This is a genomic window from Pseudomonas sp. R9.37 (assembly GCF_963878885.1).
Taxonomy (GTDB): Bacteria; Pseudomonadota; Gammaproteobacteria; order Pseudomonadales; family Pseudomonadaceae; genus Aquipseudomonas.
The window spans coordinates 288,358-646,669 of record NZ_CAWNZA010000043.1 but is presented as its reverse complement, the minus strand read 5'-3'; the positions used below and the strand labels follow the sequence as shown (position 1 = coordinate 646,669).

295 protein-coding genes, 2 tRNA genes, 4 pseudogenes and 1 riboswitch are annotated in these 358,312 nt (G+C 61.5%); of the genes and pseudogenes, 152 read left to right on the top strand and 149 right to left on the bottom strand.

Translation table 11 applies throughout. The features are described from left to right. Positions 1–212: 212 nt before the first annotated feature. Both AACU78_RS21885 and AACU78_RS21880 read right to left on the bottom strand, forming a co-directional pair. Positions 213–1,706, bottom strand: a complete 1,494-nt coding sequence (locus AACU78_RS21885) for a CoA-acylating methylmalonate-semialdehyde dehydrogenase (RefSeq protein ID WP_106577755.1) — start codon at positions 1,704–1,706, stop codon at positions 213–215. A 39-nt stretch (positions 1,707–1,745) separates the two neighbouring features. Continuing rightward, positions 1,746–3,095, bottom strand: a complete 1,350-nt coding sequence (locus AACU78_RS21880) for an aspartate aminotransferase family protein (protein WP_106577754.1) — start codon at positions 3,093–3,095, stop codon at positions 1,746–1,748. 125 nt (positions 3,096–3,220) lie between these two features. Between AACU78_RS21880 and AACU78_RS21875 the strand changes: the two genes are divergently transcribed. From AACU78_RS21875 to AACU78_RS21860, 4 genes are all read left to right on the top strand, one after another. Next, positions 3,221–4,141, top strand: a complete 921-nt coding sequence (locus AACU78_RS21875) for a LysR family transcriptional regulator (RefSeq protein ID WP_106577753.1) — start codon at positions 3,221–3,223, stop codon at positions 4,139–4,141. 87 nt (positions 4,142–4,228) lie between these two features. Then, positions 4,229–5,623: a uracil-xanthine permease family protein gene (locus AACU78_RS21870; protein WP_106577752.1), complete on the top strand. Its 1,395-nt coding sequence runs from the start codon at positions 4,229–4,231 to the stop codon at positions 5,621–5,623. A gap of 87 nt (positions 5,624–5,710) precedes the next feature. Next, complete coding sequence (locus tag AACU78_RS21865) at positions 5,711–6,370, top strand: TetR/AcrR family transcriptional regulator (protein ID WP_106577751.1); 660 nt, start codon at positions 5,711–5,713, stop codon at positions 6,368–6,370. Positions 6,371–6,382: 12 nt separating this feature from the next. Further along, positions 6,383–6,964, top strand: a complete 582-nt coding sequence (locus tag AACU78_RS21860; RefSeq protein ID WP_106577750.1) for an IMPACT family protein — start codon at positions 6,383–6,385, stop codon at positions 6,962–6,964. 66 nt (positions 6,965–7,030) lie between these two features. On the opposite strand, the gene AACU78_RS21855 is transcribed toward AACU78_RS21860, so the two are convergent. Further along, positions 7,031–7,447 (bottom strand): hypothetical protein, encoded by a 417-nt coding sequence (locus AACU78_RS21855; RefSeq protein WP_106577749.1) that lies wholly within the window; start codon positions 7,445–7,447, stop codon positions 7,031–7,033. 82 nt (positions 7,448–7,529) lie between these two features. Here AACU78_RS21855 and AACU78_RS21850 point away from each other — a divergent pair, with 82 nt between their 5' ends. The 3 genes from AACU78_RS21850 (at position 7,530) to AACU78_RS21840 (ending at position 10,232) form a co-directional block, all read left to right on the top strand. Continuing rightward, positions 7,530–7,880: a MerR family transcriptional regulator gene (locus AACU78_RS21850; RefSeq protein WP_106577748.1), complete on the top strand. Its 351-nt coding sequence runs from the start codon at positions 7,530–7,532 to the stop codon at positions 7,878–7,880. Positions 7,881–7,905: 25 nt separating this feature from the next. Beyond that, a complete protein-coding gene (locus AACU78_RS21845) occupies positions 7,906–8,592 on the top strand; it encodes an SDR family oxidoreductase (protein WP_106577747.1) in 687 nt (228 codons plus the stop codon). Positions 8,593–8,873: 281 nt separating this feature from the next. Beyond that, a complete protein-coding gene (locus AACU78_RS21840; protein WP_106577746.1) occupies positions 8,874–10,232 on the top strand; it encodes an 8-oxoguanine deaminase in 1,359 nt (452 codons plus the stop codon). 135 nt (positions 10,233–10,367) lie between these two features. On the opposite strand, the gene AACU78_RS21835 is transcribed toward AACU78_RS21840, so the two are convergent. Beyond that, a complete protein-coding gene (locus tag AACU78_RS21835) occupies positions 10,368–11,459 on the bottom strand; it encodes a calcium:proton antiporter (protein WP_106577745.1) in 1,092 nt (363 codons plus the stop codon). Positions 11,460–11,652: 193 nt separating this feature from the next. On the opposite strand from AACU78_RS21835, the gene AACU78_RS21830 reads away from it, so the two are divergent. Continuing rightward, complete coding sequence (locus AACU78_RS21830; RefSeq protein WP_106577744.1) at positions 11,653–12,606, top strand: adenosine deaminase; 954 nt, start codon at positions 11,653–11,655, stop codon at positions 12,604–12,606. 137 nt (positions 12,607–12,743) lie between these two features. On the opposite strand, the gene AACU78_RS21825 is transcribed toward AACU78_RS21830, so the two are convergent. The 3 genes from AACU78_RS21825 to AACU78_RS21815 all read right to left on the bottom strand — a co-directional run bounded on the left by AACU78_RS21825 (position 12,744) and on the right by AACU78_RS21815 (position 15,970). Continuing rightward, on the bottom strand, positions 12,744–14,114 hold the full coding sequence (locus AACU78_RS21825) for an MFS transporter (RefSeq protein ID WP_106577743.1): 1,371 nt from the start codon (positions 14,112–14,114) through the stop codon (positions 12,744–12,746). 57 nt (positions 14,115–14,171) lie between these two features. After that, a complete protein-coding gene (locus tag AACU78_RS21820) occupies positions 14,172–14,906 on the bottom strand; it encodes an ArsR/SmtB family transcription factor (protein WP_106577742.1) in 735 nt (244 codons plus the stop codon). A 134-nt stretch (positions 14,907–15,040) separates the two neighbouring features. Continuing rightward, positions 15,041–15,970: a LysR family transcriptional regulator gene (locus AACU78_RS21815; protein WP_106577741.1), complete on the bottom strand. Its 930-nt coding sequence runs from the start codon at positions 15,968–15,970 to the stop codon at positions 15,041–15,043. A 118-nt stretch (positions 15,971–16,088) separates the two neighbouring features. Between AACU78_RS21815 and AACU78_RS21810 the strand changes: the two genes are divergently transcribed. From AACU78_RS21810 to AACU78_RS21800, 3 genes are all read left to right on the top strand, one after another. Next, positions 16,089–16,382: a putative quinol monooxygenase gene (locus AACU78_RS21810; protein WP_106577740.1), complete on the top strand. Its 294-nt coding sequence runs from the start codon at positions 16,089–16,091 to the stop codon at positions 16,380–16,382. A 24-nt stretch (positions 16,383–16,406) separates the two neighbouring features. Then, on the top strand, positions 16,407–17,420 hold the full coding sequence (locus tag AACU78_RS21805; RefSeq protein ID WP_106577739.1) for a zinc-binding alcohol dehydrogenase family protein: 1,014 nt from the start codon (positions 16,407–16,409) through the stop codon (positions 17,418–17,420). Positions 17,421–17,564: 144 nt separating this feature from the next. Next, entirely contained in the window at positions 17,565–17,747 is a 183-nt protein-coding gene (locus tag AACU78_RS21800) for a hypothetical protein (RefSeq protein ID WP_106577738.1), read from the top strand. 8 nt (positions 17,748–17,755) lie between these two features. Here AACU78_RS21800 and AACU78_RS21795 read toward each other — a convergent pair whose 3' ends face one another. Together AACU78_RS21795 and AACU78_RS21790 are read right to left on the bottom strand one after the other, a co-directional pair. Beyond that, entirely contained in the window at positions 17,756–18,949 is a 1,194-nt protein-coding gene (locus AACU78_RS21795) for a multidrug effflux MFS transporter (protein WP_106577737.1), read from the bottom strand. 87 nt (positions 18,950–19,036) lie between these two features. Further along, a complete protein-coding gene (locus tag AACU78_RS21790) occupies positions 19,037–19,234 on the bottom strand; it encodes a heavy-metal-associated domain-containing protein (protein WP_106577736.1) in 198 nt (65 codons plus the stop codon). A 147-nt stretch (positions 19,235–19,381) separates the two neighbouring features. Between AACU78_RS21790 and AACU78_RS21785 the strand changes: the two genes are divergently transcribed. The 3 genes from AACU78_RS21785 to cueR all read left to right on the top strand — a co-directional run bounded on the left by AACU78_RS21785 (position 19,382) and on the right by cueR (position 22,513). After that, entirely contained in the window at positions 19,382–19,762 is a 381-nt protein-coding gene (locus tag AACU78_RS21785; protein WP_106577735.1) for a hypothetical protein, read from the top strand. 151 nt (positions 19,763–19,913) lie between these two features. After that, positions 19,914–22,115: a heavy metal translocating P-type ATPase gene (locus AACU78_RS21780; RefSeq protein ID WP_106577734.1), complete on the top strand. Its 2,202-nt coding sequence runs from the start codon at positions 19,914–19,916 to the stop codon at positions 22,113–22,115. After that, complete coding sequence (gene cueR, locus AACU78_RS21775) at positions 22,112–22,513, top strand: Cu(I)-responsive transcriptional regulator (protein WP_106577733.1); 402 nt, start codon at positions 22,112–22,114, stop codon at positions 22,511–22,513. Before AACU78_RS21780 ends, cueR begins: the two co-directional genes overlap by 4 nt. Before the next feature lie 155 nt (positions 22,514–22,668). Here cueR and AACU78_RS21770 read toward each other — a convergent pair whose 3' ends face one another. Together AACU78_RS21770 and AACU78_RS21765 are read right to left on the bottom strand one after the other, a co-directional pair. Further along, the gene (locus tag AACU78_RS21770; RefSeq protein WP_106577732.1) at positions 22,669–23,565 is read right to left on the bottom strand and encodes a PA4780 family RIO1-like protein kinase; all 897 of its coding nucleotides are present in this window, start codon (positions 23,563–23,565) and stop codon (positions 22,669–22,671) included. A 135-nt stretch (positions 23,566–23,700) separates the two neighbouring features. Next, positions 23,701–24,978: an acetyl-CoA C-acetyltransferase gene (locus AACU78_RS21765; RefSeq protein ID WP_106577731.1), complete on the bottom strand. Its 1,278-nt coding sequence runs from the start codon at positions 24,976–24,978 to the stop codon at positions 23,701–23,703. A 113-nt stretch (positions 24,979–25,091) separates the two neighbouring features. Between AACU78_RS21765 and AACU78_RS21760 the strand changes: the two genes are divergently transcribed. The 4 genes from AACU78_RS21760 to AACU78_RS21740 all read left to right on the top strand — a co-directional run bounded on the left by AACU78_RS21760 (position 25,092) and on the right by AACU78_RS21740 (position 31,319). Beyond that, positions 25,092–26,444 carry a 3-oxoacyl-ACP reductase gene (locus AACU78_RS21760; RefSeq protein ID WP_106577730.1) on the top strand — a complete coding sequence of 451 codons (1,353 nt, stop codon included), beginning with the start codon at positions 25,092–25,094 and terminating at the stop codon, positions 26,442–26,444. Positions 26,445–26,446: 2 nt separating this feature from the next. Further along, the gene (locus AACU78_RS21755; protein ID WP_106577729.1) at positions 26,447–27,295 is read left to right on the top strand and encodes a MaoC family dehydratase; all 849 of its coding nucleotides are present in this window, start codon (positions 26,447–26,449) and stop codon (positions 27,293–27,295) included. Positions 27,296–27,588: 293 nt separating this feature from the next. Beyond that, entirely contained in the window at positions 27,589–29,454 is a 1,866-nt protein-coding gene (locus AACU78_RS21745) for a collagen-like triple helix repeat-containing protein (RefSeq protein WP_256586961.1), read from the top strand. Between the two features lie 182 nt (positions 29,455–29,636). Then, complete coding sequence (locus AACU78_RS21740) at positions 29,637–31,319, top strand: ShlB/FhaC/HecB family hemolysin secretion/activation protein (RefSeq protein WP_106577728.1); 1,683 nt, start codon at positions 29,637–29,639, stop codon at positions 31,317–31,319. A gap of 302 nt (positions 31,320–31,621) precedes the next feature. Here the strand turns inward: AACU78_RS21740 and AACU78_RS21735 are convergent, their stop codons facing one another. Genes AACU78_RS21735 through AACU78_RS21725 form a run of 3 tightly spaced genes read right to left on the bottom strand, consistent with a single transcriptional unit; the run spans position 31,622 to position 32,532 of the window. Next, complete coding sequence (locus AACU78_RS21735; RefSeq protein ID WP_106577727.1) at positions 31,622–32,029, bottom strand: response regulator; 408 nt, start codon at positions 32,027–32,029, stop codon at positions 31,622–31,624. Positions 32,030–32,088: 59 nt separating this feature from the next. Then, the gene (locus AACU78_RS21730) at positions 32,089–32,283 is read right to left on the bottom strand and encodes a Flp family type IVb pilin (protein WP_106577726.1); all 195 of its coding nucleotides are present in this window, start codon (positions 32,281–32,283) and stop codon (positions 32,089–32,091) included. A 54-nt stretch (positions 32,284–32,337) separates the two neighbouring features. Beyond that, complete coding sequence (locus AACU78_RS21725; protein WP_106577725.1) at positions 32,338–32,532, bottom strand: Flp family type IVb pilin; 195 nt, start codon at positions 32,530–32,532, stop codon at positions 32,338–32,340. A 332-nt stretch (positions 32,533–32,864) separates the two neighbouring features. On the opposite strand from AACU78_RS21725, the gene cpaB reads away from it, so the two are divergent. The 8 genes from cpaB to AACU78_RS21685 are packed head-to-tail and all read left to right on the top strand — an operon-like array spanning position 32,865 to position 40,277. Beyond that, entirely contained in the window at positions 32,865–33,791 is a 927-nt protein-coding gene (gene cpaB, locus AACU78_RS21720) for a Flp pilus assembly protein CpaB (RefSeq protein ID WP_106577724.1), read from the top strand. 15 nt (positions 33,792–33,806) lie between these two features. Further along, on the top strand, positions 33,807–35,027 hold the full coding sequence (locus AACU78_RS21715) for a type II and III secretion system protein family protein (protein ID WP_106577723.1): 1,221 nt from the start codon (positions 33,807–33,809) through the stop codon (positions 35,025–35,027). Next, entirely contained in the window at positions 35,024–36,217 is a 1,194-nt protein-coding gene (locus AACU78_RS21710) for an AAA family ATPase (protein WP_106577722.1), read from the top strand. The genes AACU78_RS21715 and AACU78_RS21710 overlap by 4 nt, the downstream gene beginning before the upstream one ends. Continuing rightward, the gene (locus AACU78_RS21705) at positions 36,214–37,482 is read left to right on the top strand and encodes a CpaF family protein (RefSeq protein WP_106577721.1); all 1,269 of its coding nucleotides are present in this window, start codon (positions 36,214–36,216) and stop codon (positions 37,480–37,482) included. Before AACU78_RS21710 ends, AACU78_RS21705 begins: the two co-directional genes overlap by 4 nt. A 13-nt stretch (positions 37,483–37,495) precedes the next feature. Next, positions 37,496–38,377 carry a type II secretion system F family protein gene (locus AACU78_RS21700; RefSeq protein ID WP_106577720.1) on the top strand — a complete coding sequence of 294 codons (882 nt, stop codon included), beginning with the start codon at positions 37,496–37,498 and terminating at the stop codon, positions 38,375–38,377. 1 nt (position 38,378) lies between these two features. Then, the gene (locus AACU78_RS21695; RefSeq protein WP_106577719.1) at positions 38,379–39,272 is read left to right on the top strand and encodes a type II secretion system F family protein; all 894 of its coding nucleotides are present in this window, start codon (positions 38,379–38,381) and stop codon (positions 39,270–39,272) included. A 10-nt stretch (positions 39,273–39,282) separates the two neighbouring features. Then, positions 39,283–40,005, top strand: coding sequence for a tetratricopeptide repeat protein (locus tag AACU78_RS21690; RefSeq protein ID WP_106577718.1), 723 nt, complete (start codon positions 39,283–39,285; stop codon positions 40,003–40,005). 2 nt (positions 40,006–40,007) lie between these two features. Beyond that, positions 40,008–40,277, top strand: a complete 270-nt coding sequence (locus AACU78_RS21685) for a DUF3613 domain-containing protein (protein ID WP_106577717.1) — start codon at positions 40,008–40,010, stop codon at positions 40,275–40,277. 142 nt (positions 40,278–40,419) lie between these two features. On the opposite strand, the gene AACU78_RS21680 is transcribed toward AACU78_RS21685, so the two are convergent. Together AACU78_RS21680 and AACU78_RS21675 are read right to left on the bottom strand one after the other, a co-directional pair. After that, complete coding sequence (locus AACU78_RS21680) at positions 40,420–41,202, bottom strand: response regulator transcription factor (RefSeq protein WP_106577716.1); 783 nt, start codon at positions 41,200–41,202, stop codon at positions 40,420–40,422. A gap of 126 nt (positions 41,203–41,328) precedes the next feature. Next, entirely contained in the window at positions 41,329–41,799 is a 471-nt protein-coding gene (locus AACU78_RS21675; protein WP_256586963.1) for a prepilin peptidase, read from the bottom strand. Between the two features lie 75 nt (positions 41,800–41,874). On the opposite strand from AACU78_RS21675, the gene AACU78_RS21670 reads away from it, so the two are divergent. Further along, positions 41,875–42,315: a TadE/TadG family type IV pilus assembly protein gene (locus AACU78_RS21670; RefSeq protein WP_106577714.1), complete on the top strand. Its 441-nt coding sequence runs from the start codon at positions 41,875–41,877 to the stop codon at positions 42,313–42,315. Beyond that, complete coding sequence (locus AACU78_RS21665) at positions 42,312–45,044, top strand: PAS domain-containing sensor histidine kinase (protein WP_106577713.1); 2,733 nt, start codon at positions 42,312–42,314, stop codon at positions 45,042–45,044. The genes AACU78_RS21670 and AACU78_RS21665 overlap by 4 nt, the downstream gene beginning before the upstream one ends. Here the strand turns inward: AACU78_RS21665 and AACU78_RS21660 are convergent. From AACU78_RS21660 to pbpC, 6 genes are all read right to left on the bottom strand, one after another. Beyond that, on the bottom strand, positions 45,041–47,017 hold the full coding sequence (locus AACU78_RS21660; protein WP_106577712.1) for a pilus assembly protein TadG-related protein: 1,977 nt from the start codon (positions 47,015–47,017) through the stop codon (positions 45,041–45,043). The genes AACU78_RS21665 and AACU78_RS21660 overlap by 4 nt on opposite strands. Positions 47,018–47,230: 213 nt before the next feature. Continuing rightward, the gene (locus AACU78_RS21655; protein ID WP_106577711.1) at positions 47,231–47,788 is read right to left on the bottom strand and encodes a DUF4136 domain-containing protein; all 558 of its coding nucleotides are present in this window, start codon (positions 47,786–47,788) and stop codon (positions 47,231–47,233) included. A 44-nt stretch (positions 47,789–47,832) separates the two neighbouring features. Continuing rightward, entirely contained in the window at positions 47,833–48,435 is a 603-nt protein-coding gene (locus tag AACU78_RS21650) for a DUF4136 domain-containing protein (protein WP_106577710.1), read from the bottom strand. A 24-nt stretch (positions 48,436–48,459) separates the two neighbouring features. Beyond that, on the bottom strand, positions 48,460–49,209 hold the full coding sequence (locus tag AACU78_RS21645) for a methyltransferase (RefSeq protein ID WP_106577709.1): 750 nt from the start codon (positions 49,207–49,209) through the stop codon (positions 48,460–48,462). After that, a complete protein-coding gene (locus AACU78_RS21640) occupies positions 49,202–49,510 on the bottom strand; it encodes a MazG-like family protein (RefSeq protein WP_106577708.1) in 309 nt (102 codons plus the stop codon). The genes AACU78_RS21645 and AACU78_RS21640 overlap by 8 nt, the downstream gene beginning before the upstream one ends. Positions 49,511–50,060: 550 nt before the next feature. Further along, a complete protein-coding gene (gene pbpC / locus AACU78_RS21635; protein ID WP_256586962.1) occupies positions 50,061–52,373 on the bottom strand; it encodes a peptidoglycan glycosyltransferase PbpC in 2,313 nt (770 codons plus the stop codon). Positions 52,374–52,563: 190 nt separating this feature from the next. On the opposite strand from pbpC, the gene AACU78_RS21630 reads away from it, so the two are divergent. Next, on the top strand, positions 52,564–52,854 hold the full coding sequence (locus tag AACU78_RS21630) for a hypothetical protein (RefSeq protein ID WP_106577706.1): 291 nt from the start codon (positions 52,564–52,566) through the stop codon (positions 52,852–52,854). Positions 52,855–52,993: 139 nt separating this feature from the next. Here the strand turns inward: AACU78_RS21630 and AACU78_RS21625 are convergent, their stop codons facing one another. Then, positions 52,994–57,895 carry an alpha-2-macroglobulin family protein gene (locus tag AACU78_RS21625; protein ID WP_106577705.1) on the bottom strand — a complete coding sequence of 1,634 codons (4,902 nt, stop codon included), beginning with the start codon at positions 57,893–57,895 and terminating at the stop codon, positions 52,994–52,996. 299 nt (positions 57,896–58,194) lie between these two features. On the opposite strand from AACU78_RS21625, the gene AACU78_RS21620 reads away from it, so the two are divergent. Continuing rightward, entirely contained in the window at positions 58,195–59,532 is a 1,338-nt protein-coding gene (locus AACU78_RS21620; protein ID WP_106577704.1) for an MATE family efflux transporter, read from the top strand. On the opposite strand, the gene AACU78_RS21615 is transcribed toward AACU78_RS21620, so the two are convergent. From AACU78_RS21615 to AACU78_RS21595, 5 genes are all read right to left on the bottom strand, one after another. Beyond that, complete coding sequence (locus AACU78_RS21615) at positions 59,477–60,370, bottom strand: alpha/beta hydrolase (RefSeq protein WP_106577703.1); 894 nt, start codon at positions 60,368–60,370, stop codon at positions 59,477–59,479. The two genes, AACU78_RS21620 and AACU78_RS21615, sit on opposite strands and share 56 nt — an antisense overlap. 154 nt (positions 60,371–60,524) lie before the next feature. Next, on the bottom strand, positions 60,525–62,438 hold the full coding sequence (speA, locus tag AACU78_RS21610) for an arginine decarboxylase (RefSeq protein ID WP_106577702.1): 1,914 nt from the start codon (positions 62,436–62,438) through the stop codon (positions 60,525–60,527). Between the two features lie 213 nt (positions 62,439–62,651). Then, on the bottom strand, positions 62,652–63,023 hold the full coding sequence (locus tag AACU78_RS21605) for a translation initiation factor Sui1 (protein ID WP_005784408.1): 372 nt from the start codon (positions 63,021–63,023) through the stop codon (positions 62,652–62,654). 182 nt (positions 63,024–63,205) lie between these two features. After that, positions 63,206–63,742 carry an NUDIX hydrolase gene (locus AACU78_RS21600; RefSeq protein WP_106577701.1) on the bottom strand — a complete coding sequence of 179 codons (537 nt, stop codon included), beginning with the start codon at positions 63,740–63,742 and terminating at the stop codon, positions 63,206–63,208. Between the two features lie 2 nt (positions 63,743–63,744). Next, on the bottom strand, positions 63,745–64,812 hold the full coding sequence (locus AACU78_RS21595) for a DUF2333 family protein (protein WP_106577700.1): 1,068 nt from the start codon (positions 64,810–64,812) through the stop codon (positions 63,745–63,747). 299 nt (positions 64,813–65,111) lie between these two features. Between AACU78_RS21595 and AACU78_RS21590 the strand changes: the two genes are divergently transcribed. From AACU78_RS21590 to AACU78_RS21530, 13 genes are all read left to right on the top strand, one after another. Further along, entirely contained in the window at positions 65,112–66,782 is a 1,671-nt protein-coding gene (locus tag AACU78_RS21590; RefSeq protein ID WP_106577699.1) for a response regulator, read from the top strand. A 1,466-nt stretch (positions 66,783–68,248) separates the two neighbouring features. Further along, the gene (locus AACU78_RS30125; protein WP_371924133.1) at positions 68,249–68,797 is read left to right on the top strand and encodes a methyl-accepting chemotaxis protein; all 549 of its coding nucleotides are present in this window, start codon (positions 68,249–68,251) and stop codon (positions 68,795–68,797) included. 296 nt (positions 68,798–69,093) lie between these two features. Continuing rightward, positions 69,094–69,549 carry a type II 3-dehydroquinate dehydratase gene (gene aroQ / locus AACU78_RS21580; RefSeq protein WP_016972516.1) on the top strand — a complete coding sequence of 152 codons (456 nt, stop codon included), beginning with the start codon at positions 69,094–69,096 and terminating at the stop codon, positions 69,547–69,549. Between the two features lie 24 nt (positions 69,550–69,573). Further along, complete coding sequence (gene accB / locus AACU78_RS21575) at positions 69,574–70,035, top strand: acetyl-CoA carboxylase biotin carboxyl carrier protein (protein ID WP_017738537.1); 462 nt, start codon at positions 69,574–69,576, stop codon at positions 70,033–70,035. Between the two features lie 17 nt (positions 70,036–70,052). Further along, positions 70,053–71,414, top strand: coding sequence for an acetyl-CoA carboxylase biotin carboxylase subunit (gene accC / locus AACU78_RS21570; protein ID WP_017136745.1), 1,362 nt, complete (start codon positions 70,053–70,055; stop codon positions 71,412–71,414). Positions 71,415–71,691: 277 nt separating this feature from the next. Then, entirely contained in the window at positions 71,692–72,570 is an 879-nt protein-coding gene (prmA, locus tag AACU78_RS21565; protein WP_106577697.1) for a 50S ribosomal protein L11 methyltransferase, read from the top strand. Positions 72,571–72,600: 30 nt separating this feature from the next. Beyond that, positions 72,601–73,860, top strand: coding sequence for a DUF3426 domain-containing protein (locus tag AACU78_RS21560; RefSeq protein WP_106577696.1), 1,260 nt, complete (start codon positions 72,601–72,603; stop codon positions 73,858–73,860). 185 nt (positions 73,861–74,045) lie between these two features. Further along, positions 74,046–75,059 carry a tRNA dihydrouridine synthase DusB gene (gene dusB / locus AACU78_RS21555; RefSeq protein ID WP_106577694.1) on the top strand — a complete coding sequence of 338 codons (1,014 nt, stop codon included), beginning with the start codon at positions 74,046–74,048 and terminating at the stop codon, positions 75,057–75,059. Continuing rightward, positions 75,056–75,376 (top strand): DNA-binding transcriptional regulator Fis, encoded by a 321-nt coding sequence (fis, locus tag AACU78_RS21550; protein WP_106577693.1) that lies wholly within the window; start codon positions 75,056–75,058, stop codon positions 75,374–75,376. The genes dusB and fis overlap by 4 nt, the downstream gene beginning before the upstream one ends. A gap of 82 nt (positions 75,377–75,458) precedes the next feature. After that, a complete protein-coding gene (gene purH, locus AACU78_RS21545) occupies positions 75,459–77,066 on the top strand; it encodes a bifunctional phosphoribosylaminoimidazolecarboxamide formyltransferase/IMP cyclohydrolase (protein WP_106577692.1) in 1,608 nt (535 codons plus the stop codon). Positions 77,067–77,234: 168 nt separating this feature from the next. After that, entirely contained in the window at positions 77,235–78,527 is a 1,293-nt protein-coding gene (gene purD / locus AACU78_RS21540; protein ID WP_106577691.1) for a phosphoribosylamine--glycine ligase, read from the top strand. Between the two features lie 116 nt (positions 78,528–78,643). Beyond that, a complete protein-coding gene (locus tag AACU78_RS21535) occupies positions 78,644–81,415 on the top strand; it encodes a hybrid sensor histidine kinase/response regulator (protein ID WP_106577690.1) in 2,772 nt (923 codons plus the stop codon). Between the two features lie 163 nt (positions 81,416–81,578). After that, positions 81,579–82,175: a MarC family protein gene (locus AACU78_RS21530; protein ID WP_017253590.1), complete on the top strand. Its 597-nt coding sequence runs from the start codon at positions 81,579–81,581 to the stop codon at positions 82,173–82,175. Here the strand turns inward: AACU78_RS21530 and AACU78_RS21525 are convergent. From AACU78_RS21525 to cobG, 5 genes are all read right to left on the bottom strand, one after another. Continuing rightward, positions 82,172–82,951 carry a hypothetical protein gene (locus AACU78_RS21525; RefSeq protein WP_106577689.1) on the bottom strand — a complete coding sequence of 260 codons (780 nt, stop codon included), beginning with the start codon at positions 82,949–82,951 and terminating at the stop codon, positions 82,172–82,174. The genes AACU78_RS21530 and AACU78_RS21525 overlap by 4 nt on opposite strands. A gap of 237 nt (positions 82,952–83,188) precedes the next feature. Beyond that, positions 83,189–84,826, bottom strand: coding sequence for a precorrin-3B C(17)-methyltransferase (cobJ, locus tag AACU78_RS21520; protein ID WP_106577688.1), 1,638 nt, complete (start codon positions 84,824–84,826; stop codon positions 83,189–83,191). Next, complete coding sequence (locus AACU78_RS21515; RefSeq protein WP_177410092.1) at positions 84,826–85,560, bottom strand: precorrin-2 C(20)-methyltransferase; 735 nt, start codon at positions 85,558–85,560, stop codon at positions 84,826–84,828. Before AACU78_RS21515 ends, cobJ begins: the two co-directional genes overlap by 1 nt. Further along, entirely contained in the window at positions 85,557–86,183 is a 627-nt protein-coding gene (locus AACU78_RS21510) for a precorrin-8X methylmutase (RefSeq protein WP_083355479.1), read from the bottom strand. The genes AACU78_RS21515 and AACU78_RS21510 overlap by 4 nt, the downstream gene beginning before the upstream one ends. Next, positions 86,176–87,522, bottom strand: a complete 1,347-nt coding sequence (gene cobG / locus AACU78_RS21505) for a precorrin-3B synthase (protein WP_106577686.1) — start codon at positions 87,520–87,522, stop codon at positions 86,176–86,178. The genes AACU78_RS21510 and cobG overlap by 8 nt, the downstream gene beginning before the upstream one ends. Positions 87,523–87,560: 38 nt before the next feature. Between cobG and cbiE the strand changes: the two genes are divergently transcribed. Both cbiE and AACU78_RS21495 read left to right on the top strand, forming a co-directional pair. After that, the gene (cbiE, locus tag AACU78_RS21500; protein ID WP_106577685.1) at positions 87,561–88,766 is read left to right on the top strand and encodes a precorrin-6y C5,15-methyltransferase (decarboxylating) subunit CbiE; all 1,206 of its coding nucleotides are present in this window, start codon (positions 87,561–87,563) and stop codon (positions 88,764–88,766) included. Then, complete coding sequence (locus AACU78_RS21495; protein WP_106577684.1) at positions 88,763–89,482, top strand: cobalt-precorrin-6A reductase; 720 nt, start codon at positions 88,763–88,765, stop codon at positions 89,480–89,482. The genes cbiE and AACU78_RS21495 overlap by 4 nt, the downstream gene beginning before the upstream one ends. A gap of 252 nt (positions 89,483–89,734) precedes the next feature. On the opposite strand, the pseudogene AACU78_RS30120 reads toward AACU78_RS21495, so the two are convergent. After that, positions 89,735–89,902: pseudogene (locus AACU78_RS30120) on the bottom strand (DUF6124 family protein); the annotation flags it as partial. A 284-nt stretch (positions 89,903–90,186) separates the two neighbouring features. Between AACU78_RS30120 and AACU78_RS21485 the strand changes: the two are divergent. From AACU78_RS21485 to AACU78_RS21445, 9 genes are all read left to right on the top strand, one after another. Next, entirely contained in the window at positions 90,187–90,582 is a 396-nt protein-coding gene (locus tag AACU78_RS21485; RefSeq protein WP_106577683.1) for a DUF2946 domain-containing protein, read from the top strand. Positions 90,583–90,628: 46 nt separating this feature from the next. After that, positions 90,629–91,111 (top strand): copper chaperone PCu(A)C, encoded by a 483-nt coding sequence (locus AACU78_RS21480; RefSeq protein ID WP_106577682.1) that lies wholly within the window; start codon positions 90,629–90,631, stop codon positions 91,109–91,111. Positions 91,112–91,175: 64 nt separating this feature from the next. Further along, entirely contained in the window at positions 91,176–91,538 is a 363-nt protein-coding gene (locus AACU78_RS21475) for a DUF2946 domain-containing protein (RefSeq protein ID WP_106577769.1), read from the top strand. A gap of 93 nt (positions 91,539–91,631) precedes the next feature. Next, entirely contained in the window at positions 91,632–93,692 is a 2,061-nt protein-coding gene (locus AACU78_RS21470; RefSeq protein WP_106577768.1) for a TonB-dependent copper receptor, read from the top strand. 117 nt (positions 93,693–93,809) lie between these two features. After that, positions 93,810–95,192: a PepSY-associated TM helix domain-containing protein gene (locus AACU78_RS21465; protein WP_106577681.1), complete on the top strand. Its 1,383-nt coding sequence runs from the start codon at positions 93,810–93,812 to the stop codon at positions 95,190–95,192. Positions 95,193–95,343: 151 nt separating this feature from the next. Further along, on the top strand, positions 95,344–97,452 hold the full coding sequence (locus AACU78_RS21460; RefSeq protein ID WP_106577680.1) for a TonB-dependent receptor: 2,109 nt from the start codon (positions 95,344–95,346) through the stop codon (positions 97,450–97,452). Positions 97,453–97,592: 140 nt separating this feature from the next. After that, on the top strand, positions 97,593–98,381 hold the full coding sequence (locus AACU78_RS21455; protein WP_106577679.1) for an ABC transporter ATP-binding protein: 789 nt from the start codon (positions 97,593–97,595) through the stop codon (positions 98,379–98,381). After that, complete coding sequence (locus AACU78_RS21450; RefSeq protein WP_106577678.1) at positions 98,378–99,325, top strand: ABC transporter substrate-binding protein; 948 nt, start codon at positions 98,378–98,380, stop codon at positions 99,323–99,325. The genes AACU78_RS21455 and AACU78_RS21450 overlap by 4 nt, the downstream gene beginning before the upstream one ends. Then, positions 99,322–100,332 (top strand): FecCD family ABC transporter permease, encoded by a 1,011-nt coding sequence (locus tag AACU78_RS21445; RefSeq protein WP_106577677.1) that lies wholly within the window; start codon positions 99,322–99,324, stop codon positions 100,330–100,332. Before AACU78_RS21450 ends, AACU78_RS21445 begins: the two co-directional genes overlap by 4 nt. 7 nt (positions 100,333–100,339) lie before the next feature. Here AACU78_RS21445 and AACU78_RS21440 read toward each other — a convergent pair whose 3' ends face one another. Further along, positions 100,340–104,914 carry a hypothetical protein gene (locus AACU78_RS21440; protein ID WP_106577676.1) on the bottom strand — a complete coding sequence of 1,525 codons (4,575 nt, stop codon included), beginning with the start codon at positions 104,912–104,914 and terminating at the stop codon, positions 100,340–100,342. 259 nt (positions 104,915–105,173) lie between these two features. Between AACU78_RS21440 and urtA the strand changes: the two genes are divergently transcribed. From urtA to ureC, 11 genes are all read left to right on the top strand, one after another. After that, a complete protein-coding gene (urtA, locus tag AACU78_RS21435) occupies positions 105,174–106,439 on the top strand; it encodes an urea ABC transporter substrate-binding protein (RefSeq protein ID WP_106577675.1) in 1,266 nt (421 codons plus the stop codon). A gap of 134 nt (positions 106,440–106,573) precedes the next feature. After that, positions 106,574–108,076: an urea ABC transporter permease subunit UrtB gene (gene urtB, locus AACU78_RS21430; protein WP_106577674.1), complete on the top strand. Its 1,503-nt coding sequence runs from the start codon at positions 106,574–106,576 to the stop codon at positions 108,074–108,076. Further along, on the top strand, positions 108,076–109,155 hold the full coding sequence (gene urtC / locus AACU78_RS21425; protein ID WP_106577673.1) for an urea ABC transporter permease subunit UrtC: 1,080 nt from the start codon (positions 108,076–108,078) through the stop codon (positions 109,153–109,155). Before urtB ends, urtC begins: the two co-directional genes overlap by 1 nt. After that, positions 109,152–110,012, top strand: coding sequence for an urea ABC transporter ATP-binding protein UrtD (urtD, locus tag AACU78_RS21420; protein WP_106577672.1), 861 nt, complete (start codon positions 109,152–109,154; stop codon positions 110,010–110,012). The genes urtC and urtD overlap by 4 nt, the downstream gene beginning before the upstream one ends. 165 nt (positions 110,013–110,177) lie before the next feature. Continuing rightward, positions 110,178–110,876, top strand: a complete 699-nt coding sequence (gene urtE, locus AACU78_RS21415; protein ID WP_106577671.1) for an urea ABC transporter ATP-binding subunit UrtE — start codon at positions 110,178–110,180, stop codon at positions 110,874–110,876. Between the two features lie 31 nt (positions 110,877–110,907). Next, positions 110,908–111,747 (top strand): urease accessory protein UreD, encoded by an 840-nt coding sequence (locus tag AACU78_RS21410; protein ID WP_106577670.1) that lies wholly within the window; start codon positions 110,908–110,910, stop codon positions 111,745–111,747. 159 nt (positions 111,748–111,906) lie between these two features. Then, complete coding sequence (gene ureA / locus AACU78_RS21405) at positions 111,907–112,209, top strand: urease subunit gamma (protein ID WP_003171437.1); 303 nt, start codon at positions 111,907–111,909, stop codon at positions 112,207–112,209. A 9-nt stretch (positions 112,210–112,218) separates the two neighbouring features. After that, positions 112,219–112,731, top strand: coding sequence for a GNAT family N-acetyltransferase (locus AACU78_RS21400; RefSeq protein ID WP_106577669.1), 513 nt, complete (start codon positions 112,219–112,221; stop codon positions 112,729–112,731). Between the two features lie 5 nt (positions 112,732–112,736). Then, positions 112,737–113,270: a GNAT family N-acetyltransferase gene (locus AACU78_RS21395; protein ID WP_106577668.1), complete on the top strand. Its 534-nt coding sequence runs from the start codon at positions 112,737–112,739 to the stop codon at positions 113,268–113,270. Beyond that, positions 113,267–113,572: an urease subunit beta gene (locus AACU78_RS21390; protein ID WP_106577667.1), complete on the top strand. Its 306-nt coding sequence runs from the start codon at positions 113,267–113,269 to the stop codon at positions 113,570–113,572. The genes AACU78_RS21395 and AACU78_RS21390 overlap by 4 nt, the downstream gene beginning before the upstream one ends. Before the next feature lie 118 nt (positions 113,573–113,690). Further along, positions 113,691–115,391: an urease subunit alpha gene (gene ureC / locus AACU78_RS21385; protein WP_106577666.1), complete on the top strand. Its 1,701-nt coding sequence runs from the start codon at positions 113,691–113,693 to the stop codon at positions 115,389–115,391. Positions 115,392–115,407: 16 nt separating this feature from the next. On the opposite strand, the gene AACU78_RS21380 is transcribed toward ureC, so the two are convergent. Both AACU78_RS21380 and AACU78_RS21375 read right to left on the bottom strand, forming a co-directional pair. After that, entirely contained in the window at positions 115,408–120,570 is a 5,163-nt protein-coding gene (locus AACU78_RS21380) for a dermonecrotic toxin domain-containing protein (RefSeq protein WP_106577665.1), read from the bottom strand. A 119-nt stretch (positions 120,571–120,689) separates the two neighbouring features. After that, complete coding sequence (locus AACU78_RS21375; RefSeq protein WP_106577664.1) at positions 120,690–121,634, bottom strand: DnaJ C-terminal domain-containing protein; 945 nt, start codon at positions 121,632–121,634, stop codon at positions 120,690–120,692. 238 nt (positions 121,635–121,872) lie between these two features. Here AACU78_RS21375 and AACU78_RS21370 point away from each other — a divergent pair, with 238 nt between their 5' ends. Next, positions 121,873–123,141 (top strand): Hsp70 family protein, encoded by a 1,269-nt coding sequence (locus AACU78_RS21370; protein ID WP_012721959.1) that lies wholly within the window; start codon positions 121,873–121,875, stop codon positions 123,139–123,141. A gap of 147 nt (positions 123,142–123,288) precedes the next feature. Here the strand turns inward: AACU78_RS21370 and AACU78_RS21365 are convergent, their stop codons facing one another. From AACU78_RS21365 to AACU78_RS21350, 4 genes are all read right to left on the bottom strand, one after another. Continuing rightward, entirely contained in the window at positions 123,289–123,867 is a 579-nt protein-coding gene (locus AACU78_RS21365) for a hypothetical protein (RefSeq protein ID WP_106577663.1), read from the bottom strand. A gap of 43 nt (positions 123,868–123,910) precedes the next feature. Beyond that, a complete protein-coding gene (locus AACU78_RS21360; RefSeq protein ID WP_106577662.1) occupies positions 123,911–124,924 on the bottom strand; it encodes an AI-2E family transporter in 1,014 nt (337 codons plus the stop codon). 205 nt (positions 124,925–125,129) lie between these two features. Then, on the bottom strand, positions 125,130–125,441 hold the full coding sequence (locus tag AACU78_RS21355; RefSeq protein ID WP_106577661.1) for a PsiF family protein: 312 nt from the start codon (positions 125,439–125,441) through the stop codon (positions 125,130–125,132). Positions 125,442–125,513: 72 nt separating this feature from the next. Then, entirely contained in the window at positions 125,514–126,302 is a 789-nt protein-coding gene (locus tag AACU78_RS21350; RefSeq protein WP_106577767.1) for an AraC family transcriptional regulator, read from the bottom strand. A 97-nt stretch (positions 126,303–126,399) separates the two neighbouring features. Here AACU78_RS21350 and AACU78_RS21345 point away from each other — a divergent pair, with 97 nt between their 5' ends. Continuing rightward, positions 126,400–127,287 carry a DMT family transporter gene (locus AACU78_RS21345; protein ID WP_106577660.1) on the top strand — a complete coding sequence of 296 codons (888 nt, stop codon included), beginning with the start codon at positions 126,400–126,402 and terminating at the stop codon, positions 127,285–127,287. 113 nt (positions 127,288–127,400) lie between these two features. Here the strand turns inward: AACU78_RS21345 and AACU78_RS21340 are convergent, their stop codons facing one another. Together AACU78_RS21340 and AACU78_RS21335 are read right to left on the bottom strand one after the other, a co-directional pair. Then, complete coding sequence (locus AACU78_RS21340) at positions 127,401–128,291, bottom strand: esterase/lipase family protein (protein WP_106577659.1); 891 nt, start codon at positions 128,289–128,291, stop codon at positions 127,401–127,403. Between the two features lie 78 nt (positions 128,292–128,369). After that, on the bottom strand, positions 128,370–129,011 hold the full coding sequence (locus tag AACU78_RS21335; protein WP_106577658.1) for an FMN-dependent NADH-azoreductase: 642 nt from the start codon (positions 129,009–129,011) through the stop codon (positions 128,370–128,372). 126 nt (positions 129,012–129,137) lie between these two features. Here AACU78_RS21335 and AACU78_RS21330 point away from each other — a divergent pair, with 126 nt between their 5' ends. Together AACU78_RS21330 and AACU78_RS21325 are read left to right on the top strand one after the other, a co-directional pair. After that, complete coding sequence (locus tag AACU78_RS21330; protein WP_177410088.1) at positions 129,138–130,049, top strand: LysR substrate-binding domain-containing protein; 912 nt, start codon at positions 129,138–129,140, stop codon at positions 130,047–130,049. 98 nt (positions 130,050–130,147) lie between these two features. Beyond that, the gene (locus AACU78_RS21325) at positions 130,148–130,678 is read left to right on the top strand and encodes a ferritin-like domain-containing protein (protein WP_106577657.1); all 531 of its coding nucleotides are present in this window, start codon (positions 130,148–130,150) and stop codon (positions 130,676–130,678) included. A gap of 1,265 nt (positions 130,679–131,943) precedes the next feature. Here AACU78_RS21325 and AACU78_RS21320 read toward each other — a convergent pair. Then, positions 131,944–134,010: an AsmA family protein gene (locus AACU78_RS21320; protein WP_106577656.1), complete on the bottom strand. Its 2,067-nt coding sequence runs from the start codon at positions 134,008–134,010 to the stop codon at positions 131,944–131,946. 368 nt (positions 134,011–134,378) lie between these two features. On the opposite strand from AACU78_RS21320, the gene AACU78_RS21315 reads away from it, so the two are divergent. Both AACU78_RS21315 and AACU78_RS21310 read left to right on the top strand, forming a co-directional pair. Further along, a complete protein-coding gene (locus AACU78_RS21315) occupies positions 134,379–134,750 on the top strand; it encodes a hypothetical protein (RefSeq protein WP_106577655.1) in 372 nt (123 codons plus the stop codon). Positions 134,751–134,901: 151 nt separating this feature from the next. Continuing rightward, positions 134,902–135,534, top strand: coding sequence for a TetR family transcriptional regulator (locus AACU78_RS21310; RefSeq protein ID WP_053254084.1), 633 nt, complete (start codon positions 134,902–134,904; stop codon positions 135,532–135,534). Between the two features lie 5 nt (positions 135,535–135,539). On the opposite strand, the gene AACU78_RS21305 is transcribed toward AACU78_RS21310, so the two are convergent. After that, positions 135,540–136,010 (bottom strand): C40 family peptidase, encoded by a 471-nt coding sequence (locus AACU78_RS21305; RefSeq protein WP_106577654.1) that lies wholly within the window; start codon positions 136,008–136,010, stop codon positions 135,540–135,542. A 339-nt stretch (positions 136,011–136,349) separates the two neighbouring features. Between AACU78_RS21305 and ureE the strand changes: the two genes are divergently transcribed. From ureE to AACU78_RS21280, 5 genes are all read left to right on the top strand, one after another. Further along, positions 136,350–136,850, top strand: a complete 501-nt coding sequence (ureE, locus tag AACU78_RS21300; RefSeq protein ID WP_106577653.1) for an urease accessory protein UreE — start codon at positions 136,350–136,352, stop codon at positions 136,848–136,850. After that, entirely contained in the window at positions 136,847–137,521 is a 675-nt protein-coding gene (locus tag AACU78_RS21295; protein WP_106577652.1) for an urease accessory protein UreF, read from the top strand. Before ureE ends, AACU78_RS21295 begins: the two co-directional genes overlap by 4 nt. A 26-nt stretch (positions 137,522–137,547) precedes the next feature. Next, positions 137,548–138,162 carry an urease accessory protein UreG gene (gene ureG / locus AACU78_RS21290; protein ID WP_017849719.1) on the top strand — a complete coding sequence of 205 codons (615 nt, stop codon included), beginning with the start codon at positions 137,548–137,550 and terminating at the stop codon, positions 138,160–138,162. A 24-nt stretch (positions 138,163–138,186) separates the two neighbouring features. Continuing rightward, entirely contained in the window at positions 138,187–138,759 is a 573-nt protein-coding gene (locus tag AACU78_RS21285) for a HupE/UreJ family protein (RefSeq protein WP_106577651.1), read from the top strand. Between the two features lie 181 nt (positions 138,760–138,940). After that, positions 138,941–140,062: an AGE family epimerase/isomerase gene (locus AACU78_RS21280; protein ID WP_106577650.1), complete on the top strand. Its 1,122-nt coding sequence runs from the start codon at positions 138,941–138,943 to the stop codon at positions 140,060–140,062. 120 nt (positions 140,063–140,182) lie between these two features. On the opposite strand, the gene AACU78_RS21275 is transcribed toward AACU78_RS21280, so the two are convergent. The 9 genes from AACU78_RS21275 to amaB all read right to left on the bottom strand — a co-directional run bounded on the left by AACU78_RS21275 (position 140,183) and on the right by amaB (position 151,351). After that, entirely contained in the window at positions 140,183–141,088 is a 906-nt protein-coding gene (locus AACU78_RS21275; RefSeq protein ID WP_106577649.1) for a cation diffusion facilitator family transporter, read from the bottom strand. A 196-nt stretch (positions 141,089–141,284) separates the two neighbouring features. Continuing rightward, the gene (locus AACU78_RS21270) at positions 141,285–142,049 is read right to left on the bottom strand and encodes an SDR family oxidoreductase (RefSeq protein ID WP_064450434.1); all 765 of its coding nucleotides are present in this window, start codon (positions 142,047–142,049) and stop codon (positions 141,285–141,287) included. Positions 142,050–142,870: 821 nt separating this feature from the next. After that, the gene (locus AACU78_RS21265; protein WP_069786861.1) at positions 142,871–143,587 is read right to left on the bottom strand and encodes an ABC transporter ATP-binding protein; all 717 of its coding nucleotides are present in this window, start codon (positions 143,585–143,587) and stop codon (positions 142,871–142,873) included. Continuing rightward, the gene (locus AACU78_RS21260; protein ID WP_106577648.1) at positions 143,584–144,459 is read right to left on the bottom strand and encodes an ABC transporter ATP-binding protein; all 876 of its coding nucleotides are present in this window, start codon (positions 144,457–144,459) and stop codon (positions 143,584–143,586) included. The genes AACU78_RS21265 and AACU78_RS21260 overlap by 4 nt, the downstream gene beginning before the upstream one ends. Then, positions 144,456–145,733 carry a high-affinity branched-chain amino acid ABC transporter permease LivM gene (livM, locus tag AACU78_RS21255; protein ID WP_106577647.1) on the bottom strand — a complete coding sequence of 426 codons (1,278 nt, stop codon included), beginning with the start codon at positions 145,731–145,733 and terminating at the stop codon, positions 144,456–144,458. Before livM ends, AACU78_RS21260 begins: the two co-directional genes overlap by 4 nt. 2 nt (positions 145,734–145,735) lie before the next feature. Further along, positions 145,736–146,650 carry an ABC transporter permease subunit gene (locus tag AACU78_RS21250; RefSeq protein WP_053254074.1) on the bottom strand — a complete coding sequence of 305 codons (915 nt, stop codon included), beginning with the start codon at positions 146,648–146,650 and terminating at the stop codon, positions 145,736–145,738. A 232-nt stretch (positions 146,651–146,882) separates the two neighbouring features. Continuing rightward, a complete protein-coding gene (locus AACU78_RS21245) occupies positions 146,883–148,019 on the bottom strand; it encodes a branched-chain amino acid ABC transporter substrate-binding protein (RefSeq protein WP_106577646.1) in 1,137 nt (378 codons plus the stop codon). Positions 148,020–148,405: 386 nt separating this feature from the next. After that, positions 148,406–149,689: an L-pipecolate oxidase gene (amaA, locus tag AACU78_RS21240; RefSeq protein WP_106577645.1), complete on the bottom strand. Its 1,284-nt coding sequence runs from the start codon at positions 149,687–149,689 to the stop codon at positions 148,406–148,408. 171 nt (positions 149,690–149,860) lie between these two features. Continuing rightward, the gene (amaB, locus tag AACU78_RS21235; RefSeq protein ID WP_106577644.1) at positions 149,861–151,351 is read right to left on the bottom strand and encodes an L-piperidine-6-carboxylate dehydrogenase; all 1,491 of its coding nucleotides are present in this window, start codon (positions 151,349–151,351) and stop codon (positions 149,861–149,863) included. 153 nt (positions 151,352–151,504) lie between these two features. Between amaB and AACU78_RS21230 the strand changes: the two genes are divergently transcribed. The 3 genes from AACU78_RS21230 (at position 151,505) to nadE (ending at position 154,673) form a co-directional block, all read left to right on the top strand. Further along, complete coding sequence (locus AACU78_RS21230; RefSeq protein ID WP_106577643.1) at positions 151,505–152,401, top strand: LysR family transcriptional regulator; 897 nt, start codon at positions 151,505–151,507, stop codon at positions 152,399–152,401. Positions 152,402–152,627: 226 nt separating this feature from the next. Continuing rightward, positions 152,628–153,842 carry a nicotinate phosphoribosyltransferase gene (gene pncB, locus AACU78_RS21225; protein ID WP_065900159.1) on the top strand — a complete coding sequence of 405 codons (1,215 nt, stop codon included), beginning with the start codon at positions 152,628–152,630 and terminating at the stop codon, positions 153,840–153,842. Positions 153,843–153,845: 3 nt separating this feature from the next. After that, complete coding sequence (gene nadE / locus AACU78_RS21220; RefSeq protein ID WP_106577642.1) at positions 153,846–154,673, top strand: ammonia-dependent NAD(+) synthetase; 828 nt, start codon at positions 153,846–153,848, stop codon at positions 154,671–154,673. Positions 154,674–154,869: 196 nt separating this feature from the next. On the opposite strand, the gene azu is transcribed toward nadE, so the two are convergent. Next, the gene (gene azu, locus AACU78_RS21215; protein WP_106577641.1) at positions 154,870–155,316 is read right to left on the bottom strand and encodes an azurin; all 447 of its coding nucleotides are present in this window, start codon (positions 155,314–155,316) and stop codon (positions 154,870–154,872) included. Positions 155,317–155,647: 331 nt separating this feature from the next. Between azu and AACU78_RS21210 the strand changes: the two genes are divergently transcribed. Next, a complete protein-coding gene (locus AACU78_RS21210) occupies positions 155,648–155,830 on the top strand; it encodes a hypothetical protein (protein WP_106577640.1) in 183 nt (60 codons plus the stop codon). A gap of 46 nt (positions 155,831–155,876) precedes the next feature. Here the strand turns inward: AACU78_RS21210 and AACU78_RS21205 are convergent, their stop codons facing one another. The 13 genes from AACU78_RS21205 to rnr form a co-directional block, all read right to left on the bottom strand. Beyond that, complete coding sequence (locus AACU78_RS21205; RefSeq protein WP_106577639.1) at positions 155,877–156,767, bottom strand: transglutaminase family protein; 891 nt, start codon at positions 156,765–156,767, stop codon at positions 155,877–155,879. Continuing rightward, positions 156,767–159,253, bottom strand: a complete 2,487-nt coding sequence (locus tag AACU78_RS21200) for a circularly permuted type 2 ATP-grasp protein (RefSeq protein WP_106577638.1) — start codon at positions 159,251–159,253, stop codon at positions 156,767–156,769. The genes AACU78_RS21205 and AACU78_RS21200 overlap by 1 nt, the downstream gene beginning before the upstream one ends. Before the next feature lie 157 nt (positions 159,254–159,410). Beyond that, on the bottom strand, positions 159,411–162,701 hold the full coding sequence (locus AACU78_RS21195; RefSeq protein WP_106577637.1) for a transglutaminase family protein: 3,291 nt from the start codon (positions 162,699–162,701) through the stop codon (positions 159,411–159,413). Between the two features lie 188 nt (positions 162,702–162,889). Then, complete coding sequence (locus AACU78_RS21190) at positions 162,890–163,327, bottom strand: hypothetical protein (RefSeq protein ID WP_106577636.1); 438 nt, start codon at positions 163,325–163,327, stop codon at positions 162,890–162,892. Beyond that, positions 163,327–164,253, bottom strand: a complete 927-nt coding sequence (locus tag AACU78_RS21185) for an NAD synthetase (protein WP_106577635.1) — start codon at positions 164,251–164,253, stop codon at positions 163,327–163,329. Before AACU78_RS21185 ends, AACU78_RS21190 begins: the two co-directional genes overlap by 1 nt. Before the next feature lie 221 nt (positions 164,254–164,474). Next, positions 164,475–166,778 (bottom strand): YgiQ family radical SAM protein, encoded by a 2,304-nt coding sequence (locus tag AACU78_RS21180; RefSeq protein WP_106577634.1) that lies wholly within the window; start codon positions 166,776–166,778, stop codon positions 164,475–164,477. Between the two features lie 191 nt (positions 166,779–166,969). Beyond that, entirely contained in the window at positions 166,970–168,367 is a 1,398-nt protein-coding gene (gene dnaB, locus AACU78_RS21175) for a replicative DNA helicase (RefSeq protein ID WP_017526410.1), read from the bottom strand. Between the two features lie 110 nt (positions 168,368–168,477). Continuing rightward, positions 168,478–168,924 (bottom strand): 50S ribosomal protein L9, encoded by a 447-nt coding sequence (gene rplI, locus AACU78_RS21170; RefSeq protein ID WP_003171376.1) that lies wholly within the window; start codon positions 168,922–168,924, stop codon positions 168,478–168,480. Positions 168,925–168,942: 18 nt separating this feature from the next. Then, on the bottom strand, positions 168,943–169,836 hold the full coding sequence (locus tag AACU78_RS21165; protein ID WP_106577633.1) for a hypothetical protein: 894 nt from the start codon (positions 169,834–169,836) through the stop codon (positions 168,943–168,945). A 36-nt stretch (positions 169,837–169,872) separates the two neighbouring features. Then, positions 169,873–170,103, bottom strand: a complete 231-nt coding sequence (gene rpsR / locus AACU78_RS21160; RefSeq protein WP_002551829.1) for a 30S ribosomal protein S18 — start codon at positions 170,101–170,103, stop codon at positions 169,873–169,875. Positions 170,104–170,131: 28 nt separating this feature from the next. After that, positions 170,132–170,554 carry a 30S ribosomal protein S6 gene (rpsF, locus tag AACU78_RS21155; protein ID WP_003217491.1) on the bottom strand — a complete coding sequence of 141 codons (423 nt, stop codon included), beginning with the start codon at positions 170,552–170,554 and terminating at the stop codon, positions 170,132–170,134. A 314-nt stretch (positions 170,555–170,868) separates the two neighbouring features. Continuing rightward, a complete protein-coding gene (gene rlmB / locus AACU78_RS21150) occupies positions 170,869–171,624 on the bottom strand; it encodes a 23S rRNA (guanosine(2251)-2'-O)-methyltransferase RlmB (protein WP_010213600.1) in 756 nt (251 codons plus the stop codon). Continuing rightward, the gene (gene rnr / locus AACU78_RS21145) at positions 171,621–174,254 is read right to left on the bottom strand and encodes a ribonuclease R (RefSeq protein WP_106577632.1); all 2,634 of its coding nucleotides are present in this window, start codon (positions 174,252–174,254) and stop codon (positions 171,621–171,623) included. Before rnr ends, rlmB begins: the two co-directional genes overlap by 4 nt. Positions 174,255–174,478: 224 nt before the next feature. On the opposite strand from rnr, the gene AACU78_RS21140 reads away from it, so the two are divergent. The 4 genes from AACU78_RS21140 (at position 174,479) to AACU78_RS21125 (ending at position 177,563) form a co-directional block, all read left to right on the top strand. Beyond that, positions 174,479–174,565: transfer RNA gene (locus tag AACU78_RS21140), tRNA-Leu, on the top strand. A 175-nt stretch (positions 174,566–174,740) separates the two neighbouring features. Next, a tRNA-Leu gene (locus tag AACU78_RS21135) sits at positions 174,741–174,827 on the top strand. A gap of 145 nt (positions 174,828–174,972) precedes the next feature. After that, on the top strand, positions 174,973–175,998 hold the full coding sequence (locus tag AACU78_RS21130) for an iron ABC transporter substrate-binding protein (RefSeq protein WP_106577631.1): 1,026 nt from the start codon (positions 174,973–174,975) through the stop codon (positions 175,996–175,998). Then, positions 175,998–177,563, top strand: a complete 1,566-nt coding sequence (locus tag AACU78_RS21125) for an ABC transporter permease (protein ID WP_106577630.1) — start codon at positions 175,998–176,000, stop codon at positions 177,561–177,563. Before AACU78_RS21130 ends, AACU78_RS21125 begins: the two co-directional genes overlap by 1 nt. 88 nt (positions 177,564–177,651) lie before the next feature. On the opposite strand, the gene AACU78_RS21120 is transcribed toward AACU78_RS21125, so the two are convergent. The 12 genes from AACU78_RS21120 to AACU78_RS21065 all read right to left on the bottom strand — a co-directional run bounded on the left by AACU78_RS21120 (position 177,652) and on the right by AACU78_RS21065 (position 192,010). Then, the gene (locus AACU78_RS21120) at positions 177,652–179,586 is read right to left on the bottom strand and encodes a methyl-accepting chemotaxis protein (protein WP_106577629.1); all 1,935 of its coding nucleotides are present in this window, start codon (positions 179,584–179,586) and stop codon (positions 177,652–177,654) included. Between the two features lie 139 nt (positions 179,587–179,725). After that, on the bottom strand, positions 179,726–181,015 hold the full coding sequence (locus AACU78_RS21115; RefSeq protein ID WP_106577628.1) for an adenylosuccinate synthase: 1,290 nt from the start codon (positions 181,013–181,015) through the stop codon (positions 179,726–179,728). 54 nt (positions 181,016–181,069) lie between these two features. Then, the gene (locus tag AACU78_RS21110; protein WP_106577627.1) at positions 181,070–182,257 is read right to left on the bottom strand and encodes an ATP phosphoribosyltransferase regulatory subunit; all 1,188 of its coding nucleotides are present in this window, start codon (positions 182,255–182,257) and stop codon (positions 181,070–181,072) included. Positions 182,258–182,562: 305 nt separating this feature from the next. Next, complete coding sequence (hflC, locus tag AACU78_RS21105) at positions 182,563–183,429, bottom strand: protease modulator HflC (RefSeq protein WP_017138460.1); 867 nt, start codon at positions 183,427–183,429, stop codon at positions 182,563–182,565. Continuing rightward, a complete protein-coding gene (gene hflK / locus AACU78_RS21100; protein WP_106577626.1) occupies positions 183,429–184,604 on the bottom strand; it encodes an FtsH protease activity modulator HflK in 1,176 nt (391 codons plus the stop codon). The genes hflC and hflK overlap by 1 nt, the downstream gene beginning before the upstream one ends. Before the next feature lie 96 nt (positions 184,605–184,700). Then, positions 184,701–186,002, bottom strand: coding sequence for a ribosome rescue GTPase HflX (gene hflX / locus AACU78_RS21095; RefSeq protein ID WP_106577625.1), 1,302 nt, complete (start codon positions 186,000–186,002; stop codon positions 184,701–184,703). A 12-nt stretch (positions 186,003–186,014) separates the two neighbouring features. Continuing rightward, complete coding sequence (gene hfq / locus AACU78_RS21090; protein ID WP_083355553.1) at positions 186,015–186,275, bottom strand: RNA chaperone Hfq; 261 nt, start codon at positions 186,273–186,275, stop codon at positions 186,015–186,017. 93 nt (positions 186,276–186,368) lie between these two features. Then, positions 186,369–187,340: a tRNA (adenosine(37)-N6)-dimethylallyltransferase MiaA gene (miaA, locus tag AACU78_RS21085; RefSeq protein WP_106577624.1), complete on the bottom strand. Its 972-nt coding sequence runs from the start codon at positions 187,338–187,340 to the stop codon at positions 186,369–186,371. Beyond that, positions 187,340–189,253: a DNA mismatch repair endonuclease MutL gene (gene mutL, locus AACU78_RS21080; RefSeq protein ID WP_106577623.1), complete on the bottom strand. Its 1,914-nt coding sequence runs from the start codon at positions 189,251–189,253 to the stop codon at positions 187,340–187,342. Before mutL ends, miaA begins: the two co-directional genes overlap by 1 nt. Then, positions 189,253–190,674, bottom strand: a complete 1,422-nt coding sequence (locus AACU78_RS21075; RefSeq protein WP_106577622.1) for an N-acetylmuramoyl-L-alanine amidase — start codon at positions 190,672–190,674, stop codon at positions 189,253–189,255. Before AACU78_RS21075 ends, mutL begins: the two co-directional genes overlap by 1 nt. Positions 190,675–190,691: 17 nt before the next feature. Further along, entirely contained in the window at positions 190,692–191,162 is a 471-nt protein-coding gene (tsaE, locus tag AACU78_RS21070) for a tRNA (adenosine(37)-N6)-threonylcarbamoyltransferase complex ATPase subunit type 1 TsaE (protein ID WP_106577621.1), read from the bottom strand. After that, entirely contained in the window at positions 191,150–192,010 is an 861-nt protein-coding gene (locus tag AACU78_RS21065; protein WP_106577620.1) for an NAD(P)H-hydrate dehydratase, read from the bottom strand. Before AACU78_RS21065 ends, tsaE begins: the two co-directional genes overlap by 13 nt. Positions 192,011–192,073: 63 nt before the next feature. Between AACU78_RS21065 and queG the strand changes: the two genes are divergently transcribed. Then, positions 192,074–193,138, top strand: coding sequence for a tRNA epoxyqueuosine(34) reductase QueG (gene queG, locus AACU78_RS21060; protein ID WP_106577619.1), 1,065 nt, complete (start codon positions 192,074–192,076; stop codon positions 193,136–193,138). Here the strand turns inward: queG and AACU78_RS21055 are convergent. Both AACU78_RS21055 and orn read right to left on the bottom strand, forming a co-directional pair. Beyond that, positions 193,135–193,752 (bottom strand): trimeric intracellular cation channel family protein, encoded by a 618-nt coding sequence (locus tag AACU78_RS21055; RefSeq protein ID WP_177410090.1) that lies wholly within the window; start codon positions 193,750–193,752, stop codon positions 193,135–193,137. The two genes, queG and AACU78_RS21055, sit on opposite strands and share 4 nt — an antisense overlap. Before the next feature lie 191 nt (positions 193,753–193,943). Further along, entirely contained in the window at positions 193,944–194,486 is a 543-nt protein-coding gene (gene orn, locus AACU78_RS21050) for an oligoribonuclease (RefSeq protein WP_106577618.1), read from the bottom strand. Between the two features lie 108 nt (positions 194,487–194,594). Between orn and rsgA the strand changes: the two genes are divergently transcribed. Then, complete coding sequence (rsgA, locus tag AACU78_RS21045) at positions 194,595–195,626, top strand: small ribosomal subunit biogenesis GTPase RsgA (protein ID WP_003171340.1); 1,032 nt, start codon at positions 194,595–194,597, stop codon at positions 195,624–195,626. 36 nt (positions 195,627–195,662) lie between these two features. Here rsgA and motB read toward each other — a convergent pair whose 3' ends face one another. Both motB and motA read right to left on the bottom strand, forming a co-directional pair. Next, positions 195,663–196,679 (bottom strand): flagellar motor protein MotB, encoded by a 1,017-nt coding sequence (gene motB / locus AACU78_RS21040; RefSeq protein ID WP_106577617.1) that lies wholly within the window; start codon positions 196,677–196,679, stop codon positions 195,663–195,665. 3 nt (positions 196,680–196,682) lie between these two features. Beyond that, positions 196,683–197,534, bottom strand: coding sequence for a flagellar motor stator protein MotA (gene motA, locus AACU78_RS21035; RefSeq protein WP_003217532.1), 852 nt, complete (start codon positions 197,532–197,534; stop codon positions 196,683–196,685). A 166-nt stretch (positions 197,535–197,700) separates the two neighbouring features. Between motA and AACU78_RS21030 the strand changes: the two genes are divergently transcribed. From AACU78_RS21030 to asd, 3 genes are read left to right on the top strand one after another with little or no spacing between them, the layout of a single operon-like run. Beyond that, a complete protein-coding gene (locus tag AACU78_RS21030) occupies positions 197,701–199,236 on the top strand; it encodes an HDOD domain-containing protein (RefSeq protein ID WP_106577616.1) in 1,536 nt (511 codons plus the stop codon). A 57-nt stretch (positions 199,237–199,293) separates the two neighbouring features. Further along, positions 199,294–200,109 carry a rhodanese-like domain-containing protein gene (locus tag AACU78_RS21025; protein ID WP_106577615.1) on the top strand — a complete coding sequence of 272 codons (816 nt, stop codon included), beginning with the start codon at positions 199,294–199,296 and terminating at the stop codon, positions 200,107–200,109. A 16-nt stretch (positions 200,110–200,125) separates the two neighbouring features. After that, positions 200,126–200,986: an archaetidylserine decarboxylase gene (asd, locus tag AACU78_RS21020; RefSeq protein ID WP_106577614.1), complete on the top strand. Its 861-nt coding sequence runs from the start codon at positions 200,126–200,128 to the stop codon at positions 200,984–200,986. 123 nt (positions 200,987–201,109) lie between these two features. Here asd and serB read toward each other — a convergent pair whose 3' ends face one another. Next, entirely contained in the window at positions 201,110–202,324 is a 1,215-nt protein-coding gene (serB, locus tag AACU78_RS21015) for a phosphoserine phosphatase SerB (RefSeq protein WP_106577613.1), read from the bottom strand. 134 nt (positions 202,325–202,458) lie between these two features. Between serB and AACU78_RS21010 the strand changes: the two genes are divergently transcribed. Continuing rightward, entirely contained in the window at positions 202,459–203,991 is a 1,533-nt protein-coding gene (locus AACU78_RS21010) for an AhpA/YtjB family protein (RefSeq protein WP_106577612.1), read from the top strand. A 207-nt stretch (positions 203,992–204,198) separates the two neighbouring features. On the opposite strand, the gene AACU78_RS21005 is transcribed toward AACU78_RS21010, so the two are convergent. The 9 genes from AACU78_RS21005 to AACU78_RS20965 form a co-directional block, all read right to left on the bottom strand. After that, entirely contained in the window at positions 204,199–204,906 is a 708-nt protein-coding gene (locus AACU78_RS21005) for a PqiC family protein (RefSeq protein ID WP_164487902.1), read from the bottom strand. 176 nt (positions 204,907–205,082) lie between these two features. Continuing rightward, entirely contained in the window at positions 205,083–207,347 is a 2,265-nt protein-coding gene (gene parC / locus AACU78_RS21000; protein ID WP_106577610.1) for a DNA topoisomerase IV subunit A, read from the bottom strand. Positions 207,348–207,357: 10 nt separating this feature from the next. Continuing rightward, the gene (locus AACU78_RS20995; RefSeq protein ID WP_106577609.1) at positions 207,358–207,879 is read right to left on the bottom strand and encodes a retropepsin-like aspartic protease family protein; all 522 of its coding nucleotides are present in this window, start codon (positions 207,877–207,879) and stop codon (positions 207,358–207,360) included. Then, the gene (locus AACU78_RS20990) at positions 207,876–208,871 is read right to left on the bottom strand and encodes an esterase-like activity of phytase family protein (protein WP_106577608.1); all 996 of its coding nucleotides are present in this window, start codon (positions 208,869–208,871) and stop codon (positions 207,876–207,878) included. The genes AACU78_RS20995 and AACU78_RS20990 overlap by 4 nt, the downstream gene beginning before the upstream one ends. After that, positions 208,871–210,775, bottom strand: a complete 1,905-nt coding sequence (gene parE, locus AACU78_RS20985) for a DNA topoisomerase IV subunit B (protein WP_106577607.1) — start codon at positions 210,773–210,775, stop codon at positions 208,871–208,873. Before parE ends, AACU78_RS20990 begins: the two co-directional genes overlap by 1 nt. A 44-nt stretch (positions 210,776–210,819) precedes the next feature. Next, positions 210,820–211,428: a YqiA/YcfP family alpha/beta fold hydrolase gene (locus AACU78_RS20980; RefSeq protein WP_106577606.1), complete on the bottom strand. Its 609-nt coding sequence runs from the start codon at positions 211,426–211,428 to the stop codon at positions 210,820–210,822. Positions 211,429–211,633: 205 nt separating this feature from the next. Further along, positions 211,634–212,449 (bottom strand): 3',5'-cyclic-AMP phosphodiesterase, encoded by an 816-nt coding sequence (cpdA, locus tag AACU78_RS20975; RefSeq protein ID WP_106577605.1) that lies wholly within the window; start codon positions 212,447–212,449, stop codon positions 211,634–211,636. 85 nt (positions 212,450–212,534) lie between these two features. Next, positions 212,535–212,984 (bottom strand): DUF1249 domain-containing protein, encoded by a 450-nt coding sequence (locus tag AACU78_RS20970; protein WP_003209507.1) that lies wholly within the window; start codon positions 212,982–212,984, stop codon positions 212,535–212,537. Further along, a complete protein-coding gene (locus AACU78_RS20965) occupies positions 212,975–213,592 on the bottom strand; it encodes an NUDIX domain-containing protein (protein ID WP_106577604.1) in 618 nt (205 codons plus the stop codon). The genes AACU78_RS20970 and AACU78_RS20965 overlap by 10 nt, the downstream gene beginning before the upstream one ends. 195 nt (positions 213,593–213,787) lie before the next feature. On the opposite strand from AACU78_RS20965, the gene AACU78_RS20960 reads away from it, so the two are divergent. Beyond that, complete coding sequence (locus AACU78_RS20960; RefSeq protein WP_106577603.1) at positions 213,788–214,534, top strand: RsiV family protein; 747 nt, start codon at positions 213,788–213,790, stop codon at positions 214,532–214,534. Here AACU78_RS20960 and cytX read toward each other — a convergent pair. Further along, complete coding sequence (cytX, locus tag AACU78_RS20955; RefSeq protein ID WP_106577602.1) at positions 214,503–215,792, bottom strand: putative hydroxymethylpyrimidine transporter CytX; 1,290 nt, start codon at positions 215,790–215,792, stop codon at positions 214,503–214,505. The two genes, AACU78_RS20960 and cytX, sit on opposite strands and share 32 nt — an antisense overlap. A 1,007-nt stretch (positions 215,793–216,799) precedes the next feature. After that, a complete protein-coding gene (gene thiC / locus AACU78_RS20950) occupies positions 216,800–218,704 on the bottom strand; it encodes a phosphomethylpyrimidine synthase ThiC (RefSeq protein ID WP_106577601.1) in 1,905 nt (634 codons plus the stop codon). Between the two features lie 146 nt (positions 218,705–218,850). After that, positions 218,851–218,956, bottom strand: a riboswitch (TPP riboswitch). Between the two features lie 197 nt (positions 218,957–219,153). On the opposite strand from thiC, the gene AACU78_RS20945 reads away from it, so the two are divergent. Then, positions 219,154–220,593 (top strand): TolC family outer membrane protein, encoded by a 1,440-nt coding sequence (locus AACU78_RS20945; RefSeq protein ID WP_106577600.1) that lies wholly within the window; start codon positions 219,154–219,156, stop codon positions 220,591–220,593. A gap of 124 nt (positions 220,594–220,717) precedes the next feature. On the opposite strand, the gene waaA is transcribed toward AACU78_RS20945, so the two are convergent. Together waaA and AACU78_RS20935 are read right to left on the bottom strand one after the other, a co-directional pair. Next, positions 220,718–221,995 (bottom strand): lipid IV(A) 3-deoxy-D-manno-octulosonic acid transferase, encoded by a 1,278-nt coding sequence (waaA, locus tag AACU78_RS20940; protein WP_106577599.1) that lies wholly within the window; start codon positions 221,993–221,995, stop codon positions 220,718–220,720. A gap of 23 nt (positions 221,996–222,018) precedes the next feature. Next, positions 222,019–222,909 (bottom strand): LysR family transcriptional regulator, encoded by an 891-nt coding sequence (locus tag AACU78_RS20935; RefSeq protein WP_106577598.1) that lies wholly within the window; start codon positions 222,907–222,909, stop codon positions 222,019–222,021. A 104-nt stretch (positions 222,910–223,013) separates the two neighbouring features. On the opposite strand from AACU78_RS20935, the gene AACU78_RS20930 reads away from it, so the two are divergent. The 4 genes from AACU78_RS20930 to AACU78_RS20915 are packed head-to-tail and all read left to right on the top strand — an operon-like array spanning position 223,014 to position 226,402. Then, positions 223,014–223,349 (top strand): DMT family transporter, encoded by a 336-nt coding sequence (locus AACU78_RS20930; protein ID WP_106577597.1) that lies wholly within the window; start codon positions 223,014–223,016, stop codon positions 223,347–223,349. Positions 223,350–223,404: 55 nt separating this feature from the next. After that, positions 223,405–224,583, top strand: coding sequence for an NAD(P)/FAD-dependent oxidoreductase (locus AACU78_RS20925; RefSeq protein ID WP_106577596.1), 1,179 nt, complete (start codon positions 223,405–223,407; stop codon positions 224,581–224,583). Further along, positions 224,580–225,392 carry an aldo/keto reductase gene (locus AACU78_RS20920; protein WP_106577595.1) on the top strand — a complete coding sequence of 271 codons (813 nt, stop codon included), beginning with the start codon at positions 224,580–224,582 and terminating at the stop codon, positions 225,390–225,392. Before AACU78_RS20925 ends, AACU78_RS20920 begins: the two co-directional genes overlap by 4 nt. A gap of 41 nt (positions 225,393–225,433) precedes the next feature. Further along, a complete protein-coding gene (locus tag AACU78_RS20915; protein ID WP_106577594.1) occupies positions 225,434–226,402 on the top strand; it encodes a metal ABC transporter ATPase in 969 nt (322 codons plus the stop codon). 67 nt (positions 226,403–226,469) lie between these two features. On the opposite strand, the gene AACU78_RS20910 is transcribed toward AACU78_RS20915, so the two are convergent. The 3 genes from AACU78_RS20910 to msbA form a co-directional block, all read right to left on the bottom strand. Beyond that, a complete protein-coding gene (locus AACU78_RS20910; RefSeq protein ID WP_106577593.1) occupies positions 226,470–227,405 on the bottom strand; it encodes an NAD-dependent epimerase/dehydratase family protein in 936 nt (311 codons plus the stop codon). Beyond that, complete coding sequence (gene hldE, locus AACU78_RS20905) at positions 227,398–228,822, bottom strand: bifunctional D-glycero-beta-D-manno-heptose-7-phosphate kinase/D-glycero-beta-D-manno-heptose 1-phosphate adenylyltransferase HldE (RefSeq protein ID WP_106577765.1); 1,425 nt, start codon at positions 228,820–228,822, stop codon at positions 227,398–227,400. The genes AACU78_RS20910 and hldE overlap by 8 nt, the downstream gene beginning before the upstream one ends. 230 nt (positions 228,823–229,052) lie before the next feature. Next, entirely contained in the window at positions 229,053–230,858 is a 1,806-nt protein-coding gene (gene msbA / locus AACU78_RS20900) for a lipid A export permease/ATP-binding protein MsbA (RefSeq protein ID WP_106577592.1), read from the bottom strand. A 159-nt stretch (positions 230,859–231,017) separates the two neighbouring features. On the opposite strand from msbA, the gene AACU78_RS20895 reads away from it, so the two are divergent. After that, positions 231,018–232,877, top strand: a complete 1,860-nt coding sequence (locus AACU78_RS20895; RefSeq protein WP_106577591.1) for a bifunctional O-antigen ligase/aminoglycoside phosphotransferase family protein — start codon at positions 231,018–231,020, stop codon at positions 232,875–232,877. Between the two features lie 42 nt (positions 232,878–232,919). On the opposite strand, the gene AACU78_RS20890 is transcribed toward AACU78_RS20895, so the two are convergent. The 9 genes from AACU78_RS20890 to AACU78_RS20850 all read right to left on the bottom strand — a co-directional run bounded on the left by AACU78_RS20890 (position 232,920) and on the right by AACU78_RS20850 (position 241,954). Next, the gene (locus AACU78_RS20890; RefSeq protein ID WP_106577590.1) at positions 232,920–233,804 is read right to left on the bottom strand and encodes a glycosyltransferase; all 885 of its coding nucleotides are present in this window, start codon (positions 233,802–233,804) and stop codon (positions 232,920–232,922) included. Further along, positions 233,801–234,955 carry a glycosyltransferase family 4 protein gene (locus AACU78_RS20885; RefSeq protein ID WP_106577589.1) on the bottom strand — a complete coding sequence of 385 codons (1,155 nt, stop codon included), beginning with the start codon at positions 234,953–234,955 and terminating at the stop codon, positions 233,801–233,803. The genes AACU78_RS20890 and AACU78_RS20885 overlap by 4 nt, the downstream gene beginning before the upstream one ends. Beyond that, the gene (locus tag AACU78_RS20880; protein WP_106577588.1) at positions 234,952–235,836 is read right to left on the bottom strand and encodes a DUF6625 family protein; all 885 of its coding nucleotides are present in this window, start codon (positions 235,834–235,836) and stop codon (positions 234,952–234,954) included. Before AACU78_RS20880 ends, AACU78_RS20885 begins: the two co-directional genes overlap by 4 nt. A gap of 58 nt (positions 235,837–235,894) precedes the next feature. Continuing rightward, complete coding sequence (locus tag AACU78_RS20875) at positions 235,895–237,310, bottom strand: PIG-L deacetylase family protein (protein ID WP_106577587.1); 1,416 nt, start codon at positions 237,308–237,310, stop codon at positions 235,895–235,897. Further along, a complete protein-coding gene (locus AACU78_RS20870) occupies positions 237,307–238,203 on the bottom strand; it encodes an antimicrobial resistance protein Mig-14 (protein WP_106577586.1) in 897 nt (298 codons plus the stop codon). Before AACU78_RS20870 ends, AACU78_RS20875 begins: the two co-directional genes overlap by 4 nt. After that, a complete protein-coding gene (locus AACU78_RS20865) occupies positions 238,203–239,333 on the bottom strand; it encodes a glycosyltransferase (protein ID WP_106577585.1) in 1,131 nt (376 codons plus the stop codon). The genes AACU78_RS20870 and AACU78_RS20865 overlap by 1 nt, the downstream gene beginning before the upstream one ends. Next, positions 239,317–241,074 (bottom strand): carbamoyltransferase family protein, encoded by a 1,758-nt coding sequence (locus AACU78_RS20860; protein WP_106577584.1) that lies wholly within the window; start codon positions 241,072–241,074, stop codon positions 239,317–239,319. Before AACU78_RS20860 ends, AACU78_RS20865 begins: the two co-directional genes overlap by 17 nt. A 151-nt stretch (positions 241,075–241,225) precedes the next feature. Further along, positions 241,226–241,582: a YceK/YidQ family lipoprotein gene (locus AACU78_RS20855; RefSeq protein ID WP_106577583.1), complete on the bottom strand. Its 357-nt coding sequence runs from the start codon at positions 241,580–241,582 to the stop codon at positions 241,226–241,228. Between the two features lie 42 nt (positions 241,583–241,624). Continuing rightward, a complete protein-coding gene (locus AACU78_RS20850) occupies positions 241,625–241,954 on the bottom strand; it encodes a YceK/YidQ family lipoprotein (RefSeq protein WP_106577582.1) in 330 nt (109 codons plus the stop codon). A 179-nt stretch (positions 241,955–242,133) separates the two neighbouring features. On the opposite strand from AACU78_RS20850, the gene AACU78_RS20845 reads away from it, so the two are divergent. Next, on the top strand, positions 242,134–244,218 hold the full coding sequence (locus AACU78_RS20845) for a TonB-dependent receptor family protein (RefSeq protein ID WP_106577581.1): 2,085 nt from the start codon (positions 242,134–242,136) through the stop codon (positions 244,216–244,218). A gap of 100 nt (positions 244,219–244,318) precedes the next feature. Here the strand turns inward: AACU78_RS20845 and AACU78_RS20840 are convergent, their stop codons facing one another. From AACU78_RS20840 to glnE, 8 genes are all read right to left on the bottom strand, one after another. Further along, positions 244,319–245,770 carry a lipopolysaccharide kinase InaA family protein gene (locus tag AACU78_RS20840; protein ID WP_106577580.1) on the bottom strand — a complete coding sequence of 484 codons (1,452 nt, stop codon included), beginning with the start codon at positions 245,768–245,770 and terminating at the stop codon, positions 244,319–244,321. Continuing rightward, positions 245,770–246,522 (bottom strand): lipopolysaccharide kinase InaA family protein, encoded by a 753-nt coding sequence (locus AACU78_RS20835; protein ID WP_106577579.1) that lies wholly within the window; start codon positions 246,520–246,522, stop codon positions 245,770–245,772. Before AACU78_RS20835 ends, AACU78_RS20840 begins: the two co-directional genes overlap by 1 nt. Beyond that, positions 246,519–247,253 (bottom strand): lipopolysaccharide kinase InaA family protein, encoded by a 735-nt coding sequence (locus AACU78_RS20830; RefSeq protein WP_106577578.1) that lies wholly within the window; start codon positions 247,251–247,253, stop codon positions 246,519–246,521. The genes AACU78_RS20835 and AACU78_RS20830 overlap by 4 nt, the downstream gene beginning before the upstream one ends. Next, positions 247,253–248,059, bottom strand: coding sequence for a lipopolysaccharide core heptose(I) kinase RfaP (gene rfaP, locus AACU78_RS20825; protein WP_106577577.1), 807 nt, complete (start codon positions 248,057–248,059; stop codon positions 247,253–247,255). Before rfaP ends, AACU78_RS20830 begins: the two co-directional genes overlap by 1 nt. Beyond that, a complete protein-coding gene (locus AACU78_RS20820) occupies positions 248,056–249,180 on the bottom strand; it encodes a glycosyltransferase family 4 protein (protein WP_106577576.1) in 1,125 nt (374 codons plus the stop codon). The genes rfaP and AACU78_RS20820 overlap by 4 nt, the downstream gene beginning before the upstream one ends. Next, positions 249,180–250,241 (bottom strand): lipopolysaccharide heptosyltransferase I, encoded by a 1,062-nt coding sequence (gene waaC, locus AACU78_RS20815; protein WP_106577575.1) that lies wholly within the window; start codon positions 250,239–250,241, stop codon positions 249,180–249,182. The genes AACU78_RS20820 and waaC overlap by 1 nt, the downstream gene beginning before the upstream one ends. 1 nt (position 250,242) lies before the next feature. Further along, the gene (gene waaF, locus AACU78_RS20810) at positions 250,243–251,277 is read right to left on the bottom strand and encodes a lipopolysaccharide heptosyltransferase II (RefSeq protein ID WP_106577574.1); all 1,035 of its coding nucleotides are present in this window, start codon (positions 251,275–251,277) and stop codon (positions 250,243–250,245) included. Positions 251,278–251,496: 219 nt separating this feature from the next. Continuing rightward, positions 251,497–254,436: a bifunctional [glutamate--ammonia ligase]-adenylyl-L-tyrosine phosphorylase/[glutamate--ammonia-ligase] adenylyltransferase gene (gene glnE / locus AACU78_RS20805; protein ID WP_106577573.1), complete on the bottom strand. Its 2,940-nt coding sequence runs from the start codon at positions 254,434–254,436 to the stop codon at positions 251,497–251,499. A gap of 383 nt (positions 254,437–254,819) precedes the next feature. Between glnE and aceE the strand changes: the two genes are divergently transcribed. The 4 genes from aceE to msrA all read left to right on the top strand — a co-directional run bounded on the left by aceE (position 254,820) and on the right by msrA (position 262,856). Next, positions 254,820–257,465 carry a pyruvate dehydrogenase (acetyl-transferring), homodimeric type gene (gene aceE, locus AACU78_RS20800; RefSeq protein ID WP_106577572.1) on the top strand — a complete coding sequence of 882 codons (2,646 nt, stop codon included), beginning with the start codon at positions 254,820–254,822 and terminating at the stop codon, positions 257,463–257,465. Between the two features lie 11 nt (positions 257,466–257,476). Continuing rightward, entirely contained in the window at positions 257,477–259,123 is a 1,647-nt protein-coding gene (aceF, locus tag AACU78_RS20795; protein ID WP_106577571.1) for a dihydrolipoyllysine-residue acetyltransferase, read from the top strand. Positions 259,124–259,441: 318 nt separating this feature from the next. After that, positions 259,442–262,135, top strand: a complete 2,694-nt coding sequence (locus AACU78_RS20790) for a putative bifunctional diguanylate cyclase/phosphodiesterase (protein WP_106577570.1) — start codon at positions 259,442–259,444, stop codon at positions 262,133–262,135. A 73-nt stretch (positions 262,136–262,208) separates the two neighbouring features. Beyond that, positions 262,209–262,856, top strand: a complete 648-nt coding sequence (gene msrA, locus AACU78_RS20785) for a peptide-methionine (S)-S-oxide reductase MsrA (RefSeq protein WP_106577569.1) — start codon at positions 262,209–262,211, stop codon at positions 262,854–262,856. Positions 262,857–262,995: 139 nt separating this feature from the next. Here the strand turns inward: msrA and AACU78_RS20780 are convergent, their stop codons facing one another. From AACU78_RS20780 to putP, 6 genes and pseudogenes are all read right to left on the bottom strand, one after another. Continuing rightward, entirely contained in the window at positions 262,996–263,832 is an 837-nt protein-coding gene (locus AACU78_RS20780) for a 23S rRNA (adenine(2030)-N(6))-methyltransferase RlmJ (RefSeq protein ID WP_106577568.1), read from the bottom strand. A gap of 232 nt (positions 263,833–264,064) precedes the next feature. After that, positions 264,065–264,790 carry a DUF4123 domain-containing protein gene (locus tag AACU78_RS20775; RefSeq protein ID WP_106577567.1) on the bottom strand — a complete coding sequence of 242 codons (726 nt, stop codon included), beginning with the start codon at positions 264,788–264,790 and terminating at the stop codon, positions 264,065–264,067. A gap of 2,188 nt (positions 264,791–266,978) precedes the next feature. After that, on the bottom strand, positions 266,979–267,365 hold the full coding sequence (locus AACU78_RS20770) for a hypothetical protein (protein WP_146151431.1): 387 nt from the start codon (positions 267,363–267,365) through the stop codon (positions 266,979–266,981). Between the two features lie 47 nt (positions 267,366–267,412). After that, entirely contained in the window at positions 267,413–267,799 is a 387-nt protein-coding gene (locus AACU78_RS20765; protein WP_106577566.1) for a hypothetical protein, read from the bottom strand. A gap of 1,037 nt (positions 267,800–268,836) precedes the next feature. Continuing rightward, positions 268,837–270,840: pseudogene (gene tssI / locus AACU78_RS20760) on the bottom strand (type VI secretion system tip protein TssI/VgrG); the annotation flags it as partial. 203 nt (positions 270,841–271,043) lie between these two features. Further along, a complete protein-coding gene (gene putP / locus AACU78_RS20755) occupies positions 271,044–272,528 on the bottom strand; it encodes a sodium/proline symporter PutP (protein ID WP_106577565.1) in 1,485 nt (494 codons plus the stop codon). A 463-nt stretch (positions 272,529–272,991) separates the two neighbouring features. On the opposite strand from putP, the gene putA reads away from it, so the two are divergent. Both putA and AACU78_RS20745 read left to right on the top strand, forming a co-directional pair. Further along, entirely contained in the window at positions 272,992–276,945 is a 3,954-nt protein-coding gene (gene putA / locus AACU78_RS20750) for a trifunctional transcriptional regulator/proline dehydrogenase/L-glutamate gamma-semialdehyde dehydrogenase (protein ID WP_106577564.1), read from the top strand. Between the two features lie 226 nt (positions 276,946–277,171). After that, positions 277,172–278,974 (top strand): acyl-CoA dehydrogenase, encoded by a 1,803-nt coding sequence (locus AACU78_RS20745; protein ID WP_106577563.1) that lies wholly within the window; start codon positions 277,172–277,174, stop codon positions 278,972–278,974. Here the strand turns inward: AACU78_RS20745 and AACU78_RS20740 are convergent. Beyond that, positions 278,971–279,264 carry a cell division protein ZapA gene (locus AACU78_RS20740; protein ID WP_106577562.1) on the bottom strand — a complete coding sequence of 98 codons (294 nt, stop codon included), beginning with the start codon at positions 279,262–279,264 and terminating at the stop codon, positions 278,971–278,973. The genes AACU78_RS20745 and AACU78_RS20740 overlap by 4 nt on opposite strands. Next, positions 279,261–279,491: a hypothetical protein gene (locus AACU78_RS20735; RefSeq protein ID WP_106577561.1), complete on the bottom strand. Its 231-nt coding sequence runs from the start codon at positions 279,489–279,491 to the stop codon at positions 279,261–279,263. Before AACU78_RS20735 ends, AACU78_RS20740 begins: the two co-directional genes overlap by 4 nt. A gap of 223 nt (positions 279,492–279,714) precedes the next feature. Here AACU78_RS20735 and AACU78_RS30115 point away from each other — a divergent pair. The 6 genes and pseudogenes from AACU78_RS30115 to trxC all read left to right on the top strand — a co-directional run. Further along, positions 279,715–280,491 (top strand): annotated as a pseudogene (locus AACU78_RS30115) (MCP four helix bundle domain-containing protein); the annotation flags it as partial. Positions 280,492–280,521: 30 nt separating this feature from the next. Beyond that, entirely contained in the window at positions 280,522–281,394 is an 873-nt protein-coding gene (locus tag AACU78_RS30110; protein ID WP_371924132.1) for a methyl-accepting chemotaxis protein, read from the top strand. A gap of 218 nt (positions 281,395–281,612) precedes the next feature. Further along, positions 281,613–283,355: a potassium/proton antiporter gene (locus tag AACU78_RS20725; RefSeq protein ID WP_106577559.1), complete on the top strand. Its 1,743-nt coding sequence runs from the start codon at positions 281,613–281,615 to the stop codon at positions 283,353–283,355. 56 nt (positions 283,356–283,411) lie between these two features. Continuing rightward, complete coding sequence (gene mscK / locus AACU78_RS20720) at positions 283,412–286,750, top strand: mechanosensitive channel MscK (RefSeq protein ID WP_106577558.1); 3,339 nt, start codon at positions 283,412–283,414, stop codon at positions 286,748–286,750. 48 nt (positions 286,751–286,798) lie between these two features. Continuing rightward, positions 286,799–288,262 carry a protein adenylyltransferase SelO gene (gene selO / locus AACU78_RS20715; protein ID WP_106577557.1) on the top strand — a complete coding sequence of 488 codons (1,464 nt, stop codon included), beginning with the start codon at positions 286,799–286,801 and terminating at the stop codon, positions 288,260–288,262. A gap of 231 nt (positions 288,263–288,493) precedes the next feature. After that, a complete protein-coding gene (trxC, locus tag AACU78_RS20710) occupies positions 288,494–288,928 on the top strand; it encodes a thioredoxin TrxC (RefSeq protein WP_017138537.1) in 435 nt (144 codons plus the stop codon). Positions 288,929–289,053: 125 nt separating this feature from the next. Here the strand turns inward: trxC and AACU78_RS20705 are convergent, their stop codons facing one another. Both AACU78_RS20705 and AACU78_RS20700 read right to left on the bottom strand, forming a co-directional pair. Continuing rightward, positions 289,054–289,275, bottom strand: a complete 222-nt coding sequence (locus AACU78_RS20705) for a DUF6124 family protein (RefSeq protein ID WP_106577556.1) — start codon at positions 289,273–289,275, stop codon at positions 289,054–289,056. A gap of 471 nt (positions 289,276–289,746) precedes the next feature. Next, positions 289,747–290,517, bottom strand: coding sequence for a ParA family protein (locus AACU78_RS20700; protein ID WP_106577554.1), 771 nt, complete (start codon positions 290,515–290,517; stop codon positions 289,747–289,749). A gap of 349 nt (positions 290,518–290,866) precedes the next feature. On the opposite strand from AACU78_RS20700, the gene AACU78_RS20695 reads away from it, so the two are divergent. From AACU78_RS20695 to AACU78_RS20600, 20 genes are all read left to right on the top strand, one after another. After that, the gene (locus tag AACU78_RS20695; RefSeq protein ID WP_106577553.1) at positions 290,867–291,586 is read left to right on the top strand and encodes a beta-ketoacyl synthase chain length factor; all 720 of its coding nucleotides are present in this window, start codon (positions 290,867–290,869) and stop codon (positions 291,584–291,586) included. Next, positions 291,562–292,374 carry a lysophospholipid acyltransferase family protein gene (locus AACU78_RS20690; protein ID WP_106577552.1) on the top strand — a complete coding sequence of 271 codons (813 nt, stop codon included), beginning with the start codon at positions 291,562–291,564 and terminating at the stop codon, positions 292,372–292,374. The genes AACU78_RS20695 and AACU78_RS20690 overlap by 25 nt, the downstream gene beginning before the upstream one ends. Beyond that, a complete protein-coding gene (locus tag AACU78_RS20685; protein ID WP_010213712.1) occupies positions 292,352–292,621 on the top strand; it encodes a phosphopantetheine-binding protein in 270 nt (89 codons plus the stop codon). The genes AACU78_RS20690 and AACU78_RS20685 overlap by 23 nt, the downstream gene beginning before the upstream one ends. Before the next feature lie 9 nt (positions 292,622–292,630). Then, entirely contained in the window at positions 292,631–292,885 is a 255-nt protein-coding gene (locus tag AACU78_RS20680) for an acyl carrier protein (RefSeq protein WP_106577551.1), read from the top strand. Beyond that, positions 292,882–293,427 carry a hypothetical protein gene (locus AACU78_RS20675; RefSeq protein ID WP_106577550.1) on the top strand — a complete coding sequence of 182 codons (546 nt, stop codon included), beginning with the start codon at positions 292,882–292,884 and terminating at the stop codon, positions 293,425–293,427. Before AACU78_RS20680 ends, AACU78_RS20675 begins: the two co-directional genes overlap by 4 nt. Continuing rightward, positions 293,424–295,094, top strand: a complete 1,671-nt coding sequence (locus AACU78_RS20670; RefSeq protein ID WP_106577549.1) for an acyl-CoA synthetase family protein — start codon at positions 293,424–293,426, stop codon at positions 295,092–295,094. The genes AACU78_RS20675 and AACU78_RS20670 overlap by 4 nt, the downstream gene beginning before the upstream one ends. Positions 295,095–295,318: 224 nt before the next feature. Continuing rightward, the gene (locus AACU78_RS20665) at positions 295,319–296,053 is read left to right on the top strand and encodes a glycosyltransferase family 2 protein (protein WP_106577548.1); all 735 of its coding nucleotides are present in this window, start codon (positions 295,319–295,321) and stop codon (positions 296,051–296,053) included. Then, complete coding sequence (locus tag AACU78_RS20660) at positions 296,050–296,985, top strand: LpxL/LpxP family acyltransferase (protein ID WP_106577547.1); 936 nt, start codon at positions 296,050–296,052, stop codon at positions 296,983–296,985. The genes AACU78_RS20665 and AACU78_RS20660 overlap by 4 nt, the downstream gene beginning before the upstream one ends. Continuing rightward, the gene (locus AACU78_RS20655) at positions 296,969–298,510 is read left to right on the top strand and encodes an HAL/PAL/TAL family ammonia-lyase (protein ID WP_106577546.1); all 1,542 of its coding nucleotides are present in this window, start codon (positions 296,969–296,971) and stop codon (positions 298,508–298,510) included. The genes AACU78_RS20660 and AACU78_RS20655 overlap by 17 nt, the downstream gene beginning before the upstream one ends. Then, positions 298,503–298,928: an acyl-CoA thioesterase gene (locus AACU78_RS20650; protein ID WP_106577545.1), complete on the top strand. Its 426-nt coding sequence runs from the start codon at positions 298,503–298,505 to the stop codon at positions 298,926–298,928. Before AACU78_RS20655 ends, AACU78_RS20650 begins: the two co-directional genes overlap by 8 nt. Beyond that, positions 298,925–299,620, top strand: coding sequence for an outer membrane lipoprotein carrier protein LolA (locus AACU78_RS20645; protein ID WP_106577544.1), 696 nt, complete (start codon positions 298,925–298,927; stop codon positions 299,618–299,620). Before AACU78_RS20650 ends, AACU78_RS20645 begins: the two co-directional genes overlap by 4 nt. Continuing rightward, positions 299,610–301,922, top strand: a complete 2,313-nt coding sequence (locus AACU78_RS20640) for an MMPL family transporter (protein WP_106577764.1) — start codon at positions 299,610–299,612, stop codon at positions 301,920–301,922. The genes AACU78_RS20645 and AACU78_RS20640 overlap by 11 nt, the downstream gene beginning before the upstream one ends. A 33-nt stretch (positions 301,923–301,955) precedes the next feature. Then, positions 301,956–303,203 carry an NAD(P)/FAD-dependent oxidoreductase gene (locus AACU78_RS20635; RefSeq protein ID WP_106577543.1) on the top strand — a complete coding sequence of 416 codons (1,248 nt, stop codon included), beginning with the start codon at positions 301,956–301,958 and terminating at the stop codon, positions 303,201–303,203. An 11-nt stretch (positions 303,204–303,214) separates the two neighbouring features. After that, positions 303,215–303,949, top strand: coding sequence for a class I SAM-dependent methyltransferase (locus tag AACU78_RS20630; protein ID WP_177410089.1), 735 nt, complete (start codon positions 303,215–303,217; stop codon positions 303,947–303,949). Beyond that, positions 303,946–304,428, top strand: coding sequence for a hypothetical protein (locus AACU78_RS20625; protein ID WP_106577541.1), 483 nt, complete (start codon positions 303,946–303,948; stop codon positions 304,426–304,428). Before AACU78_RS20630 ends, AACU78_RS20625 begins: the two co-directional genes overlap by 4 nt. Continuing rightward, positions 304,425–305,591 (top strand): beta-ketoacyl-[acyl-carrier-protein] synthase family protein, encoded by a 1,167-nt coding sequence (locus AACU78_RS20620; protein WP_106577540.1) that lies wholly within the window; start codon positions 304,425–304,427, stop codon positions 305,589–305,591. The genes AACU78_RS20625 and AACU78_RS20620 overlap by 4 nt, the downstream gene beginning before the upstream one ends. Further along, on the top strand, positions 305,588–306,049 hold the full coding sequence (locus AACU78_RS20615; RefSeq protein ID WP_106577539.1) for an ApeP family dehydratase: 462 nt from the start codon (positions 305,588–305,590) through the stop codon (positions 306,047–306,049). The genes AACU78_RS20620 and AACU78_RS20615 overlap by 4 nt, the downstream gene beginning before the upstream one ends. After that, the gene (gene fabG / locus AACU78_RS20610; RefSeq protein WP_106577538.1) at positions 306,046–306,774 is read left to right on the top strand and encodes a 3-oxoacyl-ACP reductase FabG; all 729 of its coding nucleotides are present in this window, start codon (positions 306,046–306,048) and stop codon (positions 306,772–306,774) included. Before AACU78_RS20615 ends, fabG begins: the two co-directional genes overlap by 4 nt. Beyond that, positions 306,774–308,000, top strand: a complete 1,227-nt coding sequence (locus tag AACU78_RS20605) for a beta-ketoacyl-ACP synthase (protein WP_106577537.1) — start codon at positions 306,774–306,776, stop codon at positions 307,998–308,000. The genes fabG and AACU78_RS20605 overlap by 1 nt, the downstream gene beginning before the upstream one ends. 26 nt (positions 308,001–308,026) lie before the next feature. Then, the gene (locus AACU78_RS20600) at positions 308,027–308,479 is read left to right on the top strand and encodes a hypothetical protein (protein WP_106577536.1); all 453 of its coding nucleotides are present in this window, start codon (positions 308,027–308,029) and stop codon (positions 308,477–308,479) included. A gap of 213 nt (positions 308,480–308,692) precedes the next feature. Here AACU78_RS20600 and AACU78_RS20595 read toward each other — a convergent pair whose 3' ends face one another. Next, entirely contained in the window at positions 308,693–309,034 is a 342-nt protein-coding gene (locus tag AACU78_RS20595; RefSeq protein ID WP_106577535.1) for a type II toxin-antitoxin system PemK/MazF family toxin, read from the bottom strand. Between the two features lie 87 nt (positions 309,035–309,121). Continuing rightward, positions 309,122–310,015, bottom strand: a complete 894-nt coding sequence (locus tag AACU78_RS20590) for a LysR family transcriptional regulator (protein WP_106577534.1) — start codon at positions 310,013–310,015, stop codon at positions 309,122–309,124. Between the two features lie 124 nt (positions 310,016–310,139). On the opposite strand from AACU78_RS20590, the gene AACU78_RS20585 reads away from it, so the two are divergent. Further along, entirely contained in the window at positions 310,140–311,414 is a 1,275-nt protein-coding gene (locus AACU78_RS20585; RefSeq protein WP_106577533.1) for an MFS transporter, read from the top strand. Between the two features lie 120 nt (positions 311,415–311,534). Here AACU78_RS20585 and hemE read toward each other — a convergent pair whose 3' ends face one another. From hemE to pilM, 10 genes and pseudogenes are all read right to left on the bottom strand, one after another. Further along, positions 311,535–312,602 carry a uroporphyrinogen decarboxylase gene (hemE, locus tag AACU78_RS20580; protein WP_106577532.1) on the bottom strand — a complete coding sequence of 356 codons (1,068 nt, stop codon included), beginning with the start codon at positions 312,600–312,602 and terminating at the stop codon, positions 311,535–311,537. Between the two features lie 242 nt (positions 312,603–312,844). Further along, positions 312,845–314,263, bottom strand: coding sequence for an FAD-dependent oxidoreductase (locus AACU78_RS20575; RefSeq protein ID WP_003171228.1), 1,419 nt, complete (start codon positions 314,261–314,263; stop codon positions 312,845–312,847). A gap of 32 nt (positions 314,264–314,295) precedes the next feature. Continuing rightward, entirely contained in the window at positions 314,296–318,741 is a 4,446-nt protein-coding gene (gltB, locus tag AACU78_RS20570; RefSeq protein WP_106577531.1) for a glutamate synthase large subunit, read from the bottom strand. Between the two features lie 348 nt (positions 318,742–319,089). Further along, positions 319,090–320,658 (bottom strand): SPOR domain-containing protein, encoded by a 1,569-nt coding sequence (locus tag AACU78_RS20565; RefSeq protein WP_106577530.1) that lies wholly within the window; start codon positions 320,656–320,658, stop codon positions 319,090–319,092. A 10-nt stretch (positions 320,659–320,668) separates the two neighbouring features. Then, on the bottom strand, positions 320,669–321,769 hold the full coding sequence (gene aroB / locus AACU78_RS20560; protein WP_106577529.1) for a 3-dehydroquinate synthase: 1,101 nt from the start codon (positions 321,767–321,769) through the stop codon (positions 320,669–320,671). A gap of 124 nt (positions 321,770–321,893) precedes the next feature. Continuing rightward, positions 321,894–322,412, bottom strand: a complete 519-nt coding sequence (gene aroK, locus AACU78_RS20555; RefSeq protein WP_017138567.1) for a shikimate kinase AroK — start codon at positions 322,410–322,412, stop codon at positions 321,894–321,896. 4 nt (positions 322,413–322,416) lie between these two features. Continuing rightward, positions 322,417–323,670, bottom strand: a pseudogene (locus tag AACU78_RS20550) (type IV pilus secretin PilQ); the annotation flags it as partial. A gap of 141 nt (positions 323,671–323,811) precedes the next feature. Next, positions 323,812–324,783: a pilus assembly protein PilP gene (locus AACU78_RS20545; RefSeq protein WP_106577527.1), complete on the bottom strand. Its 972-nt coding sequence runs from the start codon at positions 324,781–324,783 to the stop codon at positions 323,812–323,814. Further along, positions 324,780–325,331 (bottom strand): PilN domain-containing protein, encoded by a 552-nt coding sequence (locus tag AACU78_RS20540; protein WP_106577526.1) that lies wholly within the window; start codon positions 325,329–325,331, stop codon positions 324,780–324,782. Before AACU78_RS20540 ends, AACU78_RS20545 begins: the two co-directional genes overlap by 4 nt. Continuing rightward, positions 325,331–325,984 carry a type IV pilus assembly protein PilM gene (gene pilM / locus AACU78_RS20535; RefSeq protein ID WP_106577763.1) on the bottom strand — a complete coding sequence of 218 codons (654 nt, stop codon included), beginning with the start codon at positions 325,982–325,984 and terminating at the stop codon, positions 325,331–325,333. Before pilM ends, AACU78_RS20540 begins: the two co-directional genes overlap by 1 nt. 221 nt (positions 325,985–326,205) lie before the next feature. Here pilM and AACU78_RS20530 point away from each other — a divergent pair, with 221 nt between their 5' ends. Beyond that, a complete protein-coding gene (locus tag AACU78_RS20530) occupies positions 326,206–328,671 on the top strand; it encodes a penicillin-binding protein 1A (protein WP_371924131.1) in 2,466 nt (821 codons plus the stop codon). A gap of 211 nt (positions 328,672–328,882) precedes the next feature. Here AACU78_RS20530 and AACU78_RS20525 read toward each other — a convergent pair whose 3' ends face one another. After that, on the bottom strand, positions 328,883–330,151 hold the full coding sequence (locus tag AACU78_RS20525) for a malic enzyme-like NAD(P)-binding protein (RefSeq protein WP_071497103.1): 1,269 nt from the start codon (positions 330,149–330,151) through the stop codon (positions 328,883–328,885). 287 nt (positions 330,152–330,438) lie between these two features. Then, entirely contained in the window at positions 330,439–330,669 is a 231-nt protein-coding gene (rpmE, locus tag AACU78_RS20520; RefSeq protein WP_049710411.1) for a 50S ribosomal protein L31, read from the bottom strand. A 437-nt stretch (positions 330,670–331,106) separates the two neighbouring features. Between rpmE and AACU78_RS20515 the strand changes: the two genes are divergently transcribed. The 10 genes from AACU78_RS20515 (at position 331,107) to AACU78_RS20470 (ending at position 344,005) form a co-directional block, all read left to right on the top strand. Then, the gene (locus AACU78_RS20515) at positions 331,107–333,326 is read left to right on the top strand and encodes a primosomal protein N' (RefSeq protein WP_106577524.1); all 2,220 of its coding nucleotides are present in this window, start codon (positions 331,107–331,109) and stop codon (positions 333,324–333,326) included. Positions 333,327–333,530: 204 nt separating this feature from the next. Further along, positions 333,531–335,267, top strand: coding sequence for an arginine--tRNA ligase (gene argS, locus AACU78_RS20510; RefSeq protein WP_106577523.1), 1,737 nt, complete (start codon positions 333,531–333,533; stop codon positions 335,265–335,267). Position 335,268: 1 nt separating this feature from the next. After that, the gene (locus AACU78_RS20505; protein ID WP_053253947.1) at positions 335,269–335,970 is read left to right on the top strand and encodes an SPOR domain-containing protein; all 702 of its coding nucleotides are present in this window, start codon (positions 335,269–335,271) and stop codon (positions 335,968–335,970) included. A 258-nt stretch (positions 335,971–336,228) separates the two neighbouring features. Next, entirely contained in the window at positions 336,229–336,759 is a 531-nt protein-coding gene (gene hslV / locus AACU78_RS20500; RefSeq protein WP_010563201.1) for an ATP-dependent protease subunit HslV, read from the top strand. Positions 336,760–336,796: 37 nt separating this feature from the next. Next, positions 336,797–338,134, top strand: a complete 1,338-nt coding sequence (gene hslU / locus AACU78_RS20495) for an ATP-dependent protease ATPase subunit HslU (protein WP_076018085.1) — start codon at positions 336,797–336,799, stop codon at positions 338,132–338,134. Between the two features lie 147 nt (positions 338,135–338,281). Further along, positions 338,282–338,659 (top strand): gamma-butyrobetaine hydroxylase-like domain-containing protein, encoded by a 378-nt coding sequence (locus AACU78_RS20490; protein ID WP_106577522.1) that lies wholly within the window; start codon positions 338,282–338,284, stop codon positions 338,657–338,659. A 249-nt stretch (positions 338,660–338,908) separates the two neighbouring features. Continuing rightward, on the top strand, positions 338,909–340,588 hold the full coding sequence (gene phaC / locus AACU78_RS20485) for a class II poly(R)-hydroxyalkanoic acid synthase (RefSeq protein ID WP_106577521.1): 1,680 nt from the start codon (positions 338,909–338,911) through the stop codon (positions 340,586–340,588). Between the two features lie 152 nt (positions 340,589–340,740). After that, positions 340,741–341,586: a poly(3-hydroxyalkanoate) depolymerase gene (gene phaZ, locus AACU78_RS20480; RefSeq protein ID WP_106577519.1), complete on the top strand. Its 846-nt coding sequence runs from the start codon at positions 340,741–340,743 to the stop codon at positions 341,584–341,586. Positions 341,587–341,674: 88 nt separating this feature from the next. Next, entirely contained in the window at positions 341,675–343,357 is a 1,683-nt protein-coding gene (gene phaC, locus AACU78_RS20475) for a class II poly(R)-hydroxyalkanoic acid synthase (protein ID WP_106577518.1), read from the top strand. 27 nt (positions 343,358–343,384) lie between these two features. Beyond that, on the top strand, positions 343,385–344,005 hold the full coding sequence (locus AACU78_RS20470) for a TetR/AcrR family transcriptional regulator (protein WP_106577517.1): 621 nt from the start codon (positions 343,385–343,387) through the stop codon (positions 344,003–344,005). Positions 344,006–344,178: 173 nt separating this feature from the next. Here the strand turns inward: AACU78_RS20470 and AACU78_RS20465 are convergent, their stop codons facing one another. The 3 genes from AACU78_RS20465 to AACU78_RS20455 all read right to left on the bottom strand — a co-directional run bounded on the left by AACU78_RS20465 (position 344,179) and on the right by AACU78_RS20455 (position 345,963). Further along, positions 344,179–345,147 (bottom strand): phasin family protein, encoded by a 969-nt coding sequence (locus AACU78_RS20465; RefSeq protein ID WP_106577516.1) that lies wholly within the window; start codon positions 345,145–345,147, stop codon positions 344,179–344,181. Positions 345,148–345,159: 12 nt separating this feature from the next. Continuing rightward, positions 345,160–345,582 (bottom strand): phasin family protein, encoded by a 423-nt coding sequence (locus AACU78_RS20460; protein WP_106577515.1) that lies wholly within the window; start codon positions 345,580–345,582, stop codon positions 345,160–345,162. Positions 345,583–345,687: 105 nt separating this feature from the next. Beyond that, positions 345,688–345,963: a polyhydroxyalkanoic acid system family protein gene (locus tag AACU78_RS20455; protein WP_106577514.1), complete on the bottom strand. Its 276-nt coding sequence runs from the start codon at positions 345,961–345,963 to the stop codon at positions 345,688–345,690. 145 nt (positions 345,964–346,108) lie between these two features. Here AACU78_RS20455 and ubiE point away from each other — a divergent pair, with 145 nt between their 5' ends. The 10 genes from ubiE (at position 346,109) to AACU78_RS20405 (ending at position 354,370) form a co-directional block, all read left to right on the top strand. After that, positions 346,109–346,879, top strand: a complete 771-nt coding sequence (gene ubiE / locus AACU78_RS20450; protein ID WP_106577513.1) for a bifunctional demethylmenaquinone methyltransferase/2-methoxy-6-polyprenyl-1,4-benzoquinol methylase UbiE — start codon at positions 346,109–346,111, stop codon at positions 346,877–346,879. Beyond that, the gene (locus AACU78_RS20445; protein WP_106577512.1) at positions 346,879–347,502 is read left to right on the top strand and encodes a ubiquinone biosynthesis accessory factor UbiJ; all 624 of its coding nucleotides are present in this window, start codon (positions 346,879–346,881) and stop codon (positions 347,500–347,502) included. Before ubiE ends, AACU78_RS20445 begins: the two co-directional genes overlap by 1 nt. Then, positions 347,499–349,103, top strand: a complete 1,605-nt coding sequence (gene ubiB, locus AACU78_RS20440; protein ID WP_106577511.1) for a ubiquinone biosynthesis regulatory protein kinase UbiB — start codon at positions 347,499–347,501, stop codon at positions 349,101–349,103. The genes AACU78_RS20445 and ubiB overlap by 4 nt, the downstream gene beginning before the upstream one ends. 41 nt (positions 349,104–349,144) lie before the next feature. Further along, entirely contained in the window at positions 349,145–349,537 is a 393-nt protein-coding gene (hisI, locus tag AACU78_RS20435; RefSeq protein WP_106577510.1) for a phosphoribosyl-AMP cyclohydrolase, read from the top strand. A 2-nt stretch (positions 349,538–349,539) separates the two neighbouring features. Continuing rightward, positions 349,540–349,872, top strand: coding sequence for a phosphoribosyl-ATP diphosphatase (locus tag AACU78_RS20430; RefSeq protein WP_003209299.1), 333 nt, complete (start codon positions 349,540–349,542; stop codon positions 349,870–349,872). A gap of 25 nt (positions 349,873–349,897) precedes the next feature. After that, positions 349,898–350,188: a twin-arginine translocase TatA/TatE family subunit gene (locus AACU78_RS20425; protein ID WP_106577509.1), complete on the top strand. Its 291-nt coding sequence runs from the start codon at positions 349,898–349,900 to the stop codon at positions 350,186–350,188. A 10-nt stretch (positions 350,189–350,198) separates the two neighbouring features. After that, positions 350,199–350,630: a Sec-independent protein translocase protein TatB gene (gene tatB / locus AACU78_RS20420; protein WP_106577508.1), complete on the top strand. Its 432-nt coding sequence runs from the start codon at positions 350,199–350,201 to the stop codon at positions 350,628–350,630. After that, a complete protein-coding gene (gene tatC, locus AACU78_RS20415) occupies positions 350,627–351,418 on the top strand; it encodes a twin-arginine translocase subunit TatC (protein ID WP_106577507.1) in 792 nt (263 codons plus the stop codon). Before tatB ends, tatC begins: the two co-directional genes overlap by 4 nt. After that, positions 351,415–352,122 carry a 16S rRNA (uracil(1498)-N(3))-methyltransferase gene (locus tag AACU78_RS20410; protein WP_106577506.1) on the top strand — a complete coding sequence of 236 codons (708 nt, stop codon included), beginning with the start codon at positions 351,415–351,417 and terminating at the stop codon, positions 352,120–352,122. The genes tatC and AACU78_RS20410 overlap by 4 nt, the downstream gene beginning before the upstream one ends. Before the next feature lie 331 nt (positions 352,123–352,453). Beyond that, entirely contained in the window at positions 352,454–354,370 is a 1,917-nt protein-coding gene (locus tag AACU78_RS20405; RefSeq protein ID WP_106577505.1) for a methyl-accepting chemotaxis protein, read from the top strand. A gap of 195 nt (positions 354,371–354,565) precedes the next feature. On the opposite strand, the gene AACU78_RS20400 is transcribed toward AACU78_RS20405, so the two are convergent. The 4 genes from AACU78_RS20400 to AACU78_RS20385 all read right to left on the bottom strand — a co-directional run bounded on the left by AACU78_RS20400 (position 354,566) and on the right by AACU78_RS20385 (position 358,194). Further along, a complete protein-coding gene (locus AACU78_RS20400; RefSeq protein ID WP_106577504.1) occupies positions 354,566–355,300 on the bottom strand; it encodes an amino acid ABC transporter ATP-binding protein in 735 nt (244 codons plus the stop codon). Further along, positions 355,293–356,252 (bottom strand): amino acid ABC transporter permease, encoded by a 960-nt coding sequence (locus tag AACU78_RS20395; RefSeq protein ID WP_106577503.1) that lies wholly within the window; start codon positions 356,250–356,252, stop codon positions 355,293–355,295. Before AACU78_RS20395 ends, AACU78_RS20400 begins: the two co-directional genes overlap by 8 nt. Positions 356,253–356,375: 123 nt before the next feature. Then, entirely contained in the window at positions 356,376–357,173 is a 798-nt protein-coding gene (locus tag AACU78_RS20390) for a transporter substrate-binding domain-containing protein (RefSeq protein ID WP_106577502.1), read from the bottom strand. A gap of 220 nt (positions 357,174–357,393) precedes the next feature. Beyond that, a complete protein-coding gene (locus AACU78_RS20385) occupies positions 357,394–358,194 on the bottom strand; it encodes a transporter substrate-binding domain-containing protein (protein ID WP_106577501.1) in 801 nt (266 codons plus the stop codon). Between the last annotated feature and the right edge of the window lie 118 nt (positions 358,195–358,312).

Sequence of the window (358,312 nt, the reverse complement as noted above, 5' to 3'; positions counted from 1 at the left end):
CTGGGCTTCGATGAACTGAAGCAACTCGCTGTCGAATTCTGCGTAACTCTTTGTTTACCAAGGAGTTTTCCGTTTCGACTGCGCCGGAAGTGGGGCGAATTATAGACTTCCAGAATCTGCCGTCAACACCTTTTTTCACATTTCTGTCATATCGGTCAAAAACCCCGCAGAAACGCGAAAGCCGGCCCCAAGGGGCCGGCTTTCAGCCCACCTTACAAGCTAGGAAAGGCAAACTGCGACGCTTCATGGCTGGCCCGTTGCGGCCAACGCTGGGTGATCGCCTTGCGACGGGTATAGAAACGCACCCCATCCGGCCCATAGGCATGCAAGTCGCCAAACAGCGAGCGCTTCCAGCCGCCGAAGCTGTGATAAGCCACTGGCACCGGCAGCGGGACGTTCACCCCGACCATGCCCACTTCAATCTCGTCACAGAACAGACGCGCCGCCTCCCCGTCACGGGTAAAGATGCAAGTGCCATTACCGTATTCGTGATCATTGATCAGCTGCATCGCCGCTTCCAGGCTATCCACCCGAACGACACACAGCACCGGCCCGAAGATCTCTTCTTTATAGATGCGCATCTCAGGGGTCACATGATCAAACAGGCTGCCGCCCAGGAAGAAACCTTCCTCATGCCCGGCAACACTTAAACCACGGCCGTCGACCACCAACTTGGCACCCGCCGACACGCCATCTTCTATATAGCCGCTGACCTTGTCGCGCGCCTGGCCCGTCACCAACGGCCCCATATCCAGGCCGCAGGACGTGCCCGCACCAATCTTCAGCGCTTTGACCTGCGGCACCAGCTTGGCGATCAACGCATCCGCCACCTGATCACCCACGCACACCGCCACCGAGATCGCCATGCAACGCTCCCCGCACGACCCATACGCCGCACCCATCAAGGCACTCACGGCGTTATCCAGGTCTGCATCCGGCATCAGCACCGCGTGGTTCTTCGCCCCGCCCAGCGCTTGCACACGTTTGCCGCGCTTGGTCGCTTCGGAATAAATGTATTCGGCAATGGGCGTCGAGCCCACAAAGCTCAGCGCCTTCACTTCCGGCGCTTCGATCAGCGCATCCACCGCGCCCTTGTCACCGTGCACCACGCTCAACACACCCTTAGGCAGGCCGGCTTCCTGCAGCAACTGCGCGATCAGCAGCGTAGAACTTGGATCACGCTCCGACGGCTTCAGGATGAAACAGTTGCCGCAGACAATGGCCAGCGGGTACATCCACAACGGCACCATCGCCGGGAAGTTGAATGGCGTAATACCAGCCACCACGCCCAACGGCTGGAAATCCGACCAGGCATCAATGTTCGGCCCCACGTTACGGCTGTACTCGCCCTTGAGAATCTCCGGCGCCGAGCACGCGTACTCGACGTTCTCGATCCCGCGCTTCAATTCACCCGCCGCGTCCTCCAGCGTCTTGCCATGCTCTTCGCTGATCAACTGAGAGATGCGTGCTTCGTTCTGCTCCAGCAATTGCTTGAAACGAAACATCACCTGGGCACGTTTGGCCGGCGGGGTATTGCGCCAGGCCGGGAACGCGGCCTTGGCCGAGTCGATCGCCTGTTGAATGGTTTCACGGCTGGCCAGGGGCACTTGGTGAATCACCTGGCCGGTAGACGGGTTATATACGTCGGCACTCCGGCCGCTGTCATTGACCAACTCACCGTTGATCAAATGCTGGATAAGGCTCATGCAGGGCTCCTGAAAAGGTGTTCTATATAGAAGGAGAAATCAGTCGATCTTGTTCAGCACTTCGCCGACCGCGTCAAACAGACGATCCAGGTCCTGCGGCTTGCTGTTGAAGGTTGGCCCGAACTGCAGGGTGTCGCCGCCAAAACGCACGTAGAAGCCGGCTTTCCACAAGGCCATGCCGGCCTCGAATGGACGCACAATGGCATCACCGTCACGCGGAGCAATCTGGATCGCGCCGGCCAGGCCGTAGTTACGAATATCGATCACATTCTTGCTGCCCTTCAATCCGTGCAGCGCATTCTCAAAGTGTGGCGCGACTTCGGCCACGCTCTGCACCAGGTTTTCCTTCTGCAGCAAGTCCAATGCCGCCAGGCCAGCCGCGCACGCCACTGGGTGCGCCGAGTAGGTATAGCCGTGGGGGAATTCCACGGCGTACTCCGGCGTCGCCTGGTTCATGAAGGTCTGATAGATCTCGCTGCTGGCAATCACCGCGCCCATCGGAATCGCGCCGTTGGTGACTTGCTTGGCGATGCACATCAGGTCCGGGGTCACGCCGAAGCTGTCGGCGCCGAACATCGAGCCGGTACGGCCGAAACCGGTGATCACTTCGTCGAACACCAACAGGATGTTGTGCTGATCGCAGATCTCACGCAGGCGCTTGAGGTAACCCTGTGGCGGCACCAGCACGCCAGCGGAGCCGGCCATCGGCTCAACAAACACGGCGGCAATGTTCGACGCGTCGTGCAGCTCGATCAACTTGAGCAGCTCATCGGCCAAGGCAATACCGCCCTGCTCCGGCATCCCACGAGAAAACGCATTGCTCGCCAGCAAGGTGTGAGGCAGGTGATCCACATCCATCAAGCCCTGACCAAACAGCTTCCGGTTACCGTTGACGCCGCCCAGGCTGGTGCCAGCGATGTTGACACCGTGATAGCCACGGGCGCGGCCAATCATTTTGGTCTTGGTCGCCTGCCCCTTCAGCCGCCAGTAGGCGCGCACCATCTTCACCGCTGTATCGGCGCACTCGGAGCCGGAATCCGTGAAAAACACGTGATTCAGATTGCCCGGCGTCAGGTCGGTAATCTTTTCTGCCAGCTGGAACGACAGCGGATGGCCGTACTGGAAGCCCGGGGAGTAGTCCAGGGTGCCCAGTTGCTTGGCGACCGCTTCCTGGATTTCCTTGCGGGTGTGCCCGGCGCCGCAGGTCCACAGGCCCGACAACGAGTCGTACACCTTGCGGCCCTTGTCATCGGTCAACCAGCTGCCTTCGGCGGCCACGATCAGGCGCGGGTCACGCTGGAAGTTACGGTTGGCGGTGTAGGGCATCCAGTGCGCATCCAACTTCAATTGGCTGGCCAGGGACGTCGGGGCGTTTTCGGGCATGTTCATCAGCAAAACCTCGCAGGGCAAAAGGCAGCGTCGGGATTGAAAAGCGTTCTTGCAGCTAAATTGCCACGGGGATAAAGTCGGTGAAATTCAACTCTTCTAACCTTCAGTCAGGCCTTCACTAAACTATGAGCAGCCGCCGACCCGACCCTCTGGCCCAAGTCAGTGACTTCGATATCCGCCTGTTGCGCATCTTTCGCAGCGTGGTGGAGTGCGGCGGCTTCTCGGCAGCAGAAACCGTGCTCGGCATTGGCCGCTCGGCCATCAGCCAGCAGATGAGCGACCTCGAACAGCGCCTGGGATTGCGTCTGTGCCAACGCGGGCGTGCCGGTTTCTCGCTCACCGAAGAAGGCCGCGAGGTCTACCAATCGGCCCTGCAGCTATTAAGTGCCCTGGAAAGCTTTCGCACTGAGGTCAACGGCCTGCACCAGCATTTGCGCGGCGAGCTGATCATCGGCCTCACCGACAACCTCGTCACCCTGCCCCACATGCGCATCACTCACGCGTTGGCACAGTTGAAGGAACGTGGCCCGGACGTGCAGATACAAATCCGCATGATCGCCCCCAATGAAGTCGAGCAAGGCGTACTCGACGGCCGCCTGCATGTCGGCGTTGTCCCCCAGGCCAGCGCGCTGTCGGGCCTGGAATACCAGCCGCTCTACAGCGAACGATCGCTGCTCTATTGCGCAGTTGGCCACCCGCTGTTCTATGCCGACAACAAACAACTGGACGACGCCCGCCTCGACAGCCAGGACGCCATCGCCCCCACCTTCCGCTTGCCCGCCGAGATCCAGGCCCATTACCAGGCACTCAACTGCACCGCCAGCGCCTCGGACCGCGAAGGCATGGCGTTCCTGATCCTCACGGGCCGCTACATTGGTTACCTGCCTGACCACTACGCCAGCCTGTGGGTGCAACAAGGCCGACTGCGCGCGCTGAAACCGACTACACGTTTTTACGATTTGAGCCTCGCATCGGTCACGCGCAAGGGCCGTCGCCCTCATTTGGTGCTGGAAAGCTTTCTCGAGAGTCTGGCGGCAACGCGCTAGCTCGGGCCTTTCGCCAAAAGCTGAGCAACTGGACAGCTTTTTGCAAGGCACAAGGACCTTGAACCGTCCGCCCTGAGTTTGCCCGCCATGCCACCAGAAACCTCTAGCCCCAGCGACCTGATCTACGGCCTCAACGACCGCCCGAAACCCATCCCGGCAATACTGGCCGCCGCGCAACATGTGCTGGCGGCCTTCGTCGGCATTATCACGCCGCCCTTGATCATTGGCTCCACGCTGGGCCTCACTGCCCATTTGCCCTACTTGATCAGCATGGCGTTGATGGTCTCCGGCGTCGGCACCTTCATTCAGGCACGCAGACCCTTTGGCATCGGTGCCGGGATGATCTGCCTGCAAGGCACCAGCTTTGCGTTTCTCGGCGCGGTGTTGTCGGCAGGCTTTCTGGTCAAGCAACGCGGTGGCAGCCCGGAAGACATCATGGCGATGATCTTCGGCGTGTGCTTTTTCGGCGCGGCGGTACAGATCGTGTTGAGCCGCTTTATCGGCCAACTGCGCCGAGTGATCACGCCCCTGGTCACCGGGATTGTGATCACGCTGATCGGCATCAGCCTGATCAAGGTGGGCATCACCGACCTCGGCGGCGGTTTTAACGCGCCCGACTTCGGCGCTCCGGTGAACCTGGCGTTGGGCGTGTTCGTGGTGCTGACGATCATTTTGCTCAACCGCTCCAGCACCCCGTGGGTTCGCCTTTCGGCGATCATCATCGGCTTGGCCCTCGGCAGCCTGGCCGCCTGGTTCAGCGGCAAACTGGTACCTCAGGCCCTGCCCGACTTGCCCTTGATCAGCGTGCCAATGCCCTTTCGCTTTGGTTTCAACTTCGACTGGAGCGCTTTTTTGCCCATCGCGCTGATTTATCTGATCAGCAGCATCGAGACCGTCGGTGACCTCACCGCCAATTGCATGATTGCGCGCCAACCCATCAGCGGCCCTTCTTATATAAGCCGACTCAAAGGCGGCGTCTTGGGCGATGGTGTGAGTTGCATGATCGCCGCTACCTTCAGCGCCTTTCCCAACACCACCTTTGCGCAGAACAATGGTGTGATCCAACTCACCGGCGTCGCCAGCCGTTACGTCGGCTTGTACATCGGCGTGCTGCTGTTCTGTCTCGGCTTGTTTCCGTTGATTGGTGCCGTGCTGCAGCAAATTCCCAAGCCGGTATTGGGCGGCGCCACCCTGGTGATGTTCGGCAGCGTGGCCGCTGCCGGGGTGCGCATCCTTGCGCAGGCGCCACTGGACCGGCGCAGCATGCTGATCATCGCCACCTCGTTCGGCGTCGGCCTGGGCATTGCCGCCCAACCGGACCTGTTGCACTTGATGCCGTCCCTGGTGCAAAACCTGTTCGACTCAGCCATCACCAGCGGCGGCCTGACCGCCATCGTGTTGTGCCTGTTGTTACCGGAAACCAAAACGACCTGCGCTGCCGCAAACCACGCGCCGGAAAGCGACACGCTGGAACCGCTTTGACGGTTTTATTGCATCGGGACTTGTCTGAGGCTTGAGGGTGGGTTATCTGTGCACACGTCGTCTCTATCGATCAGCACGGAAACCTCCATGAGCCTCGAAGTTCCTGCCCACAGCAACCACGCCGGTAAACCCGCCAGCCGCATTCGGCAAAAGAACGAACAAGCGATTCTGCAGGCTGCTGAAGACGAGTTCGCGCGCCATGGCTACAAAGGCACCAGCATGAACACCATTGCCTCGAGTGCCGGGCTGCCCAAGGCCAACCTGCATTACTACTTCACCAACAAGCTCGGCCTGTACATCGCGGTGCTCAGCAATATCCTCGAACTGTGGGACAGCACCTTCAACGCGCTGACCGCCGAGGACGACCCGGCCGTGGCGCTCACTCGCTACATCCGCACCAAGATGGAGTTTTCCCGGCGTCACCCACAGGCCTCGCGGATCTTCGCCATGGAAATCATCAGTGGCGGCGAATGCCTCACCGAATATTTCAGCCAGGATTACCGCGCCTGGTTCAGCGGTCGCGCTGCCGTGTTCCAGGCCTGGATCGACGCCGGCAAGATGGACCCCATAGACCCCGTGCACCTGATCTTCCTGCTGTGGGGCAGCACCCAGCACTATGCCGACTTTGCCACCCAGATCTGCCGCGTCACCGGGCGCACCAAGCTGACCAAACAAGACATGGAAGACGCCGGCAGCAACCTGATCCACATCATTCTCAAAGGCTGTGGCATCAAGCCCGCCCTATAAACGAAGCGACTTATGCCTTTCACGCTTACCGGCCTTTGCGAATTTCGTGAAGAAATACGCAAAAGCCGCTTTATTACCCTCGCGGCGCCGATCACCAGCGCGCAAGACGCCCAAGCGTTTTTCGAGCAACACAGCGACCTCAACGCCACGCACAACTGCTGGGCCTGGAAACTCGCCGATCAGTACCGCAGCAACGACGATGGCGAGCCCGGCGGTACTGCGGGGCGGCCGATTCTGGCCGCCATCGAAGCCCAAGGCTTTGATCAGGTCGCCGTGCTGGTGATTCGCTGGTACGGCGGCATTCAGCTGGGCACCGGTGGCCTCGCCCGTGCCTATGGCGGCGGCGCGAACAAATGCCTGCAAAATGCCGAGCGCATCGAGCTGATCAGCCGCGTGCCACTGAGTTGCGCCTGCGGCTTTTCGGAGCTGAACCTGGTGAAACTGCGTGTCGCCGAACTGGGTGGGCTGGTGGTGGAGGAAACCTTCACCGCCAATGGTGTGGAGCTGCAACTGGCACTGGGCGAGGCGGCTATCGACACGCTGCAAACCCAACTCGCCGACCTGAGCCGTGGGCGCATCCTGCTGGAGCGCTGAAACTGCCCACATCTACTGTGCACCTGCCTGTGGATAACCTGAGCACATCCACCTGTAACCCTTCTGTCATAAGGGCTTACGGGCACCGGTCATTTTTTGATCAGTCTTCACGGGGACAATTTGCGCGATGCCCCACGCCCCCTCAAACAGCAACGTTACCCACAGCACCGCCGTCGCGCCCTGCATCAGCGCGTAGAGCTGCCAGGTCGCGAACAGTGCGCGGCCGGCCGCGTCATAGAGGCCAAACTGGCGCTGCGGGTCGCGAATTCGCAGCACTGCCCACACGCACACAATCGAACCGAGCAAATTGGCCATCAGTACATGCGCCGGCGCAAACGCCGGCAACGTCCCCGGCAGGTTCAAACCCTGCAATACGCTGTGCACAAACACAAAGCTCCACGGTGTGACAAACGCCGCGGTCACGATCAAGTCATACCAGGCGCTGGCGCGCACCAGTGTTCGGTATTGGGCAGCGGTCCACATATCGGCAAGCTCCTTGAATTAAGAAGCCAGCAGGCTAAAGCCTGGAGTATGCTCCAGGGTCAAGCCCTTTCGAGCCCGCCCCATGCGTATTGGCGAACTAGCCCAGGCCAGCCAGGTCAGCCGCGACACACTGCGTTTCTACGAGCAGCGTGGGTTGATCGCAGCACAACGCAGCGCCAATGGTTACCGCGACTACCCGCCGGACATGGTGCAACTGGTGCTCTACATCAAAACTGCGCAACGCCTGGGCTTCAGCCTGGGCGAGATCGGCAGCAGCGTCGCCGCCCTCTGGCAGGCGCCCGACCCCGACAGCGCTGTCACACAATTGCTGCAAGACAAGCTCAACCTGATCGAAACCCGTATCAGCGAACTCGGCCACCTGCGCCAGGAGTTGCAGCAAAGGCTCGGGCAACGTTGTCCACTGAATCCGTGAACCTCCATTCCAAAGGATGCCTTTCATGTCTACGCCAAAAACCGCACTGATCATCGGCGCCTCGCGCGGGCTGGGCCTTGGCCTGGTCAAACAATTGCTTCAGGACGGCTGGGATGTGACCGCCACCGTGCGCGACCCGAACAAGGCCGATGCGCTCAAAGCCGCAGGCCCGGTACACGTCGAGAAGCTGGACATAGACGATCAGCAAGCCGTGATCGCTCTGAGCCAGCGCCTCAAGGACCGCACCTTCGACCTGCTGTTCGTCAACGCCGGCGTCAAAGGCCCCGCCAATCAAGAGCCTGGCCACGCCACCCTGGCGGAAGTCGGCCAGCTGTTCTTCACCAACGCCGTGGCGCCGATCAACCTGGCCCAGCGTTTTGTCGGGCAGATTCGCAAAGACAGCGGCGTACTGGCCTTCATGAGCTCGGTGCTCGGCAGCGTGACCATTCCCGACGGTGCGGACCTGGCGCTGTACAAGGCCAGCAAAGCTGCACTCAACTCCATGACCAACAGCTTTATCACCCAACTCGGCGACCACAAGCTCACCGTGCTGTCGCTGCACCCGGGCTGGGTGAAGACAGATATGGGCGGTGAAAACGCGCTCATTGATGTCGACACCAGCGTGCGCGGCCTGATCGATCAGGTAAATGCCTACACGGGCAAGGGCGGCCATCACTTCGTGGACTACAAAGGCGACACCATCGCCTGGTAATACCCCCGGTTCTACATGCGGGAACGGGCTTGCCCGCGAAGACGTCGGCCCAGCCAACATTAATGTTGACTGGCACACCGCTATCGCGGGCCAGCCCGCTCCCACAGTGGACTGCTTAACTGAACGGCATTGGTGACTCAAGAGCACCTCGCGCCTGCAGCTGGACCGGATCCGGAACTCCACGTAATCTATCGACCTCGCCTCAACCGGCGACCCTGGATCAGCAGACAGGGCAACACTGAGCTGGCAAACCTGAACCCATCATTCAGAGGAGCCGGCCAATGCCTGCGACCCGTATCTGGTTAAAAAACCCCCTCGCCATTTTCACTGCCAATGGCCTCGATGCCCGTGGCGGACTGGTGCTGCAAGACGGTGTGATCACCGAACTGCTGGGCTGGGGACAAGAGCCTGCCGTGCCCTGCGCACAGGTGTTTGACGCGCGCGAACATGTGATCCTGCCGGGGCTGATCAACACCCATCATCACTTCTACCAGACCCTGACCCGCGCCTGGGCACCGGTGGTCAACCAGCCGTTGTTCCCGTGGCTCAAAACCCTCTACCCGGTGTGGGCCCGGCTGACCCCGGAAAAGCTCGCCCTGGCGTCCAAAGTCGCCTTGGCGGAATTGCTGCTCTCAGGCTGCACCACCGCGGCCGATCACCACTACCTGTTTCCTGACGGCCTGGAAAATGCCATCGACGTGCAAGTGCAAAGCGTGCGCGAACTGGGCATGCGCGCCATGCTCACGCGCGGTTCCATGAGCCTGGGCGAAGCCGACGGCGGCCTGCCGCCGCAGCAGACCGTGCAACAAGGCCAAGTGATCCTCGACGACAGCCAACGCCTGATCCGCGAATACCATGAGCGCGGCGACGGCGCGCAGATCCAGATTGCCCTGGCGCCCTGCTCGCCGTTTTCGGTCACCCCGCAAATCATGCAAGCCAGCGCCGAACTGGCCAACAGCCTCGATGTGCGCCTGCACACGCACCTGGCGGAAACCCTCGACGAAGAAGACTTCTGCCTGCAGCGCTTCGGCCTGCGCACTGTGGATTATCTCGACAGCGTCGGCTGGCTCGGCCCACGCACCTGGCTGGCCCATGGCATTCACTTCAACCCGGATGAAATCGCGCGCCTGGGCGCCGCCGGTACCGGCATCTGCCATTGCCCAAGCTCGAACATGCGCCTGGCCTCCGGCATCTGCCCGACCCTGGACCTGCTCGCCGCCGGTGCGCCGATTGGCCTTGGGGTGGACGGCTCCGCGTCCAACGATGCCTCGAACATGATCCTCGAAACCCGCCAGGCCTTGTACATCCAGCGGCTGCGTTACGGCGCGGAAAAGATCACGCCAGAAGGCGTGCTGGGCTGGGCGACCAAAGGCTCGGCGCAATTACTGGGGCGTACGGATATCGGTGAACTGGCCGTGGGCAAACAGGCTGACCTGGCACTGTTCAAGCTTGATGAGCTGCGTTTTTCCGGCAGTCACGATCCGATTTCGGCGCTGCTGCTGTGCGGCGCCGACCGGGCGGATCGGGTGATGATCGGGGGCAAATGGCGGGTGATTGACGGGCAGGTTGAAGGCCTGGATTTGAAAGGTTTGATTGCCGACCACACACAGGCGGCGAAACAGCTGATCGCCGGAACCTAAGCCAGGCATATCAAAATGTGGGAGCTGGCTTGCCTGCGATAGCATCATATCGGTGCAACTGAAAACCCTGGGTGTCTGCATCGCAGGCGAGCCAGCTCCCACAAAACCCAGCTCCCGCATTGAGTTCTGCGGTTTCTACAACCCCAACAGCGACAGCATGATAAACGTCGCAAACAACACGAAATGGGTCATCCCTTCGATGGCGTTCGTCTCGCCATCGTTGAGGTTGATCGCACTGACAACCAGCGTGATCAACACCATCACGGTTTGCACCGGCGTCATCGCCATCTGGAACGGCTGGCCGGTGTAGAGCGCCATGGCCTCCATCACCGGCACCGTCAAAATCACCGTCGACAACGACGCACCGAGCGCGATGTTGACCACCGACTGCATGCGGTTAGCCAAGGCTGCGCGCAAGGCCGTCAGAATTTCCGGCGCCGCCGAAATAGCCGCCACCACAATCGCCGTGATCACCGGCGGCGCGCCCGTGCCTTCCAGGCCCAGGTCGAGGGTCTTGGACATCACCTCGGCCAGTGCGCCGATCACAACCACGCCAAACACCAATGTGCCAATGGAGAAGGCCAGGCTGATTGGCGGTTCCTGCTGTTCTTCCGGCTGTTTCTTGCGGCGTTTTTCCGGGTAGCTGTAGCTGAAGAAGTAACTGTGCGGCCCCACCTGCATGCGCAAAAACAGGGTGTAAAGCAGCACCATCGCGCCGATGGTGAACGCCGAGTAAATTTTCCAGTCGGCCTGGGGGATGAATTCCGGCACCACCATCGACACGCCCATGGCGGTGAGGATCATCACGCTGTAGCTGCGTGCCGAGTCATCGTTGTAGGACTGTTCGCCATGTTTGATGCCGCCCATCAGCGCAGCCAGGCCGAGGATGCCGTTGATATCGAGCATCACTGCCGAATAAATCGTGTCGCGTACCAAGGTGGGCGATGGCTCGTTGCTCATCATGATCGCCAGGATCACCACCTCCACCAGCACCGCGGCCAGGGTCAGGATCATGGTGCCGTAAGGGTCACCGACCTTTTCCGCCAGTTGCTCGGCGTGGTGGGCAACACGCATCGAGGCCACGACGATGAAGACGATCAACGCCACGCCGCTGAGCAACGCCACCATCTGCCCGCTGTGCAGCATCCAGTGCTCCAACGGGTAGGCGACGATGGCGGCAATCAGCGCCAGCACCATGTATTTTTCTTGCTTGAGGGATGTGAGCATTCCGGGCCTTTTCATGCAGCAAATCAGTCATTGATGGGGTACAGACTGCACCACGCCGCTAACGTTTCGTTACACCTTAGTTCACGTGGCCCTTGCACGAATAAAACCAATACTCTCCTGCTGGTCAGGTTTTGCCGATTATTTCGGCCATGGCCTGTAGAATGCCGCCATTGCACCTGATGAGATTTAGAAAATGTACGATTGGCTCAACGCCCTGCCCAAGGCTGAATTGCACCTGCACCTGGAAGGCTCGCTGGAGCCTGAGTTGCTGTTCGCACTGGCCGAACGCAACAAGATTGCACTGCCTTGGAACGACGTCGAAACCCTGCGCAAGGCCTACGCCTTCAACAATCTGCAAGAGTTTCTCGACCTGTATTACCAGGGCGCCGATGTGCTGCGCACCTCCCAGGATTTCTACGACCTGACCTGGGCCTACCTGCTGCGCTGCAAAAAACAGAACGTGATCCACACCGAACCCTTCTTCGACCCGCAAACCCACACCGACCGTGGCGTGCCGTTCGAAGTCGTGCTCAACGGCATCGCCGCTGCGCTCAAAGATGGCGAGCAGCAACTGGGCATCACCAGCGGTTTGATCTTGAGTTTCCTGCGCCACTTGAGCGAAGCCGAAGCCGAGAAAACCCTCGACCAGGCGCTGCCGTTCCGTGACGCGTTTGTGGCTGTAGGCCTGGACAGCTCGGAAATGGGTCACCCGCCGAGCAAGTTCCAGCGCGTGTTCGATCGTGCCCGCCACGAAGGCTTCCTCACCGTGGCCCACGCCGGCGAAGAAGGCCCGCCCGAGTACATCTGGGAAGCCATCGACCTGCTGAAAATCCAGCGCATCGACCATGGCGTGCGCGCCATCGAAGACGAGCGCTTGATGCAGCGGATCATCGACGAGCAGATCCCGCTGACCGTGTGCCCGCTGTCCAACACCAAGCTGTGCGTGTTCGACGACATGGCCCAGCACAACATCCTCGACATGCTCGAGCGTGGCGTGAAAGTCACGGTGAACTCGGATGACCCGGCGTACTTCGGCGGTTATGTCACCGAGAACTTCCACGCGCTGTACACCTCGCTGGGCATGACCCAGGACCAGGCCAAACGCCTGGCGCAGAACAGCCTGGATGCGCGGCTCGTGAAGCCTTAAGCAACAACGGCTGACACGACAAAATCAATGTGGGAGCCGGGCTTGCCCGCGAAGGCGATGTATCAGTCAATACCTGTGTCGACTGAAACACCGCTTTCGCGAGCACGCCCGCGCCCACAGTGGTGGTGTGCTGTTCCTCAGACTTCGGTCAGTTCTTCCAGCGTCTTGCCCTTCGTCTCCCTCCCAAATACCCACACCACCAGCGCCGCTACGGCAAAACACAGCGCGCCCAAAGCAAACACCCCGCCCTGCCCCGTTATCGGAAACACCAGCCCCGTTACCAATGGCCCGAGCAACGAGCCCACGCGACCAATCGCCGAAGCGAACCCGGAACCGGTTGCCCGCGCCGACGTGGGATACAGCTCAGGCGTGTAGGTGTACAGCACCGCCCACATGCCAAACAGAAAGAACTGCATCAACAGCCCCGACGTAATCAGCAGCCCCACGTTGCCGCCAAACACAGCGCTTTGCCCGTACACAAACGCCATCACGCCACCGCCCAGCAAGGTCACAACGCAGACCGGCTTGCGCCCCCAACGCTCCACCAGCCAGGCGGCCATCAGAAAGCCGGGAATCCCGCCCAGGGAAATGATCACCGTGTAGTACACCGACTGAGTGACCGCAAACCCCGATTGCTGCAACAACGCGCTCAACCAGGAGGTGAGCCCGTAGAAGCCGAGCAATGCAAAGAACCACACACTCCAGATCATCATCGTGCGTTGCCGATACTGCGGCGACCACAGCTGCTCAAACGCCGAGAAAAACGTCCCCGGCACGCTCTCAACCCGTGGCAGGGCAATCGGCGCAGGCAAGTCGGCGCGCCCCAGCGAAACGCGCACTTTTTGCTCGATACGCTGCAACACCTTATCCGCCGCCGCGTGCCGTCCGGCCTGCTCAAGCCAGCGCGGCGACTCCGGGATAAAAAACCGGATCGCCAACACAAACACCGCCGGTACTGCCAACACCAAAAAGATGTCACGCCAACCAATCACTGGCAGCAGGAAGTAAGACAGCACACCCGCCGCCACAAAACCCAACGGCCAGAAGCCATCCATCAGGGCGATGTAGCGCCCGCGCCCCTTGGCAGGAATCAACTCCGAAAGCATCGACTGCGCAATCGGAAACTCCATGCCCATGCCGATCCCCAGCAACACGCGAAACAGCGTCAGCGTCTCCACCGTCTGCGCCGTGGAACACAGGTAGCTGGCGACGCCCCACAACACGATGCTCCATTGGAACACCGGTTTGCGTCCAAACCGGTCCGCCAACATTCCGGATAAAGATGCACCGACCACCATGCCAAAAAAACTCGAACTGGCCAGCAACCCGGCCTGGGCCGTACTGAGGCCGAACTCGGTTTTGATCGACCCCAGCAGGAAAGTCATCATCGCCAGGTCCATGGAGTCGAAGAAAAACGCCAGCGCGATGATGATGAAGATGATTCGGTGATAGCCGCTGATGGGCAACCGTTCCAGCCGTTCTGCTGCGCTATAGCCTTGCATGCCCATGCCGCACCCCCTGTATGAAAAATCCCCAAAGCGAGTGTGCGGTATCGTTTTGCCTGGTTATTGCTGGATGCGACCTGACTGAAACTCTGAGCGACCACTGCCTTCCTGGGGCGCGGCGAGGCGGTTGATTTCCCCAAGCCCGACGTCCGAGAACTGCAGGGCGTGGGACTCGTTGACCACGCTGACCCAGCCCGACTGCAAAAACAGCTGCAACAGCCCCGCCCCCAAAGCGCCCCCCAAGTGCGGTTGCTGCTGACTCCAGTCAAAGCAGTCGCACGCCAGGGGCGAGGCCAACGCGTGGGTGAAAATGCCCAGGCCTGCCAGGCGCTGCGCGCCCGTAACGGTGACCTCAGTACGTTGTTCATGACGGTCGATCCATCCCGCCTGAAACATGCGCTGGTAAAGCCCTGCGCCCAATTCTCCGCCCAGGTGGCCATGGCATAACCGGGCTCGGCGCAACGACGCGGGCGCCACCAGCGCCGGCGGCACACCCAGCGGCGCACTGCGCACGGCGCTGGCCATGGTGGTGCTGGCCAACGCGTCGATGGCAACGCTGACGTCAACGGCGGCGACACGAAACACGCGCTTGCCACGCTGGGCTTCAACCCGCAGCAAACCGCTTCCAGTCAGGCGCGACAAATGCGCGATCGCCGAAGCCGACGACAGCCCGGCAAGCATCGCCAGTTCCTCTGACGATTTCGCCGACCCGTCCATCAAGGCCCAAAGCATGGCGGTGCGCTTGGGCTCGCCGAGCAAGCTGGCGATGTGACTGATGCAGGGTGCTTCTTCCATGTATTCACTCCTTGTTAAACCATTTGTCTGCTGCGGTTGGAACCGAAGTATAGGGGCGCAAACCGCCCGTTCCGCGGCGTCTGACAGCGCGGATAGGGACAGGATCTGAGTGAAATTTCTTGCTTTGATGGAGGCTATTGCGCGGTGCTCAATCGCTCCGGCCATTGCGCAGTCAATGTCGCACAGCGGGCCACGAGCATTTCCCGCAACAGGTTGATGGGCTTGCTCAATTGCGCACGATGCGCGCACAGCAGGTTGAGCGGCGTGCGCTCACCGCGCAGCTCCGGCAGGATCACGCGCAGACGCCCGGCCAGCACGTCGCTGCTCACATCCAGCCAGGACTTGTAGGCGATACCGACACCCGCCACTGCCCAGCGCCGCACCACATCGGCGTCATCACTGAAGCGGTCGCCGCTCACCGTCAGGCTGACTTCACGCTTGCCATCGTGAAAACCCCAGTGGTCGTGTACGCGGCTGCCGAGCATGTACAGCAGGCAATTGTGTTGCGCCAACTGCTCCAGATGCCGCGGCTCGCCATGCCGTGCGAGGTAGCTGGGCGCGGCACACAGCACACGCCTGTTGTCCGGGGCGATGGGCAGCGCGATCAGGCTGGAGTCTTCAGGCTCGCCGTAACGCAGGGCGATATCCACCGGCTGGCGGAACAGGTCGGCGATCCGGTCGCCCAACAGCAGGCGCACGGTGAGTTGCGGGTACTCGCGCTGGAATTCATCGAGCCAGGGCAACAGTTGGTTGCGCCCGAAATCCGACGGCGCCGACAGCTGCAGCACACCGCTGACATGGTGCTGGCCGCTGGCCAGCAAGCGCCGCCCTTCGTCCAGCGAACTCAAGGCTGCGCGGGCATATTCCAGAAAGCCTTCACCTTCGGCGGTCAACCGCAGGCTGCGGGTAGAGCGCGCCAGCAACCGCGTGCCCAATTGCTCTTCGATGCGCTTGAGCGCCGCGCTGGCCACGGCGGGCGACAGGTCCATGACCCGCGCGGCAGCCGACAGACTGCCCAGGTCTGCCGCGCGTACAAACAACTGCAAATCATCAAAACGCAGCATGCATTACCGCCGATTATCAAAATTTTATTGAAACAGACTGCTGTTTTAGCGGGTTTTATCTTCACGGGAAATAGCCAATCATCTGCCTATCCCGTTCACCACGTGCCAGGAGTTGAATATGTCCACTGCCTTTAACGTCATCGCCACGCTGATCGCCAAACCCGGCCAACGGGCAACCCTGGAGACCCTGCTGCGCGGTCTGCTGGAACCGACCCGCCTGGAAGCCGGTTGCGAGCAATACGACCTGCACCAGGACCTGCAACATCCCGAGACCTTCTACATGCTCGAACGCTGGAGCGATGACGCAGCGCTGGCCGACCACGACCAGAGCGCACATATCCAGAACTTCCGCGCCAAGGCCGCTGATGTGATCGAACACTTCGAACTCAAGCGCCTGAAATTTCTTGCCTGATCACTGCCCTTTTCCGGAGTCCCCATGAAAGCCATTGCCTACTACGCTGCACTGCCCATCACCGATCCAAACTCCCTGCAAGACATCGAGCTGCCGGAGCCAGTCGCCGGCCCGCGCGACCTGCTGGTGGAAGTCAAAGCCATCTCGGTCAACCCGGTGGACACCAAGGTGCGCCAGAACGTCGCCCCGGAAAACGGTGCCGCCAAGGTGCTGGGCTGGGACGTGGCGGGTGTGGTCAAGGCCGTTGGCAGTGAAGTGACCCTGTTCAAAGCCGGAGACAAGGTGTTCTACGCCGGCTCACTGGTACGCCCGGGCGGCAACAGCGAACTGCACACCGTGGATGAGCGCATCGTCGGTCATATGCCCAAGAGCCTGGGGTTTGCCGACGCCGCCGCGCTGCCGCTGACCGCCATCACGGCCTGGGAGTTGCTGTTCGAACGCCTGCAAGTGCGTGAAGGCAAGGAAGATGAAGGCCAGAGCCTGCTGATCGTCGGCGCCGCCGGGGGTGTGGGTTCGATTCTGACCCAACTGGCCAGCCAGCTCACCGCACTGAAAGTCATCGGCACCGCCTCGCGTCCGCAAACCCAGGAATGGGCCAAGGCGCTTGGCGCCGACCTGGTGATCGATCACAGCCAACCGCTGAGCGAAGCGCTGAAAAACGCCGGCCACCCACAGGTGACCCACGTCGCCAGCCTGACCCAGACCGATCATCACCTCGACCAGTTGGTGGAAGTCCTGGAGCCACAAGGCAAGCTGGCGTTGATCGACGATCCGAAGTCGCTGGATGTGAGCAAGCTCAAGCGCAAGAGCCTCTCGCTGCATTGGGAGTTCATGTACACGCGCTCGATGTTCGAGACGCCGGACATGATCGAACAGCACAACCTGCTCAACCGCGTGGCTCAACTGATCGACGCCGGCACCTTGAAAACCACGGTGGGCGAGCACTTTGGTGTGATCAATGCCGAGAACCTGCGCCGCGCGCACGCGCTGCTGGAAAGCGGTAAGGCCAAGGGCAAAATCGTGTTGGAAGGGTTTTAAAACGGTCTGACAGTGTCGTCCTTTATTCCTCTGAGTAATGGACGACACCGCTAGTCAGAGAGTTGACCTTTGTCATATTTGTGAGCGCATTCGGGTTTATATTGGCCGCCTTTGCCACGATTCTTTTACGTGAGGAAGTCAGCAATGAAGATCCTGATAAGAGCGTTAGCAAAATCCCCAGGCAACAAATGGCAGGTCAGCCTCGACGGCGACGCGTTCACCTTTCGCACTGAGGCCGAGGCCCGTGCCTTCGCCGACACCCTGCAAGCGCGCATCCAGGCGCCACACCGCATTCCCCTCAGCCAGCAACGCTCCGCCGCTGGCTGATCCGCACCTCAGACCTGCGCTTGCACGGCCCTTGCCCGTTGCAGGCGCTGGGTCGACATTGCAATCGTTACGGCCAGTACACCGCACAAGCTGATGACCATCGCCATCGGCATCGCCGTGCCGTCGTGCAACACGCCGACCAGCGACGCCGCGCCCGCCGCCACACCAAACTGAATGCAGCCCAGCAGCGCCGAGGCGCTGCCGGCCCGTGCGCCCTGCCCGCTCATGGCGCAGGCCGAGGTGTTGGGCAAAATGCAGCCAAGGCTGGCGATGCAAATAAACAGCGGCACCAGCAACGGCCACAACGCGTCGGTGCGCAAGGCGGCAATGCCCAACAGCGACAGCGCCGCCGCCACATACACCCACACCGTGCGCGACAACAAAAACGCCGGGCCACGCTTGGCCAGCAACCGCGCATTGAGCTGCGCCACCAGGATAAAGCCGGCCGCGTTGGAGCCGAACAGCCAACCGTAATGTTCGGCAGGCACGCCGTAGAGCTTGATGAACACAAAGGGTGAGCCGGCAATGTAGGCAAACATCCCGGCAATCGAGATGCCGCCGGTCAGGGCGTAGCCCAGGTACACGCGGTCCGACAACAGCGCGCCGTAGCGGCGCAGCGAACCGGACAGTGGCTGGCGCGGCTGATGGGCCGGGAAGGTTTCCGGCAAGCCGACTGCCACGGCGATGGCTGCCATCACGCTGAATATCGACAGCGCCAGGAAAATCGACTGCCAGCCCCACAACCCGACCATCACGCCACCCGCCAACGGTGCGAGGATCGGCGCCAGGCCGGTGACCAGCATCAGTTGCGAATAAACCTTGGCTGAGCCCACGGCATCACATTTGTCGCTGACCACCGCACGGGAAATCACCATGCCCGCACACCCGCCGAGGGCTTGCACGAAGCGCGCGCCGATCAGCCAGTCCAAGGACGGCGCATACGCGCAGGCAAAGGAGGCGACGGTAAACAGCGTTACGCCACTGAGCAGCGGCACGCGCCGGCCAAAGCGGTCGGCCAGCGGCCCGTAGATCAATTGGCCGATGGCCAGACCGCCGAAATACACCGCCAACGTCAGCTGGATATGTTTTTCGTCGGTGGCGAACGCCGTGGCCATTGCCGGAAAGCCCGGCAAGTAAAAGTCGATCGCCAACGGCGCGAAGGCGCTCAAGGCGCCCAGAATCAGGATTATGCGGAGGTTCATCAGACACCCAAGTGAGTCGGCAGCCCGACAGTCTAGCCGCGCTTGGGTGCCATGAACATTACGTTAGCTCGCTAACTATCAGAAAACTCACGCGAGCTTGGCGCTGTAGCCTTCTTCGGTGATCAGCTCGATAACCTGCTCGGCAGACAAGCGACTTTCAACACCGACTTCCTTCGCCGCCAGGTTGACGTTGACGCTCGCCGCAGGGTCCTTGCTCTGCACCGCCTGGGTCACCGCCCGAACGCAATGGCCGCAGGTCATTCCTTCCACGTTGAATACTTGCATGACATGACTCCTTTGATGAGGTGGGCGCCAGTCTCGACCTTGCCACGATGGCAAGGTCAAGTTTCAAAAACATCCGCCGGGCTGGTATTCAGCCGCCGCCTCGGCCAAGCTTCATCCATCTTGGATTTGAACCACGGAGAATTCGCCATGCGCTGGTCGTTTTTGGCCCTTATCGGCCTGTTGAGCTTGTCTGCCGCTGCGCCCATGGCCTTCGCCGATGAAGACTATGCGGTGCTGATCATCTCCCGCGAGCGCCTGGAAGTACCGACCAGCTGCGAGATCGGCCTGTATATCCAGGACCAGTTGGCCGGGCGCCTGTTCCAGGAACAGGCCACGTCGTTCAACTTGCCGGCGGGCAACGTGTCACTGCGCTTGAAACTGCTGCCGGGCCAAGCCCCTGGCTGCTTGCCGGGCATGCTCGCGCCGCCCGCGCAGAACATCACGCTGAAGGCCGGTGATGTGCGCAAGTTGCGTATTGCCCAAGGCCCGGACGGCATGTACCTGAAACCCGCCGCCCTCGAATACTGAACACCTGCCTTGCCGGTCTCAGGTCCTTGTGTGCACGCCTGATTCACGGTCGTCATCGCCGGCCAGCCAACCGCCTGAGGCAAATAGCCCCTTGACCTTCCCCACAGGTCAAGGTTGATCCTAGGGGCATCGTCTTCTGGAGGACTGCCCCATGAATGGATCGACCACGTTTGAGCTGCCCATCAGCGGCATGACCTGTGCCAGCTGTGCCGGCCGTGTCGAGCGCGCGCTGGGCAAGGTGCCGGGCGTGCAACGTGTCAGCGTCAACCTGGCCAACGAACGCGCCCACGTCGAAGTGCTGGGCCAAATGGACCCCGCCGTACTGATCGCCGCCGTCGACAAGGCCGGCTACACCGCCACCCTGGCGCAAAGCGAAACCGCCACCGACGCCAATCAAGCCCAACGCCTGCATCGCGAGCGTTGGTCGCTGCTGTTGGCGATCGTGCTGGCCCTGCCGCTGGTGCTGCCGATGCTGGTGCAGCCCTTCGGCCTGCACTGGATGCTGCCCGCCTGGGTGCAGTTCGCCCTGGCTACGCCGGTGCAATTCATCTTGGGTGCGCGCTTCTACAGCGCCGCATGGAAAGCCGTGCGCGCTGGCGCCGGCAACATGGACCTGCTGGTGGCCATCGGCACCAGCGCCGGTTATGGCCTGAGCATTTATGAATGGCTGACCACGCCCGCTGGCAACATGCCACACCTGTACTTTGAAGCCTCGGCCGTGGTGATCGCGCTGGTGCTGCTCGGTAAATACCTGGAAAGCCGCGCCAAGCGCCAGACCGCCAGCGCCATCCGCGCCCTCGAAGCCTTGCGCCCGGAGCGGGCAATTCGAGTGCTGGACGGCCGCGAAGAAGACGTCGCCATCAGCGCGTTGAAGCTCGGCGACCGGGTGCTGGTCAAACCCGGCGAGCGCTTCCCGGTGGACGGTGAAGTGATGGAAGGCCAAAGCCATGCCGACGAGGCCTTGATCAGCGGCGAGAGCCTGCCGGTGCCGAAACAGCCCGGCGATAAGGTCACCGGCGGCGCCATCAACGGTGAAGGTCGGTTGCTGGTGCGTACCCAGGCGCTGGGCGCCGAAAGCGTGCTGGCACGCATCATTCGTCTGGTGGAAGACGCCCAGGCGGCGAAGGCACCGATCCAGAAACTGGTAGATAAGGTCAGCCAGGTGTTTGTGCCCGCCGTGCTGGTACTGGCGCTGATCACCCTGGTGGGCTGGTGGCTCTACGGCGCGCCGCTGGAAACCGCGATCATCAATGCCGTGGCGGTGCTGGTGATTGCGTGCCCGTGTGCGTTGGGCCTGGCCACGCCCACCGCGATCATGGCCGGCACCGGCGTCGCTGCGCGCCATGGCATCCTGATCAAAGACGCCGAAGCCCTGGAACGCGCCCATGCAGTCAGCGCCGTGGTCTTCGACAAGACCGGCACCCTCACCTCCGGCGCGCCGAAAATTGCGCATTTGGCAGCGGTGGATGGCGATGAGTCGCTGCTGCTGCAACGCGCCGGCGCACTGCAGCGCGGCAGCGAGCACCCGCTGGCCAAAGCCGTGCTGGATGCCTGCAACGCCCAAGGCTTGAACGTGCCAGATGTGACGGCCAGCCAAGCGCTGAGCGGGCGCGGTATTGCGGGCACCCTCGACGGCCGACAACTGGCGTTGGGCAATCGCCGGATGCTGGAAGAAAACGGCTTGAGCGCGGGTGACCTCGCGGCGTCCGCCAGCGCGTGGGAAGCCCAAGGGCGCACGTTGTCCTGGTTGATCGAACGAGGCGCGCAACCGCGCGTGCTGGGCCTGTTCGCCTTTGGCGATACGCTCAAGCCCGGCGCACTGGAGGCCGTGGAACAACTCAGGGCCCGGCACATCAGCAGCCACTTGCTCACCGGCGACAACCGCGGCAGCGCCCGTGTGGTGGCCCAGGCACTGGGCATCGACGATGTACACGCCGAAGTACTTCCGGCCGACAAAGCCGCCATCGTCGCGCAGCTGAAAAAGACCGGCGCAGTGGCGATGGTCGGCGACGGCATCAACGACGCTCCGGCCCTGGCAGCTGCCGATATCGGCATCGCCATGGGGGGGGGCACCGACGTGGCGATGCACGCGGCGGGCATCACCTTGATGCGCGGCGACCCGCGCCTGGTGCCGGCCGCGCTGGAGATCAGCCGCAAGACCTACGCAAAAATCCGCCAGAACCTGTTCTGGGCCTTTGTGTATAACTTGATCGGCATCCCACTGGCGGCATTCGGCTTGCTCAACCCGGTGCTGGCGGGCGCGGCCATGGCCCTGTCCAGCGTCAGTGTGGTGAGCAATGCGTTACTGTTGAAAACCTGGAAGCCCAAGGATTTGGAGGATCAACGCCCATGAACATCGGCCAAGCCGCCCGTCAGAGCGGGCTGAGCGCAAAGATGATTCGTTACTACGAATCCATCGGCCTGCTTAAAGCCGCCCACCGCACCGACAGCGGTTACCGCGTGTACGGCAGCGACGACTTGCACACACTGGCGTTTATCAAACGCTCGCGGGATCTGGGATTTTCGCTGGAGGAAGTCGGCAAACTGCTGACCTTGTGGCAAGACCGGCAGCGCGCCAGCGCCGATGTAAAAGCCTTGGCGCGCGAGCATATCGAGGCGCTGAACCAGAAGATTCTGGAGCTGGGGCAACTGCGCGACACATTGCAGGACCTGGTGGAGCACTGCCAGGGCGATCATCGGCCCGATTGCCCGATTCTCAAGGAGTTGGCGTCTGGCAGCTGTTGCGCCTGATCAATGCTGATCAGGCACCTCAGAACTAAATGTGGGAGCGGGCTTGCTCGCGAATGCCGTGTATCAGCCAATGAATCTGTTGACTGATACTGCGCATTCGCGAGCAAGCCCGCTCCCACATCAGCTCTTCACCAGGCCGAAGGCCCGTTGTTAGATCACTGCATCCAGGGCGGCGGCGGTTCTTCCGCGGTCTTGGTCGGTGGCGCATCATCCGCCGCGCGAATCGCTTGCTTGCGCTCTTCGTCCAACCGCGCCGCTTCAATCTCGCGAATAACACCGCCCACGTCCGCCAACTCTTCCGGCTCGTCGAACTCGCCGGTTAACGCGCTGGCCGGGTGCAAGGTGCCGGCTTCGTACAACGCCCACATTTCCTTGGCGTACTTGGTCTTCTTCAACTCCGGGGCAAAGCGCCCGAAGTAGGAAGCCATGTTGCCCACATCCCGCTCCAGCATATTGAACGCGTGGTTGTTGCCCGCCGCATCCACCGCCTGAGGCAGGTCGATGATCACCGGGCCGGTCGGCGTGAGCAGTACGTTGAACTCGGACAGGTCACCGTGCACCAGACCGGTACACAGCATCAGCACGATCTGGGAAATCAGGAAGGCGTGGTATTCGCGCGCCTGGTCCGGCTCCAGCGTCACGTCATTCAGACGTGGCGCCGCATCGCCGTACTCGTCGGCCACCAGTTCCATCAACAGCACGCCTTCAAGGAAGTCGTACGGCTTGGGCACGCGAACGCCCGCACCGGCGAGGCGGAACAGCGCCGCCACTTCGGCGTTCTGCCAGGCATCTTCGGTTTCTTTCTTGCCGAACTTGGAGCCTTTGGCCATGGCCCGGGCCTGGCGGCTGTTACGGACCTTACGGCCTTCCTGGTATTCGGACGCCTGACGAAAACTTCGTTTGTTCGCCTCCTTGTAAACCTTGGCGCAACGCAATTCGTTGCCGCAGCGCACCACATAAACAGCTGCTTCTTTACCACTCATGAGTGGGCGCAGCACTTCGTCGACCAGACCGTCTTCGATCAGGGGTTCAATGCGTTTAGGAGTCTTCATCAGCTTTTATTGTGGGTCCTTTATTACCAAACACGCGTATGGCACTCGTTATACGGCAATCGGCTCGCCTCGGGGAGAGGCTAGCGACCTTTGGCACTCAAGAATGCATCCAATATGCCAATTTTTCTGCGCAACTCAGCGCTCGATAATCGCCGTCACGCCCTGCCCGCCCGCGGCGCAGATCGAAATCAGCCCACGGCCCTTGCCCGCCGCGTCCAGCAGCTTGGCCAGGTTGGCGACAATGCGCCCGCCGGTGGCCGCAAACGGATGCCCGGCAGCCAATGAACTGCCCTTGACGTTGAGCCGGCTGCGGTCGATGGCGCCCAGCGGCGCGTCCAGCCCAAGGCGGGTTTTGCAGTATTCAGGGTCTTCCCAGGCTTTGAGCGTGCACAACACTTGGGCAGCGAACGCTTCGTGAATCTCGTAGTAATCAAAGTCCTGCAGCGTCAGGCCATTGCGAGCCAGCAAACGGGGCACGGCGTACACCGGCGCCATCAGCAGGCCTTCGGCGCCGTTGACGAAATCCACGGCCGCCGCTTCGCCATCGCGCAGGTACGCCAGGATCGGCAAGCCGCGCTCCTTGGCCCAGGCTTCACTGCCCAGCAGCACCAACGAGGCGCCATCGGTCAGCGGCGTGGAATTGCCGGCCGTGAGCGTGCCCTTCTCGCTGCGCTCGAACACCGGTTTGAGGCTGGCGAGTTTTTCCAGGGTCAGGTCCGGGCGCAGGTTGTTGTCGCGGGTCAGGCCGAGAAAGGGCGTGAGCAAATCGTTGTGCCAGCCTTCGGCGTAGGACGCGGCCATTTTCTGATGGCTTTCAAGCGCCAACTGGTCTTGTTCGGCGCGGGGAATCTGCCAGGTCTGCGCCATCAACTCGCAGTGTTGACCCATGGACAGCCCCGTGCGCGGTTCGCCGTTGCGCGGCAGTTCCGGTTTGAGGTGATGGGGACGAAGTTGTAACAAGACTTTTAATTTGTCCGCCATGGACTTGCTGCGGTTGGCCTGCAGCAGGATCTTGCGCAGGCCTTCATTGACACCGATCGGCGCGTCGGACGTGGTGTCGACGCCACCGGCGATCCCGCACTCTATCTGCCCCAGGGCGATCTTGTTGGCCACCAGCAACGCCGCCTCAAGCCCGGTGCCGCAGGCCTGTTGAATATCGTAGGCCGGGGTTTGCGGCGAGAGGCGCGAACCCAGCACGCATTCGCGCGTGAGGTTGAAGTCGCGCGAATGCTTGAGCACCGCACCCGCGGCCACTTCGCCAATGCGCAGGCCGTGCAGGTTGTAGCGTTCGATCAGGCCTTCCAGGGCTGCGGTCAACATCGCCTGGTTACTCGCCGTGGCATACGGGCCGTTGGATCGGGCGAAGGGGATGCGATTACCGCCAATGATCGCTACACGGCGCAATTGAGTCATGGAAAGCTCCCTGAAGGTTGTGGGTGGAATCATCCAGCCTAGCCTAGGCTGATCGAACGACTACCGCACCGGGGTGGTCAACCCTTTGAACCCCAGCCTTCGGAGAGCGTTCCATGTCTGACCGTTATATCGACTTCGCCAACTCAAGCCTCGGCCATCGCCTGGTCGCCGCCATTGGCCTGCCGTCACCGGTACGCCTGGAACGCTGGCAGGCCGGGCGCCTGCGCCCGGTGGAAGGCGCGCTGCTGCTGGGCGGCGGCTCGCTGGCGGCCAACGTGCTGCCGTTTGCCAATAAACTCACGGACGCTATTTACAGTTACGGTCCCGAACCGCTGACCGCACCTGCCTGGATTCCCGGACACGGCCCCAAGCTCAAGGCCGTGGTGTTCGACGCCAGCGACCTGCAACACACCGATCAGCTCAAGCAACTGCGGGAATTTTTTCAGCCGCTGCTGAAGAATCTCGACCACAGCGCGCACCTGGTGATTCTTGGCCGAGCGCCGGAAAGCCTCAGCGATCCTTTTGCAGCCAGTGCACAGCGGGCCCTGGAGGGTTTCAGTCGCTCGCTGGCCAAGGAACTGCGCAGCGGCGGCGTGTTGCAATTGTTGTATGTGGGCGAAGGTGCCGAGGACCAGCTGGAAGGCGCGTTGCGGTTTTTCCTGTCGCCTAAAAGCGCCTACATCTCTGGCCAGGTGATCCGCCTGCAAGCCTGCGCCACGCCGGTCGAGGATTGGACTCGCCCGTTGGCCGGGCGCAAGGCGCTGGTCACCGGCGCGGCGCGTGGGATTGGCGCCTCGATCGCCGAAACCCTGGCGCGCGACGGCGCCGAGGTGATCGTGCTTGATGTGCCGCAGGCCAAGGCCGATCTCGACGCCCTCGCTGCACGCCTGGGCGCCCGCACCGTGGTGCTGGATATTTGCGCCGAAGACGCGGCAACGCAATTGATCGAACACCTGCCGGACGGCATCGACATCGTGGTGCACAACGCCGGCATCACCCGTGACAAAACCCTGGCCAATATGACCCCGGAATACTGGGACGCCGTGCTGGCGGTCAACCTCAACGCGCCGCAGGTGCTGACCAAGGCCCTGCTCGACAGCGGCACCCTGCACGACAACGGGCGCGTGGTGCTGCTGGCGTCCATCAGCGGCATCGCCGGCAATCGCGGGCAAACCAACTACGCCGCGAGCAAGGCCGGGCTGATCGGCCTGGCGCAGGCCTGGGCACCCTTGTTGAGCGAACGCGGGATCAGCATCAACGCCGTGGCGCCTGGCTTCATCGAAACCCAGATGACCGCGCACATTCCCTTCGCCCTGCGCGAGGCCGGGCGGCGCATGAGTTCACTGGGCCAGGGCGGCTTGCCGCAGGACGTGGCCGAGGCAGTGGCCTGGCTCGGCCAACCGGGTTCCGGAGCGGTCAGCGGCCAAGCGTTGCGGGTGTGTGGGCAAAGCCTGCTGGGAGCGTAAATATGGATTGGCAGACCTTAGGCACGACCCCGTTTCTACCGCCGCTGTACTGGCGTGCAGCGCTCAAGCGCAAGATCACCGGCAGCACCTTGCCCGAACAGGGATTGCGCTGCCGGGTAAGCGTCAATCCCAAGGCCGTGGCGGCCTATCGCAAGGTCTGCGGCTTTGCCGACAGCCCCATTCTGCCGGCCACTTACCCGCACATCCTGGCGTTCGGTTTGCAGATGCAATTGCTCACCGCAAAAAACTTCCCGTTCCCTTTGCTGGGGTTGATTCACCTGAGCAACCGTATTCGCATCTATCGCCCATTGGGCGCGGTCAACGAGCTGACGGTGGCCGTGCATGCGCAAAATCTCAAGCCGCACGCCAAGGGCGCAACCTTTGAAGTGGTCACCACCGTCGAGGACGCCCTTGGCCTGCTGTGGGAAGCCGAAAGCCAGATGCTCTGCCGGGGCGTGAAGCTCGAAGGCGAGTCGGTAAGTGACGCTTTGCCCAGCCCCACGCAGGTTACCGAACTGACTCGCTGGAAAGCTCCCGCCGATATCGGCCGCCGCTACGCCCGGGTGTCGGGCGACTACAACCCGATTCACTTGAGCGCCCTGACCGCCAAGGTATTCGGCTTCCCCCAGGCGATCGCGCATGGACTCTGGAACACGGCACGCACCCTCGCCGCACTGGGTGAACACTTGCCTGCGGCCACTATTGAAATCGTGGTCGAGTTCAGAAAGCCGGTCCGCCTGCCCAGTGAAGTAACGTTGCTCGCCAGTGCGCCAGGTTCCAGTGGCGAGTTGCTGTTAACGGGCGCCGGCAACATTGAACACATGGTAGGAAAGTGGCAACCGATTGCGTGAATAACGCTGATTAATTGTATATATATAGCTTAAGTTATAGCGGACCTTTAAAGGTCCGCTTTTTTTATTCAACCCTTTGATTTAAAACAGATATACCTCCCTTCTCTATACCTTTGGCATTAGTCGCTAAGCACTGACGGGCGACCCGTATATAAATCGTTAATACCAAGTTGAGCGTTGCGAGAAAGAGTGCCCGGGTCTGTGATAACACCACGGACAAACGTATCGCTATCCCTAGAAGTAACGAGCGTTTGAAAACAACCAAGGTTGTACAGGTGCAAGGGAACTCAATCATGAAAACTCAAACTCAAGTAGTGCTATGGAAAGCAAGTACCGCGCTGGCCCTGATCATGGCGATGAGCCTCGGTGGCTGCAGCAGCGGTGGCGGTGGACATCACAGCAGCGTGGCCGCGTCGTCGCCTGACGCCGGCGCCGGAACCGGCACAGGTACCGGAGGCGGTACAGGCGGTGGCTCCGGTGGCGGCACTGGCGGCGGAACTGGCACTGGCGGCGGTACGGATGGAGGTACCGGTGGTGGTACTGGTGGCGGAACCGGCGGAGGTACCGGCGGTGGCACAGATGGCGGTACTGGCGGTGGTACTGGTGGCGGCACCGGCGGCGGAACTGGCGGTGGCACTGGTGGCGGCACCGGCGGCGGTACTGACGGTGGCACTGGTGGCGGCACCGGCGGCGGAACTGGCGGTGGCACTGGTGGCGGCACTGGTGGCGGCACCGGCGGCGGCACCGGCGGCGGAACTGGCGGTGGCACTGGTGGCGGCACCGGCGGTGGCACTGGCGGTGGCACTGGTGGCGGCACTGGCGGTGGAACCGGCTCGATTACAACCCCACTGGTAACCGGCCAGATTGCGGGCACCCTGGGCACCACGGTGGGCAATGTCGGTACAGCGGTCGGTGAAATTGGCTCGACCTTGAACGGCGTACCTATCGTCGGCGTCACCGCCGGCGGCCTGGTGACCTCCGCCGGTAATGCGGTGACCAGCATCGGCAGCGGTGTAACGACCGGTCTGGGCTCATTGGGCACTGACAGCAACTCCCTGGGCAAAACAGTTGCCGGTGTGGCCAACGGCGTTGCCGACCTGGGCACCGGTGTTTCAGGCGCTGGCAAATCCCTGGGCACCACGCTGGGTGGCATCCCTGTTGTCGGCGGCCTGACCGGTGGTGTCGGCACTGCGGCGGGGGGGCTGGTGAATAACGTCGGTCAAGCGGTCACGATGCTCGGCGACACCCTCAGCACGTCCAGTACCACGGGCCCATTGGGTTCGCTGACTAACACCGTTGGCGGCAAAGTACTGGTGCCTGTGGTGTCCCTGGTGGAAAACACTACCGGCAACCTCGGCAAGGCAACGGGCCTGGGCAATCCGGTCAATGGTGTGCTGGATAAAGTTGGCGCCACTGTCACCGGCCTAGGCGGCCAGGTTGCCAGCGCCGGCGGCACCGGCAACCCGGTCACCACGATCGTCGGCGGTGCGCTGACCGGCGTCGGTGGCGTGCTCGACAAGTCGGGTGGTTATGTCGCCCCAGCCAGTGGCGCTGCGGCGCCTGGCTTGCCGGAGCTGGTGGGTGGCCTGGTGGCCAACGTGGGTAATGGTCTGAATGCCGGCAACACCAACGGCACTGTGAGTGCAGCGGGTGTAACCGGTGGCGCAGTTGGCAACACGGTCGCCTCGCTCGGCACCGTACTGGGCGGCACCGGCGTCGCCAACACCGCCGCTACAGCGCCGGTGGCTGGCCTGGCCACTAACGTTGGTGCGGCACTCAATCCTGTGACGACCGGGGTTAGCACCTTGACGCAGAACATCGGCACCACCACAGGTATCGGCGCTCCCGTCAACGGCCTGGTGACTCAAGTCGGCGGCGCAGTCAGCGGTATCGGCACCAACCTGACCGCTGCCAATGCCAATCCGATCACTAACGCTGTAGGCACCACCGTAACGGCCGTCGGCAACACCGTAGGCGCAGTGGGCGGCTTAGTCACCGGAGGCACCAGTGGCGCAAGTGGCGCAAGTGGCAGTGGTGGCGGTCTGCTCGGTGGGCTGACTGTAGGCGCTGGCGCCAGCACTTCGGCCAGTGGCAGTGCAAGCACAGGCACAAGCGGCGGTCTGGGAGGTTTGCTGAACGGCCTGACCGGCAAAAAATAGAATTGCACCTGGCCGATTAGACGGCCTCCCCTACAGCGCCTACGCTTGGTTGAGACGAGAGACCCTTATAAGTCTCTCGTCTTTTTTATGGGCTGGCGTTAACGACTGCCGCGCCCTCCCGCACCGCGTCCAAGAACCCGGCGGGCCCGAAACGCTGCTGCAGTTTGACCATGGAGTGTCCTATGCGCGTGTTGACGCCGTTGTTATTGCTTACCCTCAGTGCCTACGTCCAGGCCGAGACCCTTCCCAGCTTTCTTAACAGCAACGACACCATTCGCACCCTGCCGGTGCCTAACCTTCCCGCCGATGCCTATCGACCGGTCACACCACAGACCCAGGTGCCGCAAGCGCCTGCGACCCAGAACCAGCCCTTGCAGATGGACACCAAAGTCACCATCCGCAAGCTGCAGATCGAGGGCGGTACGATCTACCCGCTGGCGGACACGGCCAAGGCCTACGCGTCGCTGATTGGCCATGAGACCAACCTGGCGCAACTGATCGAAGCCACCCGCAGCATCACCCGTCGCTATCAGGACGACGGCTACCTGTTGTCCTACGCGTTCTTGCCGCAACAGTCCTTCGAAAACGGCCTGGTGCGCGTGGTATTGGTGGAGGGTTACATCAAGGATTATCAGCAAAGCGGCGACATCGGTTCGGTGTCGGCCTACGTCGATAAACTCGCAGAAAAACTGCTGGCTGAACGCCCTCTCACGCGCAAGACGTTCGAGCGCTATACCACCCTGATGGGCCGTATCCCCGGCGTGACCCTGCAAGCGCAAGTGCCACCGCCGGGCACCACGGATGGCGCCACGCACATGAACATCGAAGCCACACGCAAGCCGTTTACTACCAGCATGAGCCTGGTCGACGAAAACCGTGGCGGCACCCAAGCCTTGCTCACCGCCACCAGCAATGCCCAGACGTCCATGGGCGAACAGCTCAACGTCAGCGGCCTGTTCCCGCCGGGCGACGATAAAGAACACTACTACCGCGTGGGCTACAGTCAGTTCATCAACGCCGAGGGCAGCCAGTTGGTAGTGGGCGCCGAGCGCTACCGCGCCGACCCCAAAAGCAACATACAGCTGGACGGCGGCTTCGAACTCAAGCCGCATCAGGCGATCGATCGCTACACCATTGGCCTCAGCCATCCGCTGATTGCCTCACCCACCGAATCCTTGACCCTGGGCACACGCCTGTATGCCGTTGACCAGACCACGCGCTATCAACTGGTGGGCTACCCCAACCGTTTCGACATCGAAACCAACCTGCGCGCGCTGGCGTTCGAGGCCGACTGGCGCAAAGCCGACACTCGCCAATTACGCATCCTCAGCGCCGGCCTGTACCAAGGCATCAACGGTCTGGGGGCCACGACCCGCAGCGACCTGGAAGTCACCAAGCCTGACCTGGACTTCTTCCGCCTGCGCCTGTCCGGCGTGCAAAGCGACAAGTTTTTCGATAACTGGCAAGGCGTGCTGTCGGGGGCGTTCTACTGGAGCGACGACACCTTGCCCGACAGTGAACGCGCCACCTTCGGCGGGCAGAATTTCGGCCGCGGCTATCCCGACGACCAAGCCTCGGGCGACAAGGGTTGGGGCGTGGCCTATGAGGTCAACTACAGCTTCAACCGTGCCGGCGACTGGGTGAAGGTTCTGCAACCCTACGTGGTTCTCGACCGCGCCAAAACCTGGTTCAACGAGCTGCCGGTCAAAGGAAACGACATGTCATCGGCGGCTGTGGGACTGCGCTTTGGCGACAACAAGTACTACAACATCGCCCTTGAAGCCGCCAAGCCGATGTCGGACATCGCCCTGGACAGCTTCAACCGGCGGCCGCGGTATACGCTGAGTTTCAGCTATCAACTTTGAGTGTTTGCGGTAGCAGCCGTGTTCATGGCCAATGGGCTTGTCTTTGGCCAGTGGGCTGATCTGTGGCCAGTGGGTTGGTCTGTAGCCATTGGCTTTGTCTTTGGTCAGCGGGTTTGTCCGTGGCGAGCGGGCTTGCCCCGCGTTGGGTCGCGAAGCGGCCCTGACCCAGTCGCCGCATTTTCCCCTTCAAAACCGCGTTGGCAGGTTTAGGCGCCGCTTCGCAGCGCAACGCGGGGCAAGCCCGCTCGCCACAGGCAAGTCCGCTCGCCACGGACACACCTCTCGCCGCGGAAAGCCCGCGCCTACAATTTGTGTTTGATCAGCGGAAACAAGCTGTTGAGGGTATCGATCAACCGCACCAGATAGATGGGTTTGCGAAACAGGTCCAGCACCTGCAAGCGCAGCATGTCGCTGACGTCATCCATCTCGGCATGGCCCGACATCACGATCACCGGCAGGTGTTGGCGATCGGTATGTTCGCGCAAGCGCTTGATCAGCGAGATCCCGCTTTCTTCAGGCATGCGCAGGTCGGTGATGACCAGCGCAATGTCAGGGTTGAGGGTCAGCTCCTGCAGCGCGAAAGTCACGGAGGTGGCGGTAAAACAAACGAAGCCCTCGTTCTCCAGCGACTCCGCCAGTTCTACGAGGGCATCCTCTTCGTCATCCACCAACAGGATCTGTTGGCGTAAAGGTGCAGATGCAGCATTCATGGGTACTACCTGGCATTGCCAATCAATAACGAGCGTACTCACAGGATGCTGCCTGCGACTTACGTCGTGGTAATGGCGCTCTGAATTTTACCGAAGAAGATCGTGATCTGAGGCCCCAGTGTCGTGCCTGCGGCGAGTACAACCAGCGCCACAATGGCCACGAGGATGAGGTATTCAATCGCCGTCGCTCCCTCTTTATTGTGCAAGAGCAACTGAAGCTGAACATGCAGTTTCATCAACAGATCAAGCACCATCGTACTTCTCCTCTGGCGACTGAACGCCATAGCAAGGGATTGCACAGTCATTGTTTACGTTGTGGTAATCGCGGTCTGGATTTTGCCAAAGAACAACGTGATCTTCGGTCCTAGCGTAGTACCGGCTGCCAGTATCACCAACGCTACAATTGCCACGAGAATGAGGTATTCAATCGCCGTGGCGCCTTCCTTGCGATGAAAAAGCAGCTGGAGTTGAACGTGAAGTTTAATCAACAGATCAAGGATCATTGTACTGCTCCTTTGGCGACCAGGCGCCCTATCACGGTGTCCTGCACAGTAATTGCGATGTGCCACCTGAGCATTGTCAACAAACCCCGCGCTCACAACTGTAAGAACGGATTAATTACAAAGTAGAGGTCGCCTTACTGACGCCTTAAATCCGTGATTTAAAAGGCTACTTATGGCGGGGCGAAGAAATCTTTCTGTCAGTAATGGCATTTCGTCCTAGCTGAACTACCTTCAAATAGCGAAATAGTTAGTCAGCTGTTCATAGCAGCCGGTTGCGTGATTGGCCTGTTCGGATAGACGGGCTGTGGTGCAACAGGAAAGGGAGAGCCGTCGTGAACACACGTCTGAGTATGATACTGGCCGGCGTGCTTTTGGTCGGCGCACTGTTTGCCGGTTATTGGGGATTGGTGCTCAGTCGTGAACCTGCCCCGGCGCCGCCGCCGCCACCCCAGACCGCGCCGGTCGAAAAAGCCGTCGCCGTGGTGGAAGATCAGACCCGCCAGCCGGTGGTCGTGCTGGCCCACGATGTCCCCCCCTTTGTCGCCCTGAATGCCGCCGACCTCAGTGTAGAAAAACTGCGCACGGTGCCCGCTGGCAGCATGACCAGTGTCGACCAGGCCATTGGCCGCACGCCCTGGCGCGCGTTGCAGGCCGGCACCTGGCTCAACGAAGAAAGCTTCACGCCTGGCGGGCCTTTGGCGCGCATGATCCGCCCCGACGAACGCGCCCTGGCGGTGGCCGTGGATGAAGTGATCGGCGCAGCCGGCCAGTTGAGTCCCGGCGACTACGTGGACGTGTTGCTCTATCTGCGCCAGGACACCGCCAACCTTGAACAGTCTGCCCAAGTGGTCGTCCCTGCCATGCGCTTGCTCAGCGTCGGCGACCAAATGGGCCTGACCAACGACGGCACTCCCGCCTCCCCGCCTGCGATGACCGCCGAAGAAAAAGCCCAACGCCGCGCGCCCTCGCGCACGGTTGTGCTGGCGGTGCCCGAGCAACTGTTGAGCCGGCTGATGCTCGCCTCCCAGGCCGGCACGTTGCGCCTGGCCGTGCGCAGTGCCGACGAACGCTTGCTGAGCCAGTACTGGGCCGGCGAAAGCGACGCACCGGGCAAGCTGCAAAGCGCCAATCGCGACCTCTATCAGTTCACGCAACTGGCCTTTGCCCAAGCCCCGAAAAAAGTCGCCCAGAGCGCTCCGCACCGCACCGGTGTGGAGGTGATTCGCGGCAACCAAGCAACCCAACAAACGCCTGATTGAACAAGGATGCTGTGCATGAGCCGACGTTTCGCACCGGTGTTCACGCTGAAAATTGCCTGTGCCCTGCTGCTGTCGAACCTGTCGGTGGGCGGGGCCGTGGCCGCCACCGGCAACTGCAGTAGCTTGGGCCAATTACCCGCAGCCCTTTCGGTGGGCGAAGGCCTGCAACAGGAGCTGCAATCACCGGTGGCGATTACGCGCCTGGCCATCGGCGACCCGAAAATCGCCGACGTGCACCTCAACGGCGATCGCGGTTTCCTGCTGACCGGCATCGCCTCCGGCACCACCAGCCTGATGGTCTGGACCGCCTGCTCCAACACGCCGCGCCAGAGCATGGTGTTCGTCAAAGGCAAGGCCACAGCGGCGCTGACCAGCCTGTCACTGGCACCTGCGGATGACCCTTCGCTGCCCAGCCAGGTGCAGACCGACATCCGCTTTGTCGAGGTCAGCCGCACCAAACTCAAGGAAGCCAGCACCAAGATCCTGGGCATGGGCAAGAACTTCTTCCTCGGCAGCCCCAACCTGTTATTTCCCACGCCCAGCACCTTCAAGCTGCCGGTGAGCGCTGACCAGTTCAACATCGGCTTTGGCGGCGGGCGTGTCTCGGCGATGATCAACGCCCTGGAAAGCAGCGGTTTTGCCTACACCCTGGCACGCCCAAGCCTGGTGGCCATGAGCGGGCAAAGCGCGACCTTCCTCGCCGGGGGCGAGATCCCGATCCCGGTGCCCAGCAGTGGCAGTGACACCATCTCCATCGAGTACAAAGAGTTCGGCATTCGCCTGACCCTGACCCCCACCGTCATCGACCGCAACCGGATTTCCCTCAAGGTGGCACCGGAAGTCAGCGAGCTGGACTACACCAACGCCGTGGTCATTCAAAACATCCAGGTACCGGCGCTGACCATCCGCCGCACCGACACCAGCGTGTCCCTGGCCGATGGCGAAAGCTTCGTGATCAGCGGCCTGATCAGCAGCAACAACACCACCAACATCAGCAAGTTTCCGGGCCTGGGCGACATCCCGATCCTGGGCGCGTTCTTTCGCGATTCCTCGGTCAACCGCCAGGACAAAGAGCTGCTGATGATCGTCACGCCGCACCTGGTTCAGCCGCTGGCCGCCAACGCTCAACTGCCGTCATTGCCTGGCGAGAACCTGCGCAACTACGACCCGAACTGGTACCGCCTGTACTTTCTGGAAAACGGTAATTTCGACCGCAACAATGGGTTGTCACAATGAGCGATAGCCTGAGCCAGACCTTTCTGGCAATCACCCGCAACACCACTGACCTTGAGTGGCTGCAGGGCGCGCTGGCACCGCTTGGCCAAGTGGTCAGTGCCGGCAGCGGTACGCTGGACGAGTTACTGGCGCTGGTCGATGTGACCTTCGCCAACCTGGTGTTTGTCGGCCTCGACCGCGAACATGTGGTGGCCCAGAGCGCGCTGATCGAAGGCGCGCTGGAAGCCAAGCCGATGCTGGCCATCGTCGCCCTCGGTGACGGCATGGACAACCAGTTGGTGCTCAATGCGATGCGCGCCGGGGCGCGGGATTTTGTCGCCTATGGTTCACGCTCCAGCGAAGTGGCCGGGCTGGTGCGCCGCCTGAGTAAACGCCTGCCGCCCGTGACCACCAACACCCAACTGGGCGGCCTCACGGTGCTGTACGGCACTCAAAGCAATGCCGACGGCGCCCTGCTCGCAGGTCACTTGGCGCTGGTTGTACAAAAGAGCGGCCAGCAAACCCTGCTGCTGGACCTGGGCCTGCCACGCGGTGACAGCCTGGCGCTGCTGGGGCTGGAAAGCTCGTTCAATTTTGGCGATGCCCTGCGCCACCTGCGGCGGCTGGACGCGACCTTGATCAACAGCGCCTTCACCTCTGCCGAGGACGGCCTGCGCATCCTCGCCTACGCCCCCAACGATGAGCCCCTGGAGCAGACCAGCGCTGCCGAGCTGTACATGCTGCTCAGCGCCCTGCGCCAGCACTTCCAGCACATCGTGGTCAACCTCGCCGGCCAGCAGGACAGTGAAGCGCTGCGCACCTTTGTCAGCCACTGCGACAAGCTGCTGTGGTGCACCGATCAAAGCGTACTCGACTGCCGTCGCAACCTCGCGATACTCAACCAGTGGCGCGAAAAAGGCATGAAACTGGAGCACGCCAAGCTGCTGGTCGATCGCTATATCAAAAGCTGCGCGCCCGATTCCGAGGCGCTGGGAAAGAGCTTCGGGCTGGAGGTAATCGCCGTGTTGCCACTGAGCCCGGAAGTACGCCTGAATGCGAAAAACCAGGGCCAGACCTTGTTCGCCCTGGCCCCGCGAGAACCGCTGACCCTTGGCCTGAAAACCCTGGGCGAACGCCTGGCAAAACGCTCCGAAGGCATGAAAAAACAATCTCATAACTGGCTTGACCGCCTGTTGGGCACCGGCAAATGAACGGCGAAAAACTCTTCGGCGCCCCCGCTCGCGGCATCGGTGGCAACACCGACCACGATGGGCTCAAGTTGGTGCTGCATCGGTACATCATCGATGCCATCGAAGAGTCGGGCAAGAATCTGCTGGAAGGCTCACGCCCGCTGCTGGCGCAATTTGTCATCGACAAAGTGGCCGAATACATCAACCGCATGCACCTGGCGATCTCGCGTTATGAAATGGAGCGCCTGGCCGAAGAAATCGTCGATGAACTGACCGGTTTCGGCCCACTGGAAGTGCTGCTGCGCGACCCGTCGGTGACGGAAATCCTGGTCAACGGCCCCCACCGGGTGTTTATCGAGCGTGACGGTTTGCTGCATCAAAGTGACCTGCGCTTTATCGACTCACACCACGTGGAGCGCGTCATGCAGCGCATCCTCGCGCCTCTGGGCCGGCGTCTGGACGAGTCCTCGCCCATGGTGGATGCGCGCCTGCCCGATGGCAGCCGGGTCAACGCGATCATCCCGCCGATTGCCCTGGACGGGCCGTGCCTGTCGATTCGGAAATTTCGCAAGGACATGCTCAAGAGCAGCGACCTGGTGGCCATGCAGACCATCGACCAGAATATCTTCGACTTCTTCCAGGAAGCGGTGGGCAAGCGCTGCAACATCCTGATCAGCGGCGGCACCGGCACCGGTAAAACCACGCTGCTGAATATTCTCAGTCAGCTGATCAACCCGCATGAACGGCTCGTCACCATCGAAGACGTGGCCGAACTGCAACTGGGTCACCCTCACGTCGTGCGCCTGGAAACCCGCCCGCCGAACGCCGAGGGCCATGGTGAGGTGAAAGCCAGCGACCTGATCCGCAACGCCCTGCGGATGCGCCCCGACCGCATCATTCTGGGTGAGATTCGCGGCGTGGAAGTGCTTGATGTACTGACCGCCATGAACACCGGCCACGACGGTTCCATGAGTACCGTGCACGCCAACAACGCGGCAGACGCGTTGCTGCGCCTGGAAACCCTGGTGGGCTTGACCGGCCGTGTGGTGGCCGAGAAAACCCTGCGACAAATGATCTGTGCGGCGCTGGACGTGGTGATTCAACTGACCCGCCTGCCGGACGGCCGCCGTTGCGTCAGCGAAGTGGTCGAGGTGGTGGGCATCCGTGAAGACGTGTACGTGACCAACACTCTGTTCCGCCATGACCGGCGCACCGGCTTCGGCTTCCTGCGCGAGGCGGTCAACCCGGCCGGTGAAAAACTGCGCCGCGAACCGTTACTGCCTTGAAGAGGACGCAAGCATGACCGGGGCCATCCTGCTGCTCATCTGCCTGATTCTGATCGGCCTGTCGATTCGCTCCTTCCAGATCGGTTTGCGCCGCGCCCAGACCGAACGCGTGCTCGGCCGCCTCGCCGAAGGCCAGCCGCAGCTCGTCGAAGAGAACAGCCAGTGGAGCGGCGTGGAGCGCATGTTCCTGCGCGCAGGCCTGGGCAAACCCAGTGACAACCTCGGCCTGTGGCTGGCGATCTGGGCGCTGGGCGCAGTCCTGGGCCTGCTGGTTGCCGGCTGGATCGGTCTGTTGGTGATGTTGGTGTTGCCGCTGCTGTTACTGCGCCTGTACATCGCCTGGCGCTATCAACGGCGGATCAAGCGCATGATCGAACAACTGCCGCAATTGCTCGACCACACCGTGCGCAGCCTCAAGGCCGGGAGAACCCTGGCCGACGCGGTGCTGGGCGGCATCGAGATCACCGAAGACCCGCTGCAACAAGCCATGGGCCGTATCCGGCGCAACGTGCAACTGGGCGTGAGCCTGCCGGAATCGGCCCACGACTTTGCCGAATTCTACGAGCGCGATGAGTTTCGCCTGTTCGCGCTGGGTTTGAAGGTCAACCACCGCTACGGCGGCAATGCCAGCGAGTTGTTGGAAAACCTGATCAAGATGATCCGCGAACGTGAGCAAGCTGCCCGCCAGTTGCGCGCGTTGACCGGCGAAACGCGGGTCACGGCCTATGTGCTCACGGCACTGCCGATCTCGATGATCGGCTACTTCCTGGCGGTGAATCCCGCGTACCTGATGACCATGTGGAACGACGGCACCGGGCGCATTCTGTTGTTCGTGGCGCTGGTGATGCAGTTGTTGGGCTGCTTCACCTTGTGGCGCATGTTGCGGAGCGTATGAGATGGCGATTGCACTGCTGATCAGCGCTGTACTGTTCATTGCCGCCCTCGGGTTGGTGCTGGCCAACCTGATAAAACACCGGCGCGGCCAGCGCCTGGTTGCCCAACGTTTGCAGGGCCAGATGGCGCGCGAACACACGTTCGGCACGCTGATGCGCCAGCTGGGTAGCAGCCCGCTCGCGCAACGCTCGGTGAGCCTGGACAACGAAACCCAGATCCTGCTCAACCGTGTCGGTTGGCGCAAAGCCAACCAGCGCTCGATGTTCGCCGCCTTCCAGGTCGGTACGCCGTTGCTGCTGTTGATCATTACCCTGGTGGTCCAGGAGGTGATGTACCCCGCGACCGGCTCGCCGTGGCTGGCGCCGTTGCTGGCGCTCGGCATCGGTTATCTGTTGCCCAAGCGCATTCTGGCCAGGGCCGCCAAGGCGCGCCAGCAACGCATCTCCCGCGAGGTATCGACCTTCATTCCGCTGCTGCGCATCCTGTTCGAATCCGGCATGGCGGTTGAACAAGCGCTGCGCGTGCTGAGCATTGAAGCGCAACGCCTGTTGCCGGCGCTGACCCATGAGTTGCGCTTGATCCTGACACGGGTCGACTCGGGCCTTGAGCTGAGCGAGGAGCTGGGCAAGACCGCTCGGCTGCTGGCCGTGGATGAATTCACCGACACCTGCACCATCCTCCAGCAACTGGTTCAGCAAGGCGGCGGCGCGATGAAATCGCTGCTGTCGCTCAAGCAATTGCTCGACGACCGACGCCTCACGCGGATCCAGGAATTCGTCTCGAAGATGTCGGCAAAAATGTCCGTGGTGATGATGGTGTTTTTGTTTCCCGCCTTGCTGATCGTGCTCGGGGGACCCGCCTTTATTGGCATCACCCGGGCCTTGAGTAACTTATGAGGAGCGCCCGATGAAAGCCTTGATAGCCGGTTTGAGCCTGTTGCTGCTGAGTGGCTGCGCCACCAATGGCCAAACCCCGTGGGGCGCGTTTACCGGCACCGGCAGTTGCCCCAAGCCCAGTTCCGATCAGGAGCTGTCGCTGAACCTGGCCGATGAAATGGCCGGCGACGGCAAGCTGCACGCCAGTCTCGCCAACCTGCAAAGCTTGCCGGCCAATCTGCCCCAGGTGCGCCTGCGCCAGGCCAAGGCCTATCGCCTGCTCGGGCGCAGCGAAGCCGAGCCGTTGTACCGCAGCCTGATCGGCACCTGCATGGCCGCCGAAGGCGAACACGGCCTGGGGCAGATCGCTTCGGCCAAGGGCGATAACGGGCAAGCAATGGCCCACTTGCAACGCGCCGCCCGGCTGGCGCCCACCGACGAGAAAATCCGCAACGACCTGGGCGTGGTGTACCTCAACCAACTGCGCCTGGAAGACGCACGCTTTGAATTCATGACCGCCATGGAACTCAAGCAAAGCGACCCGCTGGCGGCGGCCAACCTGGTGACGCTGTTGATTTATCAGGACAACTGGAAGCAGGCCGCGCAACTGGTCAGCCAGATGGGCCTGAGCCCAGAGCAAGTCACTGAGGCCCAGGCCCGCGCCGAGAAACTCAAAGGCTCAGGCACGCCCGTCGCCAAAGCCAAGGATCAAGTCGCCGCCGTCAGTGATGCCGCAAGCACCCCGAGGAATTGATGATGAAAACACCTTATCTCGCCAGCCTGGCCATACTCGTGTTGCCCTTCAGCGCCATGGCCATCGAGCCCGGCCCGTCGTCGCCGCAGCAGGCCTTGACCGAGCAATGGCTGACGCTGCAGGTCACGGGCAGCGCGGCGTCGCAAACGCCTCAAAAGGCCTCTGCGGCCGAACGTGACAAGGCGCACCAGCGTTTACTGGACAGCTACAAGTATCCGATTCCGGAATATTTCGATCAGAAGGTGGGGGGTAAAACTCAAGGGAGTAATTGAGAAAAAACCTGCCAGGTCTCCATCAACAGGTGGGAGCGAGCTTGCCCGCGATGACGGTGTGTCAGCTAATACAGCCGTGACTGATCCACCGCCATCGCGGGCAAGCCCGCTCCCACATTTTGACCGAGTTTAAACGGGCAGATCAGTGCGCCGTCACTCGCTGGCGCAGCGCTGAATTATTTGGCGATAACGCCAATGCCAATTGCGTGCGGTTGTGCATGTGCGTCAGGCGCAGCACTTGGGACACGTACAGCTTCACCGTGTTTTCAGTGATGCCCAATTCGCAGGCAATCTGATAGTTGGTCTGCCCCTTCCCCACTAGCCGTGCGACATCCAATTGGCGTGGCGACAACTGGTTGAAGATCGCCGGGATTTCCACCGGCCCGGCCTCCTCGGACGCCACCTCGTCGCTTTCCCGCCCAGGCCGGCTACTGCGCACTTTATCGAGGTCCTGATACAGGTCGTTGATGGACTCGGAAAGAAACTGCAGTTTCTGGTTCAAGTTACCCAGTTGCAGGTCCTTTTTGCGCTCTTGCAGCGCGGCTTCCTGGCGCTGCAAGCCTTCGAGCAACTCGTGCAGGTTGATCGGTTTCTGGTAGTAGTCCGCGATGCCTGCGCGCAGGGCCTTGATTACGTCCTGCTTGTCGGCACGACCGGTCAACATAATGGCTTCGAACGCGCGCTGCTTACCGGCGATTTTTTGCAGGGCCTGCACCAACTCGATGCCATCCATCTCCGGCATATGCAGGTCGCACAGCACCAGGCCGATGTCGGCATCTTCGCTGAAACGCTTCAGGGCCTGTTGGCTGGATTCACATGGGACGCAGCGGTAACCGCTGCTTTCAAGAAATTCACAGAGCTCTTCCACGATCAGCGGCTGATCATCGACAACGAGCACTTTTACCGCAGAGGTAAGCTTGTTCACGCGCTACTCCATGCATTTCAAGCCAAAAGATTGACCATCCCTTTACGACACATATTCCCGTACATCTACTCATTAAACGTAGACGCACTTTCTGACTATGTACATAGCGTTAATACCCCCTGACGACTAATGGATCCAAAACCACGAAACACTAAAACCCAACAGTAAAAACGGGGCGAATGGCTGTTTTTTTGACACACCGGGCGCCAGATAGCCCATGTGCTTTTTAAGATATTGATTCATATGCGGCCAAAGCGTTGGCGCAAGGATCAGCCAGACTAAGTTGGCGACTGCCGCCCCTACAAACGACCACAGCAAGTACTTCGCATCCGACACCAACGCCAATGCTGCAAGCAGCTTTACGTCCCCCGCGCCCAGACGACCGACGGCGTAGCCAGGCAAGGTCAGCAGCAGCGCCAGAAAAAACGCCAACAGCCCCTGCCCGGTCGACGCCCCCAGCCAAGTGGTACCCGTCCAGAACAGATAGATCATCGCCAACAAGGCAACGCCCAGCGTCAGACGATTGGCGAGTAACCGCTGCCGAACATCCTGCGCTGCACACAGCACCAACCACACCATCACCACTGCGCCATGGATCACGTAAAAAACATCCCTTTTTGCCGATTGATTCTATGCTGATATCAAGTAGTAGCCGTCAGGGTAGACGCGGTGATGAAAACAAGCCTCCCGGATAAGCAAAAAGGCGCGGCAGCAATCGAATTCATTGCCGTGTTCGTGATTTTTTTTGCCGTGTTCTACGGCATGGTCAGCTATAGCCTGCCGCTGCTGTTGTTGCAGTCGTTCAACCAGGCGACGGCAGAAGCCGTGCGGCTGAGCGTGGCGCTGGACCCCAACATGCAGGGCTACGCCGCCGCCGTGCAAAACACCGCCAAAACCGCAGTCGCCAACCGTTTGCTGTGGATCCCGCCCGCCTACAAATTCGACGCCGCCACGCAAGTCACCACCACCTTCAACAGCGGCTTGTTGTTAGTGAAGATCAACTACCCCACCGCCAACCTGCAGGCGGTAATGCCGTTTATTGTCCTGCCCGGCATCGGCACCGTACCGCAGCTGCCGACGACGCTGCAGGCCACCTCGAGCCTGCAGTTTTGACCTCGGGGGACAAACTCTTCGGGCGTCTGCTCGGCCGAAGCAGCGCGCTGGCCCTGGACACGCCTGCGCCGCCTGCCGCCGGGCTGCATCTGTGGTTGGACGCGCACGGCCGCGTGCTCGAAATCAGCGGTGCACTGCGTCCACATCTGGCGCAGTACACGGGTTCACCGCCCCTCCTGGACCTGTTGTGTGCCCACAGCACGAGGGTGGTAGAAGGCGTTCCTGCCGATTGGCAGCGCCACAGCCTTGACCTAGATTTTCGCGGCGTCGCCGGGCAAATCCTGCAAACGCGAGGCACGATTGAAGCTCAGGATAACGGCTGGCTGCTGCATGCCGTAGACATCGGCGATTTGCTCAATGGCCGGCACCTGGCCGAGCAGCGCGAACAGAATCAGCAATTGGCCAGCCTTGTGAGTGAACACCTGAGTGTGTGCAGCCTCAGCCGGCTGCCCGACGTGTTCAACGAACAGTTGGCCAGCGTGGCGCAACGTTGGCGCATCCCGTGCGTGGCCCTCGCGCTGCTCGATCAAGAAGACCAGGACTGGGTGATCTACAGCCAGTACGCCAACCACGATGCGCCGCTGTTCTGGCACGACGGGCAGCGCCTCGGCACCTGCCTGGACAGCCTCAACGGCACTGCCCCGCTGAGTTTGCAGGCACCTTATGGACGCGGAGAACACCCGCGGTTGCACAGCGTATTCGGCAATGCCGACGGGTTTCTGGTGCCGTATCGCGATGGCCAGGGCGTGGCCGCGTGGTTACTGTGCGGCGCGTACAACGGCCAGCCGCACATGCGCGACCGCGATTGGCTGAACCTCGCCGCCGCCCTCGCCGCGCCGTTGCTCGGCCGCCTGCGCGAGCAACGCCACCACCAACAATTGGAGCGCCTGGAAGCCCTGCAAGGCCTGCTGGGCACCGGCTGGTTCGAGTTGCTGCCGGCCAGTTCTGAAATCCAACTCGCGCCGCAATTGATGCGCAACATCGGCTCAGAGCAAGCCCAAACCCGGCAAGCCCTCGACACCTGGCTGGCGCTCATCCACCCCGCCGACCGGGAGGAACTGCACAGCCGCCTGCGCGACCTGCAGACCCTGGGCAAGCCGTTGCTCGCCAGCGTACGCCTCAACCGCGGCGAAAGCGCCCAACCGCCCACCTGGTATCGAGTACAGGGCCAAGTGCTGGGCGTGGGTGAGCAACGCCGCTGGGTCGGGTTCATGCTCGACATCAGCGACATCAAGAACCAGCAGGTGCAAGCCGATGCCGCCCATGCTCGCCTGGATAACCTGATTGCCAGCTCACCGGCGGTGATCTACGTGCAGCGCTACGTGAACGGCGCTCTGCTGCCGGTGTTTTTCAGTGACAGCCTGCTGCCGTTGCTGGGCCGCACCCTGGCCGAGTGCAGCCACGACAGCCTGGTGCAATGGGTGCATCCCGACGACCGCGACCTGTACTTTCAGCGCACGCGCCAACTGCTGCGCGAAGGCAGCGTACGCAGTCGTTACCGTGTGCAGGACACACACGGCGATTACCACTGGCTGCTCGACGAAGCCAAATTGCTGCGCGACGACCTGGGCCTGCCGGTGGAAGCGATTGGCCTGTGGCTGGACGTCACCGACGCGACCTTGGCCGCGCAACAGGTCAAGGACAGCGAGGAGCGTTACCGAATTCTGGTGGAAGACTCCCCGGCGATGATCTGCCGCTACCGCCCGGACCTGACCCTGACCTTCGGCAACACGCCATTGGCCAACTACCTCGAATGCCGGCCCGCACAGTTGCGCGGGCTGAACCTGGGCGACTGGCTCTCAGCCGAACAGCGCGAGGCGTTTGTGCAGCGTATCGGGCAGTTGACCCCGGAGTTTCCAGTCAGCACCGCCGAAATCAGCCTGCAACTGCCCGGGCGCGAACACGCCTGGTGGGTCTGGTCGGACCGCGGCGTGTTCGATGAGCACGGTGACCTGGTCGAGGTGCAGGCCGTGGGCCGCGACAACACCGAAGTGCGTCGCTCGCAGCAGCAACTGACGCAAAGCGCAAAAATGGCCACCCTCGGTGAAATGGCCACCGGCCTGGCCCATGAGATCAACCAGCCGCTGAACGTGATGCGCATGGCCGTCGTCAATGTGCTCAAGCGCCTGGGCAATGGCGACGTGCAGGTCGATTACCTCACTGAAAAACTCCAGCGCATCGACGCCCAGGTTCAACGCGCAGCCCGGGTGGTGGACCATATGCGCGTGTTTGGCCGCCGCTCGGAGGTCGAGCAGCAACCGTTCGACCCGGCGCAGGCAGTTGAGGGCACCCTGTCGCTGCTCAGTGAAGGCCTGCGCGGCAAAGGCGTGGAAGTTCGCCTGACCCAGGCGGACGTTCCCGTGCAGGTCAAAGGTTACGTCGACCAGCTTGAACAGGTGCTGATCAACCTGATGGTCAACGCCCGCGATGCCCTGCTGGGCCAGCGCGAAAAAAACCCTGAGCTGCGCCCGTGGATTGCCGTGCACACCGAACACGATAGCCGCCACGTGCGCATCTGGGTCGAGGACAACGGCGGGGGCATTGACCCGCGCTTGCTGGAGCGGATCTTCGAACCGTTCTTCACCACCAAGCCGATTGGCGTGGGCACCGGGTTGGGCCTGTCGGTGAGCTACGGCATCGTTGAAAACATGGGCGGACGCCTCAGCGTCAGCAATGGCGAACACGGCGCGCGGTTTTGTGTGGAACTGCCCAGGGCCACCGACGCTTAAATCACCAGGTAGGCCTCGCCGGTCTGGCCGCAGGTCAGGTTAGCGCCCACGTTCACATTCGCCAGGCTGATGCCCAACATGTTCAACAGGTTGTTGAGGATCGGGTTGAGCAGCGGGCCCAGCAGGCTGTCCACCACCGGGGTGACGATGGCGCTGACGCCGCCGAGCAGCGACACGACGCTTGCCGCCAGCGCGCCCAACGGGTTACTGCCGACCGGCTGGTACGCCGTAATGCCTACGCCATTAAGCGTGGTCGACAGGCTGCTGACCACATTGGTCGCCGGCGCGGCAGCCTGATAGGTCGGGGTGAGGCCCACATTAGGTGGCGTGGCGAACGGCGCAGTACTGGAGAACACCAGGGTCTGATTGCTCGCCGCAATCGGGCTTAGCACCTTGATCGCGACGCCACCGCCGGCGAACGGCACACGCGTACCGCAGGTGCCGATTCCGAGGATTTCATGGCAGGTCTTGGTGCCGATATCGATCAGCGCCAAAGGCGCCACGGTCATCGGCAAGGTGCTGGAAAACGCATTGGTGATAGCGCCCACATTCAGCGACGCCAGCGAGGTGGTGGTGTAGGCCGTCAGGCTCTTGGTGCCAGCGCTGCCCGTCGGGCAACTGTAGGCGGTGACATAGCTGCTGGCGCCGCCGGCATCCAGCACGATATTGAGCGGCAGGTTGCCCGGCAACGCCAGCAGGTCCAGTTGTTGGCAGCCGGCCCCCAGCAAACACAGCGCCGAGTTGATCGTGCTCACCAGGTTCAGGCTCAACAGGCTGTTGATCACCGGCGTCAGCGGCCCCACCAGGTTATTCACAGCCGTGGTGAGCCCCGACAAACTGCTCAGCACCGGCAGGCTGACCGTCACCTCGGTGCGCACCTGGGCAGTGCGCACATAAATCGCATTCGGCCCCAGGGGGTTGGCCGCGGCCAACGCCGGGTCGCCAATCGCCGAGAGTTGCGGCGGCTCGATCACTTTGACCTGCGTGGTGATATTGGCCAGCCCCAGCAGGCTGACGGGCAAGGTCGCGGCAGCCGCACTCTGGCTGTTGGACAGCTGCACTACGCCCTGAATCAGCTGAAACACCTGCAGGTTGGCATTCAGCGCGGCGGCGGTAGTGCCCGTCTGCAACTGCAGGATCTGCCCGAGGGTCAGCGGGGCCTGGTTGATGGCGGCGATTTTCAAGCTGCCCAGGGCCGTCAGTACATCCGCCGTCGCGCCGTTGGCGGTGAGCACCGTGATTGCGGCCTGGATCAACTGCGAGGCGGTCACGTTGGTGTTGAGCAGTTGGGTGTAGTTACCTGCGGTCACGCCCAGGTTGATCGCCAGTTGGTCGAGGTAACTGAGCAGGCTGATATTGGTATTGAGCAAGCCATTCCAGCCGGCGAGTGTCAGGTTGAGGTTGCCGCCGAGCAAGCCGCTGAACAAGGGGTTCAACAGGCTTGCGCTGGCGGTGTTGACGCTGGCCAACGTGCTGTTGATGGTCAGTTGGGCCAAGGATGGCGTGGGCTTGGCCGCCACCGCCGTGGCTGACAGGACCGTGTTGAGGCTGACCGGGTTGCCGGAAAACAGGGCCCACACGCCGCCGGCCACGCTGGTCGTGACGGTTTTGCTGGCCACTACCTGAATGGCTGACGACAGCGCGGGGTTTGCGCTGAACGTGCGCTGGCCCGAGGCGCCAGTGGTGACGGAGCCACAGCTGGTCACCAGGGTGTTGCCGTTGCCCACCACGAAATAATTGCGCGCCACGCTTTGCCCGGCGTAGGCCGCCGCACTCAACCCTGCCAGGCAGGTGCCATTGCGGCTGACAGCTTCCAGCGCTGCCGTGTCCGCCACGCCTTGCAACTTGCGCTTTTCCAGGTACAAACGGCCGCTGTCGATCACCAGCAAGGTAAACGCCAACACCACCGCCAATACGCCGGCGGCCATCAAGCCAATGGCGCCGCGCTGCTTGCAATGAAATCGGGGAGACATCGAGCACTCCTGTGCCGGCGAGTCGCCGAGCGCTTACTCTCCTGGGGTGTCTTTGAGTGTAGACAAGGGCTGAGCGATGCGCTGACTCAAGGCTGCAGGGGATCCAATGTGGGAGCGGGCTTGCCCGCGATGGCGGTAGGTCGGCCACAGCATTATTGACTGACACTGCGCTATCGGGGGCAAGCCCCCTCCCACAGGGAATTGGGGAAAGGTTCAGTGCGGCGGGTAGTTGGAGAGGATTTTGCTGACGGTGGTGCGGATGGCGTTGTTGCGATCCTGTGGATTTGGGCTGGTGGCCATCATCTGCTCGTCACTGCCGCGCCACACCAGCTTGCCGTCCTTGCCGTCCAGCAAGTCGATCTGGAGGGTTGCGACTTTGTAGGTGATGTTGCGCGTTTCGTTGTACATCGGCGCGCCCCAATAGCCATTCCATGGGCCACCCCAGGCGCCGCCGTAGTTGGTGGTGACTTGTTGCTGGCGGTCTTCGACGATCAGGTAAGCCTGCACGTTCAGGTCAGCCTTGGTGCCGGCTGCGGCGGGGCGCAGGCCGCGTTGGTCAAGTTGTTCACCCACGGCCTGGCGGATGCGCTGCTCGGTGAGGTCGCTCTTGATCCGCGGATCATCCGGGCGATATTGCAGCGCCGGGTCTTTCCAGGCCCAGTTGCGGTAGGCGCCGAAGTCGCGGCTGGCGTCAAAGTCGTGGTTGACCTGGTTGGACTGGCAACCGCCCAGCAACACGACAACAGCAAGTGCAGCAATGCGACGAAACATGGTTTATCTCCAAAAGACAATTCAGCCTGAGATGAGAATAGCTGCTAACTGGGTGGATAGGCGCTCATTGCCTTCTGCATCGCTTCGCGCAAGGCATCGGCCCGTTGGCTCAGGCTGCCCTGGCTGGCGGTTTCGGCGCTGGTGCTCCACACCGGCTGGCGAGTGCGGGCATCGAACAGGCTGATGCGCGCCACGGCGACCGTCACTTCATACGTGCGCACCACCGGCACGGTGTTGTACATGCCGTAGCCATTGCCATAGCGGTTATAGCCGCCGTAACCGTAGCCATAGTCGTCCTGGACCTGACGCAGCCGTTTTTCCAGACGCACATCGGCGCTCACCAGCAGGTCGGGCGCACGGTTGTCATGCAAGGGTCGCAGGCCTCGCTGGTCGAGCGCGCCACTGACCGCCTCGGCAATCTGCGCCGAGTCGGCCCAGGCCGTGCCCGCCGGCAGTTGGCCGTTGAGCCAGCCCCAGCTGCGGTAGGCGCCATAGTCGCGCACCGGCGCCGGGTAGGCGCTGGCATCAAAGGTGTTGGCCGCCTGGGCCGGTGCCGGGGGCATCGGCGCGGAAGCGGCCACGTAGGGATTGGGGCTGGAGCAGGCGCTCAAGCCCACCGACAACAGGATCAAACAGAGACGACGCATTTCGACCTCCGCAGACTGGGCCGCTTAAACCGGACGGCAAATCCAGTGCAAATAACGCCCAAGTCCGGCAAAGCTTGGGTGACGACGGTGAGCGAGTTCCATCTCCAATAAATCCTGCACATCGGCGCGGGCCTGGAATTCCACCGGCATGTAGTCGTGGAACACCCGCACGCCACTTTGGCTTTCGACCTGCCAAAGCCCCTCGAGTTGCGCCGCCAACTCCCGCGGGTCGAGCGGCTGCTGCGGGGTGAGGCTCTGCTTCTCGCCGGCCATGTCGTTCTTGCGCATTTTGCGAAAGTGACCTTTGAGCAGGTTGCGGTAAATCAGCGCATCGCGGTTGTAGAACGCCAGCGACAGCCAGCCGCCCGGCACGGTGAGCTGGTGCAGCACCGGCAGGATCGCATGGGGTTCGGCCAGCCATTCCAGCACGGCGTGGCATAGCACCAAATCGTAGGGCTGGGTGAGTTGGCCGAGCAGTTCTTGCCAGGGCGCGTGGATAAAGGTTGCGCTCTGGCCGGCGTCGGCGAAGCGCTGGCGCGCGCCTTCGAGCATCGGCTCGGCGGGCTCGGCCAGGGTCACTTGGTGGCCGCGCTCGGCCAGCCACAGCGACATATGCCCCAGGCCTGCGCCGATATCCAACACCCGCAATGGACGGTCCGGCAGCGCTTCGATCAGGTCGGCCTGGAGCACCGCCAGGCGAATTGCGCCTTTGGCACCGCCGTAGATTTTCTCGGCAAAGCGCGTGGCCAGCTGGTCGAAATGACGATCAGTCATGGGCAAACCGCCGTTCGCTGTCGGCCAGTTTGGCGCGTACCACCTCGTTCATGTCCAGGCCCAACTCGCTGCACAGCAACAGCAGGTACAACACGATATCGCCGACTTCCTGCCCGGCGTGGGCGAGTGTGTCGGCGGGTAGCTGGCGCGATTGGTCTTCGCTCAGCCATTGGAAGATTTCCACCAGCTCAGCCATTTCCACACTGGCGGCCATGGCCAGGTTTTTCGGGCTGTGGAACTGCTTCCAGTCGTTGTTATCGCGGATGCGGTGCAGGCGTTCGGTGAGGTGTTCGAGGTTCATGCGGGGGCTCCTGAAGGTGTATAGCTTCGGGGGGATCAGGGATGAAGGCAAGTGAATCCCGGTGGTGTGTTTGAGGGCGCCATCGCGGGTAAGCCAGCTCCTACATTTGAATCGGGTGTAGATCAAACTTGGGGGGGGTTGCTGCGGGCGCCATCGCAGGCAAGCCCGCTCCTACATTTGAATCGGGTGTAGATCAAACTTGGGAGGGGTTGCTGAGGGCGCCATCGCGGGCAAGCCCGCTCCTACATTTGAATCGGGTGTAGATCAAACTTGGGGGGGTTGCTGAGGGCGCCATCGCGGGCAAGCCCGCTCCCACATTTGAATCGGGTGCAGATCAAACTTGGGAGGGGTTGCTGGGAGCGCTATCGCGGGTAAGGCTGCGCCTGCATTTGATAGGTGTTTGCGGGCTTGTTGTGGCGAGCGGGCTTGCCCCGCGTTGGGGCGCGAAGCGGCCCTGAGATCTGACGACGCGAGGCATGAGTCTTCTGGGGCTGCTGCGCAGCCCAACGCGGGGCAAGCCCGCTCGCCACAATGGGGTGGGGTAGGCTGGCTAATCGACGACGCTGAATTCGAGGCGGGCGGTTTGGCCGGCTTCGTCGAGGACGCTGAGCTGGTAGCGGCCCAGCTGTTCGAAGCTGGCGTTGATGCTGTCCTGATTGGCGCTATCGCCCAGCGGCGCGCCGTTGAGGAACCACCAGCGCCGGCCACTGCCGCCCAGGGCAGAGATTTTCAAGTGCAGGGCCTGCTGGCTGGCGGCGGGCAGACGCAGTTGGTCGCCTTCGCGTACGCCGACGATGGACAGCGGCGACGAGGCGGCCAGCGCTGGCGGCGGGCAATCGGGGTCGGCAGCCGGGATGCGCGCCTCGCGGCGCTCCCCCCTGGGCAGCCAGGGCTCCAGCGGTGCCGGCCACAAGGCGATATTTTTTGACACTGCGCCAGGGCAATGCGCGTCCACCCGCAAGCCTTTGGCATTGACCCACACGCTTTCCATCAATCCCACGCTCAACGGCTGATCCAAGGCCTGCAAGGTCGGCGGCGTGGTGTTGTCCAGCGTCCAGGCAAAGCGCTGACGGCGGCAATTGGGGTCGCTGCGGCTCATGGGCTGGCCCAGCGGCCAACAGATCGCGGCCACGCCAACATTGGCAGGCACCGGCCTGACGGGCGCGCTGATCCCGCGCTGGCTGTCGCGGTTGGTCAGCACATCATGCACCTGCAACATCAACGGCGCCGCCGACGCCAGCCCGAACTGCCCCGGTACGGGCGTGCCGTCGGGCCGGCCAATCCACACGCCGATCAGGTAGCGCGGCCCCACACCCAGCGCCCAGGCATCGCGAAAGCCATAGCTGGTGCCGGTTTTCCAGGCCAGCACCGGGCGCTGCACCAGCTCGGCACGCGGGTCACGGTCGGGCCGCGCCTGGCCGCTGAGGATGCGCCGCACAATCCAGGCGGACCCTGGCGACAGTAAAGGCCGTTCTTTAAGCGTATCGTCCGGCTGTAATCGGATAGCAGCACTCCTGCCGTCGCGGGCAAAGGCGCTGTAACCGCTGACCAAGTCCTCCAGACGGCTGCCCGCCCCGCCCAGAATCAGCGCCAAGTTCGGTTCGGCCAACGCCGGCAATGCCAGCGGCACGCCGCCGATGCGCATCTGCGCAGCAAACCGTTTCGGCCCATAGGCCTCCAGCAACTGCACCGCCGGCAAATTCAATGAACTGGACAGCGCCGTACTCGCCGGCACTGCGCCGCTGAAACCCATGGAGAAGTTGCCTGGCCGGTAATCGCCATAACGCCGGGGCACGTCCTGCAGCAGCGACTCGGAGTGGATCAACCCCTCGTCCAGCGCCATGCCGTACAGAAAAGGTTTCAAGGTCGAGCCGGGCGAGCGCAGCGCGCTGATCATGTCGACATGGCCAAAGCGCTTGGTGTCATTGATATCCACCGAGCCGAGGTAGGCGCGCACGGCCATGGTTTCTTCCTCCACCACCAGGATGGCGGCGGAGGTGTGTTCCGGCAGCCGCGCGCGCCAGCCCAGCAGCAGGTCTTCGAGGCGGCGTTGCAGCGTGGCGTCCAGGGTGGTGCGGATCAGCGGAGGGCTGTCCTGACGGTTGAGGCGGCGGGCCAGCAACGGCGCAAGGCTGGGTTCGAGCCGAGGGGCGAGCAGCAGCGGCTCTTGCAGGGCTTCATCAACGGCCGACTGCGGCCACACCTGGAATTCGGCAAGGCGGCGCAGCACTTTGTCGCGGGCCTGCTGGGCGCGTTGCGGGTGGCGATCCGGGCGCAGACGGCTCGGCGCCTGGGGCAATACGGCGAGCAACGCGGCTTCGGCATGGGTCAGCTGCGCCGGGGACTTGCCCAAATACGCCCAACTGGCCGCCGCCACGCCCTGCAACGTCCCGCCAAAGGGCGCGCGGTTCAGGTACAGATTGAGGATCTCGTCCTTGGACAAATGCCATTCCAACTGCGCAGTGCGCCACAGCTGACGCAGCTTGCCGTGGAAAGTGCGCGAATGCGGGTCGAGCAACCGCGCCACCTGCATCGACAAGGTGCTGCCGCCCGACACCACGCGCGCGCCCGTCAGGTTCTGCCACGTCGCCCGTAGCAGCGCCAGCGGGTTCACGCCGGGGTGCTCGTAAAACCAGCGATCTTCGTAGGTGAGCAGCGCGTCCAGGTAATACGGCGACACCTCACGGGTCTGCACCGGATACCGCCACACGCCATTGGCATCGGCAAAGCGCCACAACGGCGTGCCATCCTCAGCCAGCACCACCCGCGCCAAGTCATCCTTGGGCAACGGCAACGGCCAAATCCGATCCGCCAGCCACAAGAGGGCAATGACTGCCAACACACATCCAAATGCCCAGCCCAGTAAATGTGGGAGCGGGCTTGCTCGCGAAAGCGATTTGTCAGTCAACTCACTCACAACGGCCCCACCCCGCCCACAACAAATCGCAAATTCAACCCCGCAAACCTCTATGCTTCACGGAACTAGCCGCGACCCTTCGCGACCAAAGGCCCAGTGCTGGCAATTTCGTCCACTTATTCATCGAGACACACCTATGCAAGCAGACTTTTTCGGATGGTTGGGTAACACGATTGGCCTGATCATCCACTACATCGTCGAATTCTTCAGTGGGCTGTTCAATATGCTCACCCATGCCGGTGGCGACTTTGTCGATGGCATGTCCCGCGCACTGGGCATGGACACCTCGATCATCAGCATCATCACCCTGATCATCGGCCTGCTCTTCCTGTATTCGGCCGTTCGCGCCTTCATGCGCGCCTCGATCATCATTGGCGTGATCTGGCTGATGCTAGGCCTGTGGCTGCTTAGTTGGGTTGTGCACTAAACCCCAAGCCCCCCCAATCCCCTGTGGGAGCTGGCTTGCCTGCGATAGCGGTCTATCAGCCATCAAATGTGCTGACTGACCCACCGCCATCGCAGGCAAGCCAGCCCCCACATTTGAACCCCATTCCTACCGCCAGGTATCAGCGCCCCTTGATCACCAGATCCGCCGGCGTCTCCCCCACCGCCTGCCAGTTCGGCCGATACATCGACTCCACCTGCGGCGGCGGCACGCGATAAGTCCCCGGCGTCACCGCACGCGCCAGGTACAACAAGTGCGTGGTGGCGCCATAACCCTCCAGGTTCATCGCCGCCACATAGCGGTCATCGCGGAACTCCTGGTGCTTGAGCGACGCGTTCTGCATCGACTCGCGCCACTCCTTCACCTGGCTGCTGGCGTTTTCCAGGCTGGCTGCACTTTGTGCCAGGTTCTGGTTCTCCAGCTCCAGGCCAGCCGGCAACAGGTCAACCACCAACGCGTCCGGTACACGCTGCTTGGCGCTGACCGCCACATGCACCAGCACCAGGTCACCGCTGTTGACGTTATGCAGGTTCAGCGGCTGGCCATTCATGCCCAGGTATTCGCGGCGGATACTCAGGTTGTCGCCGCCCGGTGCCGGTGGCACTTGGGGGTAACCCGAGATCGTCAGTTGCTGGTAAACCGGCGCCTCGCCCTGATTGCTCAGGGTCAGGTCGCTGGACAGCTGCTTGCCATCCAACGCCAGCGTCGATTGTTGGTTGTTCAACGTTTGCGCACCGCCACTGCCGGTCAGCGACACCTGCCAGTTCGACTCCGGCTGGGAAAACCCGAGGCGCCCGGCCAGGAACAGTGAATTACGCTCCTGGGTCGAGAGATAAGGGCTGGCGGCCAACTGGTCCGAGAGCGTAAACAAGCGCTCCTCGCGCTTGCCCTTGGCCAAGTCGTTTTCTTCAAGCAATGCCAGGATCATCGCCTGATCACGCAGCGGGCTGCCGTAGTCGGCCAGCCACTCGTTGGCATTGCGTTGCGCCGCCAGGCCGGCAAGCAAGGCTTGATCGGCACGTGGCTGGTCGCCCATTTTTTGCAGGGCAATGGACAACTGCACCAACGGCAACCCGGAGCGCGCCTCGCTGCGGCGCTCGAAGATACTGCGCAACGCGCCCAATGGCGCTTGCTGACTGCGCGCCAGCACCATGCCGGCATAGGCCTGCACGGCAAAGCGGGTGTGGTCGGCGTTGTCGCTGTAATCCACTTCGATCAGGTTGCGTTCCTGCACGTAGCGCAGCAGGCGTTCGCTGGCTTTCTTCAGTGCTTCAGGCGGCACGGCAAAGCCCTGGTCGCGGGCGCGCAGCAGGAAGTCGGTGACATAAGCAGTCAGCCAATACTCCTCTTCGCCGTCGGCGCCCCACAAACCAAAGCTGCCGTTGTAGCGCTGCATGCCCAGCAGGCGCTCGATGCCGAGCTCGATCTTGCGTTTGCGTTCGCTCTCCGACTCGCCCTTGACGCCCAGGCGCTTGAGCAGGGCGGCGTCGGCATACAGCGACGGATACAGGCCGCTGGCGGTCTGCTCGAGGCAGCCATAAGGGTAAGCCTTGAGTGCACTGATCTGCGCGCCGAGGTTCAGTGGCGGCCGACTCGACAGGCTCAACAGTGCCTCGCGCCCCGAGGCATCGAACAGGTCCAGGCTGCCGACCGGCAAGCTCCACGGCTGATCCTTGAGCACTGCGCGGTAATGCTTGAGCATCGCCGGGTAGGCCGGGCGCACACCCAGGGTCCACTCGCGGCTGAACGGCGGCAGGTTTTCGCCCGGCAGGTCGAGGCCATTTACGGTGACCTTGACCTTGCCCTGCCCTAACCCGCCCCAGGCTTTGACCGGGATGCGCAAGGTGGTGCGCTGGCCTTGCTTGAGTTCAACGGACTGCGCGCCGCTGTTGACCAGCTCCAGTTGCCCTTCAGTGCTCAATTGCACATCGAGTTTCTGCGCTGTGCCCGACAGGTTGGACAGGTCCAGCGCTAACGTGGTCTGGTCACCACCGGCGAGAAAGCGCGGCGCCGACAGCTCGGCAATCAGCGGCGCGGCAATCACCATCTTGCCTTCGGCCATGCCATAACGGTCATCGCTCCAGGCTTGGGCCATCAGGCGCAATTGGCCATTGAAGTCGGGGATATTGACGCTGACTTCGCCCTCGCCCTGTTCATTCAGCGTCACGGGCGCGCTCTGCAACGCCACAATGGTCACGCTGGTGTCCGGGCGTTTGCCGCCCTTGGCCAGCGCCGCATCACCGCCGAAGGCCAGACTGGCCAAACGGCCCTGGCCGGCCTCGATCAACTGGCCGTAGATATCGAACTGGTCCACGCCATAGGCCTTGCGACCAAACAGGCTAGAGTACGGGTCCGGTGTCGGGTATTCAGTGATATTGAGGATGCCCACGTCCACGGCCGCCAGCAGCACATGCACCTGCTTGGGCACGCTGCCGTCGGCGTTCCTGGCGGCGATCTTCACCGTCAGCGGTTGTTTGGGGCGCATTTTTTCCGGCGCGGTGAGGGTCAGGCCAAGTTTGCGCTGGGTGCGATCCAGTGGCAGGTGCAGCAAACCCACGGCCCGTTTAGGCGTGATATTGGCCTTGCGCTCACCCGGACGAATCACCAGCGCGCTGACGTACAGGTCATGGCGCGACCATTTGGGGTCGAGCTTCACGGCGAAGCTTTTGCCTTCGGCCGGCACATCGATTTCCTGCCACCACAGCGGCCCTTCACTGGATTCCACCAGCAGGTAGCCTTTACCGGCTGCCGGTGGCGTGACGGTGACATTGGCGGTATCGCCATCGCCATACGCCGGTTTATCCAACGCCAATTTGACTTGGTCGGGGCGCACGGCACCGCCTTCGGTGTTGTCCTGGGCCTGGTAACCGGCCCAGAAACGCAGGCTGCTGACCAGCCCGGTTTGCGGGTCTTCGACCTCGACACGGTAAGGGCCCCACTCGACCTGGAAGCTGACCTTGGCGGTGTCGCCAGCCTTGATGTTCAGGGTCCGTTCGTCGAGGTTGAGGAATTTCTCGTTGAAGTGGTAACTCCAGCCGTCGCTTTCCGAGTAGTTCCAGTAGTAGTCGCGGCGCTCACGCACCAGGCGCACCTTGAGGTTTTGCGCGGCGAGTTTCTGCCCGTCCTGGTTGGCCAGCAGCACTTCGAATTCAGCTGGGCCATCGCCGTTGGTTTCCTTGCCGTCAAACAAGCCACGCAGGCCCGGCAGTTGCTCGGCCGGCCAGATCGGCTGCACCAGGCGCCGAGTGATCGGGCGCCCACCTGACTCTTGCAGGCTGGCTTGCACGATCAGTTGCAGGGGTGATTTGGCCTCGGCCCATTTGCTTTCCAGCGTCAGGTCTTCCTGACCCTTGGCGTCGAGCACGCTTTCGTCCAGCTCGAAATCCTGACTCAGTTCTTCTTCGGTGACGGAGCCGAACTGGTAGCCCGGCAGCGATTTGACGGCCTCGCGCAACGGGCGCACATACACTTGCCCGCTCACGCGGTTGCCCGATGCCGGTGCGCCGTAGAGGTAGCGACCATTGACGTGAATCACCGGGTTCTCCGCCGGGCTCAAGGCTGTGTCACTGCCCTTGAGTTCCAGCGCCAGGCGCTCGGGCAGGAAGTCTTCGACAAGAAACTCATACAGCTGCGGCTTGCCGTCGCCCAGGTCGAACACCAGTTGCCAGCGCCCGGTCGGCGCTTCACCGGCCAACTGCAATTGATACTGATAGAGGCCCGACGCATCGGCATCCCACACGAACTTGCGGCTGACCTGCTCATCCGGCCGGCGCACCTCCACGCTCACCGGTTGCGGCTTGACGGCATTGCCATCCTTGTCGCGCAACAAGGCGTTGAGCAGCACGGTTTCACCGGGGCGATACAGGTCACGTGGGCCGAACACAAAAAACTGCAGTGGGTGCGCCGGCTGGCCGCCGATATCGAACTCGGCCAGGTCCAGCGCAGCGCTGTCCAGACGCAGCAGGCTGGTCTGTTCGCCAAGCTTGGCCAGCAACACCTGGGCTTTTTTCGGCAGCGGCAACTCGGCATGGCCACCCTTTTCGGTCTTGCCCTGGCCCAGCACACGGCCTTCGGCATCCAGCACTTCGAGGTCCACGCCCTCCAGCGCCTTGCCACCTTCGAGCGCCTGGGTAAACACATCCAGGCGATTGGCATAGCGGTGCACCGACAGGCCGATATCACTCAACGTGAACAGCGTGGCCGGTTGCGAATAGTTGTAGGTGCCCGAGGCGCGCATCACCGCCAGGTACACGCCCGGCTGCTGCAATTGCTTGAGGCCGGCGATCGGCAGCAACAGGGTCTCGCGCGTATTGCGCGCCGGGTTCAGGTCGAAGCGGCCACCGTAGACCAGGTCGGCCATCGGTAACAGTTCGCGCGACTCATAACTCTGCAGGCTGGTGTTACGCCCCCACTGCGCGAGGAACGAGGGCAGCGATTCGGGCTTGATACGGAAAAACTCGACATCGATCTTGTCAACGTTCAGCGCAATCACCGGCAGGCCTTCGGCCAGGCGCGTCGGCAACAACGTGCCGCGGCTGGCAAAGCCGACCGTGGCTTGCAGGTCACGGGTTTCCAGGCGCGCGGTGTACTCGGCGGCGAGCTTGTTGTCGTTGACCGCCTTGACTCCGGCGTCGACGGTCAGCACCAGTTTGCGCTGCGGCTCGAGGTGGCGCAGGCGCAGCTCCATCAGGTTATCGGACAGCTCCCAGGCGCCATCGACCTTGCCGGACTTGCTGTCCACCAAGTGGACTTTGTCGGCGAATTTCTGCTCGGGGTCCAACGGGATGGAAAAGCTCACCGACAGCGTGCTGGCCCCGTCCAACTGGACTTCGGACACGTCCACCACGCTCAACTCACGGCCGGCATAGCGCTGTTTCAGCGCTGCCACATCCACCACCGCTTTCGCCGGTTTGGGTGCAACCGTCGCCGCCGCAGGAGCGGTCGGGGCAGCCGGTTTATCGGAGGAATCGCAGGCGCTCAGCAGGGCCAGCGCGCAGGCCAGGAACAGTCCTTTGTTAAGCATGGGGCACTCGTCGTGAGAGGGGTCCGAGGGGTGAACTATATATCAGCCTGCGAGGGGCCGATGAGGTGCTGGTCACATTGACCGACGGAGGGTGCTTTGGTTCTGGCCCCTGATCACTCCAAGCCAAATCCCACAAGCAATACAGCTCAAATTGTGGGAGCGGGCTTGCTCGCGAATGCAGTGGGTCAGTCAACATACCTTTCACTGATCCACCGCTTTCGCGAGCAAGCCAGCTCCCACATTGGTTCTGCGGTGCAGCGGGGGGCCAGTTACAATACCGCTCCCCCAAAGGAGCCTCCATGACTACCCTGCTCACCGACTGGCGCCACCGCCCCACCCACCGTCGCGTCTGGGCGCTGGCCGCGCCGATGATCCTGTCAAATATTTCGGTGCCGCTGGTGGCCCTGGTCGACAGCATGGTCATCGGCCACCTGCCCCACGCCCACCAGTTGGGCGCCGTGGCCGTCGGTGCCAGCCTGTACACCTTCCTCGCCTGGGCCATGGGCTTTCTGCGCATGGGCTCCACCGGGTTCGCTGCCCAAGCCGCCGGGCGCAATGACGGCGCGGCGCTGCGGCAAATCCTGCTGCAAGGCCTGCTGCTGGCCCTGGGGTTGGCGATGTTGCTGGGCACCGTCGGCATTCCGCTGAGCCACCTGGCGTTGGAGTGGATGCAACCCTCTCCCGAGCTCAATCAGCTGACCCGCGAGTTTTTCCACACGCGCCTGTTCGGCCTGCCCGCCGCCCTGGCCAGCTACGCGTTGGTGGGCTGGTTCCTGGGCACGCAAAACGCCCGCGCGCCGCTGGCGATTCTGTTGACCACCAACCTGGTCAACATCGCCTTGAACCTGTGGTTCGTCCTCGGCCTGGAGTGGGGCGTGGTCGGCTCCGCACGTGCGTCAGTCATTGCCGAATGGACCGGCGCCCTGCTCGGCCTGGCCCTGACGCAAAACGCCCTGCGCGCCTACCCCGGGCAAATCGCCTGGGCCGCGCTCAAAGTTTGGCAAAGCTGGCGCCCGTTGCTGGCGGTGAACCGCGACATTTTCATCCGCAGCCTCGCCCTGCAATCGGTGTTTTTCATGATCACGGTGCAAGGCGCACGCCTGGGCGACGCCACCGTGGCAGCCAACGCGCTGCTGCTCAATGGCCTGCTGCTGACCGCCCATGCCCTGGACGGCCTGGCCCATGCCGTCGAAGCCCTGTGCGGGCATGCCATCGGCGCCCATGATCGACAGGCGCTGCGCCGTTCGCTGGTGGTTGCCTGCGGCTGGTCACTGATCGCCAGTGTCGGGTTCGCGCTGCTGTTCACCTTTGCCGGCCATTTGTTCATCGCGATGCAAACCGACATCCCCGACGTGCGCGAAACCGCCGACATTTACCTGCCGTATCTGGCCGTGCTGCCGTTGATTGCGGTGTGGAGCTACTTGCTCGACGGCCTGTTTATCGGCGCCACCCGCGCGCGGGAAATGCGCAACGGCATGCTGCTCACCGTGGCGATGCTGCTGCCCTTCGCCTGGGCGCTGCAGCCGTACGGCAACCACGGCCTGTGGATAACCTTCCTGCTGTTCATGGCCCTGCGCAGCCTTACTTTGTGGGCGATTGCCTGGCGCTTGAATCGGCAGAATCAGTGGCTTGGATAAAGGCCGTGACGCGGTCCAATACCGGCGCCAGCCAGCGTAAGGGCCGAGCGATAGACGCCACCAGTGTCGCGTGGCTGGTCTTGGTGAAGTAAAACACTTCAACCGGTACATCCGCTGCGCGCAGTTTTTTCGCCAACCCACCGGTGTTGCGCGTGGGGTTGACCAGCGTGTCGCTCACCGACGCGATCAACAGACTCGGCGGCGCAGCGTGGCTGACATGGTTGATCGGCTGGGAATCCGGCGGTGAGTCAGGAAAGAAAAACACCGGCTTCACGTCAGGGTTTTCAATCGGCAGAAAGTCGTACGGCCCGGCCAGGCCGATCCAGCCCTTCAGCATCGTGGGCGACAGGTTCACTTCTTTAAGCCAGCGCGGATCCAGCGCCAGCATCGACGCGTTATAGGCGCCGGAGCTGTGCCCCATCAGGTACAGCTGCCTGGGGTCAGCGCCGTAGTCGGCGATGTGTTGATAAGTCCAGGCGACGGCCTGGGCGTTGTCCTGCAGAAACGAGGGGTAGCGCACTTGCGGGTAGAGCCGGTAGTCGGCGATCACCACCACAATGCCGCGTGAGGCCAGAGCCTCGCCGACAAAACCGTAGTCATCCTTGGCGCCGCTGTTCCAGCTGCCGCCGTAGAAAAACACCACGACCGGGGTGTTGGGCAATGCCTTGATCGGACGGTAGACATCGAGTGTTTGGCGCGGGTCATCGCCGTAGGCAATGGAGGCGGTTTTGGTAAAGGTGCTGGAGGGCGTGAGTGCGTTGAGCACTTTGATGGGGGAGCAGGCCGCCAGGAATGCGGCGAATGCCAGGGTGAAGGCTTGCAGCCATTTGCTCGACATCGTTCAGACCCCACATGCAAGGCACTGCCAAATGAAGATCCAAATGTGGGAGCGGGCTTGCTCGCGAAGGCGGTGGGTCAGTTAACACATGTGTGACTGATGTACCGCTTTGGCGAGCAAGCCCGCTCCCACATTAGATTGCTATCAGCTTAGATCACGACGACAGGTACGAAGAACGCGTCAAACCAAGACGCAACGCGTCGAGGAACTGCGTACGCTCCGACGCACTGATCTTCGCGCTCGCACACTTGTCACGGTAGTGCGTCATCAACTCCTCCGGCGACAAGTGCACATAGCGCAGCATGTCTTCGATGGTGTCGTGGGTCTCGATCCCGGCGCTGTACACCGAACCGTCTTCACGCTGGTAGATGTTCACCGAGTCGGTGTCGCCGAACAGGTTGTGCATGTCACCCAGGATTTCCTGGTAAGCGCCCACCAGGAAAATGCCCAGCAAGTAGTCTTCACCTTCGTTCAAGGCGTGCACCGGCAAGCTGGTTTCGATGCTCTGCTCGTCGACGTATTGCTTGATCTTGCCGTCGGAGTCGCAGGTCAGGTCTTGCAGCACGGCGCGGCGCAGCGGCTCTTCGTCGAGACGGTGCAGCGGCAGAATCGGCAGGACCTGGCCAATCGCCCAGGTGTCCGGCAGGCTCTGGAACACCGAGAAGTTGCAGATGTACTTGTCGGCCAGCTTGTCGTTGAGCTCGTCCAGCACCTGGCGGTGCGAACGCTGACGGGCTTTGAGCGAGTCGTGCAGGCGGCGGCACACCGCGAAGTAGCACTGCTCGGCCAAGGCTTTTTCCGCCAGGGTGATCTTGCCGTCGGCGTACTGGGTGGCCACGTCGCTCATGTAGTGCGTGGCACGCCAGTAAGTTTCGGTGACCATCTCGATGTCGGTCGGGCCCAGCAGGTCCACCAGCCACTGCACGGTTTCCGGCAGGTTTTCCTTATTCTCGATCAGCGGGATTTCGTCGTTGTGTTTCTCGACGTCGGTGACTTGCACCACCAGCATGGCGTGGTGGGCGGTCAGGGAACGGCCGCTTTCGGAGAAGATATGCGGGTGCGGCAGGCTCTGCGCGTCGCAGAATTCCTTGAGCATGCCCACGACCACGCCGGCGTAGTCGTCCATGTCGTAGTTGATCGAGCTGGCGTTACGCGAGTGGGTACCGTCGTAGTCAACGCCCAGGCCGCCGCCGACGTCGATGTGGTCCACCGGCAAACCGAGGTTGCGCAGTTCGCCGTAGTAACGAATGGCTTCCTTGAACCCGTGCTGGTAGTCGGCCAGGTTGGCGATCTGCGACCCCATGTGGAAGTGCAGCAGGCGGATGCCCTGGTCCAGGCCGGCAGCGCGGAAGCGCTCGACCACCGACAGCAGTTGCGCCGCCGACAAACCGAACTTGGACTTTTCGCCACCGGTGTCTGCCCACTTGCTCGACGCCAGGGACGACAACCGCACGCGCAGGCCGACCTGTGGCTTGACCTTGAGGTTGGCCGCCTCTTCGATTACCAACGCCACTTCGGATTCTTTCTCGATCACGATGAACACGTTGTGGCCCAGCTTCTGGCCCATCAGCGCGAGGCGGATGAACTCACGGTCTTTGTAACCGTTGCAGACGATGGTGCCGCCTTTCGGTGCCAGGGCCAGCACGGCCAGCAGCTCAGGCTTGGAGCCGGCTTCCAGGCCGATGGAAACGTCCTGGGTGGCGATGATGTTCTCGATCACCGCTTCCTGCTGGTTCACCTTGATCGGGTACAGCGCGGTGTACTTGCTCTGGTATTCCAGGCGCTCGATGTTCGCGTCGAACGCACCGGTCAGCTGGCGCACGCGGTCTTGCAGGATGTCGGGGAAGCGCACCAGCAGCGGCAAGGACAGGCCGCTTTTGCGCAGCTCGTCAACTTGTTCGTACAGATCGACAGGCGTGCTGTTCGGGCCGTTCGGACGGACTTCAACGCGACCGGCTTCATTGATCGCGAAATACCCGGCCCCCCAATGGCGAATCCCGTAAACACTGCGGCTGTCCGCAACTGTCCATTGGCTGCCATCGTCTTTGCGTGTGCGTCGTACGGACATCGAAGTCCCCTATATAAAGTCGAAGATCACCACACCCTACTTGTAAGGCTGGCGAAGTCTAAAGAATGAAAATGACGATTTGCCTGTAAGGAAGGTAGACCCCACTCGCAGGACAGAGTTTAGACACCGGTCAGGAACAGGCTCTGTGAAAACCATGGAGACGACAGTTCGCGTTCAGCAAACCGGCGATCGGGGTGGGTTTCACAGAGGCTGCTAGCCGCCGGATTTCTTCGCCTTGTAACCCAGCTTGATCAGCTCGGCCAACAGCAACTCGACGTGATCGCCCTGGATCTCGATAACGCCGTCTTTCAACGCGCCACCGGTGCCACAGCGCTTTTTCAGCGTGGTAGCCAGTTCCTTCAGGGCATCTTCGGCCAGCGGCACGCCGGTGATGGTGGTCACCGTCTTGCCGCCACGGCCTTTGCTCTCGCGTCGCACGCGCGCAATACCGTCGCCTTCAGGGATCAGGGTCTGTTTGCAGGTGCACGAATCCACGGGCTGACGACAGTCCGGGCAGTGTCGACCTGCGTCGGTGGAAAATACCAGGCCACCAAGGGCGGCGAAGGATGCGGCTTTTTTGGCCACCGGCAATCCTCTTGGGAGGACAAAGACTGATCGGCGCTCACCAGGAGCATTACCGACCGCGAAGCCCCACTCAGGCAGGGGCAGCGCTACCGAACCGCAAAGGTGGTTCGGGTGAAAAGTCGCGCAGTGTAACGGCAAAAAGCCGGCTTGCTAAGAGCCAAATAGCGCCAATTTATGCAACTTTAGCGACGCAAGGCCAGATAGCGCCGCAAGCCCTCTTGAGCGTCCGGGCAGTAAGGCTTTTGTTCAGCTTCCTGCAGGACAATGTCAATGGGCAAAAACCGCGCTTCCATCACCTCTTCCGGTTGCAGGCGCAACGGGCCATCCCAGACAGCAGAGTAGGATTTGCACCAGAGCCGGCTGTCGCCATCCTCAAAGTAGAAATGGTCATGCTCGACCAGCGCCACGCCCGCAACGCCGAGCTCTTCTTGCAGCTCACGGACCGCCGAATCGGCGTAACTCTCACCGGCCGCCACCATGCCGCCCGCCGCGGTGTCCCAGAAACCCGGGTACATCGCTTTGCTCAGGGTGCGCCGATGCACACACAACTCACCGGCAGAATTGAACAGGAAGATAAAGGTGCAACGGCCGATCAGGCCACGTCGGCGCAGGTCGGATCGCACCAGGGTACCGAGCAGGTTGTCGTGCTCGTCGACCCAGGCGATCAGTTCAGCGTCGGAGGCCGCGCGGTGCGCGGCCTCCTTTTGAGTAGCGTCCATCATCACCCCTGGTTGAGGAGCTGACGCAAGTCGATCACTGCAGCGTTTGCCCGGGAAATATAGTTGGCCATGACCAGCGAGTGGTTGGCGAGGATGCCAAAGCCACTGCCGTTCAGAATCATAGGGCTCCACACCGGCTCCTGCGAGGCCTCCAGCTCACGAATGATCTGGCGCACGCTGACGGTGGCGTTTTTCTTGGCCAGCACGTCGGCAAAGTCGACTTCGATGGCGCGCAGCAGGTGGGACAAGGCCCAGGCCTGGCCACGGGCCTCGTAGAACACGTTGTCGATCTGCATCCATGGGGTTTCCACCACTTCTTCATCGACCTGCGGCACTTCACCCGGCGCCAGGGCTTCGGTTTTCAGTGCGGTGTTCAGTTTCACCCGGCCAACACTGGCCGACAGGCGTTGCGACAGCGAACCCAAGCGGGTCGCGACATCGCCCAGCCAGTTGTTCAGGTTGTCGGCACGCGCATAGAACAGCGCGCCGCGCTGGTTCGGGTCCGACAGGCGCGCTTCATAGCGGCTCAGGGAGTTGATGCCTTCCTGGTACTCCGACTCGCTGGAAGGCAGCACCCAGCTCTTGTTATCGAAGTTGAAACGCGGCTCGGCCTTGGCCAAGTCAGCGTCTTCGGCCGACTGCGACTGGGAACGGGCGAAGTCTTTACGCAGGGCACGGGTCAGGTCACGCACCTGCACCAGCACGCCGTATTCCCAGCTCGGCATGTTGTCCATCCACAGGCCCGGCGGGAAACGGTCGTTGGAAATGTAGCCACCGGGCTTGTTCAGCAAGGTGCCGACCACGGTCTTGAGGGTTTCGACAGTGGTGTAGCCCACCACCATCTGCTTGCCTTCCTTCTCGGCGGCAAGCTGGGCATTTTGCTGGACCGGGAACAGCGCCGGCTCTTCGCTCCAGTACCAACCCAGGGCGCCGGTGACCAACAGGTACAAACCCAGCACGCTGAGCAAGGCTTTGCTCATCAGCAGGTTGCGAAAGTAACTACGGTTGGCCGACTTGGGCTCAGGGGCGGGGCCTTTGGCACTGCCTGCGCGGTTTTTCCAGTCCAGCATGGCGATATCCTTTCAATCACTTGAGTTCATGCACGTCATTTGTCCGGGTGCGTTCAAACACTCCGACCACAACCCTACCCCATCGTGCCCATCGGCGCGGGGCTTTTAACCGAAAGTGGCGCACAGGGGATGTTCGACTATAAATGAAGCACGCTTTTTACGCAGCGCGACCATCAGGTCAAAAACTGAATGGCCCAGACTGCTACTTAATTGACGTATGACACTCATGTGGGAGAAAAGAGGTGCTAGCATAGAGCCATCAGTCGACCTCAGCATGCACCCTAACTAGTAGTCAGGATATGACCGAGCCAGAAGACCCCAGCCGTGAGCGTCTCAAGCACCATTTTGCCCAGCGGGTAATTCATCAGGCACGTCAAATTCTTGAGATCTGGCAACGCCTGCAACGCAGCGAATGGTCGAACACCGATCTGTCCGAACTCAGCGAAGCCAACCTGCGCCTGCTGCGCTTTGCCGAGCGTTTCGAGCAGCCGGAACACGGCCAACTGGCGCGGCACATTGGCGAGTCCCTCAAGGCGGTGGATGAAAATCGCGGCCGCCTGAGCAGCCAGGTGATCACCGAACTCAACCGCCTGATGCAGCGCCTGTCCCGCACCGGCCTGCGCCAGGGCGACCAGCTGGAACAAACTTTCCTGCCCCCCATGCGCAAGCCGATCTACGTGATGCTGGCCGATCACGACCGCGCCGAGCGCCTGGCCAAGCAGCTTGAATTCTTTGGCATGAGCGCCCAGTCCCTGGACAGCGTGGCAGCCTTTCGCGCGTCGCTGGCCGAGCGCCTGCCGTCGGCCATCGTGATGGATGTGGATTTCTGCGGCGCAGGCCTGGGCCTCAAGCTCGCCGCCGAAGCTCAGGAAGGCCTGGAGCAAAAGCTGCCGCTGCTGTTTTTCAGCCTGCACGAAACCGACACCCCTACGCGCCTGGCCGCCGTGCGCGCCGGCGGCCAGGAATTTCTCACTGGCACGCTTGAGGCCTCAAGCCTGCTGGAAAAGATCGAGGTGCTGACCTGCGTCGCGCAGTACGAGCCCTATAAGGTGCTGATCATCGACGACTCACGCGCCCAGGCGCTGCACACCGAGCGCCTGCTCAACAGCGCCGGGATCGTCACGCGCACCTTGATCGAGCCGATCCAGGCGATGGCCGAACTGGCGGACTTCCAGCCGGACCTGATCATCCTCGACATGTACATGCCCGCCTGCACCGGCACAGAACTGGCCAAAGTAATTCGCCACAATGACCGTTACGTCAGCGTGCCGATCATTTACCTGTCGGCCGAAGACGACCTGGACAAGCAACTGGACGCCATGAGCGAAGGCGGCGACGACTTCCTCACCAAGCCGATCAAGCCGCGCCACTTGATCACCACCGTACGCAACCGCGCGGCGCGTGCACGCAACCTTAAAGCACGGATGGTGCGCGACAGCCTGACCGGGCTGTACAACCACACCCATATTCTGCAACTGCTGGAAGACTGCAGCTTTCGCGCGCGCCGCGAGAACAAGCCGCTGAGCTTTGCCATGCTCGACATTGACCACTTCAAGCGGGTCAACGACAGCCACGGCCACCCCATGGGCGACCGCGTGATCAAGAGCCTGGCGCTGTTTCTCAAGCAGCGCTTGCGCAAGACCGACTACATCGGCCGCTACGGCGGTGAAGAATTTGCCATCGTGATGCCCGACACCGACCTGGAATCGGCCTGCAAAGTGCTGGACGAAATCCGTGGGCGGTTTGCCGAAATTCACTACCCGGCCCAGCCGCAGGATTTGTGGTGCACCTTCAGCGCCGGGCTGGTGGAGCTGTGCGACGGTTCCGACAGCTTGATGATGGCCGCTCAGGCAGACGAGGCGCTGTACCGCGCCAAGGACGCCGGGCGTAACCGCGTGCAGGCTGCGCGCACATCAAAGCAAAGTGCCATCTTTTCACCGGAATCCACCGATTCCGTCATAACTCTGTAACGGAAACGCAATAACTTCAGGCACTTATCTTTTGCTGTCGGTTGAAACCACGCATGCGCCTGAAGCTGCTGACCAATTTGAACACCCTTCTGCTGGTGGCCGTGTGCCTGGCGCTCGGGGCGACGCTATGGTGGTCGCAACGCGCACTGGAACGGCCTTATTTGCTGATGGAGCGCTACCTTGGCCTGTCGCAGGCGTTTCAGAATCAGGCCGCGCGCAATATCGACGACTACCTGGCCAGCGGCGACGCGTTGCGTTTGAGCAGTGCCGGTCAGAGCCTGGAAAACCTCCTGCAGCACCTCGATGAACTGCCGGCGGACCTCGCGCAGAACCTGCGCCCCAGCCTGGTCGAACTGGACACCTTCAGCAAAACCGACCTGCTGGCCGCCGGCAAACTGGCCGGCGACCCACAAGCGCTGCTGCTGCAAGCCGAACGTGAGCTGGGCGCGAACCTGGAACAGTTGAGCCAGTACGCCACGGGCGTCACTTCACCCGACGCTGCACGCTACTTGCCGCCGCTGCTGGCCGCGTCCCAGCACTTGGGCAAACTGTCACTGGCCCGCGACAAGGTGGTGAGCAGCGGGCGCGCAGAGCTGGCCGATGAGGTGGAACGCGAAGTTGCCAGCATCCGCACGCAGGCCGACCTGTTGGCGCAGTTACCGCTGCTGGGCGTAAAGGCCAGCGCCGAGTCCAGCGCGGATGATTTCTCCGCCATGCTGGGCCTGGAAAGCAGCGAAAAAGCCGAAGTACAGGACACCGGCGTGGACCTCAAACGCGAACTCAACAGCCTGCTGACCCGCTACCCTGCCGAACTCAAGCGCACTCGCGATCAGATCCAGCTGCGCACTGCGCTGGCCGACAGCACCCATGTGAAGATTGCTGCCGTGCAGCAAGCCATCGCCGGCCTGGAACCCGTTGTTCGCGCCCAACATGCCAGAATCCAGGGCGAAGTGCGCTTGATGCAAGGCGTGATGATCGGGTTGATTTTGCTCATCGCACTGCTGATCGACACGCTGCAACGACGGCTGGCAAGGGTACTGACCAACCTCGCACCAGCCTTGTCCACTTGGGCCGAAGGCGACTTCAGCCAGTCGATTGCCCTGGGCAAGACCAACCGTGAACTGCACGACATCGAGGCCTCGCTTAACCGCCTGCGTGCTTACCTGGTGGACTTGGTGGGCACCATTCGCGGCAATGCCGAAGAAGTCGCCGGCAGCAGCCGCGCCCTCGCCGAACTGAGCAGCGGGTTGCACGACGGCGCTGAGCGCCAGGCCGGTGATACGGCGCAGATCCGTGATTCGCTGGGTGAACTGGAAGCGACCATCCAGCAAGTCGCCGGTGATGCCAGCCAGGCGGCTGGCGCCAGCCGCAGTGCAGGCCAGGCCGTGGAACAGGGCCAACGGGTGATCGGCCTGAGCCTGACCGGGCTGCATGCTCTGGTGGGCGAGGTACAGCAAAACGCGCAGATGATCGAAAAACTCGCCGAAGAGTCTGCCACCATCGGCGGCGTGCTGACGGTGATTCGCGCGATTGCCGACCAGACCAACCTGCTCGCGCTCAATGCCGCCATCGAGGCTGCACGGGCCGGTGAGGCCGGACGCGGATTTGCCGTGGTGGCCGATGAGGTCCGCTCGCTGGCGCAACGCACCGCCGGCGCCACGGCCGAAATCCAGAGCCTGATCGCCGGCCTGCAAACCGCCGCCCACCAGTCAGTGCAAGGCATGCGCACCCAGGTCGAACACGCCGAGGCCACCGCCCAGCAAGCCCAGGCGGCGGATGGCGCGCTGGATGAAATCGTCGGGGCAATTCAGACCATCTCCGACACAGCGGTGCGCATCGCCGATGTGACCGCGCAGCAGAGTGGCGCCGTCAGTGAGATTCGCGACAACAGCGAGCGGATTCACCAACTGGGCGAGGATAATCTGCTGCGCATCGGCCAGGGCCGCCGCCAGGGCGAACACCTGCTGGTGCTGGGTGGGCAGCTGAACACGGCGGTTCAGGCGTTCCGGGTTTGAGCCCATCTCCTGCCATATGGAGAGCAAAAAGTGGCAGGGGGCTTGCCCCCGATGACAGTGTGTCACTCACTGCATGTGTGCCTAAAGCAGCGCATCGGGGGCAAGCCCCCTCCCACATTTGACATCCACAGTATTCAAGACAGTGTTGCCAATGACTGGATACTGCACCCCAGTCACAAATTTTGCGCAATCCTCGCTAATCGTGCTGCCTACTGCATAGAACTGGACAGTCACAAAGGCTTTGCGGCATAGTCGCCGGGTTCTGACGTACCCACATCAATAACAAGGAACAGCCGATGGCGACCTTACTGGTTCTTCACGGACCCAACCTGAACCTGCTCGGCACCCGCGAACCGGGCGTCTACGGGGCAGTCACCCTCGATCAGATCAACCTCGATCTTGAACGACGGGCGCGTGAGGCCGGCCACCATTTGCTCTACCTGCAAAGCAATGCCGAGTACGAATTGATTGATCGCATCCATGCCGCGCGCGGCGAAGGCGTGGACTTTATCCTGATCAATCCCGCCGCTTTTACGCACACGAGTGTTGCATTACGTGACGCGCTGCTGGCGGTGAGCATCCCATTCATCGAAGTGCATTTGTCCAACGTGCACAAACGCGAAGCTTTCCGCCATCACTCCTACTTCTCCGACGTAGCGGTAGGCGTGATCTGCGGCCTTGGCGCCAGCGGTTACCGACTGGCCCTGGAGGCCGCCCTGGAACACATTGAACAACCGGCCAAGCGCCCCTGACCGACCCTTGGGAGTTGATGATTCATGGATATCCGTAAAGTTAAGAAACTGATCGAACTGCTGGAAGAATCCGGTATCGACGAGCTGGAAATCAAGGAAGGCGAAGAGTCCGTACGGATCAGCCGTCACAGCAAGACCCCGGCTCAACAGTTCTACGCACCACAGATGCAAGCACCGGCTCCGGCCGCTGCTGCTCCAGCCGCCGCACCTGCTGCCGCTGCTCCAGCCGCACCTGCCGCGCCTGTACTGAACGGCTTCGTGGTCAAGTCGCCAATGGTCGGTACGTTCTACCGCACCCCGGCACCGACCTCGCCAGCCTTCGTTGAAGTCGGCGCAACCGTGAAAGTGGGTGACACCATCTGCATCGTTGAAGCGATGAAGATGATGAACCACATCACCGCTGAAAAAGCCGGCGTCATCGAATCCATCCTGGTAGAAAACGGTCAGCCGGTTGAGTACGACCAGCCGCTGTTCACCATCGTTTGAACCGCGGAGCGCCTTCGATGTTGAAACCTGCGAAGAAACTGCAAAAAGTCCTGATCGCCAACCGCGGCGAGATCGCGCTGCGTATCCTGCGCGCCTGTAAGGAAGAGGGCATCAAGACCGTCGCTGTTTACTCGACGGCCGATACCGAATTGATGCACGTGAAACTGGCGGACGAGAGCATCTGCATCGGCCCGCCACTGGCGACCAACTCGTACCTGAAGGTCTCCAACATCATCGCGGCCGCTGAAGTGACCGGCGCTGATGGCATCCACCCAGGCTACGGTTTCCTTGCGGAAAACGCCGACTTCGCCGAACAGGTGGAAAAATCCGGGTTTGCCTTCATCGGCCCGAAAGCCGAAACCATTCGCCTGATGGGCGACAAGGTATCGGCCAAGGACGCCATGATCGCTGCCGGCGTGCCAACCGTTCCAGGCTCCGATGGCCCACTGCCTGAAGACGAGGCAACCGCTCTGCGCATTGGTCGCGAAGTCGGTTACCCGGTGATCATCAAGGCCGCCGGTGGCGGTGGTGGTCGCGGCATGCGCGTGGTGCACAAGGAAGAAGACCTGATCGAAGCCGCCAAGCAGACCCGCTCCGAAGCGGCTGCCTGGTTCGGCAACCCGATGGTCTACCTGGAGAAGTACCTGACCAACCCACGTCACGTGGAAGTGCAGGTACTGTCCGACGGCCAGGGCCACGCCATCCACCTGGGCGACCGCGATTGCTCGCTGCAACGTCGTCACCAGAAGGTACTGGAAGAAGCTCCGGCACCGGGCCTGGACGAAACCGCTCGCCAGGAAGTGCTGGCGCGTTGCGTCAAGGCGTGCATCGACATCAACTACCGTGGTGCCGGTACGTTCGAGTTCCTCTACGAGAACGGCCGCTTCTACTTCATCGAGATGAACACTCGTGTGCAGGTAGAGCACCCGGTGTCGGAGATGGTCACCGGTATCGACATCGTCAAGGAGATGCTGAGCATCGCCGCCGGTAACGTGCTGTCCTTCACCCAGGACGACGTGAAGATCCACGGCCACTCGCTGGAGTGCCGGATCAACGCCGAAGACCCGAAAACCTTTATCCCGAGTCCAGGCCTGGTCAAGCATTTCCATGCTCCAGGCGGCAACGGCGTTCGCGTCGATTCGCACCTGTACAGCGGCTACAAGGTTCCGTCCAACTACGACTCGCTGATCGGCAAGCTGATCACCTGGGGCGCGACTCGCGACGAGGCCATGGCCCGCATGCGCAACGCCCTGGACGAAATCGTGGTAGACGGCATCAAGACCAACATCCCGCTGCATCGGGACCTGGTGCGCGATGAAGGCTTCTGCGAAGGTGGTGTGAACATTCACTACCTGGAACACAAGCTGGCCAACCAGTAAGTGCTTCACCCAACAAAGCCGCCTTCGGGCGGCTTTGTTGTTTCTGAGCCCTCTGTTCTGAAGATGTCCATCGTTCAAATGTGGGAGGGGGCTTGCCCCCGATCAGGTAGCGCCAGTGAATGCATCCGTGCCTTACCCACCGCCATCGGGGGCAAGCCCCTTCCCACATTCGGCCCGTGTTCATTCAGCACAGTCGTCTTCTGCTGTTCGCTCGCGTAAACTTGCGCGCTTTCGCGACCCCGCCGTCGCACACTCATTTTTTTCAAAGGTGCCCGCCATGCCTTGGCTGCAAGTCCGTCTCGCCATCAGCCCAGAACAAGCCGAAACCTACGAAGACGCTTTTCTTGAAGTCGGCGCCGTCTCGGTGACATTCATGGACGCCGAAGACCAACCGATCTTCGAACCGGAACTCAACACCACGCCGCTGTGGTCGCACACCCACTTGCTGGCCCTGTTCGAAGACGGCACCGATGCCGCCGCCGTGCTGGCCCATATGGAGTTGCTCACCGGCGGCCCGCTGCCCGAGCACCACAGCGAAGTGATCGAAGACCAGGACTGGGAACGCAGCTGGATGGACAACTTCCAGCCGATGCGCTTTGGCCAGCGCCTGTGGATCGTACCGAGCTGGCACGCCGCACCTGAGCCGGACGCCGTCAACCTGCTGCTCGACCCAGGCCTGGCGTTCGGCACCGGCACCCACCCGACCACCGCACTGTGCCTGGAATGGCTGGACGGCCAGGACCTGACCGACTGCAACGTGCTGGACTTCGGTTGCGGCTCCGGGATTCTGGCAATTGCCGCCCTGCTGCTGGGCGCCAAGGAAGCCGTCGGCACCGACATCGACGTGCAAGCCCTGGAGGCCTCCCGCGATAACGCCGGGCGCAACAACATTCCTGAGGGCAAATTCCCCCTCTACCTGCCGGAGCAATTGCCCCAGGTGCAGGCCGATGTGCTGGTGGCGAATATCCTCGCCGGGCCGTTGGTTTCGCTGGCGCCGCAGTTGTCGAGCCTGGTCAAGCCGGGCGGTCGCCTGGCGCTGTCGGGCATTCTTGCCGAGCAAGGTGAAGACGTGGCTGCAGCCTATGCCGCGGATTTCGATCTGGATCCGATCGCCAACCGTGATGGCTGGGTACGCATCAGCGGTCGTCGGCGCTAGAATGAGCGCTTGCCTGAATCGGATGGCCGCATGACCGACAGTTTCGTCACCCAGTGCCCGCATTGCCAAGCGCGCTTTCGCGTCAGCCACGCTCAATTGAGCGTGGCCCGTGGCGTGGTTCGCTGCGGCTCGTGCCTGCAAGTGTTCAACGCCGCGCGCCAATTGCTGGAGCAGCGCGCCAGCACCTCGGCGCCGGAACCCGAGCAGCCAAGCGTCGCCGAACACGCCGTTGAGCCGGCGCCCCAGGCACCGCGGGCCATCAGCCAGAAACAGTGGACCGCCGAAGAGCTGGACCTGGACAACCTGGACCTGGACGAAGAACTGGCCAAGCTCGAACGCCGCGAGATTCAACACACGCAACCGCTCGGCGCGGAGCGTCGCCAGGCCAGCAGCGAGCGCCGGCAAAAAGAAGATGCCCTCAGCGCCAGCCGCGACACCGTCAAGGCCGAAGAAGAAAAATGGGCCGCCAGCCTGTTCAGCGAGCCACCCGAAGAGCGCACCCAGGCAAGCGAAGACGAACCTGAATCGGCCAAGACGCCTGCGACCAAGCAACGCACCGAGCCGTCGATGTCGTTCAACATCGACGATATCGACGATGAGCCCCCGCTGCGCTCTCCAACTGATGACGACGATGACGACCTCGACCCGCCGTTCACGCCACTGACGGCGGCAGCGGACGCGCCGGACCCTGAAGACCGCCCGCAACCGCGGCGCAAGCGTGCGCGCACGGAAACCAGCGTTCACGACGATGTACTCCAGGACCTGGAAGACGACCCGCTGCACCTGTATGCGCAGAAACGTCCGACGAGCTGGGGCCGTCGCCTCATCTGGATCCTCCTGGTGCTGCTGGCCGCCGCGGGCCTGGCGGGCCAGTACATCGCCTATCAATTCGACGACCTGGCTCGCCAGGACGCTTATCGCCCGTGGTTCCAGCAACTGTGTCCAACCCTCGGTTGCACCGTGCCATCACGGGTCGATATTGCCCACATCAAGAGCAGCAACCTGGTGGTGCGCAGCAATCCCGAGTTCGCCGGGGCGCTGGTGGTGGATGCAATCATCTATAACCGCGCCACGTTCTCGCAGCCCTTTCCGCTGCTGGAGCTGCGCTTTGCCGATTTGAACGGCGGCCTGATTGCCAGTCGTCGCTTCAAACCGGCCGAATACCTCAGCGGTGAGCTGGCCGGGGTGAGCGAAATGCCTTCGCAGACACCGATCCATATTTCCCTGGATATCCTCGATCCAGGCAATAAAGCCGTGAATTACAGCCTGAGTTTCCACTCGCCCGAGTGAGGCGCCGCGCACGCCGAGGTTTGACGGCAGATTATTGACTGGGCACTGCGCAACCAAACCGACCGCGATAAAGAAATAACTGTTCAGATTTTATCCAATTCAGCCTTTATCCAGTCATCGAGAGCGGGTATCATGCCAACCCTTTTTCGAACTCTAATGATCCGGCCCCACAACAGGGAAGTCCTATGTCGGCGGTACGCATCGGCCCATACACATTGCAAAACGGCTTGATCCTCGCCCCGATGGCGGGCGTCACCGACCAGCCCTTTCGTCAGCTGTGCAAGCGTTTGGGCGCGGGTCTAGTAGTCTCTGAAATGGTCACCAGCGACATGAGCTTGTGGAACACCCGCAAATCGCGGATGCGCATGATCCACGAAGGTGATCCCGAGCCCCGCTCGGTACAGATCGCCGGTGGCGATGCACAGATGCTCGCGGACGCGGCCAAGGCCAACGTGGAGTTGGGCGCACAGATCATCGACATCAACATGGGCTGCCCGGCCAAGAAGGTCTGCAACAAGGCCGCCGGTTCCGCCCTGTTGAAAGATGAGCAATTGGTAGCCGAGATCCTGCAGGCCGTTGTCGCCGCAGTGGATGTGCCGGTCACCCTGAAGATTCGTACCGGCTGGGACCGGGACAACAAGAACGGCCTGACGGTGGCGAAGATCGCCGAACAGGCAGGCATTACAGCGCTGGCGGTGCATGGCCGCACCCGCGCCGACCTTTACACCGGTGAAGCCGAGTACGACACCATTGCCGCGATCAAGCAGGCAGTGTCGATCCCGGTCTTTGCCAATGGCGATATCGACTCAGCCGAGAAAGCCCGGCGCGTGCTGCACGCAACCGGTGCCGATGGCTTGTTGATTGGCCGGGCCGCCCAGGGGCGGCCATGGATTTTTCGTGAGATCGAGCATTTTCTGCGTACTGGCGAAGTCATGCCGGCACCGGAGCTGATCGAGGTGGAACGTATTCTGCTAGAGCATCTGGCCGCCCTGCACGCCTTCTATGGAGACGTGATGGGAGTACGCATTGCTCGCAAGCATGTCGGCTGGTATCTCGCAACCTTGCCGGGCGCCAGGGAGTTTCGCGCCCACTTCAATCGTTTGGATGATACGCAAGCACAGGTCGCCACCGTTCGAGAGTTTTTCAGCGAGCGTGAAAAGAGCCTGGGGACAGGGGACGGAGAGGGGGTGGCCGCATGACGATGATGACCGAGACTTTAGTGAGTGGAACAACACCCGTGAGCGACAACGTCAATTTGAAACAGCACCTCAACACGCCGAGCGAAGAAGGCCAGACCCTTCGCGGGAGTGTCGAGAAGGCGCTGCACAATTATTTCGCCCACCTAGAGGGCGCTTCCGTCACGGACGTGTACAACCTGGTGCTCTCCGAAGTCGAGGCGCCCTTGCTCCAAAGCGTGATGAACTACGTCAAGGGCAACCAGACCAAAGCCAGTGAGCTGCTGGGCCTCAACCGTGGCACCTTGCGCAAAAAGCTCAAGCAGTACGATTTGCTGTAAGCATTCAATCAAACCAGAAAGGCGCCCGCGTAAAAAACGGACGCCTTTTTTGCTGACTCCTTTGCTTTTGATGGAAATTGAAATGACCGACCAGACTACCCGCCTGCCGATCCGCCGCGCCTTGATCAGTGTTTCCGACAAGACCGGGATCCTCGAATTTGCCCGGGAGCTGGAAGCCCTGGGTGTGGAAATCCTCTCCACGGGCGGGACCTTCAAACTGCTGCAGGACAACGGCGTGGCCGCAGTAGAAGTCGCGGACTACACCGGTTTCGCAGAAATGATGGACGGTCGGGTCAAGACCCTGCACCCGAAAATCCACGGCGGGATCCTCGGTCGTCGCGGTATCGACGACGCCATCATGAGCGAGCACGGCATCAAGCCGATCGACCTGGTGGCCGTTAACCTGTATCCGTTCGAAGCCACCATCAACAAGCCAGGCTGCGACCTGCCGACCGCCATCGAAAACATCGATATCGGCGGCCCGACCATGGTTCGCTCGGCAGCCAAGAACCACAAAGACGTGGCCATCGTGGTGAACGCCGGCGACTACGCCAACGTGCTGGAAAGCCTGAAAGCCGGCGGCCTGACTTACGCCCAGCGTTTCGACCTGATGCTCAAGGCGTTCGAACACACTGCCGCCTACGACGGCATGATCGCCAACTATATGGGCACCGTGAACCAGGCCGCCGAGACCCTGAGCACAGAGGGCCGCAGCCAGTTCCCGCGCACCTTCAACAGCCAGTTCATCAAGGCCCAGGAAATGCGCTACGGCGAAAACCCGCACCAGAGCGCGGCGTTCTACGTTGAGGCCAAACCTGCTGAAGTCGGCATCGCCACCGCGACCCAACTGCAAGGCAAAGAGCTGTCCTACAACAACGTGGCCGACACCGACGCCGCGCTGGAATGCGTGAAGAGCTTCGTCAAGCCGGCCTGCGTGATCGTCAAGCACGCCAACCCGTGCGGCGTGGCCGTGAGCCCGGACGCTGAAGGCGGTATCCGCCAGGCGTACGAACTGGCCTACGCCACCGACACCGAATCGGCCTTCGGCGGCATCATTGCCTTCAACCGTGAGCTGGACGCCGAAACCGCCAAGGCGATCGTCGAGCGTCAGTTCGTTGAAGTGATCATCGCCCCAAGCGTGAGTGAAGAAGCGCGCGCCATCGTTGCCGCCAAAGCCAACGTGCGCCTGCTGGCCTGTGGCGAGTGGTCGGCTGACCGTGCGGCTGCCTGGGACTACAAACGCGTCAATGGCGGCTTGCTGGTACAGAGCCGCGACATCGGCATGATCGGCAGCGAAGACCTCAAGGTCGTGACCAAACGCGCGCCGACCGAGCAGGAAATCAACGACCTGATCTTCGCCTGGAAAGTCGCCAAGTACGTTAAATCCAACGCCATCGTCTACGCCAAGAACCGCCAGACCATCGGTGTCGGCGCCGGCCAGATGAGCCGCGTGAACTCGGCGCGTATCGCCGCGATCAAGGCTGAGCATGCCGGTTTGCAGGTAGCCGGTTCGGTGATGGCTTCCGACGCGTTCTTCCCGTTCCGTGATGGCCTGGACAACGCCGCCAAAGCCGGCGTTACCGCAGTGATCCAACCGGGCGGCTCGATGCGTGACGCCGAAGTGATCGCCGCCGCTGATGAGGCTGGCATTGCCATGGTCTTCACCGGCATGCGCCACTTCCGCCACTGACAGATTGATCTCAAGCGGGCACTGGCCCTCTGTGGGAGCTGGCTTGCCTGCGATGCGGGCGCCTCGGTGTATCAAGTACACCGAGGTGTTGCTATCGCAGGCAAGCCAGCTGCCACAGAAACGCGGCCCACGGTGCTCCCAGAATTTGCGTCATCCGAGGTTTTTGAAATGAATGTTTTGATCATTGGCAGCGGTGGCCGTGAACACGCCCTGGCCTGGAAAGTTGCCCAGGACCCGCGCGTCCAGAAAGTATTCGTCGCACCCGGCAACGCCGGCACCGCCATTGAAGCCAAGTGCGAAAACGTCGCCATCGACGTATTGGCACTTGAGCAGTTGGCCGACTTCGCCGAGAAAAACGTGTCCCTGACCATCGTCGGTCCGGAAGTGCCGTTGGTGGCCGGCGTCGTCGACCTGTTCCGCAGCCGTGGCCTGGACTGCTTCGGTCCGACTGCCGGCGCAGCCCAACTGGAAGGCTCGAAAGCCTTCACCAAAGATTTTTTGGCCCGCCACAAGATCCCGACGGCCGACTACCAGAACTTCACCGAGATCGAGCCGGCCCTGGCGTACCTGCGTGAAAAAGGTGCACCGATCGTCATCAAGGCCGACGGCCTGGCCGCCGGTAAAGGCGTGATCGTGGCGATGACCCTGCAAGAAGCCGAAGACGCGGTGCGCGACATGCTCGCCGGCAACGCATTTGGTGACGCCGGTTCACGTGTGGTCATCGAGGAATTCCTCGACGGCGAAGAAGCCAGCTTCATCGTGATGGTCGACGGCAAGAACGTCCTGCCGATGGCCACCAGCCAGGACCACAAACGCGTCGGCGACGGCGACAGCGGCCCGAACACCGGCGGCATGGGTGCTTACTCCCCTGCCCCGGTGGTCACCGCTGAGGTACACAAGCGCGTCATGGACCTGGTGATCTGGCCGACCGTGCGCGGCATGGCCGACGAAGGCAATGTGTACACCGGCTTCCTGTACGCCGGCCTGATGATCGACAAAGCCGGCAACCCCAAAGTCATCGAGTTCAACTGCCGCTTTGGTGATCCGGAAACCCAACCGGTGATGCTGCGCCTGCAATCGAGCCTGGTGCTGCTGGTGGAAGCGGCCCTGGCCCAGGCGCTGGACAAGGTTGAAGCGCAATGGGACCCGCGTCCGAGCGTTGGCATTGTGCTGGCAGCCGGTGGTTACCCTGGCGACTACGCCAAGGGCGATGTGATTGAAGGCCTCGACGCAGCTGCTACGCTGGAAGGCAAGGTGTTCCATGCGGGCACCGCGCTCAAGGATGGCAAGGTTGTAACCGCAGGTGGCCGTGTATTGTGTGCCACCGCAATGGGTGCCAGTGTCGACGCCGCGCAGCAACAGGCGTACAAGCTGGCCGCGAAAATCGACTGGAAAGGTTGCTTCTACCGCACGGACATCGGCTACCGCGCCATTGCCCGTGAACGTGGCGAGAACCAATAAGTAACTGCCCTCCAGTCGCTATCCGTTCGGTTAGGCAAGGGCCTCTGGCCCTTGCCGTACCCATGTCGCCCCGCGCATAGTTAACCCGTGCAATCAACCTACGAAGGGATTTCGCCGTGCGCTGGCTCAGGATCGCCATAGGTTTCACAGTCAGTCTGCTGACCCTGCTCTGCTTGTTCCCGGCCCAGGCCGCCGCGCAAGGCAGTGGATGGGCAGTATTGCTTGATGAACAGGCCGACCTGCAACTGAGCGATATCCGCTCCGCCCGCTACACCAATCAATTTAGCCCCATCGAACTAGACCGGATTACCGCCGCCGAGCCGGACGGTGCGCTGTGGGTACGTTTCAAGCTGCAACCTGGCAAGCACGAGCAAGTGCTGCGGGTATTTGCCCCCGACCTGTCCCACCTGAGCCTCTATGTACTGGACGGCGACACCCTGGTGGAACAACAAAGTACCGGCACCCGCCAGCCGCAGGCGGAACGCCCGCTGCCCAGCAGCGATTTCATGCTGCCGATGCCCCAGAGCCAGAAGCCCCTCGAGGTGTACCTGCGCCTGGTGTCGGAACACGAACTGCGCCCCTACATCACCCTGGAGCCGGCCGTACTGGCCGCCGCCAACCAGAACCAGACGCTGATCTACGGCCTGTTGTTCGGCTGCCTGCTGATGCTGATCCTGCACAACCTCACGCGCTTCGCCTACCATCGCTCGCGCAGCAGCCTGTGGTTGGCGGCCTGCGAGTTGCTCTTGATGTTGAGCCTGGCACTGTTGCTCAACCTGGTGGGGCCGTGGCTGCCGAACTGGCACGCTATCCAGACCCCGGGCGCCTACCTCGCCCTGCTGCTGACCGCGCCGTGCGGGCTGATGTTCGCCTACCGGTTCTTCATGCCGCTGGGCCCGCATCCGCTGAACAAACTGTTGATGGCCGACATCCTGCTGATCGTGCTGTGCGGCCTGCTGCTGTTGTTCGTCAACACCTTGCCGCTGAACATCATCACTTACGCCCTGGTGGCCCTGGCCGGTCTGAGCATGCTGTTTGTCTCGGCCTACCACTGGCAGAAAGGCTACCGGCCGGCACGTTTGTTCGTGGCGGGCATGGTGGTGTTCAACATCGGCACACTGATCATCCTGCCTGCCCTGCTCGGCCTGACGCTGGTGGCGCCGCAAGGCTTGATCGTCACGCTGCTCGGTTTTATCTGCCTCAGCGGCCTGCTGATGAGCCTGGCCCTGGGCGAACGCCAGCGCGCAATTGTCGAAGCGCGCTTCAGCCTCAGCCGCGACCTGGCGGCCAGCAATGCCGAGATCGCCGCCAAAGCCGAGTTCCTGGCGAAGATCAGCCACGAAATCCGCACCCCCATGAACGGCGTGCTGGGCATGACCGAGCTGCTGCTGGGCACGCCGCTGTCGGTCAAGCAGCGTGACTACGTGCAGACCATCCACAGCGCCGGGAACGAACTGCTGACGTTGATCAACGAGATCCTCGACATCTCCAAGCTGGAGTCCGGGCAAATCGAGCTGGACGACGTGCAGTTCGACCTCAACGCATTGATCGAAGACTGCCTGAGTATCTTCCGCGCCAAGGCCGAGCAACAGAACGTCGAACTGATCAGCTTCATCCAGCCCCAGGTGCCCCGCGTGATCAGCGGTGACCCGACGCGTCTGCGCCAAGCGTTGTTGAGCCTGCTAGAAAATGCCCTGCAAAAGACCGACGAAGGTGAAGTGCTGATCGTCGTTGCACTCGACGAACGCAGCACCAAGCCGCGCCTGCGCATTGCTGTGCAAGACAGCGGCCTGCCGATGGAAGCCGCCGAGCGCGACGCGTTGCTGCACAGCGAACTGCACAGCAAGAACTTCCTCTCGGCCACGCGCTTGAGCGGCCACCTGGGCCTGGTGATCGCGCGACAGCTGATCCTGTTGATGAATGGCGAGTTCGGCATCAAGAGCGGCAGCCATCAGGGCAGCACCTTGTGGTTGACCCTACCGCTGGACCCGGAACGCCTGGAACACCCGACCTCCGACCTCGACGGCCCGCTCAAAGGCGCACGGGTGCTGGTGGTCGACGACAACGACACCGGCCGCAAAGTGCTGGTGCAGCAATGCACGGCCTGGGGCTTGAACGTCAGCGCCGTGCCGTCCGGCAAAGAAGCCCTGGCGTTGCTGCGCACCAAGGCGCACCTGCGCGACTACTTCGACGTGGTCCTGCTGGACCAGAACATGCCCGGCATGACCGGCATGCAACTGGCCGCCAAGATCAAGGAAGACCCGAGCCTGAACCACGACATCCTGCTGATCATGCTCACCGGTATCAGCAACGCGCCGAGCAAGATCATCGCGCGCAACTGCGGGATCAAGCGCATCCTCGCCAAACCGGTGGCCGGCTACACGCTCAAGACCACGCTGGCCGACGAACTGACCCAGCGCAGCAAAGGCGTGGTGCAGCCGCGCGCGGCCATCAGCGCGCCGGCAGCCGTGACCGTGCCAGCCGATTTCCGCATCCTGGTGGCCGAAGACAACAGCATCTCCACCAAAGTGATCCGCGGCATGCTCGGCAAGCTCAACCTCAACCCGGACACCGCCAGCAATGGCGAAGAAGCCCTCGAGGCGATGAAGGCTCAGCGTTACGACCTGGTGCTGATGGACTGTGAAATGCCGATCCTCGATGGTTTTTCCGCCACCCAGCAACTGCGCGCGTGGGAAGTCAGCCACCAACGCATTCGAACGCCGGTGGTCGCACTGACGGCGCATATCCTGTCGGAACATAAAGAGCGCGCGCGCCAGGCCGGGATGGATGGGCACATGGCCAAACCGGTGGAGTTGTCGCAGTTGCGCGAGCTGGTGGAATTCTGGGTGGCGCAGCGCCAGCAACGACCGGAACACGCGCCTTCCTGACCTGAAATACAATCAAAATGTGGGAGCGGGCTTGCTCGCGAATGCGGTGTGTCAGTCAATGCATCTTTAACTGATCCATCGCATTCGCGAGCAAGCCCGCTCCCACATTTGATCTGCGCCGCCTGTTAGACTCACCCCATCTTTCCGCCCGCGAGCCGCCCTCATGCTCCACGTGTTATTCAGCGTTTACCTGAAGATGCTGGTGCTCTACAGCCCGTTCTTCGTGCTGTCCTGTTTTATCAGCCTGACCCGCGGTTACTCCAGCAAGGAGCGGCGGCGACTGGCCTGGAAAGTAGCGCTGGCAACGCTGGTCTCGAGCGTGTTGCTGTACCTGTTCGGGCGAGTGATTTTCAGCGTGTTCGGCATCACCGTGGACGCTTTTCGCATTGGCGCCGGCAGCGTGCTGTTCATCTCGGCGCTGGGTATGGCCCAAGGCAAGTCGGCAGTGCAGACCGACAACGTGCAGCAGGACGTAACCATCGTGCCGCTGACCATCCCGCTCACCGTCGGCCCGGGCACCATCGGTGCGCTGCTGGTAATGGGTGTGAGCCAGCCGCACTGGGATGACAAGATCATGGCCATCCTCAGCATTGCCCTGGCCAGCCTCACGGTGGGCGTGGTGCTGTACCTGTCCAATCGCATCGAACGCATTCTGGGCGACCAGGGCTTGCAGATTGTCAGCCGGTTGATGGGGTTGTTCGTGTGCGCCCTCGCTGCGCAGATCATCTTTACCGGCGTACGCGGTTACCTGGTGCCCTAGATACGGTACTTGGCGATGGCCAGCTGGACCTTGTCACCGGCGCTCTCACGCATCAGCTGGAGCGTCGTTTCGTTGACCACCGCGGTATTGAGCACCAGGCAGGTTTGCCCGCTGAAGGCCTCGAACGAGGCGCTGTCCCATTCCAGAAAGGGCAAGCCCACCTGTTTGCTCACACCGTGGCTGCTGTAGGTCACCAGCACCATCATCACCTCACCTTCGGTTTCGGCGCAGGAAGCCAGGCCGAAATCACCGCCCTGATGCACCGAGCTATTGCGTTTGAACAGTTCGAACGCCGCGGGTTGCTGCTTCAACGCCTCCAACGCATCCGCCGCCAGCTTGGGCAGTGCGGTGAGCAAAGGTCCGGCCAGTGACGTCGAGGCCAGCATCGCCGCAATGATGTTCAGCGCCGCCAATTGCACGGTCAGGCCTTTGCCCGAGCGCGTGACCCGCTCGAAGCGGCTGCGCACCGGCAGCCAGCCCAGGCTGACCATCACCTTGATAAATTCGTCGTACCAGGCTTCGGTGCCGCGCTGAACCTTCAACACATCGCTGACGTAGCTGCTCGCAAGCAAGTAGCTTTTGCGAACGTATTCGCGGTTCAGGGCGGACATCCCCTCGATAAACGAGATCACGCCGTTGTTCACCACCGCTGCATTGCTGTCATCGTCCGCGCCCATCGGCACAGAGGTCTGTGCACCCGGCGCTCCCGGCAACTTGTAGGCGGCAATCAACTTGCGCCTCTTTACGCTGTTGATCCTTCGGTGCTGTCGCTCCATTTTCAGTTCTCCACAAGCACCCCACATGGGGCGTGTGTTCACACTAGTCCAGCCGCGAGCGCGCTTTCCAGGCCACGAACATCACTTGCCGGCATGCGACAAGTCCCGCCACCCAACGATTGCTGGGCGGCCCGTGGGCCCTTCCGGATTTCGTCGATAAAAAAAGAAAAAGCCCCGAATAACGGCGGGCGTTCACCCAGCGTTACTCGGAGCTTTCCGGCGTGCGACAGGCCGTTTTCAGGAGGCGGGTTTTTCACCATACCAGCGCGGCGTGTACACCCACTCACCGCCACCGGCGCGCGCAAATACGCACGTGGTGGACGAGCCAATCAGCACCATGGTGCGCATATCAACCTGTTCGGGCGTCAGTTGCCCAAGCGTGGTGACACGCAGTGTCTGGCCTGGACGACCGATATCGCGCCCCAGCACTACCGGCGTTTCAGGCGTGCGGTGCAGCGCGACGATTTCCAGCGCGCGCCCCAATTGCCATGGCCGCGAACGCGAGATCGGGTTGTAGAACGCCAACGCCAAGTCGGCCTGGGACGCGAGGTCCAGGCGCTTTTCGATGATCGACCAGGGCTTGAGGTTGTCCGACAGCGACATCACACAGAAGTCATGCCCCAGCGGCGCACCCGCTTGCGCAGCGGTGGCAAGCGAAGCCGAGACGCCTGGCAGAATCTGCAGGTCAACCTGATGCCAGGCCGGGTCACTCGACTCATGCAATGCCTCGATCACAGCCGCCGCCATGGCGAACACGCCGGGGTCACCGGACGATACCACCACGACTGAACGCCCTTGCGCAGCCAGCTCGAAGGCATGGCGCGCACGCTGCATTTCTTCGCGGTTATCGGTGCAGTGCTGCACCTGGTCGTCACGAAATGGCCCGGCCATGCGCACATAGGTTTCGTAACCGAGCACATCGGTGCAGCGCGCCAGTTCAGCCTTGACCGCCGGCACCATCAATTCGGCGGCGCCAGGGCCCAGGCCAATCACCGCCAGACGGCCGCGCGGGCGACCAACACGCGCCAGGTCCAGGGGCTGCTCGGCGACGCTGATGACGATGTCCGCCTCCTGCGTGACGCTGGAAAACAGCAGCGGCACACTCAATGCCAGCGCAGCCTCGTGCAGCGAAGGTTCGGCCATCTGTGTATCGCTGGCCAACACGCAGGCCAGGGATTGAACGGCAATACCCGCGTCGTGCAATGCCGCCCGCACTCGTTCAGCCAGGTGCGCGCCGGGCTTGCAGGTGACGCACACGTTCTGCGGGTAAATCAGCAACTCGTTGGCGGCGGGCACGCGTTCGGCGCTGCCCACATGAATCGCCAGGCGTGCCTGCTGATCCTGCGGCAGATTGGCCTGAGCCAGCCAGGGCGCTGCGCCTTCGATGCGCACGCTTTCGCCGGCCAGCAGGTCCGAGACAAAACGCTTGCCCAGCTCCAGATCCGCCAGTTGATAACCCGCAGGCGGGTTGAGCAGGCAGGTGCCGAACCGCAACTCGCCACTGGTGGTGATCGCGGCAGACACACCCAATGCAGCGCCAATGTCGCGCGCCATCACGTTCACGCCACCGAGGCCGCCGAGCAACGGCACCACGGCGCTGCCGTCTTCCGCCACGGCCAGCACGGCGGGCTCCTCGCCTTTTTCCAGCAGCAGCGGCGCCAGGGTGCGGATCACGATGCCGGCAGCGCACAGCGCAATCAGCGGCGTGCCCTGTTGATACAGCTGGCGCAGGGTCACGCCGAACTCGCTGTAGGTCTGGTCGGCGCCTTCAACGCGCCCGGCCAAACCGTGGATCAGCGCGCCGGGGTAAACCTGCGCAATCTTGCGCGCCGTGGCCAGGCTGCCCTGGCCCAGAATGACAATCGCCGGGCGCATCAACCTTGCCACCGTTCGCCGGGCACGATGATCAGCGAGAAGTACGGCGAAGACGCCGGGTCGACCTGATCCAGCGGCACGATTTTCTGGTTGGCCATGGTCGCGCGCTCGACATACAGCGCGCGCTCGGCCAGGCCGAGTTCTTCCAGCACCTGACGCACCTTGGGGAAATTACGCCCAAGCTTCATGATCACCGCCGCATCGGCATCCGCCAGGCGACGCTTGAGGTCGTCATGGGGCAGCACGCCCGAGAGCACCGACAGGCTCTGATTGCGATACACCAGCGGCGCGCCGAGTACCGAGGCGCCGCCGAGCATCGAGCACACGCCGGGAATGACCTGGGCGTCATAGCGCTCGGCCAGGCGGTCGTGCAGGTACATGTAGGACCCGTAGAAGAACGGGTCACCTTCGCAGATCACCGCCACGTCGCGGCCGGCGTCCAGGTGCGCGGCCACGTCCAGGCTTGCCGTGTCGTAGAAGTCGCTGATGACTTGCTCGTAGGACAGCGGCGCCGGCAGCACTTCGGTGGTCACCGGGTACACCAGTGGCATCAGGGTCTGCTGCGCAACCAGATGGTCTTCGATGATGCCGAACGCATTGCCCTTCTTGCCCTTGGCCACGAAGTACGCCACCACCGGCGATTCGCGCAGCAGGCGCAGGGCCTTGAGGGTGATCAGTTCCGGGTCGCCGGGGCCCACGCCCAGGCCGATCAAACGTCCGCGTGCCGACATTATTCGACCTCCGTGGCCAGGGCGTTGACCGCAGCGGCCGCCATCGCACTGCCGCCCAGGCGCCCTTGCATGATCACGAACGGCACGCCACGGCTGTCTGCTGCGAGCATCGCTTTGGATTCGGCAGCGCCGACAAAGCCGACCGGGAAGCCCAGAATCAATGCAGGTTTTGGCGCACCGGCATCGAGCATCTCCAGCAGGTAGAACAGCGCGGTCGGCGCGTTGCCGATCACCACCACACTGCCTTCCAGGTGTGGGCGCCACAGCTCCAGGGCAGCAGCGGAACGGGTGTTGCCCAACGCGCGCGCCAGTTCCGGCACGCTGTCGTCGCGCAGGGTGCAGATCACCTCATTGTTGGCCGGCAGGCGCGCACGGGTTACGCCTTCAGAGACCATCCGCGCATCGCACAGGATCGGCGCACCGGCGGCCAGCGCATCGCGCCCGGCCTTGCCTGCGCCTTCGGAGAACTGCAGACCATCGATGGCCTCGACCATGCCGCAGGCATGGATCACCCGCACCGCGAGTTTTTCCAAATCAGCCGGGATGCGGTCCAACTTGGCTTCCGCGCGAATAATGGCGAAGGAGTTGCGATAGATCTCCTGACCGTCGCGGATGTAATCAATCATCGGTGTTGCTCCGTGAGCGTGCGCGTAACAGGGCGCCCGCCGCTTCAATGGAAAGAGTGCGCGCGTGCAGCCGGCCGAAACCTGGCTGGGCTGCATCGCGAAAATAGACGTCGTAGTGGCCGGGGCTCACTGCCAGTAACGTGACTGGCGCGGTGTGCGCGGCCGCGCAGGAGCGTGCGCAGCCGGATAAGTGCACCTCAACGCCAGGTTGCAACGCGGCCAATTGCAGGGCGTCGGCCTTGGTATCGGCCAGGCCTTTGCCACAGCCGCTTGAGCCGGTGCAGGCGATCAGGCGTGCCAGGGGTTGGTCGACTGAGCAGAGAAAGCCCAGGTGCTCCAGACGCTCAGTCACTGCGCCGTGGCTTTTAATGTTGGGCAGCAGCACGCCCTGCCATGGCGTGAAACGTAAAGTGCCGTCGCCCAACTCCATGGCCAACTGCGCGGCGCCTTTGAGCATGGTTGAATCCAGGCGACCCAGCGGTGCAACGGCGGCGACGTAGAATTGATCTTTTTGCCGCTGTGGATAACTGCCCAAGTGCAGCAAAGCCCCACTGACCGGGCGTTTGAAGCCCTCCACCGGCAGCAGCGGCAGGTTCAGACGGGCCAATAAGTTATCCACAGACACATGACGCATGCGGGTTTGCGTCGGTGTCGCCAAGTCGAGAAACAGCTCCAGCACTGCAACGACCAGGGCATGACCTTGCTCCAGGGGCACGGCCGCCACCGGCGCATCCAACCCAGGGCAACCCGCCAACCCGAAGGCCAGTAATGTTTCGCCATCGCGCTCAAACGCCGACAGCCACAGGTCGTGGTGATGCTCGAGCATTGCCAGGGCTTCACCGCCATCGAGCTGCACGGCGAACTTGGCCGACAACTCATGGAAACGTGGATGGTTTTGCAAGGTGGCGAGGATCTGCCCGGCCAACGGTCGGGTGTCGAACAACATTTGAGTATCGATACCGGCGCTGGGGCTGAGCATCAGGTTGCGCACATCATCGCCAGCAGCGTTGTTCGGGCCCAGGCCTGCGGCCAGCAGCGCGGCGATCAAGGCCTGCTGCTCGGCACCGATCCCGCGAATCTGCAGATTGGCGCGGTTGGTGGCCTCGATCACTCCACCGGCGTAGGCCTGGGCCGCGTCCGCCACGGCCACCGCCTGCGCGGCGCTGATGGAGCCACCGGCCAATTTGATCCGGCAAATGCCGCCATCCAACGCCTGGACAATACGCAGCAACCCCGGACAAGCCGAGGGGCGCAAGGTGTTCAGAGCAGGTGTTGGGTTCACAGGGCTACCGGTTGACGGGTAAAGGCGCGGTATTATGCCTGCTTTGTCCGGCGGCATGAAAAGCCTGCCCGTCGGATGTCGTTCAAGGAATTGATATGTCGCCCTGGCTGACGGTAGTAGGCATCGGTGAAGACGGCTTCAAGGGGCTGGGCAGAAACGCCCGGCATGCCCTGTTGCGCGCCTCCCGGATTATAGGCGGCCAGCGTCAGCTGGACCTGTTGCCGGTGTGTATTCGTGGTGAGCGGCAGCTGTGGCCGAGCCCGTTTTCCCTGGCGCCCGTGTTGGCGCAACGCGGCGAACCTGTGTGCGTGCTGGCCAGCGGCGACCCGATGTTCTATGGCGTGGGCGCCAGCCTGGCGCGGCAGGTGGCGGCTGAAGAGTTGCTGGTTTTACCGGCGCCGTCGTCGGTGTCGCTGGCGGCGGCGCGATTGGGCTGGCCGTTGCAGGACGTGGTGACGTTGTCGGTGGTGGCGCGGCCGCTGGCGGCGCTGAATGCGCATCTGGCCAGCGGCGTGCGGTTGCTGGTGTTGAGCAACGATGGGCGCAGCCCTGCGGCGATTGCCTCGCTACTGGTTCAGGCCGGGTTTGGCGCCAGCCGTGTCAGTGTGTTTGAACACGTGGGCGGCGCGGATGAACAGCGCATTGAAGGGCTGGCGGTTGATTGGCCACACGCCTCGGTTGCGGATTTGAATCTCGTCGCCATTGACTGCGTGACCGACGCCAACACACCGCGCCTGTCGCGCCTCGCCGGCCTGCCGGACTCAGCCTTCCAGCACGACGGTCAACTGACCAAGCGTGACGTGCGCGCCATGACCCTCGCCCGCCTCGCACCGATGCCCGGCGAGTTGCTCTGGGACGTAGGCGCGGGCAGTGGCTCCATCGGCATTGAATGGATGCGTGCCCATCCCAGCTGCCGCGCGCTGGCGATTGAAGCCGACGCAGGCCGCCAAGGCCTGATCGAACATAACCGCGACGCCCTTGGCGTGCCCGGTTTGCAATTGATTCGTGGAAAGGCGCCGGACGTGCTGCACGGTTTGGAAGCACCGGACGCGATTTTCATCGGTGGCGGCGTTACCCGCGACGGCGTGCTCGACACGTGCTGGCAGCACCTGCGCCCGGGCGGCCGTCTGGTCGCTAATGCCGTGACCCTGCAAAGCGAAATGACCCTGATGGCCTGGCGCGCAGAGCACGGCGGCGAGCTGACTCGCATTCACGTGGCGCAGGCCCAGCCGCTGGGCGACTTCGACACCTGGCGCCAGGCGTTGCCGATTACCTTGCTGGAAGTGGTCAAGCCGTTATGAAACGCATCCTGCTGTTGGGCGGCGTGACCGAAGCGCTGGCCATCGCGCGTACGCTGGGGCCTGAACATATCTACAGTCTGGCCGGTGTGGGCCGGGTGCCTACCGACCTCACCTGCCACGTGCGCGTCGGTGGGTATGGCGGGGTTGAAGGGCTGGCGCAGTTTGTTCGCGATGAACACATCAGCCTGATCCTCGATGCCACCCATCCGTATGCCGCCCAGATCAGCCGGAACGCCGCGCAGGCGGCGCGACTGTGCGGCATCCCTTGCTGGGCGCTGCGCCGTCCGGCGTGGCAGCCGCAGGCAGGCGATAACTGGCGTGAGGTGAGTGATTGGGCCGAGCTGGTTGAAGCGTTGAGACCCTTCAAGCGCCCGTTGTTCACACTGGGGCGCGAGCCATTGCAGCATCTTGATGAGATCCCCGCCGATCAGCTCTGGACGCTGCGCGCGCTGGATGTGTATCCCGGCAATGCACGCTGTGAAGTCATCGGCGCACGTGGGCCGTTTCTGATTGAAGACGAGCGCGCGTTGTTTGAGCGGCGTGGGATTGATGTGTTGATCAGCAAGAACAGCGGCAGCACGGCGACCGAGCCGAAGCTGGAAGTGGCGCGGGAGCGGGGAATACCGGTGCTTGTCTTGAAGCGTCCAGTACTGGCTGCGGTAGATCGAGAGTTCACCGACGTGGCTGCGGTGCTACAGGCCGTCAACATTCTCTAAACATCACCTTTCCAATGTGGGAGCGGGCTTGCTCGCGAAGGCGCTGGGTCAGCCAATCAATCACTGGCTGACCCACCGTTATCGCGGGCAAGCCCGGCTCCCACATTTGGTTTGTGGCGGGTGCAAAATTTGCCCAGGCACAAATAAGTGTGGGAGCCGGCTTGCCTGCGATGGCGGTGGGTCAGTGAGCCTCGCCGTTACTGATACACCGCCTTCGCGAGCAAGCCCGCTCCCACATTTGGAACTGCGTTATCAAGCTGCAGTTTTCGTTTGTCCGACGCCCATGTGCACTCGATCGGCCAGCAACTGCGCCAGCTCAATCAACTGCGCAACGCCGAGCAATTGCTCTGGTTTCGGGCCATCCAGGTCAAAGGCAAGGTCGCACCTCAGCGCATCGGCCGAGGCGAGTGTTTCGCTGAGTTTTCAGCGGTGTACGGAGACTAGAGTTCCATCTTCCTAGGGACAACCTTGAATCGTTGTCGGACGTTCCTATACGCCTCCATCCACCGCCGAACACAAACCAGCCCCCACAGGGTTCAGCGTCACGCTGAATGTCGCGGCCCATCTGCAAAATTGGCAATCTGTGGTTCCCGGCTATCCTGTAGACAACCACTGCGACACCAAACCACACCGGCCTTTTTTACTTATCCCCACCGATCAGGCTAAATACGCACCTGATCGCTTAACCCTACGGATTGTCCGCCATGGCCCGTCAACGCTTTGCAATTGTGTGGATCGCCTGCTTTGCAGTGCTGTTCAACGCCTTTGCCATGCCGATGGCGAGTGCGATGCAGCAGTCCAGCGACCCTGTTCAGCAATTGCTGTGGGGCAGTTTTTGCTCCTCCAATGGCGCCAGCCTGAAGACCATTGCCCTGGGCAAGCTGGACATTCCGGCACCGCAGCAGGACGACCACTCCACCATGCAGCACTGCTGGTGTTGCTCGGGCTCACCACCTTTGGTGGCCTTGCCGGGGCATGTGCCGCAGTTGTATCTCACCCGTTTTGCAGCGGCGCAGAGCCTGCCGCCGCCTTCATTGCAAGCCCCTACCCCGCGCCAGCAATGGCCGAGCCTCAACCCGCGCGCGTCTCCAACGGTCTGATTTCTTCGCAAGTGAACTGCGTTTAGAACCGTTCTGGAGAACTGCCATGCTCAAATCTTCCCTGCTTCTGGCTGCGTTGTTGCTGCCGGTGTGTGTTGCTGCGAATGCCGATGACTACAAGGCCGGCGACCTGCTGGTCAGCGATCCCTGGTCACAGGAGCTGCCACCGAATGCGCCGACCGTCGCTGCGTATTTCGTGATTCATAACGCCGGCGAAACGCCGGACCGCCTGCTTGGCGTCGAGACGCCGGTAGCGGACAAAGCCGAGCTGCACGAGCATGTGATGCAAGGCGACTTGATGAAGATGCAACAAGTGCCCAGCGTTGCCGTGCCGGCCAAGGGGGATTTGACCTTCGCGCCAATGGCCTATCACGTGATGCTGCTGGGCCTAAAAGACCGCAGCCTGCTGGCCGACGGCAAGCAATTCCCATTGACCCTGACCTTCGAAAAAGCCGGCAAGGTTGAAGTCGAAGTTTCGGTTCAGAAAACGCCGCCAGCGGCTGGCCACGAGTCTATGCACGCGCAATAGGCCAACCTCGATGGGCGCCCCTCGCGCCAGGTTATCCGCGCAACGCCGCAAGCCCCTGGGTTTGATGCGCGCCAGCTGGATCAGCCTGTTCGCCATGCTGATGATCTTCATCGGTCCGCTGATTTCCCAAGCGATGCCGATGGATCATCACGCCGGTATGTCGATGGAAATGTCCATGGACATGCCCAGCTGCCATGGCGATGCACCGCAACACAGCAAAGCGCCTGACGAGCACCACGTGCTCTGGGAAAAGTGCGGCTATTGCAGCCTGCTCTTCAGTTGCCCGGCCCTGCCCGGCAGCGTGTCCTATATCACCCTCGGCACCGCGCCACCCGCCAACGCCCTCACCCCCGCCCCACGCCTGGGCCATGCCCGGCAGAGCATTTTCCCCGGCGCCCGCAGCCGCGCGCCCCCCATCACCGCGTAAGCCTTTCACCGCGTTACTTCACACCGGCCGACTTTAGACAGACAGCCGCAGGCTGCTGGCCGTGTTGTTTACGAATGATTGATGGAATTTTTCATGTCCAGGTTTTCTGCTGACACCCGTATGGGATGTACCCCCGTTTTCGCTGTTCTGTGTGGCGCACTGTTGGTGCCACAGGTACACGCCGACGATCATGAGTTAAGCCCCACGGTGATCACCGCGATTGCCCCCAGCTCGCCGCTGACCGTGATCACCAACCCCAAAGACCCACGCCAACCGGTGCCGGCCAGTGATGGCGGCGACTACCTCAAGACCATCCCTGGCTTCGCCCTGGTGCGCAACGGCGGCACCAATGGCGACCCGGTGCTGCGCGGCATGTTCGGCTCGCGCCTGAATATCCTCACCAATGGCGGCATGATGCTCGGCGCCTGCCCAGGCCGGATGGACGCACCGACCTCCTACATTTCGCCGGAAACCTACGACAAGCTCACCGTGATCAAGGGCCCGCAAACCGTGCTCTGGGGCCCGGGCGCGTCGGCTGGCACCATTCTGTTCGAGCGTGAGCCGGAGCAGTTCGGCGAGCTGGGCACGCGGGTCAACGCCAGCGTGCTGGCCGGCTCCAACGGGCGCTTCGACAAAGTCATCGATGCCGCCGCCGGCGGGCCGCTGGGCTACGTGCGCGTGATCGGCAACCAGGCACACGCCGATGACTACAAGGACGGCAACAACGACACGGTTGCCTCGCGCTACGACAAGTGGAACGGCGATGTCGCCGTCGGTTTTACCCCCGACGCCGATACCCTGCTGGAACTTACCGCCGGCCGTGGCGATGGCGAAGCACGCTACGCCGGACGTGGCATGGACGGTTCGCAGTTCCTGCGCGAAAGCCTGGGCCTGCGCTTCGAAAAATCCAACATCGGCGAGGTGCTGGATAAAGTTGAAGCCCAGGTCTACTACAACTACGCCGACCATGTGATGGACAACTACAGCCTGCGCACGCCGTCCGGCACCGGCATGATGGCCGGGCCCATGGCCTCCAACGTCGACCGCCGCACCCTCGGCGCGCGGATCAAGGCCACCTGGCGCTGGGCCGATGTGCAACTGATCAGCGGCCTGGACGCGCAGACTAACGAGCACCGCCAGCGCAGCAGCATGGGCGTCGACACCTACAAGGATCTGCCGCGCAACAAAGACGCCAACTTCCACAACTATGGCGTGTTCGGCGAACTGACCTGGTACGCCGCCGACCGCGATCGCCTGATCACCGGCGCGCGCCTGGACCGCGCCTCGGCCAAGGATTTTCGCCAGACGACCGGTTCAGGAATGATGTCCCGCCCCAACCCGACCGCCGACGACACCCGCGCCGATACGCTGCCGTCGGGCTTTGTGCGCTATGAGCACGACTTGGCCGACAGCCCCACCACTGTCTACGCCGGGCTGGGCCATTCGGAACGTTTCCCGGATTACTGGGAGCTGTTTTCCCCTAACACCGGCGCGGTCGGTTCAGTGAATGCTTTCGAGGGTGTGAAGCCGGAAAAAACCACCCAACTCGACTTCGGCGCGCAGTACAAAACCGCTGACGTAGAAGCCTGGGCCTCGGCTTATGTCGGCCAGGTGCGCGACTTCATCCTGTTCGACTACACGCCCGGCATGATGGGCACCACCTCCCAGGCGCGTAACGTCGATGCCCGCATCATGGGCGGCGAACTCGGCGCGGCGTACAAGCTGACGCGTCACTGGAAGGCCGATGCCAGCCTCGCCTACGCCTGGGGCAAGAACACCAGCGACGGCAAGGCCCTGCCGCAAATGCCGCCGCTGGACGCGCGTTTCGGCCTGACCTACAGCGAAGACGACTGGAGCGCCGGTGCCTTGTGGCGCGTGGTGGCAGCACAAAACCGCATCGACCCGAACAAGGGCAACGTGGTCGGCAAGGACTTCGACAAAAGCGGCGGTTTTGGCGTGTTCTCGCTGAACGCGGCGTACCGCATCAATAAGCACTTCAAGGTCAGCACCGGCGTCGACAACTTGTTTGGCAAGGCTTACGCCGAGCACTTGAACCTGGCCGGCAACGCCGGGTTCGGCTACCCGGCCAGCGACCCGCAAGCCATCAAGGAACCGGGGCGCACGCTCTGGACCAAGGTGGACATGAGCTTCTAACAGCTTCGCGAGCAAGCCCGCTCCTACACTTGGAATGCATTTCAAATGTGGGAGAGGCTTGCTCGCGAAGGCGGCATAACTGAATAAAAATTTTTAAAGCCTTTGCGGAGCATCCTGATGACCACTCAAAAGATTTCCTTCTACAACCTGGCCTGGCGCTGGCATTTCTACGCCGGGCTTTTCGTCGCGCCGTTCATGGTGCTGCTGGCCCTCACCGGCATCATCTACCTGTTCAAACCCCAGCTCGACCCGCTGATGTACGCCGACCTTCTCACCGTGCAAAGCGCCGAACACGCCTTTAGTGCCGACGAGCAATTACAGCGCGCGCAGGCAGCTTTTCCCCAGGGCAAAATCAGTAAATACCTGCCACCGGCCGACGCCACCAGCAGCGCGCAGTTCGTGATGCATGACAACGGCCGCGAAGTGACCGTATTCGTGGACCCGTACCGCGGCACCGTGCTTGGCGAACAGGATGCCAAATACAACCTGCAAGCCATCGCCCGCGCACTCCACGGTGAGCTGATGATCGGCACCGTCGGCGACCGCCTGGTGGAACTCGCCGCCGGTTGGGGCGTGATGCTGGTGGTGTCCGGCCTGTACCTGTGGTGGCCGCGCGGCAAGTCGTCGGCCGGGGTGTTATGGCCACGGTTCAACGCGCGTGGGCGCGTGTTCTGGCGCGACATGCACGCCGTCGCCGGTTTCTGGGGGGCGGCGTTTTTATTGGTGATGCTGCTCAGCGGCATGACCTGGACCGGCTTCTGGGGCAAGCAATACGCCGCGTTGTGGAATCGCTTTCCGGCGGCGATGTGGAACGCCGTGCCGCAGTCGGATCAGCAGGCGCGCAGCCTCAATACCGCCAGCCAGCAAACCGTGCCGTGGGCGATGGAAAACACGCCGATGCCAATGTCCGGCGACCACGCCGAACACATGAACCACGGCGCCATGCATTCGGGCCCGGCCGCGCCGACCGTGCGCTTGCAGCAGGTGGTCGATCTGGCCAATGCTCGCCAGGTTGAACCCGGCTACAGCATCACCTTTCCCAGCACCGCCGACGGTGTGTTCACCGTCGCGGTGTTCGCCAACGACCCACGCAACGACGCGACCCTGCACGTGGACCAATACACCGGCAAGGTGCTAGCCGATGTGCGCTGGGAACACTACAACACGGTGGCGCGCGCCACCGAAACGGGTGTGATGCTGCACGAAGGCAAGATGTTCGGTTGGGTCAACCAACTGATCGTGCTGCTGATCTGCCTGATGATTTTGCTCAGCGCGGTGAGTGGCGTGGTGATCTGGTGGAAACGCCGGCCTGCCGGTGGCCTGGGTGTGCCGCCGCTGCGCCATGACGTGCCGAAGTGGAAAACCGCGATGGGGATCATGCTGGCGCTGGCGATCATTTTCCCCTTGGTCGGCGCCTCGTTGATCGGGGTGTGGGCATTGGATCGGCTGGTGTTGGCGCGCGTGTTCAACCAACGTGAATCTACCTCAGGTTCTGCATGAGGCAGGCGAGATGCCCACGGCAGAGCCCTTCTGTAGCCTTGCGCGACTTTTGTCCCGCAGCCAATAAGTGTTAACTTATAACACTTTCTGCGTTATCGTTGCTCGCCGCGCACTGCGGCGAGTACCCCTCCAAGAAGTGATTGATTGATCGATGAACAAGTACCTAGCGCCCGGCCTGTGCCTGCTCGCCCTGCACACCAGTGCCCAGGCCCTGACCCTGCCCGCCAGCCCCGTCACCGCAACCGCCGTGGATGACCAACGCGTCGACCTCAACACCCCGACCACTGCGGGCTCGCGCCTGAACCTTACGGCCCTGCAAACCCCTGGCAGTGTTGAAAGCCAGACCGGCGAAAAAATCCGCGAACGCGGCGACGCCAGTGTGCAGGACGCTATCTCGCGCGCCACCGGCATCAGCCGCACCGGCACGCCGGGCGACGGCGGCACCTCGTTGCAGGCGCGCGGCTTTACCGGGCAGAGTGCGGTGCTGCAACTGTACGACGGCCAGCGCATGTTCGACGGCGCGGGCACTTCCACCTTCCCGGTAGACACCTGGTCGGTTGAACGCGTGGATGTGTTGCGCGGCCCCGCCTCGGTGATCTACGGCCAGGGCGCCACGGGCGCGGTGGTCAACACCCTGCCGAAAAAGCCGTTTGAAGGCGAGATCGAAAACCACCTGCGCCTCGGCTACGGTTCCTATGACCGCCAGCAGCAAGCCCTGGACAGCGGCGGCTCGCTGACCGACACCCTGAGCTACCGCCTCAACATCAACCGCCTGCGCAGCAACGGCTTCATAGCGCGCGGCGACTCTGCCAGCGACTTCGTCAGCGGCGCCCTGCGCTGGCAGCCGGCCGACAACCTGAGCGTCACCCTGGCACACGACTATGGCGACCAGGCCCCGCAGAATTACTACGGCACGCCGCTGATCAATGGCCAGTTGCACAAAAGCCTGCGCGACAAAAACTACAACGTCAGCGACGACAAACAGCACTACAACGACCAGTGGACACGCCTGACCAGCGAGTGGCAAATCAACGACAACGTCACGGCCACCAACGAGCTGTCGTACCTGAAAAACCAGCGTCGCTGGCAAAACGCCGAGAGCTACAGCTATGTGGACGGCGGGCTCGTACGCCAGAGCTACCTGGGCATCAAGCACGATCAGGAACAGGTCGGCGACCGCCAGACCTTCACCTTCAAACACACCCTGTTGGGCCTCGACAGCCAGACCGTGACAGGTATCGAGTACAACCGTATTCGCTTCCGTCTGGCGAGCAACGCGCCCTTCGACGACCTGCCGGGTGGCGGCCAGCCGGTGGACATCAACCATCCCGTGCCACAACCGTTTGAAAGCGACAGCCCCTTTATTGCGCAGTCGGTCAGCACCACCAGACAGCTCGCCGCCTTCGCTGAAAACCGCCTGCAACTGACCGATAAACTGTCGCTGATCACCGGCGCGCGCCGTGACTATCTGCACATCGACAGCAACGACCTGACCACAGCGAACCAGGACGCCGACAGAACCCTCACCGGCAACAATTGGAAAGCCGGCCTGGTCTACGCGATCACTCCGGACACTTCGGTCTACGGCCAATACGCCACCAGCACCGACGGCGTCGGCAGCCTGATCAGCTTGAGCCCGAGCCAACAGCAGTTTGGCTTGTCCACCGCCAAACAAGCCGAAGTCGGTATCAAGCAGGCATTCTGGGACTCGCGCGGCGAGTGGACGCTGGCGGCCTATCACATCGTCAAAAAGAAGCTGTTGACCAACATCCCCGGCACCACGCTGCAACAACAAGTCGGCCAGCAATCCTCGACCGGCCTGGAAGCCAGCCTCGACCTGCAACTGCCGAACGCCTGGCAATTGCAAGCGAACGCCGCCATCGTGCGAGCCAAGTACGACGACTTTTCCGAAGCGGTGAATGGCCAGGCGGTGTCCCGCGCCGGCAACCGCCCGGTGGACGTCCCCAACCGTACTGCCAACCTGTGGCTGAGCAAGGCCGTGACCGATAATGTGCGCGCCGGTGCCGGGGTGCGTTACGTCAGCGCGCGGTATGCCGACACCGCCAACAGCAGCGAGGTGCCGAGCTACACCGTGGCCGACGCGACCGTGTCGTGGAAGGCGATGCGCAACACCACGCTGGGCCTGGAGCTGAACAACCTGTTCAACCGCACTTACGCGGTCAGCCAGTACAACAACGGCCAGCAGTGGATTTTGGGTGAGCCACGTTCGTTCTTCGTGACGGCGGATTACACCTTTTAACGGATACACCATGGAACCCTGTGGGAGCGGGCTTGCTCGCGAATGCGGTGTGTCAGCCATCACTTCTTTCACTGAACCACCGCCTTCGCGAGCAAGCCCGCTCCCACGTCGTTTGATCTGCGCTGACCTTGAGAATATGAATGGCCTCACTCTCACTCACCGACCTGACCTGGACCCCACCGGGCCACGACCACTGCAATCACCAGTTCCAACTGCGTGACGCCAGCCTGCAGGTCGGTAAGGGGGAGTTTGTCGGGCTGATCGGTCCCAATGGCAGTGGTAAAACCAGCCTGTTGCGCTGCGCCTATCGCTTCACCAAACCGGAACACGGCGACGTACTGCTCGAACACCAAAACGTCTGGAAGCACAGCGCCAAGTGGTGCGCACAACGCATCGCCGTGGTGCTGCAGGAATTTCCCGACGCCTTCGGTGTACGTGTGGATGAAGTGGTCGCCATGGGCCGCACGCCTCATAAAGGCTTGTTCGATGGCGACACGCTTCACGACCGACAATTGATTCAAGCGGCACTGGCATCGGTCGGCATGCAGGGCTTTGAAGACCATGCGTTCGCCACCCTCTCGGGCGGTGAAAAGCAGCGCGTCATCCTCGCCCGCGCGTTGGCCCAGCAACCGCAATTGCTGATCCTCGACGAACCGACCAATCACCTCGACCCGCGTTATCAGCTTGAGCTACTGCGGCTGATCAAACGCCTGAACATCGGCACCCTGGCGAGCATCCACGACCTGAACCTGGCCGCCGCCTTCTGTGACCGCCTGTACGTGATCAACCACGGGCGCATCGTCGCCAACGGCACACCTCACCACGTGCTGACCGCCGAATTGCTGCGTGACGTGTTTGGCGTTGACGCACTGATCGACACTCACCCCTTGTCCGGCTACCCCCGAATCACCTGGATAACCCAACCATGACCCTGCGCGCCCTGTTGTCTCTCGCCCTGATGTTCGGCACTGCCCAAGCGTTCGCCCAAGCGACCCATTACCCGGTGACCGTCAAAAGCTGCAACCGCGACGTGACCTTTCAGCAAGCGCCCAAACATGCGGTCAGCCACGACATCAACATGACTCAGATGATGCTCGCGCTCGGCCTCAAGCCGCAGATGGCCGGCTACAGCGGAGTGACCGGCTGGAAGTCGGTCACTCCGCAAATGGCCAGCAGCCTCGACGGCCTGCCGGAGCTGGCGAGCAAGTACCCGTCGGTGGAAACGCTGCTCAATGCCAACGTCGATTTCTTCTTCGCCGGCTGGGACTACGGCATGCGCGTGGGCGGCGACCTCACGCCGCAAACCCTGCAACCTTTGGGCATCAACGTGTATGAGCTGACCGAGTCGTGCGCCTTTGTGATGAAGCGCCCCGCCGCCACGCTGGAAGACACCTATAACGACCTGCGCAACCTGGGCAGGATCTTCGACGTGCAGGACCGCGCCAACGCCTTGATCGCGCAGATGCAGGCGCACGTCGCCGAGGTGCAAAGAGACCTGCCCGCCCAGAAGCCTCGCGTGTTCCTCTACGACAGCGGCGAAGACCGCGCCATGACCTCCGGCCGCCTGGGCATGCCGCAGGCGCTGATCGAGGCCGCCGGTGGGCGCAATATTCTCGATGACATCGACGCCAGCTGGACCCGCGTCAACTGGGAAACAGTGGTGGAACGCAACCCGCAGGTGATCGTGATCGTCGATTACAGCGAAGTCACAGCCGAGCAAAAGGCGCACTTTCTGCTCAACAACCCGGCCCTGCAATCGGTGGACGCCATCCGTAATCAGCGCTTTATCGTGATCCCCTACGTGCAGGCCACGCCGGGCATCGATAACGTGCTGGCGGTGGAAACCCTGGCCAAGGGGTTCCACGGCGAATGATCACGCGGCGCTACGTCCTGCTGTTAAGCGCCCTGGGTGCGTTGCTGTTGGTCTCCTGCGTGATTTCGCTGGGGTTCGGCTCGGCGCGGGTGCCGGTAGACGTGGTGTGGCGCATTGTGCTGAACAAGGCGTTCGGCCTCGGTGAAGTGAATTGGAGCACCGGGCAGGAACACATCGTCTGGCTGATCCGCGTGCCGCGCATGTTGCTCGGTGCACTGGTGGGCGCCGGGCTGGCGCTGATCGGTGCGGTGTTGCAAGCGGTGACGCGCAACCCGCTGGCCGACCCGCACCTGCTGGGCGTGACCTCCGGCGCCACCCTCGGCGCGGTGATCGTGGTGCTGCATGTGGGGGAAATCATCGGCCTGCTCACGCTGCCCATCGCCGCCTTTATCGGCGCGCTGCTGAGCATGCTGGTGGTGCTGGCGGTGGCGAGCCGCAACGGGCGACTGGAGAGCGATCGCCTGCTGCTGTGCGGCGTGGCCGTGTCGTTTGTCATGATGGCGGCAGCCAACCTGTTGCTGTTCATGGGCGACCACCGCGCCGCGTCGGCGGTGATGTTCTGGATGCTTGGCGGGCTCGGGCTCGCACGGTGGGAGCTGCTGACGATTCCGTGTATCACGGTGCTGCTGGGCTTGCTGTTGCTGCTGAGCATGGCGCGCCCGCTCAATGCCTTGATGGCCGGCGAACAGACCGCCGTGACCCTCGGCCTCAACGCACGCACTGTACGGTTGAAGGTGTTCCTGGTCGCCTCGTTGATGACCGCAGTGCTGGTGTCGATCAGCGGCTCCATCGGTTTTGTGGGGCTGATGGTGCCGCACATTGCCCGGCGTCTGGTCGGCGCCGAGCATCGGCGTTTATTGCCGGTGTGCGTGCTGCTGGGCAGCGTGTTCCTGGTGTGGGTCGACGTGGCCGCACGCACGCTGATCGCCCCCGAGGATTTGCCGATCGGCGTGGCCACGGCGGCGATTGGCGGACTGTTTTTTATCGGGCTGATGCGCAAGCGCTGATAACACCTCAGAGTTCGTCCTTGTCCCGACCGTACTGGACGTCCAGCGGGTCAGGTTCGGCCTGCAGGTTGGCTTGCCACGCCGTGCCCAACACCCCTGCGCGGGTCCAGAAGGCGTCGGTTTCCAGCACCGCAAGCTGGCCGGCCGCCCACAAACCGCTGACCAACGCGCTGGGCAAAACCGACGCACCGGCACTCAGCAATTGCGTCTCGGCCGCCGTGAAACCGGGCACATACTTGAGCAGCGCGCCGCCTCGGCACGTCAGGTACACACTCTCGGCGACGGGGCGGTTGATCTTGACGATGTCCAGGTACGACCTCAGCTCGTTGCCGGAGACAAAATTATTCAGCAGCTTCCATTCCTGCGCCTGCAGGTTCGGCACGGCAGCCATGCCTTTGTAGAAGGCCTGGACGGCGTTGACGGCGTAGCCGAACAGCGGGTGAGCGACCGTGACCTCAAGCCCGGCGCGCTCGAACCGGAACAGTTTCACAATCGTGTCCTGCAGCCAGGCGTGGCGGTCCTCTATCGGGTCAAGTGGCACAAACCCCGTAATCCCGGGACAGGTCAGCACCGCGCCGAGGTATTCGACGCCCTTGAACGGGCCCACCTGCTTGCGAGCCCAGCGCGCCGCGTCATCGGCATGACTGAACAACGGCCCACAAAATGACAGCACGTGCGGGTTGTGTTCGAACGGCCAGGGTTCGGCGTTGGGCTGCCACTGCGCCGTCACGGCCTGCTCCTTGCCCCACACGGTGCTGCGCACCCGCACCTCCAGCGCGCCCTTGGCCGCCAGTTCTCTGACAAAGCTTGCGACGGTCGAGCTGCCCTCAAGCATGCGCCGGGCGATGGCGCCCGCTTGGCTGAGCATCGCGTAGGCCAATTGCCGGCCGTTCTTGTTGACCACATAGCTGAGCAGCGCCCCGTCGGCACACAGCAGGTAAAGCGGCAAGCCTCGGCTTTTGGACAAATTGCTGACGAAGCCGACGCCACTGGCCAACGCCTGGGGAGTGAAGAAGCTGGTGGCCATGGCATCGCCGGGCGGCGCAATCGCAGCGATAGAGGCGCCTAAATACAGGCCATCCAAGCCATAGCCCTGGGGCAGCAACCCGTCGGCAAAAACCTGTTCTAGCCGCGTGTAATCCCCGCGCACCAGCGGCAGAGTGGTCATGTAGGCATTTTTATTGACGGCCTTGAACACGTAACCGAACTGCACCTCTGGCCGGGGCGATGCCAATCGTTGTGCATAACGTACGGCGTCGTCGGCGCGGGCAAAGATCGGGCTGCACGGTGCATCGGCGAATACCTGCTTGATCTCCAGGGCCGGCAGGGTCGCCAGATTCGCCACGAAAGGCGCGCTCACGCGCCGGGCAAACCCCCACAACGCATTGCCCTTGATAACGCGCAGGTCGCCGGCCTTGGCGACCTGGCCGACGAAGTCACCCGACAGCAGGGTACCGGCCCGCAGTTGGCGTTCGACCTCGGTGTCTACTTGGTTGCCGTTCAGTGGGTTCAGGGGCACCAGACGCGCTTTCAGCGCCGCTTCCTCCACCGAGCCGGTCAACTGGTAACGCAGGATCGTGCCGTGGGGCCCGAACAGGTATTCGCGCTGTATGCGCGGGTCACGGTGCAACAGGTTCGACAGCACGGCGGTGGGCAGCATGCTCTGGTAGATAGCCTTTTGCTCGGCGGCCAACAGCATTTGCGTCTCCTCGCCAAGCACCGAGCGGTAGTGCGCCACGACAGTGCTGCCATGGGGATAAAGCCCGCCAGTGACGGCCACATCGGGGTACACCCAGTTCAGCGCAAAACCCTGGGGCGGCAAGGCCAATGGGTCCGTCGCCACGTACAGGCCATCCGCCTGCCGCAGCAGCACCCCGCCATAAGTGCGGCGGCGTCCCTCGCCGATAATGTCGGCGGCATAACGCGCCGCATCATCCGCGCTGGCGAAGGCCGGGCTCAACCGGCGTCGAGCCAGGTGTTCGTAGCCGGCCCAGGTACGCGATACCACGCCCGGGGTGTCCCAGCACTGGCTGGTGTGGATCACCTTGAGTTCACCTCGGTCGGCCCAGTCGCGAACAAAGGCTTGCGCCGTCTTCTGGCCCGAAATCAACAAGCGTTCATCTTCCTCAAGGACCCTGTCCACCGGGCCGCCACTTCCCACGTTGAAGGGCAGCGACACGTACCGCAGCAAGGCGCCCTCCTCGGTCGAGAAGTACACCGGCAGGTTTTTGCCATGGTTGTATTTTTCGCCCGCGCGCTTGGTGTCGTAGAGGGCGACGTACAGCACCTTGGGCATCACGAAGTAGCGGGTCAGCCAAGCGGTCGGGGCAGGCAGGCCCGCCGGTTGCCACTGCTGCGAACGAAACAATCCACACAGAACGAACCCGTCAGGAAAACGGAAATCGCCGGCCGCAATCGGGGCAAACACACGGTTGAGCTTGAACAGGGCATTCTGGTCGCCCGCGCCTGCGACCTCGCTCGCCAGGTATTGCTCGGTGTCCTTGTGCTTGAGAATAAAACCGAAGTACGCCTGCTCGGCAAGGTTGCGCCCATGAACCCGTGCGTGAAGGTTGCGAGCGGCCGCGTCTGCGCTGGCAAACAGCGCGCCATAGGTCGCGTAGTCCGGCGCGCCGACTCTTGGCGCATAGTCAAAGTACGCAGTCCAGTCGTCATAGACCGGCGAGCGCGGGCCCCACAAGGCATTGCCCAGGATCACCCGCAAATCACCGGCTTCGGCCAGCACGATGACCCATTGCGCAGGCTTGACCTGCCCGCTGTCCAGCCGTTGCTGAGCGGCACTGCCACCCGGTTGCGGCGCAGTTTGGCTCAGCAGCCGTTGCTCAGCACTGGAAAAACTCGGCGTGTACGCCAGTAAACAATCCTCGCCGGCCGACAGATAGGCCGGCTGCCTGTGACTGATCACAGCGTGGATTTCATCGGCGGAAAAAACCTGCAGGTTGATCAGCGCGTCTTCACGGCTCCAGCGTCGTTGCGCCACCCACTCGGGGTCGACCATCGACAGCGCGGGGTGCGAGCCGTAACGCGCAAATACCTGATACGGCTCAGGCGGAATCATCGGGCCTTGCCCATCCGCAGAAAAAAACAGCAACTGGGCGAACGGGTTGGCATCACTTGCCTCAGGCGCGGTGATAAAGAAATGTCCTTTAGCGTCTTTGAGCACGTAGCCGCCGTAGGCACGCTCGCGGCGCCGCCCTATCTGCTCGTGCGCATACACCGCCGCATCGTGAGCCGAAATAAAGGCGCGGCTTATCACCGCCCGCGAAACACCGTCCAGCACCGCCGAGCGATTGTCTACCGGGCCGACCGTTCGCCAAAGCAACCCCGCCGCCACTACCGACACCGTCGTTGAGGCAATCACCCGGCGCACATAGCCACGCGGGCTCAGCGTGCCGGCCAACAGCGCGGCCTGGGCGCCGTTGTCGTCAACATCAGCGCCGGCCAGGTCGGTCTCGGCGCCGGGCACTTGCAGTTTGAGCAGCGCGCCATCCGACGCCTGCAGATACAGCTGGAGCCCACGCGCCTTGTCCTGCAGCGCCAGGGTCGCGCGCGACTGGGTGATGGCGGCGGCCACTTCGGCGGGAGTGAAGAAGGTGGAAAACAGCCAGGGTTCACGTGCGGGAATGTCCGCGGCCAAGGGCGTGGCGCGGTAGTAGATGGCCTCCAGTCGAAAATTTGAGGGCAGGCGTAACTGGCCATCGGCGCGCAACGGAAACCGTGCTGCGGGAGAGAACAACGGCGTGCCAAGGGCCTCCGGGTAAGTCGCCACATACGCTTCGCCGCGCGTGTGCTTAAGCACAAAACCCTGAGCTGAGCCTTCAGGGAACAACGCGCGCGCGGCCATCAGCGCCAGGTCTGCACGCTCGAAGACCGGCGTGCAGAACGGCTGTTCCTCTGTCACCTGCGTGACGCCGGCGTTGATCCGCCAGCCGTGCTTGACCCGCCCGCGCACGCCGCCCCAGTGCGCGTTGGCCACCACCACACGCAGATCGCCGGCTTGCGCGGCCTGCCAGATCAACGACTCGAAGTCTGCCGAGGGCGCGAATGGCTCCTCACCGGCAATGCGCTTTCTCAATAGCACTTCGGCCGCCGAGCCACTGCTCACGTATTTGAGCAATGAGCCTTCGGGGCCGAACACATAGTGCGCCACCACTGAACGCCGGTGTTCGATGATAAAACGCAGGTCGGCAGGCGAGAAAAAACTGATGAACACTGAGGCCTGCTCATCGCTCATGCCGGGGTTGTGCCGCTTCACCTGCGCCATGTCCGGCGGGTGCGAGTGATAGAGCGCCTCGCAGGTATAGCCCTCGGGGGCGATGAAATTATCCTCGGCGTCGGTGGCCAGCACGATCCGATGATCGAAGGTGACGTGCTGGTCGGCCACAGGCGTCGTGGCAAACCAGTAGTGGCCCTGCTTGAGGATCGCGCCACCCAATTCCTTGTCGGCCGCTGCGTAGTCGGCCTGCCCATAGGCCCAACGCGCGGCATCGTCGGCGCTGATAAACGGCGGGCTCAAGACCGGCAGGGTCGGCTGCGGCGCAGCGACTCTTGGGGTACGTGGCATAAGTTCAGTCCTTGGAAAGTGAGGAGCGGTCACTGTTCCATCAACGAGATTCCAGGCGGCGCTAGATAGTTGTCGACCCCGGCACCACTTCAGCGCACCCCGTGCACGCCCACCCCGCCAGCGCGCCGATCTGGTGCGCGCGCCCGGCCCGGCAGCGTCCGTCTGCTGCGCAAACAAGCGCCCGCGTGCACCTCGGCACAGCCTTTGCAAAAGCCTGTGCAATGCCCTCATAACAACTTGAGTTTCTGGAGATCGCACCATGAAGCGTCGCAGTTTGATCAAGGCTTTCACCCTGTCCGCCTCCATTGCCGCCATGGGTCTGACCTGGACCGTGCAGGCCGCCGAGACCATCAAGGTCGGCATCCTGCACTCGCTGTCCGGGACCATGGCAATCTCCGAGACCTCGCTCAAAGACATGGCGTTGATGACCATTGACGAGATCAACGCCAAAGGCGGCGTGAACGGCAAGATGCTCGAGCCGGTGGTGGTCGACCCTGCATCGAACTGGCCGTTGTTCGCCGAAAAAGGCCGTCAGCTGCTGACCCAGGACAAAGTCGCCGTGGTGTTCGGCTGCTGGACCTCGGTGTCGCGCAAATCCGTGCTGCCGGTGTTCGAAGAACTCAACGGTTTGCTGTTCTACCCCGTGCAATACGAAGGCGAAGAGATGTCGCCGAACGTGTTCTATACCGGTGCGGCGCCCAACCAACAGGCGATCCCGGCGGTGGAATACCTGATGAGCGAAGAAGGCGGCGGCGCCAAGCGCTTCTTCCTGCTCGGCACCGACTACGTGTACCCGCGCACCACCAACAAAATCCTGCGCTCGTTCCTGCACTCCAAAGGCGTAGCCGACAAAGATATCGAAGAGGTCTACACCCCGTTCGGCCACGCCGATTACCAGACCATCGTGGCCAACATCAAAAAGTTCTCGGCCGGTGGCAAGACCGCGGTGATCTCCACCGTCAATGGCGACTCCAACGTGCCGTTCTACAAAGAGCTGGCCAACCAGGGCCTGAAGGCTACCGACGTACCGGTGGTGGCCTTCTCCGTGGGTGAAGAAGAACTGCGCGGCATCGACACCAAGCCGCTGGTGGGCAACCTCGCCGCCTGGAACTACTTCCAGTCGGTGGAGAACCCGGTGAACAAGAAATTCGTCGCCGACTGGAAGGCTTACGCCAAGGCCCACAACCTGCCGGGCGCGGATAAAGCGGTGACCAACGACCCGATGGAGGCCACGTACGTCGGTATCCATATGTGGGCGCAGGCGGTGGAGAAAGCCAAGTCCACCGACGTCGACAAAGTGCGCGAAGCCATGGCCGGGCAGACATTTGCCGCGCCGTCGGGCTTCACCCTGACCATGGATAAAACCAACCACCACCTGCACAAGCCGGTGATGATCGGCGAGATCCAGTCTGACGGGCAGTTCTCGGTGGTGTGGCAGACCCAGGAGCCGATTCGTGCGCAGCCATGGAGCCCGTACATCCCTGGCAATGACAAGAAGCCGGATTACGCCGTCAAGAGCAACTAAGACCGACTCGGTCTAAATGTGGGAGCGGGCTTGCTCGCGAAAGCGGTGTGTCAGTCGACGCATCCGGAACTGAGCCACTGCTTTCGCGAGCAAGCCCGCTCCCACATTGTCCGTGCATAATCAGGACATTTTGTATGCCCACTGCCCTATACCGCCTCATCCTCGCCGCCCTGCTGTTGCTGCCCTTCGCCGCACACGCCAGCGACGCCGAAGACTTCATCAACGCCAACCCGATGCAACAAGCCAAGCTCCTCCAGGACTGGGCTGCCCAGCCTGACCCGGCACGCATCGAGCTGGTGGACGCCCTGCAACAAGGCCAGATCACGCTCAACGGCGAAACCAAAACCGTGCGCCTGAACAACCGCCTGCGTGGCTTGATCGACAACGTGCAGGCCAGTCAGCAGTTGCTCGCCGCCGACCCCAAGGTGCGCCTGGCCGCCGCGCAAACCCTGCAAAAAACCGCGCAGCCTGCGCAGCTCAAATTCCTCGACCAGCAAGTGGCCGCCGAAACCAACGAAGACGTGCACACCGCCCTCAGCCTGGCCCTGGCCAACCTGCAATTGGTTGATACCGACCCCGTGGTGCGCCTTGCTGCCGTGCGCTTGCTCGGCAGCACCGGCGACCCGCTGGCGCGCACGCGCCTCGAAGCCCTGCTCGCGCCGGGGGTCGAAACCGACGCCGCCGTGCATACCGCCGCCGAGACCAGCCTGGCGCAGGTCAAACGCAAATTGATGGTCGGTGAGATCCTCGGCCAGGCCTTCAGCGGCATGTCCCTGGGTTCGATTCTGCTGCTTGCGGCCCTGGGCCTGGCGATCACCTTCGGCCTGCTCGGCGTGATCAACATGGCCCACGGCGAGATGCTGATGCTCGGCGCTTATTCGACTTACGTGGTGCAACTGCTGATGCAGCGCTACGTGCCCGCGGCCATCGAGTTCTACCCATTGATCGCGTTGCCGGTGGCGTTTTTTGTCACCGCCGCCATCGGCATGGCCCTGGAACGCACCGTGATTCGTAACCTCTACGGCCGTCCGCTGGAAACCCTGCTCGCCACCTGGGGCATCAGTTTGATGCTGATCCAGTGGGTGCGCCTGGTGTTCGGTGCACAGAACGTCGAAGTCTCCAACCCGCAGTGGCTGTCGGGCGGCATTCAAGTGCTGCCCAACCTGGTGCTGCCGTACAACCGCATCGTGATAATCGCCTTCGCGCTGTGCGTGGTGGTGCTGACCTGGCTGTTGCTGAACAAGACGCGCCTGGGCCTCAACGTGCGTGCCGTCACCCAGAACCGCAACATGGCCGCCTGCTGCGGCGTGCCCACCGGGCGTGTGGACATGCTCGCCTTTGGCCTGGGCTCCGGCATCGCCGGCCTGGGTGGCGTGGCCCTGAGCCAGGTCGGCAACGTCGGTCCGGACCTGGGCCAGAGCTACATCATTGACTCGTTCCTGGTGGTGGTGCTCGGCGGTGTCGGCCAGTTGGCCGGTAGCGTCATGGCCGCCTTCGGGCTGGGCATCGCCAACAAGATTCTCGAACCGCAGATCGGCGCCGTGCTCGGCAAGATCCTGATCCTCGCGCTGATCATTCTGTTTATCCAGAAACGCCCGCAAGGACTCTTCGCACTGAAAGGACGGGTGATCGATTGATGAACCAGCCATTGATGCTTACGGCCACGCAAAAGGCCGGCCCCACGCTGACGATAGCCGTCGGCGCGGTGATCCTGATCCTGCTGCTGGCGTTGCCTTTGTGTTCGCTGCTGGCGCCGGAAAACCCGCTGCACGTGTCGGCCTACACCCTCACGCTGGTGGGCAAGATCCTTTGCTACGCCATCGTCGCCCTGGCCCTGGACCTGGTGTGGGGCTATGCGGGCATGCTGTCCCTCGGCCACGGTTTGTTCTTTGCCCTCGGCGGTTATGCGATGGGCATGTACCTGATGCGCCAGGCGTCCGGCGATGAGCTGCCGGCGTTCATGACCTTTTTGTCGTGGACCGAACTGCCCTGGTATTGGGTTGGCACCGAGCACTTCCTCTGGGCGATGTGCCTGGTGGTATTGGCGCCGGGGTTGCTGGCCCTGGTGTTTGGCTTCTTCGCCTTCCGCTCGCGGATCAAGGGCGTGTATTTCTCAATCATGACCCAGGCCCTGACCTTCGCCGGGATGCTGCTGTTTTTTCGCAACGAGACCGGGTTTGGTGGCAATAACGGCTTCACCAATTTCCGCAGCATTCTGGGCTTTGGGATTACCGAGCCGGGCACGCGGGCGGTGCTGTTTTTTGCCACGGTCGTGTTGCTGGTCGCCAGCCTCTACACCGGCTGGCGCCTGGCGCAGAGCAAGTTCGGCCGCGTGCTCACCGCCCTGCGCGATGCCGAGAACCGCTTGATGTTCTGCGGCTATGACCCGCGTGGCTTCAAGTTGTTTGTGTGGGTGTTGAGCGCGGTGTTGTGTGGCCTCGCGGGCGCGTTGTATGTGCCGCAAGTGGGCATCATCAACCCCAGCGAAATGTCGCCGACCAACTCCATTGAAGCCGCCGTGTGGGTGGCCTTGGGCGGGCGTGGCACGCTGATCGGGCCATTGCTCGGCGCCGGTGTGGTGAACGGCATGAAGAGCTGGTTCACGGTGGCCTTTCCGGAATACTGGCTGTTCTTTCTGGGGGCGCTGTTCATCCTCGTCACCTTGTATTTGCCCAAGGGTGTGATCGGCCTGTTGAAGAAACGGGGTGAACAATGAGAGTCACAGCGACGGCGGAATTTATGCTCGAACCCATTCTTGAGCCAAACAAAGACGCGGGCAGCAGCCGCGATGCGATCGGCCTCGGCCAGGCCGCCGGCAAGGGCCTCAACACCCGCCACGGCACAATCCTGACCCTGGAAGACATCAGCGTCAGCTTCGACGGTTTCAAGGCGCTCAACGACTTGAACCTCTACATCGGCGTCGGCGAATTGCGCTGCATCATCGGCCCCAACGGCGCGGGCAAGACCACGCTGATGGACGTGATCACCGGCAAGACCCGCCCCAGCCACGGCAAGGCCTGGTTCGGCGAAACCCTCGACCTGACAGGCATGAGCGAGGTGCAGATCGCCCAGGCCGGCATCGGCCGCAAGTTCCAGAAACCCACCGTGTTCGAAGCCCTCAGCGTGTTCGAAAACCTGGAGCTGGCGCAGAAAACCGACAAATCCGTGTGGGCCAGCCTGCGCGCACGCTTGAGCGGCGAGCAAAAAGACCGCATCGATGAAGTGCTCGACACCCTGCGCCTGAGCGCCTCGGCGCAGCGTCCGGCGGGCTTGCTGTCACACGGGCAAAAGCAGTTTCTGGAAATCGGCATGCTGCTCGTGCAAGACCCGCAGCTATTGCTGCTGGACGAACCCGTGGCGGGCATGACCGACGCCGAAACCGAATTCACCGCCGAACTGTTCAAGCGCCTGGCGGGCAAACATTCGCTGATGGTGGTGGAGCACGACATGGGCTTTGTCGGCTCGATTGCCGACCACGTGACGGTGTTACACCAGGGCAGCGTGCTGGCCGAAGGGTCGCTGGAACACGTGCAGGAAAATGAGCGAGTGATCGAGGTTTACCTCGGTCGCTAACCCAAGATGCGGGCTGCTCAGTGGGAACCGATTCAGATGTTGGAGCTGGCTTGCCTGCGATGGCATCACCTGGGTCCATCAGGCATACCGAGTTGCCTGCATCGCAGGCACGCCAGCGCCCACAGTTGATCCGGTGCCTACCAGGGATTTGAGGAGAATTTGAACATGCTGCAAGTCGACAAGCTGCATCAGTACTACGGCGGTAGCCATATCCTGCGCGGGCTGTCTTTTGATGTGAAGATTGGCGAGGTCACCTGCCTGCTCGGCCGTAACGGTGTGGGCAAAACCACCCTGCTCAAGTGCCTGATGGGCTTGCTGCCGGCCAAAGAAGGCGCGGTGAACTGGGAAGGCAAAGCCATTACCGGGCTCAAGCCGCATCAGCGCGTGCACGCTGGCATCGCCTACGTGCCACAGGGCCGGGAGATTTTTGCGCGGCTGACGGTGGAAGAGAACCTGTTGATGGGCCTGTCGCGCTTTCCGGGTTCTGAGGCCAAGCAAGTGCCGGCGTTTATCTATGAATTGTTCCCGGTACTGCTGCAAATGAAACACCGGCGCGGCGGTGACTTGTCCGGCGGCCAACAGCAACAGTTGGCGATTGGCCGCGCCCTGGCCAGCCGCCCGCGCCTGTTGATCCTCGATGAGCCCACCGAAGGCATCCAGCCGTCGGTGATCAAGGAAATCGGCATGGTGATCAAGAAGCTCGCCGCACGCGGCGATATGGCGATCCTGCTGGTGGAGCAGTTCTATGACTTCGCCGCCGAGCTGGCGGACCAATACCTGGTGATGTCACGCGGCGAAATCGTCCAGCAAGGCCGCGGTGAAAATATGGAAAGTGAGGGTGTACGCGGGCTGGTTACCATCTAATCTGTAGCGTCCTGACGATAAGCACTCAACCATGAACCTGCCCGTTTCCCCTGCCCTGTTCACCCCCAGCTGGCATGCCGAGCTGGACCTCGGCTACGCGCGTTTCGGCGACACCACGCGCCCGGTGATGCGCCGCCACCTCGGCCCGCTGCGCGTGCAAAAGCACCTGTACGCCGAAGGTCCCCAGGTGTGCCAGCACATCATCGTGCACCCGCCCGGCGGGATTGCCGGCGGTGATCGCCTGGACATCCGCGCCCATGTTGGCGCCGGTGCCTGGGCGCAATTGACCAGCCCCGGCGCGGCCAAGTGGTACCGCGCCAGCGGCCCGGCCTTTCAACAGCTTGAATTGACCGTGGAAGCGGGCGCCACGCTGGAGTGGCTGCCCCAGGAAACCATCGTGTTCAGCGCCGCCCAGGCCGAACTCACCACCCGCATTGACCTGCAAGGCGATGCCCGGCTGTTCTACTGGGACGTGGTCGCTCTCGGCCGGCCAGCCAGTGGCGAGCGTTTTGACCTGGGCCACTTTCAAGCGCACCTGGACATCCGCCGCGACGGCCAGTTGCTCTGGCATGAGCGCCAGCGCATTGTAGGCGCCGACGGGTTGCTCGACTCGCCCATCGGGCTGGACGGGCAACCGGTGTTCGCCACACTGCTGCTCACTGGCGATATCGAGCCTGACTTATTGGAAAGCTGCCGCGCCTTGCCCCATGCGGTGCGCGGCGACCTGACCCAACTGCCCGGGCTGCTGGTGGCCCGCTGTTTGGCCAGTGAAGCGCTGCTGGCGCGGGGCTGGTTGATTGATGTGTGGAAACTGCTGCGTCCCACCGTACTGGGGCGAGAGGCGGTTCCACCAAGAATTTGGAGCACATGACGATCTGAAGTGGACCCTGTCCCCTGTGGGAGCTGGCTTGCCTGCGATGCAGGCAACTCGGTAGCTGATGTACCGAGGTGATGCCATCGCAGGCAAGCGCGCTCCCACTCTCGGATCTCTGTTGTTTTTAAGAATGCTGTCTATGAAGGACCTTGAACCATGGATTTGACCCCACGGGAAAAAGACAAACTGCTGATCTTCACCGCAGGCCTGGTCGCCGAACGCCGCCTGGCACGAGGCGTGAAGCTCAACTACCCGGAAACCATCGCCTACATTTCCGCTGCCTTGATGGAAGGTGCCCGCGATGGCCGCACCGTCGCCGATTTGATGCACTACGGCACCACCCTGCTCAGCCGCGAGCAAGTGATGGAAGGCATCCCGGAAATGATCCCGGATATCCAGGTGGAAGCCACCTTTCCCGACGGCACCAAGCTGGTCACCGTCCACCAGCCTATCGCGTGAGAGCCGATCATGATTCGTGATGCAACCGAGCAAGACCTGCCGGCCATTCGAGACATCTACAACGACGCGGTGCTCAACACCACGGCGATCTGGAACGAACAACCCGTCGACCTGGCCAACCGACAGGCCTGGTTCACGGCGCGTCAGGCCCAGGCGTACCCGATCCTGGTGGCAGTGGAAAACGATGAAGTCACCGGCTACGCCTCGTTCGGCGACTGGCGACCCTTTGATGGCTTTCGCTACAGCGTCGAGCACTCGGTGTATGTGCGCAATGACCAGCGCGGCAAAGGCCTCGGCCCGCGTCTGATGCAAGCGCTGATCGAGCGCGCCCGCAGCGCCGGCAAACACGTGATGGTCGCAGCCATCGAAAGCGGCAACCAGGCGTCTGTTCGCCTGCATGAGCGCCTGGGTTTCACCACCACCGGGCAAATGCCGCAAGTGGGCATCAAGTTCGGCCGCTGGCTGGACCTGACCTTTATGCAACTGACATTGAATCCGGGCGCCGAACCGCCCAAGGAGTGAGATCGATGAACACTGCTCAACTGCGTCGAGTAAATGCTGAAAGTTTTGCCCATTACCGCCTGGGCTTGATCGAGCTGTTGCTGGACGCGGTGAAGCATGGTGCGTCGGTGGGCTTCATGGCGGACTTCGATGAAGCCCAGGCCCGCGACTATCTGAAGGGCGTACAAGCCAGCATCGAAGACGCCAGCCTGCTGCTGTGGGTGGTGGTGCGCGATGAACAGGTGATCGCCAGCGTGCAATTGGCGCTGTGCCAGAAAGCCAATGGCCTCAACCGCGCCGAAGTGCAAAAACTGTTGGTACACAGCAGCGCCCGCCGCCATGGCCTGGGCCAGCAATTGATGAGCGCTCTGGAACTCGCCGCGCGCCAGCACAAGCGCGGCCTGCTGTACCTGGACACCGAAGCCGGCTCCGGTGCCGAAGCCTTTTACCAGTCGCTGCGATACACCAAAATCGGTGAATTGCCCGACTACTGCCAAAGCCCGGACGGGCGCTACAGCCCGACCGCCATCTACTACAAGACCCTGGGGCAACCTGCATGATTCCTGGTGAATATCAGATCCAGCCTGGCGATATCGAACTGAATGTCGGCCGGCGTACCGTCAGCCTCAGCGTGGCCAACAGCGGCGACCGGCCGATCCAGGTGGGTTCGCATTACCATTTTTTTGAAACCAATGACGCGTTGACGTTTGACCGCGCGGCGAGCCGTGGCATGCGCCTGAATATTCCGGCCGGGACGGCGGTGCGGTTCGAGCCGGGGCAGAGCCGTGAGGTCGAGCTGGTCGATTTGAGCGGCGGGCGGCGGGTGTTCGGGTTTGCCGGACGGATCATGGGCGACCTTTAGGGCTCATCGGGGGCAAGCCCCCTCCCACATTTTGACCGCGTCCACAAACCGAAGGTGGGAGGGGGCTTGCCCCCGATAGCGGACTCACATTCAACATAATTTTTCAGGGTTCACACACATGAAAATCAGCCGCCAAGCCTACGCCGACATGTACGGCCCCACCGTCGGTGACAAGGTCCGCCTGGCGGACACCGAGCTGTTCGTCGAAGTCGAAAAAGACTTCACCGTGTATGGCGAGGAAGTGAAGTTCGGCGGCGGAAAAGTCATCCGCGACGGCCAGGGCCAAAGCCAGTTGCTCGCCCATGAGGTCGTGGACACGCTGATCACCAACGCGCTGATCATTGACCACTGGGGCATCGTCAAGGCCGACGTCGGCCTGAAGAATGGCCGCATTCACGCGATCGGCAAAGCCGGCAACCCGGATATCCAGCCGGGCGTAACCATGGCCATCGGCGCCAGCACCGAAGTGATCGCCGGTGAAGGCATGATCCTCACTGCCGGCGGCATCGACTCCCACGTGCATTTCATCTGCCCGCAGCAGATCGAAGAAGCGCTGACCAGCGGCGTCACCACCATGATTGGCGGCGGCACCGGCCCGGCCACCGGCACCAACGCCACCACCTGTACGTCAGGCCCGTGGCACCTGGCGCGCATGCTTCAGGCCAGCGATTCGTTCCCGATGAACATTGGCTTCACCGGCAAGGGCAACGCCAGTTTGCCGCAGCCCTTGATCGAGCAGGTCAAGGCCGGCGCCATCGGTTTGAAGCTGCACGAAGACTGGGGCACCACGCCTGCGAGCATTGATAACTGCCTGAGCGTCGCCGATGAATATGACGTGCAGGTCGCCATCCACAGCGACACGCTGAATGAATCCGGCTTCGTCGAAACCACGCTCGCCGCGCTCAAGGGCCGCACCATTCACACCTACCACACCGAAGGCGCCGGAGGCGGCCACGCGCCAGACATCATCAAGGCCTGCGGCTTCCCGAACGTGCTGCCCAGCTCCACCAACCCGACCCGGCCGTTCACCCGAAATACCATCGACGAGCACCTGGACATGTTGATGGTCTGCCATCACCTGGATCCCAGCATTGCCGAAGACGTGGCCTTCGCCGAAAGCCGCATCCGCCGCGAGACCATCGCCGCCGAAGACATCTTGCACGACCTCGGCGCGTTCTCGATGATCAGCTCGGACAGCCAGGCCATGGGCCGCGTCGGTGAAGTCATCACGCGCACCTGGCAGACGGCCGACAAAATGAAAAAACAGCGCGGTCCGTTGCCGGGTGACGGCGAAGGCAACGACAACTTCCGCGCCAAGCGCTACATCGCCAAGTACACCATCAACCCGGCGATCACCCACGGCATCAGCCATATCGTCGGCTCTATCGAAGTCGGCAAGTGGGCCGACCTGGTGCTGTGGCGCCCCGCATTTTTTGGCATCAAACCGACCCTGATTCTCAAAGGCGGCGCGATTGCCTCAAGCCTGATGGGCGACGCCAATGCGTCGATTCCCACGCCGCAGCCGGTGCACTACCGGCCCATGTTCGCCAGCTTCGGCAGTTCGTTGCATGCCACCAGCCTGACCTTTATCAGCCAGGCTGCGCAGGCAGCCGGATTGCCCGAAGCCCTGGGCCTGAAAAAGCAGATTGCGGTGGTCAAGGGGTGTCGCGACGTGCAGAAAACCGACCTGATCCACAACGACTACCTGCCGGCTATCGAAGTGGACCCACAGACCTACCAGGTCAAGGCCGACGGCGTACTGCTGTGGTGCGAACCGGCCGACGTGCTGCCGATGGCGCAGCGTTACTTCCTGTTCTGACGCCTCGGCGGCCAGGTCATGGGGTTCTGCCCAAGGCCTGGTCGCTGAGCTGACGCAGCAGGTTTTTGCGCGCCACGCCCATTGCGCTTAACTGCGCGAAGTACACCTCATCCGACATCACCTGCCCCGGGCTCAGCTCGCTGGCAGGCAACCCCAGCCGCCGTCCGGCTTCTTCGATGGTCTTGCGCAGCGCGAGTTTGTGCGGCGCGGCCAAACCGCCGTCGGCAGCCCACGTTTGCTGCGCCACCAGCAAGTCGTCCAGGGCATCGGCCTTGGCTTTCAACTCATCGAACTGCGCGCGGTTGGCACCTTCCAGGTAAGTGCACCAGAAATCCTGTTCCAGCAGGTTTTCCCTGAGCAGGTCACCTTGCTCCAGGCGCGTGACACGCTCAAACGCGGCATCCAGCATCGCCGCCGTGACGTCCGGCTCGCGGAACATCATGCTGCGCGACTGCCAGGGCAGGTCCAAGCGTTGCGCGAGCCCGGTGACGTACGCCAGGTGGATCTCGACTTCGTCAATCGGGCGCAACGCCCTGCCCTGCGCATCGCGGTGAACAATCGGGTCGCCATTGCCGTTGTACTGGGCAAAGCGCCGGCCGCTCTTGAGCAATTCGCCTACGCGGGCATGGGCAATCCGGCCAAGCTCGTCCAGGCGTGATTTGCCCTTGGCGAGGTCCAGCAGTTCAAGCCCGACTAACTGCTCATTGGGCACCGAATAAGCTTCGCTCAGGAGCACTTCAACCCCCATGGCGTTGAACAGTTGCGCACCGGCATCGACACAGGTGGTGGGCGCACTGGCCATCTGGAACAGTTTGTCGCGCAGAGAGGCATCGGCGTACGCGGCCTCCAGCATGCGCCAGACTTTAGCCGCCAATTCATGCTTGTAGGCCTGGGAGGCCGCGTCGGACGACTCGGAGAGCTTTCTGATTTCGTCAAAAAAACCCTCGGCGCCCGGCGACGCCTCCAGTGCGTCCCACAGCGGTTGCTTGGCTTCCCACTGCGTCGGCGTCAGCTCGCCCTTCCAGTGGATACTGTCTTGCGCGCCCCGTGGCGGAAAGCGGCGTTCGGGGTCCAGACCAATCGATTCGATATACAGCTTGAGCCTGGCGAGCACGTCGGGGCTCAACAGGTTGCGGTCTACCACCGTGCGGGCAATCAGCGCCGCGCGGTCAGAGCCGGGTGCCACATCGGGTATACGGCTCAACCGATTGGCAGTCATGTTCAGATAGAACCCACGCGGTCTGACCCGCCCGAACAGGCCGGTGGGCCAACGGTCCAGCCCGGTATTGCTCAGCAACAGCATCTGCAGGTTGGGCATTTGGCTGACATCCGGCGCCAGCCCCAGCGGGTTGCCTTCGAGTTCAAGCATCCACAGGCTTCGCAGCGCACGTAACTGCGCCACGCCGTGCGCGTCCAGCACGATGCGGTTTTCCGAGAGGCTCAACACCCCCAGGCGCGGCATCCGCGATAGCGGCGCGGGCAGGCGGGTCAACCGGCAATTCTCCAGATTGAGGCTGGACACGCCGGTGAAGTACGTGAGGAAGCGGTGGTTATCATCGCCAAAATCGCTTTCGGACAGGTTCAATTCGCTGACGTGATCAAAGCGGGCCGTCAGCGCCGGCAAACTGTCGAGTTGGCGGCGAATGCGCACGCCACTCAAGTCGATCTGCTGGCCCAGGTAGTTGCCCAAGTGATCGATATGCCGGGGCCCGATGCCACGCCAGGCGTCCTTGAGCGCACGCACAATTTTGCTGCGCACCTGCAGTTGCTGCCGATAACCGGCACTGCCGAACTCCCCGACACCCTCGATATGCGCGCTCAACCAGGTTTGCAAGGTGTGATCCAGGGTCTTGTATTCACGCTCCAGGTTTTTGAGCCACTGGTCATTGAAGGGGTCGTTGTCTGCGCGCAATTGCGTCAGTTCTTCGGTGCTGATGTCCGGGAACAATGCACGCACACGCTCTTCAATAATCTGCCCCCAGGTGCCTTGCCCTCTGCCGCTCAGCGGATACCCGCGACGGCCGTCCGGCAGTCGCCGCGCCGGGACAAAAAATGGCCGGCTGTCGGGCTGCATCCCCAGTACCTTGAGCAACTGCTGACGGGGCAGCGCATACCGTTGAATCAACGCTTTCAACGCCAGCCCTTGCCCGACATGAGGCAGGCCCAACGACGTCCGGTGCGCGTCAGTCAGCGCGTGCTGCAACGAGTCGTAGAAACTGTTGATGCCATGCAAGGCGTTGGCCTCCTCGTCGAAGGCCTGGTACTGCCCGTCCGCTACCTGCACGATCACTTTGCGGTGGGAGGCATTGACGGGCCCATAGCTGGCCCGCAACACGCCATTGACCCCCTCGGCACGCACCTCCAGGCGCAAGTCGTCTTGCCAGCCCGGCAGGGTTTCCAGGGTGTTGAGCACCAGCGCCTCGGTGTCCGGGTTGGCCAGGGCATCCAGGTAAAGGCCTGCATAGGCGCGAACCAAACGCATCTGGCGTTGCAGTTGATGCGCCTGCGTGGCCAACGCCAAAGGCACTTTGCCGCGGGTTTCAAGCGCGCTCACCTGACTGGGCCGCGCCCGCGCCAGCAGCTCGCGGGCCATGATCGCGGGCACCCCTTTGAAGTCGCGCTGCAACAGCTGCACAGCTTTTTCGGAGGGCGGTTGTTGGTCGGCATAGAGGCTTTGGAACAACGTGGATCGATACTGCCGGGCATGCTGCGCCAGTCGGGTCTGCAGCAACGTCGCACGCTGCAACGGGTCGTGGGGCGCGTGTTGCCCCAGCAGCGCGCGGGCATGCTCATCACTGAGCGCACGCGCCACCCGCTCGGGGAGCTTGCCCGCCATCAGGTCCGCAAGGCTGATCCGGATCACCTGCTGAACCGGGGTAATCCCATCGCCGTAAAGCACCGCGTCGCCGCCCTCGCCCCTGAACCCCTCAATCGCCCAGGCACGCGGCCAACCTGGCAGGTGCACCATCAGCGCCGCCGCATAGCTGGCCAAACGGCTCGATAAACGCCCACGGTCGATCTGCTCGCTTACACTCACCGCATCGGCGTAGGCACGAAACTGCCGCGCGGTGTCGATCAACACCGCAGGCACCGGTTCACTTTCGACATGCAAGCGGCGCAACACGCTTTCGTCAACGTCACTGACCCGCCGAATCTGCTCAAGCTGGGCGTCGCTCAAGCCATCCAGAAACGGCCCGAGGCGCCGCATCAGGCGCGGCTGCTCCCAGCCCAGCGGATGTTCCGCTTCATGCACCCAGCCTCCGGCACCGTTATGGCGCACCTCAGGCTGATAAGCCTCCAGCCGGCCAGGATGCTGGATCCGACTTTTACCGGGATACGGCTCGCGCTTGAGCACGAACGTCCTGCCTTCCAGGTTCAGCACGTCCTGATTGGCACGTCGATGTATGCCCTCCTCAGAGGCGACAGACTCGGGTGCCAAGGCAATGTCCGCCACATAGGGCTGGATGTCGGGCTTCCACAAACGGGTCTTCCCGCCGGGCAGCCGAACGCTTTTGAGGTGTTCGATAAACGGCGACACCGTGAAGTGAAACACCACGCCACCGGCGGCCAGCATCGCCAGGTTTTCCAAGACATCTTTGAGGTGTAACCAGCCAGCCTCACGGTCCCCTTGCGCCATGTCGACAACACCTTCGAAGGTCTCGTACAGCAACTGCCAGGCCGTCACCGCGAGCATGACGTAACCCAGCGGCGGCACTGCCATCGAGACCACATTGACCACCAGCAGGCCCAGGTTCAGGTAGTGCGACAGGCGCCTGGAGCGGCCGTGCGCATCCGCGTCGGCCGTCGGGATGGCCTGGGTCTTCGCATCGTCGAACAGGCGCACCAGCATGCCCTCATACAGCTCGTCCCACAGGTCGACTTCTTCCCAGATCTGTTTGAAGGCTACGCCATTGATGTGCAGATTCGGCCCGCTGGCTGGCACGCGCGAGGTATGCGCCGGGTCGCCCAGGCTTGAGGTCACCCTGCGAGTTTCGGGCGCCAGCAAACCCGACCAGAAGCGCCCTTGCTCGGAGCGCAGCCACTGGGCAGCCTGCGACTGCGGCGGCGCGTCGACGACCAGTTCGGTCAACCGATTGAAATAATAAGGTCGGTCTTTTTGCGCCACGAAGCGGCTGAAAAACAGTTGAAAGTCGGTGGGCGACCAGGGCTGCGAACGGTCGTCCTGAGTTGCTCCCTGAGTCAACCGGTCGGTCATGGCCTGCACAAACGCCGAAGACGTTTCGTAGCGTTTGATCGGGTGCTGCGGGTCGTCGGGGAACCAGGCGATAAACCAGGTGCTGTAGCGGTATTTGACGCACGGCTCGATCAACACGCAGCCCTGCAAACGCAGGTTCATCACGGTTGGCGTGCGATACCAGAGCTGTTTTTCGCCGACCCGGATGTTTTTCTCGCCGCTGACCACGCGCATCAACAAGGCCAAATCGCTGTCGCCAATGTCGCCCTTGAGCAGCGCCAGATGGGCTGCGGCACTGAACGCGTCTTTTTGGGCGGTGAGATAGCGCAGGCGCAATACGGCCTGGGACACCACGTCATCAGGGCGAAGGTACGACTGCAGGTAGGCCTGGTACTGGCCGCCCAGGTCGAGGTCGCGACACAGCCGGGCAAACGCCTCAAGCGTCATGCGCGTGGGGTGCCGCTCGAAATGGCCGCGCTCATCGGGTTGAGTGATAAAGCCGGACGCGCTGTTGAAATAACCGATTGCTGTTTCAGGCGCCTCGAAATTGTTCAGGGCCGCCTGCAGCAGGGAGAGGGTCTTGGGCACGAAACCCCCGGTCGCTCTGCCGAACGTATCTTGGACCGGGCTATAGAGGCGCACAAAGGTCTGCTCTACGTCCAGTTCATGCCCCGCGTGTTTCAACGCGGTTTCCAGCAACGGCCGGGCAAACGCAACGAGCGTCTGGACCTTGCCCTGGAGCTTTTCCCAGGCGTTGGTTGACTGCCAGGTGGCCTCGAGCACGGTTTTGAGGGTGTCTTTTTGCGCCGGTGTCGCTTGCGCATACCAGGGCGCAACAAGGGGTTTGACGCTGCGCAAGCCAGAACGGTTTTGCGTGGACGCCTGCACCAGATACGGCGGGATGACAGAGGACAGAAACGCGTAATGCTGCCCTTGGTCCCCCGGCAGCGCGAAGGCCGGGGGCGGGGTAATGTGAAGGTCCATGGCGGGTTCCCTTGGGAGGTGATAAAGCCTTGGAGCTTATTCACCACCCGCCATTGGCTGGGCCTATCTATGCAGTGCTGCCCTGCAGTGCTCGGCGCCTGGACGCGAGCGGCCTGGCGTCAGCTGTTCCAGTTTTCTCGCGGATCGAACGCGGCTTTTTTCGCCAGCTCCTGCCACAACGCCTTGACTTCATCGTCGCTGGTTTTCGGCATCACGGCCTTGAGCTGCACGAACAGGTAACCGCGCTGCCCGGCCTTGTTCAGCAGGCCATGACCTTTGGCGCGCATGCGTTGGCCGTTCTGGCTGCCGGCCGGCACCTTGAGGTTGATCTTGCCGGTGAGGGTCGGCACGGCCACTTCTGCGCCCAAGGCCAATTCCCATGGCGCCAGGGGCAGGTTGATGATCAGGTTTTCGCCGTCCACTTCAAACCGTGGGTGCGGCGCAAACTTGATGATCAGGTACAGATCGCCATTGGCGCCACCGCCAATGCCCGGCGCACCCTGGCCCTTGAGGCGGATACGCTCGCCGTCGGCCACGCCGGCGGGGATTTTCACGTTCAGGCTCTTGGTGGTGTTGCTGACGTGACGACCCGAGGCGTCGTATTGCGGCACCTGGAAGCTGATCTGCTTGGACTCGGTGGACAGCGTCTCTTCAAGGAATACTGACAGCTGCATTTCCACGTCCTGGCCCTTGCGCCCGGTTGGACGACGCTGACCGCCGCCAAACGCGTCGCCGCGCGAGCCGAAGATCGAACTGAAGAAGTCCGAAAAGTCGCCCGCGTCCTGGCCGCCGCCAAAGCCGCCACGGCTCTGCCAGCCCGGTGGCCCCTGGAACGGCTGGCCATGTTGGCCATATTTGCGCAGCTCGTCGTATTCCGCGCGCTTATCGGCGCTTTTAAGCGCTTCATAGGCTTCGGACGCGTCCTTGAATTTCTCTTCGGCGTCTTTTTCCTTGCTCACGTCTGGGTGATATTTGCGTGCGAGCTTGCGATAGGCGGCCTTGATTTCCTTGTCATCGGCGCTCGGCTCGACACCCAGAATCTTGTAGTAGTCTTTGAAATCCATCGGCGGTTCACCATCCTTAATCGAGATCGCACAGCCCGGGGCACAACGTGCGCTGCATTGCGCCTGTTGAGTGATGTGGCCTGGGGGTGCGTCAAAGTGTTATCGGCGCTAGCCGTATGCAACAGATGTGGGGGCAAATCCTGCACTTTCAAGCACGATTTAACGGATGGTCGGCCTACGCATCCGTGCCCGACTGGCATACACTGCGCGGCCGTTTTTCAACCGGAACCCGATAGACATGAAAAACCCATCCCCAGCCCGTGCCTGCGGTATCGACTTCGGCACGTCCAACTCCACCGTCGGCTGGATCCGCCCCGGCATGGAAACGCTTATTGCGCTGGAGGACGACAAGATCACGTTGCCGTCGGTGGTGTTCTTCAACTTCGAGGAGCGCCGCCCGGTGTACGGTCGCCTAGCCCTTCACGAGTACCTGGAAAACTACGAAGGCCGGCTGATGCGCTCGCTCAAGAGCCTGCTGGGTTCCAAGCTGATCAAGCACGACACCAGCGTACTCGGCACGGCAATGCCGTTCACCGACCTGCTGGCGCTGTTTATCGGCCAGCTCAAGAGCCGCGCCGAAGCCAACGCCGGCCGTGAATTCGAAGAAGTGGTACTGGGCCGCCCGGTGTTTTTCGTCGATGACGACCCGATGGCCGACCAGGAAGCGGAAAACACCCTGGTCGATGTCGCCCGCAAAATCGGTTTCAAGGACATTTCCTTCCAGTACGAACCGATTGCAGCAGCGTTCGACTACGAGTCCACCATTGAGAAGGAAGAGTTGGTACTGATCGTCGACATCGGCGGTGGTACGTCCGACTTCTCGCTGGTGCGCCTGTCACCGGATCGCCGCCACAATGACAACCGTCACGACGACATCCTTGCCACCGGCGGCGTGCACATCGGCGGTACCGACTTCGACAAACAGCTCAGCCTGCAAGGCATGATGCCGCTGTTCGGCTACGGCAGCCGCATGAAAAGCGGCGCCTACATGCCCACCAGCCACCACATGAACCTGGCCACCTGGCACACCATCAACTCGGTGTATTCGCAAAAATCCCAGCTGGCCCTGGGCAGCATGCGCTACGACATCGAAGACACCGGCGGCATCGACCGCCTGTTCAAGCTGATCGAACAGCGCGCCGGGCACTGGCTGGCCATGGAAGTGGAAGAAACCAAGATCCAGCTGACCCACGAGGACAGCCGCCACGTACTGCTCGACCGGGTTGAGCCGGGGTTGAGCGTGGAGCTGAGCCGCGCGCTGTTCGAGTCGGCCATCGATGGCTTGCTCGAGCGCGTGCGCAACAGTGTCACGCAGCTGCTGACCGATGCGTCGGTCAGTGTGGCGCAAGTGGACACGGTGTTCTTTACCGGGGGCTCCAGCGGCATTCCGGCACTGCGCCACAGCATTTCGGCGATGTTGCCGAATGCGCGGCACGTGGAAGGCAATATCTTCGGCAGTATCGGCAGCGGTTTGGCGATTGAGGCCAGCAAGCGTTACGGCAGCTGACCGGCCCCGATTTCACTCACACAGCAAATCCAAAATGTGGGAGCGGGTTTGCTCGCGAAGGCGGTGCTTCAGTACCAGAGGTGCTGACTGACACACCGCTTTCGCGAGCAAGCCCGCTCCCACATTTTTTTGAACGGTGAAGACCGCCTAGTGGTGATAAACCGTCCACACCCCAATCAGTATCAGGCCCCACACCACCGCGCCCGGCACGATCACCAGGTAGTTCCACAGGTTAAAGCGAGCGTTGCTCTGCCCTTCCGGGTCCCCTGCCGCGAAATTGACCAGGCCCTGGGCGTGTTGAAGGATGTAGGCACACAGCGGAACGGCCAGGAGCATCAGCGGCTTATAGGCAAACCAGGGCTGGAAACGGTCAGCGGCCATTTCGAAAAGCCGGGCGCCTACCGTCACCACCACGAACACCGTCGCCCATTGCTCAAAGTCAAAATCGAACTTTCGGCCGCTGCGGGCCACGCGATCAGCGGCCCGGCGATAGAGCTGGTGGATAAAGAAAATAAAAAAAATGGCGCGCGCCAACGGCGAGATGTCCACCTGATTGGCCTTTTTGTACAAACTCCAGTTTTTATACGACCAGATGTAGGTGTACAGCCCAAAGCTGAGGACGCTCAACACCAGCAGCTTGGTTTTGGAAATGACGTAAAACTCTGAAGTCGTCTTTACCGTCTCGGTCAGCTCCGCCGCTGGCGGAGCGTAGATATTGTCGCTCACTGCTTGCTTCCCCTTAATTCCCTTTAAAGTTCAAGTGAGTGCGTTAAACCATTCCGGCGAGCTTCAGCTCACTCTTCAAGTACGCATAGTAAATCGGCCCCGCCACCACGCCCGGCAGGCCGAATGCGGCTTCGAATACCAGCATCGCCAGCAACAATTCCCACGACTTGGCGCTGATCTGCCCGCCAACGATACGCGCGTTGAGGAAGTACTCGACCTTGTGGATCACGATCAAATACCCCAGCGCCGCCACTGCGACCCAAATCGACAGCGACAACGCGACGATGGTGATCAGCGTATTGGAGATCAGGTTGCCGATCACCGGCAGCAGGCCGACCAGGAAGGTCAGCACGATCAGGGTCTTGGTCAGCGGCAGGTGAATCCCGCACAGCGGCAGCACGATCCCGAGGAAGATCGCAGTGAACAGGGTGTTGAGCGCGGCGATCTTGATCTGGGCGAAGACGATGTTGCGAAACGCCTGGACCAGCAGGTGCAGGCGGTCGAACAAGGCGGCGGCCAGCGGTTTGCGCTTGGTCAGGTCGGGCACGCGCTGCAGGGCAATGATCGCGCCCAGCACCATGCCGATGAGCAGGGTGACGAACATGTGGGCAGCGTCTTTGCCGACCAGTTGCAGTTCGCTCAGGTGCTTGCTCAGCCAGTCGCCGATGGCCACGCGAAACTCGGCGGCGCTGGCGGGCAGGTAGGCGTCGAAAAACGGCGGCAGCTGGCCGCGCGCGCGATCGACCACGCCCATGAATTTGTCGAGGGAAGCCCCGGGATTTTCCGCTTCGTGGAGCAGGAAACTGATGGCGCCGGCAAAGATCAGGGCCAGCACGCTGACGATCAAGGTGCCGAGCAACGCCACAGCGAGCCAGCGCGCGCGCCGACCTTCGATCAGCCGCTGCAACTGCGGGGTGAGCATGTTGACCAGTTCATAAACCAACAGGCCGGCCAGCAGGCTGGGCAGCAGCTTAAGCGGCAGGACCAGCAATAATCCACCGAAAATGATGATGCAACTGACCAGCAACAACACGTGACGCTGAGAAAACGTTGGCATACAGCCTCAAAACGAACGGCGTTAAAGGATGGGCAGTCTGCCAGCCTTGAGGGAATCAAGCGAGAGGCCAGGGTGTGAATGCGATCAACTGTGGAGCTGGCTTGCCCGCGATAGCATCACCTCGGTTTGCCTGATACACCGAGGTGTCTGCATCGCGGGCAAGCCCGGCTCCCGCACCTGAACGCCAGCGGGCGCGAAAGCGTGATCAGCTACCCTTGAGGCAAGTGCTCATAAAGGTCTTGCGTGCATCGCCGGTCAACGCCTTGGTTTTCGCCGTGGCATTGCAGTCTTTCATCTTCTGCTGCTGGGGCGTCAGGGTCTTGGCGTCGTTGGCTGCCGGAGCGGCCTTGAGGCACGTGCTCATGAATGTTTTGCGCTCGTCGCCCGTCTTGCCTTTGGCTTCGGCGTTGCAGGTGGTCATTTTTTGTTGCTGGGCGGTCTGTGCGGCGGTGGCGGCAAACCCTTGGGAACACAGCAGCAGGCCCATCATCAACAGCGGAATACGCAGCATCTTCATGGAGTTTTCTCCCTGTTACCGTGCCGGGGGGGCACGGCCTACGCAGGAGTGTAGTCAAAGCCCGTTACATCTTCACCGACCGCGAATATTAGTTCGACGATACTGCTCCGGTGTGCAGCCGGCGTGGCGCTGGAACATCGCGATGAACGCCGAGGCGGTGCTGTAACCCAGGTCAAATGCCACGTGTTGCACGCTGCGCTCGCTGTCGAGAGCTTCGATGGCGGCGAGGTAGCGCAGGCGCTGGCGCCATTCGCCAAAGCTCATGCCCAACTCCCGCACAAATTGCCGCGCCAGGGTGCGTTCGCTCACATGCACCTGCTCGGCCCAGTGCGCCAACGGGCGGTTGTCCCCGGGCGCGGCCTGCATGCCTTCAAGCACACCGAGCAGGCCGGGGTGACGCGCGTAGGGCAGGAAGCAATCGTGAATCGGCGCTTGTTTGAGTTGGTCCACCAGCACCTGGGCCAAACGGATATCGGCTTCGGTCTGCGGGATATTGACGTCACGCTGGGCAAAGTCGCTGAGGATGGCTTTGAGAATCTCGCTGATCGCCAGGGTGCACGGCGCCTGCGGCAATTGCTCGCAGAGTTCCTGGGCCAGGCCTACCGAACGATAGACAATCGCCTGGGCGTTGTAGGAGCTGTGCTCGGTGTTCGGCGGGATCCACACCGCGTACTGCGGCGGCGACATAAAGCGGCTGCCGGCCACTTCCATGCGCATCACGCCGTTGGCCGAATAGTCCAGCGAACCCCAGAAATGCCGGTGCGGGGTGCACTCGGTGTCGGGGGCGAAATCGGAGTAACGAAAGTAGACCGGGCTCGGCAGGCTGTGGAAATCCGCGAGGCGTACGGTGTGTCTGGCCATGTTGTCTGGATACAAAGGTCGGTTGTCTGGATCGCAGTATAGGCTTCGATCCAGACAGGGGATAATCCCGCCTCATCAACACACCTGGTTCCTTTCAATGCAATACGCGTATCCCCTGCTGGCCATCTTCATTTGGGCCGGTAATACCGTGGTCAACAAACTGGCCGTGGGCACCCTCTTCCCGGCAGAAATCGGCTTTTACCGCTGGTTGCTGGCGGCGCTGCTGTTTACCCCGTTCATGCTCAAGCCGGTGATCGCCAACTGGACGCTGATTCGCCCGAACCTGGGCAAGATCTTCATCCTCGGCGTATTGGGCATGGCGGTGTATCAAAGCCTGGCCTACTACGCCGCGGCCCTGACCTCGGCGACCAACATGGGCATCATCCTCTCGCTGATGCCGTTGATGGCATTGACCGCCGCCATTATCAGCCTCGGCCAGCGCCTGACCTTCGGCGCGCTGACCGGTGCGGTACTGTCGTTTGCCGGCGTGGTGGTGGTGGTGTCGGCCGGCAGTCTGGGCGCGTTGCTGCAACACGGGCTCAACCTGGGCGACGCCATGATGCTGATCGCCACCCTGGCCTATGCGGTTTACAGCACGCTGCTGAAAAAATGGCAGTTGCGCCTGCCGCCCCTGGTGTTGCTGTATTTGCAGGTGCTGGTGGCGGTGGTGGTGCTGTTTCCATTGTTCCTGTTCTCGAACAAGGCTGGCCTGGGCTGGGCGAATATTCCGCTGGTGCTGTATGCCTGCCTGCTCGCCTCGATGCTCGCGCCGTTGGCGTGGATGCATTCGGTGAAGACCTTGGGGCCAAGCCGCACCACGCTGTTTTTCAATCTGTTGCCGTTGATTACCGCGCTGATTGCGGCGGTGGTGCTTAAAGAAGAGTTGGCGATGTACCACTTGGTGGGTGGATTGCTGACGTTGGGCGGGGTGATTTTGTCGGAGCGCTGGACCACGCCGGTGCGCCAAGAGGTCAGCGTCGCCTGATAGACCACTATCGCGGGCAAGCCCGGCTCCCACCGTTGACCGAGTTCCACATTTGGAATGTGATCGAATGTGGGAGCTGGCTTGCCTGCGATGAACGATAACGCGGTCCCCTGCTAAACCCCGGCAGCCTTCAACCGCTGCGCATGTTCAACAAACAACCGAATCGGCTCCGCCCCCTTGCCCACCAGCCCCATCGACTGGTTGACGATATCAAAGTGGTCCAGCGGGTAGTCATCGCCAATCACCAGCCCCAGGTGTGAACTGTAGCGCCCGACCATGCCGTCGCACTGGCCTTTTTCGCGCACAAAGCTGCGCGCAAACAACCGACAACTGCGGTGAGTGCCGTCCAGCAGGTTACGCCCGCGATCGGTCTTGCCCGGCTGCAAGGTGCCGGACCACGAGTAATAACGCACGCCGTTGACCACCTCGGCGCCCTGCCCGCCCCATGTTGACGGCAAACCCTGGGGGAACTGACGGTTGAACAGCGCCACGCCTTCGCAGGTCAGGGACTGGTGCGAGGCCTGCACATCCACCTTGAAGCGCGGCCCGCGATAGCCGGTCTCAAGCACGCCCATCACCCAGGCAGCCAAATGCAGCACCGCGCTTACGAGCCGGCCCTTCCAATGGTCTGCGGGGTAATGAACCTGGAAGTGGTCTGCCAATTCCGAGCCATGGTTAGGCCCGGCCACCGATGTCACCGACGCCACCCATTCTGGACGCCTGGCCGCCGCGTAACGTGCCGTCAGCGAGCCCTGGCTGTGCCCGATCAGGTTGACCTTTTCGGCACCTGTTTGCCGGCGAATGCGCTCCATCTGGGCCAGCAACTGCTCGCCGCGCACCTCACTGGCATTGAGCGGTGCCACCTGCACCGGGAACACCTGCGCGCCGCCCGCCCGCAACGCCGGGACAATGCCGTACCAGTAGGGGAACAGCCCCAGGCGCACAAAACCCAGCATGCCGGGCACCAACACAAGCGGGTAACGCGTGGCGAGGGATTCGTCCATGCAGCGGATATCCTGATCGGGAAGACGATACGGTCATCCTAGACCACGCGAGATGACCGCCCCGTGACCGCCAGCGCTTTAGAAATGCCCCGCCAGGTCGTGCAGCTGGCGCTCGGCTTCCTCACAGGCACGCAGGAACACGCTTTTGTCCGACTCTTCACCTTCGGCAGCGATCACCCGAATGTCATCGATGCCGATGTAACCCAGCGCCGTGCGCAGGTGCGGGTCGGCGTGGTTCATCGCCTCGTTTTCGCCACCGGGGCCAAACCCGTTGCCGCCGCGGCTGGTGATGATCAGTGCGCGCTTGCCCTTGAGCAACGGCTGGTAGTGCGCGATGCCCTGGCTGTCGTGACTGATGTCGAAGGTCAGCCCCATGCGCACGATTTGATCGATCCAGGCCTTGAGGCCGCTGGGTACACCGAAGTTGTACAGCGGCATGGAAATCACCAGCCGCTCATGTTCAATCAGCTCGCCGACCAGCTCGTCACTCAGTTGCAGGTCGGCCTTCATCACCTTCGGCAGGGACTGCGGCTCGGGGTAGAAATTTGCCGCGACGAACGCCTCGGTGACATGCGCAATGAAAGCCCGACCGACTTCGCGCCGGGTGATCTGTGCATCAGGGTTGGCCGCCTGCCAGGCATCGAGAAACGATTCGGCCAAGCGCCGGGAGTGAGAACGTTCGCCACGCGGGCTGGCGTGGACCACTAGTATTTTTTTCATCTGTTAAAACCTTCACAGGGTAGACTCGGGCAATCGGTATAACTGCCGCTCTTGCTCGCAAATCTAGAGCCGGGCGCGCTGACCGACAAATGAGCAATAGTTAATCCAGATGAATTCATCTCATTCATGGAGCCCCTGATGTTTGCCTCGCTGCCCCTTACTGCCCTGCGCACCTTTGAATCAGCCTCGCGCCTGTTGAGCTTCAAGGCTGCTGCCCAGGAACTGTCAGTCACACCCACGGCGGTGTCCCACCAGATCCGCGCATTGGAAACCTGGCTGGGCGTGCGATTGTTCGAACGCCTGCCGCGGCAGGTGCGCCTGACCGAAGGCGGCGAGCGCTTGTTTCACAGCGTGCACGGCGCCCTGCTGGACGTGGCGCAAAGCGTCGACAGCCTGCGCCCGCAGCGCAGCGCCGGCCATCTCACGGTGTCCACTACGCCGGCGTTTGCAGCCCTGTGGCTGGTGCCTCGACTGGGACGCTTCTACACCGCCCACCCGGATATCAATTTGCGCCTGGACACCCAGTGCGAGGTGGTCGACCTGCAGCAGGACGCCAGCATCGATCTGGTGATTCGCTACAGCATCGGCGATTACCCGAACCTCTACGGCCAGTGCCTGTTCGATGAGTGCTTTGCGGTGTATGGCGCGCCTGACGTGGTCGCGCGGGCCAGCGCGCAAGTGCCGACGCTGATCAGCGTGCGCTGGCACAATTCCCGGCTCTATGCCCTCGGCTGGCAAGCCTGGTGCGAAAAGGCCGGCGAGACTTGGCTGAACCACGCACTGCCTTTGCGCGAATACGACGAAGAGCATTACGCGCTGCAAGCGGCGATCGCCGGCCAGGGCTTGGTGCTGGCAAGCAATATTCTGGTGTCGGAAAGCGTCGCCACCGGCTTACTGGTGCCCTACCGGCCGCAGATCAGCGTGCAAGGGGCCGGTTACAGTGCGCTTTGCGTGCCGGGCCGTGAACGGCATCCGCCGGTGCGCGCGTTTTTCCAGTGGGTACAGGCGCAAGCGAAGCTGTCCGGTCAGGCACTTTAAAATCCGATAAAACTTTTTGCGTCGCGCAGCACTCACAACCTGGAGCGATCACGCCGGCAGAGCGTGGCGTAAAACCGGATTAGCACCAGGAGATTGAGATGACTGAAGCACATTTGACTGACGTTGCGACCCTGCGCTCACGCGCCCGCCAGAACGTCGAAAACGGCGCCGTCACCGAAGGCTACGACGCTGACCGCGAAGAAATCATTCGCCTGCTCAACGCGTCGCTGGCTACAGAGCTGGTGTGCGTGCTGCGCTACAAACGCCACTACTTCATGGCCACCGGCCTGAAAGCCAGCGTCGCGGCCGATGAGTTCCTGGAGCACGCCACCCAGGAAGCCGAGCACGCCGACAAACTGGCCGAGCGCATCGTGCAGCTGGGCGGCGAGCCGGAATTCAACCCCGACTTACTGTCGAAAAACTCCCACGCTCAATACGTGGCTGGCAACAACCTGAAGGAAATGGTCTACGAAGACCTGGTAGCCGAGCGCATTGCCGTGGACAGCTACCGCGAAATCATCCAGTACATCGGCGACAAAGACCCGACCACGCGTCGCATCTTTGAAGAAATCCTGGCCCAGGAAGAAGAACACGCCGACGACATGGCGGATATTCTGCAGGACCTGTAACCCGCCACACCGCTGAACCCTTGTGGGAGCGGGCTTGCTTGCGAAAGCGCAGTGTCAGTTGATGAAAGTGTCGACTGAACCACCGCTATCGCAGGCAAGCCAGCTCCCACATTTGGTTTTGGGTTGCGTCAGTTACTCTTTCACCGTTTTCGGCGCCTGACAGGGCGGATACTTTGAGAGCCCTGTATCCCGCCACACCGCTGACCCCTTGTGGGAGCGGGCTTGCTCGCGAAAGCGGTGGGCCAGTCAATGAAGATATTGACTCAGCCACCGCTATCGCAGGCAAGCCAGCTCCCACATTTGGTTTTGGGTTTCGTCAGTTACTTCTTCACCGTGTTCGGCGGCTGATCAGGGCGGATATTTTGTCAGTCCTGCCACCCGCCACACCGCTGAACACTTGTGGGAGCGGGCTTGCTCGCGAAAGCGAAGTGTCAGTTGATGAAGGTATCGACTGAACCACCGCTATCGCAGGCAAGCCAGCTCCCACATTTGGTTTTGGGTTTCGTCAGTTACTTCTTCACCGTGTTTGGCGGCTGATCAGGGCGGATATTTTGCCAGCCCAGTAACACGCCACACCGCTGAACCCCTGTGGGAGCGGGCTTGCCCGCGAAAGCGCAGTGTCAGTTGATGAAAGTATCGACTGATCCACCGCTATCGCAGGCAAGCCAGCTCCCACATTTGGTTTTGGGTTTCGTCAGTTACTTCTTCACCGTGTCCGGCGGCTGATCAGGGCGGATATTTTGCCAGCCCAGTAACCCGCCACACCGCTGAACCCCTGTGGGAGCGGGCTTGCTCGCGAAAGCGCAGTGTCAGTTGATGAAAGTATCGACTGATCCACCGCTATCGCAGGCAAGCCAGCTCCCACATTTGGTTTTGGGTTGCGCCAGTTACTTCTTCACCGTGTCCGGCGGCTGATCAGGGTGGATATTTTGTCAGTCCTGTAACACGCCACACCGCTGAACCCCTGTGGGAGCGGGCTTGCTCGCGAAAGCGCAGTGTCAGTTGATGAAAGTATCGACTGAACCACCGCCATCGCAGGCAAGCCAGCTCCCACATTTGGTTTTGGGTTGCGCCAGTTACTTCTTCACCGTGTCCGGCGGCTGATCAGGGCGGATACTTTGCCAGCCCTGCCATCCGCCACACCGCTGCCCCCCTGTGGGAGCGGGCTTGCTCGCGAAAGCGGTGGGCCAGCCAATAAAGATATCGACTCAGCCACCGCTATCGCAGGCAAGCCAGCTCCCACATTTGGTTTTGGCTTTCGTCAGTTACTTCACGGTTTTCGGTGCTTTGCCTTCCTTCATCTGCTGCAGCAACGGTGCGCACTGGTTCGGCTCATCGCCGCTCGGTGCTACCAATGCCAGCAACCCGGCGGCTGGGCCGGCGATGACGCCCAGCGCGACCATGCCGGCGCCGCGCAGGGCCAGAGGGATGGCTTTCACGCCCGCATTAGGCTTGATAAACGGCCCGTTGACGTACAGCGGCGAACGCAGGGAGAACAGCCGAAAGCCCTTGGACTCCGGCGTGATGGTGAGGTCCAGTTGTTCGGTCGCCATGTTCGCGGTGCCGTCGATGTAGATGATCGCGTTCTCGGTATCGAACACAAACAAACGCGTCGTGGCCAGGCCGGTCTTGATACCGAAGTCTGCCGCCGCGCAGTTGATCTTCACTTCCTTGTCGCCAAACAAGCGGCCCACCACGTAGTTGCCTACGTTGAGCCCGGCAATTTCCATCAGCCCACGGCTGATCGCGCCATCGTTGATGAGCATTTTCAGGTCGCCGTTGGACGTGCCCAGCAGCGCCGCCACGGAATTGCCGCGCCCGGAAATGTCCGCGTCGCCGTTGAGTTCACCGAAGCTGGTTTTCATTGGCTCGAAGGTTGGGAACAGCTGCTTGAGCTTGAAGTTACGCGCGGTGAGTTTGGCGCGACCCTCCATCGGCACGGTGCGGCCGTTCAAGCGAATCTGCGCATCCAGCTTGCCGCCGGCGACGCCGAAACGCAGGGGTTCCAGGCTGAGTTCGCCGTCATTGAGCACCAAGTGGGTGTAGAGATCGGTGAACGGCAATTCAGCGCTGTGCACGATGCGCTTGCCGGTGAACTCTACGTCGGCGTCCATCTCGCGCCAGCGCTCGGTGCGGAACTCTTCCACCGGCAGCACTTTGGTTGCCGGTTGCTTGCTTTCACCACCGCGGGCTTTTTGCTTGGCGTTGGAGTCGGCGCCGATCAAGGGCGCAAGGTCGGCCATCAGCAGTTGGTTGGAAACCAACGCGCCACTGAGTTTGGGCCGTGGCTGGCTGGCGACGTAAGCCAGGTTGCCATGGATGTCGCTGTCGCCGATCTTGCCGTTGAAGTTCTCGTAGCGGAATGACGCGCCGCTGGTTTCATGCAGTTTGGCGATCAGGTGGCCGTCAGTGGAATAGGCCGGCGAGTCTGGCAGCGTCACGCCGGTCAGTGGGTACAGATTGCCCAGGCTGCTGCCGGCGAGTTTCAGGCGCAGGTCCAGGGCGCCCAGGTTCAGCGGGTCGGTCAGCGTGCCGGCCAGCGCGATGCTGGTGTCGGCGATTTTCACCTGGGCCTGCAGCGGGAACGGCTTGGCGGCGTCCTGCAAGGCGAGCAGGCCGCCGATCTTGCCCGTGCCCTCGAGTTTCTGGCCGTGGTACTGGCCTTTGACCTTGAGGCCAAACGCGTAGTCCTGTGGCGCCGAACCTTTTTCCAGGGCCTTCTTGGCATCGGCGTCGCCGACGATCTCGCCGAAGGGAATCGGTTTACCCAGCGGGTCAATGATGACGTCCAACTGACTCTTGAGCGTCTGGTCGTCCAGGGTCACGTGGCCCTTGTCGAAGCCGATGGCACCGATGTCCACCACCCAGCTGGACGGCTCGGCGTTGGGGTCTTTGGGATCGAACTTGAAGGTCCAGTTGGCGCGACCGTCGGCCAGGCGCTGCAGGTCGGCACTCGGTTCGGTGAGGTCGATACGTGGAATCACCACACGCTGCGCCAGCAGCGCCAGCGGTGAAATGCGCAGTTCCACGCGTTTGAGCGTGACCATCTGCGGTTTTTTCGACCAGTCAGGGTTACCCAGCGTCAGGTCTTCGGCAATCACGTGCGGCCACGGCACCCAGGCACGCCAGCCGCCTTCGTCAGGCTCACGCGCCCACACCACCGCCAGGTTGCCATTGATGGCAAAGGGGCGATGCAGTTCTTCGGAGACCTTGGCATTGATCGGCGGTTTTATGCGGTTCCAGTCAAAGAACACCAGCACCAAGACCACCACGGCGATTAACAGAACGAAGCTGGCGCAGCTCCAAGCGACGATTTTACGAGTGCGCGTCATTGCACAGGACTCCTGGTTACGACTGAGGGTGCGCGTTGCCACGCACCTTTTGACTACAGCTTATAAGGCTACGACTGACAAATGGCGTGGGGGTTTAGCCCAAGTACGATTTCCGAGCAAAAAAAGCGATTCCTCCTACAGCTCGAATCGACCAAACCATCAACAATGCACCGGTGTTACCCATGAACGGGTCGAAAATACCCACCATGGTGCAAAACCGCGGGCTTGAGAGGCGCGTTCTAGAGCCTCTGATGGGAACAATCAATTCTGTTGATTATTACCATTGTGTTTATGAACTTTTATATCGACTTATCGAGAGTAGCATTAGCCCTGTACCCACTTTATCGCCCTCCTAAGGAGCAACCCTCATGAAACGCCAAATACTCGCTACTGTTCTGCTGTCTGTCCTGGCTTCCAGCGCCTTTGCCCTGCCAGCCACTGAACAAGCCACCCCACAGAACAAAGCTCAAGCCGTTCAATCCAGCCAAACCCTGGCTCGCAGCGGTTCGCAAGAAGACGAAAACCGTGACTACGCCAAAGGCGCCGTTGCAGAAAATGGTTCGGAACACGCCAACAAACGTGCTTACACCGAAGGTGTTGCTGAAGGTGGCCGTGATCGCCTGGAACAGAAAGGTCTGGTAGAAGGCGGTGCTGAACAAGCCAACAAACGCGCTTACACCGATGGCGTTGCCGAAGGCGGTGCTGATCGTCTGCAAGAACTGCATCAAGCACAGAGCTAAGCCCGTGGTGGCCGAGAAAAAAGCCCGATCAGCCGATCGGGCTTTTGCTTTTTGACAGACCGCCTCACGCCTCACTCCCGCCAAGTTCGACGCCGACGAAGCTGTTTTGCTAGAGTGCGTCGCTGTACTTGCCGACAAAGTCCGCCCGCCGATGCTGCCCCGCGCTGAACAGAAGCAACAGACCCGCCTCGCTTTGATGGACGCAGCCCGCCATCTGATGGAGTGTGGCCGCGGGTTTGGCAGCCTGAGCCTGCGCGAAGTGGCCAAGACCGCTGGCATTGTGCCGACCGGCTTCTATCGCCATTTTGACGACATGGATCAGCTGGGCCTGGTGCTGGTAAGTGAAGTCGGCCAAACCTTCCGCGCCACAATTCGCCTGGTACGCCACAACGAGTTCGTGATGGGCGGCATCATTGATGCGTCCGTGCGGATTTTTCTGGATGTAGTGTCGGCCAACCGATCGCAATTTCTGTTCCTGGCCCGCGAGCAATACGGCGGCTGCCTGGCCGTACGCCAAGCCATCGGCGCCTTGCGCGAAGACATCACCAGTGACCTGGCGGCTGACCTCACGCTGATGCCCAAGCTCCAGCACCTGGATGCCGAAGGCCTGCACGTGATGGCCGACCTGATCGTCAAAAGTGTATTCGCCACCCTGCCCGACATTATCGACCCGCCGGCCCAGGCCCTGCCTGCCCACCTCACGCCCCAGGCGAAAATCACCCAGCAATTGCGCTTTATCTTCATCGGCCTCAAGCATTGGCAAGGCCTGGGCAGCACCGAGTAAGCCGATCAGCCCGCCGCGTGAAAGCGTTTGGCAGTGGTGTAGTGCTTTTTCCAATAGCGGCTGCTCAACGAATCGATGCGCACGCGTTTGCCGGTGCTGGGCGAATGGATAAATTTGCCTTTGCCCACATACAGGCCGACATGGCTGATCTGCCCACTGCCATTGCCCTTGAAAAACACCGCATCGCCCGGCTTGAGCGCGGCTCTCTGAACCGTCGCGGCGCTTGATCGGTGCATCTGCGTTGTAGTGCGCGGCAGGCGGATATTGGCTTCGGTCTTGAACAGATAGACCAGCAGGCCGCTGCAATCGAACCCTTGGCCGACGCTGTTGCCGCTGCCGTTATAGGGTGTGCCGAGCAACGCATGGGCGCGGTCGATAACACGCGTGATCGGCGCGCCAGGCAGCGCATTGGCCGCAACCGACCCCGCGGCGCACCACAGACTGAAAATGACCAGACACGTAAAGCCTTTGAACATGATCGACGCCGCGGTGAATTAAGGACGGCGAATATCCTAATGAAACGGCCCGTAGGTGCTTGAACGCCCTATCCGGCGTTCGTGTAGGTCAATTCCTGGAAAATTCCAGCACGAATCAGATGAAAGAAATTTCATGCAGCGCGCTACGGATCTCAACGCAAAACGCCCACATCCGGTGCTATAAATCCTGTCACGCACCAATTAGAAGCACTGTCAGAATCGACTGACGCCCTATTCGGTGGCACGCCGGTGCTTGCCTACAAGGATTTCCCACGCGCGTGCGTGATTGGCAAGCCCCTTGCTCTAGCACTCTTATCGCTCATAGCTGGAAGCCTCCTGATGCTGGTGATCCACCGCCGAATTGCGCCTCAAACCCTCTGGGCCGCTGAGCTGCTGCTGAATTTCGAAGCACGCAGCAAAAGCCGGCTGCGCTGTTTCAGTGCCGACGGCGAAGACGTCGGCCTGTTTCTGGAGCGCGGTCAGCCGTCGTTGCATGATGGCGAGTTCCTACAGGCTGAAGACGGACGCGTCGTACGCGTCGTCGCGCGCCCTGAACAACTGCTGCACGTCACCTGCAGCAGTGCGTTTGAATTGACCCGCGCCGCCTACCACCTCGGCAACCGCCACGTCGCCCTGCAAGTGGGCGATGGCTGGCTACGCCTGCTGGATGACTACGTGCTCAAGGCCATGCTCGAACAGCTCGGTGCGCAGACCGAAACCCTCGAAGCGCCGTTCCAACCGGAACACGGCGCCTACGGCGGCGGCCATCACCATTCACGCCATGGCGACGAAGACTTCAACTACCCGCCCAAGCTGCACCAGTTCGGCGTACGTCCATGAACCCAGCCTGGGCGCTTTTGCGTCTGGCCAGTCCGCAATTGCCGATTGGTGGCTACAGCTATTCCCAAGGCCTGGAAATGGCCGTGGAAAATGGCCGCGTCAATGATGCCGCCAGCGCCCGTCGCTGGATCAGCGACCAGTTGCTGCTCAACCTGGCGCGCTTCGAAGCGCCCTTGCTGCTCGCCCATTGCCGCGCGGCGGCGGACCAGGACTGGCCGCGCCTGACACAGTTATGCGAAGAGCACCGCGCCAGCCGCGAAACCCGCGAGCTGTACCAGGAGAGCCGGCAAATGGGCTACTCCCTGCAGCAACTGCTCAGTGGTTTGCCGGAACTGGACGCCGCCGCGCGCGCATTTGTGGAACGCTGCGCCGAACCGCACCTGGCCCTGGGCTGGGCGCTGGCGGCCCGCGCGTGGCAGATCAGCCCTGACGACGCCCTCGCCGCCTGGCTATGGAGCTGGCTGGAAAACCAGCTTGCCGTGCTGATGAAAACGTTGCCGTTGGGCCAGCAGGCCGCCCAGCGCCTGACCAGTGAGCTACTGCCGTTGCTGCAGCAAGCCCAACACGACGCGGGCCGCCTGGGCCCCGACTCTTTTGGCAGCGCCGCCTTCGGCCTGTCCCTGGCGTGCATGGCCCATGAGCGCCAGTACAGCCGCCTGTTCCGTTCCTAAGCCCTTTTACTTCTGTGGAGAAGCACATGAACACACAACCCTTGCGTGTCGGCATCGGCGGCCCGGTGGGCTCCGGCAAGACGGCCCTGACCCTTGCGCTCTGCCTTGCGCTGCGCGATCGCTACAACCTGGCCGTGGTGACCAACGACATCTACACCCGCGAAGACGCCGACTTCCTGGTGCGCAACCAGGCCCTGGCGCCGGAGCGCATCATCGGTGTGGAAACCGGCGGCTGCCCGCACACCGCGATTCGTGAAGACGCCTCGATCAACCTCGAAGCAGTGGACCAGCTCAACCGCCGCTTTCCCGGCCTGGACCTGATTCTGGTGGAGTCCGGCGGCGACAACCTGTCGGCCACCTTCAGCCCTGAACTGTCAGACCTGACTATCTACGTGATCGATGTGTCGGCCGGCGACAAGCTGCCGCGCAAGGGCGGGCCCGGTATTTGCAAATCCGACCTGCTGGTCATCAACAAGATCGACCTGGCGCCGCTGGTCGGCGCCTCGCTGGAATTGATGAACAGTGACACTCAGCGGATGCGCAACGGCAAGCCCTTCGTGTTCAGCAACCAGAAAACCGGCGTCGGCCTGGATGAAATCGTCGCCTTTATCGAACGTCAGGGCTTGCTGACCGCAGCCTGACATCACCCTAAAAGGAGCCTGTTCATGGGTCTCAACAAACTTCTCGCGACCGCAGCCTTGCTGCTCACCCCGGCCCTCGCCTTCGCTCACCCCGGGCATGGCGATAACGGGCTGGTAGCCGGCATCAGCCACCCACTGGGCGGCATCGATCACTTACTGGCTATGGTCGCCGTCGGCCTCTGGGCGGCGCAGCAAAAAGGCAACGCACGCTGGGCGCTGCCTTGCGCCTTTGTCGGCACCATGCTGATTGGCGGCCTGCTGGGCTTTGAAGGCCTGGAACTGCCGGCACTGGAAAGCGGGATCGCGGCCTCGGTGCTGGCGCTGGGCCTGGCCGTGGCGCTGGCGGTGCGGCCGCCACTGTTCGTCGCGGTGGCTGCCACGGCGTTGTTTGCACTGTTCCATGGCGTGGCGCATGGCTTGGAGCTGCCGGACATGTCCAGCCCTTGGGCGTATGCCGCCGGTTTCGTCGGCGCGACGGCTGCTCTGCATGCTGCCGGGTATGCCGTGGTGCGTTTTCTGCCGGCGGCGGCTGCGCCGTTGGTGCGGGTGGCCGGGGCGGCTTCGGCGGCGACGGGGGTCTGGTTGCTGGCGGGCTGATGTGCGGCGCTGCTGAAGGCCTCTTCGCGAGCAAGCCCGCTCCCACATTTAACCGCGTCCTGGCGTTGGAAAGCGGTCGAATGCGGGAGCGGGCTGGCTCGCGAAAGCGGTCTCAAAACCACCATCCATCCCAAGCCTGCTACCATGCGCGCCTACACCCCTGCCGTGACGACGCCAGCCGATGCCCACCGCTCCAAGTTCCGCCTCCCAGCCTTCGTTGAATGCCGTGCTCACGCACTTCCATGACCTGATCGTGCCGCTGTGGCAGGGCCCGGGCTGGAATCCCGAGCTGGCGTTGCCCTATGAGGCGCTGGACGCCAATCACCAGCCTTTGCCCCCGCAACGCTATCGGGCCATGGCCTGCGCGCGGCAGCTGTACCTGTTCGCCAGCCTGATCGGCGAGCCGCAGGCGGCGTTTGCCGAAGCGCGCGCGGCGGCGCTGTTTCGCTCCCTGCAACGGCACTTTCACGACGCCGAGCACGGCGGCTGGTTCTACAGCATCGACGCGCACGGCAAGCCGCTGGATAAGCGCAAAGACCTCTACACCCACGCCTTCATCATCTTTGCCTGTGCCCACTACTGGGCCAAAGTGCGTGAGCCGTTGGTGGAATCGGTGCTCAATGCGGCGCTGGCCGTGGTCGCCGAACGTTTCGCCACAGGCGACGGCCTGTACGAAGCGGTATTGGAACGCAACTGGTCATCCCTCAAGTCCGGCCCATTGCAAAACCCGCTGATGCACTTGGCCGAAGGCTTTCTCGCCACCCTGGCCGTGCGTGAAGACGCCGTCACCCAAGACGCACTGCTGGACCTTGCCACGGCCATGCAGAAGCGCTTCATCGACCGCCAGCACGGCGTGATGATGGAAAAACCACTGGGCGCTGTGGATAACTGGTTTGAGCCGGGCCACCAGTTCGAATGGTTCTTTTTGCTGGCGTCTTCAGACGTGCTTCGCGGCACCGCGCTGCATGCCTCGTTGACGCGGGCGTTTGCCTACGCCGAGCTCAAGGGTGTGGATAAATCGAGCGGCGCGGTCAGCGGCATGCTCGCCCTGGACGGCACGGTGCGCGATGGCACTCAACGGATCTGGGCCCAGGCTGAATACCTGCGCGCGCTGACCTTGCGGCCTGCCAGCGAGGCGGTGCTGGAACGCCAATTGCTGGCGCTGCAACAGCACTTTTTGCATGACAAAGGCTGGCATGAATGCCTGGATGCCAAGGGCGCCGTGAGCCGACGGGACATGCCGTCGACCACGCCGTATCACTTGGCGACCTGCTATCAGGGTTTGATCCAGTATCTAGGCTGACTTTCAGGGCCTCTTCGCGAGCAAGCCCGCTCCCACATTCGGCCGCATTCCAAGGGTTGGCCGCGGTCAAGTGTGGGAGCGGGCTTGCTCGCGAATGCCTCACCTCGGTCTATCTGCCTGTTAGGCAATCCACTTGCGATCCCCGGTAAAGCTGATCGTCAGCCAGCGCGCCGCATCCGGCGTGCCCAGCGCTGTGGATATCTCTTCGCGCAGCGCGTCGAGGGTCGCGACGTTGTCCACCGGGTAATCCGCCGGCAGCACCACATGAATCTCGATAAACCGCGCCCGCCCGTGTTTTTGCACGTAGGACTCGTAGTCATCGAAACCATGCTTGGCTAGCGCCGCATCCATCACTTCGCGCACCTTGTCGTCCAAGTGATCGGGGGCAATCCCCAGCACTTCGCGCAAGGCCGGGCGCAAGATCTTGAACGCCGGCGCCAGCATGCTCAGGGCCAACAGGATCAGGATCAGCGGGTCGACATACACCGCCCACTCGTCATACCCCTGAGACTTGAGCAACAGCGCGGCGAGAAAGCTGATCAGCAAGCCCACCGAAAGCATCGCGTCCACCAGCCAACTGATGTTGTCGAACTGGATCAGCGAAGATTTCAGCTTGCGATTGCGGTAGCGCACGTAGAAGAAGTAGGCGAATTCGACGACGGTAAACACCGCCGCATAGACAATCACCAGGCCCAACTCGATCTCGCGCCCGCCATTGATAATGCCGAACACGCCGTTGAGAAACGCGTAGATGGCGATCAGCAGCAAAAAGCTGCCTTCAATCAGCAATACCATCGGCTCCAGGTGCCAATAGCCAAACTGGAAACGCTCGTTGCTTTTTTTGGCGATCAGCTTGGCCGTGATCAGCATCAACACCTTGATGGCGGTGGCGATCAGCGAGAAAAAGCCGTCGAACAGAATGGATTGGGCGCCAGATATCACACCCGTGACAATCCCGGCGATCGCTACCGCGAACATCAGGATCGTCGATTGTTTGAGCAGTGCCTGCTCACCTCGGTTACTCACATTTCCTCCCGTCAAAACCTTTAAACCGCACAGTGCGGAGGGGTTTTCAGGGGTGGAGTGTACCTTATGTCGTGTTTTGGCCGATTTGACGCCATCGGGGGCAAGCCCCCTCCCACATTTGACCGCATTTCAAAGTTGAAACCCGGTTGAGTGTGGGAGGGGGCTGCCCCCGATGGCAGCGACTCGGTCTTAAGCCTTACTTGGCCCCACGCTCAATCGCAAACCCAGCCCAAGTCTGGCTAACCGGCATCAACTCCAACCGGTTGATATTCACGTGCGCCGGCGTGTTCAGCACCCAGAAGATGGTGTCGGCAATGTCCTGCGGCTGGATCGGCTCAGCACCGGCGTAGGTCGCGTCGTAACGCGCCTGGTCGCCGCCGAAGCGCACCAGCGAGAATTCACTCTCGCACAGGCCTGGTTCGATGTTGGTCACGCGCACGCCGGTGCCTTGCAGGTCGCAACGCAGGTTCAGCGAGAACTGCTTCACGAACGCCTTGGAGCCGCCATACACGTGGCTGCCCGGGTACGGGTAGCTGCCGGCGATGGAACCCAGGTTGATGATCCCGGCGCCACGGCCGTGAGCGATCAGGCGTGGCAGCAGCAGGCTGGTGGTGGTCAGCAGGCCTTTGATGTTGGTGTCGACCATGGTTTCCCAATCGTCGAGGCTGCACTTGGGCGCAGGGTCAGTGCCCACGGCCAGGCCGGCGTTGTTGATCAGCCCGCGCAGCTTGGCGAACGATGGCGGCAGGTTGGCGATGGCGTCTTCCATGCCCTTGCGGTCACGAACGTCCACGACCAGCCCGTGCACTTCGGTTTGCTTGGAAAGCTCTTCGACCAGTGCATTCAAACGGTCGGCACGACGGCCGGTGAGCACCAGTTTCCAACCGGCGTCGGCAAAGCGGCGGGCGCAGGCTTCGCCGAAACCTGAGGTTGCGCCAGTAATAAACAGCGTGTCGGACATGGTGTTCTCCTTGCGGGCATCTGGGAAAAAGTTGCCAGCAGAATGCCCTTACGCCGCGATTGCGGCAACCGCTGTGCACACACCTTCATGCAATGCTGGTCAATTTTTAACCACCGCGAGCGAGGCCTTATAGACCGTGGCCTGCAGCCATATGCGCGCAGGTTATCCACAACTGCGCCCACAGTCTTTGGGGGCAAGTGCAAAAAGCCAAAAGCCGCTGTGTACAAGGCCTGCAGGCAGTTTTAGAAAGTTTTTTGCTTGACCTTGGACGGGCCGTATGTAGGCCCGGATAACAAAGGCAAACTCGAACGATGGCTCCAGGCCAGTCATTCCGGCCTCTGCGGCCGTCTTTCCAGAGTTTAGTCACAGACTTATCCACAGGCCAAGACGACATAAATCGGTCATATACCTGTGTCTTTAAACAGGTTGACAAAGCGCTCGACAGGTCCCGAAAAAACCGCTGATCAATAAACGACCACCGCCCTGCAAGCCACGGTTTTAAAGGCGTCCAGCCAGCTACTCCCACGTTACCCACAGCCGGTTCCACAGCGGATGGGGACAAGTCAAAACTGTGACAAAACAGGGATTTGCGGCGGCTATATGTCGCGCTTTGGAGGGTGGCTAGATTTGTTTTCCACAATTTGGCGGGGAGCCTGTGGACACCCCAAAAACAAATGTGGGAACCGGCTTTATGTGGGAGCCGGGCTTGCCCGCGATAGCATCACCTCGGTTTGCCTGACAGGCCGAGGTGTTCGCATCGCAGGCAGGCCAGCTCCACATAAAGCTGGTTCCCACAGGGGTTATTGCATCAAGCCTTCAGATCAGTGCCCGCCCAAGTAGGCATTACGCACTTCCTCGTTCACCAGCAGCTCCTTCCCAGTGCCGGTCAGGCGAATCTCACCGTTGACCATCACATACGCCCGGTCCGACAAGCGCAACGCATGGTTGGCGTTCTGCTCCACCAGGAAGATAGTCATCCCGGTCGCCGCCAGTTCACGCAAGGTCGCAAAGATCTGCTTCACCACAATCGGCGCCAGGCCCAGGCTCGGCTCGTCGAGCAGCAACAGCTTGGGCCGGCTCATCAGCGCGCGGGCGATGGCGAGCATTTGCTGCTCGCCACCGGACATGGTCATGGCGCGCTGGGTGCGCCGCTCCTTGAGTCGCGGGAACAACTCGAACATGCGCTGCATGTCTTCCTGCGCGTACTTGTCGCCGATCGGGATGGTGCCCATCAGCAGGTTTTCCTCGACGGTCATGTCGGGGAACACCCGCCGCCCTTCCGGCGACTGCGCAATGCCGTTGGAGGCGATGTAGTGGGACGACTTGTGGGTAATGTCGACGCCGTTGTAGAGGATCTGCCCGGACTCGGCGCGCGGTTGGCCGAAAATCGACATCAGCAGCGTGGATTTACCCGCGCCGTTGGAGCCGATCAGGCTGACGGTTTCCCCTTCGTTGATGTGCAGCGAGACTTTTTTCAGGGCCTGGATCGGGCCGTAAAACACGTCCAGGTCCTTCATTTCGAGGATAGGTGCACTCATACCAGCTCCTCTTCGTCGGCGCCCAGGTAGGCGGCAATCACTTTCGGGTCGTTGCGGATCGCTTCCGGGCCGCCCTCGGCGATCACGTTGCCGTGGTCAAGCACCACAATGTGGTCGGAAATACTCATCACCATGCCCATGTCGTGTTCGATCAGCACCACCGTGAGGTCGTGTTCGTCGCGCAGCAGGCGAATCATCGCGCTGAGCGCTTCGGTTTCCTGCGGGTTAAGGCCGGCTGCCGGTTCGTCCAGGCAGATAATCTGCGGCCGGGTGCACATGGCACGGGCGATTTCCAGGCGGCGCTGCTGGCCGTAGGAAAGCTCGCCGGCCAGGCGGTTGGCGCAGTCCACCAGGTCGACCACCTCCAGCCAGTAGAAGGCGTGGTCGAGCGCATCGCTTTCGGCCTTGCGGTAGCCCTTGGTGTTGAGGATACCGGCGAGCATGTTGCGGTTGACCCACATGTGCTGGGCCACCAGCAGGTTCTCCAGCACCGACATTTCCTTGAACAGGCGAATGTTCTGGAAGGTGCGCGCCAGCCCGGCACGGTTGACCAGGTGAGTGCCGCCAAACATCTTGTAGTAAACGCGGCTGAAGAAGCTTTTCGGCGACACAAAGTCGGTGACCTTGAAACGCTCGCCCAACAACTGGATCACGTTGGTCTGCTTGCCGCGGATGTTGAGTTGGACCTTGCCGCCACTGGCCTTGTAGAAACCGGTCAGGCAGTTGAACACCGTGGTCTTGCCGGCGCCGTTGGGGCCGATCAGGGCGAAGATCGAGTTGCGTTCGACCTTGAGGCTTACATCGCTCAAGGCCTTGATGCCACCGAAGTGCATCATCAAATGTTCCACGGACAGGACGACTTCCTTGCTCATGGCGCCACTCCTTTACGTGGGGTCACACCGGTACGGCTGATGCGAATCAGGCCGCGTGGCCGCCAGATCATCATCACCACCATCAACACGCCAAACAGCAGCACGCGGTACTCCGAGAAGCTGCGCAGCAACTCCGGCGCGACGGTCAATACAAACGCCGCAATCACCACGCCGACCGTCGAGCCCATGCCGCCCAACACCACGATGGCCAGGATCAGAGCCGATTCGAAGAAGGTGAACGACGACGGGTTGACGAAGCCTTGATAGCTGGCAAAAAACACCCCGGCCAAACCAGCAGTCGATGCGCCGATGGTGAACGCCGAGAGCTTGACCAACACGTGGTTCAGGCCCATGGAACGGCAGGCGATTTCATCTTCGCGCAAGGCTTCCCAGGCGCGGCCGACCGGCATGCGGGTCAGGCGATGCTTGATGTACAGCACGGCCAGCACCACCAGGAACAGCACGATGTAGATGAACATGAACTTGATATTGGGGTTGTAATCGATGCCGAAGAACTCATGGAACGGTATCCCACCGTCCTTCGCCTTGCGCCCGAACTCAAGGCCCAGGAAGGTCGGCGAAGGCACCGGCATGCCGTTCGGGCCGCCGGTAAACGACAGCCAGTTGTTCAGCACCAGGCGGATGATTTCACCGAAGCCCAAGGTCACGATGGCCAGATAGTCACCGTGCATTCGCAGTACCGGGAAGCCGAGTATGCAGCCCGCTAACGCGGCGGCAATGGCCGCCAGTGGCAGCACGCTCCAAAAGCCCAGGCCCAGGTATTGATAACCCAGCGCCAGGCCGTAGGCACCGATGGCGTAGAACGCCACGTAACCCAGGTCGAGCAGACCGGCCAGGCCCACCACGATGTTCAGGCCCAGGCCGAGCAACACGTAGATCAGCCCGAGAATGACCACGGTCAGCAGGTACTTGTTGGCGAAGATCGGGAACACGATGGCGATCACGATCAGCGCCGGGATGATCCAGCGCAGGCGTGATTTGTAGTCGGGCGGCAACACGTGCACGCCGGAGCCACTGCTCTCGAAACCCTGCAGAATCTTCAGGCCCTTGGGGGTTTGCAGGAACAGGCTGAGGGCAAAACGGCCAGCCATCACAATGGCGACCAGGATCGCCACGCGCGCCGGTTCCAGGTTGAAGCTGTAGCCGTCGAGCACCACGCCGACAATCGGACCGAAGACGATCAACGAAATCAGCCCGGCGAGGACCGTATCGACCACACTTTTCTTGATATCGATAGATTTGGCAGCAGACATGTTTACACCTTCGCCACGAGCGGACGACCAAGCAGGCCCTGAGGACGGAAAATCAGAATCACCACCAGCAGGGAGAAACTGAACACGTCTTTGTAGTCAGAGTTGATCAACCCCGAGAACAGCGACTCGGAGATACCCAGGATGATCCCGCCGAGCATGGCCCCAGGCAGGGAACCGATGCCGCCGAGTACCGCTGCGGTAAACGCCTTGATGCCGATGATGAAGCCGGCGTAGAAGTCGAACGTGCCGTAGTTGAGGGTAATCAGCACGCCAGCCAGGGCCGCCATCGCTGCACCAATCACGAACACGTAGGAGATCACCCGGTCGGTGTTGATGCCCAGGATCGACGCCATCTTGCGGTCTTGCTGGGTCGCGCGGCACATGCGGCCCAGCTTGGTGTACTTGATGATGTAGGTCAGCAGCCCCATGCCCAGAAACGCGGCCACCAGGATGAACACCTTGGTGTAGGTCAACTGCACGAACCCACTGCCGATATCGACGCGCCAGGCGCCGGCCAGCAGGGTAGGAATGCCTTGTTGTTTCGCGCCCTGAGCGATCTGCGCATAGTTTTGCAGGATCAGGGAGATACCGATGGCGCTGATCAGCGGTGCCAGTCGGGTGGAGTTGCGCAGCGGTTTGTAGGCGACACGCTCGATGACCCAACCGTAAACGCCGGTGACGACCACGGTGAATATCAGGGTGCCGAGAATGAGCAGCGGGAAGGATTCGATGCCGAAGTAAGCCAGCAGTGCCAGACTGATCGCCGCGAGGTAAGCGGAAATCATATAAACCTCGCCATGGGCGAAGTTGATCATGCCAATGATGCCGTAGACCATTGTGTAGCCGATGGCGATCAGGCCATAGACCGACCCGAGGGTCAGGCCGTTGACCAGTTGCTGCAGGAAAATACCATCCATAACGCAATCTCACGCGGTGAGCACCTGCACACCGGTGGGTGTGCGGCGCTTCTGGAGGAAAAGACAGACTTGTCGCCTGACACGATGGTGCGAGCAACCGCGCCCCCTGTGGGAGCCGGGCTTGCCCGCGATGACGGACTGACAACCAACACCTGTGTTGAAGGTGAAACCGCTATCGCAGGCAAGCCAGCTCCCACAGGGGATCGAGGCGCTTAAACGATCGTGCTTGTTCTTACTTCTGCTTTTCCAGCTGGTGGTATTTGCCGTCTTTATCCCACTGGTAAACCACGTAGTCGGAGATTTTCAGGTCGCCCTTGGCGTCCCAGTTTTTCTCGCCCATCACGGTTTTGACCGGGTGCGATTTCAGCCACTTGGCGGCGTCTTCGCCTTTATTGGACTTGGCGCCGTTGAAGCCGGCGGCCAGGGCCTGGATCGAGGCATAGGCGTACAGGGTGTAGCCTTCAGGCTCGGTGCCGTTTTTGCGGAACTCTTCCACGACGGTCTTGCTGTCTGGCAGCAGGCGCGGGTCGGCGCCGAAGGTCATGTAAACGCCGTCTACGTATTGCGCGCCGCCTGCGGTGGCGACCAGTTCGTCGGTGACGACGCCGTCATCGGACATGAACTTGACGTCCTTGAGGCCCGCTTCACGGATCTGGCGCACCAGTGGACCGGCTTCAGGGTGCAGGCCGCCGAAGTACACCACATCAGCACCGGTGGAGCGGATTTTGGTGACCAGGGCGCTGAAGTCTTTCTCGCCACGGGTCAGGCCTTCTTCCAGCACCGGCTTGACGCCACGCTTGGTCAACTGCTGAGCGGTGGCGTCAGCCAGGCCTTTGCCGTAGGTGTCTTTGTCGTTGATGACCGCGACTTTCTTGCCCTTGAGCACGTCGACGATGTAGTCGCCGGCGACGATGCCTTGCTGGTCATCACGCCCGCACATACGGAACACCGCGCCCAGGCCACGTTCGGTCACCTGTGGGTTGGTGGAACCCGGGGTGATCATGATGATGCCGGCTTCGTCGTACACCTCGGAGGCCGGGATGGTGTTGGAGGAGCAGAAGTGCCCGACCACGCCGATCACTTTGTCCTGGTCCGCCAGGCGGTTGGCTACGGCCACGGCCTGCTTCGGCTCACAGGCGTCATCGCCGGCCACCAGCTTGAGTTGCTCGCCGTTGATCCCGCCGGCCTTGTTGATCACATCGGCTGCCGCTTGGGCACCCTTCATGTACTGCTCACCGAAAGCTGCGTTGGCGCCCGTCATCGGCCCCGCTACGCCAATCTTCACATCAGCTTGAACAAACGCAGAAACACCCAGCGCCGCTGCAACGGCGAGGGCCAGAAAACCTTTCTTGTAAAACGTCTGGGACATGAGTGGTGCTCCGAGGTTTTTGTTTATTGGCACTACGATTTCACTGCGAACCTTCAACTGAAACTTTCAGGGAAAGCCCAGAGCAAGCCGCGTGCCATTACGTTTTTATTCTTCAAAAAGACACGGTGTCATTGTTATTACAGGCGTTTCGACTCCTTTTGCCAGGACGTGCAACCGTCTAGCATCGAGAGGTGCAACCGATGGCGCGAAAAAGTACAACCCTGGCAGGTCGCACCTGCAACCAGACGGATAAACGACAGTTCCTACGCCTGTAACAATGTGCGTAACGGAACTGCACATTTACAGTGCGTGATTGCTACGACTTGCACCAATACAGATTAGTAGCCTGCTAAGAAAATGCAGGCTTCTGACAGGTATTTCGCTGATCAGATCACGATCCGGAGGCATTGGCCCGCGTGGTACAGCGAAAATCCGGCTTCATACAGGCAGCTGCGCAGACCCACCCCGGCCAGCGGTTGCATCGGTGCGAAAGGAATTGGCAGGGCTTGGGGATTCTGGTGACACAAATAGTCGGCAAATGCCTTGCCCACCACGCTGCCGGTGGTCACGCCTCGCCCGTTATAGCCGGTCACCGCCACCAGGCCCGGCGCGGGTTCGAACAGACGCATCAGGTGGTCCGGGGTGAAGGCGATGCAGCCGGTCCAGGTGTATTCCCATTGCACCGATTTGAGGTACGGGAAGTAATGCTGCTGCACCCGATCGGCCCACGCCTTGAGGAACCACGCAGGTTTCTGATGACCGTTGCCCAGGCTGCCGAGCAACAGGCGGCCGTCCGCATCGCGGCGGATGCTGCTCAACACCTGGCGCGTGTCCCACGAACCCTGCCCGCCAGGCAGGATCTGTTTGGCAGCCTCGTCCGTCAGCGGCGCCGAGGCGACCTGGTAGTAATAGCCTGGGAAGAAGTTGCGCCGCAGCTCGGTCCATTCGCCTTCGGTGTAGGCATTGGAAGCAATCACCACTTGTGCAGCCTGCACCGAGCCCTGCGCGGTTTGCACCGACCAGTTTGCGCCCTGGCGCTCCAGCTGGGTGACAGGGGAATGGTCGAAAAGCTGCCCACCCAGGCCAACCGCCGCATTCGCCAAACCACTGGTGTAGGCCATCGGGTTCAAGGTGCCCGCGCGTCGATCCAGCAGCGCGGCGGCGATCTTTTTGGTGCCGGTGGCGTGTTCGCAGGCTTGCCCGGTCAGCAACTCAACCGGCGCGCCACGGCGCTTCCATTGTGCTTCACGACTGCGTAAATCCGCCTCGCCACGGGCATTGTGCGCCATGTGCAACGTGCCCTCGCGGCGCAGTTGGCAGTCGATGCCGTACTTATCGATCAAGCTGAACACCAACGATGGCGCTGCGCCCAACATGCGGTTGAGCTGGCTGCCCACCGCCTCGCCAAAACCGGCTTCGATCTCGTCCGGTGGAATCCACATGCCGGCGTTGACTAGCCCGACGTTACGCCCCGAACCGCCGTGGCCGGTGCGATGGGCCTCCAGCACGGCGACGCTTTTGCCTTGCTCCAGCAAATGAACGGCGGCCGACAACCCGGTGATCCCGGCGCCGATCACGCATACATCCACCTTGACCTCGCCCTTGAGCGCAGCCCGGTCCGGGCGGCCAGGGGTCATGTGCTCCCACAAACATGCTTCGCGTAATGCCATTGCCAGACTCCGATGAGACCCAACAAACCACTTTTCCGAACTGCAAATGAAGTCAAATGTGGGAGCGGGCTTGCTCGCGAAAGCGGTGTGTCAGTCAACAGATATACAGCTGATCCACCGCATTCGCGAGCAAGCCCGCGCCCACATTTTCAACCGCGCTTCGACAGGGATTTAGTCGAAGGTAATACCCTGCGCCAGCGGCAATTCCAGCGAGTAGTTCACGGTATTGGTCTGGCGACGCATGTAGCCGCGCCATGCATCCGAACCCGACTCGCGCCCGCCGCCAGTCTCTTTCTCACCGCCAAACGCGCCTCCGATTTCCGCACCGCTCGGGCCGATGTTGACGTTGGCGATCCCGCAATCACTGCCTACCGCCGACATGAACTGCTCGGCTTCACGCACATCGGTAGTGAAGATGCACGACGACAGGCCTTGCGGCACGGCGTTATTCAAACGCAGGGCTTCGGCAAAGTCGCTGTAGCCGATCACATACAGAATCGGCGCGAAGGTTTCGGTGCACACCACGTCGCTTTGCTCGGGCATTTCCACAATCGCCGGCGACACGTAGTAGGCACTCGGGAATTTATCTTCCAGCTGACGCTTGCCGCCGAACACCTTGCCGCCTTCGCTCAAGGCCTGCTCCAGGGCGTCCTGCATGTTTTCGAAGCCGTGTTTGTCGATCAGCGGACCGATCAGGTTGCCTTCCAGCGGGTGGCCGATGCGCACCTTGGAATACGCCGCCTTGAGGCGGGTGACGATTTCTTCTTTGACCGACTCATGCGCGATCAGGCGGCGCAGGCTGGTGCAACGCTGGCCGGCGGTGCCGACGGCGCTGAACAGGATGGCGCGTACGGCCATGTCCAGGTCGGCGCTTGGGCCGAGGATCATTGCGTTGTTGCCGCCCAGTTCGAGAATGCTGCGGGCGAAGCGGGCGGCGACTTTGGGCGCCACTTCGCGGCCCATGCGGGTGCTGCCGGTGGCGCTGATCAGTGCCACGCGCGGGTCATCCACCAGCGCGGCGCCGGCGTCGCGGCCACCGATGATCACTTGGCTCAGGTACTCGGGCGCATCGGTGAATGTTTTCAGCACACGCTCGAACAGCGCCTGGCAAGCCAGCGCGGTGAGCGGGGTCTTTTCCGACGGTTTCCAGATCACGGCGTTGCCGCACACCAGCGCCAGCGTGGTGTTCCACGCCCACACGGCCACTGGGAAGTTGAAGGCGCTGATTACGCCGACCACGCCCAGCGGGTGCCAGGTTTCACGCATATGGTGGCCTGGGCGCTCGGAGGCGATGGTCAAACCGTACAGTTGGCGCGACAGGCCGACGGCGAAGTCGCAGATGTCGATCATTTCCTGCACTTCACCCAGGCCTTCTTGAGTGATCTTGCCGGCTTCCCACGACACCAGCTCGCCCAGGTCTGCCTTGTATTCGCGCAATACGTCGCCGAACTGGCGCACCAGCTCGCCACGGCGCGGTGCCGGCACCTTGCGCCAAGCCTCGAATGCATGCTCGGCGCGACTGACCTGTTGCTCCACCTCGGCGGCGCCTTCCCAGTGCACACTGCCGATACGGCTGCCGTCGATCGGCGAATGCACGGGTTGTTTACCCGACTGGTACAGCGCCGGGTTCACCCCGAGACGATCAAGCAATGCGGCAACCATGGGTCACTCCTTCAATTTCAAACAGAAAATTCGCGCCGCCACAGACACGGCGATCCAGGCCTTATTTGTAGCTGGCCCAAGACTTGCCAACAAACGACGATTAGGCGAGATATCATTCCGTTTATTCATGCAAAGAATAAAAAGAGGCGTGCCGTGCTGAACAAAAGACATTTGCCCTCGATCACCGCCCTGCAGTGTTTCGAAGCCGCCACCCGCCACCTGAGCTTTACCCGGGCCGCCGAGGAACTGAACCTCACGCAAAGCGCAGTGAGCAAACAGGTCGCGCAGTTGGAAGAGTTGCTGCAACACCTGCTGTTTCGCCGGGTGCGCCGCCGCTTGCAGATGACCCCGGCGGGTGATTTGTACTTGGTGGAAGTGCGAAAAATCCTCACGCAGGTGGAGATGTCCACCCATTACCTGCGCTCCTACGGCGGCGAGACCGAAGTGCTGCGGGTGTCCACGCCCTACACCTTCGGCGCGCGCTGGCTGGTGCCGCGCCTCAAAGGCTGGCGTTTGCGCCATCCGCACATCCATTTGGACCTGTGCAACGAGCAGGAGCCGGACGAACTGCTGCAAGGCAAGGCCGACATGGCTTTTTACTTCGGCCAGGGCTCACGGCCCGGCACCGAGAGCCTGAAACTGTTCAGCGAAGCATTGGTGGCGGTGTGTGCGCCGGAAAGCCTCCCTGCGCAGCCGTTCACCGACCCCACGCAACTCAGCGACCTGGTACTGCTGCAGAACGCCTCGCGGCCCCAAGGCTGGCATGACTGGTTCGCCAGCCAGGGTTTCCACACCGAGCACAGCTACCACGGGCCGCGTTTCGACACCTTCTATATGTGCATTCGCGCGGCGCAAGTGGGCTGCGGCGTGGCCTTGTTGCCGCGCTTTCTGGTGGAAGAAGAATTGGCCGAGGGCAAGCTGGTGATTCCCTGGCAGCACGCGTTGCCCAGCCAGGATGCGTATTACCTGGCGTATCCGGAGCATTCGGCGGAGGTGCCCAAGGTGCGCGATTTTGTGAAGTGGATGATGGAACAGGTAAAGCCTGTTTGAGCTGCGTCGCCTGCAATACCGCCTTCGCGAGCAAGCCCGCTCCCGCACTTGAAATGCATTCCAACTGTGGGAGCGGGCTTGCTCGCGAAGGCGCCAGTGGCCACAACAACAGTGCCAAGCTGAAAAAACACTGGCAAAACCCCACGGGTCTATGCGCCACTAGCGCCATTCCTTAATAGTGCGTAAAGGTCGGCGCCCATCGTCGACCCGTCTGGAGATTCCCGTTATGAGCGAGAGTGTGTTTGCCGATCGCATCGTGCAGAACTTGCTCGACACCGACTTCTACAAGCTGACCATGATGCAGGCGGTGCTGCACAACTACCCGAATGTGGAAGTTGAATGGGAGTTCCGTTGCCGCAACAGCGAAGACCTGCGCCCGTACCTGGCGGAAATCCGCTACCAGATCGAGCGCCTCGCCGAGCTGAGCCTGAGCCCGGATCAATTGGGCTTTCTGGAGCGCATCAGCTTCATGAAACCGGACTTTTTGCGCTTTCTGGGGCTGTTCCGCTTCAACCTGCGCTATGTGCAAACCGGCATCGAGAACGGTGAGCTGTTTATCCGCCTGCGCGGGCCGTGGCTGCACGTGATCCTGTTTGAAGTACCGATGCTGGCCATCGTCAGCGAGGTGCGTAACCGCTACCGCTACCAGACCGTGATCCTCGAACAGGCCCGCGAGCAGCTGTACCGCAAATTCGACTGGCTGACCGCCAACGCCAGCAGCGACGAGCTGTCGGAACTGCAGGTGGCCGACTTCGGCACGCGCCGGCGCTTCTCGTACCGGGTGCAGGAAGAAGTGGTCAGCGTGCTCAAGCACGACTTCCCAGGCCGCTTCGTCGGCACCAGCAACGTGCACCTGGCCCGCGAATTCGACATGAAACCGCTCGGCACCATGGCCCACGAATGGATCATGGCCCACCAGCAACTCGGGCCGCGCCTGATCGACAGCCAGATCGCCGCGCTCGACTGCTGGGTCCGCGAATACCGAGGCCTGCTGGGCATCGCGCTGACCGACTGCATCACCACCGACGCCTTCCTCGGCGACTTCGACTTGTACTTCGCCAAGCTGTTCGACGGCCTGCGCCACGATTCCGGTGACCCGGTGCAGTGGGCAGAAAAGGCCATCGCCCACTACCACAAGCTCGGCATCGAGCCGATGAGCAAGACGCTGGTGTTCTCTGACAGCCTGTCGCTGCCCAAGGCCCTGGAGATTTTCCGCGCGTTGCGCGGTCGCATTAATGTCAGCTTCGGCATCGGCACCAACCTGACCTGTGACATTCCAGGGGTTGAGCCGATGAGCATCGTGCTTAAAATGACGGCCTGCAATGGCCAGCCCGTCGCGAAAATCTCCGATGAAGCGGGCAAGACCCACTGCACCGATCCGAATTTCGTCGCCTATTTGCGTCACGTTTTCAAAGTACCTGCCCTTTCCAGCAAGGAGTGAATCATGCAAGCCGTACAGCGTGAGATTGCGCAGCAGCTCAAGGTCCAAGCCCCGTTCAAGGACCAGGCCGCCCTGGAGGCCGAAGTTGCCCGCCGCGTGACCTTTATCCAGGATTGCCTGCGCAATTCCGGGCTCAAGACCTTGGTGCTGGGCATCAGCGGTGGCGTCGACTCCCTGACCGCCGGCCTGCTGGCCCAACGTGCGATGCACGAACTGCGGGCCAGCAGCGGCGATGAGGCCTACCGTTTCATCGCCGTGCGCCTGCCTTACGAAACCCAGTTCGACGAGATCGACGCTCAGGCTTCGGTGGACTTCATCGAACCGGACGAGCGCCACACTGTGAACATCGGCCCGGCGGTCAAATCCCTGGCCAATGAAGTGGCGGCCTTTGAAGGCAAGGCGGCGGTGTCGCGTGATTTTGTACTGGGCAACACCAAGGCGCGCATGCGCATGGTGGCGCAGTACACCATCGCTGGCGCGGCCGGTGGCCTGGTGATCGGCACCGACCATGCGGCGGAAGCGGTCATGGGCTTTTTCACCAAGTTTGGTGATGGTGCCTGCGACCTGGCGCCATTGAGCGGGCTGGTGAAAAACCAGGTACGTGCGATTGCTCGGCACTTTGGTGCGCCGGAATCGCTGGTGGAGAAGATCCCGACAGCCGACCTCGAAGACTTGTCGCCAGGCAAGCCGGACGAAGCATCCCACGGCGTGACGTACGCCGAGATTGATGCCTTCCTGCACGGCGAGCCAGTGCGTGAAGAGGCGTTCAAGATCATTTGCGACACGTATCGCAAGACCGAGCACAAGCGGGTCATGCCATTCGCGCCGTGAGGTGAGCCAGATAGTTTTGTACTGATTGTTAGATCGCCTTCGCGAGCAAGCCCGCTCCCACATGTGAACGCATCCTCATGCTGGAACTCGATCAAGTGTGGGAGCGGGCTTGCTCGCGAAGAACGATAACGCGGTACTACAGACCGCCCACAAAAAAGGCGCCCCGCAAGGCGCTTTTTTTTCGACCGGAATCGGCTTACTTGACGGTCACAGTGCCTTTCATCATCGAGATGTGGCCTGGGAACGAGCAGAAGAACGCGTAATCCGTACCGGCGGCCAGTTTCGACACATCGAAGGTCACGGCGTCTTTCTCGCCAGCACCAATGATCTTGGTGTGGGCGATGATGCGGGTGTCGCCGTCTTTGAGGTAATTCTTGTCGATACCGGCGGCCATGCCGTCGCTGGCGATGCCAGGCATGTCGGCGGCGGAGCTCAGCACCCAGTTATGGCCCATGACGTTCTTCGGCAAGCTGCCGGAATGTTCCAGGTTTACGGTGAACGTCTTGCAGCTCTTGTCGATGGTGATTTCTTTGGTGTTGAAGGACATCTGGTCGGTGGAATCAACAGTGACCGCGCACTCTGCAGCAAGCAACTGGCCGCTCGCCAGTGTCAGCAGGGAAACAGCAACGATTTTGGCAAACATGTGAATCTCCATGGCAGGGTTTAAAAAACGCGTATTGCGACAAGGGTGCCTCAAGCAGGCTTGAATTCTTATGATCTGCATCAACAGATTGTATACAACTTTAGGCTATCAGACTGATCAACACAATCTACCAGCCAAAGTTCGACCACCTGCCTATGATCGGCTCATCCCCCTTGGAGCCCGCGCCATGCATCTGAATCAACTGTTCAACGGTCTGCTGGCCGCGTACGCCTGCGGTAAGTGAAGGCCAACCGCGCCGCTAAGCTGCTACCATAGCGACCCAAGGCAGCTGCGCGCCGCCACCCTCACCTTCGACCCTAGAGGATCGCCCATGGCCAAACCTAATTACTCCTTCGCCAAACGTCAGAGAGACTTGGCCAAGGAGCAGAAGAAAGAGGAAAAGCTGCAACGCAAGAAAGCCGCTGCAGATGAAGAAGCAAGTGCACTGAACCCGGATGCCGAAGGTGAAGTGGCAACCGACGAAACCGAGACACCGAAAGACCCGGCTGAATAAATTCTGTTGAGGTGAGCAGGCCTTCCCTGCTCGCCTCAATCCACTGTTATTGCAGCGGCATCACCGTCACCCGCACCTCCGGGTCATGGTTCCCTCCTCCCAGAATCACCCCCCGCAACGGCGACACATCCGAGAAATCCCGGCCCCAGGCCAAGGTGATGTGCTCCAGTGCCGGCTGCACATTGTTGGTCGGATCAAAATCTACCCAGCCCGACACCGGGCAAAACACCGAAATCCACGCGTGCGACGCATCGGCGCCGATCAGCCGTGGCTGGCCGGGCGGTGGCTGCGTAAGCAGATAGCCACTGATGTACCGCGCCGCCAGGCCACGCGAGCGCAGGCACGCGAGCATCAGGTGGGCGAAGTCCTGGCACACGCCGCGTCGGCGCTCCAGCACTTCCACCAGCGGCGTGGCGACTTGGGTGGCTTCGGCATCGAAGGTGAACTCGCTGAAAATCTTCTCCATCAACGCCTGCACGCCGAGCAGCAACGGCTCGCCGGGCGGAAAACAGCTTTCGGAAAACTCGACGAAGGTTTTTTTCAGGTGCACGTAGGGCGACTCGAAGCGATAGCGGCAGGCTTCGATCAGTTCGGCTGACAGCGGCTGGCTGCTGTAAGTCAGGCTGTCGCGGGTCTGATCCCAGGCCGGCGACTGCTGAAAATCCAGCGCAGGCCGCGCCAGCACTTCGACGGCCAGCCCTGCATTCACCAGCAGTTCATCATGGGGCCGTTCGAACGCCAGCCGGGTGATCGGATTGCCGAACACGTCCAGCTCATCGCGCCGCGCCGTCGGCTCCGGGCTGATGTCCAGTTGCTGCGAACTGCAACGCTGCCACGCGCACGGCCGTGGCCACAAGTGCGCCAGCTGTTGCGCCAGCGACACCGGGCTGTCGTAGTGGTAATGGGTATCGTGAAAAATCTGGTAGCGCGCACTCATCACACCGACACCGTCTGCTGGCTGACATCATCCACATGGGCAAAATGGCGCAACGCCAGGCGATCCGACACTTGCCCACTCTCATCGGCCACCGCTTGCAGCAGGTCAGCCAGGCCACCCAACGCGGCACGCACGCTGGACTCGCCGAACAGCGGGTTCTCCAGGCAACCCAGGTCAAAACGTGCCAGGCGCTCCACCAGCGGCGCCAGCCCGGTTTCCCTAGGCACACCGAAGTCATCGTTAAGACGACGTAACGTGCGGCTGACCAGTTTCAGCTGGAACAGCACCGCATGCGGGTTCTGCTCATCCAGCAACAACAGGTCGAGTACCGGGATCAACTGCGGCACCGCCAGGTAGCGCGAGCGATAGGTGATGCTGCTGTTACCCAACTCCAGCAGCCACTCAAGCCCGGCCTGATCAAACACCGCCACGCCACGCAGGAACGCCGCCAGGCTGCTGCTTAGGAACTGCAGGCGCTCGATGCGCCGGCCCATCATCAAGAAGCGCCAGCCTTCATCACGGGTCATGTCATCCAGGGCAAAGCCGGACAGCGCCGCCAGGGACATCACCAGGCGGTTGAGGAAATCCAGCAGCTCGCCGAAGTCCGGGGTCTGGCTTTCCAGCTCCAGGGCTTCGCGCTGCAGCTCGACCAAGGCCTGCCAGTTTTCTCGCGACAGCTTGCCGCGCACCTGGGACGCCGCCCACTGCAGACGCTGCAGGTTGGCGCGCAGGCTCGATGGCCAGTCATCGCCAAGCAAGGCGGCAAGCAGCCGCTCGGGCAATTCCCCTTCTTCGGGCAGCAAGCGCAGGGTCTCGCCCAGCTCGACCGCCGCCTGCAAGGCCAGCGGATCGTCACCGTCCACATACCGCGCCAGCACAATCCGCAACCAGCGCGCACTGTCATCACACCGCTCGCAGTAACGGCCGAACCAAAACAGGTTTTCCACCACGCGTGACGGCAGGTAGGGGTCGCGGCGCACCAGATCGTGGGCGCCAATTGGCCGCTGCGCGCGCCACTGCTCGCTACCGGCAGCGCGTTCGCCCAGCACCCACGTGTCTTTGCTCGCGCCGCCGCGTTGCATCGATACCACCTCGGCGTCGGCCTCGGCCGCCACACGGGTGAGGCCGCCGGGCAGCACGCGATAACCTTCGTCGCTGGCCACCGCGTACACGCGCATGCCGATGGCGCGGTGCTGCAAATGGTCATCCACGGTATGCCACACCGGCGCCTGGGACAGTTGCGCCAATTCCTGGGCGACATACGCATAAGGCCGCGCACGCATACGTTCGGCCAGCGCCTGGCGTTGTTCGTCGTTCAAGTCGCGGCCAAATACCGGGGCGAAACTTTGCGATGGAAACGCCGGTTTGATCAGCAGCTCGGGCAGTTTCTCCAAGGCCTCAGCGAGCACCGGCGCCTCACCGCACCACCAGGTGGCGATGGACGGCAGGATCAATTCTTCGCCAAACAGGAACTGGTTGATCTTCGGCAAAAAGCCGAGCAAGCCCGGCGACTCCAGCACGCCGCTGCCCAGGGCATTGGCCACCAACACATTGCCTTGGCGCACGGCATCCAGCAGGCCGGGCACGCCCAGGGCAGAGTCGGTGCGCAGCTCCAGCGGGTCGCAGAAGTCGTCGTCCAGGCGACGCATGATCGCGTGCACCCGGCGCAGGCCGCTGAGGGTTTTCAGGAACACGGTGCTGTCGCGCACGGTGAGGTCGCCGCCTTCCACCAACGGGTAGCCGAGCTGTCGCGCCAGGTACAGGTGTTCGAAATAGCTCTCGTTGAAACGCCCCGGCGTGAGCAGCACGATCAGCGGTGATTGGTCGTCGCAGGAAGCCTGGCGGGCCAGAGTTTCCTGCAGCGTGCGGAAGAAACCGGTGAGGTGCTGAACCTGCAAGTCACGGTACAAATCCGGAAAGGCGCGGGACACGATGGTGCGGTTTTCCAACGCATAACCTGCGCCCGAAGGCGCCTGGGTACGGTCGGCGGTGACCCACCAGCGGCCATCCGGGGTGCGCGCCAGGTCCACGGCGTACAGGTGCAGAAAGGTACCGTCCGGCGGCTGGATGCCCTGGCACGGCCAGAGGAAGTTGTTATGCCCGAACACCAGCTCAGCCGGCAGCAGGCCTTCTTTGATCAGGCGCTGCGGGCCATACAGGTCGGCCAACACGGCATTGAGCAGGCGCGCACGCTGGGCGATACCGGCCGACAAGTGCCGCCACTCATCGGCGGCCAGCACATGCGGGAGTAAGTCCAGCTCCCATGGGCGATCGGCGCCCTTGGGGTCGGCGTAGACGTTGTAGGTCACGCCGTTTTCCTGGATCTGCCGGATCAGCAGCGCCTGGCGCTGGGCCAGTTGCGCGGGCGTGCTGCGTTGCAGGTGATCAAGCAAGCGCTGCCAATGGGCACGCACCGCGCCACCGTCGTCCAGCAGTTCGTGGTAAGTGCCCGCGGTCAGCGGGTAACGGTCGAGCAAGTCGGACATGGAACGCTCGGCAGAGGCAAGGGAAGTCAGGTTAACTCAAATTCACTGCAATCTATTGTGGGAGCTGGCTTGCCTGCGATTGCGATTTCCAGCCACCCTATTGGCTGGTTGATATATCGCTATCGCAGGCAAGCCTGCTCCCACATTTAAATCGCATTCAGTCATTTTTATTGGGGAAACGCCGCAAATCCAGGGTCATCGGTAGTTCGTCATTGATAACCAAAGGAGGCACAGGCAACTTGCCAGGGCTATGCCCCAAGCGGAAAAACCGCGCCATACGCCGGCTCTCTGCTTCATTGGCGTTCACCGGCAAGCTGTCGTAATTGCGCCCGCCAGGATGGGCGACATGATACTGGCAGCCGCCCAGCGAGCGTTGCATCCAGGTGTCGAGCAGGTCGAACACCAGCGGCGCGTGCACCCCGATGGTCGGCTGCAGGCAGTTGGCCGGTTGCCAGGCGCGGTAGCGCACGCCGGCGACAAACTCACCCACGCGCCCGGTCGGCTGCAGGGGCACCGGAATGCCATTGCACGTCAGCAAATAGCGTTGTGGCGGCAGCCCGCTCAACTTCACTTGCAAGCGCTCAAGCGACGAATCCACATAACGCACCGTGCCGCCCACCGCGCCCTCCTCGCCCAGTACGTGCCAAGGCTCCAGAGCCTGGCGCAGTTCCAGTTCGATGCCGCTGACGGCGTAGTCGCCGACCTTGGGGAAACGAAACTCCAGGTGCGCGGCAAACCATTCGGCTCGCAGCGGGTAACCGGCGGCGTTCAGTTCGACGATCACGTCGGCGAAATCCTGCTCGATGAAGTGCGGCAACAGGAAGCGGTCATGCAGCTCGGTGCCCCAGCGCGCCAGTTTTGGCGGCGCGTACGGCTCACGCCAGAAACGCGCGACCAAGGCGCGCAGCAGCAATTGCTGGGCCAGGCTCATGCGCGCATGCGGCGGCATTTCAAATGCGCGCAGCTCCAGCAAACCCAGGCGGCCGGTGGCGCCGTCCGGTGAGTAAAGCTTATCGATGCAGAACTCGGCGCGGTGGGTGTTGCCCGTCACGTCGATCAGCAGGTTGCGCAGCAGGCGGTCGACCAACCACGGCGGGCATTCTTCGCCGGGCTCGGGCATCTGCGCGAAGGCAATTTCCAGCTCGTACAGCGCGTCGTTTCGCGCCTCATCCACTCGGGGTGCCTGGGAGGTCGGGCCGATAAACAGCCCGGAAAACAGGTACGACAGCGACGGGTGGTTATGCCAGTAGCTGATCAAACTGCGCAGCAAGTCCGGGCGGCGCAGGAACGGCGAATCCTTGGGCGTGGCGCCGCCGAGCACAAAGTGGTTACCACCGCCGGTGCCGGTGTGGCGACCGTCGATCATGAATTTCTCTGTGGTGAGGCGGGTTTGCCGCGCCTCTTCGTAGAGAAATTCGGTGCGCTCGACCAACTCGTCCCACGTGGCGGACGGCTGCACGTTGACCTCGATCACACCCGGGTCCGGCGTGACCCGGAAGTTGCTCAGGCGCGTGTCGAACGGCGGCTCGTAGCCTTCCAGCAACACCGGGCAGTGCAGTTCTTCGGCGGTGGCTTCGATGGCGGCCACCAGTTCGAGGTAGTCCTCGACGCGCTCCAGCGGCGGCATAAACAGATACAGCCGCCCTTCGCGCGCTTCAGCGCACAAGGCAGTGCGGGTCAGCCAATCGGCGGACTCGTCCACCTTCGGCACGCGCTCATCGCTGGGCGCGGGTTCGCCGTGGCTTTGCAAGTGTGAAGCGCTCGGCAGCGCCGGCTGATCCTGGTTCGGGTCGGTCGGATGCACAAACGGGTACTCCGCCGCCGTCACCCACGGCTGCGAGGCCAACGGCAGGCGATAGCCCAGCGGCGAATCGCCCGGCACCAGGCGGCAGTGGTTGTCGCGCAGGTACCAGCGCCCACTCTGCCAGCGGTCATTGGCGGCCGTGCGCGCCAGCGGCAACACTTGGCCGATGACTTTATCCAGGCCCTGGCTGAAGACTTTGCGCAGGCGCTCACGCTCCAGGTCGTCGCTCAGCCGTGGGTCTTGGGCGGTGACATTTTGCGGCAGCGCGCCTTCGCGCCACAGGTAATAGAAATTGTCTTCGAAGGCCGGAAACACGAAGCGCGCCGGCAACTTCAGGCGCTCGGCGACGCTGGCCAGGAAGCGCCCGGCCATCACGCCGTCGGCGCCGTAATCCTGCTGTTCATCGGCGATCAGCGCGCTGTTGTGCCAGATTGGCACGCCGTCGCGGCGCCAGTAACAATTGAGCGACCAGCGCGGCAGTTGCTCGCCGGGGTACCACTTGCCCTGGCCGAAGTGCACCAGCCCCCTGGGCGCGTAGTGTTTGCGCATGCGCTGGAACAACTCGGCAGACAGGCGACGCTTGTCCGGCCCCAGCGCAGCGGTGTTCCACTCAGCGCCATCGGGGTCGTCGATGGAAACAAAGGTCGGCTCGCCGCCCATGGTCAGGCGTACATCGTCCTTGAGCAGGTCGCCGTCGATCTGCCGGCCCAGCGCCTGGATCGCCAGCCACTGCTCTTCGGTGTAGGGCTTGGTAACCCGAGGCGCTTCCCAGATGCGTTCAACCGACATCTCGTGGGTAAATTCGCACTCGCAGGGCTCCACCAGCCCACTGATCGGCGCAGCGGACGATGGATCGGGACTACAGGCCAACGGAATGTGCCCTTCACCGGCGAACAACCCGGAGGTCGCATCCAGGCCGATCCAGCCGGCGCCGGGCAAATACACTTCGCACCAGGCGTGCAGGTCGGTGAAGTCCACTTCGGTGCCGGAAGGACCGTCGAGGGCTTTGACGTCGGCGGTCAGTTGGATCAGGTAGCCGGACACAAAACGCGCCGCCAACCCCAGATTGCGCAGCAACTGCACCAACAGCCAGGCCGAATCGCGGCAGGAGCCAGAAGCGTTTTGCAGGGTGAACTCCGGGGTTTGCACACCCGGCTCCATGCGGATCAGGTAGCCGATATCAGCCGCCAGGCGCTGGTTGAGGCCGACCAGAAAGTCCACGGCCGGCAAGGGCGTGCGGTCGATGCCGGCCAGGTAGGCGGCAAACTTCGGCGTCAGCGGCAGGGTTTCCAGGTACGGCGCCAGCTCGCGCTGCTCATCGGCGGCGTAGCTGAAAGGGATCTTTTCGGCGTAGGGCTCAAGGAAAAAGTCGAACGGATTGAATACCGCCATCTCAGCGACAAGGTCGACTTCAATGCGCAGCTGGTCAGTCTTTTCCGGGAACACCAGGCGCGCCAGGTAATTACCCTGCGGGTCCTGCTGCCAATTGATGAAGTGCTGCTCGGGCAGCACTTTGAGTGCGTAGGACAAAATCCGCGTGCGGCTATGGGCAGCCGGGCGCAAACGCACGATCTGTGGGCCGAGTTCGACAGCGCGGTCGTAGCGGTAATGCGTAACGTGGTGCAACGCGACATGAATCGACACGGCGGCCTCCTGCGAGCCAGGGCATGGACACAAAGCGCGCAAGACTTATGCCAGAGCGGCCGTCATTGCGCTTTATCGTAAGACCCGCTGCAGTACAGCACCAAAACAGCGCCGTCGTCAGTGCGATGGTGCATACGCTGCACATCTTTGTGGCGTGTGCGCGCGATTGGGGTGGTGAATCTACCCAGTCAAGCAGCCTTGGACGCGTTGCGCAGGCGCCGTACCTCAACCAATTTCCTGACCATCGCCCGATAGCCCTTGCTGTTGATCAGCAACAACCCGAGCAATGGCCAGAACAGGCTTTCACTGTAGATAAACCAGTGCGGGTGAAATTGCAGCGTCGGAAGCACCACCAGCAGGCACACCACAAAAAAGCCGACCATGCCCCACACCGCCCAGGCGTGCCCGCGCACGACCAGGAAGTTGCTGTTGACCACGAACAAGGCCGCGAAGATCACCACGAACCACGAGACGGTGGCATTGGTGGCCATGGGCACGTCGGCAAAATAGGTGGCGGCCGCCAGGGAAATTGCGCCGGAACCGCCCAGGCAACCGGCGAGAATCACGCCGATGAACGAGGGGAAATGTTCCAGCAAAAAGGGTTTCAACGACGGGACGCCACTCATTATTCAAGCTCCTCGTACAACCCTATCGCCAAGGTTTTGAGCTGTTTGGGGTTGTCTGAGCGCGCCAGCCCCCAGACGCTCAGCCCTGCACTGAAAGCGTCGCCGAGCTGGACGATGGTGGCGTGCTTGAGCTGAGTGTGGGTAAAGCGCTTGGGCAAATCGCCGCGCAATTGCAGCAGCTTGCGCATCTTGGTCGACATCTGTGGGTCGGCGATTTTCAGCAGCTCTTTTGTCAGCTTTTCCCGCTCCTGACCGTTCAGGCCTTTGAGCACTTGGCGCAGGGTTTTGCCGGTGGATGCACGGGCCACATTGACCAATTTGACCGTGGTCAGCGCAGACGCACCCACGCCCACCAAGGCAGCGCCATCCATGATCTTGGTAGCGGTCTGGTACCACTCCTCGCTATCCAGATAGTCATTCATGCCAGGGTTGACGATCTCATTGCGGGTGCGAAAAGCGCCCATCAGGCAGGACGCCGTACTGGCGGTGGCGCTGGTATAGCCAATGACGGTGATGACCGAGCTGGCACCACCGCTGAACGGCACCGCGATGGTGCCGCTTAACATCACCAGCCAACCCAGCACCGCGCCGCCGCAGGACAAGGTGGTGTTGAAGGCTTCGCTGATCAACCGCGACTCGCGCGCGTTATTCATCACTTGGTCAGCAAACTGCGCTGGCGCGACGTATTTCTGCGCCTCACGCACAATGATGCGCTTGGGCTGAATGCTGCAGATGGGCTTGAACTCACGCAGGGTGACGACATTGAAGTCGGCGTCGATATACACCACGCCTGCACCAACGATGTTGGGGTCGGCGTCGATGGCAGCAAATATCCGCGGCAGGTTGAGTTCGCTTTCGATGCGCTGGCGCGCCATGAATTGCGAGCGGTTGGAGTCCATGCCGATACCGGCCAGGGGGTTGCCCATGGGGGTGATCTTCCTTGAAATGGTGATGACTGAACTGACGCCTTCGCGAGCAAGCCCGCTCCCACAGTTGACCGAGTTCCAGCATGAGAATGCGCTCGAATGGGGGAGCGGGCTTGCTCGCGAAGGCGATTCAATGCGCGCCACCTTAACAAACAGACTACCCACCGACTAGAAAGCAAAACGCCAGCACGAGGCTGGCGTTTTGCATATTCAGGCTGCGATCAACGCGGCACGACCGGCTTGCGCGCAGGCTTGCCGCCTTTGCCCTTGGCCGCGTCGGCGCGTTCCTTGGCCGCCTGCTTGTTGCGCGCCATGGCCGCCGCCTTGGCTTGTTCGCGCTTGTCCCACGGGTTGCTGCCGTCGCTGCCACGTGGCGGCAGGCCGGTGTGCTGGGTGAGGATCCTGGTGGTGGTTTCCTTGGCGACCTTGTGGCTGCCGGCCGGCGTCGAGTTCTTGCGACGCGCGCTCTGGTAGCTGTCGGTGGCCGGCTGGTGCAGCGGGATCAACTGGTCCTTGCCCGGCCCGATCAGGTCGGCACGGCCCATGCGGGTCAGCGCTTCACGCAGCATTGGCCAGCCCTTCGGATCGTGATAGCGCAAGAAGGCCTTGTGCAGACGGCGCTGCTCCTCGCTCTTGACGATGGTCACCGCGTCACTCTTGTAGGTGACCTTGCGCAGCGGGTTCTTGCCCGAGTGGTACATCGCGGTGGCGGTGGCCATTGGCGAGGGGTAGAACGCCTGCACCTGGTCGGCGCGGAAGCCGTTGCCCTTGAGCCACAGGGCCAGGTTCATCATGTCTTCATCGGTGGTGCCCGGGTGGGCCGCGATGAAGTAAGGAATCAGGTACTGCTCCTTGCCCGCTTCCTTGGTGTACTTCTCGAACATGCGCTTGAATTTGTCATAGCTGCCAATGCCCGGCTTCATCATCTGGTTGAGCGGACCTTCCTCGGTGTGTTCCGGGGCGATCTTGAGGTAGCCACCGACGTGGTGGGTCACCAGCTCTTTGACGTATTCCGGCGACTCGACCGCGAGGTCGTAGCGCAGGCCGGAAGCAATCAGAATCTTCTTCACACCCGGCAACGCACGGGCGCTGCGGTACAGCTGGATCAACGAGGAGTGGTCGGTGTTCAGGTTCGGGCAGATGCCAGGGAACACACACGATGGCTTACGGCACGCGGATTCGATTTCCGGGCTCTTGCAGGCGATGCGGTACATGTTCGCGGTCGGGCCGCCGAGGTCGGAGATCACCCCGGTGAAGCCTGGCACTTTGTCGCGGATCTCTTCGATCTCGCGAATGATCGACTCTTCGGAACGGTTCTGGATGATGCGGCCTTCGTGCTCGGTGATCGAGCAGAAGGTGCAGCCACCGAAGCAGCCACGCATGATGTTCACCGAGAAGCGAATCATGTCGTAGGCCGGGATCTTTTCCTTGCCGTACACCGGGTGCGGAACACGTGCGTAAGGCATGCCGAACACGTAGTCCATTTCTTCGGTGGTCATCGGAATGGGCGGCGGGTTGAACCACACGTCCACTTCGCCATGCTTCTGCACCAGGGCGCGGGCGTTGCCTGGGTTGGTTTCCAGGTGCAACACGCGGTTGGCGTGGGCATAGAGCACCGCGTCACCACGGACTTTTTCTACCGATGGCAGGCGGATCACGGTCTTGTCGCGGGTCATGCGCGGGCTGGCCAGGATCTGTACGACCTTGGCTTCTTCCGGATCATCCTGCGGACCTTTTTCCTGCTCGATGGCGCAGGCCTGGGTGTCCTGGGTGTTCACGTACGGGTTGATGATCTTGTCGACCTTGCCCGGACGGTCGATACGCGTGGAGTCCACTTCGTACCAGCCTTCCGGCGTGTCACGGCGAATGAACGCGGTGCCGCGCACATCGGTGATGTCTTCGATCTTGTGGCCCCACGACAGGCGCTGGGCAACCTCGACAATCGCGCGCTCGGCGTTGCCGTACAGCAGGATGTCGGCGGCGGCGTCGATCAGGATCGAGTTGCGCACGCGGTCCTGCCAGTAATCGTAGTGGGCGATGCGGCGCAGGGAAGCTTCGATGCCGCCGAGTACGATCGGCACGTTCTTGTAGGCTTCCTTGCAACGCTGGCTGTACACCAGGCTCGCGCGGTCCGGGCGTTTGCCGGCCATGCCGCCTGGGGTGTAGGCGTCGTCGGAGCGGATTTTCTTGTCGGCGGTGTAGCGGTTGATCATCGAGTCCATGTTGCCGGCCGCGACGCCGAAGAACAGGTTCGGCTCGCCGAGCTTCATGAAGTCGTCTTTGGACTGCCAGTTCGGCTGGGCAATGATCCCGACGCGGAAGCCCTGAGACTCCAGCAGCCGGCCGATGATGGCCATGCCGAACGACGGGTGATCCACGTACGCATCACCGGTGACGATGATGATGTCGCAGGAATCCCAGCCAAGCTGATCCATCTCCTCCCTGCTCATCGGCAGGAATGGCGCAGGACCGAAACATTCGGCCCAGTACTTGGGATAGTCAAATAACGGCTTGGCTGTTTGCATGGCGGTGACCGGTGTTGAGATGAAAAATCGCGGGCGCGGAATATAGCACAAATTTTGACCAATTCCGACGGTAATGGTCGGAATTGTGGTGACGCTATCGCGGGCAAGCCCACTCCTACATTTGAAGGTGTTCACCGTTCAAGTGTGGGAGCGGGCTTGCCCGTGATGAGGCCTCTACAGGCGCGGGAGAATTATTCGTCGTCGTCGAAGTTGTAACTGCCCGGCGCGAGGTTCTCGAAGCGCGTGTACTTACCGATGAACGCCAGGCGGATAAAGCCGATCGGCCCGTTCCGCTGCTTGCCGATGATGATCTCGGCAATGCCTTTATGTTCCGTTTCGGGGTGGTACACCTCGTCCCGGTACACAAACATGATCACGTCAGCATCCTGCTCGATCGCTCCGGATTCGCGCAAGTCGGAGTTCACCGGGCGCTTGTTGGGACGTTGTTCCAGGGAACGGTTGAGCTGAGACAGCGCCACCACCGGGCAGTTGAATTCCTTGGCCAGGGCTTTGAGGGACCGGGAGATTTCGGAAATCTCGTTGGTCCGGTTGTCGCCACTGGAACCCGGGATCTGCATGAGCTGCAGGTAGTCGATCATGATCAGGGCGATGTCGCCGTGCTCACGCACCAGGCGGCGAGTACGCGCACGCATCTCCGAGGGGCTGATACCCGCAGTGTCATCGATGAACAGCTTGCGGTCATTGAGCAGGTTGACCGCCGAGGTCAGGCGCGGCCAATCGTCGTCTTCCAGGCGACCGGCACGTACTTTGGTCTGGTCGATCCGCCCGAGCGATGAAAGCATACGCATGATCAGCGATTCGCCTGGCATCTCGAGGGAGTACACCAGCACGGTCTTGTCGCTGCGCAACACGGCGTTTTCCACCAGGTTCATCGCAAAGGTGGTTTTACCCATGGATGGACGGCCGGCGACGATGATCAAGTCGGACGGCTGCAGGCCGCTGGTCTTCTCGTCGAGGTCGGTGTAACCGGTGGAAATACCGGTGATGGCGTTGTCGGTATTGAACAGCGTGTCGATACGGTCGATGGCCTTGGTCAACAGGTCGTTGACGCTGACCGGGCCGCCGGTTTTAGGCCGCGCCTCGGCGATCTGGAAAATCTGGCGCTCGGCTTCGTCGAGGATCTCGGCGGCGGTGCGGCCTTCGGGGTTGAAGGCGCTGTCGGCGATTTCGGTGCTGATGCCGATCAACTGGCGCAGGGTGGCGCGCTCGCGAACGATCTGGGCGTACGCCTTGATGTTGGCGACGGATGGCGTGTTTTTCGCCAGTTCGCCCAGGTAACCCAAGCCGCCGACTTGAGAGGTCTGGCCTTCCTTGTCCAGCTGTTCGGCCAGGGTCACCACGTCGATCGGTGAGTTCTGGTCGGCCAGCTTGGCGATGGCGCGGAAGATCAGCCGGTGGTCATGGCGATAGAAATCACCGTCCGAGACTTGATCCAACACGCGTTCCCAGGCGTTGTTGTCCAGCATCAAACCACCGAGCACGGCCTGTTCGGCCTCGATGGAATGCGGCGGCACCTTCAGGGCAGCGGTTTGCAGATCGTATTGCTCAGGAGCTGAAATATCGTTCATGGCCACTTGGAATTAGGGGATTGTAGAAAAACAAAAGGCACGACCTGTAAACAGGATCGTGCCCGATGTTAACTGGCTGACACGCTAGGTGCCAGTCAGTTAGGTGCTGCTTAAGCTGCTACCACGACAACGCGTACGGTGGCTTCAACTTCGGCGTGCAGGTGCACGGCTACGTCGAATTCGCCTACGTTGCGGATGGTGCCGTTCGGCAGACGAACTTCGCTCTTCTGCACTTCAACGCCGGAGGCGGTCAGTGCATCAGCGATGTCGTGGGTGCCGATCGAACCGAACAGCTTGCCTTCGTCACCGGCGGTGGCAGTGATAGTCACTTCCAGCTCAGCCAGTTGGGCAGCGCGAGTTTCGGCCGAAGCTTTTTTGTCTGCTGCTGCTTTTTCCAGCTCAGCACGACGCTCTTCAAACGCAGCCAGGTTGGCAGCGGTTGCAGCGGTGGCTTTGCCGTACGGCAGCAGGTAGTTACGACCGTAGCCGGCCTTAACGTTCACTTTGTCGCCCAGGTTGCCCAGGTTGGCGACTTTTTCCAGAAGGATCAGTTGCATGTGAAAATCCTCTAACTTTTAACCTTCACCGTTCGCGTTATCAGCGTCTTTCGACGCCAGACGACCGCGAAAATCAATCAGGCCGTCGACAATGGCCAAAACCACGAGTAACGGATAGATCAGCTGCATGAACAGCAACAGCGTCACGTACAACCCCACCAGCCAAAACTTGGCCAGGCGCTTTCGCGCAACCAACCCATGAATCAGGGCCAGCCCGGCAAACACCAGCGGTACGCTGCAAATCGGCGCCAGCAAGGCTATCTGTGGACCGAAGTTCGGCCCGACAACCATGCACGCCAGCAACAACATCGCCGGTCCCGCGGGAATTCTGATACTGCGAAACTCGCGACCAAAACCACCCGGGTTGTACAACAACGCCTGCCAATAACGCCCAAGAATCAGGCTCAGCACGCTGACAACCTGCAACAATGCCGCAATCAGGCCGGTCAGGACCGGAGCAATCAGTGACACAAACCGCGCTCGCTCATCTACCGACAAATGCTGGTAGAGATCCCCGAGGGCCAACGGCAGGATCTTGACGATTTCCTGCGACAGCGCCTCGATTTGCGGGCGGAAAGCCGCGCCAAGCATCACTGAGTACACCAACCCCAATGCCACGCTGACCAGCAGCGTGCGGACCCAGGACTCACTTGCGCGTAAAACCAACGCAAGGCTCGATGACCCCAGCAGTACCAGAAGTACCCGTGGATCACCCATTTGCAGCCACCAGATCAAGGCCGGCAACAAACCCAGGGCAAGAACGCCAAGGGCGTCCTTCAAACCGCGCCGCAGCAGCACAAGGCAACCGGCGGCAGCACCCAACCAATAAAGCAGCGGCAATGCCGCACATCCAGCCACTACCAGAGTGGCCTGCACGCGACCGCGCATGATGAACTCAGCTAAGGCGCGCATGCATTCAATCCCTTACTACTTGTCGACTGCCCGGTCTCAGCGGCCGTGGCTGTCGGTGTAGGCCAGCAGGGCCAGGAAGCGGGCGCGCTTGATAGCGGTGGCCAGCTGACGCTGATAACGTGCTTTGGTACCGGTGATACGGCTTGGAACGATTTTGCCGGTCTCGGATACGTAAGCTTTCAGAGTGTTGAGATCTTTGTAATCGATCTCTTTCACGTCTTCAGCGGTGAAGCGGCAGAATTTACGACGACGGAAGAAACGTGCCATTTGATAGGCTCCTTAAAAGGTCCGTGGATTACTCGTCAGCGTTATCGCTGTTGTCGCTGTCATCACTATCAGCGCTTTCGGCGCCTTCGTGCTCAGGACGGTCGCGACGCTCACGGCGCTCACTGCGGTTTTCTTCAGCCTTGAGCATCTCGGATTGGCCGGTAACGGCTTCTTCGCGACGGATGACCAGGTTACGGATCACTGCATCGTTGTAGCGGAAGTTGTCTTCCAGCTCGGCCAGGGCCTTGCCAGTGCACTCAACGTTCAGCATCACGTAGTGAGCCTTGTGAACATTGTTGATTGCGTAGGCCAGTTGACGACGGCCCCAATCTTCCAGACGGTGGATTTTGCCGCCGTCTTCTTCGATCAGCTTGGTGTAACGCTCAACCATGCCGCCGACTTGCTCGCTTTGATCCGGGTGGACCAAAAAGATGATTTCGTAATGACGCATGAATGCTCCTTACGGGTTGTAGCCTGCCGCTCAAAAACGGTCAGACAAGGAGTGAATGACACTTATGGATCTTGCCGCAGGGAGGCACATAGATGCCTGCCAGGAAGGCAAGGGGCGCAATTGTAGAGAAGGGGGAGAAACGGCGCAAGGTGATTGGTGATTATTTGAACAACGCGCAATCCAGGCAAACCCAAAGCAACTGTGGGAGCTGGCTTGCCTGCGATGACAATGGCTCAGGCAGCATCTGTGCTGACTGACACACCGTCATCGCGGGCAAGCCCGGCTCCCACAGGGTCTTGCGTCGCTCTCAAGCCTTATTTCTTGGCTTTAGCCTTGGCGCCACGCTGGCGCTGGGCTTCGAACAGGCAGACGCCCGTTGCGACTGAAACGTTGAGGCTGCTGACGCTACCGGCCATCGGCAGGTGCACCAGGTAGTCGCAATGCTCACGGGTCAGGCGACGCATGCCTTTGCCTTCGGCGCCCATGATCAGGATAGTCGGGCCGGTAAGGTCCTGGTCGTAAATGCTGACCTCAGCCTCGCCTGCCGTGCCCACGACCCACAGGCCGCGCTGCTGGAGTTTCTCCAGTGTGCGCGCCAGGTTGGTCACGGCCACCAGCGGAATCACTTCCGCCGCGCCGCAGGCCACTTTACGCACGACCGGCGTCAGGGTGGCCGACTTGTCTTTGGGCACGATCACCGCCAACGCGCCGGCAGCATCCGCCGAACGCAGGCAGGCGCCGAGGTTGTGCGGGTCGGTCACGCCGTCCAGCACCAGCAACAGCGGCGCACCTTCGGTACGGTCGAGCAGCTCGTCGAGCATCGCCTCGCCCCAAACCTGGCTCGGACTGACGTCCGCCACCACGCCTTGATGAACGCCTTCTACCCACACGTCCATTTCACGACGCTCGGCCTGGCCGATGGCAACTTTATTCTGGGTCGCCAGCTCGACCAGCGCTTGCACGCGCGGCTCGCTGCGACCTTCGGCCAACCACACCTGCTTGACGCGCTTAGGGTGATGACGCAGCAGTGCTTCTACGGCGTGCACGCCGTAGATTTTTTCCAGACTCATGACTTGGCCTTAGGTTTGCGCGACCCGCCGCTTTTCGCGGGGGCCGAACCCGCTTTGGGCGGGCCTTTACGATGTTTGCTCGGTTTGCTCGACGGTTTTTCCGCCTCGCGGGACTTTCCCCCAGACGCCGCTTTACCACCGCTTTTGGCTTCGTTGAGCAACTGCTGCTTCAACTCGCGGCTCTTGCGCAGCTCGGCATTTTTGGCCGCAGCATCGCTAGGGCAGTAGGCTTCGGGGGCCTTGTCCTTGGCAGACGAACGACGAGCAGGTTTGGCCGACGCAGGCTCGGCGACCGCTGCTTTAGCAGGAGCACCTTTGCCTTTGCTGGCCGGCGCAGTCGTCTCGGCGCCACGTTTTTTGCGGCCAGTCGGCTCGGCTGGTTTATCAGGCATGCCGAAGTCGATCTTGCGCTCGTCGAGGTCGACGCGCATGACCTGCACTTCCACCGTGTCGCCCAAACGGAAGCTGCGACCGGTACGCTCGCCCGCCAGGCGGTGGTGCACAGGGTCGAAGTGGTAATAGTCGCCCGGCAACGCGGTAACGTGCACCAAGCCTTCGACGTAGATGTCGGTCAGCTCGACGAACAGGCCAAACCCTGTCACGGCGGTGATCACACCCGGGAACGATTCGCCCACACGGTCCTTCATGAACTCGCACTTGAGCCAGTTCACTACGTCGCGGGTGGCTTCGTCGGCACGGCGCTCGCTCATGGAGCACTGCTCGCCCAACTGTTCCAGGGCCGCTTCGTCGTACGGATAAATCCGTGCTTTAGGAATGGTCATGGCACCGGCGCGCTTGACGTGCGGGGTGTTCTGCTTGGAATGGATCACGCTGCGGATCGCGCGGTGCGTGAGCAGGTCCGGGTAACGGCGAATCGGCGAGGTGAAGTGGGTGTACGCCTCGTAATTCAGGCCGAAGTGGCCCTGGTTATCCGCGCTGTACACCGCCTGGCTCAGAGAGCGCAGCATCACGGTCTGGATCACGTGGTAATCCGGACGGTCCTTGATACTTGCCAGCAGTGCCTGGTAGTCCTTCGGCGTCGGGCCGTCCTTGCCTTTGTGCAGGGACAGGCCGAGCTCACCGAGGAACGCGCGCAGCTTCTCCAGACGCTCCGGCGGCGGGCCGTCGTGCACGCGGTACAGTGCAGGAATCTCGTGCTTTTTCAGGAATTCGGCAGTGGCCACGTTGGCGGCCAGCATGCATTCCTCGATCAGCTTGTGAGCATCGTTGCGCGTGGTCGGGGTAATCGCCGCGATTTTGCGCTCGGAGCCGAAGACAATCCGGGTTTCCTGGGTTTCAAAATCGATCGCGCCACGCACATGACGAGCGCCCAGCAATACCTTGTACAGCGAATACAGCTGCTTGAGGTGCGGCACGACATGACCGTACTCACCGCGCAAGGCTTTGGCTTCGCTGGTTTTCGGCTGTTCCAGAATGGTGCTGACCTTGTTGTAGGTCAGGCGCGCCTGGGAGTGAATCACCGCCTCGTAGAACTGGTAGTCAGTCATTTCGCCGGTTTTCGAGATAGTCATCTCGCACACCATGGCCAAACGGTCGACTTTCGGGTTCAGCGAGCACAGGCCGTTGGACAGCTGCTCAGGCAGCATCGGAATCACGCGCTCCGGGAAGTACACGGAGTTGCCGCGCACCTGGGCTTCGTTATCCAGGGCCGAACCGATCTTCACGTAGCTGGACACGTCGGCAATCGCGACGAACAGCTTCCAGCCACCGGAGAACAGGCGCAGCTTGCCAGGCTTGGCTTCGCAGTAAACCGCATCGTCGAAGTCGCGGGCATCTTCGCCGTCAATGGTGACGAACGGCAGATGGCGCAGGTCGATGCGTTTTTCTTTGTCTTTTTCTTCGACTTCCGGCTTGAGCTTGGCGGCTTCTTTGAGCACAGCCTCTGGCCAGACGTGAGGGATATCGTAGGTGCGCAACGCAACGTCGATTTCCATGCCCGGCGCCATGTAGTTGCCGACCACTTCAACGATGTCGCCCTGCGGCTGGAAGCGCGCAGTTGGCCAGTGAGTGATTTTCACCTCGACGAACTGACCGACTTTGGCAGCACCATTGCGGCCCGGGGTGATCAGCACTTCCTGCTGGACCTTTGGGTTATCCGGCACGACAAAGCCGATGCCGCCTTCTTCGAAGTAACGGCCGACGATGGACTCGTGGGCACGCGACACCACTTCGACGATCACGCCTTCACGGCGACCGCGACGGTCGAGGCCGGAAACGCGCGCCAGGGCACGGTCGCCATCGAACACCAGACGCATTTGCGCAGGGCTCATGAACAGGTCGTCACTGCCGTCGTCCGGGATCAGGAAGCCGAAGCCGTCACGGTGGCCGGCGATGCGGCCAAGGATCAGATCGAGCTTGTCCACAGGCGCGTAAGTGCCTCGGCGGGTGTAGATCAGTTGGGCATCGCGCTCCATGGCACGCAAACGGCGGCGCAGGGCTTCGAGCTGGTCTTCGGTGGTCAGACCGAATTCTTCAACCAACTGCTCGCGGCTAGCAGGCGAACCACGATCGGCGAGATGCGCCAGGATCAGTTCGCGGCTAGGAATAGGGTTTTCATATTTTTCCGCTTCACGAGCGGCCTCGGGATCGAGGGACTGCCAATCGGCCATTAGAGAGTTTTCACCTTGTCTATATGCGGGTTAGTTTGGCATACGCGTATTGAAACGGGAAATTTCAGGCATCAACAAGCGTTTTAAAGGCCTTTGTCGCCGTCAGAACGCACCTTGCACGACCTTTGGCGAAATTTTCCAGGATTTTTTCATAGCAGGGCTTTACAGCTCAAAATCGCCTCCGTATAGTGCGCGCCATCGACGACGGCAACGTTGTTGATGCTGCCCAGGTGGTGAAATTGGTAGACACGCCAGCTTCAGGTGCTGGTGATCGCAAGGTCGTGGAAGTTCGAGTCTTCTCCTGGGCACCAATTTCAAACTCAAGGTTCTGCCTCGAGTCTCCAAAAACCCGCGAAAGCGGGTTTTTGCGTTTCAGGCCTTTGATTTTTAACGAGAATCTCGATTTATATTTTTGAATCAGGGGTTTACAGATCAAAAAGCCCTCCGTATAGTTCGCTCCATCAACGGCGCAAGCGTTGTTGATAAGCCCAGGTGGTGAAATTGGTAGACACGCCAGCTTCAGGTGCTGGTGATCGCAAGGTCGTGGAAGTTCGAGTCTTCTCCTGGGCACCAAATTCAGATCAAACCCGCGAAAGCGGGTTTTTTCGTTTCCGGGGTTTGAAAACCTGCCTGGCGATTTCCCCGCTTGTCCGCACTTGAGAAGTTTTATCGTTTATCCTTGTAAGGATTTGTTGCACTCAAGTGAGGAAAACCCCGGATGATGATCCGCGATACCCGTCTCAAGACATCCCTTCTGCGTGGCCTGACCATCACTCTGCTCGGCCTGACCCTGCTCTCGCCCGCTGCCTATTCTGCCGACAAGGTTGCACTGACCTTGTACAACGGCCAACACAAGGAGGTCGGCGATGAACTCGCCAAAGCCTTCGAAGCCAAGACCGGCATTCACGTCAACGTGCGCAAGGGCAGCAGCAACCAGCTGGCCAGCCAGGTCGTCGAAGAAGGCGACCGCTCCCCTGCCGACGTGATCTACACCGAAGAATCGCCGCCACTGAACAAGCTTGGCGAACAGGGCCTGCTGGCCAAGATCGATACCAGTACGCTCGACGTATTGCCCAAGGATTATGTCGGCAGCAACGGCGACTGGATGGGCGTCACCGCACGCACCCGTGTCGTGGCGTTCAACCCAAAGCTGATCGCCGAAAAAGACCTGCCCAAGTCGGTGCTGGATTTCGCCGGCCCCGAGTGGCAAGGCAAAGTCGGTTTCGTACCCACCAGCGGCGCGTTCCAGGAACAAGCTGTGGCAATCATCAAACTGCACGGCCGCGAAGCCGCTGAAGAATGGCTGACCGGCTTGCGCGCCTTCGGCAAGGTCTACAGCAACAATATGGTCGCCCTCAAGGCTGTGGAAAACGGCGAAGTCGCCACCGTGCTGGTGAACAACTACTACTGGTTCGCCCTGAAGAAAGAAAAAACCAACCTGGATTCCCAACTCCACTACTTTACCGATGGCGACGCCGGCGGCCTGATCACTGTGTCTTCCGCCGCCGCGCTGAAATCCAGCAAACACCCCAAAGAAGCCCAGCAATTGCTTGCCTTCATGGCCAGCGAAGAAGGCCAGCGCGTGATCACCAACACCTCGGCCGAATACCCGCTGCGCAAGGGCATGGAATCCAACCGTGGCCTTAAGCCTTTCAGCGAGCTGCAACCGCCGAAAGTCACCCCTGCGGACCTTGGCAACGCCGAAGAAGCCCTGGACCTGGAACGTGACGTTGGCTTGAACTGATGAACCCATCGCTACCCGCCCCCGCCTTGCGCGGGGGTTTCAGCCCGCGACGCAAGCGCCCGTCGATCTGGCTGCTGATTCCCGTCCTATTCCTGGTTGGCCTGAGCCTGTTGCCGTTGGTGTATGTCGGCACAAAGGCCTGGCAGGCGGGCTGGGCACAAGCGATGCACCTGTTATGGCGCCCCTATGTGTTCGGGCTGCTGCGCAACACCCTGGCGCTGATGATTGGCGTGACGGTGGCCTGCGGCGTGATCGGCCTGTCGCTGGCCTGGCTACTGGAACGCAGCAACCTGCCGGGCCGACGCATCTGGGGCGTGATCCTGTGCCTGCCGTTTGCGGTGCCGGCGTTTGTCAGCAGCTTTACCTGGGTCTCGCTGAGCGCCAACTTCGAAGGGCTGGGCGGGGCGATCCTGGTGATGACCCTGTCCAAATACCCGCTGGTGTTTCTGCCGGTGGCGGCGACGCTGCGCAATCTTGATCCCTCTCTGGAAGAATCAGCCCGCACCCTGGGGCTGAATCGCTGGGGCGTGTTTTTGCGTGTCACCCTGCCCTTGCTGTGGCCATCGCTATTGGCCGGGGCACTGTTGATTGCGCTGCACATGCTGGTGGAATTCGGCGCGCTGTCGATCATCGGCCTGCAGACGTTTACCACCGCGATCTACCAACAGTTCGAGCTGGAGTTCAGCAATGCGAATGCCGCGATGCTCTCGGCAGTGTTGCTGGTGATGTGCCTGACGCTGCTGTGGCTGGAACTGCGCGTGCGCGGCAAGGGCCGGCACGTGCGCATCGGCCAGGGCGCGGCGCGGCATGCCGAACCAGTGAAGCTGGGCAAGTGGGCGCCACTGGGCCAGGTATATTGCCTGACACTGGCGATCATTGGCAGCGGCATTCCACTGGGGATGCTCGGGTATTGGCTGGCGGTGGGCTCATCGGCAGCCTTCCCCGTGGCCCAGATTGGCGAAGCATTGCTGTCCTCCCTTGCGCTGTCGCTGGGCGGCGCCGCGCTTTGCCTGGTGCTGGCCGTGCCGGTGGGGCTGCTGGTGGTGCGCTACAAAGGCCAATTGGCGATCTGGGCCGAGCGCCTGCCCTACCTGTTGCATGCCCTGCCCGGCTTGGTGATTGCATTGACGCTGGTGTATTTCGCACTGCATTACGTGCCGGTGCTGTACCAGACTTCCGCGCTGCTTTTGATTGCCTATGCGTTGCTGTTTTTGCCACTGGCACAGGCGCCGATCCGCACGGCTTTGAACAAGGCGGCACCGCAACTGGAAGAGGCAGCGCGCACGCTGGGTGCGTCGTCGTTCAGCGCGTTTTGCCGGGTGACCTTGCCGATTATTTTCCCGGCATTGGGCGCGGCATTTGCGCTGGTGTTTCTGGATGCGATGAAGGAATTGACCGCCACGCTGCTGCTCAGTCCGACGGGGTTGAACACCCTGGCGACGGCCGTGTGGGCGCACACCTCGAATGTGGAGTTCGCGGCGGCGGCGCCCTATGCGGCATTGTTGATTCTGGTGTCGGGGTTGCCGGTGTATCTGCTCACCACTCGAATGTATCTGAGCCGCTGAAATAGCTTTCGCGAGCAAGCCCGCTCCCACTTGAAACGCATTCCATGTGGGAGCGGGCTTGCTCGCGAAAGGGCCCTCCCAGGCGACATCAAGCCCTGAACTGCCCCAGGCTCGCCTTCAACTGCGCCGCCAACCCATCCAGCACCTTGCCACTGGCAGTAGTCTCAACCACCGCCTGCGCAGCACGCTCGGCCTGGGCATGAATCACCTCGACCCGCCCACGCACCGCGTGCGCACCCTGCGCCTGATGCTCAGCCGCGCGCGTCGCCAACCCAATCGCTGCGTGCACCTGCTCCACCGAAGCCTGCACCGTCTGCTGCAAGCGCACGCTGTCGCGCAGCACCAGCAAACCTTCATTGGCCTGACGCCCGGCCTTGCCGATGGTTTCCACCGCCTCGCGCGCGCCTTGCTGCAACGCCACGATGTGCGCCTGGATATCACCGGTAGAGCTTTGGGTTTTGCTGGCCAGCGCCCGCACCTCATCCGCCACAACCGCAAAACCACGCCCGGTCTCACCGGCACGCGCAGCTTCGATGGCGGCGTTGAGCGCTAATAGATTGGTCTGCTCGGCAATGCCGTGAATCACCGTGAGCACCACTTCAATCTGCTCGCTTTGCTGGGCCAGCCGCTCAATGACCTGGGAGCCGGCCTGCACCTGCCCGGCCAACGCTTCGATCAAGCTGCCGACTTCCGCCGAAGTGCGCGAGTTTTCGTCCGTGGCCTGACGAATATCCACCACCTGCTGCAACGCCGCCTGCATCGCATGGCTTTCGGCCTGGGCCTCATCGGCCATTTGCGACAGCGCCCGCAAGCTCTCCGCCACTTCATCGCGCTGCAAACCGGCCGCCGCATCGGCGCCGGCATTGCGCAACGTCATCGCGCCGATTTCCACGCCGGTGCGCTGGGCCACATCGCCGGCCTCGCGCACGATGGGCTGCAACTTATCCACAAAGCGATTGACCGCCGAAGCCATGTCGCCGATCTCGTCCTTGCTACTGATTTGCACGCGCTTGGTGAGGTCGCCCTCGCCCGCCGCCAAATCATCCATGGCCGCAATCAGCAGCTTCAGACGATTGACCACGCGACGCCCAAGCACAACAGCGATCAGCAGTAACACGCCGAACCCCACAATCGCCAGCCCCATGCCGATGCGCCAACGCAAGGTGCCTGCAGCCTCCTGCACGGCGCTGGTGGTGTTGGCGGTCATCTGGGTCGCGGTGGCTTGTGCCGATTGCAAACGCGCGCCCATGGCGGCTGCGCTGTCTGCGGCAGCGCCCTTGAGGCTGTCGCCCACCAGTTGATCGCTGCTGGCAATCAGTGCGGCAAAACGTTTGTCCAGTGCAGCCAGGTCAGTCTCTACCGCCGCGGTCGACACCCCCATCCGGACCTTGCCAATCTCTACGCCATTGGGGCTGATCGACGCTTCGACGTAGAACACGGAAGGGTCGTTTTTCGCCGCGTCCAGGACCTTATCCAGCGCACGGTCGCCCTGACCTTTTGCCAGTAATGCCTGGTTGATCGGGTTGTCACGGTTCAGATAACGGGTCAGATGCTCGCCGGCCGCATCGTCGTAGACCACGAACAGCACGTTGGGATTGCGCTGAGCGCGCCGGGCGAACTCCGACAGCGTCGGCACGTCGCTGTCCCACATGGCGCGCGGCGCCACCGAGGCCAGCAGTTGCGCCATGTCGTTGGCAGAGTCTTGCAGGTCCTTTTCCAGGGTCGCACGCAGTTGCTTCTGCTCGTCCTGCAAGCGCGTGGATAGCCCCGCCGTCAGACGCTGGCGCGTGCTCGAAGACAGACTGTCCAGACTGGAGGTGACTTCCTTGCCGGCTTGCGCCAGCTCGCCGGACAGTTTCTGGCTGTCGATACCCAGGCGGTTGCCCAGATCAGCTTCCAATGCAGTGACCGTGCTCCGCGTCAGAGCGACGGCGACCAGCACTTGCACCAAAAGAGCGATACCAAGGGTAACGAACACCGGCCGCAACAGCCGGCTTTGTAACAATGAGAGAACGGCAGACACTGGGAATCCCTCCACCACGGGTGCCATTAATTTGATAGCACCGCGAAAGAAAGAACCATAGCAAGGGTCGTGCCGTTTACCTGACAGATACGACAAAGGGCTCCCGAAGGAGCCCTTTGCTTTTTACATCAACAGCTTATTAAGCGAACGGGTGACGCAGAACGATGGTCTCGTTGCGGTCCGGGCCCGTCGAAATAATGTCGATTGGCGCGCCGATCAGCTCTTCAACGCGCTTGATGTAAGCACGAGCGTTGGCTGGCAGCTCTTCGAGGGTTTTGGCACCCACGGTGGACTCGGTCCAACCCGGCACTTCTTCGTACACAGGCTGCAGGCCCACGTAGCTGTCAGCGTCGGTCGGCGCAACGTCCTTACCGTCTGCATCTTTGTAGCCGATGCAGATGTTGATGGTTTCCAGACCGTCGAGCACGTCTAGCTTGGTCAGGCAGATGCCCGAGATGCTGTTCACATCGATAGCGCGACGCAGGATAACCGCGTCGAACCAGCCGCAACGACGAGCACGGCCGGTGGTGGCGCCAAACTCATGACCTTGCTTGGCCAGGTGCGCGCCGACTTCGTCGAACAGCTCAGTCGGGAACGGGCCCGAACCTACGCGCGTGGTGTAAGCCTTGGTGATACCCAGGATGTAGTCCAGGAACATCGGGCCGACACCCGAACCGGTAGCAACGCCGCCAGCGGTGGTGTTGGAGCTGGTCACGTACGGGTAGGTGCCGTGGTCGATGTCGAGCAACGAACCCTGGGCGCCTTCGAACATGATGTCTTTGCCGGCGCGGCGCAGGTCGTGCAGTTCAGCCGTCACGTCGAGCATCAGCGGCTTCAGCAGCTCGGCGTACTCTTTGCACTCGGCCAGGGTCTTTTCGAATTCAATGGCCGGCTCTTTGTAGTAACCAACGAGCATGAAGTTGTGGTAATCCACCAGTTCACGCAGCTTGTCTTCAAAGCGCGGCATGTTGAGCAGGTCGCCCACACGCAGGCCACGACGTGCAACCTTGTCTTCGTAGGCTGGGCCGATGCCGCGACCGGTAGTACCGATCTTCAGCTCGCCACGGGCCTTTTCACGGGCCTGGTCCAGCGCAACGTGGAAGGACAGGATCAGCGGGCAGGACGGGCTGATACGCAGGCGCTCACGCACCGGTACACCCTTCTCTTCCAGCTTGGTGATCTCGCGCAGCAGGGCGTCAGGTGCAACCACCACGCCGTTGCCGATCAGGCACTGCACGCCTTCGCGCAATACGCCCGACGGGATCAGGTGCAAGACGGTTTTTTCGCCATCGATGACCAGGGTGTGGCCAGCGTTGTGGCCACCTTGGTAGCGCACTACGGCGGCAGCATGTTCGGTCAGCAGATCAACGATCTTGCCTTTGCCCTCATCACCCCATTGGGTGCCCAGGACTACGACATTCTTACCCATAACACTTGTCCTCATTCGCGCAAACTTGGTGCCGGCGATGGCCGGCAGGAAAACTCAAGAAGCCAGTGGCGATACTTGCCAAAGCCCGTTCTGCAGAATCAATTGCCGGTCGCAGTCCGCTTCACGGGCGGCGGCCAATGGCTGCCCAGGCAAAGCCTGGACGACACGCTGACCCTCACTGCGCAACTGGCAAACCTGCTGCCAGAGTGCTGCGTCCGTACTGTCGGGCATCCAGACGCCACCAGACGGCAGCTCGACCTCAGCACGCCCCAGGGTCACCAGGGTTTTCAAATCAGTGGAAAAGCCGGTCGCCGGACGGGCGCGACCGAAGTCGGCGCCGATGTCGTCATAGCGACCGCCTTGGGCGATAGCCTGGCCAACACCCGGTACAAACACGGCAAACACCACACCGGTGTGGTAGTGGTAGCCGCGCAACTCGCCCAGGTCAAAATACAGCGGCAGTTGCGGGAAGCGCGCCGACAAACGCTCGGCAATCGCCAGCACGTCATCGAGCGCCGCCAATACGGGCGCCGGCGCATTGGCCAGGCGCTCGCGCGCAGCCGCCAGCACTTCACGACCACCGCACAGATCAACCAACGCGCGCAGCATGCCGGCGAGGTCTGCAGGTACACCCTCGGTAAGGGCGATCACTTCATCGATTGCCTTGCGTTGCAGAGCATCGAACAACTGCTGCTCAACTTCACCAGACAAGCCGGCCGCGCGGGCCAAGCCACGGTAGATACCAACGTGGCCCAGGTCCATGTGCACATCCGGCACGTCAGCCAGTTGCAGCATGGCCAACATCAAGCTGATCACTTCAACGTCGCTGCTCGGGCTCGCATCACCGTACAACTCGGCGCCCAATTGAATCGGGCTACGCGAAGACGACAAGGCACGCGGCTGCGCATGCAGCACGCTGCCGGCATAGCAAAGACGGCTGGGACCTTCGCGGCGCAGGGTGTGCGCATCGATCCGCGCCACTTGCGGCGTGATGTCGGCGCGAAAGCCCATTTGCCGACCCGATTGCGGGTCGATGACCTTGAAGGTGCGCAGATCCAGGTCCTGGCCCGCGCCGGTCAGCAGGGATTCCAGGTACTCGATATGGGGGGTCACGACAAACTCGTAACCCCAGCTCTGGAACAGATCCAACACCTGGCGACGCGCTACTTCAATGCGCGCAGCTTCTGGTGGCAGTACTTCTTCGATGCCATCTGGCAGCAGCCAGCGGTCTACCGTTGCCATTACGCCATTCCCCTATGATCCGGGCGGCCAGCCCTCGGCCGAGCCCTGAGTGAAGCAGAAAATGCCCGGCCCCTGCATAAACAACGCGCAAGAACGACGTGACGAAATGGCCTGCTAGCGGCCTCGTCGGGCACTTTCCTCGAAAAACCTGTGGCGTCTGCAACGCAGCACAACAATCAAACATGCAGACGCAAAAAAGCCGGGAATTTCCCGGCTGCCGCATCATACACCCGTTTTCTGAAAGGATCACCCCGCCAGGCATTTTAGCCGCCCGACGGAGTGTGCCCTACAGAATCACCGGCTGGTTACTTGGACTTTTCCAGGTAGCGGAAGAAGTCGCTGCTTGGGTCCAGCACCATGACGTCGGTTTTGTTCGCGAAGCTTTCACGGTAGGCGCGCAGGCTACGGTAGAACGCGTAGAACTCCTGATCCTGACCGTAAGCCTTGGCGTAGATCGCCGCAGCTTGAGCATCGCCATCACCACGGGCCTCTTCAGACTCGCGATAGGCTTCTGCCAGCAGTACACGGCGCTGACGGTCGGCATCCGCACGGATACCTTCTGCCAACTCGTTACCCTTGGCGCGGTGCTCACGGGCTTCACGCTCACGCTCGGTGCTCATACGCTCGAACACGCTGCGGTTCACTTCCTTGGGCAGGTCGATCGCCTTGACCCGGACATCAACAACCTCGATGCCCAGTTCTTTTTCAGCCATGGTGTTCAGCGAACGCGTGATGTCAGCCATCAGCGCATCACGCTCACCGGATACCACCTCGTGCAGGGTGCGTTTACCGAACTGGTCACGCAGGCCCGATTCCAGACGGCGCGACAAACGCTCGTCGGCAATCTGCTTGAGGCCGGATGTCGCGGTGTAGAAGCGCTCGGCATCCTTGACCCGCCACTTGGCGTAGGCGTCAACCATCACGGCTTTCTTTTCCAGGGTCAGGAAGCGCTGTGTCGGTGCATCCAGGGTCATCAGGCGGCCGTCGAACTTGCGCACCTGGTTCACGTAGGGGACTTTCACATGCAGGCCCGGCTGGACATCCGCCTGGACCACACGACCGAATTGCAGCAACACCGCGCGCTCGGTCTGAGACACGATGTAGAAGCAGTTCCAGGCAGCGATGACCACGACGACGCCCACAATCAGGGCGGTCAGCGATTTATTGCTCATCAACGACTCTCCCTGGTACGTGTTTGCTGTTGCAGCAAGTCAGCGGCCGCACGGGCGCTCGCTTCGTTGGCAGCAGCGGTCGAACCGGTAGCCGGTGCGCTGGTGCTGCTACGACCACCTTCGATCATCTTGTCCAGCGGCAGGTACAGCAGGTTGTTCTGCCCACCTTTGCTACCGGTCACGAGAACCTTGCTGGTGTTGCTGAAGACTTCCTGCATGGTGTCCAGGTACAGACGCTCACGCGTGACTTCCGGAGCCTTGCGGTACTCGGCGACCAGCTTGGTGAAGCGATCCGCCTCACCCTTGGCGCGGGAAACCACTTCGTCGCGGTAACCATTGGCATCCTCGAGGATACGCTGGGCCTGACCGCGCGCTTCCGGCACGACGCCGTTGGCATAGGTCTCAGCCTGGTTGCGCGAACGCTGCTCGTCTTCACGGGCGCGGATCACGTCATCAAAGGCTTCCTGCACTTCGCGCGGTGCAGCAGCGCTCTGTACGTTCACCTGGGTGACGGTGATACCGGTGCGATAAGTGTCGAGGAACCGCTGCAGGCGCTCCTTGATCTCGCTGGCCATCAATTCACGACCTTCGGTCAGCACCTGGTCCATGGCGGTAGAACCGACCACGTGACGCAGTGCACTTTCGGTTGCGTGTTGCAGGCTGATTTCCGGCTGATCAACGTTCAGCACGAAGTCCTGCAGGTTGCTGATCTTGTACTGCACGGTCAGCGGCACTTCGACGATGTTCTCGTCTTCGGTCAGCATCTGGCCCTGCTTGGTATAGGCACGCTCACGCGTGACGTTTTCCATGTACTTCTTGTCGATCGGGGGGAAGTAGATATTCAGGCCCGGGCCGACAGTCTCGTAGTACTTGCCGAAGCGCAGCACCACGGCCTGCTCCTGCTCGTCCACGACGTAAACCGCGCTGTACAGCCACACGGCTGCGAGCACGACAAGACCCAGGCCCAGCAGGCCATAGCCACCGCCCTTGCTTGTGCGACCGCCGTCGTCACCACCACGTTTTTTCCCACCACCGAACAACCCATTCAGGCTTTCCTGCAGCTTTCGGAAGGCCTCGTCGAGATCCGGTGGCCCCTTGCGGTCGCCATTATTGCGGCGCTTACCACCCCAAGGATCCTGATTATTCGAGTTGCCACCCGGCTCATTCCAAGCCATAGCGCTCTCCATCTGATAAAGCAAAGACGCACCCACGGCGCGCCGACCAATGCTACAGAATGCCTGCTACTGCGGCACAACCGCTTTCGGAGGCTTTTATTGCAAAGTGTGTTGTTCGATGAACTCCGTCGGCACCACACCTTCACGGCTGACCAGCCGATTCAGCTCCGAGCGCGGCAATCGAACGGCCAGCAAGCTGACACCTTCTTCGTCGTATTCTTCTTTCTGTACGGCGCCCAGCTCGAAAAACTGTGCACGCAGTCGAGCAAAACGCTGAGGCAAGCGCAAGGTGCCGACAAACAAATCGCTGCCCAGCAACTCGGCAATGGCTTGTTCAAGCAACTCCAAACCACTGCCATCGCGCGCCGACAGCCAGACCCGCTGGGGCTTGCCGTCTTCATCACGCTGAATTTGTGGCTCAACGCCTTCAAGCAAATCGAGTTTGTTATAGACCTCGAGGATCGGCAAGTCCTGTGCACCAATCTCGCCCAGCACCACCATCACCTGCTCGATTTGCAACATGCGATCCGGTTCGGCCGCATCGATCACGTGCAACAGCAGGTCGGAATTGCTCGACTCTTCGAGCGTAGACCGAAACGCCTCGACCAGCTTGTGAGGCAAGTGACGAATGAAACCCACGGTGTCGGCCAGGACAATCGGCCCCAGGTCGTCCAGTTCCAGACGGCGCAAGGTCGGGTCGAGGGTGGCGAACAGTTGGTCGGCCGCGTACACGTCCGATTTCGTCACGTTATTGAACAGGGTGGATTTGCCGGCGTTGGTATAGCCCACCAGGGAAACGGTAGGGATATCCGCCCGCATGCGGCCGCGACGCGATTGCTCACGCTGGCTGCGCACTTTTTCCAGGCGACCCTTGATCTGACGCAGGCGAACCCGCAGCAGACGGCGGTCGGTTTCCAGCTGGGTTTCACCCGGGCCGCGCATGCCGATACCGCCACCCTGACGCTCAAGGTGAGTCCAGCCGCGAACCAGCCGGGTGCTCATGTGGTCAAGCTGGGCCAGTTCGACCTGGAGCTTGCCTTCATGGGTACGGGCGCGTTGGGCGAAAATATCGAGAATCAGACCTGTACGGTCGATCACGCGACACTCGAAAACACGTTCGAGGTTGCGTTCCTGACTGGGCGTGAGGGTGTGATTGAAGATCACCAGATCGGCTTCTTCAGCATGGACCAGGTCGCGCAGTTCCTCGACCTTGCCGCTGCCGATCAGGAATTTGGCGGTTGGCCGATGACGCGGTACGTTAAAAAACGCAACGGTCTCGGCGCCGGCCGAATTTGCCAACTCCTGAAACTCCTGCGGATCTTCGCGCGCCTCAGGGTCCTGTCCATCCAAGTGAACGAGGATTACTCGCTCACCACCACCGTGGCGCTCAAAGAACAAAGGAGACTCCTATCAGGCGTTACCTGGCTCAGCGTCACCTTGTTCGGTATCAGTTGCGCTAGGCAGACGGATAGGACGAACGGGAACGACTGTCGAGATAGCGTGCTTGTAAACCATCTGGCTGACGGTGTTTTTCAGCAGGATCACGAACTGGTCGAACGACTCGATCGTGCCTTGCAGCTTGATCCCGTTGACCAGGTAGATGGAAACCCCCACTTTCTCTTTACGTAAAGTATTCAAGTAAGGGTCTTGTAGCGAATGCCCTTTTGACATGTGCCGCACTCCTTTAAGGATCAATAATAAAATTCGGAAAATAGATAGCTTATGGCCGTCACACCCCCAAGGATAGACGGCAATTGCAAGGACTCAGCTCAATATGGAGACCGTTCCCAAGTATTTCAAGGCGCGTGACAGATTGTCGCTGTCCAGGCTGTCCAGCCAGTGCAAATCGCTCCAGCTGCGCAACCAGGTGAACTGGCGTTTCGCCAATTGGCGCGTGGCAATGATGCCGCGCTCCTGCATTTCGGCTGACGTCAGCTTGCCATCCAGATGATCCCAGACTTGGCGGTATCCAACAGCACGTATCGACGGCAACCCAGCATGCAGGTCACCTCGGGAACGCAGTGCTACGACCTCATCCACAAACCCCTGTTCCAACATAATTGTGAATCTTTGTGCAATTCGTTCATGCAGCACCTGACGATTTGCCGGAGCAATGGCCAGATTCGCCACAGTATAGGGCAATACTGCCTGTCCAGACGCGCCTGCGTCAGCACTTTGCGCAGTTTGTTTCAGCCGATGTTCAGTCATGGTCTGCCCGCTGACGCGCCAGACTTCCAGGGCGCGAGTGAGGCGCTGCGGGTCATTGGGATGAATGCGCGCCGCCGACACCGGGTCAACCGCCGCCAATTGGTCGTGCAGGGCTTGCCAGCCAAGGCGTACAGCCTCTTCCTCGAGTTCGGCGCGCACTTGAGCGTCAGCCGGCGGCATATCCGCCAGGCCTTCCTGCAACGCCTTGTAGTAGAGCATCGTGCCGCCCACCAGCAGCGGAATATTGCCCCGCGCGGTGATTTCGGCCATGGCGGCCAAGGCATCGGCGCGAAAATCTGCCGCAGAATAGCTCTCGGCCGGGTCGATGATGTCGATCAGCTTATGCGGATATTCGGCCAGCAGCGCTTTTGAAGGCTTGGCCGTACCGATGTCCATGTCCCGGTAAACCAGGGCAGAGTCGACACTGATCAGCTCGCACGGCAACACCTTGGTCAGCTCAATGGCCAAGTCAGTCTTGCCGGCAGCCGTGGGACCCATCAGGAAGATTGCGGGGGGCAAGGCGCTCATCAACGGCCGCGCAAGAACAGTTTGTCCAGATCGTCCAGGCCCATTTGGGTCCAGGTCGGTCGGCCGTGGTTGCACTGGCCGCTGCGCTCGGTGTTTTCCATGTCGCGCAGCAAGCCGTTCATTTCTGGCAAGGCCAGGCGCCGATTGGCGCGAATCGCGCCGTGGCAGGCCATGGTGCCGAGCAGTTCGTTGATGTGGGCCTGGATGCGGTCACTGGTGCCGTACTCCATCAAGTCAGCCAGCACGTCGGCGACCAGACGGTTAGCTTCAGCTTGCTTGAGCAGCGCAGGAATCTGGCGGATCGCCAGGGTTTCCGGGCCCAGGCGCTGCAATTCGAAGCCCAGTTTCTGGAACACGCTGTGGTGCTCTTCAGCGCAATCGGCTTCACGCTGGCTGACGGCCAGGGACTCCGGCACCAGCAATGGCTGGCCGCTGAGGCCTTCGCTGGCCATGGCGATCTTCAAGCGCTCGTACATGATCCGCTCGTGGGCAGCGTGCATGTCCACCAGCACCAGGCCGTGGGCGTTTTCCGCGAGGATGTAGATGCCTTTGAGTTGCGCCAGCGCATAGCCCAGCGGCGGGATATCACCGCCGCCTTCTGGCAACGCGACAGCATTGGGCTCGGCACCCGGCAGCGGCGCAAAAAACTCGCGATAGGCCGCCTGGGCCTCCGCTACCGGCACTGCCGACTGCGGACGCGGTGTGTATTGATACTGATAGCCGGCACCGGAGCCGGAACCCGGTACGGTATAGCTCGGCTGCGGCTGCGGCGATTGCAGCAGGTTGGCCGCCAGGCTCATTTCGCCTTGAGGGCCAAACTCACCGGCTTCCGGGCCGCTCGGCCGCACCACCGCCGTCACGATCGGCGCAGACAGCTGATCATCCGGGCGCACATCGCCCAGGGCGCGGTGCAAAGTGCCATAAAGGAAGTCATGCACCATGCGCCCGTCACGGAAGCGCACTTCGTGTTTGGTCGGGTGCACGTTGACGTCGACCACCGAAGGATCGACCTCAAAAAACAGCACAAACGTAGGATGCCGCCCGTTGAACAGCACGTCGCGGTAGGCCTGACGCACAGCGTGGGCCACCAATTTGTCGCGTACCGCGCGGCCATTCACAAAGAAATACTGCAAGTCCGCCTGGCTACGGGAAAAGGTTGGCAAACCCACCCAGCCCCACAGCCGCAAGCCATTGCGCTCGATCTCGATCGGCAACGCCTGCTCCAGGAAACCCGCGCCGCAGATTGCCGACACACGCCGAGCGCGCGCCGCGTCGTCATGGGCTTCGTGCAGGCTGAGGATGGTCTTGCCGTTATGGCGCAAGTGAAACGCCACGTCGAAACGCGCCAAGGCCAGGCGTTTGATGACTTCTTGCAGATGATCGAATTCGGTTTTTTCGGCCTTGAGGAATTTGCGCCGCGCCGGGGTATTGAAGAACAGGTCGCGCACTTCCACCGAAGTGCCCACCGGGTGCGCCGCCGGCTGAACCCTGGGCGCCATGTCGCGGCCTTCGGTTTCCACCTGCCAGGCCTGCTCGGCGTTGCGGGTGCGCGAAGTCAGGGTCAGGCGCGCCACCGAGCTGATAGACGCCAGGGCCTCACCGCGAAAACCCAGGCTCATCACCCGCTCAAGGTCTTCGAGGTCGCGAATCTTGCTGGTGGCGTGACGCGCCAGGGCCAGCGGCAGGTCATCGGAGGAGATGCCGCTGCCGTCGTCGCGAACGCGCAGCAGCTTGACGCCACCCTGTTCCACGTCGACGTCAATGCGCTTGGCGCCGGAGTCGATGCTGTTTTCCAGCAGCTCCTTGATCACCGACGCCGGGCGCTCAACCACCTCGCCCGCGGCAATCTGGTTGGCCAGGCGCGGGCTGAGCAGCTCGATGCGCGAGCCACTGTTCAAGACTGATTCGCTCATTACTGCGCCGCCAATTCGGTGCCAGGGATGGTCAACACCTGGCCGACTTTCAACTCATCGGTCTTCAGGTTATTGGCGCTGCGCAAGGTAGCGGCTGACACCTGAAAACGCACGGCCAGCATCGCCAGGGTGTCGCCAGGCTGCACACGATGGTCACGTGGGCCCTGGGCGATTTTCCCGGAGTCACGCAGCCAGGCGATGTAGGTGCCCGGCGGCGGGTTCTGTTGGAAGAACTGGCGAATGCCGGCGCTGATCGAGCGCGCCAATGCCTGCTGATGACTCGCACTGGCCAGCTTCGAGGCCTCGTTGGAGTTGGAGATAAACCCGGTTTCGACCAGGATCGACGGAATGTCCGGCGACTTCAACACCATGAACCCGGCCTGCTCCACGCGCTGTTTGTGCAGCGAGGTGACGCGACCGATGTTGCTCAGGACCTTTTGGCCAACGTTCAAGCTGGAGGTCAGCGAGGCGGTCATCGACAGGTCGAGCAGTACGCCAGCGAGCATTTTGTCTTTGTCGTCGAGGGACACGTTGCCAGCCCCGCCGATCAAGTCGGAACGGTTTTCGCTGTCGGCCAGCCAGCGCGCGGTCTCGGACGTGGCGCCGCGATCCGACAACGCAAACACCGAAGCACCAAAGGCGGCGGCCGATGGCGCGGCGTCGGCGTGGATCGACACGAACAGGTCGGCGCCCTTCTTGCGAGCGATCTCGGTACGGCCACGCAAAGGAATGAAGTAGTCGCCGGTACGGGTCAGCTCGGCGCGATAGCCTTTCATGCCACTGACCTGACGTTGCAGTTCACGGGCGATGGCCAGCACCACGTCTTTTTCATGCTGGCCGCGCGAGCCGGAGGCGCCCGGGTCTTCACCGCCGTGACCGGCGTCGATCACCACGATAATGTCGCGCTTGCCCGCAGGTGCGGGCGGCGGCGGTGGCAGCTTGACCTGAGGCTGCGATGGATTGACCGGCACGGCCGGCACAGTCGCCACGCTTGGCGTCGGCGCAGGCGGCGGCGCGGCATCGGCGGCATTGTCGAACAGGTCGACCACCAGGCGGTTGCCGTATTGGGCGTTCGGCGCCAGCACAAAGCTTTTCGGGGTCACCGCCTTTTTCAGGTCGATCACCACCCGCAGGTCGGTCGGCGTGCGCTGCGCCGAGCGCATCGAGGTAATCGGCGTGTTGGCGGTGGAGACTTTCAACGGCGCGGCCAGGGTCGCACCGTTGATGTCGATCACCAAGCGATCAGGCGCCGTGAGGGTAAAGACGCTGTGCTGGACCGGGCCAGACAGGTCAAACACCAGTCGCGTGTTATCCGGCGCTCGCCACAGGCGAACACTTTTCACCTGTGAAGCAGCCAGAGCATTGAAAGTCATTGCCGCAAGCAACACCCCTACGACAGCAACCATCGCGCGAAAGCGCATACCTAACCCCACCAATTTTATTTGAATTCCAGTGCCAGAGCGGCGCACCACGACTCACCGCGCGCGCTCTGGGGCAACAACTTCAGCTGACGTCCGTGGTCATGCGGCGTAATGGTAATGGTCAGGTCCGGCTTTGGCAAAAAGCCTGTGCCTTTATCTGGCCACTCGATCAGGCACAACGCGTCTTCGTCGAAGTAATCACGGATGCCCATGTATTCCAGTTCTTCCGGGTCGACCAGACGATACAGGTCAAAATGGAAGGCGCGAACTTTACCGATCTCGTAGGGTTCGACCAGGGTGAACGTCGGGCTTTTTACCGCGCCCGTGTGGCCCAACCCGCGAATAATGCCGCGTGACAGCGTGGTCTTGCCCGCCCCCAGGTCGCCTTCGAGAAAGATCAGCCCCGCGCCGTTTGTGACGTGGGCGATGCGATTTCCGAACGCAACCATGGCGTCTTCATCGCCCAGAAAAAGCGTTACTTCAGACACGGTGACTGCTCCTCCAGCAATTGACGAATGGCAGGTATCAGGTCGCTGGCAGCCAGCCCGCGACCGAAAGTGCCTTGGCGATCCCCCGCCGTGGCGTGGAACCACACCGCCAGGCAGCTGGCTTCATAAGCCGGCATGCCCTGGGCCAGCAACGCGCCGACCAGACCACTCAACACATCCCCCAGACCCGCCGTGGCCATCGCCGGATGGCCCTGGTCACAGCGCGAAACACGCCCGTCCGGGCTGGCAATCAAACTGCCAGCACCCTTGAGAATAGCCACTGCATTGAATTTCTGGCTCAACGCGCGCGCCACCTTAAGGCGATCGGCCTGAACCTCGGCTGTCTTCATGCCCATCAAGCGCGCTGCTTCGCCAGGATGTGGCGTGATCACCGAGTTGGCCGGCAGGCTGACGCTGCCGGTAGCCAGTTGATTCAAGGCATCCGCATCCCAGACTTGCGCCTGTTTGGCGTTGGCGGCGACGGATAACAAACTTTTGCCCCAGGACGCCTCACCGAGGCCTGGACCGATGACGATCACCGAGATTTTTTCCAGCAACCCCATCAACTGATTGGCCGAACTCACGCCAACGGTCATGACTTCCGGCAGGCGCGCCAGGGCGGCGGGAATGTGTTCAGGGCGCGTGGCCAGCGAGACCATGCCCGCGCCACTGCGCAAGGCGCTTTCGGCGCTCAGCAGCGCGGCGCCGCCAAAGCCGTGGTCGCCGCCGATGACCAGCAGGTGACCGAACTGACCTTTATGGGCGTCCGGGGAGCGTGCAGCCAGTTGCGGCAAATGGCCGTGCAATAGAGGCTGTACGTCGGTTATTGCGTGTTTTGTCTGCGGCATGCGTCTTCAAGCTCCGATGTCTGGCAGAATTATACCTATCTAACCTGCGGTTTCCCTTGTCTCATGTCTGCCATCACCACGGATCTGCCCGCCCTCGCCCAATCGATCAAAGACTGGGGCCGCGAGCTGGGCTTTCAACAAGTCGGCATCAGCGGCCTGGACCTGGCCGAGCATGAGCAGCACCTGCAACGCTGGCTCGACGCGGGCTACCACGGCGAGATGGACTACATGGGCGCCCATGGCAGCAAACGCTCGCATCCCGATGAACTGGTGCCGGGCACTCTGCGCGTGGTCTCGCTGCGCATGGATTATCTGCCAGGCGACACCCAAATGGCGCAGTTGCTGGCCAAGCCAGAAAAAGCCTACATCTCCCGTTACGCCCTTGGCCGCGATTACCACAAGCTCATCCGCAAGCGCGTGCAGCAACTGGCCGATCGCATTCAGGCCCAGATCGGCCCGTTTGGCTTTCGCGCGTTTGTCGACAGCGCGCCGGTGCTGGAAAAAGCCATCGCCGAGCAGGCCGGTCTCGGCTGGATCGGCAAAAACACCCTGGTGCTCAATCGCAAGGCCGGCAGTTATTTCTTCCTGAGCGAGCTGTTTGTCGATTTGCCACTGCCGGTAGATCCGCCTCACGCCACCGAGCACTGCGGCCGCTGCACCGCTTGCCTGGATATCTGCCCCACCAACGCGTTTGTCGGCCCCTATGTACTGGACGCGCGACGCTGCATTTCCTACCTCACCATCGAGCTCAAAAGCTCAATTCCTGAAGACTTGCGCCCGCTGATCGGCAATCGCGTGTTCGGTTGCGATGACTGTCAGATCGTTTGCCCGTGGAATCGTTTCGCCCGACCTACCGCCGAAGGCGATTTCAAGCCTCGGCACAACCTGGACAACGCCGAGCTGGCCGAACTGTTTATGTGGGACGAGGATAAATTCCTCAGCAGCACCGAAGGTTCGCCGCTACGCCGCGCCGGTTATGAACGCTGGCTGCGCAACCTGGCCGTTGGGCTGGGCAATGCGCCGTCGAGCATTCCAGTGCTGGAAGCTTTAAAGGCGCGTCGGGATTACCCATCGGACTTGGTGCGCGAACACGTCGAGTGGGCGCTCAACCAGCACGCAGCACGCTAGTGCACGTCGTCGTTGTAGACGAATTTGGGCATTTCCCAGTGAAAACGGATGGCCAGCAGGCGCAACAGAAAGCCGCTGAACAAGGTCAGCAGGATCGCTTGCTCGCTGGGCAACTGCAGATAAAGGCACAGCATGTAGAACCAGGCGGCAAGGAACGACACGCTGGCGTACAGCTCACGGCGGAAGATCAGCGGGATGTCGTTGCAGAAAATATCCCGCAGGATGCCGCCGAATACGCCAGTAATCACCCCGCTGACTGACGCCACCAACATGCCGTGGCCCATTTCCAGGGCCGTCATGCAGCCGATCAGGGTGAACGCCACCAGGCCCACGGCGTCCAGCGCCAGGAACAGTGACCGCAGATGGCGCATCAACGGTGCGATAAAGATCGTCACCAACGCAGCGATGGAGGTCAACACCAGGTATTCCGGGTGTTTGACCCAGGTCAGCGGGTAATGCCCAAGCAATACATCGCGTACCGAACCACCGCCCAATGCCGTGACGCAGGCAATCAGCACCACCCCAAACCAGTCCATGCCACGCCGCCCGGCGGACAGCGCGCCGGTCATGGCTTCGGCGGTGATGGCGATGAGGTAGAGCATCAACAGCATGATGGCGATCCTTGCAATGAGGCGCGCAGTCTAATCATTTGGTGATGGCACCAAAAGGGGGCGCCTGGCGAAAGACCGCGTCGCGCCCTTCGCGAGCAAGCCCGCTCCCACATTCGACCGCATTCCAAAGGTGGAACTTGGTTAAATGTGGGCGCGGGCTTGCTCGCGAAGGCGACAGGCCAGGCGCCGAATCTTCAAGCCTTGATGAAATGCTTGCGGTAATGCTGCAACTCAGCAATCGACTCGCGAATATCATCCAACGCCAAATGCGTGCTGCCTTTATGGAAGCTGTCTTTGACTTCCGGCGCCCAGCGTGCGGCCAGCTCTTTCAAGGTGGACACATCCAGGTTGCGGTAGTGGAAGTAGCTTTCCAGCGCTTTCATGTGCGTATAAAGGAAGCGACGATCCTGGCAGATGCTGTTGCCGCAGATCGGCGACTTGCCCTTGGGCACCCACTTTTCAAGGAAGGCGATGGTTTGAGCTTCGGCGTCGCGCATGCTGATGCGGCTGTCACGCACGCGCTGGGTCAGGCCGGAGTTGCCGTGGGTGCGCGTATTCCACTCATCCATGGTGGCGAGGACGGCGTCGCTGTGGTGAATGGCGATCACCGGACCTTCGGCCAAGGTGTTGAGGTTGCTGTCGGTGACAATCGTCGCCATCTCGATGATGACGTCGGTGTCGGGGTTCAGACCGGTCATTTCCAGATCGATCCAAATCAGGTTCTGTGGGTTTTGCATGGCTTGATTCTCTTGGCACCTTGGCGTAGCTGCGCAGTTTAGCAGGCAGGGGCGTGCTAGACTCGCGACCGTTTTACCTAACTTTTGCATTATCGACACGGAACACCCATGGCCAAACGCCAGCTCAATCGTCGCCAAAACTGGCGCATCGAAAAGATCCAAGGTGAACGCGCTGCTCGCGCCGCCAAACGTGAATCCTCCGCCGTAGAGGCGCTCGAGGGCGGCGACCTGGGCCCCGAGCAAACGGGTCTGGTGATCGCGCACTTTGGTGTGCAGGTCGAAGTCGAGGCGCTGGAAGGCGAACTCGCAGGCTCTGTTTCCCGCTGCCACTTGCGCGCCAACCTGCCTGCGCTGGTGACCGGCGACAAGGTCGTGTGGCGCGCCGGCAACCAGGGCATCGGCGTGATCGTCGCCCAGTTGCCGCGCACCACCGAATTGCGCCGCCCTGACAGCCGCGGCCAGCTCAAGCCGGTGGCCGCCAACGTCGACATGATCGTGATCGTGTTCGCGCCGCTGCCCGAGCCGCATGCCAACCTGATCGACCGCTACCTGGTCGCGGCCGAGCATGCCGGCATTCGCCCGCTGTTGCTGCTGAACAAATTCGACCTGATCGACGAGCAAAACGCCCCGGCGCTCAACGCGCTACTGGCGGTCTACCGCACCTTGGGTTACCCGGTGCTGGAAGTCTCGGCGCATCACGGCAATGGCATGGAACAGCTGCAACAGCAGTTGGACGGGCGCATCAGTGTGTTCGTCGGCCAGTCGGGCGTGGGCAAGTCGTCGCTGGTCAACAGCCTGCTGCCGGAAGTCGACACCCGTGTCGGCCCGCTGTCGGAACTGTCCGGCCAGGGCACCCACACCACCACCACCGCGCGGTTGTTCCACTTCCCGGGCGGCGGTGAGCTGATCGACTCCCCGGGTATTCGTGAATTTGGCTTGGGCCACGTCAGCCGCAGCGATGTGGAAGCGGGCTTCATCGAGTTCAACGACCTGATCGGCACCTGCCGCTTCCGCGACTGCAAACACGACCGCGAGCCCGGTTGTGCACTGCTCAAGGCGCTGGAAGATGGTCGCGTTCAGCAGCAGCGCATGAACAGCTACCGGTCGATTATTGCGAGCTTGCCCGAGAGCAGTTACTAAACCGTTGTGGCGAGCCCGCTCGCCACAATCGCTCTGTTACGACCCAGGCGCCGTAGGATCTTTCACCCCACCATCATCAAACAGGTTCAGCTTCTGCCGCAGCTCGTGGGCCGGCAGCGGCTCCTGCCCTGGCGGAATCGCGTTCGGGTCGGCCGGCACTTCGCCCGGTGCGCCCTCGCCTTGGGTCGGTGCCGCCGGCGCTGCGCCCTGATCGCCTTCGATCGCACGCTGGGCCTTTTTGGTCAGCACGACAATATCAATCCGACGGTTGATCGGGTTGAACGGATCTTTAGGATCAAATAGCTGCGACGACGCAAAACCCACCACGCGTGCCACTTGCGGGTCCGGGTAGCTGCCCGCGACCAACGCACGGCGGGCGGCGTTGGCGCGGTTGGCCGAGAGTTCCCAGTTGCCGAAGTCACCCTGGCCCGCATACGGCTTGGCGTCGGTGTGGCCGCTGATGCTGATCTTGTTCGGCACCGCCTTGATGGTGTCAGCCATGGCCAGCAGGATGTCTTCAAAATAGGGTTTCAGACGCGCGCTGCCAGAGTCGAACATCGGCCGGTTGGCGGCGTCGGTGATCTGGATGCGCAAGCCTTCCGGCGTGATTTCGAAAGAAATCTGATCCTTGAATTTGAGCAGCTGCGGATTCTCTTCAACCTTGGTCTGCAGTTCCTGCAGCAACAATTCCAGGCGTTCCTGCTCGACCTGCTCGGCCATGGCCTCGACGGTGTCGCGCTCGATTGGAATATTTTCCTGCGGCGATTCGGTCTTGACCTCCGGGTTGATGGTGCGCTCGGGCGCCAGCTGCGGCGAGCCGCCCAGGTCGATGACAAACGGTGTGCCGCTTTCCGAAAAGCCAATCGGGTCTTTGAAGTAACCGGCGATGGCGATCTTCTGTTCGGGCGTGGCGGTGGACATCAGCCACAGCACCAGGAAGAACGCCATCATCGCCGTCGCAAAGTCGGCGAAGGCGATTTTCCAGGCGCCGCCATGGTGCCCCGCAGCGAAGCGCTTGACGCGCTTGATGATTATCGGCTGGTTGTTTTCCATGACTTAGCGACCGCGAACCGCTTGTTCCAGCTCGGCAAAACTTGGGCGATGTTTCGGGTACAGCACCTTGCGCCCGAACTCCACCGCCAGCGATGGCGGCATGCCGGACGCCGAAGCCACCAGGCAGGCCTTGATCGCTTCGTACAAATTCACTTCTTCCTTGGCATCATGGGCCAGGGAGGTCGCCAGAGGGCCGAAGAAACCATAGGCCGCGAGAATACCGAAGAAGGTACCCACCAGGGCCGCGCCCACGTGCATGCCGATGGCCTTCTGGTCGCCTTCGCCCAGGGACGCCATGGTCACCACGATGCCGAGTACCGCCGCAACGATACCGAAGCCGGGCATGCCGTCGGCGATGCCGGTCACGGCGTGGGATGGGTGTTCCAGCTCTTCCTTAAGGCTGAACAACTCCATGTCGAACAAGCCTTCCAGCTCGTGCGGCGCCATGTTGCCGGAGGACATGATGCGCAGGTAGTCGCAGATGTAGGCGGTCATGCGCTCGTCTTTGAGCACCGCCGGGTACTTGGCGAAAATCGGGCTGGCGGCGGCGTCTTCGATGTCGCCTTCGATAGCCATCATGCCTTCGCGGCGACTCTTGTTGAGGATCTCGTAGATCAGCCCCAGCACTTCCAAATAAAAGGTGTGGGAGAAGCGCGAGCTGAACATGCCCAGCGACTTCTTGATCACGTGCATGGTCATGTAGCCGGGGTTGGCCTGCAGGAATGCGCCAAACGCGGCACCGCCGATGATCAACACTTCGAAGGGCTGGATCAGCGCAGCAATTTTACCGTGGGACAGGACGTACCCACCGAGCACACTTGCGATGACGACGATGATGCCGATAATTTTAGCCATAGGAGATTGGTACTTGCGCCGTCGGGTTCATGGACATATTGGGTGAAGCTGAAAACTCTTGTTCTACTTATCGGCAAAACTGCGCCAGACTATAGCCCGTTAAGGCGAAAAGCCAATTCGGCCCGTTCCGGGCGTGTAGAACGCAAGTGATGATCGCGCCCCAATCATGGCTAATGAAACGACAGCTCCAACGACAAAACCCACTACCCTCGCGGCTTGGATAAAGCGCCTGGACGATGTGCTGCTGCCTGTTCCTCAGGCTAGTCACGAACGCGTGTGCAAGGCCATCCGCGATAGCCGTAGTTCTTTACGGGATATTGCCGAGCTGATGCAACACAGCCCGGCGCTGGTGCTCAGCGTGATGCGCGAGGCTAACGGCCAGGCCCATGGCAGCCTGTCGGGGCCGGCGGAAAACCTCGAAGTGGCGCTCAACCGCCTCGGCCTCAAACGCGCCGAGGAGTTGCTGGCGCGCCTGCCCTCGGTGCCGGAAAAAGACATTCCGGTGGCCCTGCGCCAACTGCTGCTGGTGAGCCAGCACGCTTCCCAGCAAGCCAACGGTTTGTTCGCCAGCCGCCTCGCGCGGTTGTGGCAAGACATTCATTGGGGCAGCTTGCTGTTTCTGTCGCCGCTGTGGCCGATGGCCGTCGCGTACCCCAAGCTTCTGGAAGAATGGGAACTGCGGGTGATCCACAAAGGCCAGTCGGCACACACGGTCGAACAGGCACTGTTCGGTGTGCGCCTGCTGGACTTGTGCCGCGGATTGACCGAAGCCTGGCACCTGCCAATCTGGGTCTCCCAAGGCTACAACCTGCTGCTGACTGAACAGCGCTTGCTGGTCAAGGCGCTGCGCATCGCCCGTGAAGACGACGCGCTGCGCCAACAGCAATTGCTCGACGCCGAACCCAACCTGCGCCGCTGGCTGAACCAGCCAGCCAACACTGTGCTGCTGGCCAACGGCCTGGCGATGTCGGCGCAGGAATCCTGGACTTGCCCGCACACCGAGCGCTGGCAGTACCTCACGGCGCTGTACCTGCAAGAGCCGCTGAGTGACGTGCAGCAACAGGTTCACCAGCAAGCGGTGACCAGCGCACGCACAACCTTGATGCCTGACCTCTGGCACCCGGCGTTGTCGCTGATCTGGCCGTGGCATGTGCAGAAAATCCATCGCGGCCTGTTGCCGGCGCCGCCGCCCACTGCCGAGGCACTCGCCGTGTGGCGCAAGCGTTGCACCGAGCTGCTGGTCGAACCGAGCCGTTTTGCCAATGCCATGCACCTGACCACCTGCGCCCGAGAAGCCCTGGTTGCCAGTGGCATGCAGCGCGTCTTGCTGTTCATGGCGGACCGCGCCTTGAGCACCTTGCGCGTGCACCAGGCCGACGGCTTGCCCAGGGACGCGGCAAACCTGAGCCTGGACGTGGTCAACAGCACGCTGCTGCAGCGCCTGCTGGAAAAGTCTGCCCAGGTACGCCTCACGCCAGACAACCACGCACAGTTCTCGGCCTTGCTGCCGCCGATCCTGCGCCGCCTGTTCAATGGCGAACACCTGTTGCTGCGTTCGTTGAGCTGCAACGGCAAGGTCGTGATGCTGATGGTCGCCGATCAGGGCGGTGGCCCCTTCTCGGAAACCACCGTGCAGGCCTTCGGCAAAACCGCTCAATGCATCGAGAAAGCGCTGCACAGCTTTACCAACCGCAGCGCTTGATGCTTGCGCTACAATCGCCCTCTTTTATCGCCAACAATTGTGCCCAGGAGACCTCACATGCCTGACTTCTCTGGCTTGCCGCTGGTGATCGAGTCCAGCGACCTGCTCGGTCAACTGGATGCCGAACACCTGATTCTGGTGGACCTCACCAGTGTCGCCCGCTACGCCGAAGGGCATATCCCCGGCGCGCATTTCGTTGACCCCAAGCGCACCCAACTGGGCCAGGCGCCCGCACCGGGTTTGCTGCCGCACAAGGCCGACCTCGAAAAATTGTTCGGCGAACTGGGCCACACCCCGGATGCCACCTACGTGGTCTACGACGACGAAGGCGGCGGCTGGGCCGGGCGCTTCATCTGGTTGCTCGACGTGATCGGCCACCAGAAATACCACTACCTGGACGGCGGCCTGCTGGCATGGCTGGACGGTCAGCACCCGCTATCCACCGAGGTGCCCACCCCTGTCGGCGGGCCGGTGAGCCTGACCTTGCACGACGGCCCTACCGCCACCCGCGAATACCTGCAAAGCCGACTTGGCGCGGCCGACCTGGGTATCTGGGACGCACGCGGCCCCCTGGAATACTCCGGCGAGAAAGTGCTCGCAGCCAAGGGCGGACACATCCCCGGCGCGGTGAACTTCGAATGGACCGCCGGCATGGACAAGGCGCGCAGCCTGCGTATCCGCCGCGACATGCCGCAGATTCTGGAAGACCTCGGATTGACCAAAGACAAAGAAATCATCACCCACTGCCAGACTCACCACCGCTCTGGCTTCACCTACCTGGTGGCCAAGGCGCTCGGTTATCCGCGAGTCAAAGGTTATGCCGGTTCCTGGGGCGAATGGGGCAACCACCCCGACACCCCCGTTGAGATTTAAGGTTTAAGGACAGTTAATGAAAAAGCAGTTGTTTATCCTCAGCCAGTACTTGCTGCCGCACCACTTGCTCTCGCGACTGGCCGGCTGCATCGCCGAGTGCCGCGTGCGCTGGTTCAAGAACGCCTTCACCGCCTGGTTCGCCAAGCGCTATCAGGTAGACATGTCCCAAGCCCTGGTTGAAGACTTGACCGCCTACGAGCATTTCAACGCCTTCTTCACCCGCGCCTTGAAAGACGGCGCGCGCCCGCTGGATCAAACCCCAGGCGCGGTACTCAGCCCGGCCGACGGCGCCGTCAGCCAGCTTGGCCCAATCGAACACGGCCGCGTGTTCCAGGCCAAGGGCCACAGTTTCAGCGTGCTGGAATTGCTGGGCGGCGATGCCGCATTGGCTGCACCGTTTATGGGCGGTGATTTCGCCACTATTTACCTGTCGCCCAAGGACTACCACCGCGTGCATATGCCGCTGGCCGGTACGCTTCGCGAGATGGTCTACGTGCCAGGTCGAATTTTCTCGGTCAACCAGACCACCGCCGAAAACGTGCCTGAGCTGTTTGCCCGTAACGAACGTGTTGTCTGCCTGTTCGACACCGAACGCGGCCCGATGGCGGTGGTGTTGGTGGGTGCGATGATCGTCGCGTCGATTGAAACCGTCTGGGCCGGGCTGGTGACGCCGCCAAAACGCGAGCTGAAAACCTTCCGCTACGACGAGGCTGCACGCGCACCGATTCACTTGGAGAAAGGCGCAGAACTGGGCCGCTTCAAGCTGGGTTCGACTGCAATTGTGCTGTTCGGGCCGGACCAGGTTAAGTGGGCCGAAGAACTGGTGGCGGGCACGCCGGTACAGATGGGCCAGGGCATCGCCGCTCCTAAAGCCTGACACCAAACCCAATGTGGGAGGGGGCTTGCCCCCGATAGCTGTGTTTCAGTCACCTCATCGGGTGACTGACTCATCGCAATCGGGGGCAAGCCCCCTCCCACATTTTCAACTGCGTTTTGCCAGTTACAACTGACCGTCGCGGTCGCGCAAGCCCAGCAGGTACAACACGCCATCCAGCCCCAACGTCGAGATCGCCTGCTTGGCCGATTGCTTGACCAGTGGCTTGGCGCGGAACGCCACACCCAACCCGGCAATTGCCAGCATCGGCAAGTCATTGGCGCCGTCACCGACCGCAATGGTCTGTTCCAGACGCAAACCTTCCTTATGCGCCAATTCCCTCAGCAGATCCGCTTTGCGCTGCGCGTCGACAATCGGCTCCACCGCCACGCCCGTCACCTTGCCATCCACCACTTCCAGCTCGTTGGCGAACACATAATCGATGCCCAGCTTGGCCTGCAGTTGCTTGGCGAAGTAGGTAAAGCCGCCCGATAGAATCGCGGTCTTGTAGCCCAGGCGCTTGAGTTCGGCGAACAGGGTTTCGGCGCCTTCGGTCAGGCGCAGCGAGGCGCCGATCGAGTCCAGCACGCTCACATCCAGGCCTTTGAGCAGCGCCAGGCGCTCCTTGAAGCTGGCACGGAAATCCAGCTCACCGGCCATGGCGCGCTCGGTAATTTCAGACACTTGCTCGCCGACACCGGCAGCCTTGGCCAGCTCGTCGATGACTTCGGCTTCAATCAGCGTGGAGTCCATGTCGAACACCGCCAGGCGGCGGTTGCGGCGGAACAGCGAGTCTTCCTGGAAGGCGATGTCGACATTCAGCTCCTGAGCCACGCTCAAGAACTCGGCGCGCAGGGCTTGCGGATCCGCCGGTTCGCCGCGCACGGAAAACTCGATACATCCCTTGCCCTTGTCGGCTGGCGTATCAAGCGGCATGCGACCCGACAGACGGTCGATATGGTCAATATTCAAACCGTACTGGGCGGTAATCGAGCTGACGCGCTGCAATTGCTCGGCGGTGACCTTGCGGGTCAGCAGCGTAACGATGTGGCGTTTTTTGCCCTGGCCTTCCACCCAATGCTGGTAATCGGCTTCGGACACCGGCGTGAAACGCACCTGCTGATCGAGCTTATACGCCGTAAACAGGATGTCCTTGAGCACCGAAGAAGCCTGTTCGGTACTCGGGATTTCCACGAGGATGCCGAACGAGAGGGTGTCGTGGATCACCGCCTGCCCGATGTCGAGAATGTTCACACCACCCTGGGCCAGCACACCGGTAATGGCTGCGGTGAGACCCGGTCGGTCAACACCTGTGATGTTTATCAGGACAATTTCGCGCAAAGCGCACCCCCAGGCTGGAAAAAAACCGCATTCTACCCACTTTCAGTGACCATCGGGCACAGCCAGCGCTTTGCCGGTCCCAGGCCTGTCGCTATACTGCGCGTCAACTTCACGGACTAAAGAGCCGAGCTCAAGTGAACCGGCCTACGCCAGTAAAAACCGATAACTTCTTCCTGCTGATCTTCCGGGCACTGCGCCACCGCCGTGTACCGATCGCATTACGCATCGCCAGCCATAACGTGATCCTGGTCGCTCTGGCCCTGGTGATCTATGCCTGCGTGATGGGCTTGCAGTTCAAGCAGGCCATGCACGAGCAAGCCGACGCCCTGGGCGAGAGCCTGACCACTCAGACCGCCACGTCGGCGACTGAGCTGCTGGTGTCCAACGACATTCTCAGCCTCAACGTGCTGCTCAACAACCTGACCAAGAACCCGTTGGTGGCCCACGCCGCGATCTACAGCGTGGACAACCGGATCATGGCCGAAGCCGGGCAACGCCCGAAAAACGGCCTGCTGGGTGAAGCCGAAGGTTTGTATTCGAGCAACATCACGTTTCAGGATGTGAAGGCCGGCCAACTGCGCATCAGCCTGGACATGCAGCAATTCCAGCAGCCGATGACCATCAGCCTGCAAAGCATGGGTATCCTCAGTGCGATCCTGTTGGCATTGGCCCTGGCCTTGAGCTTGCGCCTGGGGCGGCATATCTCCACGCCGCTGATGCAGCTGCGCATCTGGCTGCGCGATATTGACGAACACACCCCGGCCACTGATCGCCAGGATGAGATCGGCGACCTCGCCCGCCAGCTTCACGCCAGCTTCGCGCCCGAGCCGGTAGTGCCCGAGGTCGAGCCCGAACCCGAGTACGACGACACCGATTACGACGACGAACCCGAGTTTGAAGTGCGCGACCTGCGTGATCCAGGCTTTGACGAAAGTGCGCCGGTGGCAGGCCTCAAGCCCGCGCCCCGCCAGGTCATCAAGGCTGAGGAAGATGAACTGGATGACGAAGACCCGTTCTCCGACCTGCGCGATACCTCGGCCGCCACCGCGGCCGTCGTGCCTAAGCCTGCGCCGGTGAAGAACACCGAGCCTCAGCACAGCGCCGTATTGGCCGTGCAACTGGGCGCCCAGGACCAACTGCGCCGCCTGCCCCGCGCCCGCCTGACGGAATTGCTGGAACGCTACCGCGACTGCCTGGACCAGGCCGCCTCGCTGTATCAGAGCGAACTGCACACCCTGAACGACGGCAGCACGCTGATGCTGTTCCACAGCGAAGACAGCGGCGAAGATTACCTGACCAACGCCATTTGCTGCGGCGAGTTGTTGCGCGCCCTCGGCCATGCCCTGCAGATCGAAGTGGCCGACAGCGGCATCACCTTGCAGCTGCAGCTTGGTTTGACCGTGGGCGATGATCTGTTTGGCATGAGCCAGATCGATCTGCTGCTGACTGAAATCGCCCAGGATGCGCTGGCCTTGTCGCAACACAGCCGCAACCTGCTGCTGGTGGAGCGCAAGATCAGCGAAGACGCATTGATTCGCCAACGCGCGCGTATCCGCCCGATTGCCAGCCCTGAAGGCGCCAGCTGTGTGGAACGCTTGATGGAGCCGTATCCGTCGATGCTGGAGCGGCAGTTGGCGCGGATGCATGAGACCCGTACCAAGTCCTGAAGACACCGCCCAGCCCACTGAGCAGTGGGCTTGTGTGGGAGCGGGCTTGCTCGCGAAGGCGGCGTGTCAGTGGCCAGGCTTATCGACTGATCCAACGCATTCGCGGGCAAGCCCGCTCCCAAATTAATCTGCAGCGCAACTCAAATCCCGGACAAACAAAAAAGGCCCGCTGAATAAGCGGGCCTTTTTGTTTGTCTGCGATTCAGATCAGAACCTGAACACTTCCATGTCCGTACGAATCGGCGTAGCCATCGGCATCTTCGGCTTTTCCGGCGCTGCGGGCTTGGCCTGAGCCGGGGCTTGCTTGCGCGGTGCCTCGGCAACCGGCGGCTGGTTGGCCAATGGCTTGAGCGCCACCGACAACTGCTGCGCCAGATGCTGCAACAACACGCCCTGGGCCTGGACCTGGGACGCGGTGGTGCCGCTGTGTTCTTCCTGCAAATGCACGATGCGGTTATCGCGCACCTGGCCACGGCGGTCGATCAGACGCCACTGCGCGTCGAGGATGGCCGGCTGCGAGGCGCCCGAGTCAAGCCGCGTAATGGTCAGCAACACCTGCACATCCGGAGTAAAGCCGGTTGGCGCAGGCGCGAGCACCACACGCTGACTGTCCAGATGACCGGCCACTTGGCGCAACATCAACTGGTTGATGTCGGACGACAAACTGCCCGCCCAACGGCCGTCAGTGGAACCTTGCAGGCTGCCGTCGTTCTGACGTTGCAGCAGGGTTTCACGTTGCAGGTAATCGGCAACGACTACCGGGCCAAGCAATACGGCCATGCCAGCGGTTTGCGCTGGCTGAGCCGGACTTCCGCTGTCCAGCTGGTACAGCGACACCGGCTGGTGCGTGCTGCAACCCGCCAGCCCCAAAAGGCCAGCGAGCATCAAAAATAAAGGAAGGCGTGGAGCAGTCATCATCCCATCCAGGTGGCTGCCACAAGGCGAACCACAATGTAATACTAAAAATAACCTAAACACGCTCGGCCACGCCGGCGCTGGAAAGGCCATATCATCCGTGAATATGCGCCATGACTCCAGCGCGAAAGCGTCGATCTACGCGTTAAATCGTAGATCGAGGGCCCTAATACGCCTTAAACCGGCGTTTCGACCAACAAAGCATCCACTCGCTGGAAGCCCCGCGGCAGTTTGTTACCGCGCCGCCCACGCTCACCCTTGTAATGTTCCAGGTCGTCAGCACGCAGCGACAGCGTGCGTTTGCCAGCCTGAAGTACCAGGGTTGAGCCTTCCGGGATCACTGCAATGTCGGTCACGTACTCTTCGCGACTGGCCACACGCTCCCCGGGAATCCCAATAATCTTGTTGCCCTTGCCTTTACCCAGCTGCGGCAGATCGCTGATCTTGAACACCAGCAGACGCCCTTCGGTGGTCACCGACGCCAGCCAGTTGCTCTCGCGGTCTTCCACTGTGCGCGGCAGGATCACCTTGGCGTTGTTGGGCAAGCTCAGCAACGCCTTGCCCGCCTTGTTCTTGGCCTGCAGGTCTTCACCCTTGACCACAAAACCGTAACCCGCGTCGGACGCGATCACATACAGCGAATCATCATCGGGCAGCAGCACGCATTCGAAACTCGCCCCCGGTGGCGGTGTGAGTCGCCCCGTCAGCGGCTCGCCCTGGCCACGCGCGGAAGGCAACGTGTGCGCCGGCACCGAGTAACTGCGCCCGGTGGAATCGATAAACACTGCAAATTGGTTGGAACGCCCGGCAGCCGCGGTCTTGAAGCCATCACCGGCCTTGTACGAGAGGCCGGTAGCGTCAATATCATGCCCTTTGGCGGAGCGAACCCAACCCTTTTCCGACAGAACGACGGTAATTTTCTCGTTAGGCAACAGCTCGGTTTCTGTCAGAGCTTTCGCTTCTGCGCGCTCGACGATTGGCGAGCGACGGTCATCACCATAGGTTTCGGCATCTTTGATCAGTTCGCTGCGCACCAGCTTCTTGAGCTTGGCTTCGCTGCCCAGCAGCGCTTGCAGCTTGGCTTGTTCCTTGAGCAATGCATCCTGCTCGTCGCGCAACTTCATCTCTTCCAGGCGCGCCAACTGACGCAGGCGGGTGTCGAGAATGTAGTCGGCCTGGATCTCGCTCAGCTCGAAGCGCGCGATCAGCTCGGCTTTCGGGTGCTCGGCGGTACGAATGATGTGGATCACTTCGTCCAGGTTGAGATAAGCAATCAGCAAGCCGTCCAACAGGTGCAAGCGACGCTCGACCTTGTCGAGGCGAAATTGCAGGCGGCGGCGCACGGTTTGTATGCGGAACTCAAGCCACTCCACCAGCAAGTTACGCAGGTTTTTCAGCTGCGGTTTGCCGTCCAGGCCGATGATGTTGACGTTGACCCGGTAGCTCGACTCCAAGTCGGTACTGGCAAACAAGTGCTGCATCAGCACTTCGTGGTCGACCCGGCTGTTGGTCGGGATGATCACGATGCGGCATGGGTTCTCGTGGTCGGACTCGTCACGCAGATCAGCGACTTGCGGCAGTTTCGACGGTTTGGCCTGCATCAGCGCGGCGATCTGTTCCAGCACTTTGGCGCCGGACACCTGGTGCGGCAGCGCGGTGACAATAATGTCGCCGTCTTCGATGTGGTACACGGCGCGCATGCGCACCGAGCCCTTGCCGGTTTCGTACATTTTCAGCAGGTCGGCGCGCGGCGTGATGATTTCCGCTTCGGTCGGGTAGTCCGGGCCCTGGATATGCTCGCAGAGCTGCTCGACCGTGGCTTTGGGTTCATCCAGCAAGCGTACGCAGGCGGTGGCCACTTCGCGCAGGTTATGCGGCGGCACGTCAGTGGCCATGCCGACCGCGATGCCGGTGGTGCCATTGAGCAGGATATTCGGCAAACGGGCCGGCAACACCAAGGGTTCGTCCAGGGTGCCGTCGAAGTTCGGGCCCCAGTTCGCGGTACCCTGGCCCAACTCGCTGAGCAGCACTTCGGAGTAACGCGACAGGCGCGCCTCGGTGTATCGCATGGCGGCGAATGACTTGGGATCATCCGGCGCACCCCAGTTACCCTGCCCGTCTACCAGCGTGTAGCGGTAGCTGAACGGCTGGGCCATCAGCACCATGGCTTCGTAGCACGCCGAGTCGCCGTGCGGGTGGAACTTGCCGAGCACGTCACCGACGGTACGCGCCGACTTCTTGTGCTTGGAATCAGCGTCCAACCCCAACTCACTCATGGCGTAGATGATGCGCCGTTGTACCGGTTTCAGGCCGTCGCCGATATGCGGCAAGGCACGGTCCATGATCACGTACATGGAGTAGTTGAGGTAGGCATTTTCGGTGAAGTCAGCCAGCGACCGGCGTTCTACGCCATCTAAGCTGTCTGCGAGGATGTCACTCATGCGGGCCTCATCATTGTTTGGTCTGGCGCAGCAGCAATGTGCCGCTGCGCTGGGTAAATTCAAGTTGTTTCAATGCGCTCATGCCCAGCAGCACCTGTTCCCCGTCCAGGCCCGGCGCCACGATCGCGCGGACGTCCTGCAGGACGATATCGCCCAGCTTCAGGCGGTCGAGGTGGGTGCGGTAGCCCTGAACACGGCCGTTGGCGGTGCTCAAGGTCACCGGCAGGCCACGTTTAAGCCCGAGGCGGTCGGCCAATTCGGCCGGCACCGCCACATCGGTCGCGCCGGTATCGAGCATAAACTCCACCGGCTGACCATTGATCTGGCCACTGGCAACAAAATGCCCTTGGCCGTTGCCCAGCAATTTCACCTCGATGTACCCCGCGTGTTGCTGCGAGGTCACCACCGCATTGGGATTTTCCTGACGTGCTTCCCACTGCCCAAAAAACCGTGTGGCCAAAAACAGCCCGGCGCCCCATGCCACAAACATCAGCACACGTCCGGCGCGCTTGCCAGGCGGCTGCCCGCTCATGGCTGGGCGCTCCAGCCGCCGGCAGGCGCGGCGAAACGATAGACCACAGGGCGTTTTTCACCATCGGCGCGCGGGCCAAAATTGTTGTCGATCCCCAGCCAGGCGCCGTCTGCATCCACCACCAGGGCTTCGGCCAGGCCGTAGGGCTGGGCATAGCGCCGTTTCGGCATCAGGGTTTCGTCGGCAAACGACCAGCACAGCTCGACTTTGGCGGTGACCGCATCGCGCCGGCAAATCTGGAACGCATTGCGCTCCAGGGTAAACAGCTTGCCGTCAAACAGCGCCAGGTCGGCAAAATCCTTGGACACAGCCTTGGCGTTGGTGAACTGCGCCGGTTGCACTTCCTGGCCAGCCTCGCTCAACAACACACAGGGACCGTCACAGTCCCATACGCTCTGCCCGCGCTTGATCGAGATTAAGCCACGCCGCTCACGCTCGGCCGCCAGCCAAATCTGATTACCGGCAGGATTCACCGCCAGGCCTTCGAACAAAGCGTTGAAGTGCAGCAACATGCCACTGGCGCGGGCTTCACGCACCATGCCAGGGGCGATTTTCAACCATTCAGGGGCGCCCGCCATCGGCACTTGCAGCACCGCAGCGTGGGCCTCGCTGACAATGTAGCGGTTGCCGGCGGCATCGCAGGTAATGCCTTCAAAATCCAGGTCGCCACCGCGGATGAACGACGCCGCCTTGGTGCGCGAGCGTAACCCCCAGGGCAACCCGGACTCGGGCACCGGCGGCACGTCAATTTTCACGGTTTCGGCCTGCCAGGTCGGCGCACTGATGTCGAGTCGGTAAATCTGGTCGTCATCGCGATCGGACACCGTCCACAGCTCCTGGCCACATACCGCCAGGCCCGAGAGGTTACCGCCGCGCATGCCGTCCACCGGATGCTCGGATATCAGCTTTAGCTCAGCCACGGGCTCGGCGACCACTTGGGCCGCCGCCAACCCGCTCAACATCAGGATCGCCAGGGCGAAACCTGTGCGCATCAGCCCAGAACCTCGGCCAGGTTGCCTTTGGACTCCAGCCAGGCCTTGCGATCCGGTGCACGTTTTTTCGCCAGCAACATGTCCATCATTTCCGAGGTGCCGGCGAAGTCTTCCAGGGTCAACTGCACCAGGCGCCGCGTGTTCGGGTCCATGGTGGTTTCGCGCAGCTGCGGTGGGTTCATCTCACCCAGGCCTTTGAATCGCGTGACCTGTGGCTTGCCGCGTTTCTTCTCGGCGACCAGGCGGTCGAGGATGCCATCGCGCTCGGCTTCGTCCAGCGCGTAGAAAATCTCTTTGCCCAAATCGATACGGTACAGCGGCGGCATGGCGACGTAGACGTGACCGGCATCCACCAATGGGCGGAAGTGCTGGACGAACAGCGCGCACAGCAGCGTGGCGATGTGCAAACCGTCGGAGTCGGCGTCGGCGAGGATACAGATCTTGCCGTAGCGCAGCTGGCTCATGTCTGCCGCGCCCGGGTCGACGCCGATGGCCACGGCGATGTTGTGCACCTCTTGGCTGGCGAGGACTTCGCTGCCATCGACTTCCCAGGTGTTGAGGATCTTGCCGCGCAACGGCAGGATCGCCTGGAACTCCTTGTCTCGCGCTTGCTTGGCAGAACCGCCGGCGGAGTCACCTTCGACCAGAAACAGCTCGGAACGCATCGGGTCTTGCCCGGCGCAGTCGGCCAGCTTGCCCGGCAGTGCCGGCCCTTGGGTAATGCGCTTGCGCTCGACCTTTTTGCTGGCCTTCAAACGGCGGCCGGCGTTATTGATCGCCAACTCCGCCAGGGCCAGGCCCAGCTCCGGGTGCTCGTTGAGCCACAGGCTGAACGCATCTTTGACCACGCCGGAGACAAACGCCGCCGCTTCACGCGACGACAGGCGTTCCTTGGTCTGACCGGAGAATTGCGGCTCCTGCATCTTCATCGACAGCACGAACGCGATGCGCTCCCACACGTCTTCCGGCGCCAGCTTCACGCCACGTGGCAACAGGCTGCGGTATTCGCAGAATTCGCGCATGGCGTCCAGCAAACCCTGGCGCAAACCGTTGACGTGGGTGCCGCCCTGGGCGGTGGGGATCAGGTTGACGTAGCTTTCCTGCACGCTGTCGCCGCCTTCAGGCAACCACAGCAGCGCCCAGTCAACGGCTTCTTTATTACCGGCCAGGCTGCCGCAGAACGGCTCGTTGGGCAGGCGTTCGAAGTCGCTGACAGAGTCTTCGAGGTAGGAACGCAGGCCGTCTTCGTAATGCCACTCGACCTTCTCGCCGGTGCCTTTGTCTTCAAAGCTGACCAGCAAACCCGGGCACAGAACGGCCTTGGCCTTGAGCACATGCTTGAGGCGGCTGATGGAGAATTTGGGTGAATCGAAGTATTTCGGGTCCGGCGCGAAGTACACGCTGGTACCGGTGTTGCGCTTGCCAACGCTGCCGATCACTTCCAGGTCGGTGGCTTTGTAGCCATCGGCGAAGGTCATCTGGTACTCGTTACCGTCGCGCTTGACCTTGACCCTGACCTGCGTGGACAGGGCGTTGACCACGGAAATACCCACACCGTGCAAGCCACCGGAAAACTGGTAGTTCTTGTTGGAGAACTTGCCGCCGGCGTGCAGCTTGGTGAGGATCAGCTCGACGCCCGACACCCCCTCTTCGGGGTGGATGTCCACCGGCATGCCGCGACCATCGTCGGACACTTCCAGGGAATGGTCGGCGTGCAAGATGACTTGCACCGACTTGGCATGCCCGGCCAAGGCTTCGTCGACGCTGTTGTCGATGACTTCCTGGGCAAGGTGGTTCGGCCGGCTGGTGTCGGTGTACATGCCTGGGCGTTTACGCACCGGGTCGAGGCCCGAGAGGACTTCGATGGCGTCGGCGTTATAAGAGCTAGCGCTGGGAGTGGCCATGGGGTCTCGTCGTGAGTCGTTCGATTAAAAAGTAACCTGCGGCTTTACAGGGCTGCAAAGTCGAAGGATTGATACTGATCTGCACCAATGCCGGCAAAGCTCAACATCGCCGGCAGTTGCTGGGCGAACCCTTGGTAGCCATGGTCGCCACCGGCCTGGATGCGCAAGGCACAGGCCCGGTAATACTGTTGGGCGAGGCGATAATCCAGGGTTTCATCCCCGGTCTGCAACCACACCTGATAACGCGTGGCGTCCTGCGGGGCTGGCACTTCCAGTTCGGCCAGGGCCGCGACGTGGTCGTGGGTCAGCTCCCAGGTTTCATCGGTGTAGAGGTTCTTCTGGGTCCCCAGGTAACCGTCAAACATCCGATGCGGGCTGACCGCCGGGTTGACCAGCAGCGCCTTAAGGCCATGGCGTTCGGCAAGATGGGTTGCATAGTAGCCGCCGAGTGAGCTGCCGACCAGCAGCGGCCGCCCCAGCTGCGCAATCGCTTCTTCCAATTGAACAATTGCCTGGCGCGGGTGGTGATGCAGGGCCGGCACGCGCAATTGGTCGGCCAGGCCGAGGCTGTCCATCACGGTCATCAACTGACTGGCCTTGTTGGAGGCCGGCGCACTGTTGAAACCGTGGATATACAAGATCGAAGCAGACATGCCGGGCTCTCCGTGCGTCAGCCAAAGAGGCGCAGTTTACAGGGATCGGGGTGGTGTGTGAGTACCCTGTCGTCCAGCTACCGCACAACCCATGTGGGAGCGGGCTTGCTCGCGAATACGGCGCGTCAGTCAGTACAGCTGGCGACTGATACACCGCCTTCGCGAGCAAGCCCGCTCCCACATTTTTGATCATTGTTTACAGCTTTTAGTAGCCGTTGCTGCCGTAATCGATGGTAAACGCGAAACCTTCGACCCGCTCTACGCCGGTCTCCAACCGCCCGTCGGCGTGCAGGCGCAGCCAGCGGTAACCCGGCGCTTGCTCGCTGACCTTGAAGTCTTCGCTGCCCGGCGCGAACTGAATGCAGGTAGACGGCGACGCCAGCAAGCGCACGCCGTTGCGATCGCGGTCGATTTCCTGATGCACATGGCCCCAGAGCAGCGCCTTGACCTGCGGAAAGCGGTCGAGCACCGCAAACAAAGCCTCCGGATTGCGCAGGCCGATGGGCTCCATCCACGCACAGCCAATGGGCACCGGATGATGGTGAAAACACACGAGATGATGACGGGAAGGCGCCTCGCTCAAGGCCTGGGCAAGCAATTGCAGTTGCTGATCTTGCAAGTAACCGGGCACCGAGCCTGGAACAGCCGAATCCAGCAAGGTGACGCGCCAGTTGCCGATGTCGACGACCGGCTCCAGCAAATCACTGTGTTCGGCGGCGTGGGCCATAATCTGCGGCTCGTCGTGATTGCCGGGAATCCAGCGCGCCGGAGCGTCGATCTGTCGGGTCAGGTCGCGAAACTGTTGATAGGACTCAAGCGTGCCGTCCTGGGACAGGTCGCCGGTGGCCAGCAGCAAATCGATCTGCGGCTGTTGCGAGCGCACCAACCCGATCACTCGCTGCAGGCTTTCGCGGGTGTTCATGCCCAGCAGCGCGCCGTCGGCCTCGGCATACAGGTGGCTGTCGGACAGCTGCACCAGCAGCGCTGGCGCATCAGGGTTCACGGTGGATACGCTCGGCAAGGCGCTCTCCCAGGGCAATCACAGAAAAGGACATGTGGGCGATTATGCTAGGGCAGGACGCAAAGAGGAAAGACGCAGTTCACATCTACCGCACGACTTCAAACTCATGGCCCAGGGCCAGGCAGTGGCTCAGCCATTCACCGAGGAACACATTGAGCTGTGCTTTCTCATCGGGTTGGTGCATGAACACGTTCGGGTAAGGATAGATGCTGCGAAAGCGTCGCGCATGTTCGGCGCTGATCACTTCGGCCATGCGCGCATCGTGGTAGACCTGCACCTCCAGTTGCGGCACCGGCAGCCACGGCAGGCTGTGCTCCTGGCGCACGCGCAGGGTGGTGGTGTACGGGCAGTTGACGATGACTTCAAGGGTCAGCACGCCAAGCATCTGGTCGCCGTGGGTCACGGCAATACGCCGCGCCTCGGGGGTGTGGCGCATGTCGGGCAGCAAGCGCATCAGCCGCGCATAGTTGGCCTCGCAGGCGGCTTGCAACCCGATCAGGTCAACGCGATATCGTTCCCGTGCCTTTACTGCCATAACCCCCTCACTTCCGCGCGATTAAGCGCAAGCCATTGCAGGGCGATAATGCTGGCTGCGTTGGAAATTTTGCCGTCACGCACCGCTTGCAAGGCATCTTCAAAGGCCCAGGTGGTGACGCGGATATCTTCTGCCTCTTCTTCCAGTCCATGGACGCCACCGGCCCCGGTGCTGTCGCAACGGCCCAGATACAGGTGGACAAATTCGGTACTGCCACCGGGCGATGGGAAATATTGGGTGATTGGCCACAGCGCAGAGAATGTCAGCCCAGCTTCCTCCTCGGCTTCGCGGTGTGCAACCTCCTCCGGCGCTTCATCCTTGTCGATCAGGCCGGCAACCATTTCTATCAGCCACGGGTTGTCGGTACGGCCCATGGCGCCCACGCGGAACTGCTCGATCAGCACCACTTCATCGCGCTGCGGGTCATATGGCAACACGCACACCGCGTCGTGCCGAACAAAGACTTCACGGTTGATCACCCGGCTCATGCCGCCGTCGAATTTCTCGTGGCGCAGCTGCACGCGATCAAGCTTGTAGAAGCCCTCGTAGGCATTGTCGCGCTGAACAATCTCGATTTTGTTCGGCGTCGATTTGGCAATGTCCGTCATATTCTTCCTCGTTTACGCGGGTGCAATTCGCGCCATCCTAACGCGCCCTTGCCACTTGATGCAGCCCCTTTCCAGTTGCCGGGATAGACGGCGGAGGTCAAACTCACTCTAATCAGCTTAGTGGCGAACTGACGACTCTGTTCGCAGTCGAAGCGCTACTCTTTTTCGCTTTCCATCGATTTCCGAAGGACGCACATGTCGCTTTTAAAAATCGCCTCCGTGGCTTGTATTGCCTTGACCCTGGGTGCCTGCCAGAGCCTGTTCCAGCCCAGCTACCTAAAGCCGCTGGACACCAAATCGGACGCCTCCGAACAGATCAAACCCGGCTGCGGCAGCCCTGACTGCCCGCTGGTGAACATTGATACCGTGCACTTCCCCAGTGAGCCGCAGCTCGACACGATTGTGGAGCAACGCCTGCTGCAAATGACCCGCACCACGCCCGGCGCCAGCGTGCCGCCGACGCTGAATGCCTACCGGGACAAGTTCCTGCGCGAATCGCCGGACCGCAACAGCATGTACTTGCAGGCCAAGGTACGTGACCAGCATGACGGACTGGTGATCATTGAAGTTTCGAGCTACCTGGACACCGGAGCCGCCCACGGTGAACCCGGCCGCGGCTTCATCAACTACTCACGCCTGCAGCACAAAGAGCTGAGCCTGACCGACATGCTGCTGCCGGGCCAGGAACAGGCGTTCTGGAACACCGCGAAAGTCGCCCACAACAGCTGGCTGATCAATTCGCAGATGGACCGCGACCCGGAGTTCGTCAAGAACTGGCCGTTTCAGAAAACCCCGAACGTGGCCTTGACCAGCGACGGCGTGGTGCTCAAGTACAACGTGGCCACCATCGGCCCTTACGCATTGGGGCTGATCGAAATGACCATCCCCTATGCGCGTCTGACGGGCGTGCTCAAGCCTGAACTGATGCCCGCGCGCCACTGAAGACCCGGCCCAATATCAACTGCAACAGCCCTGCCAGCACCAGTGCCGGCAGGGTCGCGCCGATATCCGGATACAGGTTGGCCAGCACGTGATACGTGGCAATGCCACCCAGCCAGGCCACCAGCGCCGCCCAGTGCAGGTTGCCAACTGAACCCTGGCCACGGCGGCGCAGGATAAAGTGATCCACCAGCACCACGCCGAACAGCGGCGCGAACACCGAGCCGATCAGCAACAGGAAGTTCTGGTACTGCGCCAACGGCGCGAAGCAGGCGATCAGCGTGCAGATAACGCCGATGGCCAACGCCAGGTGTTCGACCTTCCAACGCAGCAAAATCCCGCTGGAGACTGCCGCCGAGTGAATATCGGCAAAGGCGTTTTCCGACTCGTCCAACAGGATCAGCAACAGCGGAATGCCCAGACCCGCACCGGCCAGCGCCAGCAACAGCGCATTCACCTCACCACTGGGTGCAAACGCCAGGGTATAGGCCACGCCCAGGCTCATCAGCCAGAAATTGCCGATAAAAAAGCCCAGCGCCGTGCCGCCGAATACATTTTTTGCGCGTTTGCCGAAGCGCGAGTAATCGGCAATCAACGGCAGCCACGACAGCGGCATGGCGATGGCGATATCAAAACCCACCGCGAACGGCATCGAGCCGTCACCGGGTGTTGCCCACAACGCGGCGAGGTCGGCCTTGGCGAATAGGTTCCAGGTCAGCCACAGGCAGGCGGCCAGCAGCAGCCAGATGCCCCACTTGCGCAGGATCTGGCGCACAAAAGTCAGCGGGCCACTGACGGCCAGTAACGTCGCCAAACCACCGAAAAACAGCGTCCACAGTAAAGGATTCGCCAGCAGGCTCCCTTCGCTGAATGCTCGCGTGCCCAGCAAACTGGCGGCATCGCGCATCACGATGATTTCGAATGAGCCCCAGCCGACCAGCTGCAGCAGGTTCAGCAATGCCGGCAGGCTGGCGCCCTTGGCGCCGAGGCTGAGTTTGAGCGCGGCCATGGCGGACAAGCCAGTGTCGCTGCCGATCACGCCGACGGCGGCCAGCAACAGCACGCCCACCAGCGTGCCGAGAAAAATCGCCAACAGCGAACCGGACAAGCCCAGGCCCGGAGCGAGCAACGCGCCGGTTTGCAGGACCATCAGGCCGATGCCGAGGGAAAACCACAGGGAAAACAGGTCGCGGGCGCCGAAGACGCGTTTGTCGCTCGGCACCGCGATATCAGGGGAGTAGGTACTCGGTTGAATGCTCAAGGGTGTTATCTCTGAGGGACATGTGTTGTTTGAGAGATTGCATTCGCGGGCAAGCCCGCTCCCACATTCGACCGCATTCCAAAGGTGGAACCCGATCATGTGTGGGAGCCGGGCTTGCCCGCGAAGAGGCCCTTACAGGCGCCCGCAATCCCGGATCAGACCTTTTTGTACAGCTGACTGCCTCCCACATCCGACCGCATTCCAAAAGTAGAACCCGATCAACTGTGGGAGCCGGGCTTGCCCGCGAAGAGGCCCTTACAGGCGCCCGCAATCCCGGATCAAACCTTGTAACTGACTACCTCCCACATCCGACCGCATTCCAAAGGTGGAACCCGATCAAATGTGGGAGCGGGCTTGCCCGCGAAGAGGCCCTTACAGGCGCCCACAACCCCGGATCAGACCTTTTTGTACAGCTGACCGCCTCCCACATCCGACCGCATTCCAAAGGTGGAACCCGATCAAATGTGGGAGCCGGGCTTGCCCGCGAAGAGGCCCTTACAGGCGCCCGCAACCCCGGATCAGACCTTTTTTGTACAGCTGACTGCCTCCCACATCCGACCGCATTCCAAAGGCGGAACCCGATCAAATGTGGGAGCCGGGCTTGCCCGCGAAGAGGCCATTACAGGCGCCCAAAACCCCGGATCAGACCTTTTTTGTACAGCTGACCGCCTCCCACATCCGACCGCATTCCAAAGGCGGAACCCGATCAAATGTGGGAGCCGGGCTTGCCCGCGAAGAGGCCCTTACAGGCGCCCGCAATCCCGGATCAAACCTTGTAGCTGACTACCTCCCACATCCGACCGCATTCCAAAGGTGGAACCCGATCAAATGTGGGAGCGGGCTTGCCCGCGAAGAGGCCCTTACAGGCGCCCGCAATCCCGGATCAGACCTTTTTTGTACAACTGACCGCCTCCCACATCCGACCGCATTCCAAAGGCGGAACCCGATCAAATGTGGGAGCCGGGCATGCCCGCGATGACGGCAGTGCAGGCACCACCGTCTCTGGATCAGACCTTTTTGTACAGCTGACTGCCTTCCTGCTTGAACCGCTCTGCCTGCTCGGCCAAGCCCTTGGCCACGTCCACATCCACCGCTTCAATGCGCTGGTTGGCGGCGTACTCACGCACTTCCTGGGTGATCTTCATCGAGCAGAATTTCGGCCCGCACATCGAGCAGAAGTGCGCGACCTTGGCCGAGTCTTTCGGCAAGGTTTCGTCGTGATACGAGCGCGCGGTGTCCGGGTCCAGGCCGAGGTTGAACTGGTCTTCCCAGCGGAACTCGAACCGCGCCTTGCTCAAGGCGTTATCGCGGATCTGCGCCCCCGGATGGCCCTTGGCCAAATCCGCAGCATGCGCCGCGATCTTGTAAGTGATGATCCCGGTCTTCACGTCATCCTTGTTCGGCAGCCCCAAGTGTTCCTTGGGCGTGACATAGCAAAGCATCGCGCAACCGAACCAGCCGATCATCGCCGCGCCGATGCCCGAGGTGATGTGGTCGTAGCCTGGCGCAATGTCTGTAGTCAGTGGGCCGAGGGTGTAGAACGGCGCCTCGTCGCAGCATTCCAACTGCTTGTCCATGTTCTCTTTGATCAACTGCATCGGCACGTGGCCCGGACCTTCGATCATGGTTTGCACGTCGTGCTTCCAGGCGATCTTGGTCAGTTCGCCCAATGTCTCCAACTCACCGAATTGCGCGGCGTCGTTGGCGTCGGCAATCGAGCCAGGGCGCAGGCCGTCACCGAGGGAGAAGCTGACGTCATAGGCCTTCATGATTTCGCAGATTTCGTCGAAATGCGTGTAGGTGAAGTTCTCTTTGTGGTGCGCCAGGCACCACTTGGCCATGATCGAACCGCCACGCGAGACGATGCCGGTGACGCGCTTGGCCGTCAGCGGTACGTAGCGCAGCAGCACGCCGGCGTGGATGGTGAAGTAGTCGACGCCCTGCTCGGCCTGTTCGATCAGGGTGTCGCGGAACAGCTCCCAGGTCAGGTCTTCAGCAGCGCCGCCGACTTTTTCCAGGGCCTGGTAGATCGGCACGGTACCAATCGGCACCGGCGAGTTGCGGATGATCCATTCGCGGGTTTCGTGAATGTGTTTGCCGGTGGACAAGTCCATGACGGTGTCCGAACCCCAGCGAATGCCCCAGGTCAGTTTCGCCACTTCTTCTTCGATGGACGAACCCAAGGCGCTGTTGCCGATATTGCCGTTGATCTTCACCAGGAAGTTACGGCCGATGATCATCGGTTCCAGTTCGGTGTGGTTGATGTTGGCCGGGATGATCGCGCGGCCACGGGCGATTTCTTCGCGCACAAATTCGGGGGTGATGATTTTCGGCACGCTGGCGCCGAAGCTGTGGCCGGCGTGTTGCTGATCGAGCAGGCCGCTGGCGCGGGCTTCTTCAAGCTTCATGTTTTCGCGGATGGCGACGTATTCCATCTCGGCGGTGATGATGCCTTTGCGCGCGTAGTGCATCTGCGTGACGTTGGCGCCGGCCTTGGCGCGGCGCGGGTTTTTCACGTGGGCAAAACGCAGCGCGGTGAGTTCGGCGTCGCTCAGGCGCTGTTGGCCGAAGTGCGAGCTCAAGCCCGACAGGCGCTCGGTGTCGCCACGCGACTCGATCCACGGCGAGCGCACATCGCCCAGGCCTTTGCGCACGTCGATGATCACATTCGGGTCGGTGTACGGGCCGGAGGTGTCGTAGACCACCACGGGCGCGTTGATTTCGCCGCCGAAGTCGGTGGGGGTCACGTCCAGGCTGACCTCGCGCATCGGCACACGAATGTCCGGACGAGTGCCTTGCACGTAGATTTTTTGCGAGCGGGTAAACGGCTGCACGGAGCCGGAGTCGACCTTGGCCGATTCACTCAAGTGCACGGTGTTTTTCAGTTTTGTACTTTTTATGTCTGTGCTCATCACGGGCTCTCCAACTATCCAGGCGGTGGATTTTTGTCGGAGCGAACCTGTGACGGATGGACGCACTGAAACCAGTGCTGTGCAAGGCACGAGGGCTGTTCGATTGTCGAACAACATCCCGGACGAAGCACAAGAGGACTCGCCGGGTGACGAGAAATCTTGTTCCCTACGCAGGCGCTAACCTGATCAGGTTCAACGGGATCCGGTATTTACCGATCTCAGCCTTCCAACAAGGCACCCCGACAAGAACGCGGCCAGTCTAGACCATGGCGTGGGCAAATTGCCAATGGCCGTGCATTCAGCGTGATGAATGGCGTGATTGCGGGATTGTTGCGCCGGGTCAGCAACACTACACTCGGTTGCCGCCACAATGGCTTGACGCCAGAAATGGCCAGCCTTAGCCTTGGGCGCTAAATTATCGCTGTAATATTCACACTAGGGATCGCCTCATGCTGCGCAAACTCTCACTGGCTCTTGCCGTGTCTTGTGCGACCAATGGAATGGTCTGGGCAGCTGAAGCGCCCTTGTCCGCCAAAACCGATTTGGTCAGCGTCTACCAGGAAGCGGTGAACAACAACGCCGACCTGGCCGCCGCCCGCGCCCAATACGGCGCGCAGAAAGAAGTGGTGCCCCAGGCCCGTGCCGGCTTGCTGCCGAACCTGTCGGCCGGTGCCGACAGCAATAACGTGCGCACCCAGATCGACCAGCCGGCGGCCACCGCCAACCGTGATGCGCACTCCTGGCGCGCAACCTTGAGTCAGCCGCTGTTCCGTGCCGACCGCTGGTTCCAGCTGCAAGCCGCCGAAGCCGTCAACGAGCAGGCCTCGCTGCAGCTCTCGGCCACCGAACAGAACCTGATCCTGCAAAGCGCCGAGAACTACTTCGCCGTGCTGCGCGCCCAGGACAACCTGGCGTCGACCAAGGCTGAAGAAAATGCCTTCAAGCGCCAGCTCGATCAGTCCAACGAACGCTTTGACGTGGGCCTGTCGGACAAGACCGACGTGCTGCAATCCCAGGCCAGCTACGACACCGCCCGCGCCAACCGCATCGTCGCCCAGCGCCAGGTGGATGACGCCTTCGAAGCGCTGATCACCCTGACCAACCGCGAGTACAACGCGATCCAGGGCATCGTGCACACGCTGCCGGTGCTGCCGCCGGCGCCGAATGACGCCAAGGCCTGGGTCGAAACCGCCGGCCGCCAAAACCTCAACCTGCTGGCCAGCAACTACGCGGTAACCGCCGCCGAAGAAACCCTGCGCCAGCGCAAGGCCGGCCACTTGCCGACCCTCGATGCCGTGGCGCAATACGAAAAGGGTGACAACGACGCGCTGGGCTTCAGCAACCCGAATCAACTGCCCATCCCTTACGGCGGTGATGTGTCGCAACGCACCATCGGCCTGCGCCTGAACATCCCGATCTACAGCGGCGGCCTCACCAGCTCGCAAGTGCGCGAATCCTATTCACGCCTCGACCAAAGCGAGCAACAACGCGAAGGCCTGCGCCGCCAAGTGGTGGAAAACACCCGCAACCTGCACCGCGCGGTGAACACCGACGTGGAACAGGTGCAGGCACGCCGCCAGTCGATCATCTCCAACCAGAGCGCGGTGGAAGCCACGGAAATCGGGTATCAGGTGGGCACGCGCAACATCGTCGACGTGCTGGATGCACAGCGCCAGCTCTACTCGTCCGTGCGCAACTACAACAACAGCCGCTACGACTACATCCTCGACAACCTGCGCTTGAAGCAGGCGGCGGGCACGCTCAGCCCCGGCGATTTGCAGGACCTGACGCGCTACCTCAAGGCTGACTACAACCCGGACAAGGACTTCCTGCCACCGGACCTGGCCAAGGCCGCTGCCGAACAGCTTAAAGCTCGCCCGGGATACTGAACACACCACAAAACCAATGTGGGAGCGGGCTTGCTCGCGAATGCAGTGGGTCAGTCAACCTATCTGGCGACTGACACTCCGTATTCGCGAGCAAGCCCGCTCCCACATTTTTGTCCGTGTTGATTCAGGAAGGAATCAGTCTGTCCAACCCATCCAGCAGGCGCTTCAGTGCGCCCTGGTTGGCCTGCATCACTGCCAGCCCCGCCTGCGCCATCTTGCGCGCATCCTGCGGCAGCTCGAACAGCTGCCGCACCGCCTCGGCCAAGCCCTGGGCGTCATCCACCTCCCGCAACGCCCCGGCCTCGCGCATCATTGCGCTGATTTCGAGGAAGTTGAACAGGTGCGGTCCCATGATTACAGGCTTGGCCAGCGCTGCCGGCTCCAGCGGGTTATGCCCGCCCGTCGGCACCAGGCTGCCGCCGACAAACGCGCTGTCGGCCAGGGCGTAGAGAAACAGCAACTCGCCCATGGTGTCGCCGAGCAGTACCGACGTTTGCGCCGTCACAGGCTCGCCATTGGAGCGGCGCACCGTGGTGAATCCTTGCTGCCCGCACAGCTCGAACATCGGGCCGAAGCGCTCCTGATGACGCGGCACCAGAATCAACAATGCATTGGGATAACTTTCGAGCAGCTGGCGATGCGCAGCCAGGACCACGTCGTCTTCGCCTTCATGGGTGCTGGCGGCGATCCACACCGGGCGTTCGCTGGCGCCCCATTGCTCGCGCAAGGCGGCAGCGCGCGCCGGCAGCTCAGGGTCAATGGTCAGGTCGAACTTGATCGAACCGGTCACCTCGACGGTTTCCGGGCGCGCGCCCAGGCTCAGGAAGCGCTGGGCTTCGGTGTGTGTCTGCACGGCGAACAGGCTCATTTGCGCCAGCATCGGTGCGGTGAGCTTGGCGAATCGTGCGTAGCCCTTGGCCGAACGTGCCGACAACCGCGCATTGGCCAACGCCACCGGAATACCGCGTTGGGCGCAGGCGTGAATATGGTTGGGCCACAACTCGGTTTCCATGATCACGGCGAGCTTAGGCTGCACGCGATCTAGAAAACGCTTGGCCGCGCACGGCAAGTCATACGGCAAGTAGCAATGCTGTACGCGCGGTTCATTGGCGAACAGCGCCTGGATGCGCTCGGAACCGGTGGGCGTCATGCAGGTGACGGTGATTGGCAGCGTCGGATGCCGCGCCATCAACCCGCGAATCATCGGCGCGGCGGCGATGCTTTCACCTACCGATACCGCATGCACCCAGATCCCGCCCGGCTGCATCACCGGCAGGCCATAGGAGAACCGCTCGCCGACGCGCTTGGCGTAGGCCGGCGCCTTGCGCGCACGCAGCCATAAACGTAAAGCCACCAACGGCAGCGCCAGGTAAAACAGACAGGTGTAGAGAGTTCTATTCATGGCGGCGGAGTTTATCGGCTTTTTCAGTCGATCGCCTGCAAGCACTCGGCAAATCGTGCGGCCAGGAAGCGCGCTGCGGGACCGAGGTGCTCGTCACGGCGCCAAACCAGTTCCACCACCAGCGCGGGCGGTGTCCATTCGCTGTCCAGCTCAACCATTTGTTGTTGATACGTCGGGTACTGCACGATGTGCCGCGGCAGCCAGGCCCAGCCCAGGCCACTCATCAGCCATTCGGCCAACACGTAGAAACTGTCGGCGCGCCACACCAGAGGGCTGGCGGCTTCGCTGCCGGGGTAGACGCTGGTCTGTGTCGACATCAACAGTTGGCGAAACTGCGCCAGATGCTGGCAGGTCACGTACGGTTGCTTGGCCAGCGGATGATTCACACCGCACACGGTGACCATTTCCACACTGCCCACCACCCGCCGTTCAAGCGCCTCAGGGATTTGGTCGTGGTAAAACAACAGGCCCAGGTCGGCCTTGCGCTCCACCAACTTGCGCGCCACATCGCCTTGAGCGGCGCTGGAAAGCTGCACCTCCAGCTGCGGGTATTGCCCGGCCAGCGCCTCAAGGCTGTCGAGTACCGGCTGGAACAGCATGGCCTCGTCCTGGGCCAGGCGCAGGCAGGCTTCCTCGCCACGCGTCAGTGACAGCGCGCGGCCATTGAGCCGTTCACACTGGCGCAAAACCTCACGGGCCTCCTCCAGCAACACACTACCGGCTTCGGTCAGGCGCGGCTGGCGGCCACTGCTACGCTCAAACAGGCTCAGCCCCAGGTCCGCTTCCAGCAGAGCGATACCGTTGCTCACCGCCGATTGCGCCTTGCGCTGGTCGCGGGCCACTGCCGAAAACGAACGCTGTTCGGCAACGCTGACAAACAGGCGCATCTGGTCCAGGTTCCACTGCACGCTCATGGCTCAACCCATCTTGAATTCGGATAGGTAATGACTTTATCCCATCTGTCGAAGCGTTAGAATGCTGACCTTATTCAAGTACGTCACACACCGAGGATTACCCCATGAATGCCGCCTACCTCTACCTGGCCATCGCCATTTGCTCGGAAGTGATCGCAACCGTGTCCATGAAAGCCGTCAAGGGCTGGAGCACACCGCTTCCACTGGCGCTGGTCATCGTCGGCTACGGCATTGCGTTCTGGATGTTGACCCTGGTGGTGCGCACCGTGCCGGTGGGCGTGGCGTATGCGGTGTGGGCCGGCATGGGCATCGTGATGGTCAGTGTCGCCGCGCTGTTCATCTATGGGCAAAAGCTCGACCTGCCGGCGATGCTGGGCATGGGCCTGATTGTGCTGGGCGTGGTGGTGATTCAGCTGTTCTCGAAAACCGCCGGGCACTGACCGCCACTCAACAGCCTGTATACTGCGCCTCTTGTCTTGAACACTGAGGTCGCCGATGCCATCCGTTATTTCCACCGACGTTCTGATTGTCGGCGCCGGGGTTGCCGGCCTCTGGCTTAACGCGCGCCTGCGCCGCCAGGGGTTTTCCACGGTGTTGGTGGAAAGCGCCACGCTGGGCGGCGGGCAAAGCGTGAAGTCCCAGGGGATCATCCACGGCGGCGCGAAATACGCCCTGCACGGCGCGCTCACCGGCGCGTCCGAAGCGATTGCCGACATGCCGCGCCGCTGGCGCGAGGCGTTGGCGGGTGATGGCGAACTCGACCTGTCCGGCGTGCGCCTGCTGTCCGAAGCCCATTACCTGTGGTCGCCCGGCACACTCGCCGGCAACCTCACCAGCTTCTTCGCCAGCAAGGCCGTGCGTGGCCGGGTCGACCAGGTCAAGGGCGACGAATTGCCGCCGGCCCTGCAGGACCGTCGCTTCAAGGGCAAGGTCTACCGACTGGCCGAGCTGGTGGTCGACGTGCCGAGCCTGATCGAGCGTCTGGCCCAACTGGCGGGTGACGGTTTGCTCGCCGGCCAGCACATCGAACCGCTGCGCGATGGCGATAGCCTGGTGGGTTTGAAGGTTGACGGCCGTGAGATTCGCGCCCAGCGCATCGTGCTCAGTGCCGGTGGCGGCACGGCTGATTTGCTCAGCGCCCTGGGCCTGAGCCAGCCCGCCATGCAAAAGCGCCCGCTGCATATGATCATCGCCAAGGGCCCGGGCTTGAAGCCGCTGTATGCGCACTGCCTGGGCGGCGGCACCAAGCCACGCCTGACCATCACCACCCACCCGGCCGCCGATGGCAACTGGGTGTGGTACATGGGCGGCGATATCGCCGAGGCCGATGGCGTGGCGCGCACACCTGAAGAACAGATCGCCACTGCGCAAAAAGAGCTGGCGCAATTGCTGCCGTGGATCGACATGAGCCAGACGCAATGGGCGACCTTGCGCGTGGACCGCGCCGAGCCGCTGCAATCGGGCCTGACCCGCCCCGACAATGCGTTCCTTGCCGAAGAGGGCCGCCTGCTGGTGGGTTGGCCGACCAAACTGGCGCTGGCGCCAGACTTCGCTGACCGCGTACTCAACGCTCTGCAACGCGACGGTATCCAGCCGAGCGCCAACAACGACGCCCTGCCCGAGCTGCCAAAACCAGCCCTCGGCCAACCTGCCTGGGAGCACCTGTTGCCATGAGCCTGCCCACCCTGCACGACCTGCATCGCCCCTTGGGCAGCACCGGCCTGCTGGTGTCGCCACTGGGTCTTGGCACAGTAAAACTGGGCCGCGACCAAGGGGTGAAATACCCCAACGGCTTCCAGATTCCTGATGATGACGAGGCGCGCATGCTGCTGCGCCAGGCACGCCAGCTGGGCATCAACCTGATCGACACCGCGCCGGCTTACGGCCGCAGCGAAGAACGCCTGGGGCCGCTGTTACGCGGCCAACGCAATGACTGGGTGATTGTCAGCAAGGTCGGTGAAGAGTTTGCCGATGGCGTGTCGCAGCATGATTTCAGTGCGGCCCATACGCGGATGTCGATCGAGCGCAGCTTGAAACGACTTGAAACGGATTTTATCGACCTGGTGCTGGTGCACTCCGATGGCAATGACCTGCATATCCTCAATGATTGCGAGGTGTACCAGACCCTCGCAGCGCTGAAAAAAGAGGGCAAGATTCGCGGTTTCGGCTTCTCCGGCAAAACCGTCGAAGGCGGCGTGAAGGCTCTGGAACAAGGTGATTGCGCAATGGTCACCTACAATCTGAACGAACAGAGCGAGAAACCCGTCATTGATTACGCCGCTGCCCATGGCAAAGGCATCCTGGTGAAAAAAGCCCTGGCCAGCGGCCACGTGTGCCTGGAGCCTGGAATGGATCCAATTCACGCCAGTTTCATGTTGTTGTTTGCGCAAACGGGCGTCGCCAGTGCTATTGTCGGGACCATTAATCCGCTGCACCTGGCCCATAACGTGGCGACCGCTGCCAAGGTCATTCGTCAACTCTGATGCCGCCGACGCGGCCGACCCCGTCGCAAGAAGGAGCCGACATGCCGCGCACGCTTATTAGAAAAAACCCCAGCAACTTTAAAACACTGCCGCTGCACGTCGAAGCCACCCCCGAAGGCCTGAGTTACCAGAGCGTGGGCATGCCGCTCAACTTCGCCCAGACCCTGCAACGGCGCAAGCCGGTGGAGGTGGCGGACCCGGAGCGTTTCGCCCTGGAACTGGCGAATCTCGGTGTGTCGGTGCGACTGACCCTGCACTGGCAAAACAAGGATTACTGGGTATTGGTCCGCCAACGCCGCCAGGACCGTGGCGACGTGGTGCTCAAGCTGATCTCGGGCTATGTGCCGGCCCACGAACTGAACCTGCCGCTGCACACCGCCATCCAGGAAATTGCCGAAGAATGCCTGCTGGAGACGCCTGAAGGCTGGCTCGGCGGACGCTTCAACGACACTTGGCTGCCAGCGCCCTACTCCACCGCCCTGCATTACCGTGAAGCATTGCCGTTTCGGTTGAGCCCTTTGTCGGGCGCCGCCCGCCCGGTGCGCTGCGCGACCACGCAATTGATCGAGCGCCCACGGGCCTACGTGCACCTGCCGACGGCGTCGCTGCAATTGATTTATGACTTGCGCCTTGAGGTGCCGAAGGAAGCCAAATCCCTCAGCCTGTTTCATGTGGATGAGCGACTAGAAGGCGACCAGTTGGTAGCCCGGCTGGACCGCAAGCGCCCGGATTTGTACCTGATGCCGCTCAAAGATGGCCAGCCTGTAGCAGAGCTGTACACCGTCAAGAAAGACCAGCTGTATCCCGCCAGCACACGCGGTTTATACCTGGCCGAAAGCTTTGCTCAGCAAGACGGCTGGTTGGTACGTGATGAGCGGATTCGCTGGAAGGATTGGCTCAGGCAGCAAGGCCTGGCTCAGCCTGAAAAAGAGTCGAAACTGAAGCGATTGACCGGCAAGGCGCGGCAGATGCTGCGCAAGATTGTGCCGAAGAAAAAAGCCAAGGGGTGAAACCGCTCTGATCCGGGCGCTGGCTTGCCCGGTTCCCAGATAAAGCGGCTTCCACCGTTGACGGTGTTCAGCCCGTGAGCAACCGCTCCAGGCCCACCTTCAACGGCGTGGGCTCAGGCAGCGTGAAACTCGCCAACAGCCGCTGGTTATTGGCCCGCGAATGCCGAATATCCCCCGAGCGTGCCGGCCCGTAAGTGATCGTCGGCAACTGACCCACCACTTCTTCCAGCGCCTGCAACACCTGCTTGAGCGTGGTGGTGCGGTTCCAGCCTACGTTGATCGCACCCAGCGGCGCGTCGGGCGCTTCGATGGCCTGTACCAGCACATCGACCAAATCTTCCACGTACATGAAATCGCGGGTTTGCTCGCCATCACCAAACACGCTGATCGGCACACCCTGCTGCACACGCTCGCTGAAAATACTGATCACCCCGGAATACGGCGAGGACGGATCCTGGCGTGGCCCGAAGATGTTGAAGAAGCGGAAGATCACCGGCTCAAGGCCATGCTGGCGGCGGTAGAAATCGAAGTAATGCTCACCGGCCAATTTGTCCGAGGCATAAGGTGTCAGCGGCGCCTTGGTGGTGTCTTCGTCAATCGACGCGCCCTCACCATTGTTGCCATACACCGCCGCGCTGGACGCAAACACCACGCGCTTGACCCCGGCCTTGCGCATCGCTTCGCAGACATTCAGGGTACCGACGAAGTTGCTCTGGTGAGTGCTCACCGGGTCATCCACCGACGCCTGCACCGAGGCCACTGCGGCCAGGTGCACCACGGCGCTCACGCCAACGGCGGCTTGCGCCACCAGCTCGGCATTGGCGACATCACCCTCGATCAGTTGCACACGCGGGTTGCCCAACGCCAGGTTGCTGCGCTTGCCGGTGGACAGGTCATCCAGCACCCGCACGGCATAGCCTTTGGCAAGCAACGCATCGACCAGATGCGAACCGATAAAACCGGCACCGCCGGTGATCAGGACCCACTTATCAGCGTTACTCATTGTTGCGGATCTTCTCGACAATGGCGGTGGTCGAGCTGTTCTCGACCAGGCCCAGCACCTTCACCGTGCCGCCGTAAGCGCCGACGATATCGGCACCCACGACCTGATCGACGGAGTAGTCTCCGCCCTTGACCAATACATCGGGCTTGACCTGGGCCAACAGGTTTTCCGGAGTGCCTTCAGAGAAGCTGATCACCCAGTCCACCGCGCCCAGACCGGCCAATACCGCCATGCGCCGATCAACACTGTTGATCGGACGGCCAGGGCCTTTCAGGCGGCTGACCGAAGCGTCGTCGTTGACCGCAACGATCAGGCGATCGCCTTGGGCTCGGGCCTGCTCAAGATAGGTCACGTGACCGGCGTGCAGGATGTCGAAACAGCCGTTGGTGAACACAATGCTTTCGTTGTGGGCCCGCGCATCGTCAATCGCCAGCAGCAATTGCTCGATGGTCAGCACACCACGCTCGGAGCCTTCGGAGCGCTGGATAGCCCGGCGCAATTCCGGCGCGCTGATGGCCGCGGTGCCCAGCTTGCCGACCACAATGCCTGCCGCCAGATTGGCCAGGGCCACGGCGTGGGGCAATTCCTCACCGGCTGCAATAGAGGCAGCCAGGGTGGAGATTACGGTGTCGCCGGCGCCGGTAACGTCGAACACTTCACGCGCACGCGCCGGCAAGTGCATCGCCGGGTGGCCCGGACGCAGCAGCGTCATGCCATGCTCGCCACGGGTCACCAGCAAGGCGCCCAGGTCGAGGTCGGCCATCAACGTGGCGCCCTTGGTCACCAGCTCGTGCTCGTCGGCGCAACCGCCGACGATGGCTTCGAACTCGCTGAGGTTTGGCGTGATCAGGCTGGCGCCCCGATAAATCGAGAAGTCCTTGCCCTTGGGGTCGGCCAGTACCGGAATGTTGCGGGCCTTGGCGGCCTGGATCAGCATCTGGTGGTTCTTCAGGGCGCCTTTGCCGTAGTCGGACAAGACCAACACCTTGATGCCTTCGAGCAGCGTGTCGACTTGCTCGCTCAGCGCCAAGGCGTCGGTGGCGAAGGGTTCTTCAAAATCAATACGCAGCAATTGCTGGTGACGGCTCATGACCCGCAGCTTGACGGTGGTCGGCTGATGGGCGATGCGCTGGAACAGTGCGCGCACGCCGGCGCCGCGCAGGCTGTTGGCCAGGCTGTCGGCGGCTTCGTCGTCGCCGGTCACACCCACCAGGGAGGCCGGGGCGCCGAGCGCGGCAATATTGAGGGCAACGTTGGCAGCGCCACCTGGACGGTCTTCGATTTGCTCGACCTTGACTACCGGTACCGGTGCCTCAGGGGAAATCCGTGAGGTACCGCCATGCCAGTAACGGTCGAGCATGACATCGCCGACCACCAAGACAGGGGCTTGATCGAATCGCGGCATGGACAACTTCATGGAGCAACCCACATACAAAATGAACAGGGGCGCGATATTAGCACAGGGTTACAGGAGGCTTGTGGAGGGCGTGACAGAAGATGGTACGGGAGACGGAGAGCGAATCCGCTGATGAAACAAATGTGGGACCGGGCTTGCCCGCGAAGACGGCGTGTCAGTCGACATCTCTATGACTGATCTACCGCATTCGCGAGCAAGCCCGTTCCCACACTGGGCCGGTGGCCCCTGACTCAGGTGATGTCAGCCGGTACCGGCGCATCCAGGCCCATGGCATGCAGGCGGGCGTAATAGCCGTTCTGGGCCAGCAGCTCGGCGTGAGTGCCGCGCTCGACAATCCGGCCGTCGTCCATCACCAGGATCAGGTCGGCTTTCTCAATGGTAGAGAGGCGATGCGCAATCACCAACGTCGTGCGGCCTTGCATGACTTTGTCCAGTGCGGCCTGGATGTGCCGCTCGGATTCGGTGTCGAGGGCCGAGGTGGCCTCGTCGAGAATCAGCAACGGCGCGTTCTTGAGCAACGCCCGCGCGATCGCCAGGCGCTGACGCTGGCCGCCGGACAACAGCACGCCGTTCTCGCCAACCTGGGTGTCGAAACCCTTCGGCAATTGGTCGATGAAGTCTTTGGCATAGGCATCCGCCGCCGCCGCTTCAACGTCCGCACGTGGCGCGCCGGCCAGGTCGCCGTAGGCGATGTTGTTGGTGACGGTGTCGCTGAACAAGGTCACATGCTGGGTCACCTGGGCGATGTGCCGGCGCAGGTTAAGCAGTTTGTAATCTTCGATCTCTACGCCGTCGAGCAGGATTTCACCGCTCTCGTGGTGGTAGAAACGCGGAATCAGGCTGGCCAGGGTCGACTTGCCGCTGCCGGAACGCCCCACCAGCGCGATCATCTGCCCAGGCTCGGCGGTGAAGCTGATGTCCTTGAGCACATGGCGCTCAGTGCCTGGGTAGGTGAAGTTCAGGTGACGCACTTCCAGGCGGCCGCTGACCTTGTCGCGCTCAACGGTGCCGCGGTCGATTTCCTGCTCTTCGTCCAACTGCTCGAAAATGCTCTCGGCGCCGGCCACACCTTTCTGGATGGTCGAGCTGACTTCCGACAATTGACGGATCGGCTTGGGCAACAGCCCGGCCAATGTGATGTAGGCCACCATGTCACCCGCCGACGCATCACCGCGAAGGTAAAGCACCAGGAACATCAGCACCGCCATGGCGGTGTAGATCACCAGTTGCAGCAACGGGGTGTAGATCGCCCCGGTGCGGGTCATGCGCAGTTGCTTGTCGGTGTTGCCCTGGCTGGCCTTGAGGAAACGCTTCTCCTCGTAGACTTCGCCGCCGAAGCTGCGCACCACGCGGTAACCCTGAATGGTTTCCGAGGCCACGTGGGTCACGTCACCCATGGCAACCTGGATCTTCTTGCTCTGCTTGCGGAATTTCTTGCTGGCCGTGCTGACCATCACCGCAATCAACGGCAGGATGGCGATCATCACCAGCGTCAGGCGCCAGTTCATGAACAGCAGCGAGGCGAACAGGAAGATCACCGTCATGCCTTCGCGGATCACCACCTTGATGGCATCGGTCGCCGCACCCGTGACCATGGTCACGTTAAAGGTGATGCGCGAAATCAGGTGCCCGGAGTTGTGGTTGTCGAAGTAGCGGTTGGGCAGCGTCAGCAGGTTGTTGAACAACTGCACGCGCAGGTCGTGGACCAGGCCCAGGGAAACCTTGGCCAACAGGTAGTTGCCCAGGAACGAACCCAGGCCCTGCCAGGCTGCGATCAGAATGATCAACAACGGCACGGCTTGCAGCAATTGCAGGTCACGCAGGAACGGTACGCTGGGAAACAGCACCGCTTCAGGGTTGGACAAACCGTCGACGAAGTACTTGAGGATGTACCCCAGCATGGGCTGGGTCGACGCGAAAATCAGAAATCCGACAATACTCAACGCGAACAAGCCGGCGTAGGGCTTAACGTACATGAGCAGGCGGAAGTATATTTTCAAGCTCGAAGGGCTTGCGCTCGGACTGGAGTCGGTCATATCACGCGGCGTTTTGAAAAAGGAGGCTGACTTTAGCACAGCTTCTCTGTTGTACTTGCACCCGGTATGACCCTCGGCCTGGTTGGATCCAGCCGACGACATTATATAGCCACTACTTTAAGATGGTCGGCTTTCTCTATTCTGGAATGGCTTTTCTGTATGCACTCCAAGCGCCTTATTTATGGCTCAAATCGCGTTTTCGACTTCCTGGTCCTATGGATTTTGCCCATTGGCTTGTTGTTGCTTCTGAGTTCATTGTTCTACGTCACCAACCGCAACGTCATGCACCGTCTCTACTACGGCTTTTTCAGTGTGCCGACCTTGTTCCTGCTGTGCCTGCGCCCGCGGGAAATCAAAGAACTGCTGCGCGAACCTTTGATCATTGCGCTTCTGGCATTTTGCGCCTGGGCGCTGATCACCGTGCTGTGGAGCCCGCAACCCACCGGCGATTCCAACCTGTTCAAGGTGCCGCTGCAAACCTTCATGCTGTTTGCCGGCTGTGGGCTGTTGCTGCACTACCGCAGCGAGCTGTTCAAACCGATCTTTTTCAGCGCCGCCGTGATTGCCCTGGTGGTGTGCCTGTTCAACCTGGTGGCGTTCGCCAAAGGCTTCGTGCCCGGCGTGAGCATGCGCATGATCGGCGGCCTGGGCGCTCTCGATAACCCACTGCTGAGCTCCCATCTGTTCGGCTTTTTCTGCATCTATTGGCTCTATGTCTGCATCACCACCCAGCGCTTGCAGGTGTTGTTGTTCAGCGCGCCTGCGCTGGCGGTCATGACGCTCGCGGTCCTGGCCACCGGCTCTCGCACGCCGCTGGTTGCGCTGACGCTGGCCGCCGTGTGGATCGCCTTTGTCAGCCGCAATCGCCGTTCAGCACTGATGATCGCGGCCCTGGTGCTTGGCGCTGCAGCGCTGCTGCTGTTTTATCCTGAAGCGATTACCGAGCGTGGCAGTTCGTACCGTTTTGAATTGTGGGGCATGACCCTGCAGCGTATCGCCGACCATCCGCTGATCGGCCACAGCTACGACTCCGAACTGTCCTTGATCGTGGACGGTTACGAACTGATGGAACCGCACAGCTTTGCTCTCGGCGTGCTCTATTACGTCGGCATCATCGGCTTTATCCCGTGGATCTTCATGCTCGGCTGGGGCCTGTACAAAGGTTTCAAAGAGCGCGCACAACCGCTGTTTCTGCTGGCGTCAGCCCTGCTGGCCTATGGCATCGGCGCCGGCCTGACTGAAGGCGGCGGGATCCTGTCGCGCCCTAAAGAGCATTGGTTCCTGCTGTGGATTCCGCTGGCGCTGATCGCCGGCCTGAGTATCGCCAAGCGCCGTCGCAGCCTGCTCGGCATGCGTGTGCAAACGCCCGCACCGCTGGCGTTCGACGCCCTGCGTAAAGGCGCTGCCGTCATCGAGGAAGATGGTCTTGGGCCCAAGGTCCTGCGCCTTGAGGACGGCAGCTTCCTCAAGCTGTTCAGGGCGCGCCGCTGGTACACCTCCGGGGGTTTCAATCCGTATTCGGAACGCTTCGCCAGCAACAGCGAACACCTGCAGCAACTGGGTATCGCGTCACCGCGGATTCTGGATGTGTACAGCTTGCGCGATGGCAGCAGTGCCGTGCGCTATCAGCCCCTCCCCGGCCTGACCCTGCGCCAGGCGCTGCAGAGCCTGGACAGCAGCCTGCGAGAATCGCTGATCGAACGCTTTGGCAGATTCATGGCCCAGCTGCATGAGCGCGGCGTGTACTTCCGCTCGCTGCACTTGGGCAACGTTCTGCTGATGGACGATGGTGAGTTCGGCCTGATCGACGTGGCCGACATGCGCATTTATCCGTCGCCGCTGCGCAACACGCTGCGCCAGCGCAACGTGAAGCACATGCAACGCTACACGCAGGACCGCAACTGGTTGTTCGAAGCTCACTTTGAACAGTTGGCCAGTGGCTATGCGTTGGTTGCGTCGCCGCAAGCCACGGTCAAACTCCGTGAGCACGTGCTGACCCTGGCACGCCCCGCAGCTTGACACTCGCCAAGTGCGCCCCGGCGAGGGGCGCACACTGGCGTGTCAGTCTTTTTCCAGCGGCGAAAAATACAGCCGCGCCAAACCCCGCCAGGTTTTCTTGTTCCAGGCCCGAAACGGGATCTGCGCCAACAACTCTCGCGCCAACGCGCGATTGCGGTTGGAGGTCTTGAGGAACATGGAGCTGAGAAACTTGTAACGCACCTCGTCATAGAGCGGGTGGTCACTGAACAACGCGTAAGAGCGCAGGATATTGTCGATCATGAATCGGTGGTTCTTGTACGAGTTGGTGGCGTGCTTGCGGTAGCGGGCCATGACCACATTCAGGCCATCGATGAAGTACCCGGCATGGGTGATCTTCAACTCGATCAACAAGTCTTCCAGACGAATCTCGGGGTCAAACCCACCGACCTTTTCCAGCGCCTCACGCCGAATCATCAGCGTGGGTGCCGGCGGATAGGGTTTGCGCTCCAGGAACATGTCGTCGAAGTCCAGGCGCCGAAACGGCACGTCGCGGCGCTGGCGCTTCTCGGGAAGCAGTTCGCCTCGCGAATCGATCAGCTCGATGTTACCCGCACAGATACCCACTTCCGGCTTGCCGTCCATGTAAGCCACCTGAATCGCAATGCGCTCTGGCTTCATGATGTCGTCGGAGCCAAACGGCACGATCAGCGGGCCTTGGGAGCGTGCAATAGCGCCATTGAGCGTATTCGTCAGGCCTTGATTCTGCTGGACGCGAAAGTCGAAGGTGTGGCGCTCCTGCAGGCGGCGGATGCGCTCGACACTGTCGTCTGTCGAGCCGTCATCAATCACCAGCAGTTCGATGTTGGGGTAGGTCTGGTTCAGCACACTGAGGATGCTTTCCTCGATGTACGGGCCGTGGTTGTACGAGGCAATGATCACCGTGACCAAGGGCTGACTTGGGTTCATACATTGTTCCTGCGTGCTTGGGCCAACCCGGATTCAATCAGCTCCAGGTATTGCTGGCGGAACACCTCAATGTCATGTTGCGCCTGAAGGTACTGGTAAGCCTGCTCGCCCTTTTGCGCGAGCGCTTCATCGGACAGCGCCAGATAAGTGTCCAGCGCCTGGGTCAATGCTGGCACGTTGGCCGGCTCCACCGCCAGGCCACCGGCGCCTTCAATCAGTGGCAGCATGGCCGGCACACTGGAGGCGATCACCGGCAGGCGACCGCTCATGCCTTCGAGCAGCGCCAGGCCCAAGCCTTCTGCCAGCGAGGGCATGGCCCAGATATCGAAAGCGCGCACGTACTGCAGGGCGTTTTCCTTGAAGCCCAGCAAGTGCACCCGCCCATCAAGGCCAAGGCTCTGGATCTGCGCGGCCAGGTTGGCCTGCTCACGCCCCGCGCCAATGATGGCGAGTTGCGCCGCGGGGTATTTATCCTTGAGCGCTGCAAACGCCTGCAGCAAATAGGTGTGCCCCTTGACCGGAACCAGACGGCCCAGGGCGCCGATCAACCGCACCGAAGGGTCGATGCCCAGTAACTCACGCGCGCGTTCGCGTGAATGCTGCAAGCCTTCGGCCTGCTCGATGTCGATGGCGTTGGTAATCGCGTAGGTATTGCTGTCGGTAAACCCGCACTTGCAGTCCAGCAGGTACTGCTTGACCGCCGGCGAGACCCCGACAAACCGCCAATGCTCGTCGATCCAGCGCTGCGCCTGTTTACGGCGGTAGAGACGGTCATACTCGCCAAAGCCGTGGGAGATCCCGATACACAGTGGAATCTTCAACCAGCGGTTCAGTTGCAACATCATGTTGACCGGCTTGAAGCGGTTGCACACCACCACGTCAAACTGTTCCTTGCGACAGAACTTATACATCTGCCACATGGCGCGCAGCCTCAAGCCCTTGAGCGCCTTGTCGGAGAAATCGAAGTAGACCGACGTTGCCGCTCGGCTGACCGGGTCCGCGGGCCCGGGTCGGCCACGCAAAAACGCGGCGGTGACTTCATAGCGGTCCGCAGGCAATGCCTTGACGATCTGTTCGGCCAGGTCGGCAAAATCATGGGATTTAACATTGTAGTCAGGCTGCAATTGCAGGACCTTGAAACGCCGACTCATAACTCTCCTCGATGGAAACCTGTGGCATCAACGACCCACGACGGTTCAGCCGCCAGCGCCTCGACGTACTCGCTGTCGGGCTCCGGTAACCGTGGCCACTGATTACGCTTCCAGCAGACAAAATGGAAATAGGGAAATTCGCGCTCGCCATCCCTGTCATTGGTCAGACGACCGTTATTCCAGAACCACTGATGCGGGAAGCGATCACTGCCGTCGTGCCATTTGATCACACCGCCCGGCGTACTGAACGCCTCGGTGAACTCACTGCGGCGGCGCCAGGGATTGAGCTTGCCGACCAACTCGAACAACGGTTTCGGAAAATTCTTGCGCCACAGGAAAATCCTGCTGAACGCGCCTTCATCCAGCGCATGATGCGCCTGATCAGTGAAACGCGCCTCCCAATCCTTGATCTGCATGAACACCTGGCGCTTTCTGGCCGTGTTGCGCATCAGGCACAAATGGCCGGCGACCCGTCGTTCGTGGGTCGAAAACAAATCATAGCCAGCCAGTCGATCGGGCGTGAAATAGCGACGCAGATTGCCGTAAACAAGGTCCAGGTCGCCAAACGCCCAGAAGTCATAACCTTGGAGGCGATCAGCATGGATATGCCCCAGCGCAGGCTTGATGTCACACAACTTGTAAGCCGCTTGCGGGGCAAACGGGATGTTCAACCGCTGCGAAACCAACGCGCAGTAATCGGCGAAGGTAATGCTTTCAATCCTGACGTTATCCGGCACATTGCTCGGTATCGGGCAGTCGCTGAATAACAGCCAGTCAATATCGGCATTGTGTCGGCAGCTTTCGAGAAAAAACGGCATCCAGAATGGCCAGCGGCCAAAGTAAGGAATGAGGAAGAGGATGCGGGGGCACTGATTGATCAAAACGGACTCACTGTCATTTTTTGCGGGAGCGCACTGCGCCCCTCCACGTTACGTAACCTTACTTGTGCTTGATGAACCAAAAAAGTTCATGTCGCCTTACAGCCTTGCGGTAAAACTCATTTTCCCCCCAGGGTGAAATGGCCCTTGCGGCCAGCAACCGTTGGATCGCACGCCGCACGCGCCGCTTGAACGGCATCCTGGGCTGCAAGTCATGCATCATGCCCAGCGACATGGCCTTGTCACGCTGTTGTTCGGCAGACACCGGCACGCAGAAAGGCTGCAAGGTGATGGTCGAATCAAAACAGGGCGGCAACGCGATGCCGTTGCCCGAATCGCCCATCGGCCAGCGGTCGTTGTCATGCAGGTGATTGGCGTAGCCGAGCAGCGTGGTCGGCTGCCACTCCAGCCCTTGCAGGGCTTGCAGCACGGCATGCTGTGCGCAGACATGGTCAGGGTGCGGGTCGAGCACCGGATGCGGCAGCACGATAACGTCAGGACGCGCCATCAGCAGCACCGCGCGCAGATCTGCCAGCAGATTGTTCCAGGTCGGCCGACCATCGGCATCCGCAGGCAAGGGGAACGGGTTGAATTGGCGAAACACGCGAATGTCGCTCAACTCGGCTTCTCGTGACGCCACCGCGCGATCAGGCTCGGCCCTCATCGCCGCCAGCTGCAGGCAGAAGTACCCCAGCTGCACGCAATTTTCCTGCGGCACACCCGCCCAACGCGGCACGGCGATACTGTCCCAGGCGCGCAACCGGCCCTTGAGGCGTGCAGCCTCGGGCTTGCCCAGGCCCATCTGCTGATAATGCTCGGCTTCGATTTCGCCGGCCGTCAACGTCACGATCCAGGGCTGCGCCGCCTGACTGTACAGGCCAAAGGCGGCAAGCTCGGCATCATCGGCATGGGGCGCAATCACCATCACCCGCTGCTGACGCACGTCGGGCTGGCGAAATACCGACAACACCGGCGTGCCTTGCACACGGCAGAACCGGCCGCTCAGGCGCAGTTGCCCAGCGAGCAGCGCTTGCGCCTGGCCGGTGAGGTTCAAGTAGCGCAAGCCGTTGACGCCCCGCTCGAACACCTGCCGATCGCCCTGTGGCAAGGCGATAAACGGATCAATAAAGCGCCCCAGCAAGCCGCTCTTGAGCCGCAGCGCAAGGATCAGCGTCTCGTCGCCCGACAGCTCCAGCGCCTGCTCCAGCAGCAATCGGCCGTTATCCAGAACAACCTTGGGTTGCTCGGTCTCGGCCGCAAAGGCGTACTGATAGTCGTCGCCGGGCGAGTAAAACAGATGGTCGGCAAACCAGGCTTCATGGGCCACCCAGGCCAGAATTGCCAGCAGCAGCGGCAGCCACCAGGCCACCGCCACGCCGACGCCGATCAACACCAGCAAACCGACCAGCAGCGCCATACGCTTGTTGCGGCGATGGCGTTTGAGCAGCGCTTGCTTGCGGCTGGGAGAATCACTCATACCTTGAACACCGGCACCGGGTTGCACCAACGGTCTTTGTACTCGCGGTCTGCCCGGCCAAACGAAAATCGCAGCGGCTTGCCGGCTTCCCGCGCCTGTTCCCAGGCACTTTGCGTGTTGAGGAAACTCAGCACGCTGCCGGGGCTGAACTCACGCGTCTGAGGGTCTACGCCGCCATTGACGTACTCGACGCTGACCCACTCTGGCGCTTCAACGCGGTAAACCAGCTGAATCGCGATCGGCGCATCGTTGAGGAAAATCACCGAACCGATCAACCATTCACGCAACAGCTCGATGACCTGCGCCATGCGCTCGGCGCCGGTGGCGGGAAAGCCCCAGCGGCGTTGGAACAAATCACAGTAAATTGCCGCCAGCTCCGCACTGGTGAACGTCTGGACCGCACGCACAACACCGCCCGCCTCTTCCAGCAGACGCAACTCGCGGCGCTGGTTATAGCGAAATTTCTTCGAGAGTTCTTCCGGAGTACGCGCCATGGCCAACTGCTCGGTCTGCAGCTTGATGCCGGCAAAACGGCCTTCATTCAGCGCCGACAGGTAGCGCGCGCGATGACGCAAAGGGGCTTGAGCATCGGCGGCGGCCGGCAGAATCAACTCGGCATTGCCCAAGTCGAACAAGCCCTTCTTGCCTTTGCGCTTGAGCACATCCTTGGATAACGCCAAGTCCTGGCCCCAGGTCGCAATACAGGCCTTGAGTTCGCCGCCGTGTTCCCACGCCAGGTAGCGCACAGGAATCTCGGCCAGCCCGGCAAGACGCTCAACCACCTGCGGATGGGTGGCAACACTGCCACCGTAACGCTGCCAGGCGTCGCTGTAGGTGGACGCGTCAACGACGGACCAGCCACGCTCGCGCCAGCCTTGGAATCGATTGAGCATCACGCCCTCGCGGTCAGTTCAGTAACGTGCGGCAGCTGCCAGAAGGCCGCGCGAACCGCCTGGTCCGAGAACTGCTCGTGCAAGCGCTCCAGCATCATCTGGGCGCATTGCGCGTGCTGCTGACGATCCATTGCCGCCAGGTGCCGAAGCCCCTGGCCCAAGTGTTCGGCATCGCCGAAGGGAAACAGGATCCCCACGCCTTCGACCACTTCCCGGGCGCCACCACACGCTGTTGCCAACAGCGGCACGCCGGCGGCCATCGCCTCCAGCAGTACCATGCCGAAAGGCTCGTGATCGGAACTCAGGGCAAAGGCGTCGAAGGCTCGGAAGTAACGGCGCGCATCCGGCACCTGGCCGAGGAACAGCACCTGCTCGGCAATCCCAAGCTCACGGGCCAAGGCCTTGAGGTCTTTCTCCAAGCGGCCGGTGCCGAGGATGGCCAGACGACTTTGTGCCGGCAAATGCGGCAGCGCCAGGGCGAACCCTTTGAGCAAGGTCGCCTGGTCCTTGTCCGGGTGCAGGCGGCCAACGTTGCCGACCACCCACTCATCCGGCGACAGCCCCAACGCATCACGCGCCGCTTCGGCCGGAACCTGCAGGGCCTGCATGGCGTCGACATCGATGCGGTTGTACAGCGTTTGGATCCGCGCTGCCGGCCAGGCCGGCAAGCAGCGGCGCATGTCATCACGCACCGCATCGGACACACCAAGCAGGCTCAAACGCTTGCGGAAAATCGACGCAAACAGCTTGCGGCTGCGGCGCTGATAATCACCAAAGGCATGATGCACACCGATCACCGGCAAGCGCGTGCCGAGCAAGGCGATATAGATCGGCTTGAACCGGTGAGCAATGCAGAAACTGAAATTGCGAGACGCCGCGATCTTGCGCAGCTCACCGATGGCGCCCAGCTTCAGGCCACGAATGGCCTTGGAGCTGAATTCCATGAACAACACTTCATCAGAGGCACAACCGGCCGCCACATCGGGGTCGGCGACCCCGGTGAGAAACACCGTGGTCACCTTGTAGCCCGAGCCTGCAAACAGGCTGGCGTACTGCCGCGCGCAATCGAGGAACGGCCCGTCATAGCCGTGGCAGAACTGCAGGACGTGGCGATCAGCCGACCGAGTCATAAGGGTCCACGCCGTCTTTGACGACCAGGATGTCTTCCATGATCAGGTACTGCAGGTCGGAGCCGAAGAACATGTTCAGCGCGTCGGTCGGCGAGCAGATCATTGCTTCGCCGCGACGGTTGAGCGAGGTGTTCAGGGACACGCCGTTGCCGGTCAGTACTTCCAGCTCTTTCATCATGTCGTAGTAACGCGGGTTGTATTCGCGCTTGAGCACCTGGGCACGGGAAGTGCCGTCTTCGTGCACCACTTCCGGCACACGGGTTTTCCATTCTTCCGACACTTCAAAGGTGAAGGTCATGAACGGCGCCGGGTGATCGACCTTGATCATCTGTGGCGCAACGGTGTCGAGCATCGACGGGCAGAAAGGCCTCCAGCGCTCGCGGAACTTGATCTGGTGGTTGATGCGATCCGCCACGCCGGTGGCGCTTGGGCAACCAATGATCGAACGCCCGCCCAACGCGCGCGGGCCAAACTCCATGCGGCCCTGGAACCAGGCCACCGGGTTGCCGTCGACCATGATCTTGGCGATGCGCTTGGGCATGTTCTCGATCTTGCGCCACACTGGTTTGCTTGCGTGCCTGGCGCACGCGGCGATCACGTCTTCGTTGCTGTAGGACGGGCCGAGGTAGACGTGTTCCATCTTCTCGACCGGTACACCACGGGCGTGGGACACGTAGGCGGCTGCACCCACCGCGGTGCCGGCATCGCCGGACGCCGGCTGCACGAACAGCTCCTTGACGTCATCGCGGGCAATGATCTTCTGGTTCAGCTTGACGTTCAGCGCGCAGCCGCCGGCGAAGGCCAGCTTGCCGGTGTCTTTGAGGATGTCGCCCAGGTAGTGGTCGATCATCTGCAGGGCCAGCTTCTCGAACAGCGCTTGCATGCTGGCCGCGTAGTGGATGTACGGCTCGTCGGCGATATCGCCTTCGCGCTTGGGACCCAGCCACTCGATCAGTTTTGGCGAGAAGTAGAACCCCTTGCCCTTCTCTTTGTAGCGACGCAGGCCGATGACGTTGGCGTAGTCGGTGTTGATCACCAGCTCGCCGTTCTCAAACGAGGCCAGGCGCGAGAAATCGTACTTGCTGGCATCGCCATACGGCGCCATGCCCATGACCTTGAACTCGCCGTCGAGCATCTCGAAACCGAGGAACTCGGTGATCGCGCCATACAGGCCGCCGAGGGAGTCCGGGTCGTAGAATTCCTTGATCTTGTGGATCTTGCCGTTTTCGCCGTAGCCGAAAAAGGTGGTGGCGTACTCGCCCTTGCCGTCGATCCCGAGGATCGCGGTTTTCTCCTGGAAGCCGGAGCAGTGGTAAGCGCTGGAGGCGTGGGCCAGGTGGTGTTCAACCGGTTCGATCTTGATTTTCTTCGGATCGAAGCCCAGTTGCTCCAGGCACCAGACGATCTTGTTGCGGTAGCGCTTGTAGCGACGGTTGCCCATCAGGATCGCGTCTAGGGCGCGGTCCGGGGCGTACCAGTAACGCTTGGCATAGTGCCAGCGCGCCTCGCCGAACAGGCTGATCGGGGCGAACGGAATCGCCACCACGTCAACGTCGGAAGGCTTGATACCGGCTTGTTCCAGGCAGAACTTCGCCGACTCGTAGGGCATGCGGTTCTTTGCATGTTTGTCGCGTACGAAGCGCTCTTCTTCGGCGGCCGCGATCAGCTTGCCGTCGATATACAAGGCTGCGGAAGGATCATGGCTAAGGGCGCCGGACAGGCCAAGAATCGTCAATGCCACAGGGGTCTAGCCTCTTTTAGTCTGCATGCAGGCGGGTTGCGCCTGAAAAAAGTGTGCCTCTCGCCTGGACGAGAAACAGCTAAAGGGCGGGATTATAGCGTAAACACACCACGTGATGATCTAGGGATGTGGCGACCGGTTGTCACTGCGCCTAGCGGTAGATCTCAATGCTGCCGTCCTTGTTCTGGCGGTAGATCGTGTAGGGCAGCACCAGCGTGTCCATTACACCGGAGGCAATCGCCTCAATGGCAATGACCGGGAACGCATTGCTTTCGCGCGGTGGAAAGGTTGGGTTGTTGATGCCTATTTCAGGCTGGGGCTCGCTGTTCAAGTAACAAAACCCGTAGATCACGCCGCTGTAGATACGCGGCACGCTTTCGCAGTGGCTGTGCGCATCCTTGAGGCTCTGGCTGGCCACAGCGTCCGGGCGAAACACGGTATTGATAGTGCCGCAGCCGGTGAGCAGTGCGAGCGTCAGCATCCATGGAAGGGTGAAACCACGATTCATAGACAACTCCATTTGTCATGGCCAGCTTATGCACAGCCTCGCTCAAGAACCGCCAGGGCGCCAATAGACGCTGATGTTGCCGTCGTTTGCCTGGCGATAAATCGTGTAGGGCAACACAACGGTATCGGCAATGCCGGACGCTGCAATGTCCAGCAGCACGAAGGGTATCAGTATGCCGGTCGGATCGGGAGCCGCGTGCAGCGCGCAGAAATCAAAGGCCACGCCACTGTAAACGCGAGGTATGGACTGGCAGTACGTTTTGATAAGCCGCAGCTCACGCGCGGTGTCGCCGTCTTTGCGGATGACGCTGTTGACGGTCCCACAACCGCCCACCAGCAGTGCGGCAATACCCATTGCAGCCGTGATTTTCATTGTGATTGTCCTGTGATCGCCAACGGCCGGCCACGCTATCAGCGAAAGGTCGGATTCCCCACCCAAGCGCATCGCCAAATTGCGTGCGAAAAATCCGAAATGGCAAAAACTCAGCATTTCACTAAACTCGCGCCCTTTTGCGCGTTTATGTCTTATGCGCCACGGATTCGGGCTGCCCCATGAAAACCCTTGCTCGCCTCACCCTATTGCTGCCAAGCCTGTTCACCCTGTGCGACACCGCCCGGGCTGAAGACGCAGCGCTGGTCCTCGACCCCAGCGTGGTAACCGGTTCACGCAGCGCCAGCCCGACGTTCGACCTTCCGTATTCGGTCGACAGCATCAGCCGTGAGCAGATCAGCGAGGGCCAACTCGGCATCAATGCCTCCGAAGCCCTGTCCCGCGTGCCTGGCCTGGTGGTGCAGAACCGTCAGAACTACGCGCAGGACCTGCAGATCTCCTCACGCGGCTTCGGTGCGCGCTCGGCGTTTGGCGTGCGCGGCATAAAGCTGATCGCCGACGGCATCCCCGCCAGCACTCCGGATGGCCAGGGCCAGGCCGCCACGTTCAACCTCGACACCGCCGAACGCATCGAAGTGCTGCGCGGCCCGGCCGCCACGTTGTATGGCAGCAATGCCGGCGGCGTGATCCAGATGTTCTCGCGCGATGGCGAAGGCCCGCCGCGCATCGGCGCCGAAACGCTGGTGGGCAGTGACGGCCTGAACAAGAACCACCTGACAGCCGAAGGTGCGGCGAATGGCGCCGGTTTTGTACTCGACGCCTCGCGCATGGACACCGACGGCTACCGCGACCACAGCAGCGCCCGTCGTGACCAGACCTTTGCCAAGCTGAATGTCCAACCCGATGACGACAGCAAACTGGCGCTGATCTACAGCAGCCTGGAGCAAAACGGCACGCAAGACCCGCTGGGCCAGACCTGGGCCGCGTACAAGGCGGACCCGCGCTCGGTAGCGCCGGCCGCGCTGCAGTACAACACGCGAAAAAGCATCGACCATCAGCAATTGGGCCTGAATTACGAGCGCTATATCGGTGATGCCACACTGCAGGTGAATGCGTATACAGGGCGGCGCAATGTGATTCAGTACCTGTCGATTCCCGGCGGAACGGCGTCAGACAAACGCGGCGGCGTGGTGAACTTCGACCGCACATTCTACGGCGGCTCCGTCCACTGGCTGCAGCCGATCACCAGCGTTCCCGGCGACCTGACCCTGATCACCGGCCTCGACTACGACCGCAGCCAGGATGATCGCCAAGGCTACTCCAACACCCTCAACGGCGTGCACGGCGTCAAAGGCGCGCTGGGCCGCGACGAAATCGACACCGCCACCAGCCTCGACCCGTTCGTGCAGGCCAACTGGCTGCTGGGCGACTGGACCCTGCAAGCCGGCCTGCGTCACAGCACCATGAAGATGGATGTGGACGACCACTTCCTCAGCGACGGCAACGACAGCGGCAACAAGATCTACCAGAAGAACACGCCGTCAGTGAGCGTGATGTATGCGTTCACGCCGGACTTGCATGGCTATGTGAGCGCAGGCAAAGGGTTTGAAACCCCGACCCAGGCGGAGTCGGCGTATTCCAGCAGCTCGAACGGCTTCAATTTCGCGCTCAAGCCGTCGGTCAGCAAGCAGTATGAAATGGGGCTCAAGGCCCGGATTGGCCAGGACACACGCGTGAATGCTGCGGTGTTCCAGATCACCAACGATGACGAACTGGTCGTGCAGCAATCCAGCGGCGGTCGCACCACCTACCAGAACGCCGGTCGCACCTTGCGCCGTGGTTTCGAACTGGGCCTGGAAAGCCAATTGACCGAACAGTGGAGCACCCACCTCGCCTACACCCGCCTGCAAGCCACCTATGACAGCGATTTCGTCAGCGGCGCCAGCACGGCGGTCGACAAAGGCAACTACCTGCCCGGCGTCCCCCAGACCACGCTCTTCGCCGAGCTGAACTGGAAACCACGCGACTGGGTCAGCACCGCCCTTGAAGGCATGTACCGCAGCAAAGTCTACGTGGAAGACACCAACCAGCAACGCGCCGCGCCGGCCTACAGCGTATTCAACTGGCGTGCGCGCTTCGAGCAGAAGGTCGAGCACTGGACCTTCCACCAGACCCTGCGCCTGGATAACTTGCTGGATCGCCAGTACGTGGGTTCGGTGATCGTCGGGGACGGTAACTTCCGCTATTACGAAGCGGCGCCGGGAAGGTCGTGGTACGCGGGGGCGGGGGCTGAATATCAGTTTTGATCAGCCAGCGCGGCGCCTGGGCGACCGTCATCGCGGGCCAGCCCGCGCCCACATCAACCTGTAGGAGCGGGCTTGCCCGCGCTAGAGCCGAAGGCCCATCTTAACCGGCGGCGCCGATCGCTTTGGGCAAACGCTGATCGATCAGCTGGTACAGCGCGCTGCTCTCGGGCCAGTTGCGCATAAACCGCGCGCGGTCCTTGGCATACGCCGGCGCGAAGCTGGCGAGTGAACTGTGCTGACACATGGCGTCCAGGTCGATCAAGGCCCAGCGGTCTGCATGCCAGAACAGGTTATGGCCTTTGAAGTCACCATGACTGATGCGCTCACGAATCAGCTCGGCAAACAGATGATCCAGCGCCAGCAGCTCATTTTCTGGCGCATCACCGCGCTCAACGTACGGCGCAAAACGCTCGATGATGTCCGGCCCCGGCAAGTATTCAGTCACCAGGTACGCCCGGCTGCGCAGCCACAAAAACCGCTTCTCCAGCACCGCCAGCGGCTTGGGCGTAGCAATCCCCAGAAACGCCAGACGGTTGCCTTCGCGCCACGAATGCCAGGCGCGGCTCGGGCGCCAGAAGCGCTTGAGCCAATGGGCAAAACCCTTGATGTTGTAGCGCTTGATCACCAGCGGCCGACCGCCCACCTCGACCTTGCCCACGCTGGCGGCCCCGCCGGTTTTGTACAGGTGGCCCTGATCCAGCAATGCATCGGCCTGCTCCAGCACCGGCAGCATGGCGGCCTCTTCCTCACGGCGAATGGCGCGCAAGGCAAAGGCGCCACGCACGACACTGAACAGCGTGCAGTCGCGGCCAACCTTGTTCAAAAAGTCCTTCAAGCGCCAGGCGCTGACCTTGCGCACCTGCTTTTCGAGCGCTTCCAGGGGCACGGCGTGCTCGCCATTGCTCAGCAGGTAATAGACCAATAATTCTTCGGTAAAGGGTTCGAGGTTTTTCGGCAACTGTGCAAAAAACACCCCGAGGTTTTCCAGTACCCGGTTGCGCGACAGCGGCTTGCCTGCGGCTTCGACACGAATGCCTGCGCCGTCAATCAGGTACAGCTTGCCGTCCTGACGCAGCAGGTTGTCCAGGTGCAGGTCTTCCTGCCACAGCCCTTTGGCATGCATGTGGGCAATCGCCCCCAGCGCCTCGGCGAGCACGGCTGTTTGTTCGTCCGCCAGCGGCGGCAAGCTTTCAACTGCTTGCCAGGCATCGGCGAGGCTTTGGGCGCCTTCAATGAAGTCGAACAGCAGCCAGCCGCCCTCGCCTTCCTGCAAGCCATCGGCCAACAGCTGCGGCGTGGTCAGGCCTTGCTGGGCAAGCAGGCGTACGCCGCCGAGCTCGCGCTGAAAATGCCGTGCCGCCTTGCTGCCCACCAATAACTTGGCCAGCACCGTACGCCCGCGCCAGACGCCGGCGCCCACATAACGCTCGCCCGGCAACACACGCAACAGACTGAGCAGTTGCAACTGCCCTGGGCCGGCGGCATCTGCCAGTTCGATGGTCAGCGGCAGGCTGGGCGTGCGGCCGGCTTTTTTCAGCTCGGACAAACGCATCAGCGGCTCTCCTTGTGGCTGCGACGCGCCGTCAGCCGTTCAAACCAGGCACCCACCTTTGCGCTGTTTTCAGGCTCTGCCAGGTAGGCCGCCAGCAACTGCCGCACCTGCGCGTCCGTCCACTGCGGCGCGCGGCGCAGCAGCGGCTCCAGGTCTTTGACCCGGTCACGCTGGCCGAACAACAGCGGGCGGGTTTTCTCCAGGTCGATCAGCTGCGCGGCGTAACCGTCGCCCAGGGTCTGCAGAAAAATATGCTTGGGATAAAAACAGCCATGTACCTGACCTACGCTGTGCAGATGACGGGCCAATTGACCGCAGGCCAGCAGAATTGCGCGGTGCTGGGCGTCAGTCAGTTGCGACCACTGCTCCAGCAACGAATCCAGGTCGTTCCAACCGTCCAGGGCACGGGTCAGCAACATCGCGCGGTGCTCGCCGTCGACCTTGCGCTCACCGAAAAAAGCGGCCTGCAACGCCGGAATACCGAGTTTCTGATAACGGCTGATATTGCGAAATTCGCGCGCAAAGGTGGGCTCGCCAAACGGCTTGTGCAGCGTGCGTGTCAGGTAGTTGCTCTGGCGCTTGAGGTAGTAACCCTGCCCTTCAAGCTCCAGGCGAAACACGCTGCTCCAGCCACCCTTGCTGGTATTGGGCTCATCCACCGCGTCCAGTTGCCTGGCCCACAGGGCGTCAAAGGTTGCCAGACCATGGCGCTCCAGCAGAGCGCGGTCTTCGGCCGCCAGGAAATCACTCATTCGCGTCCCTCGAAAAACTTCACCACGTGGCGAATTCGCTGTTTGTCTGACGCCGTCAGGTGCATGCGTTGGCGGTATTGCATGTAGAAGCGCAGGCGCTGCGTGGCCGACAAGTGATACTTGGCGACCTTGTCCAGGCAGGCCAGGTCCTTGGTAATTCGGTACTTGAGCCAGAAACCGCGCCAGAAATCACCGTTGGGGCAATCGATGAGGTACAGGGTCTGCTGGTCGTCGACCAGCAGGTTGCGCCACTTCAAATCGTTATGGGTGAAGCGGTGCTCATGCATGGTGCGCGTGTATTCGGCGAGCTGCCGACTGATCACGCTGACCCAGTTGGGGTCTTTCAAGCGCGGATCTTTGCGATCAGCCAGCACCGACAAGTCTTCAGTCTTGGGCAATTCGCGGGTGATCATCGCGCCCCGCGCGTAGGCCAGGCCTTTGCGTTCCAGCCCCCAGGCCACCACGTCGGCGGTGGGAATGCCCCACTTGGCGAAACGCTTGAGGTTCTGCCATTCGGACTTCACCCGAGGTTTGCCCAAGTAGCGGCGCAGGCCCTTGCCGGCACCGACGTAGCGCTTGACGTAGTAATTGATCCCGCCGCGCGCCACCCGAATTACTTCCGACAACGGGTCGCGGGTCAGGCGCTCGCCTTGCAGGGCGAATACCGCTTCGAGGCTGCCGAAATCATCCGCCAGAGCGGCGTAAGCAGGTTCCAGGTTCCAACCCGCCATCAGAGCGCATCCCCGTAGCGTTGTTTACGTGCATACAGCTTGTCGGCCTTGGTTTGCAGCCACTGCAACAAGGCATTTTCTTCAGCCAGGATCTGGCGCAACGGCTGCTGGAAGTAGCCTTTGAGGAAGCGCAGCTTGTCACGACGCGTCAAGCCAATGTCCAGCGCCGAGAAGTACAACGCGGCCAGGTCTTTGTCGCGCCAGCGATGACTGATTTTGTCGCGGGTCTGGGCGCGGTGCAGGTCGATCACCGACAACTTGAAGGTGTCAGCCGTCACCGGCGTATCGGTGTGCAACAGGAAGTGGCAGATGTAGCAATCGCGATGGTTGACCCCACCGCGATGCATCATGCCGGTCATGCGCGCCACTTCGGCGATCAGCGCATGCTTGAGGCGCGGCGCGGGCGGCTGCTTGAGCCAGTCGATGCTGAAATCTTCCAGGCTGACAGTCGGCGCCAGTTCTTCAGTGATGATGAACGAGTGCTGGTCGGCCGGGTTGCTGCCGCGCTCGCCGTACGCCACCGCGGTCATGGTCGGCACGCCGATCTCCTGCAGGCGCTGGATGGCCTGCCACTCCTGGCCCGCACCGAGCACCGGCAGCTTGGCGGTGACCAGATTCTTGACGATCTCGCCCCAGCCGATGCCACGGTGGATTTTCACAAAATAGCCACGCCCATCCACCTCGGTGCGCAAGGTGCGCCGGGCTTCAAGTTCGCGGTACACCTCGCCTTCCAGCCGCTCGACTTCGGCGAAGGCATCACGCCCGGCCCAGAGGGTCTTGAACGGTTCGGCAAGCATCAACTTCATCGTTTTGGCTCCGCCAGAATCACATCCGCCGCGTGCTGCGGCATGCTGTAGAGGTCGGCCGTCTCGGCGTACGCCAACCCATTGCGGCCCCAGGCCGCACGCTGTGCAGTGTCGGTAAGCATGCGTGTCAGGTAGTGGTTGAGCTGCGTTTGATCGAACGGCTCGTCCAGCACCAACCCACTGTCGGCCTCGCTGATGTAGTGGGCGTAACCACACACCGCCGAGACCAGCACCGGCAACCCGGCCACCAGGGCTTCGAGCAACACGGTGCCGGTGTTTTCGTTGTACGCCGGGTGGATCAACAGGTCGGCGCCCAGCAGGAAACGCGGAATATCGCTGCGCCCTTTGAGGAACTGCACGTTATCGCCCAGCCCCAACGTAGCACTCTGCAATTGGAATACTTTGGGGTCGTCCTGGCCAATTACAAACAGACGTGTACGTTTTTTCAGTTCCGCCGGTAAGGCGGCCAGGGCCTTTAGGCTGCGATCAACGCCCTTGGTCTTGAAGCCCGAACCGATTTGCACCAGCAGCAAGTCGTCGTCGGCGAGGTTGAATTCCTGGCGGAAACCTTCGCGGATTTCGGCAGCATTCGGCGGCGCGCGGCGGTCCTGGGCGATGCCCGGCGGCAGCAGGTGGAAACGCTCCAGCGGGGTGTCGTAATGCTTGATGAACAGCGGTTGCTGCACTTCAGAGATCATCAGGATTTCAGTCTTGGCGTCCCTGGCGAACACCGCGCGCTCGTACTCGGCAAAGTGGCGGTAACGGCCAAAGCTTTTGTACAGCGAGTGACGCAGGTTTTGCGCCTTGTCTTCAAAGCAGCCATCGGCGGCGTAGTACACGTCCAGGCCGGGCATTTTGTTGAAGCCGATCAGACGGTCCACCGGGCGTTTGGCCAGGTCGGCTTCCATCCAGGCGCTGAGCTTTTCATTGCGCCGATGGTTGAAGAACGCCTTGACCGGCGCCACCAGCACTTCGAAGCCCGGCGGAATGTCGCCTTCCCAGATCAGCGTGTAGACACGAATCTGATGGCCGCGCTGCTGGCACTCCAGGGCGATGCGCATGAAGTCGCGCTGCAGGCCACCGAAAGGGAAATATTTGTACAGAACAAAAGCCAGTTGCATCAGTGCAGCTCCTCAGCCAGTAACAACGTGCTCAGTCGGCTTGCCACACGCTCAGGGTTCAGGCGCGTGAAGCACAGGGGCGACTCGCGCTTGATGTCGAACCGACGCAGGTCGTCGGCCGTTGGTTGATAGGTACAGTGTTTTTGCAGGCACGGCGCGCACGGGAAGTCGCTGGCCAGGTGAATCTGGCCCTTGCCATAGGCGCCGGTCAGGCCGGGGTTGGTGGGGCCGAACAGGGAAATGGTCGGCACGTCCAAAGCAGCGGCCAGATGGCCAAGGCCAGTGTCCACCGCCACACAGGCGCGGGCGCCGGCCAGCACGCGGGCCACGCCGGCCAGGTTGAGCTTGGGCAGCACTTCGGCGTTTTGCAGGCCATGGGCCAGGCGCTCGGCACGGGCTTTTTCGTCGGCATTGCCCCACGGCAACTTCACGTCCACGCCCAGGCGGCCCATGCGCTCGGCCAGCTCGCGCCAATAGGCTTCGGGCCAGTGCTTGGTGTCCCAGGTGGTGCCGTGCAGCAGCAGCACAAAGGGTTTTTTCGGCGGCAGACCGAGCAGCTTGTCGGTGCTCAGGCCGTAGTCGCCCAACCCCTTGGGCAGGTCGTAGCCCAGCGCAACGGCGAACAGCTGGCGCAAACGCTCTACCGCATGCTGCCCACGGGCCACGGCCAGGCGGCGCGAGTAGAAACGCGCAGCGATGGGTTCGCGTGCAGAATGCTTGTCGAAACCCGCTACCGGAGCGCGCACGTAGCGCGTCAGCCACGCACTTTTCAGCAGGCCTTGGGCGTCAATCACCAAGTCATATTTGGTTGACTGAACACGCTGCTTGAACCGTCGCCACTCGCCGCTCTTGATGGTTTGCCAGATGTTTTTGCGCCAGCGACGAATCGCCACCGGAATCACCTGGTCGACCGCCGGGTGCCAGGTGGGGATCTCGGCAAAGCCTTCTTCCACCACCCAGTCAAAGCGAATGCCGGGGATCGCCCGCGCCGCGTCGGTCAGTGCCGGCAAGGCGTGGATCACGTCGCCCAGGGATGAGGTCTTGACTACCAATACTCGCAAACTAACGGACCTCGACCACAGAGCCTTGCAACCGCTGCAACGCGTCGCTGACCGGTTGCGGCAGCAGCTGGCGCAGGCAATTGTAGTGGCCGAAACGGCAGGTACGCTCAAAACACGGACTGCAATCCAGGCCCAGGCGCACCACTTCGACCTTGTCGGCCAACGGCGGTGTGAAGCCAGGCGAGGTCGAGCCGTACACCGCCACCAGTGGGCGATTCAACGCGGCAGCCACGTGCATCAGGCCGGAGTCGTTGGACACCACCGAGTCGGCGCAGGACAGCAGGTCGATGGCTTCGGCCAGTGACGTGTCGCCGCTGAGGTTCACCGCTTCTTCGCGCAGCCCAGGGATCAGGCGCTGGCGGATGTCCTCGCCCACCGAGTGATCGTTTTTCGAACCGAACAACCACACCTGCCAGCCTTCGCGAATCTTCATCTCGGCGACTTTGGCGTAATGCTCCGACGGCCAGCGCTTGGACTCGCCAAACTCCGCGCCTGGGCACAGCGCCAGCACCGGACGGTCGAGCATCAGGCCGAACTTGGCCAGGGCCGCGTCACGGGTCACCGGGTCGATCTGCAAGCTGGGGCGCGGGTACGGCGTCGGCAGGTCGGCACCTGGCTCGTAGGCCAGGGCCATGAAGCGCTCGATCATCAGCGGGTAGCGTGCTTTGTCGAGCGTGCGCACATCGTTGAGCAAGACGTAGCGAAACTCGCCGCGCCAGCCGGTGCGTTTGGGGATGCCGGCGAAATACGGCACCAGCGCCGACTTGAGCGAGTTGGGCAACAGGATCGCCTGGTCGTACTGGCCGACCATGGATTTGCCGATGCGCCGGCGCGTCGCCAATTCGAGGGCACCGTGGCCGAGCGGGAAGCTCAAGGCCTTGCGCACCTGGGGCATGCGCTCGAGGATCGGCCGGCTCCACTCGGGGGCGAGCACGTCGATTTGGCAGTCGGGATGACGCTGTTTCAGGCACTGGAACAGTGTCTGCGCCATCACCATGTCACCGACCCAACTGGGCCCAACGATCAGAATATTCATGTAGTTTCCACAAACGATGCGGGGAGGCTTAAGCCTCCCCGCATCGATAATTATCCCAGGTTGCGGTAGCCACGGAACCGCTTTGTGTGAGAGCGGGCTTGCTCGCGAAAGCATCACCGCGGTCCGCCAGACAGACCGCAGCGTCTGCTTCGCGAGCAAGCCCGCTCCCACACAAGGCTGGTTTCCACATTAGATTGGCATCGCTCAATTAATCGAGTATCAGCTTAACCCCAGCGCCTGCCAGATTCGCATCACCTGGCGCCGTTCGTCGGCGAACTGATCCCCGGCTACCGTGCCAGCCTCATTTTGCAAGGCTTGGCGGTGCGCGGCGGAACGGTAGGCTTTATACACCTCGCGCAGCAGATGGGCATCGGCGGCGGGCATCAGCCCGACCTGCTCCAGGCCCTCCAGAATGCGGATATTGTCGGTGTAGCGCAGCAACGATGGATGTTGCGCAGACCACGCCAAAGCCGCGTATTGCACCATAAATTCAATATCGACGATACCTCCGGCGTCCTGCTTGAGGTCGAACACCACCGTGGGCTCAAAGGCATTGGCGCCGGTGCCGGCCGCCGTAGACCGGGTGCCCAGGTTGTCGCGCATCTTGGCACGCATCTCGCTGACCTCCTGGCGCAGCTTGGCCAGGTCGCGTTCACGGCCCAGTACTTTGGCGCGAACTTGCTCAAACGCCTGGCCCACATCCTGACTGCCCACCAGCACCCGCGCGCGGATCAGCGCCTGATGTTCCCAGGTCCAGGCTTCATTTTGCTGATAGCGCTCGAAGGCTCCGAGTGAACTCACCAGCAAACCCGACGCGCCGGATGGGCGCAGGCGCATGTCGACCTCATACAGCTGGCCGGAGTTGGTCTGGGTGGTCAGCAAGTGGATGATGCGCTGGCCCAGACGCGTGAAGAACTGCGCGCCGTCGATCGGCTTGGCGCCGTCAGTCTCGGCCTGCGGGTCACCGTCGTGGATAAACACCAGATCCAGGTCCGAACCATGCCCCAGCTCGATGCCACCCACCTTGCCATAACCGACAATGATGAACCCCGGGTCGCACAGCGTACCGTCAAGCCGCTGCGGCGAGCCGTGGCGGGCCACGGTCTGGCGCCACGCCAGGGCCAGTACTTGTTCGAGAATGGCTTCGGCAAGCCAGGTCAGGTAATCGCTGACTTTCATCAATGGCAGGCTGCCGGCGATTTCCGAGGCGGCCACGCGCAGACGGTGAGCCAGCTTGAAGTGGCGCAGCGCCTCCATCTGCTGCTCTAGGTCATCCTCGGGAATGCGCGTGAGGCGCTCGCGCAGCTCGGCGGCAAGTTCCGGCGCCAACGGCGGCTTGAACAGACGGCCTTCGTTAAGCAGTTCGTCGAGCAACAGCGGGAAGCGCGTGATCTGTTCGGCGATCCACGGGCTGGCGGCGCACAGTGTGAGCAGACGGCGCAAAGCGTCGGGGTTTTCCGTGAGCAGCACCAGATAAGCGGACCGGCGGGCGACGGCTTCGACCAGCGGCAGTACACGTTCAAGCACCAAATCCGGGTTGGCGTGTTCGACGGCCTGGGCCAGCAGACGCGGAATAAAAGCATCCAGCCGCTCCCGCCCCAGGCGCTGCATGGCGCGCAATTGCGGGCTGCCGCGCAAGCCGGCCAGGGCTTTGAGGGCTTTGAGCGCGTCGGTAAAGCCACCTTCCTGCAATTGCAGGCGAGCGGCGTCTTCGTCCTGAGACTCTTCCCACAGTGGCAGCCACTCGCCGCCTACGACCAACTCACTCTCTGCGCCTTCTTCTTCGTCAGGGTCGGCGATGACCTGGCGGAAGTGCCAGTCCACCCGACCACGCCAATACATCAGGCGCTCATGGAACGCGGACCAATCGGCAAAGCCCAGCATAAAGGCAATGCGCGCCTGATCTTCCGGGGTGTCCGGGAGCATTTGCGTCTGGCGGTCGGCGATCGCCTGGATCGCATGCTCGGTGTAACGCAAGAATTCGTAGCCGTTGCGTAACTCGGCAATCACTGCCGCAGGCAAATAACCCTGCCCTTCGAGCGTGCCGAGCACCTTGAGCAATGGCCGTTGTTGCAGGCTCAGGTCGCGGCCGCCGTGGATCAGCTGGAACGCCTGGGCGATAAATTCCACTTCGCGGATGCCGCCCGAGCCCAGCTTGATGTTGTCGGCCATGCCTTTGCGCCGCACTTCCTGCTGGATCAGCTGCTTCATGGTGCGCAGCGCTTCGATGGCCGAAAAGTCCAGGTAACGCCGATAGACGAACGGGCGCAGCATATCCAGCAGTTGCGCACCGGCCACCTGGTCACCGGCAACCACGCGCGCCTTGATCATGGCGTAGCGTTCCCAATCACGGCCCTGGTCCTGGTAGTACTGTTCCAGCGCGTTGAAGCTGAGCACCAGGGCGCCAGCCGAACCGTAGGGACGCAGGCGCATGTCGACGCGGAACACAAACCCGTCGACCGTCATCGGGTCGAGCGCCTTGATCAGTTTTTGACCAAGCCGGATAAAAAACTCCTGGTTATCCAGCGCGCGCTTCACGCCCACCGTCTCGCCGCCCTCGGGGTAGGCGAAGATCAGGTCGATATCAGAGGACAGGTTCAGCTCCACGGCGCCGAGTTTGCCCATGCCGAGGATGACCATGTGCTGGGCTTCGCCGCTGCGCCGGCCGGTGGGGGTGCCAAATTGCACGCAATGGCGCTGGTACAGCCATTGGTAGGCTTGGTCGATGCTGGCGTCGGCCATGTCGGACAGGTCGCGACAGGTTTGCACCAGGTCGGCCTGGCGCGTCAGGTCGCGCCAGATGATGCGCACTTGCTGGCGGGTGCGCTGGCGACGCAGCACGCGACCCAGCTCATCTTCTGTTTCGGCCTGTTGCACGGCGCCGGCGATCTGACCGCACAGCTCGCCGGGCGCAAAGCCGCGGTCCAGCTCGCCCCAGGCCACCAGCTCGAGCAACATCAAAGGGTCACGCAGGCTCTGTTCAATGACAAAATCACTGGCGGCGCACACGCGGGCGAAGTCAGCCCACCGTTGCGGCGTCCATGCAGAAAGTCCATGATCGTCGTCCAGCGCGGCCACTGCGTCACGAAATGACTGCTCGGCCCGCTGGGCAAAAGGCAAGAGAATGGCCGGTAATGGGGCCAGTGTTGGAAGGCTCATGGTCTATCCTTGATCGGCGCGTAAAAGGCTTGTTGCTGTGAACGCAAGAACCACGCTCGGTGAAGGACTGTCGAACAAAGGTTATAAATAGCTGAAATTAAATTAATCTTGGCAGGCAACATCAAACTTTCACCTTTTCTTGTTCGCAAAAGATCAACAATAACGATTATGCTCACCAGCCAGACCGAGCAATCCACTCGGTCTTGTGTAGTTTTACTACTCGTATATACATTCGAAAGGCTGAAATGGCCGACGATTTGTAGTAAAACTACAGGACGCCGAAGCAACCTTCGGCCATCCAAGAATTTATGTCGTCTGCCCACAAGGCCAGTCGCAAACTTCAGGCAACCGATTCTGGTAGCCTTTCCGCCCTGGAGCAAGCCATGCAAGACCTCGATCCCGTCGAAACCCAGGAATGGCTGGACGCCCTGGAATCGGTTCTCGACAAAGAAGGCGAAGACCGTGCTCACTACCTGATGACCCGTATGGGCGAACTCGCGACCCGCAGCGGCTCGCAATTGCCTTACGCCATCACCACGCCATACCGCAACACCATCCCCGTTACCCACGAAGCACGCATGCCTGGCGACCTGTTCATGGAACGCCGCATTCGCTCGCTGGTACGTTGGAACGCCATGGCGATGGTAATGCGCACGAACTTGAAAGATTCTGACCTGGGCGGTCACATCTCCAGCTTCGCTTCCAGCGCAACCCTGTATGACATCGGCTTCAACTACTTCTTCCAGGCCCCAACCGACGAACACGGCGGCGACCTGATCTACTTCCAGGGCCACACTTCTCCAGGCGTTTACGCCCGTGCGTTCATGGAAGGCCGCATCACCGAAGAACACATGAACAACTTCCGCCAGGAAGTGGACGGTAACGGCCTGTCGTCGTACCCGCACCCTTGGCTGATGCCTGATTTCTGGCAGTTCCCGACTGTGTCGATGGGCCTTGGCCCGATCCAGGCGATCTACCAGGCACGTTTCATGAAGTACCTGGAAGCGCGTGGCTTCATCCCTGAAGGCAAGCAGAAAGTCTGGTGCTTCCTGGGCGACGGCGAGTGTGACGAGCCGGAATCCCTGGGCGCCATCTCCCTGGCCGGCCGCGAGAAGCTCGACAACCTGATCTTCGTCATCAACTGCAACCTGCAGCGCCTCGACGGCCCGGTTCGCGGCAACGGCAAGATCATCCAGGAACTCGAAGGCGTGTTCCGCGGTGCTCAGTGGAACGTGACCAAAGTGATCTGGGGCCGTTTCTGGGACCCACTGCTGGCCAAAGACGTCGACGGTATCCTGCAACGTCGCATGGACGAAGTCATCGACGGCGAGTACCAGAACTACAAAGCCAAAGACGGCGCGTTCGTCCGTGAACACTTCTTCAACACGCCTGAACTCAAGGCAATGGTTGCAGACCTGTCCGACGACGAGATCTGGAAACTCAACCGTGGCGGCCACGACCCGTACAAGGTCTACGCGGCGTACCACGAAGCGGTCAACCACAAAGAACAACCGACCGTCATCCTGGCCAAGACCATCAAGGGTTATGGCACCGGTGCCGGCGAAGCGAAAAACACCGCGCACAACACCAAGAAGGTTGATGTTGAAAGCCTGAAGCTGTTCCGCGACCGCTTCGACATCCCGGTCAAGGACGAAGAGCTGGAGAACCTGCCGTTCTTCAAGCCGGAGCCAAATAGCGCCGAAGCCCGCTACCTCAGCGAGCGTCGCACTGCACTGGGCGGTTTCGTACCACAGCGCCGCGCCAAGTCCTTCGACATTCCGACGCCGCCACTCGATACCCTCAAGGCTATCCTGGACGGCTCGGGCGACCGTGAAATCTCCACCACCATGGCCTTCGTGCGCATCCTGGCGCAGCTGGTCAAGGACAAGGAAATCGGCTCGCGTATCGTCCCGATCATCCCGGACGAAGCCCGTACCTTCGGTATGGAAGGCATGTTCCGTCAGTTGGGCATCTACTCCTCCGTCGGCCAGCTCTACGAGCCAGTCGATAAAGACCAGGTGATGTTCTACAAGGAAGACAAAAAGGGCCAGATCCTCGAAGAAGGCATCAACGAAGCGGGCGCCATGAGCTCCTTCATCGCTGCCGGTACCTCGTACTCCAGCCACAACCAGCCGATGCTGCCGTTCTACATCTTCTACTCGATGTTCGGCTTCCAGCGTATCGGCGACCTGGCGTGGGCAGCAGGCGACAGCCGTACCCGTGGCTTCCTGATCGGCGGTACTGCCGGCCGGACCACGCTGAACGGCGAAGGCCTGCAACACGAAGACGGTCACAGCCACATCCTGGCTGCCACCATCCCGAACTGCCGCACCTTTGATCCAACCTACGGCTATGAGCTGGCGGTGATCATCCAGGACGGCATGAAGAAGATGACCGAACAGCAGCAGGACGTTTTCTACTACATCACCGTGATGAACGAGTCCTACCAGCAGCCAGCCATGCCGGCCGGTGTCGAGGAAGGCATCATCAAGGGCATGTACCTGCTCGAAGAAGACACCAAGGAAGCGGCGCACCACGTACAGCTGATGGGCTCCGGCACCATCCTGCGCGAAGTGCGTGAAGCGGCCAAGATCCTGCGTGAAGAGTTCAACGTCGGCGCCGACGTGTGGAGCGTTACCAGCTTCAACGAACTGCGTCGCGACGGCCTGGCAGTGGAGCGTAACAACCGCCTGCACCCAGGTCAGAAGCCAGCGAAAAGCTACGTCGAAGAGTGCCTGGCCGGCCGTAAAGGTCCAGTCATTGCCTCTACCGACTACATGAAGCTGTTTGCTGAACAGATTCGCCAGTGGGTCCCGTCCAAGGAATTCAAAGTCCTGGGCACCGACGGTTTCGGCCGCAGTGACAGCCGCAAGAAGCTGCGTCACTTCTTCGAAGTTGACCGTCACTTCGTGGTGTTGGCAGCCCTGGAAGCCTTGGCTGACCGTGGTGAGATCGAACCTAAGGTGGTGGCTGACGCTATCGTCAAGTTCGGGATCAACCCGGAAAAACGCAACCCACTGGACTGCTGAGGAGATTTTTTGTGAGCGAACTCATTCGCGTACCTGACATCGGCAGCGGTGAAGGTGAAGTAATCGAGCTGTTTGTGAAGGTCGGCGACACCGTCGAAGCCGACCAGAGCATCCTGACCCTGGAATCGGACAAGGCGAGCATGGAAATCCCTGCTCCCAAGGCCGGTGTGGTCAAGAGCCTGAAAGTGAAGCTGGGCGACCGCCTGAAAGAAGGCGACGAACTGCTGGAACTGGAAATCGAAGGTGCCGCTGACGCGGCCCCTGCGCCAGCGCCTGCTGCCGCTGCTGCACCCGCACCGGCTGCTGAAAAGCCTGCCGCCGCTGCCGAGGCGCCTGCAGCCCCGGCCGCTGCTCCGGCTGAGGCCTCTGTTCAGGACATTCACGTCCCGGACATCGGCTCGTCGGGCAAGGCCAAGATCATCGAGCTGCTGGTCAAGGTCGGCGACACCGTCGAAGCCGACCAGTCGCTGATCACCCTGGAGTCCGACAAGGCCTCCATGGAAATCCCATCGCCGGCGGCCGGCGTGGTGGAAAGCATCGCGGTCAAGCTCGAAGACGAAGTCGGCACTGGCGACTTCATCCTCAAGCTGAAAGTACAAGGCGCTGCGCCGGCTGCTGCTCCAGCACCGGCTGCGGCCGCTCCTGCTGCAAAAGCTGACGCGGCTCCGGCTCCGGCTGCTGCCGCCCCTGCACCTGCTGCAAAAGCCGAGGCTGCTGCTGCCGCACCTGCGCCAAGCGGTGCCAAGGTTCACGCCGGCCCAGCCGTGCGTCAGCTGGCCCGTGAGTTCGGCGTTGAGTTGAACGCTGTGTCGGCCACCGGCCCGCACGGTCGCGTGCTCAAGGAAGACGTGCAGGTTTACGTCAAGGCCATGATGCAGAAGGCCAAGGAAGCTCCGGCTGCCGGCGCTGCTACCGGTGGCGCTGGTATTCCGCCGATCCCGGTCGTGGACTTCAGTCGCTTCGGCGAAACCGAAGAAGTGCCGATGACCCGCCTGATGCAAATCGGCGCGTCGAGTCTGCACCGCAGCTGGCTGAACATTCCGCACGTGACCCAGTTCGACCAGGCCGACATCACCGACCTGGAAGCTTTCCGCGTTGCGCAGAAAGCCGTGGCCGAGAAAGCTGGCGTGAAACTGACCGTGCTGCCTCTGCTGCTCAAGGCCTGCGCGCACCTGCTCAAGGAACTGCCGGACTTCAACAGTTCGCTGGCGCCAAGCGGTAAAGCGATCATTCGCAAGAAATACGTGCACATCGGTTTTGCAGTTGATACCCCGGACGGCCTGCTGGTGCCTGTGATCAAGAACGTTGATCAGAAGAGCCTGCTGCAACTGGCTGCCGAAGCTGCTGCACTGGCCGCCAAGGCCCGTGACAAGAAGCTGACCGCAGACGATATGCAGGGCGCCTGCTTCACCATCTCCAGCCTCGGGCACATTGGCGGCACTGGCTTCACGCCAATCGTCAACGCGCCGGAAGTGGCGATCCTGGGTGTGTCCAAGGCAACCATCCAGCCTGTGTGGGACGGTAAAGCGTTCCAGCCGAAGCTGATGCTGCCGCTGTCGTTGTCCTACGATCACCGTGTGATCAACGGCGCCGCCGCTGCACGCTTCACGCAGCGTCTGAGCCAACTGCTGAACGACATCCGCACCATCCTGCTGTAAGCCTCAAACGGGTCTCCCTTTCACCGGGGAGGCCTGGCTGCACCGATTTCCGAGCGCCACGCTCGTACCTCAACCCCGCCAACTGGCGGGGCTTTTTTTGGCCTGCTTTTTTGTCGGGGCAAGGGGCGTAGCGCCTGCGTCAATGCGCCACCCATCACCTGGATTGTAGAAACCGCTCCCGCGGCCGATAACAGCCATATAGCACTTAGCCTTCATCCTCTCTTGTCAGTGCGTGCTGCATGATGCAACCTTGCCGCAGGCGACAGTAAAGAGGGCGTGAGCCCGGCGCCGTGCGCATTTTTCCAAGCGAGTTTCCCCATGAAAAGCCAACCCGATGTCGCCCGTATGGCGGCCGAGGTAGTGACGCAGTTACCGGTGCCTTCGCGCCTCGGCATGCTGCGTTTCGAACGGCTTAATGAGGCAAGCTGGGCGCTGCTGTACCTCGACCCCAATTGCGAGCGCCAATTTGGTCTGCCGGCGGTTGAGCTGTGCGCCCTGGTCGGCACGCCCTACGCCAGCCTGATGGAACCGCAGGCGCGCTACCAACTGCACGACGCCATCCAGCAACAACTGACCCATAGCCCGCATTACCTGGTGCGCTACACCTTGCACACCAGCGACGGGCCTTTGAGCCTGCTGGAGATGGGCGAGGCCTACAAACAACACAATCGTCACCTGCTGCGCGGCTACCTGATGGTGGTTGACGGGCTGTTCAGCGAAATCCCCACTGCCGCCCCGACCGCAGACCTGGAAAACCAGAACAGCCGCCTGCAGATCGCCCTGGAACTCAACCAGCGTGCCCAGCAGGAACAGTTGCAGCATCTGGAGCGTGTGCGCGCCCAACAGGAGCTGATCCTGCTGCTGGCACGCCAGCGCTACACCACGCCCAACTCGCTGCAGGAAGCCGCCGAACTGATCACCCGCAGCGCGTGCGACATCTACCAGATCGATTGCGCGAGCATCTGGAACCTTGAAGGCCAGCGCCTGGTGCCGATCTCGGCGTACCACCGCGATGACCAACAGCATCACTTGCCTGAAGCGATCGACGCCAGCGGCTTCCCGGACTACCTGGAAGCCCTGCACTCGAGCCGCGCCATCGACGCCACCCACGCGTTGCGCGACCCGCGCACCCGGGAAATGGCCGAAAGCCTGCGCGCCAAGGACGTGCACGCGATGCTCGACGCGAGCATCCGTGTGGACGGCCAAGTCATCGGCGTGCTGTGCCTGGAACAAAGCGGCAGCTCGCGTGCCTGGCAGGCGGATGAGATCGCCTTCGCCGGCGAGCTGGCGGACCAGTTCGCGCAAGTGATCAACAACCACAACCGGCGCACCGCCACCAGCGCGCTGCACTTGTTCCAGCGGGCTGTGGAGCAAAGCGCCAACGCGTTTCTGCTGGTCAATTGCGACGGCGTGGTGGAGTACGTCAACCCAAGCTTCACCGCGATCACCCAGTACAGCGCCGAAGAAGTCCACGGCCATCGACTGGCGCAGTTGCCAGCCCTGGAAAACCTCAGCGAGTTGCTCTTCGATGCACCGTCGAGCCTGGCCAAAAGCAACAGCTGGCAGGGTGAGTTCAAGAGCCGACGCAAAAACCTCGAACCCTACTGGGGCCAGCTGTCGATTTCCAAGGTGTATGGCGACAACCGTGAGTTGACGCACTACATCGGCATCTACGAAGACATCACCCAGACCAAGCTGGCCCAGCAGCGCATCGAGCGCCTGGCCTACACCGACAACCTGACCAACCTGGGCAACCGCCCGGCGTTTATCCGCAACCTGGATGAGCGCTTCGCCCGCGACAGCGACAGCCCGATCAGCCTGTTGCTGGTGGACATCGACAATTTCAAGCGGATCAACGACAGCCTCGGCCACCAGACCGGCGACAAGTTGCTGATCAGCCTGGCCCGGCGCCTGCGCAACAGCCTGAGTGCCGGTGGCAGCCTGGCGCGGTTTGCCAGTAACGAGTTCGCGGTGTTGCTCGACGACACCGACCTGCAGAGTGGCCAACAGGTTGCCAGCCAGTTGCTGGCAACCCTCGACAAACCGATGTTTGTCGACAACCAACTGATCAGCGTCACCGGCTCCGTGGGCCTGGCCTGCGCGCCGCTGCACGGTCGTGACCCGCAAACCCTGATGCGTAACGCCGGGCTGGCCCTGCACAAGGCCAAGGCCAACGGCAAACACCAGGTACAGGTGTTTACCGAGGCGCTGAACGCCGAGGCCAGTTACAAACTGTTCGTGGAAAACAACCTGCGCCGCGCCCTGACCCAAAACGAGCTGGACGTGTTCTACCAGCCCAAGCTGTGCCTGCGCAGCGGCCGGCTGCTGGGCATGGAAGCGCTGTTGCGCTGGAACCACCCGGAAAAGGGCATGATCCGTCCCGACCAGTTCATCAGCGTGGCGGAAGAAACCGGGCTGATCATCCCCATCGGCAAATGGATCGCGCGCCAGGCCTGCCGCATGAGCAAGCAATTGAGCGCCGCGGGCATGGGCAACTTGCAGGTGGCGATCAACCTGTCGCCCAAGCAATTCTCCGATCCGGACCTTGTGGCCTCGATTGCCACCATCCTCAAAGAAGAACAGTTGCCCGCGAACCTGCTGGAGCTGGAGCTGACCGAAGGTTTGCTGCTGGAAGCCACCGAAGACACGCGCCTTCAGCTGGACCAGCTGAAGAGCTTTGGGCTGACCCTGGCCATGGATGACTTCGGCACCGGCTATTCGTCGCTGAGCTACCTGAAGAAATTCCCCATCGACATCATCAAGATCGATCGCAGCTTTATCCACGAAATCCCGGACAACCAGGACGACATGGAAATCACCTCGGCAGTGATCGCCATGGCCCACAACCTCAAGCTAAAAGTGGTGGCCGAGGGCGTCGAAACCTCCGAGCAACTGGCCTTCCTGCGCCGGCATCGTTGCGATGTGGGCCAGGGCTATTTGTTCGACCGGCCGATCCCCGGTTCAGAGCTGCTCGAGAAGCTTAAACGTTACCCGCGCGGGCCAATCGCCTGACAGCGCTGTAACACTCGGGCACACTGGCTGTCTGAATCTTTACCGCTAACTCAACCTGACGAGAGGACTGATCATGGTCTTGCGCTCGGAAATTCTGGTGAACAAAAACGTGTTGCCCACTCAAGAACAAGCTTTGCCTGGCCGTGAAACCCCGATGGCATTGCCAGAGACGCATTTCGTCAACGGCAACCCGCTGCTGGGCCCCTTTGTCGACAACGTCGAGTTCGCGATCTTCGGTCTCGGTTGTTTCTGGGGTGCCGAACGCCGGTTCTGGCAGCGCGACGGTGTGGTCAGCACCGTGGTCGGCTACGCCGGCGGCTACACGCCGAACCCAACTTACGAAGAAGTTTGCTCGGGCCTGACCGGCCATAGCGAAGTGGTACTGGTGGTGTTCGACCAAGACAAGATCAGCTACGAAGAGCTGCTGAAAATGTTCTGGGAGCTGCACAACCCGACGCAGGGCATGCGCCAGGGCAACGACATCGGCAGCCAGTACCGTTCGGTGATCTACGCGGTGAAGCCTGAGCATCTGGAAGCGGCCAAGGCCAGCGCCGAGGCGTATCAGGGCGAACTGACCAAGGCCGGCCTGGGCACCATCACCACAGAAATCGAAGAGGCACCGACGGTGTACTTCGCCGAGGCGTATCACCAGCAATACCTGGCGAAGAACCCGCAGGGCTATTGCGGGATCGGCGGCACAGGCGTGACCTGCCCGATCTAAGCACAACGCAGATCAAAAAATGTGAGAGCGGGCTTGCTCGCGAATGCGGTATATCAGTCGACATATCTGTTAACTGACACTCCGCTTTCGCGAGCAAGCCCGCTCCCACATTTAGTGTTGTGCTTGGCTTGAGATCTGATTACTCAGCGATGAGCCAATCCATCTGCCACCCACCCTGGGTCTGGCCAAGTTTCTTGGACAGCCACGGCAGCAGCTCACGCAACTCCTCTTCCAAACCCCACGGCGGATTGGCAATCGCCAGGCCCGAGCCGGTCAGGGTGTTGGGCGTGTCCAGCGGATGCACCAGCAACTCCACCCGCAGCAACTTCGGCGCGCCCGTGCCGGCCAGGTCCTGGTAGAAGCGGCGCAGCATGCGCTGGTCTTTCACCGGGTACCAGATCGCCGCAACGGTCTGGCGCATGCGGCTGACCGCTTCCTTGAGGGACGCTGCGCAGCGCTGCATTTCGTCGAGTTTTTCGAACGGCGGATCGATCAGCATCAACGCGCGTTTTTCCGGCACCGGCAGCAAGGCGCGTGGCACATGCCAGCCTTCGCCCAAGTGCACTTTGACGCGGCGATCGCCCTTCATGTTGTCCTTGAGCAGCACGCCGTCTTCCGGGTGTTTTTCATTCAGCAGCACACGGTCCTGAGGCCGTGTGAGGCGGCGCGCCAGCTCCGGCGAACCAGGGTAGTAGCGCAACTGGCCATCCGGGTTCATCTCATGCAACACGCGCATGTAGTCGTCGGTCAGCGGCGGCAGGTCGCTCTCGCCCCACAGGCGCGCAATGCCTTCCAGGTATTCACCGGTGCGGTTGGCCTGATCACCTTGCAGGTCGTACAGCCCGATCCCGGCGTGGGTGTCGAGGTAGGCGAACGGCTGCTCCTTGCGCGACATCAGGGCGATGAGGCGGGTCAAGGTCAGGTGTTTGAAGACATCGGCGTGGTTGCCGGCGTGAAAGGCGTGACGATAATTCATGGTTGCTCCTGCGCAGGGGGTGAAGTTTACCTTCTACGGGCGCAAAGGGGCAGAGTGTGGCGAACTGGCTCGCCCCGCATTGGGCTGCGCAGCAGCCCTGAAACGGTCACCGCGTTCTTTTTTTGCCAGAACTCATTGGCAGGTTTTGGGGCCGCTACCCAGCCCGACGCAGGGCAAGCCTGCTCGCCACAACCACCCCTCACACCGATGACTGTTTCCAGCAGGCGCTGCGTCAACTCAACTCTGAGGCCAGGTAGTCGGCCAGCGCCCCATGGCTGACATCCGCCCCGCGCGCAAAGCAGGCGACCTTGTGGCGCAAGATCGCAGGCTTGAAAGCGGTCTGCAGGTCGGGGCGCTGCTCTTCGAGCCATTGCAGCAAGTTGTCGATCAGCACGTGGGGCGATTGCGCTGCCAGATGCTCCAGCAACGAGGCAGGCACTTGCCACCATGGGCTGGTTTTGGCGGCAGTGACCGGGCCAGTCGCAACCGTCAGCGGTTGGCCGTTGATCAGGTAACGCTGAAATACCGGCAACACCTTCCCCGCCTCATCGCCGATGTTTTGCACAATCGGCAGAAATTGACCGCCATCCCAGAAGCGCAAAAACACTTCCTGCCCCTCGGGCAACAGCACCTTGGTCAAGCTTTGCAGGTGCGCGACCACTGTTTCCAGTGGGCTGGACGATACGGCCAGCCATCCCCAGTCCGTAGATTCGGTGGTTGCTATCCAGCCGAGGAATGGGCTTTCGGGCTCGATGATGGCGACGTAAGGCATGACCTCAGTCCACTCAGCATAGGCCGTGCTTGCCCAGATGGGCTGGGGCGGCATGCCAGCTGCCATTTTTTGCCAGACATCTACCGGCTTTGCGTCGCTGGCGTTACTAAGAATGACGAACGCATTCTCAGTCGTCCGAAGGGGACAATGGGTTAACCAAGTTTTTGGTAACAACTGATTCGGCATTAGATACATTCCATTCAAAGGAGGACGCAAGCAATGATTCGTCGTTCAAAACAATTTCTGACACAAACAAAGCGTCAACAATTTCATTTTGAAAAGCTCTTGCCTAATCTAGAACCAATCAACATCTTCCCATCCCACAAGCTCTCTTATTACAAGCAAAATAAAAATGCCAAGGACGGATGCCACTGAACAGACACCTAGACTTTTCAAAATAAATTTGAGTATCTTCGAAAACTCAGCGTAGTCCTCAGCAAGACGTCCGTGTTTTATAGAGTGCGCGGGAAAGGCGAAAGCACCGATCACAGCCCTTATCGCCCACGATCTACTTATAGGATCCCAACCGACACTTCCATCCGAACTTATAACATACCAACTACGCCTTAAGTTCTTCCGCATCTTTTCCATCTTAAAACAAGAAAGATACAAAGCCCACACAGAAACAATTAAAATAAATAAAAAACACGCAACCATTAAGTTCCAGCAAATAATCTTTGCGTCTTCAAAGGACAAAGTTTAGGCAACAAAGCTAAACATGTCACACCCCCCCATGAGTCAATGTACAACCTCATAGATATTTTCGCCTAACTTTTCGCCCCTATTGCCAGACAATGCACTTACACTTGCCAACGCCTTTACGCACCAGAGGTCCGAGACAGTTATTCAATTGACTCAGTAAATTTTATCGCTACGCGATAAAATCTTAAGTACTCTAGGTAGGCCACCCTAGAAAATTAATTACCAAGGCCATCACCACACCACCTAACGTGAGCACAATTGCTGCTGTCGCAGAGGATACAATCCAAAACTTTAAGGGCTTCGGAAACCGCCTATAGTCATCCGGGTCAAGTTCACCTCTTTCAATTGATTTTTGAGGAAAAACCAACACACCCGAGACACCACTTAGAATATAAAACTTACCGACCAGCCCAGCGTTCAAAAGCGAGCTCCTATTTTGAACAACTAATGATCGCCCCAAACATCTGACAATTTCTGACATTCTAAAAAAAACCATATAAAACCAAATACCAATAATAAAAATACCGGACAAAAACAAGCCTAAGGAGGACATCAAAAAAATGATTTCCGAGTCACTTATCATCGGACAACCTTATAAACAACTTCCCCAATAGTTTCACCCACTTTAGAAAATGCGTTACCCCCTACAGCAGATCCCAACCCCGCGACTACAACCGCGCAAACCGCTCCACCCACCCCGACGGTAGCAACGCCAATACCGACACATATGGCCCACTTCCCTCCATTCGCTGTAAACCGTGCCTGCCCAGATGGGATGGGGCGGTAGACCGGCTGAAAGGGTTCGCCAAGCGTCCAAAGGCCTGGCGGCGCTGGCGCTGCTGAAAATGACGAAGAGTTTTTCGGCTGGTTGAATCGGGGAGTGGAATAGCCATGTGCGGGGTATGAACTGCATTAGCATAAAATAATGCTCCTTCACCACAAAATATGGCAAAACAACCGGCGAATAGCCGAGCGTCTAAGAGTGTTCATTAAGCCAACCCATATACTCCCCCATACACAATAAAGCGATGCAAACCCCAACCAAAACAAGCAAAACATACACCAGTGCTTTTAGTTGAAATCTAAGCCGATAAGGAACGCCTTCAAACTCCTCACGAGTAAACCCACCGTGTTTTATATGCACTTCAGGAAACACAAGCATCCCCGCAATCGACAGTACAAAAAACGACCTACTGAAAACCCCGTCCCCAAGAAGAAATTGACGACCCAATACACTATTTGACTCACCTAGGCATTCCAATATTTCATTAACTTTAGAGTAAGAAAAATAAACTTGAACCAAAAATGTAAAAAAATGAACACAAATACGCCTAACCAGCACCACATATAAAATGTGTAAAATTCACCCTTCATTACTTCCCCACCTCATAAATAAAATCTCCGACCCCTCTCTCCAGCAAGCGCACCAACGGCGCCACCGGCAGCAGTGCCTGCACCTACAACAACCAAAATACATAAAATGCCTCCTAAACCCGCAGTACCTGCACCTATAGCAACACACACTGTTCCTGCACCCGCTGCTGCGGAAGCACCACCTAACCAGCCAACCGCGGCGCTCCCGACAAAATTCCCTCCTTCTGTATGATTCGTCTTTCAAAACAATTTCTGCCACAAACAAAGCGTCAACAATTACTCTTTGAAAAACGGTTGCCTAATCTAGAAACCATCCACACCCTGCCACCCCCACAAGATCTCCTATTACAAGCAAAATACAACTGCCAAGGATCAAGACCACTGAACAGACACCTAGACCTCTCAAAATAATTTTGAGCATCTTCGGAAATTCAGCGTAGTCCTCAGCACTAAGACGTCCGTGCTTGATAGAGTGTTCATGAGAGGCGAAAGCACCGATCACATCTCTTATCGCCCACGACCGGCTTATAGGGCCCCAACCAATAGCTTCGGTTTCACTTATAATCCGCCAACTTCGCTTTAAATGCACCCATATTACTTCAACCTTAAAATAAGCAAGATATAACGCCCACACAGGCACGATACACATCAATAAAAAAACAAAATCAAAAAATAAAATAGACATCCTGCGCGCCACTTATATGCACCTTACCCCCCTCACTCAAAAGAGTGTCACCCAAGCCAGCCAACATATTTACCTATACCCCACAACGCAACAGCGTACCCTCCCATGCCCATCAAAAAAAACCCCCACAGCCTTAACTCAAGCATTAGTCGACGAGGGACGTTATCCAACTCCTCACGCGTGACGGCTCCATCCTTAATGTGCAACTTTTGAAAGACAAACATTCCCGCGACAGTATTTACGAACAACATCTTGCTGAAAAAATCAGCACCCACAAAAATCTTACGATAAGAGACCAGTCTTGAAGTACCCAAACACTGCAATATTTCATCGATTTTACGATATGAAAAATATACCTGCCCTATTAAAACAAGAACACCCCATGCCGCCGCAACCAATAGGCAATACGAATATAAAACGCTAGCGTCTTCCATAATTACTTTATCCCTTCATATACGATCTCCCCCAACTTCCCCCCCAGGCCAGACCCGGCACTCCCCCCGATTGCCGATGCAGCTCCCACCACCACCACGCCGCAAACTAACCCACCAACACCAAGCGTTCCTACACCTATAGCTATACACATAGGAGTGGCCCCTAATGCGCCCAAATACGCACCCGCCCCACTGCCTCCAACAGAACCTAAAAAGCTTCCGCCCTCCATGAGCTTCACTTTCTTACACTCCGCAGAACTTCCAACTCGACACGTTTCCTTCACCTTCAATGCGGACGCTGATCCCCCTAGCCCAATACCGATAAACCCGCCGACCTTCATATACTGACTCGCCCGCGCGACACTTTGAATATGTGTCGCATATCCAGGAATCCCCCCTGACACACCCGCTTTGCTCCAATGATGAACCAAACTACGACTGGAAATCCCCAATGCTTTTTTGAGCTTTGGGTGATCGGCAATGCCAACTCCTTTGCGTACCAGAGGCCCGAGGCTGTTATCCAGTTGAGTTAACAGCTTCTGACGTTTAGCGAAAAATTCTGCACCTTGCAAATTGCCCTGAGCCTGGAAGGTTTTGACGTGCAACTTTTCAAGATCCACGAGGACGGACTTGGTCCGCGTTAAATGATTTTCCACCATGCTTGATCCCACCCCCAACGCCATCGAACTCTGCGCCAAAAAAGCACCAACCTCTTGCTGGTGCTCAACCATAAACGCCGCCTCGTCATCGCTCATCGGCGTCAGTGCATCGTTCACTTCTTTCGCCGCCTCCATCAGCAATGCCTCTTCACGCATGCATTGGCTGTTAAGCGGGTCGCTGAGGACGAGCATTTGCCCCGGCCTGGCGTACTGCGTGAGTTGTGGATTGAGGCTGCGAAACCGCTCCAGTACGATCGCACTGGGCGATTCGAACAGCGACTTTTCCAAGGTATCCCGAGACATTGCGCGCTGCACGATATGAAACCCCGGCTCGACGCCAGCAGCTTTCCGGGCAGACGGTCCCGGACCTTTATTCCCATGCTGCGGGAGGTCACACTGGCCGTTCTTGCAGCGCTCGCACTCTTCGCAAAAAGGTGCACTACGTTTCAGGCTGGCCACTTGCACGCGGCTTAATGGGGCGGGAACAACCGCCAGCAGCGTTTCCTTTATTCCCGGCATTAACGGCGCAGTCGCGGCAGCCGGCGCGCCGCCAAGCTGGATCGGCACGCTGCTGAAAATCCCACCCGCCGACAGCGTGATCGACTGCCCTCCGGCCTGGATTGTCACGCTCGCACCGGCGTCGATGACGATGCTCTGCCCCGCTCCGATCTGGATGGTGCGACCTGCACGCATCTGCTGCGAACCACCAACCGTCAGGTGGTCATCCTGCTTGAGTTCGGTGAGGCGATTGCCATGGGTAATGCGCTGCTCTTCGCCTTGCAGCTCGTGATGCGACTCGCCGCCCACCTTCACCCGGCGCCCGTTATCGACCTGCACCTGCTGGTCATTCAGCACGTGCTGAGTCCAGTCACGCTGGGCACGCAAGTAGATTTCTTCGGCGCCTTTGCGGTCCTCAATGCGCAGCTCGTTGTAGCCACCACCGCCCGGACTGCTCTGGCTGCGAAAGATACTGCGGGTCTTGTCCGCTGGCAGATCGAGGGGCACCGGCGTTGCCGCGTTGGGCAGGCAGCCCATCACCAGTGGCATGTCCAGGTCACCATTGGCGAACCCCACCAGCACTTCCATACCGACTCTGGGTATCAGCACCGAGCCGTAACGATCATGCGCCCAGCCACTGGCGACACGCAGCCAGCAGCTGGAGTGCTCGTTGTGTTGCCCGTCACGGTCCCAGGCCAGTTGCACCTTGACCCGACCGTATTCGTCGCAATGGATTTCACTGTCGGCAGGCCCGGTAACCACCGCGTGTTGATAACTGCCGATGCTCGGGCGCGGCAATTCAGGCAAGGGCGGGCGGAAAATCACATCCCATGGCACGGCGATAAACGTGTTGTGGTAGCCCTGACGAAAATCTCCCCCTGCCACCTCAGTAACAGCCTCTTCCAGCACCTGGGGTTGTTTGCCCTCATGGGAAACCTGGGTGACCAGCCACAAATCATTCCAGCTTTCTCGCGGGTGCCCGCCAAGCCTGAGGAACCGACCACTGACCAAGGCAGGATCATCGCCTTCACCCCGGGCGGCTCTCGAGTCTGTGCGCAGGCGCTCCAAGCCTCGCTGCGCAAGGTATTTGCCATGGGGGCGATCGGAAAAGTGGCCGGGATACTGCTGCATTTCAAGGCTCGGAAGCTGCTCGCCAGCCACGGCACTTTCCAGCGTCAGGCGCGGCTTACGAAAATCATAATCGCGCAGGTTTATCCCTGTTGTGCGGGTTTCCAGTTGCATCGCAAAGCGCTTGATCGCCGGAGTCGCCGCCACCATCCCGGAACCGGGGCTGTAGGGAGTGGGCTGTTCGGCCCGGGCGAACACGGTCTGGTCATCACCGAATACCAGCAGGTGCCCATCGGGCGAATGCTGGAAGTGGTAGTGGATGCCCACCTCGGCGCACAGACGTTGAATGAACGCCAGATCAGTCTCGCCGAACTGCACGCAGTACTCGCGAAGTGGATAAGTACCGCTCAGGCGAAACTCAAAGCGGTCGCTCAGGATGCCTTGCCCGACCAACACCAGCGCCACAATCTGCGGCACACTCTTGTGCTGAAAAATACGCTGATGACTGCTGTGCGCCAGGTACTGCAGATGCGGCACAAGACGGATCTGATAACGCGTCAGGCGCCGCCCCGACTCGCCCTGCCCGACTCGATAGACCAGGCCATGCACACCATGCCCCTGCTCATCGAACCCCAGATAGGCCTGGCGATGCAGCAAGCTTTCCAAATCGAGATCGGGCTGTTCGCTGACCAGTTCAAGGTCGATACAGTAAGGCTGACTCAGCGCCTCCTCACCCTGGAAGCTGTAGACCTTGAGGTCGCTGGCAACCCCATCCAGGGTCAGGTTAAACGCACTTTGATTGGCAGGAGCGAACATCCGGTGTTTCTCTGCGAAGGGTAGGCGGCCGATTCTGCACTACGGGTGCGCCCTGCTGAGCACGCCCCAGACAAATCAGTAAATCCCTACACGCTCGCATCAGAATCTTCTTCGGACCAACCCGAATCACACGCAAAAAAAGGCCCGCCATCCGTAGGACGCGGGCCTTTTTCTAATTCAACGGGCGCTTATCACCCGACGAATTATTTGTTGAGGTTGTAGTCTTTTTCCGCCGCGTCAAAACGCTCGACCATACCGGCAGTCGGTGCGCCCAGCTTGCTGACGAAGTAGATCGCCAGGCTGGCGAAGATAAAGCCTGGGATGATTTCGTACAGGCCCAGCAACTCGAAGTGCTTCCACACAATCACAGTGACCGCGCCGACCAGGATGCCGGCCAGTGCGCCGTTGCGCGTCATCTGTTTCCAGATCACCGAGATCAGCACCACAGGCCCGAACGCGGCGCCGAAACCGGCCCAGGCGTAGCTCACCAGGCCCAGTACGCGGTTGTTCGGGTTGGCTGCCATGGCAATGGCGATCAGGGCAACCAGCAGCACCATCGCGCGGCCGACCCACACCAGCTCAACCTGGGAGGCGTTTTTGCGCAGGAAAGTTTTGTAGAAGTCTTCAGTCAGCGCGCTCGAGCACACCAGCAGTTGGCAGCTCAGGGTGCTCATGACGGCAGCCAGAATGGCCGACAACAGCACGCCCGCGATCCATGGATTGAACAGCAGTTTGGCCAGTTCGATGAACACACGTTCGTGGTTCTCGTTGACCGGGCCGGCCACTTCCGGGTGCGCCGAGAAGTAAGCGATGCCGAAGAAGCCCACCGCCACGGTGCCGCCCAGGCACAGGATCATCCAGGTCATGGAGATGCGACGCGCCTTGGCAATCGACTTCACCGAATCCGCCGCCATGAACCGCGCGAGGATGTGCGGCTGGCCGAAGTAACCCAGGCCCCAGCCCATCAGCGAAATGATGCCGATGAAGGTGGTGTTTTTCAGCATGTTGAAGTTGTCAGGGTTCTTGGCTTCGATCGCCAGGAACGTGGTGTCGATACCACCAGTGGCCAGCAACACGATGATCGGCGTCAGGATCAGCGCAAAGATCATCAGCGTGGCTTGTACGGTATCTGTCCAGCTGACCGCCAGGAAACCACCGACGAAGGTGTAGGCAATTGTCGCGGCAGCACCGGCCCACAGCGCGGTCTCGTAGGACATGCCGAAGGTGCTTTCAAACAGACGCGCGCCCGCCACGATGCCGGAAGCGCAATAAATGGTGAAGAACACCAGGATCACCACCGCAGAGATGATTCGCAGCAGGCCGCTTTTGTCTTCGAAACGGCTGGAGAAGTAATCCGGCAGCGTCAGGGCGTCGCCATTGTGTTCGGTCTGCACCCGCAGACGGCCGGCCACGAACAACCAATTCAGGTACGCGCCGACGATCAGGCCGATGGCAATCCAGCTTTCCGACAGACCGGACATGTAGATGGCGCCCGGCAGGCCCATCAACAACCAGCCGCTCATATCGGAAGCACCGGCGGACAATGCGGTGACCACGCTGCCGAGGCTGCGACCGCCGAGGATGTAGTCAGAGAGGTTGTTGGTGGAGCGATAGGCCATGAAGCCGATCAACACCATTGCTGCGATGTAGATCACAAATGTGATCAGGGTGGGATTACTAACGCTCATTAGAGTGACGCCCTGGCTTTGTTTTTATGTAGCGACGGTCTGTGTCAGACGGCCACCCGTTGATAAGCGGATAGACGAGACTGCGTGCCGCGCATTTATGACTGGCGTTTCCCCAGGAAAGCCGCCAGCCGATGAACCGCATCTTGCAGGCGGTTGCACCTTGGGCGCGAATGCTATTCAACAAAGCAAATAAGGTGCAACCAGTTTCTTGAGAATAAGTTGCACCTAGGCGTGTTTACGCCTAAACAACGGTTTTTTGCTCCTTTTCGGAGCAAGAACGGCCGACCTCAGAAGCAAATGCACCAAGGGAGAGCGGATTCTGTTGAAGGCCGGATTTTTTCCCGATCACGATCAAAAATTTCCTGAACAATTTGGGTTGCACCCGGTTGCACCTCTGCATGCGCAAAGCTAATCTTGCCGCCAGCAGATGCCACGCAGTAGTGGCACCCATGAGGATAAAAAGATGGCAACGACCACCCTTGGGGTCAAACTCGACGACCCGACCCGCGAACGCCTCAAGGCCGCCGCGACCTCCATTGATCGCACGCCGCACTGGCTGATCAAGCAGGCGATTTTCAATTACCTGGAGAAACTGGAGGGTGGTGCAACCCTGAACGAGATTAATGGCTTGGGCAGCAAGGACGCGGAGGACGCTGGAGAAATTCAGCCAGACCACGCCCACCAGTGCTTCCTGGAGTTCGCCGAAAGCATCCTGCCGCAGTCGGTACTGCGCGCCTCGATCACCGCCGCCTACCGCCGCCCGGAACCGGAAGTGGTGCCGATGCTGATCGAGCAGGCCCGCCTGCCGCAGCAGATGGCCGAAGCCACCAACAAGCTGGCCGCCTCGATTGCCGAGAAGTTGCGCAATCAAAAGAGCGCCGGCGGCCGTGCCGGTATTGTTCAAGGCCTGCTGCAAGAATTTTCCCTGTCGTCCCAGGAAGGCGTGGCCCTGATGTGCCTGGCCGAAGCGCTGCTGCGCATCCCGGACAAGGGCACGCGCGATGCACTGATCCGCGACAAAATCAGCACTGGCAACTGGCAGCCGCATCTGGGCAACAGCCCGTCGTTGTTCGTCAACGCCGCCACGTGGGGCCTGCTGCTGACCGGCAAACTGGTCGCCACGCACAATGAAGCCGGCCTCACCTCGTCCCTGAGCCGCATCATCGGCAAGAGCGGCGAGCCGATGATCCGCAAGGGCGTCGACATGGCCATGCGCCTGATGGGCGAGCAGTTCGTCACCGGCGAAACCATCGCCGAAGCCCTGGCCAATGCGAGCAAGTTCGAAGCCAAGGGGTTCCGCTATTCCTACGACATGCTCGGCGAAGCCGCGCTGACCGAACACGACGCCCAGAAGTACCTGGCCTCGTACGAACAAGCCATTCACTCCATCGGCAAAGCCTCTCACGGCCGTGGGATTTATGAAGGCCCGGGCATTTCCATCAAGCTGTCGGCATTGCACCCGCGTTACAGCCGTGCGCAATACGAGCGAGTGATGGACGAGCTGTACCCGCGCCTGCTGTCGCTGACCTTGCTGGCCAAGCAATACGACATCGGCCTGAACATCGACGCCGAAGAAGCCGACCGCCTGGAGCTGTCGCTCGACCTGCTCGAACGCCTGTGCTTCGAGCCGCAACTGACCGGTTGGAACGGCATCGGGTTCGTGATCCAGGCCTATCAGAAACGCTGCCCGTATGTGATCGACTACGTCATCGACCTGGCCCGCCGCAGCCGCCATCGCCTGATGATCCGCCTGGTAAAAGGCGCGTACTGGGACAGCGAGATCAAGCGCGCCCAAGTTGAAGGCCTGGAAGGCTACCCGGTGTACACCCGCAAGGTGTACACCGACGTTTCCTACATTGCCTGCGCACGCAAACTGCTGTCGGTGCCGGAAGCCATCTACCCGCAGTTCGCCACGCACAACGCCCACACCCTGTCGGCCATTTACCACATCGCCGGCCAGAACTATTACCCCGGCCAGTACGAGTTCCAATGCCTGCACGGCATGGGTGAACCGCTGTACGAGCAGGTTGTAGGCAAAGTTTCCGAGGGCAAGCTGAACCGTCCGTGCCGCGTGTACGCCCCGGTCGGTACCCACGAAACATTGCTGGCTTACCTGGTGCGTCGCCTGCTGGAAAACGGCGCCAACACCTCGTTCGTCAACCGTATTGCCGACCACACTATTTCGATTCAGGAACTGGTGGCCGACCCAGTGGCCAGCATCGAGCAGATGGCCACGCTGGAAGGCGGCTTCGGCCTGCCGCACCCGCGTATTCCACTGCCGCGTGACCTGTATGGCAGCGACCGCGCCAACTCGGCCGGTATCGACCTGGCCAACGAACACCGCCTGGCGTCGCTGTCTTGCGCGCTGCTGGCCACCGCGCACAACGACTGGAAAGCCGCGCCGATGCTGGGCTGCGCCTCCAGCAATGAGCCGGCCGCACCTGTGCTGAACCCCTCCGACCTGCGTGACGTGGTCGGCCATGTACAGGAAGCCACCGTCGAAGACGTCGACAACGCCATTCAATGCGCGATCAATGCCGGCCCGATCTGGCAGGCCACCCCGCCCGCCGAGCGCGCCGCGATCCTGGAACGTGCCGCCGACTTGATGGAAGGCGAGATCCAGCCGTTGATGGGCCTATTGGCCCGCGAGGCCGGCAAGACTTTCGCCAACGCCATCGCCGAAGTGCGCGAAGCCGTAGACTTCCTGCGCTACTACGCGGTACAGACCCGTAACGATTTCACCAACGACGCCCACCGCCCATTGGGCCCCGTGGTGTGCATCAGCCCGTGGAACTTCCCGCTGGCAATCTTCAGCGGTCAAGTGGCTGCGGCACTGGCTGCCGGTAACCCGGTATTGGCCAAGCCTGCCGAGCAAACCCCGCTGGTGGCGGCACAAGCCGTGCGCATGTTGCTCGAAGCCGGTATTCCGGAAGGCGTGCTGCAACTGCTGCCGGGCCAGGGCGAAAGCGTCGGTGCCCGCCTGGTGGGTGATGATCGCGTCAAAGGCGTGATGTTCACCGGCTCCACCGAAGTGGCGCGCCTGCTGCAACGCAGCGTCGCCGGTCGCCTGGATGCCCAGGGCCGCCCAATTCCGCTGATCGCCGAAACCGGTGGCCAGAACGCAATGATCGTCGACTCTTCGGCGCTGACCGAGCAAGTGGTCATCGACGTTGTGTCCTCGGCCTTCGACAGCGCCGGCCAGCGCTGCTCGGCCCTGCGCGTTCTGTGCCTGCAGGAAGATTCGGCAGACCGTGTAATCGAAATGCTCAAGGGCGCCATGGCTGAATGCCGTCTGGGCAACCCGGAGCGCTTGTCGGTAGACATCGGTCCGGTGATCGACGCCGAAGCCAAGGCTGGCATCGAGAAACACATCCAGGCCATGCGCGACAAAGGCCGCAATGTGTACCAAGTGGCGATTGCCGACGGCGAAGAGATCAAGCGCGGCACCTTCGTGATGCCCACCCTGATCGAACTCGAAAGCTTCGACGAACTGCAACGCGAGATCTTCGGCCCGGTGCTGCACGTGGTGCGTTACAAGCGTAAAGAGATCGACCAGCTCATTGCGCAGATCAATGCCTCCGGCTACGGCCTGACGCTGGGCGTGCACACCCGCATCGATGAGACCATCGCCAAGGTGATCGACAATGTTCACGCCGGTAACGTCTATGTGAACCGCAACATCGTGGGCGCCGTGGTTGGGGTGCAGCCCTTCGGCGGCGAAGGCCTGTCGGGCACTGGCCCGAAAGCCGGTGGGCCGCTGTACCTGTACCGTCTGCTGTCGACTCGCCCTACCGATGCGATCGAACAATCCTTCGTGCGTGGCGACAAGCTGACCGCGCCGGACGTGCGTCTGCGCGATGCCATGAGCCAACCGCTGACCGCCCTGAAAACCTGGGCCGACAGCAGCAAGTTCAGCGAACTGAGCGCCCTGTGCAGCCAGTTCGCCGCGCAGTCGCAAAGCGGTATTACCCGCCAACTGGCCGGCCCGACCGGCGAGCGCAACAGCTACGCAATCCTGCCCCGCGAGCACGTGCTGTGTCTGGCGGACGTGGAAGGTGATCTGCTGACGCAACTGGCGGCAGTATTGGCCGTCGGCGGTTCGGCGGTATGGCCGGAAACTGACCTGACTAAAGCTGTGTTCCCACGCCTGCCGAGGGAAGTTCAGGCGAAGATCAAGCGCGTGGCTGACTGGACCAAGGATGAGGTGGTATTCGACGCCGTCCTGCACCACGGTGATTCCGACCAATTGCGTGCGGTGTGCCAGCAAGTGGCGCAGCGGGGTGGTGCGATTGTCGGGGTGCATGGTTTGTCGCAAGGTGAGACGGCGATTGCGCTGGAGCGTCTGGTGATCGAGCGGGCGTTGAGTGTTAACACCGCTGCGGCGGGCGGTAACGCCAGCCTGATGACCATCGGTTAACTGGCTAAATGCAGTAAAAATGTGGGAGCTGGCTTGCCTGCGATAGCGGCGGGTCAGTGACAGAAATGTCGGCTGGCACGGCCTCATCGCAGGCAAGCCAGCTCCCACACTGACCGCACCCCACCTTCGGCCCTTGTTCTGCCCTTCCATCACTTAGATCAATCTTGCTATCCAGCCTCTATTGGCGCACTTAGACTCCGGCCATTCCCTTAACAGGTAAGCCGCCATGTCCGAGACGCTGCTCAGTTCCCGCAATCTGGCTTTCGAGCTGTACGAAGTCCTCGATGCCGAGCGCCTGACCCAGCGCGAGCGGTTTGCCGAGCACAACCGCGAAACGTTCGATGCCGCCATCAGCACCGCGCGCAGCATTGCCGAAAAGTACTTCGCGCCGCACAACCGCAAAAACGACGAAAACGAACCGCGCTATGAAGACGGCAAAGCGATCCTGATCCCGGACGTCAAACCTGCCGTGGACGCCTTCCTCGAAGCCGGCTTTCTGAACGCCGCGCGCAGTTTCGACGCCGGCGGCATGCAGTTGCCGACCCTGCTGTCGCAAGCCTGCTTTGCGCACTTCCAGTCGGCCAACGCGGCCTCGACCTCCTACCCGTTCCTGACCATGGGCGCCGCCAACCTGATCGAAAGCTTCGGCACCGAGGCGCAGAAGCAGCGCTTCCTGCAGCCAATGATCGAGGGCCGCTTTTTCGGCACCATGGCACTGACCGAGCCGCATGCCGGGTCATCCCTGTCGGATATTCGTACGCGGGCAGAGCCAGCGGCTGACGGCAGTTATCGCCTCAAGGGCAACAAGATCTTTATCTCCGGCGGCGACCACCCGCTGTCGGAAAACATCGTGCACATGGTGCTGGCCAAGCTGCCGGACGCGCCGGCCGGGGTGAAGGGCATTTCGCTGTTTATCGTGCCCAAGTTCCTGGTCAATGAGGATGGCAACCTGGGCGCGCGCAACGATGTGCTGCTGGCCGGGTTGTTTCACAAGATGGGCTGGCGCGGCACCACGTCCACGGCGCTTAACTTCGGCGATAACGGCAATTGCGTCGGCTATCTGGTAGGCAAGCCGCATCAGGGTCTGAGCTGCATGTTCCAGATGATGAACGAGGCGCGCATCGGCGTGGGCATGGGCGCAGTCATGCTCGGTTACGCCGGCTACCTCTACTCGCTGGAATACGCCCGCGAACGCCCGCAAGGTCGCTTGCCCGACAGCAAAGACCCAGGCACCGCGCCGGTTTCGATCATCCAGCACGCCGATATCAAGCGCATGCTGCTGACACAAAAAGCCTATGTCGAAGGCGCTTTCGACCTCGGCCTGTATGCCGCGCGGTTGTTCGATGACACCACCACGTTGGAAACCGACACCGAGCGCAAGCAAGCCCACGAACTGCTCGACCTGCTCACGCCCATCGTCAAATCCTGGCCGTCGGAGTTCTGCCTCAAGGCCAACGAGCTGGCGATCCAGATTCTCGGCGGCCACGGCTACACCCGCGAATACCCGGTGGAGCAGTACTACCGCGACAACCGCCTGAACCCTATCCACGAAGGCACACACGGCATCCAGTCCCTGGACCTGCTCGGGCGCAAGCTGGCGCAGAATGGCGGCGCGGGCCTCAAGCAACTGATCCGCCTGATCGCCGAGACAGGCGCACGAGCACAGCAATACCCATCACTGACCGCACTGCGAGAACCACTGGAAGAATTAGTGACCAACCTGCAGCGCGTCACACTCGGCCTGCTCACCGATCTCGCCCAAGGCAAGGTCAACAGCAGCCTGGCGAATTCGGCACTGTATTTGAAGGTGTTCGGGCACACGGTGATTGGCTGGCGCTGGCTGGAACAGGCAATTCGCGCCGAGGAAGGCCTGGCCAAGGGCAATGCGGCGGATGCTGCCTTCTATAAAGGCAAGCTCCAGGCCGCTCGGTACTTCCTGACCTGGGAAGTGCCGAGCTGCCATCATGAACTGGCGATTCTGGAGGCACGCGATGACACGTGCCTGGGGATGCAGGATGCGTGGTTCTAAGGCGTTCCGATCGCCTTGGAAATCACTTCGACCGTGGCGCTGACTTGCTCTTGGTAACGGTCGAGTTCCAGCTGGTGGTGCTTTTGCATTTCGATCTGCTCGGCGCACAGGTTCAGCGCAGCCAGTACCAATAATTTGTCACCGATCAGGGTCGGGTACTTTTTCTTGGTGGTGGCCAGGGAGGCCTTGAGCATGGTCACGGCGTGCATCAGGGTTTGATCTTCCCCGTCCGGCGCCTTGATCGAGTAATCCTCTCCGAGAATCGAAACGACCTTTATGCCTTCATTCATGCGCCGACAGGACCTGCGCTCACACGCTCAACCAGGGCCTGGATGCGCGCGGCGGTTGCGCCGTGCTTTTCTTCCTGTTCCATCAGGTTCAGTTGCAGGCTGTCGTTTTCATCCTTGGCGCGGGCCAGTTCGGCCTTGAGGGATTCGTTGTTGCCCAGTAGGTCCTGATTTTGCTGTACCAGGTCGCTGACCAGTTGTTCGAGTTGGCTGAGGGATGCTTCTAACATTTTGATTTCTCGGGCTTTTTCAAAGGGCGGTGACGATAAAGAAAATTCACCTCGGATGCCAGGGTTATCCCAGGCGCGCAGCCCGATATTTAAGGGCCGGGCCGCACTTTCGAGCCTTAGTGACTGCATTTACCCCATCTGGTTCCTGAATCCGCCCAACCCCTCGTCTGATGCGACAAAAGCGCGCGCCCCCTTAAGACTTTAGTCGCATGGCCGATAGCTGATGCACACCCCGTCTCATGGCCGCACGGATCGCGCTTCTCCCCAGGACTTCAGCATGTCTCTTCGTAATATGAATATCGCGCCGCGCGCCTTTCTTGGCTTCGCGTTTATTGGTGCGCTCATGTTGTTTCTCGGTGTGTTCGCCTTGAACCAAATGAGCAAGATCCGTGCTGCCACCGAAGACATCACACTGTCCAGCGTACCGAGCATTCGCGCCCTCGACGAGTTCACCCAACTGACCCTGCGCCTGCGGGTGTTGTCGTATCGCTTGCTGACCAACCGTGAGCCAGACGTGCAGCAAAAGACCCTGGAAGCCTTTGAACTGCGCAACCAGCAGATCCGCACCGCCCAGGGCGTCTACGAAAAACTCATCGAGAGTGGCGAAGAACGCTCGACCTACGACGAATACGTGCGCTTGCTCGGTCAGTACCACCAGATCGAAGAGCGCATGAAGAGTTTGTCTCGCGCCAACCAGATCGACGACCTGCGCAACTTGCTCAACACCGAATTGCTGAGCAACTCCGAGCAAGTCAACGCGGTGCTGACGCGCCTGCTGGACATCAACAACAAGATGGCCAACGCCACCAACCAGCAAGCCAAAGACCAATACGACATGGCCTTTGACCTGGTGGTGGGCCTGCTGACCATTGCGACGGCGCTGACCCTGCTGTTTGCGTGGCTGCTGACCCGCAGCATCACCCTGCCAATCGCCCAGGCACTGGAAGCGGCCGAAGAAGTCGCCGAAGGCAACCTCACGCGCCCGATCAAGGTCGACGGCAACGACGAAGCCGGCCGCCTGCTGGCCGCCATGGCCAAGATGCAGGAAAAATTGCGCGACACGCTGCAACGCATCGCCGGTTCCGCCACGCAGCTGGCCTCCGCCGCCGAGGAGCTGAATGCCGTCACCGACGAAAGCGCCCGTGGTCTGACCCAGCAAAACAACGAAATCGAACAAGCCGCCACCGCCGTCAACGAGATGACCAGCGCCGTCGAAGAGGTGGCGCGCAATGCGGTCAGCACCTCCGAGGCCTCGCGCAATGCCACCACGTCAGCGGGTGACGGCCGTGACCTGGTGCAGGAAACCGTCAGCGCCATTGAGCGCATGAGCGGTGACGTACAGGCCACCGCCACACTGATTGGCGACCTGGCCAATGAATCGCGTGACATCGGCAAGGTGCTGGACGTGATTCGCGGCCTGGCCGACCAGACCAACCTGCTGGCGCTGAACGCCGCAATTGAAGCCGCACGCGCCGGTGAAGCCGGTCGCGGGTTTGCCGTAGTGGCTGATGAAGTGCGCGCCCTGGCCCATCGCACCCAGCAGTCGACCAGCGAGATCGAGCGGATGATTGGCAGCATTCAGGCCGGCACCGAGCACGCGGTGGATTCGATGCGTAACAGCACCGAACGCGCGGAGTCGACGCTCAACATCGCCAAAGGCGCGGGCCTGTCGCTGGATACCATCAACACCGCGATTGTCGAGATCAACGAGCGCAACCTGGTGATCGCCAGCGCGGCAGAAGAGCAGGCGCAGGTGGCGCGGGAAGTGGACCGCAACCTGGTGAACATTCGTGATCTGTCGGTGCAGTCAGCCACCGGTGCCAGCCAGACCAGTGCGGCGAGCAGTGAGTTGTCGCGCCTGGCCGTGGATTTGAATGGGATGGTGGGGCGCTTCAGGCTGTAAGTCGATTCCTGTGGGAGCTGGCTTGCCTGCGATAGCATCTCCTCGGTGAACCTGACCCACCGAGTTGCCTGCATCGCAGGCAAGCCAGCTCCCACATTGGATTGATGTAGGCCGGCAAAAGCTTTTTGACAGCACAGCAATTCAACAGGTTAGAATCGCTGGCACGCAGACTGCATGGTCAGTTTGCGCCCTGTCTTCCCCGTTCTGGAGTACTGCCTTTGAATGCGACGACCATCAACAGCCTGTTCTTGATCGGCGCGTTGCTGGTGGGTGCGAGCATTCTGGTGAGTTCTCTTTCGTCCCGCCTGGGTATCCCGATTCTGGTGATCATCCTGGCCGTGGGCATGATCGCCGGCGTCGATGGCGGCGGCATCATCTTCGACAATTACCCGACCGCCTACCTGGTGGGCAACCTTGCCTTGGCAGTGATCCTGCTCGACGGCGGCTTGCGCACACGGGTGGCGAGTTTTCGCGTGGCACTCTGGCCGGCGTTGTCGCTGGCCACGGTCGGGGTGTTGATCACCACCGGCCTCACCGGCATGGCCGCGGCGTGGCTGTTCAACCTTAATATCATTCAAGGCTTGCTGATCGGCGCCATCGTCGGCTCAACCGATGCCGCTGCGGTGTTCTCGCTGCTGGGCGGCAAAGGCTTGAACGAGCGGGTCACCGCCAGCCTGGAAATCGAATCCGGCAGCAACGACCCGATGGCGGTGTTTCTCACCGTGACCCTGATCGACATGCTCGCCACCGGCCAGACCGGCCTGCACTGGAGCCTGCTGACCCACCTGATCCGCGAGTTCGGCATCGGCGGCATCGTCGGTTTGGGCGGCGGCTGGCTGATGCTGCAGATGGTCAACCGCATCAACCTGGCCACCGGCCTGTACCCGATCCTGGTGATCGCCGGTGGCCTGGTGGTGTTCGCCCTGACCAACGCCCTGCACGGCAGCGGCTTCCTCGCCGTGTACCTGTGCGGCCTGGTAATCGGCAACCGCCCTGTGCGCAGCCGTCATGGCATTTTGCATATGCTCGACGGCATGGCCTGGCTGGCACAGATCGGCATGTTCCTGGTGCTGGGCCTGCTGGTCACGCCGCATGACTTGCTGCCCATCGCCCTGCCCGCCCTGGGCCTGGCGCTGTGGATGATCCTGTTTGCGCGGCCGCTGTCGGTGATGGTCGGCCTGCTGCCATTTAAAGCGTTCCACGGGCGCGAAAAAGCCTTTATCGCCTGGGTCGGCCTGCGCGGCGCGGTACCGATCATTCTGGCGGTGTTCCCGCTGATGGCCGGCCTGCCGCACGCGCAGCTGTACTTCAACTTGGCGTTCTTTATCGTGCTGGTCTCGCTGCTGGTGCAGGGCACAAGCCTGCCGTGGGTGGCCAAGCTGCTGAAAGTGACCGTACCGCCGGACCCCGCGCCGATCTCCCGCGCCGCCCTGGAAGTGCACGTTACCAGCGAGTGGGAGCTGTTCGTCTACCGCCTGGGCGCGGAAAAATGGTGCATCGGCGCGGCCCTGCGCGAACTAAAAATGCCCGAAGGCACGCGGATCGCCGCGCTGTTCCGTGGCCAGCAACTGCTCCATCCGTCGGGCAGTACGGTGCTTGAAGTCGACGATTTGCTCTGTGTGATCGGCCACGAACACAACCTGCCGGCCCTGGGCAAACTGTTCAGCCAGGCGCCGCAACGCGGTCTCGACCTGCGCTTCTTCGGCGACTTTGTGCTCGAAGGCGACGCCCAGCTGGGCGCGGTGTCGGCGCTCTACGGCCTCAAGCTCGAGGGTATCGACCCGGATATGCCACTGAGTCGCTTCATTACCCAGAAGGTCGGCGGCGCACCCGTGGTAGGCGACCAGGTGGAATGGAACAACACGTTGTGGACCGTCGCGGTCATGGACGGGAACAGAATCGGAAAAGTCGGCGTCAAATTCCCCGAAGGAAGTCGTCCAGGCCCTGGACTCTTCCTCTAAACTGCGGGGCTACGGCGCCACGCCCCCACCTTTTTTACCTTGCTCGACCGGTATCCATGACAACTCTGCGCACCTTTTTAGCCACTGCCCTGCTGGGCCTGACCCTCTGTGTCGGCAGCGTTTACGCCGCCGACCCGCCCAGCGCCGAGTCCATCCAGCAAACCCTGGACAAACTGCCCGACCGCAAGCTGCCTGACGCCGACATGAAGGCGCTGCAAACCATCCTGCAACAGACCCTGACCTACCTGGGCAACAAGCAGGATTACGAGCAGCGCCTTGTCGACCTCAAGCGCCAGCTCGAAGACGCCCCGCGCCAGACCACTGAAAACCAGCGCGAACTGGTACGGCTCAAGGCCACCAAAATCATCCCGGTGGCGCAGCGCTACGCCACCCTGCCGGTGCCGCAGCTTGAGCAATTGCTGGTGCAACGCACCACCCAGCAAGGCGATCTGCAAAAAACCGTGGCCGACGCCAACAGCATGTCCGTTGCCGCCCAGACCCGTCCCGAACGCGCCCAGACCGAAATCAGCAACAGCCAGACCCGCATCCAGCAGATCAACTCGATCCTCAAGGCGGGCAAAGACAACGGCAAGACCCTCACCGGCGACCAGCGCAACCAACTGAATGCCGAGCTGGCCGCCCTCAATGCCCTGATTCCACTGCGCCGCCAGGAACTGGCCGGCAACAGCCAACTGCAAGACCTGGGCAATAGCCAGCGCGACCTGGCAACCGAGAAAACCAGCCGCCTGGAGCAGGAAATCCAGGACCTGCAAACGCTGATCAACCAGAAACGCCTGGCCCAGTCCCAGCAGACCGTGACCCAACAGTCCATCGAAGCGCAGAAAGCCGGGGGCAGCAGCCTGCTGGCCTCGGAAAGCGCGGCCAACCTTAAACTGTCCGACTACCTGCTCAAGAGTACCGACCGCCTCAACGAGTTGACCCAGACCAACCTCAAGACCAAGCAGCAACTGGACGCAGTGACGCAAAGCGACTCGGCCCTGGACGAGCAAATCAACGTGCTCAAGGGCAGCCTGCTGCTCTCCAAGATCCTCTACAAGCAGAAACAGGCGCTGCCCCGTCTCACGGTCGACCGCGACCTGGCAGACGATATCGCCAACATCCGCCTGTACCAGTTCGAGATCAACCAGCAGCGTGAGCTGATCAACTCGCCCAGTGCGTATGTGGATAACTTGCTGGCCAACCAGCCGCCGGAAGACGTGACGCCGCAACTGCGCCGCACCTTGCTGGAGTTGGCGATCACCCGCAGCGACTTGCTCGAGCGCCTGAGCCGTGAGCTGAGCGCACTGCTGAACGAATCGATCACCCTGCAACTGAACCAGAAACAACTGCTCAGCACCGCCACCACCCTGCGCGCGACGCTGGACGAGCAAATGTTCTGGATCCCCAGCAACAAGCCGCTGGACACCGAGTGGCTGGAAACCGTACCGGCGCACCTGAACAAACAGATCACCACCCTGCCGTGGGCCTCCAGCGTCAGCGAACTCTACGACGGCCTGACCCAGCGCCCGCTGTTGTTCCTGCCACTGCTGCTGTTGATCGGTGCATTGTTGTGGCGCCGTAAAGCGCTGTACCAGCGCCTGAACAAGGTTCACCTGGACATCGGCCACTTCAAGCGCGACAGCCAGTGGCACACACCGCAGGCCATCCTGATCAACATCCTGTTGGCGATGCCGGTGTCCCTGGGCCTGGCGCTGTGCGGCTACGCGCTGCAGATCGACGCCCGCGGGCAAAACGCCAACCTTGGCGATGCACTGCTGCAGATCGCCCAAGCGTGGCTGGTGTTCTACACCGCCTACCGCATCCTGGCGCCGGGCGGCGTGGCGGAACTGCACTTTCGCTGGGAGAAACCCCAGGTTGAATTCCTGCAAGGCTGGGTGCGCAAACTTGGCCTGGTAGTGCTGGCATTGGTGGCCGTAGTGGCCATCGCCGAGCACCAACCCGAGGCGCTGGCCGACGACGTGCTGGGCATCGGTGTGGTACTGACGTGCTACGCGCTGATGGCCTGGCTGCTGGGCCGCCTGCTGCTGAACAGCCCGACCCACGAGAAAGCTTCACTGTTTCGTAAAGCCGTGGGCCTGGTGTTCACCGCCCTGCCCGTCGCCCTGTTTCTGGCGGTGTGCTTTGGCTATTACTACACCGCGCTCAAACTCAGCGACCGCTTGATCAATACCCTGTACCTGCTGATGTTCTGGCTGGTGATCGAAGCCACCTTCGTGCGCGGCCTCGGCGTCGCCGCACGGCGCCTGGCCTACGCGCGTGCACTGGCCAAACGCCAGGCCGCCAAGGAAGCCGGTGATGGCGAAGCGGTGATCGAAGAACCGACCCTGGACATCGAACAGGTCAACGAACAGTCCATGCGCCTGATTCGCCTGGCCTTGCTCGGCGGCTTTATCGCGGCGCTGTACTGGGTGTGGAAAGACCTGATCACCGTATTCTCCTACCTCGACAACATCACCCTGTACGAGTACACCAGCGGCACCGGCGCCAACATCAGCATGGTGCCGATCAGCTTCGGCGACTTGCTGGGTGCGTCGATCATCGTCGGCATCACCTTCGCCCTGGCGCGCAACTTGCCGGGTTTGCTGGAAGTGCTGGTGCTGTCCAAGCTGGACCTGGCTCAAGGCAGCGCCTACGCCACAACCACCTTGCTGTCGTATGTGATTGCCGGGGTCGGCTTCGTCTCCACCCTGTCCACGCTCGGCGTGAGCTGGGACAAGCTGCAATGGCTGGTGGCAGCGTTGTCGGTGGGGTTGGGCTTCGGGATGCAGGAGATCTTCGCCAACTTTATCTCCGGCATCATGATCCTGTTCGAACGCCCGGTGCGTATCGGCGACACCATCACCATCGGCAACCTGTCGGGCACCGTCAGCAAAATCCGCATCCGTGCGACGACCATTACCGACTTTGACCGCAAAGACATCATTGTCCCGAACAAGACGTTTATTACCGGGCAACTGATCAACTGGTCGCTGACCGACACCATCACCCGCGTCACGCTGAAACTGGGTGTGGACTACGGCTCCGACCTGGACCTGGTGAAGGAACTGCTGCTCAAGGCCGCGCGAGAAAACCCACGCGTGCTGAAAGAGCCGGAACCCCACGTGTACTTCCTCAACTTCGGCGAAAGCACCCTCGACCACGAATTGCGCATGCACGTGCGCGACCTCGGTGACCGCAACCCGGTGATCGACGAGGTGAACCGCTTTATCAACCGCGAGTTCAAGAACCACCACATCAACATCTCGTTCCGCCAGATGGAGGTTTACCTCAAGAACCTTCACGGCCAGGAATACAAACTGGTGGAAGTCGACACCCCGGCCAAACCCGCCAACGACGGCGGCGTGCAAGAACCACCGCCGAGCAAACTCGACTAACGCGCCTATCCCCAGCAGAATGCTCGGACATTCTGCTGGAGATGGCCGGTGAAAGCCCTCGACGAACTGACCTTCGACAACCGCTTCGCACGCCTGGGCGACGCGTTCTCAACCCACGTATTGCCTGAGCCGCTCGACGAGCCGCGCCTTGTGGTCGCAAGCAATGCCGCCATGGCCCTGCTCGACCTCGACCCGGCAGTGGCCGACACACCGGTGTTCGCCGAGCTGTTCAGCGGGCACAAGCTGTGGGCCGAAGCGGAGCCGCGGGCGATGGTCTATTCCGGCCACCAGTTTGGCGGCTACACCCCGCAACTGGGCGACGGCCGCGGGCTGTTGCTGGGCGAGGTGTACAACGAGGCCGGCGAACACTGGGACCTGCACCTCAAAGGCGCCGGGATGACGCCTTATTCGCGCATGGGCGACGGCCGCGCGGTGCTGCGCTCTTCGATCCGTGAGTTTCTCGCCTCCGAAGCGTTGCATGCGCTGGGCATCCCCAGCAGCCGCGCCTTGTGCGTGATTGGCTCCAGCACACCCGTCTGGCGCGAGAAACAGGAACGCGGCGCCATGGTGCTGCGCCTTGCGCACAGCCATATCCGCTTCGGGCATTTCGAATATTTTTACTACACCAAAAAGCCCGAGCAGCAGGCTGAACTGGCCGAACACGTGTTGAACCTGCACTACCCCGAGTGCCGGGAGCAGCCCGAGCCGTACCTGGCGATGTTCCGCGAAATCGTCGAGCGCAATGCCGAGATGATCGCCAAATGGCAGGCCTACGGTTTCTGTCACGGCGTGATGAACACCGACAACATGTCGATCCTGGGCATCACCTTCGACTTCGGGCCGTTTGCGTTCCTCGATGACTTTGACGCGCACTTCATCTGCAACCACTCCGATCACGAAGGGCGCTACTCCTTCAGCAATCAAGTGCCCATTGGGCAGTGGAACCTCAGCGCGCTGGCCCAGGCGCTCACGCCGTTTATCAGCGTTGACGCCTTGAAAGAGGCGCTTGGCCTTTACCTACCGCTGTACCAGGCCCATTACCTGGACCTGATGCGCCGTCGGCTTGGGTTGACCACGGCTGAAGACGATGACCAAAAGCTGGTGGAGCAGTTGCTCAAGCTGATGCAAAACAGCGGCGTGGACTACACGCTGTTCTTCCGCCGCCTGGGTGATGAGCCCGCAGCGCAAGCTGTGGCGCGACTGCGCGATGACTTCGTCGACCTTGCAGGGTTTGATGCCTGGGCCGAACTGTACACAGCCCGAGTTGCGCGCGACGGGGACTACAGCGAAGCGCAGCGCCGTGAGCGCATGCACGCGGTAAACCCGCTGTACATCCTGCGCAACTATCTGGCACAAAACGCCATCGCCGCCGCCGAGTCAGGCGACTACAGCGAAGTACGTCGATTGCATGAAGTGCTGAGCAATCCGTTTGAAGAGCAGGCGGGGATGGAGCAATACGCCCAGCGGCCGCCGGATTGGGGCAAGCATTTGGAGATCAGTTGTTCGTCGTAAGTTCGCAAAAGCGATACGTTCACGGTGGCGAGCGGGCTTGCCCCGCACTGGGCTGCGCAGCAGCTGCAAAATCTGCAATGAAGATCCGCCTCATACAACTCGGTTACTTTACTGGGGGCTGCTCCGCAGCCCAACGCGGGGCATGCCCGCTCGCCACAGTTATGTATTTGCCTTGATAAATAGCGGCGCTGGCTCCAAATAGAATCTATTGGCCATCTCCAGGAGCCCTCCATGTCCGAACCTCTCGTCATTCCCTGCCCCCATTGCAACGGCCTCAACCGCATCCCCGGCGAACGCCTGGGTGATGCGCCAAAGTGCGGGCGCTGTAAACAGCCGGTGTTGTTGAACAAACCTTTTGAATTGAAACAGGGCGATTACGCCAGCCAGATCAAGGGCGACCTGCCGCTGCTGGTGGATGTGTGGGCTGAGTGGTGCGGGCCGTGCAAGTCGTTTGCACCAGTGTTTGAGCAGGCGGCCGGGCAGTTGGAAGGCAAGTGCCGGTTGGCCAAGCTCGACAGCGAGGCCAATCAGCAGCTGTCGGCGCAATTGGGGATTCGCTCGATTCCCAGCCTGATTCTGTTCAAGAACGGCCGCGAAGTAGCGCGCCAGAGTGGGGCATTCCCGTTGCCGCAGTTGATGAGTTGGTTGCGCAGCCAAGGGGTGTAATCCAAACCCAATATCAACTCGGTCAAATGTGGGAGCTGGCTTGCCTGCGATGGCATCACCACGGCTTGCCTGACAGACCGAGTTGTCTGCATCGCAGGCAAGCCAGCTCCCACACTGACCGTGTTTTAGGCTTGGGCTACGGGGGTTTCGCGGTCCATCATCTGGCCTACGAGCTGTACGCCGAGTTCGCTTAATTGATGGATAGCCAGGGCCACGTCGCGGTGTTCGCCGGTGAGGTCGTTGGACAGCTTGAGTAATAGCGTGCGCACGGAAGAGAAGGTTTCGTAGCTGTTGAGCACGAGGGTTTCGGTGGGGAGGTTGGGTGCAACGGTATAAAGGTTAACCATGGAACGTCTCCGAGCAGGAGCCGCAACCAGCCGCTACTAAACGGAGGGTGGCAGCTGTACGCAGGTTAGTAGACCGGGGAGACGCAACCGGCGCGCTCGAAAGCGCCCTCCGTACAGCCACCATCACGCTCAGGAAGACCCTGACCGAAGCGTTGCTGTACGTCTCACCACGGGCTACTAAACCCGACCGCTGAACATTCAGCGGCCCGAGAACCTTAGAGACGCCCATCCAGACGCACAAGCCGGCGGATTCTGGCTTATCTGTAGGCAGCGAGACAAGGCGCAACCCCGCTTGCCAGACGTGTCCTACAGCCTCTGTGGGACAAATCCAAATCCCCCTGCAGGAATGCAAAACAAATGTGGGAGCGGGCTTGCTCGCGAAGGCGGTGTGTCAGTCGCCTTATCAGCAAACTGAACCACCGCCTTCGCGAGCAAGCCCGCTCCCACATGGGGATTTGTGTTGCTGTTAGGTCACGCGCTTTCCAGCAAGTTATGCAACTCCACAAACTGCTGCGTCAGCTTGTGCCGTGGGTCCAGGTGGATCAGCGGCTTGCTCTCCTGGTGCGACTCGCGCATGCGCACGGAGCTGGCCAGGTACACCGGCAGCACCGGCAGGCCTTCGGCAATCAGCTCATCGAGCATCTGCTGCGGCAGGCTTGCGCGCGCCTGGAATTGGTTGACCACGATGCCTTCCACTTCCAGGCCTTCGTTGTGGTCTTCCTTCAATTCTTCGATTTCCGCCAGCAGGCCATACAGCGCCTGGCGTGAAAAACTGTCGCAATCGAACGGAATCAATACACGATCAGCGGCAATCAGCGCCGAAACCGCATAAAAATTCAGTGCCGGCGGCGTGTCCAGGTAGATCCGGTCGTAGTCCTCGCTCAGTTCATCGAGCAGCTTTCGCAGCTTGTTGATCTTGTGCTTGGCCTCAAGCTTGGGCTGCAGGTCGGCAAGCTCGGCCGTCGCGGTAATGACGTGCAGGTTGTCGAACGGCGTTTCGTAAATGTCCACGCGGTTTTTCTTGGAAAACGGCCCGGATGACAGGGTTTGCTTGAAGAACTCGGCGATGCCCATCGGGATATCGTCGCCGGTCAGCCCGGTGAGGTACTGAGTCGAGTTGGCTTGCGCATCGAGGTCCACCAACAGGGTTCGATAGCCTTCACTGGCGCTGACCGCCGCCAGGTTGCAGGCAATGCTGGACTTGCCAACGCCGCCTTTCTGATTGAACACCACACGCCGCATGGAAAAACCTCCGTGTATCAATGAATGTCCGAGTGTAGAGGGCAAAAGCGCCTGTTAGCTACCTCGTTCATCCATGCACTGGCGCATTGCGCGGCCGGATGCGCGATACCCGTAATCCAGCGCTCACAAACTAAAAGGAATACTCCGACAACCCCGCCAGTCCTCGGGTAAAGGACAATCTGTAAATCTTTCCCAGTAAATTGTAATCAGCCGTGAACAATTCTTTACCAAAGTTTGCTAGAAGCCCACAGCACCGGGATAATGCGCGCCATTCGGCCTGTGTTCCCTGTCCCGGTATTCGGGGCCAACGGCCGCACATGGAAGCCCGCAGGGGCGGGATAACTTCTCAGTGATCACTTTCAACATCGCCCAATGGCGCGCCTGGGCTCCCGGCCTGGAGAGTGCGCACGACTGGCACGCCTGGTGCCAGGCCCCAGTGGCGCTGCCTGGCAGCGATGCTTCGCCTGACGTGTCCTTTTTGCCTGCCATGCAGCGCCGACGCCTGAGTCGCCTGGCACGCATGGCGTTCAGTGTCGGTTGGCCCCTGGCCGAAGGCCTGCAAGACCTGCCGCTGGTGTTTATTTCCCGGCACGGCGAAACCCCACGCACCCTCGACATCCTCAGTGATCTGGCCGATGGCCAACCCCTGTCGCCGACCCAGTTCAGCCTATCGGTGCATAACGCGGTGATCGGCCTGTGGTCGATCCTGCGCAATGAAACCAGCGAAATGACCGCACTCGCCGCCGCAGGCGACGGCCTTGAGCACGGCATGCTCGAAGCCGCTGCGCTGCTCAACGAGGGTGCCCCGGCGGTGTTGCTGGTGATCACCGAGGAGCAGCCCCCCGAAGCCTATGCTCGCTGGATTCATGACGTGCCCTTCCCTTACGCCCTCGGCCTGCTGCTGACACCGGGCGACGAGTGGCGATTGGAACTAAACAGCGGCGCTGTCCAACTCACTCAAACCCAGTGGCCCCACGCCCTGAACCTGCTACGCACCCTGCTCACCGAACAGGTTGCCTGCCAACATGCCTGGAAGAACCGTGTATGGAACTGGCAACGCAAGCCCTGACCGAAAAACCCCGGGACGCCTATTACTGGCGCCTGTTCGCCACCGCCGCGAGCTTTTTCTTCTTCGGCGTCGGCGGGTTGTGCCTGCGATTGCTGGTGTTTCCGCTGCTCAGTTGCCTGCCAGGCAGCGCTGAAAAACACCAGCGCCGCGCCCGCCACACCATCAGCAAACTGTTCTGGTTCTTTATCCGCCTGATGCAGCGCGCCGGCGTGCTGACCTACAGCGTCGAAGGCGCAGAAAAACTCGGTCGCCCAGGCCAGATGATCATTGCCAACCACCCGTCGCTGATCGACGTAGTGTTCCTGATCGGCTTGATGCGCCAGACCAACTGCGTGGTCAAGCAGAGCCTGTTTCAAAACCCGTTCACCCGTGGGCCGGTGCGCGATGCAGGCTATATCAGCAATGACGGCAGCGCCGACATGCTCGACGCCGCCGCCGAGGCGTTGCGCCAGGGCCAGACCCTGATCATTTTCCCCGAGGGCACCCGCACCACACCCGGCGCGGCACCCGCCTTTCATCGCGGTGGCGCCGCCATCGCGCTGCGCGGTGCGACAATCATCACCCCCGTGGTGATCAAGGTCAGCCCTACGACGTTGACCAAGGCAGAACCCTGGTACCGCATTCCCAAACGTCGATTTCATTTCAGTTTGCGCGTGGGTGCCGATATAGAACCACACACCTTTGCCGCACTCGGGCCCGCGCCCCAGGCTTCACGCAAGCTCAACGATTACCTGCACCACTATTTCATTAAGGAGCTCGCCGAAGATGAGCGACCAACACCGCCTTGAGCACGACATAAAGATGCTGATCATCGAGGCCCTGGGCCTGGAAGACATCAGCGTCGACGACATCGGCAGCGAGCAGACCCTGTTCGGCGAAGGCCTGGGCCTGGATTCGGTAGACGCCCTGGAATTGGGCCTGGCGATCCAGAAAAAGTACGGCATCAAGATCGATGCCGACGCCAAAGACACGCGCAATCACTTCACCAACGTGGCCAGCCTTGCGGCGTTCGTCACGGCCAGACAGGCAGCTTGAGACCGGACCATGCAAACTCGTGACGATATTTTCAACACCCTGCGCGACGCCTTGGTGGAACTGTTTGAACTGGAGCCTTCGCGCGTCACCCTCGACGCCAACCTGTACCAGGACCTGGAAATCGACAGCATCGACGCCGTAGACTTGATCGATCACATCAAGCGCCAGACTGGCAAGAAGATCGCCGCCGAAGAATTCAAGGCAGTGCGCACCGTAAACGACGTGGTTGAGGCGGTGTACCGTCTGGTCGCACCTGCCGCATGAGCCGGCTGATCGGCCTTGGCCTGTTGCTGGCGGGGCTGTTGTACCCTTTTGCGGTGTATTACGGCACCGAGCACTTTGCGCCGTGGCAATTCGGCCTGCTGCTGGGCAGCCTGTGGTTGCTGCGCGCGCTGACCGGCGCACGCCGCCCTGGCAGCCGCTGGATGGCGATGGCGGTGATCGTGTTTTGCCTGCTGCTGGCCTGGTTCGACAACCCGCAGCTGCTGCGCTGGTACCCCAGCCTGGTCAGCGCATTCATGCTGGCGCTGTTCGGCTTGAGCCTGAAATACGGCCCGCCGATGGTCGAGCGCCTGGCACGCATCACTGAACCGCAACTGCCGCCCGAGGCCATCCGCTATACGCGCCAGGTCACTGTGGTGTGGAGTGTGTTTTTTCTGTGTAATGGCCTGCTGGCCGCCGCCCTCACCCTGTGGGCGCCGCTGAGCTGGTGGACGTTGTACAACGGCCTGATCGCCTATGGGCTGATGGGGTTGTTGTTTGCCGTGGAATGGCTGGTACGACAAAGGGTTCGAGGCCGCGTATGAATGGGTTGAAACTTGAGCACCTGCTGCTTGAGCCGCTGCAACAGCGCTTGGTCACCACCGAGCCTGAAATGAACCATGCCCAACTGTGGGCACACTCACTGAGCTTGGCGGCGGGCCTGCAAGCGCGCGGCATCCGGCGTTTGGCCGTGCACCTGGAAGACGCCGGCCTGTTGGCCATTGCCCTGCTGGGCGCCTGGCGGGCCGGGGTCAGCGTGCTGCTGCCGGCCGACCTGCAACCCCAGACCCGCCAGCGCTGGGACGACGCTGTAGATGCCTGGCTGGTGGAAGCCGCTGACCTCGACGCGCTGTACCAGGCGCCGTTGAGCGCTGCCGCACTCGACCTGGACGCCTGCCACTTGAGCCTGTGCACCTCCGGCTCCAGCGGCGAGCCCAAGCGCATCGACAAGACCCTGCGCCAACTTGCCAACGAAGTGGAAGCGCTGGAAGCCTTGTGGGGCGCGGACCTTAACGACGCCTGCATCATCGGCAGCGTCGCCACCCAGCACATCTACGGGTTGCTGTTTCGGGTGTTGTGGCCGCTGTGCGCCGGGCGCACGTTTGTACGCAAACAACTGGCCTTCCCCGAAGACCTGCAGCGCGCCAGCCGCGAACACTCAACATTTGCCTGGGTCGCCAGCCCCGCGCTGCTCAAACGCATGGGCGACAACCTCGACTGGCCCGCCCTGAGCCACGTGTCGCGGGTGTTTTCGTCCGGTGGCGCGCTGCCCATCGAGGCTGCCGGCAGCCTGTACGACCGCCTGCAGCAATGGCCGACCGAAATCCTTGGCAGCTCGGAAACCGGCGGCATTGCCTGGCGCCAGGGCGCGCAGCCGTGGCAGCCGTTTGCCGAGGTAGAACTGAGCCAGGATGCCGACGGCGCGCTGCGCATTGCCTCACCTTATCTACCGGCCGGGCACATTGAACAGACCGCCGACGCTGCCCGCATCCACTCCGACGGGCGCTTCGAGCTGCTCGGCCGCCTGGACCGCATCGTCAAGCTGGAAGAGAAACGCATCTCCCTGCCGATGCTCGAACAGGCGCTGATGGCCCACGCCTGGGTCGCCGAAACCCGCCTGGGCGTGGTGCAGGAAAACCGCGCCTCGCTCGGCGCGCTGGTGGTGTTGAGCGCCGATGGCCTGCATGCCCTGCGCAATCAAGGCCGCCGCGCCGTCACCCAAACCCTGCGCCAGCATCTGAGCCAGCATTGCGAAGCCCTGGCGCTGCCGCGGCGCTGGCGGTTGCTGCGCCAGTTGCCGCTGAACGCCCAGGGCAAACTGCCTCAAGCCGACGTCACAGCGCTGTTACTCGCCCCACGGCCCAAAGCGCCGGACGTGCTGGCGCAAGTGCAAGCCAACGGCGAATGGACCGTGCAACTGAGCATCCCGCCAGACCTGGCCTATTTCAGCGGCCACTTCCCTGTCACGCCCGTGTTGCCGGGCGTGGTGCAGGTGGAATGGGCCTTTAACCTCGGCCAGCAGTTGCTCGACCTGCCCGCGACCTTTGCCGGCATGGAAGTGCTCAAGTTCCAGCAACTGGTGCGCCCCGGCGATCAGGTTGAACTGCACCTGCGCTTCGACCAGGAACGCGGCAAGCTGTATTTTGCCTACCGCAATGGCGTCGCCGCCTGCTCCAGTGGCCGCATAGTGCTGGAGGCGCCAAGTGCATAACCGTCGATGGCCAGCGGGCCTGGTGTGTCGAGCGGGCTTCCTGTGGAGAGCGGGCTTGCCCCGCGTTGGGCTGCGCAGCAGCCCCAAAACCTGCCAACTCGGTATGCCTGAGACACCCCGGTTACCTTACGGGAGCCGCTTCGCAGCCCAACGCGGGGCAAGCCCGCTCGCCACAACAAGCGCGCTTACCACCGTAAGCCCGCTACCAGTCGGTTGGGTCAGTCATGCATAACCCCTGCGCCCTGATCCCGGTCTACAACCATGAAGCCGCCGTACCGGCCGTGGTTCACAGCCTGTTGAACAGCGGCTTGCCGTGCCTGCTGGTCGACGACGGCAGCAGCCCGGCTTGCGCGGCGGTGCTGGCGCAACTGGCGACACTCGACAACGTCACGCTGCTGACCTTGCCCAACAACCAAGGCAAAGGCGGCGCGGTCATGGCCGGTTTCCGCGAAGCCGCGCGCCAGGGCTTCACGCATGCCCTGCAAGTGGACGCCGACGGCCAGCACGACCTGCGCGAAGTCGAGGGCTTTCTCGATACCTCACGCAGGCACCCCGACGCGGTGATCTGCGGCTATCCCGAATACGACGACAGCGTGCCCAAGGGCCGCTTGTACGCGCGCTACCTGACCCACGTGTGGGTGTGGATCAACACCCTGTCGCTGCAGATACGCGACTCGATGTGCGGCTTTCGCGTGTACCCGCTGGCGCCTACGCTAGCGCTGATGAACTCGGCCTACATCGGCACGCGCATGGATTTCGATTCCGACATCCTGGTGCGCCTGGCCTGGCGTAACCAGCCGATGCGCTGGCTGCCGACCCAGGTGCATTACCCCGCCGACGGCTTGTCGCACTTTCGCCTGTTTCGCGACAACGTGCGCATCTCGGCCATGCACACGCGGCTGTTTTTCGGCATGTTGGTGCGCGCGCCGATGATTCTGTGGCGACGGTGGCAGGCATGAGCGAGCGCACCAAACACTGGGCCGACCGCGAGGAGCGCGGCAGTTTCTGGCTGATGAAGCTCACTGCCGTCGCCGCCAGGGTCCTCGGCCGCCGCCTGCTGAGCCCGTTGCTGTACAGCATCGTGCTGTACTTCTTCCTGTTCGGCCGCACCGCCCGCCACAGCGCATGGGAATACCAACAGCGCCTGGCCGACTGGAGCGGGCGCGATGAACTGCGGCCCACACATAAAAAAGTCTTCGGTCAGTTCATGGCGTTTGCCGACTCACTGCTCGACAAACTCGACGTGTGGAACGGCAAGCTGCGCCTGGAGCAGATCGAAATCAACGACCCGGCGCAATTGCGCGGGCAACTGCGCGGCGAGCGCGGGCAGATGCTGGTCGGCGCGCACTTGGGCAACCTCGAAGTGTGCCGCGCGCTGGCCGAGATCGGTGAACAAGTCACCATGAACGTGCTGGTGCACACCAAGCACGCCGAGCGTTTCAACCGCCTGCTGGGCGAAGCCGGGGCCACGCATCTGCGCCTGATCCAGGTCAGCGAACTGGACCCGGCGACCATGCTGCTGCTCAGCCAGCGCCTGGACGACGGCGAGTGGCTGGCGATTGCCGGCGACCGCGTGCCGCTGCACGGCGGGCGCAAGGTGCGCGTGGATTTCCTCGGCTTTGACGCGGCGTTCCCGCAGGGCCCGTGGCTGCTGGCCGGGCTGCTCAAATGCCCGGTCAACCTGCTGATGTGCCTGAAACACAACGGTCGCTATCGCCTGACCATCGAGCCGTTCGCGCAATTGATCGAATGGAAGCGCAGCACCCGCGAGCAGGTCATCGCCCTGTGGACCGCGCGCTACGCCGCACGCCTGGGCCAGTTCTGCCTGGAAGCGCCCCAACAATGGTTCAACTTTTACCCTTTCTGGAAAACCGATGACGACGCATCTTGAGCCAGTAACCTTTGGCGAACGCGCTTTGCGCATTGAAGACGTGCTGGCCTTGGCCAACCGTCAGGCGCCCACGCAGTTGCAGGGCGACGCAGCGTATCGCCAGCGCATAGCCAAAGGCGCGCAGTTCCTCGACTCGCTGCTGGACAAGGAAGGCGTGATCTACGGCGTGACCACCGGCTACGGCGACTCGTGCGTGGTGGCGGTGCCGTTGCAGCACGTCGAGGCGCTGCCGCGTCACCTGTATACCTTTCACGGTTGCGGGCTGGGCAAGTTGCTCGACGCCCAAGCCACCCGCGCGGTGCTGGCGGCGCGTTTGCAGTCGCTGTGCCACGGCGTGTCCGGGGTGCGTGTGGAATTGCTCGAGCGCCTGCATGCGTTTCTGCAACACGATGTGCTGCCGCTGATTCCGGAAGAAGGCTCGGTAGGCGCCAGCGGTGATTTGACGCCGCTGTCCTACGTGGCCGCAACCTTGTCCGGCGAGCGTGAAGTGATGTTCCGTGGCGAGCGTCGCCAGGCGGCTGACGTGCACCGCGAACTCGGGTGGGAACCGCTGGTACTGCGCCCCAAAGAAGCCCTGGCTTTGATGAACGGCACTGCCGTAATGACCGGCCTGGCCTGCCTGGCCTTCGCCCGCGCCGACTACCTGCTGCAACTGGCCACGCGCATTACTGCAATGAACGTCGTGGCGCTGCAAGGCAACCCGGAACACTTCGACGAGCGCCTGTTCGCCGCCAAGCCGCACCCGGGGCAGATGCAAGTCGCTGCGTGGCTGCGCAAAGACCTGGCGATTGATGCGCCGACCGCGCCGCTGCACCGCCTGCAGGACCGCTACTCACTGCGCTGCGCACCGCACGTACTTGGCGTGCTGGCCGACAGCCTGAACTGGCTGCGCTCCTTTATCGAAATCGAACTGAACAGCGCCAACGACAACCCGATCATCGACGCCGAAGAAGAGCGCGTGCTGCACGGCGGGCACTTCTACGGCGGGCACATCGCTTTTGCCATGGACAGCCTCAAGACCCTGGTGGCCAATGTCGCCGACCTGCTCGACCGCCAGCTCGCGCTGCTGGTGGACGTGCGTTACAACCACGGCCTGCCGAGCAACCTGTCCGGCGCGCCGGCCGACCGCGCGATGATCAACCACGGTTTCAAGGCCGTGCAGATCGGCACCAGCGCGTGGACCGCCGAAGCGTTGAAAAACACCATGCCGGCCAGCGTGTTCTCGCGCTCCACCGAGTGCCATAACCAGGACAAAGTCAGCATGGGCACCATTGCCGCACGTGATGCTATCCGCGTGCTGGAACTGACCGAACAAGTGGCGGCCGCCACGTTGCTCGCGGCCAACCAGGGTGTGTGGCTGCGCGCCCAGGCGGACGATGCGCGCCCCCTGCCACCGGCGCTGGCAGCCATGCATGAAGCGCTGGGTAAAGACTTCCCGCCGGTCATCGAAGACCGTGCGCTGGAGGGCGAGCTGCGCCTGTGCCTGAAACGTATTGCCGAGCAACACTGGAGGCTGCATGCGTAGCCAGGGCTTGTTGCATTGCGACACTGAAATCCTCGTGCCGTTTTTCGACATCGACACCATGCACGTGGTGTGGCACGGGCATTACGTGAAGTACCTTGAAGTGGCGCGCTGCGCGCTGCTGGACAAGATCGGCCATAACTACACGGCGATGCTGGAGTCCGGCTACGCGTGGCCAGTGATCGACATGCAGCTGCGCTACGTGCGCGGCGCGGTGTTCGGCCAGAGGATCAATGTGCGCGCCAGCTTGGTGGAGTGGGAGAACCGTTTGAAGGTCAATTACCTGATCACAGACCTGGCCAGCGGCGAACGCCTGACCCGCGCCAGCACCGTGCAAGTGGCGGTAGAAATCGCCAGCCGCGAGATGCAGCTGGCCTCCCCCAACATCTTCACCGACGCCGTCGAAAGGGCCCTGAAATGAGATTCCCTGTGGGAGCGGGCTTGCCCGCGAAGGTCTTGAGGGCCCTGTGCAGTATCAGACGGTCCGCGTCATCGTTAACGTCCTTCGCGAGCAAGCCCGCTCCCACAGGGATCGCGTTGATTCTGTTATTGAGCATTCCAGGTTTCGCCCATGCTTTTGATCTGCAACAGCTGAGCGATCAGTTGGCCAAGCCCTCGGTGATCCACGGCAACTTCATCCAGGAAAAACACCTGCGCGCCCTTCCCCAACCCTTGGTCAGCAAAGGCACCTTCGTGCTCGCCAAGGACCACGGCCTGTTGTGGCTGTTGAAAACCCCGCTGCAGCAGGACTACCGCATCAGCGCCCAAGGCATTGCGCGCCGTGACGCCAATGGCTGGCAACTGCTGCCGAACAAGAGCGCCGGGGCCGAGCAGAACCGCCTGTTCCTCGCCGTACTCCAAGGCGACAGCAGCGGCCTGCAACGCGATTTCGAATTGCAGCTGCAAGGCGAAGCCAAGCAGTGGAAGCTGACGCTGATCCCGCGCTCATTGCTGCTCAAGCAGGTTTTCACCCAGATCAATATCGACGGCGGCGAATTGGTGCAGACCATCCAACTGCTCGAAACCCAAGGCGACAGCACCGTGCTGCGCATGCAGGACAGCACGGCCACCCAACCGTTAAGCGATGCGGAGCAACACGACTTTGCCCAGTGAGCGCCTGCTGCCGCGCCTGTTCCTGATCCTGCTGGTGGCCGTGCTGGCGCTGGCCGGCTGGCAGTGGCGCCATGGCGCGCCGCTGTCGGCCAACCTCATGGAGCTGGTACCGGGCAGCACGCCGGATGCGCTTGAGCTAAAAGCCGAGCAACGCATGCAGGAGCCGCTGAACCGCGAAATGCTGGTATTGGTCGGGCATGCGGATCGGCAAAAAGCCGTGGCGGTGGCGCAGCAATTGGGCGAGCGCTGGCAAGCCAGCGGGCTGTTCGAAAAAGTGCAGTGGAACCTGCAGGCCGACTTGCCGGCCCTGCGCGAGCAATTGCTGCGCGGGCGCCTGGCGATGCTCTCGGCCAGGGACCGCGAACAACTGATCGAGCACCCCGACGCGTTCATCCAACAACGCGTGCAAGCCCTGTTCGATCCCTTCACCGGGTTCAGCCTGGTGCCGAGCCAGGACGACTGGCTGGGCCTGACCGGGCGTATCCAGAACAGCCAGCCGCAACACGGCTCGGTGCAATTGGATATCGGCAGCGGCGCCTTGATCGCCGATGCCGACGGCAAAAGCTGGGTGCTGCTGCGTGCGCGCACCACCGGCAATGCCTTTGATATGAAACTGCCGGTGCAAGTGGCGGATCTGCTCCAGGCCAGCCGCGCGCAGGCCGGCGAGCAAGGCGCGCAACTGCTCGCCGCCAGTGGCTTGCTCTACGCGGCCAATGGGCAGCAGCAGGCGACCCGGGAAATCACCTGGGTGGGCGGCGGCGCCACGCTGGGCATCCTGTTATTGCTGTTGCTCGCCTTCCGCCGCTGGCGTGTGCTGCTGGCCTTTGTGCCGGTGCTGGTGGGCATGTTGTTTGGCGCGGTGGCCTGTGTGGCGCTGTTCGGCCATATGCATGTGATGACCTTGGTGCTCGGCTCCAGCCTGATCGGCGTGGCGGTGGATTACCCGCTGCATTACCTGTCCAAAAGCTGGAGCCTGCAGCCGTGGCGCAGTTGGCCGGCGTTGCGCCTGACCCTGCCGGGGCTGAGCCTGAGCCTGGCGACCAGTTGCATCGGCTACCTGGCGCTGGCCTGGACGCCGTTCCCGGCGCTCACCCAGATCGCGGTGTTCTCTGCCGCCGGTCTGGTCGGCGCCTATCTGTCAGCCGTGTGCCTGCTGCCCGCGCTGCTCCAAGGCGTGGACCTGCGCCCGGCGCAATGGCCGCTGCGCATCGCTGAAGGCCTGTGGGTGCTGCGGGCCACCTTGATCAAACACTTACCGAGCCCGCTGCTCCTGGCGCTGGTGCTGCTGTTTTGCGCCGGCGGCCTGTGGCACCTGAACAGCAAGAACGATCTGCGCCAATGGATCGGCGCCCCGCCGCAATTGCTGCAGGAAGCCCAGGCCGTGGCGCGCATCACCGGGTTCCAGCCCACCAGCCAGTTCTTTCTGGTACGCGCCGACAATCAGCAGCAGTTGCTCGAACGTCAGGCAGCCCTGGGCCAGCGCCTGGATCAACTGGTGAACATGGACAAGCTGCAGGGCTACCTGGCGCTCAACCAACTGGTCAACCTGCCCGCCGAGCAGCAACGGCTGCGCGACGCGCTGAACCAATTGCCGCAACACTGGCAGCCGCTGTTGGACCTGGGCGTGCCCGCCAGCGCCCTGCACGCCGAAATCGCGCAACTGCAAGGCTTGCGCACCGAAGACATCGACGCGGCGCTGGTCGGCCCGCTCGCCGAGCCTTGGCGCACGCTGTGGCTGGGGCCGGTGGACGGCGGCGTCGCGGCGATGGTCAGCCTGCAAGGCCTGAACAACCCGGCGCTGCTACGGGTGCAGGCGCTGGACTTGCCTGGCGTGCAGCTGGTGGATCGCCTGGGCGACTTGAACCGGGTGTTCGCCGACACGCAGATCAGCGCCGCTGAATTGAAATTGATGTCGTGCGTGCTGATCGTGCTGTTGCTGATCCTGCCGTTCGGTGTCGGCGGCGCCTTGCGCATCGTCGCCCTGCCGCTGCTCGCGGCGCTGTGCAGCCTGGCCAGCCTGGGTTGGCTGGGCCAGCCACTGACCTTGTTCAGCCTGTTCGGCCTGCTGCTGGTCACGGCGATCAGCGTTGACTACGCGATCTTGATGCGCGAACAGATCGGCGGCCCTGCCGTGAGTCTTTTAGGTACGCTGCTGGCGGCGCTGACGACCTGGTTGTCGTTCGGCCTGCTGGCGGTGTCGAGTACACCGGCCGTGAGCAATTTCGGCCTGTCGGTCAGCCTGGGCCTGGCCTTCAGCTTTATGCTGGCGCCCTGGGCCGGCCATCAGAAGCACGCCTTATGAATGTGATTATCGCCATAGCGGCAAGGAGCCCTCGTGCCCACAGTTGAAATGGAACGTCGCCAGGTGGTGGTGATCGGTGCCGGCCCGTCCGGTGCCATCGCCGCCGCGCTGTTAAAGCGCAACGGGCATGATGTATTGATTATCGAGCGCCAGCATTTTCCACGCTTCTCGATTGGCGAAAGCCTGCTGTCGCACTGCATCGATTTTATCGAAGAAGCCGGCATGCTCGAGGCCGTGCAGGCAGCGGGTTTCCAGGTAAAAACCGGCGCTGCGTTTGCCTGGGGCGAGCGCTACAGCGCGTTTGATTTTGGCGACACGTTCAGCCACGGCAAACCCACCACCTTCCAGGTGCAGCGCGCTGAATTCGACAAACTTTTGGCCGACCAGGCCGCCTTGCAAGGCGTCGACATTCGCTACGGCGAAAGCGTCGTCGGTGTGGATTTTGCCGGCGACAGCCGCTACCTGCATGTGCGCCGCGAGAATGGCAGCGAGTACCACCTCAAGGCCAAATTTATCCTCGACGCCAGCGGCTACGGCCGTGTGTTGCCGCGCCTGCTGGACCTTGAGGCGCCATCGGATTTCCCGGTGCGCCAGGCGGTGTTCACTCACGTCGAAGACCGCATCGAACACCCCGGTTTCGACCGCACCAAAATCCTCGTGACCACCCACCCGACCCAGCGTGACATCTGGTTCTGGACCATCCCGTTCAGCAATGGCCGCTGCTCGGTGGGCGTGGTCGCGGCGAAGGCGCATTTCGACGGCCGCGACAGCGACCTCGACGCGTGCCTGCGCGGCTTTATCGCGGAAACGCCGAGCCTGGCCGGCGTGCTGCAAAACGCCGTATGGGACACGCCTGCGCGCACCATCGGCGGCTACTCGGCCAACGTCAAAACCCTGCACGGTCCGGGCTTTGCGCTGCTGGGCAACGCGGCGGAATTCCTCGACCCGGTATTTTCTTCCGGCGTGACCATCGCCATGCGCTCGGCAAGCATGGCGGCGGGCTTGCTGCACCGCCAACTCATGGGCGAAACAGTGGACTGGCAAACCGAGTTTGCCGAGCCGTTGAAACGCGGCGTCGACACTTTCCGCTGCTACGTCGAAGGCTGGTACGCCGGCACCTTCCAGGATGTGATTTTCCATCCGGGCAGCTCGCCGGACATTCGCCGGATGATCAGCTCGATCCTCGCCGGCTACGCGTGGGATGAGCGCAACCCGTTTGTCAGCGAGCCCAAGCGGCGGTTGCGGATGTTGTCGGAGATTTGCGCGGGTGAGCCGGTATGAGCAGTCCAGCGCTGGAAAAAAACTACCTGAGTAAAAACTACGTCGAAGAAACCAGGTTCGGTTTCTGGTTCCTGCGCAGCCACACTTGGCAGCACCACGTGTTGCGCGTGGCGATCAACGACCTGCGCGGCCTGTTCACCGAGCCATTGCCGGTCGCGCCGGTGCTGCTGGACGCCGGTTGCGGCCAGGGCAAGTCGTTCCAGTATTTGCAGCAGGTGTTCGCGCCGCAGCGCCTGATCGGTGTGGATGCCGACCCGCATAGCCTGGCGCTGAGCAAGGCTGAGGCTGCGCGCCAGGGCCTGGCCGTCGAGCTGATCGGCAGCGACTGCGCCACCCTTGAGGTGCCCGACGCCGGCGTCGATGTCGTGTTCTGCCACCAGACCTTCCATCATCTGGTCGAACAGCATCGCGCCTTGAAGGAGTTCTACCGCGTGCTCAAGCCGGGCGGCTACCTGCTGTTTGCCGAGTCCACCGAAGCCTATATCGATACCTGGGTGATTCGCTGGTTGTTCCGCCACCCGATGCACGTGCAGAAAAGCGCCGACCAATACCTGGAGATGCTGCGCGAGCAGGGTTTTGAATTCGCCCCACAGAATGTCTCGTACCCGTATCTGTGGTGGAGCCGTTCCAGTGATTTTGGCCTGCTCGAGCGCTGGGGCCTGCGCAACCCGCCACCGGTGGGCCAGCGCGAAGAGACGCTGGTCAACTGTGTGGCGCGTAAACCTTTCGCGAGCGTCGCACCATGATCCGCCTGCTGTTGATCGGTTGCCTGTTGCTGCTGAGCGCCTGCGCCAGCCAACCGCCGTTGCCCGCAAAAACCCCGGCGCTGGCCTTGCCGATGCAATTGCATGTGCAGCGCCTTTCGGGTGGCCAGAGCCAGGACTGGCTGTTGGTGATCCAGCGTGAAGGCGCGGCCCTTCGTTGGTCGATGATGGACCCGCTGGGCATTCCCCAGGCCCGGCAAAAACTGCTCGATGGCCAGTGGCAGGCCGATGGTCTGCTGCCGCCCAACCCGGCGGCGCGCGAACTGTTTGCCGCCTTGCTGTTTGCCCTGACTTCATCGGATGACGTGCGCGCGCTTTATCCGAGCGCCCAGGCCATGGACCTCACGCGCACGCTGCCGGGTCATTGGCAAATCGTCTATCAGTCTTCAGAGGTGTTCAGCGTGAACATGACGGGCCAACCGCTGAGCTATCGCATCACCCCGCTGGGGGCCGCTCGATGACGGCTTATCTGAATGCGCTGGGCGTGATTTGCGCCCTGGGGCGCGGCCAGGCCGAGGTCAGCCGCAGCTTGTTTGCCGGCGACTGCTCGGGCATGCGCGCCGAGAGCGGCTGGGTGCCGGAACGCGTATTGCCGGTTGGCGGCGTGCGCGGCGAGCTGGTGACTATTCCGGCCGAACTGAACCAGCAAAGCAGCCGCAACAACCAGTTGTTGCTGGAAGCAGCGTTGCAGATCGAGGGCGAGATCCGCCACGCCATTCACACCTATGGCGCCTCGCGAGTCGGCGTGGTGCTGGGCACCAGCACCTCGGGCATCGACGAGGCCAGCCGTGGCATCGCCAATTACCTGCGCGACAAGCAGTTTCCCGGCGACTACGACTACCAGCAACAGGAACTCAGCGCCCCCGCCAACTTCCTCGCCGACTGGCTGCAACTGAGCGGCCCGGCCTATGTGATTTCTACCGCCTGCACCTCCAGCGCCCGCGCGTTGATGAGCGCCCAACGCCTGTTGGACCTGGGCGTGTGCGACGCGGTGATCTGCGGCGGTGTCGACAGCCTGTGCAAGCTGACGCTCAACGGTTTTACCGCGCTGGAGGCGGTCTCCAGCGAGCGCTGCAATCCGTTTTCAGTGAACCGCAATGGCATCAATATCGGCGAAGCGGCCGTGCTGTTTCTGATGACCCAACACCCTGCGCCGATTGCCCTGCTGGGCAGTGGCGCCAGTTGCGACGCGCACCATATTTCTGCGCCCGAGCCTACCGGCAAAGGCGCATTGCAGGCGATGCGCAAGGCCTTGGCCAGCGCGAAGCTGGTGCCAGAGCAGATCGGTTACTTGAACCTGCACGGCACCGCGACCCAGCACAACGACGCCATGGAAAGCCTGGCCGTCGCCAGCCTGTTTCCCCACGGCGTGGCCTGTTCGTCGACCAAACCCATGAGCGGCCACACCCTCGGTGCAGCTGGCGCGCTGGAAGCGGCGTTCTGCTGGCTGAGCCTGACGCACGGCCGCGTGCCGCCGCATGTGTGGGACGGCCAGGCCGACCCGGCGCTGCCCGCCCTGCAATGGGCGCAGACCGGCGACACCTTGGAAAAACGCTGCCTGATGAGCAACTCGTTTGCCTTCGGCGGTAACAACGTCAGCCTGATAATCGCAGAGGCCCCATGATTGATTGGCCACTCGCCCAATTGCTGCCCCACGCGGGCGACATGATCCTGATCGACCAGGTGCTGTCGTTCGATGAAGAGCAGATTCACACGCGCCTTACCGTCAAGCCCGGCGGCCTGTTCAACCGCCCGGACGGCAGCCTGCCGGCCTGGGTCGGGATCGAGCTGATGGCCCAGAGCGTCGCCGTGTATGCCGGGTGCCGCGCGCGCCAGAACGGCGAAGCCGTGGAGCTGGGCTTCCTGCTCGGCACGCGTAAGTTCGAGTGCAACGTGGAACACTTCCCGGCAGGCGCCGAGCTGCGCATCCACGGCCTGCGCTCGCTGGAAGACGACAACGGCATGGGTGTGTTCGAATGCCACCTCACCGGCGACGGTATCCAGGCCAGCGCGCGCTTGAACGTATTTCGACCGCCTAAGGCGGCCACCTATTTAGATGAACCGAAGGACGAAACGCCATGACTGAATCCGTACTGGTCACCGGCTCCAGCCGTGGCATCGGCCGCGCCATTGCCCTGCGTCTGGCGCAGGCCGGGCATGACATCGTGCTGCATTGCCGCAGCGGCCGCGCGCAAGCGGACGCGGTGCAGGTCGAGATTGAAGCCCTGGGCCGCAAGGCGCGGGTGCTGCAGTTTGACGTGGCCGATCGCGCCAGCTGCAAGCAAATCCTTGAAGCCGACGTGGAGCAGCATGGCGCCTACTACGGCGTGGTGCTCAATGCCGGCCTGACCCGTGACGGCGCGTTCCCGGCCTTGTCCGAAGACGATTGGGACGTGGTGATGCGCACCAATCTCGACGGTTTCTACAACGTGCTGCACCCGGTGATGATGCCGATGATTCGTCGTCGCGCCGCCGGCCGCATTGTGTGCATCACCTCGGTGTCGGGGCTGATCGGCAACCGTGGGCAGGTCAATTACAGCGCGTCGAAGGCCGGTCTGATTGGCGCGGCCAAGGCGCTGGCCATCGAGCTGGGCAAGCGCAAGATCACCGTCAATTGTGTAGCGCCCGGCTTGATCGACACCGCGATGCTGGACGAAAACGTGCCGGTCGAAGAACTGATGAAAATGATCCCGGCGCAGCGCATGGGCACCCCGGAAGAAGTGGCCGGTGCAGTGAATTTCCTGATGTCGGCCGAAGCCGGCTACATCACGCGCCAGGTGTTGGCCGTGAACGGAGGCCTGTGCTGATGAAACGCGTCGTCGTCACCGGCATGGCCGGCATGACCTCCCTGGGCAGCGATTGGGACACCATCGCCGCCAATTTTCGCGCCAACCGCAGTGGCATTCGGCGCATGGACGAGTGGGACCGTTTCACCGAACTGAACACGCGCCTGGCCGGGCCGATTGACGATTTCGTGGTGCCGGCCCACTGGACGCGCAAGCAACTGCGCAGCATGGGCCGCGTGTCGCGCCTGGCGGTGTGGGCGGCGGAGCAGGCGTTGCAGGACGCCGGCTTGCTCGGCGACGAGTCGATCAAGGACGGACGGATGGGCGTGGCCTGTGGCTCGTCCACCGGCAGCACCGACGAGATCAAGGCATTCGGCAACATGCTGCTGAACTCGGTGGCCGAGGGGCTGAATGCCAACTCCTACGTGCGCATGATGCCGCACACCACGGCGGCGAATATCAGCATCTTTTTTGGCCTTACCGGGCGGCTGATCCCGACGTCCAGCGCCTGCACCAGCGGCAGCCAGGGCATCGGCTATGCGTATGAAGCGATCAAGTTCGGACGCCTGCCGTTGATGCTCGCCGGCGGCGCCGAAGAGCTGTGCCCCACCGAAGCCATGGTGTTTGATGCGCTCTACGCCACCAGCCTGAAAAACGACGCGCCGCAGACCAGCCCACGTCCTTACGACAGCGGCCGTGATGGCCTGGTGATCGGTGAAGGCGGCGGCATGCTGGTGCTCGAAGAACTGGAACACGCGTTGGCGCGCGGTGCGCACATCCACGCCGAACTCGTGGGTTTCGGCAGCAACGCCGACGGCCAGCACACCACCCGCCCGGAGCAGAAAACCATGCGCCGCGCGATGGAGCTGGCCTTGGAAGATGCCGGGCTGGAGCCGTCGGCCATTGGCTACGTCAACGGCCATGGCACCGCCACCGATCAAGGTGATATTGCCGAAACCCTGGCCACCAGCAGCCTGTTCGGCCGCCACATGCCGATCAGTTCGCAGAAGAGTTTTCTTGGCCACACCCTGGGCGCATGCGGCGCGTTGGAGTCGTGGTTCAGCATCGAAATGATGAACCGCGACCAGTACGTACACACCTTCAACCTGGATGTGGTCGACCCGCAATGTGGCGAGCTGGATTACCTGCAAGGCGGCTTTCGCGAGATGCACCACGACTACGTGATGAACAACAACTTTGCGTTTGGCGGCGTCAACACCTCGCTGATCTTCCGTCGCTGGGCCTGATTTTTTAATTGATTGGAGAAAATGGAATGTCTTCCTTGCTACGCGCCACCCTGATCACCCTGGCCTTGCTGACCGCCGCCGGTTGCACCAGCAAACCCGTGCTCAACACCCAGCACGAGCTGCCGGCCGGCACTCAGGTGAGCGAAGAAACCATGAAGCAGGTCATCGTCACGGCCCTGCAAAAACGTGAGTGGACCGTGCAGCGTTTCAGCCCACAACTCGTACAGGCCCAGATCACCGTGCGCAACCAGTTCTACGCGGCCATCGACATCCGTTACAGCCGCAACAGCTACGCCATCACCTACCGCGACAGCCGCGACCTGGGCTACAAGGACGGCAAGATCCATCGCAACTACAACCGCTGGGTGAGCATGCTCGATCGCGACATCATGGCCGCGCTGCGCAGCAATGGCGTGGGTAGCGCGCCGGGACCTGCGGCGCAGTCGTTTGAACAGACAGGGGCGTCGAAGCAGAACTGAGGATCGCGGTCCGTCAGAAACGACAAAGGGCGCCTTTCGGCGCCCTCTTCACAAACAGGTTGGCTTGTCATCGCCGCTTCCTGCCTGGCTCTGCGATGGCTGGTTACTCAGGATCCTCAGAGTCTCACAAGCCCCTTTCGGGAACTCGGCCAGTATGCCTGAAAACAACTCGCCTGCAATCGGTGGCAAAGCGCCGCTTATTCCTTACCCACTTCATCGCAACCCCAGCGCACTGCGCACCGCTGCTTTTATCGCTGAAAACTGATCATTGGTGAGCTCCGCGATTTTGTAAGTTCGTTTTCCATGACGGTCTTTGCTTTTGATGCGATCCAGTCGCCCCAGGCTTACGGTCGCCACAATGTCGCACTTCGCCCAGCAGATGGGGTTCGCGCCCTGAAGATGACTGTGTAGCTGCAAATGATGCTCCAGCAGCTTATTGGTCCGGTGCTTGCGTATCACAATGACGGGTCGAATCTTGATGATTTCCGGGACCTCATAGCCTCGAAAATCACAAATCAACACGCTGCCCTCCTTGGGCTGATAGAGAAGTGCCATCCATATCACTCGCTTGAAAAAGAGCGATTCTGCGCAGGTTTCTGGCTAATCACTAAGCCAGTTCCGTTACCTGATATGTGACTTCGCCTACACCACGGCCTTGCGCGTCAACAACTCCACAAACGCCTTCGCCCTCGGCGACTGCGCGCCCTTGCGCTGCACCAGCCACACCGCCGTGACCGCTTCCTGATCGAGCAACGTGCGATACACCACGCCATCAATGCGTATGCGCTGGTAAGACGCCGGCAGCACCGACACGCCCAAGCCCGCCGCCACCAACCCGATAATCGTCATCGCCTCCCCCGCTTCCTGGGCGAAGTGCGGGCTAAAGCCGGCATCACGGGCCAGGTTGAGCAGCTGCGCGTAAAGGCCGCTGCCATAGCTGCGCGGGAAGAATACAAACGGCTCCTGCGCCAGTTGCGCCAGGTGCAAACCGCGCTCGCTGCCTTCCGCCAGCGGGTGGCCGGCGTTCAGTACGGCAACCAGCGGTTCGCGCATCAGCTCGATGACACTCAGCGAATCCGGCAACGGCAGCGGGCGCATCAGGCCGACCTGGATCGATTGATCCACCAACGATTCGGCCACTTCGGTGCTGCTCATTTCCTGCAGGCTCAAGTGCACCGCCGGGAAGGCCTGGCGAAACGCAAAGATCGCCTGCGGAATGCTCGAATTGAAGGGTGCGGAAGACGTGAAACCAATCTTCAGTTCCCCCAGCTCTCCCAACTGGGCACGCCGAGCAACATCCGCGGCCTTGTCGACCTGTGCCAGCACCAGTCGCGCCTCTTGCAGGAACAAGCGCCCGGCCTCACTGAGCTCGACCCGACGATTGGTGCGCTCAAACAAGCGCGCGCCCACCTCCTGCTCCAGAGCTTGAATCTGCTGGCTCAGCGGCGGTTGCGAGATGCCCAGCACCTGCGCGGCGCGGCCGAAATGCAGTTCTTCGGCGACGGCGATGAAGTACCGCAGGTGACGCAATTCCATGCAAACCTCATTAGGTCGTAAAAGCTATCAAACAGGTCGAACAATATATTGGAAAGAATCATTAGCCAGCTATATTCTTTTTTGCATTGCCAGTCCTGGCAGGCTTTCCCTCGCCGAGGTCCCCGTGAAATCTGCTGTCGCTCCATTTGCTCAAGAAGTCCCGCCTACCGCCCTGGATGAGGTGGTGGCCCAGCTCAACGAGCAGTTCATCGAAAAAGGCACGCCAATGTTCATGCGCACCGTGCTGGCGCTGTTCTCCGGTGGGTTTGCCACCTTTGCCCTGCTGTATTGCGTACAGCCGATGATGCCCGCGCTGTCCCACGAGTTTTCCATCAACGCGGCGCAGAGCAGCCTGATCCTGTCAGTCGCCACCGCCATGCTCGCGTTTGGCCTGCTGATCACCGGACCGATTTCCGACACCCTCGGGCGCAAACCGGTGATGGTCGCCGCGCTGTTTTGCGCCGCACTGGCCACTATCGCCAGCGGCCTGATGCCGTCCTGGGAAGGCATCCTGCTGATGCGTGCGCTGGTCGGCCTGTCCCTGAGTGGCCTGGCAGCCGTTGCGATGACCTACCTGAGCGAAGAGATCCACCCGCAACACATCGGCCTGGCCATGGGCTTGTACATCGGCGGCAACGCGATTGGCGGCATGAGCGGGCGCCTGATCATGGGCGTGCTGATCGACTTCGTCAGTTGGCACACCGCCACGCTGATCATCGGCGCCCTGGCGCTGATCGCTGCCACGGTGTTCTGGAAGATCCTCCCCGAGTCGCGCAACTTCCGCGCCAGCAGCCTCAAACCGCGCAGCCTGGTGGACGGCTTCGTGATGCACTTCAAGGATGCCGGCCTGCCCTGGCTTTTTCTCGAAGCCTTCCTGCTGATGGGCGCGTTCGTGACGATGTTCAATTACATCGGCTATCGCCTGCTGGCGTCGCCTTACGCGTTGAGCCAGGCCGTGGTCGGCCTGCTCTCGCTGGTGTACCTCTCGGGCATCTACAGCTCGGCGAAAATCGGCTCGCTGGCCGACCGCCTTGGCCGGCGGCGCGTGTTGTGGGGCACGATCGTGTTGATGCTGTCGGGCATGTTACTGACCCTGTTCACCCCGCTGTGGCTGGTGGTGCCGGGCATGCTGATTTTTACCTTCGGCTTCTTCGGCGCGCACTCGGTGGCCAGCAGCTGGATCGGCCGGCGCGCGGTCAAGGCCAAGGGACAGGCGTCGTCGCTGTACCTGTTCTGCTACTACGTGGGCTCAAGCATTGCGGGGACGGCGGGCGGATTCTTCTGGCACTTCGCCGGGTGGAACGGGATTGGCGGATTTATCGTGGCGCTGTTGATTGGCGCGCTGCTGGTGGCCCTGAAGCTGGCGAAGTTGCCACCGCTGGGGAATGTGCAGGCCTGAGGCTTTCTCGCTTTTAATGTGGGAGGGGGCTTGCCCCCGATTGCAGTGTGTCAGCCAATGAATGTGGTGACTGATACACCGCTATCGGGGGCAAGCCCCCTCCCACATTTGTTGCGCGTGTTATTCGTGGTACTGCGCCGACAGCTCGTGCACCGCGCGCAAGAACGCGCCGGCGTGCTCCGGATTCACTTCCGGGGTGATGCCATGGCCGAGGTTGAACACGTGCCCCGTGCCCTTGCCGTAGCTGGCCAGGATGCGGCCGACTTCGGTGCGAATCGCTTCCGGCTTGGCGTAGAGCACGGTTGGGTCCATGTTGCCTTGCAGCGCGACTTGGTTGCCAACGCGACGGCGAGCTTCGCCAATGTCGCAGGTCCAGTCCAGGCCGAGTGCATCGGCGCCGGCATCGGCGATGCTTTCCAGCCACAGGCCGCCGCCTTTGGTGAACAGGATGACCGGCACTTTGCGGCCTTCGTGTTCGCGGATCAGGCCGCTGACGATCTTGCGCATGTAGGCCAGGGAGAATTCCTGATACGCCGCCGCCGACAAGTTGCCACCCCAGGTATCGAAAATCTGTACCGCTTGCGCGCCGGCCATGATCTGACCGTTGAGGTAGGCGGTAACCGACTGCGCCAGTTTATCCAGCAGCAGGTGCATGGCCTGTGGGTTGTCGTAGAGCATGGCTTTGGTCTTGCGGAAGTCTTTCGACGAGCCGCCTTCGACCATATAGGTGGCCAGCGTCCACGGGCTGCCGGAGAAGCCGATCAGCGGCACGCGGCCGTTCAGCTCGCGGCGGATGGTGCTCACGGCGTCCATCACGTAGCCCAGGTCTTTGTGCGGATCGGGGATCGGCAGTGCTTCGATGTCGGCCAGGGTGCTGACGACTTTCTTGAAACGCGGGCCTTCGCCGGTTTCGAAGTACAGGCCTTGGCCCATGGCGTCAGGGATGGTCAGGATATCGGAGAACAGGATGGCCGCGTCCAGTTGTGGGTAGCGGTCCAGCGGCTGCATCGTGACTTCGCAGGCGAACTCCGGGTTCATGCACAGGCTCATGAAGTCGCCGGCGTGGGCGCGACTGGCGCGGTATTCCGGCAGGTAGCGACCGGCTTGACGCATCATCCACACGGGCGTGACGTCTACGGGTTGCTTGAGCAGGGCACGAAGGAAACGGTCGTTCTTGAGGGCAGTCATGTCGGCATCCGCAAAAAAAGTGCGGGCATTTTCTCAGAGCGCGACGCAAAAGGCACGGAGTGAGCCGTGCCTTTTGTCTATCGGGTCAATTTGTCGCGGATATCAAAGCGCTGCAAAACCAATGTGGGAGGGGGCTTGCCCCCGATTGCAGTGTGTCGGTTTCAGTATCTGCAACTGAACCACCGCTATCGGGAGCAAGCCCCCTCCCACGTTTTGATCCCATTTCAACCTGGGATCAGGGGTCAGACCTGCAAGTAATCCAGGATACCTTCGGCGGCGTTGCGGCCTTCGAAGATCGCGGTTACCACCAGGTCAGAGCCGCGCACCATATCGCCACCGGCGAAGATTTTCGGGTTGCTGGTCTGGTGCTTGTACTGGCCTTGTTCCGGGGCTACAACGCGGCCCTGGCTGTCGGTCTGGATTTCGAACTGCTCGAACCACGGCGCCGGGCTTGGGCGGAAACCGAAGGCGATGACCACGGCGTCGGCCGGGATGATCTCTTCGGAACCCGGGATCGGCTCAGGGCTGCGACGGCCACGGGCGTCCGGTTCGCCGAGACGGGTCTCGACCACTTTCACGCCTTCGACACGGTCTTCACCGACGATAGCGATCGGCTGGCGGTTGTAGAGGAATTTCACGCCTTCTTCCTTGGCGTTCTTCACCTCTTTGCGCGAACCCGGCATGTTGGCTTCGTCACGACGGTAGGCACAGGTCACCGACTTGGCACCCTGGCGAATCGAAGTACGGTTGCAGTCCATCGCGGTGTCACCACCACCCAGCACTACAACCTTCTTGCCTTTCATGTCGACGAAATCTTCCGGCGACTTTTCAAAGCCCAGGTTGCGGTTGACGTTGGCGATCAGGAAGTCGAGCGCGTCATACACGCCCGGCAGGTCCTCACCGGCAAAGCCGCCTTTCATGTAGGTGTAGGTGCCCATGCCCATGAACACGGCATCGTATTCGGCGAGCAGTTGCTCCATGGTGATGTCTTTGCCGATTTCGGTATTGAGACGGAACTCGATACCCATGCCGGTGAACACTTCACGACGGTTGCTCAGTACAGTTTTTTCCAGCTTGAACTCGGGGATGCCGAAGGTCAGCAAGCCACCGATTTCCGGGTTCTTGTCGAACACCACCGGCGTCACGCCACCACGCACCAGCACGTCGGCACAGCCCAGGCCCGCCGGGCCCGCGCCGATGATCGCAACGCGCTTGCCGGTCGGCTTGACCTTGGACATGTCCGGGCGCCAGCCCATGGCGAACGCGGTGTCGGTGATGTACTTCTCCACCGAGCCGATGGTCACCGCGCCAAAGCCGTCGTTGAGGGTGCAGGCACCCTCGCACAGACGGTCTTGCGGGCACACTCGGCCGCACACTTCCGGCAAGGTGTTGGTCTGGTGTGACAGCTCGGCGGCGGCGAGGATGTTGCCTTCGGCCACCAATTTGAGCCAGTTAGGAATGAAGTTGTGCACCGGGCACTTCCATTCGCAATACGGGTTACCGCAACCCAGGCAGCGGTGGGCCTGGTCGGCCGAGTGCTGGGGTTTGAAGGGCTCGTAGATTTCCACGAACTCTTTCTTGCGTTGACGCAACAGTTTCTTCTTCGGATCTTTGCGCCCGACATCGATGAACTGGAAGTCGTTATTCAGACGTTCAGCCATGTTAAAACCTCATCAAACTCTTCAGGCGCATATCACTGCGGGTTGGCACGGATGCTGGAAAGCAACGATTTCAGGTTGGCAGCCTTGGGCTTGACCAGCCAGAAACGACGCAGGTAATCATCGAGGTTTTCGGCGAGGTTACGACCCCATTCGCTGTTGGTTTCCTCGACGTACTCGTCCAGCACGTGCTGCAAGTGGTTCCGGTAGGATTCCATGGCTTCGCCGCTGATCCGCTGGATCTCGACCAACTCGTGGTTGACCTTGTCGACGAAGGTGTTGTCCTGGTCGAGCACGTAGGCGAAACCGCCGGTCATGCCCGAACCGAAGTTGTAACCGGTCTTGCCCAGTACCGCGACAAAGCCCCCGGTCATGTACTCGCAGCAGTGATCGCCCGTGCCTTCCACCACGGTGTGAGCACCGGAGTTACGCACGGCGAAACGCTCACCGGCCGTGCCGGCGGCGAACAGCTTGCCACCGGTGGCGCCGTACAGGCAGGTGTTGCCGATGATCGCGCTTTCCTGCGACTTGTAGACGCTGCCGATAGGCGGAACGATCACCAGCTTGCCGCCGGTCATGCCTTTGCCCACGTAGTCGTTGGCGTCGCCTTCCAGGTACATGTTCAGGCCGCCGGCGTTCCACACGCCGAAGCTCTGGCCCGCAGTGCCTTTGAAGCGGAAGGTGATTGGCGCTTTCGCCATACCCTGGTTGCCGTGCTTGCGTGCGATTTCGCCGGAGACGCGTGCGCCAATCGAACGGTCGCAGTTGCAGATATCCAGGGCGAATTCGCCGCCGCTTGCGTCGTTGATCGACGAAGTGGCCATCTCGACCATCTTCTCGGCCAGCAGGCCTTTGTCGAACGGCGGGTTGCGGTCAACCTGGCAGAATTGTGGCTTGTCTGCCGGGATGTGGTCGCTGCCCAGCAGCGGCGTCAGGTCCAGGTGCTGTTGCTTGGCGGTCTGACCTTCGAGGATGTCCAGCAAGTCGGTACGCCCGATCAGCTCTTCCAGCGAGCGCACGCCCAGCTTGGCCAGCCACTCACGGGTTTCTTCGGCGACGTAGGTGAAGAAATTCACCACCATGTCGACGGTGCCGATGTAGTGATCCTTGCGCAGCTTCTCGTTCTGAGTGGCGACGCCGGTGGCGCAGTTGTTCAGGTGGCAGATGCGCAGGTATTTGCAGCCCAGGGCGATCATTGGCGCGGTGCCGAAGCCGAAGCTTTCAGCGCCGAGGATTGCAGCCTTGATCACGTCGAGGCCGGTTTTCAGGCCGCCGTCGGTCTGTACCCGGACCTTGCCGCGCAGGTCGTTGCCGCGCAGGGTCTGGTGAGTTTCCGCCAGGCCCAGTTCCCACGGTGCGCCGGCATACTTGATGGAGGTCAGCGGCGAAGCGCCGGTGCCGCCGTCGTAGCCGGAGATGGTGATCAGGTCGGCATAGGCCTTGGCCACACCGGCGGCGATGGTGCCCACGCCGGCTTCTGCTACCAGTTTCACCGAGACCAGGGCCTGCGGGTTGACTTGTTTGAGGTCGAAAATCAGCTGCGACAAATCCTCGATGGAGTAGATGTCGTGGTGCGGCGGTGGCGAAATCAGGGTCACACCCGGCACTGCGTAACGCAGCTTGGCGATCAGGCCGTTGACCTTGCCGCCTGGCAGTTGCCCGCCTTCACCCGGCTTGGCGCCCTGGGCCACCTTGATCTGCAGCACTTCGGCGTTGACCAGGTATTCCGGGGTCACACCAAAGCGGCCAGTGGCGACCTGCTTGATTTTCGAGCTCTTGATGGTGCCGTAGCGCGCCGGGTCTTCACCGCCTTCGCCGGAGTTGGAACGCGCACCCAGGCGGTTCATGGCTTCGGCCAGGGCTTCGTGGGCCTCAGGCGACAAGGCGCCGAGGGAAATACCGGCAGAGTCGAAACGCTTGAGGATCGATTCCAGCGGTTCGATCTCGCTGATGGCCAGCGGCGTGTCCAGGGTTTTCACCTTGAACAGGTCGCGGATCATCGACACCGGGCGGTTATCCACCAGCGCGGTGTATTCCTTGAACTTGGCGTAGTCGCCCTGCTGCACGGCGGCTTGCAGGGTGCTGACCACGTCCGGGTTGTAGGCGTGGTATTCGCCACCGTGCACGAACTTGAGCAGGCCGCCTTGCTGGATCGGCTTGCGCGCGCTCCAGGCTTCGGCTGCCAAGGCTTTCTGTTCAGCTTCGATGTCGACGAAACGCGCGCCCTTGATGCGGCTCGGCACGCCACGGAAGCTTAGCTCGCAGACTTCTTCGGACAGGCCGATGGCCTCGAACAGTTGCGCGCCGCGGTAGGACGTGACGGTGGAGATGCCCATCTTCGACAGGATCTTCAGCAGGCCCTTGGTGATGCCTTTACGGTAGTTCTTGAACACCTCGTAGAGGTCGCCCAGCACTTCACCTGTGCGGATCAGGTCACCGAGCACTTCGTACGCCAGGAACGGGTACACCGCCGACGCGCCGAAACCGATCAACACCGCAAAGTGGTGCGGGTCACGGGCGGTGGCGGTTTCGACGAGGATGTTGGAGTCGCAACGCAGGCCTTTTTCGGTCAGACGGTGGTGCACCGCGCCAGTGGCCAGCGAGGCGTGGATCGGCAGCTTGCCCGGCGCGATATGGCGGTCGGTCAACACGATCTGGGTACGGCCGGCGCGCACGGCTTCTTCGGCCTGATCGGCGACGTTGCGCACAGCAGCTTCAAGGCCGAGGCTCTCGTCGTAGTTCAGGTCGATAATCTGGCGGTCGAAGCCTGGGCGTTCCAGGGTCATCAACGAGCGCCACTTGGCCGGAGACACCACCGGCGAGCTGAGGATCACACGCGAGGCGTGCTCAGGCGATTCCTGGAAGATGTTGCGCTCGGCCCCGAGGCACACTTCCAGCGACATCACGATGGCTTCACGCAGCGGGTCGATCGGCGGGTTGGTCACCTGGGCGAACTGCTGGCGGAAGTAGTCGTACGGCGTGCGCACGCGCTGGGACAGCACGGCCATTGGCGTGTCGTCACCCATGGAGCCGACAGCCTCATAGCCTTGCTCGCCCAACGGACGAAGCACTTGGTCACGTTCTTCGAAAGTGACCTGGTACATCTTCATGTACTGCTTGAGCTGGTCAACGTCGTAGAAAGCCGAACCGTGGTCGTTGTCTTCCATGGTCGCCTGGATGCGCAGAGCATTCTTGCGCAGCCATTGCTTGTACGGATGACGCGACTTCAAGCGGTTGTCGATGGCATCGGTGTCGAGGATCTGCCCGGTTTCGGTGTCTACGGCCAGGATCTGGCCAGGGCCGACGCGGCCTTTGGCGATCACGTCTTCAGGCTTGTAGTCCCACACGCCGATTTCCGACGCCAGGGTGATGAAACCGTTGGTGGTGGTGACCCAACGCGCCGGGCGCAGACCGTTACGATCGAGCAGGCACACCGCGTAGCGGCCGTCAGTCATGACCACGCCGGCCGGGCCGTCCCACGGCTCCATGTGCATCGAGTTGTACTCGTAGAACGCACGCAGGTCCGGGTCCATGGTCTCGACGTTCTGCCACGCAGGCGGAATGATCATGCGCACGCCACGGAACAGGTCGATGCCGCCGGTGACCATCAACTCGAGCATGTTGTCCATGCTGGAGGAGTCGGAACCCACGCGGTTGACCAGCGGGCCGAGCTCTTCGAGGTCCATCAAATCGTTGGCGAACTTGGTGCGACGGGCCACGGCCCAGTTGCGGTTGCCGGTGATGGTGTTGATCTCGCCGTTATGGGCGAGGAAGCGGAATGGCTGGGCCAGCGGCCATTTCGGCAGGGTGTTGGTGGAGAAGCGCTGGTGGAACACGCAGATTGCGGTTTGCAGGCGCTCATCGCTCAGGTCCGGATAGAAGGCGGTCAAATCCGCCGGCATCATCAGGCCTTTATAAATGATGGTTTTGTGCGAAAAGCTGCAGATGTAGTGGTCGGTGTCGGCGGCGTTGGACACCGACGAACGACGACGCGAGGTGAACAGCTTGATCGCCATGTCCTGGTCGCTCAGGCCTTCGCCCGCGATGAACACTTGTTCGATCTGCGGCAGGCGCTCCAGGGCCAGGCGGCCGAGCACGCTGGTGTCGATTGGCACTTTGCGCCAGCCAACCAGTTGCAGGCCGGCAGCCAGGATCTCGCGGTTCATGTTCTCGCGAGCGGCCTCGGCTTTCACCGGGTCCTGGTTGAAAAACACCATGCCCACGGCGTATTGCTTGGGCAGGTCGACCGCAAATTGCTCTTTTGCGACAGCGCGCAGGAACTGGTCGGGCTTTTGAATCAGCAAGCCGCAACCGTCACCGGTCTTGCCATCGGCGTTGATCCCACCTCGGTGGGTCATGCAGGTCAGGGCCTCGATGGCCGTTTGCAAAAGGGTATGACTGGGCTCGCCCTGCATGTGGGCTATCAGGCCGAAACCGCAGTTATCCTTGAATTCATCGGGTTGGTACAGACCTGCTTTCATAGACACTTTCTCACCAGGCTGCCTCTTATATCGAGGCAAATTTCTTTTCAATTCAACCGGTTACCTTCCACGCCGAACGTACGCCGGCTTAGCGGGGGCAAAAGGGAGGTCATTGTACACACCGACACGAACGCTCACAAATTTAACGACGAAATGTCGCAAATCTATGTCGCATTTATGAAAGGTTTAAAGCGATATGCTGTGCTAGTCAAAACTTTTTTAGTCTTGACTGCCACGACTCAAAAGCAACGTGCGCAGACACCACAAAGCGCGCGGCCTTCAGGGCTGCACGCTTTTGTAGTTTTTTGAGGTGCCGGGAGAGGCGGCCTGGGTAAGGCCGCCGAATCTTCAGCGAGTTGTTGCGAGTTCTTGTTGAACGCTGGCAACAGTGCGAGGCCAAGGTTTACCAGCCTGAACCTTCGCTGGCAAGGCCTTGATAGCGGATTCAGCTGCTGCACGGCTGGAGAAGTTGCCGTAGGTAATCACGTAGAGAGGCTTGCCGTTGAGCACTTTCTTGAAATAACGGTACTCACCGCCCTGCTCTTTCACGAACGCCTGAGCGTTGGCTTCGGAGCTGGTGCCGAGGATCTGCACCACGAAGTTGCCGGTTGGCTGGCTGGTGTACCAGCTGCTGCCGGTGCCGCCGGCCTTGGCGACGGTGGCGGCGGGCTTCTCAGCAGGCTTGGCAGCCGGAGCCGGCGCTGGCTTGGCGGCTGGCGCGGGTGCGACAGGCTTGGTCACCGGCGCTGGCTTGGCAGTGGCGACAGTCGGTGCAGGGGTCGGCTTGGCAGCCGGAGCTGCTGGCTGACCGGCTGGCACGCCCGCAGGCGGCGCGGTAGTGGTCACGGTCGGCGGCGTGGCGCTGGAGCCCTCCACCGGCACACCGTCGTCACCTTCAGAAATGCCACCGGCTTCTTCGGCGAGCGGGCCGCGCATTACCGGCTGGCCAACCATCGGCAGGTTGGTCGGTTGGCCGGAGTTGGCGAATTCGACGTTTGGCGTGGGTTTGCCCAGTGGCAACTGCGCCTGTTCGGTTGGCGCGCCGGCGGTGGCGGGAGCCTTGCTACGACCTGGGATCAACCAGGCGGCGGCGACAGCGACCACGACAACGGCGGAAATAGCCAATACGTGCTTCTTAGGCATAGTAAACCCCATCTTTGGACGCTTAACCGCAGAGCGGCTTGCAATCATGGCTTCGATCAAGGCATCCCGGGCAACCTGGTTGATGGTGCCAGGCCAGCCGTCGGAGCTTTCGTGAATATCAGAGATCTGCGCAGCGGAGAAAAGTTCGATACCGGCCCCGGCGCCCTCAAGGCGTTGGGCCAGGTATTCGCGGGTTTCTTCCTCTTCGTACGGCTGCAATTCGATGACGTGAAACAGCTCCTGATCACCGCTGATCTGCTCCAGATCGGCGATCAACGACGACTCGCCAAACAGGAACACGTGCGGGCGGCCTTCAGGCGTACCCGCAGCCAGCGCCAGCAGCGCTTCCAGGGCGGATTCGTCGAGCTGCTCGGCGTCGTCTACCAGCAAGTAGACTTCCTGGCCGGTCAGGCCCAGTTGCACCACTTGCTTGAGAATCGCGTTCGGCTCGGCATTGGATACATTCAGCGCCTGGGCCACTTGGCGCAACACGCCCGCCGCGTCACCGGCACCACGGGCCGACACCACCACGCTCTGTACCGATTGTTTGTTGGTGCTGGCGACCAGTGCCTGGCGCAGCAGGGTCTTGCCGCTGCCCAACGGCCCGGTGACCACCAGCAACAGCTGGCTGTAGCGCGCCAGATGGTGCAACTGGCCAAGCACCGGCTTGCGCTGGGCAGGGAAAAATTTGAAGCCAGGTACCCGCGGAGCAAAAGGGTCGTGGCTTAACTGGTAATGGCCGAGGAACGCCTCGTCGGCATGCAAACTAGTCATCGGGATCTTATTAACCTTTAAGCTGGGCCAGGGCGCGGTAATCCGCTCCCAGCGTGGCCTGTAAAATCTCTTTCGGATAATCGTCGGTCACTACCGCTTCGCCCATGTGGCGCAGCAGCACCAGTCGTAGGCGACCGTCGATCACTTTCTTGTCTATTGCCATATGTTCGAGGAAATCCGCCTCGGTCATCTCCTGAGGAGGAACAACCGGCAAACCGGCGCGCTGGAACAGGCGAATACCCCGATCCCGCTCCTGGTCACTGATCCAGCCCAGGCGTTGCGACATCTCCAACGCCATCACTGTGCCAGCCGCTACGGCTTCCCCATGCAACCACACACCATAGCCCATGTGCGTTTCGATCGCATGGCCGAAGGTGTGACCCAGGTTCAAGGTGGCGCGTACGCCGGACTCCCGCTCGTCGGCATTTACCACCAGCGCCTTGGCGGCGCAGGAGCGCGAAATCGCTTCGGTCAGTGCCACCTGATCCAGAGCGCGCAGGGCGTCCATATGCTCTTCAAGCCAGGTCAGGAACGGCTCGTCGCAGATCAGCCCGTACTTGATGACTTCCGCCAGGCCCGCCGACAGCTCGCGCGGAGGCAGGGTGTTCAGCGTCGCGGTGTCGATCAGCACGGCCTGGGGCTGATAGAACGCACCCACCATGTTCTTGCCCAGCGGGTGGTTGATGCCGGTCTTGCCACCGACCGACGAATCGACCTGGGACAACAAGGTGGTCGGCACCTGGATAAAGTCCACGCCGCGCTGGTAACAGGCCGCCGCAAAGCCGGCCATGTCGCCGATCACACCGCCGCCCAGGGCGACTACGGTGGTCCGGCGGTCATGACGCGCAGTCAGCAGGCCGTCAAAGATCAGTTGCAGGGTTTCCCAGTTCTTGTGGACCTCGCCGTCAGGCAGGATCACCGAAATCACCGAGTACGCCGCAAGGCTGCGGCTCAGGCGCTCAAGATACAGCGGCGCGACCGTTTCATTGGAGATGATCGCCACTTGCCGACCGGCAATATGCGGGGCAAGCAACTCAGGCAGGTCCAACAAACCTTCGCCAATATGGATTGGGTAGCTGCGCTCGCCTAGATCGACCTTAAGTGTCTGCATGTGTCCCCGCGTGAAGATGGATATACGATCGGCAACGCTCAGATCTGACGCTGCCTGATGGCTCTACGCCACACCTCGAAGGCTGTTAGCGCGCCGCCGAGAATAGCGCATTTCGGGTCTGGCTTTAACGGGGTGGCAGCTGCTGTAAACGCTCGAGAATGTCGAGAACGACCATTCGCGGCGGCCGCTCATCGGTTTCCACCACCAGATCGGCAATTTCCCGATACAGCGGATCGCGCAGCGTCAGCAAATCCCGCAGGGTTTTTGCCGGGTCGGCAGTGCGTAACAACGGGCGATTCCGGTCGCGGGCGGTGCGGCCCACTTGCTGCTCGACCGACGCATGCAGGTAGACCACGCGCCCACCGGCATGCAGCGCCCGGCGGTTTTCATCGCGCATCACAGCGCCGCCGCCGGTGGCCAATACCACACCGTCGCAACCGCACAGCTCGGCAATCATCGCCTGCTCGCGGTCGCGAAAGCCCAGTTCGCCTTCCTTATCGAAGATCCATGGGATATTGGCGCCCGTGCGCAATTCAATTTCCTTGTCGGAATCTTTGAATGGCAGGCGCAGCTCTTTGGCCAGCAAACGGCCGATGGTGCTTTTTCCAGCGCCCATCGGTCCTACAAGAATCAAATTTCGCACAGAATCAACGACTCACAGCAATCGCCTGGTTATTCATAATACGCGGAGTCAGGAATACCAGCAGCTCGGATTTTCTTTCCGCCATCACATCGCGCCGGAAAAGGCGGCCAAGATACGGCACATCGCCTAAAAATGGCACTTTATCTACCACTTTGCTCTGGGTATTGGAGAAAACGCCACCGATGACGATGGTCTCGCCATCCTTGACCAGCACCTTGGCGTTGACTTCGTTTTTCTTGATCGGTGGCACGTCGTTGAGCTTGTTCAGGTAGTCGGGCTCATCCTTGGTGACCTTGACCTCCATGATCACCCAGCCATCAGGGGTGATTTGCGGGGTCACTTCCAGCGATAGCGAAGCTTCCTTGAACGACACTGAGGTGGCGCCACTGGAGCTGGATTCCTGATAGGGAATCTCGGTGCCCTTGAGGATCCGCGCCGTTTCCTTGTCGGAAGTGACCACCTTGGGCTGTGAGACGATTTCGCCGTTGCCGGTTTTCTCCATGGCCGTCAATTCAAGGTCCAGCAACAGGTTGTTGGTGATATAGGCGATGCCCAAGCCCGATGTACCGGTGAGCGCCCCCATGTCGACAAATGGCGAACTGACAGGGTTCTGCGGTGGCTCGGCACCGGCGGCCAAGGGTTTGCTGATGCCCCCAGCGCCCCAATTGGCACGGTTGAGTCGCCCTCCCCAGCGCACGCCGAGGCTTTTGTCATAATCAACATTGGCCTCGACGATCCGCGCCTCGATCATCACTTGGCGCACCGGGACGTCCAGTTGCGCCACAATCCGGCGCAGCTCTTCGAGGCGCTCGCCAGTCTGGTAGGCAATGATGTTATTGGTGCGGTCATCCACTGCCACGGAACCGCGCTCATCGCCGGCGCCTTCGAGGCCTGTCACCGACTGGAACAGCTTGGCCAGGTCCGCCGCCTTGGCGTAGTTGACCTGCAACAGCTCGCGGCGCAAAGGCGCCAGCTCGGCCATCTGCCTGCGCGATTCCAGCGTGAGCAATTCACGCGCCGCCAGCTCATCGGCAGGTGCCACCAGCAAAACGCCGGCCTTCACGCGCTTATCCAGCCCCTTGGTCTGCAATACCAGGTCCAGCGCCTGGTCCCAGGGCACGTCCTTGAGCCGCAAGGTTATGGAGCCTTGCACTTCATCGCTGGCAACCAGATTGAGCCCGGCAACATCGGCAATCTGCTGCAATACCGCACGCACATCGATGTTCTGGAAGTTGAGGTTCAGTTTGGCGCCGTTATAGGTGCCTGGCGCCGTGCCGCCAGGCGGCGGCAGCTGGATAAGGTCCACACGATTGGGCACAGCGAATGCCGTCGGTGCCGTGAACGCTATCCATAGCGCCACACCGAAGGACGAGAAAGTCCATTTCATTGTTTGATTCCGTTATGAGTTGAGTTTCAACACGAGGATTCGCGGGCGCTCCAGCCACGCGCCCTGTTTATCGGGGAACAGCTCTGCCAGTTCGATGTAGCCGTCATGAATGGCCGTGACCTTGCCGTGGTTCGGCCCCAGGTAGTCGCCAACGGCCAGCCGGTGCACCGTGGAGGCCACACGCAACAGCGCAAAGTTCTGCTCACCACGAGACAGCGTACCGACCATCTCGAACTGGTCGATGGCGACCTTTTCCAGGGCGCCGCGGGCTCGGGCAAGGTCGGGCGCCAGCACCGGGCGTCCGGGCAGGTGATCAACCTGCAATGCAACCGGCTGGAACGGGTCGCGCAGGGAAAATGCGTCGTAGACGAATGCTGGCCCCGACTCGAAAACCGAGTCAGGCTCGCCGCGCAGCGACGTGCTGCGGTAGGTCCTCACCAACATGCCGAGGCGCAGCAACGACCCTTCAGTACGAAGCGTGATGTCATGCACGGTAACAATCCGGGACAAGCCGCCCAACGCACTCACGAAGGTAGCCAGGTCGTGGTAGGCCCCAACCACATCGACCTGCACCGGTTCCTCGATGTAAAACGGCCGAGTTTGCTCGTCCAGCACCGTGACACCTTCGACCACCACGCCGTTGGCAGCCACCAGCCGCGCAATTTCATCCAGCAGGGCCGGCATGTCAGGTGTGCCAGACAAATGCCCTAAGGCCCCGCCGGTTTTTTCCTGCATCACCTGAGCCGGGTGGGCACCGCCCTCAAGGCGGGAGGCCAGATCGACTTTCTGCGCGAGCACCTGTTGTAAGACCTCTTCCTGCGCCTCCCGCTCGTGCAAACGCTCGCGTGACGGGCTCAAATAAACGCAATCGCCCACCACCAGCACCAAGCCTGCCAGCGCACAGCCCAGCAGAAGCTTGCCCGGCAAGGGCCATTTCGAAGCGTTGTGAGAGAACGTGGAAAAGTCGAGCCTGGGCAGGCTCAAGGCTGAGCCTCGGTGGATTCCCCCTGGCGCACCATCAACTGGAATTCGTTACCGCCCCGCTCGCCCTCTGCTCGCACATGCTGCAGCCGAGTGGCGTGGGTGCCCTGCGAGGCTTCCAGGCGGCGCATCAGTTGAGCAATGTCCTGGCTGGACTCGGCACTGCCGCTGACGCTGATGGTGTCGCCGTTCGCCACCACTTCATGCAGATGGACACCCTCGGGCACCGCGCGGGCCAGTTGATCAAACATCTGTGCACTGGAAGAGCGGGCATCATGCAGGTCCTGCACGACTTTCATGCGCGCGGCCAGTTGCTGGCTTTGCTCCTGCAAGTCGCCGATGGTCTTGATGCGCGAATCGACGACAGTCACTTCTTTGCTCAGGTGGTTATTGCGTGCGCCCTGCCGGTCGATGGCCTGGTCGATCACCTGGTCCGCCAGCCATAACGCCGCGAAGGCCGCACAGGCAAACGCCAGCAAAAACATCAGAAAGTATTTGCGACGCCGGTCCGCCAGGGCTTGGCGCCAGGGCAAAAGGTTGATTCTTGTCATCAAGCGAAACTCCTCAGGGCCAACCCGCAAGCAATTCCCATCCCGTGGGCATCCACGGCCCATTGTGTGCCATCGACTTGATGACCCGGCGTGAAGCTGGCGAAATCCTGACTGCAAGCGCGCTCCAATGCAAACCCTTCGACATCCACCACCCGCGTCACGAGCCCCGCCAGGGCCAAAACCGCAGTGCGAGCCTCGACTTGCTCCCTCAGGCAGGCAGCCAGTAAAACCTCGACCCGGGCCGGATCCTGGGCCGAAGGGCCACGCACCTGAAAATCGATGGCCACCTCATCCAGCGGGTAAGGAATGTACTGGTCGGCTTCCATCTGGATCTTCCACACCATCTCTTCATCACTGAGCCCTGCCTCCATGTCGATGACCCGCGTGATGACCGACGGGCCCGCTACAGCAACCGCCGCCTGCCGTGCGGACGTGCGTAGCCGGGATAACGCCAGGTGCAAGGCGCGCCCTGCCTCTTCAAGGTCCAACAAAGTGCCATCGACCATCGCATTCGGCGGCAACATTTGGGTGCTGTAGCCCTGCACCTGGTAACCCGCGGCCGAACGGCCCAGTTCTATCAGCTTGATGCCCGTGTCATTGATGTCGACGCCCAGCAGGGTGTCGGTTTTGCGCCTGAAAAATCCCTTTCTCATAAAACTCCCCAAAACTTTGCCTGTCATACCGCCTGATTACCGCCGGCCACCGTGCATTCGGTCGACTTGTTTGAGTGGCGTGAATGACGCCCCAAGCCGAAAAATGCTTTAATGCCCAGCGTTTTTTCCCGCTATTTATCTGCTGCTCGGGTCGATCCATCGTTTGCCATGCATGCCCCGACGCCTAACTCATTCTTTTCTCTGGAAATCCAAAAGCCTTGATTCGTCTGCTGAAGTTTTTCGGGTACTCCATTGTCGCGATCGTCTGCGGGCTGCTGCTCGTACTCAGCGGTGCCTACCTCTACCTTAGTCCGGGTTTGCCTTCCGTAGAGGCACTCAGAAGTATCCAGTTGCAGATTCCTTTGCGGGTCTACAGCAGCGACGAAAAACTGATCGCGGAGTTCGGCGAGATGCGCCGCACACCGATCCGTTTCGCCGACATTCCACCCAATTTCATCAATGCCCTGCTGTCGGCAGAAGACGATAATTTCGCCAATCACTACGGCGTTGACCCCAGCAGCCTGGTGCGTGCGGCTACCCAACTGGTAAAAAGCGGACACATTCAATCCGGTGGCAGCACCATCACCATGCAGGTGGCGAAGAACTTCTTCCTCACCAGCGAGCGCAGTTTTTCGCGCAAGGCCACTGAAATCCTGCTGGCCCTGCAGATCGAACGCCAGCTGACCAAGGACGAGATCCTTGAGCTGTACGTGAACAAGATCTACCTGGGTAACCGCGCCTACGGCATCGAAGCGGCGTCGCAGGTCTACTATGGCAAGTCGATTCGTGATGCCAGCCTGGCGCAAATGGCAATGATTGCCGGCCTGCCCAAGGCCCCTTCGCGCTTTAACCCGCTGGCCAACCCGGCGCGCAGCAAAGAGCGTCGCGACTGGATCCTCGGCCGCATGTACAAGCTGGGCAAGATCGACCAGGCCGCCTATGAAAGCGCCGTGGCCGAACCGCTGAATGCCAGCTACCACGTGCCGACGCCGGAAGTGAACGCACCGTATATCGCTGAAATGGCGCGCGCCGAGATGGTCGGCCGTTACGGCAGCGAGGCCTACACCGAAGGCTTCCGCGTGACCACGACCGTTCCCAGCAACTTGCAGGAAATTGCCAACAACTCGGTACGCGATGGCCTCGTGACCTATGACCAGCGCCACGGCTACCGCGGCCCCGAATCCCGCCTGCCCGGCAAGACGCTGAGCGCCTGGACCACTGAACTGGGCAAACAGCGCCCGATCAGCGGCCTGGAACCGGCCATCGTCACCCAAGTGAAGAAAGATGGCGTGCAGGTGCTGACCCGCTCCGGCGAAGCGCATGTGCCGTGGGACAGCATGAAGTGGGCACGCCCCTTCCTGAACACCAACAGCATGGGCCCGATGCCCAAGCAGCCCTCGGACGTGGCGCAGGTGGGTGATTTGATCCGCGTGCAACGCCAGAAAGACGACAGCCTGAAATTCAGCCAGGTCCCTGTGGCCCAAGGCGCGCTGGTGTCCCTGGACCCGCAGAACGGTGCGATCCGCGCCCTGGTCGGCGGTTTTGCCTTCGAGCAGAGCAACTACAACCGTGCGACCCAGGCCAAGCGCCAGCCGGGCTCGAGCTTCAAGCCGTTCGTCTACAGCGCCGCACTGGATAACGGCTACACCGCCGCCAGCCTGGTCAACGACGCCCCGATCGTGTTTGTCGACGAGTACCTGGACAAGGTCTGGCGCCCGAAGAACGACACCAACACCTTCCTCGGCCCGATCCGCATCCGCGAGGCGCTGTACAAGTCGCGTAACCTGGTGTCGATCCGCCTGCTGCAGGCAATGGGCGTCGGCAAAACCATCGACTACATGACGCGTTTCGGCTTCAACAAGTCGGACCTGCCGCCCAACCTGTCCCTGGCGCTGGGCACCGCGACCCTCACGCCGATGGAAATCGCCACGGGCTGGAGCACCTTTGCCAACGGCGGCTACAAGATCTCACCGTACCTGATCGACAAAATCGAAAGCCGCAATGGCGACACCCTGTTTACCGCCAACCCTCCGCGCGTACCGGGTGACGTAGTCAACGGCTTGGCGGCGCCTGATGGCATCGCGGCGCCCAGCAACGGCGGCATCACCATCAAGCCGACACCGGGATCAGCGCCAGCCACACCGAACACCACCGCCGCAAACGAGCCACAAACGCCCGCAGTCGCTGAACGCGTAGTGGATGGCCGCACCACGTATATCCTCAACAGCATCCTGGAAGACGTGATCAAGAAAGGCACCGGCCGTCGCGCCCTGGCGCTGGGCCGTGCGGACATTGCCGGCAAGACCGGTACCACCAACGACTCCAAGGACGCCTGGTTCTCCGGCTACAACGCCGACTACGTGACCACCGTGTGGACCGGCTACGACCAGCCGGAAAGCCTGGGTCGCCGCGAGTTTGGTGGCACCGTCGCGTTGCCGATCTGGATGAGCTACATGGGCGCGGCCTTGAAGGACAAGCCGTTGCACACCCAGCCTGAGCCGGAAGGCATTCTCAGCCTGCGCATTGACCCGGTGAGTGGCCGTGCGGCTTCGCCAAGCACGCCGAACGCGTACTTCGAGCTGTTCAAGAGCGAAGACACGCCGCCGTCGGTCAACGAACTGGGCAATGGTGTTGCACCGGGCAGCCCGCTGCCGGCCGATGAAGGGGCGCCGATCGATCTGTTCTGATCGCGACCTCGAGCTGACGAGGTGCAAAATGTGGGAGGGGGCTTGCCCCCGATAGCGAACTTCCAGCCAATGAAGCTGCTGACTGATACACCGCAATCGGGGGCAAGCCCCCTCCCACATCTGGATTCCTACGCAGCTCCAGTTAATCGCAGGCAATAAAAAAACCCCGACTCGCAAGAGCCGGGGCTTTTTGTTGGTGCGCTACAACGGCTTAGCCGTTGAACACATCATCCACGCTTTGCAGCGGGTAGTGCTTCGGATACGGCAGGGTCGCCACACCGGTCTCGATAGCGGCTTTGGCCACGGCATCGGAGATCAGGGTGATCAGGCGCTTATCCATTGGTTTCGGAATGATGTACTCACGGCCGAATTCCAACTTGATGCCACCGTAGGCGTCGCACACTTCCTGAGGCACCGGCAGCTTGGCCAGTTCACGCAGGGCGTTGGCAGCAGCGACTTTCATCTCTTCGTTGATGCGCTTGGCGCGAACGTCCAGGGCACCGCGGAAGATGAATGGGAAGCCCAGTACGTTGTTGACCTGGTTCGGGTAGTCCGAACGGCCGGTGGCCATGATCACGTCGTTACGGGTGGCGTGTGCCAGTTCCGGGGAGATTTCCGGATCAGGGTTGGAGCAGGCGAACACGATCGGGTTGGCCGCCATGGACTTGAGGCCTTCGGCGCTCAGCAGGTTCGGGCCAGACAGGCCGACGAACACGTCTGCACCGTCAAGGGCGTCAGCCAGGGTGCGCTTGTCGGTCGCGTGGGCAAACATCGCCTTGTACTGGTTCAGGTCGGTACGCTCGGACTGAACAACGCCCTTGCTGTCGACCATGAAGATGTTTTCCAGCTTGGCGCCCATGCTCACCAGCAATTTCATGCAGGAGATGGCAGCAGCGCCGGCACCCAGGCAGACGATCTGCGCGTCAGCCAGGGTTTTGCCGGCGATTTCCAGGGCGTTGATCATGCCGGCCGCGGTAACGATCGCGGTGCCGTGCTGGTCATCGTGGAATACCGGAATGTCGCACTGCTCGATCAGGGCCTTTTCGATCTCGAAGCACTCAGGTGCCTTGATGTCTTCCAGGTTGATGCCACCGAACGTGATGGAAATGCGCTTTACGGTGTCGATGAAAGCCTGCGGGCTTTCGGAGTCGACTTCGATGTCGAAAACGTCGATGCCGGCAAAGCGCTTGAACAGCACGCCTTTACCTTCCATGACTGGCTTGGAAGCCAATGGGCCGAGGTTGCCCAGGCCGAGAATCGCGGTGCCATCGGAAATCACTGCAACCAGGTTGCCTTTGCCGGTGTACTTGTACGCCAGTTCAGGGTCGCGGGCGATTTCACGTACGGGCTCGGCAACGCCAGGGCTGTAGGCCAGCGACAGGTCGCGGGCGGTGGCAGTGGCTTTGGTGAGCTCTACACTCAGCTTTCCTGGACGAGGATGGGCATGATATTCGAGAGCGGCAGTTTTCAAATCAGACATATCGGCATTCCGCTTTTACTGTTGGTCGACGGACCGCCGAGGATACGCGTGTCGCAAAGTCCCTACAAGACTGAGCAGTCACAGGTGTCAAGGGCCCTGCGCTACGACTTTTGGCCAAGAGCCACGGGATACAAGGGCTCAACTGTTCACAATCGCATTAAAAAATGTCTACAATTTTTTTATTAAAATCGATTTGAATCACGCGCAGCCAAATTGCAGACACAAAAAAGGCGTCCCAAAGGACGCCTTCTTCAACAGCTAACAAAAACCCGGAGGGCTTTTGAGCCTTACTCTGCTGGAGTAGCAGGCTTCTTGCCGAAAGCACCAAAGCGATCTGCGAAGCGCTGTACACGGCCGCCGGTGTCCAGAGTTTTCTGCTTACCGGTGTAGAACGGGTGGCACTCGTTGCATACGTCAGTACCCAGTGGCTTGCACAGGTTCGAACGTGTTTCGAACTTGTTGCCGCAGCTGCAGGTTACTTCGATGGTTTCGTACGCTGGATGGATATCGGCTTTCATGGTGACTTCCTCGGGCTAGCGTGCCGCCACTCGACACTATTGTCGAATACCGCACGTAATTAGGCCGCGGATTCTACCAGACCTTTTTAAACGCGCAAGCGGCGCTTCCGGCCGATTTCCCACATATGAGCCCCTTTCATCAGAAAAACTGCCGGTTCACCACGATCAATGTGGGAGCCGGGCGTGTTGTGGCGAGCAGGCTTGCCCTGCGCTGGGCTGCAAAGCAGCCCCAATAGGCCAATGGTGTTTTTGCAGTCAAAACTCGCTGTAGGCATCGGGGCCGCTGCGCGCCCCAACGCAGGGCAAGCCTGCTCGCCACGATAGGCCCGGCTCCCACAGAAGTGCTGGCTGCTGCAGCAGAGACGGGACACCTCTACCGCAGGTCTGCTAGGCTCCCGCCCCTGCGCCACCGCCTGCCTTTATATGAGATTCCCCGCGTGCCCGACGCCATTTTGCGCCTAGCCCTGCCCTCGCCCCTGCGCCGTCTGTTCGACTACCGAGCCCCCGCCGGCGTGCTGCGGGCGCAGTTGCAGCCAGGCATGCGCGTGCGCGTGCCGTTCGGGCGCCGAGAAATGATCGGCATTCTGGTCGAAGTCGCCGACCACAGCGAAGTACCCGCAGAAAAGCTCAAGCCGGCCATCGCCATCCTCGACGCCACTGCGCCGCTGCCACCGGCCCTGTTCAAGCTGTGCCTGTGGACCGCTCAGTATTATCAGCACAGCCTGGGCGATACGTTGAGCTGGGCGCTGCCGGTGCTGCTGCGTCAGGGCGAGCTGGCCGAAGCGCGCCAGGAGCGCTTCTGGTCGATGGTGCCCGGCGCGCGCCTCGATGACCCGCGCATCGCCCGCGCGCCGCGCCAGCGTGAAGCCCTGGCCACGCTGGCGCAGCATCCCCACGGCGTGGCGCATCAGCTATTGAGCAAGCTGATGCTGAGCAAGGACAGCCTCGACCTGCTGCTGGCCAAGGGCTTGGTGCAGGTGGAAATCCGCAAGCACGCTCCCGACCCACGCCACGAACACTGGCTGGCCCAGCCCGAACTGCCGCTGAACACCGAGCAACGTGCTGCTTATGAAGCGATCCGCGCAGGCTTCGACAGTTTCCACGCGTTCCTGCTGGCGGGCGTGACGGGCAGCGGCAAGACCGAAGTCTATCTGCAGCTCATCCGCGAAACCCTGCAGGCCGGCAAGCAGGCGCTGGTGCTGATCCCCGAGATCAACCTGGGCCCGCAAACCCTGGCGCGTTTCGAGCAGCGCTTCAACGCGCGCATCGCCCTGGTGCACTCGGCGGTCAACGACCGCGAACGCCTAGAGTCCTGGTTGGCCGCGCGGGACGGCGAAGCCGACATTATTATCGGCACCCGCTCGGCGCTGTTCACGCCGATGAAGAACCCCGGGCTGATCATCATCGACGAGGAGCACGACGGCTCCTATAAACAGCAGGAAGGCCTGCGCTACCACGCCCGCGATCTGGCGCTGGTGCGCGCACGCCAGGAAGACATCCCGATTGTGCTGGGCTCGGCCACGCCGTCCCTGGAAAGCCTGCACAACGCCTACACCGGCCGGTACGGGCTCCTTCGTTTGAATGAGCGTGCAGGCGGCGCCAAGCAACCGCGCTTCCTGCGCCTGGATGTAAAAAGCCGTCCACTGGACAGCGGCATTTCCGGACCGATGCAGCAAGCCATCGGCCAGACCCTCGCCGCCGGCCAGCAAGTGCTGGTGTTTCTCAACCGCCGAGGGTTTGCGCCGACGTTGCTGTGCCATGACTGCGGCTGGATGTCCGAGTGCGAGCGCTGCGATGCGCGCATGACCGTGCACCAGCGCCACGGCGAGCTGCGCTGCCATCACTGCGGCCATGTGGAGCGGGTGCCGCGCCACTGCCCGCAGTGCGGCAAAGTGGATTTGCGCCCAGTGGGTGCGGGCACCGAGCGCGCCGAAGAGCGCCTGGGCATTCTGTTCCCGGACTACCCGGTGCTGCGGGTCGACCGCGACAGCACCTCGCGCAAAGACGCGATGAACCAGCTGTTCGCGACCATCCAGAAAGGCCAGCCGTGCATCCTGATCGGCACGCAGATGCTTGCCAAAGGGCACCATTTTCCGCGGGTGACGCTGGTGTCGATCCTGGATGCCGACGGCGGCCTGTTCTCCGGTGATTTTCGCGCCAGCGAGCGCATGGCGCAGCTGATCGTGCAGGTCGCAGGCCGCGCCGGGCGCGCTGAAGAGCCGGGCAAAGTGATTATCCAGACCCACCTGGCCGACCATCCGCTGCTGATCCAGCTGACAGAACAAGGCTACTTCGCCTTCGCCGAGCAGGCGCTGAGTGAACGGCGCTCTGCCGGCTTGCCGCCCTTCTCTCACCTTGCACTGCTGCGGGCCGAGGCCCATAAACCGGGGCAGGCGGAAGGTTTTCTGGATGAGGCATGCAGCGCCGCCGAACGTTTGCTCGGCGAACTGGGTCTGACCGGCATCGAATTGCTCGGCCCGGTGCCTGCACCTATGGAACGCCGCGCCGGGCGTTATCGCGCTCAGCTACTCTTGCAGGCAACCTCCCGCGCGCCCCTGCATCGGCTATTAAGTAGCTGGTTGCTTGCTCTGGAGCAAATGCCCAGTGGCCGCCAGGTGCGATGGTCGTTGGATGTGGACCCGGTAGATTTGTATTGATAGCAAAACCGCTATCGCAGGCAAGCCAGCGCCCACATTTTGAAATGTGAATACCCTTAAATGTGGGAGCGGGCTTGCCCGCGACGAGGCCCGCAGGTCTACCAACCCGTCTGAACGGTTGGCAAGCCTGCCCTCGCCACGGATAATGCCCAGTTTTTCCACCTGCGCATCGCGCGCCGCCGCTTGCGGTCGAAAGAGAACACCATGAAAGACACCATTCGCCAGCTGATCCAACAAGCCCTCACCCAACTCGTCAACGAAGGTGTGTTGCCTGAAGGCCTGACGCCGGCGATCCAGGTGGAAAACACCCGCGACAAGACCCACGGTGACTTCGCCAGCAACATCGCGATGATGCTGTCCAAGCCTGCGGGCATGAAACCGCGCGACCTGGCGGAAAAAATCATTGCCGCGCTGCCGGCTGACGACAGCGTCACCAAGGCCGAAATTGCCGGCCCTGGCTTCATCAACTTCTTCCAGAACACCCAGGCCCTGGCCTCGCGCCTGGACGCCGCCCTGGCCGACGCCCGGATCGGCGTGCGCAAGGCCGGCCCGCTGCAGCGCGTGGCCATCGACCTGTCGGCACCCAACCTGGCCAAAGAGATGCACGTCGGCCACTTGCGTTCGACCATCATCGGCGACGGCGTGGCGCGGGTGCTGGAGTTCCTCGGCGACACCGTGATCCGTCAGAACCACGTGGGCGACTGGGGCACCCAGTTCGGCATGCTGATGGCCTACCTGCAGGAAAACCCGATCACCAGCAACGAGCTGGCCGACCTGGAAAACTTCTACCGCGCCGCCAAAAAGCGTTTTGACGAATCCGAAGAATTCGCCGACCGCGCCCGTGGCCTGGTGGTCAAGCTGCAAGCCGGTGACGAGGAATGCCTGGCGTTGTGGGGCCGCTTCCGCGAGATCTCGCTGTCGCACTGCCAGGAAATCTACGAGTTGCTCAACGTGAAGTTGACCATGGCCGACGTGATGGGCGAAAGCGCCTACAACGACGACCTGATCAACGTGGTCAACGACCTCAAGGCCAAAGGCCTGCTGGTCGAGAGTAACGGCGCGCAGTGCGTGTTCCTCGAAGAATTCAAGACCGCCGACGGCGAGCCGCTGCCGGTGATCATCGTCAAGGCCGATGGCGGCTACCTCTACGCCACCACCGACCTGGCGGCCGTGCGCTACCGCAGCGGCGTGCTGAAAGCCGACCGCGCGCTGTATTTCGTCGACCAGCGCCAGGCCCTGCACTTCCAGCAGGTGTTTGAAGTGGCACGCCGCGCGGGTTTCGTCACGCACCCGATGCACATGGAACACATGGGCTTCGGCACCATGAACGGCGCCGATGGCCGCCCGTTCAAGACCCGCGACGGCGGCACCGTGAAGCTGATCGACCTGCTGAACGAAGCCCAGGAACGTGCCTACAACCTGGTGAAGGAAAAGAACCCGGAACTGGCCGAAGCCGAGCTGCGCAACATCGCCCGCGTGGTGGGCATTGGCGCGGTGAAATACGCCGACCTGTCCAAGCACCGCACCAGCGACTACAGCTTCAACTTCGAACTGATGCTCAACTTCGAAGGCAACACCGCGCCGTACCTGCTGTACGCCTACACTCGCGTCGCCGGTGTGTTCCGCAAACTGGGCAAGGACTTCAGCGAAGTTGAAGGCCAGATCGTGCTGGATGCCCCGCATGAACAGGAACTGGCGGCCAAACTGGCGCAATTCGGCGAAGTGCTGAACAGCGTCGGTGAGAAAGGCACGCCCCATATCCTGTGCACCTATTTGTACGAAGTCGCCGGCCTGTTCTCCAGCTTCTACGAGAACTGCCCGATCCTCACCGCCGACGACGAAGCCCAAAAGCAAAGTCGCCTGCGCCTCGCCGCACTGGCTGGACGGACCCTCAAGCAAGGCCTGGAACTGTTAGGCCTGGAAACCCTGGAGCGTATGTAAGTTGGCTGCCAAGAAAAAACCTGCACCCAAGCGCGGCGCCAGCCGCTATCAAGCCCCGGCAAAGAAGCCGATTCCGGGCTGGTTGTGGATGGCCATCGGCCTGGCGGTCGGTGCGTTCGTCGTGATCCTGATGAAGCTGGAGCCGGGCAAGGGCGATGACGTCAAGCGCGTCAAGCAAGAGCAGCAGAAGGCCACGAAAATGGCCGAAGCCAACAAGACGGCGCCAAGCCCGACTGCACCGGTGAAGCCGAAATACGACTTCTACACGCTGCTGCCGGAATCGGAAGTGATCGTGCCGCCCGACGCCGTGCCGGAGAAGACCCTGCCGACGCCGCAAGTGCCGACCACGCCGGTGACGCCAGCGGAAGCGGCGAAAATCGACACCGCGCGGGCGCAAGCTGCGCTGGCCGGGATCACCCCGCCGCCACCGCCGCCCGTGGCCACCACCAAGGCTGCGCCGGTGACCAAGTTCTTCCTGCAAGCGGGCTCGTTCCCGAAACAGGCGGACGCGGATCGCGTGCGTGCGCAGATCATCCTGCTGGGCCAGGCGGTGACAGTGGAGTCCGGCACGGTCAAGGATGCGACGTGGTATCGCGTGCTGGTGGGGCCATTCAGCAACCGTGAACAGCTGACCGTGGCGCAGAAGCAGCTGGCCGGCGCAGGGTTTAGCAACCTGTTGTTACAACAACGCCAGAGCCGCTGATCCAGAGTCAACGCGGATCAAAATGTGGGAGGGGGCTTGCCCCCGACAGCGGTAAATCAGTCACTATTTTTGGCGACTGATGCGCCGCCATCGGGGGCAAGCCCCCTCCCACATTTGGTTTTGAGGTGTGCTTGAGAAAGTGTAAGACTTATAAACACCGCCCGTCCGCCATAACCCTCTACGGTTGAAATCCCTCCCGCCACCCCCATATGAGATTCCATCAGGGCATTTTCGCCCCGCTGCGTGGAGACTCTCCCCTTGACCACCATCGTTTCAGTACGTCGCCACGGCAAAGTCGTCATGGGCGGCGACGGCCAGGTTTCCCTTGGCAACACCGTGATGAAAGGCAACGCCAAAAAGGTGCGTCGTCTATACCACGGGCAGGTTCTCGCGGGCTTTGCCGGCGCTACCGCCGACGCCTTCACCCTCTTCGAGCGTTTCGAGGGCCAGCTGGAAAAACACCAGGGCCACCTCGTTCGCGCCGCGGTCGAACTCGCCAAAGAATGGCGTACCGATCGCTCCCTCAGCCGCCTGGAAGCTATGTTGGCCGTCGCCAACAAAGACGCGTCCTTGATCATCACCGGTAACGGCGATGTGGTTGAGCCTGAACATGGCCTGATCGCCATGGGTTCCGGCGGTGGTTATGCCCAAGCGGCGGCCAGCGCCTTGCTGAAGAAAACCGATCTGTCGGCCCGTGAAATCGTCGAGACTGCCTTGGGTATTGCCGGCGACATCTGCGTGTTCACCAACCACAACTTCACCATTGAGGAGCAGGACCTCGCCGAGTAAGCCGTAGGCTTATTCCCGCTTGAGGCCGCCAAACACTATGTCCATGACTCCCCGCGAAATCGTCCATGAACTTAATCGCCATATCATCGGCCAGGACGATGCCAAGCGCGCCGTTGCCATTGCGCTGCGTAACCGCTGGCGCCGGATGCAATTGCCGGAAGAATTGCGCGTTGAAGTAACGCCGAAGAACATCCTGATGATCGGCCCGACCGGCGTCGGTAAAACCGAAATCGCCCGGCGCCTGGCCAAATTGGCCAACGCCCCGTTCATCAAAGTCGAAGCCACCAAGTTCACCGAAGTGGGCTATGTGGGCCGCGACGTCGAGTCGATCATTCGTGACCTGGCCGACGCCGCACTGAAGTTGCTGCGCGAACAGGAAATGACCAAGGTCAGCCACCGCGCCGAAGACGCCGCCGAAGAACGCATCCTCGACGCCCTGCTGCCACCGGCGCGCATGGGCTTTAACGAAGATGCCGCGCCGTCGTCCGATTCCAATACCCGTCAGCTGTTCCGCAAGCGCCTGCGTGAAGGCCAGCTGGACGACAAGGAAATCGAGATCGAAGTCGCCGAAGTGTCTGGCGTGGATATTTCCGCACCGCCTGGCATGGAAGAAATGACCAGCCAGCTGCAGAACCTGTTCGCCAACATGGGCAAGGGCAAGAAGAAAAGCCGCAAGCTCAAGGTGAAAGAGGCGCTGAAACTGGTGCGCGACGAGGAAGCCGGGCGCCTGGTGAATGAAGAAGAACTCAAGGCCAAGGCGCTGGAAGCGGTCGAGCAGCACGGCATCGTGTTTATCGACGAGATCGACAAGGTGGCCAAGCGCGGTAACTCCGGTGGCGTCGACGTGTCCCGCGAAGGCGTACAGCGCGACCTGCTGCCGCTGATCGAAGGCTGCACCGTGAACACCAAGCTGGGCATGGTCAAGACCGACCACATCCTGTTTATCGCCTCCGGTGCGTTCCACCTGAGCAAACCAAGCGATCTGGTGCCGGAGCTGCAAGGCCGTCTGCCGATTCGTGTGGAACTCAAGGCGCTGACCCCAGGCGACTTCGAACGCATCCTCAGCGAGCCGCATGCGTCGCTTACCGAGCAGTACCGTGAGCTGCTGAAAACCGAAGGCTTGGCGATCGAGTTCCTGCCGGACGGTATCAAGCGCCTGGCGGAGATTGCCTGGCAGGTCAACGAGAAGACCGAAAACATCGGTGCGCGTCGCCTGCACACCTTGCTTGAGCGCCTGCTGGAGGAAGTGTCTTTCAGCGCCGGTGACATGGCCGGTGCGCAAAACGGCGAAGCGATCAAGATCGACGCCGACTACGTCAACAGCCACCTGGGCGAATTGGCGCAGAACGAAGACCTGTCTCGTTATATCCTGTAAGCCTCACTCAGGACCGCTTTGCTTTACTGTGGGAGCGGGCTTGCTCGCGAATGCGGTGTCTCAGTATCAGATCTGCTGACTGACACACCGCATTCGCGAGCAAGCCCGCTCCCACATTTTGAAGCCGGTTCCTTCAGGATGATCGCCATGACCAAATTCCCTACTGCTGTAAACCTGCACAAAACCTCCAACACCCTCAGCCTCACCTACGGGCCCGATGAGGCCTACCAGCTCAGCGCCGAGCTGCTGCGCACCCACTCGCCTTCCGCCGAGGTCCAGGGCCACGGCAAACCCATCCTGCAATTCGGCAAGATCAACGTCAGGCTGATCAAGATAGAACCGGCCGGTCAGTACGCACTGAAATTGACCTTCGACGACGGCCATGACAGCGGCCTGTTCACCTGGGATTACCTCTACCAGTTGGCCGTGCGCCAGGAAGCCCTGTGGGCCGACTATCTTGCTGAGCTCAAAGCAGCCGGTAAAACCCGCGACCCGAGCGAGTCGGTCGTACGGCTGATGCTCTAACTCAGGCGTCTTGCTCTTTAGAGGGCATTTTCTAATTTCATCTGCTTGAATGCCCTGTCGCGTGGTCAACGATTGGCCCGCTTGCGAAAAAAATTAAACTCGGGTAACCAATGGAACTGGCAAGTTCCCTGCATTTGACGATGCGGTATCAACGGTCACCCGAGTCGCAGTACCAGGCTGGTGTCGTGTATCGAAATTGGGTGCGCAGCAATCGCCGGTACTCGTCTTTCGGACAATGGAGCGTCGTAGATGAGTAACAAGAATAACGATGACTTGAAACGCCAGGCCTCTGAAAACACCCTGGGGCTGAACCCGATCATCGCGTTACGAAAAAAGGACTTATTAGCTTCGGCGAAGATGGTGCTGACCCAAGCCATCAAGCAACCGTTACACAGCGTCAAACACGTCGCGCATTTTGGTGTCGAGTTGAAGAACGTGATGTTCGGCAAATCCGCGCTGGTGCCCGAAGGCGATGACCGTCGCTTCAACGACCCGGCGTGGAGCCAGAACCCGCTCTACAAACGTTACCTGCAAACCTACCTGGCGTGGCGCAAGGAACTGCACGACTGGATCGGCGACAGCAACCTGTCGGAACAAGACATCAGCCGCGGCCACTTCGTGATCAACCTGATGACCGAAGCCATGGCCCCCACCAACAGCGCGGCCAACCCGGCGGCGGTCAAACGCTTCTTTGAAACCGGCGGCAAAAGCCTGCTCGATGGCTTGTCCCATCTGGCCAAGGACATGGTGCACAACGGCGGCATGCCGAGCCAGGTCAACATGGGTGCCTTCGAAGTGGGCAAGACGCTGGGCACCACCGAAGGCGCCGTGGTCTTTCGCAACGACGTGCTGGAGCTGATCCAGTACAAGCCGATCACCGAACAGGTGCACGAGCGCCCACTGCTGGTGGTGCCGCCGCAGATCAACAAATTCTATGTATTCGACCTGAGCCCGGAAAAGAGCCTGGCGCGCTTCTGCCTGCGTAATGGCCAGCAGACGTTTATCGTCAGCTGGCGCAACCCGACCAAGGCCCAGCGCGAGTGGGGCCTGTCGACCTATATCGAGGCGCTCAAGGAAGCGGTCGATGTGGTTACGGCGATTACCGGCAGCAAAGACATCAACATGCTCGGCGCCTGCTCCGGCGGTATCACCTGCACCGCGCTGCTGGGCCACTACGCGGCGCTGGGGGAGAAGAAGGTCAACGCCCTGACCTTGCTGGTGAGCGTGCTGGACACCACGCTGGACACCCAGGTAGCGCTGTTCGTCGACGAGCAGACCCTGGAGGCAGCCAAGCGCCACTCCTACCAGGCCGGTGTGCTGGAAGGCCGCGACATGGCCAAGGTGTTTGCCTGGATGCGCCCCAACGACCTGATCTGGAACTACTGGGTCAATAACTACCTGCTGGGCAACGAGCCGCCGGTGTTCGACATCCTCTTCTGGAACAACGACACCACGCGTTTACCGGCCGCCTTTCACGGTGATCTGATCGAGCTGTTCAAGAACAACCCGCTGGTGCGTGCCAACGCACTGGAAGTGTGCGGCACGCCGATCGACCTCAAGCAGGTTACCGCCGACATCTACTCACTGGCCGGCACCAACGACCACATCACGCCGTGGCAGTCCTGCTACAAGTCGGCGCAGCTGTTTGGCGGCAAGGTCGAGTTTGTGTTGTCCAGCAGTGGGCATATCCAGAGCATCCTCAACCCGCCGGGCAACCCCAAGGCGCGCTACCAGACCAGCGATGGCCTGGCGGGCAAGGCGCTGGAATGGCAGGAAAATGCGACCAAGCACACTGACTCGTGGTGGCTGCATTGGCAGGTGTGGCAGGCAGAGCGGGCAGGTAAGTTGAAGAAAGCACCTACGAGTCTGGGTAACAAAACCTATGCGGCCGCTGAGGCGGCGCCGGGCACATACGTTCACGAAAGGTAGGCTGGAATGGGATCAAATGTGGGAGCTGGCTTGCCTGCGATGGCATCCACTCGGTAGGCCTGATACACCGCAGCGCCTGCATCGCAGGCAAGCCAGCTCCCACATTGACCGTGTTCCCGCAGGGAAATAGCGCCATTTTGCAGGGTAAGCCCATGCCGCAACCGTTCATCTTCCGTACCATCGACCTGGATGGCCAGGCCATCCGCACGGCGGTACGCCCGGGCAAGCCTCACTTGACGCCGCTGCTGATTTTCAACGGCATCGGCGCCAACCTTGAGCTGGTGTTTCCGTTCGTCCAGGCGCTGGACCCGGACCTGGAAGTAATCGCCTTCGATGTACCGGGCGTCGGTGGTTCCTCGACGCCGAGTCGGCCCTATCGCTTTCCTGGCCTGGCCAAACTCACCGCGCGCATGCTCGATTACCTCGACTATGGCCAAGTGAATGCCGTGGGCGTGTCCTGGGGCGGCGCGCTCGCGCAGCAGTTCGCCTATGACTACCCGGAGCGCTGCAAAAAACTCATTCTCGCCGCCACCGCTGCCGGTGCGTTCATGGTGCCGGGCAAGCCCAAGGTGCTGTGGCTGATGGCGAGCCCACGGCGCTACATCCAACCGTCCCACGTGGTGCGCATTGCGCCGATGATTTATGGCGGCTCGTTCCGGCGCGACGCGAAACTGGCCGCCGAGCACGCGAGCAAAGTGCGCTCGGCCGGCAAGCTCGGCTATTACTGGCAGCTGTTCGCCGGGCTGGGCTGGACCAGCATTCACTGGCTGCACAAGATCCGCCAACCCACGCTGGTGCTGGCGGGTGACGACGACCCGCTGATTCCGCTGATCAATATGCGCATGCTCGCCTGGCGTATTCCCAACGCGCAGTTGCACATCATCGATGACGGTCACCTGTTCCTGATCACCCGGGCCGAAGCCGTGGCGCCGATCATCATGAAGTTTCTCGAAGAGGAGCGCCTGCGGGCCGTGATTCACCCGCGACCGGCCGTGTAAGGACCGCACTGCCGCGCAACTTGCCGAGAACCGACTATGGTTCTGAATTGGCGTGCCCGTTGTTGCCTTGACGAAGGAGTGTTGGCTCATGCGAGAAAGACCCGTGACGAACCCGGCGCCCACCCCTGCCGTGTTCATCAACGCGCAAAATGCAATCACCGGCCTGCGCGGTCGGGATTTGCTGGCGACCCTGCGCAGCGTCGCCGCCCACGGCTTGCGCAACCCGGTGCACACCGCGCGCCACGCCCTGGCGCTGGGTGGTCAGCTGGGCCGCGTGCTGCTGGGCGAAACCGTGCATGAGCCCAACCCCAACGACGCGCGCTTCATCGACCCGACCTGGAAGCTCAACCCGCTGTACCGCCGCAGCCTGCAAGCCTATTTGAGCTGGCAGAAACAGACCCGCCACTGGATCGACGACAGCAGTCTCAACACTGACGATCGCGCCCGCGCGCACTTTGCGTTCTCGCTGCTCAACGATGCGGTGTCGCCTTCCAACACCTTGCTCAACCCGCTGGCCGTCAAGGAACTGCTCAACTCCGGCGGCAACAGCGTGGTGCGTGGCGTGAGCAACCTGTTTGATGATCTGCTGCACAACAACGGCCTGCCCCGCCAGGTCAGCAAACACGCTTTCGAAGTCGGCAAGACGGTGGCGACCACCCCCGGCTCAGTGGTGTTTCGCAACGAACTGCTGGAGCTGATCCAGTACAAGCCCATGAGCGAAAAACAGTACGCCAAGCCGCTGCTGATCGTGCCGCCGCAAATCAACAAGTACTACATTTTTGACCTCAGCCCGGCCAACAGCTTTGTGCAGTACGCACTGAAAAACGGCCTGCAGACGTTTATGGTCAGCTGGCGCAACCCGGATGTGCGTCATCGTGAATGGGGCCTGTCCACCTACGTCGCCGCGCTGGAAGAAGCGCTGAACGTGTGCCGCGCGATCACCGGTGCCCGCGAAGTCAACCTGATGGGCGCCTGCGCGGGTGGCCTGACCATCGCCGCACTGCAAGGCCATCTGCAAGCCAAGCGCCAGTTGCGGCGTATCTCCAGCGCCAGCTACCTGGTGAGCCTGCTGGACAGCCAGATCGACAGTCCCGCCACCCTGTTCGCCGATGAACAAACCCTGGAAGCCGCCAAGCGCCGTTCCTACCAGCAAGGCGTGCTCGACGGCCGCGACATGGCCAAGGTGTTTGCCTGGATGCGTCCCAACGACCTGATCTGGAACTACTGGATCAACAATTACCTGCTGGGCAAGGAGCCGCCGGCGTTCGATATCCTGTACTGGAACAACGACAACACGCGCCTGCCTGCCGCGCTGCATGGCGACTTGCTGGACTTCTTCAAGCACAACCCGTTGAGCCATCCCGGTGGCCTGGAAGTGTGCGGCACGCCTATCGACTTGCAGAAGGTCACGGTGGACAGCTTCAGCGTGGCTGGCATCAACGACCACATCACGCCGTGGGATGCGGTATATCGCTCCACGCAATTGCTGGGCGGTGAGCGGCGCTTCGTGCTGTCCAGCAGCGGGCATGTGCAGAGCATCCTCAACCCGCCGGGGAACCCCAAGGCCAATTACGTCGAAAACCTCAAGCTGAGCAGTGACCCGCGTGCCTGGTACTACGACGCCCACCACGTCGAAGGCAGCTGGTGGCCGCAGTGGCTGGAGTGGATTCAACAACGCTCCGGCGTGCAGCGCGAAACCCTGACCGCCCTGGGCAACCAGAATTACCCACCGATGGAAGCGGCGCCGGGCACTTACGTGCGTGTGCGCTGAGCTCAACGATCACATTAAGAAGACTGGATGAAGACCCGCGACCGTATCCTTGAATGTGCCTTGCAGTTGTTCAACCACAAGGGCGAACCGAACGTGTCGACCATGGAGGTAGCCAATGAAATGGGGATCAGCCCCGGCAACCTCTACTACCACTTCCATGGCAAGGAGCCGTTGGTGCTTGGGCTGTTCGAGCGCTTTCAGAATGAACTGGCGCCGCTGCTTGACCCGCCGGCGGATGCGCAACTCAGGGCCGAGGATTACTGGCTGTTCCTGCACCTGATCGTCGAGCGCATGGCCCATTACCGGTTCCTGTTTCAGGACCTGTCAAACCTGGCGGGGCGCCTGCCAAAGCTGGCCAAGGGCATTCGCACCTTGCTCACGGCGCTCAAGCGCACGCTGGCCTCATTGCTTGCGCGTTTGAAGGCGGCGGGGCAGTTGGTCAGTGATACCCAGGCACTGGGCCAATTGGTGGAGCAGATCACCCTGACGCTGCTGTTTTCGCTGGACTACCAGCGCATCCTCGACCGAGAAGGCGAAGTGCGCGTGGTGGTGTACCAGATCATGATGCTGGTGGCGCCGCATCTGTTGCTGCCGGCGCGACAGGCGACCGAAAAATTCGCCCTCAAGTACCTGGATGACATGGATTGAACCTGTGGGAGCGGGCTTGCCCGCGATAGCGCCAGATCAGTTGGCACCTATGTCATCGATACACCGCAATCGCGGGCAAGCCCGCTCCCACAGTGGACATGAGGGGGTCATAAGATCGCCAATAAAAAACGCCCGACCTTCACAGGCCGGGCGTTTTTTGTGCCCTGAAAAAATCAGGACTGACTGGATGGCGTCGGGGTTGCCGGCGATGCAGTCGGGGCAGTAGCAGCGTGCGTCGGTGCGGACACCGAGTTGGCTGTCGAAGCGGTAGGCGCCGGCGTTGCAGGCTTGGCCGCAACCGCTGGTTTTTTCGCTGCAGCAGGCTTCTTGGCGGCGGCTGGTTTTGCCGCTGGCTTGGCAGCCACAGCTTTGGCAGCCGGTTTTGCCGCGGCTGGCTTGGCCGCAGATTTCGCCGCAGGCTTGGCAGCCGGTTTTGCAGCAGCCGTTTTAACCGCAGGTTTCGCGGCCGCCTTGGCAGCAGGTTTAGCCGCTGGCTTGGCAGCTGCTTTAGCGGCCACGGGTTTAGCAGCAGACTTGGCGGCAGGTTTGGCAGCGGCTGTTTTAGCGGCAGGCTTGGCAGCCGGTTTAGCCGACGATTTGGCCGGAGCCTTCGCCGCAGGTTTGGCAGCGGTTTTTGCCGCCGCTTTAACCAGAGGCTTGGCTGCAGTTTTCGCAGCAGGTTTTGCCGCAGCCGTTTTAGCGGCAGGCTTGGCAGCTGGTTTGGCCGCTGCGGTTTTAGCCGGAGCCACTTTTGCGCCCGTGAGTTTTTCGATTTGACGGGTCAGCGTATCGACCTTGCCGTGCAGCGTCTTCAGCTCAGCTTTGCTCGGCACGCCCAGTCGCGAAATGGCACTGTTAAGGCGCTTGTCGAAAGTTTCTTCCAACTTGCCCCACGTGTCAGAAATGCTCGACTTGGCAGAACCCGCACTCGCCTTTGCCGCTTCTACTTTTTTACCGACTGTAGTCTTGGTCAACTTCTCGGCCTTTTCGCCGTCCTTGACCAAAGTCTCGAAGTACTTACCGCCGTCACTGCTAACCTTCGAGTACACGCCTAAACCAGCAAGCCAGATCTTACGGGAATATTTTTCAACTTCCCCGATCCACGAGCTGCCTTCTTTCTGAGTAGTCTTTTTAACAGCCATCCCGATGTCTCCTTAGTGTTTACGCGCGACACGTTCTAGCAATGCCGTCAGCTCTTCGAGCTTAGCAGAGAGTGTCTCAACGTCATGTTTAGACGCAATGCCGATCCGATTCAAGGCACTGGCAACACGCGTGTCAAAAGCTTTTTCAACTTTATCCAGTTGAACTTCAACCACACCTTTGACGCTTGAGACATTACTCTTTACTTGATCAATCTGACTGTTGGCAGCATCAAGTTGTTCAACGACAACTTTTTTACCTTTACTTTCAACATGTTGACCAGTCTTAACCAGCTCTTTGAAGTACTCGCTGCCTTCACTGCCGACCTTGGCGTAGGCACCAAGACCTGCCAGCCAGATCTTGCGGGCGTAGCTTTTAACGTCACTCAGGGCGGTGGTCTGAATGTCGATTTTTTTCTTCAAAATAACTTTGGCCATGGTGCACCTCACGCAAATTAGGGTCGAGGAACGGCCCACAGGAGTTGAGGGCTTGGGCACAAAGTAGGGTGAAAAATTAGAATCGGCACCCTAAGCGCACTCGAATCAGGCCAACGCCTTATCCACGGCTTTCTCGATTTCGGATTTGATAGTGCCACTCATGGCCGACATCAACAGGCCCAGTTCCACATCAATGCGCAGCGAATCATCCGCCACAAGTACCGTGCCTTTAACCCCGGACCGTTTGAGCATCAGGGTGTCGCCGGACCACGTGGGCTCGAGGCCATATTGCTCTTTGAGTTTGTGCGCCAACTTCTCGGCCTTCGCCCGCGCGCCTTCTTTACCCAGGGAATGTGCACGCTCTACGGTAATACGGGCCATTGCAATGACTCCTCTTTATAACGACTCAGAACACCTGCCATGCGGCAAAAGGTCTCGGTGACCGTCTATCTTACCTTCAGCCTTGCCAAGACAAAGCAAGCCTTGGGGATTATCATGTCCCGCATTCTCTTTTGGTGACAGCGATATGACTGATCAGCGCAAAGGCAGCGATGCCGAACCCACCACTCACTTCGGCTTCAAGAACGTTCCGGAAAGCCAGAAAGCGGAAAAAGTCGCTGAGGTGTTCCACTCCGTAGCCGCCAAGTACGACCTGATGAACGACGTGCTGTCGGGCGGCATGCACCGCCTGTGGAAGCGCTTCACTATCGAGTTGTCGGGTGTACGCACCGGCAACCGCGTGCTGGACATCGCCGGCGGTACGGGCGACCTGGCGGCCAAGTTCTCCAAGCTGGTTGGCCCTACCGGCCAAGTAGTGCTGGCGGATATCAACGGTTCGATGCTCAAGGTTGGCCGTGATCGCCTGCTGGATAAAGGCGTGGCCGGCAACATCGAATTCGTCCAGGCCGACGCTGAAAAGCTGCCGTTCCCGGATAACCATTTCGACTGCGTGACCATCGCCTTCGGCCTGCGCAACGTAACGCACAAAGAAGACGCTATCCGCTCGATGCTGCGTGTGCTCAAGCCAGGTGGCCGCCTGCTGGTGCTGGAGTTCTCCAAGCCGACCAACGCGTTGATGTCCAAGGTCTACGACACCTACTCGTTCGCCTTCATGCCGTTGATGGGCAAGCTGATCACCAATGACGCCGAGAGCTACCGTTACCTGGCCGAATCGATCCGCATGCACCCCGACCAGGAGACCCTGAAGTCGATGATGGTAGACGCCGGCTTCGACCGCGTGACCTACCACAACATGACCTCGGGCATCGTCGCCCTGCACCGCGGCATCAAACCCTGATGCTGTTCGCAGGCCTTCTCGCCAGCGTTGAACACGGCCTCAATCGTGTTCTGCGCCTGGACAGCACCGCCCTGGCGCGGCTCGCGCACTTGAACGGCAAAGTCATTGCCGTCGACTGCACGAGCCCCGCCTTGCAGCTGTTTATCCTGCCCAGCGATGAAGGCGTGCTGCTCGCCAGCCAATGGGCCGCCGAAGCCGACTGCACCCTGCGCGCACCGGCGTCGAGCCTGTTGCACCTGGCACTGAGCCGCAACAAGACCGCCATCCTCCACGGCCCCGACGTGGAACTGGAGGGCGACAGCGCGGTGCTGATGGACCTGGCGGCCGTGCTGCAAGACCTGGAACTGGACTGGGAATACGAGCTGTCCCGCTGGATCGGCCCCGTCGCCACCCAGTTGATCAGCGGGCACCTGCGCAGCCGCTCGCGCTGGTACCAGCAAGGGTTCGCCGCCCTCAACCAGAACCTTGCCGAATACCTGAGCGAAGAATCGCGCACCCTGGTCGGGGAACGGGAAGCGCAAGCGCGCTTTCGCGAACTCGACAAGGCCAAAATCGACCTGGAACGCCTCGAGGCGCGCGTTGAGCGCCTGAGCCGTTCCCTTGATCCAAGCGATAACGCATGAAGCTGCTCGCCGTCCGCCGTCTGTTTCGTATCCAGCGCGTCGTAATCCGCTACCGCCTCGATGACCTGCTGTTCGCCCTGCCCTTGCCGTGGTTTCTGCTGGCGGTGCGCTATGTACTGCCGTGGCGCTGGTTCCCGCGCAAACCGCTGGAGCTGAGCCGCGGCGCGCGCCTGCGCCTGGCGTTGCAGGATTTGGGGCCGATTTTTATCAAGTTCGGGCAGATCCTCTCCACCCGCCGCGACCTGTTGCCCGAAGACATCGCCGATGAGTTGATGCTGCTGCAGGACCGCGTGCCGCCGTTTGATTCCCAACAGTCGATGAAGCTGATCGAAGAGCAGTTGGGCAAGAAGATCAGCGACGTATTCAGCCGTTTCGACGTCGACCCGCTGGCCTCGGCCTCGGTCGCACAAGTGCACGCCGCGCAGCTCAAGACTGGCGAAGAAGTGGTGGTGAAGGTGATTCGCCCCGGCCTCAAGCCGATCATCGGCCAGGACCTGGCGTGGCTGTTCATTCTTGCGCGCGCCGCCGAGCGCTTCTCCGCCGACGCGCGCCTGCTGCACCCGGTGGACGTGGTCGCCGATTACGAAAAAACCATCTACGACGAACTCGACCTGCTGCGCGAGGCCGCCAACGCCAGCCAGCTCAAGCGCAACTTCGAAGGCTCGCAGCTGCTGTACGTGCCGCAAGTGTATTGGGACTGGTGCCGCCCCAAAGTGCTGGTGATGGAGCGCATCTACGGCGTGCAGGTCACCGACCTCGCCACCCTGGCCGACCAGCGCACCGACATGAAAATGCTCGCCGAGCGCGGCGTGGAGATCTTCTTCACCCAGGTATTCCGCGACAGTTTCTTCCACGCCGACATGCACCCGGGCAACATCTTCGTCAGCACCGTCAACCCGTGGAGCCCGCAGTACATTGCGATCGACTGCGGCATCGTCGGCAGCCTGACCCCGGAAGACCAGGACTACCTGGCGCGCAACCTGTTCGCCTTCTTCAAGCGTGACTACCGCCGCGTGGCGCAACTGCACATCGATTCGGGTTGGGTGCCGGCAGAAACCAAGCTCAACGAATTCGAAGCGGCCATCCGCACCGTGTGCGAACCGATCTTTGAAAAACCGTTAAAAGATATTTCATTCGGCCAGGTACTGATGCGCCTGTTCCAGACCGCGCGGCGCTTCAATATGGAAGTGCAGCCGCAGCTTGTTCTTTTGCAGAAAACTCTGCTCAACATCGAAGGCCTGGGCCGTCAGCTGTACCCGGACCTCGACCTGTGGAACACCGCGCAGCCGTTCCTGGAGCGCTGGATGCGTGAGCGGGTCAGCCCGAAAACCTTGCTGGGCAACCTGCAAAGCCAGGTCGAGCAGCTGCCGCACCTGGCCAACATGACGCGCGACCTGCTGGAGCGCATGTCCCAGCCCCATGCCAAAGACCCCGCGCCGCCCTGGCAGAAGCGCAAGGACGATTGGTTCCTGCGCCTGCTGGGCGCCGCGCACCTGGTGGGCGGCGTGATGCTGGCCATCGGTGGGCCGTTGAACCAACTGGGCCACTGGCCGGCCGGCATCATGGTCGCCGTGGGTGTTTATCTGATCGTGCGCCGATAGCCGATCCGGTTATACACTGTCGCAAATTGCCGGAGCGGAACATGAAAGACTGGCTGGACGAGATCAAATGGGACAGTGACGGCCTGGTGCCGGCCATTGCCCAGGACCACAAGACCGGGCGCGTGCTGATGATGGCCTGGATGAACCGTGAGGCCCTGAGCCTCACTGCCACTGAGCAGCGCGCCATTTACTGGTCACGTTCGCGTGGCAAACTGTGGCGCAAGGGCGAAGAGTCCGGGCACGTGCAAACCCTGCACGAGATGCGCATCGACTGCGACGCCGACGTGGTGATCCTCAAAGTCGAGCAGATCGGCGACATCGCCTGCCACACCGGCCGTCACAGCTGCTTCTATCGCGTGTTCGAGAATGGCGAATGGAAGGTGGTCGAACCGGTGCTCAAAGACCCGCACGCCATTTACTCGGCAGGACACTAGACATGAGCGATACCCTCAACCGCGTGGCCCAGGTGCTGGAAGACCGCAAAGGCGCAGACGCCGACAGCTCCTATGTCGCCAGCCTGTACCACAAGGGTTTGAACAAGATTCTGGAAAAACTCGGCGAGGAATCCGTCGAAACCATCATTGCTGCCAAAGACGCACAGATCAGCGGCGACTGCAGCGATGTCATCTACGAAACCGCTGACCTATGGTTCCACAGCCTGGTCATGCTCGCCCAACTGGGGCAGCATCCACAGGCCGTGCTGGACGAACTGGACCGTCGCTTCGGCTTGTCCGGGCACGCCGAAAAGGCCTCGCGCCCGTCCGCCTGAATAACTTTTACAGAGGAATTGCAGCATGGGCATTTTTGACTGGAAACACTGGATCGTCATTCTGGTGGTGGTGGTACTGGTGTTCGGCACCAAGAAACTCAAAAACCTGGGCACCGACGTGGGCGAGTCGATCAAGGGCTTTCGCAAAGCCATGAACGATGACGAAAAGCCAGCCGACCCCGTGGTCAACCCTGTCGTTAACCCAGCGCCGCCGGTCCAGCCTGTGCACCCGCAGGCCACCCAGCCCATCACCGAGCGTCGTACCTTCGACGTGCAGGCTGAAAAAGTCCAAGAGCCGACCCGCAAAGACTCGTGAGCACTGACTAATGTTTGGTATCAGCTTCTCTGAACTGCTCCTCGTCGGCCTCGTCGCCCTGCTGGTATTGGGGCCGGAACGCCTGCCCGGTGCCGCGCGCACGGCCGGCCTATGGATCGGGCGCCTGAAACGCAGTTTCAACGCCATCAAACAGGAAGTTGAACGGGAAATCGGCGCCGACGAGATTCGCCGCCAACTGCACAACGAACATATCCTTTCGCTGGAGCAGGAAGCGCGCAAGATTCTGTCGCCGGTCAATGAGCCGAGCAAACCGGCAGAGCCTGTGGCCGAGCACAGCATCGCGCCGCCGCCTGTGGCCGAAGCTGCACCGGTGCTCGAACACACCCCGGCACCTACCGCACCTGCCCCGACAGCGCCAGCGCCGACGCCCGTTGCGTCGCCCGCTCCCCATGACCCTACATTGCCGCCGCGAGCCCCATGAGCGCTGATAAACCGGAAAACGACCAGCACATGCCGCTGGTCTCGCACCTCACCGAGCTGCGTACCCGCCTGCTGCGTTGCGTAGCGGCCATCTTCATCATCTTTGCCGGGCTGTTCGCCTTCACCCAGCAGATCTACACCTTCGTTTCGACACCGCTGCGCCAGTACCTGCCGGCCGGCGCAACGATGATCGCCACCGACGTGTCGTCACCGTTCCTGACGCCGTTGAAGCTGACCATGATGGTTTCGCTGTTCCTGGCGATTCCGGTGATCCTGCATCAGATCTGGGGCTTTATCGCGCCGGGCCTGTACAAGCATGAGAAGCGCATCGCAGTGCCATTGCTGGTGTCGAGCATCCTGCTGTTCTACACCGGCATGGCCTTCGCCTATTTCCTGGTGTTCCCGCTGATCTTCAAGTTCTTCGCCGCCGCCACCCCGGCCGGCGTGGAGATGATGACCGACATCACCAGTTACCTCGACTTCGTGATGACGCTGTTCTTCGCCTTTGGCGTGGCCTTCGAAATCCCGGTCGCCGTGGTGCTGCTGGTATGGATCGGCGTGGTTGACGTCAAGTACCTGAAGAAAGTGCGCCCGTACGTGATCATCGGTTGCTTTGTGGTGGGCATGATCCTGACGCCACCGGACATCTTCTCGCAGACCCTGTTGGCTGTGCCGATGTGGATGCTGTTCGAGATCGGCATCCTGTTTGGCAGTTTGATCAGCAAGCGTGGCGAGCACCCGGATGACCAACCCGCCGACGACGATCAGCCGCCAGCGACCCAGCCGTGAACCTGCTGCTGCTTGAGGAGGCCGACTTTATCGCGGCCGACCGGGTGATCCTGCGTGATCGCCGCCTGGTGCATATGCAGGACGTCCACCGCGCTGCGGTGGGCGACAACCTGCGTGTGGGGCGCATTGGCGGGCTGATGGGCAATGCCCAACTGCTGCGCCTGGAACCCGGCGAAGCCGAGCTGCAAGTCAGCTTCGACCTGCAGCCGCCGGCCAAACTGCCGCTGACCCTGCTGCTGGCCCTGCCGCGCCCGAAGATGCTGCGCCGGGTGTTGCAAACCGTTGCAGCCATGGGCGTGCCCAAAGTGGTGCTGCTCAACAGCTACCGCGTGGAGAAGAGCTTCTGGCAAACCCCGTTCCTTGAGCCCGAGGCGATTCGCGAGCAGCTGGTTCTGGGTCTGGAGCAGGCGCGCGATACGGTGCTGCCCGAGATCGTTATCGAAAAGCGCTTCAAGCCGTTCGTCGAAGATCGCCTGCCGGCCATGAACGCAGGCACCCTCGGCCTGATCGGCCACCCCGGCGACTACCCGGCCTGCCCGCGGGCGCTGGATGAGCCGGTAACGCTGGCCATCGGCCCGGAAGGTGGCTGGATACCCTACGAAGTGGACCTGCTGACCAAAGCCGGCCTGCAACCCGTGCAGCTTGGTGCGCGAATCCTGCGCGTAGAAACCGCCGTCACCGCCCTGCTCGCCCGCCTGTTCTAAACCTCACCGCCCGCCAACAACACTGCCATCGGTAGCAGCGCGCCTGTTGTGGCGAGCGGGCTTGCCCCGCGTTGGGGCGCGAAGCGATCCCAAAACGGTCAGCTCGTTATGCCTGACAGACGCGGTGTTGCTCTGACTGGGGCTGCTGCGCAGCCCAACGCGGGGCAAGCCCGCTCGCCACAACAAGCCAGCGGGCCACGACCTGCCCGCCCAGCACACCAAGCCTGCCCGCCTCAAGACGCGCCACATGATCCATCGCGCCTACAGAATAATCCTGCCCAGCCGATAGCCTCTGAATAAGTCCAAGCCTTGTTCAAAGGGAGTTCGCAGCATGTATCGTTGGTTAGCCGAAAAACTGGGGAATGTGAGCGTCAACCGCAAGCTGAGCATTGGCTTTGGCTTGGTGTTAGTCCTGACGTTGTTGACCACCTTCACCGGCTGGACCGGCCTGGGCGATGTGATCAGTCGCGGTGACAAACTGGGCTTTATCTCCAGCCTCAACGGCCTGACCAAAGACCTGCGTCTGGCGCGCCTGGACTTTGAAATGCGTCGCGGCGAGCAAGGCACGGATGCGGTCAACAGCCTGCTCACCCAGCTGGACAACGGCCTTAAAACTGCACAAACCCTGATCGAGCAACCCGACGACAAGGCCCTGGTGGAGCAACAACAGGAGGCCTTGAACCAATACAAAAAAGCCTTCGCCACCCTGGTCCAGGCCGGTCTGAAGCGCGAAGGCGCGCGCAGCAAGCTCGGCGACACCGCCGACAACGCCGTGGCCAAGACCAATGAGGTCGAGAAGGCAATGCTGCAAGGTGACAGCGTCACCCAGTTCAACAGCGTGGTCGACTTGAGCAAGCTGATCCAGCAATCACGCTTCCAGGTGCGCGGCTACACCTACAGCGCCAAGGCGGAAGCCGAGCAGCCGGCCCTGGATGCCATCGACAACGCCCTCAAGAAAATCACCGACCTGCAAGGCCAATTGCCTGCCCAGTATCAGGCCAACCTGCAAGAAGCCGGCGTGTCGCTGCAAGCCTATCGCGCCGCCGTCAGCCAGTACCGCGATTCCCAGGTCGCCAGCGCTGCGGCGCTGAAAATCATGACCGAGCAAGGCGATATCCTGCTGGGCCACAGCGAAAAACTCACCCTCTCGCAAACCGCAGTACGCGATGCCGACGCGGCGCAAGCCAAACAGCTGTTGCTGCTGGCCACCGTACTGGCGCTGATCTTCGGCATGGTCGCCGCCTGGGCCATCACGCGCCAAATCGTCATTCCGTTGAACCAGACCCTAAAAGTCGCTGAGCAAGTCGCCTCCGGCGACCTGAGCCACAACCTCAACTCTGCGCGCCAGGATGAGTTGGGGCAGCTGCAACGCGCCATGCAAAGCATGACCGTCGGCCTGCGCGAGTTGATCGGCGGCATCAGCGATGGCGTCACTCAGATCGCCAGCGCCGCCGAGCAACTGTCGGCCGTCACCGAGCAGACCAGCGCGGGGGTCAATAGCCAGAAGGTCGAGACCGACCAGGTGGCCACTGCCATGAATGAGATGGCAGCCACCGTGCAGGAAGTAGCGCGTAACGCCGAAGAAGCCTCTGAAGCCGCCGTGGCCGCTGACCAGCAGGCCCGCGAAGGTGACAAAGTCGTGGGTGAGGCCATCGCCCAGATCGAGCGCCTGGCCATTGAGGTGGGCAACTCCACCGAAGCCATGGGCCATCTGAAGCGCGAGAGCGACAAGATCGGCAGCGTGCTCGACGTGATCAAGTCGGTGGCCCAGCAAACCAACCTGCTGGCGCTTAACGCCGCGATCGAGGCCGCGCGTGCCGGTGAAGCCGGACGTGGCTTTGCCGTGGTCGCCGATGAGGTGCGCAGCCTGGCCCAGCGTACTCAGAAGTCCACTGAAGAGATCGAAGAGCTGATCGTAGGCCTGCAAAGCGGCACCCAGCAGGTGGCAACCATCATGGACAACAGCCGTGGCCTCACCGACAGCAGTGTCGAGCTGACCCGTCGGGCCGGCAACGCGCTGGGCAATATCACCCGCACGGTCTCGACCATCCAGGCGATGAACTCGCAGATCGCCACCGCCGCCGAGCAGCAGAGTGCCGTGGCCGAAGAGATCAACCGCAGCGTGCTGAATGTACGCGATGTGTCTGAACAGACCTCTTCGGCCAGTGAGGAAACCGCCGCCTCCAGTGCCGAACTGGCGCGCCTGGGGATTTACCTGCAAACCCTGGTTGGCCGCTTCCGCATCTGAGCCGCCTTGCACGGCGGCCGACCCGGGCCGCCGAATCCCTTGAGCGTTTCAGCGCGTTGGCGCTGAACCGCTTGCAGACGCCGCACAATGCAGTGCCGGAGGCAATCAATCGCAGAGTGATGAGGGTGCGGTGCGTGTCGCCACGCACTGTGGCGGCCGGTGCTCAGTTAACCCCGTCGAGCCCGGCCTTGAGGTTTACAGGACCTGGCGCAGGAAGGCCTGGGCCCGCGGGTCTTTCGGCGCGTCAAAGAACGCGGCAGGGGACGCGTCTTCCAGCAATTTGCCATGATCGAAAAACAGCACACGGTCGGCCACTTCGCGGGCAAAACCCATTTCGTGGGTGACGCAGACCATGGTCATGCCTTCCAGGGCGAGGGTCTTCATCACGTCCAGCACTTCACCGACCATTTCCGGGTCCAGCGCCGAAGTGGGCTCGTCAAACAGCATGACCTTGGGTTCCATTGCCAACGCGCGGGCGATGGCTACACGCTGTTGCTGTCCACCAGACAAACGTGACGGAAACTCGTTGGCCTTTTGCGCAATACCGACCTTTTCGAGCAGCGCCAGGGCCTTGGCCTCGCGCTCTTGTTTGCCGCGCTTGCGCACGACTTTTTGCGCCAGGCACAGGTTTTCCAGCACGGTCATGTGCGGGAACAAGTTGAAATGCTGGAACACCATGCCAACTTCGCGGCGGTAGGCGTTCACGTCGGTTTTCGGGTCAGCCAGTTGCAAGCCATCGATGCTGACGGAGCCCGAGTCGAATGCTTCCAACCCATTCAGGCAACGCAGGAAGGTGGATTTGCCGGAACCCGACGGACCGATCACCACCAGCACTTCGCCCTTGGCGACGTGAGTGGTGACGTGGTCCACCGCGCGCACCACGTGACCACGGGTGTCGAAGACTTTTACCAGATCGCGGACTTCAATCACTTTGCGCGAGCCTCCGCTCAAGCCGGCTGGCCATTTTTGACAGCGGCAGGTTGATCAGCAGGTACAGGCCTGCCACACAGAACAGGATTTCAAACGGCGAGAACGAGGTGGTGATCACCTCGCGGCCACTTTTGAGCAGCTCGGTAATCGCGATCACCGACACCAGCGACGTGTCCTTGACCAGGCTGATAAATTGCCCGGCCAAAGGCGGCAGCACGCGTTTGAACGCTTGCGGCAATACCACATGGCGCATCGACTGGCTGGCACTGAGGCCCAGCGAACGCGCGGCTTCATTCTGGCCACGGGTGATCGACTGCACACCGGCGCGCACGATTTCCGCCACATAAGCGCCAGTGAACAGCGACAGTGCCGCGATCCCGGCAAACTCCCGCGACAGATTGAGCACCGTGCCGATGAAGAAATAGAAAATGAATATCTGCACCAACAGCGGCGTCCCGCGCACCAGCTCGACGTAGATAGTCGACAGGTCGCGCAAGGTCGGGTTATTGGACAGACGGCACAGGCCGGTTGCCAAGCCGATCGCCAGGCCGAGAATGCCGGACACCACCGAGAGCCACAATGTGGTCCACAGGCCCCACATCAACGGCCCCAGCGCCCAATGCCGGGTCACGCCTACCACGTCGCCTTCGGCGACATCATCGCCACGCGACACTTGCAGGCTGTTGTCGGCCACGGTGAGCTTTTGCTCGGTGCCGGCGTCGTTGCGCAGGGTCACTTCAGCGACGTCGCCTTTGTGCACCAGTTCCACCACGGTGGAAATGTCGGCGGCGCGCTGGGACGTTTCGGCCTGATAGGCGAAGTACTGCGGCACGCGGTTCCAGCGCCACTCGTAAGACATCAGCGAAGTGGCGTAGTACAACGCGCCAGCCAGGCCAACCAGCACGACCACGGTCAGCAGGTGCCAGGGCCATTGGGCTTTTTTCTGTTTCATTTCACTTTCCGAAGATGTATCGCCTGGCATGCCGTCATCGCGGGCAAGCCCGCTCCCACAAGGGAACGCATTTCAACTGTGGGAGCTGGCTTGCCTGCGATGAAGTCGACTGGGTGTCAGCCCTTATTCCATGTCCTTGAGCCACTCGGCGCTCTTGAACCACTTGTCATGGATGCGATCGTAGGTGCCGTCGTTGCGGATCTGGTGCAGGAAGTTATTGATGTAATTGAGGCTGTCGTAATCGCCTTTTTTCAGGCCAAACGCCAACGGCTCGAACGTGAAGGGTTCTTCCAGGAACACCAGTTTGCCGTTGCCGACCTTTTTCTCGGCAACCACGTTGTACGGCGCGTCATACACAAAGGCATCTGCCTTGCCGTTGACCACGTCGAGCACGCCTTCCTGCTCGTTGTCGTAGCCGTGGTACTTGGCTTTGGAGATCAGCTTTTTGGCGACCATCTCGCCGGTGGTGCCCAGCTTGGAGGTCAGGCGGTATTTCTCATCGTTGAGGTCTTTGTAGGTCTTGATGGTGCCTTCCAGGTCCTTGCGAATCAGCAGCGTCTGGCCGACCACGATGAAAGGTTCGCTGAAATTGAGTCGCAGGTTGCGCTCTTGAGTCAGGGTCATGCCGCTGCCGATCATGTCGAACTTGCCGGTCAGGAAGGCCGGGATGATGCCGTCGTAACCGGTCGACACCAGCTCCAGTTTGACGCCCATCGATTTAGCCATTGCCTTGAGGATGTCGACTTCAAAGCCGATGATTTCACCGCGCTTGTCTGTCATTTCGAACGGCATGTAAGTCGGGTCCATGCCGACTTTCAGCGTGCCGCGCTTGACCGCATCATCGATGGCGCCAGCGTGAGCCGCAGTGGCCGCGACCAGCGCGGTGACGCCGAGCATCAGCATCGAAAGATACTTTTTCATCATCAAGTCCCCTGAACGGTTCTTATAAAGTCGGCGCGCAAAAGGGCTGCACCAATTCGGGGTGCGATCCTACCCCACTCGCTGCCCGTCACAAAGGTTTCGCGGGTAAATGTTCCCTGCGTATGTCGGAAAAGCCCCACAACGGTGCAACGACGCGCAGGGTTAGACAGGTTCAGCGGGCGAGCGCGGCAACGTCTTGATAGATAAGTGGTTACGACGATCAATCGATCTCAGCCATCCAGGCGGTGTCCTTGAACCACTTGTCGTGCAGGCGATCGTAGGTCCCGTCCTGGGCCACCTGGCTGAGGAAGTGGTTGATCCAATTGAGGCTGTCGTAATCACCCTTTTTCAACCCGAACGCCAGCGGCTCAAAGGTAAACGGCTGTTCAAGTGCCAACAGTGTGCGGTTTTCCGGCCGGGCCATTGCGATCAGGTTGTAGGGCGCGTCATGAATGAAGGCATCGGCCTTACCCTCCACCACCTGCCGCACGCCCTCTTGCGCGGTGGCGAAACTGCTCAATCGGGCCGCCCCGAGCAAACGTCGCGCCGCTGCCTCTCCGGTCGTACCTGCCGTGGCGGCGATCCGGTAACCCGCCTCGTCCAGGTCTTCGATACTGGAAATTTTGCCGGCCAGGCTCGGATGCAGCAGCGCGGTTTGGCCAACCACGATGAAGGAGTCGCTGAAATTCAGCTTCAGATTGCGCTCTTGCGTGACCGTCATGCCGCTGCCGATCAGATCGAACTTCTTCGCCATCAACCCCGGTACCAGGTCGGCATAGGGCATCGTGACCAATTCAAGTTGGACGCCCAGGGCATGGCTCATGGCCTGGAGCAAGTCGATCTCGAAGCCGACGATGCGCCCCTGCTTGTCCGTCATCTCGAAGGGCACATAGGCGGGCGTGGTACCGACTTTGAGCACGCCACGGCGCACGGCGTCATCCAGGGCGCCGGCACTCAACAGGCCCGCGTACACCCATGCGACAGCGCCTGCCAGCCACGCCCAACAATAGCTCTTGCTCATGATTCCCCCTGTGACCTCGTCAATTCGAGGGGGCGATGCTAACCCAGCCACAGGCACGGCAATACGTCGCGAAGAAAGGACTTTTGTTTCGAAATAACAGGGCGTTAGTGCTTAGAGG

What these genes read in the sequence shown, in the direction of transcription:
- hflC (WP_017138460.1), bottom strand. Translation starts at nt 183,429, where the DNA reads ATGAGCAATAAATCGCTGACCGCCCTGATTGTGGGCGTCGTCGTGGTC.
- AACU78_RS21130 (WP_106577631.1), top strand. Translation starts at nt 174,973, where the DNA reads ATGATGATCCGCGATACCCGTCTCAAGACATCCCTTCTGCGTGGCCTG.
- AACU78_RS21165 (WP_106577633.1), bottom strand. Translation starts at nt 169,836, where the DNA reads ATGCGCGCCTTAGCTGAGTTCATCATGCGCGGTCGCGTGCAGGCCACT.
- AACU78_RS20540 (WP_106577526.1), bottom strand. Translation starts at nt 325,331, where the DNA reads ATGACAAGAATCAACCTTTTGCCCTGGCGCCAAGCCCTGGCGGACCGG.
- livM (WP_106577647.1), bottom strand. Translation starts at nt 145,733, where the DNA reads ATGTCTGCTGCCAAATCTATCGATATCAAGAAAAGTGTGGTCGATACG.
- AACU78_RS20465 (WP_106577516.1), bottom strand. Translation starts at nt 345,147, where the DNA reads ATGGCTGTTAAAAAGACTACTCAGAAAGAAGGCAGCTCGTGGATCGGG.
- AACU78_RS21660 (WP_106577712.1), bottom strand. Translation starts at nt 47,017, where the DNA reads ATGTCTCCCCGATTTCATTGCAAGCAGCGCGGCGCCATTGGCTTGATG.
- AACU78_RS21810 (WP_106577740.1), top strand. Translation starts at nt 16,089, where the DNA reads ATGTCCACTGCCTTTAACGTCATCGCCACGCTGATCGCCAAACCCGGC.
- AACU78_RS21400 (WP_106577669.1), top strand. Translation starts at nt 112,219, where the DNA reads ATGATTCGTGATGCAACCGAGCAAGACCTGCCGGCCATTCGAGACATC.
- AACU78_RS21725 (WP_106577725.1), bottom strand. Translation starts at nt 32,532, where the DNA reads ATGATCCTTGATCTGTTGATTAAACTTCACGTTCAACTCCAGCTGCTT.
- hemE (WP_106577532.1), bottom strand. Translation starts at nt 312,602, where the DNA reads ATGACTGCCCTCAAGAACGACCGTTTCCTTCGTGCCCTGCTCAAGCAA.
- AACU78_RS21025 (WP_106577615.1), top strand. Translation starts at nt 199,294, where the DNA reads ATGCCTGACTTCTCTGGCTTGCCGCTGGTGATCGAGTCCAGCGACCTG.
- tatC (WP_106577507.1), top strand. Translation starts at nt 350,627, where the DNA reads ATGAGCGCTGATAAACCGGAAAACGACCAGCACATGCCGCTGGTCTCG.
- pilM (WP_106577763.1), bottom strand. Translation starts at nt 325,984, where the DNA reads ATGAGAAAGGGATTTTTCAGGCGCAAAACCGACACCCTGCTGGGCGTC.
- AACU78_RS21305 (WP_106577654.1), bottom strand. Translation starts at nt 136,010, where the DNA reads ATGTTCAAAGGCTTTACGTGTCTGGTCATTTTCAGTCTGTGGTGCGCC.
- cobJ (WP_106577688.1), bottom strand. Translation starts at nt 84,826, where the DNA reads ATGCGCCCGGCGATTGTCATTCTGGGCCAGGGCAGCCTGGCCACGGCG.
- AACU78_RS21065 (WP_106577620.1), bottom strand. Translation starts at nt 192,010, where the DNA reads ATGCCGCAGACAAAACACGCAATAACCGACGTACAGCCTCTATTGCAC.
- AACU78_RS21310 (WP_053254084.1), top strand. Translation starts at nt 134,902, where the DNA reads ATGCTGCCCCGCGCTGAACAGAAGCAACAGACCCGCCTCGCTTTGATG.
- AACU78_RS21765 (WP_106577731.1), bottom strand. Translation starts at nt 24,978, where the DNA reads ATGACTCAATTGCGCCGTGTAGCGATCATTGGCGGTAATCGCATCCCC.
- AACU78_RS21360 (WP_106577662.1), bottom strand. Translation starts at nt 124,924, where the DNA reads ATGCCAACGTTTTCTCAGCGTCACGTGTTGTTGCTGGTCAGTTGCATC.
- AACU78_RS20735 (WP_106577561.1), bottom strand. Translation starts at nt 279,491, where the DNA reads ATGTTAGAAGCATCCCTCAGCCAACTCGAACAACTGGTCAGCGACCTG.
- AACU78_RS20970 (WP_003209507.1), bottom strand. Translation starts at nt 212,984, where the DNA reads ATGGCAGTAAAGGCACGGGAACGATATCGCGTTGACCTGATCGGGTTG.
- AACU78_RS20995 (WP_106577609.1), bottom strand. Translation starts at nt 207,879, where the DNA reads ATGAGCGGGCAGCCGCCTGGCAAGCGCGCCGGACGTGTGCTGATGTTT.
- AACU78_RS20655 (WP_106577546.1), top strand. Translation starts at nt 296,969, where the DNA reads ATGACGACGCATCTTGAGCCAGTAACCTTTGGCGAACGCGCTTTGCGC.
- AACU78_RS21450 (WP_106577678.1), top strand. Translation starts at nt 98,378, where the DNA reads ATGACCCTGCGCGCCCTGTTGTCTCTCGCCCTGATGTTCGGCACTGCC.
- AACU78_RS21525 (WP_106577689.1), bottom strand. Translation starts at nt 82,951, where the DNA reads ATGGAGCGACAGCACCGAAGGATCAACAGCGTAAAGAGGCGCAAGTTG.
- AACU78_RS21475 (WP_106577769.1), top strand. Translation starts at nt 91,176, where the DNA reads ATGCGCGCCAGCTGGATCAGCCTGTTCGCCATGCTGATGATCTTCATC.
- AACU78_RS21110 (WP_106577627.1), bottom strand. Translation starts at nt 182,257, where the DNA reads ATGGCAACGGTAGACCGCTGGCTGCTGCCAGATGGCATCGAAGAAGTA.
- ubiE (WP_106577513.1), top strand. Translation starts at nt 346,109, where the DNA reads ATGACTGATCAGCGCAAAGGCAGCGATGCCGAACCCACCACTCACTTC.
- motB (WP_106577617.1), bottom strand. Translation starts at nt 196,679, where the DNA reads ATGGAAAACAACCAGCCGATAATCATCAAGCGCGTCAAGCGCTTCGCT.
- fis (WP_106577693.1), top strand. Translation starts at nt 75,056, where the DNA reads ATGACGATGATGACCGAGACTTTAGTGAGTGGAACAACACCCGTGAGC.
- AACU78_RS21030 (WP_106577616.1), top strand. Translation starts at nt 197,701, where the DNA reads ATGGCTAATGAAACGACAGCTCCAACGACAAAACCCACTACCCTCGCG.
- AACU78_RS21530 (WP_017253590.1), top strand. Translation starts at nt 81,579, where the DNA reads ATGCTCCACGTGTTATTCAGCGTTTACCTGAAGATGCTGGTGCTCTAC.
- amaB (WP_106577644.1), bottom strand. Translation starts at nt 151,351, where the DNA reads ATGGTTGCCGCATTGCTTGATCGTCTCGGGGTGAACCCGGCGCTGTAC.
- AACU78_RS21185 (WP_106577635.1), bottom strand. Translation starts at nt 164,253, where the DNA reads ATGGGCAACCCCCTGGCCGGTATCGGCATGGACTCCAACCGCTCGCAA.
- AACU78_RS20895 (WP_106577591.1), top strand. Translation starts at nt 231,018, where the DNA reads ATGCACTCCAAGCGCCTTATTTATGGCTCAAATCGCGTTTTCGACTTC.
- AACU78_RS21625 (WP_106577705.1), bottom strand. Translation starts at nt 57,895, where the DNA reads ATGCTTAACAAAGGACTGTTCCTGGCCTGCGCGCTGGCCCTGCTGAGC.
- AACU78_RS20390 (WP_106577502.1), bottom strand. Translation starts at nt 357,173, where the DNA reads ATGAAAAAGTATCTTTCGATGCTGATGCTCGGCGTCACCGCGCTGGTC.
- hisI (WP_106577510.1), top strand. Translation starts at nt 349,145, where the DNA reads ATGAAAGACTGGCTGGACGAGATCAAATGGGACAGTGACGGCCTGGTG.
- AACU78_RS20670 (WP_106577549.1), top strand. Translation starts at nt 293,424, where the DNA reads ATGAATGGGTTGAAACTTGAGCACCTGCTGCTTGAGCCGCTGCAACAG.
- AACU78_RS20455 (WP_106577514.1), bottom strand. Translation starts at nt 345,963, where the DNA reads ATGGCCCGTATTACCGTAGAGCGTGCACATTCCCTGGGTAAAGAAGGC.
- AACU78_RS20615 (WP_106577539.1), top strand. Translation starts at nt 305,588, where the DNA reads ATGATTGATTGGCCACTCGCCCAATTGCTGCCCCACGCGGGCGACATG.
- ureE (WP_106577653.1), top strand. Translation starts at nt 136,350, where the DNA reads ATGCTGGTGATCCACCGCCGAATTGCGCCTCAAACCCTCTGGGCCGCT.
- AACU78_RS20490 (WP_106577522.1), top strand. Translation starts at nt 338,282, where the DNA reads ATGACCAAATTCCCTACTGCTGTAAACCTGCACAAAACCTCCAACACC.
- AACU78_RS21745 (WP_256586961.1), top strand. Translation starts at nt 27,589, where the DNA reads ATGAAAACTCAAACTCAAGTAGTGCTATGGAAAGCAAGTACCGCGCTG.
- aroB (WP_106577529.1), bottom strand. Translation starts at nt 321,769, where the DNA reads ATGCAGACACTTAAGGTCGATCTAGGCGAGCGCAGCTACCCAATCCAT.
- AACU78_RS20935 (WP_106577598.1), bottom strand. Translation starts at nt 222,909, where the DNA reads ATGAGCGTGCAGTGGAACCTGGACCAGATGCGCCTGTTTGTCAGCGTT.
- AACU78_RS21375 (WP_106577664.1), bottom strand. Translation starts at nt 121,634, where the DNA reads ATGGATTTCAAAGACTACTACAAGATTCTGGGTGTCGAGCCGAGCGCC.
- AACU78_RS21335 (WP_106577658.1), bottom strand. Translation starts at nt 129,011, where the DNA reads ATGAAAAAAATACTAGTGGTCCACGCCAGCCCGCGTGGCGAACGTTCT.
- parE (WP_106577607.1), bottom strand. Translation starts at nt 210,775, where the DNA reads ATGGCCACTCCCAGCGCTAGCTCTTATAACGCCGACGCCATCGAAGTC.
- AACU78_RS30110 (WP_371924132.1), top strand. Translation starts at nt 280,522, where the DNA reads ATGGCCAAGATGCAGGAAAAATTGCGCGACACGCTGCAACGCATCGCC.
- AACU78_RS20865 (WP_106577585.1), bottom strand. Translation starts at nt 239,333, where the DNA reads ATGACTCGGTCGGCTGATCGCCACGTCCTGCAGTTCTGCCACGGCTAT.
- AACU78_RS21410 (WP_106577670.1), top strand. Translation starts at nt 110,908, where the DNA reads ATGAACCTGCCCGTTTCCCCTGCCCTGTTCACCCCCAGCTGGCATGCC.
- rplI (WP_003171376.1), bottom strand. Translation starts at nt 168,924, where the DNA reads ATGCAACTGATCCTTCTGGAAAAAGTCGCCAACCTGGGCAACCTGGGC.
- AACU78_RS21285 (WP_106577651.1), top strand. Translation starts at nt 138,187, where the DNA reads ATGGGTCTCAACAAACTTCTCGCGACCGCAGCCTTGCTGCTCACCCCG.
- AACU78_RS20890 (WP_106577590.1), bottom strand. Translation starts at nt 233,804, where the DNA reads ATGAACCCAAGTCAGCCCTTGGTCACGGTGATCATTGCCTCGTACAAC.
- phaZ (WP_106577519.1), top strand. Translation starts at nt 340,741, where the DNA reads ATGCCGCAACCGTTCATCTTCCGTACCATCGACCTGGATGGCCAGGCC.
- AACU78_RS21640 (WP_106577708.1), bottom strand. Translation starts at nt 49,510, where the DNA reads ATGAACCTCGAACACCTCACCGAACGCCTGCACCGCATCCGCGATAAC.
- cueR (WP_106577733.1), top strand. Translation starts at nt 22,112, where the DNA reads ATGAACATCGGCCAAGCCGCCCGTCAGAGCGGGCTGAGCGCAAAGATG.
- AACU78_RS21560 (WP_106577696.1), top strand. Translation starts at nt 72,601, where the DNA reads ATGACCGACAGTTTCGTCACCCAGTGCCCGCATTGCCAAGCGCGCTTT.
- AACU78_RS21260 (WP_106577648.1), bottom strand. Translation starts at nt 144,459, where the DNA reads ATGAGCAAGGAAGTCGTCCTGTCCGTGGAACATTTGATGATGCACTTC.
- rfaP (WP_106577577.1), bottom strand. Translation starts at nt 248,059, where the DNA reads ATGAAGTTGATGCTTGCCGAACCGTTCAAGACCCTCTGGGCCGGGCGT.
- AACU78_RS21455 (WP_106577679.1), top strand. Translation starts at nt 97,593, where the DNA reads ATGGCCTCACTCTCACTCACCGACCTGACCTGGACCCCACCGGGCCAC.
- AACU78_RS20605 (WP_106577537.1), top strand. Translation starts at nt 306,774, where the DNA reads ATGAAACGCGTCGTCGTCACCGGCATGGCCGGCATGACCTCCCTGGGC.
- AACU78_RS21865 (WP_106577751.1), top strand. Translation starts at nt 5,711, where the DNA reads ATGAGCCTCGAAGTTCCTGCCCACAGCAACCACGCCGGTAAACCCGCC.
- trxC (WP_017138537.1), top strand. Translation starts at nt 288,494, where the DNA reads ATGTCCGAACCTCTCGTCATTCCCTGCCCCCATTGCAACGGCCTCAAC.
- AACU78_RS20840 (WP_106577580.1), bottom strand. Translation starts at nt 245,770, where the DNA reads ATGCGTTTGTCCGAGCTGAAAAAAGCCGGCCGCACGCCCAGCCTGCCG.
- AACU78_RS20700 (WP_106577554.1), bottom strand. Translation starts at nt 290,517, where the DNA reads ATGCGGCGTGTGGTGTTCAATCAGAAAGGCGGCGTTGGCAAGTCCAGC.
- AACU78_RS20780 (WP_106577568.1), bottom strand. Translation starts at nt 263,832, where the DNA reads ATGAATTATCGTCACGCCTTTCACGCCGGCAACCACGCCGATGTCTTC.
- AACU78_RS21245 (WP_106577646.1), bottom strand. Translation starts at nt 148,019, where the DNA reads ATGTCCCAGACGTTTTACAAGAAAGGTTTTCTGGCCCTCGCCGTTGCA.
- AACU78_RS21880 (WP_106577754.1), bottom strand. Translation starts at nt 3,095, where the DNA reads ATGAACATGCCCGAAAACGCCCCGACGTCCCTGGCCAGCCAATTGAAG.
- AACU78_RS21730 (WP_106577726.1), bottom strand. Translation starts at nt 32,283, where the DNA reads ATGGTGCTTGATCTGTTGATGAAACTGCATGTTCAGCTTCAGTTGCTC.
- AACU78_RS21370 (WP_012721959.1), top strand. Translation starts at nt 121,873, where the DNA reads ATGAAAAACCCATCCCCAGCCCGTGCCTGCGGTATCGACTTCGGCACG.
- AACU78_RS21695 (WP_106577719.1), top strand. Translation starts at nt 38,379, where the DNA reads ATGGCGATTGCACTGCTGATCAGCGCTGTACTGTTCATTGCCGCCCTC.
- AACU78_RS20925 (WP_106577596.1), top strand. Translation starts at nt 223,405, where the DNA reads ATGCCATCCGTTATTTCCACCGACGTTCTGATTGTCGGCGCCGGGGTT.
- rpmE (WP_049710411.1), bottom strand. Translation starts at nt 330,669, where the DNA reads ATGAAAGCCGATATCCATCCAGCGTACGAAACCATCGAAGTAACCTGC.
- urtD (WP_106577672.1), top strand. Translation starts at nt 109,152, where the DNA reads ATGAGAGTCACAGCGACGGCGGAATTTATGCTCGAACCCATTCTTGAG.
- hldE (WP_106577765.1), bottom strand. Translation starts at nt 228,822, where the DNA reads ATGAAGTTGTCCATGCCGCGATTCGATCAAGCCCCTGTCTTGGTGGTC.
- AACU78_RS21440 (WP_106577676.1), bottom strand. Translation starts at nt 104,914, where the DNA reads ATGCCACGTACCCCAAGAGTCGCTGCGCCGCAGCCGACCCTGCCGGTC.
- ubiB (WP_106577511.1), top strand. Translation starts at nt 347,499, where the DNA reads ATGAAGCTGCTCGCCGTCCGCCGTCTGTTTCGTATCCAGCGCGTCGTA.
- AACU78_RS21075 (WP_106577622.1), bottom strand. Translation starts at nt 190,674, where the DNA reads ATGCGCTTTCGCGCGATGGTTGCTGTCGTAGGGGTGTTGCTTGCGGCA.
- AACU78_RS20885 (WP_106577589.1), bottom strand. Translation starts at nt 234,955, where the DNA reads ATGAGTCGGCGTTTCAAGGTCCTGCAATTGCAGCCTGACTACAATGTT.
- AACU78_RS20425 (WP_106577509.1), top strand. Translation starts at nt 349,898, where the DNA reads ATGGGCATTTTTGACTGGAAACACTGGATCGTCATTCTGGTGGTGGTG.
- AACU78_RS20930 (WP_106577597.1), top strand. Translation starts at nt 223,014, where the DNA reads ATGAATGCCGCCTACCTCTACCTGGCCATCGCCATTTGCTCGGAAGTG.
- azu (WP_106577641.1), bottom strand. Translation starts at nt 155,316, where the DNA reads ATGTTTGCCAAAATCGTTGCTGTTTCCCTGCTGACACTGGCGAGCGGC.
- AACU78_RS20920 (WP_106577595.1), top strand. Translation starts at nt 224,580, where the DNA reads ATGAGCCTGCCCACCCTGCACGACCTGCATCGCCCCTTGGGCAGCACC.
- rlmB (WP_010213600.1), bottom strand. Translation starts at nt 171,624, where the DNA reads ATGAGTCTGGAAAAAATCTACGGCGTGCACGCCGTAGAAGCACTGCTG.
- queG (WP_106577619.1), top strand. Translation starts at nt 192,074, where the DNA reads ATGTCTGCCATCACCACGGATCTGCCCGCCCTCGCCCAATCGATCAAA.
- putA (WP_106577564.1), top strand. Translation starts at nt 272,992, where the DNA reads ATGGCAACGACCACCCTTGGGGTCAAACTCGACGACCCGACCCGCGAA.
- amaA (WP_106577645.1), bottom strand. Translation starts at nt 149,689, where the DNA reads ATGGCATTACGCGAAGCATGTTTGTGGGAGCACATGACCCCTGGCCGC.
- AACU78_RS20680 (WP_106577551.1), top strand. Translation starts at nt 292,631, where the DNA reads ATGCAAACTCGTGACGATATTTTCAACACCCTGCGCGACGCCTTGGTG.
- AACU78_RS21870 (WP_106577752.1), top strand. Translation starts at nt 4,229, where the DNA reads ATGCCACCAGAAACCTCTAGCCCCAGCGACCTGATCTACGGCCTCAAC.
- AACU78_RS21340 (WP_106577659.1), bottom strand. Translation starts at nt 128,291, where the DNA reads ATGGACGAATCCCTCGCCACGCGTTACCCGCTTGTGTTGGTGCCCGGC.
- AACU78_RS20665 (WP_106577548.1), top strand. Translation starts at nt 295,319, where the DNA reads ATGCATAACCCCTGCGCCCTGATCCCGGTCTACAACCATGAAGCCGCC.
- AACU78_RS21685 (WP_106577717.1), top strand. Translation starts at nt 40,008, where the DNA reads ATGAAAACACCTTATCTCGCCAGCCTGGCCATACTCGTGTTGCCCTTC.
- AACU78_RS21615 (WP_106577703.1), bottom strand. Translation starts at nt 60,370, where the DNA reads ATGTCGAGCAAATGGCTGCAAGCCTTCACCCTGGCATTCGCCGCATTC.
- AACU78_RS21590 (WP_106577699.1), top strand. Translation starts at nt 65,112, where the DNA reads ATGACCGAGCCAGAAGACCCCAGCCGTGAGCGTCTCAAGCACCATTTT.
- AACU78_RS20990 (WP_106577608.1), bottom strand. Translation starts at nt 208,871, where the DNA reads ATGCGCACAGGTTTCGCCCTGGCGATCCTGATGTTGAGCGGGTTGGCG.
- fabG (WP_106577538.1), top strand. Translation starts at nt 306,046, where the DNA reads ATGACTGAATCCGTACTGGTCACCGGCTCCAGCCGTGGCATCGGCCGC.
- AACU78_RS21510 (WP_083355479.1), bottom strand. Translation starts at nt 86,183, where the DNA reads ATGATTGATTACATCCGCGACGGTCAGGAGATCTATCGCAACTCCTTC.
- AACU78_RS21700 (WP_106577720.1), top strand. Translation starts at nt 37,496, where the DNA reads ATGACCGGGGCCATCCTGCTGCTCATCTGCCTGATTCTGATCGGCCTG.
- AACU78_RS20650 (WP_106577545.1), top strand. Translation starts at nt 298,503, where the DNA reads ATGCGTAGCCAGGGCTTGTTGCATTGCGACACTGAAATCCTCGTGCCG.
- AACU78_RS21785 (WP_106577735.1), top strand. Translation starts at nt 19,382, where the DNA reads ATGCGCTGGTCGTTTTTGGCCCTTATCGGCCTGTTGAGCTTGTCTGCC.
- AACU78_RS21180 (WP_106577634.1), bottom strand. Translation starts at nt 166,778, where the DNA reads ATGCAAACAGCCAAGCCGTTATTTGACTATCCCAAGTACTGGGCCGAA.
- putP (WP_106577565.1), bottom strand. Translation starts at nt 272,528, where the DNA reads ATGAGCGTTAGTAATCCCACCCTGATCACATTTGTGATCTACATCGCA.
- AACU78_RS21755 (WP_106577729.1), top strand. Translation starts at nt 26,447, where the DNA reads ATGGATTGGCAGACCTTAGGCACGACCCCGTTTCTACCGCCGCTGTAC.
- AACU78_RS20855 (WP_106577583.1), bottom strand. Translation starts at nt 241,582, where the DNA reads ATGAATCGTGGTTTCACCCTTCCATGGATGCTGACGCTCGCACTGCTC.
- AACU78_RS21480 (WP_106577682.1), top strand. Translation starts at nt 90,629, where the DNA reads ATGCTCAAATCTTCCCTGCTTCTGGCTGCGTTGTTGCTGCCGGTGTGT.
- AACU78_RS20470 (WP_106577517.1), top strand. Translation starts at nt 343,385, where the DNA reads ATGAAGACCCGCGACCGTATCCTTGAATGTGCCTTGCAGTTGTTCAAC.
- AACU78_RS21715 (WP_106577723.1), top strand. Translation starts at nt 33,807, where the DNA reads ATGAGCCGACGTTTCGCACCGGTGTTCACGCTGAAAATTGCCTGTGCC.
- AACU78_RS20850 (WP_106577582.1), bottom strand. Translation starts at nt 241,954, where the DNA reads ATGAAAATCACGGCTGCAATGGGTATTGCCGCACTGCTGGTGGGCGGT.
- AACU78_RS21835 (WP_106577745.1), bottom strand. Translation starts at nt 11,459, where the DNA reads ATGCTCACATCCCTCAAGCAAGAAAAATACATGGTGCTGGCGCTGATT.
- AACU78_RS21860 (WP_106577750.1), top strand. Translation starts at nt 6,383, where the DNA reads ATGCCTTTCACGCTTACCGGCCTTTGCGAATTTCGTGAAGAAATACGC.
- AACU78_RS20660 (WP_106577547.1), top strand. Translation starts at nt 296,050, where the DNA reads ATGAGCGAGCGCACCAAACACTGGGCCGACCGCGAGGAGCGCGGCAGT.
- AACU78_RS21815 (WP_106577741.1), bottom strand. Translation starts at nt 15,970, where the DNA reads ATGCTGCGTTTTGATGATTTGCAGTTGTTTGTACGCGCGGCAGACCTG.
- AACU78_RS21200 (WP_106577638.1), bottom strand. Translation starts at nt 159,253, where the DNA reads ATGTCCGACTTGCTCGACCGTTACCCGCTGACCGCGGGCACTTACCAC.
- AACU78_RS20685 (WP_010213712.1), top strand. Translation starts at nt 292,352, where the DNA reads ATGAGCGACCAACACCGCCTTGAGCACGACATAAAGATGCTGATCATC.
- AACU78_RS21850 (WP_106577748.1), top strand. Translation starts at nt 7,530, where the DNA reads ATGCGTATTGGCGAACTAGCCCAGGCCAGCCAGGTCAGCCGCGACACA.
- AACU78_RS20385 (WP_106577501.1), bottom strand. Translation starts at nt 358,194, where the DNA reads ATGAGCAAGAGCTATTGTTGGGCGTGGCTGGCAGGCGCTGTCGCATGG.
- ureC (WP_106577666.1), top strand. Translation starts at nt 113,691, where the DNA reads ATGAAAATCAGCCGCCAAGCCTACGCCGACATGTACGGCCCCACCGTC.
- AACU78_RS21735 (WP_106577727.1), bottom strand. Translation starts at nt 32,029, where the DNA reads ATGAATGCTGCATCTGCACCTTTACGCCAACAGATCCTGTTGGTGGAT.
- rsgA (WP_003171340.1), top strand. Translation starts at nt 194,595, where the DNA reads ATGGCCAAACGCCAGCTCAATCGTCGCCAAAACTGGCGCATCGAAAAG.
- parC (WP_106577610.1), bottom strand. Translation starts at nt 207,347, where the DNA reads ATGAGTGACATCCTCGCAGACAGCTTAGATGGCGTAGAACGCCGGTCG.
- accB (WP_017738537.1), top strand. Translation starts at nt 69,574, where the DNA reads ATGGATATCCGTAAAGTTAAGAAACTGATCGAACTGCTGGAAGAATCC.
- AACU78_RS21770 (WP_106577732.1), bottom strand. Translation starts at nt 23,565, where the DNA reads ATGAAGACTCCTAAACGCATTGAACCCCTGATCGAAGACGGTCTGGTC.
- rnr (WP_106577632.1), bottom strand. Translation starts at nt 174,254, where the DNA reads ATGGCCGATTGGCAGTCCCTCGATCCCGAGGCCGCTCGTGAAGCGGAA.
- waaF (WP_106577574.1), bottom strand. Translation starts at nt 251,277, where the DNA reads ATGAATATTCTGATCGTTGGGCCCAGTTGGGTCGGTGACATGGTGATG.
- AACU78_RS21485 (WP_106577683.1), top strand. Translation starts at nt 90,187, where the DNA reads ATGGCCCGTCAACGCTTTGCAATTGTGTGGATCGCCTGCTTTGCAGTG.
- AACU78_RS20745 (WP_106577563.1), top strand. Translation starts at nt 277,172, where the DNA reads ATGTCCGAGACGCTGCTCAGTTCCCGCAATCTGGCTTTCGAGCTGTAC.
- aceE (WP_106577572.1), top strand. Translation starts at nt 254,820, where the DNA reads ATGCAAGACCTCGATCCCGTCGAAACCCAGGAATGGCTGGACGCCCTG.
- AACU78_RS20445 (WP_106577512.1), top strand. Translation starts at nt 346,879, where the DNA reads ATGCTGTTCGCAGGCCTTCTCGCCAGCGTTGAACACGGCCTCAATCGT.
- AACU78_RS21855 (WP_106577749.1), bottom strand. Translation starts at nt 7,447, where the DNA reads ATGTGGACCGCTGCCCAATACCGAACACTGGTGCGCGCCAGCGCCTGG.
- dusB (WP_106577694.1), top strand. Translation starts at nt 74,046, where the DNA reads ATGTCGGCGGTACGCATCGGCCCATACACATTGCAAAACGGCTTGATC.
- phaC (WP_106577518.1), top strand. Translation starts at nt 341,675, where the DNA reads ATGCGAGAAAGACCCGTGACGAACCCGGCGCCCACCCCTGCCGTGTTC.
- AACU78_RS20770 (WP_146151431.1), bottom strand. Translation starts at nt 267,365, where the DNA reads ATGTCTATTTTATTTTTTGATTTTGTTTTTTTATTGATGTGTATCGTG.
- AACU78_RS20980 (WP_106577606.1), bottom strand. Translation starts at nt 211,428, where the DNA reads ATGTCTGCTTCGATCTTGTATATCCACGGTTTCAACAGTGCGCCGGCC.
- AACU78_RS21630 (WP_106577706.1), top strand. Translation starts at nt 52,564, where the DNA reads ATGCAAGCAGACTTTTTCGGATGGTTGGGTAACACGATTGGCCTGATC.
- AACU78_RS20395 (WP_106577503.1), bottom strand. Translation starts at nt 356,252, where the DNA reads ATGAAACAGAAAAAAGCCCAATGGCCCTGGCACCTGCTGACCGTGGTC.
- mutL (WP_106577623.1), bottom strand. Translation starts at nt 189,253, where the DNA reads ATGAGCGAATCAGTCTTGAACAGTGGCTCGCGCATCGAGCTGCTCAGC.
- AACU78_RS20960 (WP_106577603.1), top strand. Translation starts at nt 213,788, where the DNA reads ATGTCGCTTTTAAAAATCGCCTCCGTGGCTTGTATTGCCTTGACCCTG.
- AACU78_RS21350 (WP_106577767.1), bottom strand. Translation starts at nt 126,302, where the DNA reads ATGGCCAGACACACCGTACGCCTCGCGGATTTCCACAGCCTGCCGAGC.
- tatB (WP_106577508.1), top strand. Translation starts at nt 350,199, where the DNA reads ATGTTTGGTATCAGCTTCTCTGAACTGCTCCTCGTCGGCCTCGTCGCC.
- motA (WP_003217532.1), bottom strand. Translation starts at nt 197,534, where the DNA reads ATGGCTAAAATTATCGGCATCATCGTCGTCATCGCAAGTGTGCTCGGT.
- AACU78_RS21820 (WP_106577742.1), bottom strand. Translation starts at nt 14,906, where the DNA reads ATGGAAGAAGCACCCTGCATCAGTCACATCGCCAGCTTGCTCGGCGAG.
- AACU78_RS21670 (WP_106577714.1), top strand. Translation starts at nt 41,875, where the DNA reads ATGAAAACAAGCCTCCCGGATAAGCAAAAAGGCGCGGCAGCAATCGAA.
- hflK (WP_106577626.1), bottom strand. Translation starts at nt 184,604, where the DNA reads ATGGCTTGGAATGAGCCGGGTGGCAACTCGAATAATCAGGATCCTTGG.
- AACU78_RS21620 (WP_106577704.1), top strand. Translation starts at nt 58,195, where the DNA reads ATGACTACCCTGCTCACCGACTGGCGCCACCGCCCCACCCACCGTCGC.
- AACU78_RS20645 (WP_106577544.1), top strand. Translation starts at nt 298,925, where the DNA reads ATGAGATTCCCTGTGGGAGCGGGCTTGCCCGCGAAGGTCTTGAGGGCC.
- AACU78_RS21205 (WP_106577639.1), bottom strand. Translation starts at nt 156,767, where the DNA reads ATGAGTGCGCGCTACCAGATTTTTCACGATACCCATTACCACTACGAC.
- argS (WP_106577523.1), top strand. Translation starts at nt 333,531, where the DNA reads ATGAAAGACACCATTCGCCAGCTGATCCAACAAGCCCTCACCCAACTC.
- AACU78_RS20790 (WP_106577570.1), top strand. Translation starts at nt 259,442, where the DNA reads ATGAAAAGCCAACCCGATGTCGCCCGTATGGCGGCCGAGGTAGTGACG.
- hslU (WP_076018085.1), top strand. Translation starts at nt 336,797, where the DNA reads ATGTCCATGACTCCCCGCGAAATCGTCCATGAACTTAATCGCCATATC.
- AACU78_RS21710 (WP_106577722.1), top strand. Translation starts at nt 35,024, where the DNA reads ATGAGCGATAGCCTGAGCCAGACCTTTCTGGCAATCACCCGCAACACC.
- AACU78_RS20595 (WP_106577535.1), bottom strand. Translation starts at nt 309,034, where the DNA reads ATGGCACTTCTCTATCAGCCCAAGGAGGGCAGCGTGTTGATTTGTGAT.
- AACU78_RS21345 (WP_106577660.1), top strand. Translation starts at nt 126,400, where the DNA reads ATGCAATACGCGTATCCCCTGCTGGCCATCTTCATTTGGGCCGGTAAT.
- AACU78_RS21805 (WP_106577739.1), top strand. Translation starts at nt 16,407, where the DNA reads ATGAAAGCCATTGCCTACTACGCTGCACTGCCCATCACCGATCCAAAC.
- AACU78_RS21790 (WP_106577736.1), bottom strand. Translation starts at nt 19,234, where the DNA reads ATGCAAGTATTCAACGTGGAAGGAATGACCTGCGGCCATTGCGTTCGG.
- AACU78_RS21190 (WP_106577636.1), bottom strand. Translation starts at nt 163,327, where the DNA reads ATGAGTGGCGTCCCGTCGTTGAAACCCTTTTTGCTGGAACATTTCCCC.
- mscK (WP_106577558.1), top strand. Translation starts at nt 283,412, where the DNA reads ATGACAACTCTGCGCACCTTTTTAGCCACTGCCCTGCTGGGCCTGACC.
- nadE (WP_106577642.1), top strand. Translation starts at nt 153,846, where the DNA reads ATGCAAGCCGTACAGCGTGAGATTGCGCAGCAGCTCAAGGTCCAAGCC.
- AACU78_RS20945 (WP_106577600.1), top strand. Translation starts at nt 219,154, where the DNA reads ATGCTGCGCAAACTCTCACTGGCTCTTGCCGTGTCTTGTGCGACCAAT.
- glnE (WP_106577573.1), bottom strand. Translation starts at nt 254,436, where the DNA reads ATGAGCCTTCCAACACTGGCCCCATTACCGGCCATTCTCTTGCCTTTT.
- AACU78_RS20740 (WP_106577562.1), bottom strand. Translation starts at nt 279,264, where the DNA reads ATGAATGAAGGCATAAAGGTCGTTTCGATTCTCGGAGAGGATTACTCG.
- speA (WP_106577702.1), bottom strand. Translation starts at nt 62,438, where the DNA reads ATGTCCGTACGACGCACACGCAAAGACGATGGCAGCCAATGGACAGTT.
- AACU78_RS20525 (WP_071497103.1), bottom strand. Translation starts at nt 330,151, where the DNA reads ATGTCTGATTTGAAAACTGCCGCTCTCGAATATCATGCCCATCCTCGT.
- AACU78_RS21460 (WP_106577680.1), top strand. Translation starts at nt 95,344, where the DNA reads ATGAACAAGTACCTAGCGCCCGGCCTGTGCCTGCTCGCCCTGCACACC.
- ureA (WP_003171437.1), top strand. Translation starts at nt 111,907, where the DNA reads ATGGATTTGACCCCACGGGAAAAAGACAAACTGCTGATCTTCACCGCA.
- AACU78_RS21395 (WP_106577668.1), top strand. Translation starts at nt 112,737, where the DNA reads ATGAACACTGCTCAACTGCGTCGAGTAAATGCTGAAAGTTTTGCCCAT.
- AACU78_RS20965 (WP_106577604.1), bottom strand. Translation starts at nt 213,592, where the DNA reads ATGACGGACATTGCCAAATCGACGCCGAACAAAATCGAGATTGTTCAG.
- urtE (WP_106577671.1), top strand. Translation starts at nt 110,178, where the DNA reads ATGCTGCAAGTCGACAAGCTGCATCAGTACTACGGCGGTAGCCATATC.
- gltB (WP_106577531.1), bottom strand. Translation starts at nt 318,741, where the DNA reads ATGAAAGCAGGTCTGTACCAACCCGATGAATTCAAGGATAACTGCGGT.
- AACU78_RS21320 (WP_106577656.1), bottom strand. Translation starts at nt 134,010, where the DNA reads ATGACGCGCACTCGTAAAATCGTCGCTTGGAGCTGCGCCAGCTTCGTT.
- AACU78_RS20875 (WP_106577587.1), bottom strand. Translation starts at nt 237,310, where the DNA reads ATGAGTGATTCTCCCAGCCGCAAGCAAGCGCTGCTCAAACGCCATCGC.
- cbiE (WP_106577685.1), top strand. Translation starts at nt 87,561, where the DNA reads ATGTCGCCCTGGCTGACGGTAGTAGGCATCGGTGAAGACGGCTTCAAG.
- AACU78_RS20625 (WP_106577541.1), top strand. Translation starts at nt 303,946, where the DNA reads ATGATCCGCCTGCTGTTGATCGGTTGCCTGTTGCTGCTGAGCGCCTGC.
- AACU78_RS21800 (WP_106577738.1), top strand. Translation starts at nt 17,565, where the DNA reads ATGAAGATCCTGATAAGAGCGTTAGCAAAATCCCCAGGCAACAAATGG.
- AACU78_RS21125 (WP_106577630.1), top strand. Translation starts at nt 175,998, where the DNA reads ATGAACCCATCGCTACCCGCCCCCGCCTTGCGCGGGGGTTTCAGCCCG.
- AACU78_RS20870 (WP_106577586.1), bottom strand. Translation starts at nt 238,203, where the DNA reads ATGCTCAATCGATTCCAAGGCTGGCGCGAGCGTGGCTGGTCCGTCGTT.
- AACU78_RS21250 (WP_053254074.1), bottom strand. Translation starts at nt 146,650, where the DNA reads ATGGATGGTATTTTCCTGCAGCAACTGGTCAACGGCCTGACCCTCGGG.
- AACU78_RS21470 (WP_106577768.1), top strand. Translation starts at nt 91,632, where the DNA reads ATGTCCAGGTTTTCTGCTGACACCCGTATGGGATGTACCCCCGTTTTC.
- AACU78_RS20565 (WP_106577530.1), bottom strand. Translation starts at nt 320,658, where the DNA reads ATGACTAGTTTGCATGCCGACGAGGCGTTCCTCGGCCATTACCAGTTA.
- AACU78_RS20835 (WP_106577579.1), bottom strand. Translation starts at nt 246,522, where the DNA reads ATGAGTGATTTCCTGGCGGCCGAAGACCGCGCTCTGCTGGAGCGCCAT.
- AACU78_RS21845 (WP_106577747.1), top strand. Translation starts at nt 7,906, where the DNA reads ATGTCTACGCCAAAAACCGCACTGATCATCGGCGCCTCGCGCGGGCTG.
- asd (WP_106577614.1), top strand. Translation starts at nt 200,126, where the DNA reads ATGAAAAAGCAGTTGTTTATCCTCAGCCAGTACTTGCTGCCGCACCAC.
- AACU78_RS21330 (WP_177410088.1), top strand. Translation starts at nt 129,138, where the DNA reads ATGGAGCCCCTGATGTTTGCCTCGCTGCCCCTTACTGCCCTGCGCACC.
- urtA (WP_106577675.1), top strand. Translation starts at nt 105,174, where the DNA reads ATGAAGCGTCGCAGTTTGATCAAGGCTTTCACCCTGTCCGCCTCCATT.
- AACU78_RS21270 (WP_064450434.1), bottom strand. Translation starts at nt 142,049, where the DNA reads ATGTCCGACACGCTGTTTATTACTGGCGCAACCTCAGGTTTCGGCGAA.
- miaA (WP_106577624.1), bottom strand. Translation starts at nt 187,340, where the DNA reads ATGAGCGCCTTGCCCCCCGCAATCTTCCTGATGGGTCCCACGGCTGCC.
- AACU78_RS20460 (WP_106577515.1), bottom strand. Translation starts at nt 345,582, where the DNA reads ATGGCCAAAGTTATTTTGAAGAAAAAAATCGACATTCAGACCACCGCC.
- AACU78_RS21005 (WP_164487902.1), bottom strand. Translation starts at nt 204,906, where the DNA reads ATGACTGCTCCACGCCTTCCTTTATTTTTGATGCTCGCTGGCCTTTTG.
- AACU78_RS21645 (WP_106577709.1), bottom strand. Translation starts at nt 49,209, where the DNA reads ATGACTGATCGTCATTTCGACCAGCTGGCCACGCGCTTTGCCGAGAAA.
- AACU78_RS21840 (WP_106577746.1), top strand. Translation starts at nt 8,874, where the DNA reads ATGCCTGCGACCCGTATCTGGTTAAAAAACCCCCTCGCCATTTTCACT.
- AACU78_RS21875 (WP_106577753.1), top strand. Translation starts at nt 3,221, where the DNA reads ATGAGCAGCCGCCGACCCGACCCTCTGGCCCAAGTCAGTGACTTCGAT.
- AACU78_RS21325 (WP_106577657.1), top strand. Translation starts at nt 130,148, where the DNA reads ATGACTGAAGCACATTTGACTGACGTTGCGACCCTGCGCTCACGCGCC.
- AACU78_RS21495 (WP_106577684.1), top strand. Translation starts at nt 88,763, where the DNA reads ATGAAACGCATCCTGCTGTTGGGCGGCGTGACCGAAGCGCTGGCCATC.
- AACU78_RS21380 (WP_106577665.1), bottom strand. Translation starts at nt 120,570, where the DNA reads ATGGACCTTCACATTACCCCGCCCCCGGCCTTCGCGCTGCCGGGGGAC.
- AACU78_RS21885 (WP_106577755.1), bottom strand. Translation starts at nt 1,706, where the DNA reads ATGAGCCTTATCCAGCATTTGATCAACGGTGAGTTGGTCAATGACAGC.
- AACU78_RS20600 (WP_106577536.1), top strand. Translation starts at nt 308,027, where the DNA reads ATGTCTTCCTTGCTACGCGCCACCCTGATCACCCTGGCCTTGCTGACC.
- AACU78_RS21115 (WP_106577628.1), bottom strand. Translation starts at nt 181,015, where the DNA reads ATGGGTAAGAATGTCGTAGTCCTGGGCACCCAATGGGGTGATGAGGGC.
- AACU78_RS20430 (WP_003209299.1), top strand. Translation starts at nt 349,540, where the DNA reads ATGAGCGATACCCTCAACCGCGTGGCCCAGGTGCTGGAAGACCGCAAA.
- AACU78_RS21445 (WP_106577677.1), top strand. Translation starts at nt 99,322, where the DNA reads ATGATCACGCGGCGCTACGTCCTGCTGTTAAGCGCCCTGGGTGCGTTG.
- phaC (WP_106577521.1), top strand. Translation starts at nt 338,909, where the DNA reads ATGAGTAACAAGAATAACGATGACTTGAAACGCCAGGCCTCTGAAAAC.
- aroQ (WP_016972516.1), top strand. Translation starts at nt 69,094, where the DNA reads ATGGCGACCTTACTGGTTCTTCACGGACCCAACCTGAACCTGCTCGGC.
- AACU78_RS20845 (WP_106577581.1), top strand. Translation starts at nt 242,134, where the DNA reads ATGAAAACCCTTGCTCGCCTCACCCTATTGCTGCCAAGCCTGTTCACC.
- AACU78_RS21760 (WP_106577730.1), top strand. Translation starts at nt 25,092, where the DNA reads ATGTCTGACCGTTATATCGACTTCGCCAACTCAAGCCTCGGCCATCGC.
- AACU78_RS21600 (WP_106577701.1), bottom strand. Translation starts at nt 63,742, where the DNA reads ATGGACGCTACTCAAAAGGAGGCCGCGCACCGCGCGGCCTCCGACGCT.
- prmA (WP_106577697.1), top strand. Translation starts at nt 71,692, where the DNA reads ATGCCTTGGCTGCAAGTCCGTCTCGCCATCAGCCCAGAACAAGCCGAA.
- AACU78_RS20575 (WP_003171228.1), bottom strand. Translation starts at nt 314,263, where the DNA reads ATGGCTGAACGTCTGAATAACGACTTCCAGTTCATCGATGTCGGGCGC.
- AACU78_RS21795 (WP_106577737.1), bottom strand. Translation starts at nt 18,949, where the DNA reads ATGAACCTCCGCATAATCCTGATTCTGGGCGCCTTGAGCGCCTTCGCG.
- AACU78_RS21825 (WP_106577743.1), bottom strand. Translation starts at nt 14,114, where the DNA reads ATGGGCATGCAAGGCTATAGCGCAGCAGAACGGCTGGAACGGTTGCCC.
- AACU78_RS20775 (WP_106577567.1), bottom strand. Translation starts at nt 264,790, where the DNA reads ATGCCGAATCAGTTGTTACCAAAAACTTGGTTAACCCATTGTCCCCTT.
- AACU78_RS30125 (WP_371924133.1), top strand. Translation starts at nt 68,249, where the DNA reads ATGATCGAAAAACTCGCCGAAGAGTCTGCCACCATCGGCGGCGTGCTG.
- AACU78_RS20590 (WP_106577534.1), bottom strand. Translation starts at nt 310,015, where the DNA reads ATGGAATTGCGTCACCTGCGGTACTTCATCGCCGTCGCCGAAGAACTG.
- dnaB (WP_017526410.1), bottom strand. Translation starts at nt 168,367, where the DNA reads ATGAACGATATTTCAGCTCCTGAGCAATACGATCTGCAAACCGCTGCC.
- AACU78_RS20830 (WP_106577578.1), bottom strand. Translation starts at nt 247,253, where the DNA reads ATGGCGGGTTGGAACCTGGAACCTGCTTACGCCGCTCTGGCGGATGAT.
- rpsF (WP_003217491.1), bottom strand. Translation starts at nt 170,554, where the DNA reads ATGCGTCATTACGAAATCATCTTTTTGGTCCACCCGGATCAAAGCGAG.
- thiC (WP_106577601.1), bottom strand. Translation starts at nt 218,704, where the DNA reads ATGAGCACAGACATAAAAAGTACAAAACTGAAAAACACCGTGCACTTG.
- AACU78_RS21655 (WP_106577711.1), bottom strand. Translation starts at nt 47,788, where the DNA reads ATGTTTCGTCGCATTGCTGCACTTGCTGTTGTCGTGTTGCTGGGCGGT.
- AACU78_RS21280 (WP_106577650.1), top strand. Translation starts at nt 138,941, where the DNA reads ATGCCCACCGCTCCAAGTTCCGCCTCCCAGCCTTCGTTGAATGCCGTG.
- AACU78_RS21465 (WP_106577681.1), top strand. Translation starts at nt 93,810, where the DNA reads ATGACCACTCAAAAGATTTCCTTCTACAACCTGGCCTGGCGCTGGCAT.
- orn (WP_106577618.1), bottom strand. Translation starts at nt 194,486, where the DNA reads ATGCAAAACCCACAGAACCTGATTTGGATCGATCTGGAAATGACCGGT.
- urtC (WP_106577673.1), top strand. Translation starts at nt 108,076, where the DNA reads ATGAACCAGCCATTGATGCTTACGGCCACGCAAAAGGCCGGCCCCACG.
- AACU78_RS21390 (WP_106577667.1), top strand. Translation starts at nt 113,267, where the DNA reads ATGATTCCTGGTGAATATCAGATCCAGCCTGGCGATATCGAACTGAAT.
- msrA (WP_106577569.1), top strand. Translation starts at nt 262,209, where the DNA reads ATGGTCTTGCGCTCGGAAATTCTGGTGAACAAAAACGTGTTGCCCACT.
- AACU78_RS21780 (WP_106577734.1), top strand. Translation starts at nt 19,914, where the DNA reads ATGAATGGATCGACCACGTTTGAGCTGCCCATCAGCGGCATGACCTGT.
- urtB (WP_106577674.1), top strand. Translation starts at nt 106,574, where the DNA reads ATGCCCACTGCCCTATACCGCCTCATCCTCGCCGCCCTGCTGTTGCTG.
- AACU78_RS21705 (WP_106577721.1), top strand. Translation starts at nt 36,214, where the DNA reads ATGAACGGCGAAAAACTCTTCGGCGCCCCCGCTCGCGGCATCGGTGGC.
- AACU78_RS21690 (WP_106577718.1), top strand. Translation starts at nt 39,283, where the DNA reads ATGAAAGCCTTGATAGCCGGTTTGAGCCTGTTGCTGCTGAGTGGCTGC.
- AACU78_RS21830 (WP_106577744.1), top strand. Translation starts at nt 11,653, where the DNA reads ATGTACGATTGGCTCAACGCCCTGCCCAAGGCTGAATTGCACCTGCAC.
- waaA (WP_106577599.1), bottom strand. Translation starts at nt 221,995, where the DNA reads ATGAATAGAACTCTCTACACCTGTCTGTTTTACCTGGCGCTGCCGTTG.
- AACU78_RS20690 (WP_106577552.1), top strand. Translation starts at nt 291,562, where the DNA reads ATGGAACTGGCAACGCAAGCCCTGACCGAAAAACCCCGGGACGCCTAT.
- AACU78_RS20620 (WP_106577540.1), top strand. Translation starts at nt 304,425, where the DNA reads ATGACGGCTTATCTGAATGCGCTGGGCGTGATTTGCGCCCTGGGGCGC.
- AACU78_RS20910 (WP_106577593.1), bottom strand. Translation starts at nt 227,405, where the DNA reads ATGAGTAACGCTGATAAGTGGGTCCTGATCACCGGCGGTGCCGGTTTT.
- AACU78_RS20705 (WP_106577556.1), bottom strand. Translation starts at nt 289,275, where the DNA reads ATGGTTAACCTTTATACCGTTGCACCCAACCTCCCCACCGAAACCCTC.
- rpsR (WP_002551829.1), bottom strand. Translation starts at nt 170,103, where the DNA reads ATGGCACGTTTCTTCCGTCGTCGTAAATTCTGCCGCTTCACCGCTGAA.
- AACU78_RS20915 (WP_106577594.1), top strand. Translation starts at nt 225,434, where the DNA reads ATGCCGCGCACGCTTATTAGAAAAAACCCCAGCAACTTTAAAACACTG.
- AACU78_RS21740 (WP_106577728.1), top strand. Translation starts at nt 29,637, where the DNA reads ATGCGCGTGTTGACGCCGTTGTTATTGCTTACCCTCAGTGCCTACGTC.
- cobG (WP_106577686.1), bottom strand. Translation starts at nt 87,522, where the DNA reads ATGCCGCCGGACAAAGCAGGCATAATACCGCGCCTTTACCCGTCAACC.
- ureG (WP_017849719.1), top strand. Translation starts at nt 137,548, where the DNA reads ATGAACACACAACCCTTGCGTGTCGGCATCGGCGGCCCGGTGGGCTCC.
- pncB (WP_065900159.1), top strand. Translation starts at nt 152,628, where the DNA reads ATGAGCGAGAGTGTGTTTGCCGATCGCATCGTGCAGAACTTGCTCGAC.
- purH (WP_106577692.1), top strand. Translation starts at nt 75,459, where the DNA reads ATGACCGACCAGACTACCCGCCTGCCGATCCGCCGCGCCTTGATCAGT.
- AACU78_RS21315 (WP_106577655.1), top strand. Translation starts at nt 134,379, where the DNA reads ATGAAACGCCAAATACTCGCTACTGTTCTGCTGTCTGTCCTGGCTTCC.
- AACU78_RS20765 (WP_106577566.1), bottom strand. Translation starts at nt 267,799, where the DNA reads ATGGAAGACGCTAGCGTTTTATATTCGTATTGCCTATTGGTTGCGGCG.
- AACU78_RS21210 (WP_106577640.1), top strand. Translation starts at nt 155,648, where the DNA reads ATGGCCAAACCTAATTACTCCTTCGCCAAACGTCAGAGAGACTTGGCC.
- AACU78_RS21265 (WP_069786861.1), bottom strand. Translation starts at nt 143,587, where the DNA reads ATGAGTGCACCTATCCTCGAAATGAAGGACCTGGACGTGTTTTACGGC.
- purD (WP_106577691.1), top strand. Translation starts at nt 77,235, where the DNA reads ATGAATGTTTTGATCATTGGCAGCGGTGGCCGTGAACACGCCCTGGCC.
- AACU78_RS20820 (WP_106577576.1), bottom strand. Translation starts at nt 249,180, where the DNA reads ATGCAACTGGCTTTTGTTCTGTACAAATATTTCCCTTTCGGTGGCCTG.
- msbA (WP_106577592.1), bottom strand. Translation starts at nt 230,858, where the DNA reads ATGACCGACTCCAGTCCGAGCGCAAGCCCTTCGAGCTTGAAAATATAC.
- AACU78_RS21295 (WP_106577652.1), top strand. Translation starts at nt 136,847, where the DNA reads ATGAACCCAGCCTGGGCGCTTTTGCGTCTGGCCAGTCCGCAATTGCCG.
- AACU78_RS20405 (WP_106577505.1), top strand. Translation starts at nt 352,454, where the DNA reads ATGTATCGTTGGTTAGCCGAAAAACTGGGGAATGTGAGCGTCAACCGC.
- AACU78_RS21650 (WP_106577710.1), bottom strand. Translation starts at nt 48,435, where the DNA reads ATGCGTCGTCTCTGTTTGATCCTGTTGTCGGTGGGCTTGAGCGCCTGC.
- hfq (WP_083355553.1), bottom strand. Translation starts at nt 186,275, where the DNA reads ATGTCAAAAGGGCATTCGCTACAAGACCCTTACTTGAATACTTTACGT.
- AACU78_RS20675 (WP_106577550.1), top strand. Translation starts at nt 292,882, where the DNA reads ATGAGCCGGCTGATCGGCCTTGGCCTGTTGCTGGCGGGGCTGTTGTAC.
- accC (WP_017136745.1), top strand. Translation starts at nt 70,053, where the DNA reads ATGTTGAAACCTGCGAAGAAACTGCAAAAAGTCCTGATCGCCAACCGC.
- AACU78_RS21595 (WP_106577700.1), bottom strand. Translation starts at nt 64,812, where the DNA reads ATGCTGGACTGGAAAAACCGCGCAGGCAGTGCCAAAGGCCCCGCCCCT.
- AACU78_RS21355 (WP_106577661.1), bottom strand. Translation starts at nt 125,441, where the DNA reads ATGAAGATGCTGCGTATTCCGCTGTTGATGATGGGCCTGCTGCTGTGT.